The 461,373-nt window shown below is 72.8% G+C and carries 387 protein-coding genes, 9 tRNA genes, 1 other RNA gene, 8 pseudogenes and 1 riboswitch (2 of these 406 cut by a window edge); of the genes and pseudogenes, 180 read left to right on the plus strand and 225 right to left on the minus strand.

Annotated elements, in window-relative coordinates:
• From B446_RS13570 to proB, 3 genes are all read right to left on the minus strand, one after another.
• On the minus strand, positions 1-499 hold the start of the coding sequence (locus B446_RS13570) for a glutamate-5-semialdehyde dehydrogenase (RefSeq protein ID WP_020940012.1). 788 nt of this gene lie to the left of the window's left edge; 499 of the gene's 1,287 nt are visible here — the first part of the coding sequence; it begins with the start codon at positions 497-499; its stop codon lies beyond the left edge, outside the window.
• A gap of 125 nt (positions 500-624) precedes the next feature.
• On the minus strand, positions 625-1,059 hold the full coding sequence (locus tag B446_RS13575; protein WP_043478215.1) for a hypothetical protein: 435 nt from the start codon (positions 1,057-1,059) through the stop codon (positions 625-627).
• A 160-nt stretch (positions 1,060-1,219) separates the two neighbouring features.
• Entirely contained in the window at positions 1,220-2,335 is a 1,116-nt protein-coding gene (gene proB, locus B446_RS13580) for a glutamate 5-kinase (protein WP_020940014.1), read from the minus strand.
• Positions 2,336-2,536: 201 nt separating this feature from the next.
• On the opposite strand from proB, the gene B446_RS13585 reads away from it, so the two are divergent.
• Positions 2,537-3,181 carry a hypothetical protein gene (locus tag B446_RS13585; RefSeq protein ID WP_020940015.1) on the plus strand — a complete coding sequence of 215 codons (645 nt, stop codon included), beginning with the start codon at positions 2,537-2,539 and terminating at the stop codon, positions 3,179-3,181.
• Positions 3,182-3,337: 156 nt separating this feature from the next.
• On the opposite strand, the gene B446_RS13590 is transcribed toward B446_RS13585, so the two are convergent.
• The 10 genes from B446_RS13590 to B446_RS13635 form a co-directional block, all read right to left on the minus strand.
• Complete coding sequence (locus B446_RS13590; protein ID WP_020940016.1) at positions 3,338-4,552, minus strand: glycosyltransferase family 2 protein; 1,215 nt, start codon at positions 4,550-4,552, stop codon at positions 3,338-3,340.
• A gap of 357 nt (positions 4,553-4,909) precedes the next feature.
• Positions 4,910-7,054 (minus strand): CDP-glycerol glycerophosphotransferase family protein, encoded by a 2,145-nt coding sequence (locus tag B446_RS13595; RefSeq protein ID WP_234967489.1) that lies wholly within the window; start codon positions 7,052-7,054, stop codon positions 4,910-4,912.
• Positions 7,055-7,213: 159 nt separating this feature from the next.
• A complete protein-coding gene (locus B446_RS13600) occupies positions 7,214-8,710 on the minus strand; it encodes a bifunctional cytidylyltransferase/SDR family oxidoreductase (RefSeq protein WP_043475532.1) in 1,497 nt (498 codons plus the stop codon).
• Positions 8,711-9,117: 407 nt separating this feature from the next.
• The gene (gene obgE / locus B446_RS13605) at positions 9,118-10,566 is read right to left on the minus strand and encodes a GTPase ObgE (protein ID WP_020940019.1); all 1,449 of its coding nucleotides are present in this window, start codon (positions 10,564-10,566) and stop codon (positions 9,118-9,120) included.
• 119 nt (positions 10,567-10,685) lie between these two features.
• The gene (rpmA, locus tag B446_RS13610) at positions 10,686-10,940 is read right to left on the minus strand and encodes a 50S ribosomal protein L27 (protein ID WP_020940020.1); all 255 of its coding nucleotides are present in this window, start codon (positions 10,938-10,940) and stop codon (positions 10,686-10,688) included.
• Between the two features lie 14 nt (positions 10,941-10,954).
• Entirely contained in the window at positions 10,955-11,275 is a 321-nt protein-coding gene (gene rplU / locus B446_RS13615) for a 50S ribosomal protein L21 (protein ID WP_007449531.1), read from the minus strand.
• A 230-nt stretch (positions 11,276-11,505) separates the two neighbouring features.
• Positions 11,506-15,900 (minus strand): Rne/Rng family ribonuclease, encoded by a 4,395-nt coding sequence (locus tag B446_RS13620; RefSeq protein ID WP_020940021.1) that lies wholly within the window; start codon positions 15,898-15,900, stop codon positions 11,506-11,508.
• Positions 15,901-16,162: 262 nt separating this feature from the next.
• Positions 16,163-16,939 (minus strand): TIGR03936 family radical SAM-associated protein, encoded by a 777-nt coding sequence (locus B446_RS13625; protein WP_020940022.1) that lies wholly within the window; start codon positions 16,937-16,939, stop codon positions 16,163-16,165.
• A 46-nt stretch (positions 16,940-16,985) separates the two neighbouring features.
• Positions 16,986-18,092: a hypothetical protein gene (locus B446_RS13630; RefSeq protein ID WP_043475534.1), complete on the minus strand. Its 1,107-nt coding sequence runs from the start codon at positions 18,090-18,092 to the stop codon at positions 16,986-16,988.
• A 53-nt stretch (positions 18,093-18,145) separates the two neighbouring features.
• Positions 18,146-18,760, minus strand: coding sequence for a hypothetical protein (locus B446_RS13635; protein ID WP_020940024.1), 615 nt, complete (start codon positions 18,758-18,760; stop codon positions 18,146-18,148).
• Positions 18,761-18,925: 165 nt separating this feature from the next.
• On the opposite strand from B446_RS13635, the gene B446_RS13640 reads away from it, so the two are divergent.
• The 4 genes from B446_RS13640 (at position 18,926) to B446_RS13655 (ending at position 23,175) form a co-directional block, all read left to right on the plus strand.
• Positions 18,926-20,161, plus strand: a complete 1,236-nt coding sequence (locus B446_RS13640; RefSeq protein ID WP_020940025.1) for an alpha/beta hydrolase family protein — start codon at positions 18,926-18,928, stop codon at positions 20,159-20,161.
• Between the two features lie 92 nt (positions 20,162-20,253).
• A complete protein-coding gene (locus B446_RS13645; RefSeq protein WP_020940026.1) occupies positions 20,254-20,607 on the plus strand; it encodes a DUF805 domain-containing protein in 354 nt (117 codons plus the stop codon).
• A gap of 117 nt (positions 20,608-20,724) precedes the next feature.
• Positions 20,725-21,723, plus strand: a complete 999-nt coding sequence (locus B446_RS13650) for a YihY/virulence factor BrkB family protein (protein ID WP_020940027.1) — start codon at positions 20,725-20,727, stop codon at positions 21,721-21,723.
• Between the two features lie 129 nt (positions 21,724-21,852).
• A complete protein-coding gene (locus tag B446_RS13655) occupies positions 21,853-23,175 on the plus strand; it encodes a diacylglycerol kinase family protein (RefSeq protein WP_020940028.1) in 1,323 nt (440 codons plus the stop codon).
• Between the two features lie 623 nt (positions 23,176-23,798).
• On the opposite strand, the gene B446_RS13660 is transcribed toward B446_RS13655, so the two are convergent.
• From B446_RS13660 to B446_RS13685, 5 genes are all read right to left on the minus strand, one after another.
• Complete coding sequence (locus B446_RS13660; protein WP_020940029.1) at positions 23,799-25,619, minus strand: SulP family inorganic anion transporter; 1,821 nt, start codon at positions 25,617-25,619, stop codon at positions 23,799-23,801.
• 49 nt (positions 25,620-25,668) lie between these two features.
• Positions 25,669-26,430, minus strand: a complete 762-nt coding sequence (locus tag B446_RS13665) for an SDR family oxidoreductase (RefSeq protein ID WP_020940030.1) — start codon at positions 26,428-26,430, stop codon at positions 25,669-25,671.
• A 25-nt stretch (positions 26,431-26,455) separates the two neighbouring features.
• Positions 26,456-29,044 carry an amino acid permease gene (locus tag B446_RS36095; protein ID WP_020940031.1) on the minus strand — a complete coding sequence of 863 codons (2,589 nt, stop codon included), beginning with the start codon at positions 29,042-29,044 and terminating at the stop codon, positions 26,456-26,458.
• A 241-nt stretch (positions 29,045-29,285) separates the two neighbouring features.
• Positions 29,286-29,996, minus strand: coding sequence for a hypothetical protein (locus B446_RS13680; protein ID WP_148305734.1), 711 nt, complete (start codon positions 29,994-29,996; stop codon positions 29,286-29,288).
• Between the two features lie 147 nt (positions 29,997-30,143).
• Positions 30,144-30,758 carry a helix-turn-helix domain-containing protein gene (locus B446_RS13685; protein ID WP_020940033.1) on the minus strand — a complete coding sequence of 205 codons (615 nt, stop codon included), beginning with the start codon at positions 30,756-30,758 and terminating at the stop codon, positions 30,144-30,146.
• 125 nt (positions 30,759-30,883) lie between these two features.
• On the opposite strand from B446_RS13685, the gene B446_RS13690 reads away from it, so the two are divergent.
• The 4 genes from B446_RS13690 to B446_RS13705 all read left to right on the plus strand — a co-directional run bounded on the left by B446_RS13690 (position 30,884) and on the right by B446_RS13705 (position 33,936).
• Positions 30,884-31,720, plus strand: coding sequence for a DMT family transporter (locus B446_RS13690; RefSeq protein WP_020940034.1), 837 nt, complete (start codon positions 30,884-30,886; stop codon positions 31,718-31,720).
• Positions 31,721-31,785: 65 nt separating this feature from the next.
• Positions 31,786-32,433: an FMN-binding negative transcriptional regulator gene (locus B446_RS13695; RefSeq protein WP_020940035.1), complete on the plus strand. Its 648-nt coding sequence runs from the start codon at positions 31,786-31,788 to the stop codon at positions 32,431-32,433.
• Between the two features lie 65 nt (positions 32,434-32,498).
• Positions 32,499-33,206, plus strand: a complete 708-nt coding sequence (locus B446_RS13700) for a B3/4 domain-containing protein (RefSeq protein ID WP_020940036.1) — start codon at positions 32,499-32,501, stop codon at positions 33,204-33,206.
• 157 nt (positions 33,207-33,363) lie between these two features.
• On the plus strand, positions 33,364-33,936 hold the full coding sequence (locus B446_RS13705; protein WP_020940037.1) for a dihydrofolate reductase family protein: 573 nt from the start codon (positions 33,364-33,366) through the stop codon (positions 33,934-33,936).
• Between the two features lie 59 nt (positions 33,937-33,995).
• On the opposite strand, the pseudogene B446_RS38980 reads toward B446_RS13705, so the two are convergent.
• From B446_RS38980 to B446_RS13720, 3 genes and pseudogenes are all read right to left on the minus strand, one after another.
• Positions 33,996-34,235 (minus strand): annotated as a pseudogene (locus B446_RS38980) (ATP-binding protein); the annotation flags it as partial.
• Positions 34,236-34,395: 160 nt separating this feature from the next.
• Positions 34,396-36,033 carry a serine hydrolase gene (locus B446_RS13715; RefSeq protein ID WP_020940039.1) on the minus strand — a complete coding sequence of 546 codons (1,638 nt, stop codon included), beginning with the start codon at positions 36,031-36,033 and terminating at the stop codon, positions 34,396-34,398.
• 133 nt (positions 36,034-36,166) lie between these two features.
• Complete coding sequence (locus B446_RS13720) at positions 36,167-36,844, minus strand: GAP family protein (protein ID WP_020940040.1); 678 nt, start codon at positions 36,842-36,844, stop codon at positions 36,167-36,169.
• 274 nt (positions 36,845-37,118) lie between these two features.
• On the opposite strand from B446_RS13720, the gene B446_RS13725 reads away from it, so the two are divergent.
• From B446_RS13725 to B446_RS13740, 4 genes are all read left to right on the plus strand, one after another.
• Positions 37,119-37,358 carry a ferredoxin gene (locus B446_RS13725; protein WP_020940041.1) on the plus strand — a complete coding sequence of 80 codons (240 nt, stop codon included), beginning with the start codon at positions 37,119-37,121 and terminating at the stop codon, positions 37,356-37,358.
• Positions 37,355-38,749, plus strand: coding sequence for an NAD(P)/FAD-dependent oxidoreductase (locus tag B446_RS13730; RefSeq protein WP_020940042.1), 1,395 nt, complete (start codon positions 37,355-37,357; stop codon positions 38,747-38,749). The genes B446_RS13725 and B446_RS13730 overlap by 4 nt, the downstream gene beginning before the upstream one ends.
• A gap of 13 nt (positions 38,750-38,762) precedes the next feature.
• Positions 38,763-39,977: a cytochrome P450 gene (locus B446_RS13735; RefSeq protein WP_020940043.1), complete on the plus strand. Its 1,215-nt coding sequence runs from the start codon at positions 38,763-38,765 to the stop codon at positions 39,975-39,977.
• Between the two features lie 96 nt (positions 39,978-40,073).
• A complete protein-coding gene (locus B446_RS13740; protein ID WP_020940044.1) occupies positions 40,074-40,391 on the plus strand; it encodes a hypothetical protein in 318 nt (105 codons plus the stop codon).
• 30 nt (positions 40,392-40,421) lie between these two features.
• On the opposite strand, the gene B446_RS13745 is transcribed toward B446_RS13740, so the two are convergent.
• From B446_RS13745 to B446_RS13755, 3 genes are all read right to left on the minus strand, one after another.
• On the minus strand, positions 40,422-41,132 hold the full coding sequence (locus tag B446_RS13745; protein ID WP_020940045.1) for an HAD family hydrolase: 711 nt from the start codon (positions 41,130-41,132) through the stop codon (positions 40,422-40,424).
• Entirely contained in the window at positions 41,129-41,785 is a 657-nt protein-coding gene (ribB, locus tag B446_RS13750; protein ID WP_202807760.1) for a 3,4-dihydroxy-2-butanone-4-phosphate synthase, read from the minus strand. Before ribB ends, B446_RS13745 begins: the two co-directional genes overlap by 4 nt.
• 218 nt (positions 41,786-42,003) lie before the next feature.
• On the minus strand, positions 42,004-42,918 hold the full coding sequence (locus B446_RS13755; RefSeq protein WP_043478245.1) for a DUF5996 family protein: 915 nt from the start codon (positions 42,916-42,918) through the stop codon (positions 42,004-42,006).
• An 82-nt stretch (positions 42,919-43,000) separates the two neighbouring features.
• Between B446_RS13755 and B446_RS13760 the strand changes: the two genes are divergently transcribed.
• Complete coding sequence (locus B446_RS13760) at positions 43,001-43,309, plus strand: hypothetical protein (RefSeq protein WP_020940048.1); 309 nt, start codon at positions 43,001-43,003, stop codon at positions 43,307-43,309.
• 60 nt (positions 43,310-43,369) lie between these two features.
• On the opposite strand, the gene B446_RS40225 is transcribed toward B446_RS13760, so the two are convergent.
• The 12 genes from B446_RS40225 to B446_RS13820 all read right to left on the minus strand — a co-directional run bounded on the left by B446_RS40225 (position 43,370) and on the right by B446_RS13820 (position 59,545).
• Positions 43,370-43,786, minus strand: a complete 417-nt coding sequence (locus B446_RS40225) for a hypothetical protein (protein WP_020940049.1) — start codon at positions 43,784-43,786, stop codon at positions 43,370-43,372.
• Positions 43,787-44,103: 317 nt separating this feature from the next.
• Positions 44,104-46,065: a TIGR03960 family B12-binding radical SAM protein gene (locus B446_RS13770; RefSeq protein ID WP_020940050.1), complete on the minus strand. Its 1,962-nt coding sequence runs from the start codon at positions 46,063-46,065 to the stop codon at positions 44,104-44,106.
• A 70-nt stretch (positions 46,066-46,135) separates the two neighbouring features.
• Positions 46,136-47,635, minus strand: coding sequence for a CYTH and CHAD domain-containing protein (locus B446_RS13775; protein WP_020940051.1), 1,500 nt, complete (start codon positions 47,633-47,635; stop codon positions 46,136-46,138).
• Positions 47,636-47,726: 91 nt separating this feature from the next.
• Positions 47,727-48,923 (minus strand): rod shape-determining protein RodA, encoded by a 1,197-nt coding sequence (gene rodA / locus B446_RS13780; RefSeq protein WP_020940052.1) that lies wholly within the window; start codon positions 48,921-48,923, stop codon positions 47,727-47,729.
• Positions 48,920-51,169 (minus strand): penicillin-binding protein 2, encoded by a 2,250-nt coding sequence (gene mrdA / locus B446_RS13785; protein ID WP_020940053.1) that lies wholly within the window; start codon positions 51,167-51,169, stop codon positions 48,920-48,922. The genes rodA and mrdA overlap by 4 nt, the downstream gene beginning before the upstream one ends.
• 140 nt (positions 51,170-51,309) lie before the next feature.
• The gene (mreD, locus tag B446_RS13790; protein WP_020940054.1) at positions 51,310-51,987 is read right to left on the minus strand and encodes a rod shape-determining protein MreD; all 678 of its coding nucleotides are present in this window, start codon (positions 51,985-51,987) and stop codon (positions 51,310-51,312) included.
• 16 nt (positions 51,988-52,003) lie between these two features.
• The gene (gene mreC / locus B446_RS13795) at positions 52,004-52,942 is read right to left on the minus strand and encodes a rod shape-determining protein MreC (RefSeq protein ID WP_020940055.1); all 939 of its coding nucleotides are present in this window, start codon (positions 52,940-52,942) and stop codon (positions 52,004-52,006) included.
• Between the two features lie 164 nt (positions 52,943-53,106).
• Positions 53,107-54,126: a rod shape-determining protein gene (locus tag B446_RS13800; protein ID WP_020940056.1), complete on the minus strand. Its 1,020-nt coding sequence runs from the start codon at positions 54,124-54,126 to the stop codon at positions 53,107-53,109.
• 313 nt (positions 54,127-54,439) lie between these two features.
• Complete coding sequence (gene ndk, locus B446_RS13805) at positions 54,440-54,853, minus strand: nucleoside-diphosphate kinase (RefSeq protein WP_020940057.1); 414 nt, start codon at positions 54,851-54,853, stop codon at positions 54,440-54,442.
• A 63-nt stretch (positions 54,854-54,916) separates the two neighbouring features.
• A complete protein-coding gene (locus tag B446_RS13810) occupies positions 54,917-55,279 on the minus strand; it encodes a DUF4233 domain-containing protein (protein WP_020940058.1) in 363 nt (120 codons plus the stop codon).
• A gap of 9 nt (positions 55,280-55,288) precedes the next feature.
• Positions 55,289-56,800, minus strand: coding sequence for a bifunctional tetrahydrofolate synthase/dihydrofolate synthase (gene folC, locus B446_RS13815; protein ID WP_020940059.1), 1,512 nt, complete (start codon positions 56,798-56,800; stop codon positions 55,289-55,291).
• Positions 56,801-56,914: 114 nt separating this feature from the next.
• Positions 56,915-59,545, minus strand: coding sequence for a valine--tRNA ligase (locus B446_RS13820; RefSeq protein ID WP_020940060.1), 2,631 nt, complete (start codon positions 59,543-59,545; stop codon positions 56,915-56,917).
• A gap of 138 nt (positions 59,546-59,683) precedes the next feature.
• On the opposite strand from B446_RS13820, the gene B446_RS13825 reads away from it, so the two are divergent.
• Entirely contained in the window at positions 59,684-60,661 is a 978-nt protein-coding gene (locus tag B446_RS13825; protein WP_020940061.1) for a hypothetical protein, read from the plus strand.
• Between the two features lie 67 nt (positions 60,662-60,728).
• On the opposite strand, the gene clpX is transcribed toward B446_RS13825, so the two are convergent.
• The 5 genes from clpX to B446_RS13850 all read right to left on the minus strand — a co-directional run bounded on the left by clpX (position 60,729) and on the right by B446_RS13850 (position 65,517).
• Complete coding sequence (gene clpX, locus B446_RS13830) at positions 60,729-62,015, minus strand: ATP-dependent Clp protease ATP-binding subunit ClpX (protein WP_020940062.1); 1,287 nt, start codon at positions 62,013-62,015, stop codon at positions 60,729-60,731.
• Positions 62,016-62,186: 171 nt separating this feature from the next.
• On the minus strand, positions 62,187-62,852 hold the full coding sequence (locus B446_RS13835; RefSeq protein WP_020940063.1) for an ATP-dependent Clp protease proteolytic subunit: 666 nt from the start codon (positions 62,850-62,852) through the stop codon (positions 62,187-62,189).
• A gap of 69 nt (positions 62,853-62,921) precedes the next feature.
• On the minus strand, positions 62,922-63,527 hold the full coding sequence (locus tag B446_RS13840; protein WP_020940064.1) for an ATP-dependent Clp protease proteolytic subunit: 606 nt from the start codon (positions 63,525-63,527) through the stop codon (positions 62,922-62,924).
• A 363-nt stretch (positions 63,528-63,890) separates the two neighbouring features.
• Positions 63,891-65,261, minus strand: a complete 1,371-nt coding sequence (gene tig, locus B446_RS13845; RefSeq protein ID WP_020940065.1) for a trigger factor — start codon at positions 65,259-65,261, stop codon at positions 63,891-63,893.
• 179 nt (positions 65,262-65,440) lie between these two features.
• Positions 65,441-65,517 (minus strand) — tRNA-Pro (locus tag B446_RS13850).
• Between the two features lie 162 nt (positions 65,518-65,679).
• On the opposite strand from B446_RS13850, the gene B446_RS13855 reads away from it, so the two are divergent.
• Positions 65,680-65,750 (plus strand) — tRNA-Gly (locus B446_RS13855).
• 232 nt (positions 65,751-65,982) lie between these two features.
• On the opposite strand, the gene B446_RS13860 is transcribed toward B446_RS13855, so the two are convergent.
• On the minus strand, positions 65,983-66,177 hold the full coding sequence (locus B446_RS13860; RefSeq protein WP_020940066.1) for a hypothetical protein: 195 nt from the start codon (positions 66,175-66,177) through the stop codon (positions 65,983-65,985).
• Between the two features lie 531 nt (positions 66,178-66,708).
• Between B446_RS13860 and B446_RS13865 the strand changes: the two genes are divergently transcribed.
• Positions 66,709-67,815 (plus strand): acyltransferase family protein, encoded by a 1,107-nt coding sequence (locus B446_RS13865; protein WP_020940067.1) that lies wholly within the window; start codon positions 66,709-66,711, stop codon positions 67,813-67,815.
• Between the two features lie 21 nt (positions 67,816-67,836).
• On the opposite strand, the gene B446_RS13870 is transcribed toward B446_RS13865, so the two are convergent.
• The 3 genes from B446_RS13870 to B446_RS13880 all read right to left on the minus strand — a co-directional run bounded on the left by B446_RS13870 (position 67,837) and on the right by B446_RS13880 (position 70,533).
• Positions 67,837-68,283: an HD domain-containing protein gene (locus B446_RS13870; protein WP_020940068.1), complete on the minus strand. Its 447-nt coding sequence runs from the start codon at positions 68,281-68,283 to the stop codon at positions 67,837-67,839.
• A gap of 199 nt (positions 68,284-68,482) precedes the next feature.
• Positions 68,483-69,241 (minus strand): ABC transporter ATP-binding protein, encoded by a 759-nt coding sequence (locus tag B446_RS13875; protein ID WP_020940069.1) that lies wholly within the window; start codon positions 69,239-69,241, stop codon positions 68,483-68,485.
• A 119-nt stretch (positions 69,242-69,360) separates the two neighbouring features.
• On the minus strand, positions 69,361-70,533 hold the full coding sequence (locus tag B446_RS13880; protein WP_020940070.1) for a PP2C family protein-serine/threonine phosphatase: 1,173 nt from the start codon (positions 70,531-70,533) through the stop codon (positions 69,361-69,363).
• Between the two features lie 175 nt (positions 70,534-70,708).
• On the opposite strand from B446_RS13880, the gene B446_RS13885 reads away from it, so the two are divergent.
• On the plus strand, positions 70,709-71,950 hold the full coding sequence (locus B446_RS13885) for a GNAT family N-acetyltransferase (RefSeq protein ID WP_043475545.1): 1,242 nt from the start codon (positions 70,709-70,711) through the stop codon (positions 71,948-71,950).
• 37 nt (positions 71,951-71,987) lie between these two features.
• On the opposite strand, the gene B446_RS13890 is transcribed toward B446_RS13885, so the two are convergent.
• Both B446_RS13890 and B446_RS13895 read right to left on the minus strand, forming a co-directional pair.
• On the minus strand, positions 71,988-72,797 hold the full coding sequence (locus B446_RS13890; RefSeq protein WP_020940072.1) for an Fpg/Nei family DNA glycosylase: 810 nt from the start codon (positions 72,795-72,797) through the stop codon (positions 71,988-71,990).
• A 35-nt stretch (positions 72,798-72,832) separates the two neighbouring features.
• Complete coding sequence (locus B446_RS13895) at positions 72,833-73,321, minus strand: ribose-5-phosphate isomerase (protein ID WP_020940073.1); 489 nt, start codon at positions 73,319-73,321, stop codon at positions 72,833-72,835.
• Positions 73,322-73,566: 245 nt separating this feature from the next.
• Here B446_RS13895 and B446_RS13900 point away from each other — a divergent pair, with 245 nt between their 5' ends.
• Entirely contained in the window at positions 73,567-74,988 is a 1,422-nt protein-coding gene (locus B446_RS13900; protein WP_043475547.1) for an amino acid permease, read from the plus strand.
• A 31-nt stretch (positions 74,989-75,019) separates the two neighbouring features.
• On the opposite strand, the gene B446_RS13905 is transcribed toward B446_RS13900, so the two are convergent.
• Positions 75,020-77,035 (minus strand): protein kinase domain-containing protein, encoded by a 2,016-nt coding sequence (locus B446_RS13905; protein ID WP_419184153.1) that lies wholly within the window; start codon positions 77,033-77,035, stop codon positions 75,020-75,022.
• 207 nt (positions 77,036-77,242) lie between these two features.
• Between B446_RS13905 and B446_RS13910 the strand changes: the two genes are divergently transcribed.
• Entirely contained in the window at positions 77,243-77,962 is a 720-nt protein-coding gene (locus tag B446_RS13910; RefSeq protein ID WP_043475550.1) for a hypothetical protein, read from the plus strand.
• A gap of 129 nt (positions 77,963-78,091) precedes the next feature.
• Here the strand turns inward: B446_RS13910 and B446_RS13915 are convergent, their stop codons facing one another.
• Positions 78,092-78,673, minus strand: coding sequence for a biotin transporter BioY (locus tag B446_RS13915; protein ID WP_020940078.1), 582 nt, complete (start codon positions 78,671-78,673; stop codon positions 78,092-78,094).
• 446 nt (positions 78,674-79,119) lie between these two features.
• Here B446_RS13915 and B446_RS13920 point away from each other — a divergent pair, with 446 nt between their 5' ends.
• From B446_RS13920 to B446_RS13955, 8 genes are all read left to right on the plus strand, one after another.
• Positions 79,120-80,319: an ROK family transcriptional regulator gene (locus tag B446_RS13920; protein ID WP_020940079.1), complete on the plus strand. Its 1,200-nt coding sequence runs from the start codon at positions 79,120-79,122 to the stop codon at positions 80,317-80,319.
• 207 nt (positions 80,320-80,526) lie between these two features.
• Positions 80,527-81,570, plus strand: coding sequence for an ABC transporter substrate-binding protein (locus B446_RS13925; RefSeq protein ID WP_020940080.1), 1,044 nt, complete (start codon positions 80,527-80,529; stop codon positions 81,568-81,570).
• The gene (locus B446_RS13930) at positions 81,567-82,415 is read left to right on the plus strand and encodes an ABC transporter permease (RefSeq protein ID WP_020940081.1); all 849 of its coding nucleotides are present in this window, start codon (positions 81,567-81,569) and stop codon (positions 82,413-82,415) included. The genes B446_RS13925 and B446_RS13930 overlap by 4 nt, the downstream gene beginning before the upstream one ends.
• Positions 82,391-83,125, plus strand: coding sequence for an ABC transporter ATP-binding protein (locus B446_RS13935; protein WP_020940082.1), 735 nt, complete (start codon positions 82,391-82,393; stop codon positions 83,123-83,125). Before B446_RS13930 ends, B446_RS13935 begins: the two co-directional genes overlap by 25 nt.
• A complete protein-coding gene (locus B446_RS13940) occupies positions 83,122-84,456 on the plus strand; it encodes an LLM class flavin-dependent oxidoreductase (protein WP_020940083.1) in 1,335 nt (444 codons plus the stop codon). Before B446_RS13935 ends, B446_RS13940 begins: the two co-directional genes overlap by 4 nt.
• Before the next feature lie 20 nt (positions 84,457-84,476).
• On the plus strand, positions 84,477-85,367 hold the full coding sequence (locus tag B446_RS13945; protein ID WP_020940084.1) for a TauD/TfdA dioxygenase family protein: 891 nt from the start codon (positions 84,477-84,479) through the stop codon (positions 85,365-85,367).
• A gap of 118 nt (positions 85,368-85,485) precedes the next feature.
• Positions 85,486-86,889, plus strand: coding sequence for an amino acid permease (locus B446_RS13950; protein ID WP_020940085.1), 1,404 nt, complete (start codon positions 85,486-85,488; stop codon positions 86,887-86,889).
• A gap of 142 nt (positions 86,890-87,031) precedes the next feature.
• The gene (locus tag B446_RS13955; RefSeq protein WP_020940086.1) at positions 87,032-87,679 is read left to right on the plus strand and encodes a superoxide dismutase; all 648 of its coding nucleotides are present in this window, start codon (positions 87,032-87,034) and stop codon (positions 87,677-87,679) included.
• A 113-nt stretch (positions 87,680-87,792) separates the two neighbouring features.
• On the opposite strand, the gene B446_RS13960 is transcribed toward B446_RS13955, so the two are convergent.
• Entirely contained in the window at positions 87,793-88,455 is a 663-nt protein-coding gene (locus B446_RS13960) for a DsbA family protein (protein WP_020940087.1), read from the minus strand.
• Positions 88,456-88,591: 136 nt separating this feature from the next.
• On the opposite strand from B446_RS13960, the gene pepN (B446_RS13965) reads away from it, so the two are divergent.
• Together pepN (B446_RS13965) and B446_RS13970 are read left to right on the plus strand one after the other, a co-directional pair.
• Entirely contained in the window at positions 88,592-91,174 is a 2,583-nt protein-coding gene (gene pepN / locus B446_RS13965; protein WP_020940088.1) for an aminopeptidase N, read from the plus strand.
• A 207-nt stretch (positions 91,175-91,381) separates the two neighbouring features.
• Positions 91,382-92,419 (plus strand): hypothetical protein, encoded by a 1,038-nt coding sequence (locus tag B446_RS13970; protein WP_020940089.1) that lies wholly within the window; start codon positions 91,382-91,384, stop codon positions 92,417-92,419.
• Positions 92,420-92,500: 81 nt separating this feature from the next.
• On the opposite strand, the gene B446_RS13975 is transcribed toward B446_RS13970, so the two are convergent.
• The 5 genes from B446_RS13975 to B446_RS13995 form a co-directional block, all read right to left on the minus strand.
• Entirely contained in the window at positions 92,501-93,673 is a 1,173-nt protein-coding gene (locus tag B446_RS13975; protein ID WP_020940090.1) for a serine hydrolase domain-containing protein, read from the minus strand.
• A 101-nt stretch (positions 93,674-93,774) separates the two neighbouring features.
• Positions 93,775-95,520, minus strand: coding sequence for a TIGR03767 family metallophosphoesterase (locus B446_RS13980; protein ID WP_020940091.1), 1,746 nt, complete (start codon positions 95,518-95,520; stop codon positions 93,775-93,777).
• 200 nt (positions 95,521-95,720) lie between these two features.
• Positions 95,721-96,203, minus strand: a complete 483-nt coding sequence (locus B446_RS13985) for an NUDIX hydrolase (RefSeq protein WP_193384459.1) — start codon at positions 96,201-96,203, stop codon at positions 95,721-95,723.
• 15 nt (positions 96,204-96,218) lie between these two features.
• Positions 96,219-97,205 carry a pyridoxamine 5'-phosphate oxidase family protein gene (locus B446_RS13990; protein WP_043475557.1) on the minus strand — a complete coding sequence of 329 codons (987 nt, stop codon included), beginning with the start codon at positions 97,203-97,205 and terminating at the stop codon, positions 96,219-96,221.
• Between the two features lie 2 nt (positions 97,206-97,207).
• Positions 97,208-97,654, minus strand: a complete 447-nt coding sequence (locus tag B446_RS13995) for a VOC family protein (protein WP_020940094.1) — start codon at positions 97,652-97,654, stop codon at positions 97,208-97,210.
• 125 nt (positions 97,655-97,779) lie between these two features.
• Between B446_RS13995 and B446_RS14000 the strand changes: the two genes are divergently transcribed.
• Both B446_RS14000 and B446_RS14005 read left to right on the plus strand, forming a co-directional pair.
• Positions 97,780-98,322, plus strand: coding sequence for a CGNR zinc finger domain-containing protein (locus tag B446_RS14000; RefSeq protein ID WP_020940095.1), 543 nt, complete (start codon positions 97,780-97,782; stop codon positions 98,320-98,322).
• Between the two features lie 156 nt (positions 98,323-98,478).
• On the plus strand, positions 98,479-101,790 hold the full coding sequence (locus tag B446_RS14005; RefSeq protein WP_043478254.1) for a S8 family serine peptidase: 3,312 nt from the start codon (positions 98,479-98,481) through the stop codon (positions 101,788-101,790).
• An 81-nt stretch (positions 101,791-101,871) separates the two neighbouring features.
• Here B446_RS14005 and B446_RS14010 read toward each other — a convergent pair whose 3' ends face one another.
• Together B446_RS14010 and B446_RS14015 are read right to left on the minus strand one after the other, a co-directional pair.
• Positions 101,872-102,987: a hypothetical protein gene (locus tag B446_RS14010; protein WP_052352153.1), complete on the minus strand. Its 1,116-nt coding sequence runs from the start codon at positions 102,985-102,987 to the stop codon at positions 101,872-101,874.
• 2 nt (positions 102,988-102,989) lie between these two features.
• Positions 102,990-103,550, minus strand: a complete 561-nt coding sequence (locus tag B446_RS14015) for a sigma-70 family RNA polymerase sigma factor (RefSeq protein ID WP_020940098.1) — start codon at positions 103,548-103,550, stop codon at positions 102,990-102,992.
• Between the two features lie 345 nt (positions 103,551-103,895).
• Between B446_RS14015 and B446_RS14020 the strand changes: the two genes are divergently transcribed.
• The 3 genes and pseudogenes from B446_RS14020 to B446_RS37040 form a co-directional block, all read left to right on the plus strand.
• The gene (locus B446_RS14020) at positions 103,896-104,912 is read left to right on the plus strand and encodes an aspartate-semialdehyde dehydrogenase (RefSeq protein WP_020940099.1); all 1,017 of its coding nucleotides are present in this window, start codon (positions 103,896-103,898) and stop codon (positions 104,910-104,912) included.
• Positions 104,913-105,119: 207 nt separating this feature from the next.
• Complete coding sequence (gene pepN / locus B446_RS14025; protein WP_020940100.1) at positions 105,120-107,693, plus strand: aminopeptidase N; 2,574 nt, start codon at positions 105,120-105,122, stop codon at positions 107,691-107,693.
• A gap of 127 nt (positions 107,694-107,820) precedes the next feature.
• Positions 107,821-108,294, plus strand: a pseudogene (locus tag B446_RS37040) (LysR substrate-binding domain-containing protein); the annotation flags it as partial.
• A gap of 6 nt (positions 108,295-108,300) precedes the next feature.
• On the opposite strand, the pseudogene B446_RS14030 reads toward B446_RS37040, so the two are convergent.
• Positions 108,301-109,185, minus strand: a pseudogene (locus tag B446_RS14030) (EamA family transporter); the annotation flags it as partial.
• Positions 109,186-109,213: 28 nt separating this feature from the next.
• Positions 109,214-110,506: an MFS transporter gene (locus B446_RS14035; protein WP_020940102.1), complete on the minus strand. Its 1,293-nt coding sequence runs from the start codon at positions 110,504-110,506 to the stop codon at positions 109,214-109,216.
• A 108-nt stretch (positions 110,507-110,614) separates the two neighbouring features.
• Here B446_RS14035 and B446_RS14040 point away from each other — a divergent pair, with 108 nt between their 5' ends.
• A complete protein-coding gene (locus tag B446_RS14040) occupies positions 110,615-111,142 on the plus strand; it encodes a MarR family winged helix-turn-helix transcriptional regulator (RefSeq protein ID WP_020940103.1) in 528 nt (175 codons plus the stop codon).
• Between the two features lie 108 nt (positions 111,143-111,250).
• On the opposite strand, the gene B446_RS14045 is transcribed toward B446_RS14040, so the two are convergent.
• From B446_RS14045 to B446_RS14055, 3 genes are read right to left on the minus strand one after another with little or no spacing between them, the layout of a single operon-like run.
• The gene (locus tag B446_RS14045) at positions 111,251-111,511 is read right to left on the minus strand and encodes a hypothetical protein (protein ID WP_020940104.1); all 261 of its coding nucleotides are present in this window, start codon (positions 111,509-111,511) and stop codon (positions 111,251-111,253) included.
• A gap of 47 nt (positions 111,512-111,558) precedes the next feature.
• On the minus strand, positions 111,559-113,703 hold the full coding sequence (gene malQ, locus B446_RS14050; protein ID WP_020940105.1) for a 4-alpha-glucanotransferase: 2,145 nt from the start codon (positions 113,701-113,703) through the stop codon (positions 111,559-111,561).
• Positions 113,704-113,949: a hypothetical protein gene (locus B446_RS14055; RefSeq protein WP_020940106.1), complete on the minus strand. Its 246-nt coding sequence runs from the start codon at positions 113,947-113,949 to the stop codon at positions 113,704-113,706.
• Between the two features lie 152 nt (positions 113,950-114,101).
• Here B446_RS14055 and B446_RS14060 point away from each other — a divergent pair, with 152 nt between their 5' ends.
• The 5 genes from B446_RS14060 (at position 114,102) to B446_RS14080 (ending at position 118,427) form a co-directional block, all read left to right on the plus strand.
• A complete protein-coding gene (locus tag B446_RS14060; RefSeq protein ID WP_020940107.1) occupies positions 114,102-114,719 on the plus strand; it encodes an RNA polymerase sigma factor in 618 nt (205 codons plus the stop codon).
• Positions 114,716-115,603, plus strand: coding sequence for a zf-HC2 domain-containing protein (locus B446_RS14065; RefSeq protein WP_020940108.1), 888 nt, complete (start codon positions 114,716-114,718; stop codon positions 115,601-115,603). The genes B446_RS14060 and B446_RS14065 overlap by 4 nt, the downstream gene beginning before the upstream one ends.
• Before the next feature lie 126 nt (positions 115,604-115,729).
• Complete coding sequence (locus tag B446_RS14070; RefSeq protein WP_234967491.1) at positions 115,730-116,503, plus strand: ABC transporter ATP-binding protein; 774 nt, start codon at positions 115,730-115,732, stop codon at positions 116,501-116,503.
• Complete coding sequence (locus B446_RS14075) at positions 116,500-117,828, plus strand: hypothetical protein (RefSeq protein ID WP_043475560.1); 1,329 nt, start codon at positions 116,500-116,502, stop codon at positions 117,826-117,828. The genes B446_RS14070 and B446_RS14075 overlap by 4 nt, the downstream gene beginning before the upstream one ends.
• Complete coding sequence (locus B446_RS14080; RefSeq protein ID WP_020940111.1) at positions 117,825-118,427, plus strand: hypothetical protein; 603 nt, start codon at positions 117,825-117,827, stop codon at positions 118,425-118,427. The genes B446_RS14075 and B446_RS14080 overlap by 4 nt, the downstream gene beginning before the upstream one ends.
• Before the next feature lie 41 nt (positions 118,428-118,468).
• Here the strand turns inward: B446_RS14080 and B446_RS14085 are convergent, their stop codons facing one another.
• Positions 118,469-119,005 carry an HNH endonuclease gene (locus B446_RS14085; protein WP_020940112.1) on the minus strand — a complete coding sequence of 179 codons (537 nt, stop codon included), beginning with the start codon at positions 119,003-119,005 and terminating at the stop codon, positions 118,469-118,471.
• Between the two features lie 312 nt (positions 119,006-119,317).
• On the opposite strand from B446_RS14085, the gene B446_RS14090 reads away from it, so the two are divergent.
• The 7 genes from B446_RS14090 (at position 119,318) to B446_RS14120 (ending at position 127,445) form a co-directional block, all read left to right on the plus strand.
• Complete coding sequence (locus B446_RS14090) at positions 119,318-120,442, plus strand: mechanosensitive ion channel family protein (RefSeq protein WP_043478269.1); 1,125 nt, start codon at positions 119,318-119,320, stop codon at positions 120,440-120,442.
• Between the two features lie 236 nt (positions 120,443-120,678).
• Positions 120,679-121,890: an ROK family transcriptional regulator gene (locus tag B446_RS14095; protein WP_020940114.1), complete on the plus strand. Its 1,212-nt coding sequence runs from the start codon at positions 120,679-120,681 to the stop codon at positions 121,888-121,890.
• Positions 121,891-121,975: 85 nt separating this feature from the next.
• A complete protein-coding gene (locus B446_RS14100; RefSeq protein WP_167543342.1) occupies positions 121,976-123,319 on the plus strand; it encodes an ABC transporter substrate-binding protein in 1,344 nt (447 codons plus the stop codon).
• A gap of 2 nt (positions 123,320-123,321) precedes the next feature.
• Positions 123,322-124,263 carry a carbohydrate ABC transporter permease gene (locus B446_RS14105; RefSeq protein WP_020940116.1) on the plus strand — a complete coding sequence of 314 codons (942 nt, stop codon included), beginning with the start codon at positions 123,322-123,324 and terminating at the stop codon, positions 124,261-124,263.
• A 2-nt stretch (positions 124,264-124,265) separates the two neighbouring features.
• Positions 124,266-125,159: a carbohydrate ABC transporter permease gene (locus B446_RS14110; protein WP_020940117.1), complete on the plus strand. Its 894-nt coding sequence runs from the start codon at positions 124,266-124,268 to the stop codon at positions 125,157-125,159.
• Between the two features lie 7 nt (positions 125,160-125,166).
• Positions 125,167-126,432 carry a 6-phospho-beta-glucosidase gene (locus tag B446_RS14115; protein WP_020940118.1) on the plus strand — a complete coding sequence of 422 codons (1,266 nt, stop codon included), beginning with the start codon at positions 125,167-125,169 and terminating at the stop codon, positions 126,430-126,432.
• On the plus strand, positions 126,423-127,445 hold the full coding sequence (locus B446_RS14120) for an N-acetylglucosamine kinase (RefSeq protein WP_020940119.1): 1,023 nt from the start codon (positions 126,423-126,425) through the stop codon (positions 127,443-127,445). Before B446_RS14115 ends, B446_RS14120 begins: the two co-directional genes overlap by 10 nt.
• Here the strand turns inward: B446_RS14120 and B446_RS14125 are convergent.
• On the minus strand, positions 127,442-127,861 hold the full coding sequence (locus B446_RS14125) for a VOC family protein (RefSeq protein ID WP_043475566.1): 420 nt from the start codon (positions 127,859-127,861) through the stop codon (positions 127,442-127,444). The genes B446_RS14120 and B446_RS14125 overlap by 4 nt on opposite strands.
• A gap of 192 nt (positions 127,862-128,053) precedes the next feature.
• Here B446_RS14125 and B446_RS14130 point away from each other — a divergent pair, with 192 nt between their 5' ends.
• From B446_RS14130 to B446_RS14160, 7 genes are all read left to right on the plus strand, one after another.
• On the plus strand, positions 128,054-129,484 hold the full coding sequence (locus B446_RS14130) for a hypothetical protein (protein ID WP_020940121.1): 1,431 nt from the start codon (positions 128,054-128,056) through the stop codon (positions 129,482-129,484).
• A gap of 14 nt (positions 129,485-129,498) precedes the next feature.
• The gene (locus B446_RS14135) at positions 129,499-130,527 is read left to right on the plus strand and encodes a glutamate ABC transporter substrate-binding protein (RefSeq protein ID WP_020940122.1); all 1,029 of its coding nucleotides are present in this window, start codon (positions 129,499-129,501) and stop codon (positions 130,525-130,527) included.
• 54 nt (positions 130,528-130,581) lie between these two features.
• Positions 130,582-131,892 (plus strand): hypothetical protein, encoded by a 1,311-nt coding sequence (locus B446_RS14140; RefSeq protein WP_020940123.1) that lies wholly within the window; start codon positions 130,582-130,584, stop codon positions 131,890-131,892.
• Positions 131,889-134,360 carry a serine/threonine-protein kinase gene (locus B446_RS14145; protein ID WP_043475568.1) on the plus strand — a complete coding sequence of 824 codons (2,472 nt, stop codon included), beginning with the start codon at positions 131,889-131,891 and terminating at the stop codon, positions 134,358-134,360. Before B446_RS14140 ends, B446_RS14145 begins: the two co-directional genes overlap by 4 nt.
• 3 nt (positions 134,361-134,363) lie before the next feature.
• Positions 134,364-135,728, plus strand: a complete 1,365-nt coding sequence (locus tag B446_RS14150; RefSeq protein WP_043478275.1) for a PP2C family serine/threonine-protein phosphatase — start codon at positions 134,364-134,366, stop codon at positions 135,726-135,728.
• Between the two features lie 102 nt (positions 135,729-135,830).
• The gene (locus B446_RS14155; protein ID WP_020940127.1) at positions 135,831-137,177 is read left to right on the plus strand and encodes a vWA domain-containing protein; all 1,347 of its coding nucleotides are present in this window, start codon (positions 135,831-135,833) and stop codon (positions 137,175-137,177) included.
• A gap of 68 nt (positions 137,178-137,245) precedes the next feature.
• Positions 137,246-139,054 (plus strand): FHA domain-containing protein, encoded by a 1,809-nt coding sequence (locus B446_RS14160; protein WP_020940128.1) that lies wholly within the window; start codon positions 137,246-137,248, stop codon positions 139,052-139,054.
• A 71-nt stretch (positions 139,055-139,125) separates the two neighbouring features.
• Here the strand turns inward: B446_RS14160 and B446_RS14165 are convergent, their stop codons facing one another.
• Entirely contained in the window at positions 139,126-140,103 is a 978-nt protein-coding gene (locus tag B446_RS14165; RefSeq protein ID WP_020940129.1) for a methyltransferase domain-containing protein, read from the minus strand.
• Positions 140,104-140,171: 68 nt separating this feature from the next.
• Here B446_RS14165 and B446_RS14170 point away from each other — a divergent pair, with 68 nt between their 5' ends.
• Positions 140,172-140,576 (plus strand): globin, encoded by a 405-nt coding sequence (locus B446_RS14170; protein ID WP_020940130.1) that lies wholly within the window; start codon positions 140,172-140,174, stop codon positions 140,574-140,576.
• A gap of 374 nt (positions 140,577-140,950) precedes the next feature.
• Here the strand turns inward: B446_RS14170 and B446_RS14175 are convergent, their stop codons facing one another.
• The 6 genes from B446_RS14175 to B446_RS14200 all read right to left on the minus strand — a co-directional run bounded on the left by B446_RS14175 (position 140,951) and on the right by B446_RS14200 (position 146,075).
• On the minus strand, positions 140,951-141,628 hold the full coding sequence (locus B446_RS14175; RefSeq protein WP_020940131.1) for a hypothetical protein: 678 nt from the start codon (positions 141,626-141,628) through the stop codon (positions 140,951-140,953).
• On the minus strand, positions 141,625-142,038 hold the full coding sequence (locus tag B446_RS14180; protein WP_020940132.1) for an acyl-CoA thioesterase: 414 nt from the start codon (positions 142,036-142,038) through the stop codon (positions 141,625-141,627). The genes B446_RS14175 and B446_RS14180 overlap by 4 nt, the downstream gene beginning before the upstream one ends.
• Before the next feature lie 6 nt (positions 142,039-142,044).
• A complete protein-coding gene (ettA, locus tag B446_RS14185) occupies positions 142,045-143,709 on the minus strand; it encodes an energy-dependent translational throttle protein EttA (RefSeq protein ID WP_020940133.1) in 1,665 nt (554 codons plus the stop codon).
• A 617-nt stretch (positions 143,710-144,326) separates the two neighbouring features.
• Positions 144,327-144,734, minus strand: a complete 408-nt coding sequence (locus B446_RS14190; RefSeq protein ID WP_020940134.1) for a hypothetical protein — start codon at positions 144,732-144,734, stop codon at positions 144,327-144,329.
• 115 nt (positions 144,735-144,849) lie between these two features.
• Positions 144,850-145,122: a hypothetical protein gene (locus B446_RS14195; RefSeq protein ID WP_020940135.1), complete on the minus strand. Its 273-nt coding sequence runs from the start codon at positions 145,120-145,122 to the stop codon at positions 144,850-144,852.
• Positions 145,123-145,535: 413 nt separating this feature from the next.
• Positions 145,536-146,075, minus strand: a complete 540-nt coding sequence (locus tag B446_RS14200) for a DUF4232 domain-containing protein (RefSeq protein ID WP_020940136.1) — start codon at positions 146,073-146,075, stop codon at positions 145,536-145,538.
• Between the two features lie 309 nt (positions 146,076-146,384).
• On the opposite strand from B446_RS14200, the gene B446_RS40755 reads away from it, so the two are divergent.
• The gene (locus tag B446_RS40755) at positions 146,385-147,962 is read left to right on the plus strand and encodes a helix-turn-helix domain-containing protein (RefSeq protein ID WP_020940137.1); all 1,578 of its coding nucleotides are present in this window, start codon (positions 146,385-146,387) and stop codon (positions 147,960-147,962) included.
• A gap of 96 nt (positions 147,963-148,058) precedes the next feature.
• Here B446_RS40755 and B446_RS14210 read toward each other — a convergent pair whose 3' ends face one another.
• From B446_RS14210 to B446_RS14225, 4 genes are all read right to left on the minus strand, one after another.
• Positions 148,059-149,411, minus strand: coding sequence for a Cys-Gln thioester bond-forming surface protein (locus B446_RS14210; protein ID WP_020940138.1), 1,353 nt, complete (start codon positions 149,409-149,411; stop codon positions 148,059-148,061).
• Between the two features lie 364 nt (positions 149,412-149,775).
• Positions 149,776-150,258, minus strand: coding sequence for a single-stranded DNA-binding protein (locus tag B446_RS14215; RefSeq protein WP_020940139.1), 483 nt, complete (start codon positions 150,256-150,258; stop codon positions 149,776-149,778).
• A 241-nt stretch (positions 150,259-150,499) separates the two neighbouring features.
• Positions 150,500-153,079 (minus strand): GTPase, encoded by a 2,580-nt coding sequence (locus B446_RS14220; protein ID WP_020940140.1) that lies wholly within the window; start codon positions 153,077-153,079, stop codon positions 150,500-150,502.
• Positions 153,080-153,082: 3 nt separating this feature from the next.
• Positions 153,083-154,690, minus strand: coding sequence for a dynamin family protein (locus B446_RS14225; RefSeq protein WP_020940141.1), 1,608 nt, complete (start codon positions 154,688-154,690; stop codon positions 153,083-153,085).
• Positions 154,691-154,961: 271 nt separating this feature from the next.
• Here B446_RS14225 and B446_RS14230 point away from each other — a divergent pair.
• Positions 154,962-155,037 (plus strand) — tRNA-Arg (locus B446_RS14230).
• Positions 155,038-155,873: 836 nt separating this feature from the next.
• Here B446_RS14230 and B446_RS14235 read toward each other — a convergent pair.
• From B446_RS14235 to B446_RS14250, 4 genes are all read right to left on the minus strand, one after another.
• A complete protein-coding gene (locus B446_RS14235; protein WP_043478281.1) occupies positions 155,874-156,518 on the minus strand; it encodes a GNAT family N-acetyltransferase in 645 nt (214 codons plus the stop codon).
• Positions 156,519-156,695: 177 nt separating this feature from the next.
• Complete coding sequence (locus B446_RS14240; protein WP_020940143.1) at positions 156,696-158,117, minus strand: MFS transporter; 1,422 nt, start codon at positions 158,115-158,117, stop codon at positions 156,696-156,698.
• 87 nt (positions 158,118-158,204) lie between these two features.
• The gene (locus B446_RS14245) at positions 158,205-158,600 is read right to left on the minus strand and encodes a hypothetical protein (protein WP_043475573.1); all 396 of its coding nucleotides are present in this window, start codon (positions 158,598-158,600) and stop codon (positions 158,205-158,207) included.
• Between the two features lie 100 nt (positions 158,601-158,700).
• Positions 158,701-160,710: a hypothetical protein gene (locus B446_RS14250; RefSeq protein WP_020940145.1), complete on the minus strand. Its 2,010-nt coding sequence runs from the start codon at positions 160,708-160,710 to the stop codon at positions 158,701-158,703.
• A 249-nt stretch (positions 160,711-160,959) separates the two neighbouring features.
• Between B446_RS14250 and B446_RS14255 the strand changes: the two genes are divergently transcribed.
• Positions 160,960-161,919 (plus strand): D-2-hydroxyacid dehydrogenase family protein, encoded by a 960-nt coding sequence (locus B446_RS14255; protein ID WP_020940146.1) that lies wholly within the window; start codon positions 160,960-160,962, stop codon positions 161,917-161,919.
• A gap of 106 nt (positions 161,920-162,025) precedes the next feature.
• Here B446_RS14255 and B446_RS41135 read toward each other — a convergent pair.
• Positions 162,026-162,515 (minus strand): annotated as a pseudogene (locus B446_RS41135) (DUF2087 domain-containing protein).
• Between the two features lie 333 nt (positions 162,516-162,848).
• Here B446_RS41135 and B446_RS14265 point away from each other — a divergent pair.
• On the plus strand, positions 162,849-163,145 hold the full coding sequence (locus B446_RS14265; RefSeq protein WP_020940149.1) for a chaplin: 297 nt from the start codon (positions 162,849-162,851) through the stop codon (positions 163,143-163,145).
• 69 nt (positions 163,146-163,214) lie between these two features.
• On the opposite strand, the gene B446_RS14270 is transcribed toward B446_RS14265, so the two are convergent.
• The 8 genes from B446_RS14270 to B446_RS14305 all read right to left on the minus strand — a co-directional run bounded on the left by B446_RS14270 (position 163,215) and on the right by B446_RS14305 (position 168,608).
• Entirely contained in the window at positions 163,215-164,081 is an 867-nt protein-coding gene (locus tag B446_RS14270) for a tyrosinase family protein (protein ID WP_020940150.1), read from the minus strand.
• Positions 164,065-164,556, minus strand: a complete 492-nt coding sequence (locus B446_RS14275; RefSeq protein WP_043475579.1) for a tyrosinase cofactor — start codon at positions 164,554-164,556, stop codon at positions 164,065-164,067. The genes B446_RS14270 and B446_RS14275 overlap by 17 nt, the downstream gene beginning before the upstream one ends.
• 545 nt (positions 164,557-165,101) lie before the next feature.
• Entirely contained in the window at positions 165,102-165,614 is a 513-nt protein-coding gene (locus B446_RS14280) for a hypothetical protein (protein ID WP_020940152.1), read from the minus strand.
• Between the two features lie 109 nt (positions 165,615-165,723).
• Positions 165,724-166,308, minus strand: a complete 585-nt coding sequence (locus B446_RS14285; protein WP_020940153.1) for a vitamin K epoxide reductase family protein — start codon at positions 166,306-166,308, stop codon at positions 165,724-165,726.
• Complete coding sequence (locus B446_RS14290) at positions 166,308-166,808, minus strand: DUF5949 family protein (protein WP_020940154.1); 501 nt, start codon at positions 166,806-166,808, stop codon at positions 166,308-166,310. Before B446_RS14290 ends, B446_RS14285 begins: the two co-directional genes overlap by 1 nt.
• Before the next feature lie 164 nt (positions 166,809-166,972).
• A complete protein-coding gene (locus B446_RS14295) occupies positions 166,973-167,263 on the minus strand; it encodes a hypothetical protein (RefSeq protein ID WP_020940155.1) in 291 nt (96 codons plus the stop codon).
• A gap of 133 nt (positions 167,264-167,396) precedes the next feature.
• The gene (locus B446_RS38750) at positions 167,397-168,200 is read right to left on the minus strand and encodes a hypothetical protein (protein ID WP_020940156.1); all 804 of its coding nucleotides are present in this window, start codon (positions 168,198-168,200) and stop codon (positions 167,397-167,399) included.
• A 168-nt stretch (positions 168,201-168,368) separates the two neighbouring features.
• Positions 168,369-168,608 carry a chaplin family protein gene (locus tag B446_RS14305; RefSeq protein WP_020940157.1) on the minus strand — a complete coding sequence of 80 codons (240 nt, stop codon included), beginning with the start codon at positions 168,606-168,608 and terminating at the stop codon, positions 168,369-168,371.
• A gap of 247 nt (positions 168,609-168,855) precedes the next feature.
• On the opposite strand from B446_RS14305, the gene B446_RS14310 reads away from it, so the two are divergent.
• The 8 genes from B446_RS14310 to B446_RS14345 are packed head-to-tail and all read left to right on the plus strand — an operon-like array spanning position 168,856 to position 178,646.
• Positions 168,856-170,031: a glycosyltransferase gene (locus B446_RS14310; RefSeq protein ID WP_020940158.1), complete on the plus strand. Its 1,176-nt coding sequence runs from the start codon at positions 168,856-168,858 to the stop codon at positions 170,029-170,031.
• Positions 170,028-171,476 (plus strand): exopolysaccharide biosynthesis polyprenyl glycosylphosphotransferase, encoded by a 1,449-nt coding sequence (locus B446_RS14315; protein ID WP_020940159.1) that lies wholly within the window; start codon positions 170,028-170,030, stop codon positions 171,474-171,476. The genes B446_RS14310 and B446_RS14315 overlap by 4 nt, the downstream gene beginning before the upstream one ends.
• Positions 171,477-171,479: 3 nt before the next feature.
• Complete coding sequence (locus B446_RS14320; RefSeq protein ID WP_020940160.1) at positions 171,480-172,877, plus strand: O-antigen ligase family protein; 1,398 nt, start codon at positions 171,480-171,482, stop codon at positions 172,875-172,877.
• Between the two features lie 50 nt (positions 172,878-172,927).
• Entirely contained in the window at positions 172,928-174,856 is a 1,929-nt protein-coding gene (locus tag B446_RS14325) for a lipid II flippase MurJ (protein WP_419184154.1), read from the plus strand.
• Positions 174,840-175,601, plus strand: a complete 762-nt coding sequence (locus B446_RS14330) for a polysaccharide deacetylase family protein (protein ID WP_020940162.1) — start codon at positions 174,840-174,842, stop codon at positions 175,599-175,601. Before B446_RS14325 ends, B446_RS14330 begins: the two co-directional genes overlap by 17 nt.
• Positions 175,598-176,755, plus strand: a complete 1,158-nt coding sequence (locus tag B446_RS14335) for a glycosyltransferase (protein WP_020940163.1) — start codon at positions 175,598-175,600, stop codon at positions 176,753-176,755. The genes B446_RS14330 and B446_RS14335 overlap by 4 nt, the downstream gene beginning before the upstream one ends.
• Entirely contained in the window at positions 176,752-177,405 is a 654-nt protein-coding gene (locus B446_RS14340; RefSeq protein ID WP_020940164.1) for a hypothetical protein, read from the plus strand. Before B446_RS14335 ends, B446_RS14340 begins: the two co-directional genes overlap by 4 nt.
• On the plus strand, positions 177,402-178,646 hold the full coding sequence (locus B446_RS14345) for a GNAT family N-acetyltransferase (RefSeq protein WP_020940165.1): 1,245 nt from the start codon (positions 177,402-177,404) through the stop codon (positions 178,644-178,646). The genes B446_RS14340 and B446_RS14345 overlap by 4 nt, the downstream gene beginning before the upstream one ends.
• On the opposite strand, the gene B446_RS14350 is transcribed toward B446_RS14345, so the two are convergent.
• The 4 genes from B446_RS14350 to B446_RS14365 form a co-directional block, all read right to left on the minus strand.
• On the minus strand, positions 178,643-179,896 hold the full coding sequence (locus B446_RS14350) for a glycoside hydrolase family 26 protein (protein WP_020940166.1): 1,254 nt from the start codon (positions 179,894-179,896) through the stop codon (positions 178,643-178,645). The two genes, B446_RS14345 and B446_RS14350, sit on opposite strands and share 4 nt — an antisense overlap.
• 364 nt (positions 179,897-180,260) lie before the next feature.
• On the minus strand, positions 180,261-181,172 hold the full coding sequence (locus B446_RS14355) for a chaplin (protein ID WP_043475584.1): 912 nt from the start codon (positions 181,170-181,172) through the stop codon (positions 180,261-180,263).
• A gap of 118 nt (positions 181,173-181,290) precedes the next feature.
• The gene (locus tag B446_RS14360; protein ID WP_043478297.1) at positions 181,291-181,518 is read right to left on the minus strand and encodes a chaplin; all 228 of its coding nucleotides are present in this window, start codon (positions 181,516-181,518) and stop codon (positions 181,291-181,293) included.
• Positions 181,519-181,810: 292 nt separating this feature from the next.
• On the minus strand, positions 181,811-182,212 hold the full coding sequence (locus B446_RS14365) for a rodlin (RefSeq protein ID WP_020940169.1): 402 nt from the start codon (positions 182,210-182,212) through the stop codon (positions 181,811-181,813).
• A gap of 261 nt (positions 182,213-182,473) precedes the next feature.
• Here B446_RS14365 and B446_RS14370 point away from each other — a divergent pair, with 261 nt between their 5' ends.
• Both B446_RS14370 and B446_RS14375 read left to right on the plus strand, forming a co-directional pair.
• Positions 182,474-182,872: a rodlin gene (locus B446_RS14370; RefSeq protein WP_020940170.1), complete on the plus strand. Its 399-nt coding sequence runs from the start codon at positions 182,474-182,476 to the stop codon at positions 182,870-182,872.
• A gap of 239 nt (positions 182,873-183,111) precedes the next feature.
• Entirely contained in the window at positions 183,112-183,507 is a 396-nt protein-coding gene (locus B446_RS14375; RefSeq protein WP_020940171.1) for a rodlin, read from the plus strand.
• Positions 183,508-183,666: 159 nt separating this feature from the next.
• On the opposite strand, the gene B446_RS14380 is transcribed toward B446_RS14375, so the two are convergent.
• The 9 genes and pseudogenes from B446_RS14380 to iolC all read right to left on the minus strand — a co-directional run bounded on the left by B446_RS14380 (position 183,667) and on the right by iolC (position 197,115).
• Positions 183,667-185,247, minus strand: coding sequence for a vWA domain-containing protein (locus B446_RS14380; protein WP_020940172.1), 1,581 nt, complete (start codon positions 185,245-185,247; stop codon positions 183,667-183,669).
• 157 nt (positions 185,248-185,404) lie between these two features.
• Positions 185,405-186,268 carry an ABC transporter permease gene (locus B446_RS14385; protein ID WP_020940173.1) on the minus strand — a complete coding sequence of 288 codons (864 nt, stop codon included), beginning with the start codon at positions 186,266-186,268 and terminating at the stop codon, positions 185,405-185,407.
• Positions 186,265-188,916, minus strand: a complete 2,652-nt coding sequence (locus B446_RS14390) for a CocE/NonD family hydrolase (protein ID WP_020940174.1) — start codon at positions 188,914-188,916, stop codon at positions 186,265-186,267. The genes B446_RS14385 and B446_RS14390 overlap by 4 nt, the downstream gene beginning before the upstream one ends.
• A gap of 251 nt (positions 188,917-189,167) precedes the next feature.
• The gene (locus tag B446_RS14395; protein ID WP_020940175.1) at positions 189,168-190,580 is read right to left on the minus strand and encodes an APC family permease; all 1,413 of its coding nucleotides are present in this window, start codon (positions 190,578-190,580) and stop codon (positions 189,168-189,170) included.
• A gap of 393 nt (positions 190,581-190,973) precedes the next feature.
• Positions 190,974-192,476 carry a CoA-acylating methylmalonate-semialdehyde dehydrogenase gene (mmsA, locus tag B446_RS14400; protein WP_020940176.1) on the minus strand — a complete coding sequence of 501 codons (1,503 nt, stop codon included), beginning with the start codon at positions 192,474-192,476 and terminating at the stop codon, positions 190,974-190,976.
• A 15-nt stretch (positions 192,477-192,491) separates the two neighbouring features.
• Complete coding sequence (iolD, locus tag B446_RS14405; protein ID WP_020940177.1) at positions 192,492-194,378, minus strand: 3D-(3,5/4)-trihydroxycyclohexane-1,2-dione acylhydrolase (decyclizing); 1,887 nt, start codon at positions 194,376-194,378, stop codon at positions 192,492-192,494.
• A complete protein-coding gene (gene iolB, locus B446_RS14410) occupies positions 194,375-195,214 on the minus strand; it encodes a 5-deoxy-glucuronate isomerase (protein WP_020940178.1) in 840 nt (279 codons plus the stop codon). Before iolB ends, iolD begins: the two co-directional genes overlap by 4 nt.
• Positions 195,215-195,221: 7 nt before the next feature.
• Complete coding sequence (locus B446_RS14415) at positions 195,222-196,106, minus strand: Cgl0159 family (beta/alpha)8-fold protein (RefSeq protein WP_043478303.1); 885 nt, start codon at positions 196,104-196,106, stop codon at positions 195,222-195,224.
• 59 nt (positions 196,107-196,165) lie between these two features.
• Positions 196,166-197,115 (minus strand): annotated as a pseudogene (gene iolC, locus B446_RS14420) (5-dehydro-2-deoxygluconokinase).
• Between the two features lie 125 nt (positions 197,116-197,240).
• Here iolC and B446_RS14425 point away from each other — a divergent pair.
• Positions 197,241-198,155 (plus strand): sugar phosphate isomerase/epimerase family protein, encoded by a 915-nt coding sequence (locus B446_RS14425; protein WP_043475589.1) that lies wholly within the window; start codon positions 197,241-197,243, stop codon positions 198,153-198,155.
• A 40-nt stretch (positions 198,156-198,195) separates the two neighbouring features.
• Here B446_RS14425 and B446_RS14430 read toward each other — a convergent pair whose 3' ends face one another.
• Positions 198,196-198,396 (minus strand): MerR family transcriptional regulator, encoded by a 201-nt coding sequence (locus tag B446_RS14430; RefSeq protein WP_020940182.1) that lies wholly within the window; start codon positions 198,394-198,396, stop codon positions 198,196-198,198.
• 313 nt (positions 198,397-198,709) lie between these two features.
• Between B446_RS14430 and B446_RS14435 the strand changes: the two genes are divergently transcribed.
• The gene (locus B446_RS14435; RefSeq protein WP_020940183.1) at positions 198,710-199,273 is read left to right on the plus strand and encodes a GNAT family N-acetyltransferase; all 564 of its coding nucleotides are present in this window, start codon (positions 198,710-198,712) and stop codon (positions 199,271-199,273) included.
• Here B446_RS14435 and B446_RS14440 read toward each other — a convergent pair.
• Together B446_RS14440 and B446_RS14445 are read right to left on the minus strand one after the other, a co-directional pair.
• Complete coding sequence (locus B446_RS14440) at positions 199,254-200,297, minus strand: zinc-dependent alcohol dehydrogenase family protein (RefSeq protein WP_020940184.1); 1,044 nt, start codon at positions 200,295-200,297, stop codon at positions 199,254-199,256. The genes B446_RS14435 and B446_RS14440 overlap by 20 nt on opposite strands.
• A gap of 31 nt (positions 200,298-200,328) precedes the next feature.
• Positions 200,329-202,551 carry an MMPL family transporter gene (locus tag B446_RS14445; protein ID WP_020940185.1) on the minus strand — a complete coding sequence of 741 codons (2,223 nt, stop codon included), beginning with the start codon at positions 202,549-202,551 and terminating at the stop codon, positions 200,329-200,331.
• 161 nt (positions 202,552-202,712) lie between these two features.
• Between B446_RS14445 and B446_RS14450 the strand changes: the two genes are divergently transcribed.
• From B446_RS14450 to B446_RS14465, 4 genes are all read left to right on the plus strand, one after another.
• Positions 202,713-203,360 (plus strand): TetR/AcrR family transcriptional regulator, encoded by a 648-nt coding sequence (locus tag B446_RS14450; RefSeq protein ID WP_020940186.1) that lies wholly within the window; start codon positions 202,713-202,715, stop codon positions 203,358-203,360.
• Between the two features lie 86 nt (positions 203,361-203,446).
• Complete coding sequence (locus B446_RS14455) at positions 203,447-204,397, plus strand: PrsW family glutamic-type intramembrane protease (protein WP_020940187.1); 951 nt, start codon at positions 203,447-203,449, stop codon at positions 204,395-204,397.
• Positions 204,398-204,472: 75 nt separating this feature from the next.
• On the plus strand, positions 204,473-204,712 hold the full coding sequence (locus tag B446_RS14460; RefSeq protein ID WP_043478306.1) for a heavy-metal-associated domain-containing protein: 240 nt from the start codon (positions 204,473-204,475) through the stop codon (positions 204,710-204,712).
• A 133-nt stretch (positions 204,713-204,845) separates the two neighbouring features.
• On the plus strand, positions 204,846-207,098 hold the full coding sequence (locus B446_RS14465; protein ID WP_020940189.1) for a heavy metal translocating P-type ATPase: 2,253 nt from the start codon (positions 204,846-204,848) through the stop codon (positions 207,096-207,098).
• Between the two features lie 597 nt (positions 207,099-207,695).
• On the opposite strand, the gene B446_RS14470 is transcribed toward B446_RS14465, so the two are convergent.
• Both B446_RS14470 and B446_RS14475 read right to left on the minus strand, forming a co-directional pair.
• The gene (locus B446_RS14470; protein ID WP_020940190.1) at positions 207,696-208,985 is read right to left on the minus strand and encodes a citrate synthase; all 1,290 of its coding nucleotides are present in this window, start codon (positions 208,983-208,985) and stop codon (positions 207,696-207,698) included.
• A gap of 239 nt (positions 208,986-209,224) precedes the next feature.
• Positions 209,225-211,477, minus strand: a complete 2,253-nt coding sequence (locus B446_RS14475) for an ATP-dependent RecD-like DNA helicase (protein ID WP_043475592.1) — start codon at positions 211,475-211,477, stop codon at positions 209,225-209,227.
• A 126-nt stretch (positions 211,478-211,603) separates the two neighbouring features.
• Between B446_RS14475 and B446_RS14480 the strand changes: the two genes are divergently transcribed.
• The 5 genes from B446_RS14480 (at position 211,604) to rbsD (ending at position 217,453) form a co-directional block, all read left to right on the plus strand.
• A complete protein-coding gene (locus B446_RS14480; RefSeq protein WP_020940192.1) occupies positions 211,604-212,635 on the plus strand; it encodes a LacI family DNA-binding transcriptional regulator in 1,032 nt (343 codons plus the stop codon).
• Positions 212,632-214,152 carry a sugar ABC transporter ATP-binding protein gene (locus B446_RS14485; protein ID WP_020940193.1) on the plus strand — a complete coding sequence of 507 codons (1,521 nt, stop codon included), beginning with the start codon at positions 212,632-212,634 and terminating at the stop codon, positions 214,150-214,152. Before B446_RS14480 ends, B446_RS14485 begins: the two co-directional genes overlap by 4 nt.
• Positions 214,142-216,091 (plus strand): substrate-binding domain-containing protein, encoded by a 1,950-nt coding sequence (locus B446_RS14490; protein WP_020940194.1) that lies wholly within the window; start codon positions 214,142-214,144, stop codon positions 216,089-216,091. Before B446_RS14485 ends, B446_RS14490 begins: the two co-directional genes overlap by 11 nt.
• A 73-nt stretch (positions 216,092-216,164) precedes the next feature.
• Positions 216,165-217,067 (plus strand): ribokinase, encoded by a 903-nt coding sequence (locus tag B446_RS14495; RefSeq protein ID WP_020940195.1) that lies wholly within the window; start codon positions 216,165-216,167, stop codon positions 217,065-217,067.
• Positions 217,064-217,453, plus strand: coding sequence for a D-ribose pyranase (gene rbsD / locus B446_RS14500; protein ID WP_020940196.1), 390 nt, complete (start codon positions 217,064-217,066; stop codon positions 217,451-217,453). Before B446_RS14495 ends, rbsD begins: the two co-directional genes overlap by 4 nt.
• Before the next feature lie 209 nt (positions 217,454-217,662).
• Here rbsD and B446_RS14505 read toward each other — a convergent pair whose 3' ends face one another.
• The 3 genes from B446_RS14505 to B446_RS14515 are packed head-to-tail and all read right to left on the minus strand — an operon-like array spanning position 217,663 to position 220,804.
• Positions 217,663-218,508: a sugar phosphate isomerase/epimerase family protein gene (locus B446_RS14505; protein WP_020940197.1), complete on the minus strand. Its 846-nt coding sequence runs from the start codon at positions 218,506-218,508 to the stop codon at positions 217,663-217,665.
• Positions 218,505-219,656: a dihydrodipicolinate synthase family protein gene (locus B446_RS14510; RefSeq protein WP_020940198.1), complete on the minus strand. Its 1,152-nt coding sequence runs from the start codon at positions 219,654-219,656 to the stop codon at positions 218,505-218,507. Before B446_RS14510 ends, B446_RS14505 begins: the two co-directional genes overlap by 4 nt.
• Positions 219,653-220,804 (minus strand): Gfo/Idh/MocA family protein, encoded by a 1,152-nt coding sequence (locus B446_RS14515; RefSeq protein ID WP_020940199.1) that lies wholly within the window; start codon positions 220,802-220,804, stop codon positions 219,653-219,655. Before B446_RS14515 ends, B446_RS14510 begins: the two co-directional genes overlap by 4 nt.
• Before the next feature lie 282 nt (positions 220,805-221,086).
• On the opposite strand from B446_RS14515, the gene B446_RS14520 reads away from it, so the two are divergent.
• The 5 genes from B446_RS14520 (at position 221,087) to B446_RS14540 (ending at position 227,823) form a co-directional block, all read left to right on the plus strand.
• Entirely contained in the window at positions 221,087-222,133 is a 1,047-nt protein-coding gene (locus B446_RS14520; RefSeq protein WP_020940200.1) for a LacI family DNA-binding transcriptional regulator, read from the plus strand.
• Between the two features lie 383 nt (positions 222,134-222,516).
• Entirely contained in the window at positions 222,517-223,317 is an 801-nt protein-coding gene (locus B446_RS14525) for a sugar phosphate isomerase/epimerase family protein (RefSeq protein ID WP_020940201.1), read from the plus strand.
• Between the two features lie 144 nt (positions 223,318-223,461).
• Entirely contained in the window at positions 223,462-224,772 is a 1,311-nt protein-coding gene (locus B446_RS14530; protein ID WP_020940202.1) for an MFS transporter, read from the plus strand.
• A 372-nt stretch (positions 224,773-225,144) separates the two neighbouring features.
• A complete protein-coding gene (locus B446_RS14535; protein ID WP_020940203.1) occupies positions 225,145-226,986 on the plus strand; it encodes a glycoside hydrolase family 3 protein in 1,842 nt (613 codons plus the stop codon).
• A 165-nt stretch (positions 226,987-227,151) separates the two neighbouring features.
• Positions 227,152-227,823, plus strand: a complete 672-nt coding sequence (locus B446_RS14540) for a hypothetical protein (protein ID WP_419184155.1) — start codon at positions 227,152-227,154, stop codon at positions 227,821-227,823.
• A gap of 60 nt (positions 227,824-227,883) precedes the next feature.
• Here B446_RS14540 and B446_RS14545 read toward each other — a convergent pair whose 3' ends face one another.
• The 7 genes from B446_RS14545 to B446_RS14575 form a co-directional block, all read right to left on the minus strand.
• Entirely contained in the window at positions 227,884-229,317 is a 1,434-nt protein-coding gene (locus B446_RS14545) for a S28 family serine protease (RefSeq protein ID WP_020940205.1), read from the minus strand.
• A 104-nt stretch (positions 229,318-229,421) separates the two neighbouring features.
• Positions 229,422-229,811 (minus strand): hypothetical protein, encoded by a 390-nt coding sequence (locus tag B446_RS14550; protein WP_020940206.1) that lies wholly within the window; start codon positions 229,809-229,811, stop codon positions 229,422-229,424.
• A gap of 153 nt (positions 229,812-229,964) precedes the next feature.
• Complete coding sequence (locus tag B446_RS14555; RefSeq protein WP_020940207.1) at positions 229,965-233,693, minus strand: ABC transporter ATP-binding protein; 3,729 nt, start codon at positions 233,691-233,693, stop codon at positions 229,965-229,967.
• A gap of 170 nt (positions 233,694-233,863) precedes the next feature.
• Complete coding sequence (locus B446_RS14560; protein WP_043475596.1) at positions 233,864-234,787, minus strand: serine hydrolase; 924 nt, start codon at positions 234,785-234,787, stop codon at positions 233,864-233,866.
• A gap of 508 nt (positions 234,788-235,295) precedes the next feature.
• Entirely contained in the window at positions 235,296-237,032 is a 1,737-nt protein-coding gene (locus B446_RS14565) for a thiamine pyrophosphate-binding protein (RefSeq protein WP_043475599.1), read from the minus strand.
• Positions 237,033-237,056: 24 nt separating this feature from the next.
• Positions 237,057-238,025, minus strand: a complete 969-nt coding sequence (gene speB / locus B446_RS14570; protein WP_020940210.1) for an agmatinase — start codon at positions 238,023-238,025, stop codon at positions 237,057-237,059.
• A 56-nt stretch (positions 238,026-238,081) separates the two neighbouring features.
• Entirely contained in the window at positions 238,082-239,554 is a 1,473-nt protein-coding gene (locus tag B446_RS14575) for a sodium:solute symporter (RefSeq protein ID WP_020940211.1), read from the minus strand.
• Between the two features lie 205 nt (positions 239,555-239,759).
• Between B446_RS14575 and B446_RS14580 the strand changes: the two genes are divergently transcribed.
• Both B446_RS14580 and B446_RS14585 read left to right on the plus strand, forming a co-directional pair.
• Positions 239,760-241,289: a PucR family transcriptional regulator gene (locus tag B446_RS14580; RefSeq protein WP_234967492.1), complete on the plus strand. Its 1,530-nt coding sequence runs from the start codon at positions 239,760-239,762 to the stop codon at positions 241,287-241,289.
• 62 nt (positions 241,290-241,351) lie between these two features.
• Complete coding sequence (locus B446_RS14585) at positions 241,352-242,140, plus strand: phosphatase (protein ID WP_020940213.1); 789 nt, start codon at positions 241,352-241,354, stop codon at positions 242,138-242,140.
• Positions 242,141-242,228: 88 nt separating this feature from the next.
• Here the strand turns inward: B446_RS14585 and B446_RS39870 are convergent, their stop codons facing one another.
• The 4 genes from B446_RS39870 to B446_RS14605 all read right to left on the minus strand — a co-directional run bounded on the left by B446_RS39870 (position 242,229) and on the right by B446_RS14605 (position 245,686).
• Positions 242,229-242,615: a hypothetical protein gene (locus tag B446_RS39870; RefSeq protein WP_193384460.1), complete on the minus strand. Its 387-nt coding sequence runs from the start codon at positions 242,613-242,615 to the stop codon at positions 242,229-242,231.
• Between the two features lie 293 nt (positions 242,616-242,908).
• Positions 242,909-243,775, minus strand: a complete 867-nt coding sequence (locus B446_RS14595) for an acyl-CoA thioesterase (RefSeq protein WP_020940215.1) — start codon at positions 243,773-243,775, stop codon at positions 242,909-242,911.
• A gap of 36 nt (positions 243,776-243,811) precedes the next feature.
• Positions 243,812-244,969: an acyl-CoA dehydrogenase family protein gene (locus tag B446_RS14600; protein WP_020940216.1), complete on the minus strand. Its 1,158-nt coding sequence runs from the start codon at positions 244,967-244,969 to the stop codon at positions 243,812-243,814.
• A gap of 99 nt (positions 244,970-245,068) precedes the next feature.
• Positions 245,069-245,686: a TetR/AcrR family transcriptional regulator gene (locus B446_RS14605; protein WP_020940217.1), complete on the minus strand. Its 618-nt coding sequence runs from the start codon at positions 245,684-245,686 to the stop codon at positions 245,069-245,071.
• A gap of 96 nt (positions 245,687-245,782) precedes the next feature.
• Between B446_RS14605 and B446_RS14610 the strand changes: the two genes are divergently transcribed.
• The 10 genes from B446_RS14610 to B446_RS14655 all read left to right on the plus strand — a co-directional run bounded on the left by B446_RS14610 (position 245,783) and on the right by B446_RS14655 (position 258,710).
• The gene (locus tag B446_RS14610) at positions 245,783-247,399 is read left to right on the plus strand and encodes a carboxyl transferase domain-containing protein (RefSeq protein ID WP_020940218.1); all 1,617 of its coding nucleotides are present in this window, start codon (positions 245,783-245,785) and stop codon (positions 247,397-247,399) included.
• Positions 247,400-247,410: 11 nt separating this feature from the next.
• On the plus strand, positions 247,411-249,336 hold the full coding sequence (locus B446_RS14615) for an acetyl/propionyl/methylcrotonyl-CoA carboxylase subunit alpha (RefSeq protein ID WP_020940219.1): 1,926 nt from the start codon (positions 247,411-247,413) through the stop codon (positions 249,334-249,336).
• A 17-nt stretch (positions 249,337-249,353) separates the two neighbouring features.
• Positions 249,354-250,274 (plus strand): hydroxymethylglutaryl-CoA lyase, encoded by a 921-nt coding sequence (locus tag B446_RS14620; RefSeq protein ID WP_419184173.1) that lies wholly within the window; start codon positions 249,354-249,356, stop codon positions 250,272-250,274.
• Positions 250,275-250,279: 5 nt separating this feature from the next.
• A complete protein-coding gene (locus tag B446_RS14625) occupies positions 250,280-251,440 on the plus strand; it encodes an acyl-CoA dehydrogenase family protein (RefSeq protein WP_020940221.1) in 1,161 nt (386 codons plus the stop codon).
• A gap of 195 nt (positions 251,441-251,635) precedes the next feature.
• On the plus strand, positions 251,636-252,682 hold the full coding sequence (locus B446_RS14630) for an ABC transporter substrate-binding protein (protein ID WP_020940222.1): 1,047 nt from the start codon (positions 251,636-251,638) through the stop codon (positions 252,680-252,682).
• A gap of 58 nt (positions 252,683-252,740) precedes the next feature.
• Positions 252,741-253,583, plus strand: a complete 843-nt coding sequence (locus B446_RS14635) for a siderophore-interacting protein (RefSeq protein WP_020940223.1) — start codon at positions 252,741-252,743, stop codon at positions 253,581-253,583.
• A gap of 112 nt (positions 253,584-253,695) precedes the next feature.
• On the plus strand, positions 253,696-255,138 hold the full coding sequence (gene desA, locus B446_RS14640) for a lysine decarboxylase DesA (protein WP_020940224.1): 1,443 nt from the start codon (positions 253,696-253,698) through the stop codon (positions 255,136-255,138).
• Positions 255,122-256,408, plus strand: coding sequence for a lysine N(6)-hydroxylase/L-ornithine N(5)-oxygenase family protein (locus B446_RS14645; protein ID WP_043475605.1), 1,287 nt, complete (start codon positions 255,122-255,124; stop codon positions 256,406-256,408). The genes desA and B446_RS14645 overlap by 17 nt, the downstream gene beginning before the upstream one ends.
• Complete coding sequence (locus B446_RS14650; protein WP_020940226.1) at positions 256,405-256,944, plus strand: GNAT family N-acetyltransferase; 540 nt, start codon at positions 256,405-256,407, stop codon at positions 256,942-256,944. Before B446_RS14645 ends, B446_RS14650 begins: the two co-directional genes overlap by 4 nt.
• Positions 256,941-258,710, plus strand: coding sequence for an IucA/IucC family protein (locus B446_RS14655; protein ID WP_020940227.1), 1,770 nt, complete (start codon positions 256,941-256,943; stop codon positions 258,708-258,710). The genes B446_RS14650 and B446_RS14655 overlap by 4 nt, the downstream gene beginning before the upstream one ends.
• Positions 258,711-258,765: 55 nt before the next feature.
• Here B446_RS14655 and B446_RS14660 read toward each other — a convergent pair whose 3' ends face one another.
• The gene (locus B446_RS14660; RefSeq protein ID WP_043475608.1) at positions 258,766-260,370 is read right to left on the minus strand and encodes a beta-N-acetylhexosaminidase; all 1,605 of its coding nucleotides are present in this window, start codon (positions 260,368-260,370) and stop codon (positions 258,766-258,768) included.
• 62 nt (positions 260,371-260,432) lie between these two features.
• Between B446_RS14660 and B446_RS14665 the strand changes: the two genes are divergently transcribed.
• A complete protein-coding gene (locus B446_RS14665; RefSeq protein ID WP_020940229.1) occupies positions 260,433-261,329 on the plus strand; it encodes a DUF4429 domain-containing protein in 897 nt (298 codons plus the stop codon).
• A gap of 44 nt (positions 261,330-261,373) precedes the next feature.
• Here B446_RS14665 and B446_RS14670 read toward each other — a convergent pair whose 3' ends face one another.
• Complete coding sequence (locus B446_RS14670; RefSeq protein ID WP_020940230.1) at positions 261,374-262,939, minus strand: purple acid phosphatase family protein; 1,566 nt, start codon at positions 262,937-262,939, stop codon at positions 261,374-261,376.
• A gap of 165 nt (positions 262,940-263,104) precedes the next feature.
• Between B446_RS14670 and B446_RS14675 the strand changes: the two genes are divergently transcribed.
• Positions 263,105-263,362 (plus strand): hypothetical protein, encoded by a 258-nt coding sequence (locus B446_RS14675; RefSeq protein ID WP_020940231.1) that lies wholly within the window; start codon positions 263,105-263,107, stop codon positions 263,360-263,362.
• A gap of 26 nt (positions 263,363-263,388) precedes the next feature.
• Positions 263,389-265,206 carry a glutamine--fructose-6-phosphate transaminase (isomerizing) gene (gene glmS / locus B446_RS14680; protein WP_020940232.1) on the plus strand — a complete coding sequence of 606 codons (1,818 nt, stop codon included), beginning with the start codon at positions 263,389-263,391 and terminating at the stop codon, positions 265,204-265,206.
• Positions 265,207-265,292: 86 nt separating this feature from the next.
• Here the strand turns inward: glmS and B446_RS14685 are convergent, their stop codons facing one another.
• Together B446_RS14685 and B446_RS14690 are read right to left on the minus strand one after the other, a co-directional pair.
• On the minus strand, positions 265,293-265,859 hold the full coding sequence (locus tag B446_RS14685) for a GPR1/FUN34/YaaH family transporter (RefSeq protein ID WP_020940233.1): 567 nt from the start codon (positions 265,857-265,859) through the stop codon (positions 265,293-265,295).
• Positions 265,860-265,983: 124 nt separating this feature from the next.
• Positions 265,984-266,511 (minus strand): universal stress protein, encoded by a 528-nt coding sequence (locus B446_RS14690; protein WP_020940234.1) that lies wholly within the window; start codon positions 266,509-266,511, stop codon positions 265,984-265,986.
• Positions 266,512-266,826: 315 nt separating this feature from the next.
• On the opposite strand from B446_RS14690, the gene B446_RS14695 reads away from it, so the two are divergent.
• The 4 genes from B446_RS14695 to B446_RS14710 all read left to right on the plus strand — a co-directional run bounded on the left by B446_RS14695 (position 266,827) and on the right by B446_RS14710 (position 269,604).
• Positions 266,827-267,081 (plus strand): hypothetical protein, encoded by a 255-nt coding sequence (locus B446_RS14695; protein ID WP_020940235.1) that lies wholly within the window; start codon positions 266,827-266,829, stop codon positions 267,079-267,081.
• A 378-nt stretch (positions 267,082-267,459) separates the two neighbouring features.
• On the plus strand, positions 267,460-268,665 hold the full coding sequence (locus B446_RS14700; protein ID WP_020940236.1) for a helix-turn-helix domain-containing protein: 1,206 nt from the start codon (positions 267,460-267,462) through the stop codon (positions 268,663-268,665).
• Positions 268,666-268,811: 146 nt separating this feature from the next.
• Positions 268,812-269,414 carry an oligoribonuclease gene (gene orn / locus B446_RS14705; protein WP_020940237.1) on the plus strand — a complete coding sequence of 201 codons (603 nt, stop codon included), beginning with the start codon at positions 268,812-268,814 and terminating at the stop codon, positions 269,412-269,414.
• A gap of 117 nt (positions 269,415-269,531) precedes the next feature.
• Positions 269,532-269,604: transfer RNA gene (locus tag B446_RS14710), tRNA-His, on the plus strand.
• Positions 269,605-269,724: 120 nt separating this feature from the next.
• Here B446_RS14710 and B446_RS14715 read toward each other — a convergent pair.
• On the minus strand, positions 269,725-270,780 hold the full coding sequence (locus B446_RS14715; protein WP_020940238.1) for a LacI family DNA-binding transcriptional regulator: 1,056 nt from the start codon (positions 270,778-270,780) through the stop codon (positions 269,725-269,727).
• Positions 270,781-271,093: 313 nt separating this feature from the next.
• Here B446_RS14715 and B446_RS14720 point away from each other — a divergent pair, with 313 nt between their 5' ends.
• The 4 genes from B446_RS14720 (at position 271,094) to B446_RS14735 (ending at position 275,870) form a co-directional block, all read left to right on the plus strand.
• Entirely contained in the window at positions 271,094-272,419 is a 1,326-nt protein-coding gene (locus tag B446_RS14720) for an ABC transporter substrate-binding protein (RefSeq protein ID WP_043475613.1), read from the plus strand.
• The gene (locus B446_RS14725; RefSeq protein ID WP_020940240.1) at positions 272,416-273,441 is read left to right on the plus strand and encodes a carbohydrate ABC transporter permease; all 1,026 of its coding nucleotides are present in this window, start codon (positions 272,416-272,418) and stop codon (positions 273,439-273,441) included. Before B446_RS14720 ends, B446_RS14725 begins: the two co-directional genes overlap by 4 nt.
• A complete protein-coding gene (locus B446_RS14730; protein WP_020940241.1) occupies positions 273,438-274,331 on the plus strand; it encodes a carbohydrate ABC transporter permease in 894 nt (297 codons plus the stop codon). The genes B446_RS14725 and B446_RS14730 overlap by 4 nt, the downstream gene beginning before the upstream one ends.
• Before the next feature lie 108 nt (positions 274,332-274,439).
• Positions 274,440-275,870 (plus strand): GH1 family beta-glucosidase, encoded by a 1,431-nt coding sequence (locus B446_RS14735; RefSeq protein ID WP_043475616.1) that lies wholly within the window; start codon positions 274,440-274,442, stop codon positions 275,868-275,870.
• Positions 275,871-276,007: 137 nt separating this feature from the next.
• Here B446_RS14735 and B446_RS14740 read toward each other — a convergent pair whose 3' ends face one another.
• The 3 genes from B446_RS14740 to B446_RS14750 all read right to left on the minus strand — a co-directional run bounded on the left by B446_RS14740 (position 276,008) and on the right by B446_RS14750 (position 279,757).
• Positions 276,008-277,486, minus strand: a complete 1,479-nt coding sequence (locus B446_RS14740) for a cellulose binding domain-containing protein (protein WP_020940243.1) — start codon at positions 277,484-277,486, stop codon at positions 276,008-276,010.
• 178 nt (positions 277,487-277,664) lie between these two features.
• Positions 277,665-279,041 carry a sensor histidine kinase gene (locus tag B446_RS14745; RefSeq protein WP_020940244.1) on the minus strand — a complete coding sequence of 459 codons (1,377 nt, stop codon included), beginning with the start codon at positions 279,039-279,041 and terminating at the stop codon, positions 277,665-277,667.
• Complete coding sequence (locus B446_RS14750) at positions 279,038-279,757, minus strand: response regulator transcription factor (protein ID WP_043475619.1); 720 nt, start codon at positions 279,755-279,757, stop codon at positions 279,038-279,040. The genes B446_RS14745 and B446_RS14750 overlap by 4 nt, the downstream gene beginning before the upstream one ends.
• Positions 279,758-279,855: 98 nt before the next feature.
• Between B446_RS14750 and B446_RS14755 the strand changes: the two genes are divergently transcribed.
• Positions 279,856-280,371, plus strand: a complete 516-nt coding sequence (locus tag B446_RS14755; protein ID WP_020940246.1) for a hypothetical protein — start codon at positions 279,856-279,858, stop codon at positions 280,369-280,371.
• A 24-nt stretch (positions 280,372-280,395) separates the two neighbouring features.
• Here B446_RS14755 and B446_RS14760 read toward each other — a convergent pair whose 3' ends face one another.
• The gene (locus tag B446_RS14760; RefSeq protein WP_020940247.1) at positions 280,396-281,265 is read right to left on the minus strand and encodes a spermidine synthase; all 870 of its coding nucleotides are present in this window, start codon (positions 281,263-281,265) and stop codon (positions 280,396-280,398) included.
• 34 nt (positions 281,266-281,299) lie between these two features.
• Positions 281,300-281,719 (minus strand): hypothetical protein, encoded by a 420-nt coding sequence (locus B446_RS14765; RefSeq protein ID WP_193384461.1) that lies wholly within the window; start codon positions 281,717-281,719, stop codon positions 281,300-281,302.
• A gap of 260 nt (positions 281,720-281,979) precedes the next feature.
• Between B446_RS14765 and B446_RS14770 the strand changes: the two genes are divergently transcribed.
• On the plus strand, positions 281,980-283,470 hold the full coding sequence (locus B446_RS14770; RefSeq protein WP_020940249.1) for a hypothetical protein: 1,491 nt from the start codon (positions 281,980-281,982) through the stop codon (positions 283,468-283,470).
• 36 nt (positions 283,471-283,506) lie between these two features.
• Here the strand turns inward: B446_RS14770 and B446_RS14775 are convergent, their stop codons facing one another.
• Positions 283,507-284,103: a histidine phosphatase family protein gene (locus tag B446_RS14775; protein WP_020940250.1), complete on the minus strand. Its 597-nt coding sequence runs from the start codon at positions 284,101-284,103 to the stop codon at positions 283,507-283,509.
• A 206-nt stretch (positions 284,104-284,309) separates the two neighbouring features.
• Between B446_RS14775 and B446_RS14780 the strand changes: the two genes are divergently transcribed.
• The 7 genes from B446_RS14780 (at position 284,310) to B446_RS14805 (ending at position 290,509) form a co-directional block, all read left to right on the plus strand.
• Positions 284,310-285,254 carry a phosphatase PAP2 family protein gene (locus B446_RS14780; RefSeq protein ID WP_020940251.1) on the plus strand — a complete coding sequence of 315 codons (945 nt, stop codon included), beginning with the start codon at positions 284,310-284,312 and terminating at the stop codon, positions 285,252-285,254.
• A complete protein-coding gene (locus B446_RS14785; protein ID WP_020940252.1) occupies positions 285,151-286,338 on the plus strand; it encodes a hypothetical protein in 1,188 nt (395 codons plus the stop codon). Before B446_RS14780 ends, B446_RS14785 begins: the two co-directional genes overlap by 104 nt.
• The gene (locus B446_RS14790; protein WP_020940253.1) at positions 286,329-287,966 is read left to right on the plus strand and encodes a hypothetical protein; all 1,638 of its coding nucleotides are present in this window, start codon (positions 286,329-286,331) and stop codon (positions 287,964-287,966) included. Before B446_RS14785 ends, B446_RS14790 begins: the two co-directional genes overlap by 10 nt.
• Entirely contained in the window at positions 287,963-289,300 is a 1,338-nt protein-coding gene (locus B446_RS14795; protein ID WP_020940254.1) for an AAA domain-containing protein, read from the plus strand. Before B446_RS14790 ends, B446_RS14795 begins: the two co-directional genes overlap by 4 nt.
• Before the next feature lie 86 nt (positions 289,301-289,386).
• Positions 289,387-289,758: a hypothetical protein gene (locus B446_RS14800; RefSeq protein WP_020940255.1), complete on the plus strand. Its 372-nt coding sequence runs from the start codon at positions 289,387-289,389 to the stop codon at positions 289,756-289,758.
• Positions 289,759-289,869: 111 nt separating this feature from the next.
• The gene (locus B446_RS36455) at positions 289,870-290,445 is read left to right on the plus strand and encodes a bifunctional DNA primase/polymerase (RefSeq protein ID WP_020940256.1); all 576 of its coding nucleotides are present in this window, start codon (positions 289,870-289,872) and stop codon (positions 290,443-290,445) included.
• A tRNA-Lys gene (locus tag B446_RS14805) sits at positions 290,436-290,509 on the plus strand. The genes B446_RS36455 and B446_RS14805 overlap by 10 nt, the downstream gene beginning before the upstream one ends.
• Before the next feature lie 130 nt (positions 290,510-290,639).
• On the opposite strand, the gene B446_RS14810 is transcribed toward B446_RS14805, so the two are convergent.
• Entirely contained in the window at positions 290,640-291,854 is a 1,215-nt protein-coding gene (locus tag B446_RS14810; RefSeq protein WP_052352285.1) for a M6 family metalloprotease domain-containing protein, read from the minus strand.
• Between the two features lie 365 nt (positions 291,855-292,219).
• Here B446_RS14810 and B446_RS14815 point away from each other — a divergent pair, with 365 nt between their 5' ends.
• Positions 292,220-294,025, plus strand: a complete 1,806-nt coding sequence (locus tag B446_RS14815; protein WP_020940258.1) for a putative bifunctional diguanylate cyclase/phosphodiesterase — start codon at positions 292,220-292,222, stop codon at positions 294,023-294,025.
• Here the strand turns inward: B446_RS14815 and B446_RS14820 are convergent.
• The 3 genes from B446_RS14820 to B446_RS14830 form a co-directional block, all read right to left on the minus strand.
• The gene (locus B446_RS14820; protein ID WP_020940259.1) at positions 294,004-295,092 is read right to left on the minus strand and encodes an LLM class flavin-dependent oxidoreductase; all 1,089 of its coding nucleotides are present in this window, start codon (positions 295,090-295,092) and stop codon (positions 294,004-294,006) included. The genes B446_RS14815 and B446_RS14820 overlap by 22 nt on opposite strands.
• Before the next feature lie 92 nt (positions 295,093-295,184).
• Positions 295,185-295,916 carry an aspartate/glutamate racemase family protein gene (locus B446_RS14825; RefSeq protein WP_020940260.1) on the minus strand — a complete coding sequence of 244 codons (732 nt, stop codon included), beginning with the start codon at positions 295,914-295,916 and terminating at the stop codon, positions 295,185-295,187.
• On the minus strand, positions 295,913-296,770 hold the full coding sequence (locus B446_RS14830; RefSeq protein ID WP_020940261.1) for an aspartate/glutamate racemase family protein: 858 nt from the start codon (positions 296,768-296,770) through the stop codon (positions 295,913-295,915). Before B446_RS14830 ends, B446_RS14825 begins: the two co-directional genes overlap by 4 nt.
• Before the next feature lie 122 nt (positions 296,771-296,892).
• Here B446_RS14830 and B446_RS14835 point away from each other — a divergent pair, with 122 nt between their 5' ends.
• Positions 296,893-297,846 carry a D-2-hydroxyacid dehydrogenase gene (locus B446_RS14835; protein ID WP_020940262.1) on the plus strand — a complete coding sequence of 318 codons (954 nt, stop codon included), beginning with the start codon at positions 296,893-296,895 and terminating at the stop codon, positions 297,844-297,846.
• Between the two features lie 30 nt (positions 297,847-297,876).
• Entirely contained in the window at positions 297,877-299,265 is a 1,389-nt protein-coding gene (locus B446_RS14840) for an amidase (RefSeq protein ID WP_020940263.1), read from the plus strand.
• On the opposite strand, the gene B446_RS14845 is transcribed toward B446_RS14840, so the two are convergent.
• Positions 299,246-299,740 (minus strand): DUF3830 family protein, encoded by a 495-nt coding sequence (locus tag B446_RS14845; RefSeq protein ID WP_020940264.1) that lies wholly within the window; start codon positions 299,738-299,740, stop codon positions 299,246-299,248. The genes B446_RS14840 and B446_RS14845 overlap by 20 nt on opposite strands.
• A 47-nt stretch (positions 299,741-299,787) precedes the next feature.
• On the opposite strand from B446_RS14845, the gene ehuB reads away from it, so the two are divergent.
• The 6 genes from ehuB (at position 299,788) to B446_RS14875 (ending at position 303,966) form a co-directional block, all read left to right on the plus strand.
• Positions 299,788-300,714 carry an ectoine/hydroxyectoine ABC transporter substrate-binding protein EhuB gene (gene ehuB, locus B446_RS14850; protein WP_043475624.1) on the plus strand — a complete coding sequence of 309 codons (927 nt, stop codon included), beginning with the start codon at positions 299,788-299,790 and terminating at the stop codon, positions 300,712-300,714.
• A complete protein-coding gene (gene ehuC, locus B446_RS14855) occupies positions 300,711-301,430 on the plus strand; it encodes an ectoine/hydroxyectoine ABC transporter permease subunit EhuC (RefSeq protein ID WP_020940266.1) in 720 nt (239 codons plus the stop codon). The genes ehuB and ehuC overlap by 4 nt, the downstream gene beginning before the upstream one ends.
• Positions 301,427-302,077: an ectoine/hydroxyectoine ABC transporter permease subunit EhuD gene (ehuD, locus tag B446_RS14860; RefSeq protein WP_020940267.1), complete on the plus strand. Its 651-nt coding sequence runs from the start codon at positions 301,427-301,429 to the stop codon at positions 302,075-302,077. The genes ehuC and ehuD overlap by 4 nt, the downstream gene beginning before the upstream one ends.
• On the plus strand, positions 302,067-302,849 hold the full coding sequence (ehuA, locus tag B446_RS14865; RefSeq protein ID WP_020940268.1) for an ectoine/hydroxyectoine ABC transporter ATP-binding protein EhuA: 783 nt from the start codon (positions 302,067-302,069) through the stop codon (positions 302,847-302,849). Before ehuD ends, ehuA begins: the two co-directional genes overlap by 11 nt.
• Before the next feature lie 209 nt (positions 302,850-303,058).
• The gene (locus B446_RS14870; protein WP_020940269.1) at positions 303,059-303,817 is read left to right on the plus strand and encodes an IclR family transcriptional regulator; all 759 of its coding nucleotides are present in this window, start codon (positions 303,059-303,061) and stop codon (positions 303,815-303,817) included.
• 75 nt (positions 303,818-303,892) lie between these two features.
• Positions 303,893-303,966 (plus strand) — tRNA-Lys (locus tag B446_RS14875).
• On the opposite strand, the pseudogene B446_RS36460 reads toward B446_RS14875, so the two are convergent.
• The 5 genes and pseudogenes from B446_RS36460 to B446_RS14905 form a co-directional block, all read right to left on the minus strand.
• Positions 303,932-305,607: pseudogene (locus tag B446_RS36460) on the minus strand (AMP-binding protein). The gene B446_RS14875 and the pseudogene B446_RS36460 sit on opposite strands and share 35 nt — an antisense overlap.
• Positions 305,608-305,647: 40 nt before the next feature.
• Positions 305,648-306,115 (minus strand): DUF3592 domain-containing protein, encoded by a 468-nt coding sequence (locus B446_RS14890; protein ID WP_020940271.1) that lies wholly within the window; start codon positions 306,113-306,115, stop codon positions 305,648-305,650.
• Between the two features lie 123 nt (positions 306,116-306,238).
• Positions 306,239-306,844 (minus strand): lytic polysaccharide monooxygenase auxiliary activity family 9 protein, encoded by a 606-nt coding sequence (locus tag B446_RS14895; RefSeq protein WP_020940272.1) that lies wholly within the window; start codon positions 306,842-306,844, stop codon positions 306,239-306,241.
• A gap of 165 nt (positions 306,845-307,009) precedes the next feature.
• A complete protein-coding gene (locus tag B446_RS14900) occupies positions 307,010-308,149 on the minus strand; it encodes an SPFH domain-containing protein (protein ID WP_020940273.1) in 1,140 nt (379 codons plus the stop codon).
• A 144-nt stretch (positions 308,150-308,293) separates the two neighbouring features.
• Positions 308,294-309,604, minus strand: coding sequence for a peptidoglycan-binding protein (locus B446_RS14905; protein WP_020940274.1), 1,311 nt, complete (start codon positions 309,602-309,604; stop codon positions 308,294-308,296).
• A gap of 184 nt (positions 309,605-309,788) precedes the next feature.
• Here B446_RS14905 and B446_RS14910 point away from each other — a divergent pair.
• Positions 309,789-309,862, plus strand: a tRNA-Lys gene (locus B446_RS14910).
• Positions 309,863-309,970: 108 nt separating this feature from the next.
• Positions 309,971-310,762 (plus strand): FadR/GntR family transcriptional regulator, encoded by a 792-nt coding sequence (locus tag B446_RS14915; RefSeq protein WP_020940275.1) that lies wholly within the window; start codon positions 309,971-309,973, stop codon positions 310,760-310,762.
• On the opposite strand, the gene B446_RS14920 is transcribed toward B446_RS14915, so the two are convergent.
• The 11 genes from B446_RS14920 to B446_RS14965 form a co-directional block, all read right to left on the minus strand.
• Positions 310,743-311,414 carry a class F sortase gene (locus B446_RS14920; RefSeq protein WP_020940276.1) on the minus strand — a complete coding sequence of 224 codons (672 nt, stop codon included), beginning with the start codon at positions 311,412-311,414 and terminating at the stop codon, positions 310,743-310,745. The two genes, B446_RS14915 and B446_RS14920, sit on opposite strands and share 20 nt — an antisense overlap.
• Before the next feature lie 11 nt (positions 311,415-311,425).
• On the minus strand, positions 311,426-311,989 hold the full coding sequence (locus B446_RS14925) for a hypothetical protein (RefSeq protein WP_020940277.1): 564 nt from the start codon (positions 311,987-311,989) through the stop codon (positions 311,426-311,428).
• 107 nt (positions 311,990-312,096) lie between these two features.
• Positions 312,097-312,876: an HAD-IIA family hydrolase gene (locus B446_RS14930; protein WP_020940278.1), complete on the minus strand. Its 780-nt coding sequence runs from the start codon at positions 312,874-312,876 to the stop codon at positions 312,097-312,099.
• Positions 312,877-312,977: 101 nt separating this feature from the next.
• Positions 312,978-313,223, minus strand: a complete 246-nt coding sequence (locus tag B446_RS14935; RefSeq protein ID WP_020940279.1) for an ATP-binding cassette domain-containing protein — start codon at positions 313,221-313,223, stop codon at positions 312,978-312,980.
• A complete protein-coding gene (locus tag B446_RS14940; RefSeq protein WP_020940280.1) occupies positions 313,216-313,935 on the minus strand; it encodes a phosphonatase-like hydrolase in 720 nt (239 codons plus the stop codon). Before B446_RS14940 ends, B446_RS14935 begins: the two co-directional genes overlap by 8 nt.
• Positions 313,936-313,940: 5 nt before the next feature.
• Positions 313,941-315,065, minus strand: coding sequence for a TIGR03364 family FAD-dependent oxidoreductase (locus tag B446_RS14945; RefSeq protein WP_043475633.1), 1,125 nt, complete (start codon positions 315,063-315,065; stop codon positions 313,941-313,943).
• Positions 315,066-315,228: 163 nt separating this feature from the next.
• Positions 315,229-315,984, minus strand: a complete 756-nt coding sequence (locus tag B446_RS14950; protein ID WP_020940282.1) for a GntR family transcriptional regulator — start codon at positions 315,982-315,984, stop codon at positions 315,229-315,231.
• A 225-nt stretch (positions 315,985-316,209) separates the two neighbouring features.
• On the minus strand, positions 316,210-317,079 hold the full coding sequence (locus B446_RS14955) for a hypothetical protein (protein WP_020940283.1): 870 nt from the start codon (positions 317,077-317,079) through the stop codon (positions 316,210-316,212).
• A gap of 218 nt (positions 317,080-317,297) precedes the next feature.
• A complete protein-coding gene (locus B446_RS38985; RefSeq protein WP_020940284.1) occupies positions 317,298-317,504 on the minus strand; it encodes a hypothetical protein in 207 nt (68 codons plus the stop codon).
• A gap of 251 nt (positions 317,505-317,755) precedes the next feature.
• Entirely contained in the window at positions 317,756-318,127 is a 372-nt protein-coding gene (locus tag B446_RS14960; protein ID WP_020940285.1) for a hypothetical protein, read from the minus strand.
• Positions 318,128-318,337: 210 nt separating this feature from the next.
• Entirely contained in the window at positions 318,338-319,474 is a 1,137-nt protein-coding gene (locus B446_RS14965) for an ROK family transcriptional regulator (protein WP_020940286.1), read from the minus strand.
• Between the two features lie 48 nt (positions 319,475-319,522).
• On the opposite strand from B446_RS14965, the gene B446_RS14970 reads away from it, so the two are divergent.
• From B446_RS14970 to B446_RS14980, 3 genes are all read left to right on the plus strand, one after another.
• A complete protein-coding gene (locus tag B446_RS14970) occupies positions 319,523-320,590 on the plus strand; it encodes a Gfo/Idh/MocA family oxidoreductase (protein WP_020940287.1) in 1,068 nt (355 codons plus the stop codon).
• Positions 320,590-321,090, plus strand: a complete 501-nt coding sequence (locus B446_RS14975; protein WP_020940288.1) for a heme-degrading domain-containing protein — start codon at positions 320,590-320,592, stop codon at positions 321,088-321,090. The genes B446_RS14970 and B446_RS14975 overlap by 1 nt, the downstream gene beginning before the upstream one ends.
• 106 nt (positions 321,091-321,196) lie before the next feature.
• Positions 321,197-322,081, plus strand: coding sequence for an LLM class F420-dependent oxidoreductase (locus B446_RS14980; RefSeq protein WP_020940289.1), 885 nt, complete (start codon positions 321,197-321,199; stop codon positions 322,079-322,081).
• Positions 322,082-322,322: 241 nt separating this feature from the next.
• Here the strand turns inward: B446_RS14980 and B446_RS14985 are convergent, their stop codons facing one another.
• The 4 genes and pseudogenes from B446_RS14985 to B446_RS15000 form a co-directional block, all read right to left on the minus strand.
• The gene (locus B446_RS14985; RefSeq protein ID WP_020940290.1) at positions 322,323-323,180 is read right to left on the minus strand and encodes a fumarylacetoacetate hydrolase family protein; all 858 of its coding nucleotides are present in this window, start codon (positions 323,178-323,180) and stop codon (positions 322,323-322,325) included.
• Between the two features lie 197 nt (positions 323,181-323,377).
• Positions 323,378-324,082: a YidC/Oxa1 family membrane protein insertase gene (locus B446_RS14990; RefSeq protein WP_020940291.1), complete on the minus strand. Its 705-nt coding sequence runs from the start codon at positions 324,080-324,082 to the stop codon at positions 323,378-323,380.
• A gap of 204 nt (positions 324,083-324,286) precedes the next feature.
• Positions 324,287-324,610: pseudogene (locus tag B446_RS14995) on the minus strand (DUF6412 domain-containing protein); the annotation flags it as partial.
• A 29-nt stretch (positions 324,611-324,639) separates the two neighbouring features.
• Positions 324,640-325,188, minus strand: a complete 549-nt coding sequence (locus B446_RS15000) for a winged helix-turn-helix transcriptional regulator (RefSeq protein ID WP_193384462.1) — start codon at positions 325,186-325,188, stop codon at positions 324,640-324,642.
• Positions 325,189-325,254: 66 nt separating this feature from the next.
• On the opposite strand from B446_RS15000, the gene B446_RS15005 reads away from it, so the two are divergent.
• Entirely contained in the window at positions 325,255-326,673 is a 1,419-nt protein-coding gene (locus tag B446_RS15005) for an MFS transporter (protein WP_043475639.1), read from the plus strand.
• A 54-nt stretch (positions 326,674-326,727) separates the two neighbouring features.
• On the opposite strand, the gene B446_RS15010 is transcribed toward B446_RS15005, so the two are convergent.
• Positions 326,728-327,549 carry a class E sortase gene (locus tag B446_RS15010; protein WP_043475642.1) on the minus strand — a complete coding sequence of 274 codons (822 nt, stop codon included), beginning with the start codon at positions 327,547-327,549 and terminating at the stop codon, positions 326,728-326,730.
• Between the two features lie 284 nt (positions 327,550-327,833).
• Here B446_RS15010 and B446_RS15015 point away from each other — a divergent pair, with 284 nt between their 5' ends.
• From B446_RS15015 to B446_RS15030, 4 genes are all read left to right on the plus strand, one after another.
• Positions 327,834-329,309: an endo-beta-1,6-galactanase gene (locus tag B446_RS15015; protein ID WP_020940296.1), complete on the plus strand. Its 1,476-nt coding sequence runs from the start codon at positions 327,834-327,836 to the stop codon at positions 329,307-329,309.
• 153 nt (positions 329,310-329,462) lie between these two features.
• Positions 329,463-330,494 (plus strand): SEC-C domain-containing protein, encoded by a 1,032-nt coding sequence (locus tag B446_RS15020; RefSeq protein WP_020940297.1) that lies wholly within the window; start codon positions 329,463-329,465, stop codon positions 330,492-330,494.
• A gap of 101 nt (positions 330,495-330,595) precedes the next feature.
• Entirely contained in the window at positions 330,596-331,039 is a 444-nt protein-coding gene (locus B446_RS15025) for a DUF3592 domain-containing protein (protein WP_020940298.1), read from the plus strand.
• 152 nt (positions 331,040-331,191) lie between these two features.
• Positions 331,192-334,317, plus strand: coding sequence for a DUF3427 domain-containing protein (locus tag B446_RS15030; protein WP_043478339.1), 3,126 nt, complete (start codon positions 331,192-331,194; stop codon positions 334,315-334,317).
• A gap of 21 nt (positions 334,318-334,338) precedes the next feature.
• On the opposite strand, the gene B446_RS36100 is transcribed toward B446_RS15030, so the two are convergent.
• A complete protein-coding gene (locus tag B446_RS36100) occupies positions 334,339-335,661 on the minus strand; it encodes a serine/threonine-protein kinase (RefSeq protein WP_020940300.1) in 1,323 nt (440 codons plus the stop codon).
• Between the two features lie 398 nt (positions 335,662-336,059).
• Complete coding sequence (locus B446_RS15040; RefSeq protein ID WP_020940301.1) at positions 336,060-336,560, minus strand: DUF2267 domain-containing protein; 501 nt, start codon at positions 336,558-336,560, stop codon at positions 336,060-336,062.
• Positions 336,561-336,755: 195 nt separating this feature from the next.
• Here B446_RS15040 and B446_RS15045 point away from each other — a divergent pair, with 195 nt between their 5' ends.
• Positions 336,756-337,061, plus strand: a complete 306-nt coding sequence (locus B446_RS15045) for a hypothetical protein (protein WP_020940302.1) — start codon at positions 336,756-336,758, stop codon at positions 337,059-337,061.
• 96 nt (positions 337,062-337,157) lie between these two features.
• Here B446_RS15045 and B446_RS15050 read toward each other — a convergent pair whose 3' ends face one another.
• From B446_RS15050 to B446_RS15060, 3 genes are all read right to left on the minus strand, one after another.
• Positions 337,158-337,847: a hypothetical protein gene (locus tag B446_RS15050; RefSeq protein WP_043475645.1), complete on the minus strand. Its 690-nt coding sequence runs from the start codon at positions 337,845-337,847 to the stop codon at positions 337,158-337,160.
• Positions 337,848-338,121: 274 nt separating this feature from the next.
• Positions 338,122-340,056 (minus strand): zinc ribbon domain-containing protein, encoded by a 1,935-nt coding sequence (locus B446_RS39205; protein ID WP_158506754.1) that lies wholly within the window; start codon positions 340,054-340,056, stop codon positions 338,122-338,124.
• 253 nt (positions 340,057-340,309) lie between these two features.
• The gene (locus B446_RS15060) at positions 340,310-341,308 is read right to left on the minus strand and encodes a GlxA family transcriptional regulator (protein WP_020940305.1); all 999 of its coding nucleotides are present in this window, start codon (positions 341,306-341,308) and stop codon (positions 340,310-340,312) included.
• Positions 341,309-341,551: 243 nt separating this feature from the next.
• Here B446_RS15060 and B446_RS15065 point away from each other — a divergent pair, with 243 nt between their 5' ends.
• Positions 341,552-342,001 (plus strand): hypothetical protein, encoded by a 450-nt coding sequence (locus B446_RS15065; RefSeq protein ID WP_020940306.1) that lies wholly within the window; start codon positions 341,552-341,554, stop codon positions 341,999-342,001.
• Between the two features lie 108 nt (positions 342,002-342,109).
• Here B446_RS15065 and B446_RS15070 read toward each other — a convergent pair whose 3' ends face one another.
• Positions 342,110-343,444, minus strand: coding sequence for an SGNH/GDSL hydrolase family protein (locus B446_RS15070; RefSeq protein WP_020940307.1), 1,335 nt, complete (start codon positions 343,442-343,444; stop codon positions 342,110-342,112).
• Between the two features lie 197 nt (positions 343,445-343,641).
• On the opposite strand from B446_RS15070, the gene B446_RS15075 reads away from it, so the two are divergent.
• The 3 genes from B446_RS15075 to rdgB all read left to right on the plus strand — a co-directional run bounded on the left by B446_RS15075 (position 343,642) and on the right by rdgB (position 347,874).
• The gene (locus tag B446_RS15075; protein WP_234967497.1) at positions 343,642-344,955 is read left to right on the plus strand and encodes a DUF445 domain-containing protein; all 1,314 of its coding nucleotides are present in this window, start codon (positions 343,642-343,644) and stop codon (positions 344,953-344,955) included.
• A 51-nt stretch (positions 344,956-345,006) separates the two neighbouring features.
• A complete protein-coding gene (locus tag B446_RS15080; protein WP_020940309.1) occupies positions 345,007-346,566 on the plus strand; it encodes an MFS transporter in 1,560 nt (519 codons plus the stop codon).
• Between the two features lie 705 nt (positions 346,567-347,271).
• Positions 347,272-347,874, plus strand: a complete 603-nt coding sequence (rdgB, locus tag B446_RS15085; protein WP_020940310.1) for an RdgB/HAM1 family non-canonical purine NTP pyrophosphatase — start codon at positions 347,272-347,274, stop codon at positions 347,872-347,874.
• A 51-nt stretch (positions 347,875-347,925) separates the two neighbouring features.
• Here the strand turns inward: rdgB and B446_RS15090 are convergent.
• The 4 genes from B446_RS15090 to bcp all read right to left on the minus strand — a co-directional run bounded on the left by B446_RS15090 (position 347,926) and on the right by bcp (position 349,787).
• Positions 347,926-348,010: transfer RNA gene (locus B446_RS15090), tRNA-Leu, on the minus strand.
• The gene (locus B446_RS15095; protein ID WP_020940311.1) at positions 347,989-348,525 is read right to left on the minus strand and encodes an HNH endonuclease signature motif containing protein; all 537 of its coding nucleotides are present in this window, start codon (positions 348,523-348,525) and stop codon (positions 347,989-347,991) included. The genes B446_RS15090 and B446_RS15095 overlap by 22 nt, the downstream gene beginning before the upstream one ends.
• Positions 348,522-349,184, minus strand: coding sequence for an HNH endonuclease (locus B446_RS15100; RefSeq protein ID WP_020940312.1), 663 nt, complete (start codon positions 349,182-349,184; stop codon positions 348,522-348,524). The genes B446_RS15095 and B446_RS15100 overlap by 4 nt, the downstream gene beginning before the upstream one ends.
• Positions 349,185-349,319: 135 nt before the next feature.
• Positions 349,320-349,787 carry a thioredoxin-dependent thiol peroxidase gene (bcp, locus tag B446_RS15105; protein ID WP_020940313.1) on the minus strand — a complete coding sequence of 156 codons (468 nt, stop codon included), beginning with the start codon at positions 349,785-349,787 and terminating at the stop codon, positions 349,320-349,322.
• 92 nt (positions 349,788-349,879) lie between these two features.
• Between bcp and B446_RS15110 the strand changes: the two genes are divergently transcribed.
• The 3 genes from B446_RS15110 to B446_RS15120 all read left to right on the plus strand — a co-directional run bounded on the left by B446_RS15110 (position 349,880) and on the right by B446_RS15120 (position 351,095).
• Complete coding sequence (locus tag B446_RS15110) at positions 349,880-350,209, plus strand: DUF3618 domain-containing protein (protein ID WP_020940314.1); 330 nt, start codon at positions 349,880-349,882, stop codon at positions 350,207-350,209.
• Between the two features lie 93 nt (positions 350,210-350,302).
• Positions 350,303-350,605, plus strand: coding sequence for a GroES family chaperonin (locus tag B446_RS15115; protein ID WP_020940315.1), 303 nt, complete (start codon positions 350,303-350,305; stop codon positions 350,603-350,605).
• A gap of 57 nt (positions 350,606-350,662) precedes the next feature.
• Positions 350,663-350,734: riboswitch (guanidine-III (ykkC-III) riboswitch) on the plus strand.
• Between the two features lie 40 nt (positions 350,735-350,774).
• Entirely contained in the window at positions 350,775-351,095 is a 321-nt protein-coding gene (locus B446_RS15120; RefSeq protein WP_020940316.1) for a DMT family transporter, read from the plus strand.
• Between the two features lie 105 nt (positions 351,096-351,200).
• Here B446_RS15120 and B446_RS15125 read toward each other — a convergent pair whose 3' ends face one another.
• Complete coding sequence (locus tag B446_RS15125) at positions 351,201-353,978, minus strand: transglycosylase domain-containing protein (protein WP_020940317.1); 2,778 nt, start codon at positions 353,976-353,978, stop codon at positions 351,201-351,203.
• Between the two features lie 1,108 nt (positions 353,979-355,086).
• Here B446_RS15125 and B446_RS15130 point away from each other — a divergent pair.
• From B446_RS15130 to B446_RS15145, 4 genes are read left to right on the plus strand one after another with little or no spacing between them, the layout of a single operon-like run.
• On the plus strand, positions 355,087-355,872 hold the full coding sequence (locus tag B446_RS15130) for an ABC transporter permease (protein WP_234967632.1): 786 nt from the start codon (positions 355,087-355,089) through the stop codon (positions 355,870-355,872).
• Complete coding sequence (locus tag B446_RS15135; protein ID WP_052352155.1) at positions 355,865-356,689, plus strand: ABC transporter permease; 825 nt, start codon at positions 355,865-355,867, stop codon at positions 356,687-356,689. The genes B446_RS15130 and B446_RS15135 overlap by 8 nt, the downstream gene beginning before the upstream one ends.
• 2 nt (positions 356,690-356,691) lie before the next feature.
• Positions 356,692-357,654, plus strand: coding sequence for an ABC transporter ATP-binding protein (locus B446_RS15140; RefSeq protein ID WP_020940320.1), 963 nt, complete (start codon positions 356,692-356,694; stop codon positions 357,652-357,654).
• Positions 357,655-357,663: 9 nt separating this feature from the next.
• Entirely contained in the window at positions 357,664-358,440 is a 777-nt protein-coding gene (locus B446_RS15145) for a DUF1707 SHOCT-like domain-containing protein (protein WP_020940321.1), read from the plus strand.
• Between the two features lie 29 nt (positions 358,441-358,469).
• Here the strand turns inward: B446_RS15145 and B446_RS15150 are convergent, their stop codons facing one another.
• The 3 genes from B446_RS15150 to B446_RS15160 form a co-directional block, all read right to left on the minus strand.
• Positions 358,470-358,871, minus strand: a complete 402-nt coding sequence (locus tag B446_RS15150) for a hypothetical protein (RefSeq protein ID WP_020940322.1) — start codon at positions 358,869-358,871, stop codon at positions 358,470-358,472.
• 124 nt (positions 358,872-358,995) lie between these two features.
• A complete protein-coding gene (rph, locus tag B446_RS15155; RefSeq protein ID WP_020940323.1) occupies positions 358,996-359,733 on the minus strand; it encodes a ribonuclease PH in 738 nt (245 codons plus the stop codon).
• A gap of 77 nt (positions 359,734-359,810) precedes the next feature.
• Positions 359,811-360,044, minus strand: a complete 234-nt coding sequence (locus tag B446_RS15160) for a glucose PTS transporter subunit EIIB (protein WP_020940324.1) — start codon at positions 360,042-360,044, stop codon at positions 359,811-359,813.
• A gap of 184 nt (positions 360,045-360,228) precedes the next feature.
• Here B446_RS15160 and B446_RS15165 point away from each other — a divergent pair, with 184 nt between their 5' ends.
• Both B446_RS15165 and B446_RS15170 read left to right on the plus strand, forming a co-directional pair.
• Positions 360,229-361,548 (plus strand): PTS transporter subunit EIIC, encoded by a 1,320-nt coding sequence (locus B446_RS15165; RefSeq protein WP_020940325.1) that lies wholly within the window; start codon positions 360,229-360,231, stop codon positions 361,546-361,548.
• 154 nt (positions 361,549-361,702) lie between these two features.
• Entirely contained in the window at positions 361,703-363,007 is a 1,305-nt protein-coding gene (locus B446_RS15170; RefSeq protein ID WP_020940326.1) for a PTS transporter subunit EIIC, read from the plus strand.
• A 76-nt stretch (positions 363,008-363,083) separates the two neighbouring features.
• Here the strand turns inward: B446_RS15170 and B446_RS15175 are convergent, their stop codons facing one another.
• Positions 363,084-363,836 (minus strand): MBL fold metallo-hydrolase, encoded by a 753-nt coding sequence (locus B446_RS15175; protein ID WP_020940327.1) that lies wholly within the window; start codon positions 363,834-363,836, stop codon positions 363,084-363,086.
• A 227-nt stretch (positions 363,837-364,063) separates the two neighbouring features.
• Between B446_RS15175 and B446_RS15180 the strand changes: the two genes are divergently transcribed.
• Entirely contained in the window at positions 364,064-364,543 is a 480-nt protein-coding gene (locus B446_RS15180; protein WP_020940328.1) for a type II toxin-antitoxin system PemK/MazF family toxin, read from the plus strand.
• 7 nt (positions 364,544-364,550) lie between these two features.
• On the opposite strand, the gene B446_RS15185 is transcribed toward B446_RS15180, so the two are convergent.
• From B446_RS15185 to clpS, 9 genes are all read right to left on the minus strand, one after another.
• Entirely contained in the window at positions 364,551-365,009 is a 459-nt protein-coding gene (locus tag B446_RS15185) for a hypothetical protein (protein WP_020940329.1), read from the minus strand.
• Between the two features lie 231 nt (positions 365,010-365,240).
• Positions 365,241-367,307 (minus strand): putative Ig domain-containing protein, encoded by a 2,067-nt coding sequence (locus B446_RS15190; protein ID WP_020940330.1) that lies wholly within the window; start codon positions 367,305-367,307, stop codon positions 365,241-365,243.
• 297 nt (positions 367,308-367,604) lie between these two features.
• Positions 367,605-368,555, minus strand: a complete 951-nt coding sequence (locus tag B446_RS15195) for a PLP-dependent cysteine synthase family protein (RefSeq protein ID WP_020940331.1) — start codon at positions 368,553-368,555, stop codon at positions 367,605-367,607.
• A gap of 17 nt (positions 368,556-368,572) precedes the next feature.
• Complete coding sequence (locus B446_RS15200) at positions 368,573-368,851, minus strand: MoaD/ThiS family protein (RefSeq protein ID WP_020940332.1); 279 nt, start codon at positions 368,849-368,851, stop codon at positions 368,573-368,575.
• 119 nt (positions 368,852-368,970) lie between these two features.
• Positions 368,971-369,066: a putative leader peptide gene (locus tag B446_RS40950; RefSeq protein WP_020940333.1), complete on the minus strand. Its 96-nt coding sequence runs from the start codon at positions 369,064-369,066 to the stop codon at positions 368,971-368,973.
• A gap of 79 nt (positions 369,067-369,145) precedes the next feature.
• A complete protein-coding gene (locus tag B446_RS15205; RefSeq protein WP_020940334.1) occupies positions 369,146-369,568 on the minus strand; it encodes a Mov34/MPN/PAD-1 family protein in 423 nt (140 codons plus the stop codon).
• Between the two features lie 144 nt (positions 369,569-369,712).
• Entirely contained in the window at positions 369,713-371,134 is a 1,422-nt protein-coding gene (locus B446_RS15210) for an amino acid permease (protein WP_020940335.1), read from the minus strand.
• A 352-nt stretch (positions 371,135-371,486) separates the two neighbouring features.
• On the minus strand, positions 371,487-372,092 hold the full coding sequence (locus tag B446_RS15215; protein ID WP_020940336.1) for a DUF2017 domain-containing protein: 606 nt from the start codon (positions 372,090-372,092) through the stop codon (positions 371,487-371,489).
• A 12-nt stretch (positions 372,093-372,104) separates the two neighbouring features.
• Complete coding sequence (clpS, locus tag B446_RS15220) at positions 372,105-372,470, minus strand: ATP-dependent Clp protease adapter ClpS (RefSeq protein WP_052352286.1); 366 nt, start codon at positions 372,468-372,470, stop codon at positions 372,105-372,107.
• 7 nt (positions 372,471-372,477) lie between these two features.
• Between clpS and B446_RS15225 the strand changes: the two genes are divergently transcribed.
• Both B446_RS15225 and B446_RS15230 read left to right on the plus strand, forming a co-directional pair.
• Positions 372,478-373,824: a nicotinate phosphoribosyltransferase gene (locus B446_RS15225; RefSeq protein ID WP_020940338.1), complete on the plus strand. Its 1,347-nt coding sequence runs from the start codon at positions 372,478-372,480 to the stop codon at positions 373,822-373,824.
• 95 nt (positions 373,825-373,919) lie between these two features.
• Positions 373,920-374,513, plus strand: a complete 594-nt coding sequence (locus tag B446_RS15230) for a nicotinamidase (protein ID WP_020940339.1) — start codon at positions 373,920-373,922, stop codon at positions 374,511-374,513.
• Positions 374,514-374,633: 120 nt separating this feature from the next.
• Here the strand turns inward: B446_RS15230 and B446_RS15235 are convergent, their stop codons facing one another.
• Together B446_RS15235 and B446_RS15240 are read right to left on the minus strand one after the other, a co-directional pair.
• Entirely contained in the window at positions 374,634-374,981 is a 348-nt protein-coding gene (locus B446_RS15235; protein ID WP_020940340.1) for a hypothetical protein, read from the minus strand.
• Positions 374,982-375,102: 121 nt separating this feature from the next.
• Positions 375,103-377,460, minus strand: coding sequence for an immune inhibitor A domain-containing protein (locus B446_RS15240; RefSeq protein ID WP_020940341.1), 2,358 nt, complete (start codon positions 377,458-377,460; stop codon positions 375,103-375,105).
• 375 nt (positions 377,461-377,835) lie between these two features.
• Between B446_RS15240 and B446_RS15245 the strand changes: the two genes are divergently transcribed.
• Positions 377,836-378,072 carry a hypothetical protein gene (locus tag B446_RS15245; protein WP_020940342.1) on the plus strand — a complete coding sequence of 79 codons (237 nt, stop codon included), beginning with the start codon at positions 377,836-377,838 and terminating at the stop codon, positions 378,070-378,072.
• A gap of 75 nt (positions 378,073-378,147) precedes the next feature.
• Here B446_RS15245 and B446_RS15250 read toward each other — a convergent pair whose 3' ends face one another.
• A complete protein-coding gene (locus B446_RS15250; protein WP_020940343.1) occupies positions 378,148-378,927 on the minus strand; it encodes an RDD family protein in 780 nt (259 codons plus the stop codon).
• A 71-nt stretch (positions 378,928-378,998) separates the two neighbouring features.
• Positions 378,999-380,522 carry an RDD family protein gene (locus B446_RS15255; protein WP_020940344.1) on the minus strand — a complete coding sequence of 508 codons (1,524 nt, stop codon included), beginning with the start codon at positions 380,520-380,522 and terminating at the stop codon, positions 378,999-379,001.
• A gap of 235 nt (positions 380,523-380,757) precedes the next feature.
• On the opposite strand from B446_RS15255, the gene B446_RS15260 reads away from it, so the two are divergent.
• Positions 380,758-381,171 carry an SsgA family sporulation/cell division regulator gene (locus B446_RS15260; RefSeq protein WP_020940345.1) on the plus strand — a complete coding sequence of 138 codons (414 nt, stop codon included), beginning with the start codon at positions 380,758-380,760 and terminating at the stop codon, positions 381,169-381,171.
• Positions 381,172-381,188: 17 nt separating this feature from the next.
• Here B446_RS15260 and B446_RS15265 read toward each other — a convergent pair whose 3' ends face one another.
• On the minus strand, positions 381,189-382,604 hold the full coding sequence (locus B446_RS15265) for an FAD-binding oxidoreductase (protein ID WP_043475652.1): 1,416 nt from the start codon (positions 382,602-382,604) through the stop codon (positions 381,189-381,191).
• A gap of 92 nt (positions 382,605-382,696) precedes the next feature.
• Between B446_RS15265 and B446_RS15270 the strand changes: the two genes are divergently transcribed.
• Complete coding sequence (locus B446_RS15270) at positions 382,697-384,187, plus strand: tetratricopeptide repeat protein (protein ID WP_020940347.1); 1,491 nt, start codon at positions 382,697-382,699, stop codon at positions 384,185-384,187.
• 21 nt (positions 384,188-384,208) lie between these two features.
• Here the strand turns inward: B446_RS15270 and B446_RS15275 are convergent, their stop codons facing one another.
• Both B446_RS15275 and hppD read right to left on the minus strand, forming a co-directional pair.
• Positions 384,209-385,066, minus strand: a complete 858-nt coding sequence (locus B446_RS15275; RefSeq protein ID WP_020940348.1) for a teichoic acid biosynthesis protein C — start codon at positions 385,064-385,066, stop codon at positions 384,209-384,211.
• Between the two features lie 33 nt (positions 385,067-385,099).
• A complete protein-coding gene (hppD, locus tag B446_RS15280; protein ID WP_020940349.1) occupies positions 385,100-386,248 on the minus strand; it encodes a 4-hydroxyphenylpyruvate dioxygenase in 1,149 nt (382 codons plus the stop codon).
• Positions 386,249-386,381: 133 nt separating this feature from the next.
• On the opposite strand from hppD, the gene B446_RS15285 reads away from it, so the two are divergent.
• Complete coding sequence (locus B446_RS15285; protein ID WP_020940350.1) at positions 386,382-386,864, plus strand: Lrp/AsnC family transcriptional regulator; 483 nt, start codon at positions 386,382-386,384, stop codon at positions 386,862-386,864.
• A gap of 53 nt (positions 386,865-386,917) precedes the next feature.
• Here B446_RS15285 and B446_RS15290 read toward each other — a convergent pair whose 3' ends face one another.
• The 4 genes from B446_RS15290 to B446_RS15305 all read right to left on the minus strand — a co-directional run bounded on the left by B446_RS15290 (position 386,918) and on the right by B446_RS15305 (position 392,837).
• On the minus strand, positions 386,918-387,709 hold the full coding sequence (locus tag B446_RS15290; RefSeq protein ID WP_020940351.1) for a PDZ domain-containing protein: 792 nt from the start codon (positions 387,707-387,709) through the stop codon (positions 386,918-386,920).
• Positions 387,710-388,308: 599 nt separating this feature from the next.
• On the minus strand, positions 388,309-388,950 hold the full coding sequence (locus tag B446_RS15295; protein ID WP_020940352.1) for an IclR family transcriptional regulator: 642 nt from the start codon (positions 388,948-388,950) through the stop codon (positions 388,309-388,311).
• Positions 388,951-389,334: 384 nt separating this feature from the next.
• On the minus strand, positions 389,335-391,134 hold the full coding sequence (locus B446_RS15300) for a DEAD/DEAH box helicase (RefSeq protein ID WP_043475656.1): 1,800 nt from the start codon (positions 391,132-391,134) through the stop codon (positions 389,335-389,337).
• A gap of 221 nt (positions 391,135-391,355) precedes the next feature.
• Positions 391,356-392,837, minus strand: coding sequence for an MFS transporter (locus B446_RS15305; protein WP_020940354.1), 1,482 nt, complete (start codon positions 392,835-392,837; stop codon positions 391,356-391,358).
• Between the two features lie 198 nt (positions 392,838-393,035).
• Between B446_RS15305 and B446_RS15310 the strand changes: the two genes are divergently transcribed.
• The 3 genes and pseudogenes from B446_RS15310 to B446_RS38205 all read left to right on the plus strand — a co-directional run.
• Positions 393,036-393,110: transfer RNA gene (locus B446_RS15310), tRNA-Cys, on the plus strand.
• A 415-nt stretch (positions 393,111-393,525) separates the two neighbouring features.
• On the plus strand, positions 393,526-394,362 hold the full coding sequence (locus B446_RS38990) for a hypothetical protein (protein WP_148305735.1): 837 nt from the start codon (positions 393,526-393,528) through the stop codon (positions 394,360-394,362).
• A 200-nt stretch (positions 394,363-394,562) separates the two neighbouring features.
• Positions 394,563-395,235, plus strand: a pseudogene (locus tag B446_RS38205) (IS5 family transposase); the annotation flags it as partial.
• Between the two features lie 384 nt (positions 395,236-395,619).
• Here the strand turns inward: B446_RS38205 and B446_RS15320 are convergent.
• The 9 genes from B446_RS15320 to B446_RS15355 all read right to left on the minus strand — a co-directional run bounded on the left by B446_RS15320 (position 395,620) and on the right by B446_RS15355 (position 405,914).
• Entirely contained in the window at positions 395,620-396,297 is a 678-nt protein-coding gene (locus tag B446_RS15320; RefSeq protein ID WP_052352156.1) for an acetate uptake transporter, read from the minus strand.
• A 169-nt stretch (positions 396,298-396,466) separates the two neighbouring features.
• Entirely contained in the window at positions 396,467-397,645 is a 1,179-nt protein-coding gene (locus B446_RS15325) for an SUKH-4 family immunity protein (RefSeq protein ID WP_020940358.1), read from the minus strand.
• A gap of 200 nt (positions 397,646-397,845) precedes the next feature.
• The gene (locus B446_RS39210; RefSeq protein WP_158506756.1) at positions 397,846-397,995 is read right to left on the minus strand and encodes a hypothetical protein; all 150 of its coding nucleotides are present in this window, start codon (positions 397,993-397,995) and stop codon (positions 397,846-397,848) included.
• Positions 397,992-400,301, minus strand: a complete 2,310-nt coding sequence (locus tag B446_RS15330; RefSeq protein ID WP_020940359.1) for a xanthine dehydrogenase family protein molybdopterin-binding subunit — start codon at positions 400,299-400,301, stop codon at positions 397,992-397,994. The genes B446_RS39210 and B446_RS15330 overlap by 4 nt, the downstream gene beginning before the upstream one ends.
• Positions 400,298-401,950, minus strand: a complete 1,653-nt coding sequence (locus B446_RS15335; RefSeq protein WP_020940360.1) for a (2Fe-2S)-binding protein — start codon at positions 401,948-401,950, stop codon at positions 400,298-400,300. Before B446_RS15335 ends, B446_RS15330 begins: the two co-directional genes overlap by 4 nt.
• Positions 401,947-402,840 (minus strand): FAD binding domain-containing protein, encoded by an 894-nt coding sequence (locus B446_RS15340; protein WP_020940361.1) that lies wholly within the window; start codon positions 402,838-402,840, stop codon positions 401,947-401,949. Before B446_RS15340 ends, B446_RS15335 begins: the two co-directional genes overlap by 4 nt.
• A 291-nt stretch (positions 402,841-403,131) precedes the next feature.
• Entirely contained in the window at positions 403,132-404,820 is a 1,689-nt protein-coding gene (locus tag B446_RS15345) for a beta-N-acetylhexosaminidase (RefSeq protein ID WP_020940362.1), read from the minus strand.
• Positions 404,821-405,033: 213 nt separating this feature from the next.
• Positions 405,034-405,312 carry a DUF3039 domain-containing protein gene (locus B446_RS15350; RefSeq protein ID WP_043478366.1) on the minus strand — a complete coding sequence of 93 codons (279 nt, stop codon included), beginning with the start codon at positions 405,310-405,312 and terminating at the stop codon, positions 405,034-405,036.
• Positions 405,313-405,341: 29 nt separating this feature from the next.
• A complete protein-coding gene (locus B446_RS15355; protein WP_020940364.1) occupies positions 405,342-405,914 on the minus strand; it encodes a YqgE/AlgH family protein in 573 nt (190 codons plus the stop codon).
• Positions 405,915-406,192: 278 nt separating this feature from the next.
• On the opposite strand from B446_RS15355, the gene murA reads away from it, so the two are divergent.
• Complete coding sequence (murA, locus tag B446_RS15360) at positions 406,193-407,533, plus strand: UDP-N-acetylglucosamine 1-carboxyvinyltransferase (RefSeq protein WP_020940365.1); 1,341 nt, start codon at positions 406,193-406,195, stop codon at positions 407,531-407,533.
• Between the two features lie 112 nt (positions 407,534-407,645).
• Here murA and B446_RS15365 read toward each other — a convergent pair whose 3' ends face one another.
• The 6 genes from B446_RS15365 to B446_RS15390 form a co-directional block, all read right to left on the minus strand.
• A complete protein-coding gene (locus tag B446_RS15365; RefSeq protein WP_020940366.1) occupies positions 407,646-407,927 on the minus strand; it encodes an HU family DNA-binding protein in 282 nt (93 codons plus the stop codon).
• Positions 407,928-408,197: 270 nt separating this feature from the next.
• Positions 408,198-409,613, minus strand: a complete 1,416-nt coding sequence (locus B446_RS15370) for an NAD-dependent malic enzyme (RefSeq protein WP_020940367.1) — start codon at positions 409,611-409,613, stop codon at positions 408,198-408,200.
• Positions 409,614-410,000: 387 nt separating this feature from the next.
• Positions 410,001-412,394, minus strand: coding sequence for a HelD family protein (locus B446_RS15375; RefSeq protein WP_020940368.1), 2,394 nt, complete (start codon positions 412,392-412,394; stop codon positions 410,001-410,003).
• Positions 412,395-412,463: 69 nt separating this feature from the next.
• The gene (locus B446_RS15380) at positions 412,464-413,288 is read right to left on the minus strand and encodes an anti-sigma factor family protein (RefSeq protein WP_388068113.1); all 825 of its coding nucleotides are present in this window, start codon (positions 413,286-413,288) and stop codon (positions 412,464-412,466) included.
• Complete coding sequence (locus B446_RS15385) at positions 413,288-413,872, minus strand: sigma-70 family RNA polymerase sigma factor (protein ID WP_030167252.1); 585 nt, start codon at positions 413,870-413,872, stop codon at positions 413,288-413,290. The genes B446_RS15380 and B446_RS15385 overlap by 1 nt, the downstream gene beginning before the upstream one ends.
• A gap of 294 nt (positions 413,873-414,166) precedes the next feature.
• On the minus strand, positions 414,167-414,760 hold the full coding sequence (locus B446_RS15390; RefSeq protein ID WP_020940370.1) for a CGNR zinc finger domain-containing protein: 594 nt from the start codon (positions 414,758-414,760) through the stop codon (positions 414,167-414,169).
• Positions 414,761-414,924: 164 nt separating this feature from the next.
• Between B446_RS15390 and B446_RS15395 the strand changes: the two genes are divergently transcribed.
• A complete protein-coding gene (locus B446_RS15395) occupies positions 414,925-415,407 on the plus strand; it encodes a DUF1772 domain-containing protein (RefSeq protein WP_020940371.1) in 483 nt (160 codons plus the stop codon).
• Positions 415,408-415,462: 55 nt separating this feature from the next.
• Here the strand turns inward: B446_RS15395 and B446_RS15400 are convergent, their stop codons facing one another.
• From B446_RS15400 to B446_RS15410, 3 genes are all read right to left on the minus strand, one after another.
• Positions 415,463-416,626, minus strand: coding sequence for a uroporphyrinogen-III synthase (locus B446_RS15400; RefSeq protein ID WP_020940372.1), 1,164 nt, complete (start codon positions 416,624-416,626; stop codon positions 415,463-415,465).
• An 85-nt stretch (positions 416,627-416,711) separates the two neighbouring features.
• A complete protein-coding gene (locus tag B446_RS15405) occupies positions 416,712-418,130 on the minus strand; it encodes a nitrate/nitrite transporter (RefSeq protein WP_020940373.1) in 1,419 nt (472 codons plus the stop codon).
• A gap of 209 nt (positions 418,131-418,339) precedes the next feature.
• Complete coding sequence (locus B446_RS15410) at positions 418,340-419,305, minus strand: LysR family transcriptional regulator (protein WP_020940374.1); 966 nt, start codon at positions 419,303-419,305, stop codon at positions 418,340-418,342.
• An 83-nt stretch (positions 419,306-419,388) separates the two neighbouring features.
• Between B446_RS15410 and B446_RS15415 the strand changes: the two genes are divergently transcribed.
• Complete coding sequence (locus B446_RS15415; RefSeq protein WP_193384463.1) at positions 419,389-420,669, plus strand: MFS transporter; 1,281 nt, start codon at positions 419,389-419,391, stop codon at positions 420,667-420,669.
• Positions 420,670-420,753: 84 nt separating this feature from the next.
• On the opposite strand, the gene ssrA is transcribed toward B446_RS15415, so the two are convergent.
• From ssrA to ftsE, 5 genes are all read right to left on the minus strand, one after another.
• Positions 420,754-421,139, minus strand: a transfer-messenger RNA (tmRNA) gene (ssrA, locus tag B446_RS36465).
• A gap of 101 nt (positions 421,140-421,240) precedes the next feature.
• Positions 421,241-421,720, minus strand: coding sequence for an SsrA-binding protein SmpB (smpB, locus tag B446_RS15420; RefSeq protein ID WP_020940376.1), 480 nt, complete (start codon positions 421,718-421,720; stop codon positions 421,241-421,243).
• A gap of 70 nt (positions 421,721-421,790) precedes the next feature.
• A complete protein-coding gene (locus tag B446_RS15425) occupies positions 421,791-422,963 on the minus strand; it encodes a S41 family peptidase (RefSeq protein ID WP_020940377.1) in 1,173 nt (390 codons plus the stop codon).
• Positions 422,964-423,030: 67 nt separating this feature from the next.
• On the minus strand, positions 423,031-423,948 hold the full coding sequence (ftsX, locus tag B446_RS15430; RefSeq protein WP_020940378.1) for a permease-like cell division protein FtsX: 918 nt from the start codon (positions 423,946-423,948) through the stop codon (positions 423,031-423,033).
• 34 nt (positions 423,949-423,982) lie between these two features.
• Positions 423,983-424,672 carry a cell division ATP-binding protein FtsE gene (gene ftsE / locus B446_RS15435; protein WP_020940379.1) on the minus strand — a complete coding sequence of 230 codons (690 nt, stop codon included), beginning with the start codon at positions 424,670-424,672 and terminating at the stop codon, positions 423,983-423,985.
• Between the two features lie 232 nt (positions 424,673-424,904).
• Between ftsE and B446_RS15440 the strand changes: the two genes are divergently transcribed.
• Positions 424,905-425,096, plus strand: coding sequence for a hypothetical protein (locus B446_RS15440; RefSeq protein WP_020940380.1), 192 nt, complete (start codon positions 424,905-424,907; stop codon positions 425,094-425,096).
• 130 nt (positions 425,097-425,226) lie between these two features.
• Here the strand turns inward: B446_RS15440 and B446_RS15445 are convergent, their stop codons facing one another.
• The 4 genes from B446_RS15445 to B446_RS15460 form a co-directional block, all read right to left on the minus strand.
• The gene (locus B446_RS15445) at positions 425,227-426,090 is read right to left on the minus strand and encodes a hypothetical protein (protein ID WP_020940381.1); all 864 of its coding nucleotides are present in this window, start codon (positions 426,088-426,090) and stop codon (positions 425,227-425,229) included.
• A gap of 305 nt (positions 426,091-426,395) precedes the next feature.
• The gene (gene prfB / locus B446_RS15450; RefSeq protein WP_020940382.1) at positions 426,396-427,502 is read right to left on the minus strand and encodes a peptide chain release factor 2; all 1,107 of its coding nucleotides are present in this window, start codon (positions 427,500-427,502) and stop codon (positions 426,396-426,398) included.
• Between the two features lie 88 nt (positions 427,503-427,590).
• The gene (locus B446_RS15455) at positions 427,591-428,814 is read right to left on the minus strand and encodes a serine/threonine-protein kinase (RefSeq protein WP_020940383.1); all 1,224 of its coding nucleotides are present in this window, start codon (positions 428,812-428,814) and stop codon (positions 427,591-427,593) included.
• Between the two features lie 111 nt (positions 428,815-428,925).
• Positions 428,926-430,608, minus strand: a complete 1,683-nt coding sequence (locus B446_RS15460) for a serine/threonine-protein kinase (protein ID WP_020940384.1) — start codon at positions 430,606-430,608, stop codon at positions 428,926-428,928.
• Positions 430,609-430,972: 364 nt separating this feature from the next.
• Here B446_RS15460 and B446_RS15465 point away from each other — a divergent pair, with 364 nt between their 5' ends.
• The 7 genes from B446_RS15465 to B446_RS15495 all read left to right on the plus strand — a co-directional run bounded on the left by B446_RS15465 (position 430,973) and on the right by B446_RS15495 (position 445,460).
• Positions 430,973-434,692: an FHA domain-containing protein gene (locus B446_RS15465; RefSeq protein WP_043475663.1), complete on the plus strand. Its 3,720-nt coding sequence runs from the start codon at positions 430,973-430,975 to the stop codon at positions 434,690-434,692.
• A 161-nt stretch (positions 434,693-434,853) separates the two neighbouring features.
• Positions 434,854-436,221, plus strand: a complete 1,368-nt coding sequence (locus B446_RS15470) for an ABC transporter substrate-binding protein (RefSeq protein ID WP_020940386.1) — start codon at positions 434,854-434,856, stop codon at positions 436,219-436,221.
• Positions 436,222-436,228: 7 nt separating this feature from the next.
• Positions 436,229-437,572: an ABC transporter permease subunit gene (locus B446_RS15475; RefSeq protein ID WP_078614711.1), complete on the plus strand. Its 1,344-nt coding sequence runs from the start codon at positions 436,229-436,231 to the stop codon at positions 437,570-437,572.
• Complete coding sequence (locus B446_RS15480) at positions 437,569-438,480, plus strand: carbohydrate ABC transporter permease (RefSeq protein WP_020940388.1); 912 nt, start codon at positions 437,569-437,571, stop codon at positions 438,478-438,480. The genes B446_RS15475 and B446_RS15480 overlap by 4 nt, the downstream gene beginning before the upstream one ends.
• Before the next feature lie 156 nt (positions 438,481-438,636).
• Positions 438,637-440,895 (plus strand): bifunctional glycosyltransferase/CDP-glycerol:glycerophosphate glycerophosphotransferase, encoded by a 2,259-nt coding sequence (locus B446_RS15485; RefSeq protein ID WP_020940389.1) that lies wholly within the window; start codon positions 438,637-438,639, stop codon positions 440,893-440,895.
• A gap of 125 nt (positions 440,896-441,020) precedes the next feature.
• Entirely contained in the window at positions 441,021-443,231 is a 2,211-nt protein-coding gene (locus B446_RS15490) for a bifunctional glycosyltransferase/CDP-glycerol:glycerophosphate glycerophosphotransferase (protein ID WP_020940390.1), read from the plus strand.
• A 6-nt stretch (positions 443,232-443,237) separates the two neighbouring features.
• Positions 443,238-445,460, plus strand: coding sequence for a bifunctional glycosyltransferase/CDP-glycerol:glycerophosphate glycerophosphotransferase (locus B446_RS15495; protein WP_020940391.1), 2,223 nt, complete (start codon positions 443,238-443,240; stop codon positions 445,458-445,460).
• A gap of 59 nt (positions 445,461-445,519) precedes the next feature.
• Here B446_RS15495 and B446_RS15500 read toward each other — a convergent pair whose 3' ends face one another.
• The gene (locus B446_RS15500) at positions 445,520-445,933 is read right to left on the minus strand and encodes an organic hydroperoxide resistance protein (protein WP_020940392.1); all 414 of its coding nucleotides are present in this window, start codon (positions 445,931-445,933) and stop codon (positions 445,520-445,522) included.
• Between the two features lie 73 nt (positions 445,934-446,006).
• Here B446_RS15500 and B446_RS15505 point away from each other — a divergent pair, with 73 nt between their 5' ends.
• Positions 446,007-446,522, plus strand: a complete 516-nt coding sequence (locus B446_RS15505; protein ID WP_078614712.1) for a MarR family winged helix-turn-helix transcriptional regulator — start codon at positions 446,007-446,009, stop codon at positions 446,520-446,522.
• Here the strand turns inward: B446_RS15505 and B446_RS36470 are convergent.
• Positions 446,470-448,095, minus strand: a complete 1,626-nt coding sequence (locus B446_RS36470) for a glycosyltransferase family 39 protein (RefSeq protein ID WP_078614900.1) — start codon at positions 448,093-448,095, stop codon at positions 446,470-446,472. The two genes, B446_RS15505 and B446_RS36470, sit on opposite strands and share 53 nt — an antisense overlap.
• Positions 448,096-448,336: 241 nt before the next feature.
• Here B446_RS36470 and B446_RS15515 point away from each other — a divergent pair, with 241 nt between their 5' ends.
• The 3 genes from B446_RS15515 to galE all read left to right on the plus strand — a co-directional run bounded on the left by B446_RS15515 (position 448,337) and on the right by galE (position 452,338).
• Positions 448,337-449,608, plus strand: coding sequence for a glycosyltransferase 87 family protein (locus B446_RS15515; protein WP_020940395.1), 1,272 nt, complete (start codon positions 448,337-448,339; stop codon positions 449,606-449,608).
• 44 nt (positions 449,609-449,652) lie between these two features.
• Entirely contained in the window at positions 449,653-451,263 is a 1,611-nt protein-coding gene (locus B446_RS15520) for a glycosyltransferase family 2 protein (protein ID WP_020940396.1), read from the plus strand.
• Positions 451,264-451,357: 94 nt separating this feature from the next.
• Positions 451,358-452,338 (plus strand): UDP-glucose 4-epimerase GalE, encoded by a 981-nt coding sequence (galE, locus tag B446_RS15525; RefSeq protein WP_020940397.1) that lies wholly within the window; start codon positions 451,358-451,360, stop codon positions 452,336-452,338.
• Positions 452,339-452,428: 90 nt separating this feature from the next.
• Here galE and B446_RS15530 read toward each other — a convergent pair whose 3' ends face one another.
• Positions 452,429-453,055 (minus strand): TetR/AcrR family transcriptional regulator, encoded by a 627-nt coding sequence (locus B446_RS15530; RefSeq protein ID WP_043478380.1) that lies wholly within the window; start codon positions 453,053-453,055, stop codon positions 452,429-452,431.
• 203 nt (positions 453,056-453,258) lie between these two features.
• On the opposite strand from B446_RS15530, the gene B446_RS15535 reads away from it, so the two are divergent.
• The 4 genes from B446_RS15535 to B446_RS15550 all read left to right on the plus strand — a co-directional run bounded on the left by B446_RS15535 (position 453,259) and on the right by B446_RS15550 (position 459,031).
• A complete protein-coding gene (locus B446_RS15535) occupies positions 453,259-454,173 on the plus strand; it encodes an ABC transporter permease (protein ID WP_020940399.1) in 915 nt (304 codons plus the stop codon).
• Positions 454,166-455,071 carry an ABC transporter ATP-binding protein gene (locus B446_RS15540; protein ID WP_020940400.1) on the plus strand — a complete coding sequence of 302 codons (906 nt, stop codon included), beginning with the start codon at positions 454,166-454,168 and terminating at the stop codon, positions 455,069-455,071. The genes B446_RS15535 and B446_RS15540 overlap by 8 nt, the downstream gene beginning before the upstream one ends.
• Before the next feature lie 103 nt (positions 455,072-455,174).
• Complete coding sequence (locus B446_RS15545; RefSeq protein WP_020940401.1) at positions 455,175-457,370, plus strand: CDP-glycerol glycerophosphotransferase family protein; 2,196 nt, start codon at positions 455,175-455,177, stop codon at positions 457,368-457,370.
• Positions 457,367-459,031 carry a glycosyltransferase family 2 protein gene (locus tag B446_RS15550; RefSeq protein ID WP_020940402.1) on the plus strand — a complete coding sequence of 555 codons (1,665 nt, stop codon included), beginning with the start codon at positions 457,367-457,369 and terminating at the stop codon, positions 459,029-459,031. The genes B446_RS15545 and B446_RS15550 overlap by 4 nt, the downstream gene beginning before the upstream one ends.
• Positions 459,032-459,104: 73 nt before the next feature.
• Here the strand turns inward: B446_RS15550 and B446_RS15555 are convergent, their stop codons facing one another.
• From B446_RS15555 to B446_RS15565, 3 genes are all read right to left on the minus strand, one after another.
• The gene (locus B446_RS15555) at positions 459,105-460,580 is read right to left on the minus strand and encodes a hypothetical protein (protein ID WP_020940403.1); all 1,476 of its coding nucleotides are present in this window, start codon (positions 460,578-460,580) and stop codon (positions 459,105-459,107) included.
• Complete coding sequence (locus B446_RS15560) at positions 460,561-461,040, minus strand: GtrA family protein (protein WP_234967498.1); 480 nt, start codon at positions 461,038-461,040, stop codon at positions 460,561-460,563. Before B446_RS15560 ends, B446_RS15555 begins: the two co-directional genes overlap by 20 nt.
• A gap of 142 nt (positions 461,041-461,182) precedes the next feature.
• Positions 461,183-461,373 carry the end of an NAD-glutamate dehydrogenase gene (locus B446_RS15565; protein WP_020940405.1) on the minus strand. 4,747 nt of this gene lie beyond the right edge of the window, so 191 of the gene's 4,938 nt are visible here — the last part of the coding sequence; the start codon falls outside the window, past its right edge; it ends in the stop codon at positions 461,183-461,185.

Raw genomic sequence — 461,373 nt, forward strand, 5'->3', positions numbered from 1 at the left:
CCAGGGCGGTGTTGGACGCGTAGGCGGAGGCGGAGCCGCGCAGCAGGACGGCGTTGCCGGACTTCAGGCAGAGGGCGGCGGCGTCGACGGTGACGTTGGGGCGGGCCTCGTAGACGATGCCGACCACGCCGAGCGGCACGCGGACCTGGCGCAGGTCGATGCCGTTGGGCAGGGTGGAGCCGCGGACGACCTCGCCGACCGGATCGGGCAGCTTCGCGACGTCACGGACGTCGGAGGCGATGGCCCGGACCCGTTCGGGGGTGAGGGTGAGCCGGTCGACGATGGCCTCGCTGGTGCCGTTCTCCCTGGCCCTGGCCACGTCCTCGGCGTTGGCCTCGACGATCTCGCCGGTGCGGACCTCCAGGGCGTCGGCCACCGCGAGCAGCGCGTCGTCCTTGGCGGCGCGCGGGAGCGGCGCGAGGTCGGCGGCGGCGGCCCTGGCCCGGTAGGCGGCCTGGGTGACCGGGGACATGGAGTCGTACGGCGAGAGCGTGGTCATGGGGGAAGGGTAGTGCGCGGTGCGGGGCCGTTCAGCGGTCGTCCCACACCGCGAGACGGGTGGAAGACGGGTGAAAAGGGACGCTCGTGGCGCGGGCCGGCCCCGGGACGGGACGGGGTGGGGCGTCAGAAGGGGTGGACGCCGACCGGGGTGGCGGGCGCCGGTCCGTACCCCTCGGCGATCCGCTGGTGGTAGGTCTCCCGGTCGATGACCTCCAGGCCGACGATCTCCCAGGCCGGCAGCCCCGCGGTCTGCCGGTGCTCGCCCCACAGGCGCAGGGCGACGGCGGCCGCGTCGTGCAGGTCGCGGGCCTCCTCCCAGTACCGGATCTCGGCGTGGTCGCTCGCGTATCTGCTGGTCAGCAGGAAGGGGTGGTCGTGGGCGAGCTGTTCGAGCGCGCGTCGCAGGTCCGGCAGCGGGACCTTGTCGCCGGAGACGCTGAGGGTGACGTGCCACAGGCGGGGCAGGTCCTTGGGCTCCTCGTAGTCCTGGTAGGTGTCCCCGGCGGCGACGCTCGTCAGAGCACCGCGGGACGCCGCCCCAGGGCGCACTCGTCTCACGACGGCCTCCTTCACGCTGTGCCCCTCGACGGAACCTGTCGGAACCTGTCCCTTCGACTGCCTCTGAGACAAAGTTGAGCAGGCCGCAGGGCTCCGCGTGGCGGTTTTACGGAACGTCCCCCAGCGGGGGCGGTCCTTACGTCCCGTTTTACCGGCGGTTTTACGAGTGTTGCGAGTGCAGCAGCACCAGGTCGTCCCTGTGTACGACCTCGCGTTCGTACGCGGGGCCCAGCTCGCGCGCCAGCTCCCGGGTGGAGCGGCCGATCAGCTGGGGGATCTCCTTGGCGTCGAAGTTGACGAGTCCGCGGGCGACCGCGCGTCCGCTGCCGTCGCGCAGCTCCACGGGGTCGCCGGCGCTGAACTCGCCCTCGACGGCGGCGATTCCGGCGGGCAGCAGGGACGTGCGCCGCTCGACGACCGCGCGGACGGCGCCGTCGTCCAGGGTAAGGGAGCCCTGCGGGGTGGAGGCGTGCTGCAGCCACAGCAGCCGGTCAGCCGAGCGTTTGCCGGTGGGGTGGAAGTAGGTACCGGTGTCGCCGCCGGCCAGGGCCTCGGCGGCGTGCACGGCACTGGTCAGCACCACCGGGATGCCGGCGGCCGCGGCGATCCCGGCGGCCTCGACCTTGGTGACCATGCCGCCGGTGCCGACGCCCGCCTTGCCGGCGCTGCCGATCTCGACCTCGGCGAGGTCGGCGGGGCCGCGCACCTCGGCTATCCGCGAGGTGCCCGGCCTGCCGGGGTCGCCGTCGTAGACGCCGTCGACGTCGGAGAGGAGCACGAGCAGGTCGGCGTGGACGAGGTGGGCGACGAGCGCGGCCAGGCGGTCGTTGTCGCCGAAGCGGATCTCGTCGGTGGCGACGGTGTCGTTCTCGTTGACGATCGGGAAGGCGCCCATGGCCAGCAGCTTGTCCAGGGTGCGGGAGGCGTTGCGGTGGTGGGCTCGGCGGCTCATGTCGTCGCTGGTGAGCAGCACCTGGCCGACGCGGACGCCGTAGCGGGCGAAGGAGGCGGTGTAGCGGGCGACGAGCAGGCCCTGGCCGACGCTGGCGGCGGCCTGCTGGCGGGCCAGGTCCTTGGGGCGGCGGCGCAGGCCGAGCGGGGCCAGGCCGGCGGCGATGGCTCCGGAGGAGACGAGGACGACCTCGCGCTCCCCGCCGCCGCGGCTCCTGGCCAGGACGTCGACCAGCGCGTCGACGCGGTCGGCGTCCAGGCCGCCGGCGGCGGTGGTCAGCGACGAGGAGCCCACCTTGACGACGATCCTGCGGGCCTCGCCCACGGCCTGCCTTGCCCTTGCCACCTTGCCTGCTGTCCCCTCGCGCGGTTCCGGCTGCCTGTGCGGCAATCTACGCGAAGGGGGCCGGGAGGTGCGCACCGGTCCAGCCTCCGGACGGCCGGTGCGTAGCCGTCCGGTCACGCGGCTCACAAGATCCTGGAGACACCGGGTACCGAGGTTGTCTCCAGCGGCGGGCGCACCGAGGTGGCCGCCGCGGCACGGATCAACGCGGAGTTCGACGCGTTCGTCGTCCCGCTCGCCAACGCCTTCCGGCCCTCCTTCGAGAACGCCCTGAAGCGCCTCACCCGGCTGATCACACGGCTGCGGATCCCGGTCGTGGTGCTCGGCGTCGGCGCGCAGACCGGGGTGAGCCACGACCCGGCGCGGCTGCGGCAGATCGCCCGTCGCTGTTCCTGTACGGCAGCACCCTCGACGTCCGCAAGCGGGTGCGAGCGGTACCCGAACCTGCGCTTCGTGGGACAGAACCTCAGCGACGCGCGGCAGCTGCACTGGCGGGACCTCAGCGACCCGAACGCCCTGGTGACGGCGATGCCGACGCATCCGGACCACCCGATGTACCGGGAGGACAAGGTGCGTGTGTACGTCGACCCGGTCACCTGGATCGACGAGCTGCGGCCCTTCGACTTCTCCTTCGGCTCGCGCATCCACGGCAACATCGCGGCGCGGCTGTACGAGCAGGCCGACTTCGGCGGGCTGACCGGGAACCACCGCGAGCGCTTCGACGCCAGACGCTGCTCGAAGGCCGCACCGCCGTCGCCGTGCGTGAAGGTGTTCCGCAGCCCGTTCCGGTCCAGGAACCCGACGAACCGGCGCGGGTCAGCGAACTGAGCCAGGACAACACCCGGTTGCGGCGGGAGCTGGCCCGGTCCAGGAAGGTGCAGGGCACGGTGCCCGCCCCCGCGTCCTCCGTCTACCGGCGGGCCCGCCGGCTGGTGGGCCGGGCGCTGCAGTCGGGCCGCCCGTAGCCGCCGCGGGCGCCGCCGTTCAGGCCGCCGCCGTGCCGAAGCCCGCGCTCGGCAGCATCCGCCGGACCTTGCGCAGCGCCCTGCGCAGGAAGGAGTTGGCGGCGGCCTCCCGGTAGCCGTCGAAGGCGCGGGCCTCGCGGGGTTCGGCGAGGTAGACGTGGTCGGGGACGCCGGCCGCGGCCGAGCGGAAGTGCGGGTAGACGAGGTACAGCCGGGTCCCGCGCCGTTCCAGGACGGCCGCGGCCTGCTTCTTCGCCTTCACGAACTCCACGACGTCGACCAGCAGATCGGCGCGCTGCCGGGCGACCAGGTGCAGCCGCAGCCGTTCGTGCACCCGGAGCCGGCGGGCCACCTCGGGCGTCCAGTAGGCGTCCATCAGCGGCTTGGCCAGTTCGAGCTTGTGCCGGCGGACGTCCTCGGCGTCCTTGAGGAACTTCGGCCCGAACTGCGGCAGCAGGGTGATGAGGAAGGGCCGGACCATGAGGCTGTCGCGCCGGGCGCCCGCCGGGACCATGTCGGCGATCAGCCGCATCAGGGCGCGCGCGGAGTCGAAGCGGAGCGTGTAGCCGCCGCTCTTCGTCACGTGCTTGCCGTCCTCGCGGCCCACCAGGTAGTAGCAGGTGTAGTCGGCGAGCACGGAGACGCCGTCGGCCCGCAGGTACGCCTCCATGGTGAAGAGCGCGTCCTCGCCGGTCCACAGGGACTCGTCGAAGCGCATGCCGTGCCGGTCCAGCAGGGCGCGGCGGAAGAGTTTCTGCGCGCTCAGCGTGAACTTGATGTTGGAGGAGTGGACGTCGGTCCGGTCGAGCGACTTGCCCCACATGGACTTCGGGGGGACGCGGTTGATGCCCTCGACCCGGCCGAGCACGACGTCGGTGCCGTTCCGGTCGGCCATGGCGACCATGCGCTCCAGGGCCTCGGGGCCGAGCCGGTCGTCGGCGTCGAGGAAGAAGACGTAGCGTCCGGCCGCCTTGTCGAGGCCGACGTTGCGCGGGCCGCTGGGGCCGCCGGAGTTGTCCTGCCGGATGACGGTGACCGGCATGGGGACACGGGCCGCGAACTCCTCCAGGTACTCCCCCGTGCCGTCCGTGGAGCCGTCGTCGACGGCGATGACCTCCATACGGGCCGGGTCGATGGTCTGCGCCTCTACGGACGCCAGGCACTCGACCAGGTAGGGCATCGCCTCGTACGCCCCGATGATCACGCTGACATCAGGCTGCGTCTCGACGGTCACGTTTCCCCCTTGTCACCCTTGCCCCCTTTGCCGACAGAACCGGCGGGGACGACGGAACATTCCACCCGTAACTGCTCAATCTCACCTTGTTAGACGGGTCCCCCGCCGAGGCGGTTGCCTGACGCCCGATGGTGAGTGGGGTACGTCACATTGATCCGGGGGGTGCGGGCGGCTGCCGGTACCGCCGGCCGCCGCCACCGGACAGTACGCACGGCCCGTAAGAGTTGCTCAGCCGCGGGCCGCCGCCGCGGTAAGAGAGGGCGGTAAGAAACCTGAACGGCCGCGGGCACGCGCACGGGGCCGGCCCCCGGGATCTCTCCCGGGGGCCGGCCCCGTTCGCTGCGGCGGGTGTCCGCGTCAGCCGGCGGCCACGCCGTCCGTCTCACCGGCGGCCACGCCGTCCGTCTCAGCGGCGGACGCGCCCCGCTGGCCCGGCAGCGCGCTGGTCAGCTCGGCCGCCTCGGCGGGGTCGGCGTTGGCCGCGCCCGTCCGGGACTCCTGGCCCACGTTGCGGGCATCGGCCTTCATGGCCAGGTGGGCCACCGCGGCGTTGAACTGGTCGATCGAGGCCGGCTCGTCCGGGCCCAGCAGGTAGCGCTTCAGCTCGCCGCGGTCCTCCGCCAGCGGATCGGCGGACGGGTCGCGCACGGCGTCCAGCAGCGCGCCCAGCTCGGCGGCGCTGTTGGACAGGATGGTCGCGGCGCGGACCGCGGTGTTCTGCCGCTTGAACTCCTCCACGCCGAGTTCGGCGGAGTCGGTGACCGCGTACGGCTTACCGCTCGCGATGAAATCCGAGACCACGGAGGAGATGTCGGAGACCATGCCGTCCGAGACGTTGAAGCAGTCGTACAGGCGGGGCTGGGCGCCTGTGATCACCCGGTGCTCGTACGAGGGGAAGGAGCGCCAGTAGGCGTCGTTCCACTCGGCGCGCAGCCGGGCGATCTCCTCGTGCCGCTGGACGTCGACGATCCCGTCACGGGTGGCCTCGGCCTCGTCGCCCTTGTCCCCGGCGGCCGCGGCCAGCTCGGCGAGCCGGGCCTGGACGCGGTCGAGCTCCGCCCCGGCCGCGGTCTGGGCGGCGGTGTCGGCGGTGAAGCGGGCGTCGGCGGCGCGCTCGGCGGCCGCCTTCTCGATGAGGGCGGTGATGCGCCGGTGCGCGGCGCCGGCCTCGGCGCTGACGGTGCCGGTGAAGGGGTGCGGCTTGTACAGGACGCGGACCGGCGGGTCGGCCGTGACCAGCTTCTTCACGATGTTCTCGCCGGCCAGCACGATCGAGGTGTTGCCGGGGTTGCCGTCCCAGCCCTCCCAGGTCGGCGCGTAGAGCACGGTCGGGACGCGTCCGTCGGGCACGCCCTGCCAGCTCTGGATGGGGGCGAGCTGCGGCCGGCCGACCTCAACGATGTCGTCGTCGCGGACGCCGACGTCGGCGATGGCGTAGCGGTCGCGGCCCGCGCGGCCCGCGGTCCACACCTCGTCGTACACCTTGCTGTACGGGTTGACGCTGGCCAGCTTGTCGCTGTCGCCGTGGCCGATGAAGACGTGCTTCATGGTGGGCACGCGCAGCAGGTGGATGTTCTTGCCGACGTTGGCCGCGTACAGGGCGACACGCACGGTCGAGAGGTCCATGTTCATCAGGTGCACCCCTCCGGGCACGCAGACGACGGGGACCGTGGTGGGCGCGAGGTTGTTCAGGATGCCGCGCTCGCGCAGGATGATCAGCGGCCGGGTGTCCAGCTGCTCCATCGTCTCCAGCCACATGTTGACCTGGTACGCGGAGTCCCTGGAGCCGGAGAAGTACAGGACCGTCTCCGGCCGGTAGGCGGCCAGCCAGTCGTCGACGGCGGCGAGCACCGCCTCGGTCCTCGGCGGGGTCTTCGCGCCGCGCACGTACGGCACGAGCCCGACGACGTACAGGCAGCCCAGGGCGATGGTGAGGCCGATGCCCCCGAACCCGACGGCGGAGTCGTCGAGCGCCGCCGAGACGAGGATGCCGACGACCGCGAACAGGTCGAGGTGCAGGATCTTCTCCGCGGAGCGGTGCAGCAGCACGCGCGGCGGGGCGTCCGGGATGCGGATGCGCGACTTGAGGTCGATGTTGCGGGTGGCGACCGGCATCCGGCGGCGGTTGCGGATCAGGGTGACCAGGGCGCCGTGCGGGGCCTGGAGCCCGTAGAAGGCGATGAAGCAGGCGACCGCGCCGTAGAAGATCAGGTCGTCCGCGAGGGACAACCGGGCCAGCAGCAGGATCAGCAGCAGCTGCCGGATCAGGAACCGGATCGACAGGCCCGCCCGGACCTTGCTGAGGCGGTTGATCAGGTAGCTGTTCCTGCGGTGGAGATAGTGGTCCGCCAGGTACGTCACGGCGGCCGCGGCCGCGAAGGCGGGAACGCTCGGGACGAGCGCGGCCAGCATGAGCACCGGGAAGCCCAGGATCATGAGGGCCGCCGCGGCCAGCTCGGCCGCGCTGCCCACCCGGGCGACGCGAATAGCGGTGGATATCACGGAGAAACCTGCTCTGGGAGGGGGAGTGCCGGTTTTGTTCAGAATTGCCAGGGGTGCGGAGTTAATCGACAATTCGCGCCTACGGTTCAGGCCCCTGCGAATACCCGTCACGCGGGTACCCGGAGAGGCCTGAATTCCATGAAACTAATTACCCGATTATTACACGCCGTCCTGGCGGTCCAGGACGGAAGCGAGGGCCTGCTCGAAGCCGGAGGCCTTGGCGGCGCCGGCCGTCGGGTCCTGCTGGCGGACGTCGATGACGTGACCGGTCAGCTCCGACAGCAGCACGTCGAGGGAGGTGCGGGCGACGGCCTCGGAGGAGAGCAGGGAGCCCGCCGGCTCCTGGCCGAACGCCTTGGTGCGCATCGGGGTCGCGGTGCGCTCGGGGTTGATGCAGTTGACCCGGATGCCCTCGGCGGCCCACTCGTCGGACAGCGCCTGGGTGAGGTTCACCATGGCGGCCTTGGTGGAGGAGTAGAGGCTGTACTCGGCGCGGCCGCGGGTGTAGCTGCTGGAGGTGTAGAGCAGCAGCTGGCCCTTGGACTCGGCCAGGTACTTGTAGGAGGAGCGGGCGATCTGCACCGGCGCCAGGTAGTTGACCTTCAGCGCCTCCTCGATGGTGGCGTTGTCGGTCTCGGCGAGCTTGCCGATGCGCAGCACGCCCGCGGTGTTGACGACGTAGTCGATCCGGCCGGTCTCCGCGTACGCCTTGGACAGCGCGTCGTCGACCTCCTCCGGGTTCTCCACGTGGGTGCCGGTGGTGGAGCGGCCCAGCGGGTAGACCGTGGCGCCGTAGGACCCGGCGAGTTCGGCGATGTCCTTGCCGATGCCGTACGACCCGCCGAAGACCACGACGGTCTTGCCGGTGAGCAGCTCGCGGTAGTCCTCGTCGCCGTTCTGCTCGGGCGCCGCGGTGGAGGCGAGCTGGAAGAGCTTGTCGGCGATGAAGACGTCGACCGGCTGGGTCACCTTCATGTTGTACTCGTCACCCGCGACGACGTGGATCGGCACGTCCGGCAGGTACTTGAGCACGACCGAGCAGTCGTCCGTGGCCTGGAAGTTGGGGTCGCCGGCGGCCACCTCGTAGGCGCGGCGGACGGTGGACAGCTTGAAGGCCTGCGGGGTCTGGCCGCGGCGCAGCCGGGAGCGGTCCGGGATCTCGGTGATGAACTCGCCGTCCTCGCCGTGCGTGCGCGTGACGATGATGGTGTCCGCGGACGGGATGGCGACGTCCACCGCCTGGTAGCGCTCCAGCGCGGTCACGCAGTCGTCGATGACGCGCTGCGAGAGCAGGGGGCGGACGGCGTCGTGGAAGAGGACGTTGAGGTCCTCGCCCTCGGCCAGTCCCTCACCGAGGGCCGAGATGGCGCGCTCGGTGGTCTCGTTCCGTGTCGAGCCGCCCTCGATGATCTTCTTGACCTTGGTGAACCCGGCCCTGGCGACGATCTTCTCGATGTCGGGCACGTAGCCGGGCGCCATCAGCACGATGATGTCGTCGATCGAGTCGGCGTTCTCGAAGGTGGTCAGGGTGTGCTCGATGACTGCCTTGCCGGCGATCTTCAGCAGCTGCTTGGGGATCGACAGACCCACCCGCTGACCGGTGCCACCGGCCAGGATCACTGCGGTGGTTCGGGGCTGGGCTATGTGCTCTGACACAGGCTGACCTACCTTGGGGCGACAGGGAACCGTGAAATCGTCCCACTTCGGGTAAGCGCAGTGCAAGGTGAGAGACGTCCCTTACATATGTGGGCTTCACCTGTCATTCACCTTGCACACCTGGCCCTTGGGCGAGGGGTTCCCTGAACGACCGTGAAATTGTTGTGAGTAAGTCCACAGGTGCCGAGTGCTCGGTGCCCGGGCGCCCCGGCAGGGACGTTGCGGCCCGCCTGCGGCGGCCCGCGCCGCCGGGAACCCATTGCCGGTAAATGCGCCACCGCCATTACCCGCTTTACGAGCCCCCACGCGCCGAACGGCCCGACCGGAAACACGAGAGCGGCCCGGAAGTGCATTAGCACCCGGGCCGCTCACTGTTTTCACACCTGATTCACGCAGTCACGGCGGTTCTACTGGAACGGGTCGAAGTCGCCGAACTCGTTGAGCGCCTCGTCCCGCTCCGCCTGCTTGTCGCGCCGGCGCTGGGTCGCGGGCCGGGGCGCGTCGAAGCGGTGGTCCTCACCGCGGCGGCCGAGCATCTCCGCGCCGGCCATGACGGTGGGCTCCCAGTCGAAGACGACCGCGTTCTCCTCGGGTCCGATGGCGACGCCGTCGCCGTTGCGGGCGCCCGCCTTCATCAGCTGCTCCTCGACCCCGAGGCGGTTCAGGCGGTCGGCGAGGTAGCCGACGGCCTCGTCGTTGTTGAAGTCGGTCTGCCGCACCCAGCGCTCCGGCTTCTCGCCGCGCACCCGGAACAGCGGCTCGCCGCCGACCTCCTCGCGGGTGACCGTGAAGCCCGTGTCGTCCACGGCCTTGGGCCGGATGACGATGCGCGTCGCCTCCTCCTTGGGCTTGGCGGCACGCGCGTTCGCGACCAGCTCACCGAGGGCGAAGGTCAGCTCCCGCAGCCCGATGTGGGCCACCGCCGACACCTCGAAGACGCGGTAGCCACGCGCCTCCAGGTCGGGGCGGACCATCTCGGCGAGGTCCTTGCCGTCCGGCACGTCGACCTTGTTCAGGACCACGATCCGGGGCCGGTTGTCCAGGCCGCCGTACTGGCGCAGCTCCTCCTCGATGATGTCGAGGTCGGAGACCGGGTCACGGTCGGACTCCAGGGTCGCGGTGTCCAGCACGTGCACCAGCACGCTGCACCGCTCCACGTGCCGCAGGAACTCCAGGCCCAGGCCGCGGCCCTGGCTGGCGCCCGGGATCAGACCGGGCACGTCGGCGATGGTGTAGACGGTCGAACCGGCGGTCACCACGCCCAGGTTGGGGACCAGGGTGGTGAACGGGTAGTCGGCGATCTTCGGCTTGGCCGCGCTGAGCACGGAGATCAGCGAGGACTTGCCGGCGCTCGGGTAGCCCACCAGGGCCACGTCGGCGACGGTCTTCAGCTCCAGGACGACGTCCTGGAGGTCGCCGGGCACGCCGAGCAGCGCGAAACCGGGCGCCTTGCGGCGGGCGCTCGCCAGCGCCGCGTTGCCGAGGCCGCCCCGGCCGCCCTGTGCGGCGACGTACGAGGTGCCGTGGCCGACCAGGTCGGCGAGCACGTTGCCCGCCTTGTCCAGGACGACCGTGCCGTCCGGCACCGGCAGGACGAGGTCCTGGCCGTCCTTGCCGGAGCGGTTGCCGCCCTCGCCGGGCTTGCCGTTGGTGGCCTTGCGGTGCGGGGAGTGGTGGTAGTCCAGCAGCGTGGTCACCGACTGGTCCACGGTCAGGATGACGTCACCGCCACGGCCGCCGTTGCCGCCGTCGGGGCCGCCGAGCGGCTTGAACTTCTCACGGTGGACGGAGGCACAGCCGTGGCCTCCGTTACCCGCGGCGACGTGCAGCTCGACGCGGTCCACGAAGGTGGTCATTTCGGTGCCTCCAGGAAGTACGGGTATGTCTGGGTGTCAACAAGCGAAAGGCGGACCCGCCTTCCCGACCGGGAAGTGAGGTCCGCCTCACGCAAGCGTTCGGTGCTGAATCAGGGGATTCAGGCGACCGGAACGATGTTCACGACCTTGCGGCCGCGGTGGGTGCCGAACTCCACCGCACCCGGCTGCAGGGCGAACAGCGTGTCGTCGCCGCCACGGCCGACGCCGGCGCCCGGGTGGAAGTGGGTACCGCGCTGGCGGACCAGGATCTCACCCGCGTTGACGACCTGACCGCCGAAGCGCTTCACGCCGAGCCGCTGGGCGTTGGAGTCGCGACCGTTCCGGGTGGACGATGCGCCCTTCTTGTGTGCCATCTGTTCTCAGTCCCTTACTTCGCAGCCGCGGGGATCTCAGTGACCTTGATCGCCGTGTACTGCTGGCGGTGGCCCTGACGACGGCGGTAGCCGGTCTTGTTCTTGTAGCGCAGAATGTCGATCTTCTGGCCCTTGTGGTGGTCCACGACCTCGGCCTGGACCTTGATGCCGGCCAGCACCCACGGGTCGCTGGTCACAGCGTCGCCGTCGACAACGAGCAGGGTCGAGAGCTCGACCGTGTCGCCAACCTGGGCGGTGGAAATCTTGTCAACCTCAACGATGTCGCCGACAGCAACCTTGTGCTGGCGACCACCGCTGCGCACGATGGCGTACACGCGGATCTCTCTTTCGCTCGAGAACGGCACCCCCGCAGGCCAGCCGCCCAGCAACAACATGGGTGACCTCTCCCGGCCCGCATGGCGCCCGGGAGGAATTGGGTTTACGGGGATGTGGCGTGTCGATCGACACGCCGACGGTCAAGGTTACGGGGCCACGGCCGAGGGGGTCAAACCGGGCCCCGCGGGGTGTGGGGCCGGTCACGTGGACCGGCCCCGTCCCGGGTGTGTCAGCCCTCGTCGGCGGCGGCCGGGACCGTGGTGGTCTTCTTCGCCGTCGACTTGGCGGCGGCCGTCTTGGCGGTCTTCGCCGCCTTCTTGGCCGTCGTCTTCTTGGCGGCCGTCTTCTTGGCCGCGGTCTTCTTGGCGGCCGCCTTCTTCGCGGTGGCCTTCTTGGCAGCGGTCTTGCGGGCCGCCTTCTTGGCCGGAACCGCCTCCTCCGCCTGCTCCGCCTGCTCCACCGGCTCGGCCGTCTCCACGGCGGCCTCCTCCGGCGCGGCCGACGGGACGACCACGACGGCCGTCTCCTCGGACGCGGTCGGCGCGGTGGCCTTGCGCACGGCGCGGCGGCGCGGGCGGGCGGGGGCGGCGCTCTCGGCGGCGGCCTCGGCGGCCGGTGCCGCCGGCTCGGCCGGCTCCGCCGGGGCCTCGGCCGCGGGCGCGGTCTCGGCCACGGTCACCACGGCCGGCGCGGCCCCCTCGGGGGAACCGGCGGGCGCCGACACCTTGCGGGTCGCACGGCGACGCGTACGGCCCTTGGGCGCCGCGTCCTCGGCGGCCTCGGGCGCCTCGACGACCGCGTCCTCGACGGCGGCGGGCTCGGCCAGCGCCTCGGCGGCCGGCTCCGGCAGCACGGGCCGGACGGCCTCCTCGGCGGCCGTCACGGCCTGGGCCGTGGGCGCCTCGGCGGGCTCGGCGGCCCGGCGGGACGCGCGGCCCTCGGCCTTCGGCGCACCGGCCGGTGCCGAGGCACGGCGGCTCGCACGGCGGCGGCCGCGGCCACGGCCGGCCGCCGCCTCCGCCTCGGCGACGCTGCTGTACAGCTCCTCGTCCGGCGCGAAGTCCGGGCCGGGCAGGGCGACGGGCTCGGCCAGCTCGGCGGCCACCTCGACGGCGGTCTCCACCTCGGGCTCGACGGCCTCGCCGGTCTCCACCGCCACGGCGGCGGTCTCGTGCACGTGCTCCTGGCCGTCGCCGCCGCGGCCGCGCTTCTTGCGCTTGCCGCCACCGCCACCGCCGCCGCCGACAGCGGTCGGCTGCTCCATGTGCACGATGACGCCGCGGCCGTTGCAGTGGACGCAGGTCTCGGAGAAGGACTCCAGCAGGCCCTGGCCGACGCGCTTGCGGGTCATCTGGACCAGACCCAGCGAGGTCACCTCGGCGACCTGGTGCTTCGTGCGGTCGCGGCCCAGGCATTCCAGCAGGCGCCGCAGCACGAGGTCCCGGTTGGACTCCAGCACCATGTCGATGAAGTCGATGACGATGATGCCGCCGAGGTCGCGCAGCCGCAGCTGGCGCACGATCTCCTCGGCCGCCTCCAGGTTGTTCCTGGTGACGGTCTCCTCGAGGTTGCCGCCCTGGCCGGTGAACTTGCCGGTGTTGACGTCGACGACGACCATCGCCTCGGTCCGGTCGATGACCAGCGAACCGCCGCTGGGCAGCCAGACCTTGCGGTCCAGGGCCTTGGCGAGCTGCTCGTCGATCCGGTAGGTGGCGAAGACGTCGACCTCGGAGGTCCACCTCGACAGCCGCTCGGCGAGGTCGGGCGCGACGTGCGAGACGTAGCCGTGGATGGTCGACCAGGCGTCGTCACCGCTCACGACGACCTTGGAGAAGTCCTCGTTGAAGATGTCGCGGACGACCCGGACGGTCATGTCCGGCTCGCCGTAGAGCAGCGAGGGCGCGCTGGAGCCGCCGTTCTTCGCCTTCTTCTTGATGTCCTCCCACTGCCCCTGGAGCCGCTCGACGTCCCGGCGCAGCTCCTCCTCGCTCGCGCCCTCGGCGGCGGTGCGCACGATGACGCCCGCGTCCTCGGGGACGATCTTCTTGAGGATGGTCTTCAGCCGGGCCCGCTCGGTGTCGGGCAGCTTGCGGCTGATGCCGGTCATGGAGCCCTCGGGGACGTACACGAGGTAGCGGCCCGGGAGGGAGACCTGGCTGGTCAGACGGGCGCCCTTGTGCCCGATGGGGTCCTTCGTCACCTGGACGAGGACGGGCTGGCCGGACTTCAGGGCGGACTCGATGCGGCGCGGCCCGTTGGCCATGCCGAGCGCCTCGAAGTTGACCTCACCGGCGTACAGGACCGCGTTGCGGCCCTTGCCGATGTCGATGAAGGCGGCCTCCATCGACGGCAGCACGTTCTGGACCTTGCCCAGGTAGACGTTGCCGACGTACGAGGTCGACTGCTCCTTGTTGACGTAGTGCTCGACGAGCACGCCGTCCTCGAGGACGCCGATCTGGGTGCGCTCGCCGTGCTGGCGGACGACCATCACGCGCTCGACGGCCTCGCGGCGGGCCAGGAACTCGGCCTCGGTGATGATCGGGACGCGGCGGCGGCCCTGCTCACGGCCTTCCCGGCGGCGCTGCTTCTTGGCCTCCAGACGGGTCGAGCCCTTGATGGACTGCACCTCGTCGGAGGGCTCGCTGGCCTTGCGGGGCTCGCGGACCTTGACGACCGTGCGCTCGGGGTCGCCCTCGCCCGGCTCGGCGTCACCGGAGGTGTCCCCGGCACGACGGCGGCGACGGCGACGGCGACGGCTGGAGGCGGAACCGCCCGCCTCGCCGTGCGCGTCCTCGGCGTCCTCTTCCTCCTGCTCGGCGGTGTCCTCGGCGTCCTGCTCGGCCTGCTCGGCGGCCAGGTCGTCGCTGTCGGCGTCGGCGCCCTCGCCGGCCTCGCCCTCGGCGGCGTCGCCACGACGACGGCGGCGACCGCCCCGGCGGCGACGGCGGCGGGAGCCGGACTCCTCGGCACCCTCGGCCTCGTCGCCGTCCTCGTCGGCGAGGTCCTCGGCCTCCTCGGCCTCCTCCGGCTCCTCGTCCTCGGCGGCGGGCGCGACGGCCTGCGGCTCGTCCGCGGCACCACGGCGGCGACGGCGGCGGCGCGAGCCGGCCTCGGCGCGCTCCTCGGCGTGGTCCTCGGTGACGGCCTCCTCCAGCTCCTCGGACTCCTCCGTCCCGGCGGCCTCGGCGGCGGCCTGGGCGGCGGCACGCTCGGGGGTCTGGAACCTCGGCTCGGTGAACACCGGCGCCTGGAACACGGCCACGGCGGGCCGGGACGGGCGGCGCGGGGAGTCGGACTCGGTCTCGGCCTCGGTGTGCGCGGGCGCGGAGAACCCGGTCGCGGCCTGGCGCACCACCCGGCGGCGACGGCGCGGCGCCGCCTCCTCGGCGGGGGCCTCGGCGGCCGCGGGCTGGGCGGCGGCGGTGACGGGCTCGGCGATCTCGGTCTCCTCGGCGGCGGCCGCGGGCGCCTCGGCGGCCTCGGCGGGCGCGGTCACCCGGCGGGTGGCGCGGCGGCGGGTGCGGCGCGGGGCCGCGTCCTCCGCGGCCTCGGCGGGCGCGGGCTCCTGCGGCGCGGCCTCGGCGGCGGGCTCCGCGTCGGCGGAGACGGTGGTCTCGGCCGGCACGGCGGTCTCGGCGGCTTCCGGGGCGCCGGCGGGCGCGGCGGCCCGGCGGACGGCGCGGCGGCGCGTGCGGCCGGCGGGTGCGGCCTCGGCCTCGGCGGCGGGCACGGCTTCGGCGGCGGCCGGGGCCTCGGCGGCGGGTGCCGTCGCGGCGGCGGTCACCGTCTGCCCGGTGGCCTCGGTGGTCTCGGTGGCCTTCGGCGTACCGGCGGGCGCGGAGGCGCGCCGGGAGGCGCGGCGGCGCGGCGCTGCGGCGGGCTCGGCCTGGGCGGCCTCCGGCTGCTCCGCCGGCTGCTCGGCGGCGGCACCGGAGTCGGCGGCGGGCACCACGGCCTCGGCGGAAGCGGACGCGGTACCAGCGGGCGCGGAGGCGCGACGGGTGGCCCGGCGGCGGGTGGGACGAGGCGCGACCTCTTCGGCGACCTCGGCGGTCCCGTCGGCACCGGCACTCGCCACGGCCGCCTCGGACTCACCGGCGCCCGCGGCGGCGGGCACCACGGTCTCGGCGGCCTCGGCGGAAGCGGAGGTACCGGCCGGCGCGGAGGCGCGACGCGTGGCCCGGCGGCGGGTGGGACGAGGCGCGACCTCTTCGGCGACCTCGGCGGTCCCGTCGGCACCGGCACTCGCCACGGCCGCCTCGGACTCACCGGCGCCCGCGGCGGCGGGCACCACGGTCTCGGCGGCCTCGGCGGAAGCGGAGGTACCGGCCGGCGCGGACACGCGACGGGTGGCCCGGCGGCGCGTACGGGTGGGGGGAGCGGGCTCCTCGACGGCCCCGCTCTCGGCCTTGGCCTTCTCCTCGGCCCGGGCCTTCTCCTCGGCCTCGGTGATCTCGTCGGCCTCCGCTGCCGGTATGGCCGGCGCGGTCACCTCGGCGGGCGCCTCGGCCCCGGAGGGCGGACCCGCCGGGCGGGAGGCGGCACGGCGACGCCTGCGCGGGGGCAGGGTGTCGCTCGGCGTGTTCAGTTCGGAACCCTCGGTGGGTTCGGTCGGTTCGAGCATGCGGGCATTTCTCCCGTCAGGCTCCCGGGCGCCGCGCCTGGTCCGGCGGCGGTCTCGATGGACCGTCCGCCGTTGACGTCCGCGGCCCGCGCGAAGCGCGATGGCCGCCGTCCGGGGCGCGGGCGCCGCACGGGAGCACTCTGTGTCCTGTCTCGCCGGTTCCGTACGCCTTGTCGGTACGGCCTGGCGAAAGTCTTCTGGTCGGTGCGCTGCCCGACCCAGGTGGCTCCCGAGTCCGAGGGCGGCGCTACGACGTCCGTCCCTACGCGGAACCTTCCGGCGTCGGCGCCGTCGCGGCGGCAGCCGGTACGGCCTTCAGGGCCTCGGCTGCCTCGCGGTCGGGCGCGAGCGGGTCGGTCACCGTGCCGGTCTCTTCATCGAACAGCCCCTGCGCCAGCCTGGTCACCGCTGCGGGGACCGGCGGCGCCAGGTCGGCCACGGCGCGGAGACCGGACAGGACGTCGTCGGGTCGTACGGCAGGCGTCACGTGCCGAACAACCAGCCGCAGTATCGCACAGGGCTGGTCGGTCGGCCTATCAGCCTGCGAACCGTGCGTTTCCAGACTGACCACGGCCGGGCGGGCGTCGAAGGTGCGGACGCCGTTCTTGGTCATGCGCTGCACCTCGACGGTGTCGGCCCCGGTGAAGGCCTCGACCGCGCGCTCGGCCTCGGCCGGGTCGACGCCGTCCAGCCGCAGCTCCCACATGGAGGCCGTGAGCCGGTCGGCGAGGCCCGGGGTCCGTGCCTCGACCGCGTCGACGATGTCGAGCCCGGTGGGCAGCGACTCGTCGAGGAGGACGCGCAGCGGCTCGGGGTCGCGCGACGCGGTCAGCGCGATCTCGAGGTACTCCGCCTCACTGCCCGTGCCGGTGGGTGCGGCATTGGCGTACGACACCTTCGGATGCGGCGTGAACCCCGCCGAGTACGCCATGGGCACCTCGGCGCGGCGCAGCGCACGCTCGAAGGCGCGCTGGAAGTCTCGGTGGCTGGTGAACCGGAGGCGGCCGCGCTTGGTGTAGCGCAGTCGGATGCGCTGCACCGCGGGTGCGGGCGGCGGGCCTTCGGGCTGTCGCTTGCCCAGTGTCCTAGTCCTTCGTGAGAGCGGTCGTACTGCTACCAAGAGTACGTGTCCCGCGGCCCGTGGGTTCCCGCCGGTCCACCGCCTTCCGTGGCCGGGGCTCGCCCACGAGCAGGCGCCGGAAGTCGGCGCGCGCCTGCCGCAGGGTGTCGCGGGCACCGTCCAGCGCCTGCCGGGCGGTGCGGCCCACGGCGCGCGCGGCCCGGGCGGCCGGCCGCAGGACGAGGTCCCGTACGACGTGCCCGACGGGGGTGAGGACCGTGCGGTACACCCAGCGCGACGGCTCCACGAAGATCCACCGGAAGAGGGTCGCCAGAACCCGTCCGGCGGCGCGCGAGATCCGGCCGGCCACCCGCCAGGCGTGCCCGAGGGCCTCCGCCACCTCCCGTGCGACGACGGCGAGGACCCGGCCTGTGGGTACGAGGACCCAGCGCCACAGGGCGAGGGCGGGCAGCACGAGCAGCACGCGGGCGGTCCAGTACAGGACGGCGCCGGCCCCGGTGACGACGGCGGCGGCGAGCCGGGCCAGCGCCCGCCCGGCCGGCGCGAGGACCCAGGCGTGGAGCACGCGCGCGGGGGCGACGACCAGGTGAAGCGCCAGCCAGGCCGCGCCGGCCCACACACCGGCCCCGGCCGCGGCGAGCAGGCGGCCGACGCCTTCCAGCGCCCTGACGACCGCTCGGCCCACCGGGGCGAGCACGCGCGCGTACAGCCACGCGAGTCCCGCTCCGGCCGCTCGCGCCACGCGGGCGAGGGCGTGGCCCATGGGGGTCAGCACGCGCGCGTGGAACCAGCGCAGCGGTACGACCAGGAGGACGTGGCCCAGCACTCCGAGCGCCGTCCCGACGGGCACGAGGACATGGCGCCACAGCGTCACCCAGGGCCACACCAGCAGCGCCCACCCGGCCCACAGCAGCGCGCGGCCCACCGGCCGCAGCACCGTGTCCCGCAGGAAGCGGCCGCACACGACGAGCGCGTCCCAGGCCATGCGCACCGGAAGCACCAGGACGAGGACGACGATCCGCACGGGAAGGCGGATCGCCACGGTGAGACATCCCTCGGGCTGTCGTGCCTCGGGGCGTCGTGGCGGGGCGGGCGGCTTGTCGTGGTCCATACCCGGTCAGACGCCCGCGGCGGCCGTACGGATGCGTCCACGTCCGGACGCGTCTACGTCTCGACGCCCTGGGTGACGCGCGCCTTGTACGCCTCCGGGTAGCGCTCGGTGAACTTGATGACGGCGACCAGCAGGACGACCGGAATGACCCAGTTGAGCCAGTCGTCCATGGACGGGACGCGGATGGCCAGGTACGTCGAGAGGGCCATCAGGACGAAGACCACGCCCCAGGCCGCGGTCAGCACCCGGTTGATGTGCAGGAAGACGGGCGAGTGCCAGTACGCGCGCGGTGTCTGCGCGCGGGCGTACTGGGCGGTGAAGGGGTCCTTGAGCAGCGAACCGAGCGCCACGGCGGCCACCACCGCGTTGGAGACGACCTGGGCGTAGGTCTCCAGCCACACGAGTTCCGAGCGGTCCAGGGCGAGGGCGAGGACGGTGATGACGGCGAAGAAGACGATGCCGACCATGTCCAGGAGGTAGATCCGCCCGCGCAGGACGTCCTTGCCGGACAGCGCGATCGCGGCGATCAGCGCGGCGAGCGCCGCGTACTCCCAGGTGCTGGGGCTTGCGACGACGCCGAAGATGATCCAGGGGGCGAACGAGAAGAACACGCTGCCCGCGCCGACGGGCTTGCGGGGCGGTGCCTTCGTCTCCGTCTGCTGGGCCATGGGTTCCTCCCGTCGGGTGCCGCCGCCCCCGCTCCCTCCATCGTGCCGTCGGCCGGCGCCGGCCGCACGCCGCTCGCTGTGCGGCCGGCACGGCGCCGTCCTAGCGTGGGAGCAGCGGTCGTGACGTGCGGGAGGGATGCCGACACGGGCTGTCCGGGAGCCGCCATGACCCACCGTTTCAGCGACAACGTCCAGTTCGACTACGAGATCGCGGTCGCCCTCGGCTCGGCCTGGCGGCAGGGCGCCGATGTGGGCGAGGTGCTGGCGACGGCCGCCGCCGTCGCGGACGCCGGCGGGCAGGAGTGGTTCGACGCCTGGGCCGCGCTGGGCCGCGGGGTGCGGGAGCAGGCCGACCGCTGCGCGGCGGGCGGGGACGCGGTGAGCGCCCGGGACGCCTGGCTGCGTGCCGCCGGCTACCTGGGCACCGCGCTCGTCGGCGTGGACGCGGTCGCGGACCCGGACAAGCGGCTGGCCGAGGTGTTCCCGGAGCACCGGGCCTGTTTCGACCGCTTCCTGGGTGCCCTGCGGCCGCCCGCCGAGCCGGTGGCGATCCCCTACGAGGACACGACGCTGCCCGGCTATCTGATCAGCCCGCCCTCCGCCGCCGGTGCCTCCGGTACGCCGGGCCGGTCGCCCACGCTGATCGTCAACAACGGCAGCGACGGTCCGGTCAGCACCGCCTGGACCATGCTCGGTGCGCCGGCCGTGGCCCGCGGCTACCGCGTCCTGCTGTTCGACGGCCCGGGCCAGCAGTCGACGCTGTTCGAGCGCGGGACGACCTTCCGGCCCGACTGGGAGAACGTCGTCACCCCGGTCGTGGACTTCCTGCTCGCCCGCCCCGAGGTCGACCCCGCGCGGATCGTGCTGGCCGGTATCAGCCAGGCCGGCTACTGGGTGCCGCGCGCCCTGGCCTTCGAGCACCGGATCGCCGCCGCGGTCGCCGACCCGGGGGTGGTGCGGGTGGTCGACAGCTGGTGGCACAACCTCGGGCCCGAGCTGCGCGGACTGTGGGAGTCGGGCGAGCGGGAGACCTTCGACCGCGTACTGGAGGGCGCCTTCGCCGAGGACCCGGCGCTCGCCGCGACCTGGCGCTGGCGGGCCAAGCCGTACGGCATCGACGTACCGTCCGAGCTGCTGGCCGAGGTGAGCCGGTACGACCTGGCGCCCGTCGCCGGCCGGATCACGACTCCGCTGCTGATCACCGACCCGGACGGCGAGCACTTCTGGCCGGGCGCCTCACGGGAGTTGTACGACTTGCTCCCGGGACCGAAGCGGCTGGTGCGGTTCACCGAGGCCGAGGGGGCGCACCGGCACTGCGAACCCATGGGCCGCGCCCTGTTCGAGCAGCGTGTCTTCGACTGGCTGGACGGTTTCTGTCACCGAACGGCCCCAGCAAGGTAACGCCTTGAGCTGAGCACGCCAGACCGATGGCTTTCGGTCATGGCGACTGATTCGATGGTGTCACGCACATCACCATCCCTGGGGGGACGAGAATGAACTGGTACGTCGATGTCCTGAAGAAGTACGCGGTCTTCAGCGGGCGCGCGCGCCGACAGGAATTCTGGATGTTTGCCCTGTTCAACTTCATCATCAACATCGTGCTGACCGTCGTCGACAACGCGATCGGTTCGAGCATCCCGGGCCTCATCTACGCCCTGGCCGTCCTGATTCCGGGTCTCGCCGTCACGGTCCGGCGCCTGCACGACACCGGCCGATCCGGCTGGGCGATCCTCATCTCCCTCATCCCGCTCGTGGGCACGATCATCCTGATCGTCTGGCTCGCCGGCGAGGGCAAGGCCGAGGCGAACGAGTACGGGGCCAACCCCAAGTACGCGACCGCCGCCTGACCGGACGTCAGCCACCGCAGGGCCCGTCGGACACTCCGGCGGGCCTTCGCCGTGTCGGCGGCGGCGCACCGGCACTCGGGGCGGCTAAAGTCACCTTCCGGGCAGACCGCCCCGATCGTGCGTCCCGAGGAGGGCAGGACGGCGGAGAAAAGTCGCCGGCGCCTGACCAGAACGCTCACGTTCTGGCTGCGTCCCGCCTTCGCACTGGGGTGCTTCGCCCGCTTCCAGCGGATCGCGGGGTTCGACCGCTCGATGGCCCTGGCCTCCAGCTCACTGACCGCCCTGGTGCCGGTCGCGATCATCGGCGGCACCGTGCTGTCCAGCCTCACCAACTCGGACGCCGCGGACCGGATCATCTCCCGGTACGGCCTCAGCGGAGCCGGTGCCGACGCGGTGAGGTCCCTCTTCTCGCCCGCCGAGAGCAGCACCAGCGTGGGCGTGTTCGGCGTGCTGTTCCTCGTCATCTCCGCGCTGAGCTTCACCCGCGCCCTGCAACGCCTGTTCGAGCAGGCCTGGGAGCTCAAGCCGCTCAGCGTGCGCAACACCCGCAACGGGCTGTGGTGGCTGCTGTCCGGAGGCGTGTTCGTGCTGGCGACCGGCTGGCTGTACGCCGCGCTCGGCGAGACCAGGCGCGGGCTCGTGGCCACGATCTGCGAGACACCGCTGTCCGCCGTCTTCCTGATCTGGAGCGGTTACCTGCTGTCCGCCCGGCGGGTCGGCTGGAAGGATCTCGTCCCCTTCGGTGTCACGGCGGCCGTGGCCACGGCCTTCTACTCCTGGGGCACCGCCCTCTACCTCCCGCGCCTGTTCAACACCTCCGCCGAGCGCTACGGGGTGGTCGGCGCCGTCTTCGCGCTGATCTCGGCGCTCTTCGGCGTCATGCTCGTCGTCGTCGGGTCGGCCGCGCTGGGGCGGGAGGTCGCCGACGAGCTCACGCGGATCGCCCAGGGGCAGCGCACGCCCGACGACGAGGTCCGCCGGCAGTGGGACAGCGTGGTCGAGCAGAGCCTCTCCCGCTGGCGCAAGGTGCGCCGCCAGGTGGGCCGCCATCGCCCCGGTGAACCGCCCGACGAACCGCCCGACGAACCGCCCGACGAGGAGGACGGAGCGGGATGACCCGGCGCGGGGTCACCCCCGCCGGGTGAGGTCGGCTGCGGGCACCGGGCGGACGCTGGAACCCGACCCCCCGCCGCCCGGGACGAGCCGGGCACCGGGCCGCTGCGGCGAGACGAGGCGAGACGCAGGATGACCCCCGAACGCCGTCCCTGGTGGGCACGTCTGGCACTGGTGGCCCTGGTGGGCAGTGCCGTGGTGCCGCTCGTCGCCGCCGGGCTGCGCAGTGCGCTCTGGCTGCTGCTCGCGGTCGTGGGCGTGGCGCTGACGGCGGTGGGCGTGTGGTGGACGCTCGCGTACACCGGACCGCTGCGGCTGCTCGGCGCGCTGCTGTCCGTGGCCGCTCCGCTCACCGTCCTCGGCCTGTACTCCTCGTACGGCATGCTGTGGCCGGCCGTGGCGGCCTTCGTCCTGTGGCTGGTCGCCCAGGTCGCGGGGCACGCCGCGCTGGTCCCCGAGGACGACGTCACCGGGCAGTGGCGGCGCGCGGCACCCGCGCCCCGCCACCCGTGGATCGTGATGAACCCGCTCTCCGGGGGCGGCAAGGTGGACCGCTTCGCCCTGGCGGACCGGGCCCGGGCGGCGGGCGCCGAGGTGGTCCTGCTCGAACCCGGGGCGCACCAGGACGTGGCCGCCCTGGCCCGGCGCGCGGTCGCCGAGGGGGCGGACCTGCTGGGCGTGGCCGGCGGCGACGGCACCCAGGCCCTGGTCGCCGAGGTGGCCGCGCACAACGGCCTGCCCTTCCTGGCGATCCCCGCGGGCACCCGCAACCACTTCGCCCTGGACCTCGGCCTGGACCGCCGGGACCCGTCCACCGCGCTCCGGGCCCTGTCCGACGGCGTGGAGTTCCGGGTGGACCTCGGGTACGCGGCCGGCCGGGCCTTCGTCAACAACGCCTCGTTCGGCACCTACGCGGCCGTGGTCGCCGAGCCCGACTACCGGGGCCACAAGCTGCAGACCGCGTTCCGGTCGCTGCCCGTCCTGCTCACGGGCCCGCGGGCGCCGCGCCTGGAGATGCGGGCCGGCGACAGCCGCATGGACGGGCTGCAGGCCCTGCTCGTCAGCAACAACCCGTATCTGCGCGCCGTCGACGCCAACCGGCCCGGCCGGCGGCGGAGCCTGTCGTCGGGGCTGCTCGGCGTGGTGTGCGTACGGGTGGACGACACGGCGCAGGCGGCGCGGCTGGTGCGCGGGGACCGCTCCCCCGGTCTCACCCGGCTGACCGCCAGGGAGGTCGTCGTGGCGGGCGGCGCCGACGGCACCCTGGCCGCCGGCATCGACGGCGAGCACGTGACCCTCCCCGCGCCCGTCGTCTGCCGCATCGCCCCGGGCGCGCTGCGCGTCCGCGTCCCGCGCGACCGCCCCGGCCACCCCTCCGGCGGCCCCCCGGTCGACTGGCCGGAATTGACCCGACTCGCCCTGGGCGGCACGGAGGCACGCGCCTCGGCTGCCTAGGCACGTCGTGCGCCGGTCGGCCGACGGGCTGCCGGGAGCGTGGTCGGGGGCGTCGTCGCCATGGGCTCCACATGGGCGCGGACGATGACGTGCGGGGACTGGGAGGAGCCGAGCGCACGGCACGTCCGGGGACCGCGCAGGGGCCAAGGGCACCGGAGCGCACCGCCCGTCCGGGGACCGCGCCGGGGGCGGGCGCACCCGCACATCCGAGGACCGCGCCAGGGCCGGCGCGTCCGAGGACCGCGCCGGGGGCGGGCGCACCGTACATCCCAGGATCGCGCCAGGGCCGAGCGCGCCGCGCGTCCGGGAGCCGCGCCGGGACCCCGGCCCTCCTCCGGCCGGCCACCGCGCACCCGGCGCGCGTGCGTGGACGCGCCGGGCCACGCTCCCCGGCGTCCCGTGGTGACCCGGCCGGCCCCGAGCCGTCCCGGGAACGCCGCGGGTCCGCCGCGGGTCCGCCGCGGGTCCGCCGCGGGTCCGCCGCGGGTCCGCGTCGATGCCGACCGTTCACCGCCCCGCCGACCGGCCCGGCGCGCCACCGTCCGGGCGGACGACCGTCCAGCCGGCCCGCGAGCACCCGACCCGCGCCAGGCCACGCCACCCGGCGGCGGGCGAGGAGACCGTCACGGCCCCGCCGGGGCATCGCCGGGCCCGGCTGTTCCCTCACCCGACCCGGCCTGACCCTCGCCCGGCCCGGCCGGGCGCTCTTCCGGTGCTGGTCTCGTCCAGTGGGTGTCGGTGAGCAGGCGGTATGCGGCGACGGCGGACTCGACGGTCGGGAAGAAGTGGTCCGGGTCGATGGTGCGGGTGAGGCCGTAGCGGTCGATCTTCCGCCGTACCGGGTCCTTGAGTTCCGCGAACGCCAGGTGGACGCCGCCGGCGTTGAGTGTCTCGTCGAGGTCGGAGAGGAGGTCGGCGGCCGTGGTGTCCACGTCCGTCATGGGTTCCGCCGCGACGAGGATCCAGACCGGCGGCGGGTCGGCCGCCGCCAGTCTGCGCACCTCGTCCCGGAAGGCCCTGGCGTTGGCGAAGAAGAGGGGCGCGTCGAACCGGTAGATCACCAGGCCCGGCAGCTGCTCGGCGTGCGGGTGGGAGCGGACGTCGTGGAACCCCTCCAGGCCCGGCACCCGCCCCAGCACGGTGTTGTAGGGCCACCAGGCGCGGCGGAACACGTTGAGGACGGACAGCCCGACGGCGATCGCGATGCCGGTCAGCACACCGAGGAACGCGACGCCGAGGAACGCGGTGACCGACAGCAGGAACTCGACGCGGCGCTGCCGCCACAGCCGTACGGTCCCCGGGATGTCGGCGAGGGAGAGGGAGGCCACGATCACGACGGCCGCGAGGGCGGGCTGCGGGAGGTTCCGGAACAGGCCGGGGACCAGCACGAGCATGAGGACGATCAGCACCGCCCCGACGACCCCGGTGAGCTGGGTCCTGGCTCCCGCCCGCTCCGCCACCGCCGTGCGGGAGCCGCTCGTGCTGACCGGAAAGCCCTGGAAGAACCCCGCGGCGAGGTTGGCCGCGCCGATCCCGGCCATCTCCTGGTTGCCCCGCACCTCCTGCCCGGTGCGCGCGGCGAACGCCGAGGCGTTGGAGATGGTGTCCGCCAGGGACACCAGGGCGATGCCCAGGGCTCCCGCGGCGAGCGGCCCGAGGTCGGACGCCCGGACCTCGGGCACGGTGAGCGGCGGGAACCCCTCCGGGAGCACTCCGACGAGGCCGACGCCGTGCTCGCCGAGGCCCAGGACGGAGGTCGCGGCGATCGCCAGCACCACCATCACCAGCACCGCCGGGACTCCGGGCAGCAGGCGTCCGAGCACCAGGAGCAGCACGACCCCGCCGATGCCCACGGCGGCGGCGGCCGGCACCACATGGCCGTCGGCCACGTTCGTCACGACGCCGGCGAACTCCCCCACCAGGTCGTCGGCCTCGACCTTGAAGCCGAGGAGCTTGGGCAGCTGGCCGATCAGGATGGTCAGGGCCAGGCCGTTCATGTAGCCGGTCATCGTGGGCTTGGAGATCAGGTCGGCGACGAAGCCCAGCCGCGCCGCCGAGGCCAGCAGCATGATGACCGCGACCATGATCGCGAGGGCCGAGGCCAGGGCGACCGCCCGTCCCGGGCCCCCGCCCGCCACGAGCGGCAGGACGGTGGCGGCGATCATGGGGCCGAGCGAGGAGTCCGGGCCCAGCACGAGGATCCGGGAGGGCCCGAACACCGCGTAGCCGAGCAGGCACAGCACCGTGGTGTACAGACCGGTGATGGCGGGCAGTCCGGCCAGTTCCGCGTAGGCCATGCCCTGGGGCACCAGCAGGGTGGTCAGGACGACGCCGGCGACGAGGTCCTTGGCCAGCCACTGCCGGCGGTACGACGTGACGGTCCGCAGCCCCGGCACGGCGCGCAGCCGGGCCAGGGCCTTGGAGGTGACGTTCCGGCTCGTCATGGACTCGATGATGGCCGACGGTCCGCTCGGGGCCCGGTGGGACTCGGCGTCAGTGGGAGAGGAGTTGCTGGCCGCCGTCGATGTCGTAGGTCGCGCCCGTGAGCGCGTCGTTGCACATGAGGTGGACGGCCAGGGCCGCGACGTCGGCCGGGCCGACGACCCTGCGGATGGGGAGGCTCGCGCGCAGTTCCGCGCGCCGGGCTTCGAGCCGGTCGCCGAGGAGCGCGGCGGACAGGGGGGTGTCGACGAAGCCGGCGGCGATGAGGTTCACCCGGACCGGTGCCAGTTCGAGTGCCAGGTTCGCGACGAGGGCGGGCAGCGCGGCGGTCATGGCGGAGACGAGGGCCATGCCGGGGGCGGGGCGCCGGCCTCCGGTGCCGCCGACGAACAGCAGTGTGCCGCCGTCGCGGACCTTGCCGCGGCTGTGCAGGGCCACCCCGAGCGTGAGGGCGAGGCGGTCGGCGAAGTCCCGCCGGGCGTCGTCGAGGTCGAGTTCGTCCAGCGGCCGGTAGCTGGGGGCGCCGGCGGTCACCATGACGTGGTCGACGGGTTCGGGCAGGCCGTCGAAGAACTCCTTGAGCCGGTCGGTGTCGGTGGCGTCGAACGCGGCGGTGCCGACGGGGTCGAGCTCGGCCGCGGCCCGCCGCAGCCGCTCGGGGTCGCGGCCGGTCATGACCAGGCGGGCGCCGTCCGCGCGCGCCTGGCGTGCGGTCTCCAGACCGATGCCGGCGCTCGCGCCGATCACCACCACCGTACGGTCGGCGAGGCGCGGCCGGTCGCGGGTGTCGGCGGCGCTGGTCTCTGCACTCATCGGTACCTCCGGTGTGGGCGGCGGGTCACGGGCCGGCCGGCGGGGGCAGGTCCTGCTCGGTCCAGAGCGTCTTGCCGGTGGGGGTGTAGCGGGTGCCCCAGTGGTGGGTCATCTGGGCGATGATGAACAGGCCGCGGCCGCCCTCGTCGTCGGTCGCGGCGTGCCGCAGGTTGGGCGCGGTGTGGCCGGTGTCGGAGACCTCGCAGATCAGGGTCCGGTCGCGGATCAGGCGCACCCGGACGGGGCCGCCCGCGTACCGGATGGCGTTGGTGACCAGTTCGCTGACGACGAGTTCCGTGGTGAACACCAGCTCGTCCAGGTCCCAGTCGCCCAGTTGCTTGCCGACGGCGGCCCGGATGGTGGCCACGGCCGCCGGGTCGGCGGACAGTTCCCACTCGGCGAACCGGCTGCGGTCGAGCAGTCGGGTGCGGACCAGGAGCAGCGTCGCGTCCACGTCCACCGGCCCGGGCAGCAGGGTGGTCACCGCCCGGTCGCAGAGTTCGTCGAGGGATTCCCGGCCGTCGCGGTTCCCGGCGAGGACGCGGGACAGCTCCGCGCGTCCGGCGTCACCGCCGTCGGTGGCCTGCAGCAGACCGCCGGTGAAGAGGGCGAGGAGGCTGCCCGGCGGGAGCCGGAACTCGGTGCTCCGGTAGGGCACGCCGGCGACGCCCAGCGGTGGCCCGGGCGGCAGCCGGGGGAAGTGGGCCTCGCCCCGCCGGGGTTCGACGACCGCCAGTACCGACTCCCCGGCGCGGGCCAGGCTGCACTCGCCGGAGACGGGGTCGTACACGGCGTAAAGGCAGGTCACCCCCATGGTCGCGTCGGCGGGCGACCCGGGGTGCCCCTGGGCGCGGCCGGCCTCGCGCTCCTGCACGGCCTGCTCGGCCAGGTCGCCGAGGCGGGAGAGGAGTTCGTCCGGGGCGAGGTCGAGCCGGGCCAGGACGCGCACGCCGGTGCGCAGGCGTCCCATCGTGGCCGCGGCGCGCAGGCCGTGGCCGAGTACGTCCCCGACGACCAGGCCGACCCGGGTGCCGGACAGCGGGATGACGTCGTACCAGTCGCCGCCCACTCCTGAGCCGCTGTCGGCGGGCAGGTAGCGGGCCGCCGTGTCGACGGCGGTGTGCCGGGGCAGCCTGCGCGGCAGGAGGCTGCGCTGGAGCTTGAGGGCGACCGTGTGGCCCCGGGTGACGACCGGCATGAGCAGCAGGCCGAGCAGCAGGGCGCCCAGGCCGACGAAGGTGACCCCGCCGACGGGTCCGAGCAGTGGCAGGTCGACGCTGGTGGCGCCGTATCCGGGTGCCGCGTAGACGTAGGCGGCGTAGCAGAACAGGCAGAACATGATCAGCCCGCCGAGTCCGGGCAGCACGCCCTTGAAGACGAGGTCCTTGGTGCTGCGGCGCAGGACCCTGCGGTGGTACCGGACGCAGGCGAAGCCGGTCAGCCCGTACTGGAAGGTGATGGCGAGACCGACGGAGTCGATCGAGTCGGCCAGCACGTTGCCGCTGAAGGAGGTGAGAGCGACGAGGAAGGCGACGGACACCGCCCCCATGCCGACGGTCGACCAGGTCGGGGTGAGGAACCTGCGGTGGACCCGGGCGAACCGGGCGGGCACGGCCTTGTGGACCGCCATGGAGAACACGGTCCTGGCCAGCGGCAGGATGGTGGTGAGGGTGGACGCGAGCGCCGAGGTCAGCACCATCAGGATCAGCAGTCTGGTCAGCACGAGCCCCGTGGCGTGGTGGCCGAAGACCGCCTCGCCCAGCCCGGACAGGACGTCGTCGGAGTCCCTGGGATTGCCGAGGCCGATGCCCGAGGAGCCGACCCCGGCGAAGGCCTGGGCCGAGGTGGCCACGAGCGCGTACAGGACCAGGAGCAGCACGGTGGACAGGACGGCGGCGCGTCCGGGGATGCGGGTGCTGTCGACGGTCTCCTCGTTGATCGAGACGGCGGTGTCCCAGCCCCAGTAGATGAAGACTCCCGCCAGCAGGCCGGAGGTGAGGGCCTGCACGGAGGAGACCTCGAAGGGGTTGAACCAGGAGGCGGAGACGTGCAGCGCCCCCGCCGGGGGGTCGGTGTAGACCTTGACCAGCGCGGCGACGGCGAAGAGGACGAGCATGCCGGCCTCGAGGCACAGCAGCCAGCGCTGGACGGCGGCCGAGAACTCGATGCCGACGTAGCAGACCGCGGTCATCACGGCGATCCAGACGATGCCGGCCACGGTGGTCCACAGCCGGTCCTCCGCGAGCGCGTCCTGGCCGACGAGCCGGAAGCCGTAGGAGCCGGCGATCTCGGCGAGGCTCGCCATGACGATGACGTTGGCGACGACGATGCCCCAGCCGCCCATCCAGCCGGTGCGCGGCCCGAAGGCGCGGGTGGCCCAGGTGAAGGTGGTCCCGCAGTCGGCGTTGCTCGCGTTGAGCTCCCGGAAGGCGTACGCGATCAGCAGCATCGGCAGGAACGACAGCATGATGACGATCGGGGCCTGCAGGCCGACCGCCGTCACGATGAGTCCCAGGGTCGCGGCGAGGCTGTAGGCGGGCGCGGTCGACGCGATCCCGATCACGACCGAGGAGAACAGGCCGAGGGCGTTGTTCCTGAGCCCCTTGCGGCCCACCCCTGTCCCGGGCGCGGGACGGCCGGGAGACTCGGCGCCGCCAAAGTGCCTCACACTTGATTGCATCGCGGGGCCGCTCACCTCCGCAACAGCGGGGGGCAGGCGGGTGAGTCGTCGCCCGGCGGGCGTGACGTGCGCCCGGCGTGCGCGTTCGGCGGCCCCCGCCCGTCCAGCCGGTCAGGGGCCGCTCGGTGCCGTTACGGGGGCGCGGTTCACGGCCGCCCGGGACGGACTTCGGGGCTCAGGGCTGGGGTGAGACCGCGGTCCACCTGGACTGCGGGACGTTGCCCTGGGCCGGGGCGGGACACACCAGGGCGGTGCCGTTGGCCGCGCAGTGCAGGGTGTAGACCGAGCCGCCCTGCGTGATGATCTTGTAGAAGGCGTCGCTGCCGTTGGCGTCGACCGACACGTCGCAGACCGGGGAGTCCGTGGGGTAGCCGGTGATCGTGCTCAGGTCGGTCCAGCCGGGGGTGTTGGCGGGGCCGGAGACGATGTTCGGGTTGTCCGGGGTGGCGTTGATGTTGGGGCGCCGGCCGGCGAACGGCGTCCCGTTGACCAGGGCGGCGAGGAACTGCTCCATGCCGTTGGGCTGGGTCGAGTCGACACCGGTGCCGCACGCCGTCGCGGTGGCGGTCACGGTGGCCGTCGCCGTCACGGTCTGGGTGGGGGTCGCGGTGACCGTCTCGGTCACCGTGACGGTGGGCTTGGGGGGCTTGGTCTCGCAGTCGCCACCCCCACGGTGGCGCGGCTTGCCGTGCTCGTCGCAGGGATGGGGGCCGGCGGCGTACGTCGTCGCGCCGGACCGGGAGGTCATGCCGGCGGCCACCGCCACCGCGGGGGTCGCCACCGCGACGGTCACCGCCGTGGCGATCGCGGCGAGCCTGCGGACCCTGCCGGCTCCGCCGGGTGCCGCCGGCCCCGGTCGCGGGGCTCTCGTGCGCTCAGGACTCACGTGGGTGCTCCTTGGTCTCAGAGTGTTCGGGTGTTGCCCGAGTCCGAGAGGGAGCTTGACCGGGGCATGCGGGAACGCCGGTGCTGTCCTGGAAGAACACGCTGGTGGATCAGTACATCGGGCTAGCCGACGTGACCCGTCGGGCCGTCAGGCCGTGGGCGCCGGGCCCTCAGGCCGCGTGGGGGCGGGCGTGGGTCCGGGCGGCAGGTGGACGGTCATGATCACGTGGCAGGGCCCGTCGCCCGCGCCCCGGTAGACGTGCGCGGTGTCGCCGTCGAACGTGGCGGTCTGCCCGGCCTCGACGGTGTGCTCGGTGCCGTCGACGGTCAGGACCATACGGCCCCGCGTGACGCTGAGGGTCTCCACGACCCCGGCCTGGTGGGGGTGGCTGGGGTACTCCTCGCCCGGCTCCAGCTTCCAGCGCCAGACCTCCACGGGGGCCGGGCCCGTCGTCGTCAGCATGAGCCGCGCCTCGCTGCCGTGCTCCCCGGACCACAGGGGCGCGACGGCGTCGGCGGAGACGACGCGGACGCGGCCCTCGGCCGGCCCCTGCATCAGGGCGGACACCGAGATGCCGAGGGTGTCGGCGAGCCGGACCAGGGTGGCCAGGTTGGGGTTGCCCTGGGCCTTCTCCAGACCCACCAGCGCGCCCTTGCTGACCTGGGCACGCCGGCTGAGTTCCTCCAGGGACAGACCCGCGCGGACCCTGGCCGCCCGCACGTTGTACGCGACCGTCCGCAGGGCAGCGGCTGTCTCGGCCACCTGATCACCATCCTCGGCTGGAGCAAGCTGGATCAATGGAATGTACCGCTCGGTCGTTTGGTTGACACCGGGCGGTCGGTCCGTTGTACGGTGCGGTCGTTCGACTGAATGGTAAGGGATGTGCTGTGATCGCTCTGCTGCTGGCTCTGGGCAGCTCGCTCGCCTACGGGTGCGCCGACTTCCTCGGCGGCCTCGGCGCCCGTCAGGCCCATGTGCTGCGCACCGTGATGATCGCGGCGCCGGCCAGTCTCGCGGTCGAACTGCTGCTGTGGCCGGTGCTCGGCGCCTCGTTCGACCCCGCGACGCTCGGCTGGGGCGCCGCGTCGGGCGTCGCCTCGGCGGCCGCGTTCGCCCTGCTCTACCGCACTCTGGCGATCGGCCCGATGAACGTGCTGTCGCCCGTGACCGCCCTGGTGTCCGCGGCCCTGCCCGTGGGCGTGGGCCTGCTCCAGGGCGAGCACCTGACCGCCGCCGGACTGGTGGGCCTGCCCCTGGCACTGGTGGCGGTGGTCCTGGTCAGCGCGGGCCACGGCGCCGGCTCGGCCCGCCCCTCGCGGACCGCGCTGCTGCTGGCGTTCGGCGCGGGCGCGGCCATCGCGCTCCAGCTCGTCTTCCTGCACCAGGCGCCGTCCGGCAGCGGTGTGGCTCCGCTGATCACCGGACGCGCGGTCTCCTCGGCGGTCACCCTGGCCGCGGCCGGGCTGCTGCGCCGCAGGCTGGGCTCCGAGCGGCCCGCGTACGGGACGTCGGCGGCCGCGGGCGTCCTGGACTCCGTGGCGAACCTGCTGTTCCTGCTCGCCGCACGCAGCGGGGACCTCACCGTCGTCGCCGTGATCACCGCCCTCTACCCGGCCGGCACGGTCCTGCTCGCGCGTGGCGTGCTCGCGGAGCGCATCCACCGCGGGCAGCTCGTCGGCCTGGGCACCGCCGCCGTCGCCGTCGGCCTCCTCGCCCTGACCTGAGCGGCCCGCCGGCCCGCCGCCCCACCACCCCGTCCCCCCGCCCCCGAACGGAGGAGGAGAACACCATGCTGGTCCACCCCTGGGACGCCGCCCTGGACGAGAGCGAGTGGCAGACCTGGATCGCCGACGGCCACGACTTCGGGCAGCTGAGCGTCAACGGCCTGCCCGGCCACCCGCCTGCCGTCGTCCCCACCCACTTCTGCTGCGACGGGCCCGCCCTCCTGGTCCACCTCGCCCGGCCCAACCCGGTCTGGGAGGCGATCGAGCGCGACCCGTGCGTCGTCCTCACCGTCATCGGCGACCACGCCTTCGTCCCCGGCCCCTGGCGCGCCCCGGCCGGCACCCCGCCCCTCGACGGGGTCCCGACCAGCTACTACGCGGCCGTGCAGTTCACCTGCCGGGCCGGCGTCGTCGACGACCCCGGGGCCAAGGCCGAACTGCTGCGCCGCCAGCTCGCCCACTTCCAGCCCGACGGCGACCACGCCGCCGTCGCCGCCGACCGGCCGCCGTACGGGCGGATGCTGTCCGGCATCCGCGGTCTGCGTCTGGAGGTCACCGGCGTACGGGCCAAGTTCAAGTACGACGACCACAAGCCCGTCGAGCACCGGACCGCCGTCGCCGAACGCCTCGTCGCGCGCGGCGAGGGCCTGGACGTGCCCGCCGCGCACCAGCAGCGCCGGCGCCTGGACCGCATGGGCCCCTGGAAGCAGTGACCCGCCCCTCCCCCGCCCGGGCACCCGCCCACGCCCACCACAGCACAGGAAACGGAAACCCGTCCATGTCCGCCTTCCACCTCGCCCCCGCCGTCGCGGACGCGTTCCCCGACACCCTCATCGCGCTGGTCACCGCCGGCGGCCTGCGCGGCGGCGAGCCCTGGCCGCACACCGTCACCGCCCTGGCGGCACTGGAGCAGCAGCTCGCCGACGGCACCTGGCGGCCCGCCGACGAGAGCGACCCGCGCATCGGGTCCTGGCACACCGCCTACCGCTCCTTCGGCACCAACCCGCGCCGGGTGCGCCCCAGCGTCGACGCGCTCGGCCGCCGTCTCGCAAGGAAGGGCAGCCTGCCGCGCATCAACCCGGCCGTCGACTCCTACAACGCGGTGTCCGTCCGCCACGGCCTGCCCGCCGGGGCCTTCGACCTGGACCGGGTCGACGGCGACGTCGTCATCCGCCGGGCCGACGGCACCGAGTCCTTCACCCCGCTCGGCGAGCCGGACACCGTGGAGCGGCCGAAGTCCGGCGAGATCGTGTACGCCGACGCCACCGGGATCCTGACCCGCCACTGGAACCACCGCGACGCCCACCGCACCCGGGTCACCGAGGACACCGCGCACGCCGTCTTCGTCCTGGAGACCCTCCACGCCACCCGTGACGGCGACCTGCTGAAGGTCGCGGCCGACGAGCTGCAGGGCCTGCTCGCCCCGCACGCCGAGCACACGAACGTGCGGTACCTCGGCCCGGCCCGGCCGACGGCCACGGCCTGAGCGTCCCGGCCCGGCACACCCCTCTCCGACAACTTGAATCGTCTTGACAAAATTATTTGTCGGTCAGATCCTGGAAGCGTCGCAGGGGCACGCCCGCCACGCGTGCGACGGTGACGCGACCGCGCCGAGATCACGACGAGACACGGGAGAACCCCTCATGCGCACTCTGATCAGCACCGCCTTCGTCTCGCTCGACGGGGTCGTGGAGGCTCCGGGCGGCGAGAGCGGCTACCGCAACGCGGGCTGGACGTTCAAGGACGTCGAGTTCCTGCCGGAGGCCTTCGAACTGAAGGGCCGGGAGCAGAAGGAGGCCACGGCGATGCTCATGGGCCGGGTCAGCTACGAGGCGTTCAGCCCGGTGTGGCCGGCGATGGAGGAGTTCGCCGACTACAAGGTGATGCCGAAGTACGTCGTCTCCACCACCCTCACCGAGGACGACCTGGTGACGGACTGGGGTGACACCACGATCCTGCGCTCGCTCGACGAGGTCGCCGCCCTCAAGGAGACCGAGGGCGGCTCGATCATCGTCCACGGCAGTGCCGAACTGAACCACGGCCTGGCGGACGCCGGCCTTGTCGACCGCTACCACCTGCTGGTCTTCCCGCTGCTGCTCGGCGCGGGCAAGCGCCTGTTCAGCACCGCGGACAAGGACGCGCAGAAGCTGCGGCTGGTCGAGCACGAGGTCTACGCCAACGGCCTGCAGAAGAACGTCTTCGACGTCGTCCGCTGACCTCGGCCGGCCGGTCCCGGCGGCCGGACCGTGGTGTCAGTGGGTGCCGTGGACGGGGCTCAGCCCACCGGCTCCCCCCGCCCGGTCCCCCCGTCCCGCAGCTCGAACCAGATCGTCTTGCCCGTGGCCGTCCGCACACTGCCCCAGGCGTCCGCGAGCAGGTCGAGCAGTTCGGTGCCCCGGCCGCCCTCCGCGTCCAGGTCGACGGCGCCGCGCACCGGACCGGTGGGTTCGGTGTCCTCGACCTCGCACAGCAGACGGGAGCCGCACAGCCGCAGGTTGAGCCACCAAGGCCCTCGCGCCCGGTGCGAGCCTCATCTACAAGTTCCGGCTCGCGGTCCGCACCACGGCCAGGGCGGGCATCGACACCGTGGGCATCCGGTCGACCGCGACCCAGAACTCCCAGCCCGTGGCCGTGGCGCTCGGCGACTACTGGGGCGCCCTGGAGTGGGACTGACCTCAGCGGCCGAAGGTGCCCAGGCCGTTCGCGTCCAGGTGTTCGACGGTGACGCTCGTGGCGCGGTCCGCGTGGACGTGGAACGTGACGCCGGACAGGCCGACGGCGTTCTCGCCCCGGGTCCGGTAGCTGAAGGTGTCGCCCGCGTAGTGCGTGAGGGGGAACGTCATCCCCCGCGGGCCCAGCTTCATGCTCAGCCCGCCGCCGCTGTCGCGGGTGACGGTGAGCGGACCGTAGTACGCGTTCGCGTAGGTGCCCGTGTAGACGTCGTCGGCCTTCGCCGGGGCGGCGCCGGCGGGCGGCTTCGCGTAGTCGGTGGGTGAGGCGCCGGTGTAGGCGGCCGCCCGCACGACCTTCTCGTAGAACGGCAGCCAGTCCACGGTCTGCCTGCCGTTCTGCGCGATGTCGAAGAACGCGGCGGACACCGCCTCGGGCACGCCGACGGGCTGTCCGTTCGTGAGCACGACGATGCCCAGCCGCTCCCCCGGCAGCAGGGTGACCGCGGTCGCGGCGCCGAGGTCGAAGGCGCCGGAGTGGCTGAGCCGCAGCCGGCCGCGCTGGTCGTAGCCGACGTTCCAGCCCAGCCCGTAGAAGCCGGGCTCGCCCGCCGGGGCGAGCGGTTGCATGGCGACGGAGTGCGGGACGCGGGTCCGGTCCAGCGCCGCCGGGTCGATGAGCCGCCTCCCCCCGAACGTGCCGTCGTCCAGTTGCAGACGCATCCACTTCGTGAGGTCGTCGACGCTGGAACTGGCCCCGCCCGCCGGGGCCTGGCCGTCGGCGTTCTCCGTGGTGGAGGGCTTCCAGCGGCCGTCGGCCTCGACATGGGGCGACGCCTTGTCGGCGGCCTTGTCGTAGTCGGCGCGCCGGTAGCTGGAGTGGTCCATCCCCAGCGGCCCGAACAGCGTGGCCGAGGCGAGCCGCGGCCAGTCGGTCCCCGCCGCGTCGGCCACCGCCACGCCCGCCGCCGTGAGGCCGTAGTTGGTGTAGGCGTAGCTCGCGCGGAACGGCGTCAGCGGCTCCAGGCGCAGGTGCCGCAGGATGTAGTCGCGCGGGTAGCCAAGGTCCTGGAGCAGGTCGCCCGCGTGGTCGGGCAGCCCGCTGCGGTGCGCGAACAGGTCCGCGACCGTCACGTTCTCGCTCACGTACGGGGTCCTGAGCGCGAAGTCCGGTTCGTGGGTGACGATCCGGTCGTCCCAGCCGACGACCCGGCGCCCCACCGCCCCGGCGACGACGGTGGACGCCAGCGGCTTGGACAGCGACGCCAGCTGGAAGACCGTCCCCGGGCCGACCCTCGCGCCGCGGCCCACCTCGCGGACGCCGAAGCCCTTCGCGTACACCACCCGGCCCTCGTGCACGACGCCCACGGCGACCCCCGGCACCCCGGTGCGCTTCATCGCCTCCCGCACCAGGCCGTCCAGCCGGTCCACGGCGGACCCCACCTGCGCCCGCGTCAGCTGGGGCGGTGGCTGCTTCGGCGGTGTGGAGGCGAGCGACGCGGAGGCGGCGGGGCCGTCGGCGACGGCGTCGGTACCGGAGCAGCCCGACAGCAGGACTCCGAGCACCGCCAAGCACAGGCCGGCGGCGCCCACCCGGACCGGCCTGCCGACCCCGTTCCCGCGTCCGCGTCCGCGTCTCGCCATGATCCGGTCACCTCGCGCTCGGGTGCCCGCGGGGACCGCCCGGGGCCCGTCCCATCCTCGCCACGGCACCGGGCCACGGCATCCGGACGTCGCCGAGCGGGTGAGGAACCGCCGCCGGGCGGGCGTCACGGCATCAGGACGTGAAGACGTCGATGCCGTCCCCCAGCAGCTTCAGCCCGAACACGAAGAACAGCACCGCCATGATCGCGACGTTGTGCCGCGCGGCCCACTCCTTCCAGTTGCCCAGCATGGCCGCGGCCCGCTCGCTCATGACCAGGAAGACCACCAGCGGAACCAGCAGCCCGACGGAGGCGATGACGACGAAGATCGCCATCGCGCCGACCTGCTGCCCGACCGGCAGTCCCGACGCGCTGATGGAGGCCGCCGCGGCGATGGTCAGCGGGGCGTTCTTCAGGTTCCCCGCCGACAGCAGCAGGGCGAGGAGGAAGATCTTCCCCGGCCGGAAGCGGTCGATCGCGGCCATCCATTTCGGCAGCTGCGCCTGCGTCACGTCGGTGGGCCGGTGCCGCCACAGCCGTACGCCGAAGAACATCAGCACGAGCCCCAGCGCGAGCTTGAGCGCCCCCACCCAGTCGGCCGGATGCCCGTGTCCTGAGGCGTCTCCCCCGCCGCCGATCGCCAGCACCACCGCGCCCAGGACCGACAGCCCCATCACCCAACCGGCGGCGAACACCAGGCCGTTGCGGCGTCCGTGGGGCGTCGCCAGGAAGATGATGATCGCGACGATCGGCAGCGGGCTGACGGCGACGCCGGCCGCCAGGCCCAGCACGTCCCCCAGTACCTGTCCCATGTCCGCCTCCCGGTCTGCTCTGGAATGCAGGTGATATGTGCCCGGGATACGCTTTTGTCACAACCAGGTCAGGTTCGCTGGGCGGTTCCACAGACGCCGGCCGCATGCGGCGCGACGATCACGTCCCCCTGCGGAGACCCGACGGGCGCGGCCCCCTCCTCGTCACGGGACGGCCGCCTGCCGATTCTTCTCACCGAGGCTCGTCCCGCACCGTGCGCTCGCGGTGACGCCGGGTCCGGGGTGCCCACGGCCTGCGGTGCCTGTGGAGGTCGGCATGAGAGTGGTCGTTGATCTGTCTCGCTGTCAGGGGTACGCGCAGTGCGCCTTCCTCGCCCCGGACGCGTTCCGGATGCACGGGGAGGAAGCGCTGATGTACGACCCGGGTCCCGACGACGCCCAGCGTGACCGGGTGCTGCGCGCGGCGGCCGCCTGCCCGGTCCAGGCCATCCTCGTCGACCAGTTGGAGGGCCGGCGCGGGAGCGGGCACGTGACCGTGGCGGCGTCGACGCCATGACCAGCGCCGACAACCTGCGCGCCTTCAAGCGCGAGGGCCGCATCGTGATCGTCGGGGCGTCGCTCGCGGGCCTGCGGGCCGCGGAGACGCTGCGCGACGAGGGCTTCACCGGTTCCCTCACCATGATCGGCGACGAGACGTGCGAGCCCTACGACCGACCGCCGTTGTCCAAGCAGGTCCTGACCGGATGGGTGCCGGCCGACGGCACCGCACTGCCGCGCCGGCGCGAGATCGACGCGGAATGGCTGCTGGGCGTGCCCGCGGCCGGACTCGACCTGGCCGCCAACCACGTGCGCCTGGCCGACGGACGCGAGATCCCCTTCGACCGGGTCCTGATCTCCACCGGCGTACGGGCCCGGCCCTGGTTCGTCGAGAGCGAGGCGGCCCTGGACGGCGTGTTCGTCCTGCGCACCCGCGAACACGCCGAAGGTCTCCAGCGGGCCCTCGCCGCCGGACCCTCCCGCGTCCTGGTCATCGGGGCGGGCTTCACCGGCTCCGAGATCGCCTCCATCTGCCGTGAACGCGGCATCGAGGTCACCGTCGCCGAACTGGCCCCGGCCCCCCTGGTCGGAGCGCTCGGCGCCATGATCGGCGAGGTCGCCTCCGACATGCAGCGCTCCCACGGGGTGGACCTGCGCTGCGGCGTCAAGGTCACCCGGCTCGAGGGCGACGCCCAGGGGCACTTCCGCCGCGCGCACTTCGACGACGGCACCACCGTCGACGCCGACGTCGCCGTCGTGGCGCTCGGCGGCATCCGCAACACCGAGTGGCTGCGGGGCTCCGGCCTGGCCGCCGGCGTCTGGGGAATCGCCTGCGACACGGGCTGCCGCGCCCTCACCCTCGACGGCCTGATCACCGACGACGTCTTCGTCGCCGGGGACGTGGCACGCTGCCCCAACCCGGTCTACGAGTACCGGCTGATCTCCCTGGAGCACTGGGCCAACGCCGTCGAACAGGCGGAGGTCGCGGCGCACAACATGGTCAGCCCCCAGGCCGACCGCTGGCCCCACCTCACCCTGCCGGTGTTCTGGTCGATCCAGTTCGGCGTCAACATCAAGTCCGTCGGCGTCCCCACCTTCGCCGACGAAGTCGTCCTCGCCCAGGGATCGGTGGCCGACCACCGCTTCGTCGCCGCGTACGGCTACCGGGGCCGCGTCACCGCGGCGGTCAGCTTCGACAACGCCAAGTGGCTCGACCACTACCGCGGACTCATCGAGACGGCCGCGCCCTTCCCGCCGCCCGGCCCCACCCCCGACCAGCCCCTCGACATGAAGCCGGTCCCCGTCGACTTCCCCGGACCCCAACTGCTCGCCCAGGGCGCCACCGTGGTCGTCACCGGACACGACCCGGGCGAACGCCGGGTCACGGCCGCGCAGCAGCACCACCGGTAGGAGGGACAGCGCGATGACCACGACCGAGACGGACACGCTGCGCCGGATCCTCGACTACTCCTCCCGGGCCGACCCGTACCCGCTGTACGCCGAACTGCGCGAGACACCGGTGGCCCGGCAGCGCGACGGCAGCTACGTCGTCAGCACCTACCGCGAGATCGCCGGCCTGCTGCACGACCCGCACATCAGCTCCGACGTGCGCAACCTGGCCCGTCCGATGCCCAGCCACGCGGGCGAGAGCACCCCGGCGTTCATCAACCTCGACCCGCCCGAGCACGACCGCCTGCGGCGCATGGCGATGCGCCACTTCGGCCCCCCGCACACCCCGGGCCTGGTGACCGGCATGGAGGACGACCTGACCGCCGTCGTCACCACCCTGATCGACGGCCTTGAGGACAAGGAGCGGATCGACGTCGTCGACGACTTCGCCTACCCCTTCCCCGTCGCCGTGATCTGCCACCTGCTCGGTGTGCCGCGCGAAGACGAACCGCGGTTCCACCTGTGGGTGGACGCCCTCATCAACTCGATCGACTACAACCCCGAGACCGACCCGAAGGAGAAACTGGAGAACGGGCTGCGGGCCCGCAAGGACCTGCGCGAGTACCTCGGCGGCCTGCTGCAGCGGCGCCACGGCAAGCCGGGCGAGGACCTGCTGTCGCGGATGGCCAACGACGACGGGCCGGACGGGCGGATGACCGACGAGCAGATCGTCGCCACCGCCAACCTGCTGCTGATCGCAGGCCACGAGACCACGGTCAACCTCATCACCAACGGCATGCTGACCCTGCTGCGCCACCCGGACGTGCTGCGCCGGCTGCGCGAGGACCCGGACCTGGTCGTGCCGCTGGTCGAGGAACTGCTGCGCTACGAGCCGCCCGTGCACATCATTCCCTGGCGCGCGGCCTACAGCGACATCACCGTCGCCGGCACCCTCATCCCCAAGGGCGCCCAGGTCATGCTCATGCTGGCGTCGGGCAGCCGCGACCCCGTCCGCTTCCACGAGCCGCAGCGCTTCGACCCCGACCGCCGGGACAACCAGCACCTGGGCTTCGGCAGCGGCATCCACCTCTGCTTCGGCGGTCCGCTGGCCCGCCGCGAGACCCAGATCGCCCTGACCGAACTCGTACGCCGCCTGGACCGGCCCCAGTTGGTCACCGACCCCCCGCCGTACCGCCGCAGCCCCATCCTGCGCGGCCCGATCCACCTGGAGGTCACGCAGGGTGGCTGACAGGGGCACCGGGCGGCCGACGGGTCGCCGCACACCGCCCACACCGCCCCGCGTCCCGGGCGGGAGGCGGCCGCACGACCGACGAGGAGGCCCCGGGTGCCCCGCCGCGCTGGGCTGGAACGGCTGCGGACCCGTGATCCGGGCCTCGCGGCCGTGCGACGCGCGGGGCGGGTGGCGCTCGTGGCCTGCACCGGGTTCTACACGGCACGCTACGGACTGGGCAGCGACGTCGCCGCGATCTACGCGCTGTTCGGCGCGATCGCCACCGGCGGCATGTCCTCCTCGGGCGGCCGGCCGGCCGACCCGCTGCCGTACTACGCCGTCGACGCCGCGCTCTGGCTGACGAGCCCGCAAGGCACGGTCACGGCGATCCGCCGGACACCGGAGGAGCCCCGGACCCCGGTGCCGGGCTGAGCACCCGGCGACCCGGCACGCCGGCTCGGCTCAGTGGCCGTGCCCGCTCACGGCCGGCGCCGGGCCGGCCTTCGGGCGGGCCGGTGTGAGCAGCCGGCTCAGCAGCGGCACGGCCTCGGCCGCACCGCCGGCCTGCGCAGCGGGCAGATGGAGGACGCCGTCCGGCAACCGCATCCCGCCACGGGGGAGCGCGAGGACGGTCATCCCCGCGGCCGCGGCCGAACGGATGCCGTTCGGGGAGTCCTCGACGGCCAGACAGCAGGACGGCGGGACACCCAGCTCGGCCGCGGCGCGCAGATAGGGGTCCGGCGCGGGCTTGACCCGGACCACGTCCTCTCCGCACACGACGGCGCTCAGCCCCGGCGCCAGACCCAGCGCCTTGAGGACCGCCAGCACGAAGCGGCGAGGACTGGCGGTCGCCACGCCGACGGGCCCGTGCCTCCCCGCCTCGAGAACCAGCTCCACCGCGCCGGGCAGCGCCCGCACACGCCCCGCGGCGCATTCGTCCACCATCGCGGCCGTGCAGGACGCCACCACGTCCGCACCGCTCACCGCTCCACCGCACAGGCCCGCGACGTACGGTGCCCAGCCGCCGTTGCCGTGCAACGCGGCCTCGTCCTCGGCACGCCAGCGGTGCCCGTGCCGGGCGGCGAAGGCGGCGCACACCCGCGACCACGCCCCGCCGCTGTCGATCAGTGTGTCGTCCAGGTCGAAGACCGTCGCCCGCAGCACCGGTGTCATACCGCCGACGCCGCGTCCGGGCGCGGGCGCAGCGCCTCCGAGAGCTGCTGGACCGAGATCAGCGTCAAGCCGTGTTCTCCGGCGAACGCACGCAGCCGGTCGGCATGGGCGACGGAACCGTCGTCCTCGCAGACCTCGCTGATCACCGCGACCGGCGACAGCCCCGCGAGACGCATGAGGTCGACGCTCGCCTCCGTGTGCCCACGGCGCTCCGCGATCCCTCCGGACCGGGCGCGCAGCGGAAGCACGTGCCCCGGGCGCGTCAGCCCGTCGGGGCGGCAGCCGGGTTCCGCCAGCGTCCGCACGGTCAGCGCCCGGTCCGCGGCGGAGATGCCGGAGCCGACACCGACCGCGTCCACGGAAACGGTGTACGCGGTCGCCCCGGCCCCCGAGGCGGCGGGCACCATCAGCGGCAGCTCCAGCCGGTCGGCGATCTCGGGCGCCATGGGCACACAGATCAGGCCACTCGTCCAGCGCACGAAGAACCCCAGGGCCTCGGCGGTCGCGAACTGCGCCGCCATGACGAGGTCGCCCTCGTTCTCCCGATCCGCGTCGTCCACCACGATCACGGGGCGCCCTGCCCGCAACTCGTCGATGGCCACCGCCACCGTGCCGAAGCCCGCGTCCGGCCGCGGCACCGAAACTGACGTCACAGGAACCAGCCCTTCCCCACTCATCGTTCCTGCCCGATGCATCGGCGGCGCGACCTGCGAACTTGAGAGATCTCGCCGCGGCACACGAATCACCGCGCACGCAGTCGCCCGGCTCCGCTCCGCGCCCGGCGCACACCCTCCGGACACCAGCAAGCCCCCTCCGGCACGGGGAGCGGGCACGCCCCTCCGGATCCGGCCGTCCGGACCACGGACCGGGGTCAGGACCGCCGGACCGTGTCCGTGATGCCTCCGGGGCACGCGAGCGTCTCGATGTCCCATCCGGCGCGTCGGGCCCCGGCCCGGTAGGCGCTCTCGTAGAAGGCGAGGACGGCCGCACGGGGATCGGTCTCGGCGCGGGCCGCGTCGTAGCGCAGTACGGCCAGGTGGCTGTCGCCGCGCGCGATCCAGCGCGCGGACGCCGGGCTGAGCGGCTCTCCGGCCAGGCCGGCGGGCTCGGGGGCGGTGTAGGAGTAGAAGGCGGGCTCGGCGAAGGTGTCGTCGCCGAACCAGAAGCCGAAGCTGATCACTTCCCTGGAGTACGCCTCCCGGGTGACGGGGTCGGCCTGGGGCTGGTCGATCCGTCGCCCGGAGAACCGGGTGTGGGCGATGTCGAAGGTGTGCCAGAAGTGGTGCACCGGGCTGGTCTTTCCCGAGTAGCCCGCCGCGAACTCCTCCAGCACGGACGCCACCTGGCTCAGGACCCGCCAGTAGCGGTTGGCGGCCTCGGGGTCGTAGGTCGCGTGCTCGGTGTCCTGGGCGAACGGCCGGCCGGTGTCGGGCAGGTCGAAGGGCCTGGGAACGGCGATGTCCACCCGGACGCCCAGCGCGCCCAGAGCGGCCAGGGTCGCGTCGTGGAAGGACGCGACGGACCGGCCCGTGAGCGGGAAGGACCGCTCCTCGCCGTCAAGCGTCGCGACGACGAGCCAGTGGTCGACGAAGTCGAAGTCGATCGTGAAGATCGGATTCCCGTCGAGCTGGCCCATCGGACGCGTGGTGATGCCCCGCCCCGTGACATGGAACGGGACGTTCCACCAGTGGTTGCGCCGGGCGCTCGCGGCCAGGCGGATCTTGCCGACGATCTGTTCGAAGCGGTGCAGGGTCTCCTTGGTGTCCCGCCACTCCGCCAACGGCATCGCGGGGAAGAGGTCCGTCACGGTTCCATGATGACCTCGCCGACGACATCCGGCACCCGCGCCCCCACGAGCCCTGCTGTCCGTGCGACTGTCGGTACTCGCCGAGAAAATGCCGGCCGACTTGGTCAAGCAACTGGAGGCCATCGATCCGGAGTCCACCCGGGACCGGTGGGTGGCAGTGCACAAGGGCAGGACTTTCCGCAGCCAGTGGGAAGAAGGCGGTACAGAGGCCATGGCTGCCGATCTGCTCCGAGTCGGTGTGAAGTGCAGGATCAAACGGACCAAGGTCAAAGGCATCCGTGCCCCGCACATCCACACGAAGCTCTTGATCCCCAGAGACGTGCGGGACCGACTGCTACTCAAGGGAGACGACTTCGCAGAGACCCACTGACGAGAACCGGCCCGCAGGGACTGCACACCGTGCTTCGCCTGACGGGTTCGCGATTCAGCATCATCCAAGGGCGACACCCGGGATGAGGGCCACGAGTCCGGAGAGAAAGCTTCCGATCGCCGCCAGTGTCACGAGCGTGGCTTTACCGTCCGAGAACAGGCCGGAGCAGAAGTCGCGAACCTGGCGCCGCAGGATCAGCATTCTGAGCTTTTGCCACCGGTGCTGGCGAATGTGGCAGCCCATGAGAAGACCGGTCGCGTTGTTGCGGCAGCCATCGTTGCGCCCTCTTACCGGAGCCCCACAGGTCACCGGAGCCTGGAAGAACGACCAGAGGAGCACGGCTGCCGAGAGGGTGACGATCACGGCCGGACCCGCTGCTCTGTTGATCCACGCGGCGACGAGCAGGGCACCAGCCAGCACACCCCACCACTGCCCGAGACCGCCGAACCGACTGCTCCTCGCCCCCGAAGTCGCCATGCCGGTAATCGTGGCGAGACGCGCGGCCAATCATGCCTTCAGTACGCGGTATGGCCGAAATACGGTTCCGAGAAGACCGACAATCTGCCGGACTGGCACGCCCGAGATGGTTCTCAGCGAACGCCAGTCCTCACACCCACTCCACGTCGGAGACGATTCGCAGGCTGCCTCCGGGCCTCGGCAGCGGCATCCGGGAAGTGTCTGATCGCGCTGGGAGGCGAGGACGCGAGGCGCCGACGGCGGCGGGCACAGTCGTCACCTCGTCCTCGCTCGCCCCCGCCAGCGCCTCAATCACCCGATCCAGTGCCTCACTCACGTCAATGCGTGTGACCACTGGAAGCCGGCGCCGGACCCGCGTTCTTGACGGTCAGAGGCAGCAGCTTCTTGCCCGTGGGGCCGATCTGGATGGACGTGTCCATCTGAGGACACACCCCGCAGTCGAAGCACGGCGTCCAGCGGCAGTCCTCGACCTCGGTCTCGTCGAGGGCGTCCTGCCAGTCCTCCCAGAGCCAGTCCTTGTCCAGGCCCGAGTCGAGGTGGTCCCACGGGAGGACCTCTTCGTAGGTCCGCTCGCGGGTGGTGTACCAGTCGACGTCCACGCCGAAGTCGGCGAGGGCCTTGTCGGCGCACTGCATCCAGCGGTCGTACGAGAAGTGCTCGCGCCAGCCGTCGAAGCGGCCGCCGTCGTCGTAGACCGCGCGGATGACCGCGCCGATGCGGCGGTCGCCGCGGGAGAGCAGGCCCTCGACGATGCCGGGCTTGCCGTCGTGGTAGCGGAAGCCGATGGAGCGGCCGTACTTCTTGTCGCCGCGGATCTTGTCCCGCAGCTTGGCCAGGCGGGCGTCCGTCTCCTCGGCGGAGAGCTGGGGCGCCCACTGGAAGGGGGTGTGGGGCTTGGGCACGAAACCGCCGATGGAGACCGTGCAGCGGATGTCGTTCGAGCCCGAGACCTCGCGGCCCTTCTGGATGACGTGGGTCGCCATGTCGGCGATCTGCAGGACGTCGTCGTCGGTCTCGGTCGGCAGGCCGCACATGAAGTACAGCTTCACCTGGCGCCAGCCGTTGCCGTAGGCGGTCGAGACCGTCCGGATCAGGTCCTCTTCGGAGACCATCTTGTTGATGACCTTGCGCATGCGCTCGGAGCCGCCCTCGGGGGCGAAGGTCAGACCGGAGCGGCGGCCGTTGCGGGTCAGCTCGTTGGCCAGGTCGACGTTGAAGGCGTCGACGCGGGTGGAGGGCAGCGAGAGGCCGATCTTGTCTTCCTCGTAGCGGTCCGCCAGGCCCTTGGCGATGTCGCCGATCTCCGAGTGGTCGGCGGAGGAGAGGGAGAGCAGGCCCACCTCCTCGAAGCCGGTGGCCTTCAGACCCTTGTCGACCATCTCACCGATGCCGGTGATCGAACGCTCGCGCACCGGACGGGTGATCATGCCCGCCTGGCAGAAGCGGCAGCCGCGGGTGCAGCCGCGGAAGATCTCGACCGACATGCGCTCGTGGACCGTCTCGGCGAGCGGGACCAGGGGCTGCTTGGGGTAGGGCCACTCGTCCAGGTCCATGACCGTGTGCTTGGAGACGCGCCACGGGACACCGGACCGGTTGGGGACGACGCGGGCGATCCGGCCGTCGGCCAGGTACTCGACGTCGTAGAACGCCGGGATGTACACCGCGCCGGTCTTGGCCAGGCGGAGCAGGACCTCCTCGCGGCCGCCGGGGCGGCCCTCCGCCTTCCACTCGCGGATGATCCGCGTCATGTCGAGCACGGCCTGCTCGCCGTCGCCGATGATCGCGGCGTCGATGAAGTCGGCGATCGGCTCCGGGTTGAAGGCCGCGTGGCCGCCGGCCAGGACGATCGGGTCGTCGACGGTGCGGTCCTTGGACTCCAGCGGGATGCCCGCGAGGTCCAGGGCCGTGAGCATGTTGGTGTAGCCCAGCTCCGTGGAGAAGGACAGGCCGAACACGTCGAAGGCCTTCACCGGGCGGTGGCCGTCCACCGTGAACTGCGGGACGCGGTGCTCGCGCATCAGCGCCTCCAGGTCCGGCCACACGCTGTACGTGCGCTCGGCGAGGACGCCCTCCCGCTCGTTGAGTACCTCGTAGAGGATCATGACGCCCTGGTTGGGCAGACCGACCTCGTAGGCGTCCGGGTACATGAGCGCCCAGCGGACGTCGCACTCGTCCCAGTCCTTGACGGTGGAGTTGAGCTCACCGCCGACGTACTGGATCGGCTTCTGCACGTGGGGGAGCAGAGCTTCGAGCTGCGGGAAAACCGACTCGACAGGCATCTCGCGAACCTTCATGAGCTGACAGGGGTGACCCTTCAGACTAACCCGCCCGGCGGCCTGCCTCGTACGCTCAGACGGACCCCCCGGAGGTGATCTCCCGCCAGAGCCCCGGCAGCTCCCTCTCCACCGCCTCCGCCCGCGCCTCCTCACGGCCGTGGAGCAGCCCGTAGGTGAAGGCGCTCTCCCCCGCCGCGTGGGCCACGGCGGACAGCTCGCGCAGGGTGTGGCGTGCCATGACGCTGTCCTGGTGGTCGCCGAGGAGGCTGGTGAGGGACTTCATGGACTTGGCCAGGGAGCGGGCGGAGCCGCCGAGGGCGGGGATGGCGGCCTCGGCCGCGTAGCGGGTGCGCTTGGCCTTCTTGCGGGCGTCGTGCAGGGCGAGGTCGCGCTGCTCGCCCGGTGGCAGGTCGAGCGCGGCGGTGATCAGCCGGGAGACCTTGGCGAAGTCCTTGCGTACGGCCTTGGCGAGGGCCTTTTCGGGTTTCGCAGCGGCCTTCGGGCGCAGCGGCGGGTCGGCGAGCAGGGCGTCGAGGCCGTCGAGGAGGGCGAGGTAGCGGGCGGAGTCGAGGATGGCGATCAGGTGGCCGCGGGTGCTGCCGTGCCGGGTGCGCGCCCAGGTGGTGACGCGGTGGCGGACGGGTCCGAGGACGAGGGCGGGCGGGAGGGCGTCGAGGGCGGTGGTGAGGCGGTCGGCGAGGACCTCTTGGTCGCGGTCGGCGCCGAGCTCGGCGCCGAGCCATTTCAGCTCGGCGGCGAGGGGGGTGGTGGCTGTGGGGTCGAGGATGCGGCCGAAGGTGCGGAAGGTGCTGCGCATCCGGCGGGTGGCCACGCGCATGCGGTGGACGGAGTCGGGCAGGTCGCGCCGGACGGCGGGGTCGCATTCGAGCAGGGTCTCGCGCTGTTCGCGCAGGTAGGCGAGGACGTGGTCGCCGGCGGTCACGGGGTGGGCGCGGGTGTGGCGGTGGGTGGGGGTGCCGCCGGTCTGTTCGAGTGCCCGGGCCAGTTTGGAGGGTGCCTTCGACGGCCGTACGCCGGCCTTGCGCAGGCGTTTGTCAACCTTGTCGAGGAAGGCCGGGTCGCCGTCGTCGGCGAGTTCGACCTCGATCTCGGTCCACTGGGCGGTGCCGCCGGCCCGGTTGAGCCGCTCGGCGGTCACCGCGTCGACGCTGGCCTCGGCCAGCAGGGCTCCGTCGGCGTCGACCAGGTGGCGTACGTCGCGGGCGGAGCGGAGCCGGACCACGGGGATCAGGTCGGCGGTGCGGACGCGGGAGCGGACGAGGGCGGCGATCTCCTCGGGGACGGTGTCGGAGAGGGGCGCTCTGATCTCGTCGCGTACGCCGGGGGCGACCGGGACCTTCAGGTGCCAGCCGGCGTCGCTGCCGCCGGTGCGGCGGCGCAGGGTGAGTGCCGCGGCGGCCAGGCGTTCGTCGGCGGTGTCGTAGTAGGTGGCGTCCAGTTCGGTCACGCCCTTGTCGAGGACGTCGGCGACCTTGCCGACGCCCGTCAGGTCGGGCAGACCACTGTCGTCGGATTCGTACTTGCGCTCGATCTCGCGTTTCGCGTCCGCCATGAACCGAATCTAGTGGCAGAGCGGCGTGGACGGGAGGGGCAGCCCCGGGTGAATGGCGGACGGGTGCCCGCCATTCACCTGGTGAGGTGCCTCAGGCGGACATCGGCCGCTGCACCTTGATCGACTGCAGGAGGCCCACGGCCACCCAGACGGCGAACATCGACGAGCCGCCGTAGGACACGAACGGCAGGGGCAGGCCGGTGACCGGCATGATTCCGAGGGTCATGCCGATGTTCTCGAACGCCTGGAAGGCGAACCAGGCGACGATGCCGGCGGCGACGACGGTGCCGTACAGCTCGGTCGAGTCGCGGGCGATGCGGCAGGCGCGCCACAGGACCACGCCGAGCAGCACGATGATCAGGCCGGCGCCGACGAAGCCGAGCTCCTCCCCCGCGACCGTGTAGACGAAGTCCGTCTGCTGTTCGGGGACGAACTGGCCGGTGGTCTGGGAGCCGTGGAAGAGGCCCGCGCCGGTGAGGCCGCCGGAGCCGATGGCGATGCGGGCCTGGTTGGTGTTGTAGCCGACGCCGGCCGGGTCCAGGTCGGGGTTGGCGAAGGCGGCGAAGCGGTTGATCTGGTAGGCGTCCAGGATGTGCAGCTGCCAGACGGCGATGGCGCCGAGGGCGCCGGCGCCGATGAGGCCGAAGACCCAGCGGTTGGAGGCGCCGGAGGCGAGCAGCACGCCCAGGATGATGATGACCATGACCATGACCGATCCGAGGTCGGGCATGAGCAGCACGATCAGGATGGGTACGGCGGCCAGGCCGAGGGCCTGCAGGACCGTGCGGTGGTCGGGGTACTTCTTGTCGCCGGCGTCGACCCGGGCGGACAGCAGCATGGCCATGCCCAGGATGATCGTGATCTTGACGAACTCGGAGGGCTGCAGCGAGAAGCCGCCGCCGAGCACGATCCAGGAGTGCGCGCCGTTGACGGTGGAGCCGAGCGGCGTGAGCACGGCGAGGATGCCGAAGACGGACAGGCCGTAGAGGATCGGTACGGCGTTGCGCAGGGCGCGGTGGCCGAGCCAGACCGTGCCGATCATCAGGGCGAGCCCGATGCCGGTGTTCATGAGGTGGCGGAGCAGGAAGTAGTAGGGGTCGCCCTGGTTGATCTCGGTGCGGTTGCGGGTCGCCGAGTACACGAGCAGCGAGCCCAGCAGGGACAGGGCGATCGCGGCGAGGAGCATCGGCCAGTCGAGCCGGCGGGCCAGGGAGTCGCGGGCGAAGACCCTGGTCCAGCCGGCCCGTTCGGGGCCGTAGCCGGAGACGGAGAAGCTGTTGCCGGTCATGCGGGCATCCTCCGGCGTCCCCTCCTGCGAGGTTTTCTGCGGGTGTTGCTGTTGCGGCTGGTGGGCGAGGGCGAGGTGGCGGGCTGCTGGCCGTCCCCGTTGGTGGGGTTGTTCTTCTGGGCCGCCTCGGCGTCCTTGCCGGGGTCGCCGCTGATCTTGGGGGCGGCGATGGTGCCGTCCGGGCGGACCTTCGGCAGGCCCTTCTGCGGCTGGGGCAGCAGGGCCTTCTTGTTGTCCACCGAGCCGTCGCCCTGGACGCCGTAGAGCGCGCTGTAGATGTTGCGCACCGCCTCACCGGAGGCGCCGGAACCGGTACCGGCCTGGGCGATCGTCATGATCACCGTGTAGTCCTTGGAGTAGGTGGCCAGCCAGGACGTGGTCTGCTTGCCGTAGACCTCCGCGGTACCGGTCTTGGCGTGCAGGGCGATCTTGTCCTGCGGCCAGCCGCCGAACTTCCAGGCCGCGGTACCGCGGGTGATGACGCCCGCGAAGGCGTCGTCCATGCCCTTGAGGGTGGCCTGGGTGACCGGGAGGCGGCCGGTCTTCTTCGGCTTGATCTCCTGGACGGACTTGCCGTCCGCGCTGATGACGGCCTTGCCGATGGTCGGCTGGTACATGGTGCCGCCGTTGGCGACGGCGCCGTAGATCACGGCCTCCTGGATCGGGGTGACGAGCGTGTCGCCCTGGCCGATCGAGTAGTTGATCTCGTCACCCTCGCGCATCTTGTTGCCTTCGAGGCAGTTCTCGTACGCGATCTTCTCGACGTAGGAGCCGTCCTTCTTCCCGGACTTGCACCAGGCGTCCTTGTTGGCCTTCCAGTAGTCGAGCTTCCACTTGCGGTCGGGGACGCGGCCGGTGACCTCGTTGGGGAGGTCGATGCCGGTCTCCTTGCCGAGGCCGAACTGGTGGGCGGTCTTGAAGAAGTGGTCCTTGGGCCGGCCCTTCTTGGGGTTGATGCCGCCGTCCTTCTTCCACTCCCGGTCGGCGAGACCGTAGAAGACGGTGTCGCAGGAGACCTCCAGGGCGCGGCCGAGGGAGATGGGGCCGAAGTTCTCGCCCTCGAAGTTCTTGAAGACCTGTCCGCCCACCGAGTACGAGCTGGTGCACGGGTAGCCGCCGTCCCACACGTAGCCGGCGTTGACCGCGGCGGCCGTGGAGACCACCTTGAAGGTCGAGCCGGGCGCGGCCTGACCCTGTATGGCGCGGTTGAGCAGCGGGTAGTCCGAGTTCTTGCCGGTGAGGGCCTTGTAGTCCTTGCCGGAGATGCCGCCCACCCACACGTTGGGGTCGTAGGTGGGGGCGGAGGCCATGGCGACGATGCGGCCGGTCTTGGCCTCCATCACCACGACGGCACCGGAGTCGGCCTTGTAGTTCTCGCCGGTGATCTTGTCGAACTGCTGGCGGGCCTTCTTCATGGCGTTGTCGAGCTCGTACTCGGCGACGCGCTGCACCCGGGAGTCGATGCTGGTGACGAGGTTGGAGCCGGACTCGGCGGCGTCGGCCTTGGCCTTGCCGATGACGCGGCCGAGGTTGTCCACCTCGTAGCGGGTCACGCCGGCCTTGCCGCGCAGCACCTTGTCGTACTGGCGCTCCAGGCCGGAGCGGCCGACCATGTCGGAGCGCAGGTAGGGCGAGTCGGTGTCCTTGGCCTTCTGGATCTCGTCGTCGGTGACCGGGGAGAGGTAGCCGAGGACCTGGGAGGTGTTGGACTTGCCGGGGGCCGGGTAGCGGCGCACGGCCTCGGGCTCGGCGCTGATGCCGGGGAAGTCCTCGGCGCGTTCGCGGATCTGCAGGGCCTGCTTGGGCGTCGCCTCGTCGGTGATGGGGATCGGCTGGTACGGCGAGCCGTTCCAGCAGGGCTGGGGGGTCTTCGCGTCGCACAGCCGGACCTTCTGGGTGACGTCCTCGGGCTTCATGCCGAGGACGCCGGCGAGCTTGGCGAGGACGGCCTTGCCGTCGTCCTTCTGCTTGAGCAGGTCGGTGCGGGAGGCGGAGACGACGAGGCGGGTCTCGTTGTCGGCGAGCGGCACGCCGCGGGCGTCGAGGATGTCGCCGCGCACGGCGGGGTCGACGACCTGCTGGACGTGGTTGCCGGATGCCTCTCTCTGGTAGGCGGCGCCCTCGCGGATCTGGAGGTACCACAGGCGGCCGCCGAGGGTTCCCAGGAGGGAGAGGACGAGGATCTGGATGACGACGAGCCGGATCTGGACCCGTGGGGTCCGTCCGGTCTCGGGGATGTTGGTCACTGCGGCTGTCTCCCCCTCTCAGTGCGCGGATGCGTGTGCGCGTACGAATGATGAACGACGGTCCTGTGAGGCCGCGTTCCGCGGACGGCGCCCCGTTCGGGTGAACCTCGGGGTGGCCGTCCGGGTGGACTCGCCCGGGATCACAGCCGCTTGACCCCCTTGATGCGGCCGACCCGGGTGGAGCGGGTGCGGGCCTTGGCCTTCAGGGCGCCGAGTCCGCCGCGCTGGCTGCCGATGCGCAGGCCGGTGCCGGAGGAGAGCCAGCCGGAGGAGATGTCGCCGGCCTTGGCGGCGGGGCTGGTCTCGGTGAGCGGGTCGTTGTCGGCGCGGCGAGCCAGCCACATGATGCCGGGGACGACGAACGGGGCGAGCAGCAGGTCGTACAGGGCGGCCGAGAACAGCAGGCCGGTCAGGCCGACATGGCGGGCGGCGGTGTCGCCGACGAGGGCGCCGACGCCCGCGTAGAGCAGGGTGGAGCCGACGGCGGCGGCGACCACGACGGCCATGGGGCCGGTGGCCGACTTCAGGCGGCCGTTCTCGGGCCTGATGAGTCCGGCGAAGTAGCCGGTGACGCACAGCACGAGGGCGTAGCGGCCGGCCGCGTGGTCGGCGGGCGGGGCGAGGTCGGCGAGCAGTCCGGCGCCGAAGCCGACGAGGGCGCCGCCCACATGGCCGTACACCATGGCGAGGCCGAGGACGGTGAGCAGCAGCAGGTCGGGGACGGCGCCCGGCAGGTGCAGCCGGGCGAGGACGCTGACCTGGACGACCAGGGCGACGACGACCAGGGCGGTGGAGAGCAGGATCCGGTTGACACGCATGAAGAAAACTCAGCTCCTACTGCTGCTGGCCGTCTGCGGGTGCGTCCGCCGAGGGGGTGACCGTGACGGTCACCGTCGGCGTCGGGGTCGGCTTGGGTTTGGCCGGCAGGACCTCGTCGCGGGGGTCCTTCTTCGGGGCCGCCACGACCACGCCGACGATGTCGAGCTTGGTGAAGCCGACGTACGGGGTGACGTAGAGCGTGCGGGTGAGGCCGCCGCCGGAGGGGTCGACGCGGGAGACCACGCCGACCGGGACGCCGGGTACGAAGGGCTTGTCGGCCTGCGAGCCGAAGGTGACGAGGCGGTCGCCCTTCTTCACCTCCGCCTTGCCGTTGAGGAGTTCCACGCGCAGCGGGCGGTCGCCCTGTCCGGAGGCGAAGCCGAGTTCGTCGCCGTTCTCCATACGGGTGCCGACGGTGAAGTCGGGGTCGTTGGCGAGCAGGACGGTGGAGGTGTCGGGGCCGACGGTGGTGACCCGGCCGACGAGACCGTCGCCGTTCAGGACGGTCATGTCGCGCCGGATGCCGTCGCTCGCGCCGGCGTCGATGGTGATGGTCCAGGAGAAGCCCTGCGCCGACCCTATGGCGATGACCTGGGCGCCCTTGATGCCGTACTGGCCCTCGCCGGCGAGCTTCAGCATCTTGTCGAGCTGCCCCAGGCGGCTGCGGTTGCGGTCGTCGCTGCCGAGCTTCGCCTTGAGGGCCGCGTTCTCGCGTTCCAGCGCGGCGAGCCGGTCGTGGCGGCTGCCGGAGTCGCGGACGGCGGAGACGGCGTTGCCGACGGGGTCGACCGCCGAGGACATGCCGTTCTCGATGGGGCCGAACGCCGCGGCCGCGGCGTGCCGGGCGCCGTCGACCGGTGAGTTCCGGCCTCCTCGGATGTCCACCGTGATCAGCGCGAACGCGATGGCGATCAGCAGGACCAGGAGCAGCCGGCTCTCTTTGGTGTCCCTCACGTGCGGCGGCCGTGCCCTTCCTCGATAGGAATTCGGGGACCCCTTGAGGCGCCGCTCGGGGAGCGCCGACCGAAGGGGCCCATGTGGGGGGAGCTTATGCCTCGATAGCGACGATCCGCCGCACGAGAGGAGAACGTCTCGTACGGCGGAATCGGCGTGTCACGTCATCTGCGGGGCTGGGCGTCCAGGACCTGCTGGAGCGCCTCGAACTCCTCGACGCACTTGCCCGATCCGAGCGCCACGCTGTCCAGCGGATCCTCGGCGATGTGGATCGGCATGCCGGTCTCGCGCCGCAACCGCTCGTCCAGGCCGCGCAGCAGAGCTCCGCCGCCGGTCAGAACGATTCCCCTGTCCATGATGTCGCCGGACAGCTCCGGCGGGCACTTGTCGAGGGTCGTCTTGACGGCGTCGACGATGGCGTTGACCGGCTCCTCGATCGCCTTGCGCACCTCGGCGGCCGAGATGACGACGGTCTTCGGCAGGCCGGAGACCAGGTCCCGGCCGCGGACCTCGGTGTGCTCGTCGGAGTCGAGGTCGTACGCCGAGCCGATCGTGATCTTGATCTGTTCGGCGGTGCGCTCACCCAGCAGGAGGCTGTACTCCTTCTTGATGTACTGGATGATCGCGTTGTCCAGTTCGTCGCCGGCGACGCGGATGGACTGGGCGGTGACGATGCCGCCGAGCGAGATGACCGCGACCTCGGTGGTGCCGCCGCCGATGTCCACCACCATGTTGCCGGTGGCCTCGTGGACCGGCAGGCCGGAGCCGATGGCCGCGGCCATGGGCTCCTCGATGATGTGCACCTGGCGCGCGCCCGCCTGGGAGGACGCCTCGATCACGGCGCGGCGCTCGACGCCGGTGATGCCCGAGGGCACACAGACGACCACGCGCGGCCTGGCCAGATACCGACGCTTATGGATCTTCAGGATGAAGTAGCGCAGCATCCGCTCGGTGATCTCGAAGTCGGCGATCACGCCGTCCTTCAGCGGGCGTACGGCGACGATGTTCCCGGGCGTCCGGCCGATCATCTTCTTCGCTTCCGCACCGACCGCGAGAATGCCGCCCGTGTTGGTGTTGATCGCGACGACGGAGGGCTCGTTGAGAACGATTCCGCGGCCCCTGACGTACACCAGCGTGTTGGCGGTCCCGAGGTCGACAGCCATGTCACGGCCGATGAACGACATTGAGTTCCCCATCCGGATTCATCTGGCCTTCCTGAGCTTTTGAGGGCATATCAGGTCGGCGAGGCGGGTGCTGTGACGTGAAGGCTTCTATCGTAAACGCGCCTGCGCGAACACTGCGCGAGGGTCTCCGCCATTGTCAGCAGATGGCGTGGCGCCTCGCCTTCGGAGACGGGCCATCGGGGGCACGCGTTCCCCCGATCGGCAACGCATATGCCGAGGGACGGCCGAAAACGTACGGCCGTCCCAGGTCAGACACCCGAGGGCGAGCTGACGCTCACTCAGAAAATTCTTGGAAAATTCCGTCCGGCGCGCCTCAGGCACGGCCCGGGAAGAAGATCTTCACCTCACGCTCGGCGGACTCCTCGGAGTCGGAGGCGTGGATCAGGTTCTCGCGGACGATCACGCCGTAGTCCCCCCGGATGGAGCCGGGCGCGGCGGCGATCGGATCGGTCGGGCCGGCCAGCGCGCGCAGACCCTCGATGACCCGCTCGCCCTCCACGATCAGCGCGACGACCGGGCCGGAGGCCATGAACTCCACCAGCGGCTCGTAGAAGGGCTTGCCCTTGTGCTCGCCGTAGTGCTGCTCCAGGGTGTCCTGGTCCAGGGTGCGCAGCTCCAGCGCGGTGATCCGCCAGCCCGCCTTGCGCTCGATACGGCTGATGATCTCGCCGGTCAGGCCCCGACGGACGGCGTCGGGCTTGAGCAGGACGAGGGTGCGCTGGCTCACGGAGGGCTCCTTACTACTGACGTGTGCGGTGGGACGAGGTTACAGGGCGTGTCGGGCCGCCCGTCACACAGCGTCAGGTGTAGTGGAGGGTGCTTCCGCCTGGGCCGCGAACCTGGCCTTCGCCTCGTCCACCTTTCGGCCGAAGTGCACCGACGCCCACCACAGGGCGGCGAACACCGCGCCCATGAAGTACATGGTCGGCACGAAGACACCGGAGGCGACCAGGGCGAGCTGGAGGGCCCAGCCGAGGGCGACGCCGCCGGGGCGGGTCACCATGCCGCACAGCAGCACGCACAGGACCATGGCGATCCCGCTGACCAGCCACACGGTCGACACCGCCAGGCCGGGGTCCTTCATGGCCACCAGGGCGGCGAAGCCGATGACGAAGAACTCGCCGATCAGGGTCGATGAACAGAGCGTACGCACGACGGCACCTCAGCCCTTCCCGAGCAGCAGGCGAGCCTCGCCCACGGTGATGACGGAACCGGTGACCAGGACGCCACCGCCCGCGAACTCGCCCTCCTCCTCGGCCAGCGTGATCGCCGCCTCCAGGGCCTCGGGCAGCCGCGGCTCGACCTGGACGCGCTCCTCGCCGAAGACCTCGACGGCGATCGCGGCCAGCTCGTCCGCGTCCATGGCGCGGTGGGTGGAGTTCTGGGTGACGACGACCTCGGCGAAGATCGGCTCGAAGGCCTCCAGCAGTCCCCGTACGTTCTTGTCGGCGCTCGCCCCGACCACGCCGATCAGCCGGGTGAAGTCGAACGCCTCCCGCACGGCCTCGGCGGTGGCCTCGGCGCCCGCCGGGTTGTGGGCGGCGTCGAGGACGACGGTGGGAGAGCGCCGGACGACCTCCAGCCGGCCCGGCGAGGAGACCGCGGCGAAGGCCTTGCGCACGGTGTCGATGTCCAGCGGCTCGGCGCGCTGGGCGCCGACGCCGAAGAACGCCTCGACGGCGGCGAGCGCCACGGCCGCGTTGTGCGCCTGGTGGGCGCCGTGCAGGGGCAGGTACACCTCGGTGTACTCGCCGCCCAGGCCGCGCAGGGTGAGCAGCTGGCCGCCGACCGCGACCTGCCGGGACACGACGCCGAACTCCAGCCCCTCGCGGGCCACCGTGGCATCGACCTCGACGGCCTTCTTCAGCAGCACCTGCGCCGCGTCGACCGGCTGCTGCGCGAGGATCACGGTCGCGCCCTGCTTGATGATGCCGGCCTTCTCGCCGGCGATCTCGCCCGGCGTGTTGCCGAGCCGGTCGGTGTGGTCGAGGCCGATCGGGGTGACCACGGCGACGTCGCCGTCGATCACGTTGGTGGCGTCCCAGGAGCCGCCCATGCCGACCTCCACGACGGCCACGTCGACCGGCGCGTCCGCGAAGGCGGCGTACGCCATGCCGGTGAGGACCTCGAAGAAGGACAGCCGGTACTCCTGCGAGGTGTCGACCATCTCGGCGTAGGGCTTGATGTCCCGGTACGTCTCGATGAACCGCTCGGCGGTGATCGGGGCGCCGTCCAGGCTGATCCGCTCGGTGATCGACTGCACGTGCGGCGAGGTGTAGCGGCCGGTGCGCAGTTCGAAGGCGCCGAGCAGGGCCTCGATCATGCGGGCGGTGGAGGTCTTGCCGTTCGTGCCCGTGATGTGGATGGACGGGTACGCGCGCTGGGGTTCGCCCAGCACGTCCATCAGCGCGGCGATCCGGCTGACGGAGGGCTCCAGCTTGGTCTCGCCCCAGCGGCCGGCCAGCTCCGTCTCGACCTCGCGCAGGGCCCTGTCGACCTCCGGGTCCGCCGGCCTGGCGGGGACGTCCCCCTCCGGCGGGCCGCCCTGGGTGCGCAGGGTGCGGCTGCCGGCCTCGATGACGGCGAGATCGGGGTCGCGGTCGGTCTCCGCGGCGATGATCTCGTCGAAGGAGTCGAGGGGGTCGGGCTGGTCGTTGCCGGGGTTTTCGCTCACGGGGCCAGTCTACGGAGGCGCGGTGACATAGGCGGACGAAGGCCCCCGGTGCCGTGCGCTCCGGGGGCCTTCGGTCGCCGGGGCGGGCTCGCGCCCTCCCCCGGCCGGGTGTCGCTACGCCTGCGGGAGGCGGTCCAGCTGGGCGGTGATGCGGGCGATGTCCTCGTCCGCCTTGGCGAGGCGGGTGCGGATCTTGTCGACCACGTTCTCCGGGGCCTTCGCCAGGAACGCCTCGTTCCCGAGCTTGGCGTTGGCCTGGGCCTTCTCCTTCTCGGCGGCGGCCAGGTCCTTGGCCAGGCGCTTGCGCTCGGCCGCCACGTCGATGGTGCCGGACAGGTCGAGGGCGACCTCGGCGCCGGCGACCGGCAGGGTGGCGGTGGCCGTGAACGCGTCGCCCTCCGGCTGCAGGCGCAGCAGCTGGCGGATGGCGGCCTCGTGCGGGGCCAGCGCCGTGCCGTCGAGGGTCAGGCGGGCCGGGACGCGCTGCCCCGGCTGCAGGCCCTGGTCGGCGCGGAAGCGGCGGACCTCGGTGATGACGGACTGGAGGGACTCGATCTCCCGCTCGGCCGCCGGGTCGCGGTAGCCGCTGTCCGCCGGCCACTCGGCGATGACGACGGACTCGCCGCCGGTGAGGGTGGTCCACAGGGTCTCGGTGACGAACGGGACCACCGGGTGCAGCAGCTTGAGGGTGACTTCGAGGACCTCGCCGAGGACCCGCTTGCTGACCTCGGCCGCCTCGCCGCCCGCCTGGAACGTCGTCTTGGACAGCTCGACGTACCAGTCGAAGACCTCGTCCCACGCGAAGTGGAAGAGGGCGTCGGAGAGCTTGGCGAACTGGAAGTCGTCGTAGTACGCGTCGACTTCGGCGATGACGGTGTTGAGGCGGGAGAGGATCCAGCGGTCGGTCGCCGACATCGCGGACGGCTCCGGCAACGGGCCCTCCACCGTCGCGCCGTTCATCAGCGCGAAGCGGGTCGCGTTCCAGATCTTGTTGGCGAAGTTGCGCGAGCCCTGGACCCAGTCCTCGCCGATCGGGACGTCGACGCCCGGGTTGGCGCCGCGGGCGAGCGTGAAGCGCAGGGCGTCGGAGCCGTACTTGTCCATCCAGTCCAGCGGGTTGACCGCGTTGCCGAAGGACTTCGACATCTTCTTGCCGAACTGGTCGCGGACCATGCCGTGCAGGGCGATGGTGTGGAACGGCGGGGTGCCGTCCATCGCGTACAGGCCGAACATCATCATCCGGGCGACCCAGAAGAAGAGGATGTCGTAGCCGGTGACCAGGACGGAGTTCGGGTAGAACTTCGCGAGGCTCTCGGTCCGCTCGGGCCAGCCGAGGGTGGAGAACGGCCACAGGCCGGAGGAGAACCAGGTGTCGAGGACGTCGGTGTCCTGCTTCCAGCCCTCCGCCTCGGTGCCGGGCGGCTGCTCGTCGGGGCCGACGCAGACGACCTCGCCGTCCGGGCCGTACCAGACCGGGATGCGGTGGCCCCACCACAACTGCCGCGAGATGCACCAGTCGTGGAGGTTGTCGACCCAGTCGAAGTAGCGCTTCTCCATCTCCTGCGGATGGATCTTGACCTTGCCGTCGCGGACGGCGTCGCCGGCGGCCTTGGCCAGCGGGCCGACCTTGACCCACCACTGCATGGACAGGCGCGGCTCGATGGTGGTCTTGCAGCGCGAGCAGTGGCCGACGGAGTGGACGTAGGGCCGCTTCTCGGCGACGATCCGGCCCTCGGCGCGCAGCGCGGCGACGATGGCGGAGCGGGCCTCCAGGCGGTCCAGGCCCTGGAAGGGGCCGTGGGCGGTGATGACGGCGTGCTCGTCCATCACGGTGAGGGACGGCAGGTCGTGCCGCTGGCCGATCTCGAAGTCGTTCGGGTCGTGGGCCGGGGTGACCTTGACGGCACCGGTGCCGAACTCGGGATCGACGTGCTCGTCCGCGACGACCGGGATGGAGCGGTCGGTGAGCGGCAGCCTGATGAGCTTGCCGACGAGGTGCTTGTACCGCTCGTCGTCCGGGTGGACCGCGACGGCGGTGTCGCCGAGCATGGTCTCGGCACGGGTGGTGGCGACGACGATGGTGTCGTCCCCCTCGCCGTACGTCATGGAGACGAGCTCGCCGTCGTCGTCCTGGTACTCGACCTCGATGTCCGAGATGGCGGTGAGGCAGCGCGGGCACCAGTTGATGATGCGCTCGGCGCGGTAGATCAGCTCGTCGTCGTAGAGGCGCTTGAAGATGGTCTGGACGGCCTGGGAGAGGCCCTCGTCCATGGTGAAGCGCTCGCGGGACCAGGCGACGCCGTCGCCGAGGCGGCGCATCTGGCCGCTGATCTGGCCGCCGGACTCGCCCTTCCACTGCCAGACGCGCTCGACGAACGCCTCGCGGCCCAGGTCGTGGCGGGACTTGCCCTCCTTGCCCAGCTCACGCTCGACGACGTTCTGTGTGGCGATGCCGGCGTGGTCCATGCCGGGCTGCCACAGCGTCTCGAACCCCTGCATGCGCTTGCGGCGGGTCAGGGCGTCGATGAGCGTGTGCTCGAAGGCGTGGCCCAGGTGCAGGCTGCCGGTGACGTTCGGGGGCGGGATGACGATCGTGTACGGCGGCTTGTCGCTCTTCGCGTCCGCCTCGAAGTAACCGCGCTCTACCCAGCGCTCGTACAGCGGCCCCTCTACATCGGCCGGCGCGTACTGGGTCGGCAGTTCGGTGTCGGGCGCGGGTGGCTGCTGCTGAGCGTTCTCGGTCACGGGGGTCAGTTTAGAGGTGTCACGGGGCGGTCCCGAAACGCGTTTGTTCTGTAACGGTGCGGCCCCCGGTGCCGTCCGCCCTCCGGACCTGGGCCAGGATGTCAGGAACACATAAGGCATCTGGAGGGGAAGCCAGCAATGAGCAACAACCAGCCGGGTCCGTACGGCGGGCCGCCTCAGCAGCCGGGTCCGTACGGCCAGCCGGGGCAGCCTGGTCCCTACGGCCAGCCGGGCCCCTACGGCCAGCAGCCGCAGGCGCCCCAGCCCGGCTACGGCTACCCCCAGCAGGCCCCTCCGGTGCCGCCGCAGCCCGGTTACGGCTACCCGCAGCAGGGCGTGCCCCCGCAGCCGAACCCGTACGGCCAGCAGCAGCCGGGCCCCTACGGCCAGCAGCCCTACGGCGCCCCGCAGCCGCCGGTGCCGGGTGGCGGCAAGAAGAAGACGGGCCTGGTCATCGGCGCGGTGGCGGTCGTCGCGGCGGTGGCGGTCGGAGCGTACGTCCTGCTCCACGGCACCGGCGGCACCGACGTCGCGGACGACGGGCCGCACAAGCTGACGACGCCGGAAAAGGTGATCAGCCAGACCTACACGAAGTCCGCGGACTCGGGGTCCTCGGACGACATGAGCGGCTCGGACGTCTCGGACTTCGAGAAGTGGGGGGTGAAGGACCCCAAGCAGGTGAGCGCCAAGTACGAGAACGGCAAGGGCCTCACCATGAAGGGCCTCACCTTCAGCGGTGTGTACGGGACGGTCCACGACCCCGAGGCGGTCGTCGACGCCATGTTCGCCAAGGTCCGCTCGGAGTCCGAGAAGGACCAGAGCGGCTCCGACGTCAAGGGCAAGATGATCGGCAGCCCCGAGACCGTCCACCCGGCGGGCCTCTCCAACGGCGTCATGAAGTGCCAGGTGGCCCAGATCGACAGCGGCAGCTCGTCCTCGACGGCCGGGGTGCCGAAGACGATGAAGATGCCGGTGTGCATCTGGGGCGACCACAGCACGGTCGCCATCGTCACGGCGTACAGCGTCGCCTCCCTGGCCTCGGGCGAGGGCGGCTCGATCGACGACACGGCGGGGCTCGCCGCGAAGCTCCGCGACGACGTGCGCGTCAAGCTCTGATGGCGTGAACCGGCGCGAAAAGGGGCCCCCGGTCGGCTGACCGGGGGCCCCTTTTCGCGTCCGGTGCCTACGCCGTCTTCTGCTCCCCCGCTCCCCGGCCGCGGGCGTCGCGGGGGATCAGGGTCGGGTTGACGTTGGAGTGGACCACGTCGGCGGTGATGACCACGCGGGCCACGTCCTTGCGGGACGGGACCTCGTACATCACCGACATCAGGACCTCTTCCATGATGGCGCGCAGGCCGCGGGCGCCGGTCTGGCGGAGGATGGCCTGGTCGGCGATGGCCTCCAGGGCCTCGCGCTCGAAGTCCAGCTCCACGCCGTCGAGTTCGAAGAGGCGCTGGTACTGCTTGACGAGCGCGTTGCGGGGCTCGACCAGGATCTGCAGGAGCGCCTCGCGGTCCAGGTTGTGGACCGAGGTGATCACCGGCAGACGGCCGATGAACTCGGGGATCATGCCGAACTTGACCAGGTCCTCCGGCATGACGTCCTCGAAGACGTCCTTGGACTCCAGCTCGCGCTTGGAGCGGATGGTGGCGCCGAAGCCGATGCCCTTGGCGCCGGCCCGCGCCTCGATGATCTTCTCCAGACCGGCGAAGGCACCGCCCACGATGAACAGCACGTTCGTCGTGTCGATCTGGATGAACTCCTGGTGCGGGTGCTTGCGGCCGCCCTGCGGCGGGACGGAGGCCGTGGTGCCCTCGAGGATCTTCAGCAGGGCCTGCTGGACGCCCTCGCCCGAGACGTCACGGGTGATCGAGGGGTTCTCGCTCTTGCGGGCCACCTTGTCGATCTCGTCGATGTAGATGATCCCGGTCTCGGCCTTCTTGACGTCGTAGTCCGCCGCCTGGATCAGCTTCAGCAGGATGTTCTCGACGTCCTCGCCGACGTAGCCCGCCTCGGTCAGCGCCGTGGCGTCGGCGATCGCGAACGGCACGTTCAGCATGCGGGCCAGGGTCTGGGCGAGGAGGGTCTTGCCGGAGCCCGTGGGGCCCAGCAGCAGGATGTTGGACTTCGCCAGCTCGATGGCGTCCTCGCGGCCCTGCGCGCCGCCGTTCTCGCCCGCCTGGACCCGCTTGTAGTGGTTGTACACCGCGACCGACAGGGCCTTCTTGGCGGCCTCCTGGCCGACCACGTAGCCCTCGAGGAACTCGTAGATCTCGCGGGGCTTGGGCAGTTCCTCCCAGCGCACCTCGCTGGTCTCCGCGAGCTCTTCCTCGATGATCTCGTTGCAGAGATCGATGCACTCGTCGCAGATGTACACACCGGGCCCTGCGATGAGCTTCTTGACCTGCTTCTGGCTCTTGCCGCAGAACGAGCACTTGAGCAGATCGCCGCCGTCACCGATGCGTGCCACGGTGTGCTTCCCCTTCGCCTGGGAGACGCCCGGACGCTTTCGAGTCCAGCGGCTCCTGGTGCTGCCTTATGTCCGACGGTACCTTGCCGGGCCCCGTGTTCGGGTCCCCCTTGGCAGGGTTCACTTTGACGTGGGCCCTGCCAAGAGGGCCTGAGAGTCTGCTGCTCGGGGTCAGCGGACGTCGGCGTTGTTCATCTTCCGGGTGGAGATGATCTGGTCGACGATGCCGTAGTCGAGCGCTTCCTCGGCCGTGAGGATCTTGTCGCGCTCGATGTCCTCGCGGATCTTGTCGAGCGGCTGGTTCGAGTGCTTGGCCAGCATGTTCTCCAGCTGGTCACGCATCCGGGTGAACTCCTTGGCGATGATCTCCAGGTCGGAGAGCTGACCACGGCCGGTGGAGCCCGCCGGCTGGTGGATCAGCACGCGCGAGTTCGGCAGCGCCATGCGCTTGCCCGGCGTACCGGCGGCGAGCAGGATGGCCGCGGCGGAGGCCGCCTGGCCCATGCAGACCGTCTGGATGTCGGGCTTCACGAACTGCATGGTGTCGTAGATCGCCGTGAGGGCGGTCATGTCGCCACCGGGGCTGTTGATGTAGATCGAGATGTCCCGGTCCGGGTCCATCGACTCCAGGCACAGCAGCTGCGCCATGACGTCGTTGGCGGAGGCGTCGTCGATCTGGACGCCCAGGAAGATCACGCGCTCCTCGAAGAGCTTCGCGTACGGGTCGTACTCGCGGATGCCCTGGGAGGTGCGCTCGACGAAGCGCGGGATGACGTAGCGGCTGTCGGGGCGGGGCCCTTCGTACAGGCCGCTGGCGGCGCCGGGGAAGTTGCTCATGGGGTGTTCACCGTCCTGGTGGCGTTCTGGGGGCTTCGGTCTCGGCGGTGCGTGATGTGGCCTGGCCGGTCAGGCACCGGTGCCGCCGCCTCCCGGGACACCCGAGGCGTACGTGATGATCTCGTCAATGAGACCGTACTCCTTGGCCTCCTCCGGGGTGAACCAGCGGTCGCGGTCCGCGTCCCGGGTGATGGTCTCGAACGTCTGGCCGGAGTGGAGCGCGGTCAGCTCGGCCATGCGCCGCTTGGTGCGCAGCAGGTACTCGGCCTGGATCTTGATGTCCGTGACCGAGCCGCCGAGGCCCGCGGAGCCCTGGTGCATCATGATGTCCGCGTGCGGCAGGGCGAAGCGCTTGCCCGCGGCGCCGCCGGTGAGCAGGAACTGGCCCATGGAGGCCGCCATGCCCATCGCGATCGTGACCACGTCGTTCGGGATGTACTGCATGGTGTCGTAGATCGCCATGCCGGCCGTCACCGAGCCGCCGGGGCTGTTGATGTAGAGGTAGATGTCCTTGCTCGGGTCGGCGGCGAGGAGCAGCAGCTGTGCGGTGATCTTGTTGGCGATGTCGTCGTCAACCTGCTGGCCGAGGAAGATGATCCGCTCGCCGAGCAGCCGGTTGTAGACCTGGTCGCCGAGGCCACCACCGATGGAAGGCTCGCCGGCGGCGGAGGGCATCAGATTCGTCACGTATCCACCTGCTCGTCTTACGACGGCGCCGGGCCGTCTCACGTCGTCCTGCCAGGGGCTTGGCTGGGGTGTCAGGAGACTCCCCTGCCCCCGTACTCAAGGACCCTAACGCTCAGGTCCCTTCGGGGAATCCCGGAGATGGGGGTGTTCGCCGGGGGCGTAGCGCTCCGCAGGGGGACGGGCGCGGTTCGTGGGGGGTGGCGGGCGTCGTCACCGGGCCGCGGGCGGGCGGTGGCCGCTCGCGCGGTTCCCCGGGCCCCTTGGGGGGCGGGGGCGGCGGGGTACGGCGACGGGCCCCGGGGAAGGTCCCCAGGGCCCGTCGTACGCGCTGTGGAGGCGCCGCGGGGCCGGTCAGGCCTCGGGGGTCTCCTCGGAGGTCTCCGACGCCTCGGCGGCCTCGGTCTCCTCCTCCTCGTCGTCGAGGTCGACGACCTCGCCGTTGGTGTCCTTCACCGTGGCGGCCTCGACCACGACGGCCAGGGCCTTGCCGCGGGCGACCTCGCCGACCAGGAGCGGGACCTGGCCGCCCTCGACGACGGCCTGGGCGAACTGGTCGGGGGACATGCCGGAGGAGGCCGCACGCCGCATGAGGTGCTCGGTGAGCTCCTCCTGGTTGACGTTGAGGTTCTCCTTCTTGACCAGCTCGTCGAGGACGAACTGGGTCTTGATGCCCTTGACCGCGGCCTCGCGGGTCTCGGTGTCGAACTCCTCGGCGGTCTTGCCCTGGATCTCCAGGTACTTGTCGAGGTCCAGACCCATCTGGCCGAGCTGGTGGTGCTCCAGGTTGTGCTTGCGGGTGTTGATCTCGTCCTCGAGCAGCTTCTCGGGGACCGGGACCTCGACCAGCTCGAGGAGCTTCTCCAGGACGCGCTCCTGCGCCTGGGTGGCCTGGTCGTACTGCTTCATGTTGGCCAGGCGCTTGCGGCTGTCGGCCTTCAGCTCGTCCAGGGTGTCGAACTCGGAGGCGAGCTGGGCGAACTCGTCGTCCAGGGAAGGCAGTTCGCGGGCGGCGACCTGGGTGACCTTGACGGTGACCTCGGCCTCCTTGCCCGCGGCGGAGCCGCCCTTGAGCTCGGAGGTGAAGGTGGCCTCGCCACCGGCCTCCAGGCCCTTCACGGCGTCGTCGATGCCGTCCAGCAGCTCGCCGGAGCCGATGGTGTAGGAGACGCCGTTGGCGATGCCGTCCTCGAGGACCTCGCCGTCGACCTTGGCCTCCAGGTCGATGGTGACCACGTCGCCGTCCTCGGCGGCGCGCTCCACCGGGGAGGTGGAGGCGAAGCGCTCGCGGAGCTGCTCGACCGACTTCTCGACGTCCTCGTCGCTGACCTCGACGGCGTCGACCTCGACCTCGATGCCGGAGTAGTCCGGGATCTCCAGGGCCGGGCGGACGTCCACCTCGGCGGTGAAGTTCAGCGTCTCGCCGTCCTTCAGGTCGGTGATGTCGACCTCGGGCTGGCCCAGCGGGCTGAGCTCGGCCTCGTTGACCGCCTCGGTGTAGAACTTCGGAAGCGCGTCGTTGACCGCCTCCTCCAGGACCGCACCGCGGCCGAACCGCTGGTCGATGACGCGGGCCGGGATCTTGCCCTTACGGAAGCCCTTCACCGTGACCTGCTGGTTGATCTTCTTGTACGCCGCGTCGAGGCTGTCCTTGAGCTCCTCGAAGGGCACCTCGACAGTGAGCCGAACCCGGGTCGGGTTCAGGGTCTCCACGGCGCTCTTCACGGTTCGGTCTCCTTGTGGCTGACTTCTGGGTTTCTGCCGGAGCCAGAATGGTCCGGCGGACTTCGCCGCCCGGAGGAGTTCGTAGGCCGAGTGGGCCGGGACACACGGGCGCGCAATTTGCATAGTAACCGCAGGCGGTCAGCGCCCCAAAAGGCGATCATCGGGATGCCGCGAGCCGGTGGTCGGGGTGGCGGGATTTGAACCCACGGCCTTCCGCTCCCAAAGCGGACGCGCTACCAAGCTGCGCCACACCCCGTCTGGTGCGACACGTAGGCTACATGGCCCGGCCGGATCCGTCGGCCGCTTTGTCCGCTGCCGCGCGCGTGGCATCGCCGCAGCGCAACACGTTGGCCTCCGCGGCGGGCGACCCGCTACGATGCTCTGCAGTGCCGCGGTCACGGACCTGCGGCGCACGCTTGCGGGCGTAGCTCAATGGTAGAGCCCTAGTCTTCCAAACTAGCTACGCGGGTTCGATTCCCGTCGCCCGCTCTGTACGGCCCAGGGGCCCGGCTCTCCGCTTCGGCGGGGCCGGGCCCCGGCTGTTTCCCGGGCGGCGCGCAGCGCCGGATTACTCCGATCGAGTGACGCGAGCGGAGCGGGCGAGGACGCGGGGGCGCAGCCGTACGAGCGGCCGCTCGTGAAGAGCCGCCCGTACGGACAGGGGTGCGGTACCGCCGGAGGCGGGCGAGGGCCGGCGGGGACCGCCGCCCCCCGGGGCGGGTCAGAAGCTGATCGAGTTGATCGTCTCGGCTATCGAGTGCACGAACCGGTTGATCGACGGCGCCATGCCGGTGGAGGCGAGGAAGAAGCCGAAGAGGACGGCGACGATGGCCGGTCCCGCCTTGATGTTCCCCCCTCGGATCAGCACTACCAGGATGATCGCCAACAGCAGCACCACGGACAGCGAAATGGCCACAACTGATCACACCCTCGGTCGGTCCCTCTCCCGGCCCGGAGGCACGCACCCGCACCTCCGCCAGAACCATCGTGCCACCAACCCGGCCTCCCTATGCGGCTCGTGACACAACGTTGGCCATCGGCCCCGCGGCCCCGCCGTACCGTCCGGTAATTCGTCCGCGCCCGCGCACCGGACTCACCGAGGAATTGCGCAGGTTCGTTTCCGTGCCCACACATCTCGCGCGCAGGTAATTCGAATTGATGACACCGAGGCATCGTATGACCCAATTAGTCACGATGAATCGGGACATTACAGGTGAACGAGGAGCCCGGCTGTGCCCACCATCACGTGGACGGGGCAGGCAAGTTATGAAAGTCAGGGGGTACCCGGGCGGGATAACCAGGAATGAAGCTCGGGGTTTTACGAAATCCCACAGACGACGCTAGGGTGCCTGAGATGTTTGACGCCGCCTCGTCCCCCGGCCAGAACCGCAGGCCACTCCCCCCGGCACAGTCGCCGGCGGACGGAGTGCCCAGTCCGCGCACCCCCATGAGCACCCAGGCGCGGCAGCCACCGGCGAAGAAGGCGGACAGACCGGGCAAACAGCGCGACGCGTTCTTCGACAACGCTAAGTTCCTCGCCATCGTGCTCGTCGCGATGGGGCACTCCTGGGAGCCGCTGAAGGGCGACAGCCGGATCCTGGAGGCGCTGTACACGGTGGTGTACACCTTCCACATGCCGGCGTTCATCATCATCTCCGGCTACTTCTCCCGCAGTTTCGACATGCGCCCGGACCGGCTGAAGCGTCTGATCACCGGTGTCGTGGTGCCGTACGTCATCTTCGAGACCGCCTACCCGCTCTTCAAGAACGCGGTCGTCCCCGGCTCCCACGAGGAGATCAGCCTCCTCGACCCCTGGTACCTGACCTGGTTCCTGGTCGCCCTGTTCATCTGGCGGCTCACCACGCCGATCTGGAAGCTGGTGCGCTGGCCGCTGCCGCTGGCCGTCGGACTGGCCATGCTGGCCACCGTCACCCCGAACATCGGTGACGACCTCGACCTGCAGCGCGTGCTCCAGTTCCTGCCCTACTTCGTACTCGGCCTGAACCTGAAGCAGGAGCACTTCCACCTGGTGCGCCGCCGCTCGGTGCGGATCGCCTCGGTGCCGGTGTTCGCCGCCGCGCTGGTGATCGGCTGGTGGGCGGTGCCCCGTATGAACACCGCGTGGTTCTACCACCGTGACGCCGCCCAGGAACTCGCCGCCCCGTGGTGGTCGGGCCCGGTGATGACGCTCGCGCTGATGGGCTGCTCGCTGCTGCTGACGGCCTGCTTCTTCGCCTGGGTGCCGCGCCGCACCATGTGGTTCACCGCCCTGGGCGCCGGCACCCTCTACGGCTACCTGCTGCACGGCTTCCTGGTGAAGTTCGCGGACTACCGGGGCTGGTTCGACCACCCCTGGCTGCACCACCCGCTCGGCGAGATCGCGGTGACCGCCGTCGCGGCCGCCGTCGTCACCCTGCTGTGCACCCGGCCGGTACAGCGGGCCTTCCGCTTCGCGATGGAACCGAAGATGGAGTGGGCGTTCCGGCAGGACGCCGCCGAACTGGCCCGCGACCGCCAGTCCAGGGAGCGCGAGCGGGAGAAGGTCAGCGCCTAGGCCCGCCCCGCCCCCATCCGCTCACAGACCGAGGAGTGCGCGCATCCGCGTGTACTTCTCGGTCAGTCGTTTCCGGGTCGGCCCGTCGAGGACGGCGAGCCGGGCCGGGTCGGCGTTGTGCGCCAGGTCGGCCTCCTTCACCAGCAGCGCGCCCGGGGTGGCCAGGATCCGGCGCGCGTACGCCTCCGGCTCCTCCCCCGGCCGCTTGGTGACGGCGCGCACGATCGCCTTGGTGCGCTCGGTGAGGGCGGCGCCCGCCAGCCACGCGGCCGGCAGCGCGTCGTCCTCGACCGCGTCGTGCAGCCAGGCCGCGGCGATCTGCTCGGGGTCACCGCCCCGGGCGCGCACGCCGTCGGCGACGGCCGCGAGGTGCTCGGCGTACGGCCGCCCCGCCTTGTCGGTCTGCCCCTCGTGGGCGGTGCGCGCCAGGTTCTCGACCTCGGCCAGGCTGAGTGGTGTGTCGGTCACCGCTCCAGTGTCTCCCGGCGAGCGGGGCGACGAGCAGGGCCTCGGTGGCGACGGTGCGGCGGATCCGGCGCGGGGTGGTGCCTGGGGCGGTGCGCCTTCGGGCTGCGTCGGGCGCGGCGGCTGGGGCCCGTCGTAGGGGCGAAGGGCCCTGGGGCCTGTCGCGGAAGTGGCGCTGCGAGCGCTGGGCCCGCGAGTGGCGCTAGGCCGCGGTGCGGCGGTGGGCCAGGTGGCTGGTGAGGGTCGTCATGCGGGCGGCGATGCGGTCGGCCGGGGCGCCGTCCAGGTGGTCGACGAGGGTGCCGTCGGCGAGGAACAGGACGCGGTCGGCCCAGGCGGCGGCGGACGGGTCGTGGGTGACCATGACGACCGTGGCGCGCTGGGTGTCGACGGCACCGCGCAGCAGGGCGAGGATCTCCGCCGCCGTGGTGGTGTCCAGGGCGCCGGTGGGTTCGTCGGCGAAGACGACGTCGGGGCGGGCGACCAGGGCCCGGGCGACGGCCACCCGCTGCTGCTGGCCGCCGGAGAGCTGGGCGGGGCGGCGGCGGGCGTGGTCGGCGAGGCCGACCTGGGCGAGCACCTCGGCGCAGCGGCGCCGGTCGGGGCGGTGGCCGGCCAGCCGCGTCGGCAGGACGACGTTCTGCTCCACGGTGAGTGAGGGCAGCAGGTTGAACGCCTGGAAGACGAAGCCGAGGCGGGTGCGGCGCAGCGCGGTCAGCTTGTTCTCACTGAGGCCGGTGATGTCCGTGCCGCCGAGCAGCACCCGGCCGGCGGTGGGGCGGTCGAGGCCCGCCGCGCACTGCAGGAAGGTGGACTTGCCGGAGCCGGAGGGGCCCATCACGGCGGTGAAGGTGCCCGAGGGCAGGGCGAGGTCGATGCCGCGCAGGGCGTGCACGGCGGTGGCCGAGCGTCCGTAGCGGCGCGTGACTCCGTGCAGTTCTACGGCCCAGTCGCTTGGCATGGGGGTCCTTCCGGTCCGCGGGCGTTCGCTGGTGTCCACGAACGTACGGAGCGCCGGGGGGTCGGGACCATGCGGGCGGCTGGCGGATCGGGGCGGGGGAAAACCCCACCCCCGCGCGTTCAGCGGGCCGGTGCGGAGGCCTGCCGGCAGATGAGGAGGAGGGCGCGGTCGTCGTTGACGTCCTTGGCGACCGCCTCGATGAGGTGCCAGGAGGCACCGTGGAAGCCGCCGGCGACGTAGCGGTCGGCCTCCCCGGTGAGGCGGTCGATGCCCTCGACGATGTCGCGGTCGGAGGTCTCCACCAGACCGTCGGTGAACAGCATCAGCACGTCCCCGGGGCGCAGCGAGCCCTTGACGGAGTCGAACTGGGCGCCGTCGTAGACGCCGAGCAGCGGGCCCTCGGCGGCCTTCTCCTCCCAGCGGCCGCTGCCCGCGCTCAGCTGGAGGCCCGGCGGATGGCCCGCGGAGTACAGCTCGTAGTCGCCCGAGTCCAGGTCGAGGACGAGGTGGATGGAGGTGGCGAAGCCCTCGTCCCACTCCTGGCGGAGCAGGTAGCCGTTGGCGGCGGGGAGGAAGGCGTGCGGCGGGAGCGAGCCGAGCAGGCCGCCGAACGCGCCCGACAGCAGCAGGGCGCGGGACCCGGCGTCCATGCCCTTGCCGGAGACGTCGGTGAGCACGACCTCCAGGGTGCGGCCGCCGTTGGTGCGGGCGGCGACGACGAAGTCGCCGGAGAAGGACTGGCCGCCGGCCGGGCGCAGGGCCATCTCGTGGTGCCAGCCCTGGGGCATCTTGGGCAGCTTGCTCTGGACGCGGATCCGCTCGCGCAGGTCGAAGAGCATGGTGCCGCCGCGCCGCCAGGGCACCCCGACCCGGCTGCGGAACTGTGCGGTGAGCAGCCCGAAGAAGCCGCACGCGGCGACCACGAGGACCACGCCCGGGGTGACCCGCGAGGGTCCCTCGGTGTACGGGCCGAGCCGGACGGACTCCACGATCAGCGCGGTGGCCGCGGCCGCGTACAGGCCCAGCAGGCTGGCCGGGCGCAGCAGCAGGCCGCCGGCGACGATGGGCAGCACCAGGGTGGCCGGCGAGCACCACACGGAGTTGCCGAGGGTCATCGCCGTGAGGACGGGGATGGTGAGGAACAGGCCGATGAGCGCGATCCAGTCCGAGCCGTTGCCGCGGAAGTAGTCCACCGCGCTTCTGCGCAGGCCGACGCGGACCCGGTGCCACTGCTTCTTCCACCGGGCCGTGAACGTCTCGGCCTTGGCGCGCCGCTCTCGTCCTGCTGCCATTAGTTCGGGACCCTATCCATCGGACCAGCCCCTTGGCACGGGAGGTCCCACTTGTCCCCCGTCCGAGGCTCAACTTCGCGGTTCAACCACCCAGTGAACGGCACCGGGCGCCCGCCCGCGGCCGACCGGGAGAAATTCGTTCGCTCGTCCCGCATCGCGCTGATAGGCATGGCGTATGGCGACTGACCGTGCGACCGGGATGAGGGTGCTGCGCCCGGAGGAGTTCGATCCGTGGTGGGACACGCTGCTGCGCGCCTTCGGAGGTGCCGCGGCCTCTGCCGAGGAACGTGAACTGGACCGGTCCCTCACCGAGTTCGACCGTTCGCTGGCCGTCTGGGACGGGGGCGCGATCGTCGGGACGGGCGGGGCGTTCAGTTTCCGGATGACGGTGCCGGGCGGCGCCTCCGTGCCGACCGCGGGCGTCACCATGGTGAGCGTGGCCGCCACGCACCGGCGGCGCGGGGTGCTGACCTCGATGATGCGGCGCCAGCTCGACGACGTGCGTGCGCTGGGCGAGCCGCTCGCCGCGCTGACCGCTTCGGAGCCGATGATCTACGGCCGCTTCGGCTACGGCGCCGCCGTCTCCCACCTGCACGCCGAGATCGACACGGCCCGGGTGACGCTGTCGCTGCCGGCTGGCACCGGGGAGGTGCGGCTGCGGTACGCGGACCCCGCCGAGGTGCTCGCGGAGTGCGAGGCGGTGTACGCGGAGCTGGTGCCGCGCCGGCCCGGGATGCTGGCCCGGCAGCCCGGCTGGGAGCGGGCGGGGCTGCTCGATCCGGAGAGCGAGCGGGCGGGCGGCTCGGCGCTGCAGTGCGTGGTGGCCGAGCGCGACGGCGAAGTCACCGGGTACGCCCGTTTCCGCACCAAGATGGGCTGGGGCCCGGCCGGGCACGACGGGACGGTGACGCTGGAGAACCTGGCGGCCCTCGACCCGGCGACGGAGGCGGCGCTGTGGCGCTTCCTGTTCGGCATCGACCTGATGACGACGCTGGTCGTGCGGGGGCGGCCGCTCGACGACTCCTTGCAGCACCTGGTCTCCGACGTCCGGCGCTGCCTGCTGCGCACGCGCGACTCGTGCCATGTCCGTCTCGTCGACGTGGGCGCGGCGCTCGCCGCCCGGACCTACCAGGCTCCGGTGGACGTGGTCCTGGACGTCGAGGACGCCTTCTGTCCCTGGAACACGGGACGTTGGCGGCTGACCGGGGACCCGAAGGGCGCGTCCTGCGAGCGGACCTCGGACGCGGCCGATGTCGCTTTGTCGGTACGGGAGTTGGGGGCGGCCTACCTGGGCGGGGTGAGCCTGCTGTCGCTGGCGGGGGCGGGCCGGGTGCGGGAGCTGCGGCGGGGCGCGCTGGGCGAGGCGGCGGTGGCGTTCGGCTCGCCGGTGGCGCCGTGGCTGCCGCACGGCTTCTAGGTCGCGGACACGACTCAGGCCGTGCCCGCGCCCCCGGTCAGGGCTTCTGGCAGCCCGGGCACCAGAAGAGGTTGCGGGCGGCGAGCCCGGCGGTGCGGATCCCGGTGCCGCAGACGTGGCAGGGCAGGGTGGCCCGGCGGTAGACGTAGACCTCGCCGCCGTGGTCGTCGACGCGGGGCGGCCGGCCCATGGCCTCGGGCATGTGCTCGGGGCGCACGGTGTCGATGCGGTTGTGGCGGACGCCCTCGCGCATCAGCTCCACGAGGTCGGCCCAGACGGCGTCCCACTGGGCGCGGGTGATGTCCCGGCCGGCCCGGTAGGGGTCGATGCCGTGCCGGAACAGCACCTCGGCGCGGTAGACGTTGCCGACGCCGGCGACGGTCTTCTGGTCCATCAGCAGCGCGGCGATGGCGGTGCGGCTGCGGGAGATCCTCCGGTACACGGCGTCCGGGTCGGCGTCGGCGCGCAGCGGGTCGGGTCCGAGGCGGTCGTGCACCGCCCGCTTCTCGGTGTCCGTGATCAGCGCGCAGGTGGTGGGGCCGCGCAGGTCGACGTACGCGCCGGCGTCGGCCAGCCGGAGCCGGACGGTGTCGGTGGGCGGGGGCGCGGGGGCCGGGCCGAAGGCCACCTTGCCGAAGAGGCCGAGGTGGATGTGGACCCAGTCGGCGTCCCGGAACCCGAGGAAGAGGTGCTTGCCGTGCGCCTCGGTGCCGGTGAGCACGGCGCCGTCGAGCAGCGCGGCGGCGTCGGAGAACTTGCCCTGGGGGCTGGTCACCCTGAGGGCCCTGCCGGAGAAGCGGTCGGCGTAGTCGTGCGCCAGCCGGTGGATCGTGTGCCCCTCTGGCAAGGTCCCTCTTTCCTTCCGGCTCCCCGCGGGAGCCCTCAGTCCTGCTGCGGGTGGTGGGCCGGGATCGGCGGGAGGTTCCCCGTGGTCTCGTAGTCGGCCAGCATGTCGATGCGGCGGATGTGACGCTCGTCACCGGAGAACGGGGTGTCGAGGAAGATCTCGACGAACTTGGTCGCCTCCTGGGTGCTGTGCATCCGCGCACCCACGGCCACCACGTTGGCGTCGTTGTGCTGCCGCCCCAGCGCGGCCGTCTCCTCGCTCCAGGCCAGGGCCGCCCGCACCCCCTTCACCTTGTTCGCGGCGATCTGCTCCCCGTTGCCGGAGCCGCCGATCACGACGCCGAGGGCGTCCGGGTCCGCGGCCGCCTTCTCCGCTGCACGCAGGCAGAAGGGCGGGTAGTCGTCCTGGGCGTCGTAGAGGTGGGGCCCGCAGTCGACGGGCTCGTGCCCCGCCGCCTTGAGCCACTCGACGAGGTGGTTCTTGAGTTCGTAGCCCGCATGGTCGGAGCCGAGATACACGCGCATGGGACGAGTGTGACACGCCCGTATCCGGGCAGCAGCTTCGGGTGTCGGCGCCGAAAAATGTGAGCTGCGCCATTGAAGCTCAAGAAATCCTCAAGTAACAATCTGGATTCGGAGGTTCCCGAATCCATTCGCCTCCGATTCACTGGACCGCCTCGTACACCGCTCGTGCGAGGACCTGTTCGCAGCCGCACAACGGCACCCCCCTCGAACGGGAATCGCTCCACCGGCGCAAAGGAATTCCGTCCATGACCCCTGGTTCCGGACTTCAAGCAGGTCTCAAGAACCGTCACCTGACGATGATCGCCATCGGCGGCGTGATCGGTGCCGGACTCTTCGTCGGCTCCAGCTCAGGTATCGCCACCGCCGGCCCCGGCATCCTCCTGTCGTACGCCCTCGTCGGCACGCTCGTCGTCCTGGTGATGCGGATGCTCGGTGAGATGTCCGCCGCCAACCCCACCTCGGGCTCCTTCTCGGCCCACGCCGACCGTGCGCTCGGGCGCTGGGCCGGCTTCTCCATCGGCTGGCTCTACTGGTTCTTCTGGGTCGTCGTGCTGGCCGTGGAGGCCACCGCGGGCGCCAAGATCCTCGAAGGCTGGGTGCCGGCCGTACCGCAGTGGGGCTGGGCGCTCATCGTGATGATCGTCCTGACCGCGACCAACCTGGTCTCGGTCGGCTCCTACGGCGAGTTCGAGTTCTGGTTCGCTGGCATCAAGGTCGTGGCGATCGGCGCGTTCGTCGTCGTCGGCCTGCTCGCGGTGTTCGGCGTGCTGCCGGGCGTCCACGCCGACAAGGCGAGCTTCTCCAACCTGACCGGCCACGGCGGCTTCCTGCCGCACGGTCCGGGCGCGATCCTCACCGGTGTGCTGCTGGTCGTCTTCTCCTTCATGGGCAGCGAGATCGCCACCCTGGCGGCCGGCGAGTCGGAGGACCCGCAGCGCGCGGTCACCAAGTCCACCAACAGCATCATCTGGCGGATCGGCGTCTTCTACCTGGGCTCGATCCTCGTCGTGGTCTCGCTGCTGCCGTGGAACGACCCGTCCATCGCGAAGGACGGCTCCTACGTCGCCGCGCTGAACTCCCTCGGCATCCCGCACGCCGGCGAGGTCATGAACGTCATCGTGCTCACCTCGGTGCTGTCCTGCCTCAACTCGGGCCTCTACACGGCCTCCCGGATGGCCTTCTCGCTCGGCCAGCGCGGTGACGCCCCGAAGGCGTTCGCCCGCACGACCGCCCGCGGTGTCCCGATGGCCGCGATCCTGTCCTCGGTCGTCTTCGGCTTCGTGGCGGTCTTCTTCAACTACGAGTACCCGGACACCGTCTTCCTCTTCCTGCTCAACTCCAGCGGTGCGGTGGCCCTGTTCGTGTGGCTGGCCATCTGCTTCTCGCAGCTGCGGATGCGGAAGATCATCCAGCGTGAGGCGCCGGAGAAGCTCGTCGTGAAGATGTGGCTGTACCCGTACCTGACCTGGGCGACGGCCGCGATGATCGTGTTCGTCCTCGTCTACATGCTGTTCGACACCAAGCACGACGGCCGGGAGACCGTGCTGCTGTCGCTGCTGGTCGCGGCGGTCGTGGTGGTGATCGCCTTCATCAAGCAGAAGGTGGACGCGGGCCGCCGGACGGCGGTGCCCGTGGCCGACGAGCCCACGAAGGTCACCACGGGCTGACCCGGGCCGCTCCACGGCGCACATCTCCGACTCACAGCACGGTGAAGGTCTCCTTCACCGTGCTGTACGTCTGTACGGCCCCGGTCTCGATCTCCGGCCGGTACCAGGTGTTGACCTGGTACGACTTCCCGTCCGCGTCGAAGCCGAGCAGCCGGGCGTGCCAGGGGGTGCCCTTGAGGGTGAAGGTGTACTCCCAGACGACCGCCGGGTACCCCTGGAAACTGGTCCGCGCCAGCCGGACCCGCACGTAGTCCCGGCCCTGCCGGGCGTCGCGCTCAGACCGCTGCCAGGTCCCCCAGAGGTCCCCCCGGGCCAGCGACGACTTGGCGACGAGTTCCTGCCGCCCGTCGGGCGAGGTGTAGTGCACCTCGGCACCCGTCTTCACGTCCCGCCTCCACCCGCGCGGCGGCACCCAGGCGAACCCGCCCGCCTCCACACGACCGCCGGGCGGCGCCCCGGTCGGCGTGCCCGTGCCGCCGGCGGTCGAAGGACCGCCGGTCGCTCCCGTGGGTGTCGCGGACGGGGAGGCGGTGGACGCGCCCGGGGGCGCCTGGGAAGCGGCGGCCGAGGAGCCGCCGCGCGACGCCGCGGGGCCGGCCGCCCCGGGGGCGGCACCGCGCCGGCCGCCGCCCCCGGAGGCGGCGAGCAGCACGGCCACCACGACCCCGACGGCCACGACCCCGAGCGCGGCGAGCAACGCGGTGCGGCGGTGGCGGGCCCCGTCACCGGGTACCGCGACCTCGAACGGCACCCCCGGACGACGGTCGGTGTCCGGCCCGGCCGGCCCACCACGGCCGGCCGGGGACCCGGCGGGCCTGGTGGGCAGGCCCTCGGCCCCGGAACCGGCATGCCCCGTCCCGGCCAAGCCCGCGGGCTCGGCCCGTCCCCCGTCACCGAGCAGGCCACTGGTGGCGGTCGGCTCGCCCCTGAGGACCACGGGAGTGCCGATGCCGGCGACGGGTGGCCCGGAACGGACCGGGGCACCGCCCCCCTCGTCCGTGGACACACCGGCTCGACGCGCGGGTCCGGCGGGTCCGGCGGGTCCGTCCGGGGGCCCCGCCGCACCGGCCGGGCGCTCGACGGGTGGCGGTCCGGGGCTCCCCGCTCCGGTCGGGATCGGGCCCGCGGACGCGGCGGTCGGCGGACGGGCAGGTGCCGCGTCCGGGGTCCTCCCTCCGGCGGGCTCGCCCTGCGCCGTCCCGGGCGGCCGGGACGCTGCCGGGAGGGCCGGTGGTGGGGGCGGGTCGGCGATCAGGTGGAGGGCCCTCTCCAGGGCGGTGAGGGTGGGGCGGTCGGACGGGTCCTTGCTCAGCAGGGCGGCGAGCAGGGCGCGCAGCGGGCCCGGGGACGCGGGGAGTTCGGGCTCCTCGTGGAGGACCGCGTGCAGAGTGGCCAGGGTCGTGTCGCGGGAGAACGGTGAGTGACCCGCCAGCGCCGCGCACAGGGTCGCCCCCAGGGACCACAGGTCGGACGGCGGGCCCTGGTGCCGCCCCGCTATCCGCTCGGGCGCCATGTAGTCGGGGGAGCCGACGAGCATGCCGACCATGGTGAGGGCCGTGGCGTCCTGGATCGCGGCGATGCCGAAGTCCGTGAGGACCACGCGCCCCGCCCCGGCGGCCGTCCCGGCCTCGACCAGGACGTTCCCCGGTTTGATGTCCCGGTGCAGCACCCCGCGCGCGTGCACCTGGCGCAGCGCCGCCACCAGGCCGAGACCGATGCGCGCGGCCTCGCGCGGGCCGAGCGGGCCCTCCTCCGCCACGACGCGCTCCAGCGAACGGCCGGGGACCAGCTCCATGACGATCCAGAGGCGTTCCCCCTCGTCCACGACGTCGTAGACGCGCACGACGTTGGGATGGTCGATCCGCGCCGTCGCCCGCCCCTCGCGCAGGGTGCGTTCGCGGCGGGTGCGGACGTCCTCGGCGTCGGATCCGTCGATACGGATCTCCTTCACCGCGACCAGCCGGTCGAGCATTTCGTCGACGGCCCGCCACACCCGCCCCATTCCCCCCTGGCCGATGCTTTCGACCAGCCGGTAGCGCGCGTTCACCAGGAGCCCCGGAATCCCGCCGGCTCCCGGCCCTCCCGCTTTCCCCATAATTCCCGGCACTGTGTCGTACCCCCCTCGCAGACCGCCCGTGATGAAACACGACGGTCACACTTCACGCCGTACCAGCATAGTGCGGGGAAATCTTGTGGTACCTCTTCAAGTACTGCGAATTCAGGCGCAGTTCAGGGGGAGGCAAGGGGGGCGAACATGAGTTCTCGGCTCCGGGCGGGCATCACGGGATCGCTGGTCACGGCATCTTTCTCGGCCGTGCTGGTGCTCTCGTGGCCGGCATACGCCGATGACCAGGGACCAGGCAGCGAGAAGGGGGGAAAGGTGGTCGACGAGGCGTCGGCGGGGGTGCGGTTGCGCACGCTGCTGCCGGAGAGGATCTCGGTCGACAACAGTTCGAAAAAGACGGCGATTACCGCCACGGTGAAGAACGAGGGCACCAAGGAGAGCGGCGAAGTCCGGCTTTTGGTGGTCGGATTCGACGGACTGCGGATCACGGGCGTTCAGGGCTGCTCGGCGATCGCGGAAAAGAACCTGCCGGAAGGTTCGTACAGCGGTTTCAGTTGCCCGGTCGGCAAGCTCGCTGCCGGGAGGTCCGGGTCGTACGCGGTACGGGCCACGTACGACCTGCGCCGGACCGGGAGGATCTGTCTGCCCGTGCAGTCGGCGGACGGGAGGAAGACCTTCTGGCAGCAGGGCCCGGTGCCGTTCGGCACGACCAACCCGTCGCCGAACGCCCCGGCGACCCCGCTGCTCCTCGGCACCGACAACAAGCCGGCCGCGCCGGGCGGCGACGAACTGCCGAAGACCGGTGTGGGACGTGCCGTGCTGCCCCTGGGCGCCACCGGTGCCGCGCTGGTCGCGGCAGGGGCCGCCGGCCTGTGGTGGTCCCGGCGCGGGCGGCGCGAGGCGGCCTGACCGGACGCGCGCACGCCGGACGCACGGCGGCCGCACCTCCCCGACGCGGAACGTGGGGGTGTGCGGCCGTCGTGTGCGTCACGAGCCGGCCGGGAGCGGCCGGTCCCGCCGTGGCGGGCTGCGCGGGTGTCAGCGGTCGCCGGCGAACTTCCAGGCGGCGGGCAGCGCGCCCATCGCCAGGGCGGCCTTCAGGGCGTCGCCGATCAGGAAGGGGGTGAGCCCGGCCGCGATCGCCTGGCCGGCGGACATGCCGGTGGCCAGGGCCAGGTAGGGGACGCCCACGGCGTAGATGACGGCCTCACCGAGGATCATCGTGCCCGCCATGCGCAGCGGGGAGCGGTCGGCGCCGCGGCGGGCCAGCGCGCCGACGAGCGCGGAGGCGAGCAGCATGCCGACGACATAGCCGAAGGAGACGGCGCCGTAGCCGGAGCCGCCGCCCGCGAACCACGGCACGCCGACGGCACCGGCGACGGCGTACAGGGCGAGGGAGAGGAAGCCGCGGCGGGCGCCGAGCGCGGTGCCGACGAGCAGCGCGGCGAAGGTCTGGCCGGTCACCGGGACCGGGGAGCCGGGCACCGGCACCGACAACTGGGCGGCGAGACCGGTGAGGACGGCACCGCCGACCACGAGGGCGACGTCGCGCACCCGGGTCGCGGGCAGGAGGTCGGCGAGGACGGCGCCGGGGCGGACGGCGGCGGTGGCGGTGCTCATGGGGACTCCGCGGAAGGTGTGGGCACGGGGGAACAGGGCGACGCTATACCGGTGTCCGGGCACTGATCACCGTCAGCGCTCGACAAAGGCGGTGATGCAGCCTTGGTGGGCTCCGCACAAAGGATGCGGGTTACACCCGGTACGGCGTGATACCGGTCACTGAGGTGACGTGGCCCGGGGTACGCGGCGGGATGACGCCCCGTCTGTAGGGTTCCACCAAAGGCTCGGTGGGCATCTCGCCCGTCGGTCGCCGTCTGGGCAGCGCGGGGGCGGTTTGCTAGCTTCGGACGCATGGTTGCCCAGGCCCGGAACTTCACGTCGCGTCGCTACGTCGACCTGCGACGCCAGGGCACGGCCACCTGTCGCCGCCCGGGGTAGAGGCGGCCCCCCGGGGACGCCTCTCCTTCCGAGACGTGTCGGCTCCGTTTCACAAGGACGGCCTCCCCATGCCCCGTACCGCGGCATCCACCCTTGTCTCCCCCGTGCCCCGTGCCGCCGACAGCGACCGGCGGCGCACGAGTGCCAGCGTCGTGCTGCGGTCCGTGCTGGAGCACGGACCGGTGGCGCGCAGCACCATCGCCCGGCTGACCGGGCTCTCGCCCGCGTCGGTGACCGAGCACTGTGCCCGGCTGGCCGGGCTCGGACTCATCCGCGAGGACGCGGCGCCCCGCCGCTCGGGCGGGGTGGGCCGGCCGCACGTGCCCGTCGACCTCGACGGCGAGCGGTTCGTGGTCGGCGGTGTGCACGTGGCCGTGCCGTACACCACGGTGGCGCTGCTCGACCTGCGGGGCCGGGTGGTGGCCGAGCGGCGGCTGCGCCACGAGGGGACCGATCCCGGCCGGGTGTTCGACCGGGCGGCCGGCGCGTTCGCCGCGCTGCTCGCCGGGGTGCCGGACCGCCGGCCGCTGGGGGTCGGGGTCGCGGTCGGCGGCTGGGTCGACCGGGAGACGGGCACCGTGGTCGAGCACGGGCTGCTGGGCTGGCGGGAGGTGCCGGTGCGGGACCTGCTCGGCGCCCGCACCGGGCTGCCGGTCCATGTGGACGGTCACGCGCGGGCGTTGGTCCACGGTGAGCGGATGTTCGGGCGGGCCGGGGGCAGCCGCAGCGTGCTGCACCTGTTCGTGGGCAACGTGGTCGACGCGGCGTTCGCCACCAACGACGAGGTGCACCACGGGCCGCGTTCGGCGGCCGGGGCGATCGCCCATCTGCCGGTGCCGGGCGGTGACGAGCCCTGCGCGTGCGGCCGTAGCGGCTGCCTCCAGGCGGAGCTGAGCGAGCGGACGCTGTGCCGGCGGGCCCGGGCGGCCGGGGTCGGCGACGGGATGAACCCGATGCGGGTGGTGGCCGCGGCGGCGGCCGGGGACACGGTGGCCCGGGGGCTGCTGCGGGAGCGGGCCCGGGCGACCGGACGGGCCGTCGGACTGCTGCTCGACGTGCTCAATCCGGAGACGGTCGTGGTCACCGAGGTCGGTGTCATCCACTTCGAGGACTGCCTGGGCGCACTGCGGGACGCGGCCGGGGACAGCCGTGCGGCCACCGTGCTGCCGACGAGTTTCCCGGATTCCGTGCTGGCGGTGGCGGGCGGCTCGGTGATGCTGGACGTGCTGTTCCGGGATCCACTGAGCGCGTCACCTGAGGTTATTTAATTCAGAATCTCGGAATGTTGACACGGAACACGAACGGCAAGGAACATGCTGGTCATGAGCCTGCTTACGAGCTGTCGCACCCTTTGTTGCTGACACATTGCCGCGCGTGAAGCGCGCGTTTCCGGCTCCTTTCGTTTTCCTTTCCCCCGGTATCGCGTACCGGAATTCCGCCTGCCTTTCCCCTCCTTTTCTCCGGGGAGTACTCCCATGCACCGTCGTGTCTTTCTCACCTCCCTGCTGGGCGCGTCCGCCACCGTGGCGGGTCTCAGCGGCTGCGCCAAGGGCGACGCGTCCGCCGACACCAGGGCGGCCGCCACCAAGCCGCTCGCCGACAAGGTGCCGGCCGGCACCAGCCTGAGGATCGCGTCGTACCAGAACGTGCAGCAGCTGCAGTTCCGGCTGGCCAAGCTGCCCCGGCTGCCGTTCGCGGTGTCCGACTGGGTCAACCTCGGGGCCGGTCCGGACATCATCAACGCGTTCCGCGCCAAGTCCCTCGACCTCGCCAACAACGCGGGCATCCCGCCGATCCAGGCGCACTACCAGGGCTTCGACGCGAAGATCGTGGCGATCGACATCACCCGCAAGCCCAACTACGTGTTCGCCACCAAGCCCGGCAGCGACATCCGCTCGGTGCAGGACTTCAAGGGCAGGAAGCTCGCCTTCTCGCAGGGCCAGGCCCAGGGGGTCGTGCTGCTGCGGGCGCTGAAGAAGGCCGGCCTGAAGTACGACGAGGTGAAACTGGTCCCGCTGACCAGCAACCAGTTCCTGACCGCCCTGCAGTCCGGACAGGTGGACGTGGCCCCGCTCGCGAACAGCCAGACGCCCGCCTACCTGAAGCAGTACGGGGCCAAGGGCGCCCGCACGGTCGCCACCGACGTCGTCGACCTGCTCAACCTGCTCTGGGCGCCGCAGTCGGTGCTCGCCGACCCGGCGAAGGCGGCGGCGGTCGCCGCCTACATCCCCCAGTGGGCGAAGGGCCAGGTGTGGCAGTACGAGCACCCGGACGTGTGGAACGAGGAGTTCTACGTCAAGACCCAGAACCTGACCCCGGACCAGGCGAAGTCCATCTCGGCGCTCGCCAACAAGCCGCTCTTCCCGCCGCGCTGGGACGAGGCGATCGCGTGGGAGCAGGAGACGGCCGACCTGCTCGCCGAGGGCGGGTTCGTGAAGAAGTTCGACGTCTCCTCGCTCTTCGACCACCGCTTCGAGGCCCTCGCCGCCCGGGCCGTACCGGCGGAGTACCGGAAGTGAGCGCCGTGACCTCGACGACGACCGCCGTGGCGGCGTCCGACGCCGACGAACTGCCCCAGGTGCGCCGGCGCAGGCGCCTGTCCCCAGGCCGCCGGCTGCCCGCCGCCCGGCTGGCCGGGCCGCTGCTGGTACTCGCCCTGTGGGCCGCCGCCTCGGCGGCCGGGACGCTGGACACGGGCGCGATCCCGGCGCCCTGGACGGTGCTGCGCACGGGCGCCCGGCTGTGGACCGACGGCACGCTGCCGACCGACGTGCTGACCTCGCTGAAGCGGGCCGGGGCGGGCTTCGTGATCGGCCTGACCGCCGGGGTCGTCCTGGCGCTCGCCTCCGGTCTCAGCCGGACCGGGGAGGCGCTGATCGACGGGACCGTGCAGCTCAACCGCGCGATACCGACCCTCGGCCTGATCCCGCTGTTCATCCTCTGGCTGGGCATCGGGGAGACCTTCAAGATCGCCATCATCGCGATCGTCGTCTACATCCCGATCTACCTGAACACGCACGCCGCGCTGTCCGGCATCGACAGCCGGTTCGTCGAGCTGGCCGAGGTGCAGGGCCTGTCGAGGTTCAGGTTCGTCCGCCAGGTGGTGATCCCCGGCGCGCTGCCCGGATTCTTCGTGGGACTCCGGCTCGGCGTCACCGGCTCCTGGCTCGGCCTGGTCGTGCTGGAGCAGATCAACGCCACCAGCGGCCTCGGCTACCTGATGTTCCAGGCGCAGAACTACGGCCAGAGCGACGTGATCCTGGTCGGCCTGCTGATCTACGGCGTCTTCGGCCTGGTCTCCGACAGCGTGGTCCGTCTCGTCGAACGGAGGGTGCTGTCATGGCGCCGCACACTGAGCAGCTGACCCGTCCGGCCGTCCAACTGCGCGGCCTGACGCGCTCGTTCGGGGAGCGCACCGTCCTCGACGGCATCGACCTCGACCTGCCGGCCGGGCAGTTCACGGCCCTGCTCGGGCACAGCGGCTCGGGCAAGTCGACCCTGCTGCGGGCGGTCGCCGGACTCGACCACGGGGTGGCGGGCGAGGGGCGGCTCACCGCGCCCGAGCGGGTGTCGGTGGTCTTCCAGGACTCCCGGCTGCTGCCCTGGCGCCGGGTGCTGGACAACGTCCTGCTGGGCCTGGACGGCAAGGACGCCGCCGAACGCGGCCGGGCCGCGCTGGCGGAGGTGGGCCTGGGCGGCCGCGAGCGGGCCTGGCCGGGCGAGCTGTCCGGCGGTGAGGCGCAGCGCGCCGCGCTCGCCCGCTCCCTGGTCCGTGAGCCCGAACTGCTGCTTGCCGACGAGCCGTTCGGGGCGCTGGACGCGCTCACCCGGATCCGGATGCACAACCTGCTGCGCGAGCTGTGGAAGCGCCACCGGCCTTCCGTGCTGCTCGTCACGCACGACGTGGACGAGGCGATCGTGCTCGCCGACCGCGTCCTCGTCCTGGACCGGGGCCGGATCGGCCTCGACCTGACCATCGACCGGCCCCACCCGCGCTCCTACCGCGAGCCGGTGCTGGGCGAGTACCGCGAGCGGCTGCTGGCAGCCCTCGGTGTCACGGAGGACCACGCATGACCCGCCTGCTCCACCTGAACGCGTTCCTGATGAACACCGGCCACCACGAGGCCTCCTGGCGGCTGCCGGAGAGCGATCCGTACGCGCACGTCGACCTCGCCCACTACGTGCGGCTGGCGCGGACCGCCGAACGCGGCACCTTCGACTCGCTGTTCCTCGCCGACGGCCCCCAGCTGTGGAGCAACCTCGCCCAGCGCCCGGCCGGCGCCCTGGAACCGCTCACCCTGCTGACCGCGCTGGCGACGGCGACCGAGCACATCGGGCTGATCGCCACCGCGTCCACCTCCTACAACTCCCCCTACAACCTGGCCCGCAGGTTCGCCTCGCTGGACATCGTCAGCGGCGGCCGGGCCGGCTGGAACATCGTCACCACCGCGGGCGCCGAGGCCGCCCGCAACTTCGGCCTGGACGCCGAGCCCGCGCACGCCGAGCGCTACGCCAGGGCCGCCGAGTTCCTGGACGTGGCCTTCAAGCTGTGGGACAGCTGGGAGGACGACGCGGTCGTCGCCGACAAGGCGGCCGGCGTCTGGGGCGACGACGGCAAGATCCACCCGCCCCGGCACCGGGGCGCGTACTTCAGCGTGGCGGGCGCCCTCAACGTGCCCCGCTCCCCGCAGGGCTACCCGCTGCTGGTGCAGGCCGGCTCCTCGGACGACGGCAAGGCGTTCGCCGCCCGGTACGCGGAGGCGGTGTTCACCGCCCAGCAGACCCTCGCCGGCGCCCAGGACTTCTACGCCGACCTGAAGTCCCGCACCGCGGCGGCGGGCCGCAACCCCGAGCACGTCAAGGTGCTGCCCGGCATCGTCCCGGTGCTCGGCTCGACGGAGGCGGAGGCGCGGGCCGCCGAGCAGGTGCTGGAGGACCACATCGTGCACACGCACGGCGTGGACCGCCTGGAGAACCTGCTGCGGCTGGCGCCCGGCACGCTGGAGCTGGACGCCCCGCTCCCCGGCGACCTGCCCCCGGAGTCCGCCATCGAGGGCGCCAAGAGCCGTTACACGCTCGTCGTGGAACTCGCCCGGAGCGAGCGGCTCACCGTGCGGCAGCTCATCGCCCGGCTCGGCGGCGGCCGCGGTCACCTCACCGTCGCCGGGACGCCCGAGCAGATCGCCGACCGGATCGAGACCTGGTTCACCCAGGGCGCCGCCGACGGCTTCAACATCATGCCGCCCGTGCTGCCCTCCGGCCTGGAGGCGTTCGTCGAGCACGTGGTGCCGATCCTGCGCGCCCGTGGCCTGCTGCGCACCGCCTACGGCCCCGAGCGGACCCTGCGGGAGCGCTACGGCCTGCCCCGCCCCGCCAACCAGTACCTGACCCCCGCCTTCGCCTGATCCGCCCGAGAGGAATCCCCATGTCCATCGAGATCACCAAGGTCACCGCGCGCATCGGCGCACGGGTCTCCGGCGTCGACATCACCGCGCCGCTCGCCCCGGAGGAGGTCACCGCGATCCGCGAGGCCCTGAACGTCCACAAGGCACTCGTCTTCGACGCCGGCGCGCTGGACGACGCCGGGCAGCAGGCGTTCGCCCGCCACTTCGGCGACCTGACCACCGCGCACCCGACGGTCGGCGCGGTCGACGGCGCCCCGAACGTGCTGCCGGTCGACAGCGAGCGGGGCCGCGCCAACCACTGGCACACCGACGTCACCTTCGTCCTCAACCCGCCGCAGGCCAGCACCCTGCGCTCGCTCACCGTCCCGCCGTACGGCGGCGAGACCCTGATCGCCAACGCGGCGGCCGCCTATCGCGACCTGCCCGAGCCGCTGCGGCGGCTGGCCGACACCCTGTGGGCGGAGCACACCAACGACTACGACTACGCGGTGCCGGACGAGGAGATCGACGAGGAGAAGGCCGCCCAGCGGGCGCAGTTCACGTCGATCAGGTTCCGCACGACGCACCCGGTGGTCCGGGTCCACCCGCTGACCGGGGAGCGCGGCCTGTTCATCGGCGGGTTCGCGCAGCGGATCGCCGGTCTCTCGGTCGGCGAGTCCCGCAAGGTCCTCGACCTGCTCCAGTCCTACGTCACCCGCCCGGAGAACGTGCTGCGCCACCGCTGGTCGGAGAACCAGCTCGTGCTCTTCGACAACCGGATCACCCAGCACTACGCCATCGACAACTACGACGGCGCGCCCCGCCGGCTGCACCGGGTGACCGTCGCCGGTGACGTCCCGGTGGGTATCGAGGGCAAGGAGAGCTGGTCGGTCGAGGGCGACGCGGCGCACTACACACCGGTCGCCGCGTAACGGCCGTCTCACCCTCCGCACGGCGGGTGTCCGGATAGTGGGCGGCCCCTTCGCGTCAGCGGACGGGCCGCCCAGACTGTGGGCGTTTTTGCCCCTCGATCGCAGGACGTACCGCGCCATGCCCAGCAGCCCCTCCCTGGACACACCCCCCGAGCGGCGGGCGGACGCCCCGCAGGCCCCGGACGCCTCCCTGTCCCACGGCCTCAAGCAGCGCCACCTGTCGATGATCGCCCTGGGCGGGGTGATCGGCTCGGGCCTGTTCGTCGGCTCGGGCGCCGGCATCGCCGCCGCCGGCCCGTCCATCGTGGTCGCCTTCGCCCTCTCCGGCCTCCTGGTGATGCTGGTGATGCGGATGCTCGGCGAGATGTCGGCCGCCTACCCGTCCTCGGGTTCGTTCTCCGCGCACGCGGAGCGGGCGATCGGTCCCTGGGCGGGTTTCGCCGCCGGCTGGTCGTTCTGGGTGCTGCTGTGCACGGCCGTCGGCATGGAGGGCATCGGCGCCGCGAAGATCGTCCAGGGCTGGCTGCCGGGCACGCCGCAGTGGATGTGGGTGGCGCTGTTCATGCTGGTCTTCTGCGGCGCCAACCTGGCCGCGGTGAAGAGCTTCGGCGAGTTCGAGTTCTGGTTCGCGGCACTGAAGGTCGGCGCGATCAGCCTCTTCCTGGTGCTCGGCGCGCTGGCCGTCGCGGGCGTCCTGCCCGGCACCGACTCCCCCGGCGCCTCGAACCTGACCGACTTCCTGCCGCACGGCAGTGAGGGCCTGGTCATCGGCCTGCTGGCGTCCGTGTTCGCCTACGGCGGCCTGGAGACGGTCACCATCGCGGCCGCCGAGTCCGAGGACCCGGTGCGCGGCGTGGCGAACGCCGTGCGCACGGCGATGTGGCGCATCGCGCTGTTCTACGTCGGCTCGATGGCGGTCGTGGTCACCCTGGTCCCGTGGGACTCGAAGGAGATCGTGACGAAGGGCCCGTACGTCGCCGCCCTCGACCACCTGGGCATCCCGGGCGCCGGCCAGCTGATGAACGTGGTCGTGCTGGTCGCCCTGCTCTCGGCGATGAACGCCAACACCTACGGCTCCTCGCGCATCGCCTACTCGCTGGTGCGGCGCGGCATGGGCCCGAAGGCGCTGGCGAAGGTCTCCGGCGGGGTGCCGCGCGTCGCGGTCCTCGTCTCCTCGGTCTTCGGCTTCGCCTGCGTCCTGCTCAGCTACTGGCGGCCGGACGACGTCTTCGCGTGGCTGCTGAACATGATCGGCGCGGTCATCCTGGTCGTCTGGATCTTCATCGCCGTCTCCCAGCTGGTGCTGCGCCGCCGCATGGAGCGTGAGCCGGGCGAGCGCCCCGCGGTCCGGATGTGGGGCTTCCCGTGGCTCACCTGGGTCGCGCTGGCGGGCATGGCGGCGATCTTCGTCCTGATGGCGCGGCAGCCCGACACCCGGGTGCAGCTGTACTCGACGGGCGGCATGACGCTGGTCCTCGCGGCCGTCGGGTACGCCCGGCAGCGGGCGCGCGCCGGGCGCTGACGCCCGGCGGACCGATCCGCCGATGACGACCGGGGCCCCCACGGGTGCGACACGTGGGGGCCTTCGTGTTGCCCCGGCCCTTCTTGTTGCTAGCGTGTAGTTGCAAGTAACTTGCAATAAGAGCTTCGGAGGGGAATCGCCCATGCCCGTCTACACGCTGCCCGAGCTGCCCTACGACTACGCGGCGCTGGCGCCCGTGATCAGCCCCGAGATCATCGAGCTGCACCACGACAAGCACCACGCGGCCTATGTGAAGGGCGCCAACGACACCCTCGAGCAGCTCGCGGAGGCGCGTGAGAAGGAGTCATGGGGCGCGATCAACGGCCTGGAGAAGAGCCTGGCCTTCCACCTCTCCGGGCACATCCTGCACAGCGTCTACTGGCAGAACATGACCGGCCCGAAGGAGGGCGGCGGGGAGCCGCTGGCGGCCGACGGCGTGGGCGAGCTGGCCGAGGCGATCAGGGAGTCCTTCGGGTCCTTCGCCGCCTTCCGCACCCAGCTCTCCAAGGCGGCGGCCACCACCCAGGGCTCCGGCTGGGGCGTGCTGGCGTATGAGCCGCTCAGCGGGCGCCTGATCGTCGAGCAGGTCTACGACCACCAGGGCAACGTCGGCCAGGGCGCGACCCCGCTGCTGGTCTTCGACGCCTGGGAGCACGCCTTCTACCTGCAGTACCGCAACCAGAAGGTGGACTTCGTCGAGGCGATGTGGCAGGTCGTGAACTGGCAGGACGTGGCCCGCCGCCACGCCGCCGCCCGGTCCGGGGCGAACGCCCTGCTGATCGCGCCCTGAGACCCGATACGTCCTGCCCGTGATCGTCTTCTCACCTTTCACGCAGGCAGGCGGAGAGAAGGAGGGCCCCCGCGAGGACGTGACTCGCGGGGGCCCTCCGGCGTGCGCGGGGCCTACAGGTTGCTGAAGTCCGGGCCCTTGGTGCGGGTGCGCTTGATCTCGTAGAAGCCCGGCACCGAGGCGACCGCGAGGGTGCCGTCCCACAGGCGGGCGGCCTCCTCGCCCTGCGGGGCGGGGGTGACGACCGGGCCGAAGAAGGCGATCTGCTCGCCGTCGGGGCCGGGCACCGCGATGACCGGGGTGCCGACGTCCTGGCCCACCTTCTCGATGCCCTCCTTGTGGGAGGCGCGCAGCTCGGCGTCGAACTCGAAGTCCTCCTGGTCGGCGTACTCGATGAGCTCGGCGGGCAGCCCGACGTCGGCGAGCGCGCCGGCGACGGCCTCCACGGTCGGGCCCTCGCCGTTGTTGTGGATGCGGGTGCCGAGCGCGGTGTAGAGCGGGCCGAGGACGTCGTCGCCGTGCTTCTGCCAGGCGGCGGTGACCACGCGTACCGGCTTCCACGCCTTGGTGGCGAGCATCTCCCGGTACTCGTCGGGCAGCTCGTCCAGCCGGTTCTCGTTGAGGACGGCGAGGCTCATGATGTGCCAGCGGACCTCGATGTCGCGGACCTTCTCCACCTCCAGCACCCAACGGGAGGTCATCCAGGCCCAGGGGCACAGCGGGTCGAACCAGAAGTCCACGGGAGTCTTGCCGGGCGTGGTCGCGGTCTCGGACATGCTTCTCCTCGGGAAAGGGCGTTTGAAACGACAACAACGCCCCCGGCAGCCCCATTCCCCCGGTGCCTCGGTCAGGGGCACATGGCAGGATCACTCCTGTTCCACGCATCCAAGCGACCACGAGGGAGTGCCGCCCGTGCCCGGTGAGAATCTGACCCGTGACGAGGCCCGGGAGCGGGCCGCCCTGCTGTCCGTCGACGGGTACGAGGTGGCGCTGGACCTGCGCTCCGCCCTCGGCGAGGGGAACGGCGAGCCGCGCACGTTCCGGTCGGTGACCACGATCAGGTTCCGCTGCAACGAGCCGGGCGCGTCCAGCTTCGCCGACCTGATCGCGCCGGGCGTGACGTCCGTGACGCTCAACGGCAAGGACCTGGACCCGGGCGAGGTCTTCGACGGCTCCCGGATCGCCCTGGAGGACCTGGCCGCCGAGAACGAGCTGACCGTGGACGCGCAGTGCGCCTACTCCCGCACCGGCGAGGGCATGCACCGCTTCGTCGACCCCGAGGACGGCGAGGTCTACCTCTACACCCAGTACGAGCCGGCCGACGCCCGCCGCGTCTTCGCGAACTTCGAGCAGCCCGACCTCAAGGCCCCCTACCGCTTCGAGGTGCAAGCCCCCGAGGGCTGGACGGTGTGGGGCAACGGCGCCGGGGAACTCACCGACGGCGTGTGGCGGTTCGCGGAGACCAAGCCGATCTCGACGTACATCACCTGCGTGGTGGCGGGCCCGTACCACTACGTGACGGACCTCTACGAGCGGACGTTCGCGGACGGCACGAAGCTGGAGATCCCGCTCGGCGCCCTGTGCCGCAAGGGCCTCGCGCCCTACTTCGACGCCGACGACGTCTTCCTGGTCACCAAGCAGGGCCTGGACTTCTTCCACGACCACTTCGACTACCCGTACCCGTTCGGGAAGTACGACCAGGCGTTCGTGCCCGAGTACAACCTCGGCGCGATGGAGAACCCCGGCCTGGTGACCTTCCGCGAGGAGTACATCTTCCGCGGCAAGGTCACGCAGGCCTCCTACGAGGCCCGCGCCAACGTCATCCTGCACGAGATGGCGCACATGTGGTTCGGCGACCTGGTCACCATGGTGTGGTGGGACGACCTGTGGCTGAAGGAGTCCTTCGCCGACTTCATGGGCACGTTCGGAGCCGTCGGCGCGACCCGCTTCCGGGACGCCTGGATCACCTTCGCCAACCGCCGCAAGGCCTGGGCCTACCGCGCGGACCAGCTCCCCTCCACGCACCCGATCACCGCGGACATCCGCGACCTGCAGGACGCCAAGCTCAACTTCGACGGCATCACCTACGCCAAGGGCGCCTCGGTGCTCAAGCAGCTGGTGGCCTACGTCGGCCAGGACGCCTTCCTGGAAGGCGCCCGCCGCTACTTCAAGCGCAACGCGTACGGCAACACCCGCCTCGGGGACCTGCTGTCGGTGCTGGGCGAGACCAGCGGCCGGGACATGTCGGCGTGGGCGCGGTCCTGGCTGCAGACGGCAGGGGTGAACTCGCTGACCCCGCAGGTGCTGCTGGACACCGAGGGGGGCCGGATCGCCGAGCTGGCCGTGGTCCAGGACGCCCCCGAGTCGCACCCCGAGCTGCGCCCGCACCGGGTCGCGGTGGGCCTGTACCGCCGGACGCCCGAGGGCACGCTGGAGCGGTACGCCCGCGTGGAGACGGACGTGGACGGCCCGCGCACGGTCGTCACGGAGCTGGTTGGGGCCGAGGCGCCGGCGCTGGTGCTGGTCAACGACGACGACCTGACCTACTGCAAGATCCGCTTCGACGAGACCTCGCTGACGACCCTGCGTGCGCACCTGGGCGAGCTGACCGACCCGCTGGCCCGCGCGCTGTGCTGGTCGGCGCTGTGGAACCTCACCCGGGACGGACTGCTGGCGGCGCGGGAGTTCGTGGACCTGGTGCTGCGGTTCGCGGGCCGGGAGTCCGACATCGGCGTGCTGCAGATGCTGCACGCCTGGGCCGGGTCGGCGCTGACGCACTACACGGCGCCCGCCTGGCGGGCGACGGGCGAGCGGCTGCTCGCCGAGGGCGCGCTGCGGGAGCTGCGGGCGGCCGAGCCGGGAAGTGAGCACCAGCTCGCCTGGGCGCGCTTCTTCGCCTCGACCGCCTCCGACGAGGCGGACTTCACCCTGCTCAAGGGGCTGCTGGACGGCACGGCTCCGGTGCCCGGCCTGGACGTGGACCAGGAGCTGCGCTGGGCGTTCCTGGAGCCGCTGGCGGCCCACGGGGCGGCCGACGAGTCCGTCCTCGCGGCCGAACTGGCCCGGGACGACACGGCGTCCGGCAAGCGCCACCAGGTGCGCTGCCTGGCCGCGCGCCCGTCGGCGGCGGTCAAGGCGCAGGCCTGGGCGCAGGTGGTGGAGTCCGACGCACTGTCGAACGCGCTGGTCGAGGCGACGATCGCGGGCTTCGACCAGCCCTCGCAGCGGGAGCTGACGGCGCCGTACGCCGAGTCGTACTTCGCGGTGATCGAGCGGGTGTGGCGGGAGCGGTCGATCCAGATCGGCATGGACGTCGTCCGGGGCCTGTTCCCCTCCCTCCAGGACCGCCCGGAGACGCTCGAGGCGGCGGACCGCTGGCTGGCGTCCCACGCGGACGCGGCGCCCGCGCTGCGCCGGCTCGTGCTGGAGGCGCGGGACGACCTGGCGCGGTCGCTGCGCGCACAGGAGTGCGACTCGGCGGCCGCCGGGGCGTGATCCTTGGCCTGAGCTTCCCCGGTCGGTGACCGTTACGGAATTCAGGCAATCACAGCCGTAACCCCTGGTCCGCACCCGATCGGACCAGGGGTTTCCGGTCCCTACTCGGCACCCGAACACCCGTCCTTTAGTACCGCCTTGTCCGCATTCCTCGACGGGCGTGTAACAGCGGTTAAGGAGGCGGCGGAGCGCGGGAATCCCCAGGCCATGACGCACAACACCCCGGTCTCCCCCCGCCCCCTCCGTCACCTCTCCGAGGTCCACCGCCGCGTCCTGACGGCGGCTCAGCTCCGCTCGCACGGCGTCTCGGCGGCCGAGCTGAGCGACCAGTGCCGCACCGGCGGCCCCTGGCAGCTCCTGCTGCCCCAGGTGGTCCTCCTGCACCCCGGGCCGCCCACGAGCGAGGAGCGGCTCCACGGGGCCCTGCTCTACGCGTCCCGGGAGTCGGCCCCGGGCGTCCCGGCCCAGCCCGCCGCGGGGGAACCGCACCGCCCCGTGTACGCGGAGGCGATGATCACCGGCCTGGCGGCGCTCACCCTGTACGGCTTCTCGTCGACGCCGCCGCTGCTCTCCCTGGACCGCGTCGACGTGCTGGTCCCCCGGCTGCGCCGGCTGCGCTCCAGCGGCTACGTGCGCGTGCTGCGCACCTCCGGCCTGCCCACCCCGCGCGCGGTCACGGGCCTGCCGGTGGCACCGGTGCCGCGCGCGCTGGCGGACGCCGTCGCCGGGCTGACGGACGCGGACGCGGTGCGCCGGCTGCTGACCGAGGCGGTGCGCGGCGGCCACTGCGAACCGGCCGCCGTGGTGCGCGAGCTGACCCAGGCGAAGCTGCTGACCCGGCCGCACGTGGTGGACGCCGTGGACTCCCTGCTCGCCGAGGGCCGGGCCGTCGCCGAGGACCGGCTGTACCGGATGGTGACCGAGCACGGCCTGCCCGACCCCGTGTGGAACGTGGACCTGCGCCTGCCGGGCGGCCCCCACCTGGGCGGCCTCGACGCCTACTGGCCGGACCAGGCGGTCGCGGTGGAGCTCGACACCCGCGCGCCCCGCCAGGACGAGGACGCGCTCTGGTCGGAGTACGCGCGCAAGCGGGAGCACCTGGAACGGCTGGGCATCACGGTCGTGTACATCACCCCCCGCAAGCTCCGGGAGTCGACGGAGCAGCAGGCGGCGGTGGTCCGCACGGCCCTGATGGCGTCGGGCGACCGCGACCCGGCCGCGTACGTCGTCGTGCTGCCGCGGTAGTGCCGGACCCGGGCGGCGTCAGGAGGGGAGGGGAGGGTCCCCGGTACCGGTACCGGGGACCCTCCTCGTGTCCGGGGCCGTCTACAGGGTGTTGCAGAACTCCTTCTCGATCACCGCGCCGTGGTCCCCCGTCCAGTCCCCGTTGAAGTTGAAGGCCAGGGAGTGGCGGCCGTCGGCCGTGGTCACCGCCGAGGACGTGGAGCCGTGGATGCCCCCGTCGTGGCCCCAGACGTGGACGCCGCAGGACAGCCGGGTGTCCATGAGGCCGAGGCCGTAGCGGATGTCTGGGGCGCCGTCGATCTTCACCGTGGTCCTCATCTCCTTCAGCTGCCGGGGCGGGAGCAGCCGGCCGCGCAGCAGGGCGCCGTAGAAGCGGTCCAGGTCGGCGGAGTCGGAGATCATCTCGCCGGCCGAGGAGGCGAGGGAGGGGTTGAGGGTCGTGACGTCGTATGTCGGGCCCGTCGCCGTCCCGGCCAGCTTGGAGTAGGCACGGCCGCTGGGGCGCGGGACGGTGACCCTGGTCCCGGGCAGGGACGTGGCCCTCAGGTGCAGGGGGCCGATGATCCGCCGGTCGATCTCCGTGGCGTAGGAGTGCCCGGTCACCTTCTGGATCACCATGCCGGCCAGGACGTAGTTGGTGTTGGAGTAGTTCCAGGACGTGCCCGGCGCGAAGTCCGGCGCGTGCTTCATGGCGACGGCCACCAGGTCACGCGGGGTGAGCGTGTCGTAGCGGTGCCTGAGGAAGCCGTCCGCGAGGAAGTAGGTGCGGCCGAAGTCCTCGTCGGCCGTGTAGTTGTAGATGCCGCTGGTGTGGTTGAGCAACTGGCGGACGGTGACGTGGCGCCCGTCGTGGCCGTGGCCGTGGACGACTCCGGGCAGCCACTTCTCCACGCTGTCGTCCAGGGAGATCCGGCCCTCCGCCTCCATCTGGAGCAGGACGGTGGAGACGAAGGTCTTGGTGATGCTCCCGACGCGGTAGCGGTCGGCCGCCGTCCGCGGGGCGCCGGTGCGGACGTCGCCCACGCCCGCGGTGGTGGACCAGGTGCCGTGGGTGTCCTTCGCGGTGGCGGTCACGCCGGGCACACCCGCCCGGACCGCCTCCTGGAGCGCCCGGCGGGTGCCCGCGTGGCCGTCGGTCGAGGCCGTCGGGGCCGTCGCGGTCCGTGTGCCGCCGTCGGCCGCGGCGGCCGGGCCGGCCAGGGCCGCGGCGACGAGCAGGGCGGTGGCGCCCACCAGGGTCGTGCGTACGCGCATGTGTTCCCCCAAGGGTCCCGGCCGGCCGGTCGGCCGGCCGGGGGAAGGGACTCCCCGGCATTGCGCGAAGGTTGCTCCGGTGTAGGCCGGTTGAGTGACAATCAGCCCTTCTTCAGCACCAGTTCGGTGTTCCGGTCGGCCGGCTCGCCCGCGAGGGTCTTCTTGGCGCCGGGCGCGTTGAAGGACAGTTCGCGGTAGAGGGCGGCGAGGCCGGTCTGCGAGAGGTCGGCGTAGTCGGTGCGGTGCGGGGCGGCGGACTCGATCAGGGTGGTGAACAGGGAGACCGTGCCGTCCTTGTTGTCGACCAGTTCGACGACCCGGGCCAGCTGGGGGTGGTCGACGTGCGAGGCGGTGGAGATCTCCCAGAAGGAACGGCCGCCGGACGCCTTGTGCGGGGTGATGACGTTCTTGTGGATGTGGCCGTTCACCCAGGCGAGCACGTTGGCATGGGCGGAGAGGACGGAGACCACCTCGGCACCGGTGTGCCGGCGCTCGCCGGGGCGGGCCGGGTCGGGGCGGGTGTTCGTCATCGTCCCGCTGGTGTGGTGGCTGAAGACGACGGCGTAGGAGTCCTTGTTGTCCTTCAGCGTCCGGGCGAGCCAGTCCAGCTGGGCGGTGCCGATGGAGCCCTCGTAGTGGCCGCCGGCGTCGGTGGTGTCGAGGCTGATGCCGACGACGTCGTCGGAGATGCGGAAGGCGTAGTACTGGGTGCCCGCGTCCAGGTTCGCCGAGGAGTAGCCGTGCCCGACCGGGCCGACGCCCTGGTGGGCCGGGTCGAGGTGGGCCTTGAGGTAGTCGGCCTGGGTGTACGGGGCCCGCTTCTCGTCCGGGGTGACCGAGCGCATGGAGCGGGCGTGGGCCTTCAGGAAGTCCCGGTAGCCGGTGCCCTTGGGGTCGGTGGCCTGCTTGACGGCGTCCTGGAGCTTCTTGGCCTCGGCGGCGGTGGCGGTCATCAGCTTCTTGCCCCCGATGGCCGCCTCGGTGAGGTAGTTGTCGCCGCGGGAGCCGTGGCAGCCGAGCGGGAGCATGTCGTGGTTGCCGACGGTGGAGTACCAGGGCAGCTTGAGGCCGGGGCTCCTGGCCTCGCGGATCGCGGCGGCCAGGAAGCCCTCGAGGTGCGGGAAGCCGACCGCCTTGTCGCCGTCGCGGACCGTGGAGTCCGGCTGCCAGTACAGCTTCAGGCCGCTGTTGTGCACGCCCTCGTAGTGCCGCGGGTCACCGGAGTTGGGCGTGACGCGGCCCCCGCTCATCACCGTCATGAACCACTCCAGTTCGGAGTGGGCGTTGTTGTCGGTGTTGTCGCCGGTGGTCATCACGAAGTGGAGCGGGGCGCCGGTGACGGGGGCGCCCCGCAGCGCGTTGACCCGCTCCACGAGCGAGATCGCGCCGGGCACGGTGAGCGCCTCGTGCGGGCGCCAGGCGTGCGGGTCGTGGGCGCGCAGGTACTCCAGGCGCAGCGGGTGCTGGACGTCCGTCAGATGCAGGTCGGTGAACTGCACGAACGCGGCGAGCGTCGAACGTCGCGCGGCGCGCCCGGACTTGGGCGCGGCCAGCTCGGCGCGCACGACGCGCTTCCAGCCGGGGCCGTCGCCGAGGCGCCGGTAGCCGGAGCTGTTGCGGGGAGCGGCGACGGAGGCGAGCGTGGTGCCCTTGGTGTAGGGGGCGAGCGGCGCGGCGGCGGCCCGCCGGGAGTGGGCGACGGGCGCCTCGGCGGCGCCGGCCGCCTGGCTGTCGGTGGGACGCAGGGCGTAGCCGGCCCCCGCCGAGAGCGACACCGCTCCGGCGGCGGCGAGGACGGTACGTCGGTGGACCCCCGGTACGGAGGTGGCAGAGCGTGAGCGCGACATGGCGCGATCTCCCCGAGTGCGAACGCGTCGGCAGTGGTCGCGGGCCGTCCAAGGCGCGAACGCCCCGCTCGCTCTGGATGGTTGGCATCGGGGATGACCTGCGCGTGAACGCGGCGGCAACGCGCGGCGCCGATCACCGTACGTGGATCACGGGGTGGGCGGGGCGGCCACGGAGTCGATCGCGCCCGGCCCGGCGGCGGTCACTCCTCGTTCATCTGCCGGGGTAGGGGACGGTCCTCGAGGCGTCCGTCGGCGGGCCGCTCCCGCCACAGCCGCAGCGCGACGTCGACGAGCCGGACCCGGGCGAGTCCGGGCACGGCGTCCAGGTCCTGCCAGGCGGCGAGGTCGGTGGTGCCGTCCACCTCGGGGCGCAGTTCGCCGCCGACGACCTCGCCCTCGTAGACGAGGCGGAGCGCGTGGTGGTCGGTGGCGGGCTCCAGGCGCCGGCCGGCGAAGAGGTGCCGGCGGGAGTCGACGCCGAGGAAGCCGGTGACCCGGATGCGGTAGCCGGTCTCCTCCATCAGCTCGCGGTGGACGGTGTCGTACGGATCCTCGCCGTGCTCCATGCCGCCGCCCGGCAGGACCCATTCGCGGGTGCCGTCGGCGGCCGGGGAGCGGGCGAGCAGGATCTGTCCGTCACGGACGCAGACGGCGTAGGCCGCCACTCTCAGGTTCCGTCGCATGCGGGGACGTTAGCGCTAGTTGTCCGGGTTGGCGGGTGAATATTCCGGCGCGGACCAGCGCAGCGGCAGCGCCGCCGGGGTGTGGACGGCCTCGGTGACGGTGAAGCGGACGCTGCGCCCGCCGTCGGCGGTGAACTCGGCGTGCGCCGTGCCGGTGAGCTGGAGGGTGGTGCCGGTCGTCCAGTCGAGCAGGAGCAGTCCGGCGCGCGGGTCGGCGCGCAGGTTGCCGAGGGTGAGGAACATGGCGTTGCCGGGGTAGTCCGGCCAGGTCAGTTCGCGCGGTGAGAGCACCCGCACGAAGCCCGGGTCGCCGCCGCGGTGGCTGGCGTCGGCGCCGCCGGGGTGCACCGTGGCCAGGAAGAAGGTGTCGGCCGAGGCGACGAACGCGGCCTGCTCGTCGTCCAGCCGGCCGGTGGTGCGCGGCGGGCCCGGCACGCGGTCCGGCACCCACGCGCAGGTCTCCCGGCGCTGGATGTACTTCGGGCAGTTGGCGAAGACCTGGTCGGCGTCGACCGCGAAGCCCCCGGCCGTGGGCTCGGCGTGGCCGTTGAGGCGCATCCGGCGGCGGGTGCGCGGGTCGAGGGCGAGGGTGCCGACGGGGGTGCCTGGGGTGGCCAGGGCCGTCGTGAGCGGGTCGGCCGAGGCCAGTCCGCCGCCGAGGACGGGGGTGACCGGAGCCGTCCTGGGCGGGTCGGCCGGGGCCAGGCCACCGCCGGGACCGCCGTCGGGGGCGGGGGTGGCCGGCGGGGCGGGGGTCGTGGTGACGGACATCCGCCGGGGGCCGGTGGCCCGGACGAAGCCGGGGCGGCCGGTGACCGCCGAGGCCCAGACACGGCCCGTCCCGGGATCCGCTGCGCCGACGACCAGGAGGGGCTGGAGTTCCAGGAAGGCCGCGGCGACCGGCTTGATGCCCTGGCCGAGGGAGCGGCCGACGTGGTCGGCGCGCTCCCGCACGCCGACCAGGTCCTGCACGGCGCGCGAGCCGGCGTGGTACACGCTCATGACTAGAAGAAACCGCAGGTGGGGGCGGACGCGTGCGGCGCGGGGGCGCCTTCGGCGCCGTCCGGGACGGAGATCTCGAGGCGGATGCCGTCCGGGTCGTGGAAGAAGATCCCGCCCGAGGCCGAGCCCTCCCGGTGGGCCACGAGGCCCTCGTGCGCGAACTCGGCCCCGGCGGCCCTGAGCGCCGTCTCGTACTCCCGGACCCGCTCCACCGTGTCGGCCGTGAACGCCAGGTGGTGCAGTCCCGCCCGGCTCCCGTCGTACCCGCCGTCCGCCTGTTGCCAGAGGGTCAGCACGGGCAGGTCACCGCCGTCCCCGAGGAACGCGAACCTGCGGTCGTCCTCCTTGCCCTCGGCCAGCAGGGCGAAGCCCAGCACGTCGCGGTAGAAGGCGAGCGAGCGGTCGAGGTCGGTGACGTTCAGGCCGGTGTGGCCGGTGCGCAAGGTCATGGCTCTCCCCTTCGGGCTGTTCGGTCATGAGGGATCTCTAACTGGTGTTCTCACGTTAGAAGGTTAGGACGGGCGCGGTCAACCGGTCACGTACGCTTGAGGGGTTAGCCGAGAAGGAGTGCCCGATGCCCGCCGCCCACGACCCGCGCCCGCTCACCGGTGAGCCCCTCGCGCTCGACCTGCTCAACACCCGGTGGAACAGCGAGGGCGTGACCCAGGACCTGCTCACCGACACCGAGGGCCTCGCGGTGTGGCTGGCGGGCAACGGGCTCGACGGCGCCCACGCGGCCGACGCGGAGGTGCTGCGGCACCTGCGCGAGGCCCGGGAGGCGCTGCGGGCCGCGGTGGACGACTCCCTCGCCCAGGGCGCCCCGCTCGTCGACGCCGTGCTCGGGCACGGGCGCATCCGGGCCCGGCTGACCGAGAACGGCGTGTCCGAGGAGCCCGAGTTCACCGACCCGTCCTGGGGCCCCGCCTGGCTGGCCGCGCGGGACTACCTGCACCTGCTGACGCGGGCACCGGACCGGATCCGCCGCTGCGCCCACGAGACGTGTGTCCTGCACTTCTTCGACACCTCGCGCAACGGCACCCGGCGCTGGTGTTCGATGGCCGCGTGCGGCAACCGCGCCAAGGCCTCCCGGCATTACGCCCGTTCCAAGGACAGCTGAGCAAATCCGCCCCGGTCAGCCCTTATTCACCCAAATCCCATCGCGGGTTTTCCCCATACATCCATCACGTTCCGGTCAACGGTCCCCAAAGTCCTGAACCTTGGGTAAAGCTGTGCGCTCATCCGGCTCAGGATTCTCGACCTGCAAGGGATGCCGATGACCCAGACCCCCGAGCGCGCCCCGATACCCGGCCACAGACATCTCGCCCGTCTGGCGGTGGCCGTCGGCGTGGTGGCCGCGCTCTCCGCGACCGGGCCGATACCCCTGGCCCTCGCCACGGACGCGCCCTCCGCCACGGCCCCCGGACCGGGCGTCAAGTCGGCCCACGACAAGCTCGGTTCGGACGACGCCGAAGCGCTTGCCGAGGCCAAGGCGGACCACGCCAAGACCGTCACGATGATGATCGCGACCACGCCCGGCAAGACCGAGCAGGTCGCCGGCGAACTGGACGCCGTCAAGGGCGGGTCCGTGGGCCGCACCTACGACAAGCTCGGCTACGTCCGGGCCACCGTGCCGACCGCCAAGGCGGACTCGGCCATCGCCGCCGCCGCGAAGCTGTCCTCGGTGCAGGCGATCGACCTCCGCCAGGAGATACCGCTCGACGACCCGTCGCCCGCCGCGGACACCCCGCACGGCGCCCAGGGCAAGCCGTCGGCCGCCACCTACCCCGGCCCGGACAAGAGCACCCCGGCGAGGAACCCGTACAACCCGTCCTTCGAGACCGGTGCCGTCGACTTCGTCAAGGACCACCCGAAGGCGGACGGCCGCGGCGTCACCATCGGCATCCTCGACTCCGGCGTCGACCTCGGTCACCCGGCGCTGCAGAAGACCTCCACCGGCGAGCGCAAGATCGTCGACTGGGTCACCTCGACCGACCCCATCGTGGACAGCGACGCCACCTGGCGCCCCATGGTGACCGCGGTCTCCGGCCCCTCGTTCTCGTACTCCGGCCAGAACTGGACGGCCGCCGCGGGCTCGTACGAGATCAGCACCTTCAAGGAGTCCGCCACCACCGGCGGCGACGAGGCGGGCGACCTCGACCGCGACGGCGACACCACCGACAGCTGGGGCGTGCTCTACGACCCGGCGGCCGGCACGGTCACCGTCGACCTGAACAACAACCACGACTTCACCGACGACACCGCGATGAAGCCGTACAAGGACGGTTACCAGGTCGGCTACTTCGGCACCGACGACCCGAAGACGGACGTCGTCGAGCGCGTGCCGTTCGTCGTGCAGATCCGCAAGGACGTGGCGATGGACCCCTACGGCGGGTCCTGGGTCGGCAAGAAGGCCGACTTCGTCAACATCGGCGTCATCGAGTCCGAGCACGGCACCCACGTGGCCGGCATCACCGCCGCCAACGGCCTGTTCGGCGGGCGGATGAACGGCGCCGCCCCCGGCGCGAAGATCGTCTCCTCCCGTGCCTGCACCTGGACCGGCGGCTGCACCAACGTCGCCCTCACCGAGGGCATGATCGACCTGGTCGTCAACCGGGGCGTCGACATCGTCAACATGTCGATCGGCGGCCTCCCGGCGCTGAACGACGGCAACAACGCGCGCGCCGCCCTCTACACGCGGCTCATCGACACCTACGGCGTCCAGCTCGTCATCTCCGCGGGCAACTCCGGGCCCGGCGCCAACACGATCGGTGACCCCGGCCTCGCCGACAAGGTCATCTCGGTCGGCGCCGCCATCTCCCGGCAGACCTGGGCGGCCAACTACGGCTCGCAGGTGGAGAAGGACTACCAGCTGATGCCCTTCTCCTCGCGCGGCCCGCGTGAGGACGGCGGCTTCACGCCGACCCTGGTGGCGCCCGGCGCGGCGATCAACAGCACCCAGACCTGGCTGCCGGGCTCCCCGGTCGCCGAGGCGGGCTACTCGCTGCCGGCCGGCTACTCGATGCTCCAGGGCACCTCGATGGCGTCCCCGCAGGCCACCGGCGCCTCCGCGCTGCTGCTGTCGGCCGCCAAGGAGAAGGGCATCGACCTGACGCCCGCCACCCTGCGCACGGCGCTGACCTCGACGGCCGACCACATCAAGGGCGCTCAGGCCTACGAGGAGGGCGCGGGCCTGATCGACATCGTGGACGCCTGGGACTCCATCCGGCATCACGCCACCGCCCACGACTACACCGTCAAGGCCCCGGTCGACACCGCGATCGACTACGCCCTGAAGACCCCGGGCTTCGGCACCGGCCTGTACGACCGCGAGGGCGGTCTGAAGGCGGGCCAGAAGAAGGCCTACGACATCACCGTCACCCGTACCTCGGGCCCCGACAAGGCCGTGCGGCACGAGCTGCACCTCGCCAACAACGCCGAGCACACGTTCCGGATCCTCGGTGACGACACGGTGCGGCTGCCGCTGAACCAGCCGGTGACGGTCAAGGTCCAGGCGGCCCCGCGGTCGGCGGGTCTCAAGAGCGCGATCCTTGAGGTCGACGACCCGCGCACGGAGGGGGTCGACCAGCAGATCCTCACCACCGTCGTGGTCTCCGCCCCGGTCGGCTTCACCTACAACGCGTCCGGTTCGGTGCAGCGCAACAGCACCCGGTCCTACTTCCTGACCGTGCCCGAGGGCGCCAAGTCCCTCGAGGTCGCGATCGGCGGGCTGAAGGACAAGAGCCAGACCCGGTTCATCGCGATCCACCCCTACGGCACTCCGGTCGACAACACCGGCACCCCGTACTGCTACAACAACTACCTCGACGGCAACGGCTGCAAGCCGGACGTCCGCTCCTACGCCGACCCGCAGCCCGGCGTCTGGGAGGTCGAGGTCGAGGCGCGCCGCACGTCGCCGCTGCTCGACAACCCGTACAAGCTGGACGTCTCCGTCCTCGGCGCGGCCTTCGACCCGCAGACCGTGTCCGTGCCCGAGGCGAAGGTCGGCGTCCCGGCCGCCGCCTCCTGGAAGGTGACGAACAAGTACGCGGCGCTCGACGGCACGCTGGTCGGCGGCCCGCTCGGCTCGTCCAGCACGACCCGTCCGGCCATCAAGCAGGGCGAGACGCAGACCACCACGGTGACCGTCCCGGCCGGCGCCAAGTCCCTCGACGTCGCGATCGGCAACGTCTCGGACGCGGCCGCCGACCTCGACCTGACCGTGTACGACGCGAACGGCAAGCAGGTCGCGCAGTCCGCCGACGGCGACTCGGAGGAGGCGGTCTCCATCCCGTCGCCGGCCGCCGGGACGTACACGGTCAAGGTCGTGGGCTACTCGGTGCCGTCCGGGTCGACCGACTACGACTACCGGGACGTGTTCTTCTCCTCCTCGCTCGGCACCGTCACGGTCGACGGCTCGGCCCCGGTCAAGCTCGGCACCGGTGACTCCGCCTCGGTGACCGCCCAGGTCACTGCGGCCGCCGAGGCCCCCGCAGGCCGCGAGTTCTTCGGCCGGGTGCAGCTGGTGAACGCCCGCGGCACCGTCGCCGGCACCGGCAGCGTGAAGATCGAGAAGGTCACGCCGTAAGCAGTGACGTGCACAGTGACGCCCGCTCGGTGAGCGGGTGAGGTGAAGTGAGGGGCGGGTGTCCGGACGGGCACCCGCCCCTCACGGCTTTCCGGTCGGCGCCTCCCGCCCGGACGGGCAGCCGGTATGCCGTGCCTCGGGCAGCGCCTCCGTGATCCACGCGCGGTTGACCGCCACACGGGCGTCCCCGACGGCCCACAGGGAGGCGCTGGTCTGTCCCCGGCCGACCCCGACGAGCACGTGCTGGCCCGCGCGCGGGGCGGGCCGCGCGCCGGCGTCGAGGTCGAAGGCGACCCGGGCCGCTGTGCGCGCGGGCTCGTACGCCTGGCGCACGGTCAGCTCGATCCGGGTCCAGGGCGACCCGGCCCGCGGCTCCACCGCGGCCACGGTGCCCTCGACCACCAGCTTGTAGCAGGCCAGGACCCGGGCCGGGGCGGCGGGCCGGCCGGCGTCACCGGAGACCTTCGCAGGGGCCTGCCCCGCGCTCTTGGCACCGTCGGCCGCACTCGACTTGGCGTCGCCGGCGCTCCCTCCGGTCCGGGCGACGAGCAGACCGAGCCCGGCCACCATCCCGAGGGCCGCCACGCCGGCCACCGAGCCCAACGCGATCCGCAGCACCCGCCGGGGCCCGCGCGGCCGCCCGGGCCGCGCCGAGCCCCCGGGCCGAGCACCGCCCCACGACCGCCTGCCGGACCGCACGGGAGCGGCTGGAGCGGTGACATCGGCCTCCCCGGAGGAGGAGGAGGAGGCGCCGCGGCCCCCTCCGGCAGCGGCAGCGATGCCGACGTCGGCGTCCCTTGCGGGAGCCATGGCGCGGACGTCGACCTCGTCGTAAGCCTCCCCGGCGGGGGCAGTGGCGCCGTCGCCGGCCTGCCCGGCAGGGGCTGTGGTGTCGTCGTCGGCCTCCCCGGCAGGGGCTGTCGGCTTTCGGTGGGGTGGGGTTCGGTCGGCGCGTGGGGCGGGACGGTCGGCCGGGGGCTCGCCGGTCAGGGCGTCGGCGAGGCGGGTCAGCTGGGACCTGAGCAGGGCCATGTCGGCCTCGGCCGCTCGGTGCTCGGCCAGGAAGGCGGGGTCGCGGCGGGCCTCCTCCGGCAGGGGGGCACCCGTGATCGCGGCCATGAGCGCGTCCATGCCGGCATACTCCCGCGCGGCCTCCGCACCGTCCGCGCCGTCCGCGCCCTCGTGTTCGGCGGTCATGGTCACACCCCCTCGTGCTCGTCCTCGTGCAGCCGCGCGCGCAGGGCGCGGACCGCCGTGTGCAGCCTGCTCTTGACCGTGCCCTCGGGGATGCCCAGCTCGTCGGCGATCCCGCGCACGGGCAGGTCGGCGAAGAAGCGCAGGACGAGGACCTGGCGCTGGGTGTCGGGCAGGTCGTCCAGGCCCTGGGCGACGGCGAGGGAGAGCAGACTGGTCTCCTCGCCGGAGGCGTGCGCGGGTTCGCGCAACGCGGCCAGCCGTTCCCCGAGCCGCTCCTGGCGCCGCTTGGCCCGGTGCCAGTCCATGGCCAGGTTGGAGGCGACCACCGCCGCCCACGCCGACACGTCCCGCGGTGCCTCGCGCCCGCTCGCGGCCCGTTCCAGCAGCCGCAGGCGGACCTGCTGCACCCCGTCCGGCAGGTCCGCCTGCGGCACGCCGCCGAGCGCGAGCACCGCCCGCACCCGGCGTTCCTGGGCCGCGTCCAGGGGATCGTCCTCGGTACCGCCGGTCCCGCCCGCACCGGCGTACGCCCCCTGATCGCGGCGCGCCCCTCCGCGCAGCACAAGCCACCCCCTCCCGCGTCTGCCCCTACGACGCCCGGGCGGGCGGAAACGTTCGGCCGGTGCTCCGGGACTTCGGCGAGGCGTACGTCACACCGCCGTGTGGCCGGTGCCCGGACGGGCAGGGGCGGCACAGCACAGCTTCCGGCGCGGGCCCGCCACCGGGGGAACATCTGCAGCTCAGCGGGGTGTTCGACGGAGGTCCCGGAACCGTCCGCCGGGTGATCGTGTCCCACTCCTCGGGCACGCGTCGCAAAGAATTGGACAGGTGGACCGGGGTCGGCCGCATCATGGAAAAGCCCCGGTCACGCAAGAGACACGCAGTAGAGACACGTAGAGGGAGTCGCCGTGAGGGTCGGAATCGTCGGAGCCACCGGTCAGGTCGGCACGGTCATGCGCGCAATCCTCACGGAGCGGAACTTCCCGGTCACGGAGCTGCGCCTGTTCGCCTCGGCCCGCTCGGCCGGGACCGTGCTGGACGGCGTGACGGTGGAGGACGCGTCGACCGCCGACTACACCGGCCTGGACATCGTGCTCTTCTCCGCGGGCGGCGCGACCTCCAAGGCGCTGGCCGAGAAGGTCGCCTCCCAGGGTGCCGTGGTGATCGACAACTCGTCCGCCTGGCGCAAGGACCCCGAGGTCCCGCTGGTGGTCTCCGAGGTGAACCCGCACGCGATCGCGGACCGCCCCAAGGGCATCATCGCCAACCCGAACTGCACCACGATGGCCGCCATGCCCGTGCTCAGGCCGCTGCACGAGGAGGCCGGTCTCGAGGCGCTGGTCGTCGCGACCTACCAGGCGGTCTCCGGTTCCGGCCTCGCGGGCGTGGCCGAGCTGCACGGGCAGGTGCAGAAGGTGGCCGCCGAGGCGGACAAGCTGACCCACGACGGCGAGGCGGTCGACTTCCCCGAGCCGCAGGTCTACAAGCGCGCCATCGCCTTCAACGTGCTCCCGCTCGCGGGCAGCATCGTCGACGACGGTCTGAACGAGACCGACGAGGAGCAGAAGCTGCGCAACGAGTCGCGCAAGATCCTGGAGATCCCGGAGCTGAAGGTCTCCGGCACCTGTGTGCGCGTCCCCGTCTTCTCCGGCCACTCCCTCCAGGTCAACGCCCGGTTCGCGCGCCCGCTGTCGCCGGAGCGCGCGACCGAGCTGCTCGGCGGCGCCCCGGGCGTCGCCCTCTCCGACATCCCGACCCCGCTGCAGGCGGCCGGCAAGGACGCCTCGTACGTGGGCCGCATCCGCCGGGACGAGACGGTCGACAACGGTCTGGCCCTGTTCATCTCCAACGACAACCTCCGCAAGGGCGCCGCGCTGAACGCGGTGCAGATCGCGGAGCTGGTGGCGGCGGAGCTCAAGGGCTGACCGCTTCGGGCACGGCACGTCACGCTGCGTCACGGAACGCCGCGGATCGGCAGGGCGGTCACCCTTTCGGGTGGCCGCCCTGCCGCCTGCCGTAGGGCTTGTCATAGGGCTTTCCCTAGGGCTGCGCCGCACAGCCGCCGGACGTCGCTCTTCGTGCAGGTCCCGTGGAAGGATGACCGAACCCACCCATATCGAGGAGATGACCGCGTGCCTGGCACAAACCTGACTCGCGAAGAGGCTCAGCAGCGGGCGAAGCTGCTCACCGTTGACTCGTACGAGATCGATCTCGACCTCTCCGGCGCGCAGGAGGGCGGTACCTACCGGTCCGTGACCACGGTGCGCTTCGACGTCGCCGAGAACGAGGCGACGTCCTTCATCGACCTGGTCGCCCCGGCCGTGCACGAGGTGACGCTCAACGGGGACGCGCTCGACCCCGCCGAGGTCTTCGCGGACTCGCGGATCGCGCTGCGCGGCCTGCTGTCGGGCCGCAACATCCTGCGGGTCGTCGCCGACTGCGCCTACACCAACACCGGCGAGGGCCTGCACCGCTTCGTGGACCCGGTCGACGAGCAGGCGTACCTCTACACGCAGTTCGAGGTCCCGGACGCCCGCCGGGTCTTCGCGTCGTTCGAGCAGCCCGACCTGAAGGCGACCTTCCAGTTCACCGTGAAGGCGCCCGAGGGCTGGACGGTCGTCTCCAACTCGCCGACGCCCGAGCCGGAGGGGAACGTCTGGACGTTCGCCCCGACGCCCCGCATCTCGTCGTACATCACGGCGCTGATCGTCGGCCCGTACCACTCGGTGCACAGCGTGTACGAGAAGGACGGGCAGAGCGTGCCGCTCGGCATCTACTGCCGTCCCTCGCTCGCCGAGTACCTCGACTCGGACGCGATCTTCGAGGTGACCCGGCAGGGCTTCGACTGGTTCCAGGAGAAGTTCGACTTCGCGTACCCGTTCGAGAAGTACGACCAGCTCTTCGTGCCCGAGTTCAACGCGGGCGCGATGGAGAACGCGGGCGCGGTGACCATCCGCGACCAGTACGTCTTCCGGTCCAAGGTGACCGACGCGGCGTACGAGGTGCGCGCGGAGACCATCCTGCACGAGCTGGCCCACATGTGGTTCGGCGACCTGGTCACCATGGAGTGGTGGAACGACCTGTGGCTGAACGAGTCGTTCGCCACCTACACCTCCATCGCCTGCCAGGCGTCCGCGCCCGGCTCGAAGTGGCCGCACTCGTGGACCACGTTCGCCAACTCGATGAAGACCTGGGCCTACCGGCAGGACCAGCTGCCGTCCACGCACCCGATCATGGCCGACATCCGCGACCTGGACGACGTGCTGGTCAACTTCGACGGCATCACCTACGCCAAGGGCGCGAGCGTCCTGAAGCAGCTCGTCGCCTACGTCGGCGAGGAGGAGTTCTTCCGGGGCGTGCAGGCCTACTTCAAGCGACACGCGTTCGGCAACACGCGCCTGTCGGACCTGCTGGGCGCGCTGGAGGAGACCTCCGGCCGTGACCTGAAGACCTGGTCGAAGAAGTGGCTGGAGACGGCCGGCATCAACGTCCTGCGGCCCGAGGTCCAGACGGACGCGGAGGGTGTCATCACCTCCTTCGCCGTCCGCCAGGAGGCCCCGGCCCTGCCGGCCGGCGCCAAGGGCGAGCCGACGCTGCGGCCGCACCGCATCGCGATCGGCCTGTACGACCTGTCGGCCGACGGCAAGCTGGTGCGCGGCGAGCGGATCGAGCTGGACGTCGACGGCGAGCTGACCGCCGTGCCGCAGCTCACCGGCAAGCGCGTGCCCGCCGTCGTCCTGCTCAACGACGACGACCTCTCCTACGCCAAGGTCCGCCTGGACGAGAAGTCCCTGGGCGTGGTCACCGAGCACCTCGGCGACTTCGCGGAGTCCCTGCCGCGCGCCCTGTGCTGGGCGTCGGCGTGGGACATGACCCGCGACGGCGAGCTGGCCACGCGCGACTACCTGGCGCTGGTGCTGTCCGGCATCGGCAAGGAGTCCGACATCGGTGTCGTCCAGTCGCTGCACCGCCAGGTGAAGCTGGCGATCGACCTGTACGCCGCACCGGCCACCCGTGAGGCGCTGCTGGCCCGCTGGACCGACGCCACGCTGGCGCACCTGCGCGCGGCCGAGGCGGGCGGCGACCACCAGCTCGCCTGGGCGCGGGCGTTCGCCGGGTCGGCCCGCACGCCGGAGCAGCTCGACCTGCTGGAGGGCCTGCTGGCCGGCTCGCAGACGATCGAGGGCCTGGCCGTCGACACCGAGCTGCGCTGGGCGTTCGTGCAGCGGCTCGCCGCGGTCGGCCGCTTCGACGAGGCGGAGATCGCGGCCGAGTACGAGCGGGACCGGACCGCGGCCGGTGAGCGGCACGCGGCCACCGCCCGGGCGGCCCGGCCGACCCCGGAGGCCAAGGCGGAGGCGTGGGAGTCGGTCATCGAGTCCGACAAGCTGCCGAACGCCGTGCAGGAGGCCGTGATCGGCGGCTTCGTGCAGACCGACCAGCGGGAGCTGCTCGCGCCGTACGCGGAGCGGTACTTCGAGGTCGTCAAGGACGTCTGGGACGCGCGTTCGCACGAGATCGCCCAGCAGATCGCGATCGGCCTGTACCCGGCGATCCAGGTCTCCGACGAGACCCTGGCGCGGACGGACACCTGGCTGGCCACGGCCGAGCCCAACGCGGCCCTGCGCCGTCTGGTCTCGGAGTCCCGCTCGGGCGTCGAACGCGCCCTGAGGGCCCAGGCCGCGGACGCCGCCGCCGCGTCGTAGGTTCCGCAAGGCCGTGAAGGGCGCCCGGCTCCGTGCCGGGCGCCCTTCACGCGTCTTCGGCCGCTCGGCCTCCGGCCACGAGACGCACTCCGGGGGCGAACCGGCCGGGACGTCCGCGGGCTCAGTCGCCGGGGAGGTCGGCCTCGCGCTGTCCCTCGGCGCCGAGGCACCGCGCGCGGCCGACCCCCGCTTCACCCGGCTTCCGCTGCTGTCCGACCCGCTGGACGTCGCCCTGCCGCCGGACCACCCGCCGGCCGCCGCGCCCGGCCTCACCCTCACCGGCCTCGCCGCCGAACCGTGGATCCTCGGTGGCAGCGGCCCCTGGTCGGACATCACCCGGCGCGCCTGCGAGGCCGCGGGCTTCACCCCGCACCAGGGCCACACGGCCTCCGGCCGGACCGCCGTCCTGGCCATGGTGGAGGCGGGCATGGGCGTCGCCCTGGTCCCCCGCACCGCGGCGGCCCGCCGGGAGGGCGTCGTGATGCGGGAACTGGCCGCCGACCGACCGGTCCGCCACGTGATCGCAGCGGTCCGCAAGGGAGCGCGGTCGGCGGCGGCCCTCGACCGAGTCCTCCAGGCCCTGCGCACCGCGGCGGATGCCCTGCCGGCCGGTTCTTTCAGCGGAGCGGAACGGTCGCGGCCCGGCCGCCCCCGACTGACCCGCCAGCGTCGCGCCGAAGGCCAGCACCATGCCCGCCGTCTGCACCGGGGTGAGCGCCTGGCCCAGGGCCGCCCAGCCAACCACGGCCGCGGTGAGCGGGGACAGCGGGCCGAGGAAGCCCGCCTGGGTGGCGCCGAGCCGCCCGATGCCCCGGAACCAGAGCCAGTAGGCGACCGCCGTGTTGGCCAGGGCGAGGTAGACGACGCCGGCCAGCGCGCGGCCGTCGAACGCGGGCGGCGCGCCCTCGGCCAGCAGCGCGACGGGCGCGACGAGCAGGCCGCCCGCGGTGAGCTGCCAGCCGGCCAGGGCCAGCGGGCCGACGCCGTCCGGGCGGCCCCACCGCTTCGTCAGCACCGTCCCGGTGGACATCGAGGCGGTGGAGGCGACGGCCGCGAGCACCCCGAGCGGGTCGAGCGCGCCCGCCCCCTTGAGCACGACGAGGCTCACCCCGACGGCGGCCACGGCCCCGGTGACCAGATGGCGCACCGCGGGCCGCTGCCCGAGCAGCGGCACCGAGAGGCCGACGACGAACAGCGGCCCGACCGAGCCGACCACGGCGGCCGTACCGCCGGGCAGCCGGTACGCCGACACGAACAGCAGCGGGAAGAAGGCGCCGATGTTCAGCGCGCCGAGCACCAGGGCCTTCCACCACCAGGCACCGCGCGGCAGCACCCGGGTCAGCGCCAGCAGCAGGAGGCCGGCCGGCAGGGCCCGCACCAGGCCGGTGAACAGGGGGCGGTCCGGTGGCAGGAACTCGGTGGTGACGGCGTAGGTGGTGCCCCAGGAGACGGGCGCGAGCGCGGTGAGCAGCACGGTGAGGGGGCGCTTCATGACGGTTCCCTTCGGTCTCGGGGGTGGGTCACACGGTGGCGGGCGCGGGGACGGCGGGGGTGCCGCCGCCGACGGTCACCGGCCGCGGCCGTACCGCCTCCGCGGGCAGCCGGCGCTCCACCCGCAGCAGCAGGGCCGCGGCCACCGCCGAGGTGAGCATCAGGAAGGCCCACGGCACCCGGCCGTCCAGGGCGAGCAGGGAGGTGAACAGGGAGGGCGCCACCGCCTTGGCCAGGGACCAGGACATCTGGTAGGCCGCCATGTAGCGGCCGCGCACGGTCTCGGGGGCCGCGGACACGGCGAGCACCTCGGCGGCGGGGCTGTGGACCAGTTCGCCGAGCGTGTAGACGAGGACCACCGCGACGAGGGCGCCGGCCAGGACCGGGCCCGAGCCGGGCCGCAGGGTGCCGAGCACGATCTGGGCGGCGAAGGCGGTCGCGAACAGGCCGCCGCCCAGCGCCGCGGCCCGGGTGCGCCGGGCCCCGGTCCGCCGGACCCGGGCACCGACGAACACGCCGGCCGCGGCGCACAGCGCGGTGTTGACGGTGAACGCGGCTCCGGTGAGCGCGACCGGACCGTGCAGCCACTCCACGGCGAACAGCGGGAAGAGGACGGAGAGGGCCGAGTAGCTGAGGGCGTTCAGGAAGTTGGCGCCGGTGAGGACCAGGAAGGGCCGGTCGGCGAGCACGAGCCGGTACCCGGCGCCGGCGCGGCGCGCGGCCGGGGTGCCGGGCGCGGCGGGCAGCGGCCTCAGCGGGCGCAGCAGCAGCGCGGCGAGCGCGAAGGACACGGAGTTGCCCCAGGCCGCGTAGGCGTACCCGGCGCTGCCCGCGAGGGCGATCACCAGGGTGGCCAGCAGTGCGCCCGCCCCGTTGCCGGCGTTCTGCAGCGCGCGCGTCGACGCCTGGAGCCGGTCCCGTCCGGCGCCGCGGGCCACCTCGCCGATCAGGGCCTGCTGGGCGGCCGGGAAGGCCCGGTCGGCGGCCGCGGTGACCAGCGCGACGGCGGCGAAGGCGGGGAGGGCGTGGGCGAGCGGGTAGAGGGCGAAGCCCAGCACCCGGACGCCGTAGAGCAGGTACTGCACGCGCTTGGCACCGTACCGGTCGACCATCGCACCGGCCAGCGGCAGCGCGGCGATGCCCGCGAGGCCGGTGGCGGTCAGCACGGCGCCGACCGCCGCGAAGGACAGGCCGGTGACGCTGTGGAAGAAGACCAGCGTGAACGGGACGTACATGCCCGTGCCCACGCCGTTGACCGCGGCGGCCACGGGCAGGGCCCACTCCCCCGCCACCCGCTCGCCCCGTGCCCCGTGCCACTTCACCGTCGACTCCCCTCTCGAATGACTTGATGGCAAGTAGCTTAGCCCTAAGCTACTTTTCGTCAAGCTACTTTCTTGCGGTCGACCTTCGAAGAGGGCGATACTCGGCCCATGAGTGAAGGCCGCCATCAGGGCAGGCAGGGCACGGATCCCGTCGACGCGATCATCGACCAGTGGGCGGCCGTCCGGCCCGACCTGGACACCAGGGCCATGGAGGTGTTCGGGCGGATCTACCGCCTCGCCCGCGCCATGGGCGACCGCATGGAGAAGGCCTACGCGCCCTACGGCATCTCGCGCGGCGAGTTCGACGTGCTGGCGACCCTGCGCCGGGCCGGCGAACCGTTCACCCTCTCCCCGCGCCGGCTCGCGGAGACACTGATGCTCACCACCGGTGGCATGACGGGCCGCCTCGACAAGCTGGAACGGGCCGGGCTGCTGCGCCGCTCCCCCGATCCGCACGACCGGCGCGGCCTCCAGGTCACCCTGACCGAGCAGGGGCTCGACGCGGTCGACCGGGCGGTCGGCGCGGGTCTGGCCGTGCAGAGCGCGGCGCTGGCGTCACTGGACGGCGAACAGGCCGACCTGCTGGCCGGCCTGCTGCGCGAACTGCTCGCGGGAACCCGGGCGGAGGCGGACTAGACAGCGCGGACGCCGGAGCGCGCGGAACCGCCGGAAACGCGCCGAGGGCGCCGTTCCCACCCCGTGTGAGCGGTGGGAACGGCGCCCTCGGCGAAGATCAGCGGCGGATCAGGCCTTGGCCCGTGCCTTCGCGGGCTTGGTCACGCGGGTCTTGGACTTGTCCAGGACCATCACCAGACCCGTGATGATCGCGAACAGCGCCAGGGGGCACAGCACGTACAGGCCCAGCGTCTGCGCGACGCTCAGGCCGGCGCCGGGGTCGTCGCCGTCGTCGCGGGTCAGCGCGAGCGCGGGGGACGACATGAGCAGCATCATCAGCGTCGTACCGGCAGCCAGGGCGCCGGCGCGCAGGGCGTTCTTCTTGTCCACGTTCTCAAGTTAGCGAACGCCCCGGACGGCTGCGCGCCCGGGGTGCCCTACAAGGCCCCGGCCCCCTCCCCGGCCCGGCAGACCTCCAGCAGCGCGCGCAGCCGCGGCGAGGCCGTCAGCTCCTCCAGCGTGAGCGGACGGCCGTCGGGGCCGGCCACGGGCAGCCGCCAGTTCGGGTACTGGTCCCAGGTGCCGGGCAGGTTCTGCGGCCGCCGGTCGCCGACGCCGTCCGGGAGCCAGACGCCGATCAGCCGGGCCGGGGTGCGCAGCAGGAAACGGTGGACGCCCTCGATCTCCGCCTGCTCGTCGGAGCCCGGGGGCCCGGCCGCCGGACTGTCCAGCAGCCCGAGGCTGCCCAGCAGCGCCAGCCACTCCGCCGCGTCCGCGGTCGCCTCCGCGCGCTCCTCGGCGGCCGGGCGGGTCAGCAGACCGAGGCGGTCGCGCAGCTCGACGTGGTCGCCGGTGAGCCGGGCCGCGGTCGGCGGCAGGTCGTGGGTGGTGGCGGTGGCCAGGCAGTCGGCGCGCCAGCGCTCCGGCGGCAGCGGACGGCCGTCGCCCTCCCAGTCCCGCTCGAACCAGAGCACGGAGGTGCCGAGCACCCCGCGCCGCTGGAGCGTCTCGCGGACCCCGGGCTCCACGGTGCCCAGGTCCTCGCCGATCACCACCGCCCCGGCGCGGGAGGCCTCCAGGGCGAGCACGGCCAGCATGGCCTCGGCGTCGTAGCGGACGTAGGTGCCCTCGGTGGGCGGGCTGCCCTGGGGCACCCACCAGAGCCGGAACAGGCCCATCACGTGGTCGATGCGCAGGGCGCCGGCGTAGCGGAAGAGGGCGCGCAGGAGCCGGCGGAAGGGGGCGTACCCGGAGGCGGCGAGGCGGTCGGGGCGCCAGGGCGGCAGCCCCCAGTCCTGGCCGCGCGCGTTGAACGCGTCGGGCGGGGCGCCGACGGACATCCCGGCGGCGAAGTGGTCCCCCTGCGCCCAGGCGTCGGCGCCCGCCGGGTGCACCCCGACGGCGAGGTCGTGCACGATCCCGACGGGCATGCCGGCCTCGCGGGCGGTGCGCTGGGCGGCGCGGAGCTGGCCGTCGGTGAGCCAGGCGAGGCGGGAGTGGAAGTCGACGCGTGCGGCCAGCTCGGCCCGGGCCCGCGCGGTCGCGGCGGAGCGGGGGTCGCGCAGCGGCTCGGGCCACCGGTGCCAGTCGTGGCCGTACGTCTCGGCGAGGGCGTACCAGGTGGCGTGGTCCTCCAGCGCCTGTCCCTCCTCGGCGCGGAAGGCGTCGTAGGCGGCCTGCCGCCCCGGTCCGAGCGGGACCTGCAGGACCAGCTCGAGGGCCTGCCGTTTCAGCTCCCACACCGCGTCCCGGTCGATGAGGTCGCCCTTGTCGAGGACGGCGGCGCGCAGCCGTGCGGCGCGCTCCAGCAGTTCCTGGAGCCGGGCGCGGTCCGCGGGATCGTCGAGGTGGGCGAACTCGGGGATCGCCTCGATCCGCAGGTGCACGGGATCGGGGAAGCGGCGCGAGGACGGCCGGTACGGGGACGGGTCGGTCGGGGCTCCGGGCACGGCCGCGTGCAGCGGGTTGACCTGCACGAAGCCGGCGCCCGCGGTGCGTCCGGCCCAGCCGGCCAGCTCGGCCAGGTCACCGAGGTCGCCCATGCCCCAGGAGCGCCGCGACAGCAGCGAGTAGAGCTGGACGAGGAGGCCGTAGGAACGGCCGGCGAGAGCGGGCAGCCGGTCCGGCGCGACGACGAGATGGGCCTGGCCGGTGCGGCCGTCCGGGGCGGTGGCGGTCACCCGGTGCACGCCGAGCGGCAGGCCCTCGGCGCCGTCCCGCGCCTCGCCCTGCTCGGTCTCGACGGCCAGCCGGGTGCCGGGGGGCAGCGCGGTGAGAGCGGCCGGTGCGCCCGGGTCACCGGCCCAGTGCACGACCGTCGGCGGCAGCAGCCGCTCGCGCAGCTCGCGCTCCCGCACGGCGAGCGCGGAACGGACGGCGTCCGGGGTGCCCGCGTCGACGCCGAGGGCGGCCAGGGCGGCGACCACGGCGGAGGCGGGGACCACGACCGTGTGGTCCGGGGCGGGGCGGTAGGAGGTGGCGACGCCGTGCAGCCCGGCGAGCCGGGCCAGCGGTCCGTCCTCCCGCGGCTCGTCCTCGTGCGGTTGGTGCGCGTGCGGCTCGTCCTCGTGCGCCGCGGTCATCTACAGCACCGCGTCGAACGAGTCGGGTACCGGGTCGGACTCGCTGGTCAGCGGGGCCGCGTCGGCGAGCGGCGGCTCGCTGGTCAGCGGCTCGGCGTCGGGCAGCGGCGGCTCGCTGGTCAGGGGCGCCTCCCCGCACGCGGCCTCCGCGCTGAAGACGCACGCCTGTACGTCGGTGGTCTCGGCGGACGGGTCCGCCACGGGTTTCCACTGGGCCGGGATCGTGAGACGAGCCGGTGCGGCCACGGGGGCCTCCTTGTCGCTGGGTCGATTGCTGCGGCTTGCGGTGGTTACGGCAGGCCTACCCAGAGACGGCGGCGGCACTCACCACGACCGGTGGGGCAGGGGTGCGCGCCCGGTGGTGATCCGGTACCGGCCGGGCCGTCGATAGAGGGGGTGTGAGACTGTTCCGCCCCGTGGGGGGCCAGCGGGAGAAGGACGGCGCCGGTGGCGACGCGGCACTGCTGCGGGCCGTCGCCGCGGGAGACGCGGCGGCGATGGCCGAGCTGTACGACCGGCACGCGGGATGGCTGCACGCGCGGCTGACCCGGCGCTGCGCCGATCCCGAGGTGGTCCGGGAGGTGCTGCAGGACACCTTCGTCACGGTGTGGCGGTCGGCGGCCGGGCACCGCGGGCAGGAGACCGGCGGCTGGCTGTGGACCATCGCGGCGCGGCGGCTGGTCGACGCCCGGCGGGCGCAGGAGCGGGCCGCCCGGCTGGCGGGCCCGCCGCTGGAACCGGAGCCGCACGGCCGGTACGCGGCCACGGCGTCCGCCGAGGACAGGGTGCTGGCCGGTCTGGAGTACGGCGACGTCGGCGCCGCCCTGGACCGGATCTCCCCGGAGCTGCGCGCGGTGCTGCGCGCGACCGTCGTGGACGGGCTGAGCACCCGGGAGGCGGCGCGGCTGCTGGGCATACCCGAGGGCACGGTCAAGTCCCGTGCCCGGCGGGCCCGCGCCGAGCTGCGCACGGCCCTCGGCCACCTGCACCCGTCCCCGCTGGGAGGCACGGCATGACCCGCGGCAACGCCTCTGTGTGGCACGCCTGCGACGACCTCGTCGCCCGCTACGCGGACGGCTCCCTGCCGGAGCCGGACGCCTGGTCGCTGGAGAAGCATCTGGAAGGCTGCACGCAGTGCGCCGTCCGGGTGTCGCGGGCGGTGCGCGGCACGGCGCCCGGCGCGCTGCTGGCCGAGGTGCGGGAGGCCGTGCTGGCGGCCGCCCCGCCGGCGGCGCTGCCGCTCGTAGCGGCGCCCGCGCCGGTCCCGGGCCCGCCCCGCGCCGCCCGTCTGCTGTGGGCCGCCGGGCCCGCGGTGCGCGGGGCGTGGCTGCCCGCGGTGCTGCTGGTGGCCCTGGGTGCGATGGCCCTGGGATTCGGCGGCGGGTTCCACGGGGCGCGGGCGCTGCTGCTGGCGATCGCCCCGGTCGTGCCGGTCGCCGGGGTCGCGCTGTCCTACGGGCCGCACGCCGACCCGCTGTACGAGGTGGTCGCGGCCACCCCGGCGGGCGGGCTGCGGCTCGCGCTGACCCGGACGGCCGTGGTGCTCGCGGTGTGCCTGCCGCTGCTGACCCTCACCGGTCTGCTGCTGCCCGCCTCGGGTGCCCCGGCCGCCGCGGCGTGGCTGCTGCCGGGGCTGGCGCTGTCCCTGGCCACGCTGGCCCTGGCCTCCTTCACCGGCTGCCGGACGGCCGCCGGTGTGACGGCGGGGGGCTGGCTGTGCGCGGTGCTCGCGCCGGTGCCGGCCGCGCCGGGCGGCGAGGCCACGCGGCGGCTGGCCGAGCAGCTCTCCCGCTGCCTGGACGGCGCGGGGGCGCAGGGCGCGTGGGCGGCGGCGGCCGTGCTCAGCGCGGCGCTGCTCGCGGCCCGCCGCCCGGCCTACGACCGCCTCCCGCGCCGCTAGGCCGTGTCCGGCCCCTCCGGCGCTTCCTCCGATCTCCGGTTCCTCGATCCTCCGGTTCTTCGATCCTCCGATCCGCCGGTGACCGCGGCCGTCCGTGGCCGTCCCGGCATCCTCTGGGAGACCCCTGTGAGTTCCGTACGCGTGACCGGCCTGCGGGTCCGGCATCGCAAGACCGTCGCGCTGGACGGCGTCGACCTCGACCTCGGCACCGGGGTGCACGGCCTGCTCGGGCCGAACGGTGCCGGGAAGACCTCGCTGATCCGGGTGCTGGCCACCGTGGCGCAGCCGTCCGGCGGCCGGGTGGAGATCCTCGGCCGGGACACCGCAGAACAGCGGGGGCGGACCGAGGTCCGGCGCCGGCTGGGCTACCTGCCCCAAGAGTTCGGCCACTACCCGGGCTTCACCGTGCGGGAGTTCGTGGCGTACGTGGCCTGGCTGAAGGAGGTGCCCGCCGCGCGCGTGCCGGACGCCGTGGCGGACGTCGTCGCCCGGGTCGGCCTCGCGGACCGCATCGACGCGCGGATCCGCACCCTGTCCGGGGGCATGGTCCGCCGGGTCGGCATCGCGCAGGCCCTGGTGAACGAACCGGGGGTGCTGCTGCTGGACGAGCCGACCGCCGGTCTGGACCCCGAGCAACGCGTGGAGTTCCGCGAGCTGCTGCGCGAACTGGGCACCTCGGCCACGGTGCTGGTCTCCACCCACCTGGTGGAGGACGTGGCCGCCGCCTGTACGGAGGTCACCCTGCTGGACGCGGGACGGATCGCCTACCGGGGCACCCCGCGGTCGCTCTCGGAGCTGGGCGAGGTCTCGGACGGGCCCGGCGACCACCCGATCGAGCGCGGCTACACGGCCGCGCTGCGGGCCCACCGGGCACCGGGTGCGCGGGAGTCGGTGCGATGACTGCCGTGACCGTACCGAGGACGCCCGTGCGGGCGCCCCATCCGTTGCGCGCGGAGGCCGTGCGCGGCTTCGCGCCCTTCGCCGGGGCCGCCGTGGTGCTCACGCTCGCGGTGCTGCTGACCGGCACCTCGGCGCACTGGCAGGGCGGCTGGGCGGAGACCGCCGCCCAGCTGCACAACAGCGTACTGATCTCCGTTCCGCTGGCCGCGGCGGCGGGCTGCTGGCAGGGCGGCCGGGAGCGGCGGCGCCGTACCGAGGAGCTGTGGGGGACGGTCGTCCGCACCCCGCTGGCCCGGTTCCTGGCCTCGGCGCTGCCGGTCGCGCTCTGGACGGCGGCCGGCCACCTGGTCGCGGCGGGGCTCGCGATGCTCGCCACCTGGCCCTACGCGCAGGGCGACCGGCCCCGGCTCGGCCCGCTGCCCGGGGACGCCGTGGCGGTGGCCGCGGCCGCGCTGCTCGGGCACGTGGTGGGCCGGGCCGTGCCGACCCGGCTGGCCGCGCCGCTGCTGGGGATCGCCGGGTACGTGGGGCTCGGTGTGCTCACGTCGGCGGGCCCGGGGCTCGCCCGTCACCTCGACCCGGCCACCCCGGTCATGGACACCGACGTCCCGGTGTGGTGGCAGCCGCTCGCGATGGCCGGGTGGACGGCCGGCCTGGCGCTCGCCGCCACGCTCGGGTACGCCGCGCGGCGGCGGGCCACGGCCCTGCTGCCGCTGGCGGCCGCCGTGGCCGCGGCCACGGTGCTGGGGCAGACCGGGGAGGGCCTGTGGCACGAGGACCCGCTCGTGCGCCGGCACGTCTGTGACACCTCGGTCACGCCGGCGGTCTGCGTCGACGCCCGGTTCGCGGGGATGCTCCCGCAGATCACCGACGCCCTGTCCGGCATCACGGGCCGGCTGAAGGGGGTCCGCAACCTGCCGACGCGGTGGGAGAACGGGAACCACGAGTCGCGTGACCCCGAGGCTCGGCTGCCCATGCTGACGCCCCTGGGCTGGTCGGTCGTGCGGGGACGGCTGACCGATCCGCGGCAGTACGCCTGGGAGGCGGCCGCGGCGCTGGAACGGCGCCCCGAGTGCCTCCACCCGACACGGCGGATGGTCCTCGCCGACGACGCGGTGGAGACCTACCTGGCGCCCAGCCCGCTGCAGGACGGCCTGGACGCGTGGGACACGGAGGGCAGCGCGGAGCAGCGCGCGGAGCAGCGCGCCCGCCGGGAAGCGCGGGCCCGGCTGCGCGCGATGGGCGGGGCGGAGCGCCGGGCCTGGCTGTCGGCGTACTTCGCGACGGCGGGCACCTGTGACGTGAAGGGGGTGCCGGCCCTGTGACCGGATTCCTGCTCTACGCCCGTTCCCGCGCCGTCCCGCTCGCGGTGTGCGCGCTGGCCGCCACCACCGCCTTCGCGGTCTGGGCCGCGCGCGGCCTGGACGCCTACCTGGACCCCGGGCGCCGGGTGCCCGTCGTCGCGCTGGCCCCGCTGCTGGCGGCCGCGGTGATCGGCACGAGTCTGCACACGGCCTCGGACGAGCTGGACCGGACGGCGGTACGGCCCTGGTGGCCGCGCCGGCTGGCGCAGCTCGGGGCGCTGACGGCCCTGGCGGCGACGCTGCTGCCGCTGGCGGTGCTGGGGCACGCGGAGACGTTCGGGGCGCCCGCCATGATCCGCAACGCGCTCGGCTGCACGGGTGTCACGGCGGCTTCGGCCGTCCTGCTCGGCGCACGGCTGAGCTGGCTGCCCGCCTTCGGCTACGTGAGCGCGGTGTACCTGGCGTCGGTGGGGACGCGCGGGCGCGCGGTGACGGTGTGGGCCTGGCCGATGCAGCCGGGCGCGCAGCCGGGCGCCTGGGCGGCGGCCCTCGCCGCCTTCGTGCTGGGCGCCGCCGCGTACGCGGGGCGCGGGGCGCGCGCCGACGGGCCCCGCGGCTGACCGGTGCCGTTCGGCCACGGGGTGCGCGAAGGCCCGGATCGTCAGGCGGAAATGCCGTCGATCCGGGCCATGGCGTCGTCCGCGCCGTACGGCTGCAGATAGGGCAGCCAGCGCGGGTCCCTATGGCCGGTCCCGATGATGCGCCAGGCGAGGCCGGTGGGCGGAGCGGGTTTGTGGCGCAGCCGCCAGCCCAGTTCGACGAGGTGGCGGTCGGCCTTGACGTGGTTGCAGCGGCGGCAGGATGCCACCACGTTGTCCCAGACGTGCTTGCCCCCGCGGCTGCGCGGGATGACATGGTCGACGCTGGTTGCGACGCCACCGCAGTACATGCACCGGCCCCCGTCCCGGGCGAAGAGCGCGCGGCGGGTGAGAGGAACGGGCCCGCGGTAGGGAACCCGGACGAAACGCTTGAGCCGGACCACGCTGGGTGCGGGGACTGTGACGGTCGCGCTGTGCATAAAGGCGCCGGATTCCTCGAGGGAGACGGCCTTGTTCTCCAGGACGAGGACGAGCGCGCGGCGGAGCGGTACGACGCCGAGCGGCTCGTACGACGCGTTGAGGACCAGGACATGCGGCACGGGTGCCTCCTTGGGCGTCGGCGGCGCGTGGCTCGCGCCGGGACGATCTGCAGTCAGTCTCCCCTCATGCCTGGTGAACGCGCCACCATGTCCCGGTAACGGGCTGGGAGTGTTTTCGACCACACCTGAGGGATCCCCAGGATCATGGCCTGTTCAAGCCGGGGTGAGACCGGTCTCTCCTCCCGGAACGGCGCGGAGCACCCACGATGCCCCGTTAGTGTGTTGGTTCTGTCCGTCCGGTGACCTTTTCGTGATCGCGAAAGCCTTGACCGCCCCGCCTTGACCGCCCTGCCGGACGGACCCCGCAGCACCATGGAGGTACCTGCCGTGTCCTTGCCCGTCGTCCAGCTGGCCGCCGGCGCGTCACCGTCCCCCTCCCCCTCCCCCTCCGGTTCGACCGCACCGGCCGTCCCCTCGCTCCAGGACGCCCAGGAGAGCGCGACGAACGCGGCGAGCTGGGTGGAGCAGAACTGGTCGACCTGGCTCGCGATGGGTCTGCAGATCCTGCTGGTCGTGGTCGTGGCCGTCACGCTCAGAGCGGTGGTCCGGCGGGCGATCACCCAGCTCATCGAGCGGATGACCCGGTCGGCCCAGACGGCGGAGGGCAGCGCGCTGGGCGGGCTGCTGGTCAACGTCGAGCGGCGCCGGCAGCGGGCGGCCGCGATCGGCTCGGTGCTGCGCTCGGTGGCCAGTTTCCTGATCCTGGGTACGGCAGCGCTGATGGTGTTGTCCACGTTCAAGATCAACCTGGCGCCGCTGCTGGCCTCGGCGGGTGTGGCCGGTGTGGCGATCGGTTTCGGCGCCCGGAACCTGGTGACGGACTTCCTCTCCGGTGTGTTCATGATCCTGGAGGACCAGTACGGCGTCGGTGACGTGATCGACGCGGGCGTGGCCTCCGGCGAGGTGATAGAGGTCGGACTGCGGGTGACCAAGCTGCGCGGCGCCGACGGCGAGATCTGGTACGTCCGCAACGGCGAGGTCAAGCGGATCGGCAACCTCTCCCAGGGCTGGGCGACGGCCGGGGTCGACGTGACCGTGAGGGCGGGCGAGGACCTGGACCGGGTCAAGGCCACGCTGGACGAGGTCGCCGAGAAGATGACCAAGGAAGAGCCCTGGAACGAGCTGCTGTGGGGCCCGGTCGAGGTGCTCGGCCTGGACTCCGTGCTGATCGACTCCATGGTGGTCCGGGTCACGGCCAGGACCATGCCGGGCAAGTCGGTGACCGTGGAGCGCGAACTGCGCTGGCGCATCAAGCGGGCGTTCGACGCGGTGAGCATCCGCATCGTGGGCGGGGCGACGGCCCTGGAGGACGTCGAGGACACCCCGGACCCGATGGCGGCGGTGGCGGCGCCGTCGGCGTACTCCAACGCGGACTCCCCGCAGGCGGCGGCCGCGTCGCCGATCGCGGTGCAGCGTTCGACACCACCCGCCAAGTAGGCCCGGGCCCGGCGCGCCCGCCCGGGCCCACGCCCCGGCCCACGCCCCCGAGGTAACGACTCTGTTGCCTCGGGGGCGTTGTCTATTGACGCCCTCTTCGTCCTGGGCTTACGTTCCTCCCACGCCAATAGGAAAGTTTCCTAACAGTGATCTTCCCGGTGGCCGGTGATCAAGGCTGGACGGCATGGCCGGGTCACTGAAAAGCTGGGCGGCTGGAAAGGCAGGTGTCGAGACGCATGGCAGGAACCGCCGGTACGCCGGGCACCCCGCGCGTCCTGCGCGCCATGAACGACCGCGCCGCCCTCGACCTCCTGCTGGAGCACGGGCCGCTGTCGCGCACCCGGATCGGCAAGCTCACCGGCCTGTCCAAGCCGACCGCCTCCCAGCTGCTCGCCCGTCTGGAGGCGGCGGGACTGGTCCGGGTCACCGGCACCAGCGAGGGCCGGCCGGGGCCCAACGCGCAGCTCTACGCGGTCAACCCGGCCGCCGCGTACGCCGCGGGGCTGGACGTCACCCCGCACCGCATCCGCGCCGCCGTCGCCGACGTCACCGGCCGCACCGTCGGCGAGTTCGAACTGCCCACCCCCGGCCGCCGCCCGGCGCACCCGGTCGTCCGGCAGGTCACCGACGCCCTCGACGGCGCCGTGAAGGCCGCCGGGCTCGCCCGGGACGACGTGCACCGCCTGGTCATCGGCACCCCCGGCGCCTTCGACCCGGGCACCGGGCGACTGCGCTACGCCTCCCACCTGCCCGGCTGGCACTCCCCCGCGCTGCTCGACGAACTCGCCGCCGCGCTGCCGATGCCGGTCGAGTACGAGAACGACGTCAACCTGGTCGCCGTCGCCGAACAGCGGCTCGGCGCGGCCCGCGGCCACGCGGACTTCGTGCTGCTGTGGAACCAGGAGGGCATGGGCGCCGCCCTGGTCCTCGGCGGCCGGCTGCACCGCGGCTGGACCGGCGGCGCCGGCGAGGTCGGCTTCCTGCCGGTGCCCGGCACCCCCCTGGTGCGCCAGGTGACCAAGGCCAACAGCGGCGGCTACCAGGAGCTGGCCGGCTCCCAGGCCGTACCGAAGCTGGCCCGCGAACTGGGCATCGAGGACGTGCCGCCGGGGCCGTACACCGAGGCGGCCGCGGAACTGCTGGCCCGGGCCGCCGACCACGCGGGCGGCCCGCACCGGGAGCTGCTGCGGACCTACGCGACCCGGCTGGCCACCGGTCTCGCCTCGCTCGTCTCGGTCCTCGACCCCGAACTCGTCGTCCTCAGCGGCTCCGCCCTGACGTCCGGCGGCGAGGTGCTGCGCGCCCTCGTCCAGGCCGAACTGGAGGAGCTGGCCGCGGCCCGGCCACGGCTGGTCGTCGGCGACGTCCACGAACACCCCGTACTGCGCGGCGCGCTGGAGTCCGCGCTCGCCGCCACCCGCGACGAGGTCTTCGACACCTCGCGCTGAGCGCACCCGCCTTCCCCCGGCTTTCCCTGGCTTCCCCCGGCTTCTTCTCCTGTTTTTCCCGACCCCGTCCCTGGGAGACCTCGTCATGCCCACAGCCATACCCCGAGTGGCCCGAAAAGCGGCTTTCGCCCTGACCGCCTCCGCCGTGCTGCTCACCGCCGCGTGCACCGGCCAGTCGGACGCCGGTGCCACGGACGACCCGTCGAAGGAGACGACGATCAACTTCTGGCACGCCTGGAGCGCGCCGAACGAGGTGAAGGCGGTGAAGTCCCTAGTCGCCGGCTTCGAGAAGACGCACCCCAACATCCATGTGAACGTCGTCGGCAACATGACCGACGACAAGATCAACCAGGCGCTGCGCGGCGGCGGCGACCGGGCCCCCGACGTCATCTCGTCCTTCACCACCAACAACGTGGGCAAGTTCTGCTCGTCGGGCGCGCTCATCGACCTCGGCCCCTTCTTCAAGAAGGCGGGCATCGACCCGGAGACGACCTTCCCGAAGGCGATGAACGAGTACACCCGGTTCGACGGCAACCGCTGTACCGTGCCGCTGCTCGGTGACGCCTACGGCCTCTACTACAACAAGACGGCGTTCGAGAAGGCCGGCATCACGCACCCGCCGAAGACCTGGTCCGAGTTCGAGGCCGACGCCAAGAAGCTGACGATCCCCCGGGGCGGCACCTACAAGCAGCTCGGCTTCATGCCGGACTACCACGGCTGGGAGTCGACCACCGAGCACTACTTCGCGCAGTTCTCACCCACGTACTTCGGCAAGGACGGCAAGTCCGCCCTGGCCACGGACCCGGCCTTCGAGAAGGGCTTCACGCTGCAGAAGAAGCTCGTGGACGAACTCGGCGGATTCCAGAAGCTGGAGCGGTTCCGGGCCACGCTGGGCGACGAGTGGGGGCCCAAGCACCCCTTCCACACCGGCCAGGTCGCCATGCAGCTCGACGGCGAGTGGCGGCTCGGGATGGCCGAGGAGGCCAAGCCGAAGTTCGAGATCGGCGTCGCCCCGCTGCCCGTCCCCGACGACCAGGCCGACCGGTACGGCAAGGGCTACATCACCGGCACCGTCGCCGGCATCGCCGCCACCAGCCACAAGCAGAACGCCGCCTGGGAGCTGGTGAAGTACATGACCACGGACACCGACGCGGTGGTCGGCTTCGCCAACGACATCCACAACGTGCCCTCGACGCTGGCGGCGCTGAAGTCACCGAAGCTGAAGTACGACCCGCGGTTCAAGACCTTCCTGGACATCGCCGCCGACCCGGACTCCACCACCACGCCCGCCTCGATCAACGGCGGTGTGTACCTGGTGACGATCCAGCAGTTCGGCTACGACTACGAGAGCGGCAAGGTCACCGATCTGAAGGCCGGGCTGAGGAAGACGGCCGCGCAGATCGACACGGACATCGCGCAGGCGAAGTAGCCATGACCACGCTCACCCTCGCCTCGAAGCGCCGCCGGTCGGCGCTGCGCACGGCCGCCTTCATGTCGCCCTGGCTGATCGGCTTCGCGGTCTTCTTCGCGTACCCGCTGATCTCCACGGTCTACTTCTCGTTCATGCACTACGACGGCTTCCGGCCGCCGACGTGGAGCGGCACCAAGAACTGGACGTACGTCTTCGAGCACTACCCGCTGTTCTGGCCCGCGCTGCGCAACACCCTGTGGCTGGTGCTGGTCATGGTCACCCTCCGGGTCGTCTTCGGGCTCGGCGTGGGACTGCTCATCACCAAGATCAAGACCGGTGCCGGGGTCTTCCGCACCCTGTTCTACCTGCCCTACCTCGCCCCGCCGGTGGCGGCCACCATGGCCTTCGCCTTCCTGCTCAACCCCGGCACCGGCCCGGTCGACTCGATCCTGGAGAAGGCGGGCGTCCCGGCACCGGGCTGGTTCAACGACCCCGCCTGGTCCAAGCCGGCCCTGACCCTGCTCGCCCTGTGGGGCATCGGCGACCTCATGGTCATTTTCATGGCCGCGCTGCTCGACGTACCGGCGGAGCAGTACGAGGCGGCCGAGCTGGACGGGGCGTCGGCGTGGCAGCGGTTCCGCTACGTCACCCTGCCGAACATCTCCCCGATCGTGATGTTCGCGGTGGTCACCGGCGTGATCCAGACGATGCAGTACTACACACAGCCGCTGGTCGCCGGGAAGGTCGCCTCGGGCGTGATCCAGGGCGCCGGCACCCAGTTCGAACCGGGCTACCCGGACAAGTCCACGCTCACCCTCCCCCAGCTCGTCTACAACCTCGGCTTCCAGCGCTTCGACTACGGCTCCGCCTGTGTGGTGGCGCTGGTGCTGTTCGCCCTGTCCATGGCGTTCACGGCCCTGCTCATGCGGCGCCGTGGCGGCCTCGTCCAGGCAGGTGACTGACCATGACCCAGGTACTCGACACACCGGTGAAGGCCGCGCGGCGGATGCCCGAGGCCGAGCGGACCGCCCGGCGCAGGACGCTCCTGGAGTGGATCGCGGTCCACTCGCTCGGCGTCGCCGCCGCGCTGTTCTTCACCCTGCCCTTCGTCTTCGTGTTCCTGACCTCGCTGATGAGCGACTCCCAGGCGCTCAGCCGGGACCTCGTCCCGCACACCTGGGAGTGGGCCAACTACCGCAAGGTCTTCGACACCCCGGGCTTCCTGACCTGGTGGCGCAACACCCTGGTCTACGCCGGCCTGGGCACCGTACTGACCGTGGTCTCCTCGCTCCCGGTCGCCTACGCGCTGGCCAAGTTCCGCTTCCGCGGCCGCAGTCTGTCCCTGATGCTGGTCATCTCGATGATGATGCTGCCCCCGCAGGTGGTCATCATCCCGATGTACCTGTTCTGGGCGAAGCAGCTGGACCTGTCGGGCACGCTGTGGCCGCTGATCGTGCCGATGGCCTTCGGGGACGCGTTCTCCATCTTCCTGCTGCGCCAGTTCCTGATGACGATCCCGAACGAGTACGTGGACGCGGCCAAGGTGGACGGCTGCGGGGACCTGCGCACCCTGCTGCGGATCGTCGTGCCCATGGCCCGCCCGGGCATCGCCGCCGTGGCCCTGTTCCAGTTCTTCTACGCCTGGAACGACTACTTCGGCCCCCAGATCTACGCCTCGGAGAATCCTGGCGCCTGGACGCTCTCCTACGGCCTGGAGTCCTTCAAGGGGGCGCACCACACCGACTGGAACCTGACCATGGCCGCGACCGTGCTGGTCATGGCCCCCGTGATCCTCGTGTTCTTCTTCGCCCAGAAGGCGTTCGTCGAAGGCGTCACTCTCACCGGAGTGAAGGGTTGATCCGCATATGAAACTCACCGTGGTCGGCGGAGGCTCGACCTACACCCCCGAACTCATCGACGGCTTCGCGCGTCTGAGGGACACCCTGCCCGTCGAGGAACTGGTCCTCGTGGACCCGGCGGCCGAACGCCTGGCGCTGGTGGGCGGCCTGGCCCGCCGCATCCTCGCCCGGCAGGGCCACCCGGGCCGCGTCGTCACCACCTCCGACCTGGACGCCGGCGTCGAGGGCGCCGACGCGGTGCTGCTCCAGCTCCGGGTCGGCGGCCAGGCGGCCCGCGAGCAGGACGAGACCTGGCCGCTGGAGTGCGGCTGCATCGGCCAGGAGACCACCGGCGCGGGCGGCCTCGCCAAGGCGCTGCGCACGGTCCCGGTCGTCCTCGACATCGCCGAGCGGGTCCGCCGGGCGAACCCGCGCGCCTGGATCATCGACTTCACCAACCCGGTCGGCATCGTCACCCGCGCGCTGCTGCAGGCCGGTCACCGGGCGGTCGGGCTGTGCAACGTGGCGATCGGGCTCCAGCGCAAGTTCGCGGCGCTGCTGGGCACCGACCCCCGGGAGGTGCACCTGGACCACGTGGGCCTGAACCACCTCACCTGGGAGACAGGTGTGCGGCTCGGCGGCCCCGAGGGCGCGAACGTCCTGCCCAAGCTGCTGGCCGGACACGGCGACGCCATCGCCGACGACCTGCGCCTGCCCCGCCCGCTGCTGGACCGCCTGGGCGTGGTCCCGTCGTACTACCTGCGCTACTACTACGCGCACGACGAGGTGGTGCGGGAACTGGGCACCAAGCCCTCCCGCGCGGCGGAGGTCGCGGCCATGGAGCGGGAGCTGCTGACGATGTACGGCGACCCGTCCCTGGACGAGAAGCCGGCCCTGCTGGCCAGGCGGGGCGGGGCCTTCTACTCGGAGGCCGCGGTGGACCTGGCGGCGTCCCTGCTGGGCGGCGGAGGCAGCCCGTACCAGGTGGTGAACACGCTCAACAAGGGCACCCTGCCCTTCCTGCCGGACGACGCGGTGATCGAGGTGCAGGCCGCGGTGGGCCCGACGGGGGCCGCGCCGCTGCCGGTGCCCGACCTGGACCCGCTGTACGCGGGGCTGGTGGCGAACGTGACGGCGTACGAGGAGCTGGCTCTCGAGGCGGCCCTGCGGGGCGGCCGTGACCGGGTCTTCCGCGCGCTGCTGAGCCACCCCCTCATCGGCCAGTACGCGTACGCCGACGCTCTCACCGACCGACTGATCGCGCACAACCGGGAGCACCTCGCGTGGGCCTGACCGCAACCGACACCGCGAGCGTCCTCGCCATCGACGCGGGCAACAGCAAGACCGACGTGGCCGTGGTGACCGCCGCCGGGGAGGTGCTGGCCACGGCACGCGGCGGCGGGTTCCGCCCGCCCGCGGTGGGCGTGGGCCCGGCGATGGACGCCCTGGCCGAGCCGGTCGGGCGGGCGCTCGCGGACGCCGGCCTGCCCGCGGTCTCGCACGTCTCCGCCTGCCTCGCCAACGCCGATCTGCCGGTGGAGGAGGAGCAGTTGGCCACCGCGCTGCACGCGCGCGCGTGGGGCGGCTCGGTGGAGGTCCGCAACGACACCTTCGCGATCCTGCGGGCCGGGGTTGCCGAGCCCCGTGGCGTGGCCGTGGTGTGCGGCGCGGGCATCAACTGCGTGGGCATGCGCCCCGACGGCCGCACCGCCCGGTTCCCGGCCATCGGCCGCATCTCCGGCGACTGGGGCGGCGGCTGGGGCCTGGCCGAGGAGGCGCTGTGGCACGCGGCCCGGGCGGAGGACGGCCGGGGCGGGCCGACGGCGCTGGCCGGGACGCTGCCGGCGCACTTCGGGCTGCCGTCCATGTACGCGCTGATCGAGGCCCTGCATCTGGGGCACGTCGAGCACGACCGCAGGCACGAGCTGACGCCCGTGCTCTTCGCGACGGCCGCCGCGGGCGACCCGGTGGCGCGGTCCCTCGTGGACCGGCTCGCCGAGGAGGTGGCGACGATGGCCACGGTGGCCCTGACCCGCCTGGACCTGCTGGCCGAGGAGACGCCGGTGCTGCTGGGCGGCAGCGTGCTGACCGCGGGCCACGCCCGGCTGGACGACGGCGTCCGGGACCTGCTGGCCGCCCGGGCCCCCAAGGCCGACGTCCGGGTGGTGACGGCCGGACCGGTCCTGGGCGCGGCGCTGCTGGGCCTCGACCGGCTCGGCGCGGGCGAAGCGGCGCAGGCGCGGGCCCGCGCCCACTGGGAGACCGGCCTGCCCCGCGCCCGGGGCAGGCAACAGGCGGCGAGCTAGGGCCTGTTGCCGTCCACGTAGAGGCAGAAGGGATGGCCGGCCGGATCGAGCAGCACCCTCACGCCGGGCTGCGGCTGGTGACCGGCCTCCCGCGCGCCGAGTTCCCGCGCGTGCGCCACGGCGGCCGGCAGGTCCGCCACCTCGAAGTCGAGGTGCATGGTCATCCGCTGCTCACCGGGCCGGGCGGGCCAGACCGGCGGAACGTACCCGTCCGAGCGCTGGACGGCGAGGTAGGCCACGCCCTCCGGCGGCGCGACGGCCGCCCCGTCGTCGTCCTCCCTGGCGATGTCCCAGCCGAGGAGTTCCGCGTAGAAGCGCGCCAGGGCCCCCGGGTCGGGTGCCTCCAGCACCACGCCCCACCAGTCGTGCCGCGCGGTGCGGGGCGTGCCGGGCTGGTGATTCGGTCGTACGTGCATGCCCGCGGAGGCTACAAGGAACCGAACAGCCGCGCAGGGCGTGTTGAGGGACAGGGGGTGGTGCGGCACGCTCCCCGCGCCGGCATGCCGTAGGTTGCGCTGCGATCCGATCAAGATCGCGTGAAGGCTGGTGCGGATACCGGCCCGGGCGGTGATACTTGGCGGCGAACGGATGACCATGGGGGAGGTCAAGTGACACACCCGCCGAAGAGCAGCGCGGCGCCGCCGCAGGCGGGCCCCGCCCTGCCCGCCGTTCCCCCGCAGCCCGGCCCGCCCGCGCCCGCGAGCCCGCCCCCGGCCCCCACCGGCCGCCGCACCGCCTTCGCCGAGGGCGCCGAGCGGCTGCGGGCCGCCGCGACCACCGAGCCGGGACGGCTGCGCATCATCGGAGCCGTACTGGCGCTGCTCGTCGTCGCGTTCGGGGCGGTCACCGCCTGGCAGACGTCCGAGCGCGCGGCCGCCGCCGACGACGTACTGCACCGCAGCCAGCCGCTCAGCTCCGGTGCGGCCGGCATCTACCGGTCGCTGGCCGACGCCAACACGGCGGCCTCCAGCGGGTTCCTGGCGGGCGGTCAGGAGAGCGCGGCCTCCCGCGACCGGTACGAGAAGGACATCCGCGCCGCGGCCGGCGGACTCGTCACGGCCGCCGCCAACGCGGAGCCGGGGTCGTCCTCCGAGGCGACCATCGCCCGGCTGAACCGGCTGCTGCCCGAGTACAAGGGCCTGATCGAGCGCGCCCGGACCTACAACCGGCAGGGCTACCCGGTCGGCGGCGCGTATCTGCGCTACGCCAACGAGAAGATGCAGCAGGAGATGCTCCCGGCAGCGGAGGACCTCTACACCAAGGAGAACCAGCGGCTGGACGCCGACTACGCGGATGCGACGCCGTACCCGTGGGCGGCGATCGCGCTCGGCGTGCTCGCCCTGGCCGCCCTGGGCTGGGCCCAGCACCGCACCTACCAGCGCACCAACCGCGTCCTGAACCACGGCCTCGTCGCCGGCACGGCCGCGACGACGGTGGTGCTGCTGTGGCTGGTGGTCGGGCACGCGGTGGCGCGCACGGAGCTGAACGGCTCCTACGACCACGGCATCCGCTCGCTGAAGGTGCTGCACGACGCGCGGATCGCCTCGCTGAAGGCGCGCGGCAACGAGAACCTCAGCCTGGTGGCGCGCGGCGCCGAGACCGTGACGGTCGGCGGGCAGACGTACGACGCGTACTACTACGACTTCGACAAGGACATGAACGTGCTCGGCCGGGGACTGACCGAGGCGGCCGGGCTCGCCGACGACCAGGCGGGCACCAAGCCGGTCACGGCGGCCCGGGGCAACATGGCGGTGTGGAAGAAGCGCCACGCCACGGCCCGCGGCGAGGACGAGAACGGCAACTACCAGCAGGCGCTCGACCTGGTGATCGGCGGCAAGGGCGCGACCGGCGCGTGCTTCGACAGCGTCGACAGCAACCTCGCCCGGGCCATCGACCACGAGCAGACCGAGTTCAGGCAGGCCGCGGGCAGCGGCCTCGACGCCATGACCGGACTGACCCTCGGGGCCGCGGTGCTCGCCGTGCTGGGCGCCGCCGGTGCCGTCGCGGGCATCGGGCGCAGGCTTTCGGAGTACCGGTGACAGGGGGCAGGACGATGTACGCGAGCCGTGTACGGACCTCCCTGCGGGGCTGGGGCGGGGTCGGCGCGATGGCCGTCCTGTGCGTCCTGGCGCTGGCGGCCGTCCTGCTGCTGCCCCGCACCCAGACCCGGGTCCAGGACGGCCCGGCCGGCGCCCGGGCGGCCACCGGCCTCCAGGCGCGCGCCGGCGCCTGCAAGGACTCCGAGGCGCAGAACAGGACGCTGCCGCCGTCCGGCGCCGACGGCCCGACCATCGAGGCCATCAAGTCCCGTACGGGCGCCAAGCGCAAGCTGGTCGTCGGCGTCGACCAGAACAGCTACCACTGGGGCTACCGCAACCCGAACACCGAGGGGGCGGAGCTGGAGGGCTTCGACATCGACCTCGTCCACAAGATCGCCGAGGACATCCTCGGCGACCCGGACGCCGTCCAGTTCAAGGCCATACCGACCAGTCAGCGCATCCCCGCCATCAAGGACGGCCGGGTCGACATGGTGGTCCGCACGATGACCATCACCTGCGAGCGGCTCGGCGACGTCGCGTTCTCCGCGCCGTACTTCAAGACCGGGCAGCAGGTGCTCGCGCCCAAGTCCTCGGGCGTCACCGGCTACAACGGCACGCTCGCGCACCAGAGGATCTGCACGGCGTCCGGTTCGACCGCCTACATCAAGCTGAAGGCGGACCGGGACAAGGGCGCCCTGCCGGCCTCCACCGACATCTCCACCACCGTCCCCAACCAGCTCGACTGCCTGGTGCGGCTGCAGCTCGGCGAGGTCGACGCGGTGGTCACCGACGGCGCGCTCGCCGCCAGCCAGGCCGCCCAGGACCCGACCCTGGAACTCAAGGGCGCGGCGTTCACGACCGAGTACTACGGCGTGGCGATGAAGAAGGACGCGAGTGATCTGGTACGCCGGGTGAACCGCATCCTGGTGGACTACCGCGCGCACGGCTGGCAGACGTCGTACGACACCTGGCTCGCGGCGACCCTGGGCAAGGACCCGGGGCCGTCCCGGCCGCCCGCCCCGCAGTACCTGTCCACGGACTGAGCCCGCCCCGACCGAACCGACCCAGGCCAACCACACAGCAGCGAGAGGTGATCGATGGGCGTCACGGACCCCGCCGGGCCGGTGATGGACCGGGACGAGGTGGACCGTGCGCTGGCCCGGCTCGGTGCCGAGCACGAGGCGATCGAGACCTCGCTGCTCGCCCTCCAGGACCACGCCGGCCGCAGGCTCCTCGAAGGCGCCGAGCTGACCGGCGTCACCCGGGAGCGCTGGGCCGCCGCCGAGGCGTCCATCACCCTGCTGTGGGCCTACTTCGACGCCTACTCGGCCGCGCTGCGCTCCGCCCGGGAGATCCGGGCCCGGCGCCGCTGGTCCAGCCGGGAGGACCTGGCGGAGCTGACCGAGCTGCTGCGCGGCGAGTCCGTCACCGTCCCGGACGGCGCCGGCGGCGGCGGTCACACGGGCCGGCTCAGCGAGGGCTTCTCGCTGACCGCCCTGGTCGACCGGATGAACGAGCTGTACGCCTCCTCGCTCGACCTGGTCGTCACCGCCGACGCGGTCTGGTCGGCGCTGCCCGCGCGGATCGATTTACTCGCCGCCGAACTCCAGCGCACCCGCAAGCTCGCCCACTCCGTCGGCGTGCGCCCCGGCGAGCACCCGGCCGGCGACGACCTGGAGCGCATCACGCGCACCCTGACCGGGCTGCGCGAGGACGTGGTCTCCGACCCGCTGGCCTTCTGGGTGCCCGCCGAGGGCAGTTCGGCGCCCGGCGGCGGCCGGCCGGACACCACCGTGTACGACCGTGAGGCGCGCGCCCTGGAGGACGTGCGCCGGGAGATCGACGCGGTGCTCACCGTGCGCCAGGACGCGGAGACGCGGCTGATCCGGCTGCGCGACCTGCTCTCCCGGGCGGACCGCACCCTCGCCGAGGCGCGCACCGCGCGCGGCGAGGTGCTCGCCAAGATCGCGGCGACCGAGGTGCCCGTGGTCAGCGGGCCGCCGACCGTGCTCCAGGAGCAGCTCGCGACGGCCGCCGAGTACCGGCGGCAGGCGCGCTGGCACCGGCTCTCGCCGCTGCTGGAGTCGCTGGAGCAGAAGGCCGAGGACGAACTGCTGCGCGCTCGCGAGTCGTTGACGGCGGTGACCGCGCCGCTCGCGGTCCGCGCCGAGCTGCGCGGGCGGCTCGACGCGTACCGGGCGAAGGTGGCCCGGCACGGGCTGGCCGAGGACCCGCTGCTGGTCGAGCGGTACGACGCGGCCCGGCGGATGCTGTGGAGCGCGCCCTGCGACCTGCGGGTGGCCGAGCAGGCCGTGCTGCGCTACCAGCAGGCGGCGGCCGAGCAGCTCGGCACGCCCGGAATCCCCCCTCAGGGCGGGCCCGAGGACCGTAGGAGTGAGTCGTCATGAGTCAGGCACAGCGGCCGTGCCAGCGGCCCGGCTGCGAGGGGTCGTACGAGGACGTCGGCGGCGGTGAGCTGTACTGCGACACCTGCGGCCTCGCCCCGGTCGTCTCCGCGACCGGCATGGTCGGCTCACCGCCCACCGGGGTCACCAGGGGCTCCTCGGCGAGCGGCGGTTCGGGCTCCACGGGCCGCAGCGCGCGGACGTCGTCGCAGTCGTCGAAGTCGCGGCGGTCGGTGTCCGGGCGGCTCTCCCGCTCCCTGTCGGGCAGCGCCACCGGCCGCTCGGTGTCGGTGCGCAGCTCCGGCTCCTCCTCCGGGACCTCCGCCCGCGGCCGGCTCGGCGCCGGTCTGGTGTCGGTGCCGCAGGTGCCGCGGCCCGACCCGCGCGCCATGGTGCTCGACAACCCGGAGGTGCCCGAGCGCAAGCGGTTCTGCTCGCGCTCCGACTGCGGAGCGCCGGTCGGCCGGGCCCGCGGCGAGCGGCCCGGACGCACGGAGGGCTTCTGCACCAAGTGCGGGCACCCGTACTCGTTCGTGCCCAAGCTGAAGGCCGGGGACGTCGTGCACGGCCAGTACGAGGTGGCCGGCTGCCTGGCGCACGGCGGTCTGGGCTGGATCTACCTCGCGGTGGACCGGGCGGTCTCCGACCGCTGGGTGGTGCTCAAGGGCCTGCTGGACACCGGCGACCAGGACGCGATGGCCGCCGCGATCTCCGAGCGGCGCTTCCTCGCCGAGATCGAGCACGCCAACATCGTGCGGATCTACAACTTCGTGGAGCACCTCGACCAGCGCACCGGCTCCCTCGACGGCTACATCGTCATGGAGTACGTCGGCGGCAAGTCGCTGAAGGAGATCGCCAACGCCCGCCGCACACCGGACGGCCGGCGCGACCCGCTGCCGGTGGAGCAGGCGTGCGCGTACGGCATCGAGGCGCTGGAGGCGCTCGGCCACCTGCACAGCCGCAACCTGCTGTACTGCGACTTCAAGGTCGACAACGCCATCCAGACCGAGGACCAGCTCAAGCTGATCGACATGGGCGCGGTGCGCCGCATGGACGACGACGAGTCGGCGATCTACGGCACGGTCGGCTACCAGGCGCCGGAGGTGGCCGAGATCGGCCCGTCGGTGGCGAGCGACCTGTACACCGTGGGCCGCACCCTCGCGGTGCTCACGTTCGACTTCCAGGGCTACACGAACGTCTTCGTGGACTCCCTGCCCGACCCGGACAACATCGAGGTCTTCCACCGCTACGAGTCCTTCTACCGGCTCCTGGTGCGGGCCACCGACCCCGACCCGGCCCGCCGGTTCGCCTCCGCGCAGGAGATGGCCGAGCAGCTGACCGGGGTGCTGCGCGAGGTCGTCTCGCTGCAGACGGGGCAGGCCAGGCCCGCGCTGTCGACGCTGTTCGGGCCGGAGGTGCGGGTCACGGACACGGAGTTGTTCCCCCGTCTCGACGGGGACGTGTCACGGCTGGGCGCGCGCGCCACGCGGGCCGCCGGGTCTCCCCCGGAGCTGCCCCCGCCGGCCCTCGTCAGACCCGTGGACACCCCGGCGGCCGCCCTCGCGCTGCCCGTCCCGCTGGTCGACCCGGCCGACCCCAACGCCGGTTTCCTGGCGGGGCTGATGGCGTCCGCGCCGGCGGAGCTGATCGCCGCGCTGGACGCGGCGCCGGTACGGACCGTGGAGACCCGGCTGCGGCAGGTCCGCGCCCGACTGGAGAGCGGCGACCACCCCGGCGCGCTGGCGGCGCTGGCCGAGCTGGAGGGCGAACGGCCCGACGACTGGCGGGTGGTGTGGTACCGGGGCACGGCCGCCCTGGTCACCGGGGACTTCGAGGGCGCGGCGCTGTCCTTCGACGCGGTCTACGACGCCTTCCCGGGCGAGGCCGCGCCCAAGCTGGCGCTCGGCCTGTGCGCGGAGGTGCTGGGCCAGCTGGACAACGCGGCCGAGTACTACCGGCTGGTGTGGGCGACCGACCCGAGCTTCGTCAGCGCCGCCTTCGGCCTGGCCAGGGTGCAGCTCGCGGCCGGTGACCGGCAGGGCGCGGTACGCACCCTGGAGTCGGTGCCGGAGTCCTCCATCCACTACACGGCGGCCCGGGTCGCGGCCGTCCGGGCCCGGCTCAGACAGCGCACGGCGGTCGCCGGTGACGTACCGTTCCTGGACGACCTGACCGCCGCCGCGGGCCAGGTCGAGGCGCTCCGGACGTACGGTCTGGACCCCGCCAGGCGCGAGCAGTTGTCGGCCGAAGTGCTCGGCAGCGCCCTGGACTGGATACTCTCCGGAGGCCAGGGAGCCGACCTGCCCGCCACCGGCGGGCGGGTGCTGCTCGGCAGCGGTCTGGACGAGCGGGGCCTCCGCTTCGGCCTGGAGCGCGCGTACCGCACGCTGGCGCGCCTCGCGCCCGGCGGTGAGGAGAGGATCGAGCTGGTGGAACGGGCCAACCGTTACCGCCCCCGGACGTGGGTGTAGTTGATGTCGCAGATGCCCCAGCAGGCCGCACTGGCGAAGTGCCCGAGCTGCGCGGAGCCGCTCGAGTCGGGTGACCTCTTCTGCGGTGCGTGCGGATACGACCTGTCCGTCGTGCCCGCCCCGCCGCAGGACCATCCGACGCTCACCATGACCGGTCCGGCGACGCCCGCCGACGGCGTGGACTGGCCCGCCCCCGACCCGGCCGGCTCCGGTGCCACGCCGCCCACGGCGCACCGGGCCGCCGACGTGCCCGGCACCGACTCGGGCGGCAACCCGCTGCACGGGCAGGAGCAGCAGCACCCGCACGAGCCGCGTGAGCCGCACGAGCCGCGGGAGCCGCACGAGCCGCCCGCCTCCGGTGTCCGCTTCGACCGGCCCGCGGAACCCGAGGAGTACCCGTTGCAGGCACCGGACCCGCGCGTGGCCGCCGACACCGCCGTGCCGGAGGGCGCGGCGAAGGTGTGCGTCGCCTGCCGGGCCGGCCAGGTCGACGACGACGGCTACTGCGAGAACTGCGGGCACGCCCAGCCGCGTGAACGCGACCACATGGAGCGGGAGTCGGGCCCGGTCGCCGCGGTCAGCGACCGCGGCCTGCGCCACCACCGCAACGAGGACTCCTTCACCGTCGGGCACACCGCGCTGTCCGACGGCACGCCCGCCGCCGTGGCGGTGGTCTGCGACGGCGTGTCCTCCGCGACCCGGCCCGACGAGGCCTCGGCGGCCGCCGCGCGGACGGCCGGTGACCTCCTGCTGGCCGCGCTGCCGCGCGGCACGCACCCCCAGCAGGCGATGCACGAGGCGATCGTGGCCGCCGCGCAGGCGGTCGACGCGCTGGCCGGTGAGCCCGCCTCGGCCCGTGAGCACACCCCGCACCAGAACGCCCCGGCCTGCACCTTCGTCGGCGCGGTGGTCGCCTCCGGGCTGCTGGTGGTCGGCTGGGTCGGCGACAGCCGCGCCTACTGGGTGCCGGCGGACCGCTCGGCGCCCGCGGCCCGGCTGACCGAGGACGACTCCTGGGCCGCCCAGATGGTCGCGGCCGGCCTGATGAACGAGGCGGAGGCGTACGCGGACGAGCGGGCCCACGCCATCACCGGCTGGCTCGGCGCGGACGCCTACGAACTGGAGCCGCACACCGCGTCGTTCAAGCCGGACCGGCCGGGCGTGGTGGTGGTGTGCACCGACGGCCTGTGGAACTACGCCGAGACGGCCGAGGAGATGGCCGAGATCGTGCCCCTGGACGCGGCCACCCGTCCGCTGCACGGCGCCCGGGTCCTGGTCGGCCACGCCCTGGACGGCGGGGGCCACGACAACGTAACAGTGGCCCTCCTGCCGTTCCCCGCACCGCCGCAGGGGGCAGGATCGGCCTGAGGCCGTACACGACGGGGAGGCCTCGACGGACCGGAGGGGACCGGTCCGGCCACACGCATTGCCCCGCGCGAGCGGGGTTGTACTAGGGGGATTCGAAGCAGCATGGCCAATTTCGCCAAGTCGAACGTGCCGCAGTTCTCGGTCGACGTCTACCAGAACGAGTACCTGCCCGAGGGCGGCCGCGAGGTCAACGCCATCGTCACCGTGACCGCGACCGGTGGCGGCACGGTCGGCAGCGCCGTCGCGGCCCCGCACCTGTACGCGCCCGGCCAGGGGCCCTCCGCCGCAGTGGCGATCATGGTCGACTGCTCGGGTTCCATGGAGTACCCGCCGACCAAGATGCGCAACGCCCGAGACGCCACGGCCGCCGCCGTCGACACCCTGCGCGACGGCGTGCACTTCGCGGTGATCGGCGGCACGCACGTCGCCAAGGAGGTCTATCCCGGCGGCGGGCGGCTCGCGGTCGCCGACGCCGCCACCCGCGAGGAGGCCAAGCAGGCGCTGCGCCGGCTGAGCGCGGGCGGCGGTACGGCCATCGGCACCTGGCTGCGGCTGGCCGACCGGCTGCTGTCCTCGGCCGACGTCGCCATCCGGCACGGCATCCTGCTCACCGACGGCCGCAACGAGCACGAGTCGCCGGAGGACCTGCGGGCCGCGCTGGACGAGTGCGCCGGGCGGTTCACCTGTGACGCGCGGGGCGTGGGCACCGACTGGGAAGTGAAAGAAGTCACAGGCATCGCCTCGGCGCTGCTCGGCACGGCGGACATCGTCGCCGATCCGGCGGGCCTGGCCGCCGACTTCACGCGGATGATGGAGACGGCGATGGGCAAGGAGGTCGCCGACGTGGCCCTGCGGGTGTGGACGCCGGTCGGCACCACCATCCGGTTCGTCAAGCAAGTAGCGCCCACCGTCGAGGAGTTGACCGGCCGACGGACCGAGGCGGGCCCGCGCGCCGGCGACTATCCCACCGGGTCCTGGGGCGACGAGTCCCGCGACTACCACCTGTGCGTCGAGGTCCCGGCGGCCGGTCTCGGCCAGGAGATGCTCGCCGCGCGGGTCTCCCTGGTCGTCCCACAAGCGGACGGAACGGTACAGAACCTCGGGGCGCAGGGGCTCGTACGGGCCGTGTGGACCGACGACATGGCCGCCTCGACCTCGATCAGCCCCCAGGTGGCGCACTACACCGGGCAGGCCGAACTGGCACAGGCCATCCAACAGGGGCTCGACCTTCGCAAAGCGGGCGATTTCGACGGGGCAACGGCCAAATTGGGACGTGCTGTTCAGCTCGCGAGTGCCTCGGGGAACGCGGATACTGCGAAACTGCTTTCGAAGGTGGTGGACGTGGTCGACGCGGCGACAGGTACTGTGCGACTGAAGGCGAAGGTCGCGGAGGCCGACGAGATGACTCTCGAGACCCGGTCCACAAAGACTGTTCGTGTAAAGAAGTGACACCAGTAGTGACCACGAAGTACCGAAGCACTGAAGCAGGATCCTGAAGGAGAGGGGGAAGCGCCGACATGCCGACCTGCCCGAACGGACACCAGTCGGGTTCCGACGACTGGTGCGAGGTCTGCGGTCACCGCATGGCCGGTGCCGTGCCCCCGCCCCCTCCGCCGCCCCCGGCCGGCGGCGGCTACGGCTTCCCGCCCCCGCAGGGCGGTCCCGGCGGCCGCCCGGCCGGCGGCCCCGGCGGGGCCGAGCCCGAACTGTGCCCGCAGTGCCGCACGCCCCGGGAGGGCGGCGCGCCCTTCTGCGAGGAGTGCCGGTGGAACTTCCTCACCAACACGGCCACCTCGTACACCCCGGCCGCCCCGCGTCCGGCCCAGCCCCGCTTCCAGCCGCCGAGCGCGACCTACGGCGGCGGCGACTCCTACGAGTACCAGGGCTCGCGGCCCTCGCAGATGAACCGGCCCGCCGAGCCCATCCCGTCCTTCGGCAGCGAGCCGTCGGGCCCGACGCCGTTCGCCGGTGAGCGCGGCCGCTCCGGCCCGCCGCCCACCTCGGGCGGCCAGGGCGGCCCGGACGCCTTCGGCGGCGCCCGGCGCCCGGCCGGTGCCCCGCAGGGCTTCGGCGGCGGCCAGGGCGCGGGTCCCGGTGGTCCTGGTGGTTCTGGCGGTCCTGGTGGTTCTGGTGGCCGCGGTGGTCCGTCCGGCTTCGGTGGCGACTCCGGCGGTCCTGGTGGTTCCGGTGGCCCCGGTGGTCCGTCCGGCTTCGGTGGCGACTCCGGCGGTCCTGGTGGTTCCGGTGGCCCCGGTGGTCCGTCCGGCTTCGGTGGCGACTCCGGCGGTCCTGGTGGCCGCGGTGGTCCGTCCGGCTTCGGTGGCGACTCCGGCAATCCTGGTGGCTTCAGTGGCGCCCCCGGTGGTCCGGGCGGCTTCGGTGCCGGCCCGGGTGGTCCCGGCGGTTCCGGCGGTCCGGGCGGTTTCGGTGGTGGTCCTGGTGGTCCGGGTGGTCCGGGGCAGGGTCCGGGTGGTCCCGGCAACCCGTCCGGCCCGCCGCCCTTCGGACGCGACCCGTTCGGCTCCGAGTCCTCCGGCCCCGGCGGGTACGGCGGTCCCGGCGGCCCGGGTGGTTCCGGCGGCCCCGGCGGCACCAGTGGCCGTGGCGGCCCCGGTGGCCCGTCGGGCTTCGGTGGCGACCCCTCCCGTCCGGTTCCGCCGCCCGGCCCGACCCCGCAGGGCGGCCCCGGTGGCCCGGCCGGCGGTGCGCCGCAGGCCTTCCAGCAGTCCGCGCCGCCCGCCTACCCGCAGGAGACCGGCCGGCCCCCGGCCGGCGGTCCGTCCTTTGGCGGCGCCGAGGACGACTGGGTGATCTCCCCGCCGTCCGGCGGCCCCGGGCAGGGCGGTGGCTACGGCTACCCGCAGCCCGGTGCCACCCAGGCCCCGAACGGCCCCGGCTACCCGCAGGCGCAGCGTCAGCCGGCCCGCTGGACCGCGACCATCGGCCCGGACCGCGACTACTTCATGGCGATGATGCAGCGCTCGGGCCCCGAGGCCGCGGGCCTGAACCTGCCCGCGTACTCGCCCGAGCAGCAGCGCGCGCTGACCGGCAACCAGGTCACCATCGGCCGCCGCCGGCACTCCACCGGCGACACCCCCGACATCGACCTGTCGGTGCCGCCGGAGGACCCGGGTGTCTCGCACCAGCACGCGGTGCTGGTCCAGCAGCCGGACGGCGGCTGGGCGGTCGTCGACCAGAACTCGACGAACGGCACCACGGTCAACGGCTCGGACGAGCCGATCCAGCCGTTCGTGCCGGTGCCGCTGCAGGACGGCGACCGGGTGCACGTGGGCGCCTGGACGACGATCACCGTCCACCGGGGCTGACGATCACCCGCTGCCGGGGCTGACGCGGCGCACGGGAGCCGCTCCGCGCGAGCGGCTCCACGGCCTGCAGGTCACGGCAGGGGCCAGGCGTACGGCCCCTCCGGGTCGTCCAGCCAGGCCCAGGCGTGCGCGCCGCCGACCGTGACGCCGTAGCGCTCCCGGCCGGGGCCGCCCTCGCGCTCCCACAGCCCGTAGGCGTCCCGCGGGTCCAGTACGCCCCTGGTCAGAGCGAGCAGGAAGCGGAACGTCTCCTGCTCCCCGGCGCCGGCCGGCAGCCCGGCCAGGGACACCGCCGCGGGACGCCCGCCGCCCGCGCCGCGCAGCGGGACGAAGTAGGCGGCCGCGGGCAGGAAGCGGCCCTCGGCGTGGCCGTCGTGCCGGACGGTGAGCGCGAGCAGACCGGTGGCCAGCGGGGTCAGGATCCGGGCGCCGGGACGGCACTGGGCCAGCCAGGCGCCGGGCACCGTGGGCAGCGCGCAGGTGGCGATGATCCGGTCGAAGGGGGCGCGTTCGGGCACTCCGCGCGCGCCGTCACCGGTGACGACCACCGGGTGGTGACCGGCCGCCGCGAGGTGCCGGGCGGCGGACTCGGTGATCTCCGGTTCCAGGTCGACGGTGGTGACGAGGTCGTCGTCGCCGAGCCGGTGGGCGAGCAGGGCGGCGTTGTAGCCGGTGCCCGCACCCACCTCGAGGACCCGGTCGCCCTCCGCCACGCGCAGGGCCACCAGCATCCGCGCCATCAGCGAGGGCTGGCTGCTGGACGAGAGCAGTTCGCCGTCGCGCAGCCGGGTGGCCAGCGGGACGTCGGCGTAGGCGCCGCGCACCCAGCGCTCCCGCGCCCCGGGGTCCGGGCTCTCGCCCCAGCGGCGTTCGTAGCCGCCCCGGACGCCGACGTAGTAGTAGGGCACGAACAGGTGCCGGGGCACCCGGGCGAACGCCTCCCGCCACACCGGGTCCTCGTCCCAGGCCCCCTCGGCGTCGATCTCCGCGACCAGCGCGGCCCGTGCCTCGGCGGCGAGCTCGTCGATCCCCGTGTCGTGGACGCCCATGGGTCCACAGTAGGGGCGACGGTCCTACGCCTTGAGTCCTCGGTCACCCGGTCTGAGACGATGGACGGGTGAATGAGATTCGGCGCGGCACGCTTCAGGAGCAGACCTTCTACGAGCAGGTCGGCGGGGAGGAGACCTTCCGTCGGCTCGTCCACCGTTTCTACGAGGGAGTCGCCGAGGACCCGGAGCTGCGGGCGATGTACCCGGAGGAGGACCTGGGCCCGGCCGAGGAACGGCTGACGCTTTTCCTCATGCAGTACTGGGGCGGCCCCACCACCTACAGCGAGAACCGCGGCCACCCCCGGCTGCGCATGCGGCACGCCCCCTTCACCGTGGACCGGGCGGCGCACGACGCCTGGCTGCGGCACATGCGGGTGGCCGTCGACGAGCTGGGGCTCTCCGAGGAGCACGAGCGGACGCTGTGGAACTACCTGACGTACGCGGCCCAGTCGATGGTGAACACGGTCGGCTGATCTCCCGTGCGCGGGGCGCGCGCAGGACCTCGACGGGCTGCCGTCGCCTGGTCCTTGACCGTCCGGCTCGGGCGCGGGAAGCGGCGGGCCGGTGAAAGCAGCCGGGCACGGTCGGCATCCCGGCCGGCGGGTGGAACAGCACGGCCCGGCGGGGCCGGTGAACGCACCCGGCGGCCGGCGCGACGGGCGCCGGGAACGGCGTGCCCGGGGGCGCCTGTGCGGGCCGCTCGGTGAGCGCCGGCGGACCGGCCGCAGGTACCGCCGACGGGACCCGGTCAGCGGCTGGGACCGGCGGGCACGGGGAGCCACGCAGCCGGCAGGCCCCCTCGGGGACCGGGCCGGGCGGTGCGGTGGGCGGTCGGTCGGTCGGTCGGCTAACGGACGCTGATGCCGAGGGTGCCGAGGCCGGCGCGGCGTACGGCGACGGAGCCGTACGGTGTCCGCAGCCTGAGCCACGCTCCGGAGGAGAACAGCGCGGTGTCGGCCGCCCCGACGCCGGGCCGCAGGAAGCCCAGGGACTGGGCCGCGTGCACGACCCGTACCGGGAGCGGGGTGCGCTCTATCTCGCGGGACCAGATGTCCCGGCCGATCCGGTCCAGCTCCGCGCGGGTGCGCAGTTCCGGCGCCATCTCCTCGGTACGGGAGCGGAACTCGGCGACGGCCTCGGCGACCCTCGCCCGCAGCACGTCCGGCGCCGGCAGCCCCGGCTCGGCCCGCCAGCCGCCCCGCGGCGGCAGGAGCCCGGCCCACGGCGGTCCGGTGACCGCCGCCGGCACGGCGGCCGTGGCCGCCCGCTCGTCCAGGGACTCCAGGAACTCACCCGCGGAGACGGTCACGTCGAGGGTGACGTCGAGCCCGTTCTCGTACGGCTTCGCGAGCCGCACCGCGCGGACCGCCAGCACCTCGAAGGACGGCGGCCGCCCGAACACGGCGAGCGCGGTGCCCGCCGCCTGCAGCCGCACCGCCGCTCCCCGGTCGTAGTGGAGCAGCCGGGAGAGGAAGGCGGCGAGGTCCGCCGCCTCCGTCTCGTCGGCGAGGTGGAGCACCGTCATGCGGCGACGGCCTCCTCGGCCGCGTCGTCCGTGTACCCGAGGAGGAACTCGCGCTCCTCCTCGGTGATCCGGCGCGGCCGCTGGGCCTCGAAGTCGAACGGCACGACCACGGTGGACGCCCGCACGTAGACGACGTCCTCGTCCTTCACCTCGTAGGTGATGGTGAAGGACGCGGCCCGGATCTGCGTGATCCACAGCTCGATGTCCACCGGGTGGTGCCGGTGGACGAGCTGCCGCTTGTAGTCGATCTCATGGCGCGCCACCACGGACCCCTGCTGGAAATCCTTGTCCGGGCGGAACAGGAAGTCGATACGGGCCTCCTCCAGATAGCGGAGGAACACCACGTTGTTGACGTGGCCGTACGCGTCCATGTCCGCCCAGCGCAGCGGGCAGCGGTAGAGGTGCCGCAAGATCGATCAGCCCCGGGTCAGCTTCTTGTAGGTGGCACGGTGCGGGCGCGCGGCGTCCGCGCCGAGGCGCTCGACCTTGTTCTTCTCGTACGACTCGAAGTTGCCCTCGAACCAGAACCAGCGCGACTCGCCCTCGTAGGCGAGGATGTGCGTGGCGACCCGGTCCAGGAACCAGCGGTCGTGGGAGACGACCACGGCGCAGCCGGGGAAGTCCAGCAGCGCGTTCTCCAGGCTGGAGAGCGTCTCCACGTCGAGGTCGTTGGTGGGCTCGTCGAGGAGCAGCAGGTTGCCGCCCTGCTTGAGGGTCAGCGCCAGGTTGAGGCGGTTGCGCTCACCACCGGACAGGACGCCGGTCGGCTTCTGCTGGTCCGGGCCCTTGAAGCCGAACGCGGACACGTACGCCCGGCTCGGCATCTCGACCTGGCCGACGTTGATGTAGTCGAGCCCGTCGGACACGACCTCCCACAGCGTCTTCTTCGGGTCGAGGTTCTCGCGGCTCTGGTCGACGTAGGAGATCTTGACGGTCTCGCCGACCTTGATGTCACCGGAGTCCGGGGTCTCCAGACCCTGGATCATCTTGAACAGCGTGGTCTTGCCGGCGCCGTTCGGGCCGATGACGCCCACGATGCCGTTGCGCGGCAGCGTGAAGCTGAGGCCGTCCACGAGGACCTTCTCACCGAAGGCCTTGTTGAGCTTGTCGACCTCGACGACGATGCTGCCCAGGCGCGGGCCCGGCGGGATCTGGATCTCCTCGAAGTCCAGCTTCCGCATCTTGTCGGCCTCGGCGGCCATCTCCTCGTAGCGAGCGAGACGGGCCTTGGACTTGGCCTGGCGGCCCTTCGCGTTGGAGCGGACCCACTCCAGCTCTTCCTTGAGCCGCTTCTGGCGCTTGGCGTCCTTCTGGCCCTCGACCTTGAGACGCGTGGCCTTGGTCTCCAGGTAGGTGGAGTAGTTGCCCTCGTACGGGTAGGCGCGGCCGCGGTCCAGCTCGAGGATCCACTCGGCGACGTTGTCCAGGAAGTACCGGTCGTGGGTGATCGCCACGACGGTGCCCGGGTACTTGGCCAGGTGCTGCTCCAGCCAGTTCACCGACTCGGCGTCGAGGTGGTTGGTGGGCTCGTCGAGGAGCAGCAGGTCGGGCTGCTCCAGCAGCAGCTTGCAGAGCGCGACGCGGCGCTTCTCACCACCGGAGAGGTTGGTGACCGGCCAGTCGCCGGGCGGGCAGCCCAGGGCGTCCATGGCCTGCTCCAGCTGGGCGTCGAGGTCCCAGGCGTTGGCGTGGTCCAGCTCCTCCTGCAGCTTGCCCATCTCGTCGAGCAGCGCGTCGGAGTAGTCGGTCGCCATCAGCTCGGCGATCTCGTTGAACCGGTCGAGCTTGCCCTTGATCTCGGCGACACCCTCCTGGACGTTCTCCAGGACGGTCTTCGCCTCGTTCAGCGGCGGCTCCTGCAGCAGGATGCCGACGCTGTAGCCCGGCGACAGGAAGGCGTCACCGTTGGAGGGCTGCTCCAGCCCTGCCATGATCTTCAGCACGGTCGACTTACCGGCACCGTTCGGGCCGACGACACCGATCTTCGCTCCCGGCAGGAAGCTCAGGGTGACGTCGTCGAGGATCACCTTGTCGCCGTGCGCTTTGCGCGCCTTGCGCATGGTGTAAATGAACTCAGCCAAGAGAAACCGTCCGGCAGCTTGAAATCTGGCAGTGGGCAGATACACCCCATCTTGCCGTACCGCCACCCCTGTGCGGAAACGCGTCTGGCCGGGCGGCTCTGACCTGGGCTTTCAACGGCGGCGCAGGTGGCTCGCCCGCCAGTGCCGGTCGCAGGTCGGCCTCGGCCACCCTGGCACGGCCCGGAGACGGCCCAGAGGCGGCCAGGGACGATCACTCCTCCTCCGCCTGCCACTCGTCGAGCCGGACCCTCACCTGGTGGTTGCGTGCGTCGAGCCAGTGGACGACGCCCGTGACGGCGGCCCCGAGGGCAGGCAGCTCCATCCCAGCCAGCCCCACGGCATCGGGCACACCCTCTATCCGTATGAAAGCGTCTGGCTGGGCGGCTCTGACCTGGGGCTTCGTTCCCGGCAGCGATGGCAGCACGGGTGAAGCTGCGCGCGAGGACGGCGAGGCACGCGCACGGTCGGCGTCGGGCTCGTCACGTGGGGACGTAGGTAAGAGCCGCGCGTTGATCGTCCCTCTGCCTGAACCGGGACGTGTCGAACATGCCGGTTGAATGCGTGACAGCGGCTTGAGCAGCAGAGAAGCACCCGCGGCAGCGGAGCAGCAGCGCCCTCTACGTGACAACGAGCAGGACGATCCACATGACGGCGGAGAGAGTCGGAAGCGCGTAGGCGATCAGCGGCATCGCGCTGGGACCGGAGATGCGGCTGGCCGTATAGGTTTCCGCGTAGTCCGCCAGACGCTCGGCGGTACGTCGTTGGATGGCCCGGTTGTAGCAGTGATACCGGTGTCCCACGTATGCCCAGATGGTGGTGAGAGCGAGCCCGAAGCCGGCCAGGACACGCGCTGCCGCGTGTGTGGAAGCCGAAGTGGCAGTACTGCTGTACGCCACCGCCAGCAGAGATTGCGCGACGAGGAACAGGTTGCCGCGCTCGAAGAGCATGGTGTCGGTATGCAGATGGTGCTCCCACAGACGGGCATCCGCGTCTCGCCGCTGTTCGTCGGTCTCTGGCGTCGCCATGCGGGAGGTCTGCCCGCGGCGTCAGGGGAATAGTCGGCTCCGGCAAGGCTCGCGCAAGTCCCCTGGCGTGGACGACCTGTGCCGCGGCTGCTCTACAGCGACCGCGAGTGTGCGCTCACCTCGGGGGATTGGCCGCCAGCCGGCAGGCACCGTTCGCGGCGCCGCCCGGCACGCCGGCCCCGGTCAGGCCGCTCACACAGCCTTGCAGGTCATTGTGCACACCCTGGGTGCACGCCGTTCTGACGGCGTCCGAGACCTCGACGCCCGCTCCCTGGACCAGATTTGTGCAGGCCGGGATGTCCGCATGGGCGGCCGGGGCGGTGAACACCGCGCCGAGTGCGAGGGCCAGACCGGTGAGGAGGCCGGCTGCGCGAGACGACGTGCACATGGGAGCCACCTGCTCTCCGGAGTTGGTCGGGACCCGACCCGCGGATTCAAGGCGCCAAGTGGCGAACGTGGCACCGCGCGTGCCGAGTCCCCGGCCCGGCGAACCCACAGCCCGGCGGTATCTCCCCTCCCCCACCCAACGCTAGAACAGCCCGTCGCCGTGCGCATTTCGGTCCGGCCGCGGGGGAACTCCCTGCGGGGCGAGCACAAGCACCTCAACGGTGCTGCTTCGCCCGGCCGGCGAGCTGGACCGCAGGTCGTAGGCGCGAGTACGCACCGCGTCGGGCTGCTCCGGCGGCGGTCGTTCACGCTGTCTTCGCCGTGCCGCTCGCCGCCGCCCGCGGTGGCGCCCGTCGGTGGAGGTGGGGCGACAGGTGCGGGCAGGCGGCGGCTGTGGCGTGGGGCACCGGGTGGTTACCAGGCCAGGGCGTCCTGTGCGTTGTCCTGCCAGTAGGTGACGACGGCGGCGCTGTTGAAGAAGACACCGCCGTGGGGCAGGTTCAGGGTCTTCTCCTCGGCGGTCGCGCCGCCGCTGCGGTTGGTGAAGATCACGCCCAGCGTCGTCTCCTTGGCACCTCCCTCGCCCTCCGGGGACGACGTCAGGATGCCCGCGTAGGCGGACTGCCCGGGCTCGAGCGTCACCACGGCCTGCGGGGTGGTCTCGTCGGCCCACGCCAGCGGGGCCTGGGCGTCGGCGCCGGCCCGCAGGAAGGGGGCGTTGTAGGCGTAGCAGGGCTTGGTGCCGGTGTTGGTCGCCTTGAGCAGGAGGTGGTTGATCGGGCGGGACACCTCGGTGACGGTCACCTTGGTGTTCGCCGCGGTGCAGGTGACGACCGAGGCCGCCTTCGTCGCGGCGGAGGCCGTCTGCGCGGCGGCCTGGACACCGGCGAGCGCGAGGGCGGCGACCACGCAGGAGGCGGTCGCGCGGGAGGCGGAACGAGTGACGATGCGCATGGAGGAACTGCTTTCTCTGTGGGGCCGGAAGGTGCCTTCCGGTGGTGTGAGCCGCGCCGATCGGCCGCCCCTTTCCCGGTCGTGCCGCGTGGCGCGCGCCGGGCGCGCCGGAAACACTGACGGGGAAGGGGAGTTGAGCAGGGCCGATCACCGTGCCCGGCGAGGCGCCGTGCTTGGATGACCCAAGCCTGTGCCGTGCGGTGTCCCATCGGCCATTCCATCGGGGGGTGTGGGACGCCGGGATGCGCGAATCGGCTCTGACCTGGGTGAACGTGACCTCCCTGGGATGTCGAACGGAATGGGGAACTGGTGGGGGCGGCTGAGGAGATCGCCGAGTTCGCGGCGTTGCTGCGCGAGCTGAAGCAGCGATCCGGGCTGAGTTACGAGGCGTTGGCGAAGCGGTCGCACATGAGCACCTCGACGCTGCACCGGTACTGCAAGGGGGAAGGGGTTCCGGCCGACCTCGCGGCCGTCTCCCGGTTCGGCCGCGTGTGCAGGGCGACCCCCGAAGAGATGGTCCAACTGCACCGGCGCTGGGTCCTGGCGGACGCGGCACGGGAACGCGCCCGCCGGGCCGCCGCGGACGCGAAGCAGGACTCCGCCGGCCGGGCCACGGAGGCCCCGGCCACAGCGTCCCCGTCCGGCTCCGGCCCGGAGCCACGCTCCGCGCAGGCTCCCCCGCACACGGACCGGCCTCGGCAGGAGGCCGCGTCGGACGCCCCGCTCGCGCCACCGGCCGGTCCGGCGACCACACCCGCCGCCACCGTGAGCGGGCCCACCGATCCCCCCACCGCCATGAGCGGGCCCACCGAACCCTCCGTCGCCGGCGGGCCGACCTGTCCCTCATCCGCTGCCGCCGGTGAGCGGGCCGCTTCCCCCGCCCCCACGATCGGGCACACCGGTCCTTCCGGCTCCGCCGTCGAACCGGTGGCGGACACCGTCGTCCTCGCTCGCCGCACGCCGGCGCTCATCCGGTCCGCCCGCAGGCGGTGGGCCCTCTTCGCGGCGGGCACCGTCGTAGTCGTCGCCGTGTGCACCGCGCTCGCACTCGACCTGAAGGGCGGCGGGACGGACCTGGCGGAGAACGACCGGCCGGCCGGCACCGTGACCGCTTCGGGGCTGCCGGAACCCGCCGCCTCCACGCCCCGTCCCTCGGCGTCCCCGTCCCCGTCCGCCCGCCCGAGCCGCTCCCCGGCCTCGGCCTCGGCCTCGGCCTCCGCCGCGCCCGGCGCCGGGCCCTCTGCGCGCCGGACCGGCGCGGGCGACGGCGCTCAGGACGGTGCGGCCGTCCCGCTCACGGTGAGCACCCGGACCTACGCCTGGGACGACCCGCAGTGCGAGGGAAAGTACCTGATCGACCGGCCCCCGGCCCGGGTCTCACCGCCGGTGATGGGCCAGGACGTGCCGGGCTGGGTGAAGGCGCAGGGTGCCGTCGCCGCCGACGCGCAGCGGGTGGCGCTGACCGTCCAGGGCACCGGGGACGACACCGTGGTCATCGAGTCCCTGCACGTCCGCGTGGTCGACTCGAGCCCGCCCCCGGCCTGGAACGCCTACCTGGGGTCGTCGGGCTGCGGCGGGGGCGTCGAGACGAGGTCGTTCGACACCGATCTCGACGCCGGTCATCCCGTCATCGTGCCCAAGGCCGGCCAGCGCGATGTCCCCTACAAGGTCAGCCAGTCCGACCCCGAGGTGCTGTACGTCACCGCCCACGCCCGGACCCACGACGTGCGCTGGTACGTGGAACTGCAGTGGTCCAGCGGCGGCCGTCAGGGAACCATCCGGATCGACGACCATGGCAGGCCGTTCCGCACCAGCGGCAGTCCGGGCCGTCCGGTCTACGAGTACCTGCTCGGCGGCACCGAGTGGTACCGGGTGGAGGGCAACTGATCCCCGGGGCCCCGGCACCGCCGACCGGGGCGACGGCGTCGGCACAGACGCCGGGCGCGGGGTCGGGGTCGTGTGGTGCAGTGCCGTGCAGTGCCGTCAGTCGGCCTGCTCGATCTCCTTGCGGCGGAGGAACACCAGGACCGCCCCTCCGATGACGACCAGGCCGATGGCCACGCCGGCGATCATCGGGGTGACCGCCGAGCCGCCCGTCGCGGCGAGGTCCGTGCCGGGCGGAGTGGTGCCGCCGCCCACCGTCGCGGGGGACGGCTCGCTCAGGGTCTGGGTGCTCTCGGTGGTGATCGCGCCCTGGGTCCTGCAGTCCAGGACTCCGGTGAACCGCCGGCTGAAGCCGTTCGGGCCGGTGACCGTGAAGTCGTACGGCTGGTCTTCCTGGAGTGGGACCGTCACCGTGCGGGACGTGCCGACGGGGATGGTGTGCTCCGCGCCCATGAGCTGGAAGGTGAAGGGCTGGTCGCCCTTGTTGGCCGCGGTGACGTCCACGCCGCCCTTGGCGCAGTTCTTCCGGGCCGACACCGCCGGTACGGCACCCTTGGCCGCCCAGGTCGCGGTCGCCGTCGCGGAGACCGTGGACTCGCTGGAGCCGGCCAGTATCTGCGTCTGGCTGCGACTCTCGGAGGCGAAGGCGCGGCCCACCGGCACGGTGGTGGAGCCCTGCACCGTCAGCTCCACCGAACCGTCCGCCGCGTCCTCGGGTACGTCGAAGAACAGTTGGCTGCCGTCCTTCGCCGAGGTGATCACCTTGCCGGTCTTGTCGATGATGCGGACTCCGCCGGCGGCCGCGTCGACCGGCGGACTCACCGTCACGCTGCCCGCGTTGGTGTGCACGGTCACCGGGCCGAGGAGATCTCCGGGGCGGCCGGAGACCGCGGGCGGGTCCAGGGTCAGCGAAGCCTGCGGCTCCCCGATGCCGCGGGCGTTCTTCTCCAGGTAGTCGGCGAGCTTCTCGGCCCGGGGGTCCACCGCGTCGACCTTGGCGCCGTCCGAGTAGCGCCAGATGGCCACCTGGGTGCCGGCCGCCGCGTCCTGCTCGGTCAGCGAGCCGGCGCCTGCCTGCCGGGCGAGCGCGGCGAGGTCGTTGACCTGGGGGTAGGAGTTCTGCAGGATCCAGCGGATCTTGCCGGCGTTCCTGTTGGTGCCGAGCGAGGTGCCGCTCCAGGACGTCTCCTGGTAGGGGGCGTCACGCTGGGTCGGGTTGTGTATGTCGACGCAGTACGTCTGCAGCATGCCGCCGCCGTCCACGGACATCTGGAACAGCCCGGCGGCCACCCGCTGGTCGCCGCCGTCGCCGTGGATCACTGCCTCGCCGTAGGTCTTCAGACCGTCGATCGTGGCCGTCGCGCCGCCCTCGGGCTGTGGCGTCCCGTCGGCCACGGCCGTACCGGCGCCGGACAGCACCCCGGCGGCCACCAGACCGGACACGAGCGTCACGGCGCCGAAGCGGGCCGCCGTCCGGGCGGACCGAGGAAACCCAGAGAACGCAGCAAGCACAGAATTCCCCTTCGAGCAGGACCCGTTGGACGTGGGGGAAGGTCCCACCAGCAGAATCGGCAGCCCCAAGGGGCACGCCCGGCATCCTATGAATCACACCGGGCCGAGTCGGCCGGTCGGATCGTCCGATGGCCGTTCCGATCCGCAATCGTTATCGCCGGTACGGGATGTGAGCTGGGCTTATCGACAAATCCACCGATTCTGTCGAGGTGTTCGCGGGACACGTTCGGCCGTCCCAGGCCGGAAGAGCCCGCCTCGGTGGGGCCGACAGCTCGTCACGGACCGGCCTCCGACCCATCTCACGTCATGTCACCATCGCTGGCTCCGGGCTCTGTTGGAGCGCCTCGCCGTCCGAGGCGTCGGCTACCGGTGTCTCCCAGTCCGGCTCCGGACGGGCCACCGCGGGCGCCGCCGCCGACGCCGTCTCCGGCCTGGCGGCGCGCCGGAACACCGTGGTGCCCCGCGCCAGGTCGTGCCCGATGGCCACCGCGTCGATGTCGGCCGACACCCAGGTCTGGCCCTCGCGCTGCTCCGAGCGCACCTTCAGCCTGCCCTGGACCACGACCGGCTGCCCGACCTCCACCGAGCCCATCACGTTGGAGGCGAGCTGGCGGTTGGCCCACACCGTGAAGAAGTTGGTGTGCCCGTCCGTCCAGGCGCTCTTCTCCCGGTCCCAGTAGCGCGAGGTCACCGCCATCCGGAACCTCGTCGACGGTCCGGCCGCCAGTTCCCGGTACACCGGCGGCGTCGCCACGTTGCCCACCACGCACACCATGGTCTCGTTCATCGTGATCCCCTCCCTCGTCCGGCCTCTTCGGCCGGTGGACACACGTACGGGCCCGTCCCGTACGGCGGCGTCCGCCCTGCGGCGTGATCGCCGTGGCATCAGACTGCCTCCGTCGGGCCGGGCCCGCTGAGCGCTGTGGACCGGTCCTTGATCTGTGGAAAACTCCGTCACCCGGGCGGGTGAGCCACGTCCTGGGAGCGCCTCCCAGCCCTTTGTGGCGCAGCCTTGCCGGGAAGCCGGTTCAGCCCACCCCGGCCCCGCTCCCCACCACCCGGCCGTACTGTTCGCGCACCTCGCGGTACCGCAGCAGCTCCGCCGCCAGCGGGTCGAGCACCCGGGCCCGGCCGCAGCTCCCGGCGGCTTCCCGCAGCCGCCGTTCCGCGTCCTGGCCGTACCGGCGCGCCGGTCCTCTGGCCGCCATCCGGCAGCCCCATTCCACGAGCGGCCCGCCGATGATGCCGCACACCATCAGCAGCACCGGCACCCCCAGGTTGGGGGCCATGACCCCGGCGATCTGGCCCGCCAGCCACGCGCCGCCCACGATCTGCAGCAGGGTCATGGCCGCCTGGACCAGCACGGCCACCGGCCACCACCCCGGGCGCGGCGGCCGCCCCGGCGGCAGTCCGGCCCGCGCCGCCAGCTCGTCCAGCGCCTCGGAGAGCCCCTGGGAGCCGCGCACGGCCGCTTCCCGCACCGCCTGCGCCCACGGCGCCGGCAGCCCCGCCGAGGCCCGGTCGGAGACCGTGCGGACGGCCTGCTCGACGCGCTGGCGGGCCGTGGCCTCCTCGTCGGCCTGGGTGCGCACCGGGAGGCGGCCCGTGGTGGAGTCGCCGCGGCCCTGGTACCAGCGCCACAGCCGCAGCCACGGGGTTCCGCAGGCCCGGTTCGCGTTGCGCAGCCAGGCGCGCTCGGCGGCCTCGCCGGCCGCGGTGGCGCCGACGGCGTCCGCGAGCCGGGCGGCGAACTCCTCGCGCGCCTCCTCGCTGAGGCCGACACGCCGCCCCGTGGCGTAGACGGGCCGCAACTGGTCCGCGGCGCAGTCCACGTCGGCCGCCACCCGGCGGGCCGCCGCGCCGCGCTCCGTCACGAACTCGCCGAGGGCGTCACGCAGATCGCCGACCCCGTCGCCGGTGAGCGCGGACAGCGCGAGCACGGTCGCGCCCGGTTCACCGAACTCGCCGAGCGCCACGCCGTCCTCGTCGAGCAGCCGGCGCAGGTCGTCCAGGACCTGGTCGGCGGCGTCCCCGGGCAGCCGGTCGATCTGGTTCAGGACGACGAACATGACCTCGGCGTGCCCGGCCATGGGCCGCAGGTAGCGCTCGTGGAGCATGGCGTCGGCGTACTTCTCGGGGTCCACCACCCAGATGACCGCGTCCACCAGCCGCAGGATCCGGTCGACCTGCGCCCGGTGTTCCACGGCCGCGGAGTCGTGGTCGGGCAGGTCGACCAGGACCAGTCCCCGCAACTGCCCCTCGCCCTCGGCGCTGTGCAGCGGGCGGCGGCGCAACCGCCCCGGGATGCCCAGGCGGTCGATGAGCCCAGCGGCACCGTCGCTCCAGCTGCACGCGATGGGCGACGCCGTGGTCGGGCGCCGTACGCCGGTCTCGGAGATCGCCACCCCGGCGAGGGCGTTGAACAGCTGCGACTTCCCGCTGCCGGTGGCACCCGCGATGGCGACGACGGTGTGCCGGCCGGACAGCTTGCGGCGGGCGGCCGCCTCGTCCAGCACCCGGCCCGCCTCGGCGAGGGTGCGGCTGTCCAGGCGGGCCCGGGAGAGGCCGACGAGTTCCCGCAGGGCGTCGAGGCGCGAGCGCAGGGGGCCGTCGTAGGCCAGCGGTACGGGGTTGTGGCCGCCCGGGGCGCGGGCGGGGACGTCGAGCAGTGCGGCACGCTCGGCGGCGAGGGCGGCGGCGTTGCTCTCCGTCACGCGCCGCGCGATGAGGCCGTCGTCCCAGGCTTCGGAGTCGGAGTCGGGGTCGAGGTCGAGGTCGGCGTCCGGGTCGGAGCCGGAGGCCTCACGGGACGTGGAGCCCGCTGGCGTACCGGACGTGGAGACCGATGCCGTACGGGACGCGGGCCCCGCCGCCGTACCGGAACTGGGACCGGAGCCGGAACCTTGTGCCGAACCCGAGCCCGGACCCGAATTCGAGCCCGGACCCGAGCCCGAGCCGGAAGCCGGGCTGGGACCGGAGTCGCCGCGGGAGCCGGACCTCTCGCCGTACGCGGCACCGTTCGTGGGGCGGTACGCGGCAGTGGACTTGGCACCGTCCCTGTCACCGCCGGTTTTGACGCCACTGGTGTTGGCAGCGCCGCTGGTGTTGGCGGCGCCACTGGTGTTGCTGCCGCCGGTGTCGCCGGCCGTGGCGCCGTCCCCACGGCGCCTGGAGGCGGCACCCGTATCGCCGCCGCTGTCGTCGGCTCCGCCGGCTCCGTAGGTCTCCGCCTCCGGAGGCCGCACGCGCGCGTGCCGTTCCTGGTCGCCGTGGTTCGCCTCCGGGACCCGGGCCTGCCGTTCGCCGTCCCGGCGCTCCTCGGGTACGCGCGCGTGCCCGCCCTCGGCCGGCCGCGGGGCGCCTTCGCCGGCGTTCCCCTGGGACGGGGTGCCTGCGGTGCCCGGAGCGGCCGGGGCGTCCGTACCGGTCGCGGGAACCTGGTCCGGTGCCGGTCCCCGCCCCGCGGGTACGTCCCTGGTGCCGCGGCTGCCGGAATCCACTCCCCCGTGACCGTCTGCCTGCTCCGTGTGGTCCATGCGCTTCAAGTGATCCGAGCGATCGAGCTGATCCATGTGGTCCGTGTGGTCGTGGTCAGTGACGGCGGTCACCGGTCACCTCTCCTTCTGCAGTACGGACAGCGCGGCGATGAGGTCGACTTGGGGCCCGGCGTCGACACCCAGGGCGTCGAGGGGGGCGAGACGCCGCTCGCGTTCGGTGTGCATCACGCGGTCGACGTAATCGGTCAGCAGGCGTCCGGAGCGGTCGCGCAGCCGGAGCGCGCCGTGGGCGCCGAGCCGCTCGGCGAGGCCCTCGCCGGCATTGCGCGCCCGGCGGCCGCCCAGCAGGGCGGTGGCGACGAGGGCGGCGATGGCCTCGGAGTCGGGCGCGGTGCTGCGCTCGAGGTGCCGCACCTCCTCCTCGGCGTACTCCTCCAGCTCGCGCCGCCAGCGCCGTACGGCGAGCCCGATGCGGTGCTCGGCGCTCTCCACGGAGGGGTCGCGGCCGGTGAGTCCGGGGGCTTCGCCCGCGGGTTCGCGCCGCCAGGTGTCGTCGACACGCTCGTCGGCGGCGGTGACGGCGCACAACAGCAGGGCGGCGAGGCTTTCGACCAGGGCGTCGAGCAGTTCGCCCGCCGTGCAGTCGAGGGGGAACGCACGCCAGCGTTTGAGCGCGTCCCCGGCGAGCACCGCCCCGGACTGCAGGCGGCCGCGCACGCGCGCGTGCTCGGTGTCGTAGGCGCCGTCGACGGCGGCGGTGAGCCGGAGGGCGGCCGCGTACTGGGCTGCCGCGGCACTGGCCAGCTCCGGAACGCGCGCCTTCAGCGAGTCGAGCAGGCCGTAGGCGGTGCGGGCCATGACGGTGCGGTGGGCCCCGGCGTCCTGGGCGTGGTGCACGAGCCAGGTCCGCAGGGCGGCCACGGCGCTGGCCGGCAGCAGCCCGGCGCCCCAGGCCGACTCGGGCAGCTCGGGCACGGTGAAGCGGGGCACCTCGCCGAGTCCGGCCTTGCTGAGCAGGGCGCCGTACTGGCGGGAGACCTCCGAGACGATCTGGTGGGGCACCCGGTCCAGGACGGTCACCAGGGCGGCGTCGTACTCCTTGGCGGTGCGCAGCAGGTGCCAGGGGACGGCGTCCGCGTAGCGTGCGGCGGTGGTGACCATGACCCAGATGTCGGCGGCACAGATCAGCTGGGCGGCCAGGGCACGGTTGTCGGCGAGCAGGGAGTCGATGTCGGGGGCGTCCAGCAGGGCGAGGCCGCGCGGGAGGGTCTCGGCGGTCTCGATGCGCAGCACGCGCGGCGGGCCGTCGCCGGAGGGCAGCAGATCGTCGCCCGTGTCCCTGTCGGGCACCCACACACGGGTGAGCGCGGGGAGCACGCGGGTGCCGCTGAACCAGTGATGGTCCTCCGGATGGCAGACGAGGACGGGTGTGCGGGTCGTCGGCCGCAACACCCCCGCCTCGCTCACCCGCCGGCCCACCAGCGAGTTCACCAGGGTGGACTTGCCCGCTCCGGTGGACCCGCCGACGACCGCCAGCAGAGGCGCCTCGGGCTCCCGTAGCCGGGGCAGCAGATAGTCGTCTAGCTGCGCCAGGAGTTCGTCACGGTTCGCACGCGCGCGGGGGGCTCCGGCCAGGGGCAGCGGAAAGCGTGCGGCCGCGACACGGTCGCGCAACGCGGAGAGTGTGTCGAGCAGCTGAGGCCGTACGTCCAAGGTCACCACATGTGAAGAATGCCCAAGTTTATGGGATTTCTGAAGCATATGGACATCTCAGCGTGCCGATGGAACACATCGGATGTAAGGGATGACTGGGACGGAGGCACAGTCCAGGCATAACGAGTGCACAACACCCGGTGCGTCGGAGGCCAAAAGCGGTGCACGATTCGTACCTGCCTGCGATTATCAGGACCGCTTCACCGAACCTCCACATCGAGCCACGGAGGCGAAGCAACCGGGTCAAGGAACGGGGAGCTTTATCCTTGTCCCGCACCAGGCCCCCGTAGCTCAGTGGATAGAGCAGGCGCCTTCTAAGCGCTTGGCCGCAGGTTCGAGTCCTGCCGGGGGCGCCACCCCTCGCCCTCCCGTTCGGGAGGGCTTTTTGCTGGTCAGGGCGGGTGCCGCCGCACGCAGAAGAACGCCGGACCGCCCCCGGTGATCGCGGGGAGGGTCCGGCGCTGTCCGGCTGTCACCGGGTTCCTGCGGGTGGCTGCGGTGAATACGCGGAGAAGTGCTCAGGCGGCCGTCAGCCGGCCTCAGGCACCTCGGGAAGGTCCCCACGCGCCAGAATCCGCTGCTTCACGTCCTGGAGGTGCCCAGCGGCGCACCGAGCGTAAATGGACACGCGGCACGGGGCGCTGTGGCCGGCCGGTCCGTCATCTGCGCCGACGGCAGCGGTCGCGTGCGGGCGCCGGGGTGACGTCGCGGATTACGGGTGAAACTCGCTTTTCGAGCGGCGTGACGTGTGGATACGCTGCGCGGGCCCAGGGTGCTCGCAAGCTCGGGGACGTGGGACCGGTGGTCGTGCCGGCGAGCCTCTGCTTCGTGCGAGTCCGCGACAGTGGAGCGACCGCCGGTCCCCTCATGCGGTGCGGGCAGCTCAGCGAGCCGTGGACCTTGGGGGACGCGCGCCCGAACATGGCCCGCGGGAGCAGAGATTGCGAAGTCACCGTCATCGCTTTCGGGGCCGGGGAGGTGATGGAGCCGCTCCCCCGGCCCGACGAGCGTCGTGCATGGCACCAGTGCTTCGAACCCATCCCGGGCATGGACGCGTGGCCATCGGCTTCTGGAGGCTCAACTGGACCAGGCTGACCTACTTGGAACAGATGCCCTGGCCCCATCCGCAGTCGGTGCAGGTCCTGCTCCGGGATCGGGGTCGGCCCGTCGGCTGACGACCCCGTGTGCTCCGTCAGCCGATGCCCAGGACGGGCAGGCACTCCTCGACTCCGGTCAGGGCGATGTCGGGTCGGCGGGTTCGTTCCCACGTCTGCCTCGTGAGGCGCCACTGCTGGATCCTCGCGGGCTCGCCTCGGCGGGTGTCCCAGTCCGTGCCGTTCGGTTCGTAGTCCAGGGCCTGGGAGATGCGGTTGGACGCCTTGTTGTCCATGAAGGCGTCGCTGCCCGCCTCACGTGCCCCCAGGCCCGCGAAGGCCAGGTGCAGGATCGCCGCCCGCATCTCCTTGCCGAGCCCCTGTCCTCGGCTGCCGGGGGCGAGCCACGAGAAGCTGGACACCGTGCCGAACCGGGTGAAGTTCGTGCCGATGAGGTCCTGCATGCCGACCGGCTCGCCGTCGACCAGCACGGCGAAGTACAGCCGCCACGCGTCCGGGCTCACTCGGGCGCGGCCGGCCCAGATGCCGCGCAGCCACCGCCACTCGCGTTCGGGGTTGTCGGCGTAGAAGGAGATCGGGTCGTCGAACGGCCACGGCTCGGCGTCGGCGACCCCGGCGCGTACGAGCGGCACGAGACGTTCCAGCAGATCGTCGGACGCGCCGGCCAACGTCAGGCGCGGCGTGCGCACTTCGACGTTCAGCGGGGGGTAGGTGTGGGCCACGTCCGGACGGTAGCCAGCCGGGCCGACCCGCCGCATCCGGATTTCCCCGGGTTCCCCCCGAGCGGCTTCGGGATGGCCAAGCGCTCGGCCACAGGTCCCAGTTCGCGGGCCCGCTTGGGCGCCGGGCGTCCACCGGCAGCAGGCCGTACGTCCCCGAAGAACGTCTCGCGGGCCGCTTCAAGCCCCCGGCCGCTCCCGCGCCGCCCTCCGCGGGGTGTGCGTCGGGTCGGTCTGCCGGGGGAGGCGGGTCGCCGCCGCCAGGCCGGCCAGGCCGATCACGGCCAGGGACAGCATCGCCGCCGCGTAGGCGCCCCTGGTCAGGCCGGAGACCAGGATCGTGCCGGCGATGGCCGTGCCGAAGGACGAGCCCAGGTTCGACACGCTCCGGGACAGGCCGGAGATCTCGCCCTGGCGTTCCTCCGGGAAGCTGGACTGCACCACGTTGACCGACGGGGTCAGCATGACGCCGAGGCCGAGGCCGATCAGCAGGAGGCCGGGGACGAACGCCCAGGCGGTCGTGTAGGCGGCCGCCAGGACGACCAGGACGACGACGCCGAGGATGCAGACGACGAAGCCGGTCATCACGAGCGTGCGCTGGGAGCGCCGTTCGGCCAGGCGCTCGGCGGACAGGGAGGTCAGCAGCAGGCCCAGGGTGGCCGCCGTGAAGATGATCCCGGTCTGGATGGCGTCGTAGTGGCGCACGACCTGGAGGTAGGCCGCGACCGTGAAGGACACGCCCATCAGCATGAGCCACTGGACGTTCTGGGTGACCAGTCCCAGGTTGGACGTGCGGTTGCGGAACAGGCTCAGCGACAGCAGCGGTTCCCTGCCCGACGCCTCCCGGGCCCGCACGTAACGGAAGAACCACCACAGCACGCCCGCTCCGAGGACCAGCAGGGCGATCATGAGCCAGATGTCGTTGTCCGCGGCGAGGATGCCCATGACCACGAGGACCAGACCGGCGGACGACAGGATCGCGCCCAGGGTGTCGAAGGTACGGGTCGGGTCGGGCGGCAGCGGATCGTCCATGTGGCGGCTGAGCAGCACGATCACCGCGATGATCAGGGCCTGGAACACGAAGGCCGCGCGCCAGCTGACGGCTGTGGTGATCAGGCCGCCGATCAGTGGTCCGGCGGCGGCGCCGATGCCGCCCAGCGCCATGATCGTGCCGAAGGCGCGGGCCCGGGAGGTGAGGTCCGGGTAGAGCAGTGTCGCGAGGATGTAGACGGGCGGGATGAGCAGGGCGGTGCCGACGCCCTCCAGGATCGAGTTGCCGAGGATCAGCACCCCGAGCCCCGGCGCGGCCGCGCTCAGCAGGGCCCCGATCGCGTAGACGACGAGGCCGGTGAGGAAGCACCGTTTGCGTCCGTAGCGGTCGGTCAGCTTGCCGCCGGGGATCATCAGCGCGGCCATCACCAGCAGGAAGACGGTGATCGCCACCTGCACCCCCTGGACGGTGGTGTCCAGGTCGGTGCTGATGTCGTTTATCATCACGTTCATGTTGGAGCCGGCGAAGCTGCAGATGAACTGGGCCAGGGCCAGCGCGGCCAGCACCTTGCGCTGCCCCGCCGCGCGCTCGCGCTCGACTGTCTCGGTCACGAGCCAACCATCCGGCAGCACGGCGGGCGGTGCCTCACCCCTCGGGGGTGAGATGGGCGCGTCCCGGAACAGGCGTACGCCTCGGGATCAGCGCTGTTCGACCGGTCGTACGGCGGTGGTCACGGCGGAGACGACGACGGTGCCGACGAAGGTCCCCATCATGACCAGCCCCACGCCGATGACGAACAGGCCGCTGGAGTCGTCCGACCAGTCGACGTAGGCGGCGGCGGTCAGGCCGGCCGTGGTGCCGAGTACCGCGCCCGCGACGTAGTCCCGGTAGGCCGCCCAGCCGACCGCCGCGAGCAGGGTCAGCACCAGGCCGATCACCTGCCACGCCTGGTACGGGCCGGTCGTCGAACCGTCGGGGTGCACGTCGCGGTGCTGGTCCCAGCCGAGCCAGGCCGCCCAGAGGGCCGGGGCGAGCGCGGCCAGGGCGAGGATCGACACCAGCTGGGCAATGGGTTTGCGCAGTCCTGTTCGCATGCCTCCAGCGTCGCGGCCCCGGCGGTCACCGCCCAGAGCGTTCGTACTCAGTCCCGTCCGAGTACGAACGCCTGGGCACCGGGTCGCCGCCGGGTGACGGTCAGGCGGCCAGTTCCGTCTCCGCCTCCAGGCGCTCCGCCTCGCTCTTCGCGGCCAGGGCGTTGGCCGCCGCGTTGAAGCGCTCCATGGACGAGGGGTGGTCCGGGCCGAGGACGTACTCCTTGAGGGTGCGGCGGGCCGGGGCCATCGGGTCGGTGTGCGGGGCGCGGACCGAGTCGAGGATCCCGGTCAGGCGGGTGCAGTCGCGGTCGAGGAGGTAGGCGCCGCCCGCGGTGGTGTAGGCGGCGCGGAACTCCTCGTCGGGCAGGTCGTGGGCGTTGGTGAGGACGTAGGGCTTCAGGCCGGCCACGAAGTCGGCGACGACCGAGGAGACGTCGCTGATCAGGATGTCGGCCTGGTTGAAGCAGTCGTAGAGGGTGGGCAGGCTCTTGAGGATCACGTTGTGCCGGACCGGGCCCCTGGTCTCCCAGAAGATGCGGTGCCACTCGGCGCGCAGCTCCTGCCACTCGGCCGCCGCGGCGCGGTCGGGCAGCCGGGCCTCGCGCAGCTGCTCGGCGTCGTCGCCGCCGAGGCGGCCGGCCAGCTCGTCGAGCCGCTCCTGGATCTCCTTCAGCCGGGGCTTGGCCGCTGCGACGGCGGCCTCGGCCTCGGCGGCGCCGCGCTGCTCGTTGTCCGCGCGCAGCAGCTCGCGGATCGCCCGGTCGGCCTCGGCGGCCTCTGCCGAGCGCTTGCCGGTGAGCGGGTGCGGCTTGTAGATGACGCGGACGTTCTCCTGGAGGAGCTTCTCGATCAGGGGCACGCCCATCGGGATCAGCGACGTGTGGCAGTCGTCGTCGCTCCAGCCCTCCCAGGTCGGTGCGTACAGGACGACCGGGAGCGGTCCGGGGGTGTGCTCGGCGTGCAGGCGGATCGGGGCGAGCTGCGGGCGGCCCACCTCGACGATGGCGCTGTCGCTGATGGCGTGCCGGACGCGCTGGTAGCGGTCGCGGCCCGCGCGGCCGGCCACCCAGATCTCGTCGTACACCTTGCTGACCCGGTTGCTGCTGGCGAGCTTGTCGCTGTCGCCGTGGCCGATGAAGACGTGCTTGGCCTCGGCGACGCGCAGCATGTGCACGTTCTTGCCGGCGTTGCCCGGGTAGAGGACGACCCGGACGCCGGACAGCTCCAGCTCCGCCAGGTCGTCGGCCTTGGGGACGCAGACGACCGGGAGCCAGGTGCGGCTGAGGTGGCGGAAGGAGGCCCGCTCCCGCAGGATGATCACCGGCCGCATGTCGAGCTGCTCCAGCGTCTCGATCCACATGTTGACCTGGTACATGAAGTCACGGGAGACCGCGGCGAAGCTGAAGTAGAGCGCCACCTGGGGACGGTAGTCGGCGAGCCGGCGGTTGACCTCGGCGAAGACCTCGTCCCGGACGGGCATCCGGCGGACCCTGCGGTACTGGAGCAGCAGCGCGAGGACGCCGAGCACCGGGACCGCGACGGTGACCGCGAAGCCGGTGTACGCCAGGCTCCAGCCGCCGGTGGCCAGCGCGGCGAGCAGGCCGGCGTGGGCCGGCAGGTCCAGGTGGAGCAGCTTGCGCAGGAAGCGCCGGTACAGGAAGGCGGGCGGCTGCTTGGGTATGGGCAGCTCGCTCATGTCCAGGTTGCGCACGCCCAGCGGCAGCACCCGGCGCCGGCGGACGGCGTGGTGCAGGGCCGTGTAGAGCATCATGGCCGCGAAGTGGACGCTGAACACGGCGAGCGCGGTGACGAGCACCGCCTCCGGCGCGTCCGCCCGGCTGGCCAGCGCGAGCAGCATCACGGTGCGGACCGCGAACCGCAGCGGGCGGGTGAGCTGGAGCGTCGCCAGTCTGCGCACGAATCCCGGGGCCCTGGAGTGCAGCACCTCGTCGGCGACGTACGTCACGGCCGACGCCGCGACGAAGCCCGACAGGGAGGGCAGCAGCGCGAAGACGGGCAGCGCGGCGAAGCCGCCGGCGAGCAGGAGCACGAGCAGCAGGTCGGTGACCCCGCGCACGCGCAGGGCACCGCACAACCGACGGATCGTCATGGGCATTTTTCCTCTTCCCGGATGGCGCGCGCGTGAGGGCAAACGCCGTTGTTCACCAGTTCGACGTAAGAAAAGGACGAAGAGTTGTACAGCGTTCGGAAAGAAGACATCCATGTTCCGTTTCCCTGTGGTACACCCCGGGCCGGCCCCGTGACCTGCGGGTACAGTCGCCGGGGGAAGCGGGGGGCGGGTCAACTCGGCACCGCGGCAACGCGGAACAACGGGGACCAACGGGGAAGGGGAGACGACGTGCGACTTCGCTGTGCGGTGCTGGACGACTTCCAGGGGGCGGCCGCCGGTTCGGCCGACTGGTCGGTGATCGAGGACCGGGTGGAGGTCGTCGCGCTGCGCGAGCACCTGGACGGCGAGGACGCCCTCGCCGCGGCGCTCGCCGGCTTCGACATCGTCGTCACCCTGCGCGAGCGCGTCCCGTTCCCCGGCTCGCTGATCGCGCGTCTCCCCCGGCTGCGGCTGCTGGTCGCCTCCGGGATGCGCAACAGCGTCATCGACTACGCGGCGGCCGAGGCGCACGGGGTGACGGTGTGCGGTACGGCGAGTTCCTCCACGCCTCCGGTCGAGCTGACCTGGGCGCTGCTGCTGGGCCTCGCCCGCGGGATCGTCACGGAGAACGGCGCGCTGCGCTCGGGCGGCCCCTGGCAGTCCACCGTCGGCGCCGACCTGCACGGCCGCCGGCTCGGGCTGCTCGGGCTCGGGAAGATCGGCGAGCGCGTGGCGCGGGTCGGACTCGCCTTCGGCATGCACGTGAGCGCGTGGAGCCGGAACCTGACGAAGGAGCGGACCGCGGAGGTGGGCGTGGAGCTCGCCGCCTCCACGGAGGACCTGCTGGCCACCAGCGACTTCGTCTCCGTCCACCTGGCCCTGTCGGAGCGCACCCGGGGACTGGTCGGCGCCGCCGAACTGGCCCTGATGAAGCCGGACGCCTATCTGGTGAACACCTCGCGCGCCGCGATCGTCGACCAGGACGCCCTGCTGGCCGCGCTGCACGAGGGCCGGATCGCGGGGGCCGGCGTCGACGTGTTCGACGTCGAACCGCTGCCCCCTGGTCACCCGATGCGCACGGCGCCCCGCCTGCTGGCCACACCCCACCTCGGCTACGTCTCACGGGCCAACTACGCGAAGTACTACGGCCAGGCGGTGGAGGACATCGCGGCCTACCTGGCGGGAGCTCCGGTACGACGGCTTCCGTGACGCCCGCTGTCGGGCCGGTCCGCGCCGATCAGCCGGCTTCCGGACGGTCAGTCAGCCCCCCGGTCGGTCAGCCGGCTTCCGGACGGTCAGTCAGCCCCTCGGCAGGTCAGCCGGCTTCCGGCCTGCGGTAGACGCCCTCGCTCCGGTGCAGGTGGTGGAGGTCCACCAGGTAGCGCCGGAGCGTCACATGGTCGACGCCGTCGGAGTCCTCGCACCAGGCCCGCAGCCGCTCGTTCACCACGCGCTCCGGGTACTCGGCGCCCGGCTCGAAGGTCTGCTCGGCGATGTGGCGCAGCACCAGCTTCTTCCGGGTCCACTGGGCGGGCAGGCGCAGCAGCCGCCCGTCGCGGACGAAGGTGGCCAGGACGGCGGCCTCCGGCCCGCCGCCGGTCGGGGGCGCCGGCCGGCCCGCGCCGGAGCAGGCCGCGGAACAGGTCGTAGGAGACGGTCAGTCCGTCCGATGTGCCGTCCACGACCACGCCCTGCTCGCGCAGTCGCAGCAGCGCGAGGGCCGTGTCCTTCGCGGACAGCCCGGCCGCCTCGGCGACCCGCTCGGGACCGTCCGCGCCCAGCGCCACGGCGGCCAGGGCGCGCATCCGGCTCTCCTCCGCCAGCAGCCCGATCAGCTGCCTGGCCCGCTCGGCTGAATCGGTGTCCGTGCCGGTCTCCGTGCCGGTCTCCGTGTCCGTGTCGGTCTCGGTGTCCGTGCCGGTCTCGGTGTCGGGGGTCATGACCGGAGGTTAGGCGGGCCGCCGGACCCGGCGCCTCCCATTAACACCGGTCACCGTCACCGCAGCGGCGGCGGCACCGCCCGTTGAAAGGGTGATCTCCTGCTGATCGGCGTGACTCGCCCGGCGCGACACCGTTGACCGGGAAGGTGCGGTGACTGTCCGTCGCCGCACACCACCGAGCAACAAAAGGAGAACGTGATGTCTCGCTTCGCGAAAGCGGCCGCCGTCGCTCTCGGTACGGGTGCCGTGGTCATCAGCGGCGCCGGTCTGGCCCTGGCCGACGCGGGCGCCCAGGGTGCGTCCACCAACTCGCCCGGTGTGCTGTCCGGCAACGTGGTCCAGGTTCCCCTCAACGTGCCCGTGAACCTGTGCGGTGACACCGTCGACGTCATCGGCCTGCTGAACCCCGCCTTCGGCAACGGCTGCGCCAACACGCACGCCGCCCCTGTCACCCAGGGCAACCCGGGCCCCGGCGACGACGGCTACGGCAGCTGATCGCGTCCCACGGACACGGCGGAGCCCCGGCACCTCGAGCGCCGGGGCTCCGCCGTGTCCCGGCACGGTTCACGCGTACCGGTAGATCCGGCTCATGTCCTCCAGCTCGTCCGGCGTGACGCCCCAGGGCGGCAGCTTCTGGTGCCGGGCGACGACCCGCTTGTGCTGGGGGTCGCCGGTGCCGGGCGGGTCGGCGGGCAGGTAGCGGTGCGACCGGTGGGCGCGCTGCCAGCGGTCCCACTGCAGGTCGAGGAAGGCGTGGTGCAGCCAGAACACCGGGTCGTTGACGGACGCGCCGCCGAGCATCGCGCCGCCCACCCAGCGGTGCACCCGGTTGTGGTTGCGCCAGGAGGAGCTGCCGGTCCCCGGCCCCCAGCCCTCCAGCTTGTTGCGGAAGCCCTTGGTGACCGTGGAGTCCCAGGGGCGGACGTCGTAGACGGGGTCGTCGAGGGCCCACTGCAGCTCGCTGCGGGTGGGGAGCTGGAGGGGCGCGGCCGCGCGGCCGAGGTCCCGGGTGAGGAACCTGCCGTCCGTGATGCCCTCCTTGATGGTCCAGTGACCGGCCGCGTAGGCGAACGGACCGGTCGTCACCTGCCGGTCGGAGCGCCGCCCGTTGCCGCCGAGCAGGTCCTTCGTCCAGGGTGAGGACGTCGTCGTACGGTCCCGGGTCCAGTCCCAGTACGGCACCGTCACCGAGGAGTCCACGCGGCGCAGCGCCCGCTCCAGCTCCAGCACGAACCTGCGGTGCCAGGGCAGGAAGGACGGCGTCATGTGCGCGGTGCGCAGGCCGGCCTCGCCGTCGGCGGTGTAGTAGTCGATGTGCGTGCGCACGAAGGCGTCGTACTCGCCGCGCCGTTTGAGCTCCAGCAGGGCGTTGACGAACCGCCTGCGCTCGGTGGGGGTGAGTGCGCTGACGTTCTTACGCACGTACGTCATGCTGTCCCCCCATGTCGTGTCCCACGTGCCCGGCGTCCACCGGGCCGGGCGCGAGCTCGCGCAGGCGCTGGCCGGGGCCCATCTCGTCCACGGCCGCGCGGGTCGCCTCCAGCGGCGTACGGTACGAGCTGTAGTGGTCGACCATGCTCAGCCAGGTGCCGTCGGCCCGGCGCATCAGGTGCAGCGGGCGGCCGTCGATGGTGACCTGCCAGTCGCCCCCGGCGAGGCCCCGGTGTCCTGCGACCGGGATCACGACGCCCTGGATGCGGCGGCCCCGGTAGGTCTCGTCGAAGGAGCCGCCCCCGGGTCCGTCCGACATGGGCAGGGGGCGGGAGGCGGCGACCACCGGCGCCAGCGCCAGTGCGGCGGCGGAGGCCAGCAGCCCCCGCGCCACCTCTCTTCGCGTCACTCTTCCCGTCCCCGCCACGACCTGCTGCTCGGCTCCCACCGCGACGCCACCGGCACCCACGACCATCTTTCGCTCCTCGTCCCGTGATCGGATTCCGCACGGGTAACCGCCGGAACGCGCGCGGGGTCACCACCGGGGGGCCATCCGGTGGGTGCGGGGACGTGTGCGGCCGGCACCGGAGACGTGCCGAAGGTCCCCGGTTCGCGACCGGGCTGAGACTCGCGACCAGGCTCAGGTACGTGGCCGGGGCTCAGGTGCGCGGCCGGGACTCAGGTACGTGGCCGGGGCCGGGGCCGGAGTCACGACCGAGGCCCCCGGTCGGCGCCGGAGCCGGGACCGAAGCCCACAGCCCGTGTCGGAGCCCGGGACCGAAGCCCACAGCCCGTGTCGGAGCCCGGGACCGAAGCCCACAGCCCGTGTCAGAGCCCGGGACCGAAGCCCACAGCCCGTGTCAGAGCCCGGGACCGAAGCCCACAGCCCGTGTCAGAGCCCGGGACCGAAGCCCACAGCCCGTGTCAGAGCCCGGGACCGAAGCCCACAGCCCGTGTCAGAGCCCGGGACCGAAGCCCACAGCCCGTGTCAGAGCCCGGGACCGAAGCCCACGGCCCGTGTCAGAGGCCGGGGCCGAGGCCCAGGTTCGCGGCGGGCACCGTCCGCAGGACCGGGGCGAGCAGGCCGGCCTGCGGCAGCTTGGGCTCGGGCAGGCCGAAGTGGTGCGGGTCGGGGGCGGTCAGCGGGGCGTCCAGGGACAGACCGGGGCCCGCGGTGCGCAGGTCGGAGGCGGGGGCGTCGACACCGACGTGGTCGAAGTCGTCGCCGAGGACGCGCGGCAGGGGCGCCCGCAGGTTCGCGCCGGGCAGGGCGCCGTTCAGCGGCACCTGGGGCAGCGCGCGCTCGGGCAGCAGCCGGCCGGTGACGTACCGGGGGCCCTCGGGAGCGCCGGGCTTCACCAGCGGCACTTCGAGGCCGACCTTCGGCACCTCGGTGCCGAGGGACTGGGAGACGCCGTTCAGCGGCACGGGGACGGGGACCGCGCCGGCCGCCAGGGCGGGGGCGGTCGCTCCCACGGCGGCCGCGACGCCCGTGACGACGGCGGCGAGGGTTCCTCGGGTGGTCGGCTTCATGTCAGGTGCGGTCCTTTTCGGGTGCGCGGAGTTCGAGGTCCGCATCGCACAACGAGCCGGAAAACTGCTTCAGTTCACAATTCGCCCGGCCGCAGCAATGGTCGGCTCGTCAGCTCGTCCAGAAATCCCACCATCGGGTCAGGACGAGCATGCCCACGACACCGATGTGCAGGACCGGCGGGACCCAGGTGAACTCCGCGAGGAAGTTCCGCAGTGCGGCGGGCGCGGGGACGTATCCGCTCCGGACGACGAGCGAGGTGACGTACCAGAACAGGACGATCGTGGCGGCCCAGGCCAGACAGCACCACAGACACAGCGCGTTGATCCGGTACAGCGACTCGAACTGCAGCCAGGACACGAACCCGACGCCGAACAGGCACCCGGCCTCGAACAGCAGCCAGTACCAGCCGGGGAACCGGGCGTCGGCCAGCAGGCTCACGCCGACGCAGCCGACGACGCCGTAGGCGACCAGGCCCAGCATCGGGTTGGGGAACCCGAAGACCCCGGCCTGGGCGCTCTTCATCACGCTGCCGCAGGACACCACCGGGTTCAGGCTGCACCCGGGCACGAAGTCCGGGTTCCTCAGCAGCTCGAACTCGTCGAGGGTGATGACCCAGGAGGCCAGCAGACCGGCCGCGCCGGTGATCACCAGCAGCAGCCCGAGACCCCTGCCGCCGGCCGGGGGCCGGGGCATCAGCGGCGCAGGCTGCGGGCCGGCAGGACGATGTGGGCCGCGGCGGTCAGGGTCTCGTCGGCGCCGGCGAAGGCGGCCAGCGCGGCCGGGTCGACGACCTGGCCGGGACGGCCCTCGGGCCAGGCGAGGGTGGTGAAGACGAGGTAGGCGTAGCCGCGCGCGGCGACGGCGGCGAGCCACTCCGGCGGTGCCTCGGCCTGGGCGACCATCTGCGGCATGTTGACGACGGCCTGGCCGGCCTCGACGAGCAGGGTGATGGGCAGGCTCGGCTTCGAGGTGCCGTCCACCACCTGCCCGCCGACCGGCAGGTTGTTGCTCGTCAGCAGGTGCCTGATGGCGGCGGCGGTGGCCTCGGGGCCGCCCTCCGTGTCGCCGAGGGAGTAGGCCAGCAGGTACGGCATGTCGGTGCCGTCGGGTGCCTCGCCGCTCCAGGCGAGGACGACGAGCGTGCCGAGGTCGGCGGGGCGGAAGGGACGGGTTTCGCTGGGGCTTGAGGTCACCGCGCGACCCTATCGGCGGGGCGCGGCGCGGCCCGGCGGCCTCTCACCCGTCCGGACCAGTGCCCGCAGCCGCTCCACACGATCGGGGGAAGCGGTCTCGAACAGGCCGGGAGCCGGCTCCGCGGTGTGCGGTGCCGGCTCCTCCCGGTGGTGCGGCGGCGGGGTCAGCTCTGCAGCGGCAGGCCGCCGAGCAGCGGGTTGTGCTGGTTCAGGGCGGTGGTGGCGCCCTTGACGGAGTGCAGGACGGAGTCGGCGTTCTCGGTGTCGAGCGCGTGCGACTGCTGCTGCAGTGGCATGACGTCCTTGACGGTCAGGCCGCCCCGGGTGATCGAGTCCACGGCACCGTTGAGGCTGGTGGGGGTCAGCTCGGCGGTGGTGTGGGCGAACGCGGGCGCGGCGACGCCGGCGAGAGCCACGGAACCGGCAAGGACGGCGGCGGCCTTCAGGGACTTCATCGGGTTCCTCTCTTCGGCGACTCGCGTCACCCCGGGGAGACGTACTGGCGCCGTGCCTAACGAGTGCCCGCGGGGCCGGAAACCCCGGCCCCGGAAGACATATGAGATCCCCGTGGGCGCTGCCGTCCGCGCGTCACCCGGTCGGCAGCGCGGGGGCCTGCGGCAGGCTGGGCAGGGCCGTGCCCGGCGCGGTCGGCAGTCCGGCGAGGGTCGAGTCGATCAGTTCGAGCACGTCGTCCACGACGCCGTTGGCGGCGGACAGCACGCCGTCGACGTCGGCGGTGACGGCCTTGATCAGCTTGTCGATGGCGGTCTGCAGCGCGGCGAGCAGGTCGCCGGTGGCGTCGCGGGCCGCGGGCTCCTTGGCGGCGGTGCCGGTGGTGAGCGCGGTCAGGGCGGCCGGGGACGGCACGGCGGAGCCGCTCGCGTCGGTGGCGACGCTCGGGGTGACGGGGGCGCTCGGGACGGCGGGCGCCGTCGGGGTGGCCGCCGTGGACGGCGTGGCGGCGGTGCTCGGCACGGCCGGGGCGGTGGGAGCGGTCGAAGCGGTGGGCGTGGCGGGGGTGCTCGGCGTCGCCGCGGAGGTGGGGGTGGCCGCGGAGGTGGGGGTGGCCGCCGTGCTCGGGGCGGCCGCCGCGGCCTTGGCGACGGCCTCACGGGCCGCGTCGCCGAGCTTCTTGGCCTCGCCGGGGGTGAGACGTCCCTTGCTTAGTGACGCGTCGACCAGGTCGACGACGGGGTCGAGGGCGGCGTCGGTGCCGTGCAGGGACCGGACTTGGGCGAGCAGCGCGTCCGCGCCGGGTACGGGCGAGTGCGCGCTGGTCCGGGTGCGCTCCCGGGCCGAGTCGGCGGCGACGGCGACGGGGCCGGCGATGCCGATCACGAGGGCGGCGCAGAGGGTGGTGGACGCCAGGCGCCGTACGGGCAGCACACGCATGGGGGTTCCTTTCGGTGGGGCAGGGGTCTGAGCCCACCGTTGAACTCCCCGTGTCGCCGCGCAACCGCTCACGCACGGTGCGTGAACCATCTGGGGGAACGCACGAACCGGCCGTCCGTCCGCGACGACGCGCGGGCGGACGGCCGGTCCGAGGGGTGCGTCCCGACGTCAGCCGTTGGCCGCGATGTTGCCGAACGCCGGGTTCAGCAGGCCGATGACGTTGATGCTGTCGCCGCTGACGTTGACCGGCACGTGGACCGGGACCTCGACGACGTTGCCCGACACGACACCCGGCGAGTTGGCGGCGCCGCCACTGGCGCCGGCGTCGGCGCAGGCCACACCGGCGGCGCCGGCGACGGCCGCGACGGCGGCGGAGGTCAGGACCAGACCCTTCGCGATACGCGACATGGAGAGGAGCTCCTTGAAATCGACACAAACATCCGGGCGGATGCCCGGCGCTGTGTCAACGCGCCGCACGCCGTGGGGTTGTGCCGCCAATCGAGTGACGTCCATGGCGGTGACCCGCCGGGCTCCCGGCTCGTTCCCAAGGGGACGCGTCGTGGGCCGGCGCGCTCTTCGTCGTCGTGGACGCGCGGTCGTGCCCCCGCGTGCCCACCCGCAACCCCGAGCGCCCCCGTGAGCGAGGAACCCGTCGATGCACCAGCCACCACCCCCCACGCGGCCGCGGGTCCTGCACGTCGCGCAGCCTGTCGACGGCGGGGTCGCCCGCGTCGTACGGGACCTGGCGCGGGCTCAGCTGTCGGCCGGCGTGCGCGTCGCGGCGGGCTGCCCGGGCGGTGAACTGGGCGCGGAGCTGCGGGAGCTGGGGGTCGACGTGCGCCCGTGGGGGGCCGGACGGTCGCCGGGTCCGGGGCTGTCCGGCGAGATACGACGGCTCGCACGGCTGGTCGAAGAGGTACGGCCCGAACTGGTGCACGCGCACAGCGCCAAGGCGGGACTCGCCGTGCGGCTCGCCGTCCGCGGCCGGGTCCCGACCGTGTTCCAGCCGCACGCGTGGTCGTTCGAGGCCGTCGGCGGCCCCACCGCCGCGCTGGCGCTGCGCTGGGAGCGGTGGGGGGCCCGGTGGGCGGACCGTGTGGTGTGCGTCAGCCAGGCGGAGCGCGCGACCGGACTGCGCGCCGGGGTGCACGCCTCGTACGCCGTCATTCCCAACGGCATCGACCTCGACCGTCACTCCCCCGCGCCCGCGGGGCCCGCCCGCGCCGCCCTGCTCCCGGACCTCGACCCGGCGGCGCCGCTCGTCGTCTGTGTCGGGCGGCTGTGCCGGCAGAAGGGCCAGGACCTGCTGTTGCGCGCCTGGGAGCACGTCGTGCGCCAGGTGCCCGGCGCCCGGCTGGCCCTGGTCGGCGACGGACCCGACCGGGACGCGCTGCGCCGGCGAGCCCGCGCGCTCGGCCCCGCCGTCCGGTTCGCGGGTGCCGTCACCGACACCGTGCCCTGGTACCGGGCCGCCGACCTGGTGGTGCTGCCCTCGCGCTGGGAGGGCATGGCCCTGGCCCCGCTGGAGGCGATGGCCTGCGGCCGGCCCGTCGTGCTCACCGACGTCGACGGCGCGCGCGAGAGCCTGCCGCCGGCGCTCGCGCCCCACTGCCTGGTGCCCCCGGAGGACCCCGGGGCGCTGGCCCGGGCGATCGCCGCGCTGCTGCCCGACGCGCCGCTGCGCGCGTCGCTCGGCGAGCGGGGACGCGGGCACGTCCAGTCCACGCACGACGTGCGGCACACCGCCGACCGGTTCGCGGTCCTGTACCGCGAACTCCTCGGCGCCCGGCCGCCCGTGTCCACCGAGCGCAGGGAGTCCCTCCACCCGTGACCGCGGAACGCACCGTCCCCTCCTCCGGCGCCCCCGGCGCCCCTGCCGCTCCCGGCTCGCGACCGCAGGAGCAAGGCCCCTCGCCCGCCCGGGTACGCCCGGCCCGCGCGCCGGGCGGCTTCCGGTTCCCGGTGCGACGGCTGGCCGCGCGGCCCGCCTCGCCCCTGCCGCTGCTCACCGCCGACCTGGTCGCCGCGCTGGTGGGCGCGCTCGCTCCGGGCCTGGCCACCCAACGTGCGCCACTCGTGGCCGTGTTGGTGTGCGGAGCGCTGCTGCTGCGCCCGCGCCTCACCCGGCCGGTGCCGGGAGTGCTCGACGAACTCCCGGCCGTCTGCGGCCGGATCGCGGTCCTCTGGCTCGCCCTCGGCGCGCTGGCGGCCGCCCTCGACCCCGGCCGCGCGCTGTCCGCCCGCACGCTGCTGCTCGGCTGGGCGGCGCAGGCGGTGGCGGCCTGCGCGGCGCGCGGTGCCGTGCACTGGCGCCGCCGGGTGGCACTGACACGCCGTCCGCGTACGGCCCTGGTCGTCGGTCCGGCGGCGACCGCGCAACGGGTGGCCGCCGCGCTGCTGCGCCACCCGCGCTGCGGGGTGCGGCCGGTGGGCGTCGTCGCCGAGCACCCCGCGGGCCGCGGTGGGCTGCCGGTGCTCGGCACCGGTGAGGAGGTGCAGCGGGCGCTCATCCAGAACGGGGTGCGGGTCGTGCTCACCGTCGGCCCGGCCGTGCGCGCCGAACGGGGCCCGCTGCTGCGGGCACTGGCGGAGTCCGGCTGCACGGTGTGGGAGGTGGACGCGGACGGCCCGGCGTTCGGGACGCGCGACCTGCTCGCCGGTTTCTCCGTCCGCCCCCTCGACCTGGACACCCGGCACCACGGCAGCCCCGGCAAGCGGCTGCTGGACGTGACGGTGTCCGGGGCCCTGCTGGTGCTGGTCAGTCCGCTGCTGCTGGTGTGCGCGGCCGTGCTGCGGCTCACCGAGGGGCCCGGCGTGGTGTTCCGGCAGGAACGCATCGGCGCCGGCGGGCGGCCCTTCACGCTGCTGAAGCTGCGCACCCACCGCCCGGTGGACGAGCGGGAGGCGGCGACCCGCTGGAGCGTGGCGGGCGACGACGGGATGAGCCGCTTCTGCCGCTTCCTGCGGCAGACCTCGCTGGACGAGCTGCTCCAGCTGTGGAACGTCTTCCGGGGCGACATGAGCCTGGTCGGCCCGCGGCCCGAACGCCCTTACTTCGTGGCCCAGTTCAGCCGCACCCACCCGGGCTACGCGGCCCGCCACCGGGTGCGGACCGGCATCACCGGCCTCGCCCAGATCAACGGCCTGCGCGGCGACACCTCCATCGAGGACCGGGCCCGCTTCGACAACGCGTACATCGACACCTGGTCGCTGTGGCAGGACGTCTGCATCCTGCTGCGCACCGCGGCCGCGCTCGTGCGTTCCACGGGGAGCTGACCGATGAGCCTCACCCTGACCCGGCGCCGCCCCGCGCCGGCCCCGGTGCTGTCGGTGGTGGCCGTGGTGGCCCTGCTCGCGCTGCCCCTCACCCCGGGGGGCGAGGGCGGCGCCGGACCGGCCGACGTGGTGTCCGCGCTGGTCGTCGGCCACTGCGCGGTACGACTGCTGCGCGCACGGCGGCGCCCGCTGTCCCCTACGGCCGCCGTGGTCCTCGGCCTGCCGGTCACCGGTCTCGCGCTCGCCGCGGCGGACGCGGTCTCCCCGGGCGCGGGGATCGCCGGCCTCGGCCGCTACCTGCAGATCTTCGTCCTGGTGCCGGCCGCCGTCCTGCTGCTGGTCCGCCACCGGTCCGACTTCCGTCTGCTCGCCTGGTCCCTGGTGGGGCTCGCGCTGTGGCAGGGCGCGCTGGGCGTCCAGCAGTACGCCACCGGGACCGGCGCCTCCTACCAGGGCGAGGACATCCGCGCGGTGGGCACCTTCGGGGCGTCGGACGTGATGGGCATGGCGACCGTGGTGTCGTTCGGCCTGGTGTGCGCGGCCGGTCTGGCGCTCGGCCGGACGCCGGTGCGCGAGCGGGCGGTCGCGGCCGTCTGCGCGTTCGTCCTGCTCGTCCCGCTCGCCCTGTCCTTCAGCCGGGGCGCCTGGATCGCCACCGCCGTGACGCTCACCGTCCAGCTCGTGGCGGCCGGGCCGCGCCGTGCGCTGCGGGTCGGCGCGGCAGCCGTGGCGGCGGGTGTGGTGCTGGTGGGCGGTCTCGGGCTGGGCTCCGCGATGCTCCAGGAACGGATCGACAGCATCACGCGGGTCACCGACGCGCCCGACCAGTCGGTCACCGACCGGTACACGATGTGGGCGGCGGCGGGCGACATGTGGCGGCAGCGGCCGTTGACCGGTGTGGGGCTGAAGGGCTTCCCCGAGTACCGCGACGGGCACGCCTCGCTCGCCCTGTCCTCGGGCAGCGACACGGAGGGCGCGGGCGCCGCCTACCGCAGGCAGCCGCTGCTGTCCCCGCACAACATGTACCTGCTGGTGCTCGGCGAGCAGGGCCTGGTCGGTCTCGTGGGCCTGGTGGGCGGCTGGCTGGCCCTGCTGGTGTGCGCGCTGCGGGGCGTGCGCCGGGCGCGCCGCTCGGGCCGGGGCCAGGAGTGCGCGCTCATCTCCTGCGGGCTGCTGGTCTGGCAGCTGGTCGACTTCGCCTACGCCGACATCGGCGGCAGCTCGACCGTGCTGACCGCGGTGTGCCTGGGCCTCGTGGCCTGGTGGGCGCTGGTGGGCGCGGACGAGGTCGTTCCCCTACCGGACGCCGTCGCCTCCGACGCGGGCGCGGTCGGCTCCGCAGGGTGTGCCGCGCGGCCGGCCGCGGAGGAACGGGCCGTCGGGGAGGCCGGGGTCCGGTGACGGTGACGCCCTCCCCCGAAGCCCGCCGCGGGACCGGCGGGAGCGGTGCGGTGCCCGGACCGGACGACGGCGACGGCGAAGGCCCGGTCGTGCTGGCCTCACCCCGGGCCGGTGCACGGGCCGGTGCGCCCGCCGCTACCCACTCCGGTGCGCCCGCCGGTACCCACTCAGGTACCCGGGCCGACACAACCGCCGCCGGGACGCGGGCCGGGGCGCGCCCCGGCCCGGCGCGGCCTGCCGGGTCCGGACAGGCGCCGCCCAGCCGGGGCTTCCTGGCCAGGGCCGCTCTGATCACCGCCTCCCTCACGGTCGCGGGCGCGCTGCTCGGGCTGGTGCGCGACCAGTCGCTGGCGCGGCTGTTCGGGGCCGGCCGGGACACCGACGCCTTCCTGGTGGCCTGGACCCTGCCGGAGTTCGCGGCCACCCTGCTCATCGAGGACGGACTGGCCTACGCGCTGGTCCCGGCGTTCAGCGTGGCGCTGGCCCGGCGTGCGCAGGGGGCACCCGGGGACCCCGTCCGGTCCCTGGTCGCGAGCACCCTGCCGCGGCTGGCACCGGCCTTCGCCGCGGTGGCCGTGCTGCTCGCCGTGGCCGCGCCGTGGCTGGTCGGGGTGCTCGCGCCGGGTCTGCCCGACCCGGCACTCGCCGTGGACTGCACCCGGCTCACCGCGAGTTGCGTGTGCAGCTTCGGGCTCGCCGGCTACTGCAGCGCGGCCCTGCGGGCCCACCGAAGCTTCCTGGCCCCGGCCGCGATCTACGTCGCCTACAACACCGGCATCGTCGTCACCATGTTCACCCTCGGCGGCCGGTGGGGCGTGCGCTCGGCCGCGTTCGGGGTGGCGGTGGGCGGCTGTCTGATGGTGGCCGTACAGATTCCCTCGCTGGTACGGCGGTTGCGCACCCGGCGGTCACGGCGGTCGGCCGGCACCGTCGCGGAGATCGGTACGGAGGCCGGTCCGAGCGGCGGCGCCGGGACCGGCACCCCGCCCGGGCAACGGCCCGTGGACGCCGCGCTGATGGCGACCGTGCTGCTGTTCGCGCTGGTCCGGCAGTCGCAGGTGCTCGTCGAGCGGTACCTGGCCTCCGGACTGCCCGCGGGCGCCATCTCGCATCTCAACTACGCGCAGAAGGTCGCGCAGATCCCGATGACGCTGTCGACGATGCTGTGCACGGTCACCTTCCCGGTGGTGGCGCGCGCGCTCGCCGACGGTGACACCGAGCAGGCCCGGGACCGGGTGGAGCGCGACCTGGTGGTGGCCTCCTGGCTGGTGCTCCTCGGCACGGCGGCCGTCGTCGCCTGCGCCCCGCAGATCGTCCAACTGCTCTTCCAGCGGGGCGCCTTCACGGCCCATGACACGGCGGCGACCGCGGGCGTGATGCGGGTGTACGCGCTGGGGCTGCTCGGCCAGACGCTGACGGGCGTGCTGGTCCGCTCCTACTTCTCGGCGGGCCGCGCCGCCTGGTACCCGGTCGCCGCGATGGCCGCCGGCCTCGCCGTCACGTTCTGGGCGGGCGCCGGGACGGTCGGCCCCTGGGGGGTCACCGGGATCGCCGCGGCCAACGCCGCCGGCATCACCGTCACCGCGGTCCTGCTGCTGGCGGGCACGGCGAGCGGTCCGCGGGGGCGCTCCGTCCTTCCGGGCGGCCCGCGCGGTGTGCCGGTGCGCGCCCGGCGCGTGCTGGCCGGGGTGGGCGGGCCGCTGGTGGCGGCCGTGGTGGCAGCGGTCGCCGGCGCCCTGGCGGCGGGCCGGGCGGGCGGACCGTACGCGGGTCCGGTCGCCGGCGGCGCCACCGTGACCGCCGTGTTCGTCCTGCTCGGCCGTGTGCTGAGCGCCCGGGGCGGGACGTCCGGCCCGCCTTCCCTCCCGCTCGCCCGCTTCCTCCCGGCCCTGCCTTCCCTCCGCCGGCCCTTCGTCCGGCGCCTTCTCCTTCCTGTCCGCACCCTCGTACGGAGGCTCGTCCATGCCGTCCGCCGTTGAGTCGCCCCGCCGTGCCCGGGCCGCCCGGCCGGGCACCGTCCCGTGGATCGCCATGTACCACTCGGTCGGCGACTGTTCCGACGACCCGTACCGGGTCACCGTCACCCCGGACCGGCTGGAGCGGCAGCTGCGCTGGCTGCGCGCCCGTGGCCTGCGGGGTGTGTCGGTGGCCGAGCTGCTGGCGGCCCGCGCCCGGGGCGAGGGCCGCGACCTGGTGGGGCTCACCTTCGACGACGGGTACGCCGACTTCCTCACCGGCGCGTTGCCGGTGCTGACCCGCTGGGAGTGCACGGCCACCCTGTTCGTGCTGCCCGGCCGGTTCGGCGGCGACAACGCGTGGGACCCGCTGGGCCCGCGCAAGCCGCTGCTCACCGCCGACGCCGTCCGGGAGGCCGCCCGCGCGGGCGTGGAGATCGGCTCGCACGGCCTCACCCACGTCGACCTCACCCGTGCCGACGACACCGTCCTCGGGGCCGAGACCGCCGGGAGCCGGACCCTGCTGCGGGAGCTGACCGGGACCCCGGTGGGCGGGTTCTGCTACCCCTACGGCACCGTCGACCGCCGGGCCGTCGACGCGGTGCGCGCGGCCGGGTACGCCTACGCCTGCGCCATCGACCCCGGCCCGCTGACCGGCCCGCACGCCCTGCCCCGCGTGCACATCGGGCAGAACGACGCCGCCCTGCGCCTGTCGCTGAAGTACCGGCTGCACCGGCTGCGCCGCCGCCCCGCCGCGGAGCCGCGATGAGGGCGCTGCACGTCATCACCGGGCTCGGGACCGGCGGCGCCGAGCAGCAACTGCGGCTGCTGCTGCGGCACCTGCCGGTGGACTGCGACGTGGTGACGCTGACCGACCCCGGGCCGGTCGCCGAGGGGCTGGCCGCCGACGGCGTCCACGTGGTCCACCTGGGCATGCGCGGCAACCGCGACCTGGCCGCGCTGCCCCGCCTGGCCCGGCTGATCCGGCGCGGCCGCTACGACCTGGTGCACACCCACCTGTACCGGGCCTGCCTGTACGGCAGGATCGCGGCCCGGCTCGCCGGCGTCCGCGCGGTCGTCGCCACCGAACACTCCCTCGGTGACTCGCAGATGGAGGGCCGCCCGCTCACGGCCGGGGTGCGCGCCCTGTACCTGGCCGGTGAGCGGCTGGGCCGGTCCACGGTGGCGGTGTCCCCGACGGTCGCCGAGCGGCTGACGCGCTGGGGCGTGCCCGGGCCGCGCATCGCGGTCGTGCCCAACGGCATCGACCTGGAGCGGTTCCGCTTCGACCCGGGGCTGCGGCTGCGCACCCGGGCCCGGCTCGGGCTGCCGGACGACGCGTTCGTCATCGGCGGCGTCGGCAGGCTCGCCCCCGGCAAACGCTTCGACGTGCTGATCCGGGCTCTGGCCGGGCTCCCCGGCGACTGCCGGCTGCTGCTGGTCGGCGGGGGCGGCGAGGAGGGCGCGCTGCGCGGGGCCGCCCGGCTCGCCGGGGTCGCCGACCGGGTGGTCTTCGCCGGTGAGCGGCCCCACGGGTGCGACCCCGCCGCCGGCCCCGACCTGCCCGCGCTGGCCTCGGCGATGGACGTGCTCGCCTCGCCCTCCGCCGAGGAGGCGTTCGGGCTGGCCGTCGTCGAGGCGCTCGCGGCCGGGCTGCCGGTGCGCTACACCTCCTGCCCGGCCGTCGAGGACCTGCCGCCCGGGGCCGCCCCGGGCGCCCTGCGCGTCGAGGGCGGCACCGACGCCTACACCCGGGCGCTCGCCGAGGTACGCGCCGCCGGCCCCGGCCCGCGCACCGCCCCCGAGGCCGCCCGTCACTACTGCATCGCCCGCAGCGCCAGCCGGCTCATGGACGTCTACGCGGCGGCTCTCGCCCGTACCGTCCCCGAGCCCCGATCCTCCCAGGGAGTCACCCCGCCATGACCGAGTATCCCCTCAGGCACCACCGCCCGGCCCGCCTCACCCGCGCCCGCGCGCTGCCGCCCTGGACGCTGGTGGCGGCCGGCGTCCTCGCGGGCGGTCTGCTGGGCGGCGCGTACGGGGAGCTGAAGCCACCGGTGTACACGGCCACCAGTTATGTGGTCGCCGTACCCACCGAAGGGTCCGACACCGCCTCCGCGCTCGGCTTCGCCCAGGCCTACGGCCGGGTCGCCACCCAGCTCGCGGTGCTCGGCGACGCGCAGCGGCAGGCCGGGGTGCCGGTGGAGACCCTGCGCGCCGACGTGCGCACCGCGACCTCGCCGGACGCCCCCATGGTGGCGGTGTCCGCGACCTCGGGCCGCCCGGCCGAGGCCGCCGGCATGGCCGACGCGGTCGCCCGTTCCCTGACCCGGCACGCCAACGCCACCAAGAGCCGGACCCACGTCGAACTCATGGAGTTCTCGCGGGCGTTGCCACCGACCGCGCCGTCCTCGGCGTCCGCGGGACTCACCGCTCTGGTGGGGGCGAGCGCGGGCGGGCTGCTCGGCGGTCTGGCGCTGCTGGTGCGGCCGAGGCGCCGGTCGCCCGAGCCGGCGCGGGCGGCCACCGTGCCCGCGCCCGCCCTCGCCGCCGACGCGCGCGGCCAGCTGTGACGGCGACGTACCCGGCGCGGCCGGAGTGCACCACCGCTCCCCTCGGCGGGCCCTCCACCGGACTCGTCACCGAAGTCGTCACCGACGAGGCCGTCTTCGCCGCGCTCGGACCTGCCTGGGGGCGGCTGTACGGGCGGTGCGGCACCGCGACACCCTTCCTGAGCCACGCCTGGCTGCACTCGTGGTGGCGGTCGTACGGCAGGACGGGACGGCTCAGACTGCTGCTGGTGCGCCGCGGCCCGGGCGGTGAACTGGCCGCCGCGGCACCGCTGATGCTGGTCCGCCGTCCGCTGCCCGCCCTGGTGCCGCTCGGCGGGCCGATCTCCGACTACGGGGACGTGCTGCTGGACGACGGCGACGACGGGAGCGCGGCCGGCGCCCTCGCCGCGGCCCTGTCGCGGGCGGCGCGCACGGCGCTGGTCGACTTCCGCGAGGTACGGCCGGGTGGCGCGGCGGAGCGGGTGCTCGCCCGGTGGCGCGGGCCCCGGCGCGCGCTCGACGACTCGCTGTGCCTCGAACTGCCCGCCGTGCCCATGGAGGAGCTGGTCGCCCGGCTGCCGTCGGGCAAGGCGCAGCGGGTGCGGGCCAAGCTGCGCAGGCTGACCGCGCTGGGCGTGGAGCGGCGGGTGGCCGGGCCCGGTGAGGTGCCGGCGGCCCTGCACCGGCTGCTGGAGCTGCACCGCTCCCAGTGGCAGGGGCGGGGCGTGACGGCCGAGCATCTGCGGCCGCGGTTCCGGGAGCATCTGGTCCGCGCGGTGGGCCCGATGGTCCGTGCCGGGGACGCGGTGGTCACCGAGTTCAGGCTCGACGGCGAGGTGGTCGCCGTCGACCTGACGCTGCTGTCCCGGGGTCTGGCGGGCGGTTATCTGTACGGCGCCGATCCCCGGCTGCGGGAACGGAAGGCGGACGTGGCCGTGATGCTGCTGGACGCGTGCAGCGGGCACGCGGCGGCGGCAGCGCGCGGCGCGGCGGGCGGCCGGGGCGTGCTGAGCCTGCTGCGCGGCGACGAGCCGTACAAACACCACTGGCGTCCCGAACCGGTGGTCAGCCGACGGCTGCTGCTGGCCAGGCGGCGCACCGCCCCACTGCTCGTGGCCGTGCTCGCCGAGACGGCCGTCCGGCGGCGGGGCGGGCAGGCACTGCGCCGGGGCGGTCGGGTGTCGCTCCGGTGGGGGCAGGCACTGCGCCGGTGGAAGCAGGCACTGCGCCGGTGGATGCCGGGGCGTCGCGACGGGCACTAGAGGGTGCGCGGCCACCGGTCGGCGGGGAGACAGGGGTTCCCGCCGAGCCAGTACGCGACCCAGCCGCCCAGGTCCGGCGACGCGCAGGCGTCCGGGGGCCGCCGCGTGGGCGCGGGGGTCGGCACGGGCGCGGGCAGGGGGGTCGGCGGGGGCGTCGGTGCCGGTGCGGTGGGGGTGGCCGGCACGGGGTCCGGGGTGCGTGCGCCGGTGCGGCCGTACAGCGCGGACCGGTACACCGCGGACGCCATAGGGTTCCGCGCGCACTGCCACACGCCGTGCGGGCAGTAGTCGGTCAGCGTGTTGTACAGCGGCCGGTGCGCTTCCATCCAGGCGAGCATCCGGCGCATGTACGTGGCGTCGTCGCCGTTGCGGAAGAGCCCCCACTCCGGGTACGAGAGCGGCTTGCCGTGGGCCTCGGCGAAGTCCACGTGCCGCTGGAGGCCGTAGGGTTCCGTCACCTGCTCGTCGAAGGACATGCCGGCCGGCTGGTCGTAGGAGTCCATGCCGACGATGTCGACCGTGTCGTCCCCGGGGTAGCACTCGGTCCAGGGGACGGCGTCCCGGCCCCGGCTGGGAGCGAAGTCGAACCGGAACCGCTGGCCGGGCACCGCCCGCATGGCCCTGACGATCCGGTTCCAGTAGGTCTTCCACGACTCCGGGTCCGGGCCGCAGCGGTGGGTGTAGGTGACGCCGTTCATCTCCCAGCCGAGCACGACGACCGTGTCCGGCACGCGCAGGTCGACCAGCCGCTCGGCGAGGGTGCGGAAGTGCCGGTCGAACCGCCCGGCCGCGCCCTTGCGCAGCAGCGAGCGCACCTGGTCGTCGGAGAGGTCCTCCTCGTTGCGCTCCTGCATGGGGACGTTGAGCACGAGCGTGCGGTCCGGCTTCTCGCGCCGCCATCGCGCCCACGGGTCGAGGAAGCCGGGCGGGCCCTCGATGTCGCTCCATGTGCCGCCGGGCAGATAGGTGTGCCCGACGGTCGGTTCGGTGCCGCCGAGCCAGTCGCCGAGCCCGGCGATCCGGGCCAGGCCGCTCGGGCCGGAGCCGAGGAACGCGCCGAACGGCGGGGGCGCCTGCCGCTCCGCGACGGAGGAGCCGGCGGGCCGTGCGGCTGCGGAGGAGCCGGCGGGCCGTGCCGCGCCTGGCGCGGGGCCGGGGCCGGGGCCGGCCACCAGGGCGAGGGCGGCGGCGACCACCGACGCCACCACGGTCAGCCGCCGGGCGCGGGCCCGTCGCTCTCGCGGAGCCATGCCCGCTCCTTCCGCCACTGGACCGCGCCCCGGTGGGCCGGTTCCTGCTATTGACACACAGTCACATCGGCGTGGCGTCCGCCAGCACGGCTACGGCGTTCAGGTGGCCCCGGCCCCCGCACGGGCGAACCCTGAGCGGGAGGGGCGGGAGGAACGGGAGGAACGACCGGGGAAGGTGCTGGGGTGGGCCTCGGGCGGGAGTTCGCCGTGGCGTGTGGAGCCGGCGGGCTGGCGGTTCCCCGGCCGGACGGCGTGGCGAGGTGCCGGAGACGCTACGGCGCTGAAGGATGCGGTACGGCGCCACTGCGGAGGGCGCCGGTGCGGGACGCGGGGTGCCGGGCACTGGGGTCCGGCACCCGGCACGTCACCGGCCCGAGGCTCCGCGGCCCCGGCGGTACAGGATGGTTCCCCCGGCGATCAGCGCGGCGCTGGCGGCCGACGCTCCGAGGATGGTCCCGGAGTCGGCGCCGGTGTGCGCGAGGCTCGGCGGCTGGTCCGGGTGGTGGCTTCCGTGGTGCGGCGGAGTCCAGTCGTCGCCGCCGTACGGGGGCGGCGTCGGCTTGTCGTGACCGCCGTACGGAGGGGGCGTCGTGTGGTCGCCGCCGCCGTACGGAGGCGGGGTCGGCTTGTCGTGACCGCCGTACGGAGGGGGCGTCGTGTGGTCGTCGCCGTACGAGGGCGGGGACGAGGGGCCGCCGTACGGGGGCGGGGTGGTGTGGTCGTCGCCGTACGAGGGCGGGGACGAGGGGCCGCCGTACGGAGGCGGGGTGGTGTGGTCGTCGCCGTACCCGGGGGGCGCCGTGTGACTGCCGCCGCCGTACGAGGGCGCCTTCGTGCGGTCGCCGCCGTGGTGCGGGGACGGCATCGTGTGCTCGGAGCCGTCGTGCGAGGACGGCATCGTGTGGCCGCCGGGGAAGCCGCCCCGGTCGCCGGGGACGCCGGGGACGTCGGGGTGGCCGCCCGAGGTGCGCTCGGAGGTGTCCCAGCCGCCCTGCGGGCCGCCGTGCCGGACACCGCCGTCACCGCTCTGGACGGAGCCGTTCGCACAGGAGTTGCCGAACGCGGGATTCAGCGCGGCGGCCGCGTCCACGGAGTTGCCGCAGACGTTGACCGGGACGTTCACCGGGACCTGGACGGTGTTGCCGGACAGTACGCCGGCCGAGTGCTGGGCGGCACCCTGGGCACCCGTGTCGGCGAGCGCCTGACTTCCGTACAAGGACAGCATGCCCGTCGCGGCGGCGGCCACGACCATGCCCTTGCTGAGGGTCTGTCGCAAGTTCGTTGTCTTCCTGCTCGAAGAAGTGGGAAAGCCGGCCTCGGACGAGGAGCCGATGGATCGACGGTCCGAGGCCGGCCAGAACACAGCCGAGGGGGCTGGCGCGTAGCGCTGTCGCTCAGTGGTTGACGCAGGCGCCGCCGAAGGCCGGGTTCAGCAGCCCGATGACGTCGACGGTGTCGCCGCAGGCGTTGACCGGGACGTGGACCGGGACCTCGATGACGTTGCCCGAGAGGACGCCGGGGGAGTTGGCGGCCCCACCGGTCGCACCGGAGTCGGCGAAGGCGGGGACGGCCCCGGCCAGCGCCAGGATCGTGCCGGCGACGACAGCAGCGCTCTTCTTCATGAACTTTCCCTTCATAGCGGTCATGCCCTGTGACGGCCGAAACCGAGCGAGCACAACTTGAACGGCTCGCACCATGACCGGCAGGCTGTAAAACGAGGGATAGACAGCCGAAGAAACTACGGAACGCGCGTCCTCGATGAATTCACTCGAACGCCCCCGCAGATTTGACATGTTGGCGGAGCGTCAGCAAAACACTTCTTGGAGATGGGCAGCAAAAGACCGCCCGGGTGGCGGTGGATGCACCGGCACGCCACCCGGGCGGTGTTCCGTCGGCCAGGCCGAGACGGGTGCCTCAGCCGTTGCCGGCCAGGACCGCGATGTCGTCCGCGACGTGCGACAGCGGCTCGTCGTCCTTGGCCTGGGTCGAGTTGTCGGCGCACTGCTGGGTCTGCGGGGCGGACAGGACCGGGATGTCCTGGACACCGACGTTGGCGAGGACGGCCACCAGGGACTGGGCGTCCGCCTTGACCGGCAGGCCGACGCACAGCTTGTTGACCGAGCTCTGCACCAGGGTGGCCTGCGGGCTCATGTTGCCCCGGGTCACCGAGTTGCCGAACGAGTCCTGCGCCGCGTTGCCGCTCAGCGAGGTGGTGCCGGTGTCGTCGCCGATGGCAAGCGCCTGGGGGGCTGCCGCAGCGGACACACCGACGAAGGACGCGGCGACCGCCGCCGCGGCCATTGCCTTCTTCAGCATTTCGCTTTCCTTTCCTTGGCTCCTCGCCAAGACGCATGTTCCTGCCACGCATCAACCGGGCCCGGGCGGAATGGTTGCGGGGTGTCACCCGATCGGATCGTTCCGGGTGGCGGAATTCGGGGAATTCCCCTCTCGACTCCGCAAGCCCTTCCCCAGGCACCGTGTGGGCCATCGGAGTGAACGAGAGCAACCCCGGACGGCGGTCGGCAGTTGATGCAGGTCGCTCCGGTGGACGGGGTTTCTCCAGAAGGGAATCAGCAAGTGATCAAGAAGGTTCTGGCCTCTGCCGCGGTCGCCGCTTCCGTCGTCGGTTTCACCGCGACCGCCGCGTCGCCGGCCCTGGCCATCGGTGACGACCACGGCACCACCTCGCTGAGCGGCAACGACGCGGTGCAGTCGTACGGCAACTCGGCCACCTACGGCAACATGAGCCCGCAGCTCGCTCTCATCCAGGGCTCGTTCAACAAGCCCTGCATCGGCCTGCCGGCCAAGGTCGACGCCCAGTCGATCCTGGCCCTGGTCAACGTCGGCGTCCAGGACATCCCGATCCTGTCCGCCCCGCAGACCCAGCAGTGCACGGAGAACTCGACCCAGGCCAAGGGCGACGAGCCGCTCTCGCACATCCTGGACGACATCTCCGCGCTGTCCGGCAACGGCTGATCCGCAGACCCCCGGGCCTCCCCACGGGCCCGTGCCGACGGGCCGCCGCGTTCTCCCGGCGGCCCGTCGGCCCGTTCGGGACCGCCTCGCGGCGCGGGGGACCGTGCCGCGCCGGGCGCCGGTCGGCTGATCGTACCGAGCTACTCCAAACGGGGCAAAGGCCGCAACCGCGGTCGGATCCCCGGCGTTGATGATCACGCAACTCCTCCCCGGAGTCCGCCTCTCGAAAGGGAACGAACATGAAGAAGCTGTGGGCAACCGCGGCTGTCGCCGCCTCCGTCGCCGGTCTGGCGGGCTTCGCCGCCCCTCAGGCCCTGGCCATCGGTGACGACCACGGCACCACCTCGCTGAGCGGCAACGAGGCCCAGCAGTCCTTCGGCAACTCGGCCACGGCCGGCAACCAGAGCCCGCAGCTCTCGCTGGTGCAGGGCTCGCTCAACAAGCCGTGTGTCGGCCTGCCGGCGAAGGTCGACGCCCAGTCGATCCTGGCCCTGGTCAACGTCGGCGTCCAGGACATCCCGGTCCTGTCCGCGCCGCAGACCCAGCAGTGCACGGAGAACTCGACGCAGGCGAAGGGCGACGAGCCGCTCTCGCACATCCTGGACGACATCTCCGCGCTGTCCGGCAACGGCTGAGCGAGCGCTCCGCGAGCGGCGGGTCACCGGTTCCTTCCGGTGGCCCGCCGCTCCGCGTGCTGCCCGCGGCACGGCCTTCTTGGCGTGGCCGACCCCTTCTCGGCGCGCATGCCGGCTGCGGGTAAGGAGGATGGGGTGTGTCGACCGGGTGTGCGGCGCTCATTCCCCGCTCTCTCCGGTGTCCGTCCGCCCGATCCGGCCGGTGCCGTCCGCCTGCCGGATCGCGTCGGCGAGCGCCCGCACGTCCTTGTCCTCGGTGGTTCCGGCGAGCGCGGCGGCCCGGCCGGCGAGCCGGGCCAGGCTCGGGGCGCCGGGGAGGGCGGGGCCGTGGTCGGTGCCGGCGGCGCGCAGGGCGTCGGCGAAGTAGGCGGCGACCGCCGTGACCTGGAAGCGGGGGCTCGCCGCCCAGACGTCGTCCCGCAGGGCACCGGTCTCCAGGGCTCCGGAGCGCTCGTGCGGGGCCCGGGTCGCGGGGTCGAGCCAGCGGACGGTGGCGGTGGCGAGGTGGCCGTCGGCGTCCGGCCTGGTGCGCACCGCGTACAGGGCGGTCACGGTGTGGCCGGGGCCGACCTCGCCGCCGTCCACCCGGTCGTCGCGGAAGTCGTGGTCGGCGACGGCCCGGTCGTCGTAGCCGACGAGGCGGAACTCGGCGACGGTCCCGGGGTCGAAGGCGACCTGTGCCTTGGCGTCGCGGGCGGTCAGGCCGATGTTCTGCGGGAGCTGGACGCAGAACACCCGGCGCGCCTCGGCGGTGTCGGAGACGTAGGCGGTGTGGCCGTCGCCCTTGTCGGCGAGGCGTTCCATGAGGGCGTCGCCGTAGTCGCTGCCGACGCCCACGCCGAAGAGGGTGATGCCGTGCTCGCGGCGGGCCGAGTCGATGCGGCGCAGGATGGCGTCGGGGCGGGTCTCCCCCGTGTTGGCGAGGGCGTCGGAGATCAGCACGACCCGGTTGGTCGCGCCCTCGCGCAGGCCCTCGACGGCCGTGTCGTAGCCGGTCTCGACGCCCGCGCCGAGGTTGGTGGAGGTCAGGGCGCGCAGTCCGTCGACGGCGTCGTGCACCTCGCCGCGGTGGCCGCCGAGCCGGGTCATCGGCAGGACGGTGCGGGCGCGGGTGCTGAAGGTGACGACGGCCACCGAGTCGTCGTCGCGCAGCCGGTCGGTCATGGTGTCCAGGGACCGCTTGGCGAGGTCGAGCCGGCCGGGTTCGTCCATCGAGCCGGACACGTCGATGACGAAGGTGAGCGCGGCGGGCGGCCGTCGCCCGTCCGGGTCGGCGCCGCGGGTGGCGAGGCCGACGCGGACCAGGGACCAGTCCGGCCGGGTGGTGCGGGCGCCGTCGACGGTGACGGAGAAGCCGTTGCCGTCGGGCCTGCGGTAGTCCTGGCGGAAGCTGTTGACGAACTCCTCGGGGCGGACGGTCGACGGATCGGGCACGCGGCCGTCGGCGAGGGTGCGGCGGGCGTAGGTGTAGGAGGCGGTGTCGACGTCGAGGGCGAAGGTGGACAGATGGCTGTCGCCGGGTGCGGGGGCGGCCGACCCGGAGTTCCGCCCGCCGGGGGCGGGTGCGGGGGCGGGCAGGCCGCGCTTGTCGGCGGCGGAGCCGTCCGCGGAGCCTTCCGCCGAGCAGGCCGTCAGCAGCAGGCCGGCCGCCGCCGTGAGCGCGAGCAGCGCGCGGCGGGTCCGTCGTGCGCGTGGTGCCCGTGCCGTGCACGGTGTCCGTGGTGTGCGGTTCGGCTCCATCTCGCGTGCCCCCTCGGTCCGTTGACGTCGACGTGAGGTCTTCGTGTGCGACCTCTGCCGACTGTGACGGCGCGGGGGCCCGGAACGTGCGGCCCGTGGTGTTGCGGATGGGTCTCGAACCGGCCACGGCGGGAGCCCGCCGAGACCCGCCGGTGACCTAGGAGACGATGTCCTTGCGGGCGAAACCCCGGAAGGCCAGGGCGAACAGCACCAGAGCGTAGGTGACGGAGACGGCGGTGCCCTGGACCATGCCGGACCACTCGGGGTGCGGCTGGACGGCGTCCGCCCAGGCGAACTGCCAGTGCGCGGGCAGGAAGTCGCGCCAGTGGCCGAGGGCGGTGACGGCGTCGAGCACGTTGCCGACGATGGTCAGGCCGACGGCGCCGCCGACCGCGCCGAGCGGGGCGTCCGTCCGGGTCGACAGCCAGAACGCCAGTCCCGCGGTGACCAGTTGCGACACGAAGATGTACGCCACCACGACGGCCAGGCGCTGGGCCGCCGTGCCGGTGGACAGCGCTCCGCCGGTCGGGATCTGCAGCGGGCCCCAGCCGTAGGCGGCCGTGCCGACCACGAGGGCCACCAGGGGCAGCAGCACGATGGCGGCCAGGCTGGTGCCGAGCCCCACGACGAGCTTGGACCACAGCAGGCGGGCCCGGGGCACGGGTGCGGCGAGCAGATAGCGCAGGGAGGACCAGCCGGCCTCCGAGGCGACGGTGTCCCCGCAGAACAGCGCGACCGGGATGACCAGCAGGAAGCCGGCCGAGACGAACAGGTTCACCGCGGCGAAGTTGGCGCCCGACGCGGTGGCCGTGTCCATCAGCGTGACCCGGCCGTCGCGGCCCGACGGGTCGCCGCCGATCGCGAAGGCGACGAGCAGGACGAACGGCAGGACGGCGAGGATCGCGCCCATGACCAGCGTGCGGCGCCGCTTGAGCTGGCGGATCAGCTCGACGCGCAGCGGCAGGGTGCGCCCCGCGCGGTAGCCGGGGGCGACCTCGGCGGGCTCGGTGAGCGTGCTCACGGGGTACCTCCGATCAGGGTGAGGAACGCGTCTTCCAGGCGCCGGTGCGGGCCGACGGAGGCGACGGGCACCTCCAGGCGCACCAGCTCCACGACCAGCCGCTCGGCGGTGCCGCCGGGTTCGAGGCGGACCAGCAGTCCGTCCTCGGTGCGGACGGCGGAGGCGACGCCGGGCAGGGCGGCCACCTTCTCCGCGACCGGCTCCTCCACGGGCGTGCCGGTGCCGACCAGCAGGGTGTCGCCGGAGCCGATGATCTCCGCCACCGGTCCGGCCTGGACCAGCCGGCCGCGGTCCATCACCACCAGGTGGGTGCAGGACTGCTCGACCTCGGCGAGGAGATGGCTGGAGACGATCACCGTGCGGCCCGCGGCCGCGTAGCGGATCATCACCTCGCGCATCTCGCGGATCTGGGGCGGGTCGAGGCCGTTGGTGGGCTCGTCGAGGATGAGCAGGTCGGGCAGGCCGAGCATGGCCTGGGCGATGGCCAGGCGCTGGCGCATGCCTTGGGAGTAGGTGCGCACCGCGCGGGCCAGGGCGTCACCGAGGCCGGCGATCTCCAGGGCCTCCGTCAGGTGGGCGTCCTCGGGCGGGCGGCCGGTGGCCCGCCAGTACAGCTCCAGGTTCTCCCGGCCGGACAGGTGGGGCAGGAAGCCCGCGCCCTCCACGAAGGCGCCGACCCGCGACAGGACGGGGGCGCCGGGGCGGACGGCGTGGCCGAAGAGGCGGATCTCGCCGTCGTCCGGCTTGATCAGGCCCATGAGCATGCGCAGGGTGGTGGTCTTGCCGGCGCCGTTGGGGCCGAGCAGGCCGAGCACCTGGCCCTTCTCCACGCGGAAGGACAGCTCGCGCACCGCGTACCGGTCGGTGGCGCGGGCGTAGCGCTTGCTCAGGCCCGTTATCCGCAGCGGGACGTCGGCGAGCCCTGGGTCGGGCGCGGGCGCGGCGGTGCGGCGGCGGCCGGTGAGCAGCAGGGCGAGCGCGGCGGCGGCTCCGGCCAGGGGCAGCCACCACACCCAGGCGGGCAGCGGGGCCGCGGCGGTGGTGACGGCGGGGGCCGTCGGCACGCTCAGCCCGCCGGTGACGGAGACGGTGTAGGTCGCCGGGGCGGCCGGTGAGGCGTAGCCGAGGTCGGTGGAGGCGAGGACCAGGCGGAGGCGGTGACCCTTCTGCACCTCGTGGTCGATCGCCGGGAGGGTGATCGTGACGTCCTTGCCGTGCCGGGCGCCGGTGACCCTGAGGGGGGCGACGAGCTGGGAGGGCAGCACCTGCCGGGTGCCGTCGGGGCCGACGTCGTAGACCTTGCCGAACAGGACGGCGTCGTCGCTGCTGGAGGTGACGTGGGCGGTCACGGTGGGGGTGCCGGTGATCCGCAGGTCGCGGGTGAGCGGCGCGGAGTCGAACTTGGCGTACTGGCCGGGGAAGTCCACGGAAACGCCGACGCCGAGCGCGGAGAGCTGGGCGAGGCCGCCGGAGCCGCCGAGGCCGGGCAGGGCGGACACGGCGGGCGGGCTGGCGCCTGCCGGGTTGGCGATGCGCCGGGTGCCGCCGGTGAGGGCGACGGTCCGCCGGTGGTCGCGCAGGCCGGGGTAGGTGTCCGCGCTCGCGCCGCGCAGCAGGGTGGCGCCGTCGGTGGAGTCGACCCCTCCCGTACGGGTGATCCGGAAGGCCGGGCCGGTGCCGGTGGAGGTGTCGCCCTTGAGGTAGCGGTCGAACCAGGCCGTCACCCGGCGCTGGACCCGGCCGTTCTCCATGTCGCCGCCGTCGTGCCCGCCCGCGATCCAGTCGACGTCGACCGGGGCGCCGTTGGCGCGGATCGCCCGCGCGGCCGCGTCGGACTGGGAGAGGGTGAACAGGGAGTCGGTCTGGCCCTGCACCAGCAGGGTGGGCACCTTGATGCGGCCGCCGACCGCGGACGGCGAGCGCTCCTCCAGCAGTGCGCGGGCGGCCGCGTCCGGGGTGCCCGACTCGGCGACCCGGTCGTACATCCGGCACAGGGCGGGTTCGAACCGGGCGCAGCCGCCGCCGGTGTTGAAGAAGACGCCGGTCCACAGCTTCTTGAACACGCCGTCCGGGAAGAGGGCGTCGGCGAGGTTCCAGTAGGTGACGGCCGGGGCGATGGCGTCGACGCGGGGGTCGTGGCCGGCGGCGAGCAGGGAGATCGCGCCGCCGTAGGAGCCGCCGGTCACGCCGACGCGCGGGTCGCCGGGCCGGTCGAGGCGGACCTGGGGCTGCTCGGCGAGCCAGTCGATGAGCCGGGAGACGTCGGCGACCTCGTGCCCGGGGTCGTTGAGGCCGATCCTCCCGGTGGACTTGCCGAAGCCGCGCGCGGACCAGGTCAGGACCGCGTACCCGTCCCGGGCGAGGTCCTCGGCCTGCTGCCGTACGTCGTCCTTGCTGCCGCCGAAGCCGTGCGCGAGCAGGACGGCGGGGCGGCGGCCGGTGGGGCCCGCGGTGAAGTACGAGGTGTCGATGCGCGTGCCGTCGGCCATGGTCATGACGCGGTCGCCGCGGTGCACCGGCGGGGGGCTGTCGGAGGCCACGGCCGTCCACGTGCCGGCGCCCGCGAGCACCACCACGGCGGCCGCGGCGGCCAGCAGCCGCCGCGGCCCCTTCAGCAGCCCGCGCAGCGCGGGCCCTCGAAGATCCATGCCTCAACGGTACGGGCCGCCGCCGACAACCGACGCTGCCGCTGGGCTGAACCCCGGACCCTCCTCCGGGAGTACGCGCCCGCCACCGCGTACTTCGGGTGCGGTACGCGCACGCGACGCGGGCGGCCGGTCACGGGCGCACGCCGGACGCACCCCGGACGCACCCCGGAGGCACGACGTCGTCCCCGCCTCGGTGGGCGGGGACGACGGGTGGTGCGCGGTGGGGGGCCGTCAGGTCGGCCGGGTGACCGTCAGGACTGGACGTCGTCGGGGACGGACACCACCCAGCGGGTGGCCTGGCGGGGGCGGAGGTAGAAGGCCCAGTAGAGGGTGGCGACGGCGGTGATGCCGCCGGTCCACAGCAGGTACGAGACGTCCTGCTCGACGAGGATGTAGACGAGGACGGCGATCAGCAGGATCGGCATGGCCGGCCACAGCGGCATCCGCCAGGCCTTGCGGGTGCCGTGCGCGCCGCGCCGGGCGAGCAGGGCGGCGATCGCGACCAGCAGGTACAGGCCGGTGACCGCGACGCCGGTGACGCCGTAGAGGGTGTCCAGGTTGACGAAGCAGAGGAAGGCGCCGGGGACGCCGACGACGAGGGTGGCGACCCAGGGGGAGCCGAAGCGGCCGAGCTTGGACAGGGCGCTGTTGACCGGCGCGGGCCAGGCCTTGTCGCGGGCGGAGGCGAACAGGACGCGGGAGTTCTGGATGACCATGACGATGCCCGCGTTGATGATGGCGAGGGCGACGCAGAGGCTGACGAAGGTGCCGACGGCCGAGTTGCTCCAGGCGATGACCATGCCGGAGATGTCGCCGCCGGTCAGGGCCTTCAGGTCGCCGGCGCCGAGGGTGATCGCCACGACCGGCACCAGGATGACGACGCTGGAGATGGCGAGCGTCGCGAGGACGGTGCGGGCCACGTTGCGGCGCGGGTTCTCCAGCTCCTCGGAGAGGTAGACGGCGGTGGAGAAGCCCTGGGTGGCGAAGAGGGCGATGGCGAGTCCGGAGAGGACCATCGCGCCCGTCACCGGGGTGACGTGGGCGTGCTCACCGGCGATCTGCAGGTTGCCGAGGCTGCCGAGCCCGCGCTGGGAGTGGGTGAAGCCGAGCATGGCGACGACACCGGCCGCGACGACCTCCAGCACCAGGAAGATGCCGGTGATCCAGGCGTTGGCGCGCAGGTCGAGCAGACCGGCGAGGGTGGCCGCGAGCATCACGCCGGCGCCCGTCCAGGCGGGGTCCAGGTGGATGACCGGGGCGAGGTAGTCCGCGGTGCCCATCGCGATGACCGGGGGGACGATCATCACGACGAGGAGCGACATCACGAAGGCGAGCCAGCCTGCGAGCCGGCCGGCGAGGGTGGAGACGATCGCGTACTCGCCGCCCGCGCTCGGCACGAGCGTGCCCAGCTCCGAGTAGCACAGGGCGACGGGGATGCAGAGCAGCGCGCCGATGACGAGACAGAGCGCCGTCGCCGTGCCGAGGCTGGAGAACAGGTCCGGCACGATCACGAAGAGCGTGGAGGCCGGCGTGACGCACGACAGGGTGAGCAGGGTGCCGCCGACGACGCCGATGGAACGCTTGAGCTTCTGAGGACTGTCGGAGGCTGCTGCGAGTGCTGCTTCGGCAGAGCCTGTGTCGACAGGACGGAGCGTGTCGGTCATGCGGCGGAATCCGATCGGCTGGTGCGAGTGAGGGTGGGCTCGGGAGCGCTATCGCCTCCGGGCGGCTCGTCGTACGTTCGTCGTCTGGTCCGCTCCCGGCGTGCATAGGGAACCCCGACGAAAACCACCACGTCAATGGCTGTTTACCTTCGGAATCCGCACTCGGCGAGCGACCGACGACACATCACTTTCTTAGGTCGTGACGGCCTATAGGGGCATCCATCAAGCCCATACGAGGCATGACCTTGCTTTCGAAGGCATTTAGCCATCAAACCCTTAGCCATCCGTTTGATCCCGCGAAAACGGGAACCGCAGCCAAGGTGGCAAAAAAATGTCAGGCCGTCCGGTATCCGGACGACCTGACGGGGGCCGGAGGCGACCTCCGGGTGACACTCAGTGGTTGCGCGGGAAGCCCAGGTCCACGCCCGCGGGGGCGTCGGCCGGGTCGGGCCAGCGCGTGGTGACGACCTTGCCGCGGGTGTAGAAGTGCGTGCCGTCGTTGCCGTAGATGTGGTGGTCGCCGAAGAGCGAGTCCTTCCAGCCACCGAAGCTGTGGTAGCCCACCGGGACCGGGATCGGCACGTTCACGCCGACCATGCCCGCCTCGATCTCCAGCTGGAAGCGGCGGGCGGCGCCGCCGTCCCGGGTGAAGATCGCCGTGCCGTTGCCGAACGGCGAGGCGTTCATGAGGGCCACGCCCTCCTCGTAGGTGTCCACGCGCAGCACGCACAGCACCGGGCCGAAGATCTCGTCCTGGTACGCCTTGGCGCTGGTCGGCACCTTGTCCAGCAGCGAGATGCCGATCCAGTGACCGTCCTCGAAGCCCTCCACGGTGTGACCGGTGCCGTCGAGCACGACCTCGCAGCCCTCGGCCGCCGCGCCCTCGACGTAGGAGGCCACCTTGTCCCGGTGGGCCTTGGTGATCAGCGGGCCCATCTCGGAGGCCGGGTCGTTGCCGGGGCCGATCTTGATCTTCTCGGCCCGCTCGCGGATCTTCTCCACCAGCTCGTCGCCGATGGAGCCGACCGCGACGACCGCGGAGATGGCCATGCAGCGCTCGCCCGCCGAGCCGTAGGCCGCCGAGACCGCCGCGTCCGCAGCCGCGTCCAGGTCCGCGTCCGGCAGGACCAGCATGTGGTTCTTGGCGCCGCCGAGCGCCTGCACCCGCTTGCCGTTCGCGGAGGCGGTGGTGTGGATGTAGCGGGCGATCGGGGTCGAGCCGACGAAGGAGACCGCCTTGACGTCCGGGTGCTCCAGCAGGCGGTCCACGGCGACCTTGTCACCCTGCACCACGTTGAAGACGCCGTCGGGCAGACCGGCCTCGGCCAGCAGCTCCGCGATCTTCAGGGAGGCCGACGGGTCCTTCTCGGACGGCTTGAGCACGAAGGTGTTGCCGGTCGCGACGGCGATCGGGAACATCCACATGGGGACCATCGCCGGGAAGTTGAACGGCGTGATGCCGGCGACCACACCGAGCGGCTGGCGCAGGGAGGAGACGTCGACGTTGCTGGCGACCTGTGTGGACAGCTCGCCCTTGAGCTGGACGTTGATGCCGCAGGCCAGGTCGACGATCTCCAGGCCGCGCGCCACCTCGCCGAGCGCGTCGGAGTGCACCTTGCCGTGCTCGGCGGTGATCAGCTCCGCGATCTCGTCCCGGTGGGCGTCGAGCAGCGCGCGGAACCGGAACAGGATGGTGGTGCGCTGGGCCAGCGAGGACCGGCCCCAGGTCGCGAAGGCGTCCTTGGCCGCCGCGACGGCCGCGTCCACCTCCTCGACCGACGCGAACGCGACCTTGGTGGTGACCGCGCCGGTCGCCGGGTCCGTGACCGGCCCGTACGTACCCGACGCGCCTTCGACGGCCTTGCCGCCGATCCAGTGGTTGACGATCTTCGTCATGCCCAGAAACTCCTTTTACAAGTGGCGGCGTCGGGTCGAGACGTGCCGTTCGTACAGCTCCCGTGCCTTGACCGCGGACGATCGGGTCGCGGTCTCGGCCACAGGAACATCCCACCAGGCCTGCGCCGGAGGCGCGCCCGACACAGTGTCGGACGTTTCGGTCTCCACGTAGACACATGTGGGAGTGTCGGCCGCCCGAGCCTCGGCGAGCGCCGCGCGCAGGTCCCGAACGGTCTTCGCGCGCAGCACCCGTATACCCAGGCTGGCCGCGTTGGCCGCGAGGTCGACGGGCAGCGGGGCGCCCGTGTAGGTGCCGTCGTCCGCAGTGAAGCGGTAGGCGGTGCCGAACCGCTCACCGCCCACGGACTCCGACAGACCGCCGATGGACGCGTAGCCGTGGTTCTGCACCAGCAGGATCTTGATCGCGACGCCCTCCTGCACGGCGGTCACGATCTCCGTCGGCATCATCAGGTACGTGCCGTCGCCGACCAGCGCCCACACGTTCCGCCCGGGCGCGGCGAGCTTCACCCCGATGGCGGCCGGGATCTCGTAGCCCATGCAGGAGTAGCCGTACTCCAGGTGGTACTGGTCGTAGGAGCGGGTCCGCCACAGCTTGTGCAGGTCGCCGGGGAGCGAGCCGGCCGCGTTGACGAGGATGTCGGACTCGTCGACCAGGGCGTCGAGGACGCCGAGCACCTGCGGCTGGGTCGGCCGGACGTCCGGTTCCTCCGCCTCGAAGCAGGCGTCCACCCGCTGCTCCCAGCGCTCCTTGTCCTCGGTGTACTCGGTGACGTAGGAGTCGGCGACCTCGTAGCCGTGCACGATCAGCGCCTCGGTCAGTTCGGAGAGGCCGCTGCGGGCGTCGGCGACCAGCGGCAGCCCGGCCATCTTGTGCCCGTCGAAGGGCGCGATGTTGAGGTTGAGGAAGCGGACGTCCGGGTGGGTGAAGAGGGTGCCGGAGGCGGTGGTGAAGTCGGTGTAGCGGGTGCCCACGCCGATCACCAGGTCCGCGGTGCGGGCCAGCTCGTCGGCGGTCGCGGTGCCGGTGTGGCCGACGCCGCCGACGTCCTGCGGGTGGTCGTGGCGCAGCGAGCCCTTGCCGGCCTGGGTGGAGGCGACCGGGACGCGGGTCACCTCGGCGAACTCGGCGAGGGCCTCCTCGGCGCGGCTGTGGTGAACCCCGCCGCCCGCGATGACGAGGGGCCTGCGGGCCTCGCGGACCGCCCGGACCGCCTCCGCCAGCTCGGCCGGGTCGGCGCCCGGGCGCCGTACGGTCCACACCCGCTCGGCGAAGAACTCCTCCGGCCAGTCGTACGCCTCCGCCTGGACGTCCTGCGGCAGGGCGAGGGTGACCGCGCCGGTCTCCACCGGGTCGGTCAGGACCCGCATGGCGGCCAGCGCGCCGGGGATCAGCGCCTCCGGGCGGGTGACCCGGTCGAAGTACCGGGAGACCGGGCGCAAGGTGTCGTTGACCGAGACGTCGCCCGCGTGGGGCACCTCGAGCTGCTGCAGCACCGGGTCGGCCGGGCGGGCGGCGAAGACGTCGCCGGGCAGCAGCAGGACCGGAAGGTGGTTGACGGTCGCGAGGGCGGCGCCGGTGACCAGGTTGGTGGCGCCCGGGCCGATCGAGGTGGTCACCGCGTGGGCCGACAGCCGGTTCGACTGGCGGGCGTAGCCGACCGCCGCGTGCACCATGGCCTGTTCGTTGCGGCCCTGGTGGAAGGGCATGGCGCCGGCGTACTCGACCAGCGCCTGGCCGAGGCCGGCCACGTTGCCGTGCCCGAAGATGCCCCAGGTGGCGCCGATCAGCCGCTGCCGCCGGCCGTCCCGTTCCGTGTACTGGGCGGTGAGGAAGCGTACGAGTGCCTGCGCGACCGTGAGCCTCGTCGTCGAGGTCGTCATCGGTACCCCCCTGTGCTCGCTGTGTGGTCCGGGTGGAAGCGGATCCGCCACTCGCGGTTCTCACCGGGCCCCGCCATGACGTTCAGGTAGTACATGGCGTGGCCCGGCTGGGCGATCGACGGGCCGTGCCAGCCGTCGGGGACGAGCACGGCGTCGCCGGAGCGGACCTCGGCGAGGACGTCGGCCCCGCCCTCGCGGGAGGGGAATACGCGCTGATAGCCGAAACCGTTCGGTCCGTCGATCTCGAAGTAGTAGATCTCCTCCAGCTCGGACTCCTCACCCGGCCGGTGCTCGTCGTGCTTGTGCGGCGGGTACGAGGACCAGTTGCCGCCCGGGGTGACCACCTCGACGGCGATCAGCCGGTCGCAGTCGAAGGAGTCGGCGGCGGCGAAGTTGCGCACGTCGCGGGCGCAGCCGCCGCTGCCGCGGCGCTCGACGGGTACCTCCGGCGCGGGGCCGTAGCGGGCGGGGAGTCGTCGCTCGCACTTCGCTCCTGCCAGGGCGAAGCGGCCTCCCGCGCCGGAGGCGATCTGGACCCGGGCGTCCCTGGGCGCGTACGCGAAGTCGGAGACGTCCGCGAACACGCTGGTCCGGCCCTGGAGTTGGAACTCGGCCTGCCGGGTTGGTGCGGTCTCGATTTGTACGGTACATCCACCTTGCAGCGGAAGGACGATCCATTCGGCGTCCCCCGTGGTGAACGTATGCGTGCCGTCCGGCGTCAACTCCACGACGCGCAGGCTGCCGTACGTCCAGCCGGCCCGCTCGGGGCCGATGTCGACGGCGTACCGGTCGTTCGCGGTGGCACCCCGGGGCAGGTGCAGTCCGGTGCTGGTCATGCGTCCCTCACAGCAGTCCGACGGCGGTGTCCACGGCGGCGGCCACATCGCCGTCCGCCGGGTACAGCAGCGACCGGCCGACCACCAGACCGCGCACGGTGGGCAGTTGGAGTGCCCCGTGCCACTTCTCGTACGCGGCTCCCTGCTCCTGCGGTGAGTCGCCGACGTCGCCCCCGAGCAGCACGGCCGGCAGGGTGGAGGTCTCCATGACCCGCGCCATGTCGTCGGGGTTCTCGGTGACCGGCACCTTCAGCCAGGTGTAGGCGGAGGAGCCGCCGAGACCGGAGGCGATGGCGATGGACCGGGTGACCGCCTCGGCGGACAGGTCGTTGCGCAGGGTCCCCTCCGGGGTGCGCCGGCTGATGAACGGCTCCACGAACAGCGGCAGTCGGCGCGCGGCCATGTCGTCGACGGCGCGGGCGGTGGCCTCCAGGGTGGTCAGGGAGCCGGGGTCGGCGTAGTCGATGCGCAGCAGCACCTTGCCGGCGTCGAAGCCGAGGCGCTGGATGTCCTCGGGACGGTGGCCGGTGAAGCGGTCGTCGAGTTCGAAGCTCGCGCCCCGCAGGCCGCCGCGGTTCATCGAGCCCATGACGATCCGGTGGTCGAGGGCGCCGAGCAGCAGCAGGTCGTCCAGGATGTCGGCGGTGGCGAGGACGCCGTCGACGCCGGGCCGGGACAGCGCGAGGCACAGGCGTTCGAGGAGGTCGGCGCGGTTGGCCATGGCGAGTTCGCGGTCGCCGACGCCGAGCGCGCCGCGGGCCGGGTGGTCGGCGGCGACGATCATCAGGCGGCCGGTTTCGCTCAGCAGCGGACGGCGGGCCCGGCGGGCGGCGGCCTCCGCTATCGCCTCGGGGTGGTGGGTGCGGGTGTGGACCAGCGCGGCGACGTCCACGCGGGGCCGGCGGGCCGCGTCGCCGCCCCCGGTGTGGGTGCCCGCCACCCGGCCGGCCCTCACCGCACCGCTCCACTGTCGAGCGCGGCGGCCACCTCGTCCGGGGTGGGCATCGCCGAGGAGCACTCCAGGCGGGAGGCGACGATGGCGCCGGCCGCGTTGGCGTGCCGCATGACGGTCTCCAGGTCCCGGTCCGCGAGCAGTCCGTGGCACAGGGAGCCGCCGAAGGCGTCGCCGGCGCCGAGGCCGTTGAGGACGGTGACCGGCAGGGGCGGGACCTCGGCCGACTCCCCGGAGGCGCTGACCGCCAGGACGCCCTTGGGACCCTGCTTGACCACGGCGAGCTCGACGCCGGCGGCCAGCAGCGCGCGGGCCGCCGCGTGGGGGTCGCGCAGCCCGGTGGCGACCTCCACCTCGTCGAGGTTGCCGACGGCGACGGTGGTGTGGCGCAGGGCCTCGGCGTAGAAGGGGCGGGCCTGGTCCGGGTGGGTCCAGAACATCGGCCGCCAGTCGAGGTCGAAGACGGTCGTGCCGGACCGGGCGCGGTGGGCGAGGGCCGCGAGGGTCGCCGTGCGGCTCGGCTCCTCGCTCAGGCCGGTGCCGGTGACCCAGAAGACGCGGGTGTCCCGGACGGCGTCGAGGTCCAGTTCGTGGGGGTGGATCTCCAGGTCGGGGGCCTTGGGGCGGCGGTAGAAGTAGAGCGGGAAGTCGTCGGGCGGGAAGACCTCGCAGAAGGTGACGGGCGTGGGCAGGCCGGCCACCGGGGTGACCCAGCGGTCGTCGACGCCGAAGCCGCGCAGGGCCTCGTGCAGATAGGCGCCGAACGGGTCGTCGCCGGTACGGGTGATCACGGCGGTGCGGCGGCCGAGGCGGGCGGCGGCGACCGCGACGTTCGCCGCCGATCCGCCGAGGAACTTTCCGAAGGACGACACCTGGGCGAGCGGGACGCCGGTCTGCAGGGGGTAGAGGTCCACTCCGACCGCCCCATCGTGATCAGGTCGTACGCCATCGGCTTCCCTTCGTCACGGCTCCTCCCGGCTTTGTAGTCCTGCCCGCCGAACCCTGTCAATGTTTTGTCCGGACATTCGGACCAGTGCTTGACACCTCTTTCCGTGGCCCTTCACGCTGGCGGCCATGACGTCCTTGTCACCCTCCTCACTGTCCCGTATCCGGATCGGATCGGCGCCCGACTCCTGGGGTGTGTGGTTCCCGGACGACCCGCGGCAGGTGCCGTGGCGGCGCTTCCTAGACGAGGTGGCCGCGTCGGGCTACGAGTGGATCGAACTCGGCCCCTATGGCTACCTGCCGACCGATCCCGCGGTGCTCGCCGAGGAGACCGGCCGGCGCGGCCTGAAGGTGTCGGCCGGCACGGTCTTCACGGGCCTGCACCACGGCGCCGCCGTGTGGGACGAGACCTGGGCGCACGTCGGCGACATCGCCGCCCTGACCCGGGCGACGGGCGCCCGCCACCTCGTCGTCATCCCGTCCTTCTGGCGCGACGACAAGACGGGTCAGGTGCTGGAGCCCGCCACCCTCACCGCCGGGCAGTGGCGCGACCTGACCTCGCTGACCGAACGCCTCGGCCGCGAGGTGCGCGAGCGGTACGGGCTGACGGTCGTCGTCCACCCGCACGCCGACACCCACATCGACAGCGAGGAGAACGTCGCCCGCTTCCTCGACGGCACCGACCCCGACCTGGTGTCGCTCTGCCTGGACACCGGGCACTACGCGTACTGCGGCGGGGACAGCGTCAAGCTGATCGAGACCTACGGCGAGCGGATCGGCTATCTGCACCTCAAGCAGGTCGACCCGGAGATCCTGGCCGACGTGCGCGCGAGCGGCACGCCGTTCGGCCCCGCGGTCGCGCGGGGCGTGATGTGCGAACCTCCGTCCGGCGTGCCCGACCTGGAACCGGTGCTCAGGGCCGCGCGGCGGCTGGACGTCGACCTGTTCGCGATCGTCGAGCAGGACATGTACCCCTGCGAGCCGGACGCGCCGCTGCCGATCGCCCGGCGCACCCGGGCGTTCCTGCGGTCGTGCGGGGTGTAGGAACGCCCGGAGCAAGCGCCCGGGGTACGCGTCCGGGTGGTCAGTCCCCTCTCCGGCCCCGGTTGCCCGGCCGGGAGGCGACCCAGGTGCGGACGGTGTCCGCGTACCAGTAGGGCTTGCCGCCCTCCACGTGGTCGGGATCGGGCAGCAGGCCGTGCTTGCGGTAGGACCGTACGGTGTCCGGCTGCACCCGGATGTGTGCCGCGATCTCCTTGTAGGACCAGAGCCTTCGGTCGGTCATGAGTCGCACCTCCCTGCGCGCGCCGCGGCGGCGGCCGGGGGCGGCCGTCGGGGGAGCCGGGCGCTGCGCTGGCGATCACCAAGCCTGTGCCCGGTGAACGACGCTGCGTGACGATGCGACTACGGCTGTGGACCGGGTGTGACCGAGAGCCCGCGTACACGCGACATGTGTGACGGAAGGCGGGTGTTTGTGACGCACCCGCAGCAAAGGCGGGCCCCGGTGTCCGGGCGGGTCGCGTTGACATGAGGCGCCCGGACGCGCCCGCCGGGAAAAGCACCTGTGCCCCGTCAGCCTCGTGGGGCACAGTCGTCCCATGAGCTTCTCCGTCAAACCCGTCCTGACCGGCCGGAAGACCGTGCTGCGTCCCTTCACCGAGGCGGACGCGGCCGCCATGTGGGAGATCGTCGGCGACCCCGAGGTCGTCCGCTTCACCTTCGAGCCGTCGACCGAGCTGACCGAGGAGGGGCTGCGCTCCTGGTACGGCTCCCGGGCCGGTGCTCCCGACCGGCTGGACCTGGCCGTCACCGACCCGGAGACCGGGGAGGTGCTGGGCGAGGCCGTCCTGTACGGCTACGACCCGGACGGACGCAGCTGCACCTTCCGCACCCTGATCGGCCCCCGGGGCCGTGGCCGGGGCATCGGCACCGAGGCGACCCGGCTGATCGTCGCCCACGCCTTCGGTGAACTCGGACTGCACCGGATCGAGCTCGCGGCCTGGGCGCACAACCACCGGGCCCTGCGCGTCTACGAGAAGGCCGGCTTCGTGGTCGAAGGCGTCAAACGGGAGGTGCAGCTCCGGGACGGCGTCTGGGCCGACGAGGTGATCATGTCGATCCTCGACCGCGAGTGGGCCGCGCTCAGCGCCACGGCTCGATGACCGTGACTCCCGCTCCGGGCGCGGACCCCATGGCGGCGAGGGCGGCCGGGGCCGCGTCGAGGGCGATCGTCCGGGTCACCAGCAGGTCGGGGCGGAGCGCCCCGGACCTGACCAGCTCCAGCATCCCGGGGTAGGCGTGCGCGGCCATGCCGTGGCTGCCGAGGAGTTCGAGCTCCAGGGCGATGGCACGGGCCAGCGGGACGGGGGTGGTGCCGTCCACCGAGGGCAGCAGGCCCACCTGGACGTGCCGGCCCCGGCGGCGCAAAGAGCCGACGGAGGAAGCGCAGGTCGCGGGCGAGCCGAGGGCGTCCAGGGAGAGGTGGGCGCCGCCGCCGGTCAGCTCCCGGACGGCGGCCGCCGGATCGGCCGTGCCGGTCGCGTCGACGCACGCGGCGGCGCCGAAGCTCCGCGCCAGGCCGAGGGCCTCGGACGAGACGTCGACGGCCACCACCCGGGCCCCCGAGGCCGCCGCGATCATCACCGCCGAAAGACCGACCCCGCCGCAGCCGTGCACCGCGACCCACTCCCCCGCCGCCACCCGGCCCTGGCGCACCACCGCGCGGAAGGCGGTGGCGAAGCGGCAGCCGAGGGCGGCGGCCGTGGCGTACGCCATCCCGTCGGGGATCGCGACCAGGTTCACGTCGGCGTGGTCGAGGGCCACGAACTGGGCGAAGGAGCCCCAGTGGTGGAAGCCCGGCTGGGTCTGGCGCTCGCACACCTGCTGGTCGCCGGCCGCGCAGGACGGGCAGGTGCCGCAGGCGCAGACGAAGGGCACGGTGACCCGGTCGCCGGGCCGCCACCCGGTCACCCGGGATCCCACCGCCTCGACCACACCGGCGAGTTCGTGCCCCGGTACATGGGGCAGGGTGATGTCCGGGTCGTGCCCCATCCAGCCGTGCCAGTCGCTGCGGCACAGCCCGGTCGCCTCGACGCGGACGACGACCCCGTGCTCCGCGGGCTCCGGGTCCGGCACCTCCCGCACGGCGGCCGGCTCTCCGTACTGCTCGAACACCACGGCTCTCATGCGCCCCACCCTTCCATGGCGGCCGGCGGCCTCACACCCCGGCCGTCTCCTTCACCTGCGCGGGCGCGGCCGGCTCGCCCTCGCTGAGCCCGAACCTGCGGTGGAAGCGGCGCAGCGGGGCCGGGGCCCACCAGGTGGCGCGGCCGGTGAGCCGCATGATCGCCGGGACCAGCAGGCTGCGCACGACCATCGCGTCCATCAGCACCGCGAGGGCGATGCCGAGGCCGAGCATCTTGGTGTTGGTGACCCGGGAGGTGCCGATGGCGACCATGACGACCGCGAGGATGACCGCCGCCGCCGTGATCAGCCCGCCGGTGCGCTGGAGGCCGTGGCGGACCGCCTCGTTGTGGTCGCCGGTGCGGTCGTACTCCTCCTTGATGCGGGAGAGAAGGAAGACCCCGTAGTCCATGGAGAGCCCGAAGGCCACGCAGAACATGAGGACGGGCAGGGTGGTCTCGATCGAGCCGGGGCTGGTGAAGCCGAGCCACCGGGAGAGGTGGCCGTCCTGGAACACCCAGACCACCGCGCCGAACATCGCCGTCAGGCTGAGCGCGTTGAGCACCACCGCCTGCAGGGGGATCAGCACGCTGCCGGTGAGCAGGAAGACCAGCAGCAGCGTGACGATCGCGATGAACGCCCCCGCCCAGGGCAGCCGCTCGCCTATCGCGTGCTTGGAGTCGACGAGGACGGCGGCCGTGCCGGTCACCTGGGTGCCGAAGGGGGCCTTCAGCGCGCGCAGGTCGCCGACCAGCCGCTGGGCGGCGCCGTCGACGGCCTCGCCCCGGGGCTGCACGGTGAAGTAGGCCGTGTCGCCGTGGACCAGCGGGCCGTCGACCCGGGCCACCTCGGGCAGGGCGGCGACCCGCTCCTCGTAGGCGGCGTACTGCGCCCGGGTGGCCCGGCCCTCGGCGAGGACCTCCAGGCCGCCGCCGGGGCTGCCGGGGAAGCCGTCCCGCAGGTGCTGCTGCACCACGTGCGACTCGGCGCTCGACGGAAGCTGGCGGTCGTCCGCGGTGCCGAACCGCACGCCCGTGAAGGGGAGCCCCAGGATCACCAGCAGGACGGTGGTGCCGACGGCGAAGAGCGGGGCGCGGCGCATCACGAGCGTGGCCGTCCGGGCCCAGGCGGTGCCCTCGGTACCGGGCCGGCCCCGTTCCCTCCCCCGGCGCAGCAGGCGGCGCAGATCGAGGGAGTTGACCCGGTGGCCGAGCAGGACCAGGGCCGCCGGGAGCAGGATGAGGGCGGCCGCCGCGGCGAGCAGGACCACGGCGATGCCGGCGTAGGCGAAGGACCGCAGGAAGTACTGCGGGAAGACCATCATGGCGGCCAGGGAGACCGCCACGGTGAGGGCGGAGAACAGGACCGTGCGCCCGGCCGTGCGCAGGGTGGTGCCGATCGCGGTCAGCGGGTCGGCCCCGGCGGACAGCTCCTCGCGGTAGCGGCGGACGATGAAGAGGGCGTAGTCGATGGCGAGCCCGAGGCCGAGGGCGGTGGTGAGGTTCAGCGCGAACACCGAGACGTCGGTGAAGGCCGTCAGGCCACGCAGCACCGCGTTGGTGCCGAGGATCGCGACGATGCCGATGCCCAGCGGCAGCATGGCCGCGACGGCACTGCCGAAGACCATCACGAGCAGCACCAGGGTGATCGGCAGGGCGATCATCTCGGCGCGGGTGAGGTCCTCCTTGATGGTCGTCTGCATCTCGTGCCGTACCGCGACGATGCCGCCGATCCTCACCTGGAGCGGGCCGTGCGTGCCCCGGTAGCGGGGTGCCAGGCGGTCGAGGGTCCTGCCCATCGCGTTCTCGTCGCCGGTGATGCGGGCCGCGATCAGGGCCTCGTGGCCGTCCTTGGCGCGCAGGGCGGGGGCCGCGGCGGGGGTGGCCTGCCAGTAGGAGCCGACGCCGGTCACGCCGTGCTCCGCGCTCAGCCGTCCGGCCACGCGGCGGGCCTCGGCGGTGACCGCCGGGTCGTCGACCGAGGCGCGGCCGGCGTCCACCAGCAGGAGCAGGTTGGGCTGGGAGTCGGGGAACTCGCGCTCCAGCGCCTTGGTCGCGTAGGTCGACTCGGCGGCCGGGTCCTCCCAGCCGCCGCTGCCCAGATGGTCGGCGACCCCGCTGCCGGCCAGCACGGCGAGCGCCGTGAGCACGAGGGCCACCAGCAGCGACAGACGCGGGCGGGCGGTGACGAAGCGGGTCCAGGCGCCGGGCCGGGGCGGTCCGTCCTCGTCGGGCGTCGCCTTGTTGACTTCGGTCATCGTGCGGTGTCCCCTTCACCGTGACCCACATCTGTGCAGGCAGGCAGCATGGGTCGGTCATTGCCAATAAACTGGCAAACACGAGAGATCGCTCGCGTTCCACCAGAATGCGAGCGACCGCTCGCGTTTGTCAATCGCCTGCGAAGGGCTGGGGATCACGCGTGTCCGACACCTCGGAGACCTCGGAGAAGGAACAGCCGCGCCGCCGCCAGGCGCGCGGCGAACGCCGCATCGCCCAGTTGCTCGCCGCCGCCGCCCAGGTCTTCTGCACCAGCGGCTACACGGCCGCCAGCACCAACGCCATCGCCCGCGAGGCGGGCGTCTCACCGGGCACGCTGTACCAGTTCTTCCCGAACAAGGAGGCGATCGCGGTCGAGCTGGGCGACCGGCTCATGCACGAGATGCGGGAGACCTACGGCGAGGCGCTGGCCCCCGTGGACCCCGCCACGCCGCTGGAGGAGGCCGTCGGCGCCGCCGTCGACCGGTTCATGGCCTTCAACACCGCGCACCCGGTCTTCTTCGCGCTGATGCACGGCCCCGACATCCCGGGCGGGATCACCGACGCCCACGACCAGCTGCACGCCACCCTGATCGAACGGGTCGAGGGCCTGCTCGCCTCGCTCCTGCCCGGCACCCCGGCCGCCGACATCACCCGCACGGCCCATGTGTGCCTCGGCATCTACAAGGCCGGTCTCGAACTGGTCCTCGGCCACGAGGACGCCGAGCGGGCGGCCTACGTGCAGGAGGTCAAGAACGTCCTGATCCGCTACCTCGGCCCCCTGGTCGGCGACCGGCTCGGCCGGACGTGACCCCCCGGCGGTCCCCGGACTGCGGCCCCGGGTGCAGCTGCCTACAGTGCGGATAGATCACCCCGCAGGAGCCCGAGGGGGACCCCGTGACCCACTCCCCGCCGCCCGGCATGCCCCGGGCCCGTATCCCGGGCCCCCAGCAGCCCCCGCCGCCGTTCCCGCGCATCGCCGCGGGCCTGTGGAAGCGCTGCCTGGCCGGCGGGCTCGCCGCCTGGACGCTGATCGCCGTCGCCGCGTACGCGACGCGCGGCGCGGCGGCGCTGCCGGCCCTGGTCCTGCTCGGCGGCTTCCTGGTCCCGGTCGTCTTCGTCCTGTGGGCGTACGAGCGGCACAGCCGTGACCTGGGCGTCAGCGCGATCCTGGGCTGCTTCCTGGCCGGCGGCGCGCTCGGCGTGCCGGCCGCCACGGTGACCGAGCCGTACCTGCCCCGCCTCTCCCCCGGCGTGTTCACCGCCGTCGCCCTGGCCGAGGAGGCGGCCAAGCTCGGCGCGCTGGCGTTCGCGCTGCGCCGGCAGCCGGGCATCCGCGGGACGCGGGCCGGACTGGTGCTCGGCGCCGCGGTCGGCCTCGGCTTCGCGGCCCCGGAGGGCTGCGGACACGCCTTCGGGGCCGCCGTCGCGGCCGGGGGCGCCGACCTCAGGGGCCTGCTGGAGACAGAGCTGCTGCGCGGGGTGGTCGCCCCCGTCGGGCAGGGCCTGTGGACGGCGATCGCGGGGGCCGTCCTGCTGTCCCTGCGCCGCCCGAACGGGCACTTCCGGCTCGCCGCGCCGGTCGTCGGCACCTGTCTGGGCGTCTCGATGCTGCACGCTCTGGGGGACGCCACGCACGGCGCCGCGATCTGGCTGGTGGCCCTGCTGTCGGGCACCGGTCTGGACGCGCAGCCGTTCGCCCAGGGGTACCCGCCCGGGCCCGGCGCCGTGGAACAGCACCTCTTCGTGGTGTTCTCGGTCGGCGGCCTGGTACTCGTCGGGTTGCCCGGGGCCGCCTGGGCCCGGTCGCTGGCGCACCGGGACTCCTCTTGGAGAAATACCCCCTAGGGGTATAGTCTGGGGACGTGGTGGGGCTCCACCGTGAGCCTCACCGGCCCCACCCGCCTCGACGAGGAGAACGACATGAGCGCCCAGACCGGACTTTCGGGCTCCGTGACCACCGTCTACAAGGTGACCGGCATGAGCTGTGGACACTGCGAGGGCTCCGTCTCCGGCGAGATCTCCCAGATCCCCGGAGTCGACTCGGTCAAGGCCGTCGCGTCGACCGGCGAGGTCACCGTCGTCTCCTCGGTCCCGCTGGACGACGAGGCCGTGCGCGCCGCCGTGGACGAGGCCGGCTTCGAGCTGGCCGGCCGGGCCTGAGCCCGGGCCCCGAGGAGCGGGCCGAAGCATCCGGGCCCGCCCCGCGCGGGCCCCGCAACCCTTCCCCGACCGGGCCGTGCCGACCAGCTCATACTGGATCCGTACGGTCCGGTCCGATGTCTGGAGTCCGGACATGACCAGCACCACCGCAGAGAACGGCACGACGAGCGCGATAGGCGGCACGTCCGAGGTCGAGCTGCTCATCGGCGGGATGACGTGCGCCTCCTGCGCCGCCCGCGTGGAGAAGAAGCTCAACCGCATGGACGGGGTGAGCGCCACGGTGAACTACGCGACGGAGAAGGCGAAGGTCAGCTACGCCGAGGGCGTGGCCGTCGCCGACCTGATCGCGACCGTGGTGCGGACCGGCTACACCGCCGAGGAGCCCGCGCCGCCGCGGCCCGAGCCCGCGCCCGAAAAGGAGCCGGCCGAGCGGGACCCCGAACTCGCCGCGCTCCGCCACCGCCTGCTCGTCTCCGCCCTGCTCGCCGCCCCGGTCGTCCTGCTCGCCATGGTGCCCGCGCTGCAGTTCGACAACTGGCAGTGGCTCTCGCTCACGCTCGCGGCGCCGGTCGTCGTCTGGGGCGGATGGCCGTTCCACCGGGCCGCCTGGACCAACGCCCGGCACGGCGCCGCCACCATGGACACCCTGGTGTCGGTCGGCACGCTGGCCGCGTTCGGCTGGTCGCTGTGGGCCCTGTTCTTCGGTGACGCGGGCATGCCGGGCATGCACGACGAGTTCCGGTTCACCGTCTCCCGGACGGACGGCGCCTCCACCATGTACCTGGAGGTCGCCGCGGGCGTGGTCGCGCTGATCCTCCTCGGCCGCTACCTGGAGGCCCGGTCCAAGCGGCGCGCGGGCGCGGCCCTGCGGGCCCTGATGGAGCTGGGCGCCAAGGACGTCGCCGTGCTGCGCGCGGGGCGCGAGGTGCGGGTGCCGGTGTCCTCGCTGGCCGTCGGCGACCGGTTCGTCGTACGGCCCGGCGAGAAGATCGCCACGGACGGCACGGTCGTCGAGGGCGTCTCCGCGGTGGACGCGTCCATGCTGACCGGCGAGTCCGTACCGGTGGACGTCGGCCCCGGCGACCGGGTCACCGGAGCCACGGTCAACGCGGGCGGGCGGCTGGTGGTCGAGGCCGGCCGGGTCGGCGCCGACACCCAGCTCGCCCGGATGGCGCGGCTGGTGGAGGACGCGCAGAGCGGCAAGGCCGAGGTGCAGCGGCTCGCCGACCGGATCTCCGCCGTCTTCGTGCCCGTGGTCATCCTGATCGCGCTCGGCACGTTCGGCGTCTGGCTGGGCGTCACCGGCGACACCGTGGCCGCGTTCACGGCCGCCGTCGCCGTCCTGATCATCGCCTGCCCGTGCGCGCTGGGCCTCGCCACGCCGACCGCGCTGATGGTCGGCACCGGCCGGGGCGCCCAGCTCGGCATCCTGATCAAGGGCCCGGAGGTGCTGGAGTCCACCCGCCGCGTCGACACGGTCGTCCTGGACAAGACCGGCACGGTCACCACCGGCCGGATGACCCTCCACGACGTGTACGCGGCCGACGGCGAGGACGAGAAGCGGGTACTGCGGCTCGCGGGCGCGCTGGAGCACGCCTCCGAGCACCCGGTCGCCCGCGCGATCGCCGCGGGCGCCGAGGAGCGGGCCGGGGCGCTGCCGGCCGTCGAGCACTTCGAGAACGTGCCCGGACGGGGCGTACGCGGCCGCGTGGAGGGCCACGAGGTGACCGTGGGGCGGCTCCTCGGGGCGCTGCCGGAGGACCTGGCCCGGGCCGCCGGCCAGTTCGAGCGCGAGGGCCGTACGGCCGTCCCGGTCGGCTGGGACGGACGGGCGCGCGGTGTCCTCGCGGTCGCCGACGCGGTCAAGGGGACCAGCGCCGAGGCGGTGCGCGACCTGCGCGCGCTCGGGCTGACGCCGGTGCTGCTCACCGGGGACAACCGGACGGTCGCCGAGTCCGTCGCGCGGGCCGTCGGCATCGACGAGGTGATCGCCGAGGTGCTCCCCGAGGACAAGGTGGACGTCGTGCGGCGGCTGCAGGGCGAGGGACGCGCCGTGGCGATGGTGGGCGACGGCGTCAACGACGCGGCCGCGCTGGCCACCGCCGACCTGGGACTGGCGATGGGCACCGGCACCGACGCGGCCATCGAGGCCGGCGACCTGACGCTGGTCCGCGGCGACCTGCGGGTGGCGGCGGACGCCATCCGGCTCTCGCGGCGCACCCTGGCCACCATCAAGGGCAACCTGGTGTGGGCCTTCGGCTACAACGTCGCCGCGCTGCCGCTGGCCGCAGCGGGCCTGCTGAACCCGATGATCGCGGGCGCGGCGATGGCCTTCTCCTCGGTGTTCGTGGTCACCAACAGCCTGCGGCTGCGCCGCTTCCGCTGAGTCACCGCAAGTTACCCGCGGTCGGGCGCACGGAAGTAAGAGACCCTCTAGAGTCAGGCGCGAGCCTCACATAAGCTCTTCACAAGGCTCGCGCATCATCCTTACGCTGGGGCACCGATCGCCGTATCGGGGCTCTTGCGCATCTAAGGGACAGATGCAAGAGACGCAGATCACAGTGATGTGAACGTAACCATCGAAGGGCTTCGACGGTCTAAGTTGGCGATGTCAGAAACAGCGTCTTGGGGGGCGCTGACTGGCATCTGGGGATGTCTTGGGGGACTTCCTCAGAGATGCGTTGCCGGGGCACGCACACAGGGAAGCTTTGAGCGGCCCTCCCAGCGTGCGTTGTCCCGGCAGATCGCACATCACTGGAGCACGACGGGTCAGACCGTCGTGCTCGGACAGCGGTTCAGGCGCTGTCTCTCCGAGCGCCCGGCCGGATCCCGTGGGGGGAATCCGCACCGGGACATGGGAAGGCGCCCTGGTCGTCGGCCCGTGGGGGGACCGGCGTCTCAGGGCGCCTTCCGCTTTTCCTCTGTCACCGCCGACGGCGGTTCAGGGCCTGCCGGTCCGGCAGGCCCTCGCGCGCAGATCCGCTCAGCGCTCCTCGACGGGCACGAAGTCCCGCTCCACCACGCCGGTGTAGATCTGGCGCGGGCGGCCGATGCGGGAACCCGGCTCCTTGATCATCTCGGTCCACTGGGCGATCCAGCCCGGCAGCCGGCCGAGGGCGAACAGGACCGTGAACATCTCGGTCGGGAAGCCCATGGCCCGGTAGATCAGACCGGTGTAGAAGTCCACGTTCGGGTAGAGCTTGCGCTCGACGAAGTAGTCGTCGGAGAGCGCGTGCTCCTCCAGCTTCAGGGCGATGTCGAGCAGCTCGTCCGACTTGCCGAGAGCGGAGAGGACGTCGTGCGCGGCGGCCTTGATGATCTTGGCGCGCGGGTCGAAGTTCTTGTAGACCCGGTGGCCGAAGCCCATCAGGCGGACGCCGTCCTCCTTGTTCTTCACCTTGCGGATGAAGGTGTCGACGTCGCCACCGGTCTCCTGGATGCCCTCGAGCATCTCCAGGACGGACTGGTTGGCGCCGCCGTGCAGCGGACCCCACAGGGCGCTGATGCCGGCCGAGATCGACGCGAACATGTTGGCCTGCGAGGAGCCCACCAGGCGGACCGTGGAGGTCGAGCAGTTCTGCTCGTGGTCGGCGTGCAGGATCAGCAGCTTGTCCAGCGCGGCCACCACGACCGGGTCGAGGTCGTACTCGTCCGCCGGGACCGAGAAGGTCATGCGCAGGAAGTTCTCGACGTAGCCGAGGTCGTTGCGCGGGTAGACGAACGGGTGACCGATCGACTTCTTGTACGCGTACGCCGCGATCGTCGGGAGCTTGGCGAGCAGGCGGATCGTGGAGAGGTTGCGCTGCTTCTCGTCGAACGGGTTGTGGCTGTCCTGGTAGAAGGTGGACAGCGCCGAGACGACCGAGGACAGCATCGCCATCGGGTGGGCGTCGCGCGGGAAGCCGCGGTAGAAGTTCTTGACGTCCTCGTGCAGCAGGGTGTGCCGCGTGATGTCGTTCTTGAAGGTGGAGAGCTCGTCGACGGTCGGCAGCTCGCCGTTGATCAGCAGGTACGCCACCTCGAGGAAGGTGGAGCGCTCGGCCAGCTGCTCGATGGGGTAGCCGCGGTAGCGGAGGATGCCCGCCTCGCCGTCGAGGTAGGTGACCGCGGATTTATAGGCGGCCGTGTTGCCGTAACCGCTGTCCAGAGTCACCAGACCGGTCTGGGCGCGGAGCTTGCCGATGTCGAAGCCCTTGTCACCGACGGTGCTGTCGACCACCGGGTAGGTGTACTCGCCGTCGCCGAACCGCAGTACTACAGAGTTGTCGCTCACGTCTTCCCTCACCGACGTAGTGCCTCATCTTCGAGGTGCCCTGACTGTCTCTACCATCCCCCATTTGGCTCAGGAGAGTGCACTCGGGGTCGACCATTGGGCCTATCGACGGCACTCAGTGCCGCCAACCTGCTCATCCTGCCCCCTCGGACCCGCATCTGGAAGTGCTCTGTGACCTTTGCGACTCGTTTGATCGATCATTTTTTGTGATCTGCGCCGTCGCCCCTGGTCAGGACCGGTCAGGCGCCGGCCAGCCTGAAGTCCAGCGCCGTGCACCGGCGTCCGGCGGAGACGGTGCGCACCGCCTGGCCGATCGCCTTGCGTGAACCGACCAGGACGACCAGCCGTTTCGCCCGTGTCACCGCCGTGTACAGCAGGTTCCGCTGGAGCATCATCCACGCGCCGGTGGTGACCGGGATCACCACCGCGGGATATTCACTTCCCTGCGAGCGGTGGATGGTGACCGCGTACGCGTGGGCCAGTTCGTCCAGTTCGTCGAACTCGTAGGGCACCTCCTCGTCCTCGTCCGTCAGCACCGTCAGCCGCTGGTCGACCGGATCGAGCGAGGTGACCACGCCCACGGTGCCGTTGAAGACGCCGTTCGCCCCCTTGTCGTAATTGTTGCGGATCTGGGTGACCTTGTCGCCGACGCGGAAGACCCGGCCGCCGAACCGCTTCTCGGGCAGGTCGGGCCGGCCGGGGGTGACGGACTGCTGGAGCAGGCCGTTGAGGACGCCGGCGCCGGCCGGGCCGCGGTGCATGGGCGCCAGCACCTGCACGTCCCGGCGCGGGTCGAGCCCGAACCTGGCCGGGAGCCGGCGGGCGGCCACGTCCACGGTCAGCCGGCCGGCCTCCTCGGTGTCGTCCTCCACGAAGAGGAAGAAGTCCTTGAGCCCGTCGGTGAGCGGGTGCAGCCCGGCGTTGATGCGGTGCGCGTTGGTGACGACGCCGGACTGCTGGGCCTGCCGGAAGACCCGGGTGAGCCGCACCGCCGGGACCGGGCCGCCGTCGGCCAGCAGGTCCCGCAGCACCTCGCCGGCGCCGACGCTCGGCAACTGGTCCACGTCACCGACGAACAGCAGGTGCGCCCCCGGCGGCACGGCCTTGACCAGCTTGTTGGCGAGCAGCAGGTCGAGCATGGACGCCTCGTCCACGACCACCAGGTCGGCGTCCAGCGGACGGTCACGGTCGTAGGCCGCGTCACCGCCGGGCTTCAGCTCCAGCAGCCGGTGGACGGTGGAGGCCTCGGCGCCGGTCAGTTCGGCCAGGCGCTTGGCGGCCCGGCCGGTGGGGGCGGCGAGCAGCACCTTGGCGCGCTTGGCGCGGGCCAGTTCCACGACCGAGCGGACCGTGAAGGACTTGCCGCAGCCGGGCCCGCCGGTGAGGACGGCGACCTTCTGGGTCAGCGCGAGCCGTACGGCGGCCTGCTGCTCGGGCGCGAGGTCGGCGCCGGTGCGCTCCTTCAGCCAGCGAAGCGCCTTGTCCCAGTCCACGTCCCGGAAGGCAAGCATCCGGTCCTCCTGGGTGCGCAGCAGCCGCAGCACCTGGGCGGAGAGGGACAGTTCGGCGCGGTGGAAGGGCACGAGGTAGACGGCGGTGACGGACTCGGAGTCGCCGTCGGGCCCCGGCACCTTCTCGCGGACGACCCCCGGCTCCTCGCCCTCCTCGCCCGGCCCGGCCAGCTCGGCGAGGCACTCGATGACCAGGCCGGTGTCGACCTGGAGCAGTTTGACGGCGTCGGCGATGAGCCGCTCCTCGGGCAGGAAGCAGTGCCCCTGGTCGGCGGACTGGGACAGGGCGTACTGCAGGCCCGCCTTCACGCGCTCCGGGCTGTCGTGCGGGATGCCGACCGACTGGGCGATCTTGTCGGCGGTGAGGAAGCCGATGCCCCAGACGTCGGCCGCCAGGCGGTACGGCTGGTTGCGGACGACGGAGATGGAGGCGTCGCCGTACTTCTTGTAGATGCGCACCGCGACGGACGTCGAGACCTCGACGCTCTGGAGGAAGAGCATGACCTCCTTGATCGCCTTCTGCTCCTCCCAGGCGTCGGCGATCTTCCGGGTCCGCTTGGGGCCGAGGCCGGGGACCTCGATCAGCCGCTTCGGCTCCTCCTCGATGACCCGCAGGGTGTCCAGGCCGAAGTGCTGGGTGATGCGGTCGGCGAAGACCGGGCCGATGCCCTTGACCAGGCCGGACCCCAGGTAGCGGCGGATGCCCTGGACGGTGGCCGGCAGGACGGTCGTGTAGTTCTCCACCGTGAACTGGCGGCCGTACTGGGGGTGGGAGCCCCAGCGCCCCTCCATGCGCAGGGACTCGCCCACCTGGGCGCCGAGCAGGGCGCCCACCACCGTGAGGAGGTCGCCGCCGCGGCCGGTGTCGACCCGGGCGACCGTGTAGCCGTTCTCCTCGTTGGCGTACGTGATCCGCTCCAGCACTCCTTCGAGCACGGCGAACCGCCGTTCGCCCGTGGGGTTCCCCGCCTGTTGAGCCATGCGCCGACGGTACCGGCCCGCTCTGACATCACGATCCGGTCTCAGGGCCTTGCGGAGGGCCGTGTAATCGATTCCAATCCTTCGTGTAATCGATTCCATGCGTTCCACGAGGAGGTGGAGCCGGCGATGGCGAGCATCAAGGACGTCGCCGCGGCCGCGGGTGTCTCCGTGGCCACGGTGTCGCGCGTCCTGAACGAGCACCCGTCGGTCAGCGCGGACGCGCGGCAGCGGGTCATGGCCGCCGTGCAGGACCTCGGCTACCGGCCCAACGCCGTCGCCCGTTCCCTGCGCACCGACCAGACCCGCACCCTCGGCCTGGTCATCAGCGACGTGCTGAACCCCTACTTCACCGAACTGGCCCGCGCCGTCGAGGAGGAGGCGCGGGCACTCGGCTACAGCGTGATCATCGGCAACGCCGACGAGCGCCCCGACCTCCAGGACCACCACGTGCGGACCCTGCTGGACCGGCGGATCGACGGGCTCCTGGTCTCCCCCACCGACGGCGGCTCCCCGCTGATGCTGGACGCCGTGCGCGCGGGGACGCCGATGGTGTTCGTGGACCGCTGGATCCCCGGGGTCCAGGTGCCGGTCGTGCGGGCCGACGGCCGCGAGGCCGTACGGGACCTCGTCGCCCACCTGTGCCGGCTCGGGCACCGGCGGCTCGCGATCATCGCGGGCCCCGCGGCCACCACGACCGGCAGCGAGCGCGTCGACGCCTTCCGGGACGCCATGGCCGAACACGGGCTCCCGCTCCCGGACGCCTACACAGGGCAGGGCGACTTCCAGGCCGGCAGCGGACGGCGGGTCACCGACGGGTTCCTCGACCTGCCCGAGCCGCCCGAGGTGATCTTCGCGGCCGACAACCTGATGGCACTCGGTGCCCTGGACGCCGTCCGCGCGCGCGGGCTGCGCGTCCCCGACGACATCGCCCTGGCCGCGTTCGACGACATCCCGTGGTTCGTGCACACCGATCCGCCGGTCACCGCGATCGCCCAGCCCACCGGCGAGCTGGGCCGGGCCGCCGTACGCGCCCTGGTCGACCGGATCGAGGGACGGCCCCCCGCGTCCGTCACCCTCGCCGCCCGGCTCGTCGTACGCCGCTCGTGCGGCGAGGCGGCACCCTCCTCCCCCTCCCCAGTGCAAAGGAGCACGTCGTGAGCGACCCGGACGAGTTGCTGCGCATCGAGGGCATACGCAAGACCTTCCCCGGTGTGGTCGCGCTGGACGGCGTCGACTTCGACCTGCGCCGGGGCGAGGTGCATGTGCTGCTCGGTGAGAACGGCGCGGGCAAGAGCACACTGATCAAGATGCTCTCCGGCGCCTACACCCCCGACGCCGGGCGGATCCTGGCCGGCGGCGAGGAGGTGCGCATCCACGGTGCGCAGGACTCCGAGCGCCTCGGGATCGCCACCATCTACCAGGAGTTCAACCTGGTGCCCGACCTGACGGTCGCGGAGAACATCTTCCTCGGGCGCCAGCCGCGCCGGTTCGGGATGATCGACCGCAAGGCGATGGAGGCGGCCGCCGCCGTCCTGCTGGAGCGCGTCGGAGTCGACGTCTCGCCCCGCGCGCGGGTGCGCGAACTCGGCATCGCACGCCTGCAGATGGTCGAGATCGCGAAGGCGCTGAGCCTGGACGCGCGCGTGCTGATCATGGACGAGCCGACCGCCGTGCTCACCTCCGAGGAGGTCGAGAAGCTCTTCGCCATCGTGCGCCGGCTGCGCGCGGACGGGGTGGGCGTCGTGTTCATCACGCACCACCTGGAGGAGATCGCCGCCCTCGGCGACCGTGTCACCGTCATCCGCGACGGGAAGTCCGTGGGCCAGGTCCCCGCGTCCACCCCCGAGGACGAGCTGGTGCGGCTCATGGTGGGCCGCTCGATCGAGGCGCAGTACCCGCGGGAACGGCCCGGCAAGGGCGCCGCACTGCTCACCGTCGAGGGCCTGACCCGCGACGGCGTCTTCCACGACGTCGGCTTCGAGGTGCACGCCGGCGAGGTCGTCGGCATCGCCGGGCTCGTCGGGGCCGGCCGTACCGAGGTGGTGCGGGCCGTGTTCGGCGCCGACCCGTACGACACGGGGGCCGTGAAGGTCTCCGGTGCCCCGGTGCGGCGCGGCGACGTCAACGCCGCCATGGCGGCCGGTATCGGCCTGGTCCCCGAGGACCGCAAGGGCCAGGGGCTGGTGCTCGACGCGTCCGTCGAGGAGAACCTCGGCCTGGTGACCCTGCGCTCCGCCACGCGCGCGGGGCTCGTCGATCTCGGGGCGCAGCACGAGGCGGCCGGGCGGATCGCCGGACAGCTCGGGGTGCGGATGGCCGGACTCGGCCAGCACGTGCGGACGCTGTCCGGCGGCAACCAGCAGAAGGTCGTCATCGGCAAGTGGCTGCTGGCCGACACCAAGGTGCTGATCCTCGACGAGCCGACGCGGGGCATCGACGTCGGCGCCAAGGTCGAGATCTACCAGCTCATCAACGAACTGACGGCCGCCGGTGCCGCCGTCCTGATGATCTCCAGCGATCTGCCCGAGGTGCTCGGCATGAGCGACCGGGTGCTGGTGATGGCCCAGGGCCGGATCGCGGGCGAGCTCGCGGCCGGTGAGGCCACCCAGGACGCCGTGATGGCACTCGCCGTAAGCAACCCCACGACCGAAACGGAGGCCCCCCGTGGCCACTGACACGCTCAAGAGCACCCCGGGCGCGGGTGGCGCCACGAGCGGCCTGCGCCGTCTCCTGCTCGACAACGGCGCGCTCACCGCGCTGATCGTCCTGGTCGTCGCCCTGTCGGCGCTGTCCGGTGACTTCCTGACGACGGACAACCTGCTCAACGTCGGTGTCCAGGCGGCCGTGACCGCCGTCCTCGCCTTCGGTGTCACCTTCGTGATCGTCTCGGCGGGCATCGACCTGTCGGTGGGTTCGGTGGCGGCCCTGTCGGCCACCGTGCTCGCCTGGAGCGCGACCTCGCACGGTGTGCCGGTCGTCCTGGCGGTCGTGCTGTCCGTCGCCACCGGCATCGTGGCGGGCCTGGTCAACGGCTTCCTGATCGCCTACGGCAAGCTGCCGCCGTTCATCGCGACGCTCGCGATGCTGTCGGTGGCCCGCGGCCTCTCGCTGGTGATCTCCGGTGGTTCGCCGATCCCGTTCCCGGACTCGGTCTCCCACCTCGGTGACACCCTCGGCGGCTGGCTGCCGGTGCCGGTGCTGGTCATGGTCGTGATGGGGCTGGCCGCGGCCGTCGTGCTCGGCCGGACCTACATCGGCCGCTCGATGTACGCGATCGGCGGCAACGAGGAGGCGGCCCGCCTCTCCGGACTGCGCGTCAAGAAGCAGAAGCTCGCGATCTACGCCCTGTCCGGCCTGTTCGCCGCCGTCGCCGGCATCGTGCTGGCCTCCCGCCTCTCCTCGGCTCAGCCGCAGGCGGCCGACGGCTACGAGCTGGACGCGATCGCCGCGGTCGTCATCGGCGGCGCCTCGCTCGCCGGCGGTACCGGCAAGGCGTCCGGCACGCTGATCGGCGCGCTGATCCTCGCGGTGCTGCGCAACGGCCTGAACCTCCTGAACGTGTCCGCCTTCTGGCAGCAGGTCGTGATCGGCGTGGTCATCGCGCTGGCGGTGCTGCTGGACACGGTGCGGCGCAAGGCGGGGGCGACCGCGCCGGCCGCCGGGACCGGTGGCGGCAAGGGCAGGCAGGCCGGGACGTACGCGCTCGCCGCCGTGGTCACCGCGGCCGTCGTGGGCGCCACCTCCTTCCTGCACAACGGTTCCGCCGTCTCGACGGCCCCGCGGATGGGCCTGTCCCTGTCCACCCTGAACAACCCCTTCTTCGTGCAGATCAGGGCGGGCGCCCAGGCCGAGGCGAAGAAGCTGGGCGTGGACCTGACCGTCACCGACGCCCAGAACGACGCCTCCCAGCAGGCCAACCAGCTCCAGAACTTCACCAGCTCGGGCCTCGGCGCGATCATCGTCAACCCGGTGGACTCCGACGCGGCGAGCAACTCCGTGAAGGCCGCCGACAAGGCGAGCATCCCGGTCATCGCGGTCGACCGCGGCGTCAACAAGGCGGCCGTGAACGCGCTCGTGGCCTCCGACAACGTCGCCGGCGGCGAACTGGCCGCGAAGACGGTGGCCGAGAAGCTGGGCGGCAACGGCAAGATCGTGATCCTTCAGGGGCAGGCGGGCACCTCCGCGGCCCGTGAGCGGGCGGAAGGTTTCGCCAAGGGGCTGAAGGCGTACCCCGGCATCAAGGTGCTGGCCCAGCAGCCGGCCGACTTCGACCGCACCAAGGGCCTCGACGTGATGAGCAACCTGCTCCAGGCGCACCCCGACGTCCAGGGCGTGATCGCCGCCAACGACGAGATGGCCCTCGGCGCCATCAAGGCCCTGGGTGCCAAGGCCGGCCGGTCGGTCCAGGTCGTCGGCTTCGACGGCACCCCGGACGGCCTGACCGCGGTCAAGGGCGGCACGCTGTACGCGTCGGTCGCGCAGCAGCCGAGCCGGCTCGGCCGGATCGCGGTGGACAACGCGCTGCGCGCGGTGCGCGGCAAGAAGGTGGAGCCGACGGTGAAGGTGCCGGTGAAGGTCGTCACGAAGGACAACGTGGCGGGCTTCAGCGGCTGACGACGGGGAACGGGCGGGCGGCCGTGCACCACGGCCGCCCGCCCCGGGTGATCTCTTCAGGGGAGTCAATTCCATGTACGACTACGACCTGCTGGTCGTGGGTTCGGCCAACGCCGACCTGGTGATCGGCGTCGAGCGGCGGCCGGCCGCCGGCGAGACCGTGCTCGGCGGCGACCTGGCCGTCCACCCGGGCGGCAAGGGCGGCAACCAGGCGGTCGCCGCGGCCCGGCTCGGAGCCCGTACGGCACTGCTGGCCCGGGTCGGCGACGACGCGCACGGCCGGCTGCTGCTGGACGCGCAGCGGGCGGCCGGGGTGGACACGGCGGGTGTGCGGGTGGGCGGGGCGCCCACGGGCGTCGCCCTGATCACCGTGGACCCCTCCGGGGACAACAGCATCGTGGTGTCGCCCGGCGCCAACGCCCGGCTCACTCCGGCGGACGTCCGCTCGGCCGCCGGTCTGGTCCGTGCCGCACGGGTGGTGTCGGCTCAGCTGGAGATCCCGCTGGAGACGGTCGTGGAGGTCGTACGGACCCTTTCCCCGGACGGCCGCTTCGTGCTGAACCCCTCCCCGCCGCGCCCGCTGCCCGACGAGGTCCTGGCCCTCTGCGACCCGCTGATCGTGAACGAGCACGAGGCCCGGGTCCTGCTCGGCGGGGCGTGCGAGGGCGACGACCCGGCGGACTGGGCCCGGCTGCTGCTGGCCCGGGGGCCACGCTCGGTGGTGGTGACCCTGGGGGCGGCGGGCGCGCTGGTCTGCGACGGCTCGGGGGTGAACCGGGTGCCGGCGCCCAAGGTGGACGCGGTCGACACCACCGGCGCCGGTGACGCGTTCACCGCCGCGCTGGCCGTCGGGCTCGGCTCCGGCGCGCCGCTCGCCGACGCGGCGGCCCACGCGGTCCGGGTCGGCGCGGCGGCGGTGACCCGCCGGGGCGCGCAGGAGTCGTACCCGACGCTCGCGGAGGTCGAGTCGCTGTGAAGAAGGCGGGTATCCTCAACCGGCACCTGGCGGGCGCGCTGGCCGAGCTGGGGCACGGGCACGAGGTGCTGGTGTGCGACGCGGGTATGCCGGTGCCGGACGGGCCGCGCGTCGTCGACCTGGCCTTCCGCGCCGGTGTCCCGTCCTTCGCCGAGGTCCTGGACGGCCTGCTGGCGGAGCTGGTGGTGGAAGGGGCCACGGCGGCCGGCGAGGTCACGGACGCCAACCCGGCCGCGGCCCGGCTGCTGTCCGAGCGGCTCCCCGGTCTGACGCACGTGCCGCACGAGCGGCTCAAGGAACTGTCCGCGCGCGCACGCCTGGTGGTGCGCACCGGGGAGGCCCGGCCGTACGCCAACGTGCTGCTGCGGTGCGGGGTGTTCTTCTAGCGTGTGCCGCCCGGGCCCGGCCCTGTGACGTTTCGAGGGGGTGGTCCCGGTCCGTCGAGCGGGCCCACCCCCTCGGCTTTCCCCTCCCCGCCAGAACCCCGAGATCCCCCCCGGGTCCCCCCGGAGGTTCTGACGCACGGTACGACCGGCGGTCCGGGGAAAGGGTTGTACGGGATGCCGAGAATTCTGCCCCGGCCTCGGCCCCGGCGTCAGCCGACGACGTGGGTCCTGAAGCGTTCCACCGTCTCCGCCAGCACCTCTCGCCCGTCCCGTGCCCACAGTTTCTCGTTGAACAGTTCGACCTCGATCGGGCCCGTGTACCCGGCCGCGTCCACGTGCCGTCTCCAGGCGCGCAGGTCGATCGCGCCGTCACCGAGCTGGCCCCGGCCGTTGAGGGCGCCCTCGGGCAGCGGGGTGGTCCAGTCGGCGAGCTGGAAGGCGTGGAGGCGGCCCGCGGCGCCCGCGCGGGCGATCTGCCGCGGGGCCCGGTCGTCCCACCAGACGTGGTAGGTGTCGACGACCACGCCGACCTGGTCGGCGGGGAAGCGTTCGGCGAGGTCGAGGGCCTGGGTCAGGGTGGAGACCACGCAGCGGTCGGACGCGTACATGGGGTGCAGCGGCTCGACGGCCAGACGCACGCCGTGCTCCCGGGCGTACGGCCCGAGTTCGGCGAGCGCGTCGGCGACGCGCTCGCGGGCCGCCGGCAGGTCCTGGGAGCCGGGCGGGAGGCCGCCCGAGACCAGGACCAGGACCTGTGTGCCGAGGGCCGCCGCCTCCTCGATCGCGCGCCGGTTGTCGGCCAGCGCGGCCGCTCGCGGCCCGGCCTCGGCCGCCGTGAGGAAACCGCCCCGGCACAGGGTGGTCACCGTCAGGCCCGCGTCGCGGACCAGCTTGGCGGTCGCCTCGACGCCGTACGACCGGACCGGCTCGCGCCACAGGCCGACCCCGGGCACGCCCGAGCGGGCGCAGGCGTCGGTGAGTTCGGGCAGGCCGAGTCGGCGGACCGTCATCTGGTTGACGGAGAGACGCGCGAGTTCCGTGTCCACCGTGCTCATCGGTCCACCCCGTAGAGCGACAGCAGGTTCCTCATCCGTTCCTCGGCGAGCTTCGGGTCGGGGAACAGGCCGAGGCCGTCGGCGAGTTCGTAGGCGCGGGCGAGGTGCGGGAGGGAGCGGGCCGACTGCAGGCCGCCGACCATCGTGAAGTGGTCCTGGTGGCCCGCGAGCCAGGCCAGCAGGACGACCCCGGTCTTGTAGAAGCGGGTCGGGGGCCGGAACAGGTGGCGGGCCAGGGCGACCGTGGGATCGAGCAGGGCGCGGAAGCCCGTCGTGTCCCCCGTGTCCAGGACCCGGACCGCCTCGGCGGCCAGCGGTCCCAGCGGGTCGAAGACGCCGAGCAGGGCGTGGCTGAAGCCGTGCTCGTCGCCCGCGATCAGCTCGGGGTAGTGGAAGTCGTCGCCGGTGTAGCAGCGGACCCCGGCCGGGAGCCGGCGGCGCAGGGCGGTCTCGCGCCGGGCGTCCAGCAGGGAGACCTTGACGCCGTCGACCTTGCCGGGGTGGGCCGCGACCACCGCGAGGAACGTCTCCGTCGCCGCGTCGAGGTCGGGCGAACCCCAGTAGCCCTCCAGGGCCGGGTCGAACACCGGGCCCAGCCAGTGCAGGATCACCGGCTCCGCGGCCTGCCGCAGCAGGTGGCCGTAGACGTCCAGGTAGTCGTCGGGTCCGGAGGCGGCGGCCGCCAGGGCCCGGGAGGCCATCAGGACCGCCTGGGCGCCGGACTCCTCGACCAGGGCGAGCTGTTCCTCGTACGCGGCACGGATCTCGGGCAGGGTGCCGCCGGTGATCTGGTCGGTGCCGGCACCGCAGGCGACGCGGCCGCCCACGCTCCTGGCCTCGGCCGCCGAGCGGCGGATCAGCTCGGCCGCGCCCGGCCAGTCCAGGCCCATGCCGCGCTGGGCGGTGTCCATCGCCTCGGCGACGCCGAGCCCGTGGGACCACAGATGGCGGCGGAAGGCGAGGGTGGCGTCCCAGTCGACGGCGGCCGGCGCGTCGGGTGAGACGTCGGCGCGGGGGTCGGCGACGACGTGCGCCGCCGCGAAGACGGTACGGGAGGTGAGGGGGGCGCCGGGGGTGAGGGCGAGCGGTTCGGTGCGCGGCTCGTACGTCCTCGTCCCCCCGTCGGCGGCCGGGAGCCGGAGGGTCACAGCGCGACCTCCGGCACGTCGATGCGGCGGCCCTCGGCCGAGGATCTGAGGGCGAGTTCGGCCAGCTGGACGCCGCGGGCGCCGGCCAGCAGGTCCCAGTGGTACGGGGTGCCGGTGTGGACGTGCCGCAGGAACAGCTCCCACTGTTCCTTGAATCCGTTGTCGAACTCGGCGTTGTCCGGGACCTCCTGCCACTGGTCGCGGAAGACCTCGGTGGCGGGCAGGTCGGGGTTCCAGACCGGCTTGGGGGTGGCGCCGCGGTGCTGCGCGCGGCAGTGGCGCAGCCCGGCGACGGCCGATCCGTGCGTGCCGTCGACCTGGAACTCGACGAGTTCGTCGCGGTGGACGCGGACCGCCCAGGAGGAGTTGATCTGGGCGATCGCGCCGCCCTCGATCTCGAAGATGCCGTAGGCGGCGTCGTCGGCGGTGGCGTCGTAGGGCTTGCCGTGCTCGTCCCAGCGCTGCGGGATGTGGGTGGTGGCGAGCGCCTGCACGGAGGTCACGCGGCCGAACAGCTCGTGCAGCACGTACTCCCAGTGCGGGAACATGTCGACGACGATGCCGCCGCCGTCCTCGGCCCGGTAGTTCCAGGAAGGGCGCTGGGCGGGCTGCCAGTCGCCCTCGAAGACCCAGTAGCCGAACTCGCCGCGGACCGACAGGACGCGGCCGAAGAAGCCGGCGTCGACCAGGCGCTTCAGCTTGCGCAGGCCCGGCAGGAAGATCTTGTCCTGGACGACGCCGTGCCGGATGCCCCGGTCCCGGGCCAGCCGGGCGAGTTCGAGGGCGCCGGCCAGGCCGGTGGCGGTGGGCTTCTCGGTGTAGACGTGCTTGCCGGCCGCGATCGCCTTGCGGAGCGACTCCTCGCGGGCCGAGGTGACCTGGGAGTCGAAGTAGACGTCGACGTCCGGGTCGGCGAGGACGGTGTCCAGGTCGGTGGAGACGTGCTCCAGGCCGTACCGTTCGGCGATCTCCCTGAGGGCGTGCTCGCGGCGGCCGAGCAGGACCGGCTCGGGCCACAGCACGGTGCCGTCGCCGAGGTCGAGGCCGCCCTGCTCGCGCAGGGCGAGGATCGACCGGACGAGGTGCTGGCGGTAGCCCATGCGCCCGGTCACGCCGTTCATGGCGATACGCACCGTCCTGCGTGTCACGTCAGTCCCTTCGTCGGCGCCGTACGGCCCGAAGGGGATCGGCGCCGGCAGCGGGGGCAGCGCGGCGAGCAAGCGCTTTCCGTCCGGTGGGAAGCTAGCCGCTGAGCCCTGGTGCGGACAAGACCGTGTCCTTTTCGAGTTGTTCGAGGGAGCGAACAACCCGGGTTGTTGGCCTTAGGGTCTGCTGGACACCGGGCGGAACCGTGACCGTGACCGGTCTGTCTACGAGGACGGAACCATGCGCGGGCAGACGCGCGACCTGAGCACGACCGGAGGACGACGATGACGGTGACCCTGGCGGACGTGGCGGCCCGCGCACAGGTCTCCCCCGCGACGGTGTCGCGCGTGCTGAACGGCAATTACCCGGTCGCCGCCTCCACCCGCGAGCGGGTGCTGCGCGCGGTGGACGAACTGGACTACGTCCTCAACGGCCCCGCCAGCGCGCTCGCCGCGGCCACCTCCGACCTCGTCGGCATCCTCGTCAACGACATCGCGGACCCCTTCTTCGGCATCATGGCGAGCGCGATCCAGGCCGAGATCGGCGGGCCGGGCGGCCGGGCCGGCGGGGAGCGGCTCGCGGTCGTCTGCAACACCGGCGGGTCGCCGGAGCGCGAACTGACGTACCTCACCCTGCTGCAGCGCCAGCGGGCCGCGGCCGTGGTGCTGACCGGCGGCGCCGTGGAGCACGTGCCGCACGCCGCGGCCGTCGCGGCGAAGCTGCGCAAGCTGGCGGACGCGGGCACCCGGGTGGTGCTGTGCGGGCGGCCGCCGGCGCCGGACACCGAGGCCGTCGCGCTGACCTTCGACAACCGCGGCGGCGCCCGCGCGCTGACGGACCACCTCATCGGCCTCGGCCACCGCAGGCTCGGCTACATCGCGGGCCCCGAGGAGCGCACCACCACCCGGCACCGGCTCGAGGGCCACCGCGCGGCGCTGGCGGCGGCCGGCATCGAGGAGGACCCGCGCCGGACGGTCTACGGCCGCTACGACCGGCGGTCCGGGCACGAGGCCACCCTGGAACTGCTGCGCCGGGACCCGTCCCTGACGGCGATCGTGGCCGCGAACGACTCCGTCGCCCTCGGCGCGTGCGCCGCGCTGCGCGAGTCCGGGCTGCGCATCCCCGAGGACGTCTCGGTGGCCGGCTTCGACGACCTGCCCTTCAGCATCGACGCGGTGCCGTCCCTGACGACGGTCAGGCTGCCCCTGGCGGACGCGGGCGCCCGGGCGGGCCGCATCGCCATGGGCCGCGAGGAGCCTCCGCCCGGGGGGATCGCCTCGGTGCGGGGGGAGTTGATGGTGCGGGGGTCCTCCGGGGTGCCGCGGGGGTGAGCGCGTCGGTGTCCTGGTGGGGCCGAGGTGCGTGGGGGCTTTTGCGGGCGGGGGGCTGCGGGTGGGCGGGGGCTCGGTGTGTGGCCTTCGTGTGTGAGGCGCTGCGGGTGGGTGGGGGCTGGGCGCGCAGTTCCCCGCGCCCCTGGGGTGGGCGGGGTGGGCGTCGGGCGGGTGGCTCGGCTGCGCGGGGCTCGGTGTGTGGCCTTCGTGTGTGAGGGGCTGCGGGTGGGTGGGGGCTGGGCGCGCGGTTCCCCGCGCCCCTGGGGTGGGCGGGGTGGGCGTCGGGCGGGTGGCTCGGCTGGACACTTCTGCGCGGATCCGGTCGGCCGGGACCGGGGGTTGGATCTGCGCGGATCGGGCATGTGGCGAGTAGGGTCCGGAGCATGAAGCTGGCGTTCTCCACTCTCGGTGTCCCCGGCCTGTCCGTCCCCGACGTCCTGGCGCTCGCGACCGCGCACGGCTACCACGGCGTCGAACTGCGCGCCCATCCCGAGGAGCCGGTGCACCCGGGCCTCAGCGCCGCCGAGCGCGCCGACACGGCCGCGCTGTTCAAGGCGGCCGGCGTCGAGCTCCTCGGCCTCGGCGGGTACACGCGCGTCGCCGCGCCCGGTGACGACGCCCCCGTCCTCGACGAACTCCGCAGACTCCTCCAGCTCGCGCACGACCTGGGCGCCCCCTTCCTGCGGGTGTTCCCGGGCGCCGACCCCGACCTGCCCGCCGAGGAGTCCGACGCCGTCGCCGCCAGGCGGCTGGGCAGCGCCGCCGAGGACGCGGCCGCGCTCGGCGTCCGCATCCTGCTGGAGACCCACGACTCGCACCGCACCGGTGCCGACCTGATCCGGGTGCTCGGCCCGGTCGGCCACCGGCAGGTGGGCGCCCTCTGGGACGTGGCGCACACCTGGCTGGGCGGCGAGCAGCCCCAGGACAGCTACGCCGCCCTCGCCCCGCACCTCGGCTACGTCCAGGTCAAGGACATCGCCTCGGCCGACGACACGAGCCCGCTCCCGCTCGGCGCGGGCGTGCTGCCGCTGACCGAGTGCGTGGACGTCCTGTGCCGGCACGGCTGGGACGGCTGGCTGTGCTGGGAGTACGAGAAGCGCTGGTACGAGTCGGCCGCCCCGCTCCCGGACCTGCTGGACGCGGGCCGCGACCACCTCGTGCGGCTGCTCGGCGAGGCCGCGTAGGGCCGCCGGGGCGCCCGGTGCTCGGCGAGCCGCGCCAGGCCACCGGGGCCCGGTAATCGGCTGGCCGGTCCGCCACGGGACCGGCTAGCCTCCCCCGGTGATCCAGCACGCCGCGCGCACCCTCCCCCGCCCCCGCCCCCTCTCATGAGCCTCGCCCGCTCCCTGATCGACGTACGGCCGCTGCGCACCTCGCCCGTCTTCCGGCGGCTGCTGATCGGGCGGACCGTCTCCGTGCTCGGCGGGTTCATGACCATGGTGACGGTCATGTACCAGGTGTGGGACATGACCGGCAGCACGGCGTGGACCGGTGCGGTCGGGCTGGCACAGGCGCTGCCCCTGGTCGCGTTCGGGCTGTTCGCCGGCTCCTGGGTGGACCGCGCGGACCGGCGCCGGATCTACCTGACGGCCACCGTGGGCCAGGCCGTGTGCTCGCTGCTGCTGGCCGTGCAGGGATTCACCGGCCATGTGCCGGTGGTGGCCGTGCTCGCGCTGGTGGCCGTGCAGTCGGCGTTCGGCGCGCTCGGCGCCCCGGCGGCCGGGGTGTTCGTACCGCGGCTGCTGCCCAAGGACCAGGTGGCCGCGGGTCTGGCCCTGAACCAGGTCACCGGGCAGTCGATGATGCTGCTCGGCCCGGCCCTGGCCGGCGTGCTGCTGGGCCGGCTGGGCATCGGCGCCTGCTACCTGCTGGACGCGCTCAGCTTCTGCGTCGCCTTCTACGGGGCCTTCGGGCTGCCCGCGCTGCGCCCGCGGGGCGAGCCGTCGCGGTCGGGTGTGCACGGGGTGCTGGACGGGCTGCGGTTCCTGGCCGGGCACCGGGTGGTGCGGGGCGCGCTGATCACCGACCTGGCCGCCACCGTGCTGTCGTTCCCGGTCAGCCTGTTCCCGCTGGTCAACGCCGAGCGCTTCGGCGACGACCCGAGCACCCTGGGTCTGTTCCTGTCGGCCCTGGCCGTGGGCGGTGTCGCGGCGACCGCCCTGTCCGGCTCGCTGACCCGGCTCGCCCGGCCGGGCACGGTGATGCTGTGCGCGTCCGCGACCTGGGGCGCGGCCCTGGTCGGCTTCGGGCTGTCCCGCGATCCCTGGACCGGGCTCGCGCTGCTCGCCGTCGCCGGGGCGGCGGACGCCACGGCGGTGGTCTCCCGCTCCACGATCGTGCAGACCCGCACCCCGGACGCGCTGCTCGGCCGGGTCACGGCGGCCGAGCAGATCGTCGGCCAGGCCGGCCCCAGCATCGGCAACGCCCGCGGCGGCCTGCTCGCCGGCTGGACCTCGGGCGCGACCTCGCTGGTCACGGGCGGGCTGCTGTGCGTCCTCGCGGTCGCCGCGGTCGCGACGACGACACCGGAACTCCGGGGCACCGCAGCACCGGAACCGCAACCGGAACCGGAACCGGGATCGGGGCCGGAACCCGCGGACGCGGCCACCGGCACCGTCGAGGGCGTCACCGGGGCCTGACCGGCGCGGGGTCGGGAACGCCCGACTCACGGTGTGTCACCTCGCATCCCGGCGGGCCCCTCGACCGGCCACCGCTCCCCGCCACCCCCGACGGCCCGGAGGGAACCGTCCCTCGCCCCGGCGCGTCCAACGCGCGGGCCGCCGGGCGAGCCCCCGGTGCGGTGTCGGCACTCTCGCCCGCCGCGGAAGCCGACGCACCCTCTGCGCCGCACCACACCCGGTGGCCCGCCGCCGTCGGCGCGCCCCCCTCCCATGCGCCGGCGGCGGCCCCGTTCCGCCTTCCTGTGCGTTGTCTTGACGGAAAGAAACTTCCCGGATATTGGTGACTCCTCGGAAGTTTCTTTCAGCGGTTCTCCTCCGGAAGGAGCGCACGTGCACGACAGCAGCACGGGTAGCACGGGAAGAACGGGAAACACCGCACGGCCGTCCAGACGGGCCGTCCTCGCCGCCACCGCGGGCCTGACCGCCGCCCTGACCGTACCGGCCACCGCCCAGGCCGCCCCCGTCGACCAGCGCGGGCTGCGCGCCCTGATCTCCCGGATGTCCCTGGAGGAGAAGGTCGGCCAGCTCTTCGTGATGCGGGTCTACGGCCACTCGGCCACCGCGCCCGACCAGGCCGACATCGACGCCAACCTCGCGGAGATCGGGGTCCGCACGGCCGCCGAGCTGATCGCGAAGTACCGGGTCGGCGGCATCATCTACTTCACCTGGGCGCACAACACCCGCGACCCGCACCAGATCGCGGACCTGTCCAACGGCATCCAGACGGCGTCCCTCGCGCAGCCCCGCGGCCTGCCGGTGCTCATCGCGACCGACCAGGAGCACGGCATAGTGTGCAGGGTGGGCAAGCCGGCCACGCTGTTCCCGGGCGCGATGGCGATCGGGGCGGGCGGCTCGCGGTCCGACGCCCGCGCCCTGGGCCGCGTCTCCGGCGCCGAACTGCGCGCGATGGGGATCAACCAGGACTACTCGCCGGACGCCGACGTGAACGTCAACCCGGCCAACCCGGTGATCGGCGTACGGTCCTTCGGTGCCGACCCGGACGCGGTGGCGGCGCTGGTGGCGGCCGAGGTGAAGGGTTATCAGGGGTCCCGGGTCGCGGCGACGGCCAAGCACTTCCCGGGGCACGGTGACACCGCCGTGGACAGCCACACCGGCTTCCCGGTCATCACCCACAGCAGGGACCTGTGGGAGCGGCTGGACGCGGTGCCCTTCCGCGCCGCGATCGAGGCGGGCATCGACTCGATCATGACCGCCCACATCCAGTTCCCGGCCCTCGACGACTCCGGGGACCCGGCGACGCTCTCGCACCCGATCCTCACCGGCATCCTGCGCGGCGAACTCGGCTACGACGGGGTCGTGGTCACCGACTCGCTGGGCATGGAGGGCGTGCGCACCAAGTACGGCGACGACCGGGTGCCGGTGCTGGCCCTGAAGGCCGGCGTCGACCAGCTGCTCAACCCGCCCTCGATCGACGTGGCGTGGCACGCGGTGCTGAAGGCCGTCCAGGACGGCGAACTGACCGAGGCCCGTCTGGACGAATCGATCCTGCGCATCCTGCGGCTCAAGGCCCGGCTCGGGCTCCTGGAACGGGCGCACGTCACCCGGGCCGGCGTCGACCGGACGGTCGGCACCGCCGCCCACCTGGCCACCGCCGACCGGATCGCGGAGCGGACCACGACCCTGCTGGTGAACGAGGGGGGCGTCCTCCCGCTCGACAGCCGCACCGCGCCCAAGGTCCTCGTCGTCGGCGCCGACCCGGCCTCGCCGTCCGGCACCACGGGCCCGCCCACCGGCGTGCTGGCCGCCGCCCTCACCGAACTCGGCTTCACCGCCACCGCGCTGTCCACCGGCACCGCACCCTCGGCGGCGGCGATCGACCGGGCAGTGACGGCGGCACAGGACGTGGACGCGGTGGTCGTCGGGACGTACAACGTGACGGCGAACAGCAGCCAGCGCACCCTGGTCGACCGACTGCTCGCCACCGGGCGGCCGGTGGTGGCGGTCGCCATCCGCAACCCCTACGACGCGGCCCAGCTCACCTCGGTGCGGGCCTGCCTGGCGACCTACTCCTGGACGGACGTGGAACTGCGCGCCGCCGCACGGGTGATCGCCGGCCGGGTGGCCCCGCGCGGCCGGCTCCCGGTGCCCGTGCAGCGGGCGGACGATCCGGCGCGGGTGCTGTATCCCCTGGGGTACGGCCTGTCGTACTAGCCGTACGCCGTCCACCGGGGCGGAACGTCCCCGGAGGGCGGAAAACCTCCCGCACGCCTGGCGTGGCCCCGCGGCCGGGGTCACGCTGGGCGGGGGTGTGCGATGCGCGGACGAGGCGGCGTGGGAGGGGTGCACCGGCCACGGCAGGGCGGCCCCGTCCGCCCCTTGACCGGAGTGTCGGCCCGCGTCGGTCCGACCGCCCGGACCGCCCTCGTCGCCGTGGCCGCCGTGACCGTGCTGGCCGCCCTGCTCACCGGCTGCCGGGGCCCGGCCGGCGCTCCCGCGGGCGACGCCCGGTCCGCTCCGGGGCGCGCCGCAGGCCACGGTGCCCCGTTCCTCGCGGTGGGCGCGTGCAGTTCCTTCGGCACCGTGAGTTCCACCGAGGTGCCCTGCGCGGGCGAGCGTGCCGCCGCCCGGGTCGTCGCCCGCCACGACGGCGCGGTCACCGGCGGCCCACCGTGCCCGCCGACCACCGACTTCGTCCTGCGCATCAGCGCGCAGCGACCCGCGCACGACCCGGGTGACGAGGACGGCGAGGACGGCGAGGACGGCGACGGCGCGATCCCGCAGGGCTACGCCTGCATGCGCAATCTGGAGCCCCCGCACCCGGGCGACCCCGGCGCCGGCGGCGGCCCGCGCACCATCCCCGGGGACTGCCTCTACGACTCGGGCCGCGGCCAGGTACGGGAGACGGCCTGCGACGGCTCCGGCCGCCGCGCACCGCGGTACCGGATCACCGAGGCCACCACCAGCCGCCGGGCCTGCCCCGCCTCCACCGTCCTCTACGTCCAGCTCGCCGGCGACCGCCCGGTGGGCTGTGCCCGCCGGGCCCGCTGACGCGCCGACGGCGGAGCCCGCGGGTGCGGACTCCGCCGTCGGTGGCCGTTTCGCCGGGGGCTACGGCCGCAGGCCGGGCTCCCGCTCCACGGCACCCGCGTCGAGGCGGGCGTCGTGGCGGGCCAGCGGCTTCGCCGCGGACGGGTCGGACCGCACCGCCGGGGACGCGACCCCGGCCCACTGGAGGATCCGCGCCGTCGCCAGGGCCTTCTGGTCGGGCACCAGACCGGCGACGTTCGCGCCGTGGTTCAGGCCGGGGGCCGTGAACACGTAGGAGTCACGGGCGCCCGCGCCGAGGCGGAAGCGCTCCGAGCCCCAGGGGTCGTTCTGCCCGTACACGAACAGCATGTGGGTGGCGTGGTGGCGGACCCACGTGTCGACGTCCCGCATCGCGTCCGGCTGGAAGCGCATCGGGATGGAACGGGGCACGAAGTTGCGCGGCGGCTGGTAGCCGTAGCGGACCAACTCGCGCTCGATGTAGGGGAAGTGGATGGTCGGCGCGCCCAGCTGGGTGCCGGCCTGGTAGTAGTACGGCGTGTAGGTCTCCAGCCCCTGGTCGGTGTAGGCGGAGAAGCCGGAGATGGTGTCGACCGAGTCCCAGATCGCGTCGTCGGCGGCGTGCGCCGCGTCCGCGGGGATCGAGTCGCAGTCCTTCAGCAGGCTGTACTGCCAGAAGCCCCACACGTAGTCGAGGACGACCGCCTCGTAGGCCCTGTCCAGGCCGCCGATGGTGTCGAAGGTGTAGCCGTTGTCGGCGGCGTACCGGGCGTACTTCTCCTCCAGGGAGGTGCGCCGGACCAGGGCCTCGCGCTGGACGGCGTTCAGGCGGTCCCGGCACTCCTTCGTGCCGACCTTGGCGAAGAAGCGGTCGTAGGCCGAGTCCTCGTTGTTCACCACGTCGTTCGGGGCGACGTAGGCGACCACGCCGTCCATGTCGCGGGGGTAGAAGCGCTCGTAGTAGGTGGCCGTCATGCCGCCCTTGGAGCCGCCGGTGGCCAGCCAGTTGGCGCCGTAGACCGGCTTCAGCGCCTCGTAGACGCTGTGCTGGTCGCTCGCCGCCTGCCAGATGTCCAGCTTGGACCAGTCGGCCGGGTCGGGCCGGGAGGGTGTGAAGAAGCGGTACTCCAGGGAGACCTGGTTGCCGTCCACGATCTGGGTGGGCTCGCGGCGGGACGGTGTCGTGGAGACGTTGTAGCCGCTGGTGTAGAAGACCGTCGGGCGGCTCACGTCCTTGTGCAGCACGGTGATGCGCTGCTGGAAGGTGCCGCGGTCCGGGTGCCGGTGGTCGACCGGCTGGGTGAAGTTCAGGACGAAGTACCGGTAGCCGGGGTACGGCTTCTCCTGCACCAGGCTGATGCCCGGTATCGCCAGGAGGCGGTCCTTGATGTCGGTGGGCCCCGATGCGGCCGACGGGGCGGCGGTGGCCGCCCCGGCTGTGCTCAGCGTGCCTATGAACACGGTGAGCGCCAGCAGCCATCTGAGCGCCTTGCGCATGCGCACTCTCCCCTGTGAGACAGATGTGCGCCGGAAGCTAGTGGAGCAACAGCCATGACACCAGAGGGAGTTGTATGGTTTGGCGAGGTCTGCGGCTTACGTGGTCAGCACAGGATCCAGCCGGAGCTGACCGAGTCGCCGTTCACCGAGCCCTTCACCCACACGCAGCGCTGCCCGGCGTGCACGGTCACGGGCCCCGCGTGGTGCGTGAACCTGCCCCTTTCCACCACCGGCCGGTTGCCGCGGGCCTGCACGCTGACCGACATCACGCGCCTCGTACCGGGGTCGCGGGCCACGGTGACGGCGCAGACGTAACCGCCGCGCTTGTAGACGTGCACCGCACCGGCGCCGAAGGGAAGCGTCCGCACCTCGCGCCCCGCGCAGCCGTCCGTCGCCGCCGAGGCGGTGCCGGGTGCCGCGAGGGCGAGCGCGCCGGACGCGGCCAGCACGGCCGCGCCCAGCGCCAGACGCCTGCGTATCGCACCACTGTCCACTGTCGTCCTCCCCGTACCGCCGTCACTCGTCACCGATGACCGTACTGGTGTACGGACGCGCGACATGTGTCGGATGGTTGCACGACCGTCAGAAGCACGTTCCCGCCGCCCCTCGGGGAACGGCGCGTCGCCGGCCGTGCGGCCGGGGGCGGTTCAGCGGGGGACACCCACCGGCTCCTCCGGCTCGGACCGGCCGACGAAGGTGCGCCACAGCTCCGCGTACCGGCCGCCGAGCGCCAGGAGTTCCTCGTGCGTGCCGTCCTCGGCCACCCGGCCGTGGTCCATGACCACCACCCGGTCCGCGCGGGCGGCCGTGGTCAGCCGGTGGGCGACCACCAGCGTCGTACGGCGGCCGGCCAGCCGGTCGGTGGCCTGGTTGACCTGGGCCTCCGTGGCCAGGTCCAGGGCGGCGGTGGCCTCGTCGAGCAGCAGGACGTCGGGGTCGACCAGCTCCGCGCGGGCGAGCGCGATGAGCTGGCGCTGGCCGGCCGAGAGGTTGCGGCCGCGCTCGGCGACCTCGTGCAGGTAGCCGCCGTCGAGGGTGGCGACCATCTCGTGCGCGCCGACCGCCCGGGCCGCCGCCTCGACCTCGGCGTCGGTGGCGTCGGGGCGGCCGTAGGCGATGGCGTCGCGGACGGTGCCGGGGAAGAGGTACGCCTCCTGCGGCACGACGCCGAGGCGGTGCCGGTACGCGGTCAGGTCCAGCGTCCGCAGCTCCGCGCCGTCGACCGTGACCCGGCCGGAGGTGGGGTCGTAGAACCGGGCCACCAGCTTGACCAGGGTCGACTTGCCGGCGCCCGTCTCGCCGACGAACGCCACCGTCTGCCCGGCCGGGATGGTCAGGTCGATGCCGGTCAGCGCCTCCTCGTCGGCGCCGTAGGCGAAGTGCACGTCCTCGAAGGCGATGTCGCCGCGCAGGGTGCCGACCTCCCGGGGCTCGTCGGCGGTCCGGGTCGAGGTCGGCTCGCGCAGCAGTTCCTGGATGCGGCCGAGGGAGACCGTGGCCTGCTGGTAGCCGTCGAAGACCTGGGAGAGCTGCTGGACCGGGGCGAAGAACAGGTCGATGTAGAGCAGGTAGGCGACCAGGGCGCCCGTGGTCAGGGTGGCGGCCTCGATGCGGCCCGCGCCCGCGATCAGGACGGCCGCGGCGGCCACCGAGCTCAGCAGCTGTACGAACGGGAAGTACACGGATATCAGCCACTGACCGCGGATCCGGGCCTGCCGGTAGCTGTCGCTGCGCTCGGCGAACCGCCGCCCGCCGTCCCGCTCGCGCCGGAAGGCCTGCACGATCCTGAGTCCGGCCACCGACTCCTGGAGGTCGGCGTTGACCACCGAGACCCGCTCCCGGGCGAGCTCGTACGCCTTCACGCTGGCCCGGCGGAAGAAGAACGTCGCGATGATCAGCGGGGGCAGCGTGGCGAAGACGACGAGGGCGAGCTGGACGTCGATGACCAGCAGCACGACCATGATGCCGAAGAAGGTGACGACCGAGACGAACGCCGTGACCAGCCCGGTCTGCAGGAACGTGGACAGGGCGTCGACGTCCGTCGTCATCCGGGTCATGATCCGGCCGGTCAGCTCGCGCTCGTAGTAGTCGAGGCCGAGCCGCTGGAGCTGGGAGAAGATCTTCAGCCGCAGCGCGTACAGCACGCGCTCGCCGGTACGGCCGGTCATCCGGGTCTCGCCGACCTGCGCGCCCCACTGGACCGCCACGGTCAGCAGGCCGAGCAGCGAGGCCGCCCAGACCGCGCCGACGGCCGTCTTGGTCACGCCCGCGTCGATGCCGTGCCGGATCAGCACCGGCAGCAGCAGGCCGGCGCCCGCGTCCACGGCGACCAGCACCAGGCTGACCAGCAGGGGCAGCCCGAAGCCGCGCAGCAGGCGGCGCAGGCCGTACGACTCCTCCGCGCGGACCGCACGGGCCTCGTCGACGTCCGGGGTGTCGGTGGCCGGGGGCAGCGCCTCCACCAGGGCCAGCAGCTCCGGGGTGGCCGGGGTGCCGGAGAGCGTCGCGTCCTTGGCGCTCCCGGCCTCGCGGTCGCCCGTCCACAGCCTGGGGGTGACGCCCCGCTCGGCGTCGAACTCGGCGTCCAGTTCGTCGCGGACCGAGGTGTCCTCGCTCGGCCCGGCCGGCAGGGCGTGGCCCGGGGAGACCCCGCCCAGCTCGTCCGGGTCGGTCAGCAGGCGGCGGTAGAGGGCGGAGCGCTCCTGGAGTTCGTCGTGCGTGCCGAGGTCGGAGAGCCGGCCGCCGTCGAGGACGGCGATGCGGTCGGCGAGGTTGAGGGTGGAGCGGCGGTGTGCGATGAGCAGGGTGGTGCGGCCCCGCATGACCTGCTTCAGCGCCTCGTGGATCTCGTGCTCGACCCGGGCGTCCACCGCCGAGGTGGCGTCGTCGAGGACCAGCAGGCGCGGGTCGGTGAGCAGGGCCCGGGCGAGCGCGACGCGCTGGCGCTGGCCACCGGACAGGGTGAGTCCGTGCTCGCCGACCAAGGTGTCGTAGCCGGCGGGCAGCTCGGCGATGAAACGGTCCGCCTGGGCGGCGCGCGCGGCGGCCTCGATCTCCTCCTGGGTGGCGTCGGGACGGCCGTAGGCGATGTTGGCGCGGACGGTGTCCGAGAAGAGGAAGGAGTCCTCGGGGACCAGGCCGATCGCGGCCCGCAGGGAGTCCAGGGTCAGCTCGCGCACGTCGTGGCCGCCGATCAGGACGGCGCCGTGGGTCACGTCGTAGAAGCGCGGCAGGAGCAGCGAGAGGGTGGACTTGCCGGAGCCGGAGGAGCCGACGACGGCGAGGGTCTCGCCGGGGCGTATGCCGAAGCTGAGCCCGTCCAGGACCTTGCGGTCCTGGTCGTAGCCGAAGGACACGTCGTCGAACTCGACGGTGGCGGGCGCCTCGGCCGGCAGGGTCTTGGTGCCCTCGCGCAGGGTGGGCTCGGTGTCGATCAGCTCCAGGACGCGCTCGGTGCCGGCGCGGGCCTGCTGGCCGACGGTGAGCACGACGGCGAGCATCCGGCCCGGACCGACGAGCTGGGCGAGGTAGGTGGAGAAGGCGACGAAGGTGCCGAGGGTGATGTGGCCGCGCACGGCCAGCCAGCCGCCGAGCGCCAGCATGGCGACCTGGCCGAGGGCGGGGACCGCCTGCAGGGCCGGGGTGTACCTGCTGTTCAGCCGGATCGTGCGCATCCGGCCCGCGAACAGCCGGCGGCCGACCTCGCGCAGCTTGCCGGTCTCCTGCTCCTCCTGCCCGAACCCCTTCACCACGCGGACGCCGCTGACGGCGCCGTCCACCACTCCGGCGACCGCGGCGGCCTGGGCCTGGGCGTACCAGGTGGCGGGGTGGAGCTTGGTGCGGCTGCGTTTGGCGATCCAGCCGAGGGCCGGGCCCACGGCCAGGGCGACCAGGGTGAGGGGCAGCGACAGCCACGCCATGATCACCAGGGAGATCACGAAGAGCAGGAGGTTCCCGATGGTCATCGGGAGCATGAAGAGCAGGCCCTGGATGAGCTGGAGGTCGCTGGTGGCGCGGCCGACGACCTGCCCGGTGGACAGCTCGTCCTGACGGCGGCCGTCGAGCCGGGTGAGGGTGCCGTACATCTCGGTCCGCAGGTCGTGCTGGACGTCGAGGGCGAGCCGGCCGCCGTAGTAGCGGCGGACGAAGGCGGAGGCGTAGACGAGGAGCGCGGCGGCTATCAGGGCGCCCGCCCACACGGCCATGGAACGGCTGTGGTCGCCGATCACGTCGTCGATGATCACCTTGGTGATCAGCGGGACGACGGCCAGCACCGCCATGCCGGCGAGCGAGGCGCCGAGGGCGAGGACGACGTCCTTCGGATACCGCCAGGCGTACCCCGCCAGCCGTCGTGCCCATCCCCGTTGCGCTGCCACGCCGGTGCCTTCCGTTCGACCTGTTCTTCCGGAAGGCACCAACACCGCGGGAAGCGGATTTCATCCCTCCGCAACAATCCGGAGGCCGGTTCCGGACAGGTACCCGCAGGTCACGGGTGACGGGAGTGACCGCCGTCCGGTCTCGGCCGGCCGGCGGCGGTCACCCGGTGTCAGCCGCCCGCGGGCACCGCCGGGAACGCCTCGCTCGGCGTGGTGGTCGGCTTGTAGCGCAGCGAGGTGGCGGCGGTCGTCGCCGGGACGAGGTCCTTGTGGATGGCCTTCGCCACGTTCTGGATGGTGGTGACGCCGTAGTCCATGGTGCTGTTGTCCCAGGTCAGCACGGACATCATGTAGTCGTGGCCGCCGCCGCTGAAGGTGCCGAGGCTGTGCACCCGCCAGCCGTGCGTGGAGCGCTGCAGCCAGCCGTTCTTGACGTGCACGGTGACCGTGGACGGCGCGCCGGCCGGCGTGCCCCAGCGCTGGGAGGAGATGACCTGGCCCATGAGCTTGAGGATGTAGGCGCGGGAGTTGTCGCTCAGGACCGTGTTGCCGGCGGTGACCAGTTTGAGCAGCTTCTGCTCGTCGGTGACGTTCTCCTGGGTCAGGCCCCAGTAGCCGTTGGCACCCGGGACGGTCTTGGTCATCCCGGCGGCGGCCAGGAAGCCCTTGATCTTCGTCATGCCGAGCTGCTTCCAGAGCGTGCTGGTCGCGGCGTTGTCCGACTTGGTGATCATGGACTGGGCGAGCGAGGTCTCGCGGTCGGTCAGATAGCGGTCGTGCTTCTTGGCGTCCCACAGCAGCGTGGCGAGGACGGTGACCTTCACCGTGCTGGCCGAGTCGTACGCGGAGGTGGCCCGCAACGCGCACGTCGTCTTGGTGGTGCGGTCGTAGACGCCCACCGCGACCGTGCTCCTGCGGTTCGCCAGCGCCGCCGTGATGTCCTTCTGCAGCTTGGTGGCCAGGCCCGCCTTGGCGGACGTGCAGCTCACGGCCGGCGTGGCCGCGGCGGCCGGGGTGGCGGCACTGACCGCCGGGACGAGCAGCGCACCGCCGACGGCGGCCGCGAGCACCCGACCGGATATCCGGTAAGTCATGAAGAGTTCCCCTTGAACGTCGTACGGGCGTCCCCCTGAACGCCGTTGAGCGCACCCGTGCGCTGCCTGAGTGGACCAGCAAGGGGAGTGAAAAGTTGTACGCGCGTTCGCTGCGCGCCAGTTCGAGGAGAGAAGGGGAGGTGGGGTCGTGTGCTCGGTCGGCCGGTGTCAGGAGGCGAGCCGGCCGGTCGCGGCGTCGACGACGGTGACGTACCGTCAGCCCGTACAGGCGCCCGGCCCGGTTGATCCGCACGTCGAGGCTGCGGGGCACGGCCACCCCGCGCTCCTTGAACCGCCAGGAGGTGACCCAGCCGACCCCGCCCTCGTCCTTGCGCGCTCGTCGCCCCGCGCGTCGCGCCGGTGAGGCGGGACGCCCAGCGGTAACCACCTGACGGCGTGCTCGACTTGGCGCCCGCGGGTCAGGGCCGGCACTTCAGGATCACCGGGGCGGACGGGCCGGGCGCCCGGCGTGGTTCCCCGCCGGGCGGGGCGGAGAAGAGGCGGGACCCTAGCCCAGATGTGTGGGCGCGAACATCCGCAGGACCGCGGGGAGTACGACCACCGACGGGCCGGGGGTCGCGAGGGCCTTCGTCAGGTCCGTCTCCAGGGTCTCCGGGGTCGTGCGGACTCCGGGGACGCCGAAGGACTCGGCGAGGGCCACGTAGTCGGGGCGGGACAGTTCGGTCGCCGTCGCCTGACCGAAGGTGTCCGTCATGTACTCGCGCAGGATGCCGTAACCGCCGTCGTCGACGATCAGCCAGGTGACGTCCAGGCCGTACTGCTCGGCCGTGGCCAGTTCCGCGATGGAGTAGAGGGCTCCGCCGTCGCCGGAGACCGCCAGGACCGGGCGGGTCGGGTCGGCCGCCGCCGCGCCCAGTGCCGCCGGGAAGCCGTAGCCGAGGCCGCCGGCGCCCTGGGCCGAGTGCATGGTGTTGGCGCCCCGGGGGTCGAAGGCCGACCAGGCCCAGTACGCCAGGATCGTCATGTCCCAGAAGGACGGGGCACCGGACGGCAGGGCCCGCCGGACGGCCGCCAGCACGTCCTGTTCCAGGGTGAGTTGCTGGGCGGCGATGCGGTCGGCGACCTTGGCGAGGACCTCCCGGACCCGCCGCGGCGCCGACTCGTCGGGCCGCTCCTCGACCGTCTCCAGCAGGGCCTGCAGCGCCGGGCGGGCGTCCGCGTGGATGCCGAGGGCGGGATGGTTGGACTCCAGCTTGCCGAGGTCGGCCTCGATCTGGATCACCCGGCCGCGCGGCGTGAACGTGTGGTAGTTGGAGGACAGTTCGCCGAGGCCCGAGCCGACGACGAGGAGGACGTCCGCGTCCTCCAGGAAGTCCGTGGTGTGGCGGTCCTCCAGCCAGGACTGGAGGGAGAGGGGGTGCTCCCAGGGGAAGGCGCCCTTGCCGCCGAAGGTGGTGACCACGGGAGCGTTCAGCCTCTCGGCCAGCGCCCGCAGCTTGCCCGCGGCGTCCGCGCGTACGACCCCGCCGCCCGCGATGATCGCCGGGCGCTCGGCGCGGGACAGCAGGTCCGCCGCCAGCGCCGTCAGTTCGGGGCGGGGGACGAGGTCGTCCGGGGTGGCGTCCATCGCCGTGACGACCGGCAGGGTCGCCTCCGCGAGCAGCACGTCCTGCGGGATCTCCACCCACACCGGGCCGTGCGGAGCGGTCAGCGCCGACTTCCAGGCCGCCGCGATCGCGGACGGGATCTGGGACTGGCTGCGGACGGTGTGCACCGACTTCACCACGCCCCGGAACGAGGCGGCCTGGTCCGGGAGTTCGTGGAGGTAGCCGTGGCGGCCGCCGCCGAGGCCCGCCGTCGGGATCTGGCTGCTGATCGCCAGGACGGGGGCCGAGGCCGCCGCCGCCTCCTGCAGCGCGGCCAGGGAGGTCAGGGCTCCCGGGCCGGTCGACAGCAGCAGCGGGGCGGCCTCGCCGGTGACGCGGCCGTAGGCGTCGGCCGCGAAGCCCGCGTTGTTCTCCACCCGCAGGCCGACGTAGCGCAGCGAGGAGCGGCGCAGGGCGTCGAACATGCCGAGGGCGTGCTGGCCGGGCAGGCCGAAGACGGTGGTCGCGCCGAGCCCGGCCAGCGTCTCCACGACCAGGTCTCCGCCGTTGCGTCCCGTCATCGCGTGGCGCGAAGCGCCTCCGTGAGGGGTGGTGGCCGGGCGACGGGAGGGCGGGTTGAGCGCGGCCTCGGTCTGCGCGGGTGTCGGGCGGAGTACCAGGTCGTGGTCGTGAGTCACTGCTCTCGATCCCCCTAAGGAGCGTCAGGCGTTGCGGGCCGCCGCGATCTGGCGGCTCATGATGGTGGTGAGTTCGTAGGCGGTGTGGGAGGCGGCCACCGAGGTGATCTCCGCGTGGTCGTACGCGGGGGCGACCTCGACGACGTCCGCCGACACCAGGTTGCACGACGCCAGCCCGCGCAGGATCTCCAGCAGCTCGCGGGAGGTCATGCCGCCCGCCTCCGGGGTGCCGGTGCCGGGCGCGTGCGCCGGGTCGAGGCAGTCGATGTCGATGGAGATGTACAGCGGGCGGTCGCCGATGCGCTGGCGGAGCTGGTCGGCCACCTCGTCGGCCCCGCGGCGGTAGATGTCCGCCGAGGTGACGATGCCGAAGCCCATCTTCTCGTCGTCGGTGAGGTCCTGCTTGCCGTACAGCGGGCCGCGGGTGCCGACGTGGGAGAGCGCCTCGGTGTCGAGGATGCCCTCCTCCACCGCGCGGCGGAACGGGGTGCCGTGGGTGTACTCGGCGCCGAAGTAGGTGTCCCAGGTGTCGAGGTGGGCGTCGAAGTGGAGCAGGGCCACCGGGCCGTGCTTCTTCGCGACCGAGCGCAGCAGCGGGAGGGCGATGGTGTGGTCGCCGCCCAGGGTCATGAGCCGGGCGCCGGTGCCGAGCAGCTCGTCGGCGGCGGCCTCGATGGTGTCGACGGCCTCGTTGATGTTGAACGGGTTCACGGCGATGTCGCCGCCGTCGGCCACCTGGGCGAGGGCGAACGGCGACGCGTCCTGCGCGGGGTTGTAGGGACGCAGCAGCCGGGACGCCTCGCGGATGGCGTTGCCGCCGAAGCGGGCGCCCGGCCGGTACGAGACGCCGGAGTCGAACGGCACGCCCACGACGGCGACGTCGGCGGTGCCGACCTCGTCCAGCCGGGGCAGCCGGGCGAAGGTGGCGGGTCCGGCGTACCGCGGGATGCGGGAGGAGTCGACGGGGCCGCGGGGCGTCTCGTTGCTGCTCATGGTCAAATGCTCTCTTTCTTGCGCTTCGTCGCGCATGTACTGCTTTTCATACGACTCTACTGGGGAGCCGGGACGGGTTCGGACGCGAGTTCGGGGGTCCGTCCGGCCAGGCGCTCGCGCCAGGTGGCGAGGACCGCCTCGTCGGTGGGCCGGGTGGCCAGGGAGACCGCGACGTAGGCGGCGAGGGAGGCGAGCAGGCCGTAGTAGACCGGCTCGTTGGCGAGGATGCCGTAGCCGGCCATCAGGCCGATCACGGCGAGGCCGCCGACGATCACGGAGGCCAGCGCGCCCTGGACGGTGCCGCGCTTCCACAGCAGGCCGCCGAGGATGGGCACGAGCAGACCGCCGACCAGCAGGTTGTAGGCCACGGTCAGCGCCTCGACCACGTTGTTCAGCGCGATCGCGGTGCCGATCACCGCGATGCCCATGATCAGGATGAAGACGCGGTTGCCGCGCACCTCGTCGTGCGGCTCCCCGTGCGCGTCCCCGTCGCGGCGCACGGCACCGCGCAGCCGGGACCAGATGTCGTTGTTGGCGACGGTGGCGCAGGCGATCAGGGCGCCGGAGGACGTCGACATCACGGCGGCGAGGGCGGCGGCCAGCACCAGGCCGCGCACGCCGACGGGCAGCTCGTCCTTGACGATGGTGGCGAAGGCGTCGTCGGGGCTGCCGAGCTTGGGGTAGAGCACCTTGGCCGCCGTACCGATGACGGCGCCGGCGAGGGCGTAGGCCAGGCAGTAGGTTCCGGCCACCGTGCCGCCCCAGCGTGCGGTCCGGTCGCCGCGGGCGGTGAACACGCGCTGCCAGATGTCCTGGCCGATGAGCATGCCGAAGGTGTAGATCAGCACGTAGGTGAAGATCGTCTCGCCGCCGATGCCCAGCGGGTCGAAGTAGGAGGTCGGGAGCTTGGCCTTCATCGCGGAGAAGCCGCCCGCCTTGACCACCGCGATGGGCAGCAGCAGGAGCAGCACGCCGATGGTCTTGACGACGAACTGGACCATGTCGGTCAGGGTGATCGACCACATGCCGCCGAGCGTCGAGTAGGCGACCACGATCGCGCCGCCGAGGACGATGGCGACGGACCGGTTCATGTCGAACAGGACGTCGAAGATGGTGGCGTAGGCGATCGTGGAGGTCACCGCGAGCATGAGGGTGTAGGCCCACATCACGACGCCCGAGATCACGCCGGCCCGGCCGCCGTAGCGCAGGTCCAGCATCTCGGAGACGGTGTAGACCTTCAGCCGGGCGATGCGCGCGGAGAAGAACACGGACAGGGCCAGCAGCCCGAGGCCGATGGTGAACACCATCCACGCGCCGGACAGCCCGTACTGGTAGCCGAGTCCCACTCCGCCGATGGTGGACGCGCCGCCGAGGACGATCGCGGCCATGGTGCCGGAGTACATGGCCGGGCCCAGGCGGCGGCCGGCCACCAGGAACTCGCTCTTCGACCTGGCGCGGCGCATGCCCCACCAGCCCATGGCCAGCATTCCGGCGAGATAGACGACGATCACTGTGTAGTCGACGGCCATGCGGGGGCCCTCCTTCGCGCACTCGGTGGCGTGTCGTGCAGATACGTGGGGGTGTCCTCGGGGAGAGGGGGCGACGGCAGCGGCTGCGGGGACATCCGCCCGTACCCGCGGCTGCCGTGCTGCCTTGACCCTAGGTGGCCGGAAAGCGACTGCGAAGTGTACGTTTCATCCACACGAGCGGGGGCGGATGGAGGAAACGCACACCATGCCGGACCCGGTCACCTCTGCCGTCCCCGAAGCCCCGGCGGCCCCGGCCGTCCCGCCGACCCCACCCGTCCCGCTCGCGGCGCTGCTGGCCCGGGAGGACCTGGCGCTGCGGCAGATCGCCGGGCCCGCGGCCCCGGATGTCGCGATCCACTGGGCGCACACCTCGGAGATGGCCGACCCCTTCCCCTACCTGCTGGGCGGCGAGCTGCTGCTCACGGCCGGGGTGCACGTCCCGCGGGACGCGGGCCCGGAGCGGCTGGACGACTACTTCGGCGGGTACGTCTCCCGGATCGTCGCCGCCGGCGGGGCGGCCCTCGGCTTCGGCCTCGCCCCGGTGCACGACACGGTCCCGCCCGCCCTGGTCGCCGCCTGTGAGGCCGCGTCCCTCCCCCTGCTGGAGGTGCCGCCGCGGACGACCTTCTCCGGGGTCGCCCGCGCGGTCTGGCAGCTGATGGCGCAGGCCCGTCTCGCCGAGCTGCGCCGGGTGACGGAGGCGCAGCAGAGCCTCGCGGCCGCGGCCTCCCGCCCCGATCCGGTCCCCGCCGTGCTGCGCCAGCTCGCCCAGCGCCTCGGCGGCCGGGCGGTGCTGTACGGGCCGGACGGCGGCGCAATCGCGGAGGCGGGCCGGGAGCCGGCGGGGCCGGCCCGCGACGCGCTGCACCGGCTGGCGGGCGTGGTGCGGCCCGCGGGCGGCGCGGGCGCGGCTCCCGCCCCGGCCTCCGCCACCGACACCGTCGGCGATACCCATCTGCTGGCCTACGCCCTCGGCTCCGGGGAGGGCTTCGTGCTCGGTGTGGCCACCGCCCAGCGCGAACCCGGCGACCACACCGTCGCCTCCGTCGCCTCCGTGCTCCTGTCCCTGCTCACCGGCGAGCACCAGAGCGGTGCCGGGGCGGCCCGCTCGTCCGCGCTCGTACGGCTGCTGCTCGGCGCGGCGCCGGAGGCGGTCGCGCCGCTGCTGGAGCCGGGCGGCGGGCGGTGGGTCGTGGTGCACGCCCGGCCGGAGACCCAGCTCCCGGACGTGATGGCGGCCTCGGCGCTCGGCGCGGCCCTCGGCTCGCCCCTGGTCGACCTCGCCGGGGACGTCGTACGGGTGCTGGTGCCCGCCGGGCGGGAGCCGGCCCCGCAGCCGGGCTGGACCATCGGCGTCAGCGCGGCCGTGGAGCCCTGGGAGTGGCCGGCCGCCGACCGCCAGGCCGCCCGCGCGCTGGCCCGGGCCCGCGCCACCCGCGGCCCGCTGGTGCGGCACGGCGCCCGGCCGGGTCTGGCCGACCTGGTGTCCCGGCCGGACGCGGAGGCGCATGGGCGTGCGCTGCTCGCCCCGCTCGCCGGCCGGCCCGAGCTCGCCGAGACGCTGCGGGCCTGGCTCTCGCTGCACGGGAGTTGGGACCGTACGGCGGTGGCGCTGGGCGTGCACCGCAACACGGTGCGGCAGCGGATCGCCCGCTGCGCCGCCCTGTTGGAGGCCGACCTGGAGGACGCGGACCTGCGGATGGAGCTGTGGTTCGCGCTGCGGCACGGTGCGTGACCCACGTCCCAGGGTGCGGTATGCCGAAGACGCGCGGGGCCCGCTGCCCCACAATGGGAGACATGCCGATACCCGGGACACCCAGCCGCGCCCAGCTCGTCGACCACCTGGTGAGGACCCGTATCGCGGGGGACGTCGCCACGCCCCGCGAGAACAACCTCTCCCACTACCGTCAGCTCGCCAACGGTGTCCGCAACTTCTGGTTCGGTCTGGAGCTGGGCGACCGCTGGCGGGACGAGCAGGACGTGCTCGCGGTCATGGCCGAGCGGGTCGGCGTCAACGACGATCCCGAGTACCGGTACGGGCAGGACACCATCGACCCCGAGCTGACCGTGGACGCGCTGGAGCGCCTCGCGCGCCGGCTGCGCAAGGCGGCCGACGGGCGGCAGCGGGTGCTGTTCGCCACCGGCCACCCCGGCGGCCTGCTGGACGTGCACCGGGCCACGGCCGCGGCGTTGCGCGCCGCCGGCTGCGAGATCGTCGTCATCCCGGACGGGCTGCAGACGGACGAGGGTTATGTGATGCAGTTCGCGGACGTGGCCGTCCTGGAGCACGGCGCGACGCTGTGGCACACGCATTCCGGTGAGCCGATGCGGGCCATCCTGACGGGACTTGAGCGTGAGGGGCGTCCGCTGCCCGATCTGGTGGTCGCCGACCACGGCTGGGCGGGGTACGCCGGGCAGCACGGGGTCGACTCGGTCGGGTACGCCGACTGCAACGACCCGGCACTGTTCCTGGCCGAGTCCGAGGGCACCCTGCAGGTGGCGGTGCCGCTCGACGACCATGTCGTCAGCCCGCGCCACTACGACCCGATGACGGCGTATCTGCTGGCGGAGGCCGGGCTGTCCTGACGCCCGGCCGGCCGCCGCCACGCGCGTGATGGTGCGGTCCCGAGGTAGGACCGCACCGTCACCTCAGTGCGTGGCCGCGTGGCCGGTTCTAGTGACCTCCTCCACCGCCGTAGCCGCCACCGCCGTGGTCGCCACCGCCGTAGCCGCCACCGCCGTGGTCGCCACCGCCGTAACCGCCATGGTCGCCACCGCCGTAACCGCCGTGGTCGCCATTGCCGTAACCGCCGTAGTCGCCATTGCCGTAGCCACCGTGGTCGCCGTGGTCGCCGTAGTAGCCGCCGTCATCGTCGTTGTTCCACCAGCCGTTGCCGTGGCCCCAGTCGTTGTCGCCCCAATCCCTGCTGTGGCTGTAGCCGCCGTGGTCGCCGTGGTCCGACGCCGAGGCAGTGCCCGCCGCCCCGATCGCGGCTCCGCCGGCCAGCAGGAGTCCGACTGCGGACGTCGCGACAAGACGCCTCGTGCGTGTTGCTCGCATGGGAGTACCTTCCATCGTCTCTCGTGGCCCCTGACGGGGCGTCACGAGGTGGATGGCCGTCGCCGCACGGGAACGAGAAGGGTGCGGCGCGGTCTGTTGGATGTCACCGCTGGCTCATGAGCGGCATCTGGTGCCGGCCGACGCCTGCGTTCCCGGTCATCGGGTTTCGCGGCTGAGGTCAGAGCTGTGCCGGGACCTCGTCGGCCGCCTGTGCCGTGCACTTGCGGCTTTCACCAAAAGAGCCTAGTACCGCACCCGTCACTCGTCATCTCGGGCGACTAATCGCGTCACACTCATCGCGGGACGCGCACCACGCCCTCCTGGATCACCGTGATGGCGAGCCGTCCGTCCTGGGTGTGGATGCGGGCCTGGCCCAGGCCACGGCCGCCGTGCGCGGACGGCGACTCCTGGTCGTACAGCAGCCACTCGTCGGCGCGGAACGGCCGGTGGAACCACATGGCGTGGTCCAGGGAGGCGCCGACCACGTCGCCCACCGCCCAGCCGCCGCGCCCGTGCGCGAGCAGCACGGAGTCGAGCAGGGTCATGTCGGAGACGTAGGTGGCGAGGACCACGTGGAGCAGGGGGTCGTCGTCGAGCTTGCCGTTGGTGCGGAACCACACCTGGGAGTGCGGCTCGCGCGGCTCGCCGAACCTGCCGTACGGCGGCTCGTCCACGTAGCGCAGGTCGATCGCCTCGCGGGCCTCCAGGAACCGCTCCACCACGTCGGGCGCCAGGTGGCCGTAGCCGCGCAGCCGCTCCTGGGAGGTGGGCAGGCCGGCCGGGTCGGGCGCGGCCGGCATGGGGGCCTGGTGGTCGAGGCCCTCCTCGTACGTCTGGAAGGACGCCGACAGGTGGAAGATCGGCTTGCCGTGCTGGACGGCGACCACGCGGCGGGTGGTGAAGGACCGGCCGTCGCGGATGCGGTCGACGGTGTAGACGATCGGCGCGCCCGGGTCGCCGGGGCGCAGGAAGTACGCGTGCAGGGAGTGGGCGGGCCGGTCGGCGGGGACCGTGCGGCCCGCGGCGACCAGCGCCTGCGCGGCGACCTGCCCGCCGAACACGCGCGGGACGACGGCGGCGCGGGACCGGCCGCGGAAGATGTTCTCCTCGATCTGCTCCAGGTCGAGCAGATCGAGGAGACTCCGAAGTGCCTGGCTCATGGCTCTCAGTTGTACCGGCCAGTCGTCACAGGGTCCTTACAGGCCCATGTCCTTGGCGATGATCGTCTTCATGATCTCGCTGGTGCCGCCGTAGATGCGGTTGACGCGGTTGTCCGCGTACAGGCGGGCGATCGGGTACTCGTTCATGTACCCGTAGCCGCCGTGCAGCTGGAGGCAGCGGTCGATCACGCGGTGGGCGACCTCGGTGCAGAACAGCTTGGCGGAGGCGGCCTCGGCGGGGGTCAGCTCACCGGCGTCCAGCGCCTCGGTCGCGCGGTCGGCGACGGCCTCGGCCGCGTCCACCTCGGCCTGGCAGGCGGCCAGCTCGAACTTGGTGTTCTGGAAGTGGGCGACCGGCTTGCCGAAGACGGTGCGCTCCTGGACGTACTGCTTGGCGAACCGGACGGCGGCCTTGGCCTGGGCGTAGGCGCCGAAGGCGATGCCCCAGCGCTCGGAGGCCAGGTTGTGGCCGAGGTAGTAGAAGCCCTTGTTCTCCTCGCCCAGCAGGTCCTCGACCGGGACCTTGACGTCGACGAACGCCAGCTCGGCGGTGTCGGAGGTCTTCAGGCCGAGCTTGTCGAGCTTGCGGCCGACGGAGTAGCCCTCGGACTTGGTGTCGACGGCGAACAGGGAGATGCCGTGGCGGCGGTCCTCTGCGGTCGGCGCGGCCGTGCGGGCGCAGACGATGACCTTGTCGGCGTGCACACCGCCGGTGATGAAGGTCTTGGCGCCGTTGAGGACGTAGTGGGTGCCGTCCTCGGAGAGCTTCGCGGTGGACTTCATGCCCGCGAGGTCGGAGCCGGTGCCCGGCTCCGTCATCGCGATGGCCCACATCTCCTCGCCGGTGACGAACTTCGGCAGGAAGCGCTTCTTCTGCTCGTCGGTGGCGAGCATCTTGATGTACGGGAGGGCGAGCAGCACGTGCACGCCGGAGCCGCCGAACTGGACGCCCGCGCGAGCGGTCTCCTCGTAGAGGACGGCCTCGAACTTGTGGCTCTCCATGCCCGCCCCGCCGAACTCCTCGGGGACGTTGATGCCGAAGATGCCCAGCTCGCCGAGCTTGTAGTAGAAGTCGCGCGGGGCCTGGCCGGCCGCGAACCACTCGTCGTAGACGGGCACGACCTCGGCCTCGATGAAGGCGCGGAGGGTCTCCCGGAACGCCTCGTGATCCTCGTTGAACACCGTACGGCGCACGCCGCCCACCTCCAGGTACCTGTCTAAGCGCTTGCTCACTCTCGAAGATACCGGCGAGTACGCTCAGCCGTCCAGGGTGAGGTGCGCCACCCGTCCGGGTCAGCCCTCGGCGATGCCCTCCGGGGCACCCGCCGCGGCGAAGGCGCCCCGGGCCATCCGGTGCAGCAGCGCCGCCGTGGCCCCGCGGCCGGGCAGGGTGCCGGCGCGGCCGAGGTGCGGCGTGGAGTTGAGCAGGCCGAAGACGGAGTGGACGGCGGAGCGGGCCGACGGCTCGGTGAGGGCCGGGTAGACCTCCCGGACCACCTCGACCCACAGCTCCACGTACTGCCGCTGGAGCTGGCGCACCAGCTTGCGGTCGCTGTCGCGCAGCCGGTCGAGCTCACGGTCGTGCAGGGTGATCAGGGGACGGTCGTCCAGGGCGAAGTCGATGTGGCCCTCGATGAGCGAGTCCAGCACGGCCGGGGCGCCCGAGCGCCCGTCGGCCTCCGCCAGGCGCCGCTTCGCGCCGGTCAGCAGCTGGCCGCTGATGCCGACCAGCAGCTCGGCGAGCATCGCGTCCTTGCCGGGGAAGTGCCGGTACAGACCGGGTCCGCTGATGCCGACCGCCGCGCCTATCTCGTCCACGCCGACGCCGTGGAAACCACGCTCGGCGAAGAGGCGGGCGGCCTCCTTGAGGATCTGCTCGCGGCGGGTGGGGGCGTCGGTTCTGGTGACCATGCCTGCAATTCTAGACAGCGAGGTTAGCGGTCGTTAACCTGAAGGAAATGGTTAACGCTCATTAACAGTACGACCACTGGGTGAGGGGACCGCAGGATGCAGGAGGCACCGGAGCTGACGAGCGCGGCAGATCCCGCGTCGGAGGCCTGGCGAGCCAATGAACAGGCTCACCTCGCCCTCGTCGGCGAGCTGCGCGCCAAGCTGGGCGCGGCCGCCGAGGGCGGCGGGGAGAAGGCGCGGGCGCGGCACACCGCGCGCGGGAAGCTGCTGCCGAGGGACAGGGTGGACACCCTGCTCGACCCCGGCTCACCGTTCCTGGAGCTGGCCCCCCTCGCCGCCGACGGGATGTACGACGGACAGGCGCCGGCCGCCGGCGTGATCGCCGGGATCGGGCGGGTCAGCGGGCGCGAGTGCGTGATCGTCGCCAACGACGCCACCGTCAAGGGCGGCACCTACTACCCGATGACGGTGAAGAAGCACCTGCGCGCGCAGGAGGTGGCCCTGGACAACCGGCTGCCGTGCGTCTACCTGGTCGACTCGGGCGGCGCGTTCCTGCCGATGCAGGACGAGGTGTTCCCGGACCGCGAGCACTTCGGGCGGATCTTCTACAACCAGGCGCGGATGTCCGGCGCCGGTATCCCGCAGATCGCGGCGGTCCTCGGCTCGTGCACGGCCGGCGGCGCGTACGTGCCGGCCATGAGCGACGAGGCCGTGATCGTGCGCAACCAGGGGACGATCTTCCTCGGCGGTCCGCCACTGGTGAAGGCGGCCACCGGCGAGGTCGTCACGGCCGAGGAGCTGGGCGGCGGCGAGGTGCACTCCCGGGTCTCCGGTGTCACCGACCACCTCGCCGAGGACGACGCGCACGCCCTGCGGATCGTGCGCGACATCGTCGCCACGCTCCCCGCGCGGCAGCCGCTGCCCTGGGAGGTCACACCGGTCGTCGAGCCGAAGGTGGACCCGTACGGGATCTACGGCGCCGTGCCGGTGGACTCGCGCACCCCCTACGACGTGCGCGAGATCATCGCGCGCGTGGCCGACGGCTCCCGGTTCGCCGAGTTCAAGAGCGAGTACGGGCAGACCCTGATCACCGGCTTCGCCCGGATCCACGGGCACCCCGTCGGGATCGTCGCCAACAACGGCATCCTCTTCTCCGAGTCCGCCCAGAAGGGCGCCCACTTCATCGAGCTGTGCGACCAGCGCGGCATCCCGCTGGTGTTCCTGCAGAACATCTCCGGCTTCATGGTCGGCAAGGACTACGAGGCGGGCGGCATCGCCAAGCACGGCGCCAAGATGGTCACGGCGGTGGCCTGCACCCGGGTGCCGAAGCTGACGGTGGTGGTCGGCGGCTCGTACGGGGCCGGCAACTACTCGATGTGCGGCCGGGCCTACTCCCCCCGCTTCCTGTGGATGTGGCCCAACGCCAAGATCTCCGTGATGGGCGGCGAGCAGGCCGCGTCCGTGCTCGCCACGGTCAAGCGGGACCAGCTGGAGGCCCGCGGCGAGGACTGGGCGGCCGAGGACGAGGAGGCGTTCAAGGCGCCGATCCGCGCGCAGTACGAGCACCAGGGCAACGCCTACTACGCCACCGCCCGCCTGTGGGACGACGGCGTCATCGACCCGCTGGAGACCCGTCAGGTGCTGGGACTCGCCCTGACGGCCTGCGCCAACGCGCCCCTGGGAGACCCCCAGTTCGGCGTCTTCCGGATGTGAGGAGGGGAACCGTGTTCGACACAGTGCTGGTGGCCAACCGGGGCGAGATCGCCGTACGGGTCATCCGTACGCTCCGCTCGCTGGGCGTGCGCTCGGTGGCGGTCTTCTCCGACGCCGACGCCGACGCGCGGCACGTCAGGGAGGCCGACACGGCGGTACGGATCGGGCCCGCGCCCGCGTCCGAGAGCTACCTGTCGGTGGAGCGGCTGCTGGAGGCCGCCGCCCGCAGCGGCGCCCAGGCGGTCCACCCGGGGTACGGCTTCCTCGCCGAGAACACGGGCTTCGCCCGTGCGTGCGAGGAGGCGGGGCTGGTGTTCATCGGCCCCTCGGCGGACGCGATCGCCCTGATGGGCGACAAGATCCGCGCCAAGGAGACGGTGAAGGCGGCCGGCGTCCCGGTCGTGCCGGGGTCGAGCGGCAGCGGGCTCACGGACGCCGAACTGGCCTCCGCCGCACGCGAGATCGGCGTGCCGGTGCTGCTCAAGCCGTCCGCCGGCGGCGGTGGCAAGGGCATGCGGCTGGTGCGGGACGTGACCGCGCTGGAGGAGGAGATCGCGGCGGCCCGCCGCGAGGCCCGCGCCTCCTTCGGGGACGACACCCTGCTGGTGGAGCGGTGGGTCGACCGCCCCCGGCACATCGAGATCCAGGTGCTGGCGGACGGCCACGGCAACGTGGTCCACCTCGGCGAGCGCGAGTGCTCCCTGCAGCGGCGGCACCAGAAGATCATCGAGGAGGCGCCCAGCGTGCTCCTCGACGAGGCCACCCGGGCCGCCATGGGCGAGGCCGCCGTGCAGGCGGCGCGCTCGTGCGGGTACCGGGGCGCGGGCACGGTGGAGTTCATCGTGCCGGGCGGCGACCCGTCGTCGTACTACTTCATGGAGATGAACACCCGCCTCCAGGTGGAGCACCCGGTCACCGAGCTGATCACGGGCCTGGACCTGGTGGAGTGGCAGCTGCGGGTGGCGGCCGGGGAGCCGCTGGGCTTCGGGCAGCAGGACGTGACGCTGACCGGCCACGCGGTCGAGGCCCGGATCTGCGCCGAGGACCCCGCGCGCGGCTTCCTGCCCTCCGGTGGCACGGTGCTGCTGCTCGACGAGCCGCAGGGCGACGGTGTGCGCACCGACTCCGGCCTCAGCGAGGGCACGGAGGTGGGCAGCCTGTACGACCCGATGCTGTCCAAGGTCATCGCCTACGGCCCCGACCGCGCGACGGCGCTGCGCAGGCTCCGCTCCGCCCTGGCGGGGACGGTCACCCTGGGGGTGCAGACCAACGCGGGGTTCCTGCGGCGGCTGCTGGCGCATCCGGCGGTGGTGGCGGGCGAGCTGGACACCGGTCTGGTGGAGCGCGTGGTGGACGAGCTGGTCCCCGCCGAGGTGCCGGAGGAGGTGTACGAGGCGGCGGCCGCCGTGCGCCAGGAGGCGCTAAAGCCCCGGGGCGAGGGCTGGACCGACCCCTTCTCGGTGCCGAGCGGCTGGCGCCTCGGCGGCACCCCGAAGGCGGCCGCGTTCGACCTGCGGGTGACCGAGCCGGTCAGGTACACCCCGCGCGGCGCGTACAGCGTCGCGGGCGACCGGGTGTCCGTCACCCTCGACGGCGTCCGCCACTCCTTCCGCCGGGCCAGTGACTGGCTCGGCCGGGACGGCGACTCCTGGCAGGTGCGGGACCACGACCCGGTCGCGGCGTCCCTCACCGGGGCCGCGCACGCGGGCGCCGACTCGCTCACCGCGCCTATGCCGGGCACCGTGACCGTGGTGAAGGTGGCCGTGGGCGACGAGGTCACGGCGGGTCAGAGCCTGCTGGTGGTCGAGGCGATGAAGATGGAGCACGTCATCTCCGCCCCGCACGCCGGCACGGTCGCCGAACTGGACGTGACCCCGGGCTCGACGGTCGCCATGGACCAGGTCCTCGCCGTCATCGCACCCAGGGAGGCGGAGTGAGCACCGGCGCGCTGCCCATGGTCGTACCGGCCCAGGACCTGCCCGCACGGGTGCGGATCCACGAGGTCGGCGCCCGTGACGGGCTGCAGAACGAGAAGACGGCCGTGCCGACCGAGGTGAAGGCCGAGTTCATCCGCCGGCTGGCCGACGCGGGCCTGACCACGATCGAGGCGACGAGCTTCGTCCACCCCAAGTGGGTGCCCCAGCTCGCGGACGCCGAGCAGCTGTTCCCGCTCGTCGCCGGCCTCGACGCCGACCTCCCGGTGCTGGTGCCCAACCAGCGCGGCCTGGAGCGGGCCCTCGCCCTCGGCGCACGCCGCATCGCGGTGTTCGCCAGTGCCACGGAGTCCTTCGCGAAGGCCAACCTCAACCGCACCGTGGACGAGTCGCTGGCCGTGTTCGAGCCGGTGGTGCGGAAGGCGAAGGACGCGGGCGCGCACGTGCGCGGCTACGTCTCGATGTGCTTCGGCGACCCCTGGGAGGGAGCGGTCCCGCTCCACCAGGTGGCCCGCGTCTGCACGGCCCTGCGGGACATGGGCTGCGACGAGCTGAGCCTAGGCGACACGATCGGGGTCGCCACCCCGGGCCATGTCCTGGAGCTGCTCTCCCTGCTGAACGAGGAGGGCGTGCCGACGAACACCATCGGCGTGCACTTCCACGACACGTACGGCCAGGCGCTCGCGAACACCTACGCGGCCCTGGAACACGGTGTGACGACGATCGACGCGTCCGCCGGGGGCCTCGGCGGCTGCCCGTACGCCAAGTCCGCCACCGGCAACCTCGCCACCGAGGACCTCGTCTGGATGCTGCACGGCCTCGGCATCGAGACCGGGGTCGACCTCGGCCGTCTGACCGCCACGAGCGTGTGGATGGCCGAACAGCTGGGCCGCCCGAGCCCGTCCCGTACCGTCCGCGCTCTCTCCCACAAGGACCAGTGATCAGCATGGACCACCGCCTCAGCCCCGAGCTGGAGCAACTCCGCCGTACGGTCGAGGAGTTCGCGCACGACGTCGTGGCGCCGAAGATCGGCGACTTCTACGAGCGGCACGAGTTCCCGTACGAGATCGTCCGCGAGATGGGCCGCATGGGCCTGTTCGGGCTGCCGTTCCCGGAGGAGCACGGCGGCATGGGTGGCGACTACCTGGCGCTCGGCATCGCCCTGGAGGAGCTGGCCCGGGTGGACTCGTCGGTCGCCATCACCCTGGAGGCGGGCGTCTCCCTGGGCGCCATGCCGATCCACCTGTTCGGCACGGAGGAGCAGAAGCGCGAGTGGCTCCCCCGGCTGTGCTCCGGCGAGATCCTCGGCGCCTTCGGCCTGACCGAGCCGGACGGCGGCAGCGACGCGGGCGCCACCCGGACCACGGCCCGTCTCGACCCGGACACGGACGAGTGGGTGATCAACGGCTCGAAGTGCTTCATCACCAACTCCGGTACGGACATCACCGGTCTGGTGACGGTCACGGCGGTCACCGGCCGCAAGCCGGACGGCAGGCCGCAGATCTCGGCGATCATCGTTCCGTCGGGCACCCCCGGCTTCACGGTGGCCGCGCCGTACTCCAAGGTCGGCTGGAACGCCTCCGACACCCGTGAACTGTCCTTCCAGGACGTCCGGGTGCCCGCCGCGAACCTGCTGGGCACGGGAGGCCGGGGCTACGCCCAGTTCCTGCGCATCCTCGACGAGGGCCGCATCGCCATCGCGGCGCTCGCCACCGGCCTGGCCCAGGGCTGTGTCGACGAGTCGGTGAAGTACGCCAAGGAGCGGCACGCCTTCGGCCGGCCGATCGGCGCCAACCAGGCCATCCAGTTCAAGATCGCGGACATGGAGATGAAGGCGCACACGGCGCGGCTGGCCTGGCGCGACGCGGCCTACCGGCTGGTGGCCGGTGAGCCCTTCAAGAAGGAGGCGGCCATGGCCAAGCTGTACTCCTCCACGGTCGCCGTCGACAACGCCCGTGACGCCACGCAGGTCCACGGCGGTTACGGCTTCATGAACGAGTACCCGGTGGCCCGCATGTGGCGCGACTCCAAGATCCTGGAGATCGGCGAGGGCACCAGCGAGGTCCAGCGCATGCTGATCGCCCGGGAGTTGGGCCTGGCCGGCTAGCCGGCGCCGGTCCGCGAGGGGCCAACTCGCAACACGTCGGGGCGGGTCCGGTCGTAGGCGGCCGGGCCCGTCGGCGTGTCCGGGTGCGGCGCGCGGCGGCCGAGGGCCGCCCCCTGGACATCTACTGAGGTTAGGCTAACCTACCTTCGAACTTGTCCGGCGGGCGCTCCGCCCCGGTCGAAAGCAGTCACACCCATGCCCCATGCCCGTGCCACCCACCCCACTCGCCGCGGCCTGCTCGCCGCCGGCGGCGCCCTCGGACTCGGTGCCGCGCTCGCCGCCTGCGGGGACGGCAAGGGGAAGGACGGGGACTCCGGGAAGGCCGCCACGAGCGGCGAGTCCGGCCCCTGGAGCTTCAAGGACGACCGCGGCACGACCGTGAGGCTGGACAAGGCCCCCGCGAACATCGTCGCCTTCACCGGCGTCGCCGCCGCTCTCCACGACTACGGCGTCCAGGTCAAGGGCGTCTTCGGACCCACGAGGACCGGCGACGGCAAGCCCGACGTCCAGGCCGGCGACATGGACATCAGCAAGGTGACCGTCCTCGGCAACACCTGGGGCCAGTTCAGCATCGAGAAGTACGCGGCCCTCGCGCCCGACGTGCTCGTCTCGACCATGTTCGACGACGCCGGCACCCTCTGGTACGTCCCCGACGAGTCGAAGAAGAAGATCGCCCAGCTGGCCCCCAGCGTCGGCATCTCCGTCTACGACCGCCAGCTCACCCGGCCGCTGCAGCGCCTGTGGGACCTCGCCGAGTCGCTCGGCGCCGACATGAAGTCCGCGAAGGTCACCGCCGCCAAAAAGCGCTTCGAGGAGGCGGCCGCCCGGCTGCGCGCCGCCGCCAAGGCCAAGCCCGGCATCAGGGTGATGGCCGGTTCCGCGAGCGACCAGCTCTTCTACGTCTCCGGCACCGACCTCTCCGTCGACCTGGAGTACTTCAAGGCCCTGGGCGTGAACTTCGTGGAGCCCCCGGAGAGCGCCAAGAAGCAGGGCGGCGGCTGGTACGAGTCGCTGAGCTGGGAGAACGTCGACAAGTACCAGGCCGACATCATCATGATGGACGACCGCACCTCGGCCATCCAGCCCGCCGACATCACCAAGGCCACCTGGAAGAAGCTGCCCGCGGTCAAGGCCGGCCAGGTCATCGCGCGCTCGCCCGAGCCGATCCTGTCCTACGACAAGTGCGTGCCGCTGCTGACCGGCCTGGCCGAGGCCCTGGAGAAGGCCGAGAAGGTCAGCTAGACCCCCTCCCTTCCTCCCTTCCTCACTCCCTTCCTGAACGGCAACCTCAGGAGCACCCATGACGACGGCCGTGGCCGCCCCGTTCCGTTTCTTCTCCCTCCAGGTCGCACGGACGAGGCGGCTCGGGCCGTCCCTGGTCCGCGTCACCTTCGCCGGTGCCGACCTGCACGCCTTCCACTCCGGCGGACGCGACCAGTCCCTGTCGCTGTTCCTGCCGCACCCGGGCCAGCGCGAGCCCGCCGTGCCGCTGGAGCTGGGCGAGGGCTGGTGGCAGGGCTGGCGTGAACTCCCGGACGACGTACGGGCCGTGATGCGCTCGTACACCCTGCGCGCGCTGCGCAGGAACCCCGACGAGATCGACATCGACTTCGCGCTGCACGGCGTCGAGCCGGACGCCCCGGCACCCGCGGGCCCCGCCTCCCGCTGGGCGTCCCGGGCCACGGCGGGCGACCGCGTCCTGCTGCTGGGCCCGGCGGTCGCCGACAACCGCGCCATCCGCTTCCGGCCGCCCGCGGACACCGATCTGGTCGTGCTCTGGGGCGACGAGACCGCCGTACCGGCCGCGACCGCCGTCCTGGAGTCCCTGCCCCCGGGCACCCGCGTCCGGGCCTGGCTGGAGGTGCCGCACGCCGGCGACGTCCAGGAGGTGCGCACCGCGGCGGACGCGGAGATCACCTGGCTCGTGCGGCACGACGGGGCCCCCATGGCCGTCGACGCCGTACGGGAGGCGCGGCTGCCCGACGCCGGGCGGCCGTACGTCTGGCTGGCGGGCGAGTCCGGCCGGGTGAAGGCGCTGCGCCGGCACTTCACCGCCGAGCGCGGGATCGACCGGCGGCGCGTCACCTTCGTCGGGTACTGGCGCCGGGGCATGACGGAGGAGCAGCTCCGCGCGGCGGAGTAACTCCCTTGCGAGTGACCCCGGTCATGGCACAGCCATATCTCGACCCGACAAAATTAGGTTAGGCTAACCTAAGTTACTGCCCGCACGGACAGTCCCCACGGAGGACCCCCACATGCGCTCGCACCTGCTCAATGGCCTCACCGCGGAGCACTACCGCCGCTCCGTGACCGAAGGAGTCGAGCGGGTGGCGGCCAAACTCGCCGCCACCGGGCGTCCGTTCACCGGCGTCACCGTCGACGCCCTCGCCCCCCGGATCGACGCGGTCGACCTCGACCGGCCGCTGGGCGACACCGCGGCGGTCCTGGACGAGCTGGAGGACCTCTACCTCCGGGACGCCGTCTACTTCCACCACCCCCGCTACCTCGCCCACCTCAACTGCCCGGTGGTCATCCCCGCGGTGCTCGGCGAGGCCGTGCTCTCCGCCGTCAACTCCTCCCTGGACACCTGGGACCAGTCGGCCGGCGGCACCCTCATCGAGCGCCGGCTCGTCGACTGGACCGCCGAGCGCCTCGGCCTCGGACCCGCCGCCGACGGGGTGTTCACCTCCGGCGGCACCCAGTCCAACCTCCAGGCGCTGCTGCTGGCCCGGGAGGAGGCCAAGACCGAGGACCTCGGCAGACTGCGGATCCTCGCCTCCGAGGTGAGCCACTTCAGCGTGCGGAAGTCCGCGAAACTGCTCGGCCTCGGCCCGGACGCGGTCGTCTCGGTACCCGTCGACCAGGACCAGCGGATGCGGACCCTCGCGCTCGCCCACGAGCTGGAGCGCTGCGAGCGAGACGGCCTGGTCCCCATGGCCGTCGTCGCCACCGCCGGCAGCACCGACTTCGGCTCCATCGACCCGCTCCCGGAGATCGCCGAACTCTGCGCCCGCCACGGCGTGTGGATGCACGTGGACGCCGCCTACGGCTGCGGACTGCTCGTCTCACTGCGGCACCGCGACCGCATCGGCGGCATCGAGCACGCCGACTCGGTCACCGTCGACTACCACAAGTCCTTCTTCCAGCCGGTGAGTTCCTCGGCCGTGCTGGTCCGCGACGCGGCCACGCTGCGGCACGCCACCTACCACGCGGAGTACCTGAACCCGCGCCGCATGGTGGCGGAGCGCGTCCCCAACCAGGTCGACAAGTCCCTGCAGACCACCCGCCGTTTCGACGCCCTCAAGCTGTGGCTGACGCTGCGGGTGATGGGCGCCGACGGCATCGGCGAGCTCTTCGACCAAGTGTGTGAGCTGGCCCGGCAGGGCTGGGCGCGGCTCGCCGCCGACCCCCGCTACGACGTCGTCGTGGAGCCCTCGCTCTCCACCCTCGTCTTCCGCTACGTCCCCGCGGCGGTCACCGACCCGGCCGAGGTCGACCGCGCCAACCTGTACGCCCGCAAGGCCCTGTTCGCCTCCGGCGACGCCGTGGTCGCGGGCACCAAGGTCGGCGGCCGCCACTACCTGAAGTTCACCCTGCTCAACCCCGAGACCACGACGGCCGACATCGCCGCCGTCCTCGACCTCATCGCCGACCACGCCGAGCAGTACCTGGGAGAGTCCCTTGACCGCGCGTCCTGAAGTCCCGAACAGAACCTACGACTTCGTGGGGATCGGGCTCGGCCCCTTCAACCTCGGGCTCGCCTGCCTCACCGAGCCGATCGCCGAACTCGACGGCGTCTTCCTGGACTCCAAACCCGACTTCGAGTGGCACGCGGGCATGTTCCTGGACGGCGCCCACCTGCAGACCCCGTTCATGTCGGACCTGGTCACCCTCGCGGACCCGACCTCGCCGTACTCCTTCCTCAACTATCTGAAGGAGAAGGGCAGGCTCTACCCGTTCTACATCCGCGAGAACTTCTACCCGCTGCGCGTCGAGTACGACGACTACTGCCGCTGGGCGGCGAACAGACTCGGCAGCGTCCGCTTCGGCACCACGGTCACCGAGGTCCACCACGAGGACGGCCTGTACGCCGTGCGCACCGGGGCCGGCGAGACGTTCCGCGCCCGGCACCTGGTCCTCGGCACCGGGACGGCCCCCTACGTGCCCCCGGCCTGCCGCGAGCTCGGCGGCGACCTCATCCACACCTCGCAGTACATGCACCGCAAGGCGGAGCTGCGGGCGAAGAGGTCCATCACCGTCGTCGGCAGCGGGCAGAGCGCGGCGGAGATCTACCACGAGCTGCTGGCCGAGATCGACGTCCACGGCTACGAGCTGAACTGGGTCACCCGGTCCCCGCGCTTCTTCCCGCTCGAGTACACCAAGCTGACCCTGGAGATGACCTCCCCGGACTACATCGACTACTTCCGCGCGCTGCCCGAGGAGACCCGCTACCGGCTGGAGGGACAGCAGAAGGGCCTGTTCAAGGGCATCAACTCGGAGCTGATCGACTCGATCTTCGACCTGCTCTACCAGAAGGGCGTCGAGAGCGGCGACCGCCCGGTGCCCACCCGCCTGCTCACCAACTCCACGCTCACGAGCGCCTCTCACGAGGAGGGCGCGTACACCCTCGGCTTCCACCAGGACGAGCAGGACAAGGACTACGAGATCCGCACCGAGGGCCTGGTGCTGGCCACCGGCTACCGGTACGAGCCGCCCGCGTTCCTGGCCCCGATCCGCGACCGGCTCCGCTTCGACGGCCACGGCCGCTTCGACGTCGCCCGCAACTACGCGATCGACGTGACGGGCCGGGGCGTCTTCCTCCAGAACGCCGGCGTGCACACCCACAGCATCACCAGCCCCGACCTCGGCATGGGCGCCTACCGCAACTCGTACATCATCCGTGAGCTGCTCGGCACGGAGTACTACCCGGTGGAGAAGACCGTCGCCTTCCAGGAGTTCTCGGTATGACCGGCCCCGCCTCGACCTTCACGTTCCGCCCCCTCGACCCCCTGGAGGACGCCGAGCTGCTGCACGGCTGGGTCACGCACCCCAAGGCGGCGTTCTGGATGATGCAGGACGCGCGTCCCGAGGACGTCGAGCGTGCCTACATGGAGATCGCCGCCGACCCGTACCACGACGCCCTGCTCGGGCTGTGCGACGGCGAGCCGGCCTTCCTGATGGAGCGCTACGACCCCGCCCGGCGGGAGCTGGCCGGGCTGTACGAGCCGGAGCCGGGCGACGTCGGGATGCACTTCCTGGTCGCGCCCACCGACACGCCCGTCCACGGGTTCACCCGGGCCGTCATCACGGCCGTGATGGCCCACCTCTTCGCCGACCCGGCGACGCGCCGGGTCGTGGTCGAGCCGGACGTGCGCAACACGGCCGTGCACGCGCTGAACGAGGCCGTCGGGTTCGTGCCCGAGCGGGAGATCCGGAAGCCGGAGAAGCGGGCCCTGCTGAGCTTCTGCACGCGGGAGCGGTTCGAGCGGGCGGTGGCCGCATGAGCCTCGCCGACTCCGTGGCCCATCTGTCCCCCGAGCGCTGGGACACCGCCAACCGGCTGCTGGTGCGCAAGGCGCTGGCCGAGTTCGCCCACGAGCGCCTGATCACCCCCGAGCCGGACGGCGACGGGTACGTCGTCCGCAGCGACGACGGGCGCACCGCCTACCGGTTCGCGGCCGTCCGGCGCGGCCTCGACCACTGGGAGATCGACGCCGGGTCCGTCACCCGGCGGCGCGAGGGCACGGAACTCCCCCTCGACGCGCTGGACTTCTGCGTCGAGCTGCGCCGGACGCTGGGGCTGAGCGACGAGATCCTGCCGGTCTACCTGGAGGAGATCTCCTCCACCCTGTCCGGCACCTGCTACAAGCTCACCAAGCCGCGGGTGACCTCCGCCGAGCTCGCGGGCAGCGGTTTCCAGGCGATCGAGACCGGGATGACCGAGGGCCATCCCTGCTTCGTCGCCAACAACGGGCGGCTCGGCTTCGGCGTCCACGAGTACCTGTCCTACGCGCCGGAGACGGCGAGTCCGGTCCGGCTGGTGTGGCTGGCCGCGCACCGCTCGCGGGCCGCGTTCACCGCGGGCGTCGGCGTCGAGTACGAGTCCTTCCTGCGCGAGGAGCTGGGCGAGGCGGCCCTCGGCCGGTTCCGCGCCACGCTGACCGGGCAGGGTCTGGACCCCGCCGACTACCTGTTCATCCCGGTCCACCCCTGGCAGTGGTGGAACAAGCTCAGCGTGACCTTCGCCGCCGAGGTGGCCCGCCGGCACCTGGTCTGCCTGGGCGAGGGCGACGACGAGTACCTGGCGCAGCAGTCGATACGGACCTTCTTCAACACCTCCGCCCCGCACCGGCACTACGTGAAGACGGCGCTGTCCGTCCTCAACATGGGCTTCATGCGGGGGCTGTCCGCCGCCTACATGGAGGCCACCCCGGCGATCAACGACTGGCTCGCCCGGCTCGTCGGGAACGACCCGGTGCTCAAGGCGACCGGTCTGTCGGTCATCCGGGAGCGGGCCGCGGTCGGCTACCGGCACCTGGAGTACGAGAAGGCCACCGGCCGCCACTCGCCCTACCGCAAGATGCTGGCCGCGCTGTGGCGGGAGAGCCCGGTGCCGTCGCTGGGCGAGGGCGAGTCCCTGGCGACCATGGCGTCCCTGCTGCACGTCGACCACGAGGGCGCCTCCTTCGCGGGCGCGCTGATCGAGCGCTCGCGCCTCGCGCCCGCCGAGTGGCTGCGGCGCTACCTTCGGGCGTACTACATCCCGCTGCTGCACAGCTTCTACGCCTACGGCCTGGCCTACATGCCGCACGGCGAGAACGTGATCCTGGTGCTGGCGGACGGGGAGGTGCGGCGGGCGATCTACAAGGACATCGCCGAGGAGATCGTCGTCATGGACCCGGACGCGGTGCTGCCGCCGGAGGTCGCGCGGATCAGGGCCGAGGTCCCGGAGGACCAGAAGCTGCTGTCGATCTTCACGGACGTCTTCGACTGCTTCTTCCGCTTCCTCGCGGCGCATCTGGCGGCCGAGGGCGTCCTGACCGAGGACGGCTTCTGGCGGACGGTCGCCGAGGTCACCCGGGAGTACCAGGAGTCGGTGCCCGAACTGGCCGACCGGTTCCGGCGGTACGACATCTTCGCCCCGCGGTTCGCGCTGTCCTGCCTGAACCGGCTCCAGTTGCGCGACAACCGGCAGATGGTGGACCTCGCGGACCCGTCCGGCGCGCTCCAGCTCGTCGGGGAGCTGGACAACCCGATCGCCGGGTTCTGACGGACCGGTGGGCACCCCGCGGTACGGTCCCGCGGGGTGCCCGCCGGTCCCCGGCTCAGCTCGCCGGCCAGGGGACCTGGGGCGACCTGTAGTAGGTGATGCCGAGCGCGGTCCAGCGTGGGCCCTGGGCCGCCAGGCGCGTGCGGTAGGCGTCCCAGTCGTGGGTGGCCGCCGGGGACCAGCCCAGTTCGGCCGCTCCCGCGAGCCGTGGGAACGCCATGTACTCGATGTCGGCCGACTTGGTGAGCGTCTCCGACCACAGCGGCGCCTCGACGCCCCGGACGGCCGAGGCCGGCACGCCGGGCAGATAGGTCCCCGGGTCCCAGTCGTAGGAGCGCTTCACCTCGACCAGGCCGGCCCACTTCGTGCCCAGCCGGGTGGCCGCGGTGTACTTCATGTCGAGGTACACCCGGTCGGCCGGGGACAGCACGATCCCCGTGCCGTTCCGGGCCGCCTCGGCGACCTGTTCCTTCTCCGCGGCGCTGGTGCCGTCCTGGCCCCAGTACTGGGCGAGGGCGCCCTGGGCCGGGTGGGCGCCGGTGAGCTGGTGCCAGCCGATGACCGTCTTGCCGTACTTGGCGACGACCGGCTGCACGCGGTCCATGAACGCCACGTAGTCGGCGTGGCTGGTGGAGTGCGCCTCGTCGCCGCCGATGTGCAGGTAGTGGCCGGGGGTGAGGGCGGCCAGCTCGCGGATCACGTCGTCCACGAAGTCGTACGTCACCGCCTTGGACACGCACAGCGAGCTGAAGCCCACCTGGGTGCCGGTGTACAGCGGGGGCGCCTTGCCGTCGCAGTTGAGCTGGGCGTAGGAGGCGAGGGCCGCGTTGGTGTGGCCGGGCATGTCGATCTCGGGCACGACCTCCAGATGGCGGGAGGCGGCGTAGCCGACGATCTTCCGGTAGTCGGCCTTGGTGTAAAAGCCGCCGCGGCCGCCGCCGACCTGCGTCGAGCCGCCGTAGGTGGTCAGCCGCGGCCAGGAGTCGACGGCGATGCGCCAGCCCTGGTCGTCGCTCAGGTGCAGGTGCAGGGTGTTGATCTTGTAGAGGGCGAGCTGGTCGATGTAGCGCTCGACCTGGGCGACGGTGAAGAAGTGGCGGGAGACGTCCAGCATGGCGCCGCGGTAGGCGAACCGCGGGCGGTCCTCGATGGTGCCGCCGGCGACCCGCCAGGGCCCGGCCTGGACGCTTCTCCTCTCCACTGCCGCCGGGAGCAGCTGACGCAGCGTCTGAACGCCGTGGAAGAGGCCGGCGGACGTGCTCGCGGTGAGGGAGACGCCCCAGGGGCCGCTGGTCAGGCGGTAGCCCTCGGCGCCGAACGGACCGTCGGCCAGGTGCAGCCGGATGCCGCCGGAGCCCTGTTCAGCGGTGACCGGCAGCGGGTAGCCGGTGGACGGCCGCAGGATGCCGGCGAGGTACTCGCCGGTGCGGCGGACCTCGTCCGAGCCGTCCACACGGATGAGCGTGCCGGGGGTGATGCGGTAGGGATGACCGGCCGGTCTGACCGAGGCGGGCGCCGGGACCACACGGTCCAGCGGGGTCGCCGGCGTGGCCCGCGGAGCGGGTGCCGCGCCGACGGTGAAGACGCCTGCCGCCGCCAGAAGCAACAGTGATCCGAGCACGCGGGTCAGTCGGGGAGTCGTGCTGTGGTTCCGTCTCACATGCGCTCCCTTCGGGAATGGTAAAGACCACTCTCCCGCAGATCCGGTGAAACAATCCCCGCATGGCGGAAATCATCCAGAAGGACGGCACGTGGGTGTTCGACGGGGACGCCCTCAGGCTGACCCCCGGCCGGGACAAGAACACCGGCCTGCTGCGCCGGACGCTGGGCGAACTCGTGGTGCCGCTGGCCGCGTTGGCGGGCGTGTCGGTCGAGCAGGGGAAGCGGTCGGGACGGCTGAGGCTGCGGCTGCGCGACGGCGCCGATCCGCTGCTGCACGCCACCGGCGGCCGGCTCGCCGAGCCGCACGACCCGTACCGGCTGACGGTGGAACCCGACCGGTACGGCGTCGCCGAGTACTTCGCGGACGAGGTGCGCAACGCCCTGCTGCTGGACGGCGTTTCGCCGGATCCGGTCGGCGGGTATCTGCTGCCGGGCCCCTCGGTGCCGCTGTCCGCCACGGCCGGGGACGGCACGGCGGGGTTCGACGGGGAGCGGGTGCGCCTGGAGTGGAACTGGAAGACGGAGGACGCCAAGGCCGCCACCGGGCCCCGGACGATCCCGCTCGACGACATCACCGCCGTGGAGTGGCAGCCGGCGGCCGGGCTGGAGAACGGCCATCTGCGCTTCACCGTGCGGGGCGCGCCGGCCGGCGCCCCGCCGAAGTACGACCCCAACGCCGTCGAGCTGTGGGGTTTCAAGAAGGACCCGCTGATGGCCCTGGTCGCGGCCGCGGTCCAGGCCCGGCTGCCGCATCCGTCGGGGCCGGCCGCGGTCCCGGACGCGCTCCCCGGGCCGCCGCCCGTCGAGGCGGCGCGGCCCGGTGCCGCGCCGCCGGCCGAGGACGACCACGACGCGCTGCTGCGGCGCCTGCGCGAGCTGGGTGAGCTGCACCGTTCGGGGGTGCTGACCGACGAGGAGTTCGGGCTGGCCAAGCGGGCGGTCCTCAAGCGGATGTGAGGGCCGCCCGCGTCCGGCGTGTCGGGCGCGTCCGGGGCCGGGTGCTACTTGGCCCTGCGGGCCACGGTGAAGTGGTCGATGCGGTCGCCGGTCTCGGCGATGCCCGACACCTTCAGCGTGGCGAGGCGGCCCTTCGGCGCGGGGGTGACGTCCACGCGCAGGAAGGAGTAGTTGAGGTAGCGCACCCGGGACCAGGCGACCGTCTCGTTCTGCTTGCCGTCCTTGAGGTTGACGAACGAGGCCACGGAGTCGACCTCGTGCTCGTGGCCCTCGTAGGAGTCCGGGGCGCTGAACGCGTAGAGGCTGCGGCCCGCGGCGCCGGCGGTGACGTAGACCACGCCCTCGGTCTCGGGGTAGGCGGTGCCGCCGATCGGGAGCTTCTTGGTGACGGTGTCGCCCTTGATGACGTCCGTGCGCTCGTACTGGTGGTTGTGGCCGTTGATGACCAGGTCCACCGTGTACTTCTCGAACAGCGGCACCCACTCCTGACGCACGCCCCCCTCCGAGGCGTGCGCGGTGGAGGTGCAGTAGGCGCAGTGGTGGAAGAAGACGATGACGAAGTCGATGTCCTTCGCGGCGCGGAACCTCTTGAGCTGCGCCTCGAACCACGTGGTCTGGGTTCCGCCGGATATGCCCAGGTTCGCCGGGATCTCGAAGGAGACGTCGTTGGGGTCCAGCGAGATGATCGCCGTGTTGCCGTGGACGAAGGAGTACACGCCCGGCAGGTTCTTCGGGTCCGGGCCGTTGTCCGGGAGGGTCCAGCGGGCCTCCTCGCCGCCGTAGCCGTTGGGCGAGTACCAGGCCTCCATGTCGTGGTTGCCGAAGCTGACCATCCACGGGATCTGCTTGGCGACCGACTCGGTCTGGTGGAGGAACTGGTCCCAGGTGCGCGAGTCGAACCCGGTGTCGGTGGCCTTGCCCTGGCCGGCCGGGTCGCCGTAGGCGATGTCACCGGCGTGCAGGTGGAAGGCCGGGTTCTGGCCGAGGATCAGGCTGTCGTTGGCCAGGGCGTGGTAGCTCACCCCCTGGTCGCCGAAGGCGGTGAAGGTGAAGGGCTCCTTGTGGGCGGGGGCGGTGGTGAAGGTGCCCAGGGTGCCGAGCAGGTGACGCTCGGCCGGGTCGAAGCCCTCGTGGCCGACGCCGTAGTAGTACGTCTTACCCGGGCGCAGGTGGGTGAGCCGGGCGTGCAGGTAGTACTGGGTGTGGTCGCCGCTCGCGCCGACGCCGGCCGGCGTGTACAGGCTGCGGACCTCGGCCTCGATCTTGCGCGAGAGGTCCCACGGGTGGGCGCCGATGCGGATGAAGGGCTTCTTCACCGCGACCGGGACCTGCCAGGAGACGGTCATCTCGGTGCGCGGGTCGGTGCCGTAGGAGAGGTGGCGGCCGAAGGGGGCGACGAGGGCGCCGTCGACCTTCTGGGCGGCGGGGGTGTGCCGCTGTGCCGGCACGGCGGCCTGGGCGGTGCCGCCCGGCACGAAGGCGCCGCCCGCGACGGCGCCCAGCGTGACGGCGCCGCCCCTGATCATGGTGCGCCGCGAGAATCTGGCGCGCAGGTACTCGTGCTGCTCGGCCATGCTCATGCGCTCGGCCAGCTTCTCGGGTACTCCCATACGAGGAATGTCCATGGCGTCTGAAACTCGTCCCCCAGGGCGACGAGACGCAAGACGCAGGATGGACAGCTTGCGAACAGCGCCCCATAAGAGATCCAATAGGCGCCTGCCCGGAATCGGGCAGGATTCTTGCGAAACTCGCCGCCGTACCCGAGGATCTACCGGGTGCACGAGGAACTTGTCGATCACCTGACGCGGTCCACGCCCCTGAGCAGGGGTGAGGCGCTGCGGGTGGTCCAGGACGTGCTCGCCTTCTTCGACGAGACGACGCAGGACTTCGTCCGTCGCCGCCACCGTGAACTGCAGGCCCAGGGCCTGACGAACACGACGATCTTCGGACGGATCGAGGCGGACCTGAGATACCGGGCGGTGGCGCCGCCGGAGCTGACGCTCAGGCAGCTGCGCCGCATGGTCTACGGCTGAGACGCCAGGCTGAGAGATACCTATTTATGTGCGGAATTGTCGGATACATCGGGAAGCGTGACGTGGCGCCCCTGCTCCTGGAGGGCCTGCAGCGCCTGGAGTACCGCGGCTACGACTCCGCGGGCATAGTCGTCACCTCCCCGAAGACGGCCGGCCTGAAGATGGTCAAGGCCAAGGGCCGGGTGCGCGACCTGGAGGCGAAGGTCCCGGCCCGCTTCAAGGGCACCACGGGCATCGCCCACACCCGCTGGGCCACCCACGGAGCCCCCTCCGACGTGAACGCCCACCCGCACATGTCGGCCGACCACAAGGTCGCCGTCGTGCACAACGGCATCATCGACAACGCCGCCGACCTGCGCCGCAAGCTGGAGGCGGACGGGGTCGAGTTCCTGTCCGAGACCGACACCGAGGTGCTCACCCACCTGATCGCCCGTTCCACGGCCGAGAAGCTGGAGGACAAGGTCCGCGAGACCCTGCGCCTGGTCGAGGGCACGTACGGCATCGCGGTGATGCACGCCGACTTCGGCGACCGCATCGTGGTGGCCCGCAACGGCTCCCCGGTGGTTCTCGGCATCGGCGAGAAGGAGATGTTCGTCGCCTCGGACATCGCCGCCCTGGTCGCCCACACCCGGCAGATAGTGACGCTGGACGACGGCGAGATGGCCACCCTGAAGGCCGACGACTTCCGCACCTACACCACCGAGGGCACCCGGACCAGCGCCGAGCCGACCACCGTGGAGTGGGAGGCCGCGTCGTACGACATGGGCGGCCACGACACCTACATGCACAAGGAGATCCACGAGCAGGCGGAGGCCGTGGACCGCGTGCTGCGCGGCCGCATCGACGACCGCTTCTCCACCGTGCACCTCGGCGGCCTCAACCTGGACGCCCGCGAGGCGCGCCGGATCCGCCGCGTGAAGATCCTCGGCTGCGGCACCTCGTACCACGCGGGCATGATCGGCGCCCAGATGATCGAGGAGCTGGCCCGCATCCCCGCGGACGCCGAGCCGGCCTCCGAGTTCCGCTACCGCAACGCGGTCGTGGACCCCGACACGCTCTACGTCGCGGTCTCCCAGTCCGGTGAGACCTACGACGTGCTCGCCGCCGTGCAGGAGCTCAAGCGCAAGGGCGCCCGGGTGCTGGGCGTCGTCAACGTGGTCGGCTCGGCGATCGCCCGCGAGGCCGACGGCGGCATCTACGTGCACGCCGGCCCCGAGGTCTGCGTGGTGTCCACCAAGTGCTTCACCAACACCACGGTCGCCTTCGCGCTGCTCGCCCTGCACCTCGGCCGCACCCGCGACCTCTCGGTCCGCGACGGCAAGCGGATCATCGAGGGCCTGCGCAAGCTGCCCGAGCAGATCACCGAGATCCTCAAGCAGGAGGACGAGGTCCGGCAGCTCGCCGAGGAGTACGCCGACGCCCGCTCGATGCTCTTCATCGGCCGTGTCCGGGGCTACCCGGTGGCCCGCGAGGCCTCGCTGAAGCTCAAGGAGGTCTCGTACATCCACGCCGAGGCCTACCCCGCCTCCGAGCTGAAGCACGGTCCGCTGGCCCTCATCGAGCCGGCCCTGCCGACGGTCGCGATCGTCCCGGACGACGACCTGCTGGAGAAGAACCGCGCGGCCCTGGAGGAGATCAAGGCCCGCAGCGGCAAGATCCTGGCGGTGGCCCACCGCGACCAGGAGAAGGCCGACCGGACGATCGTGGTCCCGAAGAACGAGGACGAGCTGGACCCGATCCTGCTGGGCCTCCCGCTCCAGCTCCTCGCCTACCACACGGCCAAGGTGCTGGGCCGGGACATCGACAAGCCCCGCAACCTCGCGAAGTCCGTGACCGTGGAGTAGCGGCGCGCGCGGGCCACCGCGCGCGGACGGAACGGACCCCCACGTGCGCCACCGATCACGTGGGGGTCCCTTCGGTGCTGCTCGATTCAGCCGGTGGCCGTCACCCCCCGGCCGGCAGCACGCCGGGGAAGCACCGTGGGCCAGTGCGCGAGGGCGGCGGTCGCCGCGTACCAGGCGGCCGCCCCGGAGACGGCGGCGACCCAGCCGCCGGCCTTGGCCAGCGAGGAGCTGTCGGCGAAGACCGCGACGGCGAGCAGCAGCATGGCCAGGAACAGCAGCCCGTGCACGACCTGCCCGAGGCCGTCGCCGCCGGCGAGGGTGAGGGTGAGCGCCACCAGGGCGAAGAGCAGCAGGAACAGTCCCGCTCCGTTGGCCGAGGTGTGGTCGCCGAACGAGACGGCCCAGGTGAACCACAGGGCGCCGAGGGCCACGAAGCCCGTGCCGGAAACGGTGTCGCGGTCGCGGAAGGCCAGCAGACCGATGAGGAACAGGGCGACGCCGCCCACGTAGTGGGCCAGGGACACGGCATCGGCCGCCCCCACGCCGTCGATCACGCCGGTGGTGCCGAGTCCGAACGCCAGGAGGGTGACTCCCAGGGCGAGTCGGCCGGCCACGGTGGTGGTTCCGCTTCCCGCGGAGACGTCATTGTCCACGGCGGGCTCCCTTCGTGCAGGTGCGGTTGCGCGGTGACCGGTATATGCCCTTCACAAGGGCGCAAACACCTCTACGCGCGAGTAGTTTCCCGCTGTACCAAGGGATGTGACGGAGCGTCGGAACTCAGGGGATGACGATGACGGGCCGCTGCGCCCGCTTGGCGAGCCGTCCGGCCACCGAGCCGAAGATCCGGCCCACGATGCCGTGCGTCGAACCGACCACGATCGCGTCGGCCTCGTACTCCCGCCCCACCTCTTCGAGTTCGTGGCAGATGTCGCCGCCGCGCTCGACCAGGATCCACGGCACCTCCGCCAGGTACTCGGCGCAGGCGAGTTCGAGCCCCAGCACCTCGGTCCGGTGGTCCGGCACGTCGACGAAGACGGGCGGCTCGCAGCCGGCCCACACCGTGGTGGGCAGCCGGTTGGCCACGTGGACGATGATCAGGCCCGAGTGGGAGCGATGCGCCATGCCGATCGCGTAGGCGAGGGCACGCTCACTGGACGTCGAGCCGTCGAAGCCGACGACCACTCCGTGCTGGAAGGCGGGATCGCAGGAGGGGCGTGACTCTTCCGCGGCGAGGGGATCGGCCGCCGTGGGATCGGCGACCGGCCGCTTGCGGTCCGCGGGTTCGAAGAATTCGTGACCGGCCATGGCTGTCTCGGCGTTGTGATCCTTTGTGGGTGGGGTGACATCGTGCGGCGGAGCTGTGTCCGGGATTCGTCTTCCCAACCCCATACCCCCAAGGGTACGGCGGCACGCCTCCTCTGCCCAGTTCCCGCGCACGCTCCGTGAGCGGGACGCCCGATGTCCACAGGGGTTCCCCGGAGCATGCACGAGCGGCGCCCGTAACGCAATGGTTGCTGCCCCGTACAGGCGGTTTGCACGGGATTCGCTTCAGCCCCGGCCGGTGACCGACCGATCGAACAGGCGTTGAAGCCGGTGAGTCACCGCCACAGGGAGTACGAGATGCCCCGCCCCCGCCCCGCCGACCCGCGCCCCGCCCCGGACACCACGAGTGACGTGATCCGCTGGGCGGCCTTCAGCTGCGTCCTCGTCCCCGTGGTCCTCGTCTGGTTCGGCACCTCACTGGCCGGAGCCGCCGGCACCGCCTTCGGACTCGCCGCCGTCACCGCCGTCTGCCGCGTCCTGCTGCGGCGCTCCGAACGTTGCGCCGCGCAAAGAGGCGGACGTCACACCAGGGGATCGACACCGGTTGACTGACCGGTTTTTGCACCCCCGAACGCTTCTTTTCGGCCAACTTCCGGATACCGCCCCAGGGGGGTCACACCCACCCCTCAACCCCCGTTCCACCTGCACGGAAAGGGTCTGGGCCGACCTCCGCACCCTACGCGGTTTGGCCACTACGACAAGGCGCACTTCCCTGCACGCCCCACGAGTGCAACGCTTCGTGATCGAATGCTTCACGCCAAGTTGTCATGTCGACAATGTCCGGCGTGTCGAACCGGCCACCGTGCGACCGCGGTAGCCGATAGATTCGATCTTGACTGTCTTACGGCGGGGGACTCGTGCAGGACCGAGGGGAAACGTGCAGGAGCGACACAACCGAGGAGCCGCGACCACCGAGGGGGGCTTAGCAGGATGAGCCACGACTCCACCGCCGCGCCGGAAGCCGCGGCCCGGAAACTCTCCGGGCGACGTCGCAAGGAGATCGTCGCCGTGCTGCTGTTCAGCGGCGGCCCCATCTTCGAGAGTTCCATACCGCTGTCGGTGTTCGGGATCGACCGCCAGGACGCCGGCGTGCCGCGCTACCGACTGCTGGTGTGCGCCGGCGAGGAAGGCCCACTGCGGACCACAGGGGGCCTCGAACTCACCGCGCCGCACGGACTGGAGGCGATCTCACGCGCCGGGACGGTCGTCGTACCGGCCTGGCGTTCGATCACCTCACCACCGCCGGAGGAAGCGCTCGACGCGCTGCGCCGCGCGCACGAGGAGGGTGCCCGGATCGTCGGTCTGTGCACCGGTGCCTTCGTGCTCGCGGCGGCCGGCCTGCTGGACGGCCGCCCGGCGACCACCCACTGGATGTACGCGCCGACGCTGGCCAAGCGCTATCCGTCGGTCCACGTGGATCCACGCGAACTGTTCGTCGACGACGGCGACGTGCTGACCTCGGCCGGTACGGCCGCGGGGATCGACCTGTGCCTGCACATCGTGCGCACGGACCACGGCAACGAGGCGGCCGGCGCGCTGGCCCGCCGGCTGGTGGTCCCGCCGCGCCGCAGCGGCGGTCAGGAGCGCTACCTCGACAGGTCTTTACCCGAGGAGATCGGCGCCGACCCGCTCGCCGAGGTCGTCGCCTGGGCGCTGGAACACCTCCACGAGCAGTTCGACGTGGAGACACTGGCGGCACGCGCCTACATGAGCCGCCGTACGTTCGACCGCCGGTTCCGTTCGCTGACCGGCAGCGCCCCGCTGCAGTGGCTGATCACCCAGCGGGTGCTCCAGGCCCAGCGGCTGCTGGAGACGTCGGACTACTCCGTGGACGAGGTGGCGGGCCGCTGCGGCTTCCGCTCCCCCGTCGCGCTGCGCGGGCACTTCCGCCGCCAGCTCGGCTCGTCCCCCGCCGCCTACCGGGCCGCCTACCGGGCCCGCCGGCCGCAGGGTGACAAACCCGGCGACCCGGAGGCGGTCGCGCAGCAGGGTCCGGCCGGGACACCGGGCCTGTCCGGCCACGGGCCGCTGGGCCACGCGCCCTCGGTCCTGCACCCGGACCGGGAGAGCGGGGTCCCGATGCAGAGCCGCCGCCAGCCGGTGAGCCTGCTGCCGGGGCCGCGCAGCGGCAACTGAGCGCACGTCGAGCGGGAGCGAGAAGGGGGCGGGGCACATCCCGCCCCCTTCTTCCCGTCCGGCTCGCGCCGCGCCGGACGGCTTCCGGCGGGTCCGGCGGCTGCGCGGGGCATCCCAAACGGGGACGTCAGCTTTAGGGTGGTCGCATGAACGATCGCATGGTGTGGATCGACTGCGAGATGACCGGCCTCTCGCTGTCCGACGACGCTCTCATCGAGGTGGCCGCCCTCGTCACCGACTCCGAGCTGAACGTACTCGGCGAAGGGGTGGACATCGTCATCCGTCCGCCGGACGCGGCGCTGGAGACGATGCCGGAGGTGGTGCGTCAGATGCACACCTCGTCCGGGCTGCTGGACGAGCTGGCCGGCGGCACCACGCTGGCCGACGCCGAGGAGCAGGTCCTCGCATACGTCCGCGAGCACGTGAAGGAACCCGGCAAGGCCCCGCTGTGCGGCAACTCCGTCGGCACGGACCGGGGCTTCCTGCTGCGGGACATGCCGACCCTGGAGGACTACCTCCACTACCGGATCGTGGACGTCTCCAGCATCAAGGAGCTGGCCCGGCGCTGGTACCCGCGGGCCTACTTCAACAGCCCGGAGAAGAACGGCAACCACCGGGCCCTCGCCGACATCCGCGAGTCGATCGCCGAGCTGCGCTACTACCGCGAGGCCATCTTCGTCCCCCAGCCGGGCCCCGACTCCGACACGGCGCGGACCATCGCGGCCCGGCACGTCCTGCCCGCCCAGTAGACCCCGCGGGGTCCGCTCGGAGGCTCGCCCGGAAAACGGGTGCGCGAGCACCCCTTCGGACCCTGTAGACTTCTTCTCGGCCGGTCGGGGAAACGACCAAGCGAACCACCGGTCATGGTGGGTGTAGCTCAGCTGGTAGAGCACCTGGTTGTGGTCCAGGATGCCGCGGGTTCGAGTCCCGTCACTCACCCTGCGTGATCAGCCGGTGACGCCGTCGCAAGACGGGTCACCGGCTGATTCGTTTCTCCGGCACCGCCCCGGCCCCCGGCCGGAGCGGCCCCTCCCCTTGTACGTGCTCAGGCGGGGCGCGTCACGAGGAGGCCCGCGTCACCAGTTCCGTCGGCAGCACCGCGTGCCGCCGCTCCAGATCGCGGGTCGCGGCCGGCCGCCGGTCGGCGATCTCCGAGAGCAGCAGGTCGATCATCGCCCGGCCCATCTCCTCGATGGGCTGGCGGACGCTGGTCAGCGGCGGGTCCATGTGCCGGGCGATGGCCGAGTCGTCGTAGCCGACCAGCGCCACGTCGTCGGGGATGCGGCGGCCCGCCTCGCGCAGCACCTGCCGGGCGCCCGCCGCCGTCACGTCCGAGCCGGCGAAGACCGCGTCCACGTCGGGGTACCGCTCCAGCAGCGTGGCCATCGCCCGGCGGCCCCCCTCCTCGGTGAAGTCACCGGGCACGATGAGCCGTTCGTCCGCCGGGTGACCGGCCGCGCGCAGCGCCTCGCGGTAGCCGTCGACCCGGCACTGGGCGCCGTAGACGTCGAGGCGGCCGGTGATGTGGGCGATCCGCCTGCGGCCCCGGGAGAGCAGGTGCTCCACGGCCGAGCGGGCGCCGCCGAAGTTGTCGGAGTCGACCGAGGTCAGCGTCTCGGCGGCCGACCGCGGGCCGCTGATCACCGCCGGGATCTCCAACTGCGCCACCAGGTCGGGCAGCGGGTCGTCGGCGTGCACCGAGACCAGCAGGACCCCGTCCACGCGGTGCGCCGCCAGATACTGCGCGAGGCGCTCCCGCTCCCGGTCGCTGCCCGCGAAGATCAGCAGCAACTGCATCTCGGTCTCGCTGAGTTCCGCGCCGACACCGCGCAGCATGTCCGAGAAGTACGGTTCCGCGAAGAACCGGGTCTCCGGCTCGGGCACGACCAGCGCGATGGCGTCGGTGCGGTTGGCCGCGAGGGCGCGGGCCGCGGTGTTCGGGACGTAACCGAGTTCGGCGACGGCCGCCTCCACCGCCGCGCGGGTCGCGTCACTCACCCTCGGCGAGCCGTTGATCACCCGCGAGACCGTGCCCCGGCCGACCCCCGCCCGGGCGGCGACCTCCTCGAGCGTGGGCCGTCCCCCGCCCCGGCCCCGCGCTCCGTGGCCTGCCATGGGCTCCGCCTCCCTTGCACCGACATCCCCGCTGGCTGGAATCTAACAGCCCTGGCCAGACGGTGGACCGCCACCGTGGGCCCCCAGGAGGCCAGTTAACACTCAGATAACCGAACGCATCCCGCCGCGTCCGGTCCCTTGACACCCCGCTCCGGAGCGACGAACCTTCAACACATCACTGGTGGGAGCGCTCCCACAGCCCCTGACACATACACATCCCGCACGTTCCCCGCCCGAGCCGCAGCGACAATGAACGGGCCCAATTCCATGCAGTTGGCCGGGGGGTCGGCACGTCAGGCAACAGGAGGACGCAATGCGCACGAGCATCCGACGGTCTCAGCGACTGATGGCCTTCACGGCTGTCGCCGCGTTGGCCACGGGGTTGCTGGCCGGCTGCGCCAACGACTCGGACGACGGCTCGTCGAACAACTCGGACGGCGGCAACGGCAAGGGCGACATCACGCTGACCGTCGGGACCTTCGGCGTCTTCGGCTACAAGCAGGCCGGCCTCTACGACGAGTACATGAAGCTCCATCCCGACATCAACATCAAGGAGAACGTCACCACCCGTACCGACGTCTACTGGCCGAAGGTGCTCACCCGCCTCCAGGCCGGCTCCGGCACCGACGACATCCAGGCCATCGAGGTCGGCAACATCACCGAGGCCGTCCAGACCCAGGCCGACAAGTTCGTCGACCTCGGCAAGGAGGTCGACAAGTCCCAGTGGCTGGACTGGAAGCTCGCGCAGGCCACCACCAAGGACGGCAAGACGATCGGCCTCGGCACGGACGTCGGCCCGATGGCGATCTGCTACCGCAAGGACCTGTTCAAGAAGGCCGGCCTGGAGACGGACCGGACCAAGCTCGCCGAGCAGTGGAAGGGCGACTGGTCCAAGTACGTCGACGTGGGCAAGCAGTACATGAAGAAGGCGCCCAAGGGCACCAAGTTCGTGGACTCGGCCTCCTCGGTCTACAACGCGTCCCTGGGCGGTGCCGACCAGCGCTACTACGACAAGGACGGCAACGTCGTCTGGGACAAGTCCTCCGGGGTGAAGTCGTCCTGGAACGTCGCGATGAGCGTGGCGACCAGCAACATGTCGGCGAAGCTCAAGCAGTTCGACAAGCCGTGGGACCAGGGCTTCGCGAACGGCACCTTCGCCACGGTGGCCTGTCCCGCCTGGATGATCGGCTACATCGAGCAGAAGTCCGGTGACTCCGGCAAGGGCAACTGGGACGTGGCGGCGGCGCCGACCGCGGCCAACTGGGGCGGTTCCTTCATCGGTGTGCCGACCGCCGGCAAGCACCAGAAGGAGGCCATAGCCCTGGCCAAGTGGCTGACCGCGCCCGAGCAGCAGGCCAAGGTCTTCGCCAAGCAGGCCAGCTTCCCGTCGACCCCGTCGGCGTACCCGAACCTGAAGCCGGCCGCGGACACCACCGCCTACTTCTCGAACGCGCCGATCACCCAGATCTTCTCCGACTCGGCGAAGACGATCCCGACGCAGTACTTCGGCATCAAGGACCAGCCGATCAACACCGCGATCACGGACGTCGGCATCCTCCAGGTCGAGCAGAAGGGCAAGGCGCCCGCTCAGGGCTGGGACGCGGCCAAGAACGAGATCAAGGACGTGCTCGGCCAGTGACCAGCTCCAAGCAGGCTCTCGCGCATCCCGCGTCGAGCGCCGAGGCCGCGCCCGGCACCCCGCCGGGCGCGGCCCGGGGCGCTCACGGTGGCGGTGCGCCGGCGGGCGCCGACTCCTGGCGCAGCCGGCTGTACCGCTGGGACATGAAGGCGTCCCCGTACGCGTTCGTCGCCCCCTTCTTCGTCCTCTTCGGCGCCTTCTCGCTGGTGCCGCTGCTCTACACCGCCTGGTACTCGCTGCACGACGTGCAGCTCTCCGCCCTGGACCACCAGACCTGGGCGGGCCTGGACAACTACAAGAACCTGTTCTCCTCGGAGTTCTTCTGGAACGCGCTGGAGAACACGTTCACCATCGGTCTGCTCTCGACGGTGCCGCAGCTGGTGGCCGCCCTGTGGCTGTCGCACCTGCTCAACTACAAGCTGCGCGGCTCGACCGTGTGGCGCGTGGTGATGCTGACCCCGTACGCCACCTCGGTGGCCGCGGCCACCCTGGTCTTCACGCTGCTGTACTCGTGGGACGGCGGCATGGTCAACTGGGTGCTGCACTTCTTCGGCGTCGACGCCATCAACTGGCGCGAGTCGGACTGGGGTTCGCAGTTCGCGGTGTCCACGATCGTCATCTGGCGCTGGACCGGCTACAACGCGCTGATCTACCTGGCGGCCATGCAGGCGATCCCGGTCGACCTGTACGAGTCGGCGGCGCTCGACGGCGCCAGCCGCTGGCAGCAGTTCCGCCACGTGACGATCCCGCAGCTCAGGCCGACGATCCTGTTCACCGTGGTCGTCTCCACCATCGGCGCGACCCAGCTCTTCGGCGAGCCGCTGCTGTTCGGCGGGGTCAGCGGCTCCAAGGGCGGCTCCGAGCACCAGTACCAGACGCTCGGTCTGTACATGTACGACCAGGGCTGGATCATCGGCAACCTCGGCAAGGCGTCCGCGATCGCCTGGTCGATGTTCCTGATCCTCTTGATCGTCGCCGCGGTCAACCTGCTGCTCACCCGACGGCTGAGGAAGTCCCAATGACCACGAGTGAACTGACCCTGCCGCCGACGGCCGAGGTCAAGCGGGAGCGGCGCCGGGTGATGGGCGCGGGCAAGCAGCTGCACGCGGGCCCGCTGACGTACGTGGTGCTGGTCGTCTTCGCGCTGGTCTCGCTGGCCCCGCTGGTGTGGACGGCGGTCGCCGCCTCGCGCACCGACCGCCGGCTGGCCGAGACCCCGCCGCCGCTGTGGTTCGGCGGCAACCTCTTCAAGAACCTCCAGGCCGCCTGGGACCAGGCCGGGCTCGGCACCGCCATGTTCAACTCGCTGATCGTCGCGGGCACGATCACGGTGAGCACGGTGCTGTTCGCCACGCTGGCCGGCTTCGCCTTCGCCAAGCTGCGGTTCCGGTTCTCCGGTCTGCTGTTGCTGCTGACCATCGGCACGATGATGATCCCGCCGCAGCTCGCCGTGGTGCCGCTGTACCTGTGGATGTCGGACTTCGGCTGGTCCAACCAGCTCCAGACGGTGATCCTGCCGAGTCTGGTGACCGCGTTCGGCACGTTCTTCATGCGGCAGTACCTGGTCCAGGCGCTGCCCACCGAGCTGATCGAGGCCGCCCGGATGGACGGGGCGAGCAGCCTGCGGGTCGTGTGGCACGTGGTCTTCCCGGCGGCGCGCCCCGCGATGGCGGTGCTCGGCCTGCTGACGTTCGTGTTCGCCTGGAACGACTTCCTGTGGCCGATCATCGCCCTGAACCAGCAGAACCCGACCGTGCAGGTGGCCCTGAACTCGCTCGGTACCGGCTATGTCCCGGACCAAGCGGTGATCATGGCGGGCGCGCTGCTCGGCACGCTGCCGCTGCTGATCGCCTTCCTGCTGTTCGGCAAGCAGATCGTGGGCGGGATCATGCAGGGCGCGATCAAGGGCTGACCGCCCTCCTCCCGGGGGCCGGGCCACCGCCGCTCCGGCCCCTCACCCCCTCCCCGCTCTTGTCCCCTTACTTCCGCCGGTCTTCACGACCTCTTTGGGAGCGCTTCCATGCCTGATTCCGTATCCTCTGTGACCTTTCCTCCCGCCTTCCTCTGGGGCGCGGCCACCTCCGCGTACCAGATCGAGGGGGCGGTGCGGGAGGACGGCCGCACCCCCTCGATCTGGGACACCTTCAGCCATACGCCCGGCAGGACCATCGGTGGTGACACCGGTGACATCGCTGTCGACCACTACCACCGCTACCGCGACGACGTGGCGCTGATGGCGGACCTGGGCCTGAACGCCTACCGCTTCTCCGTCTCCTGGTCCCGGGTGCAGCCGACCGGCCGGGGCCCGGCGGTCCAGGTGGGCCTGGACTTCTACCGCCGCCTGGTGGACGAGCTGCTCGAACGCGGCATCAAGCCGGCGGTCACCCTCTACCACTGGGACCTGCCGCAGGAGCTGGAGGACGCGGGCGGCTGGCCCGAGCGGGACACCGCCTACCGGTTCGCGGAGTACGCGCGGCTGGTCGGCGAGGCGCTGGGCGACCGGGTGGACAACTGGATCACTCTGAACGAGCCCTGGTGCAGCGCCTTCCTGGGCTACGGCTCCGGTGTGCACGCCCCCGGCCGCACCGACCCGGCGGCCTCCCTGCGCGCGGCCCACCACCTCAACCTGGCGCACGGCCTGGGCGCGACCGCGCTGCGCTCGGCGACGCCGGCCCGCAGCCAGGTCGCCATCAGCCTCAACTCCAGTGTCGTACGGCCCCTCTCGCAGGACCCGGCCGACCTGGACGCGGCCCGGCGGATCGACGACCTGGCCAACGGGGTCTTCCACGGCCCGCTGCTGCGGGGCGCCTACCCCGAGACCCTGTTCGCCTCGACGGCGTCGGTCACCGACTGGTCGTACGTCCTCGACGGCGACCTGCGCACGATCAAGGCGCCGCTGGACGCGCTCGGCCTGAACTACTACACGCCGTCGCTGGTGTCGGCGGGCACCGGGAAGGCCGGGGGCCCGCGGGCGGACGGCCACGGCGCCAGCGAGCACTCCTCCTGGCCGGCCGCGGAGGACGTGCTCTTCCACCAGACCCCGGGCGAGCGCACGGAGATGGGCTGGACGATCGACCCGACCGGTCTGCACGAGCTGATCATGCGCTACACCCGGGAGGCCCCGGGCCTGCCCCTCTACATCACCGAGAACGGCGCCGCCTACGACGACAAGCCGGACGCGGACGGCCGGGTGCACGACCCGGAGCGCATCGCCTACCTGCACGGCCATCTGGCGGCGGTCCGCCGTGCCATCGCCGACGGCGCCGACGTGCGCGGGTACTACCTGTGGTCGCTGATGGACAACTTCGAGTGGGCCTACGGCTACAGCAAGCGGTTCGGCGCGGTGTACGTGGACTACCGGACGCTGGAGCGCACGCCGAAGTCGAGCGCCCGGTGGTACGGCGAGGCGGCGCGGACGGGCGTGCTGCCCGGCGTGGGCACGACCGTCTGACACCGGTCCCGGCCGGCCCGAGGAGGAAGGAACAGGGTGCGGCACCCCCCCGTGGGTGCCGCACCCTGCTTCCGTCGCGTGTTTCCGTCGCGTGGTCCGGTTCCGTGGCTCGGAGCCGTGCTCCGGCCCCGCGCGGGTCAGTTGAAGGCGCCGAAGGCCTTCGAGAACGCGAACCGGTCCTGGGCGACGGAGCTGCAGGTCGCGTCGGCGGTGGGCTTGGTGCCGCCGTCGCACTGCTTGTCACGCGTCGCGGACCACATGGAGAGCCCGCCCAGGCCCTTGGACTTGGCGAAGGTCACGAGCTGGGTGGCGTCGTCGACCTTGAAGACCTCGGAGGAGACGTCGTTGACGCCGATCATCGGGGTGACCGCGACCGTCTTCCAGGCGGCGGAGTCCGACAGCCCGAGCACGCTCTTGACCTGGGCCTGGGTGGCGGTCGCCGCCTGCTCGGCGTAGGTGCCCATGTCGCCGTTGTAGGAGGCGCCGTAGTCCATCGCCATGATGTTGACCGTGTTGATCTTCACCCCGTTGGACTTGGCGTCGGACAGGAGGTTCACGCCGTCCTGGGTCAGGCCCTCGGGCATCACCGGGAGGGTGAAGGAGACGTCCAGGCCCGGGTGCTGGGCCTGGAGCTTGGCTATGGCCTGCGCCCGGCGCGTGTTGGCGGCCTTGTCGGGCAGCGCGCCCCCCTCGACGTCGAAGTCGACCTTGGTCAGCTTGAAGGCGTCGACGGCCTTGCCGTAGGCCGCCGCCAGCGCGTCCACGGAGGAGCAGGTGGTGGCCAGCTCCGAGCCGGAGGCGCCGCCGAAGGAGACCCGGACGTCACCGCCCTTGGCGCGCAGGGCGCCGATCTGCGCGGCCACGCCGTCGCCGGTCAGGTCGGTGACACCGCCCCACTTGGGGGTGCAGCCCCCGCCGTCGGTGACGAAGGCGAGGTTGTAGTTCTTCACGCCGGTCGCGTCGGCCGAGGCCAGCAGGTCGAAGGCCGGGTACAGGGAGGTGTCGACGTACGGGGCGAAGCCCGCCGAGGCGGTGCTGCCGGTGCCGGTGCCGCCGGTGGGGGTGGGGGTGGCGCTCTGCGTGGGGGTGGGGGTCGTGCTCTTGGTGGGGGTGGGGGTGGCCGTCCTGGTGGGGGTCGGGGACGGCGACTGGGTCTGGGTCGGGCGGCCGCTGGGCTCGGGGGTGGCGCCGCCGTCGGCGGAACACTGCGTGCCGTCGATCCGGCAGCCCGTCGGGTCGCCGCTGCCGCTGACCACGAAGCCGACGGTGACCGACTTGCCCGGCGCCAGGCCGTCGGTGTCCCACTTCGCGGACTTCACGGTGACGTGCTGACCGCTGACGGCCGAGTCGCCGTTCCACAGCGAGCTGAGCCTGGCGCCGGACGGGAGGTCGAACTCCAGCGTCCACGTCTTCTCCGTCTGGCCGCTGTTGTTGGTGACGACGTACTGCGCGGTGTAGCCGGTCGACCAGTCGCTGGTCCTGGTGTAGGCCGCGTTCGCCCCGGCCGCGTTCGCCGTACCGGTCAGCAGGAGCGCGCCGCCACCGACCACGGCCGCCGCCACCAGGCCGCCGATCGCCTTGTTCCTGCCACTGATCCTGCGCCGGTGGGTGCTCATGCGCGTGCCTGCTTTCGCTGTTCACGGGGGTGGGGTGCGGCAGCACGCTAGCGAGCGGGAATACGACAAACGGCTTGATCGGGACAGTGGCCGAGGATCTTAGGGTGCGCTTAAGGAAGGGATCGGGGACGGTTAAAGGTCGAGACCACCGAGCGGGATCGCGGGCACGCTGACGGGGTCAGCCGACCCCCGCCGGGCGCCTGCGCCGGCGCACGCTCCCCCGGTGTCCCCGGCCGGCCGGCTTGCGGCCGTCGAGCTGGAACCAGATCCGCACCTCGGTGCCGCCCAGCACCGAGGAGCCGATGCGGACGTCCCCGCCGGTGGACTCGGCGAGCCGGCGCACGATGTCGAGGCCGAGCCCGGTCGAACCCGCGCTGCCGGAGCCGCGGCCGCGCGCCATCGCCGCCACCGGGTCGGCTATGCCGGGGCCCGCGTCGGAGACCAGCACGATCACCGCGTCCTCGCCGTTGTGCACGTCGACGGCGAAGGCGGTGCCCTCAGCGGTGTGCCGGAACACGTTGCCGAGCAGCGCGTCGAGGGCGGCGGCCAGGTCGGCGCGGGCCACGGGTACGCGCACCGGCCGCTCCACACCGGCCACCCGCCACTTGCGGCCCTCGTCCTCGGCGAGCGCGGACCAGAACTCCATGCGTTCGCGCACCACCGCCGCCGCGTCGCACCCGGCGCCGGGTCCGGCCGCCGCGGTCTGCGGCTTGGCCTCCCGGGCCGTGCGGATGATGGTGTCGACCTCCCGTTCCAGCTGGGCGACGGCGGTCCGGGTCTGCTCGGCGGCGGGCCCGGCGCCCAGGGAGGCCGCGTTGAGCCGCAGCACGGTCAGCGGGGTGCGCAGCCGGTGCGACAGGTCGGCGGCCAGTTCCCGCTCGTTGGCGAGGAGTTGCACCACCTGGTCGGCCATGGAGTTGAACGCGACCGCCGCGAGCCGCAGTTCGGACGGGCCGTCCTCCGGCACCCGGGCGCCGAGCCGGCCCTCGCCCAGTTCGTGGGCGCCCTCGGCCAGCCGCTGCGCGGGCCGCACCATGCGCACCCCGAGCCGGTCGGCGACCGCGACCGAGCCGACGATCAGGGCGAGTCCGACGGCGGCCAGCACCGCCCAGGCGGTGCCCACGCCGTTGCTCACCTCGGACTCGGGGACGTACACCTCGACGACCGCGATCGCGCCGGAGCCGAGCGCGACCGGCTGCAGCAGCGTGGAGCCGCCGCTCACGGAGCTGGTGGAGGCACGGCCGAGCCTGCGCACGGCCTCGATGTCCCGCTCGGCGGCGCGCCGCCGGCCGAGGTCGAGCGCGGCCCGGCCGTCGGCGGCGGGCAGGTGCACGGCCATGCCGGAGTCCGCGCCCGCGGAGGCCACCACCCGCTCCAGCTCGTCCCGTTCGGTGGTGATGGAGAGCGCGGGGGCGACCGCGGCCGCCTCCCGCTCGGCGTTGGAGAAGGCACGGTCGCGGGCCATCTCCTTGACGACGAGGCCGAGCGGAACGGCGAAGGCGACCACGACCATCGTGGTGACCGCCAGACACACCTTGACCAGGGCCCATCTCATCTCGGCGGCTCCCCTCCCCCGTCGGCGGGAACGGGCGGTTCGAGCTTCACGCCGACCCCCCGGAGCGTGTGCAGATAGCGCGGCCGGGCGGCCGTCTCGCCGAGCTTCCGGCGCAGCCAGGACAGATGGACGTCGATGGTCTGGTCGTCGCCGTAGGACTGCTGCCAGACCTCGGCGAGCAGTTCCCGGCGCGGGACGACGACACCGGGACGGCCGGCGAGGAAGGCGAGCAGGTCGAACTCGCGGCGCGTCAGGTCGAGCCGTACGCCGTCCAGTTCGGCCTGGCGGCGCAGCGGGTCCACGGTCAGCCCGCCGACGCGGATGACGGGCGTGGGCGGGGGCTCGCCGCCGGCCGAGCGGGCCCGGCGCAGCACGGCCGCGATCCGCGCCGAGAGGTGCTCGACCGAGAACGGCTTGGTCAGGTAGTCGTCCGCCCCGGCGTTGAGCAGCCGGACGATCTCCGTCTCGTCGTCCCGCGCGGTGGCGATGATCACCGGTACGTCCGTGATGCCGCGGAGCATCTTCAGCGCCTCGGAGCCGTCCAGGTCGGGCAGTCCGAGGTCCAGGATGACCACGTCGAACCGGAAGTGGGCGGCCTCGCGCAGCGCCTCCAGCGCGGTGCCGACGCTGCGCACGGTGTGCGCGGCGTCGGTCAGATGCCGGATGAGCGCCGAGCGTACGAACTGGTCGTCCTCGACCACGAGCACACTTGCCATGCGCCGCACCGTACGCCATGCGGCGCGCTCGGTCCGGCGCCTGTGGACAACTCGGGACGCGTGCGAACGCCGGTCCCCCTGAGGCAGTATGGCCCGCGATGCACAGAGGACTCGTACACGTTCTGGCTTGGCTGCTCGCGACGGGCGCGGCGGTCACGCTGTCGTGGTGGGGCGTGCACACGGTGATGGCCGGGACGGCGTACGACCCGCCGCGCGCCCTGCCGATCACGTCGGCCGGCGCGACCACGCAGCGTTCCGGGCCGCTCCGGTCGCCGTCGGCGCGGCCGGCACCGTCGAGGAGCCCGTCGAGCAGGCCACCGGCGCCGGCGCCCTCGCACACCCCGGCCCGCTCCGCCGGTCCGTCGCCGTCCGCCGGCGCCACCAACGCGCCGGGCCGGATCAAGCCCTACGACACCGCCGGCGGCCGGGCGGTCTTCGACCTGGGCACGGCGAGCGCCACGCTGGTCTCCGCCACCCCCGGGACCGGCTGGTCGATGCAGGTGTGGAAGACGGAGACGTGGATCCGGGTGGAGTTCAGCCGGGGCGCGGACCGGGTGTCGGTGTTCTGCGCCTGGCACGACGGGCCGCCGCACGTGGACGTCGGGACGTACTGACCGGTCCCCGGGGGCGCGGCGCGGTCAGCGGAAGACCGAGGGCGGCGGGGCCGGCGAGGCCACCGCCGCCGCGTCCGTCACGGGTGCGGCGCCGCCGGTGAAGTCGGTGAGTTGTCTGCCGTGTTCGACCCGGGCCGGGTGCGGGTCGGAGGCGGCGCGGCGGGTGAGTTCGGCCAGCGGGAGCGGGAGGTCGCAGGCGGCCAGGACGGCGTTGCCGAAGCGTTTGCCGCGCAGCACGGCCGGGTCCGCGATCAGGGCCAGCTCCGGGAAGCGGGCGGCGGCGGTGGCGATCTGGCCGCGCAGGTGGGCGAGCGGGGGGCCGTCGGCGAGGTTGGCCGCGTAGACACCGGAGGGCTTCAGGGCCCGGCGGACCTCGTCGAGGAACTCGGTGGAGGTGAGGTGGGCGGGGGTCCGGGCGCCGCTGAAGACGTCGGCGATGACCAGGTCGGCCCAGCCGTCCGGCACCTTGGCCAGTCCTTCGCGGGCGTCGGCCGACCGCACCCGTATCCGCGCGTTCGCGTCCAGCGGCAGTGCGCGGCGCACCAGTTGGACGAGGGCGGCGTCCCGCTCGACGACCTGCTGGGTGGAGCGGGGCCGGGTGGCGGCGACGTACCGGGCGAGGGTGAGGGCGCCGCCGCCGAGGTGCACCGCGTGCACCGGCTTGCCGGGCGGGGCGACGAGGTCGATGACATGGCCGAGACGGCGCTGGTACTCGAAGGACAGGTGGGCCGGGTCGTCGAGGTCGACGTGCGACTGGGGCGCCCCGTCGATCAGCAGCGTCCAGGCCCGGCGGCGGTCCGGGTCGGGTATGAGCTGCGCGAGCCCGCCGTCGACCGGTTCCACCACGGCCTCGGCGGCGGACGGCCCGCGCCGGGTGTTTCTCGACCTGCCCATCCGTCCATTTTCGCAGCCCGCCCGGGCGGGTGCGTCACCGGCAGTTGTCGGCCGCCTCGATCAGCCGGGCCGCCTCCCCGAGGGCCCGGCGCAGCACCACCGGGTCGGTCGCCGGATCGGCCTCGCCGGGCGGCAGCAGCCAGCCCGAGTCCTCCGCCGGCGCCTCCGGGTGCAGCCGCAGCCCGCGCCCGTTCGTCTCCGTGCAGGTGCTGCCCGGCACGTCCCAGCAGGCGGCGGTGCCGGCGGGCACCACGAAGCCGAGGGTGTCGCACCCGCCGTCGTGCAGCACGGGCCCGACCGTCTCCCCCGCCCCGCGGCGCAGGATGTCGACGGCCTCCAGGCCCTGCCGGACCGGAACCGTCACCAGGTCGCACGCCTCGTCCCGGGCCGTCGGCGACAGCACCGTACCCGGCGTCTCCGTCGTACGGGGATCGTTGCTCTGGCTGGTCTCCATGCCGGCCTCCACCACGCCTGTTGCAGTCCACGTGGTTCAACGCGTGAGCGCGTCAACGGCTACGGCGCATGTGCGCCGCAAAGGATGGCAGTTCATGGCAGATCGTGGATGAGATATCCGGTTTGTAGCCAAACACTGCGTGGCGGGTCCGACACAGCCGGTACGTTCTTGCTCGCCGGAACCAGGGTGTCCCAGGACAACTCAGCCCGAATCCACCCCGGATCCGGCTTGGTTCGACGGTTCGCACGAGAGGACCGGCCATGGCGTCGTCAACCGAGACCTCGTCACAGCCCGAACGGCCATCCCGGCCGAACCTCGCCTTCCGGCAGCTGCGCGGCCGGCGCTCACCGGCCGAGTTCGCCGCGCTGGTGCGGCGGGCCGCGCGGGAGATCGGCGAGCGGGTGAGCTGTGACGCACGCTACGTCGGCAGGGTCGAGGCGGGTGAGATCCGTTGCCCCAACTACGCGTACGAGCGGGTGTTCCTGCACATGTTCCCCGGCCGCACGCTCACCGACCTCGGCTTCGCGCCGCGCTCGTCCGTCCGCGGACGCTCGGCGCGCACGGCCGCCGACCCGCCCGGGACGTCCGGCACCGCTGAGACGCGAGGGGCGCACGAGCCGTACGACACGGAGGACCACCGGTACGACCCGCAGGACCCGTACGACCCGCATGACCCTGACGAACCGTACGAACCGTACGAGAACGACCCCCTGAACCACGAGGAGAGCGACGTGCTGCGTCGCGCATTCATGACCGGCGGAGGCGCCACGGTGGCCGCCGCCACGCTGAGCCCGCTGGGGCTCGCCACCGACGCCGTGGCGGCGGTCCGCCCGGCCCGCCGCGCCGGGAGCTCCGAGGCGACCGTGCTGGAGGAGGCCGTCCGCCGCATCCGGCTGCTCGACGACCGGCACGGCGCCGACGGCCTCTACCGCCGCGCGGCGGCCCCGCTGCGCGCGGCCTACGCGCTGCTGGACGCCGGCGCGACCCGGCTGGCGACCGCCGACCGGCTCCACTCCGGCGCCGGTGAACTGGCCATCTCCGTGGGCTGGCTGGCCCATGACTCCGGCCGCTTCGACGACGCGCGCTCGCACTACGCGGAGGCGCTCGCGACCGCCCGCATGACCGGCGACCCGGGCCTGGAGGCCCACGCCTTCTGCAACACCGCGTTCCTGGCCCGGGACACCGGCCGCCCCCGCGAGGCGGTGCGCGCCGCGCAGGCCGCCCAGCGCGCCGGCCGCCCGCTGGGCTCCGCCCGGCTGATGTCCCTGCTCGCGCTGCGCGAGGCCGGCGGCTGGGCCGGGCTCGCCGACCGCGCGGGCTGCGAACAGGCGCTGGCCCGCGCGCAGGCACTCTTCGAGCGGGGCCACTCGGACGCCGACCCCGAGTGGATGAGCTTCTACGGAGAGGCCGAGCTGGAGGGCCTGGAGGCGCAGTGCTGGTCGACGCTGGGCGACTGGCGGCGCGCGTCCCGGCACGCCCGCCGCGCGGCAGACCTCCAGGACCCCCACTTCACCCGCAACATCGCCCTGTACACCGCCGAACTCGCCGACGACCTGGCCCGTGAGGGCCGCCCCGACGAGGCGGCGCAGGCGGCGCTGCGCGTGCTCGGCCTGCTGGACCAGGTCCAGTCCTCCCGCATCCAGACGATGCTGGCCGGGACGGCCCGGGTGCTGCTGCCGCACCGGCGGGCGTCCGGGGTGTCGGAGTTCCTCGACCGGCACGCCTCCCTGCCGAGGACCGGGCGGGCGTAGCGGACCGGGGCACGGCGGACCGGCGCGGGCGGCCGGTCAGGCCGCCAGGTGCCCCAGGTCGTTCCAGCTCTCGATCGCCGGCTCCCCGTACGCCCAGCCGAGCACGGACAGTGAGGTCGGGTTGAGCCGGACGCGGGCCGCGAAGTCCAGTGGCAGCCCGAGCCACCGCGCGCCGATGGACCGCAGGATGTGCCCGTGGGCGAAGACCAGCACGTCTCGGTCGGCCGAGCGGGCCCACGCCACGACCTCGTCCGCGCGCGCGGTGACGTCGGCGAGGCTCTCGCCGCCGGGGACGCCGTCCCGCCAGATCAGCCAGCCCGGCCGCACCGCCTGTATCTCGGCCGGGGTCATGCCCTCGTAGGAGCCGTAGTCCCACTCCATGAGCGTGTCCCAGGTCGCGGCACGCTCGCCGAACCCGGCCAGTTCGCATGTCTCGCGCGCGCGGACCAGCGGACTGGTGCGCACCTCGACCCCGGGCAGCCCCTCGAACGGCGCCCGGTGCAGCCGTTCGCCGAGCAGCTTGGCCCCGCGACGGCCCTCCTCCAGGAGCGGTACGTCGGTCCTGCCGGTGTGCTTGCCGGACAGCGACCATTCCGTCTGTCCGTGCCGGGCCAGCAGGATGCGCGGTGCCATGGGAGACCTTTCCGGAGCCGGACGCCGGGCGGCGCCGGGGGGCGAGAGGCGGGATACCTCCATCATCGCTCACCCGGGGCACGGGCAACCCGCCGGGCGGTGTCGGCGTCTTTGAGTGCTGAAGCGGCCGCACGGCCGGGATGCGGACACCGTAAGGTGGCACGGTCGCCCGCCGGGGCGCACAGCAGAAGGGGGAGGGCGATCGGATGGCGCAGACCGAGACACCGGGCACCGAGGTGGCCCCGCGGACCCGGCTGCGCTGGTGGACCGAGCTGCCCCTGATCCTGCTGGTCTACGGCTGCTACACGGCCGGCCGTCTCCTGGCCCGCGGCGACGTCTCCTCCGCCGTCGACCACGGCCTGGCGATCCTGCGGTTCGAGCAGGCCCTGCACCTCGACGCCGAGCACCCGCTCAACCGGCTGTTCACACGCGAGCCGTGGCTCGGTGTGCCGGCCGACTTCTGGTACGCCTCGCTGCACTACGTGGTCACGCCCGCCGTGCTGGTCTGGCTGTTCCGGGTCCGCGCCGAGCACTACCGGGCGGCCCGCACCTGGCTGATGACGTCCACCTTCTTCGGCCTGATCGGCTTCACCCTGCTGCCCACCTGCCCGCCGCGGCTGCTGTCCGCCGGCCACGGCTTCGTGGACACGATGGCCCACTACAGCTCGTACGGCTGGTGGGGCGGTGAGGCCAGCGCGCCGCGCGGCATGGGCGGCATGACCAACCAGTACGCGGCGATGCCGAGCCTGCACGTCGGCTGGGCGCTGTGGTGCGGCATCATGCTGTGGCGCTTCGGCGGCACGCGCCTGACCAAGGTGGGCGCGGTGGCTTACCCGCTGCTGACCGCCCTGGTGGTCATGGGCACCGCCAACCACTACTTCCTGGACGCCGTGGCGGGCGTGGCCGTGATGGGTGTGGGCCTGCTGCTCGCGCCGCGTGTGATGCGGGTGGCGGATCTGCTCCGGGCCCGCCTGGTCACCGCTGCCGCACCGGCCCCGGCGGACGCGGTTTCCCCGATTGTCAGTGACGGATGCCAGACTTCCGCGGGTGAGCGAATTCCACGGCAGCGCGAGTCGCGGCTCGCGTCCGCGGCCGAACCGGACGCCGCCCCCCGAGACGCGGGGGACGGGACTCCGGCACCGGCTCGCTGAACTGCGCGGTCCCGACGTACCCGCCAAGGCCCTGGACGCGCGCGCCCTCGCGGCGCTCGCCGCCAACCCCGGGTGCCGCAGACGGGCGATCCTGGACGGCGCCGGGGTGGACAAGGCGGCCCTGGCGAGCGCGCTGGGCGCGCCGTCGGGCTTCGGGCAGTCGCAGTTCGCGCTGACCCGGGGCAACGCGTTCGAGGCCAAGGTGAAGGCCGACGGCGGCGCGGAGCTGCTGCGCCTGGTGCACTCCCGCCTCGACCCGGGTGCCGAGCCGCCCGCGGGCGCGGCGGTCCCCGACCTGTCCGCGCCCGGCCCCGAGGGCCGCACGGCCCGGACGGCGCTGGCGCTGCGCGAGGCCGTGCGGGCGGGCGGCTGGACGCTGCTCGACCACCCGATGCTGGCGCTGGACGTGGCGGGCTCGCTCGCGTTCCTGGAGCCGGACGCGGTGGTGGTGCACCCGGACGGCGGCTGGACGGTCGTGGAGATCAAGTCCTTCCCGATGCTCGACGGCTTCGCCGACCCGGCGAAGGTGGGCGCGGCCGCCCGGCAGTCGGCGGTGTACGTACTGGCCCTGGAGGAGGTCGCGGCCCGTCTCGACCCCGCCCCCGCGGTGCGCCACCGGGTGCTGCTGGTGTGCCCGAAGGACTTCTCCAACCTGCCCACGGCGTCCGCCGTCGACGTGCGCAAGCAGCGCGCGGTCACCGCCCGCCAGCTGGCCCGGCTCACTCGCGTGGAGGAGATCGCCGCCGCCCTGCCCGAGGGCACCTGCTTCGCGCCGGACCGCTCGGCCGAGGAGCTGACGGCGGCGGTCGAGGCGGTCCCGGCGTCGTACGCGCCCGACTGCCTGGCCGCCTGCGAACTGGCCTTCCACTGCCGGGAGCGCTCCCGGCAGGCCGGTGCGGTGACCCCGCTCGGCCGTCCGCTGCGGGCCGAACTGGGCGGGCTGGCCACGGTCGAGGACGTGCTCGCCGCGGCCCGCGGCGAGAGCGGCGACCCCGACGACCCGGCGGTGGCGGCGCTGCGCCGGGCGGCCGCCCTGCGCGCGCAGGCCCTGGCGCACGCCCGGGAGGTGGCTCCTTGTCCCTGATCGCCACCCTCGCCCGGCTCGAGGCCGTCAGCACCGGGCGGGCCCAGCCCGCCGCGACCGTCCGCCACCGGCACCTGTCGGACGGCCCCCTGGTGTTCGTGCCGCTCACCACCGCCGGTGAGGCGGGCGCCCCGCTCGGCGCACTGGTCGGCACCGACCGGGACACGCCGCGGCTGCTGGTCGTGCCGCAGCCCCGCGACCGCGACCTGCGGTTCGCGTTCCTCGCCGAACTGGCCGGCGTCGTGCTGCCGTACATCGACTCCTACGCGCGCGACGTCGAGGCGGCCGAGCGCACCGAGACCGATCCGGAGACCGGCAAGCGGGTCAAGGTCGAGGTCGAGCTGTGCGCGGACGCGCCCCAGCTGATCGTGCCGAGCCGCGCGGGCCTGGACTACGTGCGGCTGCTCGGGCGCTCGATGCGCTTTCGCCGGACGGCCGAGCAGGACCCGGAGGCACCGCACCCGGCACCGCCCCATGTGCCGCTGCTCGGCCGCTGGCTGACCCACTACGGCGAACGGGCCCGGGTTCCGGGCTCCTCCCTGCTGGTGGCCCTCACCGATCTGCTGTCCCGGCACTGGGCGACCGGCCAGTCGGGTCTTGAGGACCAGCACCTGGGCGCCCTGCTCGCCTGGATCGACACCCCGCCGGCGACCGTCCCCGGACAGCGGGACCCGGGCGGCGCCGGACGGGGCACCGGGGCCGAGGCGGCACGCCGGGCGGAACTCGCGCGGGACGCCGAGGGCCAGCTGCTGTGCCCGCCGGCCGGACCGGCCACCGACCCGGCGTTCGACAACGGGCTTCTGGCCCCGGCCATCGAGCGCTACGACCGTGCCCGTACCGCGCTGGCCTCGGCCGAGGACGCCCTGGAGGCGGACGACCGGCTGGCCGCGCTCACCGACGCCGAGCAGCGGATCCGTGATCTGGTCGCGAGCCGGACGCGGCCCACCTGGGACGCGGTGTGGCGGGGCCTCGACCTGCTGCGGGGGCTGCCGGAGGGCGGGCACGTCGAGGAGCGCTGGACGCGGGACCGCTGGTCGTTCACCGGCCACCGTGACCGGGTGCTGGCGGGCGAGCCCCCGCAGCCGCGCCGCGACGACGCGGTGACGGCGGCGAACAAGCTGGCCACGCGCGAGCGCGAGCAGGCCCGTCTGGAAGCGCAAGAGGCGCTGGACGACCCGCTGGTGATGGCGGAGCGGCGGCTGGCCGGCGAGGCGTTCGCGGGTGAGGTCGTCGACGTCGTCATGGCGTACAGCGAGGGGAAGCGGCCCAGCCCGCGCCCGCTGGTGACGGTCCGCACGGACGACCGGCCGCATCTGGCGGAGCGCGCGAAGGTGTACCGCTCGCTGGGCGGCAGGCCGCAGGCGGCGGAGTTCGCCGGTCACGCGGGCGACCCGGAGGAGGGCCTGCTGGTGCTGCGGATCGTGGACAAGATGGGCCGGGGCAAGGAGCCCGAGGCCGGCTCGGTGCCGGAGAAGGGCGACGCGGTCTGCTTCACGCTCTTCGAGCACGAGCAGCGCGGCGGCGCGAAGCTGCCCGATCCGGAGGAGACGCCGTGGACGCACGGCGGCCCGCCGGGCGAGGCGGTGCCGGAGGCGCCCGACGCGGTGACCGGGGAGGACCTCCTGTGACGACGACCGGATTCGACCCCGCGGAGGCGGCGGCACGCGCCACCGACGCGATCCTCGGCGACACCCTGCACGGCACCGAGCGGGGTGTGGTCGTGGACTCCCCGCCCGGGGCTGGCAAGTCCACGCTGGTGGTCCGCGCGGCGCTGGAGCTGGCCGGGGCGGGCCGGCCGCTGATGGTGGTGGCGCAGACCAACGCCCAGGTCGACGACCTGGTGCTGCGGCTCGCCGACAAGGCGCCCGACCTGCCCGTCGGCCGGCTGCACAGCAGCGACGCGGACGCGTACGACAAGGCGCTGGACGAGCGGCCCGGGGTGCGTACGTCGGCCAAGGCGGCCGAGCTGGCCGGGCTGCCGGTGGTGCTGTCCACCGCGGCGAAGTGGGCGCACGTCAAGGTGGACGAGCCGTGGCGGCACGCGATCGTCGACGAGGCGTACCAGATGCGCTCGGACTCGCTGCTGGCCGTCGCCGGCCTGTTCGAGCGGGCGCTGTTCGTGGGTGACCCGGGGCAGCTCGACCCGTTCGCGATCGTGGGCAGCGAACAGTGGGCGGGCCTGTCGTACGACCCCTCGGCCTCCGCCGTCACCACGCTGCTGGCCCACAACCCCGGGCTCCCGCAGCACCGGCTGCCGGTCTCCTGGCGGCTGCCCGCGTCCGCGGCCCCGCTGGTCTCGGACGCCTTCTACCCGTACACCCCGTTCCGCAGCGGTACCGGCCACGGCGACCGCCGGCTGGCCTTCGCCGTGCCCTCCGACGGTTCGGGCCCCGACCGGGTGATCGACGAGGCGGCGGCGTCCGGCTGGGGCCTGCTGGAGCTGCCCGCCCGGCACACCCCGCGCACGGACCCGGAGGCGGTGCGGGCGGTGGCGGCGGTCGTGCGCCGGCTGCTGGACCGGGGCGGCGCGGCGGTCTCCGAGCGCTCGCCGGACCCGGCCCCGCTCACGGCGGACCGCGTCGCGGTGGGCACGGCCCACCGCGACCAGGCGGCGGCGGTCCGGGCGGCCCTGGCCGACCTGGGCGTGTCCGACGTGACGGTCGACACCGCCAACCGCCTCCAGGGCCGGGAGTACGACGTCACGGTGGTCCTGCACCCGCTGTCCGGCCGCCCCGACGCCACCGCCTTCCACCTGGAGACCGGCCGGCTGTGCGTCCTGGCCTCGCGCCACCGGCACGCCTGCATCGTGGTCTGCCGCGCCGGGGTGGGCGACCTGCTGGACGCCTACCCGTCCACGGAACCGGTCCAGCTGGGCACGCTGGTGAAGTTCCCGGACGGGTGGGAGGCCAACCACGCGGTGCTGGCGCATCTGGCGGAGCACCGGGTCGGCTGGCGGCCCTGACGTCCCCTTGCGCCCGCGCGAGACAATGGACGGTGGCCCGCCGCGAGGCGGCGGGCCACGGAACCGTACGAGGAGGAGATGAAGACATGCCGGAGCCCACGCCGCGTCGGCACGAACCGCGGCGACGCCCCGCGCCCCTGCTCTTCGAGCCCGCGGAGGCGGCGGGCGACGCGGAGCACTTCTTCGACCTGGAGTCGATCGACGATCCGCGGGAGCTGCTGACCCGGGCCACGGAGCTGACCCAGGCGTTCCGCGCGGCGGCCGACCGGGCGGTGGAGTTCCAGGCCGTCGCCGCGGCCCAGCTCGCCGACCCGCGCCGGTTCGACCGGCTGACCGCGGCGGACATCGCCGAGCGGGCGGAGTGGACCGAGGACTACGCGAAGAAGATGGTGGAGTTCGGCAGGGATCTGATGCGGGGGGTCGACACGGAGGGCCGGACGCCCGTCGATCCGGTCTGACCTTCGCCTGGCATATGCCAGGCGGGCAAGATACTCCCCTCTTCCCCCTCCCGTCCCGAATTTCCGCAACACAGGAGAACCGGCCGCTCACTGCCGGTAGATGTAGTCGGCATGAGCAGCACTCCGCACGTCACCCGCGTCACCTCCGACGGGGCCGCCTGGCTCGCCTCGGCAGGAACGTATCCGCGAAGCACGCTCGCCCTGTGGCGGGAGCGCCCGGACGCGCCGCTGGTCCTGCCCTGCGGCACCGTCTTCGACGTGATCAGCGCCCCGGCGGTGTTCGGGCGCCGCATGCTGGACCGGCTGTGGGACGACGGGCCCGGTTCGGGCCCGGTCGCGGTGGTCCGGGGACGCACGCTCCTGTTCGCCGCCCCCGGCACGGCCCAGCGGCTGCCGTCGCTGATGGCCTGGGAGGAGTGGGGGTCCCAGCGGGCGGACGCGGTGCCGTCCCTGTTCTGCCACGGCACGGGGGACGCGGTGACCGTCCCGGCGCTCGACTCCGGCGGCTCCCCGGCCACGGGCGGCTGCCGCTGGCTGGTCGCCCCCGACACCCGTCACCCCTGGCTGCCCGGGCCCGAGGTCATGCTGTGGGCGGCCGTACGGGCGGCCCGCGCGGCCGTACGGATTTCGATTTTTCCTCCCGCCGACCATGATGCTAAGGTCTACGACGTCAGCAGGCGCCGCTAGCTCAGTTGGTTAGAGCAGCTGACTCTTAATCAGCGGGTCCGGGGTTCGAGTCCCTGGCGGCGCACGATGACGATGGCGAGGCGTGTTCGCGTAAAGAGCGAACCTCCTCGCCATCTCTGTTTCCGCGCGGCTTCGCCGCGCGTTGTGGGGGCTTCGCCACCCACACCCCCATTCGGCCGAGGCCGGTCTGCCGGTCAGCCCGTGAGGGTCGGGGTGATCTTGACGGTCCAGGCTCCTGAGGTGGTGCGGTTCTCCACCTCGACCCTCACCCGGGTTCCCGGGACCGTGAAACTCTCGCCCAGCGCGACCGGGGCGTCGGCCAGCGGCGGGTAGACGGAGTTCTCCCAGCACGCCTCCGTGCGCGGATGCGCGTCCACCACCTGGATCGGGCCACCACCGGACTCCGCGCCGCCCTTCACCCGGTACACCAGGACGCCCTGCCGGCAGGCCGCACGGTCGTTGCCCGCCGAGCCGCGCGCCTCGAAGGCCAGGGCGCTGTCGGGGCCCGTGCGCACGACCGCCAGCTTGACGCCGTGCCCGAGACCGAAGGCCGGGGCACCGGCCGCGCCCTGCACCGGGACGCCCGGACCGGCGGCCAGCGGCTCCAGGGTCAGCCGGGTGGGACCCGCCCCCCGCACACACACCACCTGGCGCGGATCCAGCCATCCCAGCCTCCACTTGTGCCAGGCGAACAGATCCGGGGAAAGTCCGAACTGGCTGCCCATCAGGTCCCAGTCGCCGACATAGGTGTCCCAGTCGCCCTTGCCGTCGACCGGGCGGTGATACAGGTCGGGGAGGTCGAAGACATGGCCGGTCTCATGAGCCAGGACCAGACGGTCGGGCGGATGCTTCTCGAACACCGTGACGACCCGCCGCACGTCCGTGTCGTCCACGTGCACGGGGGTGTCGAGGTTGACGACCTTCGTCGCGTCCGAGTCGACACCGGGCGCGTCCGGGTCGGCCACGAAGTAGACGACCTGGTAGCGGGAGAAGTCCACCTCCCGGTCGGCGGCGGCGAAGGCGTCCCGCAGGTAGGCGGCGCGGTCGTCCGCGCCCCAGTCGCGCCTTATGGCGTACGCGGTCGACGGGCGCGGCATGCGCAGCCAGTGCCGCAGCGGGTGCGGGCGCAGGGTGAACCTGCCGTAGGAAGCCTGTTCGAAATAGCGGCTGGTGGCCGGGAAGTGGTCGGCCGCCAGCTCGGCCGGGGTGGTGCGGGGCGTGGCGTCCGGGAACGACAGGAAGATCATGACGGCGTCGAGCGTGCCGGCCGGGCGGGTGTAGCCGGCGTTCCAGGTGTCCACGCCCTCGGAGTGGTGGGCCTCGGTGCGGTGCAGGGCGCACGGGACCGTCGAGAAGGGCTCGGCGACCGACGGGCCGGTGAGGATCGAGGTCGCGGCGAGCGCCGACATCGTGGTGGCCACGGCGGCGGTGCTGCGCAGCTTGGGCACGGAAGGACCTCCGGATGCGGTTCGCGGGACACCGCATCCAGACTGTGGGATTTCATTGGCATTCGTCCTGTTTGCCTGAACCAGAAGGGTGAGTACGCCCGTTTGCGCTCCGGCGTACATCAGCCATCGACACCCCGAAACATTCACGGAACGTCACAACTGGTCGGGGGGCTGAAGAACCCGTCCAGGTGCGGGCAGAAACGATCTGTCAGAACCTGTGGTTCGTCCGGGACACTGACGAGTGGCTGGAAGGCCCCGGGGCCAGCCTCTATGATCGGCACACTTTCCGGCACGGACAGAGATCGAGTGCACTGCGGGAGCGAGCGGTGAGCGGAACGTCCGAAGGGCCGACGCCCGCGGCAGACCTCGACCGGTCAGCCGTCACAGACAGTGACCAACACACCTACCACCGTGTCTTCGCGGCCGCCCCGCTCTCCATGGCCGTCGTCGACGCCGAGGGCCTCGTCGTCAGCGCCAACGCCGCCTTCGGCGAGCTCCTCGGCGCCGACCCGGGCGCGTTGGCCGGGCGGCCCGCCGCCGACCTGGTGGACCTGGCCTCCGACACCCGGACCTGGCACGCCTACCGCGAGGTGCTGAGCGGCCGGGAAGCCACGCTGCGCTGCACCCGCCGGCTGAAGCACCCCGAGGGGCACGCGGTGTGGGCGCAGATCACCGTCGCCCCGCTGGCGGGCGGTGGTCCCGGTGTCCTGCTGTCGGTCGCCGACGTCAGCGCGCGCCGCGAACTCCAGGCGCGACTGCGGCACTTGCAGATGCACGACCCGGTGACCCGGCTGCCCAACCGCACCCTGTTCTTCGAGCGTCTCTCGGCCGCGCTGGAGGCGGAGTCGTACGAGCAGACCGGCACCGGCCGGATCGGGCTGTGCTACCTGGACGTGGACGGCTTCAAGGCGGTCAACGACACCCTCGGCCACCGGGTCGGCGACCGGCTGCTCGCGGCCGTCGCCGAGCGGCTGACCCGGGTCGCCGACGAGGCCGGGTACGCCCGCGCCGGCACCCCGCTGGTGGCCCGGCTCGGCGGCGACGAGTTCGCCCTGCTGGTCGAGGACTCCACGGGCACCGAGCAGGTCGCCGACCTCGCCGAGTCCGCGCTGAAGGCGCTGGAGGAGCCCTTCGACCTGGCCGGGCAGCGGCTGTCGCTCACCGCCTCCATCGGTGTCGTGGAACGGCACGCGGCCGGCACCACCGCCACCGGTCTGATGCAGGCGGCGGACACGACGCTGTACTGGGCGAAGGCGGACGGCAAGGGCCGCTGGACGCTGTTCGACCCGGAGCGCAACGCGCACCGGATCACCCGTCAGGCGCTCTCCTCCACCCTGCGCCCCGCCATCGAGCGCGGCGAATTCGCCCTGGAGTACCAGCCGTTGGTCGGCATGGAGGACGGACGGCTCAGCGGGGTCGAGGCGTTGATCCGCTGGAATCACCCCCAGTTCGGCACACTGACGCCGAATCGGTTCATCGGACTGGCCGAGGAGGACGGTTCGATCGTCCAGCTCGGCCGCTGGGCGCTCGTGACCGCCTGCCGGCAGGCCCGCCGCTGGCAGCTCGACCGGCCCGGTGAAGCGCCGATCTTCGTCAGCGTCAACGTCGCCGTGCGCCAGGTCTGGGACTCGGATCTGGTCGCGGACGTGGCCGAGACGCTCGCCGAGACCGGGCTCGCCCCGCACCTGCTCCAGCTGGAGCTGACCGAGTCGGCCGTGATGGGCTCGGCGGGGCGTCCGCTCCAGGCCCTGCAGGCCCTCAGCGACATGGGGGTGCGCATCGCGATCGACGACTTCGGCACCGGCTACTCGAACCTGGCCTATCTGAGCCGGCTGCCGGTGAAGGTCCTGAAGCTCGACGGCTCCTTCGTGCGCGGTTTCCAGTACGAGGAGGCGGCCAAGGGCGTGCCGCCGAACCCGGCCGACGAGGTGATCGTGGAGGCGATGATCCAGCTCGCCCACCGGCTCGGGCTGACGGTGACGGCGGAGTGCGTGGAGACCTCGGCGCAGGCCACCCGGCTGCGCCGGATCGGCTGCGACACCGGGCAGGGCTGGCTGTACTCCCGTCCGGTGCCGCCGGATCGTATCTCCGAGCTGCTGGGCGACCGGACCTACGCGGTCGGCAAGCCGTAGGCGTCGGCGATCAGTTCGTAGGAGCGCAGCCGCTGCTCGCCGCGGTGGGCGTGCGAGGTGAGCATCAGCTCGTCGGCGCCGGTGCGCTCGCGCAGGGCGTCGAGGCCGGAGCGGACCTCGTCGGCGGTGCCGTGCACGATGTTGCCGGTCCAGGAGGCCACGAAGTCCTCCTCCATCGGGCTGAACTCGTACTTCTCGGCCTCGTCCGGGTCGGGGAAGAGACCCGGGCGGCCGGTGCGCAGCCGGAGCATGTTCAGCGCGGCTGCCTTCACCTGGCGCCGGGCCTCCCGCTCGTCGTCCATGGCGAGGGCGGAGACGCCGATGACGGCGTAGGGCGCGTCCAGCACCTCGGAGGGCCGGAAGGTCTGCCGGTACAGATCCAGCGCCGGGACGGTGTTCTGCGCGGAGAAGTGGTGCGCGAAGGCGAAGGGCAGCCCGAGCAGGCCGGCCAGCCGGGCGCTGAAGCCGGAGGAGCCGAGCAGCCAGACCGGCGGACGGTGCGGGGACTGGAGCCCGCCGGGGGTGCTGCCCTGCACCGGGCCGGGGATCGCGTGGATGCGCCGGTAGGGGTGCCCGTCGGGGAAGTCGTCGTCGAGGAAGCGGGTGAGTTCGGCGAGCTGCTGCGGGAAATCGTCGGCGCCCTCGTTCAGGGTGTCGGTGCGGCGCAGCGCGGCGGCCGTGGCGCCGTCGGTGCCGGGCGCCCGACCGAGGCCGAGGTCGATCCGCCCGGGCGCCATCGCCTCCAGCGTGCCGAACTGCTCGGCGATGACCAGCGGGGCGTGGTTGGGCAGCATGACGCCGCCGGAGCCGAGCCGGATGCGGTCGGTGTGCGCGGCGAGGTGGGCGAGGATCACGGCGGGCGAGGAGGAGGCGACGCCGGGCATGGAGTGGTGCTCGGCCACCCAGTACCGGTGGAAGCCGCGCGACTCGGCGAGCCGGGACAGCGCCACGCTGGTGCGCAGCGCGTCGGTGGCGGTGCTGCCCGCGCCGACGGTCACCAGGTCCAGTACGGAGAGGGGGACGGGGGCGGTCCCGTGCGTCGTGCCCCTGATCTCGTCTGCCGACACGGTGGGTGCCTCCTGTTGTGGCCGTGGACGGTCGTGCGCTGTCGTACGGCCGGACAACAGGAGGCTGTCTCCGTTTATTCCCCGGGGCCGGCTCAGGCCTGGACCAGGGGCTCCCGGGTGAACAGAGCGCCGAGCGTCGGCGCGTTCACCCGCCGGTCGGCGAGCCGCAGCCCCTCCCAGACCGACACCTGGTTCGCGGTGAGCACCGGCTTCGACAGCGACTTCTCCAGCAGGGACAGGTGGGCGGCCGTGTGCAGCGCGGTGTCCGGCAGCAGCACCGCCTCCGCGTCCGGGCCGTCCGCGGACCGGGCCAGCGTCAGCACCTCCTCCTCGCCCCACGTCCCGACCTCCGCCGCCGTCACGATCCCGGACGAGCGCGTCGCGACCACCTCGAGACCGCCCGCCCGCAGGAAGTCCGCGAACAGGGCGGCCACGTCCTCGGGGTAGGTCGCACCCACGGCGACCCGGCGGACACCCAGCTCCCGGGCCGCGTGGACGAAGGCGAAGGACGTCGAGGAGGCGGGCATCCCGCCCAGCCGGGCCAGGTTCCGCACCTGTTCCTGGGCGCCCTCCCAGCCGTACACGAAGCTGCCGCTGGTGCAGGCCCACACCACCGTGTCGGCCCCGGCCAGCCGCAGCCCCTCCATGCCCTCGGCGAGCCGCTCGGCCGAGCCCATCTCGCGCAGCGCGTCCACCCGGTGCGCGTCCTCACCGATGTCGGTGTGCACCACGTCCAGGCGGATGTCGCTGCCCAGGAGCTGCTCGATGCGCGGATAGTCGTCCTCGCCGGAGTGGCCCGGATAGAGGAAGCCCAGTGCAGTCATGTCAGCCCTTCTCCGTGTTCCTTCGTTCTCTGCGTCTTCTGTGTCTTCTGTGTCTCGTGCGGGTCCTGCGTGTCGTGCGGATCGTGCGTCTCTTCCGGCAGTGGGGGCCAGTCACGCGCGGCTTCGTCCAGCAGCGCCTGGTAGGGCCCCACGGCTCGGGTACCCAGCCGGCGCAGCGCCGCCCACATCGTGACCTGGTTGGCCGAGATCACGGGGATGCGCAGTTCCGCCTCCAGTTGGGGGATGACGTCGTACGTCGCCAGGTTGGTGCAGGAGATGAACAGGGCGTCGGCCCGGCCGGGACGGACCGCGCGCCGGGCCATGGCGACCACCTCCCGGTACGGAACCCGCCAGATGTGCCGGGTGAGCCCCATGTGGGCGCGGCCGGTGACCCGCACCCCGGCCTCGGCGACGTACTGCTCCAGGGCCCGGGTGACGGACACCGTGTAGGGGGTGACGAGGGCCACCCTGCGCACCCGCAGCTCGGCCAGCGCCTCCAGCAGCGCGCCGGAGGTGGTCACCGAGGGCAGCGCGCCGGCCGCGGTCATCGCCGCGCACATGGCCCGCTCGCCCGCGATCCCGTCGACGAAGCTGCCGGACGTGCACGCGTAGGCGACGACCTCGGGCGCGACGGCGCTCAGGGCCCGCACCGCCGCGCCGAGCGTCCGGTGCTCGCTGACCAGCCGGGCCAGGTCCAGGCTCACCTCCACCGGCACGAACGGGGTCCGGGTCAGATGCAGGGACACCTCGTCCGGGACCCAGCGCCACAGCTCGCGGTCGAGGGCGAAGTCGAAGGGGGCCACGACACCGACACCCCGCTGAGGGCGGGGACCACCGAGGAAGGAGACGTCCATGGCAAGGCACCGGCCTCACGCTGGGAGACGAGGGAAGGGTCGTCGTACGCCCGTGTTGACGAAGGTAGGTTCGGGTGCGAGCGTGGTCAATCCGCGCATGTCAGACGCCCGGAGCCGCCCGCATGACGCCGACCCTGCCCACCCTCCTGGTTTTGGACGCCGACCCGCCGCCCCGCCTCGGGCGCCTCACCGGCCGGGCGCGGATCGAGCACACCGACGCGGCCGGCCTCGCCGGGCGGCTGCCGACCGCGGACGTGCTGCTGGTGTGGGACTTCGCCTCGCACGCGGTTCGCGACGCCTGGCCCGGGCCGGGCCCGCGGCCGCGCTGGGTGCACGCGGCGAGCGCGGGTGTGGACCATCTGATGTGTCCGGAACTCGCCGTCTCCGACACGGTGGTGACCAACGCGCGCGGCGTCTTCGACCAGCCGATCGCCGAGTACGTGGCCGCGCTGGTGCTGGCGGTGGCCAAGGACCTGCCGCGCACGCTGGAACTCCAGCGGGAACGGACCTGGCGGCACCGGGAGACCCGCCGGGTGGCCGGCACCCGCGCGTGCGTGATCGGCTCGGGGCCGATCGGCCGGGCGATCGCCCGCACCCTGAAGGCGCTGGACGTGACGACGGCGCTGGTCGGGCGGGTGCCGCGGACCGGTGTCCACGGCCCGGGCGACCTGGACCGGCTGATCTCACGCGCCGACTGGGTGATCTCCGCCGCGCCGCTGACGGAGCAGACGCACGGCATGTTCGACACCCGCCGGTTCGGCGTGATGCAGCCCTCGGCGGTCTTCGTGAACGTCGGCCGCGGCGGGCTCGTCGACGAGGACGCCCTGGCCGAGGCGCTGCGCCGGCGCTGGATCGCGGGCGCGGCCCTGGACGTGTTCGCCTCGGAACCCCTCGGCGGGGAGAGCCCGTTGTGGGGGCTGCCGGGGCTGATCGTCTCCCCGCACATGAGCGGTGACACGGTCGGCTGGCGCGATGAACTGGGCTCCCAGTTCGTGGAGTTGTACGAACGCTGGGCGGCCGGCAGGCCGCTGCGGAACGTGGTCGACAAGAAACGCGGATACGTGCCCGGTCACTGACACGCCGTCACCGATGCCCCGGGAGGGTGCATGCAGCTCACCGAACTGACCGCCGTCCAGCTCCTCGACGGTTACCGCAAGGGCGAGTTCAGCCCGGTGGAGGCGACCGAGCAGGCCCTGCTCCGGGCGCGGCGGATCCAGCCGGAGGTCAACGCGTTCGCGCGGCTCACCGAGGAGGACGCGCTCGCGCGGGCGCGGGAGTCGGCCGAGCGGTGGCGGCGCGGGGAGCCGGCCGGGCTGCTCGACGGTGTGCCGGTGACGGTGAAGGACCTCCTGCTGCTGCGCGGCCACCCGACGCTGCGCGGCTCGAAGACCATCGCCGAGCAGGGGCGGTGGGAGGAGGACGCGCCGTCCGTCGCCCGGCTGCGGGAGCACGGCGCGGTGTTCCTGGGCAAGACCACCACCCCCGAGTACGGCTGGAAGGGCGTCACCGACTCCCCGCTGACCGGGGTGACCCGCAACCCGTACGACCCCTCGCGCACCGCCGGCGGCTCCAGCGGCGGCAGCGCCGCGGCCGTCGCGCTGGGCGCGGGCCCGCTGTCGCTGGGCACGGACGGCGGCGGCAGCATCCGCATCCCGGCCGCGTTCTGCGGGATCTTCGGGCTGAAGCCGACGTACGGCAGGGTGCCGCTGTATCCGGCGAGCGCGTTCGGCACGCTCTCGCACGTCGGCCCGATGACCCGGGACGCGGCCGACGCGGCACTCCTGCTCGACGTCATCGGCGTACCCGACCCGCGCGACTGGTCGGCGCTGCCCGAGCCGCCGGGGTCGTTCACGGCGGCGCTGGACGGGGGCGTGCGCGGGCTGCGGGTGGCCTATTCGCCGACCCTCGGCGGGCAGGTGGCCGTCCGCCCGGGGGTCGCCTCGGCCGTGCGCCGGGCGGTGGCCGGCCTCGCCGACCTCGGCGCGTACGTCGAGGAGGCCGACCCGGACTTCAGCGACCCGGTGGACGCCTTCCACACCCTGTGGTTCAGCGGCGCCGCCCGGCTCACCCAGGACTTCTCGCCCAACCGGCGGCGGCTGCTCGATCCGGGCCTGCGCGAGATCTGCGCGCAGGGCGCGCGGCTCGGCGCGCTGGACTACCTGGCCGCGGTGGACGTCCGCGCGGACCTCGGCCGCCGGATGGGCCGTTTCCACGAGCGCTACGACCTGCTGGTCACGCCCACCCTGCCGGTCACGGCGTTCGAGGCGGGCCGGGAGGTCCCCGCCGGGTCCGGGCTGCGGCGCTGGACCGGGTGGACCCCGTTCACCTACCCCTTCAACATGACCCAGCAGCCGGCGGCGACGGTCCCGGTCGGCGTGGACGACGACGGGCTGCCCGTGGGGCTCCAGGTCGTCGCCGCCCGGCACCGCGACGACCTGGTGCTGCGCGCCTCGCACGCCCTGTACGAGGCGGACCTCACGCTCTCCGGAAGCTGAGCGTCTCCCCCGCCGCCCCGGTGCGCCACAGGTCGTTGCACGCCTCGGCCATCTCCTCCAGACCGGACACGACCTGGCCCCAGACGATCCCGGGCACCCAGCCCACGTCCCCGTTGAGCAGCAGGTTGTTGCGCTCGTAGAACAGGGCCAGGTCGACCACGGTGGCGCCGGACCCGACCTCGCGGTCGTAGCCGTAGGCCCGTGTACCCAGTTCGGCGCCGGCGAAGGAGAAGTAACAGAGGTCGCCGGGAATCGGGGTGACCGTCGGGTTCTCCAGTGGGGGTTCCGTGGAGGCGAGGGGCGGGAAGAGGGCGTAGATCTCGTTGCGCGCGTACTTCGCGTGGTACACGTCGCCCCCGAGCGGCAGTGCCTCCCACACTGCCGCGCAGGTCAGGGGCGCGCGATCGTCCAGCAGTCGTGCCGTGCAGTGCGTATTCCGCCTGTCGAGCGAGACGGTGACGAAGCGATCGGCCATGGAACCAAGGGTGCATACGCCGGGAGCGCTTGGGTAGCCGCGCCGCCATGGCTCCACCACTTGGGAACGACGTGCACACGATCCGGCCGGAACACAGACACAGCAGACGTTCGGTGCTCACCGGTGTCGCGGCGCTCGGCGCCCTGGGCGCGCTGGGCGCCGCGGGCTGCACACGGGTCGCGTCGGCGTCGGACGAGAACGGCGGCGACCTGCTCGACCGGTTGCGCGCCCAGGGTGTCGTACGGCTCGGGATAGCCGGCGAGATCCCCTTCGGGTACATCGACAGGGACGGCCGGCTGACCGGCGAGGCGCCGGAGCTGGCGAAGACGGTCTTCAAGCGGCTCGGGGTGGCCCGGGTGCAGCCGGTGCCGACGGAGTTCGGCTCGCTCATCCCGGGGCTGAACTCCCAGCAGTTCGACGTCGTGGCCGCCGGGATGTACGTCAACGCCGAACGCTGCCGGCAGGTGATCTTCGCCGATCCGGACTACCGGATGCTGGACGCGTTCATCGTCCGCAAGGGGAACCCGAAGGGGCTGCACTCCTACCGGGACGTCGTGGCGAAGAAGGCGAAGTTCGCCACCGGCACCGGGTACGCGGAGATCCAGTACGCGGTGGACGCCGGGTACAAGGAGAGCGACATCCTGATCGTCCCGGACCAGGTGGCCGGGCTGAACGCCGTGGAGGCCGGGCGCGTCGACGTCTTCGCCGGTACGGCGCTGACCGTCCGCGAGGTCGCGAGGAGGTCGGGCAAGGCGGAGGCCACCAAGCCGTTCGCCCCGCTGGTCAAGGGCAAACCGCACGTCGACGGCGGGGCGTTCGCGTTCCGGCCCACCGAGACGCGGCTGCGTGACGCCTTCAACGTCGAGCTGCGCAAGCTGAAGAAGAGCGGGGAGCTGTTCCGGATCCTGCGTCCCTTCGGCTTCACCGAGGCCGAGATGACGGACATGACCGCGAAGGAGCTCTGCCGCGGATGACCTCAGGGCTCTGGGACCTCGTACTCAGGGGCATCTGGACCACCGTCCAACTGCTGGTGTCCAGCGCGCTGCTGGCCACCGCGGTGTCCTTCGTCGTCGGCGTCGCGCGCACCCACCGGCTGTGGATCGTGCGCTTCCTGGCCGGCTTCTACACCGAGGTGTTCCGTGGCACCTCGGCACTGGTGATGATCTTCTGGGTGTTCTTCGTGCTGCCGGTCGCCTTCGGCTGGCAGCTGGTGCCGATGTGGGCGGGCACGCTGGCGCTCGGTCTGACGTACGGCGCGTACGGCTCGGAGATCGTGCGCGGCGCGCTGAACGCGGTCGACCCGGCGCAGCAGGAGGGCGGCGTCGCCCTCGGCTTCACCCCGGCCCAGCGGCTGCGGCTGATCCTGCTCCCGCAGGCGGTGCCGGAGATGATCCCGCCGTTCTCCAACCTGCTGATCGAGCTGCTCAAGGGCACCGCCCTGGTGTCGGTCATGGGCATGGGCGATCTGACGTTCAGCGCCAACCTGGTGCGCCTCGCCCTCCAGCAGAGCGCGGAGATCTACACGTACGTCCTGCTGATCTACTTCGCGATCGCCTTCGTGCTGACCCGGCTGATGCGCGGTCTGGAGAAGCGGCTGAAGCCCGGGACCGGCACGTCCGCCGTCGCGGAGCCGGCGGCGCGTGAACCGGAGACGGCGCAGCCGACCGGAGTGGGGGGTGGAGTCGCATGAAGTGGGACTGGAACGCCGTGCGCGACTTCATGCCGGACTTCTGGGACGGGCTGCTGGTCACCCTGCAGGTGCTGGCCCTCGGTTCGCTGCTGTCCTTCACCCTGGGCCTGGTGTGGACGCTGCTGATGCGCACGCCGAGCCGGTGGGTGCGCTGGCCGGTCGGGGTGGTCACCGAGTTCGTGCGCAACACCCCGCTGCTGGTGCAGCTGTTCTTCCTCTTCTACGTGCTGCCGGAGTGGGGCCTGACCTTCTCCGCGCTGGCCACCGGGGTCTTCGCGATCGGTCTGCACTACTCGACGTACACGATGCAGGTCTACCGGGCCGGCATCGAGGCCGTTCCGGTCGGCCAGTGGGAGGCGGCGACGGCGCTGAACCTGCCCCGGCGGCGGACCTGGACCGCGGTGATCCTGCCGCAGGCGATCCGCCGGGTGGTGCCCGCCCTCGGCAACTACGTGATCTCCATGCTCAAGGACACGCCGATGCTGATGGTGATCACCGTGCTGGAGATGCTCGGTCACGCCCGGCTCTTCTCCCAGCAGCACTTCCAGTTCACCGAGCCCCTGACCGTGATCGGGGTGGCCTTCATCCTCATCTCCTACCTGGCCTCCCTTCTCCTGCGAGCCCTGGAGCGACGCCTTGTCCGTTGAGACCCGAACCAAGTCGTCGGTCACCGACGCCCCGGCCACCGACGTGATCCGCCTGGAGGGGGTCACCAAGCGCTTCGGGGCGAACACCGTCCTCGACGACCTGAACTTCTCCGTCGCCCCCGGCAAGCACGTGACCCTGATCGGGCCGTCCGGCTCGGGCAAGACCACGATCCTGCGGCTGCTGATGACCCTCACGAAGCCGGACGAGGGCACGATCACGGTCGACGGGGAGCAGCTGTTCCCGGCGCCGGAGAAGCGGGTCCGGGAGGTGCGCAAGAAGATCGGGATGGTGTTCCAGCAGTTCAACCTGTTCCCGAACATGTCGGTGCTGCGGAACATCACCGAGGCGCCGGTGCGGGTCCTCGGCATGTCCCGGGACGAGGCCGAGGCCCGGGCGCGCGAGCTGCTGGAGCTGGTGGGGCTGGCCGACAAGTGCGACGCCCGGCCCACCCGGCTCTCCGGCGGCCAGCAGCAGCGGGTGGCGATCGCCCGGGCGCTGGCGATGCGGCCCCAGGTGCTGCTGCTGGACGAGGTGACCTCGGCGCTCGACCCGGAGCTGGTGGCGGGCGTGCTCGATCTGCTCAGGGACATCGCCCACAGCACCGACATCACGATGCTGTGCGTGACCCACGAGATGGGTTTCGCCCGGGACATCTCCGACCAGGTACTGATGTTCGACTCCGGCCGGGTGATCGAGTCGGGCTCGCCGGAGAAGATCTTCAGCGATCCGGAGCGCGACCGGACCCGGGAATTCCTCAGCGCGGTCCTCTGACTACGGGGGGTGAGGGCCAACAGTCGAGGTCCGGACGCTGGGTGATGCCTTCGGCATATGCCAGAGGGTCTGCCGCCCAGTTGGGAGGGGGACGGCGAGTGCCACAATCTCGCCAACCCCCTCTCCCCGAACGCTCTTTGCCGGTTATCGTGGTAGCGATCCACCGACCGGATCTCGCGGCCACAGACAGGCGAGCGCAGGGGGAAACCGTGGCGCTGATGCACGAGCCGACCACCCCGAACCACTCCGCCCAGGACGCCCTGCGCGTCCTGGAGACCGTGGCCCGTCACCCCGCCGGCGTCACCGACACCGAGCTGGGCCGCCGCACCCGCCTGGAACCCGAACGGCTGACCACCCTGCTGCGCATGCTGCGCCGCGAGGGCTACGTCGAGCAGATCGCGGACGGCGCCTACGTCACCGGTGCGACCCTGCGCCGCCTGACCTCGGCGCACGACCGCGAGCGTGCCCTGCGCGAGAAGCTCCAGCACACCCTGGACCGGCTGCGGGACTCCGTCGGCGCGGCCGTCTACATGAGCCGGTACGTGGACGGCGAGGTCAGGGTCACCCAGTACGCCGCCGGGCCCGGCACCCCCGCGGTCAACGAGTGGGTCGACTTCCGCTGCTCCGCGCACGCCACGGCGGTCGGCAAGAGCCTGCTGACCCAGCTCGACCACAACGGGCGCCGCGACCACCTCTCCCGGTACAAGATGGCCCGTCTGACCTCGCGCACCATCACCAGCGACAAGCTGCTGCTCTCGCGCCTCGAGTCACAGCCGCCGACCGTGCCGGTGCTGGACCTTCAGGAGTACGCGATCGGCACCGTCTGCGCGGCCGTCCCGATCACCGCGGGCTCGTCCGTCGGCTGTCTGGCGCTGTCCCTCCCGCTCGAGCACGCCTACCGCCTGCGCCGGGCCGCGGACGCGCTGAACCGGAGCGCGGCGCCGGTACTCCTCTCGCTCGCGCTCTGAGTGGTCACGAGCACCCCGGCGGACCAGGTAGTATTTTCTTCGTCGCCGGCCGCGAAAGCGGAAGGCGGGAGTCATGCGCCGCTAGCTCAGTTGGTTAGAGCAGCTGACTCTTAATCAGCGGGTCCGGGGTTCGAGTCCCTGGCGGCGCACGGTATCGAAGGGCTCCTCGCGGAAGCGGGGGGCCCTTCGGCGTCTTCCGTGTCGTCCGTGTCGTCCGTGGTCAGCAGCCGGTAGGCGTCCTCCCCCGGCGGCCGCCACCACACCGGGTCGGCGCACCGGAACCCCTCGCGGCGCAGGACCGCCCGGTGGATCTTGTTCGTCGCGGTCACCGGCATCCGCTCCAGCACCCGCACGTACCGGGGTGCCATCTTCGTCCCGAGGTCGGGCTGGGCGCGCAGGAACGCGGCGAACCCCGCCGGGTCGAAGGTCCCGGCGACGGCGGCCATCACCTGGTCCCCGGTCACCGGGTCCGGCACCCCGTACACGGCGACCGCGTCGGCCCCCTCGTACCGGGCCACGATGGTCTCGATCATCGCGGCGGCCAGGTTCTCCCCGTCGACCCGGATGCGGTCGTCGCCGCGCCCGGCGAAGTACAGGTATCCCCGGGAGTCCCGGTAGAAGAGGTCGCCGGTCCAGTACCCGTCCGCGCGCCGCCGCTCCGCCTCCGCCGCCGGGTTGCGCCAGTACCCCTCGAAGGGGCTGGGCCCCCGGTTCACCAGCTCGCCGATGGCCTCGTCGCCGTTGACCAGCCGCCCGCCGGGGCCGAAGACGGCCGCCGGGCACTCCCGCCCCGTGGCCGGGTCGAGCACCACCAGGCCGGGCCGCGCCGGTCCCACCGCGCCCGCAGGGGTGCCGGGCGCCCACTGGATCGCCGCCCCGCCCTCCGACGACCCGTAGCCCTCCACCAGCCGCACTCCGAACCGCCGCTCGAAGGCCGCGGCGTCGGCCGCCCCGGCCTCCGTGCCGAAGCCCGTGCGCAGCGGATGGTCCCGGTCGTCGGGCCGGGCGGGCGTGGCGAGCAGGTACTGGACGGCCCGCCCCACGTAGGTGAAGTACGTGGCCCGGTACCGGCGCACGTCGGTGAGGAACCCGGAGGCCGAGAACCGCCGGCGCAGCGCCACCCCGGCCCCGGCGGCCAGCGCGGGCGCCCAGTCGGCGATCACCGCGTTGCCGTGGAACATCGGCATGCAGACGTAGTGCACGTCGTCCGCGCCCACCCCGAACTGCCGCACCAGCGCCTGCCCGGCCGCCGCCAGCCTGCCCTGGGAGCAGATCGCGGCCTTGGGCGCGCCGGTGGATCCCGAGGTGAAGTACAGCAGCAGCCGGTCGGCGGGGGTGACCCCGTACGGGTCGGGGACGGCTCCCTCGCAGCCGGCGAGGAGGGTGCCGTACTCCTCGCCGTCCGTCACGAGGACCCGCACGCCCGGCAGCTCCAGGCCGGCCAGCAGCGGCAGCCGGGCCCGCTCGGTGACCAGGACCGCGCACTCGGTGTGCCGGATGTCCCGGGCCAGTTCGGCGCCCCGGCGGGTGGGGTTGACGCCGGCGACGGCGGCCCCGGCGAGGGCGGCGGCGCCCAGCCAGAGCGGGAACTCCTCGGTGTTGTCGAGCAGCACCCCCAGGTGCGGTGGGGCGCCGGACGGCAGCAGGCCGGCCAGCAGCGCGGCCCGGGCGGCCGCGCCCGCCGCCACCTGGTGGTGGGTGAGCACCCGGTCCTCGCACCACATGCCCGGCCGGTGGTCGCCCCACCGCGCCGCCACCAGCTCGGCGACCGTGCCCGTCCTGGACGTCATGACCGGGCACGGTAACTGACATGGCGTCAGAAGTGGAGGGTCACGGCATCAGACCGCCGGCCTCCGCGAACATCGCGTGCGCGACGGCCATGAACCCCAGACAGAAGACGATGATCATGCCGAGGAAGGCCAGCAGGCAGCCGGACTCGGTGATGAGCCGGCCGCGGGACGGCGGGATGGCGGTGGCCAGCCGGGGCTGCTCCGGGAGGTACCGCACGGTGACGATGTCGCCCTCCAGGACGGTGGCGGGACCGCCCGCCTCCTCGAACCGGACCTGGGCACCCTCGCGGGTGGTGTACTCGTAGACACGGTGCACGCTCGTGTGCACGGACGTGTCCCCGCCGCCCCCGCTGGTCGTGGTGTACATGCGCAGGCAGCGCGCCTCGGCCGTCAGCCCGTGCTCCCACGTCCGGCTGATCCGCCGGGCGCGGTGGACCAGCCGGAACGCGAAGTAGCCGACACCCGCGATCATGAGGGTGGGCACGAGGTAGAAGAGCATTTCGAACATGAGGTTCCCCCGAGGTCGGTACGCCGCTCCGGAAGACCGGCGTGGCCCGGAATGTATCCGGCCGGGCGCACGGGCGCCCTCAAGGGAACCTCAGTTTCCGAGCTGTGACGCGCCGCGGACGGCTCAGAAGGTGACGTCCGAGCAGGCGTAGAACGCGTTGCCCGTGTCGGCGATCGTCCACACCGCGACGATGACGTGGTGACCGCTGAGGCCGGACGGCAGGGTGCCGCTGTGGCTGAGGGTGGCCGGCGGGCGCTGCCCGTTGTACGGCACCGTCAGGAACGGGGTGAGGTTGAGGTCCGAGCGGGACAGTGCGTGGTTCTGGTTCCAGCCCGGCTTGGTGACGTAGTACTTGAAGTCCGTCGTGGCGTGCATGGCCGTGAACTGCCAGCGGAAGGTGTACGACTGGCCGCCGGTCACCCGGGTGGTGGGCCAGGCGGCGCCGGACGGTGTCATCGGTGAGCTGAGCTGGGCGAACCGGCTGACACCGCCGTTGCAGATCTGGCCGTCGGCGGGACCGGCGGCCGGGAAGCCCTTGGGGCCCTCGACGCTCTGCGGCTCCCACTGGATGTCGCCGCAGTTCGCCACGGTGCCGTTCTGGCAGAGCTTCTGTCTGCTGATGGGGAGGTCGGTGTAGCCGTGCCCGCTGGCGCCGCCGGAGGAGAGCACGAAGGCTCCGGCGGTCGCCACGCCCAGCACGGCCGCGGACAACTTGGTCTTGGTGCGCATGCTGCCGCTCCTGGAGAACGTGGGGGATGTTCACTGGCTGAGCTGTGCAGTGCGGTGCGGTGCCCCGCCGCGCGCGAGGCGGGGCACTAGGTCTAGACCAAGTCCCAATGTATGGGCGTTGGTTGAGCGTGTCCACAACCACCACAGCCCGATCCCGGGCGCCCCTCAGGTCGGCTCCCTGCGACCCGAGCAGAACGCCACCGTCAGGTCCCGCACCAGCACCTTGCGCTCGTAGTCGTCCAGTTCGACGAGCCCGCGCATGGTCAGCCGGGTCACCGTGTCCTCCACCGAGTCCACGACCGAGTTGAGCATGCCGGACCGCTCCCGGGCGTCCAGCGCGGCGATCTGCCGCCGGTGCATCGAGGCGGCCACCTCCGGCGCGTACTCCACCCGCAGCGGCCGTACCGAGAACACCTCCAGGCCGACCGGCCCCGCCTCCGCCGCCACCAGCCGGGTCAGCGCCTCACCGGCAGCCGCCACCCCGCCCCGCGGGCCGCCCGGCGGATCCACCGCCACCCGGGCCAGCGCGGCCTCGACGCACTCCCGCAGATACGTCTCGTGGTCGTCGATGCCGAGCACGGCACGCGCGGTGTCCCGCACCCGCCACACGACCAGCACGACCACCCGCAGCGCCACCCCGTTGCCGTCCGTCGCCGGCATCGCCTCGCTGCGCCAGTGCCGCAGCCGCACGTCGACCCGGCGGCGGGCCACCAGCGGGTTCACCCACAGCAGGCCGGTGCGCCGGACCGTCCCCCGGTAGCGGCCGAACAGCCCGAGCAGCCGGGCCTGCCCGGTCCGGCCCCGGGCGAGTCCACCGAAACCGAGCGCACCGAGCGCCCCCGCTCCCGCGTACGCCGCCCACTGCGCCGGGCCGAGCCCCGCGCCGCCGTACCCCGGCAGGCGCAGCGCGTCCGCCGCGAAGGGCGGCAGCACCCCCGCCCACCACGAGGTGGCCAGACATCCGGCGACGCCGCCCACCCCCGCCAGCACCCCGGCGAGACCGGGCAGCACCCGCGCCGGACGCTCCACCAGGTCGGGATCGACACAGGGGGCCGGCCTGCCGGGGACCGGGGCCGGGCGCCCGAGGCGCGGCTGCTCACCGGTGCCCCGTCTGCGGGCCACCACGGCGGGTTTCAGCGGCACCGACACCGGCTCGGGGTCGTCGCGGAACAGCAGGTGGACGGGGATCTCGGTGGTCGCCTCGTTGTGGATCAGCCGGGCCGGACGGATGGCCGTGCCACCCGGGCCGGCCGCACCCTCCGGTTGTTCCTCGAACTCGGCCTTGTGTGACGTGGTCGTACTCATGCGTGCTCCAGCCTCCGCGCCAGACGCGTCATGACGGTCGAAGAGAAAAGAAGAGAGACGAGAAGAGATAGGTGAAGAGGGGGGAAGGGAGGGGGGAAGGGAGAGGAGAGAGGGGCGACGGGAGAGGGGCGGGACGAGGCGCGGCTAGGCGAACAGCCGGCGCCAGGTCTCCGGGCCCGGGTAGCCGTCCGCCGCCCCGCCGCGCCAGCCCAGGCCGCGCTGGAACGCCTCGACCGCCCGCCGGTCGGCGTCGCCCCAGCGCGGCCCCGGCCCCGTGGCGTAGAACCTGCCGAACCCTTTCTTCACGAGCTGCTGCCCCAGCCGGGTGACGTAGTCGTTCTCCGCGCCCGGACGGAAGTACGTCCGGCCGGGGAAGCCGGGCACGCCGTGCGAGGCGGGCGAGCCGGGTGTGGTGGTGCCGCCCGGGATGCTCCTGCCCCGGCCGGTGACGAGCAGGTTCCAGGTGCCGGGACCGGGCCGCCCGTCGGCGTCCGCGCCCGTCCAGCCCTGGGCCCGCTGGAAGGCCTGGGTGGCCCGGCGGTCCGCCTCGCCCCAGACCGGGCCGGGGCCGCTGGTGTAGAAGGAGCCGGCGCCCCGGGCCACCAGCATCCGGCCCAGCTCCGTGACGTGCTTGTTGTTCGCGCCGGGGCCGAAGTAGGCGGCGCCCGGGAACGGCGTGGCCGACTTGCCGCCCGTGGCCTGCCCGCCGGCGCTCCCGGTGGTCAGGCCCTTGTACCGGTAGGGCACGTACTTGCTGCCGTTGCTCCAGTACGGGTACGGGGTGGGCTGACTGCGGGCGTGCGGGGGCGTCTGCTCGTAGACCGTGTACTCGGTGTGCTTGCCGTTCGTCCAGCCGCCGAAGATCACGACGTGGGAGCCGGCCTCGGGGTTGTCCGGGTTGTGGAAGAGCAGGATGTCGCCGGGCTGCAGCTCGTCCTTGGTGATCTTCACACCGAACTCGGCGAGGCTGCCGGTCCACTCGTTGGAGGTCAGCCCCCAGGCCATGGACACGTAGCCGGAGCAGTCCTGCCGGTAGCCGTCGGACCAGTACGCGCTCATGCTGTACGGCACCTTGGCGGTCACCCAGACCTTGGCCCGCTTGATGATCTCGTTCCGGGTGGTGGCGGGCGTCGGGGAGGCCGCGGGCCGGGCGGGCTTGCCGGCCGGGCCGTGCAGCGGGGACCGGGCGCCCTGCGGGGTCTGCGGCGTGACGTCGGACGCGCCGGCGGTACCGGGTACGGGCGGGGTGGGGGCGCCGATGCCGAGGGCGGCGGCCTGCGGGATCGCGCCGAGGGCGGCGGTCGCGGCGGCGGCCACCGTCACGACCCCCCGGGTCGCCGGGCGGCCGCCGAAACGGCCGGACGGCGGACGAGCGCTCGTCCGCCGTCCGTGGACGCAGCCGGGACAGTCGCAGCCGTTCCCGGGGTCGACTTCCTCGAACAGCGGAGCGGTCATGCGATCTGCCTCACATACGGGATGGATGTGTCCGCGAGTGTGCACGTTGATCAGTTTCACAACCGGCGTCCTGGCGCGCATGTTGACGGTCCGAATGATGTACCGCGCCTGCTCCGGATCGGGGACCCCGGCAGGCGTGGTCCGGAGCACCCGCGAAGGTCATGTAGAGTTTTCCCGTCAGCAGGCGCCGCTAGCTCAGTTGGTTAGAGCAGCTGACTCTTAATCAGCGGGTCCGGGGTTCGAGTCCCTGGCGGCGCACGATGACGATGGCGAGCCACGTCCGCGGAACACGCGGTCCTGGCTCGCCATCTCTGTTTCCGCCGCCGCGCCGCCCCCATTGCCTGTTTGGCCGGATACCCTCTGGCCATGGCAGCCCGGGACCTTCAAGAGCGGATCAAGAAGCTCATCGTCGACCGACGGCTGCCCTCGGGCGCCCCGCTGCCGACCGAGCCGGAGCTGATGGACTTCCTCGGGGCGAGCCGGAACTCGGTGCGGGAGGCCCTGAAGGCGCTGCAGGCGATGGGCATCGTGGAGATCAGGCACGGCTTCGGGACCTACGTCGGCTCGATGTCGTTCGCACCCATGATCGAGGGGCTCGCGTTCCGCACGGTCGCCGGGCACTACCGCGGCGAGGACTCCCTGCTCCAGTTGCTGGAGCTGCGCGAGGCGGTCGAGACGGGACTGGTCTCGCGGCTGGCCGGGCGGCTGCCCGAGGCGGACCTCGTCGAGCTGGACGCCCTCGTGGGCCGTATGGAGCGGGAGGCCGCCGAGGGGCGCGGCCTCGCCGAGACCGACCGCGCGTTTCACGCCACCCTCTACCGGGGGCTGGACAACGTGCTGCTGAGCGAGGTGCTGGAGGCGTTCTGGGACGCCTTCCACCGCGTCCGGCGGGACCTGGTGGAGGTGCCGCAGGACCCGCGGGTCACCTGCCGCCAGCACCGCGAGATCCTGGACGCCGTCCGGTCCGGCGACTCGGTGCGGGCGGAGGAGGCCATAAGGGACCACTTCGGCAACATCCGTGCCCGCCTCACCCCCACCGGCGCGGTGACGGCCGACGGGACCTCCGAACGCGCGGACGGTCCGGCGAACAGCCGGTCACGGCACACCGGCACGGCCGGTCACGAGGTCGCGCGGGGGCTCACGGACCCGTGCCGGTGAGGTACGCCGAGACCACCACGTTGGCCGTGTAGCTGCGGCTCGCCCGGTCGAAGGTGCCGCCGCAGGTGATCAGGCGGAGTTCGGCGCGGCCCGGCCGGCGGGGGCCGTAGGCCACCCGCGCGTCGAAGTCGTCGCGGGGCAGCACCCGTACGTCGTCGATGGTGAAGTGGGCGACCTTGCCGTCCGCGCGGACCACCCGGACCGTCTCGCCCGGCTTCAGCGTGCTGAGCTTGTAGAAGACGGCGGGCCGGGTCTCGGTGTCGACGTGGCCCACCATCAGCGCGGCCCCCGCCGCGCCGGGCGCGGTCCCGGAGCCGTACCAGCCGACCACTCCCGGCTGGTCGAACGGCGGCGGGTCGACGGCGCCCTCCCGGTCCAGGCCGCGGGCCACGACCGGTGCCTGCACGGCCAGTTCGGGGATGTCCACGCGCAGCGGCGCGGCGGCCCCGAGGGGCCGGGCCGCGGGCGGCAGCGGAAGCGTCCCCGCGGCGCGGTCGAGTCCGGCCACGTCGCCCGTGGTGGGTCCGGACGGGCTCGCGGGCACGGCGGTCACGCCGCGTCCCCACAGCCACAGCCCGAACAGCAGCACCGCCCAGGCCAGGCCGGTGACCAGGCGCCCGGTGCCGGAGCCGCGCCCGTGTTCGTCGGACATGTCCGCGGCGCTCAGCCGGTGCCGTGGCTCCGGCGGGCCCTGCGCAGCCCGACGGCGGCCGCGGCGACCCCGGCGAGGGCCAGGCCGGTCACTCCCTGGGCGGTGTCGGGTCCGGACGCGTCGGTGGCCACGGTCGCGAAGTGCGCGGTGCCGCCGCCGCCCGCGTGCACCGGTGCCACGGGCGAGGCGGCCGGGTCCGGGGCGGTGCCCTGCCCGTCCGCCCGCCCGGCGCCTTTGTCCACGACGGTGATGGTGCCGGTCATCACCACGTCGGCGCAGCTGATCCGCACGTCGTAGGCGCCGGGTTCGAGCGCGGTGCGGATGCGGGTCTGGCCCGCCATCGCGCTCTGACCGCCCTGGCCGCCGGTCAGCCGCGCGTCGGAGACGAAGGCGGGCGAGGCGGCCGTGGCCTGTGCCCCGGTGCAGCCGCGCACCTGTAGCGCCACGTCGTCGCCCGGGGCCGGGGAGGACGGGGTCACGGTGACTCCGCGGTCGTTGTCGGCCGCGTACGCCGCCGGCGTGAGCGCGGCGACGGCCAGGAGTCCGGTACAGAGAGTGAGACGTGCTGAGCCCATCGTGAAACCTCCAGATAAAGGGAGGCTCCCCCGGACCGCGCGCCTCCGCATCCTCGGAAGGCGCGCGATTGCTCCGAACGGGTGGGGCGGGGTGTGGAAACCGCAGGTCAGACGAGGTCGACCAGATCGGCGATGGAGTCGACGACCTCGGACGGGCGGAACGGGTAGCGGTCGACGTCGACCGGCTGGGTGACCCCGCTGAGCACCAGGAAGGTGCGCATCCCGGCCTCCAGGCCGGCGAGGACGTCGGTGTCCATGCGGTCGCCGATCATCGCGGAGGTCTCGGAGTGGGCGCCGATCGCGTTCAGCCCCGCCCGCATCATCAGCGGGTTCGGCTTGCCGACGAAGTACGGCTTCTTGCCGGTGGCGGCGGTGATCAGGGCGGCGACGGAGCCGGTGGCGGGCAGGTCGCCCTCGGTGGACGGGCCGACGTTGTCGGGGTTGGTGGCGATGAACCGGGCGCCGTCGTTGATCAGGCGGACGGCCTTGGTCAGGGCCTCGAAGGAGTACGTGCGGGTCTCGCCGAGGATCACGAAGTCGGGCTCGTGGTCGGTGAGGATGTAGCCGATGTCGTGCAGCGCGGTGGTCAGGCCCGCCTCGCCGATCACGTAGGCGCTGCCGCCGGGTCGCTGGTCGTCCAGGAACTGGGCGGTGGCCAGGGCGGAGGTCCAGATGTTGTCGACCGGCACGTCCAGGCCCATGCGGCGCAGCCGGGCGTGCAGGTCGCGCGCGGTGTAGATGGAGTTGTTGGTGAGCACCAGGAAGGGCCGCCCGGAGTCGCGCAGCTTCTTCAGGAAGGCGTCGGCGCCGGGGATCGGGACGCCCTCGTGGATCAGGACACCGTCCATGTCGGTCAGCCACGACTCGATGGGCTTGCGGTCTGCCATGTGCTTGCGTCTCCTGGCGTACGTACGGGCGGGGGTCGCCGGAACCACGGCGTACCGACGCCCCCAGCCTAATCAGCCCCGTGCGATTCGGACCCCGCCGATCACCGGCTACCGCGCACGGCGCGACACGGCCGACGGCTCATGTCCCGGTCGCCGAGGAGCACCTGCCCGGAGACGGGCCGTACGAACCCGGTGACCGCCCGCGGCGCGGTGGTCTTGCCGGAGCCGGACGGCCCGAGCCGCGCCATGGCCTCGCCCGGCCCGACGGTCGGGTCGAGCGCGTCCGGGACGACGTTCCCGTCGTGGGCGACGGCGACGGAGTCGAAGCGGATGCCCGTCTCACCCATCCCCGGCGAGCGGCGCGGGCCGGGCCGCGAGCAGGGCGGGCAGGTCGGCGACGGAGTCCAGGACGTGGGTGGCGCCGGCGGCGCGGAACGCGTCGTCCCCGTGCGCCCCGGTGCGCACGCCCGCGACCAGCCCGGCGCCCGCCCGGACGCCGCTGAGCACGTCGTACGAGGTGTCGCCGACGACGGCGACCTGCCGTACGTCGGCCGCGGCCTTCGTCCGGACGAACGCCTCCAGGACCATGTCCGGGTAGGGCCGCCCGCGCCCGCCGGCGTCGGCCGGGCACAGGGTGAGCGGTACGAGGCCGCGCCAGCCCAGGGCGTCCAGGAGGGCGTCCTGGGTGACCCGGGCGAAGCCGGTGGTCAGGACGACGGTGCGGCCGCTGCCGGCCAGCTCCTCGATGGCCTCGCGGGCCCCGGGGACGGGGGCGGTCAGGCCCTCCTCGACGAGTTCGCCGTACGCCTTCTCGAAGGTGGCGTTGGCCCGCCGGGCGCGGTCCTCGTCGCCGAACAGGTGCCGGAAGACGGAGATCTTCGACTCGCCCATGGTGGCGCGGACGTAGGAGAGGTGCCCGGCGTGCTCGGCCGAGCCGGGCTCGACGCCGAGTTCGGCGGCGGCCGCGGCGAAGGCGCGCTCGACGAGGCCGCCGTCGGCGACGGTGGTGCCGGCCATGTCGAGGACGACGAGGCGGATGTCGCGGGTGTCCGTGGTCAACTTCCTCACCAGCCCAGTTCGTTCGCGGTGGTCTCGGCTATCGCGGGCGAGCACGTCATGCCGCGCCCGCCGGGCCCGGTGACCAGCCACACCCCCTCGCGCACCTGCTGCCGGTGCACGACCCGGCCGGGTTCGGCGCACTGCGCGTACACCCCGGCCCAGCGGCGCCGGACCCGCGGCAGGGGCCGGCCGAGCAGGGACTCGACGACGCCGGTGAGGTGCTCGTAGGGCTCCTCGACGGTGTCGAAGGCGAAGGGGTGCTCGTACTCGTGGGTGTCGCCGATGGTCAGGCCGCCGTCGGCGCGCTGCACCATGAGCAGTTGCATGCGGTGGGCGGCGGCGGTCTCGGCCTGCGGCTGCCGGACGTTCAGCTCGTCGAGCGCCGCGGAGGCGTAGGCCGGGTAGTAGCGGAAGCTGTCGGCGTCCGCGACCGAGGTGGTCAGGGCTTCGCCGAGCGGGTCGGTCTGCATCATCTGCAGGCGGACGCGGCGCACGGGCAGGTCGGGGCCGGCCAGCTCGCGGACCAGGCCGCCGAGCCAGGCGCCGGTGCACAGGACGACCGCGTCGGCGTGGTGCACCTCCCCGTGGTCGTCGCGGACCGTCGCGGCACCGGTGACCTCCCGCACCTCGCGGCCCGGCAGGAACGTGTAGCCCGGGTGCCTCAGCAGCTCCTCGCGCAGGGCGAGCTGGGCGGTGCGCGGCTCGACCGCCGCGTCCCGCTCGCAGTGCAGGGCGGCGGTGAACTCGCCGCGCAGGGCGGGGTTGAGCGCGCGGGCCTCGCCCGGGGTGAGCAGCCCGTACCCGCGTGCGGCGGCGTCCGGGCGGGCCACGGCGGCCTCGGCGACGGCGAGTTCGAGGGGGCCGCGGACGGGGGTCAGGGAGCCGATGGCCCGGAAGCCCAGCGCCGGGACGCGCGCGCCGATCTCCTCCCACAGCTCCCGTGCCCGCAGGGCCGCTTCCAGTTCTTCTCCACCGGCGCGGCCGCTGACCCAGATCTGCCCGAAGTTGCGCAGCGAGGCGCCGCGCGCCTCGGTCTCGCGCTCGATCTGGACGACCTGGTGGCCCCGCTCCAGTGCTTGCCAGGCGTGCATGGTGCCCACCACGCCGGCTCCGACGACCGTCACTCTCACGGCGGCAACGCTCCTCTCGATCAGAAGACCGGAGACATCCGGCTCACCACGAGAGCGTGACCCACCCGTCACGTTTGGGCTAGACCCGTTATCTTCTCGTTATGCAACCGGAGGCGGGAGTGCGGGTGAGGATGCCGAGGGCCGGGGGTGCGGTGCGGTGCTCTCAGCCCCTGAGGTGGGCCGTGAAGGAGAACCGGTCGCCCCGGTAGAGGGAGCGGACCCGCTCCAGCGGCCGCCCTGCGGTGTCCCGGGAGACCCGGTGGATCAGCAGCATGGGCAGGGCCGGCGGGGTGCCGATGAGCAGGGCCTCCCGGGGCGTGGCGAGCACGGTCTCGACGCGCTCGTCGGCGTCCCCGAAGGCGATGCCCTGGTCCCGCAGGTAGGCGTAGAAGGAGGAGTCGGGGTCGAAGTCGGCGTCCAGGCGCGGCACCCGGGCGACGGCGACGTACGTGCTCTCCAGGCCGACCCGCTCGTCGTCGGCGAGCAGCACGCGCTCCAGGTGCCAGACGGGCTCGCCCCGGGTGAGCCCGGTCTCGGCGGCGAGGGGCTCCGGGCACGGGAAGCGGTCGAGGGTGACGAGCGTACGACCGGGGGTACGGCCCTGCCGGCGCACTCCTTCGGTGTAGCTGGCCAGGGAGAGCGGCTGGGCCAGCTTGGGCCCGGCGACGACGGTCCCCCGCCCCTGCCGCCTGAGCCGCCCCTCCAGCACCAGCTCCCGCACGGCCTGCCGCACGGTCTCCCGCGCCACGTCGTACCGCTCGGCGAGGTCCCGCTCGGTGGGGATGACCCCGCCTTCCCCCAGCTCCTCCAGCAGCCCGGCGATGCGCGCCTTGACCGCGTAGTACTTCGGAACACGCCCGTGCTCCGGAATGCCGGAGCGGACGGGGGCGCCGGGGGCCTGGTCGTTCGGGTAGTCCACGGGGGGATCGTCGCAGACCGGGGAGGGCGGGTGGAGGGCGGCCCGCGGTCGGGGACGGGCGCGGGCGTGGGGGGCGGCGCGGGGGCCTGGAGGGCACACGTGGGGGCGGCGTGGGGGCGTGGATGGCACACGTGACCGCGGCCCGGCGGGCGCCTCGCACGGCGCCCTCCCCCCGGCCCCCAGCCCCCAACCCCCGGCTCCCGGCTCCCGGCCGCAGCCCGCGCCTCAGCGACGGCGGCGGGCCAGCAGGAAGGCTCCTCCGCCGACGGCCAGCAGTACGGTGGTGGCCGCCAGCACCCCGCGGGCGAGACCCGGTCCGGTGCGGGCCAGTTCGCGGGCCCGCTCCCCGGCCTCCTCGGCCTCCTCGGCGACCGGCAGGGACGTGCCGTCCGGGTCGGCGGCGCCCGGGGTGGCCGACGGGGCTCCGGTCGGGCTTGCGCTCGTACCGCCCGGGGTCTCGGCGCCGCCCGGGGTCTCGGTGCCGCCCGGGTCCTCCGTCCCCCTCGGCTCCCGCGTGCCGTCCGGCGTCCCCGTGCCCTCCGGGTTCCCCGGCTCCCGTGTCGCGTCGGGGTCCTGCTCCTCCGTACCGCCGCCGTCCCGCCCGACTCCGAAGCGGTAGGCGTTGGACTCCCCCACCCAGTCTCCGTCGTCGCCCCGGCGCTGGACGACGGCGGCGTTGGCGGTGACCTCGTCGGCCCCGGCGTCGGAGGCGAGGGCGAGCCGGACCTTGACGCTGACCGTCTTGCCGGGCGCCACGGTGAACCCGTCGAACCCCTCGCCGTCGAGCACACCGACCAGTTCCTGCTCGTCGGTGTCCTCGAAGGTGACGGGCAGGGCGCGGGCGCCGTCGTAGAAGTCCAGCTCGGCCTGGGACGGCTTCAGGGCGCGCTTGTCGTCGGTGAGGACGACGACCGGGTGGATGTTGGCGCAGGCCCGGCCGGTCGTGTTGGTCAGGTCGATGTACCAGGTGCCGTAGCCACCGCCCGCCTCGTAGGACGTGGGCCCGCCGTGGACGCGGGTGGTCAGCGGGAACGCACGGTCGCCGGGCGCCGCGCAGGAGGGGGTCGAGTCCGCGTACGCGGCCTGCGACGACACCGGGACGAGAAGGGCGGCTGCGGCAAGGCAGAGGGACAGGGACGAGCACAGTCGCATAAACACATGACCATCCCGGCTGAGGGCGGGCTAGCGCGGCCGCCACTCCGTGCACGCGGACAAGCCCGCCCGATCGGCCGATCACCTCCGCCTGGGCGGCGGCGCGCCGGGGCGCCCGCCGTCGGCCACCCGCCGCTCTCCGCCCGCCTACGGCCGTCGGCTCAGGATCCGCAGAGCCGCCGGGCGTGCGCGGCCCACATGTCGCGCTCGGCTTCGGCGACCGCGAGCGCCTGCCGCTGGGAGACGTCCGGGTGCCCGCCGCCCGCGATGATCCGCAGCAACTGGTGCCGCATGAGGTCGTACTCCCGCTCCGCCCGCCCGGCGGCGGCCAACGCCCTGCCGCAGGCGTCCCGGACAGGAGCGGACACGGCGCCCGTGCCTGCCGGTGAGAGGGAGAGTGAGAGGGGTACGACCCTTGCACTGGAGGAAGATGGCGGCGCCGCCCGGGGCACCGGAGCAGGCGCGGCGTGAGCCGTCGGGGCGAGCACGACCAGGACCGCGGTCGCCGCCGCGGCGACGGCCGGACGCAGGTATCTCATGGGAACCTCCGGATCACCGATACGGCGGATGACCGGAACGGGGCAGGGCGGGGACGGGGGCGCGGGCGGGACCGGCCGGTTCAGGACGTGAGCAGGACCCGCCGGCCGCCGTCGTTCACGTCCAGGCACTCCTGGTACGGATCGGGATCGCCGCGCCGTTCCCGGCAGGCCCAGGTCGCCCCGTCCGTGTGGACGTCGACGGGCGCTCCGCCCGCGCGCTGCCACACCCGGGTGTAGGCGGCCGCCACCCCGAGCGCCGCGCCACAGGACACGTCCGTTCCTGCCGACACGCCGAGCCCGGTGGTCCGGTCCACGCCGCAGAACCGCACGGCACGCGCGGCCTCCTGCGGAGCGGTCCCGTCCGCAGCGGCCGCCGCGGGCACGGCCCACGACAGGCCCAGCACGACGGCACCCACCAGTCCCGCAGCGGCGTTCACCTTGTTCGAGCGCACTCCGCGACCTCCTCGGAGACGGTCACGAGCGCCGGCCCCACTCCAGCCCCGGCGCCCTCACTGGATGACTTCCTCACCGGACGCCGGTCGAACCGTAACAAAGGGGGCACAAAGCACAACAGAGCGCACACCACGACAGCGCGCACGCCCCCGGGCACCCACCTCGGCCGAAAGCTCCGCGAGCAGAACCGACCGCCCCCGGCCGGAGCCTCACGCGTCCGACCGCCCGAACAGGGGAGCGAGCAGCAGTTGCGCCGCACCCTCCGCCACGAGCCGTTCCCCGCCGGGAGCCACCCGTACCGGCACCGTCCCGCCCGGCACCCCCTCACGACGGGCCCGTGCGTCGAGCACGTCCGCGACACCACGGACGTAGGCGTCCGGCGCCGCCGCCACGGTGCGCCCGCCGAGCAGCACGAGGTCGATGTCCAGCAGCCCCACCAGGTTCCCGGCGCCGACCCCCAGCACCCGCGCCGCCTCGCCGACCTCGCCGCGGCCCACGGCCGACAGGCACAGCACCTCCACGCACCCCCGGTTCCCGCACCCGCACGCGGGCCCGTCGAGCTGGAGCACCTGGTGCCCGAACTCCCCGGCCCCGGTCCGCGCGCCCCGGTGCACGTGGCCGCCGATGACCAGGCCGGCTCCGAGCCCCGTACCGAGGTGCAGGTACGCGAAGGAGCCGCCCTCGCCGGCGACCGAAAGGCCCAGCGCGGCCGCGTTGGTGTCCTTGTCCACCACGACCGGCACCCCCAGCCGCCCGGTCAGCGCGTCCCGCAGGGCGAACCCCTCCCACTCGGGGAACCCGGTGACGCGGTGCAGCACTCCGCGCGTGTGGTCGAGCGGCCCGGGCAGCGCGACGCCGACGCCGAGCAGCGAGCCCGCGGTGGCGAGCCCGTCGCCCCCCAGGACCTCGGCCACCAGCTCCTCCACCGCGCCGGCCAGGACGCCCAGCACGGCCTCGGCGCCCGCCCCGAGGTCCAGCGGGCCGCGCCGCTGCCCGACCACGGTCCCGTCGAGGTCCACCAGCACGGCCCGCAGCTCGTCCCGGTCCAGGTGCACCCCGACCGCGTGCCCGGCCTCCGGGACCAGGCGCAGCACGGTGCGCGGCTTGCCCCCGGTGGACGCCCGCCGCCCGGCCTCGGCGGCGAACCCCTCGTCCCGCAGCCGTGCGGTGATCTTGCTGACCGCCTGCGGGGTCAGCCCGGTCCGCTCGGCCAGCTCGAGGCGGCTGATGCCCGGGGCACCGGCCGTCCGCAGCAGGTCCAGTACCAGCGCGGCGTTGTGACTGCGCACCGCGACCAGGTTCGCCCCGACCGGCCCACCGCTTCTCGTCCTGTTCACGCCACCCATTCTCCCCTCCGCTTGCACTTTGGCAACAGCGTTGCGAAAGTAGGGCGCATGACTGGTACCCCCCTCCGCGTCGGCCTGATCGGTTACGGACTGGCCGGCTCCGTCTTCCACGCCCCGCTGATCGCCGCCACCGAGGGCCTCGCCCTGGACACCGTGGTGACCTCGAACCCCGAGCGGCAGGAGCAGGCTCGCGCCGAGTTCCCGGACGTGCGCGTCGCCGGCACCCCCGAGGAGCTGTTCGACCGCGCCGACGCGCTGGACCTGATCGTCATCGCCTCCCCGAACAAGACGCACGTCCCGCTCGCCACCACCGCCCTGAAGGCGGGCCTGCCGGTGGTCGTGGACAAGCCGGTGGCGGGCACGGCGGCGGAGGCGCGCGAGCTGGCCGCCCTCGCCGAGGAGCGCGGCCTGCTCCTGTCGGTCTTCCAGAACCGCCGCTGGGACAACGACTTCCTGACCCTGCGCAAGCTGGTCGAGGACGGCGCGCTGGGCGAGGTGTGGCGCTTCGAGTCCCGCTTCGAGCGCTGGCGCCCGCAGCCCAAGGGCGGCTGGCGCGAGTCCGGCGACCCGGCGGAGATCGGCGGTCTGCTCTACGACCTCGGCAGCCACGTCGTCGACCAGGCCCTGGTGCTGTTCGGCCCGGTCACCGAGGTGTACGCCGAGGCGGTCGTGCGCCGGGCCGGCGCCGAGACCGACGACGACACCTTCATCGCCCTCACCCACGCGAGCGGCGTCCGCTCCCACCTGTACGTCTCCTCCACCACCGCCCAGCTCGGCCCCCGCTTCCGGGTGCTGGGCTCCCGTGCGGGCTATGTGAAGCACGGCCTCGACCCGCAGGAGGCGGCGCTGCGCGAAGGACTGCGGCCGGGCCCGGCCTGGGGCGCGGAGCCCGAGGCGCTGTGGGGCCGGATCGGTGCCGGGCAGTCCCCGCTGACCGGCGGCGGCGACCCCGTGCCGACGCTCCGCGGCGACTACCCCGCGTACTACGCGGCCGTGGCCGCCGCCCTGGCCGGCGACGGCCCCAACCCGGTGACCGCCCTGGAGGCGGCCTCGGCCCTCGACGTGCTGGAGGCGGCCCGCCGGTCCGCCCACGAGAAGGTGACGGTGACCCTCTGATGCACCACCCGCAGATCACCCCCCGGTTCGCGCCCGAGATCACCCCTAGCGTGGAGGAACTGGAGGAGCAGGAACGCCGGCTGGTCTTCGACCGGTTCACCCACGACGACGCCTGGGCCCTCGGCTCCCTCCTGGTGGAGCTGGCCCGCGAGCGCCGGGCCCCGGTGGCCGTCGACATCCACCGCGGTGGGCAGCAGCTGTTCCACGCCGCCCTGCCCGGCTCCACCCCGGACAACGACGCCTGGATCAGCCGCAAGCGCCGGGTGGTGGAGCGCTACGGCGCCTCCTCCTACCTGGTGGGCGCCCGCTTCCGCGCCAAGGGCACGACGTTCGAGGAGTCCTCCCGGCTGGACCCCGACACCTATGCGGCGCACGGCGGCTGCTTCCCGGTCCGGGTCGAGGACGCGGGCGTCATCGGCACGGTGACGGTCTCCGGCCTGCCCCAGCTCCAGGACCACCGGTTCGTCGTGGAGGCGCTGGAGCGATTCCTCGGCAAGTAGGGCCCGCGCGCGGCGTCCGAAGGATTACCGCGCGGCTCCCTCCGGTTGGCACCGGTGTGCACGACCATCACGACGGCATCACACCCACCCGGAGGGAAGGGACCCGATGAGCGAGTCGACGGACAGCGCCCGCACCGTCAAGGAGTCGATCGGCCGGTACGGCGTCTGGAACGTGGGCCTCAGGGAGGAGGACCCGGCCCGGCGCGGCGACATCGCCGAGGCCGCCGCGGAACTGGAGCAACTCGGCTACGGGACCGCCTGGCTGGGCGGCAGCAGCGCGCCCCGGCACGCCGCGCCACTGCTGGAGGCGACGTCACGGCTCGTCGTCGGTACGAGCATCCAGAGCATCTGGCAGTACGAGGCCGAGGAGAGCGCGGCCGGTTTCGCCGAGCTGGAGTCGGCCCACCCGGGCCGCTTCCTGCTCGGCCTGGGCGTGAGCCACGCCAAGCTGGCGGACCAGTACCGGCGCCCGTACTCCGCCCTGGTCGGCTACCTCGACGCGCTGGACACGGCCGGGGTCCCGGCCGGACGCCGGGTGCTCGCGGCCCTGGGCCCGAAGACCCTGGAGCTCTCCCGCGACCGGTCGGCGGGCGCCATCCCCTACCTCGTCACCCCCGAGCACACCGCGCGGGCCCGCGAGATCCTGGGCGAGACCCCGCTGCTGGCACCGGAGTTCGCGGTCGTCCTGGAGACCGACCCGGGCACCGCCCGCGCCCTGGCCCGCGAGCACCTGTCGATGTACCTGGCCCTCCCGAACTACACCAACAGCTTCCGCCGCCTCGGCTACACCGACGACGACCTGGCCGACGGCGGCAGCGACCGCCTGGTGGACGCCCTGTACGCCTGGGGCGACGAATCCCGCATCCACACCCGCCTCACCGCCTTCCACGAGGCGGGCGCGGACCATGTGGCGATCCAGGTCGTGGACGGCGGCTCGCGGGAGAGCCTGCCGCGCGAGGCGTGGCGGAGGCTGGCGCCGCTGCTGGGCTGAGAAGCGGCGGAGGCGCCGGGAACCGCTCGGCCGCGCGGCGATCGCCGCGCGGCAGACGGCAGACGGCAGACGGCAGACGGCAGACGGCAGACGGCAGACGGCAGACGGCAGACGGCAGACGGCCGTTAGCGGTCCCCGGCGCTTCGGCGGCGTTACCGGTGCTACCGGCGGCACTCCCTACGCCCCGGGCGGCACTCCCTGCGCCCCCGGCGGCGCGCTGCCGGCGCTCCATCGCGGAGCGCTAGGCGTCCTTCAGTTCCTGTCGCTGGCGGCCCAGGCCCTCGACCTCCAGTTCCACCACGTCGCCGGCCCGCAGGTACGGCTTGGGGTCGGGGTGGCCCATGGCGACCCCGGCGGGCGTGCCGGTGTTGATGACGTCGCCGGGGTAGAGGGTCATGAAGTGGCTGACGTAGCGCACCACTTCACCCACGGGGAAGATCTGCTCCGCGGTCGTCCCGTCCTGCCTCAGCTCGCCGTTGACCCACAGCCGCAGCGAGAGCCGTTGCGGGTCGGGGACCTCGTCGGCCGTCACCAGCCAGGGGCCCAGCGGGTTGAACGTCTCGCAGTTCTTCCCCTTGTCCCAGGTGCCGCCGCGCTCGATCTGGAACTCCCGCTCGGACACGTCGTGCGCCACCGCGTACCCGGCGACGTGCGCGAGCCCTTCCTCGGCCGACTCCAGGTAGCGGGCCGTACGCCCGACGACGACGGCCAGCTCCACCTCCCAGTCCGTCTTGGTGGACCCGCGCGGCACCAGCACGGTGTCGTTCGGTCCGACGACCGTGTCCGCGGCCTTGAAGAAGATCACGGGCTCGGCGGGCGGCTCGGCTCCGGTCTCCCGCGCGTGGTCGTGGTAGTTGAGCCCGATGCACACCACCTTGCCGATCCGGCCGACCGGGGGCCCGACGCGCAGCCCCGCCGCGTCCAGCGCGGGCAGCTCGCCGGCCTCGGCCGCCGCCCGTACCCGGCCCAGCGCGGCGGCGTCGGCGAGCAGCACCCCGTCGATGTCGTCCACGAGTACCGACAGGTCCCTGAGCGTTCCGTCGGCGTCGAGCAACGCGGGGCGCTCCGCCCCGGCGGGACCGACTCGCAGCAGCTTCATGGTCACAATCTCCCTCGATCGCGGACGCCCGGCCGATGGGTGCAGCCAACGGAGCGGACTTGGTCGATCCTCCAATCCGGCCGTCCACTCCGCAATACCGTGTTCACGTACTGGACTGCCCTCCCGCTCCCGGCCCGCGGCCCGGCGGTGCGCCACCGGGCGGCCCGCACCCCCACCCGTGAAGCGCGGCACGCTCCTCAGCGGTACAGGGCGGCCCGCTCCACCGCGCTCCACGTGGTGCTCGTGACGACGTACAGCGCCGCCGCGAGCGGCACCACCGCGACGGTGACGAGCGTGAAGAACGACGTGAACGGCATGAGCCGGTTGACCGCGCCGAGGCCCGGCACCCGTTCCCCGTCGGCCGTCGCGAGCGGGGACGGGTTCTTCGCCGTCATCAGCCGGGTGCGCCGGTAGTTGAAGGCGGCGACCACGGCGACGAGGGCGAACAGCGCGAGGTAGACGAGCCCGGCGGTCCCGAACACCCCGCCGTCGGCGAGGGCGTCGGCCCAGCGTCCGCCGAGCGGCGCGGTGAACAGCCGGTGGGACAGCAGCCCGCCGGCCGAGGAGCTGGAGAAGAGGTGGTAGAGGAGGAAGAAGGCGGGCATCTGGAGCAGGCTGGGCAGGCAGCCGGAGAGCGGCGAGACCCGTTCCTCGGTGTGCAGTTCGAGGACCGCCCGCTGGAGCCGCCCGGGGTCGTCGGCGTGCTTCTCGCGCAGCTCCGCGATCCTCGGCTGCAGCGCGGCCCGGGCGCGCTGCCCGCGGGCGGCGGCCCGGGAGAGCGGATGGACGAGGAGCCGTACCAGCGCGGTGAACAGGACGATCGCGGCGGCGGCCGCGGAGGCGTGGAAAAGCGGCTGGAGCAGGTCGGCGAGCTGATCGACCAGGCGCGCGAAAACGGACATGGGTGGACCCCTTCGTGACGGGTGCGTCGTGCCGGTGTGCGGGGCCCGCCGGCTCAGGGGAGACGGCAGGGCAGGGCGGCAGGACGACCCGCGCGGGGTCACGTTCGGCGGATCACGCTCCGGTGATCATGCGGATGAGCATGTCGGGAAGGCCGCGTGTCTGTACGTGCAGCTGTACCTGCACCTGGACCGGCCGGTGCCCCGCGCGCGGGTCGTCGCGGGGGCGTGTCCGGGTGCCCGGGGCCGGCGGCGCCCCGGGGCGTCGGGGTCGCGCTGCGGCAGGAAGGCCGTACGCCGGGCCCGGTCGCGTATCGCCGTACGGACCCGGGTGGGCGGGACGGTGGGCGCGGAGCGGGCGGCGAGCAGGACGCAGGCGGCGAACGCGGACCCGGCGGCGGCGGTCGCGGCGAGCGCGACGGCGGTGGAGAGACTGCCGGTGTCGAGGAGCGCGGCTTGGAGCAGGAGCAGGCTCACCAGGACCAGCAGCGAGGCGGCGGGACGCGCGACGGCGGAACGACCGCGGACCATGACCTCCCCCTCCCGTGGACCTGCGTGACTTACCTGCCTTGCGCGACCTGTTGCGCGGGATCGACGTGCAGGGGCTCCATGAGCCGCTTGGGCTTGAGCAGCGCCCTGCTGACCGGATCCGCCGGGTCGGGATCGAGTCCCGGCCCCGGCACCATGAGGACGTCCGCGGGGGGCACGAAGGTTCCACAGGCGGGACATTCGCCGTACGGACCGAGTTCGGTGCCGCACCGGGCGTGCTGGAAGGCCCGCAACTGGTTTTCCTGGAAGTGCTCGCGGCCCCACAGCCCCAGCGCCCGCAGCGCGGGCCACAGTGCGGCACCGCGCTCGGTGACGACGTACTCGTCGCGCGGCGGTGCCTCCTGGTAGCGCCGCTTCTCCAGGACCCCCTCCTCGGTCAGCGCCTTCAGCCGGGCCGAGAGGACGGCACGCGGGATGCCGAGGTGGACGAGGAAGTCGTTGTAGCGCCGGACGCCGAAGAGCGCGTCCCGGACGACGAGGAGCGTCCACCGCTCCCCGACGACCTCGAGCGCGCGGGCGATCGAGCATTCCTGCGTCGCGTAGTCCTTGCCCAGTGCCATGCCGTCCACTGTAGCCATTTTCCGCTATGGGTTCAATCAACGAACCTAGGGTGCTACGGTCGGACCATGCCCAAGTTCAGTGAAAGAACTCAGGTCAGAACTCCTCCTCGGCAGCAGGTGGCCGTGCAGGAGAGGAGGGGGAGCCGCCCCGCGCCCCCGCACCCGCGCGCCACGCTCGCCGTCACCAGCGCGGCCACCGCCGTGACCCTGATGACGTACACCGCCCCCGTGGTCACGCTCCCGGACACCGCGGCCGCGCTGCACACCTCGCCCTCCGCCCAGGCCTGGCTGCTGAACGGCACCCCGCTGGGCCTGGCCGCCCTGCTCCTGGTGGCCGGCAGCCTGGCCGACGACTACGGCCGCCGCCGCGTCTTCCTCGCCGGCACCCTCGCCCTCGGCCTCACCACGGCCCTCGGCGGCCTGACGACCTCGACCTTCCTGTTCACCCTCGCCCGTGTCGCCCAGGGCGCGGCGAGCGCCGCGATCCTCGCGAGCAGCCTGGGCCTGCTGGTCACGGCCTTCCCGAGCGCGCGCGGCCGACTGCACGCCACCGGCGTGTGGGGCGCCTTCGTCAGCGCGGGCATCGCGGCGGGCCCGCTGGTCAGCGGGGCGTTCCCGTCCTGGCGGCTGGCGTACGGCGCCCTCGGCGCGGCGGCGCTGCTGACGGCGGCCGTCGGCACCCGCGCCCTGTCCGAGTCCCGGGCCCCACGCGGCGGCCGCCCCGACATCCTCGGCGCCCTGACCTTCGGCACGGCCCTGGTCTCCCTGGTCGCCGCCCTCACCCTCGGCCGCGACGGCTGGCTGCGCGCACCGGTGGGCCTGCTGTTCGCGGCCACGGTGGTCCTGCTCGCCCTGTTCACGGTCGTGGAGCGCCGGACTTCCACCCCCATGATCGACCTCTCCCTCCTGCGCCGGCCCGGCTTCCTCGCCTCCTCGGCGGGCGGCCTGTTCACGGGCCTGACGGTGATCGGCCTCTTCAGCTACCTCCCCGCCCTGCTCCAGCGGACCGAGCGCCTGTCCGCGATGAACACCGCCTGGCTGTTCCTCCTCTGGTCGGGCCTGTCCTTCGTCGTCGCCCTGCAGGCCAAGCGGCTGGCGGGCCGGGTGGCGCCCCGCCGGCAGATGGCGGCGGGCTTCCTGCTGCACGCGGCGGGCGCGCTGACGATGCTGGGCGCGATCGGCGCGGGCTCGTGGACACGGATGCTGCCCGGCCTGGTCCTCGGCGGTGTGGGCAGCGGCCTGCTGAACGCGGCGCTGCCGCTGGTGGCGGTGGACTCGGTACCGGCCGAGCGTGCCGCGATGGGCTCCGGCGCCCAGCAGACGTTCCGCTACATCGGCTCCTGCGCCGGCGTCGCCCTCACCATCGCCCTCGTCACCTCGTCGGGCGGCGGCCCGGCCCACGGCGCGAACGTGGCGATGACGGTCTCGGCGGTACTGGCCGTGCTCGGCGCGGCGGTGGTGGGACTGCTGCGGGAGCGGGCGTGAGGACGGGTCCGGGCCTGAGGACGGGTCCGGGCCTGAGGACGGGAGCGGCTCCGCTCATCCCCGGGGCCGCATCGACCTCAGCTTCCCCCACACCGCCATCCGGTACCGCGAGGTGAACTCGGGGGTGCAGGTGGTCAGGGTGATGTAGTAGCCCGGCCGGTCGTACCCGTACCCGGGCCGGACGAGCGAGCGCGGCACGGGTCGTACGACACCCGAGTCGCGGGCGGACGTCCGCGGCAGGATCCGGTCGACGGTGTACGTGTAGACCGCCGCCCTCGTCTCCACCTCCACCGTGTCGCCCCGCCGGAGCCTCGGCAGGTACCGGAAGGGCTCGCCGTGGGTGTTGCGGTGCCCGGCGAGGGCGAAGTTGCCCGCCTGGCCCGGCTGCTGGGTGCCCGGGTAGTGGCCGACGTACCCCTTGTTCAGGACGTCCTGCTTGCTCACGCCCTCCGCGACGGGGACGCGGAGCCCCAGCCGGGGCACGAGGAGAACCGCGTACGCCTGGGAGCGGCGCGGCCTCCCGCCGACGACGGAGCCGGACGCCCCCCGCGGCCCACCGCCGCCCGCCCCGGCACCCGCCCCCGCGCCGGCGGGAGGCCGGGGACCGGCGGACGCCGACCCCGGGGACGCGCCGGGAGGGGACGCGCCTCCCGAAGGCACCCCGGTTCCGCCCCCGTTCCCCCACTCACGCTCCAGGGTGCGCACCTCCCGCGCGGCCCCCTGCCGCGCCTCCCGGTTGGTCCACCACAGTTGGTGCACGACGAGCAGCATGAGGACGGCCCCGACGGTGACCAGCAGTTCGCCGGAGCCGAGCAGCCCCCGCCGCCACCTCGCCCGCCTGCGGCGGTCCCGGTGCCGTACGACCCGCATCCGCACCCCCGCCTCCCACCGCCGGGCCTCCCGAGGAACCGCCCGCACGATAGGACGGGACACCTCAACTCGCCAGAGCGGCAGGGGATACGGGACGCGGGACCGCGGGAGCGAGCGCCGCACCACCCCCTGACACGGACTTCCTCAACGGGTTTGAGAAAGGGCTGTCACATACCTCGACAGCCCCACCCGGCACCCCCATGCTTCCTGTTGGCATGTGAGGGGGACGAGCCGGGCGCCGGCCGCGGCAGGCGGGCGTCACAGCCGCACGGAGAGGCGGAGACGAAGTCATGATCCGACGCAGAACGCTGCTCGCCGCGGCGGGCGGCGGCCTCCTGGGCAGCACCCTGGCCACGGGGACCGCCCACGCCGACGCCACGATCCCGGTCGACCCGTCGGCCGGCTACGGCACCTGGGAGGGCTGGGGCACCTCACTGGCCTGGTGGGCGAACGCCTTCGGCGCCCGGGACGACTTCGCGGACCTCTTCTTCACCACCGGTACGACGACGTACGGCGGCACCGCACTGCCCGGCCTCGGCCTGAACATCGCCCGCTACAACCTGGGCGCGTGCAGCTGGAACAGCGTGGGCGGCGAGACGATGACGGTTTCGCCGAACATCCCGTCCTTCAAGCAGATCGAGGGCTACTGGCAGGACTGGAACAACGAGGACCCCACCTCGTCGGCCTGGAAGTGGACGGCGGACGCCACCCAGCGCGCGATGCTGCGGAAGGCGACGGCGAGGGGCGCGGTGTCGGAGCTGTTCGCCAACTCCCCGATGTGGTGGATGTGCCTGAACCACAACCCGTCCGGGGCGGCCGCCGGCGGCAACAACCTCCAGTCGTGGAACCACCGCCGGCACGCCTCCCACCTCGCCGCCGTGGCCCTGTACGCCAGGCAGAACTGGGGGGTGGACTTCGCGACGGTGGAGGCCTTCAACGAGCCGTCCTCCGCGTGGTGGACGGCGACGGGCACCCAGGAGGGCTGCCACATCGACTCCTCCGTCCAGTCGGCCGTACTCCCTTATCTGCGAGCGGAGTTGGACAAGCGGGGCCTGACGGGCACGAGGATCTCGGCGTCGGACGAGACGAGCTACGACCTGGCCCGCACCACCTGGAACTCGTTCTCCGCCACCACCAAGGGCTACGTCGACCGCGTCAACGTCCACGGCTACCAGGGCTCGGGCGGCCGGCGCGACCTGCTGTACACGGACGTGGTCACCACTGCGGGCAAGGCCCTGTGGAACTCGGAGACCGGCGACGGCGACGGCACCGGCCTGGCCCTGGCGAGCAACCTCCTCTACGACTTCCGCTGGCTGCACCCGACGGCCTGGGTCTACTGGCAGGTGATGGACCCCAGCGCGGGCTGGGCGATGATCGCCTACGACGCGAGCACCCTCCAGCCGGGCGCAGTGCAGACGAAGTACTACGTCATGGCGCAGTTCAGCCGTCACATACGGCCGGGCATGACGATCCTGGACACCGGCGTGAGCTACGCGGTGGCGGCCCTGGACAGGACGTCGAAGCGCCTGGTGATCGTGGCCGCGAACACCGGCGCCACGGCCCGGACGCTCACCTTCGACCTGTCCGGGTTCACGACCGTGACGGGCGGGACGGGCGGCCTGGTCCCCCGCTGGAACACGGTGACGACGGGCGGCGCGGACCTCTACACACCCCACACGGACATCCGCCTGTCCGGCAGGACCCTGACGGTCCCGTTCGCGGCGAAGTCGGTGCAGACGCTCCAGGTGGACGGGGTGACGCCGTAGCGGACCCCGTCCAGGGGGAGGGAAGGAAGGACGAGAATCCGCCCCGGCGGGGCCCTGCCGGGGAACTGATGGTGCCCTGCCGGGGACCCCCGAGGGCGCAGACGGCCGGGGCGTCCTCCTCCTGTGTCACCGGTCGGCAGTACGGTGTCACCCATGCGCCCCGACACGCCTGCCGAGAACGTCGACCACACCGCCGAAGCGGCACGCCTGGAGCGAACCGCCGGCCTGTACCCCGAGGACGCGGAGGCCCTGCTCCTGCGCGCCGCGGCCCACCTGGAGCTCTCCGGCGACCGCCCCGCCGCGACGACGCTCTACGACCGCCTGCTGTCGTCCTCGGACGAGCTGGAGGACCCCCACCTCGTCCGCGCCCTGAAGGCCTCGAACCTGTGGGAGTACGGCCACGAAGCGGAGGCACGGGCGATCATCGACGGCGTCCGCATGTCGGCGCCGCGCGATGCGGCCCCGTGGGTGATCGTGGCGGAGTCCCTGGAGGCGCACGACGAGCTGGAGGCCGCGGAGGAGACCTTCACGGAGGGAGCCCGCCTGCTCCTGCCGGAGGGCACGGAACCGCCGCGCGCCACCCACCCGCTCCTGTACGGCCGCCACCGCGTGCGCCGCATGCGGGGCCTGCCCCACGACGACTGGGACACCCTGGCGGACACCCTCCACACCTCCCCCGTGCCGCTGGACGAACTCCACGACCCCAAGCGGGTGTGGTCCCTGGGCTCGGACAACCCGGCGGAACTGGCGGCGGAGATCTCCCGCCTCCGCGCCGAACTCGGCGCCTACCGGGAGGCGCTGTCCCGCCCGTTCCCGGTGGCCGTCCTGCACTGGCCGGCCACCGAACTGACGGAACTGCTCTCGGCCTACGACGCCCTGGCGGCGGAGTACCCCTCCCACGAGACGCACCTGGCGACCATAGAGGCGTCCCTGCGCGAACTGGCGTCCTCCGGTACCGCGAACCTGGGCATCGTCACCGGCACGGTCCCGTCCTACGAGGCGTTCGCGGCCTCGGAGGGCTCGAGCCCGTCCGACCCGACCCTCCTGCCCCAGTACGCCACGACCCTGGCGGCCCGGGGCCGCGCGGTGGCGTGGCCGCCGCAGCGCGGGGCCTCGTGCTGGTGCGGCTCGGCCCGGACGTACGGCGCCTGCCACGGAACGCAGGAGCCCGTCGCGGGCGTCTGAGAGACGAGGGTGGGCCGGGGCACCTGGGCCGGCCGACGGCCTCCGGGAGCCTGCGTACGGCGAGGAACCCGCACCCACCAGACCGAGGAGAGGGCCCGGCCATGCCCCACCCCTGGCCCGTCGTGGCCCTCTTCTTCGCCGCGTTCTGGACGCTCGTCGGCGCCCACGGCACCCGTGCCGCCCTGCGCGCCCGCCGGTCACTGGACCTACTGGGCGTGCCGGGGGTCCGGACGAGAGGCGAGGTGGCCAACTCGGCCCGCCGGGTCGGCACGTCGTACCACCCGCCCCAGATCCGGTACCAGGCCCCACCACCCGGCCACCCCACCGCACCCGCCACCCGGACCTACCGCCAGGTCCCCCTGAACCCCGGCTCCCCCAACGCCCTCTACCGCGGCACCCCGGTCGTCCTCCGCTACGACCCGGGGGACCCAAGCCGCGCGGTGGTGATCCGCACGGCGAAGTCCTACTCGCCTACGGCGAATCTGGTCTGGTGCGTGTTTTGCATGGCACTCGGCATCGGGCTGGGCGTTCTTGCGCTTCTGTAACCGGGAGCCGCTGGAAACCGGCTCACCGGACATAGGCGCGGTGGCCGCGCCCCGAAGGCCAGCCCTTCCAGCCCCGCTGTCAGTGCCTCCTGTTACAACAGAGGCACGTCGAGAGTGGTGGAGGGGGCCAGGTGACGGACTCGGGGGGACGGATGCAACCGGTCGCTGGCGTGTACGAGCAGCTGATCACCGAGGATGTGCGCAGGGAGCTCGGCCAGCTCGAGGCCCTGGGGTGGAAGGCCGTCGATGGTGAAGTGGGCACCGAGTCGACGCCTCACGTGCTTGCCCGCCACATCGGTGAGGTGGTCGCGCGCAGGCTCAACCAACTCCCGGCCGACCAGCAGGTCACCTACGCCAACCGCATCCTGGCCTCCCTGAACGCCGACGCCCTTGCGCAGAGTGATCCGGAGCCCATAAGCGCAGTCGCGGAAGGCCCCCGCCAGTTGCTCGCGCTCGCCAAGCAGGAAGCACCGGGTGCGTACGCGATCCGTCCGCTCACCCCGCTTTCCGAGACGTCACTCCTCACGAACTCCCCGGAGGACCTCAGCCTCGGCTCGGAGCTGCGAGCCGAGCTCGCCACGGCGGACCGCATCGATCTGCTCTGCGCGTTCGTGAAGTGGTACGGCATCCGGGTCCTGGAAGACGCGCTGCGCGCCGCCAAGGAGCGAGGCGTACAGATCCGGGTCATCACGACCACGTACATGGGTGCCACCGACCGCCACGCGCTCGACCGTCTCGTCCGCGACTTCGGTGCCACCGTCAAGGTGAACTACGAGATCCGATCTACCCGCCTGCACGCCAAAGCGTGGCTGTTCCGGCGCGACACGGGCTTCGACACGGCCTACGTCGGCAGCTCGAACCTCTCCAGGGCCGCACTGCTGGATGGTCTGGAGTGGAACGTCCGTCTGTCCTCGATCGCAACGCCTGCGGTGCTGGACAAGTTCGAGGCGACCTTCGAGGCGTATTGGAACGACTCGGCCTTCGAGACCTACGACCCCGACCTGCACGGTGAGCGCCTCGACGGCGCACTGGCCCAGGCAGGTGGCGGCACCTCCGCCAGCGACCTGAAGATCAACCTGTCCGGTCTGGAGGTACGTCCCTTCCCGCACCAGCGGGACATGCTGGAGCGGCTCACCGTCGAACGGGAGATCCGCGGCCGGCACCGGAACCTGCTGGTCGCGGCGACCGGAACAGGCAAGACGGTGATGGCGGCCCTGGACTACCGGAGCCTGTGCAGGACTTCGGAGAGCACACGGCCGAGGCTGCTCTTCGTGGCCCACCGCAAGGAGATCCTCAAACAGTCGCTCCGCACCTACCGGGAAGTACTGGACGACGCCTCGTTCGGCGAGCTACTGCACGCCGGCACGGAGCCCCGCGCCTGGGACCACGTGTTCGCGAGCGTCCAGTCCCTCCATGTCCCGCGGCTTGAGCAACTGGCCCACGACCACTTCGACATCATCGTCATCGACGAGTTCCACCACGCCACCGCCACCACGTACCGGCGGGTTATCGACCACTTCGCACCGCGTGAGTTGCTGGGCCTCACCGCCACACCCGAGCGGATGGACGGCCGGAACGTCCAGGACGAGTTCTTCGACGGCCGAATCGCCGCCGAAATGCGACTGTGGGAGGCGCTGGAGAACGACCTGCTCTGCCCCTTCCACTACTTCGGCATTCCTGACGGCACAGACCTGACGAACCTCGGCTGGCAGAAGGGCGCCTACACCGACCAGGACCTGGACAACCTCTACACGGGCAACCACGCCCGCGCCCGGATCGTGGTGAAGCAGATCCGGGACAAGGTCTCCCATCCCGGCGCCATGAAGGCCCTGGGCTTCTGCGTCACCAAGGCGCACGCCCACTTCATGGCGGACTTCTTCCGCCAGGCCGGTTTCCAGGCCGTCGCTCTCGACAGTGAGTCTCCCGCCGAGTTGCGCGCCAGGGCCCTGACCGAGCTGCGCGACGGGAAACTCCAGGTGATTTTCTCCGTCGACCTCTTCAACGAGGGGCTGGACATCCCCGACGTCGACACACTGCTCCTCCTCCGTCCCACCAACAGCGCCACCGTCTTCCTCCAGCAGTTGGGGCGCGGTCTGCGGCGCACCGAAACAAAGCCCGTGCTCACCGTCCTCGACTTCATCGGGCAGCACCGGGCGGAGTTCCGCTTCGAGGAGCAGTTCCGCGCCCTCACCAATCTCTCGCGGAACCGACTCGTCGAGCACATCGAGCGGGACTTTCCGCTCCTGCCGTCGGGCTGCCAGATCCTTCTGGAGGGCAAGTCCAAAGACCTCGTCCTGAACAACATCCGCACTCAGCTCAGCGCCAACGTCCGAACGCTGGCGAACGAGGTCAGGGCGTACAGCACACCACGTCTGTCCGACTACCTCCGCGAGAGCCGCCGGGAGGTCAAGGAGCTCTACAAGAGCGGCAACTCCTGGACGGCTGTCCTCCGACGCGCCGGCCTGATCCAGGAGGCTCCGGCACCGGGTGAGGCAGCACTACTCAAGCGAGCCCACGCATTCCTCCACGTGGACGATCCCGAGCGCGCCGCGGCCTATCTCCGGCTCCTCGACGACGACGCCCCACCGTACGAGGAACTGCCTGCGACCGAGCAGTCGTATGCCCGCATGTTGTTCTTCAACCTCTGGGACGACGCGGGTGGGTTCACCAGCTTCCAGGAGGGTCTTGACTCGCTGCGTCCTCAGCAAGTGTTCAGGGACGAGCTGCGTCAGGTGCTGTCTCATGTCATGGAGCAGGCGGATCACGTCCCGATTCCGCTGACAGGCCGCCTCAGCAAGGTGCCGCTGAGGGTGCACTGCGCGTACAACCGATCCGAGATCCTCGCTGCCCTTGGTGTAGCTCGCTTCAACGGACAGATGCCCCGTTCCTTTGCCCAAGGAGTGCAGTGGGTCGAGGAGCTCCGGACGGACGCTCTGCTGATCACACTGGAGAAGGACGAGAAGGACTTCTCACCCACGGTCCGCTATAAGGACTACGCCTTGAGCCCGACGCTCTTCCACTGGGAATCCCAGAACTCGACCGCGGAGGACTCACGCACCGGGTTGCGATATCGACAGCACGACGATCGCCACAGCCATGTCCTGCTCTTCGTGCGCCGCTACAAGAACACCGACATAGGCAAGTCCCAGCCGTGGATGCTCCTTGGCCCGGCCACCTTCGAGCGCCACACGGGCAGCAAGCCGATGGCGATCACCTGGCGTCTGAAGCACCAGCTGCCAGCAGACGTCTGGACCTATGCGGCGATCACGGCGAGCTGAGACACACGCCCGCTGGGAAAGTCAGTCCTCCCCATCCTGTCCCTCGTCGTGATGCCGCTTGCCGGGATGGCCGTGCGGGTTCGGGTGCGGGTGCGGTGGAGTGGCTGGTTTCTGGGGGTGGTGTCGGGCGGGGGGGTTCTCGGGCTCGGGGGTGGTCGGGGGGCGGTGCGTGGTCGAGAGGATGTGTGTCTGGGCCGGGCGGGCCGACGAGATCAGGTTGAGGTTCCTGGATATGGGCTCGGCCTGGGGGGTGGTCGGCTTGGGGGCCGGGGTGCCGGGGGTGCCGCTGGGGGTCTTGGTCTTCGGGGCGGGGCGTGGGTGGTCGGGGGTGGTCGCGGCCGCGTCCGTGTGGTTGGCGTTCGTTCCGCTGGTGCCCGGGGCGACGGCGAGGGTCGTGCCCAGAGCCACGGAGAGCGCGGCCAGGGCGCCCACCGCCAGGCGGTGGCGGCGGTGGGCGCCCGGTGCTGGCGCTTCTGTTCGGTCATGGGTGCGGAGCGGCAGGACAGGGGCCGCCCGGTGCGTTCGCTCCAGGTCGTTCGTGGCGGGGTGCGGCGCCGGTAGGGACGGGCCCCGGTCCGGGGTGAGGGCTGTCTGCAGCGGCTCGTGCGGATGGCTCTCGGGGGTCAGGGCGGCGAGGACCTGCGCGCACTCGGCCGCGTCCGGGCGGGACGCCGGGTCCTGGGACGTCATCGACCGCAGCAGGCCGGCGAAGTCCGAGGGGAGCCAGGCGGGGACTTCGGGGGCGCGCAGGAGGCGGGCGAGCGCTGCCTCCAGCGGGGTGCCCCGGTACTCCGGTGTTCCCTTCAGGCACTCCAGCAGGACCAGTCCGAGCGCGTAGACGTCGGCGGCCGGGCCGACGCGTCCGCCCTCCACCTGCTCCGGTGCCAGATAGGCGGCCGTGCCCGTCAGCACGTCGGGTGCGGTCTGGCGGGTGGCGTCCGCGAAGAGCGCGATGCCGAAGTCCGCCAGGTGGGGGTTCCCGGCCCGGTCCAGCAGGACGTTCGATGGCTTGACGTCGCGGTGGACTATGTCGGTCCTGTGGACGTAGGCCAGCGCCCCGGCCAGGGAGGCGCCGAGCGCGGCCACACGCGGCTGGGGCAGCGGTCCGCTCGTCAGGAGGCTGTGCAGGCTGGGGCCGTCGACCAGTTGCATGACCAGGTAGGTCCGGTCCTCGTGGCGGCCGGAGTCGTACACCGTGACCAGTCCGGGGTGCTGGAGGCCGGCGAGGAGGACGGCCTCCATGGCGAGGCTCTCCTCGGTCTGCGGGCCGGGGCCCGGCCGGAAGACCTTGACCGCCACGGGCCGCCTGAGGCGCATGTCGAGGCCCTCGTAGACGTCGGCCATGCCTCCCGATCCGATTCTGGCGCCCAACCGGTAACGACCGGAAAGGACATCGGCGGACCGCGAGTCCGCTCGGACCGGCGCGGGGGCCGGCGGGGCTGCTGATCGGCGGGCCTTCATCTGGTTCTCCGTTGCTGTCACCGCATACCGGACTCGGCCATGGGCCGTGCTGGGGAAGCGAGTACCCGAGGGTCTGTCAGCTATCCGGCCCGGTCGGGGTCCGGAATGATCCGGAGTGGTCCGGAGTGATCCGGAGTGGTCAGGAATGGAACCGGTGGCTCGATCGCGGCCGAGGGCCATCCCGGACGCAGGTCCAAGTCCGGTGGCGGGAACAGGGTTCGGACCGGGGAAGCAGGGGGCGGGCGCCGCAGGGCGGTGGTGCGGCGCCCCGCGTACGAGGGCTACGCCGTCGGTGCCGTCGACGGCATCGGCGGCGCCAGGTCCGCCCGGCCGAACAGGATGGCGTAACCGTGCGGGAGTTGGGCCAGCACCCGGGTCGTCAGGGGTTCGTCCAACTGGTCCGCCAGGACGCCGAGGACCGAGCTGACGTCCCAGCGGGCCGTCGCGGGGGTCGAGCCCTCGATGCGGGACGCCACCAGCTCCACGAACTCCCGGGCGGGCAGCGGGTGGACGACCGGGATCTGGGACGCGACCACCCTGCCCGCCTCCGGGGGGAGGGACTGGGCCAGGGCCACGCGTTCGTCGCCGGTCACGTGCGTGCCCAGGAAGGACAGGACGGTACGGGTCACCGCCTCGGCCTCCGCGGCCGTCGCGTACTGACCCGCCTCCCGCACCGCCCGCGTCAGTTCCAGCCAGCCGGCCTCTCCGGCCGAGTCGCGGGTGTCGGGACGCGGGGTCGGGGCGGGGATGGTGGATCTGTGCTGCGGGGCTGCCACGGTCATGGCCGGCTCCTCCTCCGGGACGCTTCGGAACTCCGCACGCCCTGTACCCCCGATCATGGCCGCCATGGGACGGGGTTCGGCCAATGTCTGGCCGCCCGGAAACTTGACAAACCCGGACTCAGGTTCGAAGACCCCGCTCACCTGCCGGTTAGCCTCGAAGCGCAACGAAGAGGACATCAGGAGCAGGAGGCACTCATGGCCAGGGTTCCCAGCGCGGTCGTCGCCGCGACCGGGCTCGTCGGTGGGTACGGCGTCGCCCGCTGGACCAAGAAGCGGCAGCTCGGCGGGGCCGTGCTGGCCGTCGCCGGTGCCGCCGCCGCGCAGCGGTGGCGGCAGCAGGCGGGCGGGAAGGCCGCCGGTGCGCTCACCGCCGCCTACGTCGCCGCGTTCGCCGGCGCCCACCCGCTGGCCAAGAAGGTCGGCGCCTGGCCCGCGGTCTTCGGTGTCGCCGGCGCCGTGGCCCTCGCCTCCTGGGCCGTCGCCGACCGGCGCCACTCCTAGCCCGGGCCTCAGCCGACCCACCCGCCGCGGCTCCCGCCCGAGGGGCGCGGGCGGGTGGGGCGGACGCGTTTCCCGGTCGACGCGGCGTTGCGGGCGCTACAGGTCGCCCGGCTTGACCTCCGTGAGGCCGTACCGCACGGCCACCGGAGCCCAGAGCCTGGCGAACCGGCCCTTCGCCTTGTTCGCCGCCTCGTTGTGGCCGCCGGCCACGTCGTAGTCCGAAGCGCTGCTCCCCGCGCAGCCCGTCACCGGGTCCTCCTCCACGGCGGCCAGGACGTCCGAGGCCCAGGAGTAGTAGTCGCGGTCGGCCGACGCGGACGCCGTCCACGCCTGCGACAAAGCTTCCACCGCGGCGTTCAGGTCGTCGTTCGCGTCCGGTTCGAGCAGCTGGAGACGGCGGACGAAGTCGTCCCGGCGATCCGCCACGGTGAGGAACTCCTTCCGCGCTTCCCGTAGGGGGGCCGGGCCGAGCGAGCAGTCGCGTACGGCTTCGACGGCTGCCCCCACCCGGCCACGCAGGGAAGCGTTCTCCTTGAGCAGGGCGTCCGCTTCCGTCACCGTGGCCGGTACGGCCGGGGACGGTGAGCCCGATGGTGACTGGCTTGTGGTGGCGTCCTCGCCGTCGGTTGCGGGCTGCCGGCTCGGCACCGCCTCCCCCGCGGAGGCAAGGGTCGATGCGGGCGAAGGCGTCGCGGCGAGTATGTGCGGCCGCGCGGCGCCGCCACCGAGGCGCAGGGCCAGCGCGGTCGCGCCACCCGCCACCAGGGCCGTCGCCAGGAGGGTCACGGCGATGGTCACTCCCCTGCCACGGCCGGGCCCCTGGGATGCCGGGGGCGGCGACACGGGCTGTTGTCCCACGGGGAACGAGGTCGCGGGAACGGGGGCGAGGGCGGCCACCGGCGTGGGGGGCGACTGTGCGGCGTGCGGCTGGGAGGGCCGGGGGCGCGGCCGAGGTCCCGCCGGCGTCCGAGCGTCTTCGAGCCGTGCCGGTGACACCGGCGGCGGGACCGGCACGGGTGCCGGCTGAGTGGGCTGAGCGTCGCCCACGGCGGAAGGCTCGTCAGCGGCTTCGGACGCGACGTACCCGATCTCCACCGAGTCCTGGTCCAGAGCCCCTGGCGCGTCCGGAGCCCCTGGCGCGTCCGGAGCCTCCGGCGCGTCCGGAGCCTCCGGCGCGTCCGGCTCCTCCGGCGCGGGCGCGGCCGAGGGCGACGGGCGCGGCCGAGGGCACGGGAGCGGTGGCGGCCCCGGTCCCAGGCGCGGCCGCAGGAGCAGGGGCAGAGGCCGGAGGAGCAACAGGCACAGGAGCAGAGGCAGAGGCCGGAGGAGCAATAGGCGCAGGAGCGGGGGCAGGAGGAGCGGCGAGGGTCGCGGGAGCGGCCGGAGCCGCGGGCCGCTCCGCCGGCCGCTGCGCGGGAATCCCGTCGAGGAGAGGCCCCTCCACCCCGGCCCCGTCCACCCCGGCCCCCTCCGCCGCGGCCACCCACACCCCGGCCGCCTCCATCCCGCCCGGCCCCCGCAGGAACCGCGCCGCCCTCGGGACGACGAACAGGCCGAGGGCCGCCCACACGGCCGCCCCCAGCGCCGCGCCCAACACGGAGAGGCCGACCGAGACCTGCGCCTTCGCCCCGGCGGGAAGCAGATCGGCCGCGAACGCCTGCACCACGTTCACGAGGCTGCCCTCGACGGAGACGTCGACGCTGTCGCCGGTCACCGTCGCCGCTGCCGTGAACAGCAGTACGAAGCACACCAGGACCCGCAGGCGCGCCGCCTGGTCCGCTCCCCGGCGGAGGGCGGTCCTGCTCAGCAGCAGCACCGTACCGACGCCGAGCAGCACCGACAGCCACAGCCAGCCGCTCAGTTGGTGGAGGTCGAACAGGGAGACGCCGAAGTCGCCGCTCCCCGTCGCCGCGCCGCCGAACTCGTCCGTCACGCGCGGGAGTCCGGAGAGCGTGAGGTCGAACGGGACACCGAACCCGAACCCCAGGGCGATCACGCCCAAGTTGGGGGCGAACGCGACGGCGGGGACCAGCGCCGAGGACCCGCCCCGCGCCACCAGCGCCAGGACACTCACGACACCGCCCGCCGCGACCGGCACGGCCAGGCACACCAACGCGTCGCGAGCCGCCGTCAGCCACAGCCGGGCTCTCTGCGCCGATCCACCGCGTGCCACGTATGCCGTGATCGCGGGACGCCACAGCGTGCGGCAGAGCACCGCGGCGGCCAGCAGCGCCGTCCACCAGCCCGCGGCCCAGGGCGAGGACGACACGGTGAGCGAGACGCCCCGCTCGGCCACGTCCGGCAGGCCGCCGCCCATGGACCCCTCGGAACCCATCAGGCCCATGGGGTTCGACGCCCCGTCGGTCGACGGGTCCATGAGCGGAACCGACGTGCCCGCCACCCAGGCCAGCACCATGGTCAGCACCGTGCCGAGCAGCAGGGCGCGTACCCCGGCCAGGGCGGACTCCCCCGGCGCCGCCCGCTCGGACATCGCCTCGGCGCGCCTCGCGTGCCGTACCGCGCCCAGCCACCAGGCACCGGCGTACAGCAGCGTGACGGTGAGCGGTACGGCCAGCAGGTGCGCCGAGGCCGTGAGCGTCGTCGACTGCTCGCCCAGGGCAACTTCCAGCTCCGCGCCGACCGAGGTCAGCACGAGCGCGAGGCCGGCGCCGAACGCCTGCCCGAACACGCCTCCTTGGGCGCTGGACACGCACGCCACGATCAGGGTCAGCACCAGCAACACGGCGACCGGGTAGGCCACGATGCGGGCGGGGCCGGTCCAGTCGCCCTGGGCCAGGCGCAGCAACGCGGCGGTGCCCGCGGGGTTCCCGGGGCCGGCCGGAGCGGCGGCCGGCCGTGGCGGGGGCGGGGGTGCGGCCGGCATGGGCGGTGGCTCCGGTGCCGGCTCCGGAGCGCGGGTGGGGCGGCCGCAGGCACCGCAGAAGCGGGCCTGTCCGGCCAACTGGGCCTCGCAGTGCGAGCAGGTGGGAGGCATGACCTGTGCTCCTCGACGACGACTACGTTGTCAGGCCCCGCCAGGGGCAAAGAGGCGCGCGGCCGCCGAAGGCAGCCGCGCGGTGACGCGTCCAGGGGCACTGAACGAGGCGCGACGATCTTGGCACGGAGCAGGCCATGTTGTGAAGATGATGTGTGCGTCGACTGGCGCCGAAGCGACGGCTCGGCAGATCGTCACAGCTCAGAACGGACCGACGTCACGCTCTCCACCTCGACGCGAGGACACGCGATCTTCACATTTCTGTCTGGAACGACTGTGTCTGGAACGACTGTGTCTGGAACGAGCGCGCCTGGAACGACCGCCGGTACGCCTGTGGGCTCGTCCCGACCACCCGCCGGAAGCGATCCCTGAAGGCCGTCGAGGAGCCGAAGCCCGCCTGTGCGGCGATCCGCTCCACCGGGTACGCCGTCGTCTCCAGCAGGTACTGCGCCCGCCGCACCCGCGCCCGGTGCAGCCACTGCAGCGGTGTCGTGCCCGTCTGCTCGCGGAAACGGCGGTTGAGGGTACGGCTGCTCATGCGGGCCTGCGCCGCGATCTCGTCCAGGGTGAGGTCACGGTCGCAGTGGGCCTCCAGCCAGGCCAGCAGCGGCTCCAGGGTCGCACCGGCGGGGGCCGGGGGCAGGTCGTGGACGATGAACTGGGCCTGCCCGCCCTCCCGTTCGAGCGGCATCACGGACATCCGGGCCGCGTGCGCGGCGACCGCCGAACCGTGGTCCCTGCGGATCATGTGCAGGCACATGTCCAGGGCCGCCGCGGCGCCCGCCGAGGTGAGGAACTGGCCGTTGTCGACGTAGAGGACGTTCGGATCCACGACGATCCGCGGGTACCTCTCCGCGAGCGTCCCGGCCGCCTTCCAGTGGGTCGTCGCCCGCAGGCCGTCCAGCAGGCCGGTGGCCGCGAGGACGAACGCGCCCACGCAGATCGACGCGACGCGCGTGCCGTTCGCCGCCGCCGCGCGCACCGCGTCCACCACGCCGGGCGGCAGCGGGCGGGCCGGGTCCGCCACCCCGGGCAGGACGATCGTGTCCGCCTCCGCCAGTGCCTCCAGCCCGTACGGCGCCCGCACCGCGAAGGCGCCGGCCGCGGCGCCCACCTCCCCCGCCGGGGAGCACACCCGGACCCGGTAGCCGGGACGGCCGTCCGGCAGCCGGGCCCATCCGAAGGTGTCGATCGGGACGGACAGGTCGAACGGGATCACCTGGTCCAGCGCCAGGACGGCCACGGAGTGCATGGCAGGAAAGTAGCTCTACGACGGGAACGCGCCAAACCGCGGCGAGCCCGCCGGACGGCGGCGCCAACAGGCCCCGGGGGCCACCCTCGGCGCCAGTCACCTCATGTCGGAGGCATCGGAATCGTTCACGGAAACCGCCGACGGGAAGCGCGGCGGGCACGGTCAGGCCACTGGCGGGAATCCGTCGCTACCTGGCAATCCCGCCACTTCTGCGATGATCAGCCGCCCGCATAGCGTCCCCCCGTGACCAAGCTCCTCCTCGCCGTCCACGTCCTCGCCGCGATCGTCGCCGTCGGGCCCGTGACCGTCGCCGCCAGCATGTTCCCGCCCGCCGCCCGCCGGGCCGTGGCCGCCCCGGACGACGTCCGGGCCGCGCAGACCCTGGGCCTGCTGCACCGGATCTGCCGCGTGTACGCCGTCGTCGGCCTCGTCGTCCCGGTGTTCGGGTTCGCCACCGCGAGCCGGATGGGCGTGCTCGGCAGCGCGTGGCTGATCGTGTCCATCGCGCTCACGGCCCTGGCCGCGCTCGTGCTCGCCGCCCTGGTGCTGCCCGCCCAGACCGTGCTCGTGGAGGGCGGCGGCACGCGCGCGAGGACCGTGCGGCTGGCCATGTTCACCGGCGTGTTCAACCTGCTGTGGGCGGCCGTGACGATCCTCATGATCGTGCGGCCCGGTTCGACGACCGGCGCCTGACCGCCCACCGGACGGCCCCGCCCGACCGGCCGGCCGCAACCGACAAGCCGCCCGACGCTCCCGCCGGACGGCCCCCGCCCGCGCCCTACGGCTCCGTCCGCGCGTGCCCTACAGCTCCGTCTGCCCCGCACCCTTCAGCGCGGTCAGGTCGAAGACGTCGCCCATCCGGGCGAAGCCCAGGTCGCTGGGGTGCAGGTGGTCGCCGGAGTCGTACTCCGGGCGCAGCCGACGCGGGTCGTACGGGTCCCTGAGCGACCTGTCGAAGTCCACGACGGAGTCGTACACCCGTCCGGCCCTGATCCGGGCGTTGACCTGCTGCCGTACGGCCTCCCGGGCCGGGGTCCAGCCGCGGTGGCCCTCGAAGGGCATGAGGGTGGCGCCGACGACCTTCAGGCCGCGGGCGTGGGCCTGGCGGACCAGGGTGCGCAGCCCCTCGACGATCTTGTCGGGGTCCGCGAGCCGGGGGTTGCGCAGGATGTCGTTGATGCCGAGGTCGATCACGACGACCTTGGCGTTGGTCCGGGACAGCGCGTCCCGGCCGAAGCGGCCCAGACCGCTCTGGTTCTCGGCCGGGCGGCCGAGACCGTCCGCGAGCACCTGGTTGCCGCTGATGCCCTCGTTGACGACGCCGTAGCGCGGCAGGGCGTCACCGCTCTCCACGGCCGTGCGCAGCCGCCCGGCCAGCACGTCGGTCCAGCGGCGGTTGGCGCCCACGGTGGACGTTATCCCGTCGGTGATGGAGTCGCCGAAGACGACGACCGTGCCCGCGGCCTCGTTGCTGAGGACGTCAAGAGCCGTCACATACCGCCAGTACGGCGTCCGTTCGGTGTACGGGGTGCCGGTCGCGTCCTCGGTGCGGTCGCCCTGGGCGACGTACGACACCTGCTGCGCGTGCGGGTGGTAGGTCACCGGGCCCGACGGCGTCGGCGAGTACGTGGTGACCAGCACGTCCGTGTCGTGCGGAACGGTCAGCCGGACCACGTCGCTGAGCACCTGGCCGCCCGCCGGGATCACGACACCGCCGGAGCCGTCGAAGGTCAGGCGCCGCATCGTTTCCGCGGCCGCCGCGGCGCTGCCGTCACCCGCCGACAGGGCCACCGAGGCGTGCGAGATCGTCAGCGGCGACTGGCCGTAGAGGTTGGACAGCGTGATGCGGGCACTCGTCCCTGCGGTGCTCGCGTGCACGACGTTGCGCACCGACCGGCCGGCCAGCCCGGCGGTCTCGGTGCCCGGCTCGCCGCCCGCGGGCGCCGTCGACCAGGAACCGACCCAGGTACCGGTCGAGGCGGGAGCGACGGAGGAGCCGCGATGCGGACGATCGCCGGCGAAGGAACTGCGGGGGGTGCCGTCGTCGGCGGCCGCCGTGACGTAGATGACGGCGGACAGAATCACCACCAGCGCGGCGAGCGCGCTCAGGACGGCATAACCATGACGCTTGGTCACGCTTGTGTTGTTCTCCTCGAGAGATGGGAGCCCCGGGCTCCGATCCGATGAGTCCATGATGCGTCATGAACCAGGGAGAGCTGACAGGGACCTGCCGCAAACCCCCCGAGGAGACAGACGCCGGGAACTCCTGTTCCGTTCCGGGAGTCGGTCAGGAAGGGACAATTGTGTGCGGGATCACCGAACGGGTGGAGCTGATGGAACACACGGAGACGGAAACACCGGACCGGACCACGTCGTACCGGACCATGACCGCCTTCACCCCCGCCGACGAGGAACGGCGGCGCGGGGTACGGCGCATGAAACTGACGGCGACCGGCATGCTGCTGTTCGTGGCCGTCGTCTACGTCCTGGCGAAATGGGCCTCGCACCAGGGCGCGGGCACCTGGACGGAGTACGTGGCGGCGGCCGCCGAGGCCGGCATGGTCGGCGCGCTCGCCGACTGGTTCGCGGTCACCGCACTCTTCCGGCACCCCCTCGGCCTGCCCATCCCGCACACCGCGATCATCCCCACCAAGAAGGACCAGCTCGGCGTCTCCCTCGGCGAGTTCGTCGGCGAGAACTTCCTCTCCCAGGACGTCGTACGCCAGCGGCTGCGCGCCGTCGGCATCGGCAGCCGGCTCGGCGCCTGGCTGGCCGAACCCGACCACGCCGACCGCGTCACCGCCGAACTGGCCACCGCCCTCAGGGGCGCCCTCACCGTCCTGCGCGACTCCGACGTCCAAGCCGTCGTCGGAGAGGCCGTCACCCGGCGCGCCAACGCCCAGGAGATCGCCCCCGGCATCGGCAAGATGCTGGAACGGGTCGTCGCCGACGGCGGCCACAAACGCGTCGTCGACCTCGTCGTCGGCCGCGCCCACGACTGGCTCGTGCTGCACCGCACCGACGTCATGGTCGCCGTCGAGGGCGGCGCGCCCGGCTGGACCCCGCGGTTCGTCGACAAGAAGGTCGGCGAACGCGTCTACAAGGAACTGCTGCGCTTCTGCACCGAGATGCGCGACATGCCCTCCCACCCCGCCCGCGGCGCCCTCGACCGCTTCCTCACCGACTTCGCCTCCGACCTCCAGTCCGACACCGACACCCGCGCCCGGGTCGAACGCCTCAAGGGCGAGGTCCTGGGCCGCGGCGAGGTCCAGGACCTCATCGCCTCCGCCTGGACCGCCGTCCGCTCCATGATCGTCGCGGCCGCCGAGGACGAACGCAGCGAACTCCGGCTGCGGGTACGGGCCGCCCTGCTGTCCCTCGGCTCCCGCATGGCGAGCGAGCCGAAGGTCCAGGACAAGGTCGACACCTGGGTCGAGGGCGCCGCCGTGCACGTCGTCACCACCTACCGCAAGGAGATCACCTCCCTGATCACCGACACCGTCGCCGGCTGGGACGCCGAGCACACCACCCGCAAGATCGAGGCCCACATCGGCCGCGATCTGCAGTTCATCCGTATCAACGGCACCGTGGTCGGCTCCCTCGCCGGCCTGGCCATCTACGCCCTCTCCCGCGGCCTCGGGGCCTAATCGCACCGGACCAGGGCACCCGACTCCTCGTCCTCGACGAGGAGGGAGCCCATGAGCACTGCAGCCGAAGCGCCGTCACCCGGGAACGGCCGGACCATCACCACCAACATCCCCGCCCGACTCGACCGCCTCCCCTGGTCCCGCTGGCACTGGACCATCGTGATCGGGCTGGGAACGGTGTGGATCCTCGACGGCCTTGAGGTCACGGTCGTCGGCAACATCGCGGGCCGCCTCTCCGAACCCGGCAGCGGCCTCGCCATCTCCTCCGGCCAGATCACCGGCATGGCCGCCGCCCTGTACGTGGCCGGCGCCTGTGCCGGCGCCCTCTTCTGGGGCCGGCTGACCGACCGCTTCGGCCGCAAGAACCTGTTCATGATCACCCTGGCCGTGTACCTCGCGGCCACCGCGCTGACCGCCGTCTCCTTCGCCCCCTGGTGGTTCTTCGTCTTCCGGTTCCTGACCGGCTTCGGCATCGGCGGCGAGTACGCGGCGATCAACTCCGCGATCGACGAACTGATCCCGGCCAAGTACCGCGGCCGCGTCGACCTGATGATCAACGGCAGCTTCTGGCTCGGCGCCGTCGGCGGCTCCCTGCTCTCCATCGTCGCCCTCAACACCGACCTGCTGCCCGCGAACCTCGGCTGGCGCCTGACCTTCGCCCTCGGTGCCGTCCTCGCCCTGGTCATCCTCCTCGTACGACGCCACGTCCCCGAGAGCCCCCGCTGGCTGCTGATCCACGGCAGGGACCGGGAGGCCGAGGAGATCGTCACCGGCATCGAACGGCGCATCGAGTCCGAGCAGGGCGAAGCGCTCGCCGCGCCCGAGGGCGAGCTGGAGATCCACCAGCGCAAGGACGTCAAGTTCCTGGAGATCGCCCGCACCATCTTCGCCGACTACCCCAAGCGGGCCACCCTCGGCTTCTCCCTCTTCATCGGCCAGGCGTTCCTCTACAACGCGATCACCTTCGGCTTCGGCGCCATCCTCACCAAGTTCTTCGACGTGCCCGCCGACCACACCGGCTACTACTTCGCCGTCATCGCCATCGGCAACTTCTGCGGCCCGCTGCTGCTCGGCAAGCTCTTCGACACCGTCGGCCGCCGGATCATGATCTCCTCGACCTACCTGCTGTCCGGCCTCCTGCTGTTCGGCACCGCCTGGCTCTTCGACCGCGGCTCGCTCAGCGCGAGCACCCTCACCGCCTGCTGGTGCGCGGTCCTCTTCTTCGCCTCCGCGGGCGCCTCCAGCGCCTACCTGACGGTCTCCGAGATCTTCCCGATGGAGACCCGGGCCATGTCCATCGCCTTCTTCTACGCCCTCGGCACCGCCGCAGGCGGCATCAGCGGCCCGCTGCTCTTCGCGGACCTCACCAGCACCGGCAAGGTCGGCGACACCGTCCTCGCCTTCCAGATCGGCGCCACCTTGATGTGCCTGGCCGGGCTGGTCGCGGCCGCGCTCGCGGTACGGGCCGAGGGCCGCTCCCTGGAGGACGTCGCCCGCCCGCTGTCCGCCGTCGCGAACAAGGCGAAGACGGCGACCCGGAACGCCCGCGCCGCCGGTTCCACCCGCGGCGGCCACGGCCCCACGGCCCCGCCGGCGGTCGGAAGGCCGTGACCCGCGCGACGCCGCGAGCGGGCGACGCGACGTAGCTGCCCTGGGCCCCCGGAAGGGGGCCCAGGGCAGCCGCTCGCGGGCCGGCAGGGCGTGAGCCGGTTACGCCGGTTACGCATGAGGCCGAGGGCGGACCCACCCCGCTCGGCGGACCGCGCCCCGCCCAGGCCGACGGCAGGGGCCCACTGTCCCACCTGCGGCGAGCAGGGCGTGGGCCTTCGGGCCATGGTGGCCGAACCATGACGGCCGGGAGGCCGTGAGCCGCCCAGGCCGTCGGGCGGGTCCCACTGTCCCGCCTGCGGCCGGCGTAGGGCCTGCCCCGCCCAGGCTGCCGACAGGGCCCATGGCGCCGCCGAGGGGCTCCAGAGCGCGGGCCGTGGGACCGGGCCCACCACGGCCGGGAGGCCGTGACCCGCACAGGCCGACAGCAGAGGCACGCGGCCCCGCCGACGGCCGGCAGGGCGTGGGTCGTGGGACCGGACCCGCCACGGCCGGGAGGCCCTGACCCGCCCAGGCCGACAGCAGAGGCACGCGGCTCCGCCCGCGGTCGGCAGGGCGTGACGCGCGAGCGCCGTGGGGGCCGGGCTCACCACGGCCGGGACGCCGTACGTCCAGGCCACCGGCAGGACCCCACGGCGCGGCCCCCGGCCGGCAGGCCGTGAACGGTCCGGGCCTCGGGGCCCCCGGCCACCAGGGATACTGGCCCCCATGACCCGCCTGATCCTCGCCACCCGTAACGCCGGAAAGATCACCGAGCTGAGGGCCATCCTCGCCGAAGCAGGGCTCCCCCACGAGCTGGTCGGCGCCGACGCCTACCCCGACATCCCCGACGTCAAGGAGACCGGCGTCACCTTCGCCGAGAACGCCCTCCTCAAGGCGCACGCGCTGGCCCGGGCCACCGGTCTGCCCGCCGTCGCCGACGACTCCGGTCTCTGCGTCGACGTCCTGGGCGGGGCCCCCGGCATCTTCTCCGCCCGCTGGGCGGGCCGGCACGGCGACGACAAGGCCAACCTGGACCTGCTGCTCGCCCAGCTCTCCGACATCGCGGAGGAGCACCGGACCGCGCACTTCGCGTGCGCCGCGGCGCTGGCGCTGCCGGACGGCACCGAGCGGGTGGTCGAGGGCCAGCTGCGGGGCGTCCTGCGGCACGCGCCGGCCGGCACGAACGGTTTCGGCTACGACCCGGTGCTCCAGCCCGACGGCGAGACCCGCACCTGCGCGGAGCTGAGCCCCGAGGAGAAGAACGCGATCAGCCACCGCGGCAAGGCGTTCCGGGCGCTGGCGCCGGTGGTGCGGGAGCTGCTGGGCTGACGGCACGGAAACGGCCTGCGAGTCGAGCTTTCGATTCGCAGGCCGTCGGTGTGCGGCGGAAGGGATTCGAACCCTCAAGCCCGATCAAGGGCCACAGGACCTAAACCTGCTGCGTCAGCCGTTGCGCCACCGCCGCTGGCCGTTTGTCATCGTACCGGGAGAGCTCCGCCGCCTACTGCCGCCCCTGCACCAGGTGCTGGTGATCGCATGGCAGTTGGGGCAGAGCAACCGCAGGTTCTCCCGTCGGTCGTCCCGCCAGTCGCCGTTGATGTGGTCGACCTCCAGTGTCAGGGGACTCCCGCGCCACTCGGGCCCGACCCCGCACCGGGCGCACCCTTCGGGCACGCCGACGTCGAGCAGTGCGCGCCGCAGGCGCCGCGTCGAGATCCGGGGGCCGGTGTCGCGACGGATCAGGACGTCCTCCGGCCGCTTGGCGTTCCTGCTCCGCTTCCCCCGCTGGTGGGCCCGGCCCAGGAAGTGGTCGGTGACCAGTCCGTCGGCGGCGATCCACCTCGTCACGTTCGCGCGCTGGGTGCCGTTGTCGGCAAGCCCGAGGCGGCGAAGCAGTTCGGCCACCGACGCCGACGCGTCCACGGCCGACCGCAGCTCTTCCCGTTCGGGACGCGGCTTCCGCTCACGCGCGTACCTCATACGGCACGTGCCCGGTCCCGGCGTGCGCCGCGGCCCCGGTACCGGTCCGTCGTGGAGTGGCAGTTGGGGCAGAGCAACCGCAGGTTGGGGAGACGGTTGTCCCGCCAGTCACCGCTGATGTGGTCCACCTCCAGTGGCAGCGGCTCGCCGAGCCAGACCGGCCCGATGCCGCACAGGGCGCACCGTTCCTCGACGCCCATCTCGGTCATCGCCCTCTTGAGACGTCCGCTCGGGACCCGTCCCGCTCGCGTCGACGCATCTCTGACGAGGATCTCCGCGGCGGTGCGTCGGCGCCGGTTCTCCCTCATGCGCTCCGTCCGTACCACCGGCGTGAAGTGTGAGGTGTCGATGCCGTAGCTCTTGATCTTGCGGCCGATGTGCGTGTGATGACCGCCGACGACCCCCAGTCCGAGATGGCGCAGTACGTCGTTCAGGCTGCAGGAAGCCGCCACCGCCGCTTCCAGGACCTCTCTCGTCCACTTCACCCCCTCCCGCTCGAAGTGCGACACGTCCACCCCGAGCTTCCTCATCCGCTCCCGGACGTACCGCCGCGTCGGGCTCCGGGGGTCCGCTCCCAGGTTCTCCAGTGCCTCCGAGAGCGTCCGCGCGCCGTGTGCCGCTTCCTGCAGCCGTTCCCTGGTGTACGTGCCGGCCCCCATCGCTCCCCCTCCGTCCTGGCCACGTGTTCGTGGCTCGTACGGAGTAACGAGTCGTGGGGCGGGCGGTCACGGCCCAGGACGCGGGAACGGCCCGCCGCGGCGGATGCCGGGGCGGGCCGTTCGGGCGGGCGGACCTCAGATGCCGAGGTCCTTGATGATCTTCGCCACGTGGCCGGTGGCCTTGACGTTGTACAGGGCGCGCTCGACCTTGCCCTCCTCGTCCACGACCACCGTGGAGCGGATGACGCCGACGACCGTCTTGCCGTAGAGCTTCTTCTCGCCGAAGGCGCCGTACGCCTCCAGGACCTTCTTGTCCGGGTCGGCCAGCAGCGTGACCTTCAGGGACTCCTTCTCGCGGAACTTCGCGAGCTTCTCAGGCTTGTCGGGGCTGACGCCGAGGACGTCGTAGCCCGCCCCGGCCAGCACCTCCAGGTTGTCCGTGAAGTCGCAGGCCTGCTTGGTGCAGCCGGGAGTGAGGGCGGCGGGGTAGAAGTAGACGATGACCTTGCGGCCCTTGTGGGCGGCAAGGGACACCTCGTTGCCGTCGGCGTCGAGGAGGGTGAAGTCGGGGGCCGGGTCCCCGGGCTGGAGTCGCTCGCTCATCGGGCCAGCGTAACCGGGGGGCCTTACGGTGCGGGAAAGCCGGGAACTGACAGACTGTCCAGAACAGCATCAAGGACTTCGGAGGCCGTACGGTGGCGGACACGTCGGACACCAGAACCCCGGCGCAGATCGAGGCGGACATCAAGCGCCGCCGTGAAGTGCTGGCCGAGACGCTCGACGAGATCGGGGTGCGGGTGCACCCGAAGACGATCGTCGGCGACGCGAAGGCCAAGGTGGTCGCCAATGTCGACCACACGGTCGGACGGGCGTACGTCGAGGTCAATCGCGTCGTGAGTGAGGTGCGCGCCCAGTTCGTGGACGAGGAGGGTGCGCCGCGGCTCGAGCGGGTCGTGCCCGTGGCCCTGGTGGTGGTCGGGGTCGTGGGGCTGCTCGCCCTCGGCGCGCGGCGCCGCAAGGGCTGACCGGGTTCGTACGGGCTAGTGACAGGCAGGTAGGTTCGAGGTGTGAGCGCCAACAGAAACAGCGACCCCCAGCACGACAAGCTGCCCATTCGCATGCTGCACGACCGGGTCCTCGTCCGGCAGGAGACCGGCGAGGGCGAGCGGCGGTCGGGCGGCGGCATCCTGATCCCCGCGACCGCGGCGGTCGGGCGCCGGCTGGCCTGGGCCGCGGTCGTCGCGGTCGGCCAGAACGTGCGGACCGTGGAGCCGGGCGACCGGGTCCTGTTCGACCCGGAGGACCGGGCCGAGGTCGAGGTGCGGGGCGTGGCGTACGTGCTCATGCGCGAGCGCGACCTGCACGCGGTGGCCGCGGACCGGTTCGAGGGGGCCGAGGACTCCACGGGCCTGTATCTCTGATCATCTCTGATCCGAGCAGGCCGGAGGGGCCGGTGACGGTGGTCACCGGCCCCTCCGGCGTTCCTTTGCTATGTTCGAAGGAACCCGACGAGACGCGCCGTACCGGGACGCAGGCAAAGACGACGCACCGCGAGAAGTGGTTTTCCCGTCGTCTTGGAGGTGCGCTGTCGTGGCGTGGGTTCTGCTGGTCGTGGCCGGTCTGCTGGAGGTCGGCTGGTCGATCGGGATGAAGTACACGGACGGTTTCAGCCGGCTCGTGCCCAGCCTGTTCACCGGTGCGGGGATCGTCGCCAGCATGGTGCTGCTGTCGTACGCCGCCAGGTCGCTGCCCATCGGTACCGCCTACGGCGTGTGGGTGGGGATCGGGGCGGCCGGGGCGGCGGTGCTCGGCATGGTGGTGCTCGGTGAGCCGGTCACCGCGGCCCGGATCTTCTTCGTGTGTCTGCTGCTGGTCGCCGTGGTCGGGCTGAAGGTGACCGGCGGCCACTGAGGACGGACGCCCGTCAGCGGCCGGCGGTCGCTGACGGGCGTCGTCCTTCTTCACGGTCCTCCGCGGTTTTGCGCGGTCCTCCGCGGTCCTCCGCGGTCGCGGTTTCTACGGTTGGGCCCCTGTGGTGCCGGGGCCGCCCGGGGCGCCTCCGTCGGCGCCGCCGCCGGTGGCCGTACCGCCGCCGTTGGCGCCGCCCTGTGTCCCGCCGCCGTCGGTGGTCGTGCCGCCGCCGTTGGCGCCTCCTGCCGCGTCGCCGCCGTTGGCGCCGCCCTGTGTCCCGCCGCCGTCAGTGGTCGTGCCACCGCCGCCGGTCGTGGTCCCGCCGTTGGTGGCACCCGTGGTGCCGCCGTCGGTCGGGGTGCCGGAGGGGGTGCTGGTGGTGCCGCCGTTGCCCTGGCCGCCGTCGTTGGTGGTGCCCCCGTTGTCCTGGCCGGTGGTGCCGGGCTGGTCGGAGGGGCTCGAACTCGGGGGCAGGACCACGTCGGCGCCCTGCTGGAGTTCGAGGTCGAACTCGGTGGCCGGCTTGCCCTTGAGGGCGTCGCGCGTGTACTGCGCCCAGATGGCGGTGGGCGGGCCACCACCGTTCATACGGGGCTGGCCGAGGGCGTAGTACAGCGACCTGTGCTTGGCCGTGACCGGGTCCTGGCCCATGACGGAGACGACGGTGGCGAGGTCGGGGGTGTAGCCCGCGAACCAGGCGGCGGTGTCCTCCTCGGCGGTGCCGGTCTTGCCGGCCGCGGGACGGCCGGCCTGCTGGGCGGCGACGGCGGTGCCGTTGTCGACGACGCTCTGCAGGACGGAGGTGGTGGTGTCGGCGGCCTCGCGGCTGACGGCCTGCTTGGTCTGCCGGTCGGGCAGCTTGACGTCCTCGGTGCTGTCCTTGGTGATCTTCTCGACCATGGTGTACGTGCCGTGCCTGCCGTGGTTGGCGAGCGTGGCGTACGACTCCGCCATGTCCAGGACGCTGGCGGTGGCGGTGCCGAGGGCGATGGACGGGTAGGGCTGGAGGTCCTGCGTGCCGGACGGGACGCCGAGGTCGACGGCGGTCTGCTTGACCTTGGCGGGGCCCACGTCGACGGCCATCTGTGCGTAGACCGAGTTGACCGAGAGGTCGGTGGCCTTGCGGACGGTGATGTCGCCGTACGACTTCTGGTCCTCGTTCGCGGGGGCGTAGGGGCCGCCGCTCCAGCCCTGCACGGGGCGCCGGTTGGTGCCGTCGTACGTGGTGTTCGGGGTGATGGGCTGGCCGTCCTGGGTGGTCGAGCTGTTCTGCACCGCCGCGGTGAACACGAAGGGCTTGAAGGTGGAGCCGACCTGGAAGTCACCGCGGGTGGCGCCGTTGGTGTACTGCTTCACGTAGTCGATGCCGCCGTACAGGGCGACGACCTTGCCCGTCTTGGGGTCGACGGAGGCGCCGCCGGCCCGGACGTAGTTGTCGACCTTGTTGTTCTTCTTGTCCAGCTTGGAGATCAGCTGGTCGTTGACGGCCTTGACGAAGGCGTTCTGCTTGGACTTCTGGAACGTGGTGGTGATGCGGTAGCCGCCGCCCTCCAGCTGTTCCTTGGTGAGGATCTCGTTCTCGGTGAGGTAGTCCTTGACGGCCTCGACGAGGTAGCCGCGCTGGCCGGAGAGGCCGGTGGAGACGGTCTGCTCCTTCGGCATGGGGAACTTCATGCCGGCGCGCTCGGACTTGCTGAGCCAGCCCTTGGTGACCATGCCGTCCAGGACGTAGTTCCAGCGGGCGATGGCGGCGGGCTTGTTCTCGGGGTGGGCCACGACGTCGTACTCGCTGGGCGCGTTGACGAGCGCGGCGAGGTAGGCGGCGCGGGCCGGGTCGAGGTCGGCCGCGTCCTTGCCGTAGTAGGCCTGGGCGGCGGACTGGATGCCGTAGGCGTTGCGGCCGAAGTAGCTGGTGTTGAGGTAGCCCTCGAGGATCTCGTCCTTGGACTTGTTGCGGTCCAGCTTGATCGAGATGAAGAACTCCTTGGCCTTGCGGGTGACCGTCTGTTCCTGGGCCAGGTAGTAGTTCTTCACGTACTGCTGGGTGATCGTGGAGCCGGACTGCTTGCCCTTGCCGGTGGCGGTGTTCCAGCCGGCGCGGAGCATGGCCTTGGGGTCGATGGCGGACTCGGTGTAGAAGTCGCGGTCCTCGGCGGCCAGGATCGCGTGCTGGGCGGGCTTGGAGATCTGGGCGAGGGTGACGTTCTCGCGGTTGATCTGGCCGTCGCGGGCGAGCTGGGAGCCGTCGGCGTACAGGTAGACGTTGCTCTGCTTGGTGGCGAGGGCGTTGGCGGAGGGGATCGGCACCATCGAGTAGCCGATGAAGAACAGGCCGACGATCAGCAGCACGCCCATCACGAAGGTGCCGAGCACCATGCGCCAGGTCGGGACGAGGCGCCGCCATCCGGTCCGCTTGGGCCGCTTCGGCTTCTTGCCCTTGCCGCCGCTGCCTGCGGGGTTCGCGGTGGCCGGGGCGGCGGGGTTCGCCGCGGGGGCCTGGGCCGCCCGGGCGGCGGCGCCGGCCTGCCCGGCGGAACCGGCTGCGGCAGCGGCAGCGGCTGCGGCTGCGGCACCCGCTGCGGCGCCGGTCCCGGCCCCGGTGCCGGAGCCTGCTCCGGTCCCGGCCGGACGGGTGGCACCGGTCATGCCGGACGCGCCGAGCGCCTGGGACGTCCGGGACGTGGGGGTGGAGGAGGACGAGGGTGACGAGGCCGACGGCTTGGCCGGCTGCTTCGGCCCGGACTGCTCGCCCTGCTGGGGAGCCTTGACCCGACGGAGGATCTGGGTGGTCTCGGGGGCCTGCCCTTCGGCCGCACCCTGCGCGGCGGCACCGGCCTTGCCGGACCGCCCCGTCGCCGGGGGCTTCTCGATCCGCCGCAGCACCTGCGTGCTCTCGGCGGAGTCGGACTTGTCCGCGGCCGGGCCGCCCTTGCCGGGGGCCTGAGCGGACCGCCCCTGACCGGGCCGCTGCGGCTTCCCGGGCGTCTGCGCGCCGGCGGCGGCCTCCGCGTCACCGGACGCGTCGCCCCTGCCGGACGCCTGCGCCCGCCCCGCCGCTGCCCCGCCGGCGGCACCGGACGCGCCGGCCCCTCGACGTTCATCTGCCCGCTGGGCCTCACCGGGCCGACGGGTCCGACCACCGTCCCGCGCCCCGCCGGCCTCGGCCGACCGCTGAGCCCCGACGGCGCCCGACGCCTCGCCGGGGCGCTGAGCCTCACCGGAACCTGCCCCGCCCCCGGAGCGCTGAGCCGCATCGGCCCCCCGCGCCCCACCGGACTGCTGCGGCACACCAGTACCACCAGTCCCACTGGTCCCAGTGGTCCCACTGGTGCGGCTGGTACCACCGGCACCACCAGCACCACCGGCTCCGCCGGCCCCCTGCGTCGCGCCGTCGGCACGCGTCTCACCGGACCGCTGGGTCTCGCCCGGCCGCCCGGAGGCGTCGGACTCACCCGAGGCGCCGGATCGGCGCTCCTCGCCGGCCCTGGTGGGTGCCGCCGGGGCGGTCCGCCCGGTCGTACGGGGGGCCGGGACGGCGCGGCCCGCCTGGGCCGCGCGGCGTACCTGGTCGAGGCGGCCGGTGCGGGCGGCCGGGACCGACGGGTCGCCGGGTGATCCGGCTCGCGGCGTCGCCCCGGCCGGGTCCGCCGCCCCCTCGGCCGGATCTGCGTTCGCGTCGGTGGAGCCCGTCGGCTCCCCGGGCCCTTCAGCCGGCAGCGGTTCCTCCGGTGCCCCGCCCTTGCCCTGCTGCTGCGGCTGCGGCTCGTCGCTCATCTCGTGCACGGACTCCTGTTTCGCGTCGTACGTTTCCCGTACGCCTCGTACGCCTTCTGCCCCCTGTTTGAAGACTCTCGCACCTGGCGTTCCGTTCCCGGATAGCGGCACGCATCCGGGACGAAAATGCGTGGCCGGTCGCCGTGCCTCCGGACTAGGCTCCTGCGCTTCGGTGTCGAGAGGTCCGGGGAGGTCGACTGACGTGGGCGCGGGACGGTTGTACGTGGCCGTCGCGGCGGGGGGATTCAGACGGTACGCGACGTATCGGGCCGCCACTGCGGCAGGGGTCTTCACCAATACGGTCTTCGGGCTGATCCTCGTCTACACCTACCTGGCGCTGTGGGACGTGAAACCGCACCTCGGAGGCTACGACCAGGCACAGGCGGTGACGTTCGTGTGGCTGGGACAGGCGCTGTACGCGACGCTGGCGATCCAGGGCGGCGGCTTCGAGACGGAGTTCATGGAGCGCATCCGTACGGGTGAGGTAGCGATCGATCTGTACCGGCCGGCGGACCTGCAAGTGTGGTGGCTGGCGAACGACTTGGGCCGGGCGGTGTTCCAGCTCCTCGGCCGTGGTGTGATCCCGTTCACTTTCGGGGCGCTGGTCTTCCCGACGGCGCTGCCGCATGACGTGGGGACGTGGCTGGCGTTCCTGGTGGCCGTGGCGCTGGCGATGGTCGTCAGCTTCGGGATCCGTTACCTGGTGGCGCTGACCGGGTTCTGGCTGATGGACGGCACGGGGGCGCTCCAGGCGCTGATGATCACGGGCATCTTCTGTTCGGGGATGACGCTGCCGCTGAACGCGTTCCCGGGGACGCTCGGTGAGGTCGTACGGGTGCTGCCGTGGGCGGCGCAGGTGCAGGTGCCCGCGGATGTGCTGATGGGGCAGGCGGACCCGCTGCCCGCCTTCGCGTTCCAGGCGGTGTGGGCGGTGGTGCTGCTGGCGGCGGGACGGCTGTTGCAGACGGCGGCGGCCCGGCGGGTGGTGGTCCAGGGTGGGTGAGCGTGGTGCCGTGGCGGAGGGGTTGCGCGCGTACCGGCTGATCGCCGGGATGTGGATGCGGTCGACGCTGACCTACCGGGCGTCGTTCGCGCTGGCGGTGTGCGGCGGGGTGCTGGTGACGGGGCTGGATTTCGTGTCGATCCTGCTGATGTTCTCGCGGGTCGACGTCCTCGGCGGTTACTCGCTGGCCGAGGTGGCGTTCCTGTACGGGTTGTCGGCGACGTCGTTCGGGATCGCGGACCTGGCGATCGGTTCGGCGGGCCGGCTGGGCACCCGGGTGCGGGACGGCACGCTCGACACCTTGCTGGTGCGGCCGGCGCCGGTGCTGGCGCAGGTGGCCGCCGACCGGTTCGCGCTGCGCCGGGTCGCCCGGATCACGCAGGGGGCGCTGGTGCTGGGCTGGGCGCTGGTCGCGTCGGACATCGTCTGGACGCCGGTGAAGGTGCTGATGGTGCCGGGGATGCTGGTGTGCGGCGGGATGATCTTCGCCGCGGTGTTCGTGGTGGGGGCGGCGTTCCAGTTCGTGGCGCAGGACGCCTCCGAGGTGCAGAACGCGTTCACGTACGGCGGTCAGACGCTGTTGCAGTACCCGCCGACCGTGTTCGGCAAGGAGCTGGTGCGGGGGGTGACGTTCATGCTGCCGCTGGCCTTCGTCAACTGGGTGCCGGCGGCCTATGTGCTGGGGCGGCCGTATCCGCTGGGCGGGGTGCCCGGGTGGGCGGCGTTCGCGCCTCCGCTGGTGGCGGTGGTGTGCTGCGCGGCGGCGGGTCTCGCGTGGCGGACGGGTCTTCGGTCGTATCGGAGCACAGGGAGTTAGCGATGGACGCGTTCATCGAGGTGGACCGGGTCGAGAAGGTCTTCGACGTGCGCAAGCGGACCGGGTTCCTGAAGCGGGAGCGGCGGCGGGTGCGGGCGGTGGACTCGATCTCGTTCACCGTGGCGCGGGGTGAGATGGTCGGCTACATCGGTCCGAACGGTGCCGGGAAGTCGACGACGATCAAGATGCTGACGGGCATCCTGACACCGAGCGCGGGGCGGCTGCGGGTGGCGGGGATCGATCCGTCGCGGGAGCGGACGCGGCTGGCGCGCCGGATAGGGGTGGTGTTCGGGCAGCGGACGACGCTGTGGTGGGACCTGCCGCTGATCGACTCCTACCGGCTGGCGCACCGTATGTACCGGATCCCGGACGCCCGTTACCGGGAGAACCTCGACCGGTGTGTGGAACTGCTGGAGCTGGGTGCCCTGTTGGACGTGCCGGTGCGGCAGTTGTCGCTGGGGCAGCGGATGCGCGGGGACATCGCGGCGGCGCTGCTGCACGATCCCGAGGTGCTGTACCTGGACGAGCCGACGATCGGTCTGGACGTCGTGTCGAAGGCCAAGGTGCGGGGCTTCCTGAAGGAGCTGAACGCGGGCCGGGGGACGACGGTGCTGCTGACGACGCACGACCTGCAGGACATCGAGCAGTTGTGCTCGCGGGTGATGGTGATCGACCACGGGCGGCTGGTGTACGACGGCGCGCTCGCGGGGCTGCACGAGGCCGGGGAGGGCGAGCGGACGTTGGTGGTGGACCTGGAGCGGGAGTTGCCGCCGGTCGAAGCGCCGGCGTGCCGGGTGGTGCGGGTGGAGGGGCCGCGGCAGTGGCTGGCGTTCCCGGCGGGGCAGTCGGCCGCGCCGTTGGTGGCGTACCTGGCGGCCGAGTATCCGCTGGTGGACCTGTCGGTGCGGGAGCCGGACATCGAGGCCGTCATCGCGAAGATGTACGCCGAGAAGGCGGTCTCGTAGGCTTCTGCCATGACCGACGACGCAGTCCCGGATCTCCGCGCATCGGATGCCGACCGTGAGCGGGTCGGCGAGGTCCTGCGGGACGCCCTCGCCGAGGGACGCCTGGACATGGAAGAGTTCGAGGAGCGTCTGGAGGCGACGTACAAGGCGCGCACGTACGCGGAGCTGACGCCGATCACGCGTGATCTCCCGGCGGGCGGGACGGTGGCGCCGCGTCCGGTGTCGTTCACCAAGGAGCCGGTTGCCGAGGGGAGTTGGGCGGGCCGGATCGTCGGCGGTGAGGGGTCGTCGACGAGCGGGGTCGCGGTCCTGTCCGGGTTCCAGCGCAAGGGGCGCTGGACGGTGCCCCGGCGGTTCAGCTGTTTCGCGTTCTGGGGCGGCGGCGAGATCGACCTGCGGGAGGCGGACTTCGCGGACCGCGAGGTCGAGATCAACTGCGTGGCGATCATGGGTGGGGTGCAGGTGACCGTGCCGCCGGGGGTCGAGGTCGTCGTGCGCGGGGTCGGGATCATGGGGGGCTTCGACCATCCGGACGGTGACGGACGGCCCGAGCCGGGTGCCCCGCGGGTGGTCGTCAGCGGGTTCGCCTTCTGGGGCGGGGTCGCCGTGGAGCGCAAGGTCACCCGGGCCGAGCGGCAGCGGCTGAAGGAGATGCGCCGTCAGGAGCGCCTGGAGCGCAAGGAGTCGCGGCACGAGCTGCACCGGGCGCGGCGCGAGGAGCGGTCGCGGGACCGGGAGCCCGACCGCGAACCGGACCGGGAGCGGCGCCGGCGGGGAGAGCGCTGAGTTCTCCCCTGCGCTGCGCCTGTCCGGCCCTACGAGGTGCAGACCTTGGTGAGTTCTCCGGCCGCGTCGGTGACGGGGCTGACGTCGGGGGTGTGGTCGCCGTTCCTGAGGGCCGTGCGGACGTTCCGTACGGCCTGGTCGAGGTGGTCGACGGCCTTGTTGACGTCGGCGTCGTCGGTCTTGTCGCCGATCTTGCGCAGGTTCTTCTCTATGGAGTCGAGGGAGGCGTCGGCCTGGTCGGGGTCGTTCGCGGCGTTCTCCACGGCCTGCTGGAGGTCGGTGACGCCGTCGGCGATGGAGTCGGCGGTGTGCACGCAGTCCAGGGCCTTGTTCACGGCGTCGCAGCCGGTGGTGAGGCCCGTGGTGAGCACTGCGGTCGCCACGACCGCGGCGACGGCGGTGAGTCGGCCTCGGCGTCGGCTGACGGCCATGGTGGTGTTCCCTCCCCTTGTACGGCTGGCCGGGCGCACGGCGGTGGCCGTGCGCCCGTATCCATAGGGACGCCGGGGAGGGTGCGGGGGTTGCCCTCGCGCCCCCGGGGTTTTGGGGCGGGCTTTACTGTTCGCGGGTGGCGGCCAGGGCGGCCCGCTGGATCACGGCGAGTTCGGTGCAGCCGGTGACGGCGAGGTCGAGCAGGGCGTCGAGTTCGTCGCGGGCGAAGGGCTCGGCCTCGGCGGTGCCCTGGACCTCGACGAAGCGGCCGTCGCCGGTGCAGACGACGTTCATGTCGGTCTCGGCGCGCACGTCCTCCTCGTAGCAGAGGTCGAGGAGGGGCACCCCGCCGACGATGCCGACGGAGACGGCGCTGACGGTGCCGGTCAGCGGCTGGCGGCCGGCCTTGATCAGTTTCCTGCCCTGGGCCCAGGCGACCGCGTCGGCGAGGGCGACGTAGGCGCCGGTGATGGCGGCGGTGCGGGTGCCGCCGTCGGCCTGGAGGACGTCGCAGTCGAGGACGATGGTGTTCTCGCCGAGCGCCTTGTAGTCGATGACGGCGCGCAGGGAGCGGCCGATGAGGCGGGAGATCTCGTGGGTGCGGCCGCCGATCCTGCCCTTGACGGACTCGCGGTCGCCGCGGGTGTTGGTGGCGCGGGGCAGCATGGCGTACTCCGCGGTGACCCAGCCCTCGCCGCTGCCCTTGCGCCAGCGGGGGACGCCTTCGGTGACCGAGGCGGTGCAGAAGACCTTGGTGTCGCCGAAGGAGACGAGGACGGAGCCCTCGGCGTGCTTGCTCCAGCCGCGTTCGATGGTGACGGGGCGGAGCTGTTCGGGGGTGCGGCCGTCGATTCGAGACATGGCCACGAGCCTATCGGGAGTGACGCGAGGGGCTCCTCCCGCGGCGGGAGGAGCCCCTTACAGGTGAGCGCGGGGGCTCACATCATGTCTTCGATCTCCGCGGCGATGGGGTCGGCGTCGGTGCCGATGACGACCTGGATGGCGGTGCCCATCTTGACGACGCCGTGGGCGCCGGCGGCCTTCAGGGCGGCTTCGTCGACCAGCGAGGGGTCGGACACCTCGGTGCGCAGCCGGGTGATGCAGCCCTCGATCTCCTCGATGTTCTCGATACCACCGAGACCCGCGACGATCTTCTCAGCCTTGCTGGCCATGTTCTTTCTCCCTGATCCGAACCGCTTTGTCGCAGTAACCCACAGTTGGCCCATCTTCGCGAGCGGTCATGCCGTGCGTGCCGGATGATGGCGATCACGACAGCGGAACCGTCCGGCAACTGGTCTACACCACAGGGGGGACGGTCGCCAAACCACGTCCGGGTCGAGCGCCGGGGAGGACGCCATGAGCGCCGAGAGCGCAGGCAGCGCCGACAGCACGGCCGGTGCGGCGCGGGAGCGGTGGAACCGGCTGTTCCAGGGGCTGCAGAAGATGGGCCGCAGTCTGCAGCTGCCGATCGCCGTGCTGCCGGCCGCGGGCATCCTCAACCGGCTCGGGCAGCCGGACGTCTTCGGTGACCAGGGCCTGGGCTGGAACGCCGTGTCGAAGGTGATGAAGGGTGCGGGCGGCGCGCTGCTCGACGGCTCCCTCGGGCTGCCGCTGCTGTTCTGCGTGGGCGTCGCCATCGGCATGGCGAAGAAGGCGGACGGCTCGACGGCGCTCGCGGCGGTGGCGGGCTTCCTCGTCTACTACGGCGTGCTGCACGAGTTCCCCCAGGGGTGCCCGGGGGGCTCGAAGGAGCTGGCGGGCATCGGCTGCCAGGTGAGCGTCGGCGCCGGGGCCGGCTCGGTGACGCCGTACACCTTCCAGAACCCGGGGGTCTTCGGCGGCATCGTGCTGGGTCTGCTGGCGGCGTTCTTCTGGGCGCGCTACCACCGCACGCGCCTCGTCGACTGGCTGGGCTTCTTCAACGGGCGGCGGCTGGTGCCGATCATCATGGCGTTCGTCGCCATCGCCTTCGCGGCGCTGTGCCTGTGGGTGTGGCCGCCCGTCGGGGCCGGGCTGGAGAGCTTCAGCGGGTGGCTGCGGGACGCGGGGTCGTGGGGCGCGGGTGTGTTCGGTGTCGCGAACCGGGCGCTGCTGGTGGTGGGGCTGCACCAGTTTCTGAACGTGCCGATCTGGTTCCAGTTCGGGACCTACACGCCGCCGGGCGGGTCGCCGGTGCACGGCGACATCAACATGTTCCTGGCGGGCGACCCGAACGCGGGCCAGTTCACCTCGGGCTTCTTCCCGATCATGATGTTCGCGCTGCCCGCCGCCGCGCTGGCGATGACGCACTGCGCCCGCCCCGAGCGCCGCAAGGAGGTCGGCGGGCTGATGCTGTCGGTGGCGCTGACGTCGTTCGTGACCGGCATCACCGAGCCGCTGGAGTACTCGTTCCTGTTCATCGCCCCGCTGCTGTACGTGGCGCACGCGCTGCTGACCGGGGTGTCGATGGCGGTGACGTGGGGGCTCGGGGTGCACGACGGGTTCAGCTTCTCGGCGGGCCTGATCGACTACGTCATCAACTGGAACCTGGCGACGAAGCCGTGGGCGATCATCCCCATCGGGCTGGGCTTCGCCGTCGTCTACTACGTCGTCTTCCGCTTCGCGATCACGACGTTCGACCTGCGCACCCCGGGCCGCGAGCCCGAGGAGGACGTCGAGGACGTCACCAAGGTCTGAGCAACGGCCGTTCGCGGCCCCCGCGCACCCCGTCTGACCCGGCACTTTGCGTAGTGCCGCGGTAGCGGATTTAACGGTTCCTTACACGCCCCCCATCGTGCTACAACAGGTCTACACCACTGAGTGGTGTAGACCACCACCCGATGGAGGAACCATGAGCACCGCCACCGAAACGGCGGCCCCCGCAAAGAAGCGGGGATCCGGTCTGCTTCAGGGCCTGCAGAAAGTCGGCCGCAGCCTCCAGCTCCCGATCGCCGTGCTGCCGGCGGCGGGCCTGCTGATGCGCCTCGGCCAGCCCGACGTCCAGGAGAAGCTGCACCTTCCCACGAACGTCGCCAAGGTCTTCGCCGGTGCCGGCGGCGTGCTGTTCGACAGCTCGTTCGGTCTGCCCCTGCTGTTCTGCATAGGCGTGGCGATCGGCTTCGCGAAGAAGGCCGACGGCTCGACGGCGCTGGCCGCCGTGGTGGCCTTCCTCACCTACTACGCGGTGATCCACCAGTTCCCCATCAAGGACGGGCACGAGGGCGCCACCTACACGCCCGTCGCTCCCTTCGGAGGATTCTGGCAGAAGGGACACGAGGCCGCGCAGGCCGCCTCGTTCCAGAACCCCGGCGTGCTCGGCGGCATCATCATCGGTCTGCTGACCGCGGTGCTGTGGCAGCGCTACCACCGCAAGCGGCTCAAGGACTGGCTGGGCTTCTTCAACGGCCGCCGGCTCGTGCCGATCATCACCGCCGTCGTGGGCGCGGCCCTCGGTGTCCTGGTGGTCCTCGGGTGGCAGCCCATCGGTGACGTGATCACCAACTTCGGCGAGTGGATGACCGGCCTCGGCTCCTTCGGCGCGGCCCTCTTCGGCCTCATCAACCGGGCGCTGATCCCGATCGGCATGCACCAGTTCGTCAACTCGGTGGCCTGGTTCCAGATCGGTGACTACACCAACTCCGCCGGCACCGTCTTCCACGGCGACCTGCCGCGCTTCTTCGCCGGGGACCCGCACGCGGGAATGTTCATGACCGGCTTCTTCCCGATCATGATGTTCGGTCTGCCCGCCGCCGCCCTGGCCATCGCGCACACGGCCCGCCCCGAGCGCCGTCAGGCCGTGACGGGCATGATGGTCTCCCTCGCGCTGACCTCGTTCGTCACCGGCGTCACCGAGCCGATCGAGTTCTCGTTCATGTTCATCGCCCCGCTGCTGTACGCCATCCACGCGGTGCTGACCGCGGTGTCGATGGCCGTCACCTGGGCGCTGGGCATCCACATGGGCTTCAGCTTCTCGGCCGGCCTCACCGACGTGTTCATCAACTGGGGCATCTCCACCCGGCCCTGGCTGATGATCCCGGTCGGCCTGGTCTTCGCCGCGATCTACTACGTGGTCTTCCGGTTCGCCATCGTCAAGTTCAACCTCCCCACCCCGGGCCGCGAGCCCGAGGAGGAGGTCGAGGACCTCACGAAGGCGTGAGTCCTGACGGCACCGCATGACGAGGCCCCCGGAGCAGCGGCTCCGGGGGCCTCGTCATGCGCCGCGTGCGACGGCGTCAGATCTCGTACGTACGGCGCGGAGCGGCCAGGTCCACCGGGCCGTCGAAGACCTCGCGGGCGTCCGCCAGGTTGACGCTCGGGTCGGTCCACGGCGGGATGTGGGTCAGGACCAAGTGGCGGGCGCCCGCGCGGGCCGCCGACTCGCCTGCCTCGCGGCCGTTGAGGTGCAGGTCGGGGATGCTCTCCTTGCCGTGCGTGAAGGCCGCCTCGCACAGGAACAGGTCCGTGTCGCGGGCCAGCTCGTCCAGCGCCTCGCTGACGCCCGTGTCGCCGGAGTACGTCAGGGACTTCCCGCCGTGCTCGATGCGGATCGCGTAGGCCTCCACGGGGTGGCGGACCCGCTCGGTGTGCACCGTGAACGGGCCGATCTCGAACGTGGACGGCTTGACCGTGTGGAAGTCGAAGACCTCGCTCATGGAGGAGGCGGAGGGGGTGTCGGCGTACGCCGTGGTCAGCCGGTGCTCGGTGCCCTCGGGGCCGTAGACGGGGAGGGGATCGCAGCGGCCGCCCTCGTGGCGGTAGTACCGCGCGACGAAGTACCCGAGCATGTCGATGCAGTGGTCGGCGTGCAGATGGCTCAGGAAGATCGCGTCGAGGTCGTAGAGACCGCAGTGGCGCTGCAGCTCACCGAGGGCGCCGTTGCCCATGTCGAGGAGCAGCCGGAAGCCGTCGGCCTCGACGAGGTAGCTCGAGCAGGCCGAATCCGCGGACGGGAACGACCCTGAGCAGCCGACGACGGTGAGCTTCATGAAGCAGAAACCTCCGTTGGCGGGAACCGATGGGCGGGAAAAAGGCAGGGAGCAGGCAGGGGGTTGTGCGGTTTGTCGAGCGTAAGGCGCGAAAGGGCGGGTCGCTCCTCTGCCAGGGGCCGTTGTGGGCGAACTCACCTGTGCTGTCACCGGTTCGGCTGGACCGTGGGCGCATGAAGCTTGCAGAGGGCGCGCGCTGCCGGGCGCGCGCCGGTAACGTCGTCCCCATGGACACGTCCTGGTGGCTCGCGCTCGCGGCGGTGGTGCTGCTCGCGCTGGTCGCCACGCTGGTCGACGGCTGGGGCCGCGGCCGCAGACCCGGCCGGCGGCGGCCGCCCGGTCGCCCCGGCGGCCGTCCCTCCGGCCGTCCCGCGGGCCGGGCGGGTGCCCGGACGGGCCGTCCGAACCCCGGTGACATCTGGTGGGCCCAGGTCCCCTACGAGGACCGCCCGGAGTCCAAGGACCGGCCCTGTCTGGTGCTGGCCGTGCGCGGCAACCGGGCCACGGTCGCGAAGATCACCAGCAAGTACCACGACGAGCGCGCGGGCGTGATCCCGCTGCCGCCGGGCGCGGTGGGCGACGCCCACGGCCGGCCGAGCTTCCTGCAGACCGACGAGCTGCGCGAGGTGGCGGTCGCCGACTTCCGCCGCCGGGTGGGCGTGGTCGACCCGGTCCTGTGGGACCAGGTCAGGCACCTCGCCGACTGACCCCCGCCTACTTCACCCGCACGGTGACCGTCCACTCCTGGATGCCCTTGCAGGAGACCTGGCCGGGGGCCGTGGGCTCGGCGCACAGCGGCCGGGCGGACGTCAGCTTCGCGGTGCCGGGGGCCAGCGCCTGGTAGGCGGCCGTGGCATCGCCCGGCTGGATGACGAAGCCGGAGTTGATCGCGCGCAGGGCGTTGCCGCTGGTCCGCACCGGCTGCCAGGGCCTGGCCCTGGTGCCGTCCAGGGTGAGCCGCAGTTCGCCGCCCTTGGTCACGCAGACGGTGCGGCCGTTGTCGCCCGCGGTGAGTTCCACGTGCGGGGCGCACGCTCCCCCGGCGGACGGCGCGGATGCCGACGGGGACACCTTGCCGCTGTCGCCGCCCCCCTTGTCCCCGCCGCTCTGGGAGCCGCAGGCCGTGAGGAGCACTGCTGCCGCCGCGATGGCGACGGGCGTCGTGCGACGCATGGGTACCGCCTTTCTGCCGTGGCGGGCCGACCGGCCCCCTGACGCAGATGTGACGTACCACGGGCGCCCGTGGATCCCACCCGGCCGCGGACCGGACGGGCGCACTCCGCACCGGTCGGCTCCATCAGCCCGTCGGCCCCGCCGGACCCGGCGGCCTACCGCGGACGCGCGGACGCGGCGGTCCCGCACGCGGGATGCTGCCTTCGCGTGCGGGACCTGGGGTCGTGCGGATCAGCCGGTCGTCAGGGCGGTGTCGTCCACGACGAAGCTGGTCTGGAGGGAGGAGTCCTCGACTCCGCTGAACTTCAGGGTGACCGTCTGACCCGCGAACGAGGACAGGTCGAAGGTCTTCTGCGTGTACCCGGAGGCGGCGTTGACGTTCGAGTACGTCGCCAGGGTGGTCGAGCCGGCGGAGACGGTCAGCTTGTCGTACGCGGTGCTGCCGGTCTCCGCGGTGTCGACGTGCAGGTAGAAGGTGAACGTGGCCTTGCAGCCGGACGGGACGGTCACCGACTGGGACAGCGTGTCGGTGTGCGCGGAGCCGTAGCCGTCGAGCCAGGCCTTGTAGGAGCCGCCGTGGGCCGCCTCACCGGTGTCGGTGGTGATGACACCGGTGCTGGAGGTCCAGCCGGTGCTGCCGGACTCGAAGCCGGGGTTGGCCAGCAGCTGCGCCGAGGTGCAGGTGCCGCCGGAGCCGCCGACCGTCCAGGTGAAGGAGGTGGCGCCGGAGGCGCCGGTGGAGTCGGTCGCGGTGACCGTGACCTGGTAGGTGCCCGCGGTGGACGCGGTGCCGCTGATCAGGCCGGAGGTGCTGTTGACGGACAGGCCGGTGGGCAGGCCCGAGGCGCTGTAGGTCAGGGCGGCGCCCGCGCTGTCACTGGCCTTGATCTGCAGGCTGACCGAGCCGCCGGTGGTGGTGGACTGGCTGCCGGGGTTGGTGACCGTCACCGTGTTGCCGGTGCTGGTGCCGCCGGTGAACGCGGTGGTGCCGTTCGGGGTGCCCCAGCCGGTCGGGCCGTCGTAGCCGGTGCGCGCGGTGCAGAAGTAGGAGGTGGTGCAGGAGCCGTTGCTGCCGCTGGTCACGTCGTACAGGTTGCCGGTGTGCGCGTACGGGTACTTCGCCGGGTAGTCGCCGGAGGCCGGGGTGCCCGCGAGGGCGTAGACGCCGGCGATGATCGGGGCGGAGGCGCTGGTGCCGCCGTAGACCGCCCAGCCGGAGCCGCCGTAGGTGTCGTAGACCGCCACACCGGTGGCCGGGTCGGCGACGGCGGAGACGTCGGCCTCCATGCGCTTGGAGCAGCTGGCGTCGGTCTGCCAGCTCGGCTTGGGGTCGTACGCCGAGCAGCCGGAGCCGGTGCCCTCGGTGGAGCTGGTGTGCCACACCGACTCGCTCCAGCCGCGGGAGTTGGAGGCGGTGCTGAGCGCGGTGCCGCCGACGGCGGTCACGTACTGGGAGGTCGCCGGGTACTCGGCGCCGTAGGCGGAGTCACCGGAGGAGACGGTGATGGCGACGCCCGGGTGCTTGAAGTACTGGGTGTCCTCGCTGGTCTGGGTGGAGGACTCGCTGCCGCCCCAGCTGTTGGAGACGAACTTGGCGCCGAGGGAGACGGCCTCGTTCTCGGCGATGCCGAGGTCGGAGTCGTTCGCGGAGCTCGCCTCGACCAGGACGATGTTGCAGTTCGGGCAGACCGCGCTGACCATGTCGAGGTCGAGGGCCTCCTCGCCCGCCCAGCCGGTGTCGTTGGTGGGCAGCGAGGTGGTCGAGCCGGTCTGGCTGACCTGCTTGAAGCAGCCGTTGGCCTTGGTGCAGGCGGACAGGCCGTAGGTGGAGCGGTAAGTGGCCAGGTCCGACTCGGCGTTGGGGTCGTTGTAGGCGTCGACCACGGCGACCGTCAGGCCGCTGCCCCCGCTGGTGGGCAGGTTGTAGGCGCTGTGCAGGTTGGCCGGTGACAGGCCGGAGGGCGCGGCGGCGGCGAGGGCCGAGGCGAGCCGCTGCCTGATGTCGGTGCGGCGCTGGGCGAAGCAGGACGCGTGCCCCGGTGCGGCGGTGGCGCAGAGGTGGGTCGTGGGGACCTTCTGGCCGGCCTTGCCGGTGGAGTGGAAGATCTGCCGCTGCGGGTCGGTCAGGGCCTTGGCGTTCTGGGTGGCCTTGCCGGTGTGGGGGTGTGCCGCCGTGGTGTGGGCGCCTGCAGTGGGGGCGGCGACGAGACCGGCGACGGTGAGGGCGAGAGCGGGCAGGGCGATGGAGACGAGTCTTCGCAGACTCCGCCTCCGCCCGCTGGGGCGGGACTCACGCATGGGGTACTGCCTCCATGGGGAAGTGGGGATTCTCGCAGTGGTCGGGCAGGCCCGTGACGCGCGTAGCGGCGGCGAACCGCGAGTCATGAGCATGACATTCACAGACGCCCCGTCCGCCGCGCTGAGCGTGACATGACAGGGTGCGCGAGGAACGTAGTCCCGGCCCCGGGGCCACCGGCAGTACCGGAGGGAATTCTTTGCCCCTCCATAGGATGAGGTTGGCCCCCTCATAGGAGGGGGCTGGCACGGGCTTGATGCGGGCCGTTCCCGGCGCCGGGAACGGCCTCGGCCAGGGCCTCAGGCCCAGAGCTGGCCGTGCAGCGTCTCGATGGCCTCCTCGGTGGTGGCGGCCGTGTAGACGCCGGTGGAGAGGTACTTCCAGCCCCCGTCGGCGACGACGAAGACGATGTCGGCGGACTCCCCCGCCTTCACGGCCTTGCGCCCGACCCCGATCGCCGCGTGCAGGGCGGCGCCGGTGGAGACGCCCGCGAAGATGCCCTCCTGCTGGAGGAGTTCCCGGGTGCGGGTGACCGCGTCGGCGGAGCCGACCGAGAAGCGGGTGGTGAGGACGGAGGCGTCGTACAGCTCGGGCACGAACCCCTCGTCGAGGTTGCGCAGACCGTAGACCAGGTCGTCGTAGCGCGGTTCGGCGGCGACGATCTTCACGTCCGGCTTGTGCTCGCGCAGGTAGCGGCCGACGCCCATGAGGGTGCCGGTGGTGCCGAGGCCCGCGACGAAGTGGGTGACGGACGGCAGGTCGGCGAGGATCTCCGGGCCGGTCGTCGCGTAGTGCGCGCCCGCGTTGTCCGGGTTGCCGTACTGGTAGAGCATCACCCAGTCGGGGTGCTCGGCGGACAGCTCCTTGGCGACGCGCACGGCGGTGTTGGAACCGCCGGCGGCCGGGGAGGAGATGATCTCGGCGCCCCACATGCCGAGCAGGTCCCGGCGCTCCTGGGAGGTGTTCTCGGGCATCACGCACACCATGCGGTAGCCCTTGAGCTTGGCGGCCATCGCCAGCGAGATGCCGGTGTTGCCCGAGGTGGGTTCCAGGATCGTGCACCCCGGGGTCAGGCGGCCGTCCTTCTCCGCCTGTTCGATCATGTGCAGGGCCGGGCGGTCCTTGACCGAGCCGGTCGGGTTGCGGTCCTCCAGCTTGGCCCAGATCCGGACCTCGGCGGACGGCGACAGCCGCGGCAGGCGCACCAGAGGGGTGTTGCCCACCGCGGCCAGCGGGGAGTCGTAGCGCATCGCTGCCCAGCGGCCGATCAGGCCATGCCGCCGGCCACGGCCGGCAGGATCGTCACGGTGTCGCCGTCGGACAGCTTGGTGTCGATGCCGTCGACGAAGCGGACGTCCTCGTCGTTCAGGTACACGTTGACGAAGCGGCGCAGCTGGCCGTTGTCCACGATGCGGGCCTGGATGCCCGTGTGGCGGGTCTCGAGGTCGGCGAACAGGTCGGCGAGGGTCTCCCCGGTGCCTTCGACCGCCTTCTGGCCGCCGGTGTAGGTGCGGAGGATGGTGGGGATGCGGACCTCGATGGCCATGGTTGCGGGCTCCTGTCGGGAAGGTTTCGGCGATTCGGTGTGCGCGCGCCCGGGGGTCTCCCCGGACCTCGGGCACCGGGAGAGCGCCGCGGCAGCGGCCGTACGGCGGTGGGGGAACGTCAACAGATGGCGCTGTTCAGCCTGCACAGGTCGACGTGCAGCCGCGCCACGAGCAGGATGCCCGGCGTCTTCTCGCTCACGTCGTTCAGAACCATGGGCTCATCGTATCGATTCCCGGTCCGGCTCCTGGAATGTGATCCCACATACCGGACCGATCGCAGCCAAGGGCTGAGATCAGTACGCCTCCACGACCTTGACCTCCTCCTCGGTGACCTCGCCGTCGAGGATCCGGTAGGAGCGGAACTGGAAGTCGCCGAGCCCGTCGGTGTCCGCGGTGGAGACGAGCACGTAGTGGGCGCCGGGCTCGTTGGCGTAGGAGATGTCCGTGCGGGAGGGGTAGGCCTCGGTCGCCGTGTGGGAGTGGTAGATCACCACCGGCTCCTCGTCGCGGTCGTCCAGCTCCCGGTAGAGCTTCAGCAGATCGCCCGAGTCGAACTCGTAGAAGGTGGGCGACATGGCCGCGTTCAGCATGGGGACGAAGCGCTCGGGGCGGTCCGAGCCGGCCGGGCCCGCGACGACGCCGCACGCCTCGTCGGGGTGGTCCTTGCGGGCGTGGGCGACGATCGCGTCGACGAGTTCCTGGGTGATGGTCAGCATGGTGGCCAGGATAAGCGTGTGGGCCGTCCCGTACCGAGGTGTGGTACGGGACGGCCCACATGCCGGACGTCCTGAGCGGCGGCCTCCGTGGGTGCCACGAGTACCCGCGGCGGCCGGACGTCCTGGGATGGTCTGCGCCGGTGGTCAGCCCACCTTCTCCAGCTCCGGCTCGCGGCGCTCGGTGACCTGCGGGTTGCGGGCCTTCAGGACCGCCCAGCCGATGGCGAGGGCGGCGGCCCAGCCGGCCATCACGTAGAGGCAGATGCGGGACTCGGCATCGATCGCGATCAGGCCGGTGACGAAGAGCAGGAACACGATGGCGATCCAGCTGCACACCGCTCCGCCCGGCGCCGGGAAGGAGGAGGCCGGCAGCCGGCCCGCGTCGACCGCGCGGCGGTAGAGGACGTGGCTGACCAGGATCATGAGCCAGGTCCAGATGCCGGCCGCGGTGGCGACGGAGGTGACGTAGCCGAACGCCTTCTCCGGCACGATGTAGTTGAGGACCACGCCGATCGCCATGAAGGCGACGGAGACGGTGATGCCGAGCGCGGGGGTCTTCGAGGCGGACAGCCGGCTGAAGACGCGCGGCGCCTCGCCGTTGTCGGCCAGGGTGCGCAGCATGCGGCCCGTGGAGTACATGCCGGAGTTGCAGGAGGACAGGGCCGCGGTCAGCACCACGAAGTTGACGATGCCGGCGCCGGCCGGGATGCCGATCACGGCGAACGCCTTCACGAAGGGACTGACGCCCGCCGCGAACTCGGTCCACTTCACCACGCACAGGATGACGGTGAGGGCGCCGACGTAGAACAGCGCGATGCGCCAGGGCAGGGTGTTGATCGCCTTCGGGAGGGTCTTCTCCGGGTTCTCGGACTCGCCGGCGGTGACGCCGACCAGCTCGACCGCGAGGTAGGCGAACATGACGCCCTGCAGGGTCATCAGGGACGAGCCGATGCCCTTGGGGAAGAAGCCGTCGAACTGCCAGAGGTTGGCCACGTGGGCCGTGTCACCGGCGGCGCTGAAGCCGAAGGTCAGCACACCGATGCCGATCACGATCATGCCGATCAGCGCGGTGACCTTGACCATGGAGAACCAGAACTCGATCTCACCGAAGAGCTTCACCGAGATCAGGTTGGCCACGAACAGGACGACCAGGAAGACCAGCGCGGTCACCCACTGGGGGACGGCCGGGAACCAGTAGTTCACGTAGATGGCCGCGGCCGTCAGCTCGGCCATGCCGGTGACCACCCACATCAGCCAGTACGTCCAGCCGGTGAAGTAGCCGAAGAACGGGCCGAGGAACTCCCGGGAGTACTCCGCGAAGGAGCCCGAGACCGGGCGGTAGAGCAGCAGCTCGCCGAGCGCCCGCATGATGAAGAAGATGATCACGCCCGCGAGGGCGTACATCAGGATGAGGCTGGGTCCGGCCTTGGCGATGTTCGCCCCGGCTCCCAGGAACAAGCCGACGCCGACGGCGCCGCCGATCGCGATCATCTGGACCTGACGGCTGCCGAGCCCGCGCTCGTACCCCTCCTCAGGGGCAGTGGTGACCTTCTTCTCGGAGGTCATGTGTGGTGCGCCTTTCTCCATGCCGAACCGGGCCTTCAGTCGGCCTCGGATCGGGTTTCGATCCCCCCGGATTGATGGAGCTGGGCGGGTTTCGCGGACCCGCCCGTGCCTGGCCGGCGGTCGCCGGCTCGGTGGCGCACCCGGCCGAACATGGGTGGTGTTCGCCGGGCGGTCGTGAAGATTTATCACGGCCGCCATACTGATCACCGAAGCACGATGTGGCGCACACCACAGGAAGAACCGGACAAAGAGCGCTCGAATGCGGCAAAACAGGCCGCAACGGTGACGGGATCGTTATCCGGATTTGAGCGTCCTCTGAGCGGACGCTCAAAAGGGGCGATATCCGCAGCGACTACGACATGAGGGTCGTGACGAGCGTCTCCTGGAGACCGCCGAGCCAGAGGTACGCCAGCACCATCGGCTTGCGCGGGTCCTCGTCGGGGAGCCGGTAGAGCAGATCGGTGTCGTCCTCGTCGGTGATCTCCAGCCGGGCACCGATCGCCAGGCGCAGGTCGTTGAGGGCACCGAGCCAGCACCGGGACTCCGCGGGGGCCAGCTTGAGGATCGCGCCGCCCTCGTCCACCGGCGCGAGCGCGTCCAGCGAGCGGATGACCACGAGGGCGTTCTCCCGCTTGCCGGCCCGCAGGTCGTTCTCGGTGTAGCGGCGGAACTCGGAGGAGTGCGCCCGCCGCTCCTCGGCCTCGGCCGCGGTGCCGGGCGCCTGCTCCGGGTCGACGTAGGCGTCCGGGAAGAGCCTCCTGAGCACGGGGTCGGCGGGCGGCTCGCTCGGCCCCTCGGCGAACAGCTCGGCGAGCGGGTCCTCGGGGGCGTCGCCGCCCGGGCCGGGGCCGATCAGCTCCAGGAGCTGGACGGCCAGCGACCGGATGATGGAGATCTCGACGTCGTCGAGGGCGACGGCCGCGCCGCCACCGGGGATCGGTTCGAAGTGTCCGGGCATCTGACGGGTTCGCTACTTCCGGTCCTGCTGGAGGGTGGCCCACAGACCGTAGCCGTGCATCGCCTGCACGTCGCGTTCCATCTCCTCGCGACTGCCGCTGGAGACGACCGCCCGGCCCTTGTGGTGGACGTCGAGCATGAGCTTGGTGGCCTTGTCCTTCGTGTACCCGAAGTACGACTGGAAGACGTACGTCACGTAGCTCATGAGGTTGACCGGGTCGTTGTGGACGATCGTGACCCAGGGGACGTCGGGCTCGGGTACGGCGAAGACCTCCTCCGCCGACTCGGTGCGTTCGATCTCTACGGGCGCGGGTGACGTCACACAGCCATGCTGCCACGCGGCCCAGAAATCGTCACACTGACGAAATGGGGGTAGCATGCTTGCCATGAACACAGCGGACCTTGGGCTGCCGGTGGACGTCCCGTCGACGGCGCTCTTCACGGACCAGTACGAGCTGACGATGCTGCAGGCCGCCCTCAAGGGCGGTACGGCCGAGCGGCGCAGCGTGTTCGAGGTCTTCACCCGGCGGCTGCCGGAGGGGCGCCGCTACGGGGTGGTGGCCGGCACCGGGCGCGTCCTGGACGCGGTGGAGAACTTCCGCTTCGACGAGCCCGTGCTGGCCTTCCTGCACGGGCGGGGCATCGTCGACGACGAGACCCGCGACTGGCTCGCCGACTACCGCTTCACCGGTGACGTCTGGGGCTACCCGGAGGGCGAGGTGTACTTCCCCGGCTCCCCGATCATGCGGGTCGAGGGCTCGTTCGCCGAGTGCGTGCTGCTGGAGACCGTGATCCTCTCGATCCTCAACCACGACTCCGCGATCGCGGCCGCCGCCTCCCGCATGGCCTCGGCGGCCGGTGACCGCCCGCTGATCGAGATGGGCGCCCGCCGCACCCACGAACTGGCCGCCGTGGCCGCCTCGCGAGCCGCCTACGTCGGCGGCTTCGCCACCACCTCCGACCTCGCGGCCGGCTTCCGGTACGGCATCCCCACCGTCGGCACCTCCGCGCACGCCTTCACCCTGCTGCACGACCGCGAGCGGGACGCCTTCCAGGCCCAGGTGGACTCCCTGGGCAGGGGGACCACGCTGCTGGTGGACACCTACGACGTCGCCGAGGCGGTCCGCACGGCGGTGGAGGTGGCCGGGCCCGAGCTGGGCGCGGTGCGCATCGACTCCGGGGACCTGCTGCTGGTGGCCCACCGGGTGCGCCAGCAGCTCGACGAGCTGGGCGCGACCGGCACGAAGATCGTCGTCACCTCCGACCTGGACGAGTACGCCATCGCCTCGCTCGCCGCGGCGCCGGTGGACGCGTACGGCGTCGGCACCCAGCTGGTGACCGGCTCCGGGCACCCGACCTGCTCGATGGTCTACAAGCTGGTCGCCCGCGCCGGGTCCGCCGACCCGCAGGCACCGCTGGTGCCCGTCGCCAAGAAGTCCAGCGGGGGCAAGTCCTCGGTCGGCGGGCGCAAGTGGGCGGCCCGGCGGCTGGACGAGGACGGGGTGGCCGAGGCCGAGGTCGTCGGCACCGGGCCGGTGCCGGACGCGCTGGCCGACCGGCAGCTGCTGGTGCCGCTGGTCAAGGGGGGCGCGGTGGTGGCGCGCGAACCGCTCGACGCGCCCCGCGAGCGGCACATCGCCGCGCGGGCCAATCTGCCGCTGTCGGCGACCCAGCTCTCCCGCGGCGAACCCGTCCTGCCGACGGAGTACGTCCGGGGGCGCGCGGACGGCTGACCGCGTCCGCCGTCCGCCCCGCCGACGCCCCCTCCCGCGGAGGCCGGAAAGTCTCTAGGCTCAGTTACTTAACTCACAGTCGAAGGACAGCCAGCATGCGCCGCGCCTTGATCGTCGTAGACGTGCAGAACGACTTCTGCGAGGGAGGCAGCCTCGCGGTGTCCGGCGGTGCCGACGTGGCCGCCGCCATCACCGAGCTGATCGGCCAGGCGGGCGGCGCCGGATACCGCCACGTCGTCGCCACCCGTGACCACCACATCGCACCCGGTGGGCACTTCGCGGACAACCCGGACTTCGTCCGCTCCTGGCCCGCGCACTGCGTCGCGGGCACGGAGGGCGTCGGCTTCCACCCGAACTTCGCCCCGGCCGTCGCCTCCGGTTCGGTGGACGCGGTGTTCGACAAGGGTGCCTACTCGGCGGCCTACAGCGGCTTCGAGGGCACCGACGAGAACGGGGCGAGCCTGGCCGAGTGGCTGCGCGAGCGCCAGATCGACGAGGTCGACGTGGTCGGCATAGCGACGGACCACTGCGTGCGCGCCACGGCCCTGGACGCCGCCCGGGAGGGCTTCCGGACACAGGTCCTGCTGGACCTGACGGCCGGCGTGGCCCCCGAGACGACCGAGCGGGCCCTGGAGGAGCTGCGCGAGGCCGGGGTGGAGCTCACCGGCAAGCCGGTGGTCAGCGGCTAGGAACCGGTCCGGAGCCGTTCGGAAGCCGGGCTCCGGGGCCCGGTCCGGACGCCGGGTCCAGCAGGACCTGCGCCCGGGACGGCCCGGTGCCTGGCCGAGCCTCCGAGACGGCCCAGGTACCTAGGGCCTGGCCACCGCCGTTCCGCGCAGGAGGGCGCGGATCGGGTGCCACAGTTCGGTGGCGATGACGCCGTTGTCCGGCGCGGTGCGCCATATCAGGCCGTCCGGGTGGTGCAGGACCGCCGTGATCTCGTCCGGGCTGGGCGGCGCCGCGTTGCCCCGCAGGTAGACCGCGCGCAGGCCCAGGTTGCGCAGCCGGGTCAGGGCGCGGGCGCGGTTCTGCGCGAGCACCAGGACCCTGACCCGGGCGGTGCCCCCGTCGGTGCCTCCGGCGGGGCCGAGGCCGGGCAGGTTGAGCGCCACCACCACCGAGCCGTTCGGCAGCTTGCAGAAGCCTCCTGCGGCCATGCGGTCACATCCCCGTTCCGGTCGGTGTCAATAAGCGAGTCACAGGACGCACCTAAACACGATCGGCGGCGACCCGCCAGGGGGTCACCGCCGATACGCTTCTGACCTGCGGAGATATCCGCTACTTCACCGCGCGGCCGACCTCGAGCTCGAGGGTCGAGCCGTCCTTCGCCTGCTTGATGATCTTGATGGTGGTGTTGGTGTCAGTGACCTTGACGCCACCGGCCGGGTTCGTCTTGTCGTAGTAGGTGCTGGTGTGGTCGTTGAAGAGCGACACACCCTTCTGCGACTTGATCTTGGTGACCTTGTCCGCCTTGTGCAGGGTGAGGCCGTCCGTGGCGTCCAGGCTGAACGGCGAGTCGTAGGCCTGCATGCGGTTGCGCAGCAGCGTGCCGTCGGCCCACTTCAGCGCCTTCGGGTGCGCGTCGATCGGGAGGATCAGACCGGTGCCCGGGTGACCGTTGGTGGCGTTCGTGTTGTCGTCCGCCTGGGAGGTGTCCCACTTCCAGATCAGCAGGCCGTTCTGGTACGGGTAGTGCTCGACCCAGTCCGGACGGCTGGCGAAGCCGAAGTTGTACGGGCCGACCTTGAGGGTCTTGTCGTACGACACGTACTGGCGGTTCTCGGCGAGGTAGTACTGCGCGTACTCCTTGGTGAAGGACGCGCCGATGCGGGAGAAGCCGGACGCGGTCCAGGCGGCGTCCGCGCTCTCGGCGTTGTCCGAGAAGAGCGGCGTGCCGTCGGCCGTCACCGTGATCTCGTCGGCCGCGAAGCCCTTCAGGGCCACACCACCGTCGGTCTGGTAGCGGAAGCGCAGGTCGATCTTCTTGCCCGCGTAGGCGTCGAGCGGGTACGACAGCTTCTTGTAGGCGTCGACCGAACCGGTCAGGCCCGGCTTGCCGGAGCCGTCACGCGGGATGGCCTGGCCGTCCACCGTGCCGTCCAGGGCGGTCCAGTTGGCGCCGCCGTCGGTCGACACCTCGGCGTAGAGGAAGTCGTAGTCCTTCTCGATGTCGTACCAGCCGTCGAGGGTGAGGGCGGCCGACGTCTTGCCGGTGAGGTCCACCGAACGGGTCAGCGTGTTCTTGAGGTTGTCACCGCTGCCGCTCCACCACTGGGTGGAACCCTGCGCCGGGGTGACGATCTGGGTCTTCACGGCCTTCTTCGGCAGCGTGACGACCAGCGCCTGGCGGTACTTGGTGTTGTACTCGGCGACACCGAGCTTGTGCCAGGAGGAGACGCCGGCCTTGGCGGAGTCGTAGTTCAGCCAGCCCAGCTGCAGCTTGTCCCAGGCGTTCATGTCCCCGGGCAGGTCGCCGATGGCCTCCTTGCCGGTGCCGAGCCAGGAACCGGAGGACATCAGGGTCCAGAAGCCGGTGGAGTTGTCGCCGCCCGCGGTGTCGTACTCGTCCGGCAGACCGAGGTCGTGGCCGTACTCGTGGGCGTAGACGCCGAGGCCGCCGTTCTCCGGCTGAATGGTGTAGTCGCCGACCCAGACACCGGTGTCGCCGACCTGCGCGCCGCCGAGCTTGTTCTCGGCCGGGCCGGTGGCGCCGGCGTCGGTGCCGAAGGCGTACCAGCGGTGGGCCCAGATCGCGTCGGTGCCCTGGGCCCCGCCGCCGGCGGACTCGTCCTCACCGGCGTGCACGATCTGGAAGTGGTCGACGTAGCCGTCGGGCTCGTTGAAGTTGCCGTCGCCGTCGTAGTCGTAGCGGTCCCACTGGTCGTACTTGGCCAGGTCCGCCTTGATGTCGGCGTCGGACTTGCCGGCCGCCTTCTGCTGGGCGACCCACGCCTTCAGACCGTCGCTGACGACGTTCCACACGCTCGGGCAGTTGGTCTGGCCGCACGCGTTGTTGCCGTAACGGGCCTCGTTGTAGGGGACCTTGACCCAGTCGGTGACCTCACCGGAGACCGAGTAGCGGCCCGAGGACTGCTTCTCGTAGTACTTCTTCAGCGACTCGGTCTTCTTGCCGGTGCCGAAGTACAGGTCCTGGTAGTGCTTCTGGTTGTAGTCCTTCTGCCAGGCCGTCGAGTTGTCCTTCTTGCGGTCCGGCGCGGCGATCTTGTTGTGCCGCGGGCCCGCCGTGCCGCCGAACTTCGGGTCCGTCTGGTCCCCGAACTCCACCAGGATGGTGAAGATCTTGTCGGTCTTCTCGCGGCTCAGCTCGACGTACTTGCTGTCGCCCTTCTTGCTCTTGAGCTGGACGACCTTGGAGCCGTTGCGGTCCCTGGCCTTCACCTTGCCCGCTATGAGCTGGTTCAGGGCCTCCTGACGCTGGGCCTTCTGCGTCTTGCTCATCGGGCCGTCGAGGTCGTGGCCCTGCTGCTTCACCGGAGCCGGGTCGTGCCGGTTCGCGGCGGCCGGCGGGGCGGTGGTGCTGGCCTCCGCCACCGCGAAGGTCGCGAAGGTGGCGGAAGCCGCCGCAAGGGCCACGCCGATCGCCGTGGCTCTGAACGTCCAGGTTCTGCTGGTCACTTGATGAGTTCCTCCCCCGCGCCGCGCGCTCGGACAGGGGACCCCGATGTTGGTTGGGTCCGCGCGCGCACGATCAACGCGTTGTAATCAAGTGACGACATTTGACTAGAGGTTTAGAAGAAAAGACAGATCTTGACTTGAGCAGGACAAGTGCGTTATGCGGAGACGACGTTCGTTTTACGAACGTCCGGCCGACCCCCGGCGGGCGCGTGCCGCCGTCCAGTTGGCGGGACACATGACTCCGTGCGCCCCCTGTGCACCGGCACCGTGGGTTAGGTCACGCTTACCAAGCGTCGGGTTCGGGCATGCACGCGAATAGAGTCCACTGGCACCCTCCCGACATCCAGGCAACCAGCTTCCGAGGACACGATTGCCATGCCTCGTCCGACCCCCGCACAGCTCGCCTACGGTTCCTGCACCGTGATCTTCTCGACGCTCGCCATGCTGCTGCTGTCGCAGACGAGTTCGGGCCTCGGGATCGCCGTCATCGCCCTGGCCGCGCTCGCCCTGGGTCTGCTGGTGGCCATGACGGTCCCGCTGCCCCGGACGCGGGCCGCCGAGACCGCTGCCCAGGGCGCCCGCGAGCAGGAACGCGTGCCCACGGCGCTCTGACCCCCGCGGCCGGCACGTACGAGAGCGGCGGTTCCGTGACCGTTCCGGAACCGCCGCTCTCGTACCCGCCGGTCGTCAACGGGTGCTGACCACCACCGTCTTGGCCGCCTTGTCGTGCAGTCCCTGCTTGTACGGCCGGTCGAAGAAGCTCCAGCCGCCGCAGATCGCCGTCCAGACGCAGGCGCAGCAGAAGGCGAACGGCAGCCACAGCACCAGGGCCCGGTTCAGCGAGGTCTGGGTGGCCGGGGTGGAGCCGTTGTCGAGGTTGGCCACCCGCATCTTGAGCAGCTTCTTGCCGAGGGTCTGCCCCGTCCTGGCGATCAGGAAGGTGTCGTAGGCGACGTAGCAGACCGCGGCGATGACGGACTGCCCGACGGAGCGGGCCACCTCGCTCCCGGTGCCGTTGACGGTGTACGCGCGGACGCCGAACACCAGGGTGAGCAGCCACACGACGATCCCGACGAGGATCATGTCGATGATGCGCGCGAGGGTCCGCCTGCCGCTGTCGGCGAGTGGCGGCATGCCGGCGAGGGGGTCGGCGGGGTAGCCCTGCCCCCCGGCACCGTAGGGGCCGCCGCCGTAGGGACCACCGCCCCCGTAGGGACCGCCGCCGGGTGGCGGGGGCTGCGCGCCCCCGTAGGGCGGGGGCTGCCAGCCGCCGGGCGGGGGCTCCTGTCCGCCGCCGGGGGGCGGGGCGCCCGGGGGTGGCGGCTGACCACCGGGCGGCGGGGGCTGCCGGTCGCCGTACGGAGCGTCGTACGGCGAGCCCGACCCCTGCTCCGACGGGGGCCTCTTCCTGAACGGGTCGTCCTCCGGAGGCTGCTCTCCGGAGCCGGGGGGCGGTTCGCTGCTCATGGCCCGAGTGCACCGCGAACCGCCCTCCCCCGCATCCGGCGGGCGGCCGTACGGGGGACGGGCTCGCCCGCTCAGTCGGCGACGAAGGTGTGGGCCGCCTTGTCGTGCCAGCACTGGCGCCAGGGCCGGTCGAACACGCACCACAGCACGCCGACGACGCCGATGCCGAGCAGGCCGGGGACGCTGTAGACCAGCCAGCGGCGCAGGGCGGCGCCGAACCCCGGGGGCTCGTGCGCCTCGATGTCCCGCACCTCGAGACCGCACAGCTTCTTGCCCAGCGTGCGGCCCCACCTGGCCGTGGGCAGCACCTCGTAGAGGACGCCGAAGACCAGCAGGACGCCGAGCACGACGGCGAGCGAGGTGCCGGTCGTGCCGTCGATCAGCCACACGGTGACGGTGCGGCCGGACAGCTTCGCCTCGTCGATCTTCCGCTGGACGTGGTCGACCGCCCGGGTGCCGAGCGGGACCGCGGCGGCGGCGGTGACGGCGCCGATGACCAGGCTGTCGACCAGACGGGCGGCCAGCCGCTTGCCCAGACCGGCCGGACGGGCCGCGGCCTGCCGGCGGGCGGCCGCCTGGAACACGTCCTCGACGGGCGGCTTCCAGGGCGCCACGGGCTGCTCGTCCGCGCCCCCGGCCAGCCGGTGCACCTGCTGCGCCCAGGAACTCTGGCCGCCGCCGGGGCCCGAGGTCAGCGGGGTGCCGGGCGCCGGTACCTGCTGCGGGCCGCCCTGCCTGCCACCCTGCTGCCCGCCCTGCGGCGGCGGCGTCTGCTGCGGTACCGCGGGGGCCACGGCCGAGGGCGCTGCCTGGGGTGTCTGCGCGGCGGCGGCCCGAGCGGCGGCCGCCTTCCCGGCCCCGAAACCGGGGCCCGCAGCCGCCGGGGACTGCCCCGGGACCCCGACCGGGCCCTGCGCGCCGGGACCGGCCGCTCCCGGGCCGCCCGGTGCCGCCCCGGCGGGTGCCGCCCCGCCCGGGCCCTGGGCGGCGAAACCACCGGCGCCGGCCGGTGCGGACGGCTGCCCGCCCGGTGCCGCCGCGCCCGCCTCGCCGCCCGCCCGGCCCTGCCCCGGTGCCGGGCCGAAGGGCGGCGCGGAGTCGTCCCTGACGGCCGCGGGGCCCGGGACCGGACGGCGGAAGATGAACGTGCCCCCGGGGTCGGGGCCGTCGTCGTCCGTGGGCGGGATCGAGGCGGTGCCGTCGGTGCGGGCCGCGTGGCCGGCCGGCTGGGCCGGGCCCTGCGCGGCGGCCCTCGGATCGGCGCCGAATCCGGGCCGCTCGTACGGTCCGTGCGGTGCGTGCTGTCCGAGCCGCGCGTCGCCCTGGTCGCCCCACCCGGACGCCTGACCGCCCGCGCCCGCACCCGGCCCGGGGTCCTCGTCGAAGAAGTGCGGGCCCGTCTCCTCGACGGGCGGGGCCGCGGGGCGGGCGCCGGGCGGCGGGCTGAGCGGGCTGCCGTCCGCGGGCGCCGGCCGGCTGGTGCCCGGCACCCAGGAGGCGCCGTTCCAGTACCGCACGTACCCGGGGATGGAGGGGTCCGGGTAGTAGCCCTCACGGGGCCTGTCGTCACCGGGGGCCGGGGTTGGGGCGCTCATGTCCGTCGTCCCGTATCTGCTCGGGGGTGGGATGGGAGCCTCCACATCTATCAGACCGGGGCATGCCACACCGCCAGTCCCGCCGTACCCACCCCTTTCCGGGCGACGCCGTGCCTCCGCTCCCCCGGTCCGAGCCGAAGAACTTCCCGGAACCCGCGTAATGGCAGCGCCTTCGCCGCCTCTCTCCGGGTACCGGCCCACTCAGGGCGGCCCCGGCAGGAAGGAAACACAGATCATGGATCACACCGTGGTGGAGCGGGAGCTGGAGCTGAAGCTCGTTCTGTCCCCCGAGCGCAGCGTGCCGGTGCCGGCCCGGCTGGGCTACCGCTCCGACGACCCCTACGCCGTCCACGTCGCCTTCCACATCGACTCCGAGCACCCCGTCGACTGGACGTTCGCCCGGGAACTGCTGGTGGAGGGGGTGTTCCGGCCGTGCGGGCACGGCGATGTGCGGGTGTGGCCGACCAAGGTCGACGGACGCGGCGTCGTGCTGATGGCGCTGAGTTCCCCCGACGGGGACGCCCTGCTGGAGGCACCGGCCGCCCAGGTGTCGGCCTGGCTGGAGCGGACGCTGCGCGCGGTGCCCCCGGGCAGCGAGGCCGGGCGGCTGGGCCTGGACGGCGCCCTCGACGAGCTGTTCGCCCGGTGAGCGCCCCCTCAGGGGGGTCAGAACAGCTTGCCGGGGTTGAGGATGCCGAGCGGGTCGAAGACCTGCTTCACCGCGCGCTGCATCTCCACGCCGACCGGACCGATCTCCCGGGCCAGCCACTCCTTCTTCAGCACGCCGACGCCGTGTTCGCCGGTGATGGTGCCGCCGAGTTCCAGGCCGAGGGCCATGATCTCGTCGAAGGACTCGCGGGCCCGCCGGGACTCGTCCGGGTCGGCGGCGTCGAAGCAGACGGTGGGGTGGGTGTTGCCGTCCCCGGCGTGCGCGCAGACGCCGATGGTGAGGTCGTACTTCCCGGCGATCCGCTCGACCCCTTCGAGCATCGCGCCGAGCCGGGAGCGCGGCACGCACACGTCGTCGATCATCGTCGTGCCCTTCACCGCCTCCAGCGCGGTCAGCGAGAGCCGCCGGGCCTGGAGCAGCAGGTCGGACTCGGCGGCGTCCTCGGCCGGTACCACCTGGGTGGCGCCCGCCGCCTCGCACACCGCGCCGACGGCGGCCAGGTCGGCGGCGGGGTCGGGGGTGTCGAAGGCGGCCAGCAGCAGCGCCTCGGTGGTCTCCGGGAGACCCATGTGGGCGAGGTCGTTGACCGCCTTGACGGTCGTACGGTCCATCAGTTCGAGGAGGGACGGGACGTGACCGCCCTCCATGATCCGGCACACGGCGTCGCAGGCGGCGGCCGCCGAGGCGAACTCGGCGGCCAGGACGAGCTGGCGAGGCGGCTTCGGCCGCAGCGCCAGGACCGCCCGCACGACGATGCCGAGCGAACCCTCGGAGCCGACGAAGAGCCTGGTCAGGTCGTAGCCCGCCACGCCCTTCGCGGTGCGCCGCCCGGTGGACATCAGACGGCCGTCGGCGAGGACGACGTCCAGGCCCAGCACGTACTCGGCGGTCACGCCGTACTTCACGCAGCACAGCCCGCCCGAGGCCGTGCCGATGTTCCCTCCGATGGTGCACATCTCCCAACTGGAGGGGTCCGGCGGGTAGTAGAGGCCGTGTTCCTCCACCGCGCGGGAGAGGGCCGCGTTGATCACGCCCGGTTCGACCACCGCGATCCGGTCCACCGGGCTGATCTCCAGGATGCGGTCCATCTTCGTCAGGGACAGCACGATGCAGCCCTCGGTGGCGTTGGCGCCGCCGGACAGGCCCGTGCGGGCCCCCTGCGGGACCACCGGGACGCGCAGCTCACTGGCGGTGCGCATCACGTGCTGGACCTGTTCGACGGTGCGCGGCAGCACGACCACGGCCGGGGCCCCGGCCGGGCAGAAGCTGGCCATGTCGTTGGCGTAGGAGGTGGTGACGTCGGGGTCGACGAGGACGGCCTCGACGGGCAGGCCGGCCAGGAGCCGGTCGGTGAGGTTACCGGGTGCCACAGCATCGGTGTCGCGATGCGCTTCGATACGGCTCATGATCACAGCGTGTCACTCGGGGCCATCGGTGTGAACCCCGTCCGTGCCGTCCTTGGGCCACCCGGGCGGGCCCGTCACGCTGGCGCACAGTGAGCGGTATGGAGATCCGACAGTACGGCCCCTCCGCTCCCGGCACGTCCCCGGCGGCCGGGCCGCCGCCGCGCCGCGGGCGCCGGTGGCCGCTCGGTGTGCTGGCCGTCGCGCTCGCGGGCGGGGCGGCGGCGGGCGCGGTGCTGGCGACGGTCCCGGACGAGCCGGAGCGCCGGGCGGTGCCGCCGCCGCCCGCCGCGGGCCCCCGGACCCAGCCGCAGGCGCTGGCGCTGGCGCTGGCCGCGCTGACCTCGGGGGTGCCGGCCGCGCTGCCCGACCTGACGGCGCTGATCGGGCAGCAGGAGGGCCGGGTACGGGCGCGTCCCCAGGACGCCCGTGCCTGGGCGGTGCTGGGGACGGCGTACGTGGAGCGCGGGCGGGTGAGCGCCGACCCCGCGAACTACCCGAAGGCGGAGCGGGCGCTGACGACGTCCATCCAGGTGCGCGCCGGCGGCAACGCCGAGGCGCTGGGCGGGCTGGCCGCGCTGGCCAACGCCCGCCGCGACTTCGCGGCGGCGAAACGGTACGGCGAGCAGGCGCTGAAGCTGACGCCGAAGCGGTGGACGGCGTATCCGCCGCTGATCGACGCCTACACGGGGCTCGGTGACTACAAGGCGGCCCGGGGCGCCCTGGACAAGCTGCTGGCGCTGCGGCCGGGGGTGGCCGCCCGGCCCGCCGTGATGGCCCGGGCGTCGGCGGTGTACCGGGACCGGGGCTGGCGCGAGGACGCCGTGGCCCAGCTGACGGACGCGGCGTCGACCGCCCGGACACCCCCCGAGCAGGGCGCCTATCTGACCGGGGTGGGGCAGCTCGCCTGGGAGCGCGGCGACCGGGAGGACGCGCTGCGGCACTTCGAGGCGGCCGTACGGGTCGATCCCGGCCGGTGGGCGGCGCTGGCCGGGAAGGGCCGGGCGCTGGCCGCGCTGGGTCGCGCCGACGAGGCGCTGACCGCCTACCGGGCGGCGCTCGCCGGGCAGCCGGACCCCCGGGTCACCCTGGAACTGGGCGAGCTGTACGAGTCGCTGGGCCGGTTCTCCTCCGCGCGCGAGCAGTACGAGCTGATGCGGGAGCGGGTGGAGCGGTCGGTCGACGGCGGGGTGGACGAGGAGCTGCTGATCGGCCAGTACGAGGCGGACCACGGCGACGCGCAGGACGCGGTGGTGCGGCTGGAGGAGGAGTGGCGCCGCCAGCCGGGGATCGAGGTGGCCGACGCGCTCGGCTGGGCGCTGCACCGGGCCGGTGACGACCAGGAGGCGCTGAAGTACGCCTCGATCGCCACGGACAAGGCGAAGGGCGGCGGGGTGCGCAGTGCGCTGTACGCCTTCCACCTGGGCATGATCGAGCGCGAGACGGACCGGCCGGGTCCGGCCCGGCGCCATCTGCAGGAGGCGCTGCGGATCAACCCGTACTTCTCGCCGCTGCGGGCTCCCGAGGCCCGGGCTGCGCTGCGGGAGCTGGGGGACGTGCCCGACGAGCCGCTGCCCGGCGCGGACGACTAGGTCGTGCCGTGCACCCGGGTCTCAGGGCCCGGGTTTGCAGTACAGGGAGAACCGGCGCGCTCCGGGCTCGCCGGAGGCGAGGCCCAGGTACAGGCGGGGGCCGCCGGTGCGCGTGACCGCCAGGCCCTCGGGCTCGCGGTGACTCAGGGTGTGGCCCGCTCCGGTGCGGTGGGCGGCCAGCAGGGCGCCGGTGCGGATGTCGAGGCAGGACAGGTACGCGTTGCCGTGGCGGGCGGGCGGGTTGGTCCGGGCGTCGTAGGCGCTGCCGGCGAGCTGGTAGAGGTGGTCGCCGTGCAGCGCGTAGCCCTGGAAGGGGACCGCCGGGTCGGGGTGGGCGCCGGTCTGCGGGAAGTCGGCGAGCGGGTTCGCGTAGTCGCGGGCGACGAAGGCGGCGAGGTCCCAGACGCGGTAGCGCGGGACGTTCCGCACGCGGTAGCGGATCGCCAGGCGGCGGGTGGCCGCGCAGAGCGTGGGCTGGTTGTTGCGGGATCCCTCGACGGGGTGGCGGACCTTGACGTCGCGGGTGGTGCGGGTGGCGCCGGCGGCGAACCGGAACCGGGTGACGCCCCGGCCGAAGCCGTGCAGGGCGTCGGCCTCGGTCCAGATCCAGACCGTGCCGTCGGGGTCGTTCTGCACGCCCATGCTGACGCCGTGCCCGAACCCCTTGAGGTACATGTGGCCGAGCCGCCGGCCCTCCATGTCCAGGCGGTTCAAACACAGGTCACCGTCCGCCAGGCCGCCCCGGGCGACCTGGAGGACGTAGAGGTGGCGGTGCACCTCGTCGAACGCGAAGGACTGGAGGACCGTGGGCTCCCGGAGCGTCGCCCGCTCCCGCAGCCGGCACACGGCCGGCGCGGCGAGGTCGATGTGCTCCGCCACGGTCCCCCCTCGCGCCGGGCGGGACCCCGGGTCCTACAGGTTGCCCCGCTTCTCCTGCTCGCGCTCGATGGCCTCGAAGAGCGCCTTGAAGTTGCCCTTGCCGAAGCCCATCGAGCCGTGCCGCTCGATCAGTTCGAAGAACACGGTCGGCCGGTCCTGGACCGGCTTGGTGAAGATCTGCAGAAGGTACCCGTCCTCGTCACGGTCCGCCAGGATCCTCAGTTCCCGGAGAGTCTCGATCGGCACCCGGGTGTCGCCGACCCACTCGCCGAGGGTGTCGTAGTACGAGTCGGGGGTGCTGAGGAACTCGACGCCGGCCGCGCGCATGGTGCGCACCGTCTGCACGATGTCGTTGGTGGCCAGCGCGATGTGCTGGACGCCGGGGCCGCCGTAGAACTCCAGGTACTCGTCGATCTGGGACTTCTTCTTGGCGATCGCGGGCTCGTTGAGCGGGAACTTCACCTTGAGGGTGCCGTCCGCGACGACCTTCGACATCAGCGCGCTGTACTCGGTGGCGATGTCGTCGCCCACGAACTCCTTCATGTTCGTGAAGCCCATGACGTTGTTGTAGAACGCCACCCACTCGTCCATCTTGCCGAGTTCGACGTTGCCGACGCAGTGGTCGATCGCCTGGAAGGTACGGCGGGCGGGCGCCTCGACGATCGGCTGCGCGGCGACGTAACCGGGCAGGTAGGGGCCGTCGTAGCCGCTGCGCTCGACCAGGGTGTGGCGGGTCTCGCCGTAGGTGGCGATGGCGGCGAGGACGACGGTGCCGTGCTCGTCCTTCACCTCGTACGGCTCGGCCACCGAGGAGGCGCCGTGCTCGATGGCGTAGGCGTAGGCGGCGCGGGCGTCCGGGACCTCGATGGCCAGGTCGATGACGCCGTCGCCGTGCTCGGCCACGTGCTGGGCGACGAAGTGGCCCCAGGGGGTGGACGGCTTGATGACCGAGGTGAGGACGAAGCGGGCGGAGCCGTTCTCGAGCACGTAGCTGGCGGTCTCGCGGCTGCCGTTCTCCGGTCCGGAGTAGGCGACCAGCTTCATGCCGAAGGCGCTGGAGTAGTAGTGCGCCGCCTGCTTGGCGTTGCCCACGGCGAAGACGACCGCGTCCATTCCCTTGACCGGGAAGGGGTCGGCCTGCCGGGCGGTCGCGTCGGGAGTGAGGTGTGTGGTCTGCGTCATGTCGGAAGGGTGGCCCCGGTCTGCAAGGTGCGCAATAGTTTGCGTGTTCACTGGGCAATGTGTTCAGCGGTAGGGCCGCACCGGCGGTCTTTCTGTACAGGATGACCACCCCGGAGAGGAGGCGGGCGGGACCGTGGCGATCGATCGTCTGGACGGGCGGATCATCGTGCTGCTGGCCCGGGAGCCGCGCATCGGCGTGCTGGAGATGTCGCGGCGGCTGGGGGTGGCCCGGGGGACGGTCCAGGCGCGGCTCGACCGGCTCCAGTCGAACGGGGTGATCCGCGGTTTCGGCCCGCAGGTGGACCCGGCGGCCCTCGGCTACCCGGTCACGGCGTTCGCCACGCTCCAGATCAGGCAGGGCCAGGGGGCGGACGTCCGGGCCCACCTGGCGACGGTGCCCGAGGTGCTGGAGCTGCTGACGACCACCGGCAGCGGGGACATGCTGTGCCGGCTGGTGGCGCGCTCGAACGCCGATCTGCAGCGGGTGATCGACCTGGTCGTCGGCTTCGAGGGCATCGTCCGGGCGTCCACCGCGATCGTGATGGAGAACCCGGTCCCGCTGCGGGTCATCCCGCTGGTGGAACAGGCCGCCGGGGACGCGGCGGAGGGGGCCTGAGCGGGCACTGATCTGCCCCGCGCGCACGGCGTCGTCGTTGCCCTTAACGTCGCCTAGCAGCTGGGAACCGGGCCCTTACCCTTCTCCAGCGCCCGCAGTGCGTCGACCGCGCCGTTCAACGTGGTCACCGGGACCAGCCGCAGCCCCTTCGGCAGCTCGGACCTGGCATCGGCGCACTCGGCCTTCGGCACCAGGAAGACGGTGGCACCGTCCCGCCGCGCGGCCTGGGTCTTCAGGGCCACCCCGCCCACCGCGCCGACCTTGCCGGCGGCGTCGATGGTGCCCGTACCGGCGATGTCACGGCCCCCGGTGAGGTCACCGCCGCTGCCGTCGCCGTCCAGCTTGTCGATGATCCCCAGGGTGAACAGCAGCCCCGCGCTCGGGCCGCCCACGTCGGCGAGCTTCAGCCTGACCTTGACCTTGTCGGCGCTCAGGTGCAGGTACTTCAGCGCCGCCTGGGTCGCCGCGTCCTGCGACTGCTGCATCTGCTCGGCGTTGTGCTTCTCGATCTCCTTGACGCTGTTGCCGCTCGGGTAGACGGCGTCGCGCGGCATCACGGCACGGTCCGGGCGGAACCAGTTGTCGAAGACGTCCCCGAGCGAGACCCGGGCGTCCGGGCCGGTCGCCACGATGGTCACCATCCGCAGCTGACCGCTGGTCGTCCGGGTCGGCGCCCCGGAGACGGTGATCACCGGCGTGCCCTGGTGCTTGCCCAGCACGTCCGCCGTCAGCCCGGGCTGCGCCAGCGAGAACGGCAGCGGCGCGAACACGGCCGTGGCGAGCAGCGCGACGACGGGCAGGGCGCAGACGGCGACGGCCTGGGAACGCGTGAGACGTGAGAGCACGGAATCAATCTACGTGACGGCCGACCGCCTCCCGAGCGGCGCAGGCGTCCCGCCCCTGGGTGTGCGCATGCGGCACACGGGAGGGGGCCGGGCGGCACCCGGGGCGGGCCTGCCGGCACCCGGCGCGGGCCTAGCTGGTATGCGGGCACGATCCCGGCGGCACCTGGGCGCGAGCCGGACGGCACCCGTGGGCGGGCCTGCCGGCACCCGGCGCGGGCCTGCTGGCATCGGGCGCGGGTCTGCTGGCGTCCGGGCGCGATACGGGCGGCGCCCGGGGGCCAGCCAGGCGGCACCCGGCACGGGCCTGCTGGTATCCGGGCGCGAGCCAGGCGGCACGCGGGCGTGGGCCTGGCGGCACGCGGGCGCGAGCCAGGCGGCACGCGGGCGTGGGCCTGGCGGCATCCATGGGCGGGCCGGCACCCGGACGCGAGCCGGACGGCACCCGCGGGCGCGCCTGCCGGCACCCGGGCACGAGCCTGCCGGCACCGGGACGCGAGCCAGGCGGCACCCGGACGCGAGCCGGGCGGCACCCGGGCCCGGGTAAGGCGGCACCCCAAGTACGAGCCAGGCGGCACCCGGGCGTGGGTCCGGCGGCCCGGTCAGCGGAGTGCTTCGGCCACCTCGCGGGCCGCGTCGACCACCCGCTGCCCCACCCGCTCCGGGACGGCGTCCGCGAGCATCACCACCCCTACGCTGCCCTCGACTCCGGTCACTCCCACGAGGGGCGCGGCGGCCCCGCTCGCCCCGGCCTCCAGCTCACCGTGCGTCAGGGTGTACCCGGGATCGCCGGACGGCGACTGCCGGGCGGAGAGGATCGCCTTGCCGGCGGCCCCGCGGTCCAGCGGATGCCGGAAACCGGCCCGGTAGGCCACGTGGTAGTCCGTCCACGTCGGCTCGACCACGGCGACGGCCAGCGCCTCCGTCCCGTCCACCAGCGTCAGGTGCGCCGTCGCCCCTATGTCCTCGGCGAGCGCGCGCAAAGCGGGCAGCGCGGCCTCCCGCACCAGCGGGTGCACCTGACGACCGAGGCGCAGCACTCCCAGACCGACCCTGGCCCGCCCGCCCAGGTCGCGGCGCACCAGCGCGTGCTGTTCCAGCGTGGCGAGCAGGCGGTACACCACGGTCCGGTTCACGCCCAGCTTGTTGGAAAGCTCGGTGACGGTCAGCCCGTGGTCGGTGTCGGCAAGCAGCTTGAGGACACGCAGTCCCCGGTCGAGCGTCTGGGAGGTCTCCGCGGTCACGACGCCCACTCCTTCGGCGGTGAGGTCGGCGACCCCTGGGCGACGTATGCGTCACCGGGTCCCGACGGCGACGCGCTTCAGAGGCCGCCGATCGGCAGGACGCCCGGCGGCTCCGGGCCATGTCGCTTCACGGCTGCGCTCCGCGGCGGCGCTGCCACGGGGCGTGTGCGTAGCGGGACACTAGCGAAGCCGGTTCGCTGAGCGGAAGCCTCCGTCCAGAATCCGGGCAAGAGTGGTTCCGGCCTGCCTGCATTCGTCCGGATACGCACACCGGGCAGGTCGTTCCGCCTGCCCGAACATGCTGGCGACGGACGACTGGGCGAGCGAATGACCGTGTGGGTGCGGGGCCGGTGGGAGCGGGGTTCGGCCATCCCCGGCGGCGCGTCAGCGCATGCGGGTGGCCCACTCCTGCACCTTGGCGATGCGCTGCCGCAGCTGTCCGGGGGTGGCCTCCGCGCTCGGCGGGCCACCGCACACCCGCCGCAGCTCGGTGTGGATCACCCCGTGCGGCTTGCCGCTCTGGTGGACGTAGGCGCTGACCATGGTGTTGAGCTGCTTGCGCAGCTCCATCATCTCCTTGTGCGAGACCACCGGGCGCCGCTCGGCCGGCAGTTCCAGCAGGTCGGCCTCGCCGTCCGGCTTCTTGCGGCTGTGCGCGATCTGCCGGGCCTGCCGCTTCTGCAGCAGCAACTGCACCTGCTCGGGTTCGAGCAGGCCGGGGATGCCGAGGTAGTCCTGCTCCTCCTCGCTGCCCGGGTGGGCCTGCATGCCGAACTCGGCGCCGTCGTACAGGACCCGGTCGAAGACGGCGTCGGACTCCAGCGCCTCGAAGGGCAGCATGTCCTGCTCGCCGGTGTCCTCGTCCTGCTCCTTGTTCGCCTCCTCCATCTCCTTCTCGGATTCGGCGTACGGGTCCTCCTCGCCCTCCTTCTTGGGCTTGTCGAGGGCGTGGTCCCGTTCCTTCTCCATCTCGTTGGCGAAGGTCAGCAGGTCGGGCACGGTCGGCAGGAACACGGACGCGGTCTCGCCGCGCCGCCGGGACCGCACGAAGCGCCCGACGGCCTGCGCGAAGAACAGGGGTGTCGAGATGGTGGTGGCGTACACGCCGACCGCCAGCCGGGGCACGTCGACGCCCTCGGACACCATGCGCACCGCGACCATCCACCGGTCGTCGCTGCCGCTGAAGTCGTCGATCCGCTTCGAGGCGCCGGCGTCGTCCGACAGCACGAGCGTCGCCTTCGTCCCCGTGATCTCGCGGATGAGCTTGGCGTAGGCGCGCGCGGACTCCTGGTCGGAGGCGATGACGAGGGCGCCCGCGTCCGGGATGGCCTTCCTGACCTCGGTCAGCCGCTGGTCGGCGGCGCGCAGCACGCTGGGCATCCACTCGCCGCGGGCGTCGAGCGCGGTGCGCCAGGCCTGGCTGATCGCGTCCTTGGTCATCGGCTCGCCGAGCCGGGCGGCGATCTCGTCGCCCGCCTTGGTGCGCCAGCGCATGTTGCCGCTGTAGGAGAGGAAGATGACCGGGCGGACGACATGGTCGGCGAGGGCGTTGCCGTAGCCGTAGGTGTAGTCGGCGGCGGAGCGCCGGATGCCGTCCTGTCCCTCCTCGTACGTCACGAAGGGGATGGGGTTGGTGTCGGACCGGAACGGCGTACCGGTCAGCGCGAGCCTGCGGGTGGCGGGCTCGAACGCCTCAAGGCAGGCCTCGCCCCAGGACTTGGAGTCACCGGCGTGGTGGATCTCGTCGAGGATGACGAGGGTCTTGCGCTGCTCGACGCGGTTGCGGTGCAGCATGGGGCGTACGCCGACACCCGCGTAGGTGACCGCGACTCCGTCGTAGTCCTTGGCGAGCGGGCCGGCGCTGTACTCGGGGTCGAGCTTGATCCCTATCCGGGCCGCGGCCTCCGCCCACTGCTTCTTCAGGTGCTCGGTCGGCGCGACCACGGTCACCTGCTGCACGACGTGGTGGTGCAGCAGCCAGGACGCCAGCGTCAGCGCGAAGGTCGTCTTGCCGGCGCCGGGCGTGGCCACGGCGAGGAAGTCACGCGGCTGCTCCTGGACGTACTTCTCCATCGCCCCTTGCTGCCAGGCGCGCAGCTTGCTTGCGGTACCCCAGGGGGCCCGGCCCGGGAAGGCGGGCGAGAGGTGGTGGGAGTGAGCGGAGGAAGCGGCGGTGGTAGTCACGGTCTCCGGGGAGGGGTCGGGCTCGGCTACGTATGACAACCGGGCCACCCTACCGGCGGCCCGGTGGTGCCGACGCCCGGACGAGGCCGGGTCGCCCACGGGTGGGACCGACGTCACAACCCGGGGGCCGGCGCCGGGCCGGCTCCGGGTGAGGGCCAGCCCCGGCCGGCCGCAGGCCGCTCAGACCCGGACCAGACCCGGACCAGCCGATCGTCGGCCGCTCAGACCCGGACCGGCTCGTCGGTGTCGTGCAGGCGGGTCGCCACCCAGACGCCCAGCAGGGCCACCACCGCCATCGGCAGGAAGACGGCGGCGAAGGCGGCGGGGTGGGAGCCGCCCGCCGTAGAGGTGTCGGTGCTGCCGCCGCCGAGGGCCGCGAAGGCGGCGCCGGTCGCGGCGAGCAGGATCACGTTGGAGAGGCCGTCGGCGATCTGCAGCGCCGCCGAGTTGGCGCCGGCCTCCTCGGGGGCGGACAGCTTCAGCAGGAGCACGCTGGCGGAGGAGATCACCAGGCCCATGCCGAAGCAGCCGAAGCCCCAGGCGACGGCGACGATCCAGACGGGCACGCCGGAAAGGAGCACGCTCGGCGCGGTGGCGATCGCGACGACGACCAGCACCATGCCCAGGGCCATCAGCCGCTCCCGGTGCGGTTCGAGACGCGGCCGGGACTGCATCCAGGAGCCCAGCGCCCAGGTGACACCGCCCGCGGCGAGGGAGAAGCCGGCCATGGTGGGCGACAGCCCGCGCTGGGTGACCAGCATCAGCGGGACGAAGGACTCGGCCGCGATGAAGGACCCGGCGGCGACCCCGCGCAGCAGCACGACGGAGGGCAGGCCGCGCGCGGCACGCCAGGTGCCGGGGGGCAGCAGGCCGAGGACGGCGGGCACGAGGAGGGCGGCACCGGCGAGACCGGGCAGCAGGGAGAGCCAGGTCAGGTCCTGGGCGGCGTACTGCAGCAGCCCGGCGCCGAGCGAGATCGCGAGGGCGAGCCGGATACGGCGCCGGTCCAGGGAGGCCGAGCCGTCGGCACCGGGCACGGGTCCGGCCGCCCTGCGCCGTATCTGGGGCAGCGCGAGCGCGAGCGGGAACACCACCAGGACGGGGATGCCGAGGAAGACCCAGCGCCAGCCGAGGTGCTCGGTGACGGCGCCCGAGGCGAGCGGTCCGACGATGGACGGGACGACCCAGCCGGCGGCGAAGGCCGCCATGATCGCGGGCCGCAGCCGCTCGGGGTAGGCACGTCCCACGACGACGTACAGCGCGACGATGACCAGGCCGCCGCCGAGTCCCTGTACGGCGCGTCCCAGGATGAACACCCACATCACCTGGGCGGTCCCGGCGATCACCAGTCCCGCCGCGAAGGCCCCGATGCCGGTGGTCAGCGCGCCGAGCGGCCCGCGCCGGTCGGACCACTGCCCGGCGAGCACCATGCCGAACAGGCTGGTCGTGAAGTATCCGGAGAAGGCGAACGCGTACAGCGCCACCCCGTCCAGTTCCCGGGCCGCGACGGGCATCGCGGTCCCGACGGCGGTCGCCTCGAAGGCGATCAGGAGCACCACGGACACGATCCCGATGCTCAGCGCCCGATGGGCCCGCCCCAGCACGCCGTCCTCGTTCTCGGCTTTCTCGGCGGGTGCGGCGGTCCCGCCGTTCTGGTCGACGACGTCCGCACCGGGGGCGTCGGGGGATTCGAGGGTGCTCATGCGGGTCAGAGTAAGGTCCTCAACCGGTTTTGACCCCTGTCGGGAGCCCGGTCCGCTCTCCGACCTTGGTCGTACGACCCCGGTTCATGAACGGGGTGTGGCAGTCCCGTTGCGGCACCGGCCGTTCCCTTGAGCGGCCCTCGATCCCCGCCGTACGGTCGACGCACCGAGTTCGGCCCGCCCCCGGGCGACCGACCCGGCCGTGTGCCCGAGTGGTTCAGGGACTCGCCTGCAAAGCGAGTTACGCGGGTTCGATTCCCGCCACGGCCTCCACCGGCCTGACCAGGCAGAGCAAGAGGGTGGCACCACGAAGGGGTGCCACCCTCTTGCTCGTCCCGTCTCTGTTGGCGTTCAACCCGCCGCCGCCTCGGGGCGGTCACACGGTCAGGCGCAACGCGCGAGCACCGCTACACCGTTGACCATACGGAAACCCTTCTGTTCCGAGGCTGGCACAGATCCCGGAGATCGGCCCTTGCCTCGTGGTGATCGTTACTTTGCAGAACATATGGCCCCACGTAAAACTGTATCGAAATCCACCAATCACCTTAGCCGGCCTAGATGTTGCGATCATCCGCCCGAAGTCATAGGTTTGGGCCGTAGGTGCATGTTCAGCACGAAGCGACCACAGCCGTTGCTGTCATTACTCCCTCATCACATGCGAAATTCACTTGGCGCAGGGAGAAAAACCATGCCCGATTTCAACAATGACCCGGTCATCAGTCGCGATGGGGAACAAATCGCCGTAGAAGGACACTCCAAGGGCACGGGCGTCCTTGGGGAAAGTTCAACCTGGTGGGGCGTCGTGGGCGCATCAAGCAGCGAGGAATCCGGCGGCGGGGTGCTTGGGGAAGCAACTGGACCCGGGGTTGCTGGCGTGAGCAAGACGTGGCACGGCATATACGGGGAGACGACCAGCACCACGGGCGGTGCCGCAGTGCACGGGCTAAGCAAGAGCTCCGCACCCGGTATCTACGGCAAGGGGGACGTCGCTGGGCTCTTCGAGGGCAAGGTGAATGTACATGGAGCACTGGACGTCTCATTGTTCATACAGACTCCCGCCATTAATGCGAAAGACGGAAGTTTCACAGGAGACGTGACCGCGCATGCATTTCACCACAGCGGCGCCGACTATGCCGAGACCTTCGGCTCCGAAAACGACGCCGAACCCGGCACTGTACTCGTAGTTCACGATGACGGCCTACTGGCACGCTGTTCCACGGAGTACGACACACGCGTTACCGGAGTTGTATCGGGTGCAGGCGGGCTGTCGCCCGGCAGCGTCATGCACAGTCCGACCAACGCGGAACATCAAGCGACGGTGGCCCTAGCAGGGCAGGTTTATGTCAAGGCGGACGCCAGTTACGGAGCCATATCTGTAGGCGATTTGCTCACCACCTCGCCCACTGAAGGGTTCGCCATGCGAGTCGAGGACCCCTGCCGTGCAGTCGGCGCGATCATTGGCAAGGCGTTGTCGTCGATGAGCAGCGGAACAGGCCTCGTTCGGATGCTGGTATTGCCTTGCTGAGGTGTCTTTGCCTCTGCCCGCACGAGTCTTCTCCTCTGCCAAGAAGTCTCGACGGTGAGATGTTGGGCGATGATGGCGCAGGGCTCGCTCGAGGTGTCAGGGCCGGTCGATGGTTTCGGCGCTATCCGGGACTTCTCCGCAGGTGTCCAGGGGCCACGCTGTCACGCAATGTACTCATGGACAGCCTGGCGGGGACGGACGTTTTCGCGGCTATCTCGGGCTGCACCTGGAAGCAACTCCCGCCAGGCTTTGGTCTGTCTGGGGTGACTGCCTTCCGTCGCTTCACCGAGTGGACCGAGGCCAGGGTCTGGGCCAGCTCCATCGCCTGACCCTGGACGAACTCGGAGCGCGGGGCGAGCTTGACTGGTCGCGGTGCGCGATCGACTCCGTAAGCGTGCGGGCCCTCATAGCTCATAGGGGGCAGCTGGCGGGACCGAATCCGACCGACCGCGGCATAAAGGGATCGAAAATCCACCTCATCGTCGACCGTCGCGGTCCACCCTTGGCGGTCGGCATCTCCGCCGCCAACCTGCACGACAACCAGGCCCTCATCCCACTGGTCCGCGGTATACCACCCATCCGTTCCCGTCGCGGCCCGCAACGCCGACGCCCCGGCAAGCTGAACGGCGACACGGGCTACGCCGCTACCTGCGGCAATGGCTCGCCTCCCGCGGCGTCCAGCACCGTCTCGCCCGCAAGGGTGTCGAGTCGTCCCAATACCTGGGGCGCCACCGCTGGGTCGTGGAACGAACCGTGTCCTGGCTGTCCGGCCGCCGCCGCCTCCACCGCCGCTACGAGCGCAAGCCGGAACACTGCCTCGCCTTCACTGCCATCGCCGCGACCCTCATACGCCATCGCCGGCTTACCAAGTGAAATGGCATCTAGGTCACAGGTCGCAGCGTTGATCAATCACACGGCCGCAGGTCAGCGAACCGGCCCTTCACTTCTTCGGCTACTGACTCCAGTGGACGAGTACTCGGCGTACCAACGCCCGACGGCCGAGGCTTCCGCCTCATTCAGCCGCGTCCGGAGCCGTTCACGGCGCTTCACGCGATGGGCGCGAACACGGGGGTGAACGGGGCCGAATGGCACCGAATGCCGCTCTGACCGGCAGAAACAAACCTGCAAGTCGAGTTACGCGGCTTCGATTCCCGCCACGGCCTCCCGTGTGCGACCAGATGACAAGAGGGCGACATCCCGGAAGGGGTGCCGCCCTCTGGGTCGTCCGCCGGTCGGCGGCGGGCCGTAGGGCGGGTGTCACTCCGCCGTCGGCGACGGGTCGTGTGGGCGGGGCTGGTCGGGGTGGCCGGGCCGGCGGGGGCCCAGGGGGAGTACCGGGCGGCCGTGGGTGTCGTTGATGACCGTGGCCGCTGCCGCGTACCAGGCGACCAGGCCCGTGGCGATGCCGAACCAGCCGCCCACCTCCGTCACGGTGTGCGGCGGGAACCCCGTCTGGAAGGCGCCGATGGCCAGGAGGACGAAGGTGATCGTCAGCAGCACCAGCACGGCCAGGACGGCGAGGCTGACGCGCAGCGCGGCGACGGCCATGAAGGCGGTGAAGATGCCCCACCCGAGCAGGAACAGCCCCAGCGTGTTGTGCGCGCCGCCGGCGACCTCCAGGCGCGGTGCGAGCCACCAGTAGGACAGCCAGAAGGCGCCGTACGAGGCGAAGGCCGTGGCGCCGAACGTGTTGCCGCGGCGGAACTCGAAGAGGCCGGCGATGAACTGGGCCAGGCCGCCGTAGAACAGGGCGAGCGCCAGCACCGGGATGATCGCGGCGGTCTCCTGGAGCAGATTCGTGTTGATGATGGAGAGCAGCAGGGTGGTCAGGGCGAAACCCGCCAGGCCCAGCGGAGCGGGATCACCCGGGACCGTCGGGTGCAGCGCCGGTGAGTGTGGCTGCTCCGAGGGCAAACGCGTCGTCTCCTCGTTCATGACCCGCATCCCTTCGACGAGAGGAGGGCGGGACCAGTCGGCCGACGCACGCCGTACACGGCTCGGCTGGCCGAAGTCCCGGGCAGCCGCGCTGCGCGGGACTTCTCCTGCGCTTATGTAGATTTGTACCCATTTACCCCGTCAGTAGGCCTCGCGCCGGGCGAGCGCGTCAGAGCACCCCGCCCGCCTCGTCCTGGAACAGTTCGGTCCAGTAGTGCCACTCGGTGGCCGGGGCCGCCGCGGTGGGGTCGACCGAGGCCAGGGTCTGGATCATGGCGGCGGCGAGCTGGTCGTAGGCGTCCGTCGTGAGTTCGCGGGACAGGTGCTCGTCGATGGTGCGCTCGTGGTGCAGGAGCCAGAGCGTGAAGGCCAGCGTGGAGACGTCGGTGTTCAGCGCGTGGAGCGTCGCGTCGGGCGCGCTGTAGGTGAGGACCGCGCCCGTTCTGCCGTCGACCACGAGGCTGTTGTCCTCGACCAGGTGGCCGAGGCGGATCAGGTGGTCGGAGTGGGCGGGCAGGGCGTCCGCGGAGGGGGCGGGGCGGCCGGAGCGGTCGTCGCACGGCTCGCCGGTGGTGAACTCGGTGAGGGTCCGCAGCGGGCCGTCGGTGTCGGCGTGGAAGACGACCGCCGCCTCAGGCAGCCCCGTCTCGCGCAGGAAGCGGCGGGTCGGCTCGTGAGTGAGGGTGGCGGGGAGGTCCACCTCCTCGTGGCGCGTCACCCTGCCGTGGCCGAACTCCTGGTCGAGGAGACGGGCCGGGACGTCCAGCGTGAGGCCGGAGGCGGTGCCGGGACCGGCGACGAGGGCGAGCGGGCGGATCAGGGCCGCCGCCTTCCAGTAGGCCGGGACCCGGCCGTCCGTGCCCTCCGCGAAGAGGGCGAGGAGGCGGCGCGAGGCCTCGGTGACGGTCCGGGGGCCGTAGTGGCCGGCCAGGGAGGCGAAGCGGCCGCGCAGGCCCGCCAGTTCCTCCGTGACCGCGGCGAAGCGCAGCAGTGTGTCGAGCGAGGGGGCGAAGGGGCGGGTCTCGCCCGGTTCGAGGAGGTAGGCCGTGGTCAGCTCGCCCGTGCGGCCGTCGAGCAGGATCGACTCGCGCTCCATGCCCGCGGGGTTGAGGAGTTCGCCGATCACCAGGCGCCCGCGCAGCTCCTCCGCGAGGCGGAACGGGCCGTCCGTGGCGTCGCCGAGGGTCCGCAGGCCGTGCGTGCGCAGCGGGGAGAAGGTCAGCAGGTCGGTCCGGGCCGGCAGGCCGGGTCCGGTGAGCAGACCGCGCGTCGGCGCGTGCGTGACGTACCGGTCCAGCTCCGCCTCGGTCAGCGTGATCGCCGGGACCCCGGCGTCGGTCGTGCTCATCGCTCCCCCGCGATCTTCCCCGTGCGTGCGTGACTGTGTGCGGGCGCCGTCGGACGGCGTCCGCGGGCAGGTGCCCGTCACTGCTCCGCACAGTACGCCGCACCACTGACAACGCCCTTCGGGGGAAAGGACGCGGGGCGGCCCGGGCCCGTTGCGTGCCGGCGCGCACGGGAACCGCCCCCGGGTGGTGCGGGCCCCGGTCAGGTGAAGTACACGCCGCCCAGGACGACGGCCAGCGCGGCCACCGCGAACAGCAGGATCCACAGGGCCAGCTTGCCCACGCCGGGCGCCGCCTCGTAGCGGGGCTCCTCGCGCGGCACCTCGCGCGCTTCCTCGGAAGGCTGCGTCACTGGCCCGTCACCACCGCGGCCTGGGGGCGGATCGGCAGCCGGTTGACCGGGCGGCCCGTCGCCGCGCGGACCGCCGAGGCGATGGCCGCGGGGGACGTCACCACCGGGACCGCGCTGACCGACTTCGCGCCGAAGGGCGCGACCACGTCCCGTTCCTCGACCAGCCTGACGATCCGGATGTCCGGCGCGTCCAGCGCGGTCGGCAGGGCGTACCCCGTGAGGTCGGGGTGGCGGATCAGGCCGCGGGGCGTGCGCAGGTTCTCGGTGAGGGCGATGCCCACGCCCTGGGTGACGCCGGCCTCGATGCGCGAGGCCAGTTGCGCCGGGTTCAGCACCCGGCCCACGTCCTGGGCGACGGCCAGCTCCACCACCCGGACCGAGCCGAGTTCGATGTCGACGTCCACCACCGCGCGGATCGCGCAGAAGGCGAGGCCGACGAACGCGTCGCCCTGTCCCTCGGCGTCCAGCGGTTCGGTGGGGTGCGGGCGGCACTGGGCCGTGGCCCACAGCTCCTTGCCGTCCAGCGCCTCGGTGACGGTGGTCGACAGGACACCGTCGTACGAGGTGATCTTGCCGTCCGTGATCTGCAGCAGCTCCGTCGACATGCCGAACTTGTGCGCGAGCGGCTGGAGCAGTTGCGTGCGGACCATCTTGGCCGCGCGTTCCACCGCGCCGCCGGAGACCCAGGTGTGCCGGCCGCGGCAGCCCGGGCCGGCCGGGGGCTGGTCGGTGTCGACGGGGGCGACGTGGACCTCGTCGATGCCGAGCGTGTCCTGGACGATCTGGCGGGCGAGGGTGGTGAAGCCCTGGCCCGTCTCCACGGCCGCGCACAGCACGGTCGCGACGCCGTCGTGGACCTTGACGGTCGCCGTGGAGACCTCGTCGGCGCCCTCCGCGCCGAGCATGTGCACCATGCCGACGCCGTAGCCGACGCCCCGGCGCACCGCGCCCGGCTCGCCCGCGCCCTCGGGGCCGCCGGGCAGCAGCCACTCGTCCTCGGGGGTGTCCTTGGGCAGCGCCGGGAGCGGGAAGTCGCGTACGGCCTGGAGCAGTTCGGCCACCGGGGCCGGGCAGGTCACGGTCTGGCCGATGGGCAGGACGTCCCCGGTCGCGAGGGCGTTGCGCAGGCGCAGTTCGGCCGGGTCCGCACCGAGTTTCTTCGCGAGCTTGTCCATCTGCGCCTCGTAGGCGGCGCAGACCTGCATGGCGCCCTCGCCGCGGACGTGGCCCGACGGCGGGTTGTTGGTGCGTACGGCCCAGCCCTCGATGAAGGCGTTGGGGACGACGTAGGGGCCGCAGGCGAAGGAGACGGCGGCGGCCAGGGCCTCGGCGGAGGTGTCGGCGTACGGGCCCGCGTCGAGCAGGATCTGCGCCTCGACCTTCACCAGTCTGCCCTCGGCGTCGGCGTGGTGGCGGTAGCGCAGCAGGGTCGGGTGGCGGTGGGCGTGGCCGAGGAAGGACTCCTCGCGGGTGGCCGTGAGCTTGACCGGGCAGCCGGTCCGCAGGGCGAGCAGGCCGAGCGGGAGCTGGAAGCCCTGGTCCTCGCGGTCGGCGGTGGCGCCCGGCACCCCGGTGACGACGATCTTCACCTGTTCCGGCGACAGGCCGAAGCAGGCGGCGGCCGTGTTGCGGTCGGCGTGCGGGTCGGTGGAGGCGAGGTACAGCTCGACCCCGCCGTCGGGGCGCGGCACCGCGAGGCCGGCCTCGGCGCCGATGGGGGCCGGGTCCTGGCGGCCGATGCGGTACAGGCCCTCGACGACGACCTCGCCGAGCGCGTCCGGGTCGCCGTGGCGCAGCGGGATGTGCCGGATCAGGTTGCCGTCGGGGTGCAGGGGTTCGGCCTCGAAGGCCTGTTCGGGGTCGGTGACCGGGTCGAGGACCTCGTACTCGACGATGACGGCGGCCGCGGCCATCCGCGCGGTGTCGGGGTGGTCGGCGGCGACGGCGGCGATGGGCTCGCCGTGGTGGCGCACGACCTCGGAGGCGAACACGGGGCGGTCCGGGGTGCCCCGGCCGTGGACGGGGGTGCCGGGCACGTCCTCGTGGGTGACGACGGCCCGTACGCCGGGCATCTCGCGCGCGTGGGTGGTGTCGATGGAGACGATGCGGGCGTGCGCGTGCGGGGAGCGCAGGACGGCCGCCCACAGCAGGCCCTCGGCCCACAGGTCGGCCGCGTACGGGAAGGTGCCCTCGGTCTTGGCCCGGGCGTCGGCGTGCGGCAGCGAGGCGCCGAGGCCGTGCGGCAGCGGTTCGGCGGCGGGGACCGACTCCGCCGTGGTGGTCGCGGTGGCCGCTTCGTTGCTCACCCCTGGCCTCCGTCCTGGCCGTAGTGCTGGTCGTGCACTCCCGGTGTACCGAATGTGCCGGGACTGTCGAAGACCCCCGGCACGTCGAACGCCGACGGGTTGACGCCGCCGGAGCCCGGGCCCGCCTGGTGCGGGATGCGCGCCTCGTCGGCTTCCGTCCCGTCGTCGGCGCCGTGCGTCTCGCGTCCGGCGACGACGTCCTTGACGGCGTCCAGGACGCCCCGGTAGCCGGAGCAGCGGCAGAGGTTGCCGCACAGGGCCTGCCGGGTCTCCAGCTCCGTCGGGGCGGGGTTGCCTTCCAGCAGGTCGTGCAGGGTCATCGCCATGCCCGGTACGCAGAAGCCGCACTGCACGGCGCCGCACCGGGCGAGGGCCTGCTGCACGTCGGAGGGCTGCCCGTCGGCGGCCAGGCCCTCGACGGTGCGGACCTCGCTGCCGGCCGCGGTGACGGCGGGGACCAGGCAGGACGCCACCAGGCGTCCGTCCACCTGCACGTTGCAGGCGCCGCACTCGCCCTGCGAGCAGCCGTCCTTGGCGCCGGCGAGGCCGAGCCGCTCCCGCAGGACGTACAGCAGGGACTCGCCGATCCAGGCGTCGGTGACGGGGCGGTCGGCTCCGTTGACGCGCAGGACGAAGGAGGCGAGGGGGTGGTCGTCGTGGGGTGCGGGGGCGGGCTCGTCGGGGTCCTCGGCGCTCTCCTGCCCGGCGTCCGCGGGAGCGGCCTCGCCGGTCGCGTCTCCGGGGGCGGGCGGCCGCCGGTCCGTCGCGGCGCCGGACGGCCCCGCGTCGGGCTCGGTGCGGCCGGTCCCGTCGGCGGTGGCGTGGTCCGCCGCGCCGGTGCCGGCCGCCTGGTCCGCCGGGGCCGCCTCGTCCGCGTCGGCCGCGTGGTCCGGGCCGCCGACAGCCGCCGAAGGGGCCGTGTCCGCCGCCTCGGCGGCCCGGGAGGCGGCCGGGGCGGTCCCGGGCCCGGGATGCTCCGCCGGGCCGTCCGCGGGGCCTCCAGGGGCCTGGGCGGGCGGGTTCGGGGCGTACGCGCCGGCGCGGCCGTACTCGGCGGCGGTGGGTGCGTCGGCCGGGTGGGGGCCGGGGCCGGACTCCGGCTGTCCCCAGGGGCCGTCCGCGGGCTCGGTCGCCCACGGTGCGGAAGCGCCGCCGGGGAGGGTGGCCGGTGGCGTGCCGCCCCACTGCTCGACCAGGGCGGAGGTGGTGAACTCGCCCGACTCGTCGGGGAGGTCGCCGCCGGCCACCGGGATGCTCCACTGGCCGGTGACGTCGTGCCCTGCGCCGGGCTCGGCCGGCGGCTCCTCGAACGTCCACTGCTGCGTGGCCGCCGGGTGGTACGTGAACCGGTCGCCCGCCGCCGGGTCCTGGGGCACCGCGTTGGGGTCGGGCCACTGGTCGCCGCCGGCGGGCGTCGACCAGGTGCCGGTGGCGGCGGGGTCGTCCGTGCCCGGGGACGCCGTTATCCGCGGCGGTACGTAGCCGTGGCCGGGGGCGGCCAGCGGGCTGTCGCCGGACAGCAGGGCCTCGATGCCGCCCTCGGGGAGCTTGACGAAGGCGGTGGCGCCGTCGTCGTAGTCGCCCTGGGGCAGCGGGTTCCAGCGGCCGCCGCTCCGGGGCGCGCCCTCTTCGTGCTGGTCGTCGGTCACGACAGCGCCCTCCCCAGTGCTCGTCGGGCCAGCGCGGCGACGGTGCGCCGCAGGTGCAGTACGGCGGGCGGTAGCGGTGCCACGGAGCCGTCCGGCTCCGGGGCGGGGTCCGGGATGCAGGCCGAGGCGACGTACTCGCCGAAGGCGCTCAGGGCCTCCGGGACGAGCGTGCGGTCGTTGTCCCAGTCGATCAGCTGGGCGACCCACTGCTCGGCGTCCAGGGGCCTGAGCGGCATCGGCGCTATGGCGCCGACGGCGCACCGCACCCCGCGCCTGGCCGGGTCGAGGACGACGGCGACGGAGGCCACCGCGCGGCCGGGGCCGGTGCGTCCGGTGGCCTTCAGGAAGACCTGCGGGGCGTGCAGCAGGGGCACGCGCACGTAGCCGATGAGTTCGCCGCCGCGCAGCATCTCCACGCCGGCCAGCAGGTGCGACACCGGGATCTCCCGGCGGGCACCGCCCGGGCCCGCGATGATCAGCGTCGCCTCCAGGGCGGCCAGCACCGGCAGCGCGTCCCCGGTGGGGGCGGCCGTGGCGATGTTGCCGCCCAGGGTGCCGGCGTTGCGGATGTGCGGCGGGCCCGCGGCGCGCGCGGCGGCGGCCAGCGCCGGGATCAGGGCCGCGAAGTCGGGGCGGCCCATGCGGGCGTGGGTGAGGCCGGCGCCGAGCAGCGCGTGGCCGTCCTGGTACTGCCAGCCGCGGATCTCGCTGATCCGTCCGAGGCCCACCAGGGCGGCGGGCCTGAGCTGGCCGGAGTTGACGGCGGCCATGAGGTCGGTGCCGCCGGCCACGGGGACGGCCGTGGGCATGGCGGTGAGGGCCGCCACGGCCTCGTCCAGTGTCGTGGGCAGCGTGACGGCCTGCGCCGCCTGCGGTGCGTGCGTGGTCAAACCGGCTGCCCCTCTCCCGCTGCCCCACCTGGTCCCACCTGTGTGGCCGTACGGTACGTGCTCACAGGGCGGACGTGGCAACTCTGGCACATCTTCGCAAGGCCCGGACGCGGGGGTCCGCTAGGAGGCGTTCGCCCACCTCATCGGGTACATGGCCCGTTTTCGAACGGCATCGCCCATGCGCCTCGATTGCCACTCTTAGGTGGACCCTGGTGCGGTTTTCCGTCATCTGTTCCATCCGGCCGCGTCCGCCTCCCCCACGCTGACCGATTCCGTCCGGCGCGCCGGTTTTCACCGGTGCGGCGGCGGCCCCTTGAGGGGGCGGCCGGGTACCCCGGGCCGCCGCTGCCAGGGCCGGGGGCCCGTGGGTGGCCGGTAGGCGACGCCGAGGGCGTCAAGTCGCCCGTAGTGGACGGCCATCCGGCGTTCGAAGTCCGCGAAGTCCCGTTCCGGCGGCGCGGGAAGCCGGCTCCAGGCGACCTCGGCGAGGGCCGCGAGCCTGGGGAACGCCTGGTAGTCCACGCGGCCCGCGTCCTCCATCACCTCGGTCCACACGTTGGCCTGAGTGCCCAGCACATGGCGGGCCTCCCCGGCGGTGAGCCCCGCCGGCACCGGTTCGAACCGGTAGACGTCCTCCAGGGTGCGCACGAAGCCGATCGGCACGGGTTCGTCGGGGCCGGGGGCCTGCCGGTGGTCCAGATAGACGTACTGCTCCGGGCACATGACGACGTCGTGGCCGGCGCGCGCGGCCGCGACACCGCCGCCGTAGCCGCGCCAGGAGGACACCGCGGCGCCCGGCGCGAGTCCGCCCTCCAGGATCTCGTCCCAGCCGATGAGCCGGCGCCCGCGCGCGGCGAGCCAGCGGTCGAAGTGACCGATGAACCAGGACTGCAACTCGTCCTCGTCGGCGAGCCCGAGGTCCGCGATGCGGGACTTCGCGGCCGGCGACCGCGTCCACTGGTCCTTGCGGCACTCGTCGCCGCCGATGTGCACGAACGGTGAGAACTCGGCGGCGTCCGCGGGGAAGAGTTCCAGGATCTCCTCGAACACCCCTTCGTAGAAGCGCAGTGTGGTGTCGGTGGGGGCGAGGACGTTCGGGGAGATCCCCCAGTCGTCCCAGACGGAGAGGGCGGTGGTGTCGACGACGTCGGTGTTGCCGAGTTCGGGGTACGCGGCGACGGCGGCCTGCGAGTGGCCCGGTACGTCGATCTCGGGGACGACGGAGATGTGCCGCTCGGCGGCGTAGGCGACGATCTCCCGGATGTCGTCCTGGGTGTAGTGGCCGCCGTGCGGCTTCTCCTCCCACAGCGGCGACGCCCGGTGCCCGAATCTGGTCCGCGCGCGCCAGGAGGCGATTTCGGTCAGCCTGGGGTGACGCCGGATCTCGACGCGCCAGCCCTGGTCGTCCGTCAGGTGGAAGTGGAAGACGTTGAGTTTGTGCGCGGCCATCAGGTCCAGGTAGCGCAGCACGCCCTCCTTGGGCATGAAGTGCCGGGCCACGTCGAGCATGAGACCGCGCCAGCGGAAGCGCGGGGCGTCCTCGACGGTGCCGCCGGGCAGGCTCCACTCCCGTCCGGGCCGCACGGGAGCGCGCCGGAAGGCGTCGGGGCCGAGCAGTTGCCGGAAGGTCTGCGCGCCCCAGAAGACCCCCGCCGCGTCGCCGCCCAGGATGCGGTACGGCCCCTCGGGCCCCGCGTCGCCGACCAGGCGGTAGCCCTCGGGCGGCAGGTCCGGGTCGATGCCGAGCACGACACGGCCGGGGCCGTCGCCGCTCTCGGGGAAGGGCAGGCCGGTCGCCGCGCCGACGGTGGCCCGCAGCCAGCGCGCGACTCCCTCGGTGCCGGGGCCCGCCTCCAGGACGGTTCCGCCGTCGAGGCGTGTGCGTCCGGCCGCGCCCGGCGTCCAGCGCGCGGGCGCCGGGATCACCCCCGGCCCGTCGGCCTTCCCCGCGCTGCCGGCCCTGTCGGTCCCGTCGGTCATGCCGGTCCCCTCCCCTGCCGTTCGACCCAAACGTTGCACGATGCGCAACGACTGTTTCGCACTGCACAACGGTCACGAGCCTAGGGACAACGCGATCCGGCCGACAAGAGGTCTGGACCACATGACGGCCGGAATGCGCAAAGACCCCCGGGACGCGTCCCACGCGTCCCGGGGGTCCTGCCGGCCTCGGCCGGGCGGGGTGCGGGGTGACCGCTACTTGTCGTCGCCGCCCTCGTCGCCACCGCTGCCCATGGAGTCGTAGATCTCCTTGCACATGGGGCAGACGGGGTACTTCTTCGGGTCGCGGCCGGGCACCCAGACCTTGCCGCAGAGCGCCACGACGGGGGTGCCGTCGAGGGCGCTCGCCATGATCTTGTCCTTCTGGACGTAGTGGGCGAAGCGCTCGTGGTCGCCGTCGCCGTGGGACACCTGCGGTGTCGGCTCTACGAGGGTCCCCGTACCAGTCCCGCGCTCGGGCTCAAGAGTGCTCATACCAGCAAGGGTACTGAAGCCCGCGGGCATCAGTTGAGCGATGGGTCGTCCGGGTACGTGGCCACCATCGCCAACTCGTTGCGCTGGCGCCGGAGCACCTCGCGCCAGAGTCTCTCCGGGGCCGGTGAGGACACGTCGCCGGGCTCGGACTCGACGACGTACCAGGCGCCCTCCGCCAGCTCGTCCTCCAGCTGGCCGGGGCCCCAGCCGGCGTAACCGGCGAAGATCCGCAGGGAACCGAGGGCCGAGGCGAGCAGCTCGGGCGGGGCCTCCAGGTCGACCAGGCCGATGGCGCCGTGCACCCGCCGCCAGCCGAGCGGGGTGCGGTCGCCGTCGGCGCCGCCGGGGATGACCGCGACGCCGAGCGCCGAGTCCAGCGAGACGGGTCCGCCCTGGAAGACCACACCGGGCTCGCCGGTCAGCTCGGCCCAGCCCTCCAGGATGTCGCTCACGTCCACCGGGGTGGGGCGGTTGAGCACGACACCGAGGGAGCCCTCCTCGTCGTGGTCGAGAAGGAGCACCACCGCGCGGTCGAAGTTCGGGTCCGCCAGGGCGGGCGTGGCCACGAGCAGCCGCCCTGTGAGCGAGGACACCTCGGTCATGCCAGACATGATCCCGCATCTTCCCCTGGTGTGGGGAGCCAATCGGGTTGAGGGAGTGAACGCAGCTCAGGGCGCGCGGGTGTGTCCCGGGCGCACACCGGCACGCCCGGTGACCGCGTGTGGCGGGTGCTGAACCGTTCGTGTTGTGACACAGCCATGACGCGACTGGGGGGTCCTCGGGCTTATGGGCGGGGGGTGGTCGGCGATTACCCTGTCTCTCCCGGCCCCCGCGCAAGTGATCGGCCGACCCCTGCCCGACTCATCGGAACGCGAGATACATGACCGTCAACGACGATGTCCTGCTTGTCCACGGCGGCACCCCGCTGGAGGGCGAGATCCGTGTCCGCGGTGCGAAGAACCTCGTACCGAAGGCCATGGTCGCCGCCCTGCTGGGCAGTGCGCCGAGCCGACTGCGCAATGTTCCCGACATCCGTGACGTGCGCGTCGTACGCGGCCTGCTCCAGCTGCACGGGGTGACGGTCCGGCCGGGTGAGGAGCCCGGCGAGCTGGTGATGGACCCGACGCACGTGGAGAGCGCGAACGTCGCTGACATCGATGCCCACGCCGGTTCGAGCCGTATCCCGATCCTGCTCTGCGGCCCGCTGCTGCACCGTCTGGGCCACGCGTTCATCCCGGGCCTCGGCGGCTGCGACATCGGCGGCCGGCCCATCGACTTCCACTTCGACGTGCTGCGGCAGTTCGGCGCGACCATCGAGAAGCGCGCGGACGGCCAGTACCTGGAGGCGCCGCAGCGGCTGCGCGGCACCAAGATCATGCTGCCGTACCCGTCCGTCGGCGCCACCGAGCAGGTGCTGCTGACGGCCGTACTCGCCGAGGGCGTCACGGAGTTGTCCAACGCCGCCGTCGAGCCCGAGATCGAGGACCTGATCTGCGTCCTGCAGAAAATGGGCGCGATCATCGCGATGGACACCGACCGCACGATCCGCATCACCGGTGTGGACAAGCTCGACGGATACACCCACCGCGCCCTGCCGGACCGCCTGGAGGCCGCCTCGTGGGCGTCCGCCGCCCTGGCGACCAGCGGCAACATCTACGTCCGCGGCGCCCAGCAGCGCTCGATGATGACGTTCCTGAACACCTACCGGAAGGTGGGCGGCGCCTTCGACATCGACGACGAGGGCATCCGCTTCTGGCACCCCGGCGGCCAGCTGAAGTCGATCGCGCTGGAGACGGACGTGCACCCCGGCTTCCAGACCGACTGGCAGCAGCCGCTGGTGGTCGCGCTGACGCAGGCCACGGGCCTGTCCATCATCCACGAGACGGTGTACGAGTCCCGGCTCGGCTTCACCTCCGCGCTGAACCAGATGGGCGCGCACATCCAGCTCTACCGCGAGTGCCTCGGCGGCTCCGACTGCCGCTTCGGCCAGCGCAACTTCCTGCACTCCGCGGTCGTCTCCGGCCCGACGAAGCTGCAGGGCGCCGACCTGATCATCCCCGACCTGCGCGGGGGCTTCTCGTACCTCATCGCGGCCCTGGCGGCCGAGGGCACCTCCCGGGTGCACGGCATCGAGCTGATCAACCGCGGCTACGAGAACTTCATGGAGAAGCTCGTGGAGCTGGGGGCGAAGGTGGAGCTCCCCGGCAAGGCGCTGGGCTAGCAAAGCGGCGGGAGAACGACGAAAGGGCGGCCCCCCTCGGTGGGAGGGGGGCCGCCCTTTTCGGCGTCTTCAGCCGGGGCGCCCTGATGGACCGGCGCCCCGAGCGGAGCGCTTACTTACCCTTGGCCGATTCCTTGAGCTTCGAGCCCGCGGAGACCTTCACGCTGAAGCCGGCCGGGATGTTGATGGGCTCACCGGTCTGCGGGTTGCGCGCGGTACGAGCGGCACGGTGGGTGCGCTCGAAGGTCAGGAAGCCGGGGATGGTGACCTTCTCGTCGCCCTTGGAGACGATGTCGCCGACGACCTCGGCGAACGCGGCCAGAACGGCGTCGGCGTCCTTCCGGGTCACCTCGGCGCGGTCGGCCAGCGCGGCCACCAGCTCACTGCGGTTCATGTTGTTACTCCCGTGTTCTTCTTGCCGTTGAGGCGTGAGGTGAGATCGATGCCGATGCGCTCGCGCCCAAAGACGCATCCTGCCCCTACCTGCGGCGGTAATGCCAATCCGGCACCCGTAGGAGTCGTGAGAACACCCTAGGGAGTCACACGAAAAGCGCCTGCTCGGCCGTCACCCTAGAGGGCGTCCGCCGGTGGGGGGTTCCACGACGCGCCGGTGCGGGGGCCGCCGTGTCGATCCTCACAGCCCCTGCACCCTACGGTACGACGCCTACGACGCCGCGCCGACGGCCTTCGCCGCCTCCCGGACCGCACCGGCCACCGCGCCCGCGACCTTGTCGTTGAAGACGCTGGGGACGATGTAGTTCGGGTTCAGCTCGTCCTCGGTCACCACGTCGGCGAGGGCCTTCGCGGCGGCGAGCATCATCTCGGGGTTGACCGTGCGGGACTGGGCGTCCAGCAGGCCGCGGAAGACGCCCGGGAAGACCAGCACGTTGTTGATCTGGTTCGGGAAGTCGGAGCGGCCGGTGGCCACCACGGCGGCCGTCTGGCGGGCGATCGCCGGGTCGACCTCGGGGTCCGGGTTCGCGAGCGCGAACACGATGGCGCCCTCGGCCATGGCGGCCACGTCGTCGCCGTCGAGGACGTTCGGGGCGGAGACGCCGATGAACACGTCGGCGCCGCGCACGGCCTCCTTCAGGGTGCCGGTGAGGCCCTCGGGGTTGGTGTTGTCGGCGATCCAGCGCAGCGGGGAGTCGGACGGGGCGTTCACGAGGTCCTCGCGGCCCGCGTGCACCACGCCGTGGATGTCGGCCACGACGGCGTTCTTCACGCCCGCCGCGATCAGCAGCTTGAGGATGGCCGTACCGGCCGCGCCGGCGCCCGACATGACCACGCGGATGTTCTCGATCGCCTTGCCGGTCACGCGCAGCGCGTTGGTCAGGGCGGCGAGCACGACGATCGCGGTGCCGTGCTGGTCGTCGTGGAAGACGGGGATGTCGAGGGCCTCGCGCAGCCGCGCCTCGATCTCGAAGCAGCGGGGGGCGGAGATGTCCTCCAGGTTGATGCCGGCGAAGCCGGGGGCGATCGCCTTGACGATCTCGACGATCGCGTCGCTGTCCTGGGTGTCCAGGCAGATCGGCCAGGCGTCGATGCCGGCGAAGCGCTTGAAGAGGGCCGCCTTGCCCTCCATGACCGGCAGCGCGGCCTTGGGGCCGATGTTGCCGAGGCCGAGCACGGCGGAGCCGTCCGTCACGACCGCAACCGAGTTGCGCTTGATGGTCAGGCGGCGGGCGTCCTCGGGGTTCTGCGCGATGGCCATGCAGACGCGCGCCACACCCGGCGTGTAGACCATGGACAGGTCGTCACGGTTGCGGATGGGGTGCTTGGACTGCATCTCGATCTTGCCGCCGAGGTGCATGAGGAACGTACGGTCGGAGACCTTGCCCAGGGTGACGCCCTCGATGCCGCGCAGCTTCTCGACGATCTCGTCGGCGTGCGCGGTCGAGGAGGCCGCGATGGTGACGTCGATGCGGAGCTTCTCGTGGCCGGACGCGGTGACGTCGAGGCCGGTGACCGAGCCTCCGGAGGACTCCACGGCGGTGGTGAGCTGCGAGACGGCGGTTCCGCTCGCGGGCACCTCCAGCCGGATGGTCATCGAGTAGGAGACGCTGGGCGCCGTTGCCATGGCCGACTTCCTCTGCTTTCACCGTGTCGCGAGTTGTGCCGTCCGATCGTCGCACCTACCCCTCAGTACGTGGTAGTCGCCCTGGGTTGCGGACGTTTTGTTCACACGTCATGAGCGGGAGGTGCATGGTTTCGGAAAACCTCTTCCACCATACGAGAAACGATCAGGCGGGGAAAGGGGTCCGTGACACAAAGAGAGAGGCCCACGTCACACAGGACGTGGGCCTCTCTCACGTTCATGACACCGACCCGCCATGCTCGCCTCGCGGCAAGTGGTCCCTCGCAGGGACGAAGGTTGGGCCCGGGGGCTTGGATCGGGCCGGTGCCACACCAAGGCTAACAAACGGATCCCGCGGAGCCATTCCCCCGCGGGGAGTTCCTGAGGTTTCTAGTCCCGCAGCAGGTCAGGCACCCCGGCCGCGTCCGGCGCGTCCCGCTCCCCCGAGACCACCGTGAGCTGCTGGGTGGCCCGGGTCAGCGCCACGTAGAGCACGCGCAGGCCGGCCGGCGACTCGTCGGCGATCTCCGCGGGCGAGACGACCACCGTCGCGTCGTACTCCAGGCCCTTGGCCTCCAGGCTGCCGAGCGCCACCACCCGGTCGCCGAGCCCGGCCAGCCAGCGCCGGGCCTCCTCGCGGCGGTTCATCGCGACGACGACGCCGACCGTGCCGTCCACCAGGCCGAGAAGCCGCTCGGCCTCCGCGCGCACGGTCCGCTCGAGGGAGTCCCGGACGACGGTGAAGCGCGGCTCGACGCCCGTGGACCGGACGGCGGAGGGCGACTGCGAGCCGGGCATGGCCAGGGCGAGGACCTTGGCGGCCAGCTCCGCGATCTCCGCCGGGTTGCGGTAGTTCACGGTGAGCTGGAAGCGGCGTCGGGGACGGGTGCCCAGTGCCTCGTCGCGGGCCTCGGCCGCCTCGTCCGGGTCGGACCAGGAGGACTGGGCAGGGTCGCCGACGACCGTCCAGGTGGCGTGCCGGCCGCGGCGGCCGACCATGCGCCACTGCATCGGCGTGACGTCCTGCGCCTCGTCCACGATCACGTGCGCGTACTCGGTGCGCTCCTGCGCCAGCCGCTCGGCACGCTCCCGCTGGGACTCCTCGCGCACCGGCATCAGTTCCTCGAGGCCGGTGAGCTGGTCCAGCGGGTCCAGCTCGCGCTTCTTGCGCGGCCGGGCCGGGACGCCGAGGAGCGCCTGGAGCTCGTCCAGCATGGCCACGTCGTGCACGGAGTACCCGTCGCGCCTCAGCGCCCGGGCGACCTTGCGGACCTCGCCGGGGTTGAGGATCCGGCGCGCCCAGCGGCCGAGCCGCCGCTCGTCGGCCATGGCGGCGAGGACGCCCTTCGGGGTCAGCTCGGGCCACCAGGCGTCGAGGAAGGCGACGAAGGAGTCCTCGCCCATGACGTCCTCGTCGAAGGAGGAGCGCAGCTCGGCGGCCAGCTCGGGGTCGGTGTGCCGGGAGCCCGCGCCGGACTTCGCCCACAGGGCGTCCAGCAGCAGCCTGCGGGCACGGGGGCGGAGCAGGTTGACCGGCGCGGTGCCGCCCAGGGCGGTGCGGCGGACGCGTTCCAGCTCCGCGCCCTCCAGCTCGAGGCGGCGTCCGAAGGCCACCACCCGGAGCCGGCCGGGCGGGCCCGCCGGGCTCTGCGGCCCGGCGGTGTCGCCGTCGCTGAAGCCGTCGGCGTCGTCCAGGGCGAGCTGTCCGGCGGGAGCGCCGCCCCCGCGCCCCAGCTCCAGGGCGCCCCGGGCCGCTTTGCGCAGCACCTTCAGCATCCGGTAGGAGCCCTTGGCGCGGGCCACGGCCGGGGAGTCGTAGAGGGTGGCCTCCACTCCGTCGACGAGCGAGCCGATCGCGCGGATGGCGACCTGGCCCTCCTCGCCGAGCGAGGGCAGCACGCCCTCGGTGTAGGCCACCAGCAGCGGGGTCGGCGAGACGATCAGGATGCCGCCCGCGTACCGTCTGCGGTCCTGGTAGAGCAGATAGGCGGCGCGGTGCAGGGCGACCGCGGTCTTGCCGGTGCCCGGGCCGCCCTCGACCTGGGTGACGGAGGCGGCGGGGGCGCGGATCACCAGGTCCTGCTCGGCCTGGATCGAGGAGACGATGTCCCGCATGGTGTGGCTGCGGGCCTGGCCGAGTGCCGCCATCAGCGCGCCGTCGCCGATGACCGGCAGCTCGCGGCCGTCGAGGAACGCCGTCAGCTCCGGGCGCATCAGGTCGTCCTCGACGCCGAGGACCCGGCGGCCCTTGGAGCGGATGACCCGGCGCCGCACGACCCGGCCGGGGTCCTTCGGCGTGGACCGGTAGAAGGGGGCGGCGGCCGGCGCGCGCCAGTCGATGACGAGCGGGGCGTAGTCCTCGTCGAGCACGCCGATCCGCCCGATGTGCAGGGTCTCGGCGATGTCGGCCGTCCGGTCGGGCCGGACCACGCCCTCGGCGGGCTCCACCGCCGTGTAGGCGCCGTCCGGGCCCTTCTTGCCGTCCTTGCCGAGCAGCAGGTCGATGCGGCCGAAGAGGAAGTCCTCGAACTCGTTGTTCAGCCGGTTGAGGTGGACGCCGGCCCGGAAGACCTGCGCGTCCCGTTCGGCGAGCGCGCCGGGGGTGCCGACCTGACCGCGCTTGGCCGCGTCGTTCATCAGGAACTCGGCCTCGTGGATCTTCTCCTCGAGCCGCTGGTACACCCGGTCCAGGTGTTCCTGTTCGACGCTGATCTCTCGGTCGCGCACGGAGTCCTGTGCGCCGTGTACCGAGCCGACCGCGGACTGCTGAACCTGAGCGGCCACCGGGCCCCCTTCTGACGTGCTGGGCAGCCGTCAACCGTACGCGAAGGGAACCCGGCAAAGCTACGCCGGCTACGCGTCCACCTGGACGAGCTTCTTGCCGTCGAAGGTCATCACCTCGAAGTGGTCGATCTCGTTCGGCTTGAGGGCCGTGCCACCGCCGATGTACAGCGGCTTCTTGGCCTCCGGGCTCGTCGCGTCCGGGATGCCGTAGCCCCACTTCGGGACGGACCAGGAGCCCAGCGTCTGACGCTCGCCGTTCTTGCCGACGGCGATCAGGGAGCACTTGAGCGGTCCCTTGACGCCCTTGAGCTGGAGGACCGCCGAGGTGCCCCAGGTCTTCTCGCCCATGGCGACGGTCGCGCTGGCGCCGGTGGCGCCGTCCGATCCCGAGACCTTGTCGGGGAGCTGGTCGAAGGTGGTCTGCGCGCTCGCCGCCAGCGGTGTGGCGGTCTGCCCCGAGTCGCTTCCGCCGTTCACCGCCATGACGGCCATCGGGCCGCCGATGATCAGCGCGGCGGCGGCCGCGACCAGGTAGAAGCCCTTGCGCCGCTTCTGGGCCCGGCGTTCGGAGACCTCGTCGACCAGCTTCTCCACCAGGCGCGGGCTCGGCCTGGCGGACAGGGACTCGCCGAGCGCGGGTGTGCTCCCGGAGTCGGGCAGGTCCGCGAGGGCGGCCAGCATCGGCTCCATCCCGGCCAGCTCGTCCAGTTGCTGGGCGCACCACTCGCAGCCGGCCAGATGGGCCTCGAAGGCGGTCGCCTCGGCGTCGTCCAGGATGCCCAGGGCGTAGGCGCCGACGGTCTCGTGCTCGTTCGGCACCGGAGATCCCTGCATGGGTCCTGACATACCCGTACCACCCGTGCCGAATCCTTGCATTCCCCCGTATCCGCTCATCACGCCGTCACCCCCCGCTCCTCCAGTGCCAGCTTCATCGACCGCAGGGCGTAGAACACCCGGGAACGGACCGTGCCGCTGGGGATACCCAGCGTCTCGGCCGCCTCGTTGACGGTACGCCCCTTGAAGTACGTCTCGACGAGCACCTCCCGGTGGGCCGGGGTCAGGTCGTCGAGCGCGTCAGACAGCGTCATCAGCCACAGCGCCTTGTCGATCTCGTCCTCCGCGGGGATGACCTCCAGCGGCGACGGATCGACCTCCTGCGGCCGGGCCTGCCGGCTGCGGTGGCCGTCGATGACGATGCGGCGCGCGACCGTCACCAGCCAGGGGCGTACCGAACCGGTCGCCCGATTGAGCTGACCGGCGTTCTTCCAGGCACGGATGAGCGTTTCCTGTACGACGTCCTCGGCGCGCTGCCGGTCACCGGCGACCAGCCGCAGGACATACGCGAGCAAAGGTCCGGCGTGCTCCCGGTACAGGGCACGCATCAACTCCTCGTCAGGTTCCGAGGGCTGTGAGGACATGCGATGTCGGGCCCTCGATCCACGTTCATTGGCCACGGCCGCATCCTTGCGCACGCCCACCTCCGGTGTCCGGGGGTTCCCCCAGTCGGTCGCTCGCCCACCCGTACGGACGGGGGCCGCGTGCTGTTCAAACCTCGGTGGCAGATTTCTTGTGAGGGGTGTGACGAGCGGGACATGCGCACACATTCCCACCACGTGATCTTTACATTTCAGACACGGCGCCGAGGGCGGCCGGGCCGGCGGTGCGGGAGGGGCGCCGGACCGGGTGTTGCGGAAATCACTCCGGCCGTCGTGGGGGCGCTATCCGACCCTATCCGGCACAAGACCCGTACCGGACACTGGGGTTCCGGTTGCTCAGGCGCGGGCGAGGGCGGCCCGCCTGCGGTGCCGTGCCACCCGCTCCCGGTTGCCGCAGACCTCGCTGGAACACCAGCGCCGCCTGCGCCCCCGGGAGGTGTCCAGGTACACCAGCGGGCAGTTGTCCCCCTCGCACTCGCGGACGGCCGCCCGCGCCTCGGGGTCGGTGAGCAGTTCCACGGCGTCGCGCGCGAGGAGGGCGAGCAGCCCCGCGCAGCCGGGCAGCGGCGCCAACCGCCGTACCAGCGTGCCGTCCTCGCCGCGCACCGCGCACGGCACCGGGGGCGCGGCACGGGCGATCTCGTTGAGCCGGCCGAGCGCGCGGTCGTACGGTCCGGGCTCCCCCGCGTCGCCGCCGCGCAGCAACCGGCCGACGTGTCCGCGCAGTTCCCGGAACCCCGGCAGCCAGGAGGCGTCGGCGTGGTCCAGCGGGGTGCCCGGTGGCACGAGCCCGGATCCGCTGATCCAGGACCGCAACGGCTCGACGGCGTGCAGCCGTTCGGCGGGATGCGCGGTCGCGAGGAGGTCCAGACAGATCCTCCCGGCGTCGAACCGCGGCTCGTGCGGGACCGTGACCGTATCCAGTGCCATGTGCCTGCCACCGCCTAGGACAGGGGGACCGTTTGCGTCGCTCCTCCTCACAGTGCCCGCACCGGCGGGCCGCCGGAACCCCCCGTACCGGGCTGGACGCACGCGTATGCGGTCGCGCTCCTCGGCCATGTCCCCTGCGGCGGATCCCCGGTTGGCTTGTGGGCATGTCGGAGAAGAGAAGCAGCAGGGCCGTCCTGGGCGCGGCCACGGTCGCGATGGGCCTGATCGCCGGGGTGTTCTACGTCTTCGCCTGCGCGGTGATGCCGGCCCTGGACCGCAGCGACGACCGTACGTACGTCGAGGTCATGCGGGACATCAACGTGGTGATCCAGAACCCGGTGTTCTTCCTCAGCTTCCTGGGGGCCCTGGCGCTGACGGGGGTGTCGGCGTGGCAGCTGCGGGGCACGGCGGGCGGCCGGTGGGTGACGGCGGCGCTCGTCGCGTACGGGCTCGCCTTCCTCGTCACGGTCGTGTTCAGCATCCCGCTGAACGACGCCCTGGCCGCGAAGGGCGACCCCACCGCCCTGCGGGAGCACTTCGAGGACCCCTGGGTGGCGTGGAACGTCGTCCGGGCGGTGCTGTCGACGCTGGCGCTGGCCTGCCTGGCACGGGCGCTGACCGCCGGACGGCCCGCCACCGGGCGCTGACGGCCGGGCGGCCCGGGACCTGGCGTCTTCCGGCCCGCACGCCGGGCCACGGCGGCTACGCGTCCGCGTACTTGGCGTCCGCTGCCGGGTCGAGGGCCAGCCGGTAGCCGCGCTTGACCACCGTCTGGATCAGCTTCGGTGTCCCCAGCGCCGAGCGCAGCCGGGTCATGGCGGTCTCCACCGCGTGCTCGTCCCGCCCGGAGCCCGGCAGCGCGCGCAGCAGTTCGGCCCGGGACACCACCCATCCCGGCCGCCGGGCCAGCGCCCGCAGCAGGGACATCCCGGCCGGCGGCACCGGCTTCAGCCCGCCGTCCACCAGGACCGCGTGCCCCCGGATCTCCACCCGGTGCCCGGCGACCGGCAACGCCCGGGCCCGTCCCGGCAGTTCCTGGCACAGCAGCTGTACGAGCGGTCCGAGCCGGAAGCGTTCGGGCTGCACGGTGGCCACGCCCCGGGCCTGGAGCGGCAGCGCGGTGACGGGGCCGACGCACGCGGCCGGCACGTCGTGGCCGAGCGTCGCCAGCACCTCGTCGACGAGCCCCCGTTCCTCGGCGCGTGACAGCAGGGAGGCGGCGGCGGGCGCGCTGGTGAAGGTGAGGGCGTCCACCGTGCGGGCGACGACGGCGTCCAGCAGGCGGTCGACGGGACCGATGTCCTCCGGCGGCATCCAGCGGTACACCGGCACCGGCACGACCTCCGCGCCCGCGACCCGCAGCGCCTCCACGAATCCCGGCAGCGGCTCCCCGTGCAGCTGTACGGCGACCCGGCGACCGCCGACGCCCTCGGCGAGCAGCCGGTCGAGCACCTCGGCCATGGACTCGCCGGCCGGCGACCACTCCTCGGTGAGTCCGGTGGCCCGGACCGCCCCCTTGACCTTGGGGCCGCGGGCCAGCAGCTCCACCCCGCGCAGCCGGTCGAGGAGCTGCTCCCCGAGACCCCAGCCGTCGGCGGCCTCGATCCACCCGCGGAACCCGATGGCGGTGGTGGCCACCACCACGTCCGGCACGTGGTCGATCAGTTCCTTGGTGGCGGCGAGCAGCTCGCCGTCGTCGGCGAGCGGCACGATGCGCAGGGCGGGCGCGTGCAGCACGGCGGCGCCGCGCCGGCGCAGCAGCGCGGCCAGCTCGTCGGCGCGGCGCGCGGCGGTGACGCCCACGGTGAAGCCCGCGAGGGGCCCCTCGTCGGGCTGCCGGTCGGGTCGCTGCTGTTCGTCGTCCATGGTTCTCCTACCTTGCCCGCATGCCGAACGAGCCTGTCAACGGCGCGTGACGGGCTCGGTTCGGGGTGATGTCCGCGGTGTTACGTCACACCTCGGCGTAGCTGAGCCGCGGCTTCGTCTCGGCTGCGGCGGCGGGTGCGACCCGGCCGGCCGAACGGCGCAGGTATACGGCCCAGGTCACGGCGAAGCAGACGCCGTAGAAGGCGAGGAACGCGACGAAGGCGCCGGTGCCGGAGCCGTAGGAGAGGAAGGACTGCCGGAAGGCCAGGTTGATGCCGACGCCGCCGAGCGCGCCGACGGCCCCGATGAGCCCCATGGCGGCACCGGACAGCCGTCGCCCGTGGGCCGCCGCCGCCTCGCCGGTGAGTCCCCCGGCCAGGGCCTTGGCCTGGAAGATCCCCGGGATCATCTTGTACGTCGACCCGTTGCCGAGCCCGCTGAGCGCGAACAGCACCACGAAGACCGGCACGAACAGCGCGAGCGAGCGCTGCGTGCTCGCCACGATGAGGACGGCGGTGGCGGCGGCCATGCCGACGTAGTTCCACAGGGTGATGCGGGCCCCGCCGTAGCGGTCGGCGAGCCGGCCGCCGACGGGCCGGATCAGGGAGCCGAGCAGTGGGCCGATGAACGTGAGGTAGGCGGCCTGCAGCGGGGTGCGGCCGAACTCGTTGGTCAGGACCTGCCCGAAGGCGAAGCTGTAGCCGATGAACGAGCCGAAGGTGCCGACGTAGAGGAAGGCCATGATCCAGGTGTGGCCGTCCTTCGCCGCGTCCCGGGCGGCGCCGGTGTCGTTCCGCACCGTGGCGAGGTTGTCCATGAACAGTGCGGCGAGGACGGCGGCGACGACGATCAGGGGGATGTAGACGCCGAGCAGCACCCGGGGCCCGCCGCCCGCCCCGATGATCGCGAGGGCGGTGAGCTGGATGACGGGCACGCCGATGTTGCCGCCGCCCGCGTTGAGCCCGAGGGCCCACCCCTTCCGCCGCAGCGGGAAGAAGGCGTTGATGTTGGTCATGGAGGAGGCGAAGTTGCCGCCCCCGACGCCCGCCAGCAGTCCCACCAGCAGGAAGGTGGAGAAGGACGTCCCCGGCTCCATCACCGCGAAGGCGGCTACGGTCGGCACGAGCAGCATCCCGGCCGAGACGATCGTCCAGTTCCGTCCGCCGAACAGGGCGACGGCGAAGGTGTAGGGCACCCGGACCGCCGCGCCGACCAGCGTGACCACGGAGGTCAGCAGGAACTTGTCGGCGGGGGTGAGCCCGTACTCGGGCCCCATGAAGAGCACGAGCACGGACCACAGCGTCCAGACCGAGAACCCGATGTGCTCGGAGAACACGGAGAACCAGAGGTTGCGGCGGGCGATCCTCTCCCCGGTCGCCTTCCAGAAGACCTCGTCCTCCGGGTCCCAGCGCTCGATCCAGCGGCCGGCGCGGCCGGTCGGGGCGGGGGGCGGGACGGGGGGCGGGACGGGGGTCGGGGCCGGGGTCGGGTCTGTGGCAGTCATGGCGCCTCCACGGGGCTCCGGGTGCTCGGTCGTCCGGTGCGGAACTGGGACCCGAAGGTAGGGAGGACGCGTTTCCTGTCAGTGGCTGTGCGAGTGACCGCGAGGGAACGTTGCTCTCACTCGGCCGGCGGACGGCCGGTGAGGGCGGCGGCCCGCACGGCCGCGCCGTCCTCGGTCCCCTGCCGCGGCTGATCGGTTCCGGGCGCCCGTCACGCGCCCATCGCACGATCGTCGATGGCCGTGAACCAGCGGTCGGCCGGCCGTCGAAGCCACTTCTCGGCGCGGGTGATCTCCGCGGCGGCCGCTCTTAGCGCGTCCAGTCCGGGGTGGACCAGCCCCTTGCGCCACACGAGGGAGACGGGCGACAGCGGGACGGGATCGACGAGCGGCCGCAGCACCGTGCGGGGCATGGCCGGGAAGTCCACCACGGCCAGGATCGGATTGCGGGTCTTGGCCATGATCCGCTCGAACTCCTCGTCCCCGACCGCCAGCGGCAGGGGCGAGGCCAGCCGGATGCCGTGCCCCTCGAACAGGCGCAGGGCCAGGTCGGTCCACTCCCCGGTGCGCGGGTTGCCGGCCCCGGCGTACACCGTCTCCCCGGCCAGTGCTGCCACCGGGACCTCGGGCAGGGGCGCCAGGGGGTGGTCGTCGGGCAGCACCACGGCCATCGGCTCCCAGCGCACCGGCTGCTGTTCGAGACCGGAGCGCAGAGCGGGCTCCAGACCGGCGAAGCGGCCGAAGGAGGCGTCCAGCCGGCCCGCGAGCAGTTCGCCGGCCGCTCCGGTCAGGCCGCTCTCGTAGCGGGCCATCAGCTCGCAGTCGGGGACGAGTTCACGGGCCCGGTGCAGCACCCGGCGGCCGGTGACCAGGCCGGCGGAGTTGAGGTCGACCAGCAGCGGCCGCGCCTGTCCGAAGGCGGCCAGCAGGTCGTCCTGGGCGGCGAGCACCCGCCGGGCGTGTGGCAGCAGGCGCTCGCCGTCCGCGGTCAGCGCGACCTGCCGGGTGGTCCGCAGGAACAGCTCGGCGCCCAGCTCCCGTTCCAGTCGCCGCACGTCCCGGCTGAGCGCCTGCTGGGCGACGTACAGCCGGGCCGCGGCCCGGGTGAAGTGCAGTTCCTCGGCGACGGCGAGGAAGGCGCGCAGCAGCCGGGGGTCGAGGGAGGCGGGAGCGGGCATGCGGGGAACTTACAACGGGAGCGCGTGAATCGGCGCGGAGAAGGTGTTGGACCCCGTGATCCACTCGGGGTGACCGTGGGGGCATGCCGCAACAGACCACCGAAGACGCCCGAACAGGGGGCGCACCGTCGCCGTCATCGACACCGACGCCGACACCGTCGTCCGCCGGATCCGGGTACCGCCGCCTGTTCCGTCTCCCCGGCGCCCGCGCCTTCACCGCGGGCAACCTGATCGCCCGGCTGCCCATGGGCATGTTCGGGGTGAGCGCGGTGGTGATGATCGCCGGGTCCCGGGGCTCGTACGCCCTGGCCGGCGCGGTCACCGCGACCGGGCTCGCGGCGACCGGGCTCGCCGGCCCCTGGATAGCGCGGCTCGTGGACCGGTACGGGCAGACCCGGGTCGCCGTGCCGGCCACCGTGACGGCGGTGCTCGGCAGCCTCGCGCTGCTGCTCTGCGTGCGCTGCGACGCCCCCGACTGGACCCTGTTCGCCGCCTACGCCGCCACCGCGGCCACCCCCAACATCGGCGGGCTGTCCCGCGCCCGCTGGACCCATCTGCTGCGCGACGACCCCGGGGCCCTGCACACCGCCAACTCCTTCGAGCAGGCGGCCGACGAGCTGTGCTTCATGCTCGGCCCGGTGCTGGCGTCCTTCCTCACCGGCACCCTCTTCCCGGAGGCGGGCACGCTGACCGCTGCCGTCCTGCTGCTCGGCGGCATGCTGCTGTTCACCGCCCAGCGGGCGACCGAGCCCCCGCCGGCGGCCCGTTCCAAGGGCCCGTCGCCGCTGCGCAGCCGCGGGATCCCGCCGCTGCTGGCCTGCTTCGTGGCGACCGGCGCGGTGTTCGGCTCCATGGAGGTCGGCACGATCGCCTTCGCGGACGCGCAGGGGCACCGCGCGGCGGCCGGCGCTGTCCTCGCACTGCAGGCGGCGGGCTCGTGCGCGGCGGGTCTCGTCTACGGCGCCCTGAAGCCGGCCGGGCTGCGGCTCGGTCACTGCCTGACCGGGATGGCCGTGCTGATGACGCTGCCGTGGCTGGCCGCGTGGACCACGGGGTCGCTGTGGGTGCTGGCGGGCGCGCTGCTGCCGGCGGGGATGGCGACGGCACCGACGATGGTGACGGCGATGACCCTCGTCCAGCGGCGCACCCCGGCCGGCCGTCTCAACGAGGGGATGAGCCTGGTGGTGACCGGCCTGCTGACCGGGATCGCCTGCGGTTCGGCGACGGGCGGCTGGGCGGTGGAGCACCTGTCCCCCACCACCGCCTACGCCGTGCCGGTGGCCGCCGCCGCACTCGCCCTCGTACTGGCCGCGCTGACCCGTGCCGGCGCCGGGACGGCGAGCGCCGCTCCGGCCGCCGCGTGAGGGCGGCGGCCGGGGCATGACGACGGCCCCGCCGCTCGGAAGCGACGGGGCCGTGGCCCACATGGGGTACTCCCCGCGGGGAGCTGGTGGAGATGGCGGGAATCGAACCCGCGTCCAACGGTGCGGAAGGAGGGCTTCTCCGTGTGCAGTCCGCTTCGCTTTTCTCGGCCCCGGAGATCACGCGGACAAGTCTCCGACGGGCTCAGTCACTGTTTGGTTTCCCTCTTCACCCCGTGACCGGGATCAAGGTTTAGTCCCCTAGTCGATGCCAGGATCCGGGTCGGGAACAGCCCCGGGCTGACACTCCTATGAGAGTTCGCTAGCTGCTAATTAGGCAGCGAGGGCGAACGAGGAGGAATCGCGCTTGGTGTTGGCGATTATTGTTTTCGGCCTGTGGTTTACGAGATCATGGCCGCTTCCTCGACACGCTTCCCCTGCTTCGACATCCGCTGTCGAAACCGATCATCCCCATGTTGATTTTTCAATCCCTCCGGAGAGGGTCACACGCACCCTCGGGGGGTGCAGGTGCCATCGTACGTGACCAACGCGGGTCGATGCCAGCGTATTCCCGCTAGGCCCGCTGCTTGCGGCGCACCGCCGACATGGCGCGGTCCGCCTCGCGGCGGTCCTGCTTCTCGCGCAGGGTCTGGCGCTTGTCGTACTCCTTCTTGCCCTTCGCCAGCGCGATCTCGACCTTGGCGCGGCCGTCCTTGAAGTACAGGGCGAGGGGCACGATGGTGTGGCCCGTCTCCTGGGACTTCGACTCCAGCTTGTCGATCTCGTCGCGGTGCAGCAGCAGCTTCCGCTTGCGGCGGGCGCTGTGGTTGGTCCAGGTGCCCTGGCTGTACTCGGGCACGTGCACGTTGTGCAGCCACGCCTCGTGGCCGTCGAGCTGCACGAAGCCGTCGGCCAGCGAGGCCCGCCCCTGGCGCAGCGACTTCACCTCGGTCCCCATCAGCACGAGGCCCGCCTCGTACGTGTCGAGGATGTGGTAGTCGTGCCGCGCCTTCTTGTTCTGCGCGATCAGCTTGCGCCCTTTTTCCTTAGCCATAGTGCCGACCATTTTCGCACCATGGAGGGGGTGGGAGGGAAGCGCATTGAGGATGCTTCGGCAGGGGGCGCTACGAGGGGTCGCCCAGGCCGGTGAGGACGGTCTCCGCCCGTCGCAGGGCTCCGGGCCCCGCGTCCAGGTCGGGAGTGATGCCCCGGCCGTCCACCGCGTGCCCGGACGGGGTGCGGTAGTGGCCCACGGTCAGCTCGGCCACGGAGCCGTCGGGCAGCCGGGTCGGCATCTGGATGGAGCCCTTGCCGAAGGTGCGGGAGCCGATCACCACCGCGCGGCCCCGGTCCTGGAGCGCGCCGGTGAGCATCTCGGCCGCGCTCATCGTGCCCCCGTCGACGAGGGCGACCAGCGGCCGGGCGGTGTCGCCGCCGGTGCGGGCGTGCAGGGCGCGCTGGGCGCCGTCGACGTCGTAGGTGGCGACCAGGCCGCCGTCGAGGAAGGCGGAGGCGGTGTCCACGGCCTCGGTGACCAGACCGCCGGAGTTGCCCCGCAGGTCGAGCACGACACCGGCCGGGGCCTGTCGCACCGCGGCGCGCACGGCGCCGCCGGAGCCCTTGGTGAAGGCGGCGATCCTGATGACGGTGACCCCGCCGGGCAGCTTGCGCGTGGTCACCGAGTCGGTGGACAGGCGGGCCCGGCGCAGGGTCTCGGTCCACGCGCGCGTGCCGCGTTGCAGGCCGAGCGTGACCGCCGTGCCGGCGCGCGCGTCGTCGGCGTCGCCGCGGAGTAACGAGACCACCTCCGTGACCGGCCGTCCGTCGACCGCGCCGCCGTCGACACTGCGCAGCCGGTCGCCCGCGCGGATCCCCGCGTCGGCGGCCGGCGAGCCCGACTGCACCCGGGTCACCTCGATACGGCCGTCCGCCTCGCGCCGCGCCCACAGGCCGACACCGGTGTACTGGCCGTCGAGGGCCTCCTGGAACTCCTGGTACTCGTCCTCGGAGTAGACGGCGCCCCAGCGGTCGCCGCTGCGGCTGACGGCCCGCTCGGCCGCCTCCATCGGCGACTTGCCGTCGGCCATGGCCCGGGCCGCGGCCTCCCGCACGTCCTCGTGCCGGGACGCCGAACGCGCGGGCCCGGAGGCGGCCTTGCGGCCGGAATGGCCCCCCTGGGCGGTGTCCGGGAAGGAACCGGTGGCGGCGCCGGCGACGAGGACACCGGCGAAGACCAATGTCAGGGCGGCCCCGCGGCCGAAGCGGCGGGGCTGACAGAACAGGTCGCGGCCGGACATGGCGGTGAGTCTAGGACAACGCGAAGGGCCGTACGGTCGCTTGCCCGTACGGCCCTGTTGGCATGCGTCACACCTTCAGGTACTTGCGCAGCGCGAAGAACGCCGCCAAGGCGGGCATCAGCACACTGGTCGCGAGGATCAGCGGGAGCTTGGTGAACACCGCGTCCCAGCCGACGAAGTTGATCAGGGTGAGCTTGGTCGACAGCGCCATGCCGTGGTCGATCGTGAAGTACCGCCCGACGACGAGGAAGAGGCAGGCGAGGCCACCGCCGATGAGCCCGGCGACCGCCGCCTCCATGATGAACGGCGCCTGGATGTAGAAGCCCGAGGCACCGACCAGGCGCATGATCCCGGTCTCGCGCCTGCGGCTGAACGCCGAGACCCGCACGGTGTTGACGATCAGCAGCAGCGCGACGAGCAGCATCAGCGCCATCACACCGAGGGCCGCCCGGTTCATCAGGTTGAGGAGCTGGAAGAGGTTGTCCAGGATGCCCTTCTGGTCCTGGACCGACTGCACCCCGTCACGGCCGTTGAACGCGGTCGCGATCACCTGGTACTTCTGCGGGTCCTTGAGCTTGATGCGGTACGACTCCTGCATCTGGTCCGGCGTGAGCGAGCTGGCCAGCGGGGAGTTGCCGAACTGCTCCTTGTAGTGCTTGTACGCCTGGTCCTGCGACTCGTACGCGACCTTCTCGACGATCGGCATCTTGTGCAGGTCGCTCAGGATCTGCTTCTTCTGGTCCTCGGTGACCGCGCCCTTGGCGCAGTTGACGTCCGACTGCGCGTCGCTCTTGTTGCACAGGAAGATCGAGACGTTGACCTTGTCGTACCAGTAGCCCTTCATGGTGCTCACCTGGTCGCTCATCAGCAGGGAGCCGCCGAAGAGGGCGAGGGACAGGGCGACGGAGACGATGACGGCGAACGTCATCGTCAGGTTGCGGCGGAGACCGACACCGATCTCCGACAGGACGAACTGGGCGCGCATGGCGTCTGGTCAAGCCTTTCCGTCGTGAACTTGCTTAGTGCTGGTAGCCGTAGACGCCGCGGGCCTGGTCACGCACGAGGCGGCCCTTCTCCAGCTCGATGACGCGCTTGCGCATCTGGTCCACGATGTTCTGGTCGTGCGTCGCCATGATGACGGTGGTGCCCGTCCGGTTGATGCGGTCGAGCAGCTTCATGATGCCGACGGAGGTCTGCGGGTCGAGGTTGCCGGTGGGCTCGTCGGCGATCAGCAGCTTGGGCCGGTTGACGAAGGCGCGCGCGATGGCCACGCGCTGCTGCTCACCACCGGACAGCTCGCCGGGCCTGCGGTCCTCCTTGCCGCCGAGCCCGACGAGGTCGAGCACCTGCGGCACCGACTTGCGGATCTCGCCGCGGGACTTGCCGATCACCTCCTGCGCGAAGGCCACGTTCTCCGCGACCGTCTTGTTGGGCAGGAGGCGGAAGTCCTGGAAGACCGTCCCGAGCTGGCGGCGCATCTGCGGCACCTTCCAGTTCGAGAGGCGGGCGAGGTCCTTGCCCAGCACGTGCACCTGGCCGTGGCTGCACCGCTCCTCGCGGAGGACGAGCCGCAGGAAGGTGGACTTCCCGGAGCCGGAGGATCCCACGAGGAAGACGAACTCGCCCTTCTCCACTTCCAGGGACACATCCCGCAGGGCTGGGCGGGTCTGCTTGGGGTAGACCTTGGAGACGTTGTCGAATCGGATCACGGATGCACCACGGGTCGCCGGGGGTAGATGAGCGTGACCATACGCGAACCGGGTGCGCGAGCGCAGGGCCCGGGCGCGGTTGGGTGCGGCTTGTGCGTTTTTGTACGGCCCCGGATGTGGGGTTCTCCGGGCGCCCGCGCTCTTTCCGGGGGAACCTGGCACAGTGGAGGGGGAACGTTCTGGTTCCCGTGTGCGTTATATGTGTGATGGCCGGTGCAAGGAGGGCGAGCGCATGACGTACGACCGGTTGGTGTGCGCGAACTGCGCGTCGCCGGTGAGCGAGGGCCGGTGCCCGGTGTGCCGCGCCAACCGCGAGCGACTGCAGCAGGACAACTTCTTCGCGGGGCTGAACCCCATGGCGCTGATCGCACTGCTCGCTCTGCTGATCGCCACGGTCGCGCTGCTGGCGCACCAGACCGCCTAGAAGACCCGCGCGGGACGGCGCACGCACGGCGTGCGCGACGGCCCGCAAAGACGCCGGAAGGGCCCGGAGCGCCGAGCTCCGGGCCCTTCGGCGATCAGCGTGCGTGCGGTGTGTGACCGCGGGGCTACGCTCAGGCCGCGGCGCCGCCACGGCCGTTGACCAGACGGGGCAGGACGCGGAAGCCGATGCCGCCGGCGATCATGGTCGCGGCGCCGACGAGCAGGAACGCGGTCTGGCCGGCACCGGTCTCGGCGAGCTGCTTGCCGCCGCCCTGGGCCGTGGTGTCGGAGCCGGTGTCGGTGAGGGTCGAGGAACCCTCCTCCTGCGGCACGTTGTCGTTGCCGCCGCCGTCGGGCGTGGTGTGACCGTTGCCGCCGTGGCCGCCGCCGTGGCCGCCGCCATGGCCGCCGGAACCGCCGTTGCCACCACCGGTGCTGGAACCGCCGCCAGAGGTGCCGTTGCCACCGGAGTTGCCATTGCCGCCGGTGCTGCCATCGCCGCCGGTCGTGGTGGTGCCGCCGTCGGTGCTGGTGCCACCCGTCGTGGTGGTGCCACCGGTCGTGGTGGTGCCACCGGTCGTGGTGGTGCCACCAGTGGTGTCGTCACCGCCCGTCGTGGTGCTGCCACCGGTGGTGTCGTCACCGCCCGTCGTGGTGGTGCCGCCGGAGCCGTCCTCTCCGCCGATGACGCCACCGATGGTCACGGTGCCCCCGGTGGTGTCGTCACCCCCGGTGGTGGTGCCGCCGGTGGTGTCGTCACCTCCGGTGGTGGTGCCACCCGTGGTGTCGCAGACCCCGACGGGGTCGCAGCCGCCACCGCCGTCGGTGGTGCCGCCGTCGTCTTCCCCGTCCGCGCTCACGCCGAGGGTGAGCGGCCCCGCCTGGACACCGAGGTCCAGCGCGGAGGCGGCACCGGCCGCGGTCAGCGAGGCACCGGCCGCGATCACGGCGCCGGCGGCTATCCGCGCGACCCGGATCCGCGTCTTCTTCGTCATGTGGTTGCTACCCCCAGTAGCTGTTCGTCAATGAGGCGGCGCTCGGGGCAGGCCGTGATCGACGGAGGCAGCCGACGAAGCCCGATACGCGATCGAGCGTTTCCGTTCCCCCGGTTCACATGCGCCCCAAGAGATACGCATGCCACGCTTCACCCTTCCCACTTTTCAAAGACGCGTCAAGGCCGTTGCGCGCGCAATGTCCAGCAGGGAGGCGTTTGCCGGGAGTTGAAGCCTGTGAGTGTGATGTAAAACCCAGACAAATGACAACTGCCGCCTCAGGGGCGGCAGTTGTCATGTCGACAAAGTTACTTCTCCTGCTGCTTGCGCCAGCGAATTCCGGCCTCCAGGAAGCCCTCGATCTCGCCGTTGAACACGGCCTCGGGGTTGCCGACCTCGAACTCGGTGCGCAGGTCCTTGACCATCTGGTACGGGTGCAGCACGTACGAACGCATCTGGTTGCCCCAGGAGTTGCCGCCGTCGCCCTTGAGGGCGTCCATCTTGGCCTGTTCCTCCTGCCGGCGCCGCTCCAGCAGCTTGGCCTGGAGGACGTTCATCGCGGTGGCCTTGTTCTGGATCTGCGACCGCTCGTTCTGGCAGGAGACCACGATGCCGGTGGGGAGGTGGGTGATGCGCACCGCCGAGTCGGTGGTGTTGACGCCCTGACCGCCGGGTCCGGAGGACCGGTAGACGTCGATGCGCAGGTCGGTCTCGTCGATCTCGACGTGGTCGGACTGCTCGACGACCGGCAGCACCTCGACGCCCGCGAAGGAGGTCTGGCGGCGGCCCTGGTTGTCGAAGGGCGAGATGCGCACGAGGCGGTGCGTGCCCTGCTCGACGGAGAGGGTGCCGTAGGCGTACGGCGCCTGCACGGAGAAGGTGGTCGACTTGATGCCGGCCTCTTCGGCGTACGACGTCTCGATGAGCTCCGTCTTGTAGCCACGCTGCTCGGCCCAGCGCAGGTACATGCGCTGGAGCTTCTCGGCGAAGTCGGCGGCGTCCACGCCACCGGCCTCGGCGCGGATGTTGACCAGCGCCTCACGGGAGTCGTACTCGCCGGACAGGAGGGTACGGACCTCCATCTCGTCCAGCGACTTGCGCACCGACGCGAGCTCGGACTCGGCCTCGGCGCGGGTGTCCGGGTCGTCCTCCTCCTCGGCCATCTCGAAGAGGACCGACAGGTCGTCGATCCGGCCGCGCAGCGCCTCCGCCTTCCTGACCTCGGCCTGGAGGTGGGAGAGCTTGCTGGTGATCTTCTGCGCCTCGTCCGGGTTGTCCCACAGGGACGGCGCGGCCGCCTGCTCCTCGAGCACGGCGATGTCTGCCCTCATCCGGTCGAGGTCCAGGACGGCCTCGATCGACTCCATGGTCGAGGAGAGGGACTTCAGCTCTTCGGATACATCGACGACTGCCACGCCTCCAGCGTAACGGCTCCGCCGAGCGCCCAGGGCAGGGTGCGCCCGGCCGGGCACCTCCGGGGCCCCGCCGCCCGCCCCCGCACGGTCACGGGGCCGAGGTGCTGTGGGTGTCCTGCGGCGGCTGGTCCTCTCCCGAGGCGGCCCACCAGGCGCCGACGCCCACGAGGGCCGCGACGGCCACCCCGGCCACCCCGAGGGTGATCCTGCGCCGCCGCACGGTCGCCCGGTGCCGTGCCGAGCCCGGCCTGGGCGCACCGTGGGCCCGGGGCACCCGCGCCGTCCCGTGCGCGCCGCCGGCCAGCTCGTCGGGGGCCGGCACCCGCATCGAGGTGTGCGTGTCCCGGTTGGAGTCGGGCCGGGCGCCGGGCACGAGGGACACCGCGCCGCGCCGTCGTACCGGCTCTCCGCCGGACCGCGCGGGCGGCGCCGGCTCCTCGTCCGCCTCGTCGGCGAGGTCGGGCTCGTCCACGTCCAGCGGCGGCATGCCCGCCAGCGTCGGGAGCTGCTCGCGCAGCCGTGCGGCCAGCTCCGAGGCGCGCAGCCGGGAGGCGGGGGCCTTCGCCAGGCACTGGACGATGAGCTGCCACAGCTCGTCGGGGATGCCGGGCAGCGGCGCGACGGACTCGGTGACGTGCCGGCGCAGCACCGCGCCGGGGTGGCCGCCCCCGAAGGGCGTGAAGCCGGCGAGCAGTTCGTACAGCACGGTCGCCAGGGCGTAGATGTCGACGGCGGCGCGCGGCGGCAGGCCCTCGACGATCTCGGGGGCCAGGTAGTCGGGGGTGCCGATGATCTTCGTGGCGCGGGTGCGCTTCGGGGAGTCGATCAGTTTGGCGACGCCGAAGTCGGTGAGCAGCGCCGGGTGCGCGCCGCCGGGGCCGAGCGGGCCCTGCATGTCCAGCAGGACGTTCTCGGGCTTCACGTCCCGGTGCACGACCCCGGCCGCGTGGGCCGCCGCGAGGGCGTCGGCGACGTCGGCGACGATCGCCACGGCCGCCTCGGGCGCGAGCCGGCGCTCACGCTCCAGGCGGGTGCGCAGGTCGGTGCCGCGTACCAGGTCCATGACGAGGGCCAGGTCGTTGCCGTCGACCACCAGGTCGCGGACCGTGACGATGTGCGGGTGTTCCAGGCCGAGCAGCGCGGTGCGCTCCTGGACGAAGCGGCCGACGAGTTCCTGGTCGGACGCGAGGTCCTCGCGCAGCAGCTTGACGGCGACAGGGCCGTCGGGCCCCTCGCCCAGCCACACCGTGCCGGCACTGCCCCGCCCCAGGATCTGGTTGGCGGTGTACCGGCTGCCGATCTTCCGTGCCAAGACTGCTCCTACCGACGCGTGTTGTCGCTAAAACTACGCGCCGGAGGAGCCAACCTTCACCGTGGAGACGGAAATCACCCGCCAGATGTCGACAAATTCCCAAACCGGCGATCAGTTGCCGCTGCCGGAGGAGTCCCCGATCCGCTTGACCCAGTGGCTCACCTTGCCGGCCCAGTCGCTGAGCTGGGACCAGTAGCCCCGGCCCTGGCCGATCCAGTTGTGCAGCGGGGTCAGCTCCCAGACCAGCCAGCTCGCCACGACCAGGATGACGATCGTGAACAGGCAGCCCTTGAGGCAGCCCAGGCCGGGGATCTTCATCGGGTTGGCGCTGCGCTGCCGCGCCGGCCGGGGCTCGCGCGCGGGTCGCTGCGGTTCCGGGGCGGGGGGCGCGTACCGCTGCGGCTGCTGCTGCGGGGCGTGGCGCCGGGGCTGCTGCTGCTCCGGGTAGCCGTAGCCGGCGGGCGGGTGCTGCCGGCCGCGCGGCTGGGGCTGCTGCGGCCGTGCCTGCGGGGCCTGGCGGGGCTGCTGCTGCGGCCGGGCGACCTGCCTTTGCGGGCGGCGGCGCAGCGGGTCCTCGTCGGGGTCGATGTACTGGATCTGCGTCTGCTCGTTGCGGTCCCGGGCGGCACGCAGCTGGCTCTGCCAGGGGTGCGGCTGCTCGGGCTGCCCGCCGGGCTGCCCCTGGGGCACCGGCGGCAGGACCGCGGTCGGGTCGGCGGCGCCCGTGCTCGGCAGGACGGCCGTGGGGTCGGCGGCGCCGACGGGGCCGCCGGTGTGCGGCAGCACGCTGGTGGCGGCGTTGGGGTCGTACGCGCCCGGTGCGTTGGTCGGCAGCACCTGGGTGGGGTCGGCGGCGCCGGGCACGCCCGGGACCGCGGCCGGGGCCGGGTCGGGTGCCAGCAGGGCGCCGACGCCCTCGGCGGCGGCGATCTGTGCGGCGTTCGCGTGCACGCCGACGCCCTCGGCGACGACCCGCAGCCCGCGCGCGAGGTTCTCGGCGCTGGGCCGCTCGTCGGGGTTCTTGCGCAGGCAGCGCTCTATCACCGTCCACAGCGGGTCCGGGACGGTGGAGGGCCGGCGCGGCTCGGCGCTCAGGTGCTGGTGCAGGACCTCAAGCGCGCTGCCGCCGGAGAACGGCGGACGGCCGGTGACCAGCTCGTAGAGCAGGATGCCCGCGCCGTAGACGTCGACGGCGGAGGTCTGCGGGCGGCCCTCGGCGGACTCCGGGGCGACGTAGGCGGGGGTGCCGACGAACTCGTGGGTGCGGGTCAGGCCCGGGGAGTCGGCGAGGCGGGCGATGCCGAAGTCGGTCAGCATCGGGTGCATCCGGCCGTCGTACTGCTGGAGCAGCACGTTGGCGGGCTTCAGGTCGCGGTGGACGACGCCGTCGTGGTGGCTCGCGGCGAGGGCGTCGGCGATCTGCGCCGTCATCAGGGCCGCGGCGACCGGGGTGAAGGGGCCGTTCTCGCGCAGGTAGCGGTGCAGGTCGGGGCCGTCGACGAGGTCCATGACCAGGGCCAGCAGGTCACCCTCCACGACCAGGTCGCGGACCCGGACGATGTTGGGGTGGGTGAGCCGGAGCAGGACGGAGCGTTCCCGCAGGAACCGCATCACGATGTCCGGGTCGCTCGCCAGCTCTTCCTTCAGGACCTTGATCGCGACCGTCTCGCCGGGCTGGCCGGGCACGGCCGCCTCGGCACCCGCGGTCTCGCGCTGGCGAGCACGCCAGACGGTGCCCGTGGCGCCGCGTCCGAGCGGCTCCTCGAGCAGGTACTTGCTGCCGACTGGCCGCACGTCACGCGCTCCCTGCTGCTTGCTGGCTGCTTGCATGGCTGCTTGCTCGCCGGTGTTCCGGTGTTCCGATCCACTGTAGTGCCGCCCCCGAGGGCACTACGTAAACGTTCCCGTCGATGTTCGAAGGAAAGACGCTCGCTCCGGTCTCCTGGTTGCCAAGGGAGGCACGTGACCGATCTCAACTGATCATCGACGCGCCAGTGGTCAGGCACTTTTGGGGGCAGAGCTGACCAATCAAGATCACTTGGCCCCGGGGCGCGGGCGTGTTGTCAGCGACAGGTGCGAGGATGCCTGCAGTACTGGCCGAGTGCTCGTGCGGGGGTGGGGTACGTCCGCGCCCGGGCAGAAGGGACCGCTGACGGCGATGCAGATCCGGCTGACCGTCGTAGACCCGCTGGGCCCGACCCCGCACCGGGGCCGAGCCGCGAGCCGCGACGTGCTGGTGACGGCGCCCGCGGGCACGGACCTGGCCGCCGTCGCGTCGGCGCTGGCGTCGGCGGTCACCGGGGAGGGCGGCACGGGCCGGGACACCGGCGGCGCCCCCGTCGTGCTGTACGCGGGCACGGACCGGCTGGACCCCCGCCGCCACACCCTCGGCGAGCCGCCCCTGGTCGACGGCGCCGTGCTGTCCCTGGGCGCCCCGGCGGCCCTGGAGCCGCACCCCGAGCTGGACGACGCCCCGACCCAGCTGCACGTGGTCGCCGGCCCGGACGCGGGCGGGGTCCATCTGCTGCACGGTGGCCGGATCACCGTCGGCCGCTCCGCCGACGCCGACGTCCCGCTGGACGACCCGGACGTCTCCCGCCTGCACTGCGCGGTCACCGTGGGCGCCGACGGCCGCGTCTCGGTGGCCGACCTCGGCTCCACGAACGGCACGGCGCTGGACGGCACGCGCGTGGACGAGCGTCCCGTGCGGTTCTCCGCGGGGGCGCTGCTGAGGATCGGCGAGTCCGCCCTGCGGGTCACGCCGTCCGGCGGCCCCGGCGCCCGGGTGCGCACGGTGCCGGACGGGGAGGGCTGTGTACGGGTCGCCCTGGAGCCCGGAGGGACCGGGGACACCGGTCCGGGCCGGACTGCGGGCGCGGACCCGGGCGCCGGGGCGGCGGACACCGCCGGGCACCCGCGCGTGGCACCCGCGGCCGGGGACCCGACCGGGGCGACCCACCACGCCTACGGCGCCGCGGGCTGGGGCGCGGGCGTCCAGGAGTACCGGCGCCGGGACCAGCCGGCGGTCCCCGGCCAGGCCGGGGCGCCGGGCATCGAGCGGCGCGACGGCGGCGCGGGAGCACCGCAGGGCGGTCCCGGCGGCACGCTCCCGGCGCAGGGCGCACCCGCCCGCGGCGGCGACACCCACGCGGGGCACTACGGCATCGGCGGCCCGGGCGGCCTGTCCGGGAGCGCGTACACCGGTACGGCGTCCCACGGCCCGGCGCCGGACGGCACGGCCCCCGGGACGGCAGCGGCGCGCGGGGCGTACGGCGTGGCCTCCGGGACGGAAGCAGCACGCGGGGCGTACGGCCTGGCCTCCGGGACGGAAGCGGCCCAGGCGTACCGCGCGGCACGCGGGACGCAAGCGGCCGCCGGGGCGGAGGCGGCGCGCGGGGCGGACACGGCACGGCGCACCGAAGCGGCGCGCGGCGGACACAAGGACACTCCCCCGCACGGCACCGACCTGCCCGAGGGCGGCCGACGCCGGGGCGGCATAGGCGCGTGGGCGCGCCGGCTGGCCGGCGGGCGCGGCGAGCAGCAGGCGGCCCCGCCCGAGGCGTACGGCGCACCGGTGGCGGCGGTGGCCGCCGCCCCGGCGGGCGACGTCCCGCCCGCGCCGGAGACCTGGCCGGACCCGGCCGCGCTGCTGCTGACGGCGCTGGGCCCCGGGCCCCGGCTGTGGGAGCGGGGGCCCGGTCACCCCGAGGCCCTGACCGTACGGCTCGGCACCGCCGACCGGAGCGCACCGGACGGCTCGGGGACGCTGCCCGCCGTGCCGGTGACCGCCGCGCTGCGCGAGGCGGGCGCGCTGGGCCTGGCCGGTCCGCGCCCCCGGCTGGCCGGGCTGGCCCGCGCGGTGCTCGCCCAGCTCGCCGCGCTGCACTCCCCCGACCTGCTGGAGATCGTGCTGATCAGCGCCGACCGGACGCGTCCGGTCGAGGAGCGGGCCGCCGAGTGGTCCTGGCTCGGCTGGCTCCCGCACGTCCGCCCGGGCCACGGCCAGGACTGCCGGCTGCTGCTGGCGCACGACCGGGAACAGGCGGCGGCCCGCACGGAGGAACTGCTGCGCCGGGTCGAGGAGTACGCGGCGACCGGCAGGGGCGCGGCCCAGCCCGCTCCGGCACGGCAGACCCCGGCGGACGACGGAGCCGCGGCGGCACCCGATCCCACCGTCCCCGGCACCCCCGCCTTCGGCACCCCGGCCGCTCCCGGCTCCGCGCAGCGGACCGCGTCCGGCCGCCGTCCCTCCTGGGCACGGGAGGACGCCGGCCGGGACGGAGGCGGCGGCTTCCCGGGTCCGTACACGGTCGTCGTCGTGGACGGGGACCCCGGCGGGTCCTCGCTCCAGGAGAGCCTGGCGCGGCTGGCCGTGGCCGGGCCCCGGGCCGGGATCCACGTCCTGTGCCTCGCCGAGACCGCGGCCGCCACCCCCGCCTCGCCCGTGACACGGACGTACGAGGAGGCCTGCGCCCTGACGCCCACCTTCCGGCACTGCGGGGCCGTGGCCCTGCTCAGCGGGGACGTCGCGGGTGCCCTGCATTTGATGCGGGTCGCCCCCACGGGCCCCGTCGAGCCGGGGACGTCGGCGACCGTCGACGCCGTCTCCGCCGCCTGGGCGGAGCGGTTCGCGCGGGCTCTGGCGCCGCTGCGGCCGGACGGCCCGGTCGGCGAGCGGCACGCGCGCGTGGCCGTACCGCTGCCGCAGTCGGCGCGGCTGCTGGACGAGCTGGGCCTGGCCCGGGCCACCCCGGCCTCGCTGATGGCGCGCTGGGCGGACGCGGCCGACGACACGGAGTCGCTCGGCGGCCGGGCCCGGGCGGTGCTCGGGGCCGGGCCGCGCGGCCCGCTCACCGCCGACCTGGTCGCCGAGGGGCCGCATCTGCTGGTCGAGGGGCCCGCCGGCAGCGGCCGCACCGAGCTGCTGCGGTCCGTGGTCGCCTCGCTGGCCGCCGCCGAGCGGCCCGACCGGCTGGGCATGGTGCTGATCGACGGCCGCGACGGCGTCGGCACCGGCGCGGGGCGCGGCGAGGGACTGCGCGTCTGCACGGACATACCGCATGTGACGACCCATCTCATCGCCAACGACCCGGTGCGCATGCGGGAGTTCGCGCAGTCGCTGAGCGCCGAGCTGAAGCGGCGCGCGGAGCTGCTCGGCCGGACGGACTTCACCCAGTGGCACTCGGGGCGTGAGGTGTCGGGCCGTATCGTCGCGCAGCGCACGCCGGGTGGGCGGGCGGCCGCCGCCCCGGCCCCGGCGAACGCGGGCGCGGGTGCGGGCGCGGGGGACATAGAGTCCCCGTCCAGTTCCACGCTGCGGCTGCGGCCCGGCGCTGCCGCGCGGCAGCGCACCGAGGCGGCGCCGCCGCTGCCCCGGCTCGTGGTGGTCGTGGACGACCTGGACGCGCTGGTCTCCCCGGCGCTGGGCTCCCCGGGCCGCCCCGCCGCGGGGTCGGTGCTGCGCGCTCTCGAGGCGGTGGCCAGGGAGGGCGAGCGGCTCGGCGTGCACCTGGTGGCCGCGGCCGGCACGGACGGCCGTACGGCGGATACGGAACCGGCCCGCCGGGCCGACCTGCGCATATCCCTGGACGCGCCGTCGGCGGGACCGGACGAACCGGCGCCCGGGCGGGGCCGGCTGACCTACGCGGACGGCCGGGCCGTCGGCTTCCAGGGCGGCCGGGTGACGGGCCGAATCCCGCGGACCGCGACGCAGCGGCCCACGGTCGTGCCGCTGGAGTGGCAGCGCATGGGCGATCCGCCCACCCGCCGCCCGGTGCGCGAGCTCGGCAACGGCCCGACCGACCTGGCGCTGCTGGCGAGCGCGGTGGAGCGCGCGGCCCGGGAGGTCGCGGCGGCGGAGGTGCCCTCCCTGCTCTGACCGCCCCTCACCGGGGTCGGCGCACTCCTTTGATCACGAGCCGGTCACGATGGGCCGCTGGACGGCGCAGGCGCTCTTGCCGCTCCCGCACGGCCCGGCGTAGACCGGAGCGCACGGGACAGAGTTCTGACGTTCAACGGAGAACGACGAACGGGGAAGTGATGCGTAGCAACACCATCCGGACACACAGGGCCGTCACCACACTCGCCGCGCTCCTCGCGGGAGCCCTCGCCCTCAGCGCCTGCTCAGGCGGCGACGGCAAGAAGGACAGCGGCGGCGGATCCACCGGCAGCGGGTCCGGCGTCAGCCTGCCGAAGCTGAACGGCGTGAACCTGGAGGTCGCCGCCGTCTGGACCGGCACGGAACAGGCGAACTTCAAGAAGGTCCTCGCGGAGTTCGAGAAGCGCACGGGAGCGAAGGTCACGTTCGTGCCCGCCCAGGACCCGATCATCAACTTCCTCGGGTCGAAGATCGCCGGTGGCCAGCCGCCGGACGTCGCCATGCTGCCGCAGCCGGGCGCCATCAAGCAGGCGGTGGACAAGAAGTGGGCCAAGCCCCTCGGCCCGGACGCCCTCAAGGAGCTGTCGAAGAACTACTCGCAGGGCTGGCAGGACATCGGCAAGGTCGACGGCAAGCAGTACGGCGTCTACTACAAGGCCGCCAACAAGTCGCTGATCTGGTACAACGCCAAGGCGTTCGAGAACGCGGGCGCCAAGGAGCCGAAGACCTGGAAGGAGCTGCTGACCACCGCGCAGGCGGTGTACGACTCGGGTGTCACCCCGTTCTCGGTCGGCGGCGCCGACGGCTGGACGCTCACCGACTGGTTCGAGAACGTCTACCTGTCCCAGGCGGGCCCGGAGAAGTACGACCAGCTCGCCCAGCACAAGATCAAGTGGACCGATCCCTCGGTGAAGCAGGCGCTCACCACGCTCGCCCAGGTCTGGGGCAAGAAGGACTACGTGGCGGGCGGCGCGGACGGCGCCCTGCAGACCGAGTTCCCGGCGTCCGTCACCCAGACCTTCACCGGCGGCGACCAGCCGAAGGCGGCCATGGTCTACGAGGGCGACTTCGCGCAGGTCAACATCGGTGACACCAAGGCCAAGGTGGGCACGGACGCGAAGGTGTTCCCGTTCCCGGCGGTGGGTTCCGCGGCGCCCGTGGTCTCCGGCGGCGACGCGGCCGTCATCCTGAAGGACTCCAAGGGGGCCCAGGCGCTCGCCACCTTCCTGGCCTCGCCGGACGCGGCGACGATCCAGGCCAAGCTGGGTGGCTACCTCTCGCCGAACAAGAGCGTGCCGGTCTCGGCGTACCCGAACCCGGTCCAGCAGAAGATCGCCAAGGCGCTGATCGCGTCCGGTGACGACTTCCGCTTCGACATGTCCGACCAGGCCCCACAGGCCTTCGGCGGCACCCCGGGCAAGGGCGAGTGGAAGGACCTGCAGGACTTCCTGAAGAACCCGAAGGACGTCGCGGGCGCCCAGACGAAGCTGGAGAAGGACGCGGCGGCCGCGTACGGGAACGGGGGCTGATCCGGCCATGGCGTCGGCAGCGGCGGCCGGGGCCCCACCGGGCCCCGCCGTGTCCAAGAGCCGCAAGAGCGTGACCGGCACCCGCCGTACGGTGGCAGCCCTCTTCCTGCTGCCGGCCCTGGTGCTGCTGGGCGCGCTCGTGGTCTACCCGATCGGGTACTCGATCGTCCGCAGCTTCTACAACGCCTCGGGCGACGGCTTCGCCGGGGTCGACAACTACAAGGCGCTGTTCACCGACGACGGCATCCGCACGGCGCTGAAGAACAACGTGATCTGGGTGGTGTTCGCCCCGACGGTCTCCACCGCGCTCGGCCTGATGTTCGCGGTGCTGACCGAACGGGTGCGCTGGGGAACGGCGTTCAAGCTGGTCGTCTTCATGCCGATGGCGATCTCGATGCTGGCGGCCGGGATCATCTTCCGGCTGGTCTACGACCAGGACCCGGCCAAGGGCGTCGCCAACGCGGTGTGGGTGGGCGTGCACGACACGTTCGCCCCGTCGTCGGCGTTCCCGAAGGCGCACCCGGGCCGCGAGTCGCCGCTCAGGCCCGACCAGGGCGGCTTCGTCACCAGGGCGCCGGTGCACGCGGGACGGCCCGTCGCGTTGCCGCTGGTCGGCGTCGCCCCCGACCAGTTCCCCGGCGACACGAAGAAGGCGGTGGCCGCCCGGCCGGAGCCCGGGAAGGTCACCGGCACCACCTGGCAGGACTTCACCCGCGGCAAGGGTGTGGGCAGGCTGGGCGCGCCCGACCCGTCCGAGCCGGGTTACGCCGGGATGCGGATCGAGGCGATGAAGGACGGCACGGTGGTGGCCACCACGAAGGCCGCGGCGGACGGCACCTTCACGCTGCCGGCGGAGGCCGACGGGGCTCTGCTGCGGCTGCCCGCGGCCAACTTCAAGGAGCCGTACAACGGCGTCGACTGGCTCGGTCCCTCGCTGGTCACCCCGGCCATCATCGGCTCGTACGTGTGGATGTGGGCGGGCTTCGCGATGGTGCTGATCGCGGCCGGGCTCGCGGGCGTGCCCCGGGAGCTGCTGGAGGCCGCGCGCGTGGACGGCGCCAACGAGTGGCAGGTGTTCCGCCGGATCACCGTGCCGCTGCTGGCCCCGGTGCTCGCGGTGGTCATGGTCACGCTGATGATCAACGTGCTCAAGGTGTTCGACCTCGTCTACATCATCGCGCCGGGCTCCTCCCAGGACGACGCGAACGTGCTGGCCCTGGAGCTGTACCGGAAGGGCTTCGCGGAGAGCCAGCCGGGCATCGCGAGCGCCATCGCGGTGTTCCTGCTGCTGCTGGTGATCCCGGTGATGCTGTTCAACATTCGTCGGCTGAGGCGGGAGGTGCGGCGATGACCACGGCCACCGGAAGCGTCGCGAAGGCGGCGGCCGCGGGCCCGCCGGCCGAGGCACGGCAGTCGCTGGGGTCCCGGATCACCGAGAAGCTGAGCGGCGGTCTGGTCCGGGTCTTCCTCCTGCTCGTCGGCCTGTTCTGGCTGGTGCCGACCATCGGTCTGCTCATCTCCTCCCTGCGCGCGCCGGAGGACATGAGCGCGAGCGGCTGGTGGAAGGTGTTCGCGAAACCGTCCCAGCTGACCTTCGAGAGCTACCGCAAGCTGCTGGAGAACGGTGACATCACCCACTCCCTGGTGAACACCGTGCTGATCACCGTCCCGGCGACGCTGCTGGTCGTGGTGATCGGTTCGCTGGCCGGTTACGCGTTCGCGTGGATGGAGTTCCCCGGCCGGGACTGGTGGTTCCTCGGCGTGGTCAGCCTGCTGGTGGTGCCCGTTCAGGTCGCGCTGATCCCGATCGCCGAACTCTTCGGGAACATCGGTCTGTTCGGGACGATCCTCGGGGTGATCCTGTTCCACGTCGGCTTCGGGCTGCCGTTCGCGGTGTTCCTGCTGCGGAACTTCTTCGCGGAGATCCCGAGGGAGCTGCTGGAGGCGGCCCGGCTCGACGGGGCGGGTGAACTGCGGTTGTTCGCCCGGGTGGTGATGCCGCTCGGCGGCCCCGCGATCGCGAGCCTCGGCATCTTCCAGTTCCTGTGGGTGTGGAACGACATGCTGGTGGCGCTGGTGTTCACGAAGTCGGGCTCGCAGCCGATCACGGTGGCCCTGCAGACCCAGGTGCGCCAGTTCGGCAACAACATCGACGTCCTGGCGCCGGGAGCCTTCATCTCCATGGTGATCCCGCTGGCCGTGTTCTTCGCGTTCCAGCGGCAGTTCGTGTCCGGCGTGATGGCGGGCGCGGTCAAGTAGACGCACCGAAAAGGTGTTTCGCGGGGGCGGGCCGTCAACGGCCCGCCCCTCGGCGTTCACCCGGAAGTCCCCCACATGCCGCATGAACCGTAACCAATTCACTCCATCGGCCGTTGCCGGGCAGAACGCCCGCGCCGACCGACCCATGGATGTCCCTTGCCCAGGTTCAGTGTCATTGTCCCCGCGTACAAGGTCCAGGCGTATCTCCCCCAGTGCCTGGACTCGGTGCTCTCCCAGTCCTGTTCCGACCTCGAACTGATCGCCGTGGACGACCGGTCGCCGGACGCCTGCGGCGCGATCATCGACGAGTACGCCGCCCGGGACGCCCGGGTGAAGGCCGTGCACCTGCCGGAGAACCAGGGCCTCGGCCGGGCCCGCAACGCGGGCGTCGCCGAGGCGACGGGTGACTACCTGGTCTTCCTGGACAGCGACGACACGCTCACCCCGGACGCGCTGCGCGCCGTCGCCGACCGGATCAAGGAGACCGGCGAGCCGGACGTGCTGGTCTTCGACTACGCGCGCACCTACTGGGACGGCGGGACGGTCCGCAACCAGCTCGCCGCTCATCTGACGGAGGAGGGTCCCGCCCCGTTCCGCCTCGAGGACCGGCCGGGGCTGCTGCGGGTACTGATGGTCGCCTGGAACAAGGCCTACCGGCGGGAGTTCGTCGCCGAGCACGGCTTCACGTTCCCCCCGGGCTACTACGAGGACACCCCCTGGACCTTCCCGGTCCTGATGGCCGCCGGGTCGATCGCCACCCTGGACCGCGTGTGCGTGCACTACCGGCAGCGCCGGCAGGGCAACATCCTGCGCACCACGAGCCGCAGGCACTTCGACGTCTTCGACCAGTACGACCGGGTGTTCGCCTACGTGGCACAGCGTCCCGGACTCGCGCGCTGGCGGCCGGAGCTGTTCCGCCGGATGATCGACCACTATCTGGTGATCCTCGGCCGCCGGGACCGGCTGCCGCGCGGCAGCCGCGCCGAGTTCGTGCGCCGGGCCCGCGCCCACTACCGCGCGCACCGCGTCCCCGGCACCCGGGTGCCGCCGCGCTCCCGGCCGCGGCACGCGCTGATCCGGTTCGGTCTGCACCGCACCTTCCAGGCCCTGCGGCTGGCCTCGGCGGTGCGCCGCCGGACCCTGAAGTCCACGCTGAAGCTGACCCGTTCGCTCAGGGCCGCCGCGCTGCGGCTGCACTACCGGGTCCAGCGCTGCCTGCCGCTCCGGTCCGACCGCGCGGTGTTCGCCGCCCGCGGCGGGCGCGGCCACGGCGGCGACCCGGGCGCGCTGGAGCAGGCGTTCCGCACGCACGCCCCGCACCTCCGCACCGCGTGGGTCGTCCGCCCCGAGCACCGGCACACCGTCCCGCAGGGCCGGCGCGGACTGTGCCCCGGCACGGCCGCCTACTGGACGGCGCTGGCCCGCTCCAAGTACCTGGTGAACGACGGCGACTTCGGCCGCGGGCTGCGAAAGCGCCGCGGCCAGGTCCTCGTCCAGACCCGGCGGGGCACCCCGCTCAAGCACATGGGCCTCGACCTCCAGGAGCGCCCGGCGGCGGCCCGGGACACCGACTTCGAGGAGCTGCTGCGCGACGTCGACCGATGGGACTACGTGCTCTCCGGCAACCGGCACTCCACCCTGACCTGGGAGCGGGTCCTCCCGGGCCGGTACACGGTGCTGGAGTACGGCCACCCGCGCAACGACGTCCTCCAGCAGGCCACTGCGGCCGACGTGACCCGGCTGCGCGGGTCGCTGGGCATCCCGGAGGGCTCGGTCGCGATCCTCTACGCGCCCACCTACCGCGACCACCTCCGCACCCAGCGCCCACCGCTCGACCTGGAGCGCGTCCTGAACCGTCTGGGACCGCGCTTCGTGATCCTCGCCCGGCCCCACCCCGAGCGCGGCGGCTGCCTCGGCCGGGGCCCCCGGATCATCGACGTCTCGGAGCACCCGAGCGTGGAGGCCCTGTGCCTGGCCTCGGACGCGCTGCTCACCGACTACTCCTCGCTGATGTTCGACTACGCGGTCCTGGACCGGCCGGTCGTCGTCCACACCGAGGATCTGGACGTCTACGAGGCGGCCCGGGGCACCTACTTCGACCTGCGCGCCTTCCCACCGGGTCCGGTGGCGGCCACCGAGGACGAGGTGATCGACATCTTCGCCGGCGGCCACTGGCGCGGCGCGCGCTCCGCCCAGGCGCGGGCGTCGTTCCGCGAGCGGTTCTGCCCGTACGACGACGGACACGCCGCCGAACGCGTCGTACGGCACGTGGTGCTGGGCGAGACGGAGGGGCGGCCGGAGCCGGTTCCGCCCGCCGCGCGCGAGCCGGTCCCGTCGGCGGCGGCGTCCGCGCGCCCGCCCCTCGCCACCGTCCCGCAACCTTCCGGCCCCCTCCCCGTCACCGAGGGCCGCTGAACACCGTTGGTCCCGGCAGGAGTCCGCATGCCCCTCAGTACGACGCGGCCCACTCCGGCCCGGCCGTCCACGTGGCGTCCCGCCGGACGGCCCAGCCGCGTCCGCGAGACAACAGAAAGAGCAGAATGCCCCGCTTCAGCATCATCGTTCCGTCCCACGGGGTCGCCGGCCGGCTGTCCCAGGCACTGGACTCGGTGCTCGGCCAGTCCTTCGACGACCTGGAGCTGATCCCGGTCTGCGACGGCCCCGACGCCCCGGCCGCCGCGGTGGCGGCCGGATACGCCGGCCGGGACTCCAGGGTGACACCGGTCGACTCGCCGCCGTCCGCCGGTCTGAGCGGGGCGCGCAACGCCGGGCTGCGGGTGGCGGCCGGCGCGTACGTGCTGTTCCTCGACGGCGACGACCTGCTGCTGCCCGGGGCGCTGGCGGCGCTGGACGAACGGCTGACCCGGACCGCCGGGGTCGACGTCCTGTACGTCGAGCACGAGCGGACGCCCTGGTGGGAGGGCGAGCCGGGGAACCCGGCCGCCGCGCTGCTGGCCGGGGCGCCGAAGGAGGCCTTCGCCCCGGACGCGTGCCCGGAGCTGACCGGCGTGCTGCTGCCGGCATGGAGCGCCGTCTACCGCCGCACCTTCCTCACCGAGCACGGACTCGCCTTCCCCGACGGCCATTTCACGGACCTCGGCTGGGCCGGCCTGGCGTCGATCGCCGCCGCACGGGTCGCGGTGCTGCGCCGGGTCGTGGTGCGCCACCGGCTGCGCCGGCAGGGCAGTCGGCTCAACCTGCCCGGACCGCACCAGCACACCCTGCTCGACCAGGTGGAGCTGGTGCTGACCAGGGCGGCCGCCGGCGGGCTGTCCGCCGAGCGGAGCCGGGCCCTGTTCGACCAGCTGTTCGCGCAGGTGCTGAGGACGGCGTCCCGGCCCGAGCGGCTGCCCGCCGGGCACCGGGCGTTCTTCCGCCGGGCCGGCCGCCTCTACCGAAGGCACCGGCCGGCCGGCCACCACACGCCGGGCGGCAGCCTGGGCGTGCAGCACCGGCTGCTGGCGACCGGCGCGTACACCGCGTTCCGCGCGCTGCGCGGCGCCAACCAGGCGGCGGTCAGGGCCGGTTCGGCCGTACCCCGGCCGCGCATGCTCCGCACCCGGCTGCGCTACGCCCGTGACCTGCGCCGCCCGCTGGATCCGAACCTGGCCGTCTACTGCGCCTACTGGGGCCGCGGCTACGCCTGCAACCCGGCCGCGATCCACGCCAGGGCCCGGGAACTCGCCCCGCACATCCGCTCGGTGTTCCTCGTCGAAGCCGACCAGGCGCACGCGATGCCGAAGGACATCGAGTACGCGGTGATCGGCTCCCGCCGCGCCTGGGAGCTGCTGGCCCGCGCCACCTACCTGATCAACAACGCGAACTTCGCCGAGGGCGTCGTCAAGCGTCCGGGCAGCGTGCACCTGCAGACCCAGCACGGCACCCCGCTGAAGACGATGGGGGTCGACCAGTCGACGTACCCGGTGGTGGCCGCGCAGTCCGGCAGCTTCACCAAGCTGCTGGGGCGGGTGGACCGCTGGGACTTCAACCTGTCCGCCAACCGCCACTCCACCCAGATGTGGGAGCGCGCCTTCCCGGGCTCGTACGAGCATCTGGAGTACGGCTATCCGCGCAACGACGTCTACTACACCGCCACGGCGGACGACGTGGCCCGCGTCCGGCGGGAGCTGGGCGTGCCCGAGGGCCGCACGGCCGTGCTCTACGCGCCGACCCACCGCGACCACCACACCGGCTTCGAGCCCGGCCTCGACCTGGAGGCGTTCTGCGAGGCGGCCGGGGAGGACGTGGTGGTGCTGCTGCGCGCCCACTACTTCTACGACCGGGGCCGCGGCGCCTGCGCGGGCGGGGGCGGGCGGGTCATCGACGTGACGGCGCACCGCTCCTCCGAGGACGTGTGCCTGGCCGCGGACGCGCTGGTCACGGACTACTCGTCGATCATGTTCGACTACGCCAACCTGGACCGGCCGATCGTCGTGTACGCCGACGACTGGGAGGTGTACCGGGAGACCCGCGGCGTCTGCTTCGACCTGATGACGGAGCCGCCGGGACCGGTCGCCCGTACGCCCGGGGAGCTGGCCCGCGTCTTTCGCGACGGCACCTACGCGGGACCGGAGTCCCGGGCCGCGCGGGCCGCGTTCCGGGAGCGGTTCTGCCAGTTCGACGACGGCCGGGCCGCCGAGCGGGTGGTGCGGCGGGTGCTGCTGGGCGAGCCGCCGGAGGCGATCCCGCCGGTGGTCCCGCTCGCCGAGCGCGTCCCCGCCCCCGCCGCCGCGACCCTCGTGAGGAGCTGACCCGCCGTGCCCCGCTTCAGTGTCATCGTCCCCTGTTTCAAGGTGCAGGGCTTCCTGCGCGAGTGCCTGGACTCCGTGCTGCTGCAGTCCTTCGGCGACCTCGAACTGATCGCCGTGGACGACTGCTCGCCGGACGACTGCGGCGCGATCCTGGACGAGTACGCGGACCGCGACCCGCGGGTGAAGGTGCTGCACCTGCCGGAGAACGTCGGCCTCGGCCTGGCGCGCAACGCCGGACTGCCGCACGCCACCGGCGACTACCTGCTCTTCCTGGACAGCGACGACACCCTCACCCCGGGCGCGCTGCGCGCCACGGCCGACCGGCTGGCCGAGGCCGACGACCCGGACGTGCTGGTCTTCGACTACGCGCGCACCTACTGGTGGGGCGGCACCCGGCGCAACGCGCTCGCGCACGTGCTGGCCGAGGCCGGCGCCGACACCTTCACGGTCGCCGGCCGGCCGGAGATCCTGGACCTGCTGATGGTGGTGTGGAACAAGGTCTACCGGCGCGACTTCGTCGAGGAGCACGGCTTCGCGTTCCCGCCGGGCTACTACGAGGACACCCCCTGGACCTTCCCGGTGCTGCTCAGCGCCCGGCGGATCGCCGTCCTGGACCGGATCTGCCTGAACTACCGGCAGCGCAGGCAGGGCAACATCCTCTCCACCACCAGCCGCAAGCACTTCGACATCCACGACCAGTACGAGCGGGTCTTCGCCTTCGTGGACCGGCACGAGGACCTGGCGGTTCACCGGCCCTACCTGCACCGCAAGATGGGCGAGCACTGCCTGGACATCCTGGCCAAGCCGGACCGGCTGCCGCCGCAGGACAAGGCGGAGTTCTTCCGGCGGACCGCGGAGATGTTCCGCAGGCACCGGCCCGCGGGCGCGCTCGTGGACGGCGAGGTCGCCCTGCTGGAGGGCTCCTACGCGGCGTACCAGCTGAGGCGGCAGGCCGGGCGGGCGGGCCGGGAGGCCGTACGGCGGGCGGCCGCGGCACGCCGGGCGGCGGCAGGGCGGGCCCGGCGCGGCTGGGCCGGGCTGCACGCGCGGCGGCCGCTGGACCCGGAGCTGGTGGTGTACTCGGCGTCCTCGCACCGGGGCGTGCTGGGCGATCCGGCCGCCGTCTTCCACAAGGCGCTGGAGATCGCCCCGCGGCTGCGCGGGGTGTGGGTGGTCCGGGACGAGGAGGCGGCGGCGCGGCTCCCGCCGGGGGTGGAGCACGTGCTCGTGGGCTCCCGGCGGTGTCTGGAGGTCACCGCGCGGGCGAAGTTCTTCGTCAACGACGTCAACTGGCCCGGCTCGCTGGTCAAGCGGCCCGGCAGCGTCCACATCCACACCCACCAGGGCACCCCGTTGAAGTACATGGGCGCCGACCTGCTGGGCCGGCCCGGGGCGCGGCTCGGCTTCGACGTGCCGCAGATGCTGCGCCGGGCGGACCGCTGGGACTTCAGCCTGGTGGCCAACCGCCACTCGGAGCTGGTGTGGGAGCGGGCCTACCCCTGCCACTTCACCTCGGCCCGCACCGGCAGCCCGCGTAACGACGTGCTGGTCGGCGCCGGGGACCGGGCCGGCGACGCCTTCCGGCTGCGGCACGGCATCCCGGAGGACCACACGGTGGTGCTGTACGCGCCGACCCGCCGGGACTACCGCAGGGGCGGGTACGTGGAGCGGGTCGACCTGGGCCGGCTCGCGGCGGACCTCGGCGAGGGGCACACGCTGGTGGTCCGGCTGCATCCGACGCTGGCGGCCGGGCCGGCGCGGGGTTTCGGCCTGGCCGAGCTGGCCCGGCGCGGGGTCGTCGTCGACGCGACGGACGAGCCGCACGTCGAGGAGGTGATGCTCGCCTCGGACGCGCTGATCACCGACTACTCGGCCCTGATGTTCGACTACGCCAACCTGGACCGGCCGATCGTGGTCCACGCGGACGACTGGGCCCCGTTCACCGCGAGCCGGGGCGCCTACCTCGACATCACCGCGCACGCGCCGGGCCCTGTCTCGCGTTCCCAGCGGGAACTGGCGTGGCTGTTCACCTCCGGGTCGTGGCGGGACGAGGAGTCGGCGCGGTCGCGGGCGGAGTTCCGGGCGCGGTTCTGCGAGTTCGACGACGGCCGGGCCGCCGAGCGGGTGGTGCGGACGCTGCTGCTCGGCGAGTCGATGCCGGCCGCCGGGGAGGGCGGTGTGCGGATCCCCGGCCAGAACGTGGGCGGCGACCTGCTGGCCTCGACGTGAGGCCGCGCAGGTCGCCGTGAGTCCGGGTTCCGGCCGTGGGCCGGGGCCCGGCCGAGGTGTCACTCGATGACGAGGTCGACCTCGATGTTGCCGCGGGTGGCGTTGGAGTAGGGGCAGACCTGGTGGGCGGTCTCGACCAGCTTGCGGCCGGTCGCCTCGTCCACCGTGTCGGGCAGCTCGATGCGCAGCGTCACCTTCAGGCCGAAGCCCTCGCCCTGCTTGCCGATGCCGACCTCGGCGGTCACGGCCGCGTCGCTGACGTCCACCTTCGCCTGCCGGCCGACCAGGCCGAGGGCGCTGCCGAAGCAGGCGGCGTAGCCGGCGGCGAAGAGCTGCTCGGGGTTGGTGCCCTGGCCGTTGCCGCCCAGCTCCACCGGCGGGGCCAGTTCGAGGTCGATCTTGCCGTCGGAGGAGACGGCGCGACCGTCACGGCCGTGGGTGGCGGTGGCGACAGCGGTGTAGAGCGCGTCCATGGAGACCATCCCTCTGGGGTGTGGGGTGCTTGCGAGCACAAGTAGAGCACACAATTAAGTTGTGCACAACTAAATGGCCCGCACGAGCTACCCTGGAGCCATGACCGCCATGCCGACCCCCAGCGCCCCCGAGACGGACTGGCTCCGCCTGGACCGCCAGATCTGCTTCTCCCTGCACGCCGCGTCCCGCGCCTTCAACGGCGTGTACCGCGTGATCCTCAAGGATCTCGGGCTCACCTACCCGCAGTACCTGGTGATGCTGGTGCTGTGGGAGCGCGACGACCTGCCGGTCAAGAAGCTCGGGGAGCAGCTCCGTCTCGACTCGGGCACGCTGTCGCCGCTGGTCAAGCGACTGGAAGCGGCCGGTCTCGTACGGCGCGAGCGCAGCGCCGAGGACGAGCGGTCGGTGCGGGTGCGTCTGACGGAGGAGGGCGCGGCGCTGCGGGAGCGGGCCCTGGAGGTGCCCCGGCGCATCGCGGCGGCGACGGGCTTCGAAGTGGCCGAGATCGGCGAGCTGCGCGAACGCCTGGACCAGCTCACCTCGGCGCTGGACGCGGCGGCGCTGTCGGAGACGCCGGGCTGCGCGTGACGGCGGTCCTGCGGACGTAGAGCCGTACGGTCACGTCGCCCCGCACCCGTTCCGGGCCGGGCACGAAGTCGTGGGCGAGGACGGCGAGCTTCGCCCGCTCGGTGGCGTCGCCCACCCGCCACCGCCCGGCGAGCAGGTCCCGGTCGGCCAGCACCCACACCCGCTCCAGCCGGTCCGTCCGGCGGCGCAGCTCCGCCGCCCCGACCTCGGTGCCGTACAGGGTCCCGGACGCGGGCGCGGGTCCGGCCAGGGCCAGGTCCCGCGCGCCGCGGAACGCCCCCGGATAGGTGAGGGCCACGTTGCGGGTCTGCGCGGGCAGGAAGAGCACGGCACCCCCGGGCCGCAGCATCCGCCCGGCGGCCCGGGAGACGGCCGCGAGGTCGTCGGGACGGCGGGCCGGGTCCCGGTCGTCGCGCAGCAGCGGCCACTGGTGAATCAGCGCGAGCAGCACGGCGACGGCACCCGCGAGAGCGGGGCCCAGGGTGCGGCTTCGGGACGGACCCGAGAAGCGGGAGGCGGGGCGGTCCGGGAGGACGGCGGACGCGGTACGGCCCGGGAGCACGGCAGACGCCGTGCGCCCCCGGAGGGCGGCAGGCGCCGTACGCCCCGGGAGGGCGACGGGTGTGCGGCGACCTCGGGACCACCGGCGGCCCACCGCCGTCACCATCCGCTCCGCGCCCGCCGCGACCAGCAGGGGTGCACCCGACAGGGCGTAGAGCACGTACCGGTCGACGTACAGCGGCGCCACCCGGGAGGCCAGCATCAGCGCGGCCGGCGGCACCACGAGCAGCGGCAGCGCGACGCCCGCGCAGGTGGGCTCCCCCCGGCGCCCCACCAGCCCGGTCAGGGCCACCGCGGCGAGCGGCAGGCACACCGCGTACACCCCGTCCGTCGGCCCGAGGCACGACCGCAGCAGGCCCGTCGCGGTGTCCCAGGTCGGCTCCCGCAACCAGGCCACCTGCGCCGACTGGGCCCGCGACACCAGGACCATCGGCACCAGAGCGGCGCACACCGCGCCCGCAGCGCACCCCCAGCCCCGCCACACCCGCGCACCCGCCCGGGCCAGCGCCAGCGACAGCGCGTGGGCGAGCAGCAGCAGGACCGCGAACTCGTGCAGCCAGCAGGTGAGGCCGAGGACCACGCCGTACGCCCACCAGGCACCTTTCCGCGCGGCGCGCACGGCGCACACGAACAGCAGGGTGGCGCCGGTGGCGCCGGCCGCGACCAGGGCGTAGGACCGGCCCTCCTGCGCGTAGTGGCCGGCCAGCGGCGACACCGCGTACAGCAGCCCGGCCCACAGTCCGGCACGCGGCCGGACCAGCCGGGCGCCCAGCGCGCCGACCAGGCCCGCGGTGAGCGCCGCCGCGCAGACGGACGGCAGCCTGAGCACGACCTCGCCGGGATGCACGGTGAGGACGGCGTGCATGAGGAGGTAGTAGAGGCCGTGCACCGCGTCCACGCCGTGCAGCAGCCGCCAGATCTGGGGCACGGTGCGGCGCGCGACCTGGAAGGTGACCGCCTCGTCCCGCCACATCCCGGACCGGTCGAGACCCCAGAGCCCGAGGGCGAGCATCGCGAGCGCGGGCGTGCAGACGGCGAGCGCCCACCGGACCCGCCGGGGTACCCGGCCCGCCTCGGCCACGGTGCCACCCGCCGGTGCGCCGACGACCGTTCCGGCCGGTCCGCGCGACTGCGGTTCCACAGGACTCCTGACGTTCGCCACGGCTTGATCTTTTGCGATTAGCCAACCTTTGCGGGTCATTGACGGCGTATCGGCACGAATACACCATCCGCCCGGATTAGGCTCCGCCGTGATGAACCGCCTCCGTGTCACCCCCGGCCCGGTCCTCGCCCTCACCGCCGCATGGCTCGCCACCCGCGCCCTGATGTGCGGGCTGCTCACGCACGACAGCTCGCCCCGACTGGGCGGGGGTGCGGTGCCGCGCGAGGTGTGGCGGCTGTACTCCCACTGGTACGGCGTCCTGTCGCACGGCGCGTTCCCGGCGCACGACAGCACCTGGCAGTACCCGCCGGGCGCCGGGCCGGTGCTGCTGGCCCCGGGCCTGCTGCCCTGGCTGACGTACTTCCAGGCGTTCGTCGTGCTGACGCTGGCCGCGGACGCGCTGATCGCGGTGGCTCTCGTCCGAGCGGGGACCCGCCCCGGGCGCAGCCTGCTCGGCGCGGCCGTGTGGACCTGCGGCCTGCCGCTGCTGCTGCACCTTCCGCTCGCCCGCTACGACGTGGAGGTGACGGCGCTCGCCGTCCTCTCGCTGCTGGCGCTGGGGCGCTCGCCGCGCGTGTGCGGGGCGCTGGGCGCGCTGGGCGCGCTGGTGAAGGTGTGGCCGGCGCTGGTACTCCTCGGCACGCCCCGGGGGACGGGCACCCGGACGGCGTGGCGGTGGGCGGCGGCCGCCGGGGGCGCCTGCGGCGCGCTGCTCGCGGTGTCGTTCCGCAACCCGCTCGCCTTCCTCTCGCAGCAGGGCGGCCGGGGCGTGCAGATCGAGTCGCTCGGCGGCACGGCGCTCGACCTGGCCCGGCACGCGGGCTGGCCCGGCAGGCCCCGCTACCAGTACGGCGCGATCGAGATGGTCGGCCCGCACGTGCACGCCGTGGCCACCGCCTCCCTCGCGCTCACGGCGGTCGCGTTCGGGCTGCTGGTGCTGTGGCGGCTGCGGGCACGGCACTGGACCCCGGCCACCCCGTACGACGCCGCGCTCGCCGGGGTGCTGCTGTTCACGGTCACCAGCCGGGTCATCAGCCCGCAGTACATGATCTGGCTGATCGGGCTGGCCGCCGTGTGCCTGACCTCCCGGCACACCAGCCAGCGCCCGGTGGCGGTGCTGGTCCTCGTGGCGAGCGCGCTGAGCTCCGTGGTGTTCCCGGCGTTCTACCGGGACGTGGTCGCCGGGACCTGGACCGGCTGTCTGCTGCTGGTGGCCCGCAACGCGGTGCTGGCGGCCACCGCGGTGCTGTCCCTGGTCCTGCTGTGGCGCTCCGCCCGGCCGCCGACCCAAGGACCCGCGCCCACGGATGAACCCCGACCCGATTCCGACCGTCTTCCTGATCGAGTGCTAAGCATCTCTTAACGGGGTATTACCGAACATTTATACGCTCCCGGCCCGTGGACCCCATGCAGCCAGACCAACGAGACCCCCGCCCGACGCCCCAGGTCGCCGTCGTCGTCATCGGTTACAACGACGCCGCGCACCTGGCCGACGCCGTGCGCTCGGCGCTCGACCAGGGCGCCGCCGTCGGTGAGGTGATCGCCGTCGACGACTGTTCGACCGACGGTACCGCCGAACTCCTGGCCATGCTCGCCGCCGCGGAACCCCGGCTGCGGGTGCTGCGCCGGGACGTCAACAGCGGTGGCTGCGGCAGCCCGCGCAACACCGGGATCGACGCGGCGACGATGCCGTACCTGATGTTCCTCGACAGCGACGACGTGCTGCCGCCCGGCGCGGTGGACGCGCTGCTGACGGCGGCGACGGAGGCGCTCGCCGAGGTCGCGAGCGGGCTGTGCGTGCGCAGGGAACTGCCCTCGGGACGCGAGCAGCCCTGGCAGGCCCCGCTCTACGAGACCCACGCGGTCCTCGCGCGCCCCGCCCAGCGCCCGCGCCTCGTCCACGACACGCTCTGCGTCAACAAGCTGTACCGCACCGACTTCCTGCGCGAGCACGGCATCCGCTTCCCCGAAGGCCGCTTCCTGTACGAGGACTTCGTCTTCACCGCGCGGGTGCTCGCCGCCGCGCCGCGCATCGCGCTCGTGCCGGACCGCGTGTACGTGTGGCACGTGCGCCGGTCGGCCGAACAGCTGTCGCTCTCGCTGGACCGGGACCGCGTCGAGAACTGGCGGGCGCGCACCGAGGCGTGCGCGCTCGTCCACGACATCCTGCTGGGCGCCGGGCAGAAGGAGCTGGCGCTGGCCGCGCGGGGCAAGTTCCTCGACCACGACATGCGCATGTACGCCCGCGAGCTGGTCCTGCGCGACGCCGGGTACCGCAGCGCGTGGTGGGCGCACACCCGGGAGTACCTCACGCGCTACGACGCCGCCGACTGGGAGCGCAACCCCTCGGCGCCGGGACGGCTGCTCGCCCGGGTGATCATGGAGTCGGCCGAGCCGCTCGACCTGCCCCGGCTGCGGGAGCTGGCCGCCCGCCCGGCCCGGCTGCTCCCGCCCTACGCCCGCACCCCCGGCGGCACCCCCGTCTGGTCCGAGGAGCTCCCGCAGGTCGCGCTCACCCCGCTGCTGAGCCGCGCCACCCCCCTGCTGCCGTTCGCGGTCGACGCGGAACTGCGGCCCCGCGCCCGGGACACCCGGCTGTGCCTGCGGCTGCACGAGCTGTACGGGCGGGTGGCCGAGGCCGGACCGGGCGAGGTGGAGGTGCGGTGGCAGTCGAGGGAGCACGAGCGCACGGCACAGCGCGCGACGGCGACGTTCACGCCCTGCGGTCCGGATCTCTGGTCGGCCGAGGTGCCGGTGGATCTCGCCGGGCTCGGCGCGGGCACCTGGGACCTGCGTCTGACCTTGCGTTTCGCGGACGGCACGGCCCGGAACATGACGGCGCACGCCCGTGCGGGCGCCGGCCGGCTGCGCCGGCGCGCCGTCCCGAGCGCCCGGCACGGCGTGCTGCTGACCCAGCCGTACGCCACCCACTCCGGCGCGCTGGCGCTGCGCGTGGCGGCCGGGGTGCGCGGAGTGGCCTCGGTGGCCCGCGGCCGGCTGCGCCGCCTGCTTCACTGAGCGGCACGGGCGGACAGACACACGGGGGCACAGAGCCCCGGAAACACGGAGCCGCCGGCCGGACACCGGCCGGCGGACGAGGGGACGACTGCACATGACCTGGCTGATCACCGGCGGCGCCGGATACATCGGGGCGCACGTCGTACGCGCCATGACCGAGGCGGGCGAGCGGACAGTGGTCTACGACGACCTGTCCACGGGAATCGCCGAGCGGGTGCCCGCCGAGGTGCCGCTGGTGCGGGGCTCGACCCTGGACGGCGAGACACTGGCGCGCACCCTGGCCGAGCACGAGGTGACCGGGGTGGTCCACCTGGCGGCGAAGAAGCAGGTGGGCGAGTCCGTCGACCGGCCGCTGGACTACTACCGGGAGAACGTGGAGGGCCTGCGCGTCCTGCTGGAGGCGGTGACCCAGGCCGGCGTCGCGGCCTTCGTCTTCTCCTCCTCCGCCGCGGTCTACGGCATGCCGGACGTGGACGTGGTGACGGAGGAGACACCCTGCGCCCCGCTCTCCCCGTACGGCGAGACCAAGCTGGCCGGCGAGTGGCTGGTGCGCGCGACCGGCCGGGCGACCGGTCTGGCCACCGCGTCGCTGCGCTACTTCAACGTGGCGGGCGCGGCCACGCCCGCCCTGGCCGACACCGGCGTCTTCAACCTCGTCCCGATGGTCTTCGAGAAGCTCACCGAGGGCGCGTCCCCGCGGATCTTCGGCGACGACTACCCGACCCCGGACGGCACCTGCGTCCGCGACTACATCCACGTGGTCGACCTGGCCGAGGCCCATGTGACCGTGGCCCGCGCGCTGCGCTCCGCTCCCGGACACGACCTCACCCTCAACATCGGCCGGGGCGAGGGTGTGTCGGTGCGCGAGATGATCGACCACATGAACGCGGTCACCGGCTACGACCGCCCCCCGACGGTCACCCCCCGCCGCCCCGGCGACCCCGCCCGGGTCGTGGCCTCGGCCGACCGCATCGCCACGGAACTCGGCTGGCGGGCGAAGTACGACGTCCAGGACATGATCACCTCGGCCTGGGAGGGCTGGCTGCGACTCCACCCCGAGGCGGCCCGGTCCTAGGTCCGGAACCCGGCCGGGGCCCCGGGCCGGCGCCAGAACCCGGCCGGGGCCCCGGGCCGGCGCCAGGACCCTACGGGGCCCCGGGCCGGCTCACAGCGCCTTGAGCGCCCCCGCCGTGGCCCGGGCCAGGTCCGCCAGGTAGCCCTTGGGGAGGTTCGCTGAGCGGATCACCACCGCGCGCCAGTACAGGGGGCCGGAGATCAGGTCCAGGGCGAGGTCCGGGTTCACCCCCGGCCGCACCTCCCCCCGCTCCTCCGCCGCGGCCACGATTTTGCTGGCGACGCTGTCCTGCCCGTCCCGCAGGGCCTTCTGCATCGCGTCCGCGATGTCCGGGTTGCGGGCCGCCTCCGCCTGCAGGTCGGGAATGATCTGGGAGGCGACGGGGTGGCGCAGCGCGCGCGAGGTCACCTCGTACAGCAGCCGCAGGTCCCCCTCCAGCGAGCCGGTGTCCGGCACCGGCAGCCCCATCACGGCCATCGCCGACACCACGTCGAGCACCAGGTGCAGCTTCGAGCGCCACCGCCGGTACACCGCCGTCTTGCCGACGCCTGCCCGCCGGGCGATCCCCTCGATGGACATCCGCGCGTACCCGACCGCCGCGAGCTCCTCGAAGACCGCCGCCCGGATGGCCTCGGTCACGTCCTCCCGGAGCACGGCGGCCCCGGCGGGTGCCCGGCGGCGCGTGCGCTTGGGGGCCTCGTCGGCGTTCGTCGTCATGCGGACCAGCATAGGCCGTGACGACGAAACGGTTGCGTTCCGACGTCGGTTGGTTCTACGCTCACGTTGCGACGATACGGTCCCGTCCCGACGTAAGAGAACGTGAAGAGAAGCGTAAGGAAACGCCGGATGACGGACGGGGACCGCACCGGCCCGGTCGGCAGCCCGGCCGCACCCCCCTCCCCCGAGCGAAAGCAGCGGATGTGAGCCAGGTCCTCCACACACCGCCCCCGACCCAGGTCCCGGCCGGCGACGACCTAGCGGCACTGGCCGCCCGCCACGGCCTGACCGTCAGCGGCGCCCGCCCCTCGCTGCCGGAGTACGTCCGCCAGCTGTGGGCCCGGCGCCATTTCATCACCGCGTTCGCCACCGCCAAGCTCACCGCCCAGTACAGCCAGGCGAAGCTCGGCCAGGTCTGGCAGGTCATGACCCCGCTGCTGAACGCGGCGGTCTACTACTTCATCTTCGGCGTGCTGCTCGGCACCAAGCACAACGTCCCGGACTACGTGCCGTTCCTGGTCACGGGCGTGTTCATCTGGACGTTCACGCAGAGCTCGATCATGGCGGGCACCCGGGCCATCGCCGGCAACCTCGGCCTGGTGCGCGCCCTGCACTTCCCGCGCGCCGCCCTGCCGATCTCCTTCGCGCTCCAGCAGCTCCAGCAGCTGCTGTTCTCGATGGCCGCCCTGGTCGTCATCCTGCTCTGCTTCGGCGTGCCGGTCGCCGCCTCCTGGCTGCTGGCGCTCCCCGCGCTGGTCCTGCAGTTCGTCTTCAACGCGGGCGTGTCGATGATCATGGCGCGGATGGGCGCCAAGACCCCGGACATCGCCCAGCTCATGCCGTTCGTGCTGCGGACCTGGATGTACGTGTCCGGGGTCATGTGGAGCATCGACAAGCTCACCAAGAAGGACCACCTGCCGCACGTCGTCACGGTCCTGCTGGAGACCAACCCGGCCGCGGTCTACATCGACCTCATGCGGTACGCGCTGATCGACAGCTTCCACGCCCACCAGCTGCCCCCGCACGTGTGGGCGACGGCCGTCGGCTGGGCCCTGCTCGCCGGCGTCGGCGGCTTCATCTACTTCTGGAAGGCTGAGGAGACGTACGGCCGTGGCTGAGCAGACCTTCGCGGACGCGCCCGAGAACCGCGGGACCACCGAGCAGATCCCCACCGTCGTCGCCGACCGCGTCGACATCGTCTACCGGGTCAACGGCACCGGCGCGGGCCGCGGCTCCGCCACCGCCGCCCTCAACCGCATGCTGCGCCGCAAGCAGGCCGAGAAGGCGGCCGGCGTCCGCAGGGTGCACGCGGTGAAGAGGGTTTCCTTCGTCGCCTATAAGGGTGAAGCCATCGGCCTCATCGGCACCAACGGATCCGGCAAGTCGACCTTGCTCAAGGCGGTCGCCGGACTGCTGCCGGTCGAGAACGGACACATCTACACCGACGGCCAGCCCTCGCTGCTCGGCGTCAACGCGGCCCTGATGAACGACCTCACCGGCGAGCGCAACGTGCACCTCGGCGGCCTCGCCATGGGCATGTCCCGGGAGCAGATCAAGGAGCGCTACCAGGACATCGTCGACTTCTCCGGGATCAACGAGAAGGGCGACTTCATCACCCTGCCGATGCGCACGTACTCCTCCGGCATGGCCGCCCGCCTGCGGTTCTCCATCGCGGCCGCGAAGGACCACGACGTCCTGCTGATCGACGAGGCCCTCGCGACCGGCGACCGCTCCTTCCAGAAGCGCTCCGAGGAACGGATCCGCGAGCTGCGCCGGCACGCGGGCACGGTCTTCCTCGTCAGCCACAACAACAAGTCCATCCGCGACACCTGCGAGCGGGTGCTGTGGCTGGAGCGCGGCGAGCTGCGCATGGACGGGCCGACCGAGGACGTCCTCAAGGAGTACGAGGCCTTCACCGGCGACAAGAGCGACAAGCCGGCCAAACCGGCGAAGAAGACGGACCCGAAGAAGAAGGCGGCGCAACCCACGGCGCCTGATGTTCCTCTACCTTCTTAAGGCTTCCTCTTACCCCAGGCGTGGTTATCCCTTTCACCCTTCTAGTGACAGTATGTTAAGAAAGGTCCCCCCCCAGACGACAAGGCGAAGGAGTCCACCCGCGATGCCCCAACTGAGCGTCATCGTCTACGGGCCGAACACCCAGGGGCATCTGACGGAACTCCTCGACGCCCTGGAGTCCCGGCCCCTCCCGGACGCCGAGGTGATCGTCGCCGCGGTCGGCGACTGGGCCCGGGAGACGGCCGAGGGCCACGCGCCCCACACCGTCGTCGTCCCCCTGCCGGAGGGCACCTCCGACGCGGCGGCCCGTGCGGCGGGGGCCGCGCGGGCCGCCGGCCGCTGGCTGCACTTCGTGCACGCCAAGGACGGCCTGCCCGCGGGCGCGACCCGGCTGATCGCCGAGCGCGCCGCCGAGCTGGACGACACGGTCGACGTCCTGCTCCTCGACCACGTCACCACCACCTGGCAGACCGCGACCGCCCCCTCCCGCGACGGCCGTCACCTGGCCGCCGCCGGCCGCGCCGTCCTCGCCCTGGACGACGCCTCCGACCTGCTGCGCCTCACCCCGCTGCTCGGCAACCGCGTCCTGCGGGCCGCGTTCTGGCGGGCCCACGAGGAGCGGCTCACCACCGACGACGAGCCGGGCGCCGCGTACGCGGCCCTGCTGCACGCCGAGCGGGTCGCCTGCCTGAACCAGGTGGCGTACGAACACCGCAGGCTGCGCCCCGAGAGCCTGCCGCCGCGCGCCCCCGAGGACCGCTTCGCGCTCATCGACCGCTACGAGTCCCTGCTCCCGCTCGCCCGGGACCGCCGTGCCGCCCGCGCGGTCATGTACGACCTGATGGTCCGCGACCTGGTGCGCGCCTTCGCCGGTGAGCACCTGCCCGACACGGTGGCCCGCGAGTTCTTCCGCCGGGCCTCCCTGGCCGCGGTCCGCTGGCGCCCCGAGAACCACCGGCGGCCGGCCGGCCTCGAAGGCGTACGGCACGGCCTGCTCGAAGAGGGCGCCTACACCAAGTACCGTGCCTTCCAGGCCGCCAACCGCACCCGCCGCGCGGCCAGGAAGACGGTAAGAACCCGCAAGCGCCAGCTCGGCGCCAAACTGCGCGACCAGCAGTACCGCAAGGCGCTCGCCCGCCCGGTCGACCCGAACCTGGCCGTCTTCGCCGCCTACTGGGACCGCGGGGTGGCCTGCAACCCGGCCGCGATCGCCGCCAAGCTCGCCGAACTCGCCCCGCACATCCGCCGGGTGTGGGTGGTGAACAAGGAGAACGCGGCCCTGCTGCCGCCCGGCACCGACCACGTGGTCCCGGGCACCCGCCGCTACTGGGAGACGCTGGCCACCGCCAAGTACCTGACGAACAACGTCAACTTCCCCAACGCGGTCGTCAAGCGCCCCGACGCGATCCACCTGCAGACCCACCACGGCACCCCGCTCAAGCGCATGGGCCTGGACCAGATGGACCACCCGGCCGCCGCCAAGGGCCTGGACTTCGCCGCCCTGCTGGCCCGCGTCGACAAGTGGGACTACAGCGTCAGCGCCAACAGCCACACCACCCGCATGTGGGAGCGCGCCTACCCGGCCCGTTACGTCTCCCTGGACCACGGCTATCCGCGCAACGACGTCTTCTACACCGCCACGGCGGCCGACGTCCGTGCGGCCCGCGAGCGCCTCGGCATCGCGCCCGGCCGCACCGCCGTGCTGTACGCCCCCACCCACCGCGACTACGAGGCCGGCTTCACCCCCCGCCTCGACCTGGCCGCCCTCGCCGACCGGCTCGGCGAGGACACCGTCCTGCTGGTCCGCGCGCACTACTTCTACGGCGGCGCGGCCTCCCCGCTGACCGGCCTGCGGCGCTCCGGCCGGATCATCGACGTCTCCTCCTACGACCCCGTCGAGGAGCTGTGCCTGGCCGCCGACGCGCTGGTCACGGACTACTCGTCGATCATGTTCGACTACGCCAACCTGGACCGGCCGATCGTCGTCTACGCCGACGACTGGGAGACGTACCGGACCACCCGGGGCGTCTACTTCGACCTGACGGCCGAGGCACCCGGCCGGGTCGCGCGGACCCAGGAGGAGCTGACGGAGATCCTCAGCTCGGGTGCCTGGCGCGACGAGTGCGCCGCCAAGGCGCGGGCCGCCTTCCGGCGCCGGTTCTGCGAGTTCGACGACGGCCGCGCCGCCGAGCGGGTCGTACGCCGGGTCTTCCTCGGCGAACCCGAGGAGGCGCTGCCCCCGGTGCTCCCGCTCGAGGAACGCACCCCCGCCCCGACCCCCGAGGAGGCCACCGCATGACGACCCCCGACGTGACGGTCACGGTCATCGTCTACAACGACGCTGCCCGGCTGCCCAGGGCGGTCGCCTCGCTGCGCGCCCAGACGCACGCCGACATCGAGATCGTCATCAGCGACGACCACTCCACCGACGACACACCGCGGGTGGCCCGCGAACTGGCCGCGCAGGACCCCCGCATCCGCTACGTGCGACTGCCGGAGAACAGCGGCGGGTGCAGCGCCCCGCGCAACCGGGCCATCGAGATCGCGCGGGCGCCGTACCTGATGTTCCTGGACAGCGACGACGAACTGCCGCCGCGCGCAGTCGAGTTGCTGCTGGCCGCGCATCGCGAGCGCGAGGTGGACTTCACCATGGGCGCGGTACGCCGGGTCCGGGTGGACAACGGCCGGCGCTCGACGTGGATGCCCCACCTGGTGACGGAGCGCCGCACGCTGGACGGCATCGAGGCCGACCCGCGGCTGCTGTTCGAGCACCTGTCGACCAGCAAGATGTACGCCCGCGCCTTCCTCGACCGCCACCGGCTCCGCTTCCCCGAGGGCATCCACTACGAGGACCAGCTCTTCTCGGCGCAGGCGTACTGCCTGGCGAAGGCGTTCACGATCATTCCCGACCCGGTGTACGTCTGGTACATCGAGCCGTTCGCGGCCGAGTCCGCCGCCTCCATCTCCAACCAGCGGCACAAGATCTCCAACGTCCGCGACCGCGTGCACGTCCAGCGCCTGATCGACGACTTCCTGGTGGAGAACGGGCACGCGGCGCTGCGCGAGGACAAGGACTTCAAGTTCCTCAAGCACGACTTCCGGATGTACGCAGGCGACCTGCCCTACCGGGACGACGAGTGGCTGGAGTCCTTCGCCGAGATCATGAACCCGTACCTGGAGACGCTGGCGGAGGGCGCGTTCGCCCGGCTGCCGCGCCAGGAGCGGGTGGTGCTGCAGCTCCTGCGCGACGGCCGCCTGGCCGACGTCCGGCTCGCGGCGCGCGGTCTGGCGCACGGCGTGGCACCTCGGCACGTCGCCACCGACGCCTCCGGCGCCACCTACTGGGGCGACACCGTCCCCACGTCCGACCGGGCCCGCCGCGAACTGGCCCTGTCCGACCTGGAGCTGGAGACCCGGCCGTTCCCCAGCGCGCAGTTCCGGCACGAGATCACCGAACTCACCGCGGGCCCCGGGGCCTGTCTCACCCTCGCGATCCGCACCTACGACCCGGGGCTTCGGCTCCCGGTCGGTCCGCAGCGCGCGAGTCTGGTGGTGGCCCCCGGCCGGCGCCGGCTGACGGTCCCGTTCCGGCTCGACCCGGTCCGCCCGGGCCTCTTCGAGGGCCGGGTGCGGCTCGACCTGGCGGCCGCCTCCCTGCCCGTGCAGGGCTTCGACGGGGTGCGGCACCCGCTGCTCCGCCTGGAACAGCAGGGCCTCGTCCACTCGGGCCTGCTGCTGGCCCCGCTGGACTTCCCGACCCGCACCGCGCGCGTGGAGTACCGCTCCGGCGCCACCACGCACGACGTCACCGTCGAACCCGAGGGCCGCAACCCCGGCCGGCTCCAGATCCGCTGGCGCCCGGTGGGGGTCACCGCCCGGGTGATCCGCCCGGTGGTGCGCAAGGTGGCCCGGCCGAAGGTGCGCAACGCGGCACGGCTGGTGGCGAGCGTGCTGAGGTAGGTGCCGGACGCTTCCTGACTCGGGGGCGTGCGGAACGGCCGATGCCGTCCCGCACGCCCCCGAGGCGTCTTCGTCAGCGCTCCACCCGGTACAGCACCTGCCCGCCAGGGCCGGTGGCGACCCGCCGCAGCCACGGCTGCGCGGCACCCCGGCCGCCCACGACCCAGCGCACGCCGTACTCCCGCACTATGGCCCGCCGGGTGCCGGCCGGGGTGTCCGCGGCGAAGTAGTGCGTCACGGCCGCGTCCCGCCTGGCCGCGTCCGGCAGGAACACGTCGGGATACCCGGGGGCCACTGTGTACGGCCCGTACGCGGGGATCTGCCGGGACGGCATGGTGCGCGCCATGACCACGTCCCCGTACTTCACCCAGGGCGTGATCCAGTGGTAGCCGACCCACGGCGTCCGGTACTTCGCCGCGACCGCGGAGGGCAGCGCGTCGCGCCCGACCACGTAGCCGAGCGTCCCCACCTGGGTCCACGCGCCCACCGCCAGCGCGACGGCCAGCACGCCCGCCCACGCCACGCGGACCGCGCGCCGGCCCGCGGACACGGTCTCCAGCGCCGCCGCGAGCTGCGCGGGGATCAGCACGGCCGGCAGGGCGCGGCCCCAGGAGTAGTGCCCGGTCAGCCCGCCCGCGGCGAACACCAGCACTCCGAGCGCGAAGAACAGCGCCAGCGGGTCCCGGCGGTCCCGTCGCAGCCGCAGGCCCAGGGCCACGACCCCGAGCAGCACCAGCCCGAAGCGCTGGAGGAGGTGGCTGTAGAGCGGCCGGTGGATCGCCTCCAGATCCGCACCCGCGGAGAACAGGGCGAAGAAGTCGTAGTACGGCCACACCCACAACAGCGCCGCGCCCAGGGCCGCTCCGGCGCCCAGCCGCAGCAGCGTCCCGCGGGCGGGCCGCGCGGAGATCACCGTGGCGAGCACGCCGAGCGAGGCCACCACCCCGGTGAACTGGTGGCAGAGCAGGATCAGTCCCCACAGCAGGCCGAGCCCCAGCGCCACCCCCCAGGAGATCTCACCGCGCAGCACCCGGGTGAGCCAGGCCCAGAGGTGGAAGGAGAGGCCGAGGGCGAACACGCTGGGGTACGCCACGGTCAGCGCCAGCGAGTTGAGGCCGAGGAAGCCGCTCCAGTTGAACAGCAGGGGGCCCCACAGCAGGAGCAGGCACAGGATCGCCAGGGCGGGCGCGGCGCGATGGGCGCTGAGCGTGCGGACGTAGCGCCACACGCCGGTGCACAGCATGACGAGACCGGCGAGCGCCCCGATCCGCAGGACGACGAAGACGGACAGCCCGGTCAGCCGGGCGACGGCGCCCAGCAGCAGCATCCAGGGTGAGTAGTACGGGCTCGGTGTGTCCGCGTCGACCAGCGGGTTGCCGGGGTGCAGCAGGCTGTGCCGCAGCCGTTGCACGGTCGCCGCGTGCATGCCGAGGTCGCCCGCCCAGGGCAGGCGGACGATCACCAGGATCATCAGGAGCAGGACGAGTGCGGCGGCGGCCTGGGGCAGGGCCCGGCCGGCGCTCGCACCGCTAGGCGGCTCGGCGCGCATCCTGCTGGAACACCCAGGTGCGGTAGACGAGGAACCGGAAGGCGGAGGCGAGGACGATCGACAGCGCCTTCACCGCGTTCGACCCGACGGCGCCGTGCAGCCCGAGCCCGTGATATCCCATCCAGAACAGTCCGCTTTCCATCACCACACCGAGACCGCTGAAGACGAAGAACAGCACGATCTGGCGGCGGGTGCGTGAAGCACGGTCGCGATAGGCGAAATACCGGAAGCCCACGTAATTGGTCGCCATGGCGATACAGCTCGCCAGGACCGTCGCGGTCATCGCAGGCCAACGCAGGCCGTGCAGCAGCAGGTTGAACACCAGGAAATTGACGAGGACGCCGCTGCCGCCGACGACCCCGAATTTCACTACTTCCAGCACGACGCGCGTGACCGGGCGGGCCGGAGCCGGCGCGGGAGCCGCGGCCGGCGGGCGGGTCTCGGTGAGGTTCACAGTCACAGCGGAGACCCTATCCGAAACGTCCCGATTAGCAGGAAACGGTAAATTCATCGCACGTTTTCGGCTAGCAATCGGCAAGAACGAGGGCGCCCCGGGCCTGGACCGGCCCGGGGCGCCCTGGTCGCCTCACGGCGTCGTTCGGCTACGAGTGCGTGCGCAGCAGCGTCCGCATCGTGCGCATCGCCACCGACAGGTTGGCGAGGTCGAAGGAGTCCGAACCGCGGATCTCCTCCAGGGTGGTACGCGCCCGGCTCAGGATCGCCGCGTTCTTCTGCTCCCAGTCGGCGAACCGCTGCTCGGGCGTCGAGGTGCCGTTGCCGACCGCCAGGACGT

Origin of the sequence: Streptomyces collinus Tu 365 (genome assembly GCF_000444875.1) — a bacterium.
GTDB classification, from domain to species: Bacteria; Actinomycetota; Actinomycetes; order Streptomycetales; family Streptomycetaceae; genus Streptomyces; species Streptomyces collinus_A.

Coding starts and splice junctions, on each gene's coding strand:
- B446_RS15200 (WP_020940332.1), bottom strand. CDS start 368,851: ATGGCCATCGAGGTCCGCATCCCCACCATCCTCCGCACCTACACCGGC.
- B446_RS14140 (WP_020940123.1), top strand. CDS start 130,582: ATGGGCGTCACGGACCCCGCCGGGCCGGTGATGGACCGGGACGAGGTG.
- galE (WP_020940397.1), top strand. CDS start 451,358: ATGACCTGGCTGATCACCGGCGGCGCCGGATACATCGGGGCGCACGTC.
- B446_RS14580 (WP_234967492.1), top strand. CDS start 239,760: ATGCCGGACCCGGTCACCTCTGCCGTCCCCGAAGCCCCGGCGGCCCCG.
- B446_RS14935 (WP_020940279.1), bottom strand. CDS start 313,223: ATGGGTGAGACGGGCATCCGCTTCGACTCCGTCGCCGTCGCCCACGAC.
- B446_RS13835 (WP_020940063.1), bottom strand. CDS start 62,852: ATGAGCAACTTCCCCGGCGCCGCCAGCGGCCTGTACGAAGGGCCCCGC.
- hppD (WP_020940349.1), bottom strand. CDS start 386,248: ATGACGCAGACCACACACCTCACTCCCGACGCGACCGCCCGGCAGGCC.
- B446_RS15260 (WP_020940345.1), top strand. CDS start 380,758: ATGGATCACACCGTGGTGGAGCGGGAGCTGGAGCTGAAGCTCGTTCTG.
- B446_RS14610 (WP_020940218.1), top strand. CDS start 245,783: ATGCAGGAGGCACCGGAGCTGACGAGCGCGGCAGATCCCGCGTCGGAG.
- B446_RS15045 (WP_020940302.1), top strand. CDS start 336,756: ATGGCCAGGGTTCCCAGCGCGGTCGTCGCCGCGACCGGGCTCGTCGGT.
- B446_RS13900 (WP_043475547.1), top strand. CDS start 73,567: ATGACCCCTGGTTCCGGACTTCAAGCAGGTCTCAAGAACCGTCACCTG.
- B446_RS14825 (WP_020940260.1), bottom strand. CDS start 295,916: ATGACTGCACTGGGCTTCCTCTATCCGGGCCACTCCGGCGAGGACGAC.
- B446_RS14435 (WP_020940183.1), top strand. CDS start 198,710: ATGAGCTTCTCCGTCAAACCCGTCCTGACCGGCCGGAAGACCGTGCTG.
- B446_RS14390 (WP_020940174.1), bottom strand. CDS start 188,916: ATGGATCTTCGAGGGCCCGCGCTGCGCGGGCTGCTGAAGGGGCCGCGG.
- B446_RS13875 (WP_020940069.1), bottom strand. CDS start 69,241: ATGCCAAGCGACTGGGCCGTAGAACTGCACGGAGTCACGCGCCGCTAC.
- B446_RS13995 (WP_020940094.1), bottom strand. CDS start 97,654: ATGACCTTGCGCACCGGCCACACCGGCCTGAACGTCACCGACCTCGAC.
- B446_RS15470 (WP_020940386.1), top strand. CDS start 434,854: ATGCGTAGCAACACCATCCGGACACACAGGGCCGTCACCACACTCGCC.
- B446_RS13825 (WP_020940061.1), top strand. CDS start 59,684: ATGAGCAACAACCAGCCGGGTCCGTACGGCGGGCCGCCTCAGCAGCCG.
- B446_RS40225 (WP_020940049.1), bottom strand. CDS start 43,786: ATGGCGACTTCGGGGGCGAGGAGCAGTCGGTTCGGCGGTCTCGGGCAG.
- B446_RS15195 (WP_020940331.1), bottom strand. CDS start 368,555: ATGCGCTACGACTCCCCGCTGGCCGCGGTGGGCAACACCCCTCTGGTG.
- B446_RS15025 (WP_020940298.1), top strand. CDS start 330,596: ATGCCCCACCCCTGGCCCGTCGTGGCCCTCTTCTTCGCCGCGTTCTGG.
- B446_RS15095 (WP_020940311.1), bottom strand. CDS start 348,525: ATGAGGTACGCGCGTGAGCGGAAGCCGCGTCCCGAACGGGAAGAGCTG.
- B446_RS14765 (WP_193384461.1), bottom strand. CDS start 281,719: ATGGAGACCAGCCAGAGCAACGATCCCCGTACGACGGAGACGCCGGGT.
- iolB (WP_020940178.1), bottom strand. CDS start 195,214: ATGACCAGCACCGGACTGCACCTGCCCCGGGGTGCCACCGCGAACGAC.
- B446_RS13985 (WP_193384459.1), bottom strand. CDS start 96,203: ATGCGACGGAACCTGAGAGTGGCGGCCTACGCCGTCTGCGTCCGTGAC.
- B446_RS14780 (WP_020940251.1), top strand. CDS start 284,310: ATGGCGCAGACCGAGACACCGGGCACCGAGGTGGCCCCGCGGACCCGG.
- glmS (WP_020940232.1), top strand. CDS start 263,389: ATGTGCGGAATTGTCGGATACATCGGGAAGCGTGACGTGGCGCCCCTG.
- obgE (WP_020940019.1), bottom strand. CDS start 10,566: ATGACCACCTTCGTGGACCGCGTCGAGCTGCACGTCGCCGCGGGTAAC.
- B446_RS13865 (WP_020940067.1), top strand. CDS start 66,709: ATGAGCACCCAGGCGCGGCAGCCACCGGCGAAGAAGGCGGACAGACCG.
- B446_RS14630 (WP_020940222.1), top strand. CDS start 251,636: ATGCCCCATGCCCGTGCCACCCACCCCACTCGCCGCGGCCTGCTCGCC.
- B446_RS15235 (WP_020940340.1), bottom strand. CDS start 374,981: ATGGCCGCAGGAGGCTTCTGCAAGCTGCCGAACGGCTCGGTGGTGGTG.
- B446_RS15475 (WP_078614711.1), top strand. CDS start 436,229: ATGGCGTCGGCAGCGGCGGCCGGGGCCCCACCGGGCCCCGCCGTGTCC.
- B446_RS14760 (WP_020940247.1), bottom strand. CDS start 281,265: ATGGGCAGGTCGAGAAACACCCGGCGCGGGCCGTCCGCCGCCGAGGCC.
- B446_RS14990 (WP_020940291.1), bottom strand. CDS start 324,082: ATGTCCGTTTTCGCGCGCCTGGTCGATCAGCTCGCCGACCTGCTCCAG.
- B446_RS14100 (WP_167543342.1), top strand. CDS start 121,976: ATGCCCACAGCCATACCCCGAGTGGCCCGAAAAGCGGCTTTCGCCCTG.
- B446_RS14465 (WP_020940189.1), top strand. CDS start 204,846: ATGACCAGCACCACCGCAGAGAACGGCACGACGAGCGCGATAGGCGGC.
- B446_RS14425 (WP_043475589.1), top strand. CDS start 197,241: ATGACGTCCTTGTCACCCTCCTCACTGTCCCGTATCCGGATCGGATCG.
- B446_RS15160 (WP_020940324.1), bottom strand. CDS start 360,044: ATGGCCAGCAAGGCTGAGAAGATCGTCGCGGGTCTCGGTGGTATCGAG.
- B446_RS15405 (WP_020940373.1), bottom strand. CDS start 418,130: ATGACTGCCACAGACCCGACCCCGGCCCCGACCCCCGTCCCGCCCCCC.
- B446_RS15205 (WP_020940334.1), bottom strand. CDS start 369,568: ATGCTGACCATCACCCAGGAACTCGTCGACGCGATCGTCGCCCACGCC.
- B446_RS14215 (WP_020940139.1), bottom strand. CDS start 150,258: ATGAACGAGACCATGGTGTGCGTGGTGGGCAACGTGGCGACGCCGCCG.
- B446_RS15465 (WP_043475663.1), top strand. CDS start 430,973: ATGCAGATCCGGCTGACCGTCGTAGACCCGCTGGGCCCGACCCCGCAC.
- orn (WP_020940237.1), top strand. CDS start 268,812: ATGAACGATCGCATGGTGTGGATCGACTGCGAGATGACCGGCCTCTCG.
- B446_RS15225 (WP_020940338.1), top strand. CDS start 372,478: ATGAACACAGCGGACCTTGGGCTGCCGGTGGACGTCCCGTCGACGGCG.
- B446_RS14650 (WP_020940226.1), top strand. CDS start 256,405: ATGACCGGCCCCGCCTCGACCTTCACGTTCCGCCCCCTCGACCCCCTG.
- B446_RS13910 (WP_043475550.1), top strand. CDS start 77,243: ATGAGTTCTCGGCTCCGGGCGGGCATCACGGGATCGCTGGTCACGGCA.
- B446_RS15040 (WP_020940301.1), bottom strand. CDS start 336,560: ATGACCGTGGCAGCCCCGCAGCACAGATCCACCATCCCCGCCCCGACC.
- B446_RS15030 (WP_043478339.1), top strand. CDS start 331,192: ATGCAACCGGTCGCTGGCGTGTACGAGCAGCTGATCACCGAGGATGTG.
- B446_RS15165 (WP_020940325.1), top strand. CDS start 360,229: ATGAGCGCCGAGAGCGCAGGCAGCGCCGACAGCACGGCCGGTGCGGCG.
- B446_RS13945 (WP_020940084.1), top strand. CDS start 84,477: ATGTCCATCGAGATCACCAAGGTCACCGCGCGCATCGGCGCACGGGTC.
- B446_RS15245 (WP_020940342.1), top strand. CDS start 377,836: ATGCCTCGTCCGACCCCCGCACAGCTCGCCTACGGTTCCTGCACCGTG.
- B446_RS13635 (WP_020940024.1), bottom strand. CDS start 18,760: ATGGCCCAGCAGACGGAGACGAAGGCACCGCCCCGCAAGCCCGTCGGC.
- B446_RS13730 (WP_020940042.1), top strand. CDS start 37,355: ATGACCAGCGCCGACAACCTGCGCGCCTTCAAGCGCGAGGGCCGCATC.
- B446_RS13665 (WP_020940030.1), bottom strand. CDS start 26,430: ATGAGTGCAGAGACCAGCGCCGCCGACACCCGCGACCGGCCGCGCCTC.
- B446_RS36100 (WP_020940300.1), bottom strand. CDS start 335,661: ATGGCCGACGTCTACGAGGGCCTCGACATGCGCCTCAGGCGGCCCGTG.
- B446_RS14745 (WP_020940244.1), bottom strand. CDS start 279,041: ATGAGATGGGCCCTGGTCAAGGTGTGTCTGGCGGTCACCACGATGGTC.
- ftsX (WP_020940378.1), bottom strand. CDS start 423,948: ATGCGCGCCCAGTTCGTCCTGTCGGAGATCGGTGTCGGTCTCCGCCGC.
- B446_RS13895 (WP_020940073.1), bottom strand. CDS start 73,321: ATGCGCGTGTATCTCGGCTCCGACCATGCGGGCTACGAACTCAAGAAC.
- B446_RS15555 (WP_020940403.1), bottom strand. CDS start 460,580: ATGCGCGCCGAGCCGCCTAGCGGTGCGAGCGCCGGCCGGGCCCTGCCC.
- B446_RS14190 (WP_020940134.1), bottom strand. CDS start 144,734: ATGGCGACGCCAGAGACCGACGAACAGCGGCGAGACGCGGATGCCCGT.
- B446_RS14285 (WP_020940153.1), bottom strand. CDS start 166,308: ATGCCCCGGCCCCCGGCCGGCGGCAGGGGTCTCGGGCTGCTGCTGGTG.
- B446_RS15445 (WP_020940381.1), bottom strand. CDS start 426,090: ATGACGAAGAAGACGCGGATCCGGGTCGCGCGGATAGCCGCCGGCGCC.
- B446_RS14670 (WP_020940230.1), bottom strand. CDS start 262,939: ATGGGAGTACCCGAGAAGCTGGCCGAGCGCATGAGCATGGCCGAGCAG.
- B446_RS14905 (WP_020940274.1), bottom strand. CDS start 309,604: ATGACCGCTCCGCTGTTCGAGGAAGTCGACCCCGGGAACGGCTGCGAC.
- murA (WP_020940365.1), top strand. CDS start 406,193: ATGACCGTCAACGACGATGTCCTGCTTGTCCACGGCGGCACCCCGCTG.
- B446_RS13775 (WP_020940051.1), bottom strand. CDS start 47,635: ATGGCGGACGCGAAACGCGAGATCGAGCGCAAGTACGAATCCGACGAC.
- B446_RS14090 (WP_043478269.1), top strand. CDS start 119,318: ATGGAGGTACCTGCCGTGTCCTTGCCCGTCGTCCAGCTGGCCGCCGGC.
- B446_RS15180 (WP_020940328.1), top strand. CDS start 364,064: ATGGACACGTCCTGGTGGCTCGCGCTCGCGGCGGTGGTGCTGCTCGCG.
- B446_RS15305 (WP_020940354.1), bottom strand. CDS start 392,837: ATGAGCACCCTCGAATCCCCCGACGCCCCCGGTGCGGACGTCGTCGAC.
- B446_RS38750 (WP_020940156.1), bottom strand. CDS start 168,200: ATGCGTGTGCTGCCCGTACGGCGCCTGGCGTCCACCACCCTCTGCGCC.
- B446_RS15320 (WP_052352156.1), bottom strand. CDS start 396,297: ATGAACGAGGAGACGACGCGTTTGCCCTCGGAGCAGCCACACTCACCG.
- B446_RS13735 (WP_020940043.1), top strand. CDS start 38,763: ATGACCACGACCGAGACGGACACGCTGCGCCGGATCCTCGACTACTCC.
- B446_RS38990 (WP_148305735.1), top strand. CDS start 393,526: ATGCCCGATTTCAACAATGACCCGGTCATCAGTCGCGATGGGGAACAA.
- B446_RS15325 (WP_020940358.1), bottom strand. CDS start 397,645: ATGAGCACGACCGACGCCGGGGTCCCGGCGATCACGCTGACCGAGGCG.
- B446_RS14930 (WP_020940278.1), bottom strand. CDS start 312,876: ATGGCAGACCGCAAGCCCATCGAGTCGTGGCTGACCGACATGGACGGT.
- B446_RS15395 (WP_020940371.1), top strand. CDS start 414,925: ATGTCGGAGAAGAGAAGCAGCAGGGCCGTCCTGGGCGCGGCCACGGTC.
- B446_RS13840 (WP_020940064.1), bottom strand. CDS start 63,527: ATGCCCTCCGCCGCCGGCGAGCCTTCCATCGGTGGTGGCCTCGGCGAC.
- malQ (WP_020940105.1), bottom strand. CDS start 113,703: ATGACCGCGGCGCACGAGGACGAGCCGCACGCGCACCAACCGCACGAG.
- B446_RS14005 (WP_043478254.1), top strand. CDS start 98,479: ATGACCCAGACCCCCGAGCGCGCCCCGATACCCGGCCACAGACATCTC.
- B446_RS13975 (WP_020940090.1), bottom strand. CDS start 93,673: ATGCGCGTACGCACGACCCTGGTGGGCGCCACCGCCCTGCTCGTCGCC.
- smpB (WP_020940376.1), bottom strand. CDS start 421,720: ATGGCTAAGGAAAAAGGGCGCAAGCTGATCGCGCAGAACAAGAAGGCG.
- B446_RS15500 (WP_020940392.1), bottom strand. CDS start 445,933: ATGGACGCGCTCTACACCGCTGTCGCCACCGCCACCCACGGCCGTGAC.
- B446_RS15115 (WP_020940315.1), top strand. CDS start 350,303: ATGCTGCACGACCGGGTCCTCGTCCGGCAGGAGACCGGCGAGGGCGAG.
- bcp (WP_020940313.1), bottom strand. CDS start 349,787: ATGAGCGAGCGACTCCAGCCCGGGGACCCGGCCCCCGACTTCACCCTC.
- B446_RS13950 (WP_020940085.1), top strand. CDS start 85,486: ATGCCCAGCAGCCCCTCCCTGGACACACCCCCCGAGCGGCGGGCGGAC.
- B446_RS40950 (WP_020940333.1), bottom strand. CDS start 369,066: ATGGTTCTGAACGACGTGAGCGAGAAGACGCCGGGCATCCTGCTCGTG.
- B446_RS13970 (WP_020940089.1), top strand. CDS start 91,382: ATGACGCACAACACCCCGGTCTCCCCCCGCCCCCTCCGTCACCTCTCC.
- B446_RS14320 (WP_020940160.1), top strand. CDS start 171,480: ATGAGCCTCACCCTGACCCGGCGCCGCCCCGCGCCGGCCCCGGTGCTG.
- B446_RS14835 (WP_020940262.1), top strand. CDS start 296,893: ATGACGCCGACCCTGCCCACCCTCCTGGTTTTGGACGCCGACCCGCCG.
- B446_RS14270 (WP_020940150.1), bottom strand. CDS start 164,081: ATGACGTACGTGCGTAAGAACGTCAGCGCACTCACCCCCACCGAGCGC.
- B446_RS14530 (WP_020940202.1), top strand. CDS start 223,462: ATGAGCCTCGCCCGCTCCCTGATCGACGTACGGCCGCTGCGCACCTCG.
- B446_RS13940 (WP_020940083.1), top strand. CDS start 83,122: ATGACCCGCCTGCTCCACCTGAACGCGTTCCTGATGAACACCGGCCAC.
- B446_RS14750 (WP_043475619.1), bottom strand. CDS start 279,757: ATGGCAAGTGTGCTCGTGGTCGAGGACGACCAGTTCGTACGCTCGGCG.
- B446_RS14430 (WP_020940182.1), bottom strand. CDS start 198,396: ATGACCGACCGAAGGCTCTGGTCCTACAAGGAGATCGCGGCACACATC.
- B446_RS15005 (WP_043475639.1), top strand. CDS start 325,255: ATGCCCAAGTTCAGTGAAAGAACTCAGGTCAGAACTCCTCCTCGGCAG.
- B446_RS15150 (WP_020940322.1), bottom strand. CDS start 358,871: ATGGCCGTCAGCCGACGCCGAGGCCGACTCACCGCCGTCGCCGCGGTC.
- B446_RS14830 (WP_020940261.1), bottom strand. CDS start 296,770: ATGGACGTCTCCTTCCTCGGTGGTCCCCGCCCTCAGCGGGGTGTCGGT.
- B446_RS14105 (WP_020940116.1), top strand. CDS start 123,322: ATGACCACGCTCACCCTCGCCTCGAAGCGCCGCCGGTCGGCGCTGCGC.
- B446_RS14585 (WP_020940213.1), top strand. CDS start 241,352: ATGCCGATACCCGGGACACCCAGCCGCGCCCAGCTCGTCGACCACCTG.
- B446_RS15075 (WP_234967497.1), top strand. CDS start 343,642: ATGGAACACACGGAGACGGAAACACCGGACCGGACCACGTCGTACCGG.
- B446_RS15425 (WP_020940377.1), bottom strand. CDS start 422,963: ATGTCCGGCCGCGACCTGTTCTGTCAGCCCCGCCGCTTCGGCCGCGGG.
- B446_RS14160 (WP_020940128.1), top strand. CDS start 137,246: ATGCCGACCTGCCCGAACGGACACCAGTCGGGTTCCGACGACTGGTGC.
- B446_RS15175 (WP_020940327.1), bottom strand. CDS start 363,836: ATGAAGCTCACCGTCGTCGGCTGCTCAGGGTCGTTCCCGTCCGCGGAT.
- B446_RS13700 (WP_020940036.1), top strand. CDS start 32,499: ATGTCCGCCTTCCACCTCGCCCCCGCCGTCGCGGACGCGTTCCCCGAC.
- B446_RS14135 (WP_020940122.1), top strand. CDS start 129,499: ATGTACGCGAGCCGTGTACGGACCTCCCTGCGGGGCTGGGGCGGGGTC.
- B446_RS15530 (WP_043478380.1), bottom strand. CDS start 453,055: ATGACGACGAACGCCGACGAGGCCCCCAAGCGCACGCGCCGCCGGGCA.
- B446_RS14280 (WP_020940152.1), bottom strand. CDS start 165,614: ATGAAGCCGACCACCCGAGGAACCCTCGCCGCCGTCGTCACGGGCGTC.
- B446_RS14625 (WP_020940221.1), top strand. CDS start 250,280: ATGGACCACCGCCTCAGCCCCGAGCTGGAGCAACTCCGCCGTACGGTC.
- B446_RS14335 (WP_020940163.1), top strand. CDS start 175,598: ATGAGGGCGCTGCACGTCATCACCGGGCTCGGGACCGGCGGCGCCGAG.
- B446_RS14340 (WP_020940164.1), top strand. CDS start 176,752: ATGACCGAGTATCCCCTCAGGCACCACCGCCCGGCCCGCCTCACCCGC.
- B446_RS14505 (WP_020940197.1), bottom strand. CDS start 218,508: ATGAGCACGGTGGACACGGAACTCGCGCGTCTCTCCGTCAACCAGATG.
- B446_RS14620 (WP_419184173.1), top strand. CDS start 249,354: ATGGTCGTACCGGCCCAGGACCTGCCCGCACGGGTGCGGATCCACGAG.
- B446_RS13935 (WP_020940082.1), top strand. CDS start 82,391: ATGGCGCCGCACACTGAGCAGCTGACCCGTCCGGCCGTCCAACTGCGC.
- B446_RS13880 (WP_020940070.1), bottom strand. CDS start 70,533: ATGGCAGCAGGACGAGAGCGGCGCGCCAAGGCCGAGACGTTCACGGCC.
- B446_RS15550 (WP_020940402.1), top strand. CDS start 457,367: ATGACGACCCCCGACGTGACGGTCACGGTCATCGTCTACAACGACGCT.
- B446_RS14150 (WP_043478275.1), top strand. CDS start 134,364: ATGTCGCAGATGCCCCAGCAGGCCGCACTGGCGAAGTGCCCGAGCTGC.
- B446_RS15545 (WP_020940401.1), top strand. CDS start 455,175: ATGCCCCAACTGAGCGTCATCGTCTACGGGCCGAACACCCAGGGGCAT.
- B446_RS14895 (WP_020940272.1), bottom strand. CDS start 306,844: ATGCGCACCAAGACCAAGTTGTCCGCGGCCGTGCTGGGCGTGGCGACC.
- B446_RS14155 (WP_020940127.1), top strand. CDS start 135,831: ATGGCCAATTTCGCCAAGTCGAACGTGCCGCAGTTCTCGGTCGACGTC.
- B446_RS15390 (WP_020940370.1), bottom strand. CDS start 414,760: ATGGCACTGGATACGGTCACGGTCCCGCACGAGCCGCGGTTCGACGCC.
- B446_RS14475 (WP_043475592.1), bottom strand. CDS start 211,477: ATGGCTCAACAGGCGGGGAACCCCACGGGCGAACGGCGGTTCGCCGTG.
- B446_RS14605 (WP_020940217.1), bottom strand. CDS start 245,686: ATGGTCACCAGAACCGACGCCCCCACCCGCCGCGAGCAGATCCTCAAG.
- B446_RS14095 (WP_020940114.1), top strand. CDS start 120,679: ATGGCAGGAACCGCCGGTACGCCGGGCACCCCGCGCGTCCTGCGCGCC.
- B446_RS15410 (WP_020940374.1), bottom strand. CDS start 419,305: ATGCCCGCTCCCGCCTCCCTCGACCCCCGGCTGCTGCGCGCCTTCCTC.
- rpmA (WP_020940020.1), bottom strand. CDS start 10,940: ATGGCACACAAGAAGGGCGCATCGTCCACCCGGAACGGTCGCGACTCC.
- iolD (WP_020940177.1), bottom strand. CDS start 194,378: ATGACGACCTCGACGACGAGGCTCACGGTCGCGCAGGCACTCGTACGC.
- B446_RS14480 (WP_020940192.1), top strand. CDS start 211,604: ATGGCGAGCATCAAGGACGTCGCCGCGGCCGCGGGTGTCTCCGTGGCC.
- B446_RS13980 (WP_020940091.1), bottom strand. CDS start 95,520: ATGTCGCGCTCACGCTCTGCCACCTCCGTACCGGGGGTCCACCGACGT.
- B446_RS14575 (WP_020940211.1), bottom strand. CDS start 239,554: ATGGCCGTCGACTACACAGTGATCGTCGTCTATCTCGCCGGAATGCTG.
- B446_RS14985 (WP_020940290.1), bottom strand. CDS start 323,180: ATGAAGCTGCTGCGAGTCGGTCCCGCCGGGGCGGAGCGCCCCGCGTTG.
- B446_RS14595 (WP_020940215.1), bottom strand. CDS start 243,775: ATGAGCCAGGCACTTCGGAGTCTCCTCGATCTGCTCGACCTGGAGCAG.
- B446_RS14125 (WP_043475566.1), bottom strand. CDS start 127,861: ATGCACGTACGACCGAATCACCAGCCCGGCACGCCCCGCACCGCGCGG.
- B446_RS14655 (WP_020940227.1), top strand. CDS start 256,941: ATGAGCCTCGCCGACTCCGTGGCCCATCTGTCCCCCGAGCGCTGGGAC.
- ehuB (WP_043475624.1), top strand. CDS start 299,788: ATGGCTCCACCACTTGGGAACGACGTGCACACGATCCGGCCGGAACAC.
- B446_RS14665 (WP_020940229.1), top strand. CDS start 260,433: ATGGCGGAAATCATCCAGAAGGACGGCACGTGGGTGTTCGACGGGGAC.
- B446_RS14525 (WP_020940201.1), top strand. CDS start 222,517: ATGAAGCTGGCGTTCTCCACTCTCGGTGTCCCCGGCCTGTCCGTCCCC.
- B446_RS14700 (WP_020940236.1), top strand. CDS start 267,460: ATGAGCCACGACTCCACCGCCGCGCCGGAAGCCGCGGCCCGGAAACTC.
- B446_RS36455 (WP_020940256.1), top strand. CDS start 289,870: ATGAGCAGCACTCCGCACGTCACCCGCGTCACCTCCGACGGGGCCGCC.
- B446_RS15000 (WP_193384462.1), bottom strand. CDS start 325,188: ATGGCACTGGGCAAGGACTACGCGACGCAGGAATGCTCGATCGCCCGC.
- B446_RS15355 (WP_020940364.1), bottom strand. CDS start 405,914: ATGACCGAGGTGTCCTCGCTCACAGGGCGGCTGCTCGTGGCCACGCCC.
- B446_RS13715 (WP_020940039.1), bottom strand. CDS start 36,033: ATGGCGAGACGCGGACGCGGACGCGGGAACGGGGTCGGCAGGCCGGTC.
- B446_RS14265 (WP_020940149.1), top strand. CDS start 162,849: ATGTCTCGCTTCGCGAAAGCGGCCGCCGTCGCTCTCGGTACGGGTGCC.
- B446_RS13885 (WP_043475545.1), top strand. CDS start 70,709: ATGGCGACTGACCGTGCGACCGGGATGAGGGTGCTGCGCCCGGAGGAG.
- B446_RS15185 (WP_020940329.1), bottom strand. CDS start 365,009: ATGCGTCGCACGACGCCCGTCGCCATCGCGGCGGCAGCAGTGCTCCTC.
- B446_RS13640 (WP_020940025.1), top strand. CDS start 18,926: ATGACCCACCGTTTCAGCGACAACGTCCAGTTCGACTACGAGATCGCG.
- B446_RS13645 (WP_020940026.1), top strand. CDS start 20,254: ATGAACTGGTACGTCGATGTCCTGAAGAAGTACGCGGTCTTCAGCGGG.
- B446_RS13720 (WP_020940040.1), bottom strand. CDS start 36,844: ATGGGACAGGTACTGGGGGACGTGCTGGGCCTGGCGGCCGGCGTCGCC.
- B446_RS15440 (WP_020940380.1), top strand. CDS start 424,905: ATGACGTACGACCGGTTGGTGTGCGCGAACTGCGCGTCGCCGGTGAGC.
- B446_RS14075 (WP_043475560.1), top strand. CDS start 116,500: ATGACTGCCGTGACCGTACCGAGGACGCCCGTGCGGGCGCCCCATCCG.
- B446_RS14635 (WP_020940223.1), top strand. CDS start 252,741: ATGACGACGGCCGTGGCCGCCCCGTTCCGTTTCTTCTCCCTCCAGGTC.
- B446_RS15145 (WP_020940321.1), top strand. CDS start 357,664: ATGACCGACGACGCAGTCCCGGATCTCCGCGCATCGGATGCCGACCGT.
- B446_RS14175 (WP_020940131.1), bottom strand. CDS start 141,628: ATGACGGTGCTCCACCTCGCCGACGAGACGGAGGCGGCGGACCTCGCC.
- desA (WP_020940224.1), top strand. CDS start 253,696: ATGCGCTCGCACCTGCTCAATGGCCTCACCGCGGAGCACTACCGCCGC.
- B446_RS13630 (WP_043475534.1), bottom strand. CDS start 18,092: ATGGACCACGACAAGCCGCCCGCCCCGCCACGACGCCCCGAGGCACGA.
- B446_RS14695 (WP_020940235.1), top strand. CDS start 266,827: ATGCCCCGCCCCCGCCCCGCCGACCCGCGCCCCGCCCCGGACACCACG.
- B446_RS15100 (WP_020940312.1), bottom strand. CDS start 349,184: ATGGGGGCCGGCACGTACACCAGGGAACGGCTGCAGGAAGCGGCACAC.
- rodA (WP_020940052.1), bottom strand. CDS start 48,923: ATGACCGGCAACAGCTTCTCCGTCTCCGGCTACGGCCCCGAACGGGCC.
- B446_RS14245 (WP_043475573.1), bottom strand. CDS start 158,600: ATGCGAACAGGACTGCGCAAACCCATTGCCCAGCTGGTGTCGATCCTC.
- B446_RS15350 (WP_043478366.1), bottom strand. CDS start 405,312: ATGAGCACTCTTGAGCCCGAGCGCGGGACTGGTACGGGGACCCTCGTA.
- mreD (WP_020940054.1), bottom strand. CDS start 51,987: ATGCGTGTCAACCGGATCCTGCTCTCCACCGCCCTGGTCGTCGTCGCC.
- B446_RS13920 (WP_020940079.1), top strand. CDS start 79,120: ATGCCCCGTACCGCGGCATCCACCCTTGTCTCCCCCGTGCCCCGTGCC.
- B446_RS14900 (WP_020940273.1), bottom strand. CDS start 308,149: ATGAGTACGACCACGTCACACAAGGCCGAGTTCGAGGAACAACCGGAG.
- B446_RS14275 (WP_043475579.1), bottom strand. CDS start 164,556: ATGGTCGTGGGTGCCGGTGGCGTCGCGGTGGGAGCCGAGCAGCAGGTC.
- B446_RS13960 (WP_020940087.1), bottom strand. CDS start 88,455: ATGTCCGAGACCGCGACCACGCCCGGCAAGACTCCCGTGGACTTCTGG.
- B446_RS14840 (WP_020940263.1), top strand. CDS start 297,877: ATGCAGCTCACCGAACTGACCGCCGTCCAGCTCCTCGACGGTTACCGC.
- B446_RS15345 (WP_020940362.1), bottom strand. CDS start 404,820: ATGACCGACGGGACCGACAGGGCCGGCAGCGCGGGGAAGGCCGACGGG.
- B446_RS15080 (WP_020940309.1), top strand. CDS start 345,007: ATGAGCACTGCAGCCGAAGCGCCGTCACCCGGGAACGGCCGGACCATC.
- B446_RS15170 (WP_020940326.1), top strand. CDS start 361,703: ATGAGCACCGCCACCGAAACGGCGGCCCCCGCAAAGAAGCGGGGATCC.
- B446_RS13725 (WP_020940041.1), top strand. CDS start 37,119: ATGAGAGTGGTCGTTGATCTGTCTCGCTGTCAGGGGTACGCGCAGTGC.
- B446_RS14720 (WP_043475613.1), top strand. CDS start 271,094: ATGCGCACGAGCATCCGACGGTCTCAGCGACTGATGGCCTTCACGGCT.
- B446_RS15015 (WP_020940296.1), top strand. CDS start 327,834: ATGATCCGACGCAGAACGCTGCTCGCCGCGGCGGGCGGCGGCCTCCTG.
- B446_RS14305 (WP_020940157.1), bottom strand. CDS start 168,608: ATGTCGCGTATCGCGAAGGGTCTGGTCCTGACCTCCGCCGCCGTCGCG.
- B446_RS14560 (WP_043475596.1), bottom strand. CDS start 234,787: ATGACTTACCGGATATCCGGTCGGGTGCTCGCGGCCGCCGTCGGCGGT.
- B446_RS14495 (WP_020940195.1), top strand. CDS start 216,165: ATGTACGACTACGACCTGCTGGTCGTGGGTTCGGCCAACGCCGACCTG.
- B446_RS13915 (WP_020940078.1), bottom strand. CDS start 78,673: ATGAGCACCGCCACCGCCGCCGTCCGCCCCGGCGCCGTCCTCGCCGAC.
- B446_RS15250 (WP_020940343.1), bottom strand. CDS start 378,927: ATGAGCAGCGAACCGCCCCCCGGCTCCGGAGAGCAGCCTCCGGAGGAC.
- rph (WP_020940323.1), bottom strand. CDS start 359,733: ATGTCTCGAATCGACGGCCGCACCCCCGAACAGCTCCGCCCCGTCACC.
- B446_RS14310 (WP_020940158.1), top strand. CDS start 168,856: ATGCACCAGCCACCACCCCCCACGCGGCCGCGGGTCCTGCACGTCGCG.
- ehuC (WP_020940266.1), top strand. CDS start 300,711: ATGACCTCAGGGCTCTGGGACCTCGTACTCAGGGGCATCTGGACCACC.
- B446_RS15140 (WP_020940320.1), top strand. CDS start 356,692: ATGGACGCGTTCATCGAGGTGGACCGGGTCGAGAAGGTCTTCGACGTG.
- B446_RS14440 (WP_020940184.1), bottom strand. CDS start 200,297: ATGAGAGCCGTGGTGTTCGAGCAGTACGGAGAGCCGGCCGCCGTGCGG.
- B446_RS14740 (WP_020940243.1), bottom strand. CDS start 277,486: ATGAGCACCCACCGGCGCAGGATCAGTGGCAGGAACAAGGCGATCGGC.
- B446_RS14755 (WP_020940246.1), top strand. CDS start 279,856: ATGCACAGAGGACTCGTACACGTTCTGGCTTGGCTGCTCGCGACGGGC.
- B446_RS15415 (WP_193384463.1), top strand. CDS start 419,389: ATGCCGCAACAGACCACCGAAGACGCCCGAACAGGGGGCGCACCGTCG.
- B446_RS14970 (WP_020940287.1), top strand. CDS start 319,523: ATGACTGGTACCCCCCTCCGCGTCGGCCTGATCGGTTACGGACTGGCC.
- B446_RS14115 (WP_020940118.1), top strand. CDS start 125,167: ATGAAACTCACCGTGGTCGGCGGAGGCTCGACCTACACCCCCGAACTC.
- B446_RS14775 (WP_020940250.1), bottom strand. CDS start 284,103: ATGGCACCGCGCATCCTGCTGGCCCGGCACGGACAGACGGAATGGTCG.
- B446_RS15370 (WP_020940367.1), bottom strand. CDS start 409,613: ATGGCAACGGCGCCCAGCGTCTCCTACTCGATGACCATCCGGCTGGAG.
- B446_RS13800 (WP_020940056.1), bottom strand. CDS start 54,126: ATGTCGTTCATCGGCCGTGACATGGCTGTCGACCTCGGGACCGCCAAC.
- speB (WP_020940210.1), bottom strand. CDS start 238,025: ATGAGCAGCAACGAGACGCCCCGCGGCCCCGTCGACTCCTCCCGCATC.
- B446_RS13660 (WP_020940029.1), bottom strand. CDS start 25,619: ATGACGAGCCGGAACGTCACCTCCAAGGCCCTGGCCCGGCTGCGCGCC.
- B446_RS14690 (WP_020940234.1), bottom strand. CDS start 266,511: ATGGCCGGTCACGAATTCTTCGAACCCGCGGACCGCAAGCGGCCGGTC.
- B446_RS13695 (WP_020940035.1), top strand. CDS start 31,786: ATGCTGGTCCACCCCTGGGACGCCGCCCTGGACGAGAGCGAGTGGCAG.
- B446_RS13655 (WP_020940028.1), top strand. CDS start 21,853: ATGACCCCCGAACGCCGTCCCTGGTGGGCACGTCTGGCACTGGTGGCC.
- B446_RS36470 (WP_078614900.1), bottom strand. CDS start 448,095: ATGCTCGCCCTCGGGCTCTGGGGTCTCGACCGGTCCGGGATGTGGCGG.
- B446_RS14380 (WP_020940172.1), bottom strand. CDS start 185,247: ATGGAGCCGAACCGCACACCACGGACACCGTGCACGGCACGGGCACCA.
- B446_RS14330 (WP_020940162.1), top strand. CDS start 174,840: ATGCCGTCCGCCGTTGAGTCGCCCCGCCGTGCCCGGGCCGCCCGGCCG.
- B446_RS14010 (WP_052352153.1), bottom strand. CDS start 102,987: ATGACCGCCGAACACGAGGGCGCGGACGGCGCGGACGGTGCGGAGGCC.
- B446_RS39205 (WP_158506754.1), bottom strand. CDS start 340,056: ATGCCTCCCACCTGCTCGCACTGCGAGGCCCAGTTGGCCGGACAGGCC.
- B446_RS14920 (WP_020940276.1), bottom strand. CDS start 311,414: ATGTCCGACGAACACGGGCGCGGCTCCGGCACCGGGCGCCTGGTCACC.
- B446_RS15515 (WP_020940395.1), top strand. CDS start 448,337: ATGAACCGCCTCCGTGTCACCCCCGGCCCGGTCCTCGCCCTCACCGCC.
- B446_RS13770 (WP_020940050.1), bottom strand. CDS start 46,065: ATGCCTGTCGAGTCGGTTTTCCCGCAGCTCGAAGCTCTGCTCCCCCAC.
- B446_RS15210 (WP_020940335.1), bottom strand. CDS start 371,134: ATGACCTCCGAGAAGAAGGTCACCACTGCCCCTGAGGAGGGGTACGAG.
- B446_RS13745 (WP_020940045.1), bottom strand. CDS start 41,132: ATGACACCGGTGCTGCGGGCGACGGTCTTCGACCTGGACGACACACTG.
- mmsA (WP_020940176.1), bottom strand. CDS start 192,476: ATGACGAAGATCGTCAACCACTGGATCGGCGGCAAGGCCGTCGAAGGC.
- B446_RS14730 (WP_020940241.1), top strand. CDS start 273,438: ATGACCACGAGTGAACTGACCCTGCCGCCGACGGCCGAGGTCAAGCGG.
- B446_RS14965 (WP_020940286.1), bottom strand. CDS start 319,474: ATGGGTGGCGTGAACAGGACGAGAAGCGGTGGGCCGGTCGGGGCGAAC.
- B446_RS15060 (WP_020940305.1), bottom strand. CDS start 341,308: ATGCACTCCGTGGCCGTCCTGGCGCTGGACCAGGTGATCCCGTTCGAC.
- B446_RS14295 (WP_020940155.1), bottom strand. CDS start 167,263: ATGAAGTCCCTGAAGGCCGCCGCCGTCCTTGCCGGTTCCGTGGCTCTC.
- B446_RS14445 (WP_020940185.1), bottom strand. CDS start 202,551: ATGACCGAAGTCAACAAGGCGACGCCCGACGAGGACGGACCGCCCCGG.
- B446_RS14250 (WP_020940145.1), bottom strand. CDS start 160,710: ATGACGATCCGTCGGTTGTGCGGTGCCCTGCGCGTGCGCGGGGTCACC.
- B446_RS13955 (WP_020940086.1), top strand. CDS start 87,032: ATGCCCGTCTACACGCTGCCCGAGCTGCCCTACGACTACGCGGCGCTG.
- B446_RS14915 (WP_020940275.1), top strand. CDS start 309,971: ATGGCAGCCCGGGACCTTCAAGAGCGGATCAAGAAGCTCATCGTCGAC.
- B446_RS39870 (WP_193384460.1), bottom strand. CDS start 242,615: ATGCGAGCAACACGCACGAGGCGTCTTGTCGCGACGTCCGCAGTCGGA.
- rdgB (WP_020940310.1), top strand. CDS start 347,272: ATGACCCGCCTGATCCTCGCCACCCGTAACGCCGGAAAGATCACCGAG.
- B446_RS14520 (WP_020940200.1), top strand. CDS start 221,087: ATGACGGTGACCCTGGCGGACGTGGCGGCCCGCGCACAGGTCTCCCCC.
- B446_RS14770 (WP_020940249.1), top strand. CDS start 281,980: ATGGCGTCGTCAACCGAGACCTCGTCACAGCCCGAACGGCCATCCCGG.
- B446_RS14145 (WP_043475568.1), top strand. CDS start 131,889: ATGAGTCAGGCACAGCGGCCGTGCCAGCGGCCCGGCTGCGAGGGGTCG.
- B446_RS14715 (WP_020940238.1), bottom strand. CDS start 270,780: ATGGCAGGCCACGGAGCGCGGGGCCGGGGCGGGGGACGGCCCACGCTC.
- B446_RS15365 (WP_020940366.1), bottom strand. CDS start 407,927: ATGAACCGCAGTGAGCTGGTGGCCGCGCTGGCCGACCGCGCCGAGGTG.
- B446_RS15400 (WP_020940372.1), bottom strand. CDS start 416,626: ATGGACGACGAACAGCAGCGACCCGACCGGCAGCCCGACGAGGGGCCC.
- B446_RS15020 (WP_020940297.1), top strand. CDS start 329,463: ATGCGCCCCGACACGCCTGCCGAGAACGTCGACCACACCGCCGAAGCG.
- B446_RS14360 (WP_043478297.1), bottom strand. CDS start 181,518: ATGAAGAAGAGCGCTGCTGTCGTCGCCGGCACGATCCTGGCGCTGGCC.
- B446_RS13755 (WP_043478245.1), bottom strand. CDS start 42,918: ATGCCGTTGGCGGAGTGGCGGGACACCAAGGAGACCCTGCACCGCTTC.
- B446_RS15270 (WP_020940347.1), top strand. CDS start 382,697: ATGGAGATCCGACAGTACGGCCCCTCCGCTCCCGGCACGTCCCCGGCG.
- B446_RS15255 (WP_020940344.1), bottom strand. CDS start 380,522: ATGAGCGCCCCAACCCCGGCCCCCGGTGACGACAGGCCCCGTGAGGGC.
- B446_RS14545 (WP_020940205.1), bottom strand. CDS start 229,317: ATGCGCAAGGCGCTCAGATGGCTGCTGGCGCTCACCGTGTTCATAGGC.
- B446_RS14000 (WP_020940095.1), top strand. CDS start 97,780: ATGCCCGCCGCCCACGACCCGCGCCCGCTCACCGGTGAGCCCCTCGCG.
- B446_RS14165 (WP_020940129.1), bottom strand. CDS start 140,103: ATGGGCGTCCACGACACGGGGATCGACGAGCTCGCCGCCGAGGCACGG.
- B446_RS15520 (WP_020940396.1), top strand. CDS start 449,653: ATGCAGCCAGACCAACGAGACCCCCGCCCGACGCCCCAGGTCGCCGTC.
- B446_RS14460 (WP_043478306.1), top strand. CDS start 204,473: ATGAGCGCCCAGACCGGACTTTCGGGCTCCGTGACCACCGTCTACAAG.
- B446_RS14350 (WP_020940166.1), bottom strand. CDS start 179,896: ATGGCTCCGCGAGAGCGACGGGCCCGCGCCCGGCGGCTGACCGTGGTG.
- B446_RS13925 (WP_020940080.1), top strand. CDS start 80,527: ATGCACCGTCGTGTCTTTCTCACCTCCCTGCTGGGCGCGTCCGCCACC.
- B446_RS14375 (WP_020940171.1), top strand. CDS start 183,112: ATGAAGAAGCTGTGGGCAACCGCGGCTGTCGCCGCCTCCGTCGCCGGT.
- B446_RS14980 (WP_020940289.1), top strand. CDS start 321,197: ATGAGCGAGTCGACGGACAGCGCCCGCACCGTCAAGGAGTCGATCGGC.
- B446_RS14365 (WP_020940169.1), bottom strand. CDS start 182,212: ATGCTGAAGAAGGCAATGGCCGCGGCGGCGGTCGCCGCGTCCTTCGTC.
- B446_RS14195 (WP_020940135.1), bottom strand. CDS start 145,122: ATGTGCACGTCGTCTCGCGCAGCCGGCCTCCTCACCGGTCTGGCCCTC.
- B446_RS15480 (WP_020940388.1), top strand. CDS start 437,569: ATGACCACGGCCACCGGAAGCGTCGCGAAGGCGGCGGCCGCGGGCCCG.
- B446_RS13990 (WP_043475557.1), bottom strand. CDS start 97,205: ATGAGCGTGTACCACGCCGGCTCGCGCGCCGTGCAGGACCTGGTCGGC.
- B446_RS15190 (WP_020940330.1), bottom strand. CDS start 367,307: ATGCGTGAGTCCCGCCCCAGCGGGCGGAGGCGGAGTCTGCGAAGACTC.
- B446_RS14040 (WP_020940103.1), top strand. CDS start 110,615: ATGAGTGAAGGCCGCCATCAGGGCAGGCAGGGCACGGATCCCGTCGAC.
- B446_RS14800 (WP_020940255.1), top strand. CDS start 289,387: ATGCCGGAGCCCACGCCGCGTCGGCACGAACCGCGGCGACGCCCCGCG.
- B446_RS14065 (WP_020940108.1), top strand. CDS start 114,716: ATGACCCGCGGCAACGCCTCTGTGTGGCACGCCTGCGACGACCTCGTC.
- B446_RS14810 (WP_052352285.1), bottom strand. CDS start 291,854: ATGTCGGCGCTCGCCGCGACCTCGATCCTCACCGGCCCGTCGGTCGCC.
- clpS (WP_052352286.1), bottom strand. CDS start 372,470: ATGCTACCCCCATTTCGTCAGTGTGACGATTTCTGGGCCGCGTGGCAG.
- B446_RS14200 (WP_020940136.1), bottom strand. CDS start 146,075: ATGCGCATCGTCACTCGTTCCGCCTCCCGCGCGACCGCCTCCTGCGTG.
- B446_RS14395 (WP_020940175.1), bottom strand. CDS start 190,580: ATGACCGACACGCTCCGTCCTGTCGACACAGGCTCTGCCGAAGCAGCA.
- B446_RS13705 (WP_020940037.1), top strand. CDS start 33,364: ATGCGCACTCTGATCAGCACCGCCTTCGTCTCGCTCGACGGGGTCGTG.
- B446_RS14925 (WP_020940277.1), bottom strand. CDS start 311,989: ATGGGCTCAGCACGTCTCACTCTCTGTACCGGACTCCTGGCCGTCGCC.
- B446_RS15215 (WP_020940336.1), bottom strand. CDS start 372,092: ATGCCCGGACACTTCGAACCGATCCCCGGTGGCGGCGCGGCCGTCGCC.
- B446_RS13620 (WP_020940021.1), bottom strand. CDS start 15,900: ATGCTCGAACCGACCGAACCCACCGAGGGTTCCGAACTGAACACGCCG.
- B446_RS14110 (WP_020940117.1), top strand. CDS start 124,266: ATGACCCAGGTACTCGACACACCGGTGAAGGCCGCGCGGCGGATGCCC.
- ehuD (WP_020940267.1), top strand. CDS start 301,427: ATGAAGTGGGACTGGAACGCCGTGCGCGACTTCATGCCGGACTTCTGG.
- B446_RS15490 (WP_020940390.1), top strand. CDS start 441,021: ATGCCCCGCTTCAGCATCATCGTTCCGTCCCACGGGGTCGCCGGCCGG.
- B446_RS14735 (WP_043475616.1), top strand. CDS start 274,440: ATGCCTGATTCCGTATCCTCTGTGACCTTTCCTCCCGCCTTCCTCTGG.
- B446_RS14890 (WP_020940271.1), bottom strand. CDS start 306,115: ATGTTCGAAATGCTCTTCTACCTCGTGCCCACCCTCATGATCGCGGGT.
- B446_RS14975 (WP_020940288.1), top strand. CDS start 320,590: ATGCACCACCCGCAGATCACCCCCCGGTTCGCGCCCGAGATCACCCCT.
- B446_RS15380 (WP_388068113.1), bottom strand. CDS start 413,288: ATGAGCGGATACGGGGGAATGCAAGGATTCGGCACGGGTGGTACGGGT.
- B446_RS14845 (WP_020940264.1), bottom strand. CDS start 299,740: ATGGCCGATCGCTTCGTCACCGTCTCGCTCGACAGGCGGAATACGCAC.
- B446_RS15505 (WP_078614712.1), top strand. CDS start 446,007: ATGGCCCGCACGAGCTACCCTGGAGCCATGACCGCCATGCCGACCCCC.
- B446_RS15230 (WP_020940339.1), top strand. CDS start 373,920: ATGCGCCGCGCCTTGATCGTCGTAGACGTGCAGAACGACTTCTGCGAG.